At 67.6% G+C, this 358,657-nt stretch carries 319 protein-coding genes, 1 tRNA gene and 3 pseudogenes; 183 read left to right on the top strand and 140 right to left on the bottom strand.

Features of this window, described 5'->3' with window-relative positions; genetic code table 11:
- Positions 1-47 precede the first annotated feature (47 nt).
- Positions 48-953 carry a choline sulfate utilization transcriptional regulator gene (locus tag C4B30_RS05385; RefSeq protein ID WP_089502203.1) on the bottom strand — a complete coding sequence of 302 codons (906 nt, stop codon included), beginning with the start codon at positions 951-953 and terminating at the stop codon, positions 48-50.
- A gap of 240 nt (positions 954-1,193) precedes the next feature.
- Between C4B30_RS05385 and betC the strand changes: the two genes are divergently transcribed.
- From betC to C4B30_RS05360, 4 genes are all read left to right on the top strand, one after another.
- Positions 1,194-2,729, top strand: a complete 1,536-nt coding sequence (gene betC / locus C4B30_RS05375) for a choline-sulfatase (protein WP_089502202.1) — start codon at positions 1,194-1,196, stop codon at positions 2,727-2,729.
- Between the two features lie 45 nt (positions 2,730-2,774).
- A complete protein-coding gene (gene choX, locus C4B30_RS05370) occupies positions 2,775-3,743 on the top strand; it encodes a choline ABC transporter substrate-binding protein (protein ID WP_089502201.1) in 969 nt (322 codons plus the stop codon).
- A 258-nt stretch (positions 3,744-4,001) separates the two neighbouring features.
- The gene (locus tag C4B30_RS05365) at positions 4,002-5,141 is read left to right on the top strand and encodes a porin (protein ID WP_027781303.1); all 1,140 of its coding nucleotides are present in this window, start codon (positions 4,002-4,004) and stop codon (positions 5,139-5,141) included.
- A gap of 239 nt (positions 5,142-5,380) precedes the next feature.
- Positions 5,381-6,631, top strand: a complete 1,251-nt coding sequence (locus C4B30_RS05360; protein ID WP_105131925.1) for an MFS transporter — start codon at positions 5,381-5,383, stop codon at positions 6,629-6,631.
- Between the two features lie 48 nt (positions 6,632-6,679).
- Here C4B30_RS05360 and C4B30_RS05355 read toward each other — a convergent pair whose 3' ends face one another.
- The 5 genes from C4B30_RS05355 to C4B30_RS05335 form a co-directional block, all read right to left on the bottom strand.
- Positions 6,680-7,042 (bottom strand): YbjQ family protein, encoded by a 363-nt coding sequence (locus tag C4B30_RS05355; protein WP_089502199.1) that lies wholly within the window; start codon positions 7,040-7,042, stop codon positions 6,680-6,682.
- A 132-nt stretch (positions 7,043-7,174) separates the two neighbouring features.
- A complete protein-coding gene (locus C4B30_RS05350) occupies positions 7,175-8,428 on the bottom strand; it encodes a M20/M25/M40 family metallo-hydrolase (protein WP_089502198.1) in 1,254 nt (417 codons plus the stop codon).
- Positions 8,429-8,507: 79 nt separating this feature from the next.
- Positions 8,508-10,220: a peptidase gene (locus C4B30_RS05345; RefSeq protein WP_089502197.1), complete on the bottom strand. Its 1,713-nt coding sequence runs from the start codon at positions 10,218-10,220 to the stop codon at positions 8,508-8,510.
- 476 nt (positions 10,221-10,696) lie between these two features.
- Positions 10,697-11,641 (bottom strand): GlxA family transcriptional regulator, encoded by a 945-nt coding sequence (locus C4B30_RS05340; RefSeq protein WP_027781298.1) that lies wholly within the window; start codon positions 11,639-11,641, stop codon positions 10,697-10,699.
- Between the two features lie 128 nt (positions 11,642-11,769).
- Entirely contained in the window at positions 11,770-12,732 is a 963-nt protein-coding gene (locus tag C4B30_RS05335) for a helix-turn-helix domain-containing protein (protein WP_027781297.1), read from the bottom strand.
- Between the two features lie 239 nt (positions 12,733-12,971).
- Here C4B30_RS05335 and C4B30_RS05330 point away from each other — a divergent pair, with 239 nt between their 5' ends.
- Genes C4B30_RS05330 through C4B30_RS05300 form a run of 7 tightly spaced genes read left to right on the top strand, consistent with a single transcriptional unit; the run spans position 12,972 to position 18,480 of the window.
- A complete protein-coding gene (locus C4B30_RS05330) occupies positions 12,972-14,129 on the top strand; it encodes an amine dehydrogenase large subunit (RefSeq protein WP_089502196.1) in 1,158 nt (385 codons plus the stop codon).
- A 7-nt stretch (positions 14,130-14,136) separates the two neighbouring features.
- Positions 14,137-14,691, top strand: a complete 555-nt coding sequence (locus C4B30_RS05325) for a MauE/DoxX family redox-associated membrane protein (RefSeq protein ID WP_089502195.1) — start codon at positions 14,137-14,139, stop codon at positions 14,689-14,691.
- Positions 14,688-15,323: a methylamine dehydrogenase accessory protein MauD gene (gene mauD, locus C4B30_RS05320; protein WP_089502194.1), complete on the top strand. Its 636-nt coding sequence runs from the start codon at positions 14,688-14,690 to the stop codon at positions 15,321-15,323. Before C4B30_RS05325 ends, mauD begins: the two co-directional genes overlap by 4 nt.
- A gap of 39 nt (positions 15,324-15,362) precedes the next feature.
- Positions 15,363-15,908, top strand: a complete 546-nt coding sequence (locus tag C4B30_RS05315; protein ID WP_027781293.1) for a methylamine dehydrogenase light chain — start codon at positions 15,363-15,365, stop codon at positions 15,906-15,908.
- A complete protein-coding gene (locus C4B30_RS05310; protein WP_089502193.1) occupies positions 15,905-16,405 on the top strand; it encodes a c-type cytochrome in 501 nt (166 codons plus the stop codon). The genes C4B30_RS05315 and C4B30_RS05310 overlap by 4 nt, the downstream gene beginning before the upstream one ends.
- Positions 16,402-16,941, top strand: a complete 540-nt coding sequence (locus C4B30_RS05305) for a c-type cytochrome (RefSeq protein WP_089502192.1) — start codon at positions 16,402-16,404, stop codon at positions 16,939-16,941. Before C4B30_RS05310 ends, C4B30_RS05305 begins: the two co-directional genes overlap by 4 nt.
- A 33-nt stretch (positions 16,942-16,974) precedes the next feature.
- Positions 16,975-18,480 carry an aldehyde dehydrogenase family protein gene (locus tag C4B30_RS05300; RefSeq protein WP_089502191.1) on the top strand — a complete coding sequence of 502 codons (1,506 nt, stop codon included), beginning with the start codon at positions 16,975-16,977 and terminating at the stop codon, positions 18,478-18,480.
- 53 nt (positions 18,481-18,533) lie between these two features.
- On the opposite strand, the gene C4B30_RS05295 is transcribed toward C4B30_RS05300, so the two are convergent.
- A complete protein-coding gene (locus C4B30_RS05295) occupies positions 18,534-18,977 on the bottom strand; it encodes a DMT family transporter (RefSeq protein WP_089502190.1) in 444 nt (147 codons plus the stop codon).
- A gap of 121 nt (positions 18,978-19,098) precedes the next feature.
- Here C4B30_RS05295 and C4B30_RS05290 point away from each other — a divergent pair, with 121 nt between their 5' ends.
- On the top strand, positions 19,099-19,980 hold the full coding sequence (locus tag C4B30_RS05290) for a LysR family transcriptional regulator (protein ID WP_089502189.1): 882 nt from the start codon (positions 19,099-19,101) through the stop codon (positions 19,978-19,980).
- A 56-nt stretch (positions 19,981-20,036) separates the two neighbouring features.
- Here C4B30_RS05290 and C4B30_RS35160 read toward each other — a convergent pair whose 3' ends face one another.
- Positions 20,037-20,492, bottom strand: a complete 456-nt coding sequence (locus C4B30_RS35160) for a hypothetical protein (protein WP_152777463.1) — start codon at positions 20,490-20,492, stop codon at positions 20,037-20,039.
- Between the two features lie 156 nt (positions 20,493-20,648).
- Between C4B30_RS35160 and C4B30_RS05280 the strand changes: the two genes are divergently transcribed.
- The 6 genes from C4B30_RS05280 (at position 20,649) to C4B30_RS05255 (ending at position 26,384) form a co-directional block, all read left to right on the top strand.
- A complete protein-coding gene (locus C4B30_RS05280) occupies positions 20,649-21,602 on the top strand; it encodes a choline ABC transporter substrate-binding protein (RefSeq protein WP_027781287.1) in 954 nt (317 codons plus the stop codon).
- A 79-nt stretch (positions 21,603-21,681) separates the two neighbouring features.
- Complete coding sequence (locus tag C4B30_RS05275) at positions 21,682-22,611, top strand: 3-keto-5-aminohexanoate cleavage protein (RefSeq protein ID WP_105131923.1); 930 nt, start codon at positions 21,682-21,684, stop codon at positions 22,609-22,611.
- An 86-nt stretch (positions 22,612-22,697) separates the two neighbouring features.
- Entirely contained in the window at positions 22,698-23,663 is a 966-nt protein-coding gene (locus C4B30_RS05270; RefSeq protein ID WP_089502187.1) for an L-carnitine dehydrogenase, read from the top strand.
- A 3-nt stretch (positions 23,664-23,666) separates the two neighbouring features.
- Positions 23,667-24,155, top strand: coding sequence for a thioesterase family protein (locus C4B30_RS05265; RefSeq protein WP_089502186.1), 489 nt, complete (start codon positions 23,667-23,669; stop codon positions 24,153-24,155).
- 49 nt (positions 24,156-24,204) lie between these two features.
- On the top strand, positions 24,205-25,161 hold the full coding sequence (locus tag C4B30_RS05260; RefSeq protein ID WP_089502185.1) for an alpha/beta hydrolase: 957 nt from the start codon (positions 24,205-24,207) through the stop codon (positions 25,159-25,161).
- A 23-nt stretch (positions 25,162-25,184) separates the two neighbouring features.
- Entirely contained in the window at positions 25,185-26,384 is a 1,200-nt protein-coding gene (locus C4B30_RS05255; RefSeq protein WP_089502184.1) for a TauD/TfdA family dioxygenase, read from the top strand.
- A gap of 201 nt (positions 26,385-26,585) precedes the next feature.
- Here the strand turns inward: C4B30_RS05255 and C4B30_RS05250 are convergent, their stop codons facing one another.
- The 3 genes from C4B30_RS05250 to C4B30_RS05240 form a co-directional block, all read right to left on the bottom strand.
- On the bottom strand, positions 26,586-26,882 hold the full coding sequence (locus C4B30_RS05250) for a DUF4148 domain-containing protein (protein WP_027781281.1): 297 nt from the start codon (positions 26,880-26,882) through the stop codon (positions 26,586-26,588).
- A 214-nt stretch (positions 26,883-27,096) separates the two neighbouring features.
- Entirely contained in the window at positions 27,097-28,083 is a 987-nt protein-coding gene (locus C4B30_RS05245) for an oxidoreductase (RefSeq protein ID WP_089502417.1), read from the bottom strand.
- Positions 28,084-28,247: 164 nt separating this feature from the next.
- Entirely contained in the window at positions 28,248-28,538 is a 291-nt protein-coding gene (locus C4B30_RS05240; protein WP_006484717.1) for a DUF3331 domain-containing protein, read from the bottom strand.
- Between the two features lie 660 nt (positions 28,539-29,198).
- Here C4B30_RS05240 and C4B30_RS05235 point away from each other — a divergent pair.
- From C4B30_RS05235 to C4B30_RS05190, 10 genes are all read left to right on the top strand, one after another.
- The gene (locus tag C4B30_RS05235; RefSeq protein ID WP_027781279.1) at positions 29,199-29,963 is read left to right on the top strand and encodes an SDR family oxidoreductase; all 765 of its coding nucleotides are present in this window, start codon (positions 29,199-29,201) and stop codon (positions 29,961-29,963) included.
- A 71-nt stretch (positions 29,964-30,034) separates the two neighbouring features.
- Positions 30,035-30,877 (top strand): ureidoglycolate lyase, encoded by an 843-nt coding sequence (locus C4B30_RS05230; protein WP_059502362.1) that lies wholly within the window; start codon positions 30,035-30,037, stop codon positions 30,875-30,877.
- A gap of 23 nt (positions 30,878-30,900) precedes the next feature.
- On the top strand, positions 30,901-32,178 hold the full coding sequence (locus C4B30_RS05225) for an L-fuconate dehydratase (protein ID WP_105131922.1): 1,278 nt from the start codon (positions 30,901-30,903) through the stop codon (positions 32,176-32,178).
- A gap of 70 nt (positions 32,179-32,248) precedes the next feature.
- The gene (locus C4B30_RS05220; RefSeq protein WP_089502183.1) at positions 32,249-33,025 is read left to right on the top strand and encodes an SDR family oxidoreductase; all 777 of its coding nucleotides are present in this window, start codon (positions 32,249-32,251) and stop codon (positions 33,023-33,025) included.
- 12 nt (positions 33,026-33,037) lie between these two features.
- Positions 33,038-34,576, top strand: coding sequence for a sugar ABC transporter ATP-binding protein (locus tag C4B30_RS05215; RefSeq protein WP_089502182.1), 1,539 nt, complete (start codon positions 33,038-33,040; stop codon positions 34,574-34,576).
- A gap of 19 nt (positions 34,577-34,595) precedes the next feature.
- Complete coding sequence (locus C4B30_RS05210; protein WP_006480700.1) at positions 34,596-35,633, top strand: ABC transporter permease; 1,038 nt, start codon at positions 34,596-34,598, stop codon at positions 35,631-35,633.
- Between the two features lie 82 nt (positions 35,634-35,715).
- Positions 35,716-36,657 carry an ABC transporter substrate-binding protein gene (locus C4B30_RS05205; protein WP_027781274.1) on the top strand — a complete coding sequence of 314 codons (942 nt, stop codon included), beginning with the start codon at positions 35,716-35,718 and terminating at the stop codon, positions 36,655-36,657.
- A 66-nt stretch (positions 36,658-36,723) separates the two neighbouring features.
- The gene (locus C4B30_RS05200; RefSeq protein WP_105131948.1) at positions 36,724-37,614 is read left to right on the top strand and encodes an amidohydrolase family protein; all 891 of its coding nucleotides are present in this window, start codon (positions 36,724-36,726) and stop codon (positions 37,612-37,614) included.
- A 68-nt stretch (positions 37,615-37,682) separates the two neighbouring features.
- A complete protein-coding gene (locus tag C4B30_RS05195) occupies positions 37,683-38,450 on the top strand; it encodes a FadR/GntR family transcriptional regulator (RefSeq protein WP_089502181.1) in 768 nt (255 codons plus the stop codon).
- Between the two features lie 182 nt (positions 38,451-38,632).
- Entirely contained in the window at positions 38,633-39,778 is a 1,146-nt protein-coding gene (locus C4B30_RS05190) for an alpha-hydroxy acid oxidase (protein WP_027781271.1), read from the top strand.
- A gap of 49 nt (positions 39,779-39,827) precedes the next feature.
- On the opposite strand, the gene C4B30_RS05185 is transcribed toward C4B30_RS05190, so the two are convergent.
- The 13 genes and pseudogenes from C4B30_RS05185 to C4B30_RS05125 all read right to left on the bottom strand — a co-directional run bounded on the left by C4B30_RS05185 (position 39,828) and on the right by C4B30_RS05125 (position 54,765).
- Positions 39,828-41,069, bottom strand: a complete 1,242-nt coding sequence (locus C4B30_RS05185; RefSeq protein WP_089502180.1) for an NAD(P)/FAD-dependent oxidoreductase — start codon at positions 41,067-41,069, stop codon at positions 39,828-39,830.
- A 118-nt stretch (positions 41,070-41,187) separates the two neighbouring features.
- The gene (locus C4B30_RS05180) at positions 41,188-42,531 is read right to left on the bottom strand and encodes an amidase family protein (RefSeq protein WP_089502415.1); all 1,344 of its coding nucleotides are present in this window, start codon (positions 42,529-42,531) and stop codon (positions 41,188-41,190) included.
- 28 nt (positions 42,532-42,559) lie between these two features.
- A complete protein-coding gene (locus C4B30_RS05175) occupies positions 42,560-43,900 on the bottom strand; it encodes an MFS transporter (protein ID WP_089502179.1) in 1,341 nt (446 codons plus the stop codon).
- On the bottom strand, positions 43,897-45,351 hold the full coding sequence (locus C4B30_RS05170; RefSeq protein ID WP_105131921.1) for an N-acyl-D-amino-acid deacylase family protein: 1,455 nt from the start codon (positions 45,349-45,351) through the stop codon (positions 43,897-43,899). The genes C4B30_RS05175 and C4B30_RS05170 overlap by 4 nt, the downstream gene beginning before the upstream one ends.
- Positions 45,352-45,522: 171 nt before the next feature.
- Positions 45,523-46,410 (bottom strand): LysR family transcriptional regulator, encoded by an 888-nt coding sequence (locus tag C4B30_RS05165; RefSeq protein WP_089502177.1) that lies wholly within the window; start codon positions 46,408-46,410, stop codon positions 45,523-45,525.
- Between the two features lie 137 nt (positions 46,411-46,547).
- Positions 46,548-46,853, bottom strand: a pseudogene (locus C4B30_RS05160) (Asp/Glu/hydantoin racemase); the annotation flags it as partial.
- Entirely contained in the window at positions 46,850-48,232 is a 1,383-nt protein-coding gene (locus C4B30_RS05155; protein WP_105131920.1) for an amidohydrolase family protein, read from the bottom strand. The pseudogene C4B30_RS05160 and the gene C4B30_RS05155, both read right to left, overlap by 4 nt.
- Positions 48,233-48,313: 81 nt before the next feature.
- Positions 48,314-49,687: a nucleobase:cation symporter-2 family protein gene (locus C4B30_RS05150; protein ID WP_089502175.1), complete on the bottom strand. Its 1,374-nt coding sequence runs from the start codon at positions 49,685-49,687 to the stop codon at positions 48,314-48,316.
- A gap of 61 nt (positions 49,688-49,748) precedes the next feature.
- A complete protein-coding gene (locus tag C4B30_RS05145; protein WP_089502174.1) occupies positions 49,749-50,849 on the bottom strand; it encodes a CobW family GTP-binding protein in 1,101 nt (366 codons plus the stop codon).
- Positions 50,846-51,448, bottom strand: coding sequence for a UbiX family flavin prenyltransferase (locus C4B30_RS05140; RefSeq protein WP_089502173.1), 603 nt, complete (start codon positions 51,446-51,448; stop codon positions 50,846-50,848). The genes C4B30_RS05145 and C4B30_RS05140 overlap by 4 nt, the downstream gene beginning before the upstream one ends.
- Entirely contained in the window at positions 51,445-52,839 is a 1,395-nt protein-coding gene (locus tag C4B30_RS05135) for a UbiD family decarboxylase (protein WP_089502414.1), read from the bottom strand. The genes C4B30_RS05140 and C4B30_RS05135 overlap by 4 nt, the downstream gene beginning before the upstream one ends.
- An 81-nt stretch (positions 52,840-52,920) precedes the next feature.
- A complete protein-coding gene (locus C4B30_RS05130) occupies positions 52,921-53,826 on the bottom strand; it encodes an amidohydrolase family protein (RefSeq protein WP_027781260.1) in 906 nt (301 codons plus the stop codon).
- A 36-nt stretch (positions 53,827-53,862) separates the two neighbouring features.
- Positions 53,863-54,765: an amidohydrolase family protein gene (locus C4B30_RS05125; protein ID WP_089502171.1), complete on the bottom strand. Its 903-nt coding sequence runs from the start codon at positions 54,763-54,765 to the stop codon at positions 53,863-53,865.
- Between the two features lie 241 nt (positions 54,766-55,006).
- Here C4B30_RS05125 and C4B30_RS05120 point away from each other — a divergent pair, with 241 nt between their 5' ends.
- On the top strand, positions 55,007-55,897 hold the full coding sequence (locus C4B30_RS05120) for a LysR substrate-binding domain-containing protein (RefSeq protein WP_027781258.1): 891 nt from the start codon (positions 55,007-55,009) through the stop codon (positions 55,895-55,897).
- Between the two features lies 1 nt (position 55,898).
- On the opposite strand, the gene C4B30_RS05115 is transcribed toward C4B30_RS05120, so the two are convergent.
- Complete coding sequence (locus C4B30_RS05115) at positions 55,899-56,792, bottom strand: LysR substrate-binding domain-containing protein (protein ID WP_027781257.1); 894 nt, start codon at positions 56,790-56,792, stop codon at positions 55,899-55,901.
- Positions 56,793-56,921: 129 nt separating this feature from the next.
- On the opposite strand from C4B30_RS05115, the gene C4B30_RS05110 reads away from it, so the two are divergent.
- The 11 genes from C4B30_RS05110 to C4B30_RS05060 all read left to right on the top strand — a co-directional run bounded on the left by C4B30_RS05110 (position 56,922) and on the right by C4B30_RS05060 (position 72,094).
- On the top strand, positions 56,922-57,416 hold the full coding sequence (locus C4B30_RS05110) for a (2Fe-2S)-binding protein (RefSeq protein ID WP_027781256.1): 495 nt from the start codon (positions 56,922-56,924) through the stop codon (positions 57,414-57,416).
- 1 nt (position 57,417) lies between these two features.
- Positions 57,418-59,664: a xanthine dehydrogenase family protein molybdopterin-binding subunit gene (locus C4B30_RS05105; RefSeq protein ID WP_089502170.1), complete on the top strand. Its 2,247-nt coding sequence runs from the start codon at positions 57,418-57,420 to the stop codon at positions 59,662-59,664.
- 65 nt (positions 59,665-59,729) lie between these two features.
- Positions 59,730-59,924, top strand: coding sequence for a hypothetical protein (locus tag C4B30_RS05100; protein WP_089502169.1), 195 nt, complete (start codon positions 59,730-59,732; stop codon positions 59,922-59,924).
- Positions 59,925-60,248: 324 nt separating this feature from the next.
- A complete protein-coding gene (locus C4B30_RS05095; RefSeq protein ID WP_089502168.1) occupies positions 60,249-60,956 on the top strand; it encodes a YfiR family protein in 708 nt (235 codons plus the stop codon).
- Positions 60,953-62,221 (top strand): diguanylate cyclase domain-containing protein, encoded by a 1,269-nt coding sequence (locus C4B30_RS05090; RefSeq protein WP_105131919.1) that lies wholly within the window; start codon positions 60,953-60,955, stop codon positions 62,219-62,221. The genes C4B30_RS05095 and C4B30_RS05090 overlap by 4 nt, the downstream gene beginning before the upstream one ends.
- A gap of 86 nt (positions 62,222-62,307) precedes the next feature.
- Entirely contained in the window at positions 62,308-62,817 is a 510-nt protein-coding gene (locus C4B30_RS05085) for an OmpA family protein (RefSeq protein ID WP_089502166.1), read from the top strand.
- Positions 62,818-63,208: 391 nt separating this feature from the next.
- On the top strand, positions 63,209-65,347 hold the full coding sequence (locus tag C4B30_RS05080) for a type VI secretion system Vgr family protein (protein WP_089502165.1): 2,139 nt from the start codon (positions 63,209-63,211) through the stop codon (positions 65,345-65,347).
- A 17-nt stretch (positions 65,348-65,364) separates the two neighbouring features.
- Positions 65,365-65,823, top strand: coding sequence for a DcrB-related protein (locus C4B30_RS05075; RefSeq protein WP_089502164.1), 459 nt, complete (start codon positions 65,365-65,367; stop codon positions 65,821-65,823).
- Positions 65,820-70,157 (top strand): RHS repeat-associated core domain-containing protein, encoded by a 4,338-nt coding sequence (locus C4B30_RS05070; protein WP_234015384.1) that lies wholly within the window; start codon positions 65,820-65,822, stop codon positions 70,155-70,157. The genes C4B30_RS05075 and C4B30_RS05070 overlap by 4 nt, the downstream gene beginning before the upstream one ends.
- 9 nt (positions 70,158-70,166) lie before the next feature.
- Positions 70,167-70,730, top strand: a complete 564-nt coding sequence (locus tag C4B30_RS35155) for a hypothetical protein (protein ID WP_143751677.1) — start codon at positions 70,167-70,169, stop codon at positions 70,728-70,730.
- A gap of 341 nt (positions 70,731-71,071) precedes the next feature.
- A complete protein-coding gene (locus C4B30_RS05060; RefSeq protein WP_089502162.1) occupies positions 71,072-72,094 on the top strand; it encodes a hypothetical protein in 1,023 nt (340 codons plus the stop codon).
- A gap of 139 nt (positions 72,095-72,233) precedes the next feature.
- On the opposite strand, the gene C4B30_RS05055 is transcribed toward C4B30_RS05060, so the two are convergent.
- Complete coding sequence (locus C4B30_RS05055; protein WP_089502413.1) at positions 72,234-72,881, bottom strand: hypothetical protein; 648 nt, start codon at positions 72,879-72,881, stop codon at positions 72,234-72,236.
- A gap of 784 nt (positions 72,882-73,665) precedes the next feature.
- Between C4B30_RS05055 and C4B30_RS05050 the strand changes: the two genes are divergently transcribed.
- The 6 genes from C4B30_RS05050 (at position 73,666) to C4B30_RS05025 (ending at position 79,159) form a co-directional block, all read left to right on the top strand.
- Positions 73,666-74,784 (top strand): branched-chain amino acid ABC transporter substrate-binding protein, encoded by a 1,119-nt coding sequence (locus C4B30_RS05050; RefSeq protein WP_027781249.1) that lies wholly within the window; start codon positions 73,666-73,668, stop codon positions 74,782-74,784.
- A gap of 183 nt (positions 74,785-74,967) precedes the next feature.
- Entirely contained in the window at positions 74,968-75,894 is a 927-nt protein-coding gene (livH, locus tag C4B30_RS05045; RefSeq protein WP_006749488.1) for a high-affinity branched-chain amino acid ABC transporter permease LivH, read from the top strand.
- A gap of 11 nt (positions 75,895-75,905) precedes the next feature.
- Positions 75,906-77,177 carry a high-affinity branched-chain amino acid ABC transporter permease LivM gene (locus C4B30_RS05040; RefSeq protein ID WP_089502161.1) on the top strand — a complete coding sequence of 424 codons (1,272 nt, stop codon included), beginning with the start codon at positions 75,906-75,908 and terminating at the stop codon, positions 77,175-77,177.
- Positions 77,174-77,947 (top strand): high-affinity branched-chain amino acid ABC transporter ATP-binding protein LivG, encoded by a 774-nt coding sequence (gene livG / locus C4B30_RS05035; protein ID WP_089502160.1) that lies wholly within the window; start codon positions 77,174-77,176, stop codon positions 77,945-77,947. Before C4B30_RS05040 ends, livG begins: the two co-directional genes overlap by 4 nt.
- Positions 77,947-78,648, top strand: coding sequence for an ABC transporter ATP-binding protein (locus tag C4B30_RS05030; RefSeq protein WP_006484776.1), 702 nt, complete (start codon positions 77,947-77,949; stop codon positions 78,646-78,648). The genes livG and C4B30_RS05030 overlap by 1 nt, the downstream gene beginning before the upstream one ends.
- Before the next feature lie 160 nt (positions 78,649-78,808).
- Entirely contained in the window at positions 78,809-79,159 is a 351-nt protein-coding gene (locus C4B30_RS05025) for a VOC family protein (protein WP_027781246.1), read from the top strand.
- A 30-nt stretch (positions 79,160-79,189) separates the two neighbouring features.
- Here C4B30_RS05025 and C4B30_RS05020 read toward each other — a convergent pair whose 3' ends face one another.
- The 3 genes from C4B30_RS05020 to C4B30_RS05010 form a co-directional block, all read right to left on the bottom strand.
- A complete protein-coding gene (locus tag C4B30_RS05020; protein WP_027781245.1) occupies positions 79,190-79,597 on the bottom strand; it encodes a DUF2000 domain-containing protein in 408 nt (135 codons plus the stop codon).
- A 44-nt stretch (positions 79,598-79,641) separates the two neighbouring features.
- Positions 79,642-80,499 carry an AraC family transcriptional regulator gene (locus tag C4B30_RS05015; protein ID WP_105131918.1) on the bottom strand — a complete coding sequence of 286 codons (858 nt, stop codon included), beginning with the start codon at positions 80,497-80,499 and terminating at the stop codon, positions 79,642-79,644.
- Between the two features lie 73 nt (positions 80,500-80,572).
- Entirely contained in the window at positions 80,573-81,556 is a 984-nt protein-coding gene (locus C4B30_RS05010; RefSeq protein ID WP_089502158.1) for an AraC family transcriptional regulator, read from the bottom strand.
- 44 nt (positions 81,557-81,600) lie between these two features.
- Between C4B30_RS05010 and C4B30_RS05005 the strand changes: the two genes are divergently transcribed.
- On the top strand, positions 81,601-82,350 hold the full coding sequence (locus C4B30_RS05005; protein WP_027781242.1) for an SDR family oxidoreductase: 750 nt from the start codon (positions 81,601-81,603) through the stop codon (positions 82,348-82,350).
- Positions 82,351-82,443: 93 nt separating this feature from the next.
- Here the strand turns inward: C4B30_RS05005 and C4B30_RS05000 are convergent, their stop codons facing one another.
- Positions 82,444-83,745 carry an aspartate aminotransferase family protein gene (locus C4B30_RS05000; protein WP_089502157.1) on the bottom strand — a complete coding sequence of 434 codons (1,302 nt, stop codon included), beginning with the start codon at positions 83,743-83,745 and terminating at the stop codon, positions 82,444-82,446.
- A gap of 78 nt (positions 83,746-83,823) precedes the next feature.
- Here C4B30_RS05000 and C4B30_RS04995 point away from each other — a divergent pair, with 78 nt between their 5' ends.
- Entirely contained in the window at positions 83,824-84,708 is an 885-nt protein-coding gene (locus C4B30_RS04995) for a LysR family transcriptional regulator (RefSeq protein ID WP_089502156.1), read from the top strand.
- Between the two features lie 103 nt (positions 84,709-84,811).
- Here C4B30_RS04995 and C4B30_RS04990 read toward each other — a convergent pair whose 3' ends face one another.
- Positions 84,812-86,056 (bottom strand): MFS transporter, encoded by a 1,245-nt coding sequence (locus tag C4B30_RS04990; RefSeq protein WP_105131917.1) that lies wholly within the window; start codon positions 86,054-86,056, stop codon positions 84,812-84,814.
- A 140-nt stretch (positions 86,057-86,196) separates the two neighbouring features.
- Here C4B30_RS04990 and C4B30_RS04985 point away from each other — a divergent pair, with 140 nt between their 5' ends.
- A complete protein-coding gene (locus C4B30_RS04985; RefSeq protein ID WP_089502154.1) occupies positions 86,197-87,069 on the top strand; it encodes a LysR family transcriptional regulator in 873 nt (290 codons plus the stop codon).
- Between the two features lie 76 nt (positions 87,070-87,145).
- Here the strand turns inward: C4B30_RS04985 and C4B30_RS04980 are convergent.
- Positions 87,146-87,230, bottom strand: a tRNA-Leu gene (locus C4B30_RS04980).
- 141 nt (positions 87,231-87,371) lie between these two features.
- Here C4B30_RS04980 and C4B30_RS04975 point away from each other — a divergent pair.
- Positions 87,372-88,685 (top strand): leucine-rich repeat-containing protein kinase family protein, encoded by a 1,314-nt coding sequence (locus C4B30_RS04975; protein ID WP_089502153.1) that lies wholly within the window; start codon positions 87,372-87,374, stop codon positions 88,683-88,685.
- Between the two features lie 15 nt (positions 88,686-88,700).
- On the opposite strand, the gene C4B30_RS04970 is transcribed toward C4B30_RS04975, so the two are convergent.
- The 8 genes from C4B30_RS04970 to C4B30_RS04935 all read right to left on the bottom strand — a co-directional run bounded on the left by C4B30_RS04970 (position 88,701) and on the right by C4B30_RS04935 (position 94,116).
- Positions 88,701-89,330: a LysE family translocator gene (locus tag C4B30_RS04970; protein WP_089502152.1), complete on the bottom strand. Its 630-nt coding sequence runs from the start codon at positions 89,328-89,330 to the stop codon at positions 88,701-88,703.
- Positions 89,331-89,428: 98 nt separating this feature from the next.
- The gene (locus C4B30_RS35585; RefSeq protein ID WP_179235131.1) at positions 89,429-89,602 is read right to left on the bottom strand and encodes a hypothetical protein; all 174 of its coding nucleotides are present in this window, start codon (positions 89,600-89,602) and stop codon (positions 89,429-89,431) included.
- Between the two features lie 32 nt (positions 89,603-89,634).
- Positions 89,635-90,078, bottom strand: a complete 444-nt coding sequence (locus tag C4B30_RS04965; protein ID WP_089502151.1) for a copper chaperone PCu(A)C — start codon at positions 90,076-90,078, stop codon at positions 89,635-89,637.
- A gap of 83 nt (positions 90,079-90,161) precedes the next feature.
- Positions 90,162-90,527, bottom strand: coding sequence for a copper resistance CopC family protein (locus C4B30_RS04960; protein ID WP_027781234.1), 366 nt, complete (start codon positions 90,525-90,527; stop codon positions 90,162-90,164).
- A gap of 290 nt (positions 90,528-90,817) precedes the next feature.
- Entirely contained in the window at positions 90,818-91,195 is a 378-nt protein-coding gene (locus tag C4B30_RS04950; protein ID WP_027781233.1) for a DUF2946 domain-containing protein, read from the bottom strand.
- A gap of 89 nt (positions 91,196-91,284) precedes the next feature.
- On the bottom strand, positions 91,285-91,779 hold the full coding sequence (locus C4B30_RS04945) for an SRPBCC family protein (RefSeq protein WP_027781232.1): 495 nt from the start codon (positions 91,777-91,779) through the stop codon (positions 91,285-91,287).
- A gap of 56 nt (positions 91,780-91,835) precedes the next feature.
- Entirely contained in the window at positions 91,836-92,138 is a 303-nt protein-coding gene (locus C4B30_RS04940; protein ID WP_027781231.1) for a 2Fe-2S iron-sulfur cluster-binding protein, read from the bottom strand.
- 82 nt (positions 92,139-92,220) lie between these two features.
- A complete protein-coding gene (locus C4B30_RS04935) occupies positions 92,221-94,116 on the bottom strand; it encodes a sigma-54-dependent Fis family transcriptional regulator (protein ID WP_089502150.1) in 1,896 nt (631 codons plus the stop codon).
- Between the two features lie 185 nt (positions 94,117-94,301).
- Here C4B30_RS04935 and C4B30_RS04930 point away from each other — a divergent pair, with 185 nt between their 5' ends.
- Together C4B30_RS04930 and C4B30_RS04925 are read left to right on the top strand one after the other, a co-directional pair.
- Positions 94,302-94,577 (top strand): DUF2964 family protein, encoded by a 276-nt coding sequence (locus C4B30_RS04930; RefSeq protein ID WP_249189237.1) that lies wholly within the window; start codon positions 94,302-94,304, stop codon positions 94,575-94,577.
- A 239-nt stretch (positions 94,578-94,816) separates the two neighbouring features.
- Entirely contained in the window at positions 94,817-95,107 is a 291-nt protein-coding gene (locus C4B30_RS04925; RefSeq protein WP_027781229.1) for a DUF1488 domain-containing protein, read from the top strand.
- Positions 95,108-95,348: 241 nt separating this feature from the next.
- Here the strand turns inward: C4B30_RS04925 and C4B30_RS04920 are convergent, their stop codons facing one another.
- Positions 95,349-96,650 (bottom strand): NCS2 family permease, encoded by a 1,302-nt coding sequence (locus C4B30_RS04920; protein WP_089502149.1) that lies wholly within the window; start codon positions 96,648-96,650, stop codon positions 95,349-95,351.
- 813 nt (positions 96,651-97,463) lie between these two features.
- On the opposite strand from C4B30_RS04920, the gene C4B30_RS04910 reads away from it, so the two are divergent.
- Positions 97,464-97,742, top strand: coding sequence for a hypothetical protein (locus tag C4B30_RS04910; RefSeq protein WP_027781227.1), 279 nt, complete (start codon positions 97,464-97,466; stop codon positions 97,740-97,742).
- Positions 97,743-97,902: 160 nt separating this feature from the next.
- Here C4B30_RS04910 and C4B30_RS04905 read toward each other — a convergent pair whose 3' ends face one another.
- The 6 genes from C4B30_RS04905 to C4B30_RS04880 form a co-directional block, all read right to left on the bottom strand.
- Positions 97,903-98,277, bottom strand: a complete 375-nt coding sequence (locus C4B30_RS04905) for a DUF2917 domain-containing protein (RefSeq protein ID WP_105131947.1) — start codon at positions 98,275-98,277, stop codon at positions 97,903-97,905.
- Positions 98,278-98,603: 326 nt separating this feature from the next.
- Positions 98,604-98,981: a DUF2917 domain-containing protein gene (locus C4B30_RS04900; RefSeq protein ID WP_105131946.1), complete on the bottom strand. Its 378-nt coding sequence runs from the start codon at positions 98,979-98,981 to the stop codon at positions 98,604-98,606.
- A gap of 251 nt (positions 98,982-99,232) precedes the next feature.
- Positions 99,233-99,520, bottom strand: coding sequence for a hypothetical protein (locus C4B30_RS04895; protein WP_105131916.1), 288 nt, complete (start codon positions 99,518-99,520; stop codon positions 99,233-99,235).
- A 79-nt stretch (positions 99,521-99,599) separates the two neighbouring features.
- Positions 99,600-100,505 (bottom strand): metal-dependent hydrolase, encoded by a 906-nt coding sequence (locus tag C4B30_RS04890; RefSeq protein WP_105131945.1) that lies wholly within the window; start codon positions 100,503-100,505, stop codon positions 99,600-99,602.
- A 29-nt stretch (positions 100,506-100,534) separates the two neighbouring features.
- Complete coding sequence (locus C4B30_RS04885; RefSeq protein ID WP_105131915.1) at positions 100,535-102,322, bottom strand: SDR family oxidoreductase; 1,788 nt, start codon at positions 102,320-102,322, stop codon at positions 100,535-100,537.
- Between the two features lie 44 nt (positions 102,323-102,366).
- Positions 102,367-103,263 carry a M24 family metallopeptidase gene (locus C4B30_RS04880; RefSeq protein WP_027781221.1) on the bottom strand — a complete coding sequence of 299 codons (897 nt, stop codon included), beginning with the start codon at positions 103,261-103,263 and terminating at the stop codon, positions 102,367-102,369.
- 337 nt (positions 103,264-103,600) lie between these two features.
- Here C4B30_RS04880 and C4B30_RS04875 point away from each other — a divergent pair, with 337 nt between their 5' ends.
- Positions 103,601-103,873 (top strand): CopG family ribbon-helix-helix protein, encoded by a 273-nt coding sequence (locus C4B30_RS04875; RefSeq protein WP_027781220.1) that lies wholly within the window; start codon positions 103,601-103,603, stop codon positions 103,871-103,873.
- Complete coding sequence (locus C4B30_RS04870) at positions 103,861-104,151, top strand: type II toxin-antitoxin system RelE/ParE family toxin (RefSeq protein WP_089502147.1); 291 nt, start codon at positions 103,861-103,863, stop codon at positions 104,149-104,151. The genes C4B30_RS04875 and C4B30_RS04870 overlap by 13 nt, the downstream gene beginning before the upstream one ends.
- A gap of 82 nt (positions 104,152-104,233) precedes the next feature.
- Here the strand turns inward: C4B30_RS04870 and C4B30_RS04865 are convergent, their stop codons facing one another.
- From C4B30_RS04865 to C4B30_RS04855, 3 genes are all read right to left on the bottom strand, one after another.
- A complete protein-coding gene (locus tag C4B30_RS04865) occupies positions 104,234-105,007 on the bottom strand; it encodes a slipin family protein (RefSeq protein ID WP_027781218.1) in 774 nt (257 codons plus the stop codon).
- Positions 105,004-106,581 carry an NfeD family protein gene (locus tag C4B30_RS04860; protein WP_105131944.1) on the bottom strand — a complete coding sequence of 526 codons (1,578 nt, stop codon included), beginning with the start codon at positions 106,579-106,581 and terminating at the stop codon, positions 105,004-105,006. The genes C4B30_RS04865 and C4B30_RS04860 overlap by 4 nt, the downstream gene beginning before the upstream one ends.
- Before the next feature lie 121 nt (positions 106,582-106,702).
- Positions 106,703-107,737: an AraC family transcriptional regulator gene (locus C4B30_RS04855; protein WP_089502146.1), complete on the bottom strand. Its 1,035-nt coding sequence runs from the start codon at positions 107,735-107,737 to the stop codon at positions 106,703-106,705.
- Between the two features lie 137 nt (positions 107,738-107,874).
- Here C4B30_RS04855 and C4B30_RS04850 point away from each other — a divergent pair, with 137 nt between their 5' ends.
- The 6 genes from C4B30_RS04850 to C4B30_RS04825 all read left to right on the top strand — a co-directional run bounded on the left by C4B30_RS04850 (position 107,875) and on the right by C4B30_RS04825 (position 115,367).
- Entirely contained in the window at positions 107,875-109,008 is a 1,134-nt protein-coding gene (locus tag C4B30_RS04850) for an acyl-CoA dehydrogenase family protein (protein ID WP_105131914.1), read from the top strand.
- A 165-nt stretch (positions 109,009-109,173) separates the two neighbouring features.
- Entirely contained in the window at positions 109,174-110,880 is a 1,707-nt protein-coding gene (locus tag C4B30_RS04845) for an AMP-binding protein (RefSeq protein ID WP_105131913.1), read from the top strand.
- A 112-nt stretch (positions 110,881-110,992) separates the two neighbouring features.
- Positions 110,993-112,522: a CoA-acylating methylmalonate-semialdehyde dehydrogenase gene (locus tag C4B30_RS04840; RefSeq protein ID WP_105131912.1), complete on the top strand. Its 1,530-nt coding sequence runs from the start codon at positions 110,993-110,995 to the stop codon at positions 112,520-112,522.
- An 18-nt stretch (positions 112,523-112,540) separates the two neighbouring features.
- Positions 112,541-113,443, top strand: a complete 903-nt coding sequence (mmsB, locus tag C4B30_RS04835; protein WP_105131911.1) for a 3-hydroxyisobutyrate dehydrogenase — start codon at positions 112,541-112,543, stop codon at positions 113,441-113,443.
- The gene (locus C4B30_RS04830; protein ID WP_105131910.1) at positions 113,440-114,231 is read left to right on the top strand and encodes an enoyl-CoA hydratase; all 792 of its coding nucleotides are present in this window, start codon (positions 113,440-113,442) and stop codon (positions 114,229-114,231) included. Before mmsB ends, C4B30_RS04830 begins: the two co-directional genes overlap by 4 nt.
- Positions 114,228-115,367, top strand: a complete 1,140-nt coding sequence (locus C4B30_RS04825) for an enoyl-CoA hydratase/isomerase family protein (protein WP_105131909.1) — start codon at positions 114,228-114,230, stop codon at positions 115,365-115,367. The genes C4B30_RS04830 and C4B30_RS04825 overlap by 4 nt, the downstream gene beginning before the upstream one ends.
- Before the next feature lie 40 nt (positions 115,368-115,407).
- Here C4B30_RS04825 and C4B30_RS04820 read toward each other — a convergent pair whose 3' ends face one another.
- Entirely contained in the window at positions 115,408-116,328 is a 921-nt protein-coding gene (locus C4B30_RS04820) for a LysR family transcriptional regulator (protein ID WP_105131908.1), read from the bottom strand.
- 188 nt (positions 116,329-116,516) lie between these two features.
- Between C4B30_RS04820 and C4B30_RS04815 the strand changes: the two genes are divergently transcribed.
- Positions 116,517-118,055: an MFS transporter gene (locus C4B30_RS04815; protein ID WP_105131907.1), complete on the top strand. Its 1,539-nt coding sequence runs from the start codon at positions 116,517-116,519 to the stop codon at positions 118,053-118,055.
- Between the two features lie 30 nt (positions 118,056-118,085).
- Here the strand turns inward: C4B30_RS04815 and C4B30_RS04810 are convergent, their stop codons facing one another.
- The 7 genes from C4B30_RS04810 to C4B30_RS04780 all read right to left on the bottom strand — a co-directional run bounded on the left by C4B30_RS04810 (position 118,086) and on the right by C4B30_RS04780 (position 125,694).
- Positions 118,086-119,465 (bottom strand): efflux transporter outer membrane subunit, encoded by a 1,380-nt coding sequence (locus tag C4B30_RS04810; protein WP_105131906.1) that lies wholly within the window; start codon positions 119,463-119,465, stop codon positions 118,086-118,088.
- A 6-nt stretch (positions 119,466-119,471) separates the two neighbouring features.
- Positions 119,472-121,523: a MacB family efflux pump subunit gene (locus C4B30_RS04805; RefSeq protein ID WP_105131905.1), complete on the bottom strand. Its 2,052-nt coding sequence runs from the start codon at positions 121,521-121,523 to the stop codon at positions 119,472-119,474.
- A gap of 2 nt (positions 121,524-121,525) precedes the next feature.
- Entirely contained in the window at positions 121,526-122,707 is a 1,182-nt protein-coding gene (macA, locus tag C4B30_RS04800) for a macrolide transporter subunit MacA (protein ID WP_105131904.1), read from the bottom strand.
- A 273-nt stretch (positions 122,708-122,980) separates the two neighbouring features.
- On the bottom strand, positions 122,981-123,709 hold the full coding sequence (locus tag C4B30_RS04795; protein WP_027781204.1) for a class I SAM-dependent methyltransferase: 729 nt from the start codon (positions 123,707-123,709) through the stop codon (positions 122,981-122,983).
- A gap of 64 nt (positions 123,710-123,773) precedes the next feature.
- Positions 123,774-124,355: an HD domain-containing protein gene (locus C4B30_RS04790; RefSeq protein ID WP_105131903.1), complete on the bottom strand. Its 582-nt coding sequence runs from the start codon at positions 124,353-124,355 to the stop codon at positions 123,774-123,776.
- Between the two features lie 78 nt (positions 124,356-124,433).
- The gene (locus C4B30_RS04785) at positions 124,434-125,000 is read right to left on the bottom strand and encodes a helix-turn-helix domain-containing protein (RefSeq protein ID WP_105131902.1); all 567 of its coding nucleotides are present in this window, start codon (positions 124,998-125,000) and stop codon (positions 124,434-124,436) included.
- Between the two features lie 52 nt (positions 125,001-125,052).
- The gene (locus C4B30_RS04780; protein WP_105131901.1) at positions 125,053-125,694 is read right to left on the bottom strand and encodes a hypothetical protein; all 642 of its coding nucleotides are present in this window, start codon (positions 125,692-125,694) and stop codon (positions 125,053-125,055) included.
- Positions 125,695-126,034: 340 nt separating this feature from the next.
- On the opposite strand from C4B30_RS04780, the gene C4B30_RS04775 reads away from it, so the two are divergent.
- Together C4B30_RS04775 and C4B30_RS04770 are read left to right on the top strand one after the other, a co-directional pair.
- On the top strand, positions 126,035-127,438 hold the full coding sequence (locus C4B30_RS04775) for an HdeD family acid-resistance protein (RefSeq protein WP_105131900.1): 1,404 nt from the start codon (positions 126,035-126,037) through the stop codon (positions 127,436-127,438).
- 94 nt (positions 127,439-127,532) lie between these two features.
- A complete protein-coding gene (locus tag C4B30_RS04770; protein WP_027781199.1) occupies positions 127,533-128,105 on the top strand; it encodes a hypothetical protein in 573 nt (190 codons plus the stop codon).
- A 78-nt stretch (positions 128,106-128,183) separates the two neighbouring features.
- On the opposite strand, the gene C4B30_RS04765 is transcribed toward C4B30_RS04770, so the two are convergent.
- Positions 128,184-128,768 (bottom strand): OsmC family protein, encoded by a 585-nt coding sequence (locus C4B30_RS04765; protein WP_234015383.1) that lies wholly within the window; start codon positions 128,766-128,768, stop codon positions 128,184-128,186.
- 35 nt (positions 128,769-128,803) lie between these two features.
- On the opposite strand from C4B30_RS04765, the gene C4B30_RS04760 reads away from it, so the two are divergent.
- Entirely contained in the window at positions 128,804-129,535 is a 732-nt protein-coding gene (locus C4B30_RS04760; RefSeq protein WP_027781197.1) for a ribonuclease T2, read from the top strand.
- Between the two features lie 156 nt (positions 129,536-129,691).
- Here the strand turns inward: C4B30_RS04760 and C4B30_RS04755 are convergent, their stop codons facing one another.
- The 3 genes from C4B30_RS04755 to C4B30_RS04745 form a co-directional block, all read right to left on the bottom strand.
- Complete coding sequence (locus C4B30_RS04755; RefSeq protein ID WP_105131899.1) at positions 129,692-131,215, bottom strand: FAD-dependent monooxygenase; 1,524 nt, start codon at positions 131,213-131,215, stop codon at positions 129,692-129,694.
- Between the two features lie 121 nt (positions 131,216-131,336).
- Positions 131,337-131,975: an isochorismatase family cysteine hydrolase gene (locus tag C4B30_RS04750; protein ID WP_027781195.1), complete on the bottom strand. Its 639-nt coding sequence runs from the start codon at positions 131,973-131,975 to the stop codon at positions 131,337-131,339.
- A 156-nt stretch (positions 131,976-132,131) separates the two neighbouring features.
- Complete coding sequence (locus C4B30_RS04745) at positions 132,132-132,551, bottom strand: winged helix-turn-helix transcriptional regulator (RefSeq protein ID WP_089502131.1); 420 nt, start codon at positions 132,549-132,551, stop codon at positions 132,132-132,134.
- A gap of 257 nt (positions 132,552-132,808) precedes the next feature.
- Between C4B30_RS04745 and C4B30_RS04740 the strand changes: the two genes are divergently transcribed.
- The 5 genes from C4B30_RS04740 (at position 132,809) to C4B30_RS04720 (ending at position 137,762) form a co-directional block, all read left to right on the top strand.
- Complete coding sequence (locus tag C4B30_RS04740) at positions 132,809-133,681, top strand: NmrA family NAD(P)-binding protein (protein ID WP_105131898.1); 873 nt, start codon at positions 132,809-132,811, stop codon at positions 133,679-133,681.
- Between the two features lie 140 nt (positions 133,682-133,821).
- The gene (locus C4B30_RS04735; protein WP_105131897.1) at positions 133,822-134,193 is read left to right on the top strand and encodes a DoxX family protein; all 372 of its coding nucleotides are present in this window, start codon (positions 133,822-133,824) and stop codon (positions 134,191-134,193) included.
- Positions 134,194-134,514: 321 nt separating this feature from the next.
- A complete protein-coding gene (locus C4B30_RS04730; RefSeq protein ID WP_199779041.1) occupies positions 134,515-134,769 on the top strand; it encodes a hypothetical protein in 255 nt (84 codons plus the stop codon).
- 105 nt (positions 134,770-134,874) lie between these two features.
- The gene (locus tag C4B30_RS04725) at positions 134,875-135,090 is read left to right on the top strand and encodes a hypothetical protein (protein WP_105131896.1); all 216 of its coding nucleotides are present in this window, start codon (positions 134,875-134,877) and stop codon (positions 135,088-135,090) included.
- Positions 135,091-135,620: 530 nt separating this feature from the next.
- Positions 135,621-137,762 carry a hypothetical protein gene (locus C4B30_RS04720; protein ID WP_027781191.1) on the top strand — a complete coding sequence of 714 codons (2,142 nt, stop codon included), beginning with the start codon at positions 135,621-135,623 and terminating at the stop codon, positions 137,760-137,762.
- Positions 137,763-138,066: 304 nt separating this feature from the next.
- Here C4B30_RS04720 and C4B30_RS04715 read toward each other — a convergent pair whose 3' ends face one another.
- Positions 138,067-138,981, bottom strand: coding sequence for a glutaminase (locus C4B30_RS04715; protein WP_105131895.1), 915 nt, complete (start codon positions 138,979-138,981; stop codon positions 138,067-138,069).
- A 219-nt stretch (positions 138,982-139,200) separates the two neighbouring features.
- On the opposite strand from C4B30_RS04715, the gene C4B30_RS04710 reads away from it, so the two are divergent.
- Together C4B30_RS04710 and C4B30_RS04705 are read left to right on the top strand one after the other, a co-directional pair.
- Positions 139,201-139,911: a response regulator gene (locus tag C4B30_RS04710; protein WP_105131894.1), complete on the top strand. Its 711-nt coding sequence runs from the start codon at positions 139,201-139,203 to the stop codon at positions 139,909-139,911.
- Between the two features lie 64 nt (positions 139,912-139,975).
- Positions 139,976-141,106, top strand: a complete 1,131-nt coding sequence (locus tag C4B30_RS04705) for an ATP-binding protein (protein ID WP_027781188.1) — start codon at positions 139,976-139,978, stop codon at positions 141,104-141,106.
- 102 nt (positions 141,107-141,208) lie between these two features.
- On the opposite strand, the gene C4B30_RS04700 is transcribed toward C4B30_RS04705, so the two are convergent.
- Positions 141,209-143,620: a patatin-like phospholipase family protein gene (locus C4B30_RS04700; RefSeq protein ID WP_105131943.1), complete on the bottom strand. Its 2,412-nt coding sequence runs from the start codon at positions 143,618-143,620 to the stop codon at positions 141,209-141,211.
- A gap of 271 nt (positions 143,621-143,891) precedes the next feature.
- Here C4B30_RS04700 and C4B30_RS04695 point away from each other — a divergent pair, with 271 nt between their 5' ends.
- The 5 genes from C4B30_RS04695 (at position 143,892) to C4B30_RS04670 (ending at position 155,177) form a co-directional block, all read left to right on the top strand.
- On the top strand, positions 143,892-144,926 hold the full coding sequence (locus C4B30_RS04695; protein ID WP_105131893.1) for a rod shape-determining protein: 1,035 nt from the start codon (positions 143,892-143,894) through the stop codon (positions 144,924-144,926).
- 220 nt (positions 144,927-145,146) lie between these two features.
- Positions 145,147-145,806, top strand: coding sequence for a YdcF family protein (locus C4B30_RS04690; RefSeq protein WP_105131892.1), 660 nt, complete (start codon positions 145,147-145,149; stop codon positions 145,804-145,806).
- Between the two features lie 705 nt (positions 145,807-146,511).
- A complete protein-coding gene (locus C4B30_RS04680) occupies positions 146,512-152,451 on the top strand; it encodes an autotransporter domain-containing protein (RefSeq protein WP_105131891.1) in 5,940 nt (1,979 codons plus the stop codon).
- Between the two features lie 155 nt (positions 152,452-152,606).
- On the top strand, positions 152,607-154,829 hold the full coding sequence (locus C4B30_RS04675; protein ID WP_105131942.1) for an amylo-alpha-1,6-glucosidase: 2,223 nt from the start codon (positions 152,607-152,609) through the stop codon (positions 154,827-154,829).
- Positions 154,830-154,925: 96 nt separating this feature from the next.
- Entirely contained in the window at positions 154,926-155,177 is a 252-nt protein-coding gene (locus C4B30_RS04670) for a hypothetical protein (protein WP_006482135.1), read from the top strand.
- 483 nt (positions 155,178-155,660) lie between these two features.
- On the opposite strand, the gene penR is transcribed toward C4B30_RS04670, so the two are convergent.
- On the bottom strand, positions 155,661-156,551 hold the full coding sequence (gene penR, locus C4B30_RS04665; RefSeq protein ID WP_027781182.1) for a beta-lactamase transcriptional regulator PenR: 891 nt from the start codon (positions 156,549-156,551) through the stop codon (positions 155,661-155,663).
- A gap of 135 nt (positions 156,552-156,686) precedes the next feature.
- Between penR and blaPEN-bcc the strand changes: the two genes are divergently transcribed.
- Positions 156,687-157,625 (top strand): PEN family class A beta-lactamase, Bcc-type, encoded by a 939-nt coding sequence (gene blaPEN-bcc, locus C4B30_RS04660; RefSeq protein WP_105131890.1) that lies wholly within the window; start codon positions 156,687-156,689, stop codon positions 157,623-157,625.
- 315 nt (positions 157,626-157,940) lie between these two features.
- On the opposite strand, the gene C4B30_RS35150 is transcribed toward blaPEN-bcc, so the two are convergent.
- The 5 genes from C4B30_RS35150 to C4B30_RS04640 form a co-directional block, all read right to left on the bottom strand.
- On the bottom strand, positions 157,941-158,114 hold the full coding sequence (locus tag C4B30_RS35150; protein WP_158683377.1) for a hypothetical protein: 174 nt from the start codon (positions 158,112-158,114) through the stop codon (positions 157,941-157,943).
- A 212-nt stretch (positions 158,115-158,326) separates the two neighbouring features.
- On the bottom strand, positions 158,327-158,695 hold the full coding sequence (locus C4B30_RS04655; RefSeq protein WP_027781180.1) for an antibiotic biosynthesis monooxygenase family protein: 369 nt from the start codon (positions 158,693-158,695) through the stop codon (positions 158,327-158,329).
- 35 nt (positions 158,696-158,730) lie between these two features.
- Positions 158,731-159,177, bottom strand: a complete 447-nt coding sequence (locus tag C4B30_RS04650; RefSeq protein WP_105131889.1) for a MarR family winged helix-turn-helix transcriptional regulator — start codon at positions 159,175-159,177, stop codon at positions 158,731-158,733.
- Positions 159,178-159,492: 315 nt separating this feature from the next.
- Entirely contained in the window at positions 159,493-160,857 is a 1,365-nt protein-coding gene (locus C4B30_RS04645) for an ATP-binding protein (protein WP_442778444.1), read from the bottom strand.
- Positions 160,858-160,862: 5 nt separating this feature from the next.
- Positions 160,863-161,525 (bottom strand): response regulator, encoded by a 663-nt coding sequence (locus tag C4B30_RS04640; protein WP_027781177.1) that lies wholly within the window; start codon positions 161,523-161,525, stop codon positions 160,863-160,865.
- A 232-nt stretch (positions 161,526-161,757) separates the two neighbouring features.
- Here C4B30_RS04640 and C4B30_RS04635 point away from each other — a divergent pair, with 232 nt between their 5' ends.
- From C4B30_RS04635 to C4B30_RS04600, 7 genes are all read left to right on the top strand, one after another.
- The gene (locus tag C4B30_RS04635) at positions 161,758-162,111 is read left to right on the top strand and encodes a NirD/YgiW/YdeI family stress tolerance protein (RefSeq protein ID WP_027781176.1); all 354 of its coding nucleotides are present in this window, start codon (positions 161,758-161,760) and stop codon (positions 162,109-162,111) included.
- A gap of 55 nt (positions 162,112-162,166) precedes the next feature.
- Positions 162,167-163,027 carry a MurR/RpiR family transcriptional regulator gene (locus C4B30_RS04630; protein WP_027781175.1) on the top strand — a complete coding sequence of 287 codons (861 nt, stop codon included), beginning with the start codon at positions 162,167-162,169 and terminating at the stop codon, positions 163,025-163,027.
- 54 nt (positions 163,028-163,081) lie between these two features.
- Positions 163,082-163,507: a GNAT family N-acetyltransferase gene (locus C4B30_RS04625; protein ID WP_105131887.1), complete on the top strand. Its 426-nt coding sequence runs from the start codon at positions 163,082-163,084 to the stop codon at positions 163,505-163,507.
- A gap of 184 nt (positions 163,508-163,691) precedes the next feature.
- Positions 163,692-165,359, top strand: coding sequence for an ankyrin repeat domain-containing protein (locus C4B30_RS04620; RefSeq protein ID WP_105131886.1), 1,668 nt, complete (start codon positions 163,692-163,694; stop codon positions 165,357-165,359).
- A 142-nt stretch (positions 165,360-165,501) separates the two neighbouring features.
- A complete protein-coding gene (locus C4B30_RS04615) occupies positions 165,502-166,362 on the top strand; it encodes an isocitrate lyase/PEP mutase family protein (protein WP_105131885.1) in 861 nt (286 codons plus the stop codon).
- Between the two features lie 353 nt (positions 166,363-166,715).
- Positions 166,716-166,982, top strand: a complete 267-nt coding sequence (locus tag C4B30_RS04605; protein ID WP_089502114.1) for a YodC family protein — start codon at positions 166,716-166,718, stop codon at positions 166,980-166,982.
- Between the two features lie 108 nt (positions 166,983-167,090).
- A complete protein-coding gene (locus C4B30_RS04600) occupies positions 167,091-168,251 on the top strand; it encodes a cytochrome P450 (RefSeq protein WP_105131883.1) in 1,161 nt (386 codons plus the stop codon).
- Between the two features lie 15 nt (positions 168,252-168,266).
- On the opposite strand, the gene C4B30_RS04595 is transcribed toward C4B30_RS04600, so the two are convergent.
- Positions 168,267-168,593: a superinfection immunity protein gene (locus tag C4B30_RS04595; protein WP_027781170.1), complete on the bottom strand. Its 327-nt coding sequence runs from the start codon at positions 168,591-168,593 to the stop codon at positions 168,267-168,269.
- A gap of 90 nt (positions 168,594-168,683) precedes the next feature.
- The gene (locus C4B30_RS04590; protein ID WP_027781169.1) at positions 168,684-169,103 is read right to left on the bottom strand and encodes a rhodanese-like domain-containing protein; all 420 of its coding nucleotides are present in this window, start codon (positions 169,101-169,103) and stop codon (positions 168,684-168,686) included.
- Between the two features lie 114 nt (positions 169,104-169,217).
- Here C4B30_RS04590 and ftrA point away from each other — a divergent pair, with 114 nt between their 5' ends.
- The 6 genes from ftrA to C4B30_RS04560 all read left to right on the top strand — a co-directional run bounded on the left by ftrA (position 169,218) and on the right by C4B30_RS04560 (position 175,480).
- On the top strand, positions 169,218-170,180 hold the full coding sequence (ftrA, locus tag C4B30_RS04585) for a transcriptional regulator FtrA (RefSeq protein ID WP_105131882.1): 963 nt from the start codon (positions 169,218-169,220) through the stop codon (positions 170,178-170,180).
- A gap of 85 nt (positions 170,181-170,265) precedes the next feature.
- Positions 170,266-171,336: an NAD(P)H-dependent flavin oxidoreductase gene (locus tag C4B30_RS04580; RefSeq protein WP_105131941.1), complete on the top strand. Its 1,071-nt coding sequence runs from the start codon at positions 170,266-170,268 to the stop codon at positions 171,334-171,336.
- Positions 171,337-171,416: 80 nt separating this feature from the next.
- Positions 171,417-172,871 carry a M20 family metallopeptidase gene (locus C4B30_RS04575; RefSeq protein WP_105131881.1) on the top strand — a complete coding sequence of 485 codons (1,455 nt, stop codon included), beginning with the start codon at positions 171,417-171,419 and terminating at the stop codon, positions 172,869-172,871.
- Positions 172,872-172,931: 60 nt separating this feature from the next.
- Entirely contained in the window at positions 172,932-174,041 is a 1,110-nt protein-coding gene (locus C4B30_RS04570; protein ID WP_105131880.1) for a malate/lactate/ureidoglycolate dehydrogenase, read from the top strand.
- Entirely contained in the window at positions 174,038-174,637 is a 600-nt protein-coding gene (locus C4B30_RS04565; RefSeq protein WP_105131940.1) for a TfoX/Sxy family protein, read from the top strand. Before C4B30_RS04570 ends, C4B30_RS04565 begins: the two co-directional genes overlap by 4 nt.
- A gap of 264 nt (positions 174,638-174,901) precedes the next feature.
- A complete protein-coding gene (locus C4B30_RS04560) occupies positions 174,902-175,480 on the top strand; it encodes an NnrU family protein (protein WP_105131879.1) in 579 nt (192 codons plus the stop codon).
- A 14-nt stretch (positions 175,481-175,494) separates the two neighbouring features.
- Here C4B30_RS04560 and C4B30_RS36180 read toward each other — a convergent pair.
- Both C4B30_RS36180 and C4B30_RS04550 read right to left on the bottom strand, forming a co-directional pair.
- A pseudogene (locus C4B30_RS36180) lies at positions 175,495-175,949 on the bottom strand (amino acid permease); the annotation flags it as partial.
- 15 nt (positions 175,950-175,964) lie between these two features.
- A complete protein-coding gene (locus C4B30_RS04550) occupies positions 175,965-176,702 on the bottom strand; it encodes a sulfite exporter TauE/SafE family protein (RefSeq protein ID WP_105131878.1) in 738 nt (245 codons plus the stop codon).
- Positions 176,703-177,864: 1,162 nt separating this feature from the next.
- Here C4B30_RS04550 and C4B30_RS04545 point away from each other — a divergent pair.
- The 4 genes from C4B30_RS04545 (at position 177,865) to C4B30_RS04530 (ending at position 190,724) form a co-directional block, all read left to right on the top strand.
- Positions 177,865-185,397, top strand: a complete 7,533-nt coding sequence (locus C4B30_RS04545) for an Ig-like domain-containing protein (RefSeq protein ID WP_105131877.1) — start codon at positions 177,865-177,867, stop codon at positions 185,395-185,397.
- A gap of 422 nt (positions 185,398-185,819) precedes the next feature.
- Positions 185,820-187,343, top strand: coding sequence for a TolC family protein (locus C4B30_RS04540; RefSeq protein WP_234015386.1), 1,524 nt, complete (start codon positions 185,820-185,822; stop codon positions 187,341-187,343).
- Positions 187,336-189,555 (top strand): type I secretion system permease/ATPase, encoded by a 2,220-nt coding sequence (locus tag C4B30_RS04535; protein WP_105131875.1) that lies wholly within the window; start codon positions 187,336-187,338, stop codon positions 189,553-189,555. The genes C4B30_RS04540 and C4B30_RS04535 overlap by 8 nt, the downstream gene beginning before the upstream one ends.
- Entirely contained in the window at positions 189,552-190,724 is a 1,173-nt protein-coding gene (locus C4B30_RS04530) for an HlyD family efflux transporter periplasmic adaptor subunit (protein WP_027781156.1), read from the top strand. The genes C4B30_RS04535 and C4B30_RS04530 overlap by 4 nt, the downstream gene beginning before the upstream one ends.
- Before the next feature lie 18 nt (positions 190,725-190,742).
- Here the strand turns inward: C4B30_RS04530 and C4B30_RS04525 are convergent, their stop codons facing one another.
- Positions 190,743-191,303 (bottom strand): DUF488 domain-containing protein, encoded by a 561-nt coding sequence (locus tag C4B30_RS04525; RefSeq protein WP_105131874.1) that lies wholly within the window; start codon positions 191,301-191,303, stop codon positions 190,743-190,745.
- On the bottom strand, positions 191,300-191,527 hold the full coding sequence (locus tag C4B30_RS04520) for a DUF2945 domain-containing protein (protein ID WP_027781154.1): 228 nt from the start codon (positions 191,525-191,527) through the stop codon (positions 191,300-191,302). The genes C4B30_RS04525 and C4B30_RS04520 overlap by 4 nt, the downstream gene beginning before the upstream one ends.
- Before the next feature lie 280 nt (positions 191,528-191,807).
- On the opposite strand from C4B30_RS04520, the gene C4B30_RS04515 reads away from it, so the two are divergent.
- The 3 genes from C4B30_RS04515 (at position 191,808) to C4B30_RS04505 (ending at position 195,171) form a co-directional block, all read left to right on the top strand.
- Positions 191,808-193,097: an NAD(P)/FAD-dependent oxidoreductase gene (locus tag C4B30_RS04515; RefSeq protein ID WP_105131939.1), complete on the top strand. Its 1,290-nt coding sequence runs from the start codon at positions 191,808-191,810 to the stop codon at positions 193,095-193,097.
- A 17-nt stretch (positions 193,098-193,114) separates the two neighbouring features.
- Positions 193,115-193,672: a helix-turn-helix domain-containing protein gene (locus C4B30_RS04510; protein WP_027781152.1), complete on the top strand. Its 558-nt coding sequence runs from the start codon at positions 193,115-193,117 to the stop codon at positions 193,670-193,672.
- Positions 193,673-193,824: 152 nt separating this feature from the next.
- Entirely contained in the window at positions 193,825-195,171 is a 1,347-nt protein-coding gene (locus C4B30_RS04505) for a glutamine synthetase family protein (RefSeq protein ID WP_105131873.1), read from the top strand.
- 25 nt (positions 195,172-195,196) lie between these two features.
- Here the strand turns inward: C4B30_RS04505 and C4B30_RS04500 are convergent, their stop codons facing one another.
- The 4 genes from C4B30_RS04500 to C4B30_RS04485 all read right to left on the bottom strand — a co-directional run bounded on the left by C4B30_RS04500 (position 195,197) and on the right by C4B30_RS04485 (position 197,678).
- Positions 195,197-195,724, bottom strand: a complete 528-nt coding sequence (locus C4B30_RS04500) for a GNAT family N-acetyltransferase (RefSeq protein WP_105131872.1) — start codon at positions 195,722-195,724, stop codon at positions 195,197-195,199.
- A 47-nt stretch (positions 195,725-195,771) separates the two neighbouring features.
- Positions 195,772-196,161, bottom strand: coding sequence for a lysozyme inhibitor LprI family protein (locus C4B30_RS04495; protein ID WP_006480817.1), 390 nt, complete (start codon positions 196,159-196,161; stop codon positions 195,772-195,774).
- 54 nt (positions 196,162-196,215) lie between these two features.
- Positions 196,216-196,980, bottom strand: a complete 765-nt coding sequence (locus C4B30_RS04490; RefSeq protein WP_105131871.1) for an N-acetylmuramoyl-L-alanine amidase family protein — start codon at positions 196,978-196,980, stop codon at positions 196,216-196,218.
- Between the two features lie 245 nt (positions 196,981-197,225).
- Complete coding sequence (locus C4B30_RS04485) at positions 197,226-197,678, bottom strand: SRPBCC family protein (RefSeq protein ID WP_105131870.1); 453 nt, start codon at positions 197,676-197,678, stop codon at positions 197,226-197,228.
- A 191-nt stretch (positions 197,679-197,869) separates the two neighbouring features.
- Between C4B30_RS04485 and C4B30_RS04480 the strand changes: the two genes are divergently transcribed.
- Together C4B30_RS04480 and C4B30_RS04475 are read left to right on the top strand one after the other, a co-directional pair.
- Positions 197,870-198,910, top strand: a complete 1,041-nt coding sequence (locus tag C4B30_RS04480) for a bifunctional nicotinamide-nucleotide adenylyltransferase/Nudix hydroxylase (RefSeq protein WP_059793393.1) — start codon at positions 197,870-197,872, stop codon at positions 198,908-198,910.
- A 73-nt stretch (positions 198,911-198,983) separates the two neighbouring features.
- On the top strand, positions 198,984-200,417 hold the full coding sequence (locus tag C4B30_RS04475) for a nicotinate phosphoribosyltransferase (protein ID WP_105131869.1): 1,434 nt from the start codon (positions 198,984-198,986) through the stop codon (positions 200,415-200,417).
- Between the two features lie 45 nt (positions 200,418-200,462).
- Here C4B30_RS04475 and C4B30_RS04470 read toward each other — a convergent pair whose 3' ends face one another.
- Positions 200,463-201,938, bottom strand: coding sequence for an aminotransferase-like domain-containing protein (locus C4B30_RS04470; protein WP_105131868.1), 1,476 nt, complete (start codon positions 201,936-201,938; stop codon positions 200,463-200,465).
- Between the two features lie 124 nt (positions 201,939-202,062).
- Between C4B30_RS04470 and C4B30_RS04465 the strand changes: the two genes are divergently transcribed.
- Positions 202,063-202,950, top strand: coding sequence for a DMT family transporter (locus tag C4B30_RS04465; protein WP_027781145.1), 888 nt, complete (start codon positions 202,063-202,065; stop codon positions 202,948-202,950).
- A gap of 100 nt (positions 202,951-203,050) precedes the next feature.
- Here C4B30_RS04465 and C4B30_RS04460 read toward each other — a convergent pair whose 3' ends face one another.
- The 6 genes from C4B30_RS04460 to lysA form a co-directional block, all read right to left on the bottom strand.
- Positions 203,051-203,395 (bottom strand): DUF3088 domain-containing protein, encoded by a 345-nt coding sequence (locus tag C4B30_RS04460; protein ID WP_027781144.1) that lies wholly within the window; start codon positions 203,393-203,395, stop codon positions 203,051-203,053.
- A 76-nt stretch (positions 203,396-203,471) separates the two neighbouring features.
- Complete coding sequence (gene metC / locus C4B30_RS04455) at positions 203,472-204,653, bottom strand: cystathionine beta-lyase (RefSeq protein WP_105131867.1); 1,182 nt, start codon at positions 204,651-204,653, stop codon at positions 203,472-203,474.
- Between the two features lie 46 nt (positions 204,654-204,699).
- On the bottom strand, positions 204,700-205,425 hold the full coding sequence (locus C4B30_RS04450; RefSeq protein ID WP_105131938.1) for an amino acid ABC transporter ATP-binding protein: 726 nt from the start codon (positions 205,423-205,425) through the stop codon (positions 204,700-204,702).
- Between the two features lie 41 nt (positions 205,426-205,466).
- A complete protein-coding gene (locus C4B30_RS04445; RefSeq protein WP_027781141.1) occupies positions 205,467-206,126 on the bottom strand; it encodes an amino acid ABC transporter permease in 660 nt (219 codons plus the stop codon).
- Positions 206,127-206,193: 67 nt separating this feature from the next.
- Positions 206,194-206,994: a transporter substrate-binding domain-containing protein gene (locus C4B30_RS04440; protein ID WP_105131866.1), complete on the bottom strand. Its 801-nt coding sequence runs from the start codon at positions 206,992-206,994 to the stop codon at positions 206,194-206,196.
- A 582-nt stretch (positions 206,995-207,576) separates the two neighbouring features.
- Positions 207,577-208,815: a diaminopimelate decarboxylase gene (gene lysA / locus C4B30_RS04435; RefSeq protein WP_105131865.1), complete on the bottom strand. Its 1,239-nt coding sequence runs from the start codon at positions 208,813-208,815 to the stop codon at positions 207,577-207,579.
- A 108-nt stretch (positions 208,816-208,923) separates the two neighbouring features.
- Here lysA and C4B30_RS04430 point away from each other — a divergent pair, with 108 nt between their 5' ends.
- Together C4B30_RS04430 and C4B30_RS04425 are read left to right on the top strand one after the other, a co-directional pair.
- Entirely contained in the window at positions 208,924-209,838 is a 915-nt protein-coding gene (locus tag C4B30_RS04430; RefSeq protein WP_105131864.1) for a LysR family transcriptional regulator, read from the top strand.
- Between the two features lie 59 nt (positions 209,839-209,897).
- Positions 209,898-210,497, top strand: coding sequence for a GNAT family N-acetyltransferase (locus tag C4B30_RS04425; protein WP_105131863.1), 600 nt, complete (start codon positions 209,898-209,900; stop codon positions 210,495-210,497).
- A 114-nt stretch (positions 210,498-210,611) separates the two neighbouring features.
- Here C4B30_RS04425 and C4B30_RS04420 read toward each other — a convergent pair whose 3' ends face one another.
- Together C4B30_RS04420 and C4B30_RS04415 are read right to left on the bottom strand one after the other, a co-directional pair.
- The gene (locus C4B30_RS04420) at positions 210,612-211,190 is read right to left on the bottom strand and encodes a DUF4142 domain-containing protein (protein WP_027781136.1); all 579 of its coding nucleotides are present in this window, start codon (positions 211,188-211,190) and stop codon (positions 210,612-210,614) included.
- A 404-nt stretch (positions 211,191-211,594) separates the two neighbouring features.
- Positions 211,595-212,218 carry an HAD hydrolase-like protein gene (locus C4B30_RS04415; protein ID WP_089502089.1) on the bottom strand — a complete coding sequence of 208 codons (624 nt, stop codon included), beginning with the start codon at positions 212,216-212,218 and terminating at the stop codon, positions 211,595-211,597.
- A gap of 251 nt (positions 212,219-212,469) precedes the next feature.
- On the opposite strand from C4B30_RS04415, the gene C4B30_RS04410 reads away from it, so the two are divergent.
- Both C4B30_RS04410 and C4B30_RS04405 read left to right on the top strand, forming a co-directional pair.
- Positions 212,470-212,913, top strand: a complete 444-nt coding sequence (locus C4B30_RS04410) for a GNAT family N-acetyltransferase (RefSeq protein ID WP_027781134.1) — start codon at positions 212,470-212,472, stop codon at positions 212,911-212,913.
- A 58-nt stretch (positions 212,914-212,971) separates the two neighbouring features.
- On the top strand, positions 212,972-213,190 hold the full coding sequence (locus tag C4B30_RS04405) for a DUF1653 domain-containing protein (protein WP_006480837.1): 219 nt from the start codon (positions 212,972-212,974) through the stop codon (positions 213,188-213,190).
- Positions 213,191-213,251: 61 nt separating this feature from the next.
- Here C4B30_RS04405 and C4B30_RS04400 read toward each other — a convergent pair whose 3' ends face one another.
- Together C4B30_RS04400 and C4B30_RS04395 are read right to left on the bottom strand one after the other, a co-directional pair.
- Positions 213,252-214,463 carry a winged helix-turn-helix domain-containing protein gene (locus C4B30_RS04400; protein WP_105131862.1) on the bottom strand — a complete coding sequence of 404 codons (1,212 nt, stop codon included), beginning with the start codon at positions 214,461-214,463 and terminating at the stop codon, positions 213,252-213,254.
- Positions 214,464-214,814: 351 nt separating this feature from the next.
- The gene (locus C4B30_RS04395; protein ID WP_027781132.1) at positions 214,815-216,203 is read right to left on the bottom strand and encodes an MFS transporter; all 1,389 of its coding nucleotides are present in this window, start codon (positions 216,201-216,203) and stop codon (positions 214,815-214,817) included.
- Between the two features lie 403 nt (positions 216,204-216,606).
- Between C4B30_RS04395 and C4B30_RS04385 the strand changes: the two genes are divergently transcribed.
- Both C4B30_RS04385 and treA read left to right on the top strand, forming a co-directional pair.
- On the top strand, positions 216,607-217,236 hold the full coding sequence (locus tag C4B30_RS04385) for a TetR/AcrR family transcriptional regulator (protein WP_105131861.1): 630 nt from the start codon (positions 216,607-216,609) through the stop codon (positions 217,234-217,236).
- A 136-nt stretch (positions 217,237-217,372) separates the two neighbouring features.
- Positions 217,373-219,091 (top strand): alpha,alpha-trehalase TreA, encoded by a 1,719-nt coding sequence (treA, locus tag C4B30_RS04380; RefSeq protein WP_105131860.1) that lies wholly within the window; start codon positions 217,373-217,375, stop codon positions 219,089-219,091.
- A 124-nt stretch (positions 219,092-219,215) separates the two neighbouring features.
- Here treA and C4B30_RS04375 read toward each other — a convergent pair whose 3' ends face one another.
- Both C4B30_RS04375 and C4B30_RS04370 read right to left on the bottom strand, forming a co-directional pair.
- The gene (locus tag C4B30_RS04375; RefSeq protein WP_105131859.1) at positions 219,216-220,682 is read right to left on the bottom strand and encodes a carbohydrate porin; all 1,467 of its coding nucleotides are present in this window, start codon (positions 220,680-220,682) and stop codon (positions 219,216-219,218) included.
- 90 nt (positions 220,683-220,772) lie between these two features.
- Positions 220,773-221,039, bottom strand: coding sequence for a hypothetical protein (locus tag C4B30_RS04370; protein WP_089502083.1), 267 nt, complete (start codon positions 221,037-221,039; stop codon positions 220,773-220,775).
- Between the two features lie 1,084 nt (positions 221,040-222,123).
- Here C4B30_RS04370 and C4B30_RS35580 point away from each other — a divergent pair.
- Together C4B30_RS35580 and C4B30_RS04365 are read left to right on the top strand one after the other, a co-directional pair.
- A complete protein-coding gene (locus C4B30_RS35580) occupies positions 222,124-222,261 on the top strand; it encodes a hypothetical protein (protein ID WP_179235128.1) in 138 nt (45 codons plus the stop codon).
- Between the two features lie 117 nt (positions 222,262-222,378).
- Positions 222,379-224,025 carry an Nramp family divalent metal transporter gene (locus tag C4B30_RS04365; RefSeq protein WP_027781127.1) on the top strand — a complete coding sequence of 549 codons (1,647 nt, stop codon included), beginning with the start codon at positions 222,379-222,381 and terminating at the stop codon, positions 224,023-224,025.
- A 117-nt stretch (positions 224,026-224,142) separates the two neighbouring features.
- Here the strand turns inward: C4B30_RS04365 and C4B30_RS04360 are convergent, their stop codons facing one another.
- Positions 224,143-225,051 (bottom strand): helix-turn-helix transcriptional regulator, encoded by a 909-nt coding sequence (locus C4B30_RS04360; RefSeq protein WP_105131937.1) that lies wholly within the window; start codon positions 225,049-225,051, stop codon positions 224,143-224,145.
- Between the two features lie 283 nt (positions 225,052-225,334).
- On the opposite strand from C4B30_RS04360, the gene C4B30_RS04355 reads away from it, so the two are divergent.
- The 15 genes from C4B30_RS04355 (at position 225,335) to asnB (ending at position 241,635) form a co-directional block, all read left to right on the top strand.
- Positions 225,335-226,168 carry a helix-turn-helix transcriptional regulator gene (locus tag C4B30_RS04355; protein WP_105131858.1) on the top strand — a complete coding sequence of 278 codons (834 nt, stop codon included), beginning with the start codon at positions 225,335-225,337 and terminating at the stop codon, positions 226,166-226,168.
- 250 nt (positions 226,169-226,418) lie between these two features.
- Complete coding sequence (gene sctV, locus C4B30_RS04350) at positions 226,419-228,626, top strand: type III secretion system export apparatus subunit SctV (protein ID WP_027781124.1); 2,208 nt, start codon at positions 226,419-226,421, stop codon at positions 228,624-228,626.
- Complete coding sequence (gene sctS / locus C4B30_RS04345; RefSeq protein ID WP_006480854.1) at positions 228,623-228,901, top strand: type III secretion system export apparatus subunit SctS; 279 nt, start codon at positions 228,623-228,625, stop codon at positions 228,899-228,901. The genes sctV and sctS overlap by 4 nt, the downstream gene beginning before the upstream one ends.
- Complete coding sequence (gene sctC / locus C4B30_RS04340) at positions 228,901-230,943, top strand: type III secretion system outer membrane ring subunit SctC (protein WP_105131857.1); 2,043 nt, start codon at positions 228,901-228,903, stop codon at positions 230,941-230,943. The genes sctS and sctC overlap by 1 nt, the downstream gene beginning before the upstream one ends.
- Entirely contained in the window at positions 230,924-232,267 is a 1,344-nt protein-coding gene (gene sctD / locus C4B30_RS04335) for a type III secretion system inner membrane ring subunit SctD (protein ID WP_105131856.1), read from the top strand. The genes sctC and sctD overlap by 20 nt, the downstream gene beginning before the upstream one ends.
- Before the next feature lie 140 nt (positions 232,268-232,407).
- Positions 232,408-232,617, top strand: coding sequence for a hypothetical protein (locus C4B30_RS04330; protein WP_027781121.1), 210 nt, complete (start codon positions 232,408-232,410; stop codon positions 232,615-232,617).
- Positions 232,618-232,741: 124 nt separating this feature from the next.
- A complete protein-coding gene (locus tag C4B30_RS04325; RefSeq protein ID WP_089502079.1) occupies positions 232,742-233,215 on the top strand; it encodes a hypothetical protein in 474 nt (157 codons plus the stop codon).
- 50 nt (positions 233,216-233,265) lie between these two features.
- Positions 233,266-234,153 carry a type III secretion system inner membrane ring lipoprotein SctJ gene (sctJ, locus tag C4B30_RS04320; RefSeq protein ID WP_105131855.1) on the top strand — a complete coding sequence of 296 codons (888 nt, stop codon included), beginning with the start codon at positions 233,266-233,268 and terminating at the stop codon, positions 234,151-234,153.
- Complete coding sequence (locus C4B30_RS04315) at positions 234,150-234,899, top strand: SctK family type III secretion system sorting platform protein (RefSeq protein ID WP_027781118.1); 750 nt, start codon at positions 234,150-234,152, stop codon at positions 234,897-234,899. Before sctJ ends, C4B30_RS04315 begins: the two co-directional genes overlap by 4 nt.
- The gene (gene sctL, locus C4B30_RS04310) at positions 234,881-235,510 is read left to right on the top strand and encodes a type III secretion system stator protein SctL (RefSeq protein ID WP_105131854.1); all 630 of its coding nucleotides are present in this window, start codon (positions 234,881-234,883) and stop codon (positions 235,508-235,510) included. The genes C4B30_RS04315 and sctL overlap by 19 nt, the downstream gene beginning before the upstream one ends.
- Positions 235,507-236,889 (top strand): FliI/YscN family ATPase, encoded by a 1,383-nt coding sequence (locus C4B30_RS04305; RefSeq protein ID WP_105131853.1) that lies wholly within the window; start codon positions 235,507-235,509, stop codon positions 236,887-236,889. The genes sctL and C4B30_RS04305 overlap by 4 nt, the downstream gene beginning before the upstream one ends.
- Positions 236,882-237,550: a hypothetical protein gene (locus C4B30_RS04300; protein WP_105131852.1), complete on the top strand. Its 669-nt coding sequence runs from the start codon at positions 236,882-236,884 to the stop codon at positions 237,548-237,550. Before C4B30_RS04305 ends, C4B30_RS04300 begins: the two co-directional genes overlap by 8 nt.
- The gene (gene sctT / locus C4B30_RS04295) at positions 237,544-238,353 is read left to right on the top strand and encodes a type III secretion system export apparatus subunit SctT (protein WP_105131851.1); all 810 of its coding nucleotides are present in this window, start codon (positions 237,544-237,546) and stop codon (positions 238,351-238,353) included. Before C4B30_RS04300 ends, sctT begins: the two co-directional genes overlap by 7 nt.
- A gap of 16 nt (positions 238,354-238,369) precedes the next feature.
- Positions 238,370-239,401, top strand: a complete 1,032-nt coding sequence (locus tag C4B30_RS04290) for an EscU/YscU/HrcU family type III secretion system export apparatus switch protein (RefSeq protein WP_027781113.1) — start codon at positions 238,370-238,372, stop codon at positions 239,399-239,401.
- A gap of 266 nt (positions 239,402-239,667) precedes the next feature.
- Positions 239,668-241,635: an asparagine synthase (glutamine-hydrolyzing) gene (gene asnB / locus C4B30_RS04280; RefSeq protein ID WP_089502073.1), complete on the top strand. Its 1,968-nt coding sequence runs from the start codon at positions 239,668-239,670 to the stop codon at positions 241,633-241,635.
- 48 nt (positions 241,636-241,683) lie between these two features.
- Here asnB and C4B30_RS35575 read toward each other — a convergent pair whose 3' ends face one another.
- From C4B30_RS35575 to C4B30_RS04240, 7 genes are all read right to left on the bottom strand, one after another.
- Positions 241,684-253,074 carry an LWXIA domain-containing protein gene (locus tag C4B30_RS35575; protein ID WP_199779040.1) on the bottom strand — a complete coding sequence of 3,797 codons (11,391 nt, stop codon included), beginning with the start codon at positions 253,072-253,074 and terminating at the stop codon, positions 241,684-241,686.
- Positions 253,075-253,266: 192 nt separating this feature from the next.
- Entirely contained in the window at positions 253,267-254,058 is a 792-nt protein-coding gene (locus C4B30_RS04265) for a lytic transglycosylase domain-containing protein (RefSeq protein ID WP_105131850.1), read from the bottom strand.
- On the bottom strand, positions 254,055-254,729 hold the full coding sequence (gene sctR / locus C4B30_RS04260) for a type III secretion system export apparatus subunit SctR (protein WP_006480865.1): 675 nt from the start codon (positions 254,727-254,729) through the stop codon (positions 254,055-254,057). The genes C4B30_RS04265 and sctR overlap by 4 nt, the downstream gene beginning before the upstream one ends.
- Before the next feature lie 3 nt (positions 254,730-254,732).
- The gene (gene sctQ / locus C4B30_RS04255) at positions 254,733-255,887 is read right to left on the bottom strand and encodes a type III secretion system cytoplasmic ring protein SctQ (RefSeq protein ID WP_105131849.1); all 1,155 of its coding nucleotides are present in this window, start codon (positions 255,885-255,887) and stop codon (positions 254,733-254,735) included.
- 402 nt (positions 255,888-256,289) lie between these two features.
- Positions 256,290-256,688, bottom strand: coding sequence for a winged helix-turn-helix domain-containing protein (locus C4B30_RS04250; RefSeq protein ID WP_027781108.1), 399 nt, complete (start codon positions 256,686-256,688; stop codon positions 256,290-256,292).
- A 488-nt stretch (positions 256,689-257,176) separates the two neighbouring features.
- On the bottom strand, positions 257,177-259,387 hold the full coding sequence (locus C4B30_RS04245) for a xanthine dehydrogenase family protein molybdopterin-binding subunit (RefSeq protein ID WP_105131848.1): 2,211 nt from the start codon (positions 259,385-259,387) through the stop codon (positions 257,177-257,179).
- A gap of 2 nt (positions 259,388-259,389) precedes the next feature.
- The gene (locus C4B30_RS04240; RefSeq protein WP_105131847.1) at positions 259,390-259,851 is read right to left on the bottom strand and encodes a (2Fe-2S)-binding protein; all 462 of its coding nucleotides are present in this window, start codon (positions 259,849-259,851) and stop codon (positions 259,390-259,392) included.
- Between the two features lie 180 nt (positions 259,852-260,031).
- Between C4B30_RS04240 and C4B30_RS04235 the strand changes: the two genes are divergently transcribed.
- The 8 genes from C4B30_RS04235 (at position 260,032) to C4B30_RS04190 (ending at position 268,638) form a co-directional block, all read left to right on the top strand.
- Positions 260,032-260,955, top strand: a complete 924-nt coding sequence (locus C4B30_RS04235) for an AraC family transcriptional regulator (protein WP_027781105.1) — start codon at positions 260,032-260,034, stop codon at positions 260,953-260,955.
- A 1,814-nt stretch (positions 260,956-262,769) separates the two neighbouring features.
- Positions 262,770-263,093, top strand: coding sequence for a hypothetical protein (locus C4B30_RS04220; protein ID WP_027781104.1), 324 nt, complete (start codon positions 262,770-262,772; stop codon positions 263,091-263,093).
- A gap of 111 nt (positions 263,094-263,204) precedes the next feature.
- Positions 263,205-263,795 (top strand): hypothetical protein, encoded by a 591-nt coding sequence (locus C4B30_RS04215; RefSeq protein ID WP_105131846.1) that lies wholly within the window; start codon positions 263,205-263,207, stop codon positions 263,793-263,795.
- Positions 263,796-263,867: 72 nt separating this feature from the next.
- Positions 263,868-264,149 (top strand): hypothetical protein, encoded by a 282-nt coding sequence (locus tag C4B30_RS04210; protein WP_089502069.1) that lies wholly within the window; start codon positions 263,868-263,870, stop codon positions 264,147-264,149.
- Positions 264,150-264,193: 44 nt separating this feature from the next.
- Positions 264,194-265,726 carry a chemotaxis protein CheA gene (locus tag C4B30_RS04205; protein ID WP_105131845.1) on the top strand — a complete coding sequence of 511 codons (1,533 nt, stop codon included), beginning with the start codon at positions 264,194-264,196 and terminating at the stop codon, positions 265,724-265,726.
- Between the two features lie 154 nt (positions 265,727-265,880).
- Complete coding sequence (locus C4B30_RS04200) at positions 265,881-266,465, top strand: hypothetical protein (RefSeq protein WP_105131844.1); 585 nt, start codon at positions 265,881-265,883, stop codon at positions 266,463-266,465.
- A 135-nt stretch (positions 266,466-266,600) separates the two neighbouring features.
- Positions 266,601-267,998, top strand: a complete 1,398-nt coding sequence (locus tag C4B30_RS04195; RefSeq protein ID WP_105131843.1) for a sigma-54 dependent transcriptional regulator — start codon at positions 266,601-266,603, stop codon at positions 267,996-267,998.
- Positions 267,999-268,131: 133 nt separating this feature from the next.
- Positions 268,132-268,638, top strand: a complete 507-nt coding sequence (locus C4B30_RS04190; protein ID WP_105131842.1) for a hypothetical protein — start codon at positions 268,132-268,134, stop codon at positions 268,636-268,638.
- Between the two features lie 8 nt (positions 268,639-268,646).
- Here C4B30_RS04190 and C4B30_RS04185 read toward each other — a convergent pair whose 3' ends face one another.
- On the bottom strand, positions 268,647-269,138 hold the full coding sequence (locus tag C4B30_RS04185) for a hypothetical protein (protein WP_027781097.1): 492 nt from the start codon (positions 269,136-269,138) through the stop codon (positions 268,647-268,649).
- Positions 269,139-269,514: 376 nt separating this feature from the next.
- On the opposite strand from C4B30_RS04185, the gene C4B30_RS04175 reads away from it, so the two are divergent.
- Positions 269,515-270,192: a response regulator transcription factor gene (locus tag C4B30_RS04175; RefSeq protein ID WP_105131935.1), complete on the top strand. Its 678-nt coding sequence runs from the start codon at positions 269,515-269,517 to the stop codon at positions 270,190-270,192.
- Between the two features lie 18 nt (positions 270,193-270,210).
- On the opposite strand, the gene C4B30_RS04170 is transcribed toward C4B30_RS04175, so the two are convergent.
- On the bottom strand, positions 270,211-271,764 hold the full coding sequence (locus C4B30_RS04170; RefSeq protein ID WP_027781095.1) for a methyl-accepting chemotaxis protein: 1,554 nt from the start codon (positions 271,762-271,764) through the stop codon (positions 270,211-270,213).
- Positions 271,765-272,013: 249 nt separating this feature from the next.
- Between C4B30_RS04170 and panE the strand changes: the two genes are divergently transcribed.
- From panE to C4B30_RS04130, 8 genes are all read left to right on the top strand, one after another.
- Positions 272,014-272,961 (top strand): 2-dehydropantoate 2-reductase, encoded by a 948-nt coding sequence (panE, locus tag C4B30_RS04165; RefSeq protein WP_027781094.1) that lies wholly within the window; start codon positions 272,014-272,016, stop codon positions 272,959-272,961.
- A gap of 254 nt (positions 272,962-273,215) precedes the next feature.
- On the top strand, positions 273,216-274,175 hold the full coding sequence (locus tag C4B30_RS04160) for an AraC family transcriptional regulator (RefSeq protein WP_027781093.1): 960 nt from the start codon (positions 273,216-273,218) through the stop codon (positions 274,173-274,175).
- A 120-nt stretch (positions 274,176-274,295) separates the two neighbouring features.
- The gene (locus C4B30_RS04155; RefSeq protein WP_089502062.1) at positions 274,296-275,240 is read left to right on the top strand and encodes a substrate-binding domain-containing protein; all 945 of its coding nucleotides are present in this window, start codon (positions 274,296-274,298) and stop codon (positions 275,238-275,240) included.
- 62 nt (positions 275,241-275,302) lie between these two features.
- The gene (locus C4B30_RS04150; protein WP_105131934.1) at positions 275,303-276,823 is read left to right on the top strand and encodes a sugar ABC transporter ATP-binding protein; all 1,521 of its coding nucleotides are present in this window, start codon (positions 275,303-275,305) and stop codon (positions 276,821-276,823) included.
- Positions 276,810-277,817 carry an ABC transporter permease gene (locus C4B30_RS04145; RefSeq protein ID WP_105131840.1) on the top strand — a complete coding sequence of 336 codons (1,008 nt, stop codon included), beginning with the start codon at positions 276,810-276,812 and terminating at the stop codon, positions 277,815-277,817. The genes C4B30_RS04150 and C4B30_RS04145 overlap by 14 nt, the downstream gene beginning before the upstream one ends.
- A gap of 46 nt (positions 277,818-277,863) precedes the next feature.
- The gene (locus C4B30_RS04140; RefSeq protein ID WP_105131839.1) at positions 277,864-278,952 is read left to right on the top strand and encodes an alcohol dehydrogenase catalytic domain-containing protein; all 1,089 of its coding nucleotides are present in this window, start codon (positions 277,864-277,866) and stop codon (positions 278,950-278,952) included.
- Between the two features lie 29 nt (positions 278,953-278,981).
- Entirely contained in the window at positions 278,982-280,529 is a 1,548-nt protein-coding gene (locus C4B30_RS04135) for an FGGY-family carbohydrate kinase (RefSeq protein ID WP_105131933.1), read from the top strand.
- Positions 280,526-281,284, top strand: a complete 759-nt coding sequence (locus tag C4B30_RS04130; RefSeq protein WP_105131838.1) for an SDR family oxidoreductase — start codon at positions 280,526-280,528, stop codon at positions 281,282-281,284. Before C4B30_RS04135 ends, C4B30_RS04130 begins: the two co-directional genes overlap by 4 nt.
- Before the next feature lie 50 nt (positions 281,285-281,334).
- Here the strand turns inward: C4B30_RS04130 and C4B30_RS35570 are convergent, their stop codons facing one another.
- The 8 genes from C4B30_RS35570 to C4B30_RS04090 form a co-directional block, all read right to left on the bottom strand.
- The gene (locus C4B30_RS35570; RefSeq protein ID WP_175888605.1) at positions 281,335-281,475 is read right to left on the bottom strand and encodes a hypothetical protein; all 141 of its coding nucleotides are present in this window, start codon (positions 281,473-281,475) and stop codon (positions 281,335-281,337) included.
- 171 nt (positions 281,476-281,646) lie between these two features.
- A complete protein-coding gene (locus C4B30_RS04120; RefSeq protein WP_105131836.1) occupies positions 281,647-282,231 on the bottom strand; it encodes a nucleotidyltransferase family protein in 585 nt (194 codons plus the stop codon).
- A gap of 102 nt (positions 282,232-282,333) precedes the next feature.
- Positions 282,334-282,489 carry a hypothetical protein gene (locus tag C4B30_RS04115; protein WP_325047903.1) on the bottom strand — a complete coding sequence of 52 codons (156 nt, stop codon included), beginning with the start codon at positions 282,487-282,489 and terminating at the stop codon, positions 282,334-282,336.
- 100 nt (positions 282,490-282,589) lie between these two features.
- Positions 282,590-282,985, bottom strand: a complete 396-nt coding sequence (locus tag C4B30_RS04110; protein WP_105131932.1) for a type II toxin-antitoxin system VapC family toxin — start codon at positions 282,983-282,985, stop codon at positions 282,590-282,592.
- Positions 282,982-283,221 carry a type II toxin-antitoxin system Phd/YefM family antitoxin gene (locus C4B30_RS04105; protein ID WP_021158157.1) on the bottom strand — a complete coding sequence of 80 codons (240 nt, stop codon included), beginning with the start codon at positions 283,219-283,221 and terminating at the stop codon, positions 282,982-282,984. The genes C4B30_RS04110 and C4B30_RS04105 overlap by 4 nt, the downstream gene beginning before the upstream one ends.
- Positions 283,222-283,304: 83 nt before the next feature.
- The gene (locus C4B30_RS04100) at positions 283,305-283,988 is read right to left on the bottom strand and encodes a Fe2+-dependent dioxygenase (RefSeq protein WP_027781083.1); all 684 of its coding nucleotides are present in this window, start codon (positions 283,986-283,988) and stop codon (positions 283,305-283,307) included.
- Positions 283,985-284,740 carry a tetratricopeptide repeat protein gene (locus C4B30_RS04095; RefSeq protein WP_105131835.1) on the bottom strand — a complete coding sequence of 252 codons (756 nt, stop codon included), beginning with the start codon at positions 284,738-284,740 and terminating at the stop codon, positions 283,985-283,987. Before C4B30_RS04095 ends, C4B30_RS04100 begins: the two co-directional genes overlap by 4 nt.
- 3 nt (positions 284,741-284,743) lie before the next feature.
- Positions 284,744-286,981: a TonB-dependent receptor gene (locus tag C4B30_RS04090; RefSeq protein ID WP_105131834.1), complete on the bottom strand. Its 2,238-nt coding sequence runs from the start codon at positions 286,979-286,981 to the stop codon at positions 284,744-284,746.
- Between the two features lie 315 nt (positions 286,982-287,296).
- Between C4B30_RS04090 and C4B30_RS04085 the strand changes: the two genes are divergently transcribed.
- On the top strand, positions 287,297-287,536 hold the full coding sequence (locus C4B30_RS04085) for a FitA-like ribbon-helix-helix domain-containing protein (RefSeq protein ID WP_027781080.1): 240 nt from the start codon (positions 287,297-287,299) through the stop codon (positions 287,534-287,536).
- Entirely contained in the window at positions 287,533-287,952 is a 420-nt protein-coding gene (locus C4B30_RS04080; RefSeq protein ID WP_089502055.1) for a type II toxin-antitoxin system VapC family toxin, read from the top strand. The genes C4B30_RS04085 and C4B30_RS04080 overlap by 4 nt, the downstream gene beginning before the upstream one ends.
- 106 nt (positions 287,953-288,058) lie before the next feature.
- Here C4B30_RS04080 and C4B30_RS04075 read toward each other — a convergent pair whose 3' ends face one another.
- Complete coding sequence (locus C4B30_RS04075; RefSeq protein WP_027781078.1) at positions 288,059-289,354, bottom strand: aspartate carbamoyltransferase; 1,296 nt, start codon at positions 289,352-289,354, stop codon at positions 288,059-288,061.
- A gap of 232 nt (positions 289,355-289,586) precedes the next feature.
- Here C4B30_RS04075 and C4B30_RS04070 point away from each other — a divergent pair, with 232 nt between their 5' ends.
- On the top strand, positions 289,587-289,721 hold the full coding sequence (locus C4B30_RS04070) for an entericidin A/B family lipoprotein (RefSeq protein ID WP_027781077.1): 135 nt from the start codon (positions 289,587-289,589) through the stop codon (positions 289,719-289,721).
- A 93-nt stretch (positions 289,722-289,814) separates the two neighbouring features.
- Here the strand turns inward: C4B30_RS04070 and C4B30_RS04065 are convergent, their stop codons facing one another.
- The 3 genes from C4B30_RS04065 to C4B30_RS04055 all read right to left on the bottom strand — a co-directional run bounded on the left by C4B30_RS04065 (position 289,815) and on the right by C4B30_RS04055 (position 292,480).
- Positions 289,815-290,363, bottom strand: coding sequence for a hypothetical protein (locus C4B30_RS04065; RefSeq protein ID WP_027781076.1), 549 nt, complete (start codon positions 290,361-290,363; stop codon positions 289,815-289,817).
- A gap of 207 nt (positions 290,364-290,570) precedes the next feature.
- Positions 290,571-291,503 carry a DMT family transporter gene (locus tag C4B30_RS04060; protein ID WP_105131931.1) on the bottom strand — a complete coding sequence of 311 codons (933 nt, stop codon included), beginning with the start codon at positions 291,501-291,503 and terminating at the stop codon, positions 290,571-290,573.
- A 182-nt stretch (positions 291,504-291,685) separates the two neighbouring features.
- On the bottom strand, positions 291,686-292,480 hold the full coding sequence (locus C4B30_RS04055; protein WP_105131833.1) for an AraC family transcriptional regulator: 795 nt from the start codon (positions 292,478-292,480) through the stop codon (positions 291,686-291,688).
- A gap of 170 nt (positions 292,481-292,650) precedes the next feature.
- Here C4B30_RS04055 and C4B30_RS04050 point away from each other — a divergent pair, with 170 nt between their 5' ends.
- Both C4B30_RS04050 and C4B30_RS04045 read left to right on the top strand, forming a co-directional pair.
- Positions 292,651-293,484 carry a molybdenum cofactor biosynthesis F family protein gene (locus tag C4B30_RS04050; RefSeq protein ID WP_105131930.1) on the top strand — a complete coding sequence of 278 codons (834 nt, stop codon included), beginning with the start codon at positions 292,651-292,653 and terminating at the stop codon, positions 293,482-293,484.
- On the top strand, positions 293,481-294,284 hold the full coding sequence (locus C4B30_RS04045; RefSeq protein WP_105131832.1) for an SDR family oxidoreductase: 804 nt from the start codon (positions 293,481-293,483) through the stop codon (positions 294,282-294,284). Before C4B30_RS04050 ends, C4B30_RS04045 begins: the two co-directional genes overlap by 4 nt.
- Before the next feature lie 100 nt (positions 294,285-294,384).
- Here C4B30_RS04045 and C4B30_RS04040 read toward each other — a convergent pair whose 3' ends face one another.
- Positions 294,385-295,062 (bottom strand): dihydrodipicolinate reductase, encoded by a 678-nt coding sequence (locus tag C4B30_RS04040; RefSeq protein ID WP_105131831.1) that lies wholly within the window; start codon positions 295,060-295,062, stop codon positions 294,385-294,387.
- Between the two features lie 325 nt (positions 295,063-295,387).
- On the opposite strand from C4B30_RS04040, the gene C4B30_RS04035 reads away from it, so the two are divergent.
- The 4 genes from C4B30_RS04035 (at position 295,388) to creD (ending at position 299,882) form a co-directional block, all read left to right on the top strand.
- Positions 295,388-296,101, top strand: a complete 714-nt coding sequence (locus tag C4B30_RS04035) for an SDR family NAD(P)-dependent oxidoreductase (RefSeq protein ID WP_105131830.1) — start codon at positions 295,388-295,390, stop codon at positions 296,099-296,101.
- Between the two features lie 76 nt (positions 296,102-296,177).
- Positions 296,178-296,915, top strand: coding sequence for a two-component system response regulator CreB (gene creB / locus C4B30_RS04030; protein WP_105131829.1), 738 nt, complete (start codon positions 296,178-296,180; stop codon positions 296,913-296,915).
- 15 nt (positions 296,916-296,930) lie between these two features.
- Positions 296,931-298,382, top strand: coding sequence for a two-component system sensor histidine kinase CreC (gene creC, locus C4B30_RS04025; RefSeq protein WP_105131828.1), 1,452 nt, complete (start codon positions 296,931-296,933; stop codon positions 298,380-298,382).
- A 105-nt stretch (positions 298,383-298,487) separates the two neighbouring features.
- Positions 298,488-299,882: a cell envelope integrity protein CreD gene (gene creD, locus C4B30_RS04020; RefSeq protein WP_105131827.1), complete on the top strand. Its 1,395-nt coding sequence runs from the start codon at positions 298,488-298,490 to the stop codon at positions 299,880-299,882.
- 78 nt (positions 299,883-299,960) lie between these two features.
- On the opposite strand, the gene C4B30_RS04015 is transcribed toward creD, so the two are convergent.
- Complete coding sequence (locus C4B30_RS04015) at positions 299,961-300,383, bottom strand: RidA family protein (RefSeq protein ID WP_027781067.1); 423 nt, start codon at positions 300,381-300,383, stop codon at positions 299,961-299,963.
- 163 nt (positions 300,384-300,546) lie between these two features.
- On the opposite strand from C4B30_RS04015, the gene C4B30_RS04010 reads away from it, so the two are divergent.
- Positions 300,547-300,744: an oxidoreductase-like domain-containing protein gene (locus C4B30_RS04010; protein ID WP_006492647.1), complete on the top strand. Its 198-nt coding sequence runs from the start codon at positions 300,547-300,549 to the stop codon at positions 300,742-300,744.
- Between the two features lie 89 nt (positions 300,745-300,833).
- On the opposite strand, the gene C4B30_RS04005 is transcribed toward C4B30_RS04010, so the two are convergent.
- Positions 300,834-302,291, bottom strand: a complete 1,458-nt coding sequence (locus C4B30_RS04005) for an MFS transporter (protein ID WP_105131826.1) — start codon at positions 302,289-302,291, stop codon at positions 300,834-300,836.
- A gap of 146 nt (positions 302,292-302,437) precedes the next feature.
- Between C4B30_RS04005 and C4B30_RS04000 the strand changes: the two genes are divergently transcribed.
- Both C4B30_RS04000 and C4B30_RS03995 read left to right on the top strand, forming a co-directional pair.
- Entirely contained in the window at positions 302,438-303,310 is an 873-nt protein-coding gene (locus C4B30_RS04000) for a LysR family transcriptional regulator (protein WP_089502395.1), read from the top strand.
- A gap of 59 nt (positions 303,311-303,369) precedes the next feature.
- Positions 303,370-303,693 carry a DUF7660 family protein gene (locus C4B30_RS03995; protein WP_034185231.1) on the top strand — a complete coding sequence of 108 codons (324 nt, stop codon included), beginning with the start codon at positions 303,370-303,372 and terminating at the stop codon, positions 303,691-303,693.
- A gap of 31 nt (positions 303,694-303,724) precedes the next feature.
- Here C4B30_RS03995 and C4B30_RS03990 read toward each other — a convergent pair whose 3' ends face one another.
- Entirely contained in the window at positions 303,725-304,627 is a 903-nt protein-coding gene (locus C4B30_RS03990; protein ID WP_105131825.1) for a LysR family transcriptional regulator, read from the bottom strand.
- 99 nt (positions 304,628-304,726) lie between these two features.
- Here C4B30_RS03990 and C4B30_RS03985 point away from each other — a divergent pair, with 99 nt between their 5' ends.
- Positions 304,727-305,704, top strand: coding sequence for an NAD-dependent epimerase/dehydratase family protein (locus C4B30_RS03985; RefSeq protein ID WP_105131824.1), 978 nt, complete (start codon positions 304,727-304,729; stop codon positions 305,702-305,704).
- Positions 305,705-306,062: 358 nt separating this feature from the next.
- Here the strand turns inward: C4B30_RS03985 and C4B30_RS03980 are convergent, their stop codons facing one another.
- The 5 genes from C4B30_RS03980 to C4B30_RS03960 all read right to left on the bottom strand — a co-directional run bounded on the left by C4B30_RS03980 (position 306,063) and on the right by C4B30_RS03960 (position 310,903).
- The gene (locus C4B30_RS03980) at positions 306,063-306,764 is read right to left on the bottom strand and encodes a DUF2848 domain-containing protein (RefSeq protein ID WP_105131823.1); all 702 of its coding nucleotides are present in this window, start codon (positions 306,762-306,764) and stop codon (positions 306,063-306,065) included.
- Positions 306,765-306,813: 49 nt separating this feature from the next.
- A complete protein-coding gene (locus C4B30_RS03975; RefSeq protein ID WP_373558214.1) occupies positions 306,814-308,049 on the bottom strand; it encodes an MFS transporter in 1,236 nt (411 codons plus the stop codon).
- Positions 308,050-308,184: 135 nt separating this feature from the next.
- The gene (locus C4B30_RS03970) at positions 308,185-308,874 is read right to left on the bottom strand and encodes a DUF4286 family protein (RefSeq protein ID WP_105131822.1); all 690 of its coding nucleotides are present in this window, start codon (positions 308,872-308,874) and stop codon (positions 308,185-308,187) included.
- A gap of 99 nt (positions 308,875-308,973) precedes the next feature.
- Positions 308,974-310,011: a LysR family transcriptional regulator gene (locus C4B30_RS03965; RefSeq protein ID WP_105131821.1), complete on the bottom strand. Its 1,038-nt coding sequence runs from the start codon at positions 310,009-310,011 to the stop codon at positions 308,974-308,976.
- A 100-nt stretch (positions 310,012-310,111) separates the two neighbouring features.
- Positions 310,112-310,903, bottom strand: coding sequence for an SDR family NAD(P)-dependent oxidoreductase (locus tag C4B30_RS03960; RefSeq protein WP_105131820.1), 792 nt, complete (start codon positions 310,901-310,903; stop codon positions 310,112-310,114).
- 529 nt (positions 310,904-311,432) lie between these two features.
- Here C4B30_RS03960 and ypfJ point away from each other — a divergent pair.
- Entirely contained in the window at positions 311,433-312,311 is an 879-nt protein-coding gene (gene ypfJ, locus C4B30_RS03955) for a KPN_02809 family neutral zinc metallopeptidase (protein WP_089502039.1), read from the top strand.
- 195 nt (positions 312,312-312,506) lie between these two features.
- Here the strand turns inward: ypfJ and C4B30_RS03950 are convergent, their stop codons facing one another.
- Complete coding sequence (locus tag C4B30_RS03950; protein ID WP_105131819.1) at positions 312,507-313,382, bottom strand: lipid A biosynthesis lauroyl acyltransferase; 876 nt, start codon at positions 313,380-313,382, stop codon at positions 312,507-312,509.
- Between the two features lie 473 nt (positions 313,383-313,855).
- Here C4B30_RS03950 and C4B30_RS03945 point away from each other — a divergent pair, with 473 nt between their 5' ends.
- The 10 genes from C4B30_RS03945 to C4B30_RS03900 all read left to right on the top strand — a co-directional run bounded on the left by C4B30_RS03945 (position 313,856) and on the right by C4B30_RS03900 (position 325,745).
- Complete coding sequence (locus C4B30_RS03945) at positions 313,856-314,596, top strand: helix-turn-helix transcriptional regulator (RefSeq protein WP_105131818.1); 741 nt, start codon at positions 313,856-313,858, stop codon at positions 314,594-314,596.
- Positions 314,597-314,800: 204 nt separating this feature from the next.
- Entirely contained in the window at positions 314,801-316,303 is a 1,503-nt protein-coding gene (locus C4B30_RS03940; RefSeq protein WP_105131817.1) for an aldehyde dehydrogenase family protein, read from the top strand.
- 74 nt (positions 316,304-316,377) lie between these two features.
- Entirely contained in the window at positions 316,378-317,718 is a 1,341-nt protein-coding gene (locus C4B30_RS03935; protein ID WP_027781051.1) for an aspartate aminotransferase family protein, read from the top strand.
- A 237-nt stretch (positions 317,719-317,955) separates the two neighbouring features.
- On the top strand, positions 317,956-319,458 hold the full coding sequence (locus C4B30_RS03930; RefSeq protein WP_105131816.1) for an APC family permease: 1,503 nt from the start codon (positions 317,956-317,958) through the stop codon (positions 319,456-319,458).
- Entirely contained in the window at positions 319,455-320,066 is a 612-nt protein-coding gene (locus C4B30_RS03925) for a DUF3156 family protein (protein ID WP_105131815.1), read from the top strand. The genes C4B30_RS03930 and C4B30_RS03925 overlap by 4 nt, the downstream gene beginning before the upstream one ends.
- A 70-nt stretch (positions 320,067-320,136) precedes the next feature.
- Positions 320,137-321,075: a helix-turn-helix domain-containing protein gene (locus tag C4B30_RS03920; protein ID WP_105131814.1), complete on the top strand. Its 939-nt coding sequence runs from the start codon at positions 320,137-320,139 to the stop codon at positions 321,073-321,075.
- 159 nt (positions 321,076-321,234) lie between these two features.
- Entirely contained in the window at positions 321,235-322,449 is a 1,215-nt protein-coding gene (locus C4B30_RS03915; RefSeq protein WP_105131813.1) for a porin, read from the top strand.
- A gap of 296 nt (positions 322,450-322,745) precedes the next feature.
- Positions 322,746-323,984 carry an ABC transporter substrate-binding protein gene (locus C4B30_RS03910; protein ID WP_105131812.1) on the top strand — a complete coding sequence of 413 codons (1,239 nt, stop codon included), beginning with the start codon at positions 322,746-322,748 and terminating at the stop codon, positions 323,982-323,984.
- A 34-nt stretch (positions 323,985-324,018) separates the two neighbouring features.
- Positions 324,019-324,888 (top strand): carbohydrate ABC transporter permease, encoded by an 870-nt coding sequence (locus C4B30_RS03905; protein WP_105131811.1) that lies wholly within the window; start codon positions 324,019-324,021, stop codon positions 324,886-324,888.
- On the top strand, positions 324,885-325,745 hold the full coding sequence (locus tag C4B30_RS03900; protein WP_105131929.1) for a carbohydrate ABC transporter permease: 861 nt from the start codon (positions 324,885-324,887) through the stop codon (positions 325,743-325,745). The genes C4B30_RS03905 and C4B30_RS03900 overlap by 4 nt, the downstream gene beginning before the upstream one ends.
- 32 nt (positions 325,746-325,777) lie before the next feature.
- Here the strand turns inward: C4B30_RS03900 and C4B30_RS03895 are convergent, their stop codons facing one another.
- Entirely contained in the window at positions 325,778-326,800 is a 1,023-nt protein-coding gene (locus tag C4B30_RS03895; RefSeq protein WP_105131810.1) for a LacI family DNA-binding transcriptional regulator, read from the bottom strand.
- Between the two features lie 6 nt (positions 326,801-326,806).
- Between C4B30_RS03895 and C4B30_RS03890 the strand changes: the two genes are divergently transcribed.
- The gene (locus tag C4B30_RS03890) at positions 326,807-327,727 is read left to right on the top strand and encodes a phosphatidylinositol-specific phospholipase C (RefSeq protein ID WP_158683375.1); all 921 of its coding nucleotides are present in this window, start codon (positions 326,807-326,809) and stop codon (positions 327,725-327,727) included.
- Here the strand turns inward: C4B30_RS03890 and C4B30_RS03885 are convergent, their stop codons facing one another.
- Together C4B30_RS03885 and C4B30_RS03880 are read right to left on the bottom strand one after the other, a co-directional pair.
- On the bottom strand, positions 327,728-328,684 hold the full coding sequence (locus tag C4B30_RS03885) for an alpha/beta hydrolase family protein (RefSeq protein ID WP_027781041.1): 957 nt from the start codon (positions 328,682-328,684) through the stop codon (positions 327,728-327,730).
- Positions 328,685-328,738: 54 nt separating this feature from the next.
- Entirely contained in the window at positions 328,739-329,350 is a 612-nt protein-coding gene (locus tag C4B30_RS03880; RefSeq protein ID WP_105131808.1) for a LysE family translocator, read from the bottom strand.
- A gap of 102 nt (positions 329,351-329,452) precedes the next feature.
- Here C4B30_RS03880 and C4B30_RS03875 point away from each other — a divergent pair, with 102 nt between their 5' ends.
- A complete protein-coding gene (locus C4B30_RS03875; protein ID WP_105131807.1) occupies positions 329,453-329,980 on the top strand; it encodes a GNAT family N-acetyltransferase in 528 nt (175 codons plus the stop codon).
- 18 nt (positions 329,981-329,998) lie between these two features.
- Here the strand turns inward: C4B30_RS03875 and C4B30_RS03870 are convergent, their stop codons facing one another.
- Together C4B30_RS03870 and C4B30_RS03865 are read right to left on the bottom strand one after the other, a co-directional pair.
- Positions 329,999-331,060 (bottom strand): alkene reductase, encoded by a 1,062-nt coding sequence (locus C4B30_RS03870; protein WP_089502020.1) that lies wholly within the window; start codon positions 331,058-331,060, stop codon positions 329,999-330,001.
- An 81-nt stretch (positions 331,061-331,141) separates the two neighbouring features.
- On the bottom strand, positions 331,142-331,450 hold the full coding sequence (locus tag C4B30_RS03865; protein WP_027781035.1) for an ArsR/SmtB family transcription factor: 309 nt from the start codon (positions 331,448-331,450) through the stop codon (positions 331,142-331,144).
- 247 nt (positions 331,451-331,697) lie between these two features.
- On the opposite strand from C4B30_RS03865, the gene C4B30_RS03860 reads away from it, so the two are divergent.
- Complete coding sequence (locus C4B30_RS03860) at positions 331,698-332,408, top strand: HAD family hydrolase (protein ID WP_105131927.1); 711 nt, start codon at positions 331,698-331,700, stop codon at positions 332,406-332,408.
- Between the two features lie 93 nt (positions 332,409-332,501).
- Complete coding sequence (locus C4B30_RS03855) at positions 332,502-333,671, top strand: alpha/beta fold hydrolase (RefSeq protein WP_105131928.1); 1,170 nt, start codon at positions 332,502-332,504, stop codon at positions 333,669-333,671.
- Positions 333,672-333,824: 153 nt separating this feature from the next.
- On the opposite strand, the gene C4B30_RS03850 is transcribed toward C4B30_RS03855, so the two are convergent.
- Both C4B30_RS03850 and C4B30_RS03845 read right to left on the bottom strand, forming a co-directional pair.
- A complete protein-coding gene (locus tag C4B30_RS03850) occupies positions 333,825-334,166 on the bottom strand; it encodes a cupredoxin domain-containing protein (protein ID WP_027781032.1) in 342 nt (113 codons plus the stop codon).
- 19 nt (positions 334,167-334,185) lie between these two features.
- Positions 334,186-335,130 carry a metallophosphoesterase family protein gene (locus C4B30_RS03845; protein ID WP_105131806.1) on the bottom strand — a complete coding sequence of 315 codons (945 nt, stop codon included), beginning with the start codon at positions 335,128-335,130 and terminating at the stop codon, positions 334,186-334,188.
- A gap of 254 nt (positions 335,131-335,384) precedes the next feature.
- On the opposite strand from C4B30_RS03845, the gene C4B30_RS03840 reads away from it, so the two are divergent.
- The 3 genes from C4B30_RS03840 (at position 335,385) to C4B30_RS03830 (ending at position 338,784) form a co-directional block, all read left to right on the top strand.
- Complete coding sequence (locus C4B30_RS03840; RefSeq protein ID WP_027781030.1) at positions 335,385-335,594, top strand: hypothetical protein; 210 nt, start codon at positions 335,385-335,387, stop codon at positions 335,592-335,594.
- Between the two features lie 80 nt (positions 335,595-335,674).
- Positions 335,675-337,426: an ABC transporter permease gene (locus C4B30_RS03835; protein WP_105131805.1), complete on the top strand. Its 1,752-nt coding sequence runs from the start codon at positions 335,675-335,677 to the stop codon at positions 337,424-337,426.
- An 11-nt stretch (positions 337,427-337,437) separates the two neighbouring features.
- Positions 337,438-338,784, top strand: a complete 1,347-nt coding sequence (locus C4B30_RS03830) for an ABC transporter ATP-binding protein (RefSeq protein WP_105131804.1) — start codon at positions 337,438-337,440, stop codon at positions 338,782-338,784.
- Between the two features lie 27 nt (positions 338,785-338,811).
- On the opposite strand, the gene C4B30_RS03825 is transcribed toward C4B30_RS03830, so the two are convergent.
- Positions 338,812-339,690, bottom strand: coding sequence for a MurR/RpiR family transcriptional regulator (locus tag C4B30_RS03825; protein ID WP_105131803.1), 879 nt, complete (start codon positions 339,688-339,690; stop codon positions 338,812-338,814).
- Positions 339,691-340,057: 367 nt separating this feature from the next.
- On the opposite strand from C4B30_RS03825, the gene ggt reads away from it, so the two are divergent.
- Positions 340,058-341,809: a gamma-glutamyltransferase gene (ggt, locus tag C4B30_RS03820; protein WP_105131802.1), complete on the top strand. Its 1,752-nt coding sequence runs from the start codon at positions 340,058-340,060 to the stop codon at positions 341,807-341,809.
- Between the two features lie 160 nt (positions 341,810-341,969).
- Positions 341,970-343,298 carry a dicarboxylate/amino acid:cation symporter gene (locus C4B30_RS03815; RefSeq protein ID WP_089502011.1) on the top strand — a complete coding sequence of 443 codons (1,329 nt, stop codon included), beginning with the start codon at positions 341,970-341,972 and terminating at the stop codon, positions 343,296-343,298.
- A 3-nt stretch (positions 343,299-343,301) separates the two neighbouring features.
- On the opposite strand, the gene C4B30_RS03810 is transcribed toward C4B30_RS03815, so the two are convergent.
- Positions 343,302-343,691 (bottom strand): DUF3331 domain-containing protein, encoded by a 390-nt coding sequence (locus C4B30_RS03810; RefSeq protein ID WP_027781024.1) that lies wholly within the window; start codon positions 343,689-343,691, stop codon positions 343,302-343,304.
- Positions 343,692-343,735: 44 nt separating this feature from the next.
- A complete protein-coding gene (locus C4B30_RS03805) occupies positions 343,736-345,028 on the bottom strand; it encodes an NAD(P)/FAD-dependent oxidoreductase (protein WP_105131801.1) in 1,293 nt (430 codons plus the stop codon).
- 147 nt (positions 345,029-345,175) lie between these two features.
- On the opposite strand from C4B30_RS03805, the gene C4B30_RS03800 reads away from it, so the two are divergent.
- Positions 345,176-345,829 (top strand): TetR/AcrR family transcriptional regulator, encoded by a 654-nt coding sequence (locus tag C4B30_RS03800; RefSeq protein ID WP_105131800.1) that lies wholly within the window; start codon positions 345,176-345,178, stop codon positions 345,827-345,829.
- A 24-nt stretch (positions 345,830-345,853) separates the two neighbouring features.
- Here the strand turns inward: C4B30_RS03800 and C4B30_RS03795 are convergent, their stop codons facing one another.
- Both C4B30_RS03795 and soxR read right to left on the bottom strand, forming a co-directional pair.
- Positions 345,854-346,093, bottom strand: coding sequence for a hypothetical protein (locus C4B30_RS03795; RefSeq protein ID WP_442778443.1), 240 nt, complete (start codon positions 346,091-346,093; stop codon positions 345,854-345,856).
- A gap of 10 nt (positions 346,094-346,103) precedes the next feature.
- On the bottom strand, positions 346,104-346,583 hold the full coding sequence (gene soxR, locus C4B30_RS03790) for a redox-sensitive transcriptional activator SoxR (RefSeq protein ID WP_027781019.1): 480 nt from the start codon (positions 346,581-346,583) through the stop codon (positions 346,104-346,106).
- Positions 346,584-346,662: 79 nt separating this feature from the next.
- On the opposite strand from soxR, the gene C4B30_RS03785 reads away from it, so the two are divergent.
- From C4B30_RS03785 to C4B30_RS03770, 4 genes are read left to right on the top strand one after another with little or no spacing between them, the layout of a single operon-like run.
- Positions 346,663-347,859: an efflux RND transporter periplasmic adaptor subunit gene (locus tag C4B30_RS03785; protein WP_027781018.1), complete on the top strand. Its 1,197-nt coding sequence runs from the start codon at positions 346,663-346,665 to the stop codon at positions 347,857-347,859.
- Between the two features lie 13 nt (positions 347,860-347,872).
- A complete protein-coding gene (locus C4B30_RS03780) occupies positions 347,873-351,046 on the top strand; it encodes an efflux RND transporter permease subunit (protein ID WP_027781017.1) in 3,174 nt (1,057 codons plus the stop codon).
- On the top strand, positions 351,043-352,554 hold the full coding sequence (locus tag C4B30_RS03775; protein ID WP_105131799.1) for an efflux transporter outer membrane subunit: 1,512 nt from the start codon (positions 351,043-351,045) through the stop codon (positions 352,552-352,554). The genes C4B30_RS03780 and C4B30_RS03775 overlap by 4 nt, the downstream gene beginning before the upstream one ends.
- A 45-nt stretch (positions 352,555-352,599) precedes the next feature.
- Positions 352,600-352,767: a glutathione binding-like protein gene (locus C4B30_RS03770; RefSeq protein WP_419188563.1), complete on the top strand. Its 168-nt coding sequence runs from the start codon at positions 352,600-352,602 to the stop codon at positions 352,765-352,767.
- A gap of 164 nt (positions 352,768-352,931) precedes the next feature.
- Here the strand turns inward: C4B30_RS03770 and C4B30_RS03765 are convergent, their stop codons facing one another.
- Positions 352,932-353,849 carry a LysR family transcriptional regulator gene (locus tag C4B30_RS03765; protein ID WP_105131798.1) on the bottom strand — a complete coding sequence of 306 codons (918 nt, stop codon included), beginning with the start codon at positions 353,847-353,849 and terminating at the stop codon, positions 352,932-352,934.
- 313 nt (positions 353,850-354,162) lie between these two features.
- Between C4B30_RS03765 and C4B30_RS03760 the strand changes: the two genes are divergently transcribed.
- The 3 genes from C4B30_RS03760 (at position 354,163) to C4B30_RS03750 (ending at position 357,670) form a co-directional block, all read left to right on the top strand.
- Complete coding sequence (locus C4B30_RS03760; protein ID WP_105131926.1) at positions 354,163-355,479, top strand: MFS transporter; 1,317 nt, start codon at positions 354,163-354,165, stop codon at positions 355,477-355,479.
- Positions 355,480-355,629: 150 nt separating this feature from the next.
- Positions 355,630-356,880: an MFS transporter gene (locus C4B30_RS03755; RefSeq protein ID WP_199779039.1), complete on the top strand. Its 1,251-nt coding sequence runs from the start codon at positions 355,630-355,632 to the stop codon at positions 356,878-356,880.
- Between the two features lie 178 nt (positions 356,881-357,058).
- Positions 357,059-357,670 (top strand): cysteine hydrolase family protein, encoded by a 612-nt coding sequence (locus C4B30_RS03750; RefSeq protein WP_105131796.1) that lies wholly within the window; start codon positions 357,059-357,061, stop codon positions 357,668-357,670.
- Positions 357,671-357,788: 118 nt separating this feature from the next.
- Here the strand turns inward: C4B30_RS03750 and C4B30_RS03745 are convergent.
- Positions 357,789-358,137, bottom strand: a pseudogene (locus C4B30_RS03745) (nuclear transport factor 2 family protein).
- Between C4B30_RS03745 and C4B30_RS35795 the strand changes: the two are divergent.
- Entirely contained in the window at positions 358,054-358,260 is a 207-nt protein-coding gene (locus C4B30_RS35795) for a hypothetical protein (protein WP_234015387.1), read from the top strand. The pseudogene C4B30_RS03745 and the gene C4B30_RS35795 overlap by 84 nt on opposite strands.
- A gap of 118 nt (positions 358,261-358,378) precedes the next feature.
- On the opposite strand, the gene C4B30_RS03740 is transcribed toward C4B30_RS35795, so the two are convergent.
- Positions 358,379-358,657 (bottom strand): YXWGXW repeat-containing protein (locus C4B30_RS03740; RefSeq protein ID WP_105131795.1); only part of this gene is annotated, 279 nt, incomplete at its 5' end.

Genomic DNA, 358,657 nt, shown 5'->3' with positions numbered 1-358,657 from the left:
GCTGGGGCCGGGGCAGGGCTGCGGCCGGCGCGGGCGGGCGCGCTGCGTCAGGCCCCCGCGCACGCGTCGAGCAGCCAGCGCCGGAATACGTGCGTCGCGTCCGGCTCGGGCCGCTGCGGCGGCCGCACCAGGAAGTAGCCGCGCGACGTGACGACGGGTGCATCGACCAGTTTCACGAGCTGGCCGGACGCGACGAGCTCGTCGACGAGCGGCGACCAGCCGAGCGCGACGCCTTCGCCGAGCAGCGCAGCATGGATCACCAGCGCATAGCTGTTGAAGGTCACGCCGCGGGCGGCGGCCGGCGGTTCGAGCCCGTGCGCGTCGAACCAGCCCGACCACGACAGCCAGCGCTCGGGGCGCGTCGGCTGCACGTGCAGCAGCGGCAGCGCGAGCAGGTGGTCGGGGCGCGCGACGCCCGGATGCGCGTCGCGGAACGCGGGCGAGCAGACGGGCGTGACGGATTCCGGGAACAGCCGCGCGGCCGTGCACGACGGCCAGTGGCCGTCGCCGAACAGGATCGCGATGTCGCCGTGGTCGCGCTGCGCGTCGTAATCCTGTGACGTGACGACGCGCACGTCGACGTCCGGCATCACGTGCTTCAGCCCGGCCAGGCGCGGCATCAGCCAGTAGGTCGCGAAACCGAAATCGGTGACGATCGTGAGTGCGCCGTGCTCGCGGCGCGCGCGCAGCGTCGCGGTCGCGCCGCGCAGCGTGTCGAGGCTCACCCGCACGGCTTCGTACAGGCACTGCCCGTCGGCCGTCAGCGTGACGCCCCGCGGGCTGCGTTCGAACAGCGGCACGCCGAGTTCGGCTTCGAGCTGGTACACCTGCTGGCTCACGGCCGGCTGCGTCGAGCCGAGCTCGCGCGCGGCGGCCGTGAAGCTCGCGAGCCGGGCGGCCGATTCGAACGCGCGCAGCGCCTGCATCGACGGTAACGGTTCGGGTTTCGACATAAGTCCCTCTAATGGCCCCATAAGGACCGGACGCCTACCCGCGCGAATTCGGGCGGGCGATAGTGCAGCGGACGGTATGGCACATGCGCTTCACGTGCAGCCGCGCAACACACTCCGCGATTCTAGCCAGCGCGGCCCCAGCGCGCGGCAATTTCTGCGGACCGCCTCCGTCATGCCGGACGCCTCGCTGCCCGAGCGGCGAGCCGTTCCATTCGAACACCGCTTTCCCCACGACCGCCGATGACGAATCCGACACCCAACATCCTGATCCTGATGGCCGACCAGCTCACGCCGTTCGCGCTGCCGGCCTACGGCAACCGCGTCGCCCGCACGCCGACGCTCGACCGGCTCGCCGCCGAAGGCGTGGTGTTCGACGCCGCGTACTGCGCGAGCCCGCTGTGCGCACCGTCGCGCTTCTCGCTGCTGACCGGCAAGCTGCCGTCGGGGATCGGCGCCTACGATAACGCCGCCGAATTGCCGGCGCAAACGCTGACGTTCGCGCACTACCTGCGCGCGGGCGGCTACCGGACGATGCTGTCCGGCAAGATGCATTTCTGCGGACCCGATCAGTTGCACGGCTTCGAGGAACGCCTCACGACCGACATCTATCCGGCCGATTTCGGCTGGGTGCCGGACTGGGACCAACCGACCGAACGGCCGAGCTGGTATCACAACATGAGCTCGGTGCTCGACGCCGGCCCGTGCGTGCGCACGAACCAGCTCGACTTCGACGACGAAGTGACGTTCGCCGCGAAGCAGAAGCTGTACGACGTCGCGCGCGAGCGCGCGGCCGGCCACGATGCGCGGCCGTTCTGCATGGTCGTGTCGCTGACCCATCCGCACGACCCGTATGCGATCACGCGCGAATACTGGGATCGCTACGACGATGACGAGATCGACATGCCGGCCGTGCGGCTCGATGCGGCCGAAAGCGATCCGCATTCGCAGCGGCTGCGTTTCGTCTGCGAGAACGACCGCACGCCGCCGACCGACGCGCAGATCCGCGCCGCACGCCGGGCGTATTATGGCGCGACGTCCTACGTGGACACGCAGTTCGGCAGCGTGCTGGCCGCGCTCGAGCAATGCGGGTTCGCCGACGACACGATCGTGATCGTCACGTCCGACCACGGCGACATGCTTGGCGAACGCGGGCTCTGGTACAAGATGACGTTCTTCGAAGGCGGCTGCCGCGTGCCGCTGATCGTCCACGCGCCGGGCCGCTTCGACGCCGCGCGCGTGCGCGGGCCCGTGTCGCACCTCGACCTGCTGCCGACGCTCGTCGAGCTGACCGGCGCCGCGCCCGCCGGCGGCTGGCCGGACCCGGTCGACGGCGCGAGCCTCGTGGCGCACCTGAACGGCACGCCCGCGCACGATGTCGCGCTCGGCGAATACCTCGCGGAAGGCGCGCTCGCGCCGGTCGTGATGATCCGCCGCGGCGACTGGAAATACGTGCATTGCCCGGCCGATCCCGACCAGCTTTACAACCTGTCGGACGACCCGCGCGAACTGACGAACCTCGCCGGGCAGCCTGAAGCCGCCGACGTGCTCGCCGCGTTCCGCGCGGAGGCCGCGCAGCGCTGGAACCTGCCCGAACTGGACCGGCAGGTGCGCGCGAGCCAGCGGCGCCGGCGTTTCCATTACGCGGCGACGACGCAGGGCCGCATTCAGGCGTGGGACTGGCAGCCGTTCACCGACGCGAGCCAGCGCTACATGCGCAATCACATCGAACTCGATACGCTCGAGGCGATGGCACGTTTTCCGCGCGTCGGGCGCTGAACGCACCGCATCGCGATCATTGAAGAACGACGGAGGAAGCGAACCATGAAACGGCAATGCAATGCAGCAATCCGAAGGATCGGCCCGGCGCTCGCCGCCGCCGCGTGCGTGGTGGCGACGCAGCCTGCGTACGCCGCCGATCCGCAGACGTGCGGCGACGTCAAGATGGCGGCGCCCGGCTGGACCGACATCGACGCGACGAACGCGATGGCGGGCGTCGTGCTGAAGGCGCTCGGCTACCGGCAGGACGTGGCGAACCTGTCGGTGCCGATCACGTACCAGGGGCTGAAGAAAGGGCAGGTCGACGTGTTCCTCGGCAACTGGATGCCCGCGCAGGCGCCGCTCGTGAAGCCGTTCGTCGACGAGAAATCGATCGACGTGCTGCACGCGAACCTGAGCGGCGCGAAGTTCACGCTCGCGGTGCCCGACTACGTGGCCGCCGCCGGCGTGCATACGTTCGCCGATCTCGCGCGCTACGCGGATCGTTTCGGCGGCAAGATCTACGGCATCGAGCCCGGCGCGCCCGCGAACCAGAACATCAAGCGGATGCTGTCCGACCACGCGCTCGGGCCCGCGAACTGGTCGCTGGTCGAGTCGAGCGAGACGGGCATGCTCACGCAGGTCGAGCGGGCGGTGCGCGACAAGCGCTGGATCGTGTTTCTCGCGTGGGAGCCGCATCTGATGAACACGAAGTTCCATCTGACGTATCTGTCGGGCGGCGATGCGTATTTCGGCCCGAACTATGGCGGTGCGACGGTCAACACGGTCACGCGTGCCGGGTTCGCCGGCCAGTGCACGAACCTCGCGCGGCTGTTCCGGCAGATGACGTTCTCCGTCGACGTCGAGAACCGGATGATCGCCGACATGCTCGACCACAAGACGTCGCCCGCGCTGGCGGCGCAGCATGCGCTGAAGGCCGAGCCCGCGCTCGTCGCCGGCTGGCTCGACGGCGTGACGACGGCGGCCGGCGCGCCGGGCCTGCCGGCCGTGCGCGCGGCCCTCGACGGTCACTGATTTCCTCCCTCCGGGCGGCCGGTTTTACCGCGCCGCCCGTCTACGTGTTTTCCCGACCCGTCGCATCGTGACCATTTAGTGTCGCCTACAGACGGGTGACGCGAAATATGGGTTTGTATTTTTCGCCAATGGCTGCGTTATTGCGGAAAACGAAATACCGCAGCCAGTAGACGTACCGAATTCGAATCAGCCGGCGTATCGCGGCACGCGCCAGGCCACGGTTCTTTCCATCGAACGGTTCAGGGAGGGTGGTCGACAATGAAGCAAAAGAAAGTCGCCGTAGCCGCCGCGCTTGCATGCGCGGCCTGTATTCCCGCCATCGGGCACGCGCAGAGCAGCGTGACGCTGTACGGGATTCTCGACGCCGGCATCACGTACGTGAACAACACGGGCGGTTCGCACGTGGTCAAGTTCGACGACGGCGTCGCCTACGGAAACCGCTTCGGCCTCAAGGGCACCGAAGACCTGGGCGGCGGCCTGAAGGCCGTGTTCGTGCTCGAGAGCGGCTTCCATCTCGGCAACGGGCAACTCGGCTTCGGCGGCGCGGAATTCGGCCGGCAGGCGTATGTGGGCCTGCAGAACGACTGGGGCACGCTGTCGTTCGGCAACCAGCTCGACATCACGAACGAACTCGTGTCGATCTACAACATTTCGGCGTGGGGCAGCGGCTATGCGATCCACCAGGGCGACTTCGACCGCTTCAACGGCGACCGCCTGCCGAATTCGGTGAAGTTCCTGTCGAACGACATGAGCGGCTTCAAGTTCGGCGCGATGTACTCGTTCGGCAACGTCGCGGGCAACTTCCATCGCAACAGCGCATGGAGCGCGGGTGCAAGCTTCACGAAGGGCGACTTCTCGATCGGCGCCGCGTACACGCGCCTGAACAACCCGAACGGCATCTACGCATTCGACCCGTACGCGATGATCGGCACGCATACGTTCCTCGGCCAGCAGACCGTCACGGTCGATCCGGCGACCGGCGCGCGCACCGACCTGTTCGCGAACACGCCGATGGACGTCGACAGCCAGGGCACGTTCGGCATCGGCACGAGCTACACGATCGGCAAGCTGACGCTCGACGCCAACTACTCGTACACGACGATCAAGGGCTTCGGCCAGTCGTCGCACATGCAGGTGTACGAAGGCGGCGGCCTGTACCAGTTCACGCCGGCGCTGAGCTTCATTGCGGGCTACCAGCACACGCGCTTCGAAGGCCATCACTGGAACCAGGGCACGGCGGGCCTGCATTACCTGCTGTCGAAGCGCACGGACGTGTACATCTCCGGCGACTACCTGCGCGCGTCGCAGGGCGTCGATGCGGTGGTCGGCTACAGCTTCACGCCGTCGACGACGCAGACGCAGGCCGACGTGCGGATCGGGATGCGGCATTCGTTCTGAGTGGGGGGCGGGATGGTGTGACGTCTTCAGCGAGGTCTCTCTTTGGCGCGAACCGCGGTTCGCGCTTTTTTTTGTGCGACGCGCGGGCTCGACGGCACTCGCGGCCGGCGGCCGGCCGGTTTTCGGCGGTTGGCATATCATCGCGGTTTGGCCGCGTCCGCACCGTTGCCGCGCGCACCTGCGTGCGTCGTCGTTTTCCCGAACGGTTGCGGTGCGCACCGCCAACCGCCGAGACCTCGATGACCACCCCCGTGCCCGATTCCAGTTCTTTATCCCCGTTACCCGCCAATCTGTTCCGCCACGCGCCGTTCCAGCGTTTCTGGGGCACGCGCGTGATGTCGTCGCTGGCTTTCCAGATCCTGTCGGTTGCCATCGGCTGGTACGTGTATGCATTGACGCACAGCGCATTCGCGCTCGGTCTGGTCGGCCTCGCGCAGTTCGTGCCGATGTTCGCGCTGACGCTCGTCGTCGGGCAGGTGGCCGACCGCTACGATCGCCGGCGCATCGCGACGATCTGTCAGGGCGTCGAGGCGCTGGCCGCCGGCGTGTTCCTGCTCGGCGCGGTGCAAGGGTGGCTGGCCGCGCCGGCCGTATATGCGCTCGCGGCAATCGTCGGCACGGCCCGCGCCTTCGAGTCGCCGTCGGTGTCGTCGCTGTTGCCGGCCGTCGTGCCGCGCACCGATTTGCCGCGCGCGACCGCGCTGTCGACGTCTGCCAACCAGGCCGCGCAGATTCTCGGGCCCGCGTTCGGCGGGTTACTGTATGGGCTCGGCGCGCCGGTCGCATTCGGCACGAGCGCCGTTGCGTTCGCAACTGCCGCGATGCTGAGCGGCACGATTCCGCTGCGCAGCACGCCACCCGCCCGCGAGCCGGTCACGCTGCGCTCGGTGTTTTCGGGTATCGCGTTCATCCGGCGCGAGCCGGCGATTCTCGGTGCGTTGTCGCTCGATCTGTTCGCCGTGCTGTTCGGCGGCGCGACCGCGCTGCTGCCGATCTACGCGCGCGACATTCTTCAGGTGGGCCCGTGGGGGCTCGGCGCATTGCGCGCGGCGCCCGCGGTCGGCGCGCTCGCGGGCACGCTGTGGCTCACGCGTTTTCCGTTGAAGGGCCGGCCGGGCCGCGCGATGTTCGGCGGTGTGATCGCATTCGGCGTCGCGACGATCGTGTTCGGGCTGTCGCGGCACTTCATGTTGTCGCTCGTGGCGCTGGCCGCGCTCGGCGCATCGGACGTGATCAGCGTCGTCGTGCGGCTGTCGCTCGTACAGCTGCGCACGCCGGACGAGATGCTCGGGCGCGTGAGTGCGGTCAATTCGCTGTTCATCGGCACGTCGAACCAGCTCGGCGAATTCGAATCCGGCGTGACGGCCGCGTGGTGGGGTGCGCCGACGGCAATCGTCGTCGGCGGCGCGGCCACGATCGCCGTCGCGCTTGCGTGGATGCGGTTGTTTCCGCAACTTACGCACATGAAGTCGCTCGAACGCGATCGGTGAGACCGGCCGTGCAATGATCGTTTCATCCGCAACGGTATGCCGATGTGTTCAAGCGGCCGGCGTCACGCGCACGGCCGTACCGTAGCAGATGACTTCGGTCACGCCGGTGCCGACCTCGGTCGAGTCGTAGCGCATCGCGACGACCGCGTTCGCGCCGAGCTTGCGGGCATCGTCGAGCATCTTGTCGAACGCGTGCTGGCGTGCCTTTTCGCACAGCGACGTATAGAGCGTGATGTTGCCGCCGAAGATCGTCTGCAGCGACGCGCCGAACGAGCCGACGATCGAGCGCGAGCGCACGATGATGCCCTGCGCGACGCCCAGCGAGCGGACGGTCGTATGGCCGGGGAGGTCGAATGCGGTCGTGACGCGGGCCGGCGACAGGTCGTCGATGGAGCGGGTGGGTTCGGTCATGGTGTGGGAGCGTGTAGCGAGTGGTCGAACGACGATTCTAGCCGGACCGAGAAAAGGCATTCGAATGGGCGTACCCACGCGGGTGAACGCCCGTTTCATTGCCGAACGTGCGAGCCGCTCGACGCGGAACGCTCAGCGCTTGACCGTCGCGCCGGCAATGCCGCCGAGATCGACCGCATAGGCCAGCGCGAGCTTGCCGAATTTCAGCGCATGGTTCGCTTGTCGATCCGAGTTTTCCAGCGTGTCGTTCACCGTGTGGATGTACGGGCTGTCGTTCTGATCGGCCTCGAACGGGAACGATGCCGGATACCCCTGCGCATTCCACGACGCGTGATCCGAGCAGGCATACCCGCACTGCGACGTGCCGATCGCAAGCTCCTGCAGGTAGGTCTTCGCCAGGTTCGTCACGTAGGTGTTCTGCGCCGCGTTCGTGTAGTCGGTGATCAGGTAGATATCCTTCGGATCGCCCTTGTAGTTCGTCATGTCGAGCTGCAGCACGCCGACCACGTTCGCATTCTGCGTGCGGAACTGCTTCGCGATCGCCTTCGAGCCGAGCAGGCCGGCTTCCTCGGCCGCATACCCGACGAACTTGATCGTCCGTTTCGGCCGGTAGTTGTTCGCTAGCAGCACGCGCAGCGCTTCGGTGAGGCTGGCGATGCCCGACGCATCGTCGTCGGCGCCGGGCGAGCGCGTGTTCTCCGTCGTGCGGCCGACGGTCGAATCGAGGTGGCCGCCGAGCACGACGGTGCCCGCGGCCGGGTCGCTGCCGCGGATCGTCAGGACCACGGATTTCTGCGGGAAACCCGTGTGCGCGAACTGTTCGACGGCGATGTCGGCGCGCAAAGCCGCCAGTTGCTTCCACTGCAACGCGAGCCAGTCGGACGCGGCGACGCCGTGCGACGTCGTGTAGTAGCGATTCGTGAAGCCGGACAGCGACGTGATCGTGCCGACGATGTTGCTGGCCTGCAGTTGCTGGACCCACGTGCCGATCTGCGGCACGTTCGACACCGTGTACGCAGCGCCGGCGGCCTGTTTCGCGAGCATTGCCGGCAACGGCTGGAGCGCCTGCCGTGCGTCGTCGAACGAATCGTGCACGACGTAGCCGGGCCCGTGGCCGCGCGTGCGGTGGACGGCGTGGGCCAGCTCGCTGAGCCGGGAATCGTCGATCTCGACGACGTGAACGGTTTCGCGGCGCGCGGCGCCGTCGGCTGTCTTGCCGGCGTCGACGGACGTGCTGTATTGCGCGGTTGCGGTCGCATCGATGCGTTGAAGCTGGCGGAACGCGGTGTCGCCGAGCGTGATCCAGACGGGCGTCGCATGCGCGGCGGCAGTCAACAGCATGCCGCCCAGCGCGGCGCTCAGGCGGGTCGATTTCAGAGTAGGCATGTTCGATCTCGTGAGGATGGCGATGTCGATGAAGGGAGCGCGTCGCAGATCGTGCGACGCGCTCCCGCCTGCTGCGGTATTACGACTTCTGCGGGACGGTCACGCCGTACGTGCAGCTCTTGTTGTACGCGTTGCCGATCGCGGCGAGTTGCGCGCTGCTGTAGCCGAGCGCGGATGCGGCCGCCAGCACGGCCTGCGCGGCGGCCTTCTGGTTGGTCGAGCTGTTGGTCATCGACAATCCCTTCAGGAACGCCTTGTCCATCGCCTGCGCGCCGATCGCATCGCGCGCGACGAGGTTGCACGACGCCCAGTACTGGCCGGCCGTGTGGATCTCCGCGCCGCGCGCCTGCGCATAGGTGCGCCCGACGTTCCAGTTGGTCACGCGGCCGCCCCAGAACTCGTTGTGACCGTCCCAGTTGTAGACCCAGTGATATTGCGCATCCGACGGGCTCCACTGGTTGAAGTCGCGGCTGTACGCGGCGGCGAGATAGTCGCCGGTGCCTTCCGACAAGCCTTCCTGTTGCGACAGGCCGCCGTTGGTGACCCAGTCGTGGATGCCGTGGCCGAGCTCATGGATCACGACGTCCGCGTCTTCCGCGTCGTCGACGCCGCCTTGCCCGAAGGTCAGCCGGCCGCTGCTCGACGAGTACGACGAGTTGTCGTCGCCCGATTCGCCGTGCGGGTCGTACTGCACGCCGCCCGTGTACTGGTACGGCAGCGCCTTGATGCCGAGCGTCTGGTTCACGTAACGCAGGAACGTGTCGATGTGGTAGTACGCGTTCACGGCCTCGAAATACAGGTTGCCGCGCGTGAACTCGAACGCGGGCGTCGACTGCGACGGGCAGGCCTTGTCGAGCGGCGCATCGAAGTCGACGCACGCCGCGTACGGGCCCGTCAGCGTGTAGCGCGTGCCCGACTGCGCGAGATCCTTCAACGTCACGCGCACGCGCGCGGCCGTGAGCTGCGTCGAATCGGCGTCGTTGCCGTCCTTGTAGCCGGTGCTGCCGTAGCTGCTCTTCGTCGGCGACAGCGGATCGGGGCGGAACACGAAGCCGGTGCCGTCGGTCGCGTAAAACGCCTTGTCCTCGGCGCGCAGCACTTCGCCGCTGCCCGAGTCGATCAGCAGTTCCCAGTCGCCCTTCGGGCCGTCCTGCGGGCGGCCGCGTACCTTCCACGCGGTATGCGTGCCGGCCTTGTCGACGAACGCGACGAGCTGCGCATCGAGATGCGTGAAGCCGCTCGCGCCGAGATACGCGCGGGCGCGATCGAGCGCCTGCTGCTGGTCGACGGCCTGCGACTTGCGCGTCGTCGCGACCACGCCGTTGATCGTGTTGCTCGCGACGTACAGGATGCGGCCGTCCTTCGCGACGGTCACCGCGATATCGCTGCCGTACACGGGCAGTCCGGCGGCCTGCTGCTGCAGGCGCACGACGGTGAAGTCGGCGTCGCTGCGTTCCGACGTGACGACGAGGCTTGCGAGCGCGGTCGCGTCGAGCCCGAGCTGCGCCGCTTGCGACGCGACGAAGTCGCGCGCGACGGCGGCGGGCGTCGCGGCGGCCTTCTTGACGCGATAGGCCGGGTTGTACAGCGTGACGGCGACGCCGTCCGCGCGGAATTGCCCGGCGGCCGTGTCGGCCTTCGCGGCCGGCGGCGCGACGCCGCGCGTCAGGCTTTCGCGCAGGCTCGCGGCCTGCGGATTCGACACTTTCGTATCGGCCAGGGTGGCGCCGACGATGCCGAAACCGAGCGCGAGACCCAGGGCGAGCGGCAATGCGTTGCGTGATGTCTGCATACGTGATCCTCATCTCAACGGTTGGACACACCCGCACGCTCGTGGCGAGCAGGCACGACACGGCCCGCGCGCCGGTTCGATGGAACCGGTGCGACGAAGCGGTGTTGGGAGTATCGACTGACTAAGGAACCCTAACTGTCAGGTCGAAAAGAAGCGGGCAGGCGAAGCGGAGGAGAAGCGAACGGCAGGCAGGTGCGGCGACGGCGAATCGAGCATCGTCATGTCATACCCCTCGGATCGATATTGGATATCGGTTGGCAGCCTGCGTGGCCCGACGTCCGTCGAGCCCGGCGATCGTGTCGTTAGGCTGCCTATCTAATTGCGAGGTATGTTACAGAATATTTTCAGCGAGATTCCAGATTATTTTCGACGACCGCTTCGGTCCGTCGACCAATCGCCGGCATTGTTCATCGAACGGCGGGAAACGCTGCCGGAACGCGCAATACCGCGCCGGATTGTGATCAAAGCCGTGACGATCAGCGTGTCGGCCGCCGGTCGCTGCGCGGGCTCATCCCGAATCGCGCGCGATAGGTGCGCGAGAAATGCGATGGCGATTCGAAGCCGCACGCGACGCACACCGACGTGATGCTCATGTCGGTCTGCTGCAGCAGTTCGCGTGCGCGATCGAGGCGCAGGTTCAGGTAGAAGTGCGTCGGCGTGTCGTTCAGCGTCGCGCTGAACAACCGTTCGAGCTGGCGCCGCGTGATCGAGACTTCCCGCGCGAGCGCGTCGGAGCCGAGCGGGTTGTCCATGTGCCGCTGCATCGTGCCGATGACCTGGATCAGCTTGCGGTTGTGCACGCCGTAGCGCGCGGCGATCTCGAGCCGCTGGCTGTCCGAGCGCTGTCGGATGCGGCTCACGACGAACTGCTCGGAGATCGCCGCCGCGAGGTCGGCGCCGTGCCGGCGGCCGATCAGGTCGAGCATCATGTCGATCGACGCGGTGCCGCCCGCGCACGTGATGCGCCGGTCGTCGATCTCGAACAGCTCATGCGTCGCGTTCAGGCCGGGATAGCGCTCGCGGAACGCGGCCAGTGCTTCCCAGTGCAGCGTGAGCGGCTGCGACGCGCCGAACAGCCCGGCTTCCGCGAGCACGAAGCTGCCCGTATCGATGCCGCCGAGCGTTGCGCCATGCCGGTGCTGGCGGCGCAGCCAGTCGCCGAGCGTGCGCGTGTAGCACACGAGCGGATCGAAGCCCGCGACGACGAATACCGTATCGACCTGCGGGACGTCCGCGCACGCGGCTTCGGCGGCGACCGGAATGCCGTTGCTCGCGGCGACGGGTGCGCCGTCCGCGCTGATCACGTGCCAGCGATAAAGCTCGGTGCGAAAACGGTTCGCGACGCGCAGCGGCTCGACGGCGGCCATGAAGCCGAGCGCGGAGAAGCCGGGAAGCAGCAGGAAGTGGAAATCCTCGGGCATCGGGGCGTGGGGTGGAAGCAGGTGGTCGGCGCATGCCGTGCGACGCGTCGAGCGGGCCGGCGCGGGCCGTGCCCGACTCGCGGGCGCCGAACGTTCAAGCCGGGATTATCGCGTTTTTTTGCCGGCGCTCAGCGCGTTTTCGCACCTCGCACCGTCCGGCGCGCCGTCGTCGACGGCAATTCGCCGAACTGGGCCTTGTACGCGTTCGCGAAATGCCCGAGATGAATGAAGCCCCAGCGCGCGGCCGCTTCGCTGATCGGCAGGTCGGATTGCCGCGTGTCGAGCAGCAGGCGTCGCACCTGGGCGAGGCGCAGCGAGCGCGTGTAGTTGAGCGGACTCGTCTGTACGATCGACTGAAAGCTGTTCTGCATCGTGCGCCGGCTGACGCGCAGTCGCGTGCACAGGCTCAGGATGTCGACGGGCGCTTCCGGGTGCTCTATCACGTAGTCGTGCACGCGGCGCACGATGTCGGCGTGGCAGGCGTGCGTGAGCCGGTTCGGCGGCTCGGGCATCCGGTACGTGAGGAGATCGACCAGCACGTTGCCGACGCTGGCGCGTATCGCGCATTGCGTGCGTGCCGCATCGAACGCATCGGGCGCCGACAGCACGCGTTCGAGCAGCGTCGCGAGTTGCACGCTCGCGCGTTCGCGCGCGGCGACCGGCACCTCGACGACACCGCGCCGCAGTGCGCGTGCGTCCAGCCGGACGTCGGCTGCATCTTCGATTTGCTGCATCAATTCGGGTTCGACGACCACGCCGATCAGCGACATGTCGTCGGGTGAATGGAGTTCGAACGGTGTGCCGCCACGCGCCATCACGATCGTGCCGCGCTCGATGCGCACATCGCCGAAGGCGAACGTGCCCGAGCCGGTGAGCGGCATCCCGAACACCGTATGGCCGTGCGGCAAGCATCCGCGCTGGATGATGCGTACGTTCGCCGCTTCCTGGAACAGTTGCACGCCGTCGAGCACCGCGTGTTTGACCGCGCTGCGATACGAGCCGGCCCCGATCTGTTCGTACCGCTGATTCCAGCCGCGCAGCGCCTCGGCATGCCGGTCTGCGTCGTCGAACCTCTGATGTAACACGAGCACGGCGCCTCCGGCGATCTTCGGACCGCGCAAGATTAAACCGGCCGAGCGGTCGGCGCAATACGGGGGAGCGCTATTGCGCGTGCGTGCTTCAGAGGGTCGAAAGGTGCGCGGCTGCGCCGCTTTCACGTGCATTTCCAATATCCCGAATCGGCACGCACGCGTTGCCAGTCCGGGTGCTGAGCAGATTTATTGTCGAACTACAGTCGCCCCACATAACGTGAATTCCCATTGGAGGCGGCATGAGGACAAGGCGACGAACCGCGACGCTCGCGGCGACGCTGGCGTTGGCGGCAGCATGGGCCGGCGGCACGAACGCGGCGGAAAAGCCCGAAGAACTGGTCGTGCAGAAGATGCCGCCGTGGCATCCGCACGAGGTTTATATCGTCGACATCTCGATGCCGTCGATGACCGACGGGCGCATCCATGTGTACGACGCCGACGCGAAGAAGCTGCTCGGCCAGATCGACGGCGGTTTCGCCCCCGGCTTCGCGATTTCGCCCGACCGCAAGACGAGCTTCGTCGCGACGACCTACTTCTCGCGCGGCTCGCACGGCACGCGCACCGACGTCGTCGAGACGATCGACAACGCGACGCTCGATCACGCGGGCGAGATCGTGATTCCGGCGAAGCACGGGCAGCACGTGCCGTCGCCGTACAACACCGCGTTCAGCGCCGACGGCAAGCGGCTGTACGTCGCGAACATCACGCCGGCCGCATCGGTGACGGTGATCGACACCGTCTCGAAGAAGGTGCTGTCGGAAATCGACATGGCCGCGTGCGTGCTCGCGTATCCGTCGGGCAACGACCGCTTCACCGCGCTGTGCGAAAGCGGCAAGGCGCTGACCGTCACGCTCGACGCGAACGGCAAGGAAACGAAGCGCACGATGTCGGACACGTTCATCGACGTCGACAAGGATCCGGCGTTCGTGAACGCGTCGCGGTACAAAGGCGACTATCTGTTCACCACCTACGGCGGCAACGTGCGCAGTGCCGATTTCAGCGGCGACAAGCCGGCATTCGGCAAGCCGTGGTCGTTGCTGACGGCCGCCGAGCGCGCGGAAGGCTGGCGCCCGGGCGGCATGCAGCAGACGGCCGTGCACGCGAAGCAGAACCGTTACTACGTGCTGATGCACCGGGGCGGCGACGGCTCGCACAAGGATCCCGGCACGCAGGTGTGGGTGGTTGACCTGAAGTCGAAGCAGCGCGTCGCGCGCTGGGATCTCGCGCAGCAGAAGGTCGATCCACTCGTGTCGATCCAGGTCAGCGAGGACGACAAGCCGCTGTTCTACGGGCTGACGGCGACCTCCGACCTGGTCGTGATGGATGCGCGCACCGGCAAGCTGCAGCACGTCGAGAAGCAGATCGGCAATACGTCGTCGCTGCTCGTCAACCCGTGAGGCCGCGATGACCCTCGATCCCGTACTCGCCACCAGCGCGCAGGCCGGTGCGGCCGCCGTCGTGCTGCTCGGCGCCTTCGCGAAGATGCGCCGGCCCGCCGCGTTCCGCCAGGCGCTCGCCGGCTACCGGCTGCTGCCCGATGCGCTGAGCGTGCCCGTTGCGTTCGCGATTCCGTTGGCTGAAGCGATCGGCGCCACGGCGCTGCTGTTTCCCGATACGCGCATGGCCGGCGCGATCGCGCTGATCGTGCTGCTCCTGGCGTTCGCGGCCGGCCTCGCGATCAACCTGCTGCGCGGCCACACCGACATCGACTGCGGCTGTTCCGGCTTCACCGCCGCCCGTGCGGACGCACCGCGCGGCATCGGCTGGCTGCATGTCGGCCGCGTGCTGCTGCTCGTCGCGCTGGTCGCGACCTCGTTCGTCGAACCGGGCACGCGCGCCGTGGTGTGGTTCGACTACCTGACGCTGTTCTTTTCCGTGCTGCTGATCGTCTGCGCGCTGCTCACCGTCGACGTGCTGCTCGCCAACGTCCCGCGCCTTGCCCACCTGAGGAATTCATGATGCAAACCGCTCTCACCGTTTCCACCGCCCTGTTGTGGGTGGCCGTCCTCGCGCTCGGCGCAATCTGCCTCGCACTGGTACGCCAGATCGGCATCCTGTACGAACGCATCATGCCGGCCGGCGCGCTGATGATCGACAAGGGGCCGGCGGTCGGCGCGATCGCGCCGACGTTCGAACTGACCGACATTCGCGGCTCGCACGTGAAGGTCGGCGGCATCGACGCATCGGGCAAGGCGACGCTGCTGTTCTTCCTGTCGCCGACGTGCCCGGTCTGCAAGAAGCTGCTGCCGCTGCTGCCGTCACTGCAGGCCAGCGAAGCGACCCCGGTGAACATCGTGCTCGCGAGCGACGGCGATGCCGACGAACACGCGCGCTTCGCGCGAAAGCACGACCTCGGGCGCTTCCCGTACGTGCTGTCGCAGGAGCTCGGTCTCGCGTATCAGATCGGCAAGCTGCCGTATGCGGTGCTGCTCGACGAAACGGGCACGGTGCGCGCGAAGGGGCTCGTCAACACGCGCGAGCATCTCGAGAGCCTGTTCGAGGCGAAGGAGCGCGGCGTCGCGTCGCTGCAGCAGTACGTGCACGGCGATCACGGCCACGATGCCCACGACGGGCACGCGCAGCACGCATGAGCGGCCGAACCTTTTTCAACGTCATTGGAGAACGACGACATGGGCGTGTTTGATTCATGGTTCGAGCGGTCGGCGCGCGGCGTCGCGCAGCACAGTTCGCGGCGCAGCGCGATGGCGAAGCTCGGCAAGGTGCTGGTGGGTTCGGCGCTGCTGCCGCTGCTGCCCGTCGACCGCACCGCGTACGCGGCCGAGGCGGCATCCGGGGCGTCGGGCGCATCCGGCACGGCCGCATCGGGCGCAAGCGACGACCCGATGAGCTGCGACTACTGGAAATACTGCGCGATCGACGGCTGGCTTTGCAGTTGCTGCGGCGGAACGTCGAGCAGTTGCCCGCCGGGTACGACGCCTTCGCCGATCACATGGATCGGCACCTGCCGAAACCCGCACGACGGGTCGGACTACATCGTTTCGTACAACGATTGCTGCGGCAAGACCTCGTGCGGCAAATGCTTCTGCAACCGCAACGAGCGCGAGAAGCCGCTGTACAAGCTGTCGCTGAACAACGACATCAACTGGTGCATGGCGAACGGTAATTCGAATTACCACTGTTCGGTTTCGGTTCTGCTGGGAGCGGCAAAACAATGAACGTGAAGCAGGCAGGAAAGATCGCCGTGGCGTGCATGACGGCCGTTGCGGCCTTCGCGTTGCCCGGCGCGGCCGGCGCACAGGAAACCGTGCATTACCCGGCCGGGAAAGGCGTGTTCGACACGCAGTGCGCGGTGTGTCACCGGGCGGGCGGGAAAGGGCAGGACGGCCTTGCGCCGCCGCTCACCGAGTATCCGGGCAAGTATGCGGCGACGGAAGCCGGGCGTGCGCAGCTGATCGCGACGCTGCTGCACGGGATGTTCGGCGAGATCGAGGTGCACGACAAGCGCTACAACTTCAAGATGCCGTCGTTCGCGAGCGCAAGCGACGACGACATCGCGCACGTGCTCAACTACGTCGTATTCGACCTCGACGCGCAGCATGGCGATGCGAAGCCGTTCACGGCGGCCGATATCCGTGCGGCACGCGCGAAGCCGATGGACGGCACGGCCGTGCATGCGCAGCGCGCGGTGGTGATCAAGGGGCTCGGCCTGTGAACGGCGTTCGCGTGCCGGTGCAGGGTACGCGGCGCGCGCCGTCGTCGCGGCTCGGCGGCCTGTCGCATCGCCTGTCGTCCCGGCTGCTGCTGGCGAGCGCCGCGGCTTGCGCGTTTGCCGCACCCGCGCATGCGGACGGCGCGGCCGGTGCTGTCAATGCGGCGCTTGCACGGCAGCACTGGGTGCTCAACTGCATGGGCTGCCACACGGCGACGGGCGGCGGCATTCCCGGCAAGGTGCCGCCGCTCGCGAATTCGCTCGGCTATTTCACGCATCTGCCGGCCGGGCGCGAGTACGTGATGCGCGTGCCCGGCGCGTCGAACTCGGCGCTGTCGGATCGGGAGCTGGCCGACGTGCTGAACTGGCTGCTCACGACGATGAACCGCGACGCGCTGCCGCGCGACTTCAAGCCCTATACGGCCGCCGAAGTTGCCGCGCACCGCGGTCCCGCACTGTCCGATGTCGCGACCGTGCGCGCCGGTCTCGTCCGCGCGTTGCAGGCGCACGGGATCGACGGCGTCGCGGACCGCTACTGACCGACTCACTCAACGAATCAGGAAAACGTGAACATGGAGACGAACGAAACCTTTCCGCTGCTCGACGCAACCCGCGCGTTTCTCGCGAAGCCGAAGAAGATGCTGATCGGCGCCGAGTGGAGCGACGCCGCGTCGGGCCGCCAGATCGAGGTCGTGAATCCGGCCGACGGCACCGTGCTCGCACGCGTGCCCGAAGCGGATGAACGCGACGTGCAACAGGCGGTCGCCGCCGCGCGCCGTGCATTCGATGCGGGCCCGTGGCGCAGCGCGAAGACCACCGATCGCGAGCGCCTGATGCTCGTGCTCGCCGACCTGATCGAAGCCAACGCGCGTGAGCTCGCCGAGATCGAATCGCTCGACAACGGCAAGCCGGTGACGGTCGCGCAAGGGCTCGACGTCGCGATGGCCGCGCAGTGCTTCCGTTACATGGCCGGCTGGGCGACGAAGATCGAAGGCAGCGTGATCGACGCCGGCATGCCGTACCTGCCGGACAGCGAGATCTTCGCCTATACGCGCAAGGAACCCGTCGGCGTGGTCGGCGCGATCATTCCGTGGAATTTCCCGCTGCTGATGGCCGCATGGAAAATCGCGCCGGCACTCGCGACCGGCTGCACGGTCGTGCTGAAGCCCGCCGAAGACACGCCGCTGAGCGCATTGCGGCTGGGCGAGCTGATCCAGGCGGCCGGGTTCCCGGACGGCGTCGTCAATATCGTCACCGGCTACGGTCACACGGCAGGCGCGGCGCTGTCGCGCGATCCGCGCATCGACAAGATCGCATTTACCGGGTCGACGCAGACGGGCAAGACGATCGGCCATGCGGCGCTCGACAACATGACGCGGATGTCGCTGGAACTCGGCGGCAAGTCGCCGGTGATCGTGCTGCCCGACGTCGATCTCGACAAGGCCGCACTGGGTGTCGCGAACGCGATCTTCTTCAACCAGGGGCAGGTGTGCACGGCCGGTTCGCGCGCGTACATCCATTTGAAGGTGTTCGATGGCGTGATCGAGCGCGTCGCGAAGATCGCGGCGAGCCTGAAGATCGGCCCGGGGATGGACCCGTCGACGCAGATCGGGCCGCTCGTCTCGGCGAAGCAGCGCGAGCGCGTGTGCGGGTACATCGACTCGGGGTTCGGCGAGGGCGCGCGTGCCGCCGCGGGCGGCCGCGCGATCGACGGCCCGGGCTTCTTCGTCGAACCGACGGTGCTGGTCGATACGACGCACGCGATGCGCGTGGTGCGCGAGGAAATCTTCGGGCCGGTGCTCGTCGCGATGCCGTTCGACGACATCGATACGGCCGTGCGGCTCGCGAACGACACGCCGTATGGCCTCGGCGCGAGCATCTGGTCGAACGATCTCGCGGCGATCCACAAGCTGATCCCGCGTATTGCCGCGGGCACCGTATGGGTCAACTGTCACTCGCGGCTCGACAACGCATTGCCGTTCGGCGGGATGAAGCAGTCGGGCTTCGGCCGCGAACTCGGCCGTGCGGTGATCGATCAGTACACGGAAAGCAAGTCGGTGATGATGAACTACGCGTGAGCGTCGCGGCGAGTGCGTGCGTTCTCGGCGTATCGGGAACGCACGCGCCGCCGTCACGCGCGGATCAGCACCACCCCGACGATGAGGCAAGCCGCGCCGGCGATCCGGATCGCGCTCGCCGAATGCTGCTGGATGCCGAGCACGCCGAAGTGGTCGAACACGAGTGCGCCGGTCATCTGCCCGACGACGATCAGCGCGAGCGTCGTCGCCGCGCCCAATCGCGGCACCATCAGGATCGCGACGCCGACGAATACCGCGCCGAAGAATCCGCCCGTCCAGCTGAACCACGACCCCGCACCGGAGAACGCGCCGCTCGCGCGCGGGTGAGGCGACAACAGCGCGACCGCCAGCATCGCGGCCAGGCCGACGACGTAGCTGACCGACCCGGCCCACCACGGCGAGCCGAGCTGCGCGCGCAGGTTCGCGTTGAGCACCTGCTGCAATGCAACGCTGATGCCGGCCGCCACGACCAGCAGATACGACAGGAAGGTAGCCACGAAGATGAACGCTCCGAAGGGATGGCCGCGACGGCGATGCCGGCACGGAAGGCTTTCATTCTGCGGAGCGCGGCGGTATAACGCAAATATCGAATCCGGCGCTTATCCATCTCGTTTCGGTATGCCATCACTGCGGCAAATTCAGTATTTCCTGACCGTGGCGGACCTCGGCGGCTTCACGCCGGCCGCGGGGGCGCTCCATGTCGCGCAGTCGGCGCTCAGCCGGCAGATCGGCCAGCTCGAGGACGAACTCGGGTTCCTGCTGTTCGACCGCGAACCGAGAGGCGTGCGGCTCACGCCGGCCGGCGCGATCTACCGCGAACGCGTGGCGTCGATTCCGGCAACGCTGACGGCGGCTGCCGACGAAGGCTCGCAGTTGGCGCGCGGAGAAGCCGGCGTGCTGCGGCTTCTGCATTCCAGTACCGTTCCCGTCGGCAGCCTGATGCCGGATCTCGACCGCTTCATGCGCGATTGTCCGGGCGCGCGGGTCGATCTCGACCGCGCGTCGTCCGAGGATCAGGTGACGGAAATCGCGAACGGCCATGCCGATATCGGGATCGTCCGGCTGCCGGTGCTGCGGCGCGATGCACGCGTGCGTTTCGTCGAACTGGCGGCCGAGCGCTTGTGCGCGGCGGTGCCGGCGGATCATCCGCTCGCCGGCCGCAAGCGCATCGCGATAGCGCGGTTGCGGCGCGAGCCGTTCGTCTCGGCCGTGTATCGGGAGCGGGGCGGCCTCGCGCGCGTCGTGATCGATCTGTGCCTGAAGCGAGGCTTCGTGCCGGCGCCCGCGCGGATCGTGTCGCCGAAGACGTCGATGCTGAATCTCGTCGCGGCCGGGCGGGGTGTGGCGATCGTGCCGGCGCGGATGGCGAGCGTCGGGATCGACGGCGTCGTGTTCGTGCCGATTTCCGACGAGGACGCGAGATCGGTATGCGCGCTGGTGTTGCCGGTCGAGCCGACGGTGCTGGCGCAGGCGTTCGTGCGGGCGGTGACGGCGGGCTGAACGCGCCGCAGCGCCACCATACCGGCCAGCATGTTCCGCCGGACCGGCGTCCATACTCAGACGTTGTACCCCGCGTCGCGCATCAACCGACGCGACACGTCGCCGCGTGGGCCGTCCGCATCGAATTGCGCGCGAAGTTTCGCATCCGCGCCGCGCGTCACGCCGCGGTGCATGGCCACGACGATGGCGAAAAGGGCGACGACGAAGAAAGCGGCAAGCATCGTATTACTCCTGGCCGGAGAGACCGGAAACGGACATCGCGACGGCCGGCCGTGTCCGTCGGCACCCGTTCCAATGACGCGCAACATCCGCGCCCGGGTGGCGCCGCAACGGGCGGATAGTGCGCGATTGCCCGGCAACTTCCAGCATAGGGCCGCCCCACGGCACCCGGATGCGTGTCGGAAATCTGTCAGCAAGGCCGTGGCGGAATCGAAAGGCGAACGCCGCATCCGGGCAATCTCGTCGCCCTCCAGAAAAACCAGGAACCCCCGTCCGGCAAGCCTCTTACCCAACCTAGTGGTTTCCACTCATAGTCGCAAACAGGCAAGAACAGGTCGCCGCCGGTCTTTTCGCGGCCAATATGGCTCGTTACTTTTACACCCACGATGCAGGCCGGCGCACACTCCGCGCACCGGCTGCCGCGAGATCAAACCGGGAGGAATCGAACCATGAAGTCGACGAAGATCGCCGCGCTAGCCGCGGCCGTGCTGGCGACGGGCGCGTTCACGCACGCCGCGCTTGCCGAGACGGACGCCGCGACCTGCCGCACCGTGCGTTTCGCGGATATCGGCTGGACCGACATCACGTCGACCACGGCGCTCGCGTCGACCGTGTTCGAGGCACTCGGCTACAAGCCGACCACGACGATCGCATCGGTGCCGATCTCGTTCGCCGGCCTCAAGAGCAAGCAGCTCGACGTGTCGCTCGGCTACTGGTGGCCCGTGCAGCAGAAGCAGTTGCAGCCGTTCCTCGACAGCAAGTCGATCAACATCGTCGAACCGCCGAACCTGTCCGGTGCGAAGGCGACGCTCGCGGTGCCGAGCTACGAGTACCAGGCCGGCCTGAAGACCTTCGACGACATCGCGAAACACCGCGCGGAACTCGACGGCAAGATCTACGGGATCGAGCCGGGCAGCAGCGCGAATGCGACGATCCAGAAGATGATCGACACGAACCAGTACGGGCTCGGCGGCTTCAAGCTCGTCGAATCGAGCGAGGCAGGGATGCTGGTGACGGTGGAGCGCGCGATCCGCGAGAAGAAGTGGGTCGTGTTTCTCGGCTGGGAGCCGCACCCGATGAATATCCAGATCCCCATGAACTACCTGTCCGGCGGCGACGCGTCGTTCGGGCCGAACTACGGCGAAGCGCGCGTGTACACGCTGACCGCGCCCGACTTCATCGCACGCTGCCCGAACGCGGGCAAGCTCGTGACGAACCTGCGCTTCTCGACACAGCTCGAGAACCAGCTGATGCAGTCGGTGATGAACAAGACCAAACCGGCCGAGGCCGCGAAGGCGTACCTGAAGAAGAACCCGCAGGTGCTGGATCCGTGGCTCGCGGGCGTCAAGACGTTCGACGGCAAGGACGGCCTGCCTGCCGTGAAGGCGTATCTCGGCCTGTAATGGCCCGCGCGCCGCAGCAGGCGCGCGTCGACGAAACATCAGCAGTGCGACACAACCCGATTCAAGCGAGGCATCCAGCATGAACCACGAAGTCATCATCACCTGCGCCGTCACGGGCGCGGGCGATACGGTCGGCAAGCATCCGGCGATTCCGGTCACGCCGAAGGAGATCGCGGCCGCCGCGATCGAAGCCGCGAAGGCCGGCGCGACGGTCGCCCACTGCCACGTGCGCGATCCGCACACGGGGCGCGGCAGCCGCGACCCGAAACTGTATCGCGAAGTGGTCGACCGTATCCGCTCGGCCGACGTCGACGTGATCATCAACCTGACGGCCGGCATGGGCGGCGATCTCGAGATCGGCCCCGGCGAGGACCCGATGCGCTTCGGCAAGGGCACCGACCTGGTCGGCGGCCTCACGCGCCTTGCGCACGTCGAGGAACTGCTGCCCGAAATCTGCACGCTCGACTGCGGCACGCTGAATTTCGGCGACGGCGACTACATCTACGTGTCGACACCCGCGCAGTTGCGCGCCGGCGCGAAGCGCATCCAGGAACTCGGCGTGAAGCCGGAACTGGAGATCTTCGACACGGGCCACCTGTGGTTCGCGAAGCAGTTGCTGAAGGAAGGGCTGCTCGACGATCCGCCGCTGTTCCAGCTCTGCCTCGGCATTCCGTGGGGCGCCCCGGCCGATACGGGCACGATGAAGGCGATGGTCGACAACCTGCCGCCGGGCGCGCACTGGGCCGGCTTCGGGATCGGCCGCATGCAGATGCCGATGGTCGCGCAGGCGATGCTGCTCGGCGGCCACGTACGCGTGGGCCTCGAAGACAACATCTGGCTCGATCGCGGCGTGCATGCGACCAACGGCACGCTCGTCGAGCGCGCTCGCGAGATCGTCGAACGCCTCGGCGGCCGTGTGCTGACGCCGGCCGAAGGCCGCCGCAAGCTCGGCCTGCCGGCGCGCGGCGAACGCGCGCTCGAACGCCGCGCGATCGCCGAATTCGCGTGAGCTTTTTCATTGACCGACATGGCACGGCGGCTTGCGTCTGCACGCGGCCGCCCACCGATTTCCCCTGATTTGAAGGATGCGTTGACATGGCTGTGAAGACCGACATCAAGACGTTTGCCGCCATCGGCACCGGCGTGATCGGCAGCGGATGGATTTCCCGCGCGCTCGCGCACGGCCTCGACGTGGTCGTGTGGGACCCGGCGCCGGGCGCCGAGGCGCGGCTGCGCGCGAACGTCGCGAATGCGTGGCCCGCGCTCGAACGCGTCGGCCTCGCGCCGGGCGCCGATCCCACGCGGCTGCGGTTCGTGCCGACGATCGAAGCGTGCGTCGCCGATGCCGATTTCATCCAGGAAAGCGCGCCCGAGCGCGAGGCGCTGAAGCTCGAGCTGCACGAGCAGATCAGCCGCGCGGCGAAGCCCGATGCGATCATCGCGTCGTCGACGTCGGGGCTGCTGCCGACCGATTTCTACGCGCGGGCGACGCATCCGGAGCGCTGCGTGGTCGGCCATCCGTTCAACCCCGTCTACCTGCTGCCGCTTGTCGAGGTGCTCGGCGGTGCGCGCACGTCGCCGGAAGCGGTCGAAGGCGCGATGGAGGTCTATCGCAAGCTCGGCATGCGGCCGCTGCACGTGCGCAAGGAAGTGCCGGGCTTCATCGCGGATCGTCTGCTCGAGGCGTTGTGGCGGGAGGCGCTGCATCTCGTCAACGAAGGCGTCGCGACGACCGGCGAAATCGACGACGCGATCCGCTTCGGCGCGGGCATCCGCTGGTCGTTCATGGGCACGTTCCTGACCTACACGCTGGCCGGCGGCGATGCGGGCATGCGACACTTCATGCAGCAATTCGGCCCCGCGCTCGAACTGCCGTGGACGAAGCTGGTCGCGCCGACGTTGACCGATGCGCTGATCGACAGCGTCGTCGAAGGCACGACCGAACAGCAGGGCACGCGCAGCATCAAGGAGCTCGAACGCTATCGCGACGAGTGCATCACCGAGGTGCTGAAATCGATCGCCGCGGTGAAGGCGCGGCACGGGATGCGATTCGAGGACTAGACGATGACGGGCGATATCCCGCTGACGATTTACCGCGACGTGGTGCGGCCCGAATGGGTCGACTACAACGGCCACCTGCGCGATGCGTTCTACCTGCTGATCTTCAGCTTCGCGACCGATGCGTTGCTGGATCGCATCGGCCTCGACGACGCCGCGCGTCGCGAACAGGGGCGCTCGGTCTATACGCTCGAAGCGCACGTCAACTACCTGCACGAGATCAAGGAAGGCACGGCAGTGCGCGTCGATGCGCGCGTGCTCGCACACGACGCGAAGCGGCTGCACCTGTATCTCGAACTGTTCGCCGACGGGCATGGCGACGCGGTATCGGCGAGCGAGCAGATGCTGCTGCACGTCGATACGCGCGACGGTGCGAAATCGGCGCCGTTCGACGACGACGTGGCCGCGCGCGTGGCCGAACTGCATGCATTGCAGCGCGATTGCGCGGCGCCGGCGTATGCGGGCCGCGTGATCGGGCTGCCGCCGCGCCGCTAGCGGCGCGCTTCACCTTTCGATCCTCACCTTCGACCGCGGAGCGTAGACGATGCTCGAACCGGAAATCGCGGCGTTCGTCGCGGCCGTCGACGCGTGGTATCCGGCCGATGCGGCGGCGCGCTCGCCCGACGAGCAGCGCCGCCTTTACGACCGCTTCGCGGCCGAATGGACACCGGCCGCGCTGCCGGCCGGCATCGTGCAGCAGGACGCCGCGTGGCGCGCGCCGGACGGTCGCACGATCGCACTCCGGCGCTATACGTCCGCGCACGGCACGCCGCGCGGCACGGTGCTGTTTTTTCATGGCGGCGGTTTCGTCGTCGGCTCGCTCGACAGTCATGCGCTGATCACCGCGCAACTGGCGGCCGATACGGGCCTCGACGTGATCGCCGTCGACTACCGGCTGGCGCCCGAACACCGCGCGCCGGCCGCGCTCGAAGATTGCCTGGCCGTCACGCGCGCCGCGCTCGAGGCGTGCTGGCCGTTCGGGCATTGCGTCCGTCCGTTGACGCTCGCGGGCGACAGCGCGGGCGGGATGCTCGCGGCGGCGGCGGCGACCGCGCTGCGCGATGCAGGCGAAGGTAGCGTGGACGGTATCGCGCTCGTTTATCCGATGCTCGGTTTCGAACCGCAATCGTCCGCGCGCGAAACGGAAGCGCACGCGCCGATGCTGACGCTCGACGACGTGCATCGCTATCGTGCGCTGTACTGGGGCGGTGACGTGTCCGACGCGCTGCGGGACCGCAACCCGCTGCTGCGCGCGTCGGTGCCGCTCGAGGCGGCGCGTTTCGACGGCTTGCCGCCCGTGCTCGCGATCGGCGCGGAGCACGATCCGCTGCGCGACGATGCGCGCGTGTACGTCGAACGGATTCGCGCGGCCGGCGGGGTCGCGCGGTACTGGATGGGAGAGGGGCTGGTGCACGGCTGCTGGCGCGCGCTCGGGACGAGCCCGCAGGCCGCACGGATGCACTGGATGGTCGGCGGGTTCTTGCTCGCACCACACGCGTAGCGGGCGTTTTCCGGGAGGCAACGATGCAGGCAGCGGCGCAACACCGTATCGAGGACTGGCGGACATTTTCGGCCGACGCGGCCATCGCGGCGGCGACGATCGGCGATGACGCGGTGGACGTCGAGTGGAGCGACGCGCGACGATCGCCGTTTCATTTCGACTGGCTGCGCGACAACTGCGCGTGTGCCGCATGCGTGCATGCGACCACGCGCGAACAGGTGTTCGAGATCGCCGATGCGCGCGAGGATCTGTCCGCGCTCACCGTGCACGTCGAAACCGACGGTGCGCTGCATGTGGAATGGAACGACGGGCACCGCAGCGCGTGGTCGCCGGGCTGGTTGCGTGCGCATGCATACGACGATGCGTCGCGCGCGGAGCGCCTGGCCGCGCACGGGCGGCACGTATGGACCGGCGACGATGCGACGGCGATCGGCGTGTTCGCGTGGTGCGACGTGATGGAGGACGACCGTGCGTTGCTGGCATGGCTCGGCGCATTGCAGCGCACGGGGCTGACGCTCGTCGAGGGCGTGCCGGCCGAGCGCGGCCGCGTCGACGGGATCGCGCGCCGCATCGGCCTGATCCGCGAAAGCAATTTCGGCGTGCTGTTCGACGTCGAATCGAAGCCGCGCCCGGACAGCAATGCGTATACGTCGCTGAATCTTCCGCCGCACACCGATCTTCCGACGCGCGAATTGCAGCCTGGCGTGCAGTTCCTGCACTGCCTCGCGAACGACGCGACGGGCGGCGACAGCATCTTCCTCGACGGCTTCGCGCTCGCGGACGCGCTGCGGCGCGAACATCCGGACGACTTCGAACGGCTCGCGTCGACGCCGTTCGAGTTCTGGAACAAGAGCGCGAACAGCGACTACCGCTGTTCGGCGCCGGTGATCGGGCTCGATGCGCGCGGCAACGTGACGGAGGTGCGCGTCGCGAACTTCCTGCGCGGGCCGCTCGATGCGCCGGCCGGTTCGGTCGCGGCGGTCTATCGTGCATACCGGCGGTTTCTCGCGCTGGCGCGCGAGCCGCGCTTTCGGGTGCAGCGCCGGCTGCGGGCGGGCGACATGTGGGCGTTCGACAACCGGCGCGTGCTGCATGCCCGCACCGAGTTCGATCCGTCGACGGGCCGACGGCACTTGCAGGGCTGTTACGTCGATCGCGACGAACTGCTGTCGCGGTGGCGCGTGCTGTCGCGGTCGGCGCCGGCCGGGGCCGTGGCGCGCTGAGCGGTGCACGCGGCGCACACGGCGTATTCACGCGCACCTGGTCGGGAAAAAGCACCCGGACGCCAGGCGTCCGGGCGAAGCCACCCGCTGCCGGGCGGCGGAGGTATGCGTTTCACAAAAAAGACGAGCCCCGCGAAGGGGCTCGTCCGGACTGCGTGACTTCATCGCGCGAGGCGCGGCGCCCGCCGAGGACGCGTCGGCTTACTGGCCGAAGAAGATCGAATCGCGTGCGTTCGACGACGCGGCCGGCGAGCCCGAGTGGACGAGCGGAGCCGGTTGTGCGCCGTAGCCGCTGGTGTCGGCGCCATGAACGCGCGCCTCGGCGCTCTGGATGTCGTTCGGGTAGTACGGGCTCGACAGGCCGGGCTTGTAGCCGGCTTGCTCGAGCTGGACCAGTTCGTTGCGCACTTGAGCGCGCGTCACGGTGCTTTGCGCGAATGCGCCGAACGAAGCGGACAGGGCGGCAGCGGCAACGACTGCGGAAACGAGCGATTTCATGGTGACCTCCGGTGTTTTATTGAGTTCGCTCTCGACACCATGTCTTGAGCGATTGATCAAATCTTAGTCACCGGCGTGTTCAGGGTAAACGCTGATTTTGACGATAAATTGTTTCCTGGCTGGTAACAGTGCCGCGTCGAATCAGTCTTTCAACGCGCTTTCTTTTCGGTTGTCGTAATAAGTATGAAGAATGCCGAGGTCGCTCGCGCGCGGTTCAGCGCGCTTCGGCCGCCGCATCGAACGGCCGGCCCGGCGCGCGGCCGGCCGGCGCGCCGGCGCTGAGGAAGCGCACGCCCGTCGCGGCTTCCGATGCTTCCCACAGCAACGCCGCCGCCGCCACGCTGCGCGCCGCGCGCGGCACGCTGGCTGGTGCCGGCAGGCCGCGCGATTCGAACCAGCCGGACGGCCCGATGTACGCCCCGCCGGCCAGATCGGGCGACGTTGCAGCATGAATCGTCGGCAGCGCGCCCTGGTCGGCCGGTTGTGCGAGATAACGGTTCGCGGCGCGCATCAGCGCGGCACGGGCCGGCGAGCGGTCCATCGCCGGGCCCGCGAACTGCAGATTGGTCGCCGCGTAGCCGGGGTGCGCGGCGACGCTGATCCCGGCGAACGCCGCGCGTTCGAAGCGGCGTTGCAACTCGATCGCGAACACGAGGTTCGCGAGCTTGCTGTCGCAATAGGCGAGATAACGGTTGTAGCGATGCGCGGCGCGCAGGTCGTCCACGCGAATCCGGCCGCCGCGGTTGAAACCGCTCGACATCGTGACGACGCGCGCCCGGCGTGCCGCGCGCAGCGCCGGCAGCAGATGGCCGGTCAGCGCGAAATGGCCGAGGTGGTTGGTGCCGAACTGCATCTCGAAGCCGTCGCGCGTGTGCCGCAGCGGCAGGAACATCACGCCGGCGTTGTTGCAGAGGATGTTGACGCGGCCGTGGCGTTCGCCGACGTCGGTCGCGAAGCGTGCGATCGACGCGAGATCGGCGAGGTCGAGCGGATCGACTTCGACGCGTGCATGAGGATGAAGCCGACGGATCGCGTCGGCAGCCTGCCCGCCGCGGGCGGCGTCGCGGCAGCCCATCACGACCGTCGCGCCTTTCGCGGCCAGCGTTTCCGCGAGCTGCCAGCCGAGACCGCTGTTGGCGCCGGTCACGACCGCGACCTTGCCGCCTTGCGCCGGGACGTGGCGCGCGCTCCATGCATGCATGTCTGCCTCCATCGGCGCGACCGGTCGGCCGCGGCACGTAATCGTTACATTGAGTGGTGTAACGATAGTGCGGGCGGACGCAGCAGACAAGCGGGGAATTAGACCGGCGCTTCCAGGGCTGGCGTAGGGTGTGGCATTGCAAGCCCGGCGCGCGGCCGGCAGGTTTACCTGCTCCCGGCCAGCGCGAGCACCTCGGCGGCGGAGATCATGGCGGCGGCATTCGCCGGGGCCGGGCGTTCGGCCGGGCGGAATACTTCGTCGCCGCGATGGATGACCTGGCGCGACAGCGCGCAGGTACCGGTGCGCTGCGCGAAGCGGCGTCGCCAGCGCTGCTCACCGTAGTGGCAGCGGCCGGGTTCGACCCAGCGGACGACGAGCAGCGTGTCGGAACGTTCGAGGATTTCGACGTGGACGTCGGCGGGATCGAGCGCAGGCAGGGATTTGGAGGCCTTCATTTGCCGTTTCCTAAAGCTCGTGCGGTTTCGTCCGTGGCAGTGGATGTCACTACCCGATGGCGAATCCGTAGCGGTTTCCATGAGTGGTGCGCTAAATGTAAGCGTCTGTGACCGGAAAAAACATCCTGTCTGGCTCAAATTACCTTTTGCCGATTTAGAAACAATCCAAGCTTATTTTCTTGGAAAACCAATGACAAAAAGCCCCGGACGGGAAGTCCGGGGCGGAAAATCGGCCCGCGCGCCGTGTCTGCTCGCCCAGTCACGGGATACATCGCCAGGGACGGAGGTGCCCGCAGGGATCCGGCGCGGGCGGGGAGGCGATGTACCGGAAGCGCGGTCCGGCAACGCCATGATGGCGCGCGCCACCCGTTGACACCCTGACGCGAACATGACTTTTTTGTCAGTTTGCCCTTCCAGCGTGCCGAACGCTGCGGAAGGAACGGCTGGAATACCCGCCGGTATTGGATTTGAGCGAATCGCCGGGCGCGGCGCCCACGCCGCTTTCCCGCCGAATTTCTGCGCCGCACGGATTCGCCCGCCCGGGTAAATACTGAATCCCAATTTCGTGACAAACGCGCAATCCGTTCCTATGATTGGTTGGACCTTTAGTCCTTTGTGCCAATCGGCCGACTGGCGGCCGGCTTTTTCGGAGAGACGCTCATGAGATTGCAGGGCAAACGCGCGCTGGTGACGGCGGCCGGGCAGGGCATCGGCCGCGCGACCGCGTTGCGGTTCGCGAGCGAGGGCGCCGACGTGCTGGCGACCGACATCAACGAAGCCGCGCTGGAGCGGCTCGAATCCGACGCCGAGCGCGCGGGCGGCCGGCTGGTCACGCGGCGGCTCGACGTCACCGACGCGAACGAGGTGGCCGCGCTCGCCGCGAGCGAACGCGCGTTCGACGTGCTGTTCAACTGCGCCGGATACGTGCACCACGGCTCGATCCTCGATTGCGACGACGACGCGTGGGCGTTCTCGCTGAACCTGAACGTCACGTCGATGTACCGGCTGATCCGCGCGCTGCTGCCCGCGATGCTCGAAGCGGGCGGCGCGTCGATCGTCAACATGGCGTCGGCCGCGTCGAGCGTGAAGGGCGTGCCGAACCGCTTCGTGTACGGCACCACCAAGGCGGCCGTGATCGGGCTGACCAAGGCGGTGGCGGCCGATTTCGTCGAGCGGGGCATCCGCTGCAACGCGATCTGCCCGGGCACGATCGAATCGCCGTCGCTGGCGCAGCGGATCGCGGACCAGGCGCGCACGCGCCATGTGTCCGACGACGAGGTGCGCCAGGCGTTCGTCGCGCGCCAGCCGATCGGCCGCATCGGCACCGCGGACGAGGTCGCCGCACTCGCGCTGTACCTGGCGTCCGACGAAGCGTCGTTCACCACCGGCACGATTCATCTGATCGACGGCGGCTGGTCGAACTGACCGCGTCTAACTGACCGTGTCTAATTGATCGCACCTTCCCATTCACTTTCCGTTTCCGTTCAGACGACGATATGAAACTGCTGAGATTTGGCGACAAACACCATGAAAAGCCGGGCCTGCTGGATGCGCAGGGCCACATTCGCGACCTGTCCGGCGTGATCGACGACATCGCCGGCGACGTGCTGACCCCCGCGTCGCTCGCGCGGCTGCGCGACATTCCGCCGTCGTCGCTGCCGCTCGTCGAAGGCACGCCGCGGCTCGGCGCGTGCGTCGGCCGCGTCGGCAAGTTCATCTGCATCGGGCTCAATTATTCGGATCACGCCGCCGAATCCGGGATGGAGGTGCCCAAGGAGCCCGTCGTGTTCGGCAAGTGGACGAGCGCGATCTCGGGCCCGAACGACGACGTCGAAATCCCGCGCGGCTCGGAGAAGACCGACTGGGAAGTCGAACTCGGCGTGGTGATCGGCCAGGGCGGCCGCTATATCGACGAAGCCGACGCGCTGTCGCACGTCGCGGGTTACTGCGTCGTGAACGACGTGTCGGAACGCGAATACCAGCTCGAGCGCGGCGGCACGTGGGACAAGGGCAAGGGCAACGACACGTTCGGCCCGCTTGGGCCCTGGCTCGTGACGGCCGACGAAGTGCCCGATCCGCACGCGCTGCGGCTGTGGCTGGAAGTGGACGGCCACCGCTACCAGAACGGCACGACCGCGACGATGGTGTTCCGCGTGCCGCACCTGATCAGCTACCTGAGCCGCTTCATGAGCCTGCAGCCGGGCGACGTGATCTCGACCGGCACGCCGCCGGGCGTCGGCCTCGGGCAGAAGCCGCCCGTCTATCTGCGCGCCGGACAGGTGATCACGCTCGGCATCGACGGGCTCGGCGAGCAACGCCAGCGCACCGTGCAGGCCTGATTCCCTTCAACGGACGGTTCGTCATGCCTATCATTCGATCGATGCGCGTCCTCGACGTGCGCTTTCCGACCTCGCGCCAGCTCGACGGCTCCGACGCGATGAATCCGGACCCCGATTATTCGGCGGCCTACGTCGTGCTCGAAACCGACCACGACGGCCTCGAAGGTCACGGGCTCACGTTCACCATCGGGCGCGGCAACGAAATCTGCTGTGCGGCGATCGATGCGATGCGCCACCTCGTCATCGGCCTCGACCTCGACTGGATTTGCGAGGACATGGGCCGTTTCTGGCGGCACGTCACGTCGGACAGCCAGTTGCGCTGGATCGGCCCCGACAAGGGCGCGATCCATCTGGCGACGGGCGCCGTCGTCAATGCAGTGTGGGATTTGTGGGCGAAGGCCGTGGGCAAGCCGCTGTGGCGGCTCGTCGCCGACATGAGCCCCGAGGAGCTGGTGCGGGCGATCGACTTCCGCTACCTGACCGACTGCCTGAGCCCGGACGAAGCGCTCGACCTGCTGCGCCGGCAGGCGCCCGGCAAGGCCGCGCGGATCGCCGCGCTGGAGCGCGACGGCTACCCGTGCTACACGACGTCGGCCGGCTGGCTCGGCTACAGCGACGACAAGCTGCGCCGGCTCTGCCGCGAGGCGGTGGAAGAAGGTTTCGACTACGTGAAACTGAAAGTCGGCGCGAACCTCGAGGACGACATCCGCCGCGTGACGATCGCGCGCGAGGTGATCGGCCCCGATCGCAAGCTGATGATCGACGCGAACCAGGTGTGGGAAGTCGACGAGGCGATCGACTGGGTGCGCGAGCTCGCATTCGCGCGGCCGTGGTTCATCGAGGAGCCGACGAGCCCCGACGACGTCGAAGGGCATCGCAAGATCCGCAAGGCGATCGCGCCGGTGCAGGTCGCGACCGGCGAGATGTGCCAGAACCGCGTGCTGTTCAAGCAGTTCATCGCGCGCGGCGCGATCGACGTCGTGCAGATCGACGCGTGCCGGCTCGGCGGCGTGAACGAAATTCTCGCGGTGATGCTGATGGCCGCGAAATACGGGCTGCCGGTGTGCCCGCACGCGGGCGGCGTCGGGCTGTGCGAATACGTGCAGCACCTGTCGATGATCGACTACGTATGCATTTCCGGCACGAAGGAGGGGCGCGTGACCGAGTACGTCGATCACCTGCACGAGCATTTCGTCGAACCGTGCGTGGTGCGCGGCGCGGCGTACATGCCGCCGACGGCGCCCGGTTTCTCGATCGAGATGAAGCCCGAATCGCTGGAGCAGTACCGGTTCCGCGGCTGACGCATGGCAACGCACGACGGCGCGCCACGCGCGTCGTGCGCGGCGACAACATGAACGACGGAGACGCGAAGTGGATTTGAATCTGCAAGACAAGGTCGTGATCGTGACCGGCGGCGCGTCGGGCATCGGCGCCGCGATCTCGATGCGGCTCGCCGGCGAAGGCGCGATCCCGGTGGTGTTCGCGCGCCACGCGCCCGACGACGCGTTCTGGCGCGCACTCGCGCAGAAACAGCCGCGCGCCGCGTGCGTGACCGTCGAGCTGCAGGACGACGCGCAGTGCCGCGACGCCGTGGCGCAGACCATCGCGCGCTTCGGCCGCATCGACGGCCTCGTCAACAACGCGGGCATCAACGACAGCATCGGGCTCGATGCCGGGCGCGACGCGTTCGTCGCGTCGCTCGAACGCAACCTCATCCACTACTACGCGATGGCGCACTACTGCGTGCCGCACCTGAAGGCGGCGCGCGGCGCGATCGTCAACATCTCGTCGAAGACGGCCGTGACCGGGCAGGGCAACACGAGCGGCTATTGCGCGTCGAAGGGCGCGCAGCTCGCGCTGACGCGCGAATGGGCCGTCGCGTTGCGCGACGACGGCGTGCGCGTGAACGCGGTGATTCCCGCCGAAGTGATGACGCCGCTGTACCGAAGCTGGCTCGCCGGCTTCGACGATCCGGACGCGAAGCTCGCCGGCATCGCCGGCAAGGTGCCGCTCGGCCAGCGTTTCACGACGGCCGACGAGATTGCCGACACGGCCGTGTTCCTACTGTCGGATCGCGCATCGCACACGACGGGCCAGTGGCTGTTCGTCGACGGCGGCTACACGCATCTCGATCGTGCGATCAGCTGAGGGCCGCGATTCATGCAAGCCGACCTGAATCCGAACACCGCGCCGCCGCTGATCGCACTGACCGGCATCGGCAAGCGCTTTCCGGGCGTGCAGGCGCTCGACGATTGCCGTTTCGACCTGCGCGCGGGCGAAGTGCATGCGCTGATGGGCGAGAACGGCGCCGGCAAGTCGACGCTGATGAAGATTCTCGCGGGCGTCTATCAGCGCGACGCAGGCGAAATCCGGATGGACGGCCGCCCGGTGGAGATTGCCGATCCGCGTGCCGCGCAGGCGCTCGGCATCGGCATCATCCATCAGGAACTGAACCTGATGAACCACCTGAGCGTCGCGCAGAACATCTTCATCGGCCGCGAGCCGCGCGGCCGTCTCGGCATGTTCGTCGACGAAGACAAGCTGAACCGCGACGCGGCCGCGATTTTCCAGCGGATGCGGCTCGATCTCGATCCTCGCACGCCCGTGGGCAGGCTGACGGTCGCAAAGCAGCAGATGGTCGAGATCGCGAAGGCGCTGTCGTTCGACTCGCGCGCGCTGATCATGGACGAGCCGACCGCCGCGCTGAACAACGCGGAGATCGCCGAACTGTTCCGCATCATCCGCGACCTGCGCGCGAACGGGGTCGGCATCGTCTACATCTCGCACAAGATGGACGAGCTGCGCCAGATCGCCGATCGCGTGACCGTGATGCGCGACGGCAAGTACGTCGCGACCGTGCCGATGGCGGATACGTCGATGGAGTCGATCATTTCGATGATGGTCGGCCGTCAGCTCGATACGGACACCCGTACGCCGCCCGATACGTCCGCGAACGAAATCGCGCTGGAAGTGCGCGGGCTGTCGCGCGGCCGCGCGATCCGCGACGTCGGCTTCACGCTGCGGCGCGGCGAGATCCTCGGCTTCGCCGGGCTGATGGGCGCGGGCCGTACCGAGGTCGCGCGCGCGGTGTTCGGCGCGGACCCGGTCGATGCGGGCGAGATCCGCGTGCACGGCAGGGCCGTGACGATCCGCACGCCCGCCGACGCGGTGAAGTTCGGCATCGGCTATCTGTCCGAGGATCGCAAGCACTTCGGGCTCGCGGTCGGGATGGACGTGCAGAACAACATCGCGCTGTCGAGCATGCGCCGCTTCGTGCGCCGCGGCGTGTTCCTCGATGCGCGCGGGATGCGCGAGGCCGCGCAGTCGTACGTGCGGCAGCTCGCGATCCGCACGCCGTCGGTCGCGCAGCCCGCGCGACTGCTGTCGGGCGGCAACCAGCAGAAGATCGTTATCGCGAAGTGGCTGCTGCGCGACTGCGACATCCTGTTCTTCGACGAGCCGACGCGCGGCATCGACGTCGGCGCGAAAAGCGAGATCTACAAGCTGCTCGATGCGCTCGCCGCCGACGGCAAGGCGATCGTGATGATCTCGTCGGAGCTGCCCGAGGTGCTGCGCATGAGCCACCGGATTCTCGTGATGTGCGAAGGCCGCGTGACCGGCGAATTGCGCGCGGCCGACGCCACGCAGGAAAAGATCATGCAGCTCGCGACGCAGCGCGAGTCGACCGTGTTGTCCTGATTCACAAGCCGATCCCATCATGTCCAACGATACGCATCCCGTTCCGCCCCTTGCCACCGGCGACACGCCGGCCGCCGCATCGAGCCTGAAATCGCGCTTCTTCAACCCGGCCGCGCGGCAGAAGCTGCTCGCGTTCGCGAGCCTCGTGCTGCTGATCGTGTTCTTCAGCTTCGCGTCGTCGAACTTCCTCGAGGTCGACAACCTCGTGTCGATCCTGCAGGCGACCGCCGTGAACGGCGTGCTGGCCGTCGCCTGTACCTACGTGATCATCACGTCCGGCATCGACCTGTCGGTCGGCACGCTGATGACGTTCTGCGCGGTGATGGCCGGCGTCGTGCTGACGAAATGGGGGATGCCGCTGCCGCTCGGGATCCTCGCCGCGTTGTGCTTCGGCGCGCTGTCGGGCTGCGTGTCGGGCTTCGTGATCGCGAAGATGAAGGTGCCTCCGTTCATCGCGACGCTCGGCATGATGATGCTGCTGAAGGGGCTGTCGCTCGTGATCTCGGGCACGCGGCCGATCTACTTCAACGACACGCCGGGCTTCACGTCGATCGCGCAGGATTCGCTGATCGGCAACCTGATCCCCGCGCTGCCGATCCCGAACGCGGTGCTGATCCTGTTCCTCGTCGCGATCGGCGCGTCGATCGTGCTGAACCGTACCATCTTCGGCCGCTACACGTTCGCGCTCGGCAGCAACGAGGAGGCGCTGCGGCTCTCCGGCGTGAACGTCGACGCGTGGAAGATCGCCGTCTACACGTTCAGCGGCGCTGTGTGCGGAATCGCCGGCCTGCTGATCGCGTCGCGGCTGAACTCGGCGCAGCCGGCGCTCGGGCAGGGCTACGAGCTCGATGCGATCGCGGCCGTCGTGATCGGCGGCACGTCGCTGTCGGGCGGCGCGGGCAGCATCGTCGGCACCATCATCGGCGCGTTCATCATGAGCGTGCTGACCAACGGCCTGCGCATCATGTCGGTCGCGCAGGAATGGCAGACGGTCGTGACGGGCGTGATCATCATCCTCGCCGTCTATGTGGACATCCTGCGCCGGCGCCGCCGCTGACGCCGGCATGGACGCCAACACGCATGCGCTTCACCGCCGGCCGGGCCGGCATTTCAGTCGATACCAACCAAGGAGACGCGAAGTGATCAGGAGCAAGGTGTTGAACGCGATCGTCGGGCTGACGTTCGCCGTCGGCGTCACGGCCGGCGCGCAGGCGCAGGAAACCTACATCCCGCTGATCTCGAAAGGCTTCCAGCATCAGTTCTGGCAGGCCGTGAAATCGGGCGCGATGCAAGCCGCGAAGGACTACAAGGTGAAGGTGACGTTCGAAGGGCCCGAAACCGAGGCGATGGTCGACAAGCAGATCGACATGCTGTCCGCCGCGATCGCGAAGAAGCCGGCCGCGCTCGGCTTCGCGGCCCTCGACAGCAAGGCCGCGCTGCCGCTCTTGAAGAAGGCGCAGGCCGAGAAGATTCCGGTGATCGCGTTCGATTCGGGTGTGGACAGCGACATTCCGGTGACGACGGCCGCGACCAACAACAAGGCGGCTGCCGCGCTCGCCGCCGACAAGCTTGCCGCGCTGATCGGCGACGCAGGCGAGGTGGCCGTGGTCGCGCACGACCAGACGAGCCGCACCGGCATCGATCGCCGCGACGGCTTCCTCGACCGGATGAAGTCGGCGCACCCGAAGGTGCAGGTCGTGACCGTGCAGTACGGCGAAGGCGATCAGCTGAAATCGACCGAAGTGACGAAGTCGATCCTGCAGGCGTATCCCAAGCTCAAGGGGCTGTTCGGCACCAACGAAGGCTCGGCGATCGGCGTGGTCAACGGCGTGCGCGAGATGAAGCGCAAGGTCGTGATCGTCGGCTACGATTCCGGCAAGCAGCAGAAGGACGCGATCCGCAGCGGGCTGATGGCCGGCGCGATCACGCAGAACCCGATCGGGATCGGCTACAAGACGGTCGAGGCGGCCGTGAAGGCGATCAAGGGCGAGAAACTGCCGAAGGTCATCGATACCGGTTTCTACTGGTACGACAAGACCAATATCGACGATCCGAAGATCGCGGCGGTGTTGTACGACTGAGCGTTGCGGATGGGCGGGGCGGCGATGCGGGCCGTCGCCGCCGCGGTGATCGAACACGAGGGCATCATGGGCGCAGTGCGCATCGATTCGCATCAGCACTTCTGGCGTTATCGCGCGGCCGACTATCCGTGGATCGGCCCCGGCATGGGCGTGCTCGCGCGCGACTACCTGCCCGACGCGCTGTGGCCGCGGATGCATGCACAGGCGCTCGGCGCGTCGATCGCGGTGCAGGCGCGCGCCGGGCGCGACGAGACGGCGTTCCTGCTCGATCTGGCGCGCGACGATGCACGCATCGCGGCGGTGGTCGGCTGGGAGGATCTCGGTGCGCCGGCGCTGGCCGACCGTGTCGCCGAGTGGCGCAGCCCGAAGCTGCGCGGCTTTCGTCATCAGGTGCAGGACGAAGCCGACGTCGGCGCGTTCGTCGCGGATCCCGGCTTCAATCGCGGCGTCGCGTGGCTGCAGGCGAACGGCTACGTGTACGACGTGCTCGTGTTCGAGCGCCAGTTGCCGGACGTGCGCGCGTTCTGCGCGCGGCACGACGCGCACTGGCTCGTGCTCGACCACGCCGGCAAGCCGGCGCTCGCCGAGTTCGAGCGCGACGACACGGCGCTCGCGCGCTGGCGCGCGTCGCTGCGCGAATTCGGCGCGCTGCTGCACGTCGCGTGCAAGCTGTCGGGGCTCGTGACCGAAGCCGACTGGCGGCGCGGCCTGCGCGGGCAGGACATCCGGCATATCGAGCAGTGCCTCGACGCGGCGCTCGACGCGTTCGGCCCGCAGCGGCTGATGTTCGGATCGGACTGGCCCGTGTGCCTGCTCGCGGCGTCGTATGACGAAGTGGCGTCGCTGGTCGAGCGCTGGGCCGAATCGCGGCTGTCGGCGGCCGAACGCGCCGCGTTGTGGGGCGGCACGGCCGCGCGCTGCTACGCGGTGCCGGGCGATGTGAAGCGCGGCATATAAAATAGGCGCGAGCGGTCCGCGCGATTCGTCGGACCGTCCGGAACGAAACCGATTACCAGCGTCAACGTATGTCCATCCAGCCGATTCAGAACCGCCGCCTCTACCAGCAGATCGCCGACAAGCTCAGTGCGATGATCGAGTCCGGCGATTTCCCGCCGGGCAGTTATCTGCCGCCCGAGCGCGAACTCGCCGAACGGTTCGGCGTGTCGCGCACGTCGGTGCGCGAGGCGCTGATCGCGCTCGAAGTGAACGGGCTCGTCAGCGTGCGCGTCGGCGACGGCGTGAAGGTGCGCCATCCCGAAACGGCCGCCGCGCCCGAACCCGCATCGGCGCCCGACGCGAAGGTCGCGCCGTTCACGATCGTCGAGATCGATCCGGAGCTCGGCATCGCGCTCGACCTCGATACCGAAATCCCGCCGTTCGCGCTGCTGCAGGCGCGCCGGCTGATCGAGCCGGAAGCCGCATCGCTGGCCGCGAAGCACGGCTCGGACGCGCAGATCGAAGGCATTCACGAAGCGTTCCTGCGCAACCAGGACGACAACCGCAGCGGCTCGCTCACGCATCCGGGCGACCGGCTGTTCCATATCCGCATCGCGGAAGCGAGCGACAATCCGGCGTATGCGCTGATGATCAAGCAGTTGCTCGCGCACAAGTACGACCTGATGTTCCAGCGGCTGCAGTCGCTGTACATGCCGAACGACATGCCGCACCGGTCGGAATGCGAGCATCGCGCGATCCTCGACGCGATCCGCGCGCGCGATCCCGAAGCCGCGCGCCGCGCGATGGCCGAGCATCTCGACGAAGTGATCCGCATCTTCGGCCGCGCGCTCGACTGAACGTGCGAGTCGATTCCCTGCAGGTTCGGAAGCGGCGGACGCGATGCGGCTCCGCCAGGGCGCCGACGCGGCCCCCGTATCGCGCGAATACACCGGCCGCCGGGACCGAACGAACACTGCGATGCGAGCGCCGCGCGCCGGCCCACCGGCATGCCGCTCGCGCGCCGAATGGAGTGTGACGAATGCGCGTGAACGATTGCCACAATTTCCACGACTTCCGTGAGCTCGCCAGACGGCGGTTGCCGGGACCGATCTTCAATTACATCGACGGTGCGGCCGACGATGAAGCCACGTATCGACGCAACACGAGCGCATTCGAAAGCTGCGATCTGGTACCGAACGTGTTGCGTGGCGTGCGCGATGTCGATCTGTCGGTGACGGTCATGGGACAAAAGCTCGGCATGCCGGTTTATTGTTCGCCGACGGCGCTGCAACGCCTGTTTCATCACGACGGCGAGCGGGCCGTCGCCGCTGCGGCCGCGAAATTCGACACGATGTTCGGGGTGTCGTCGCTCGGCACCGTGAGCCTGGAAGAGGCCCGTGCGATCAGCCCGGGCCCGCAGGTGTACCAGTTCTACTTTCACAAGGATCGCGGTCTCAACCGCGAAATGATGAACCGCTCGCGGGAGGCCGGCGTGAACGTGATGATGCTGACGGTAGACAGCATCACCGGCGGCAATCGCGAGCGCGACAAGCGCACCGGCTTCTCGATTCCGTTCCGGCTGACGCTCGCGGGGCTGACCGAGTTCGCGTTGAAGCCGGCCTGGGCGTTCAACTATCTGACCCACGAGCGGTTCCGTTTGCCGCAACTTGACCGGCATGTCGACATGGGCGGCGGCGCGATGTCGATCAGCCGCTACTTCACGGACATGCTCGATCCGTCGATGTCATGGGACGACGTCGCCGCGATGGTGCGGGAGTGGGGCGGCCAGTTTTGCCTGAAAGGCGTGATGTCGGTCGACGACGCCCGCAGGGCGGCGGACATCGGTTGTACCGGCATCGTGTTGTCGAACCACGGCGGGCGGCAACTGGACGGCTCGCGCGCCGCGTTCGATCAGCTTGCCGAGGTCGTCGACGCGGTGGGCGACCGGATCGACGTGATGATGGACGGCGGCGTGCAGCGGGGTTCGCACGTACTGAAAGCGCTGGCGCTGGGGGCGAAGGCGGTCGGCCTCGGGCGCTACTACCTGTTCCCGCTCGCCGCTGCGGGGCAGCCCGGCGTCGAGCGCGCGTTGCAGCTGATGCGGACGGAGATCGAACGCGATATGCGGCTGATGGGCTGCGCGTCCGTCTCGCAGCTCGGGCGAAATCAGCTTCGCTTTCGCTGACGGCGGGGGCGACGCCGGTCCTGCGTTCGGGCCGGTTGGCGTTGCGCGCTCAGAAGCGATCCGCGCGATACGGCGCCGGATCGGTGAACGTCGCCTCGCCCGTCATCATCTCGGCCAGCAGGCGGCCGGTGACGGGGCCGAGCGTCAGCCCGTGATGGTTGTGCCCGAACGCGAACCACAGCCCGCGATGCGCGGGCGCGGGGCCGATCACCGGGCGCATGTCGGGCGTGCACGGCCGGAAGCCGAGCCACGGCTGCGGGTCGAGCCGCTCGCCGAACCCGAACACCGGCCGTGCGACGCGTTCCGCGCGTTCGAGCTGCACACCCGTTGGCGGAAGCCCGCGCCGCGCGATCTCGACGCCGGTCGTCAGTCGCAGCCCGCGCCGCATCGGCGCGATCACGTAACCGTATTCGCGATCGACGATCGGCGCCGACGGTACGCCGCGGTCGGACGGCGCGTAGTGCATGTGATAGCCGCGCTTCTCGCGCAGCGGGATCTTGTAGCCGAACTTGCCGAACACCGTGTCGGACCACGGGCCGAGCGCGACCACGACGGCCGGCGCGGCCGCTGGGCCGTCGTCGGTCCGGACCTGCCAGCCGGGCGACAGCGCGTCGAGGCTTGCGGCGTCGCCCGTCAGCAACGTGCCGCCGCCTTGCACGAAGAGCTGCGCATATGCTTTGACGAGCGCGGCCGGATCGACGACGCTTTTCGGGTCGAGCCAGTGCAGCGCGCCGCAAAAGCCCGGTGCGAGGCTCGGTTCGTGGGCGAGCAGCGCGGCCGCGTCGAGCGGCGTGATGCCGAGCCCATGGCGGCGCGCGGTGAGGCCGGCCTCGGCCACGCCGCGTTCGAATGCGGCCGGCGTGCGGAACGCTTCCAGCCAGCCGCTCGCGCGGATCAGTTCGCCGGCGCCGGCCCGCGCGATCAGCGCATCGTGTTCGACGATGCAGCGTTCGATCAGCGGCAGCATGTCGCGCGACGCCGCCGCGTGACGCAGCGGCGCCGATTCCCACCAGAACCGTGCGAGCCATGGCGCGAACGCGGGCAGCGACGCGCTGTGCCAGTAGAGGTCGGTCGAGCGGTTCAACGCATAGCGCATCAGTGTGAACGGGCTGCGCGGGAACGGGTACGGCTCGACCGACGAGCGCTCGATCAGCCCGGCATTGCCGAAGCTCGTGCCTTCGCCGGGCGCGCCGCGATCGACGAGGGCGACCTTGCGGCCGCGATCCTGCAGGTGCAGCGCGGCGGAAACGCCGACGATGCCGGCGCCGAGAACGATGACGTCGAAATCCATGGGTGATGAAAGACGGTTGGCGGTGCGCTTGCCCGCGATGCGGTGTGCGCGCCAAGGTTGGGGGCATTCGAACTGCAAGCATACTCGCGGCGGCGCGGGGCACCAAGGGGTGCCGGTGCTAACGACGCATGTTCCGCCAGGCGGCCGAGAACTGCCGTGCGGCGTCGAAGCAAACGGCCTCGCTCCCCGGCGCGCCGATCAACTGCACGCCCACCGGCAACTCGCCCGGCAGGAAGCACGGTGCACTGACGACAGGCAAACCAGCGAACGAGATCGGCTGAGTGAGCAGGCCGAGCGTCTTCGCGGGTTCGAGCGCTTCGCCGTTGACGTCGACGGTCGCGTCGGCGAAGCGCGGCGCGGCATAGGGTGTCGCGGCCGCGATCAGCACGTCGTGGTGCGCGAACAGCGCTTCGAGGCGCGCGCGCCACGCGGCACGACAGGCGATCGCTTCCCGATAGGCCGAGTCAGTCGTCGCGAGGCCGGCCGCAATGCGCGACCGCAGGCGCTCGGAGACGAGCGCGGCTGGCGCATCGAGCAACCCGCGATGGGCGCGAGCCAGTTCCACGTTCGAGATCACGACCGCCGCGTCGCGCACTCGCGCGACTTCGTCACGGCCGACCGATATCGAATCGCCGGCGCGCAGGCAAGCCGACGCGCGCCGCACGGCGCGTTGCGCGTCCGCATCGGCGTGCCGTTCGAAATCGCCGGCCAGCACGGCGACGCGCAACTGCGTGCCCGGTGCGCGCATTCGTTGCGCATGCAACGTCACCGCACCGCCGAGCATCACGTCGTACAACGCCGCAAGATCGTCGATATCGTTCGCGAACCCGCCGACGGTATCGAGCGAATCGGCATAAGGCAGACAACCGTCCCGCGATAGCCGCCCGTCGCCCGGCCGAAATCCCCATACGCCGCACAGCGCGGCCGGCGCGCGGATCGAGCCGTTGGTGTCGCTGCCGAGCGCGAGCGGCACATAGCCGGCCGCGACCGCGGCGGCCGAGCCGCTCGACGAGCCACCGGTCATGCGCGTCGGGTCCGCCGGTAGGCGTACGGAACCGTAGTGCGGATTCACACCGGTGGCGCCGCACGCGAGTTCGTCCATGTGGGTCGCGCCGACCGGCACCGCGCCGGCCGCGCACAGCCGGGCGACCATCGCCGCATCGGCAGCGGCGGCCGGCAACGCGGCGCGCGCGGGCGATCCCGCGACCGTCGTGTAGCCGGCTACGTCGAAGTTCCACTTCACGAGAAACGGCACGCCGGCGAGCGGGCCCGGGTCGCGCCCGTCCTGTACGCACCGGTCGATACGCCGCGCGTCACGCAGCGCCCGTTCGTCGAACGTCTGCGCGCACGCGTGGATCGCGCCGTCGTGCGCGGCGATGTCGGCGAGCGCGGCCTGCACGAGCGACTCAGCGCCGATACGCCCCGCGCGAACCTCGGCCGCCAGCGCGAGCGCGCTGCGCATCGACGGCGCCGTGCTCATGCGCACCACCTCATGATTGCGCCATCAACCGGCGCGGAATCGACAGGATCAGCGCCGCCGCCGCGAACAGCGTGAACGCGAGCAGCGCGACGCCGAATTCCGTGCTGCCCGTCAAACCCTTCGCATAGCCCATCAGCGTCGGGCCGACGAATCCGGCGACGGCCGCGCCGATGTTGACGAGCCCCGCGCCGCCCGCGGCCGCCTCGCCGGCGAGGATCCGCGACGGCAAACTCCAGAACATCGCGAGCGTGCTCATGATGCCGGCCACGCCGACGGTCAGGCACGCGACCGCGAGCACGGGGTGCGTGCGCATCCCGAGGCTCGCGAGCAGCGCGACGCCGCCGATCGCGACCGGCAGCGCCGTATGCCAGCGCCGCTCGCCGGTGCGCACCGAATGCTGCGCGTTCGCGACCATCGCGACCGAGGCGACGAGATACGGGATCGCGCTGACGAGACCGATCGCGAGATTGCTGAGATTGCCGAGCGACTTGATCATCGTCGGCATCCAGAACACGAGCCCGTAGTTGCCGACGTTATAGAGAAACGACGTCGCGAACAGGATCCACAGCGTCGGCTCGCGCAGCGCGGCGCCGAGTTGCGTACGCTTGCCGGCCGCCTCCTGCGCCATTTCCGCGTGGACCGTGCGCTTCTCGGCGTCGGTCAGCCACGTCGCGTCGTCGATCCGTTCGGTCACGCGTACGAGCATAACCAGCCCGAGCGCGACGGCCGGCAGCCCTTCGAGCAGGAACATCCATTGCCAGCCGCGCAGGCCGAGCCCGCCGTGCGTCGCGTCCATGATCCAGCCGGACAGCGGGCCGCCGACGATCACGCCGAGCGGCATCGCGAGAAACAGCAGCGCCATCACCTTCGACAGCCGATGCGACGGAAACCACACGCTGAAATACGCGATGACGGCCGGGAAGAAGCTGGCCTCCGTCACGCCGAGCAGGAAGCGCAGCGCGTAGAAGCTGGCCGTGTCGCGGGTGGCGAGCGTGGCGATCGACACCACGCCCCAGGTCAGCATCGACCCGGCGAGGCAGCGCTTCACGCCGACGCGCTGCACGAGCCAGCCGGCCGGCACCTGCAGCAGCAGGTAGCCGACGAAGAACAGCCCCGCGCCGACGCCGTACGCCGCATCCGACAGGTGGAGGTCCATCACCATCTGCAGCTTCGCGAACCCGACGTTCACGCGGTCGAGATAGCCGAAGAAGTAGCACACGAGGATCAGCGGAATGATGCGGCGGCTCAACCGCGCATACAACGCATCGACGTCGGGTGTAGCGGCGCCCGCGCGCGCATCGGCGGCTGATGGCAGGCCGCGCGGCGAGGCCGTGCCGTTCGAATGTGTCATGACGACTCCCGGCTGGAGAGGATGCGGCGCAGCGCGCGCCCGGGGCGTGCGCCGGTGTGGCGCCCGTCCGCGAGTACGGCCTGCCCGTTGACGAATACATGCTCGATGCCGTCGGGGCGCAGCGTCGGGCTCGCGAAGGTCGCGCGGTCGATCACGCGCGCGGGATCGAACACGACGAGATCGGCGTAGTGGCCGACCGCGAGTCGGCCGCGTTCAGCGATCCCGAACTGCTCGGCGGTGAGGCCCGTCATCTTGCGCACCGCCGTCTCCAGCGGGAACAGGCCGCGCTCGCGGGAGAACTCGCCGAGCACGCGCGGGAAGGTGCCCCACAGCCGCGGATGCGGGCGCGTGTCGTTCGGCAGGCCGTCGGAGCCGACCATCGTCAGCGCGTGGCCCATGATGCGTTCGACATCCGCTTCGTCCATCACGAAGTAGATCGCGCCGGCCGGGCGCAGCGCGTCGATCGCCGCGTCGACGGAATCGCCGAACAGCGGCAGCAGGTCGTGGAAGTCGCGGCCCGCGAGCTCGGGATGCGGCTTCGACCACGCGAGGATCACGCGCGACGACTGGCCGATGCGGTCGGCGCGCAGCATCGTCGACGTGGCCGGATACGGATGGCAGTCGACGCACAGCGCTTGCCGCGCCCGCTGCGCGTCGATGTGCGCGAGCGTCTCGATCGAGCGGCCGTGATTGGCCTTGCCGGCCACCTTGTGATGCGACAGCACGACGCGCACGTCGAGCGCGCGGCCGATCGAGAACGCCTCGTCGAGCGACGCGATGATCGCGTCGGTCTCGTCGCGCAGGTGCGTCGCGAACACGCCGCCCGTGTCGCGCAGCGGCGCGCACACGTCGATCAGCTCGTCGGTGGTCGCGGCGGCGGCGGGTGGATAGAAGGTGCCCGACGATACGCCGAACGCGCCGGCCGCCATCGCTTCGCGCACGTCGGCCGCCATCGCGGCGATTTCCGCCGCGTCGGCCGCGCGTTCGAGATCGGCCATGTGCCGCACGCGCAGCGTCGAATGGCCGACGAGGGCCGCCGTGTTGACGGCGGCGGGCGTGGCATCGAGCGCGTCGAGATACGCGCGAAAGGACGGGAAGCGGAACGCCTGCCACGCGCCGAGCAGGTCGAGCGGCTGCGGCACTTCGCGTTCGGCGAGCAGCGGTGCGAGGCTGATCCCACAGTTGCCGGCGATCACCGTGGTGACGCCTTGTGCGACCTTGGGTTCGACGTCGGGATCGGTCAGCACGAACGCGTCGTCGTGCGTGTGGCTGTCGATGAAGCCCGGCGCGACGACCAGGCCGCTCGCGTCGAGCGTGTGCGTGGCCGTCGCGCCGCTCAGGTCGCCGATCGCGGCGATGCGCGCGCCGGTCACGCCGAGATCGGCGTCGAAGCGCGCGGTGCCCGTGCCGTCGATCAGCTCGCCGCGCCGCAGGATTACATCGAAATGCATGGTGGCTCCTCCGGAATCCGTCCGGACCCGGAGCGTTGCCCGTTTCCGTCGTTCGTATCGGCCACCATCGTCCCCGGCCATTTTTCGGGCGTCCAATGCCGTTCGGCTCGCGATTCATGCGAAACCGGCATCAATGCGGGCGGCGCCGCGCCCGCGGGCGGTTCGTGAGCGTCAGGCGAGCGACGCCTTCACCAGGGCCTGGAGGTCGCTCGCGAAGCTGGACATCGAGATGGTGCGGTGCCGCACGATGCCGACCGTGCGCTCGATCGTCGGGCTCGCGATCGGTACGGCGCGCACGGCGGGTGAACCGTACGCGCGCAGCGCGCTCTCGGGCAGGATCGCGCAGCCGACGCCGGCCGCCACGAGCGCCGCGACGCACGAGATGTGCTCGACCTCGTAGAACCAGCGGGTCCGCACGGCTTCCTGGCCCATCAGCATTTCGAGCAGCAGGCGGTTGCCGCTGTCGCGCCCGCCGATGATCAGCTTCGCGTGCCGCAATTCGCCGAGCGTGACGGCGTCGGCGCGCGCGAGCGGGTCGTCCTCATGGGCCGCGAGCACGTAGCGGTCGGTGAAGAGCGGCTCGAACGCGAGATCGTCGTCGTCGCCCGGGTGCAGGCTCACGCCGAATTCGGCGATGCCCGCGCGCACCTGCGACAGCACGAAGTCGTGATTGCCGTCGAGGATCTGCACGGCGACATGCGGATACCTGGCCGCGTAGCGGCGCAGCACGTCGGGCAGCGCCCGCGCGACGACGGTGGGGATGCACGCGAGCCGCACCTTGCCGTAGCGCTTTTCAGCGATCTCCTGGATCGACGACAGCATCATCCCGAGCTGCGCGATCTGCTCGCGCGCCATCGGCAGGAACTGGCGGCCGACGCCCGTCAGCGTCACGCTGCGCGTGGTGCGATGGAACAATTCGACGCCGAGCGCCTGTTCGAGCTTCTGGATGCGGCGCGACAGCCCCGGCTGCGTCAGGTGCAGCTTCTCCGCGGCGCGGTGGAACGTGCCGAGCTCCGCGACGGCGACGAACGCTTCGAGTTCCGAGTTTTCGACTTTCATGACGCTGGGCGCTCCGTGTCCGATTCGACGGCACGGAACGACGCGCCGCGATCAAGCGGTCATTGTCGTCGAAATCGCGGGGCGGCACGATCGGCGCGCGGGCGCAGCCGCGCGCGTCGATCCGCTCAGCGCATCTCGATGCTGCGGCACAGCGCGGCGTCGCGCTCGAAGCCGAGCCAGCCGGCCGACGTGCCGCTCCAGCCGATCACGTCGACACGCGCATCGGCAAGCTGCCGCGCCGCGACGAGAATGCGCTCGGCGTCGAACTGGTCGAGCGCGGCCGCGCTCAGTGCGATCTCGGTCACGGTGAAGCGCGCGAAGTGCACGCTGACGTTCGGCAGTTCGGCGACGATTGCGGTCGTCAGCGGTTCGAGCGCGGTGTTCGACGACGGCGTCAGGATACCGATGCGGATACGTGAATGCGTTGCATGGCCCCCGTTCAGTCGAGCAACTGCCGCACCGCGTCGACAGCCGCGCGGCGCAGCGCGGGCAGGTCGAGGCCCGGGATCTCGCCGTCGTCCACCACGATGCGGCCGTTCACGATGCTGTACTTCACGGGCGCCGGCTCGCCGGCCGCGACCGATGCGATCGCATAATCGTGGAAGCCGTTGAAGCGCGGGCCGCTCACGTCGTACAGCACGAGATCGGCGGCCTGGCCGACTTCGAGCGTGCCTACCGCATCGAGCCCGAGCACGCGCGCGCCGCCCTGCGTGCCCCAGTGCAGCACTTCCTCGGCGGTGGTTGCCGACGCGCCGTGCGCCGCGCGATGCACGAGCCACGCGAAATTCGCTTCGTGCGTCATGCTGCCCGATTCGTTCGACGCGACCCCGTCCACGCCGAGCGACACCGGCACGCCGGCCGCCGCCATGCGCGGCGCGGGCGCGATGCCACTGCCGAGCCGCGCGTTGCTGACGGGGCAGTGTGCGCAGCCGGTGCCCGTTTCCGCAAGCATCGCGATCTCGTTCGCTTCGAGATGGACCAGGTGCGCGAACCACACGTCGGGGCCGAGCCATTCGTGATCGGCGACGAATTCGACGGGCAGCTTGCCGTAGCGCTCGCGGCAGAAATCGACGTAGCGCGTCGTCTCGGAAAGGTGCGAATGCAACCGCAGGCCCATGCCGCGCGCGGCGCGCGCCACCTCGGGCAGCAGTTCGGGCGGCAGCGAGAAGGTCGGTGTGGTCGGCGCGACGACCACGCGGCGCATCGATGCGCTGCCCGCGTCGTGATAGCGCACCTTCAACCGCTCGATGTCGGCGAGCATCTGGTCGAGCGTCTCGGGTTGCAGCGCAGTGCCGGCGAAGCCCGGATGGTCGCCGGCCGCCTGCAATGCGCCGCCGCGGCACAGCACGAAGCGCATCCCGAAGCCGGCCGCCTCGTCGAACAGCAGGTCGCCGGTCTCGGTCGTGCCGCCTGCGTGATACAGGTAGTGGTGATCGGCGCAGGTCGTCACGCCGGACAGCAGCAGTTCCGCGAAGCCGAGCCGCGCGGCGATGCGCGCGAGTGCCGGCGTGAAGCGCGCGACGCGCGGATAGGGCACGGCCGCGAGCCATTCCTGCAGGTCCGCGTTGATGCCGGCCGGCACGCCTTTCAACAGGTTCTGGAACAAGTGGTGATGCGTGTTGATCCAGCCTGGGTAGACGACGCAATCGCTTGCGTCGATCACGCGCTCGCCGGGGAGCGGCGCGAGATCGGGCGAGATCGATTCGATCCGGCCGTCGCGAATGCGCAGGTCGGTCTGACCGAGCCGCGCGGCGTCGCCGGCGCGGCCGCTCATGACCGCGACGGGGTTTCGGATCAGCAGCGAAGAAGAGGGAAGGCTCATGCTTGGGTCTCCTCGGATTCGGATAGTGGTTGGCCATCACGCGCCGCGCGCGGGCACGTTGCCGCGCGCGGCGCCTGCCGATCAGTCGCACTCGCGCGCCATCGGGCTGCGGTGCGAGGCGTCGTGATGCGCGTGGACGTCGACCGGTTCGGCCGCCGGCACGCCGTTGAGCAGTGCGTTGAGCGCGACCGACACGAGGCACGCGAGCACGACGCCGCTGTGCAGGAACGGTTGCGTCCAGTCGGGCATGTGTGCGAACACCTTCGGCGCCATCACCGGAATCAGCGCGGTCGCGATCGTGAAGCCGACGATCAACACGTTGTAGCGGTTGCCTTCGAAGTCGACTTTCGCGAGCGTTTGCACGCCGGCCGCGACGACCACGCCGAACATCGCGATACCCGCACCGCCGAGCGCGGCGGACGGCGTCGACGCGACGATCGCGCCGATCTTCGGCACCAGCGCGACGACGCACATCAGCACGCCGCTGACCGCGACGATCCAGCGGCTGCGCACGCCGGTCAGGATCACGAGCCCGACGTTCTCCATGAACGCGATGAACGGGAACGCAGCGAACGTGCCGGCGATCGCGCTCGCGACGCCGTTCGCGCGCAGGCCGCGCACGACATCTTCCTCGCTCACCTGCTTCTCGACGATGTCGCCGATCGCGACGAACAGGCCCATCGATTCGACCATCTGCACGATCATCACGACGACCATCGTCAGCACGGGCACGATCGCGAACACCGGCGTGCCGAAGTGGAACGGGACAGGCACGGTGAACCACGGCGCGGCCGCAACGTTCGTGAAGTTGCCCATCCCGAGCGCGATCGCGAGCAGGCTGCCGGCGACCAGCCCGATCAGCACCGACAGGTTGCGCAGGAACGCATTCGCGAAACGGTTGACCGCGAGGATCACGACCGCGACGACGAGCGCGACCGCGAGGAACGACAGCTCGCCGAACTGCAGCTTCGCAGCGTCGCCGCCGCCGGCCCACTGGTATGCGACCGGAAACAGTTGCAGGCCGATCACGGTGACGATGCAGCCCGTCACGACCGGCGGGAACAGGCGGCGCAGCCGGCCGACCAGCGGCGCCGCGAAGGTCGTGATGATGCCCGCACCGATCACCGCGCCGCACACGCCGGCGAAGCCCACGCCCGGCGTGAGGCCGATCGCGATCACCGGGCCGACGCTGCTGAACGCGACGCCCTGCAGGATCGGCAGGCGTACGCCGAGCTTCCAGACGCCGACTGTCTGCAGGATCGTCGAAATGCCGGAACAGAACAGCGCAGTGCTGATCAGCACGGTCGTGTCGGCGGGCGACATCTTCAGTGCCGACGCGACGATCAGCGGCACCGCGATCGCGCCGATATAGGCGACGAGCATGTGCTGCAGGCCGAGCGTCAGCATCTGGCGGCGCGGCAGGACCCGATCGACGGGATGTGAAGCAGAGTTCATGGGCGTGTCTCCTGAGGTTCGTTATCGGGCGGGTGCGTGGCGCGCCCGCCCGGCGTGCCCGTCAGGCCGCGATCGAGGCGGCGAGACAGGCATGGAAACGGTCGGTCAGTGCGGTGCGATCGAGATCGCGGCCGATGAAAACGATGCGCGACGAGCGCGGCTCGCACCCCCACGCCTGCGCGGCGCGCAGTTCGATCACGCCGTGCACGCCCTGCAGCACGTAGCGCTGCGCGCGGCCCTGCACGGCGAGGATGCCTTTCATCCGGAACAGGTTCGCGGTATCGGCGGCGCGCAGTTCGCCGAGCCACGTTTCGAGCGCATCGAGATCGACGTCCGCATCGATCTCGATACCGACCGACGATACGCTTTCGTCGTGTTCGTGATGGTCGTGGTCGTCGTGCGCGTGATCGTCGTGGCCGTGCTCATGCTCATGCTCATGGCCATGCTCGTGTTCGCTCGCCGGCGTATCCGCCCGCAGCCCGTCGCTCTCGACGAGGATCTGCGCGAATTCGTTCGCGCCGATGCCGAGGATGCGGTCGAGATCGACCTGCGCGTAGCTCGACGTAACGATCTCGGCCGTCGTGTTCAGCTCGCGCAGCCGCGCGGTCAGCGCATCGACGTCCGGCGACGTGACGAGATCGACCTTGTTGATCACGATCCGGTCCGCGCAGACGATCTGGTCGACGGCCTGGTTGTCGCGGCCGTCGAGCACGAGATCGTCGAGGTGCGCGCGGATATGCTTTGCGTCGACCATCGTGACGACCGCGTCGAGCGCGACTTCCTTCGCGATCGGATCGTCGAGGAAGAAGGTCTGCGCGACCGGATACGGATCGGCGAGGCCGCTCGTCTCGACGATGATGTGATCGAGCCGATCGGACCGCTCGACGAGCATCCGCACGATCCGCACCAGATCCTCGCGCACTGCGCCGACGCAGCACACGCAGCCGTTCGTCATCTCGTAGATCTCCTCGGTCGATTCGAGCACGAGGCCGCCGTCGATGCCGATCTCGCCGAACTCGTTCTCGATCACCGCGATCTTGCGGCCGTGCTTCTCGCGCAGGATGTAGTTGAGCAGCGTGGTCTTGCCCGCACCGAGAAAGCCCGTGAGCACGGTGACCGGAATCTTCTCGACGTCGCTGTGGGTGGTGTGGATGTGGGTCATGATGCGTCTCCGTTGAGTCGGTTGGGCTGCAATTCGCTTTCTTTCCAGCGATGGACGGTGCGGGAATCGAGGTCGAACAGATCGAGCACGCGGCCGAGCGTGTGGTCGATCATCTGGTCGAGCGAAGCGGGGCGCGCATAGAACGCCGGCACGGGCGGCGCGACGATCGCACCCATCTCCGTGACCGCCGCCATGTTGCGCAGGTGCGTGAGCGTGTAAGGCGTCTCGCGGGCAAGCAGCACGAGCCGGCGGCGCTCCTTCAGCACGACGTCGGCCGCGCGCGAAATCAGGCCGGACGACAGGCCGCTCGCGATCTCGGCGAGCGTCTTCATCGAGCACGGCGCGACGATCATCCCGAGCGTACGGAACGAGCCGCTCGAAATCGGTGCCGCGATGTCGTCGCCGCGGTACAGCACGCTGGCGAGCGCCGTGATGTCCGACAGCCTGAAATCGGTCTCGTGCGCCATCGTCAGCGCGGCGGCGCGCGACACGGCTACGTGCGTCTCGATGTCGAGTTCGCGCAGCAGCGCGAGCAGCCGCATTCCGTACACGAAGCCCGATGCGCCGCTGATGCCGACCACGAGCCGGCGCGTGCTCATCGCGCGGCTCCGCCGAGCGCTGCGATGACCTGCGCGGCGCGCTGCATCGCGGCGTCGCCGACGCGCGCACGCACGCCGTCGAAGCGCGAGCCGCGCGTCGCGTCGAGGCCCATTCGCGACGTCGTGCCGTCAGCGGATGACGACGGATCGAGCGGGCTGCCGGGCAGGCCGTCGACGACGAACAGGTCGCGATGCGGCTGGAAGTGCGTCGCGATCGCCCAAAGCACCTGCGCGTCGTCGGTGATGTCGACGTCGCTGTCGACCGCGACGACGTTCTTCAGGTACGGATCCCAGCCGAGCAGCGCGAGCATGATCTGGCGCGCTTCGCCGTCGCGTGTCTGTTTCAGCGCGACGTAGCAATGGAAGTGCGTGCCGGAATTCGGATAGTGGATCGCGGTGACCGCGGGAAAGCGCGCTTTCAGCTTCTCGCTCATCTCGGCTTCGCGCGGCAGCCGCGCGAGCGTCAGGTGTTCCGCGTACGGGCCGCCGACCACGTCGACGAGCCACGCGTCGTCGCGGCGCATCATCGTGTCGACGCGCAGCACGTTGTTGGTCGAGCGGTCCGACGAGTAGCCGGTGAATTCGCCGAACGGCCCTTCGTCGGCATGCGCGTCGGGATCGATCGTGCCTTCGAGCACGAACTCGGCGGCGGCCGGTACGCCGATGCCGTGGCGCGGCGTGCGCACGAGTTGCAGCGGCGCGCCGAACAGGCCGCCGGCGATCGCGCGCTCGTCCGCGCCGAACGGCAGGCGCGCGGCGGCGGCCAGCATGAACAGCGGATGCGCGCCGATCACCATCGCGACTTTCAGCGTGTCGCCACGTGCCTTGGCGGTTTGCAGCATCCGCCACAGATGGCCGCGCGAATGCAGGCTCGTCGCCAGTGCGTTGCGCGCATGCGGCATCGAGCGGTGGTAACTGAGGTTCGCGATGCCCGTCATCGGATCTTCGGCGACGATCACCGCGTTGGTCACATACGGCCCGCGATCGGTTTCGAAGTGGCGGATCATCGGCAACTGTGCGAGATCGACCGCATCGCCTTCGACGACATGGCCGAGCACCGGGCCGTGCGGCACGACGACCGGCGCGACGGGCGCGTTCGCGCGCTGCTGCCACGCGTCGAACAGGCCATTCGCATCGACGCCGAACAGCCGGCCGATGCGCGTGCGGGATGCAAACACGTTGGTGACGAGCGGCGCGGCGAGACCGTCGACGCGCTCGCAGACGAGCATCTCGTGCCGGCCGCGCGCGGCGAGCGACGCGACGACGGCCGTGACGTCCTGGTCGGCGGACAGCGGCTGCGCAATCGTCAGCACGTCGTCCGGAAAACGTTCGCGATATGCGTTCGCGAAGTGGTGGAAATCCTGCTGCTCGGCGAAAAGGCTGGACGCCATGATGCACTCCATCGGATGCGGAAGAGGAACGGCCGGACCGCGCGCATGCTTGCGACGGCGCGCGATCCGGCCGCCGGCGCGTTACACGTAGGTCGCCGTCAGGCGCTTCTCCGCTTCGTCGAGATCCTTCGGCGGTTTGGTCGGTTCGATGCCGACGAGGCGGGCGATGTTGTTGCCCATGTAGTCCTCGAGGCCGTCTTCATCGAGATCCATCCCCTGCGGCGCGGGCCCGCACAGCATTTCCAGCTCGCGCAGCCACATGCCGGGTTCGTTCGGTGGCGAATCCGTGCCGAACACGATCTTGTTGCGCGGCAGCTCGCGCGCGAACTCGACGATCCGCGCCTGGTAGCACCAGCCCGATTCGCAGTACACGTTCGGCGTGTCCATCGCCATCCAGAACGCTTCGAACGAGTAGTTGCCGCCCGTCTGGATCCCGAAGTGGCCGATGATGAAGTTCACCATCGGAAACTCGCGGATGATCGGGTAGAACTGCGTCGGGATCGTGTACGGCCCGTCGCCGGTGTGGATCAGCACGACGATGTTGTACTTCGCACAGACCTTCATCGCCGGGCGCAGCCAGTCGAGCGCACGATCGGGCCGGTAGCCGTGCATGTTCGCGTGCAGCTTCACCATCTTGAAGCCGTATTCCTTGATGTGGAATTCGAGCTCGGCCGCACCGTTTTCCGGGCCCCAGCGCGGGTTGTACGTGAAGTTGCCGATGAAGCGGTCGGGGTATTTCTGCGTGAGTTCGGCGATATACGCCATGTAGTCGCGGATGCCGTCGCGGCCGCGGCGGTTGCCGTCGCGATAGCCGGTGTTTCCCGGCGGCGGCTGGATGAAACCCATGTCGATGCGGCGCGGCTTGCCGTTGATGATGTACGGGCCGTCCATCATCTTCAGCAGGCGTTCGCCGGTGAACGGCTCGCCGGTGTGGCGCCAGGCCTCGTCGACGAGGTTGGTCGGGTGCAGATGCGTATCGATGATCATGCAATGCTCCGGAATCGGGATAAGAGGGCGCGGCCGTCAGGCGGCAAGCAACGCTTTCGCTTCGTCGACGGTGCGCGGTGCGGGCGTCGGTTCGAGACCGATCATTCGCGCGGTGTTGTTGCCGAGGTAATCCTCGAGCGTGTCCTCGTCGAGATTCATCCCTTGCGGCGGTTCGAAGCACAGCACTTCGAGCAGGCGCAGCCACATTCCAGGTTCGTTCGGCGGCGTGTCGGAGCCGAACAGGATCTTGTGCTTCGGCAGCACCTTCGCGAATTCGACGATGCGCGACTGCAGGCACCAGCCCGATTCGCAATACACGTTCGGCAGATCCATCGCGAGCTGGAACGGCTCGAAGCAGTAGACGCCGCCCGTCTGCACACCGAAGTGCGCCATGATGAAATTGACCGTCGGGAATTCCTTGATCATCGGCACCCATTCGGTCGGGATGCTGTACGGGCCGTCGCCGGTATGCAGCTTCACGAGCACGCCGAGCTCCGCGCATTTCTTCAGCGCGGGGCGCAGCCAGTCGAGTGCGCGGTCGGGCCGGTACGCGTGCATGTTGGCCTGGAACTGCACCATCTTGAAGCCGAGCTTGCGGACGTAGTGATCGATCGCGTTCACCCCGTTCTCCACGCCGCAGCGCGGGTTGTAGACGAAGCAGCCGATGAAGCGGTCGGGGTGCCTGCGCACCATTTCGACCGTGTACGCCATGTACGCGTCGATCGATTCGGTGCCCGACTTCTCGCCGTCGGTATACGTATAGATGGTGTTGCCTTGCGGCGGCTGGATGAAGGCCTTGTCGATGCGGCGCGGCTTGCCGTTGATGAGAAACGGGCCGTTCATCGTCTCGATCAGGCGCTCGCCGGTGAACGGCGGGCCGTCGTGACGCCACGCGAGGTCGACGAGATTCGTCGGGTAACAGCTGGTGTCGATGATCATCTACTCGATCTCCTTGAGAGGAACCGGGGGAACCGGTTGCCGGTTCGCGGGCAGGCACGTCGATGAAGCGACCCTGTCGGTCGGATTCACGCGGCCTTTTTCAAGGCGCCTTTTTTGGCGCCTTCCCCTCGCCGGCATCGAGTGACACACTGCGACGTGCACTGCTGCTTGAGACCGAGTGTCACCAGCCAATTGCCCTCTGTACAATATTTTTTACTGACGTTCTTGATACGTTTGCGATATGGACATGCGTGTGTTGCGTTACTTCGCGGTGCTGGCCGACGAACTGCATTTCGGGCGCGCAGCCGCGCGGCTCCATATCTCGCAGCCGCCGCTGAGCCAGCAGATCCGGCTGCTCGAAGAGCAGCTCGGCACCGCGCTGTTCGTGCGCTCGCAGCATCGCGTCGAACTCACCGAGGCAGGGAAAACACTGAAGGAGCAGGTGCCGCTGATCGTCGCGCAGTTCGATCGCGCGATCGATCTCACGCGCTGCGCGGGGCGCGGCGAAGTGGGCCGCCTCGCGGTCGGCATCATCAGTTCGGCGATGGTCGCGCCGATCCCGCGTGCATTGCGCGTGTTCGCCGAACGTCATCCGCAGGTGCACTGGTCGCTGCACGAGATGACGCCAGCCGTGCAGATCGACGCGCTGAAGGAGAAGCGGCTCGACGTGTGTTTCTTCCGGCTGTTCCAGGACGATCCGTCGATCCGCAGCGAGATCGTCGTGCGCGAGACGGCCGTGGCCGTGCTGTCGCTCGGCCATCCGCTCGCGGCGCGCGATGCGATTGCGCTCGGCGAGCTGGCTGGCGAGCAGTTCGTGTCGTTCGGCTTGCGGCACTCGCAACTGGCGCGCTTCCTGCAGCAGAGTTGCGTCGAAGCGCGCTTCACGCCGCAGATCGTGCACGAGGTGGTCGAGGTGCACACGCTGCTGTCGCTGGTGCGCGAAGGGTTGGGCGTCGCGCTGCTGCCGGCGTCGTCGCGGCAGATTTCGACAGGGGGTGTCGCGTTCGTGCCGCTGCTGCCGCCGGCGCTCGAGGTGTCGCTGCAGGCGCGCTACCGCGCGGACGATACGTCCGCGGTGCTCGCCGCGTTCCTCGATACCGTGCGTGAGGTCGCGGCGGAATTCAGCGCGTGAGTCAGGGTGCGAGCGACTGCGCGACCAGCGCGCCGATCGCGTCGATCAGCGGCTTCACGCGCGCACGCCGCTCGCGCGGCCAGATCGCATGGAGGTTGTAGTGCGTTGGAATCGCGATCGCGCACAGTTCGACGAGCCGGCCGTCGCGGCGCGCGTCGGCGGCGAGCAGGCCGCGCACCAGCCCGGCGCCGAGCCCTGACGCGAGCGTCGCGACGAGCCCTGCCGCGTTGTCGAACACCGCGACCGTATCGGGCTCGACCGGCGCGAGGCCGGCTGCTTCGAGCCATGGAATCCACGAACGCTTCGTATAGCCGAGCAACGGCAGTTCCAGCACCTGTTCGGGCGTGAGCGGCGCGGTGAGTCCATAGCGTTCGAGCAGCGCGGGCGCGGCCATTGCGGTCAGCCGGTCGGGGCAGACCAGCGCGCTGTCGACGCCTTCCCATTCCCCGTAGCCGTAGCGCAGCGCCACATCGACGCGATCGAACGCGTCGCGGTCGTGACGCGGCGCCGACAGCACCATCAGCGCCACGCCGTCGAGCGTGCGCATCAGTTCCGGCAGCCGCGCGGGCAGCCAGCCCTGCATCAGTTCCGGATCGACGTCGAGCCGGATCGACGGCCCGGTCGTGCGCCCCTTCACCGACGATAGTGCGCGATCGATCTGTTCTAGGCCGTCCGACAACTGGTTCGCGAACAGCGTCCCGGCATCGGTCAGGATCACGCGGCCGCCCGCCCGCGCAAACAGTGGTTGGCCGATGAATTCCTCGAGCGAGCGAATCTGCTGGCTGATCGCGCTGTGCGTGAGCGAGAGCTGGCGCGCCGCGCTGGAAAAGCTGCCGACCCGCGCGGCCTGCAGAAACGCCTGCATCGACTGGATCGAAGGGTATCGCTTGAGCATCTGTTAGTCCGACTGACAGGGAATCGACGAAATGATCGCTGGCGTGCCCGCGCATCGCGTTTCGATAATGCTTCGAAACCGCGCAACGGACGCGGGCCGACACCATGAACGCGAATCAGGAGACAGCGCATGATCGACATCGTCGTGAACGATACACGCCATTCGCTCGAGAATGTACCGGAGGATATGCCGCTGCTCTGGGTGCTGCGCGACCGGCTCAAGCTCACCGGCACGAAGTTCGGCTGCGGCAAGGGCCTGTGCGGCGCATGCACCGTGCATCTCGAAGGGCAGGCCGTGCGGTCTTGCCTGATCCCTGCCGTCGCCGTGAACGGGCGGCGCGTGACGACGATCGAAGGGCTGTCGCCGGACGGGCGCCATCCGCTGCAGCTCGCATGGGTCGCGGAAGACGTACCGCAATGCGGCTATTGCCAGCCGGGGCAACTGATGCAGGCCGCCGCGCTGCTGAAGGGCGGGCAGCCGGTCGACGATGCGACGATCGTGCAGGCAATGTCGGGCAACGTGTGCCGCTGCGGCACGTATGCGCGGATTCATCGCGCGATCAAGCGCGCTGCGTCGGGCGATCCCGCGTTGAAGGCCGCCGCCGAACCTGCAAAGGAGGCGTGACATGCGCGACGATCACGCACAGGATGCGCAACGCGCCGACGATACGCCGCGCCGACGTTTTCTCAAGCAAGGCACGGCGCTGCTCGCGGCCGGCATCGCGATCGGCTTCCGGATGCCCGACGCCATGGCGGGCAATCAATCGGCAAGCGGCGACCCGCATCCGTCCGCCGGCGAGTTCGAACCGAACGCGTGGGTACGCGTGCTCCCCGACGACACGATCAGGCTCGTCGTGCACAAACACGATTCGGGCACCGGCACGCGCACCGCGCTCGCGGCGGTGGTCGCCGAGGAACTCGACGTCGATCCGTTCAGGGTCGACGTGATCACGCCGGAAGATCCGTTCTTCGCCGACTATATCCATCCGCTGTGGAAGGTGTTCTCCACCGGCGGCAGCACGAGCGTTGCGCTGGAATACGACCGGCTGCGCCACGCGGGCGCAACCGCGCGCGCGATGCTCGTCGAAGCGGCCGCGCATCGATGGAACGTGCCCTTGTCCGAGTGCACGACGGGCGACGGTGCGGTCTCGCATGTGGCGAGCGGACGTCGTGCAACGTATGGTGCGCTCGCGTCGGCGGCCGCGCAGTTGCCCGCGCCGAAGCAGGTCGCGCTGAAGGATCCCGCGCATTTCCGCTATATCGGCAAGTTGCGCGAGAAGCGCGGCGCCGCGCAGAAGGCCGACGGTTCGTTTCCGTACAGCCTCGACGTGTCGCTGCCGGGGATGCTCGTGGCGGTCGTCACACGCGCGCCGGTGATCGACGGTCGCGTGCGCAGCGTCGACGCGAAAGCCGCGCTCGCGGTTCCCGGTGTGCGCGACGTGCTGCAGATTCCGCCGCGCCCCGACGTGCTCGGCGGCAACCAGGCCGGCGTCGCCGTGCTGGCCGACGACTACTGGTCCGCGCATAGCGGGCAGGCCGCGCTGAAGATCGAATGGGAGGACAGCCCGTTCGAGACCTTCGACAGCAGCACGCTCGCTGCCCGCCAGGCCGCCTGGGTCGACGATCCGGCCGCGCGCGCCGTGCCGACGATCCAGGACGGCGATCCCGCGCAGGCCACCGCGTCAGGCGTACGCATGATCGAAGCGTCGTATGCGATGCCGCACAAGGCGGCGAACCCGCTGGAGCCGATCAACGTCACCGTGTGGGCGCACAACGGCGGAATCGAATACTGGGGCGGGCTGCAGGTACCGTCGACCGCGATGGAAGCGGCCGATGTGATCGGCGGCATTCCTTCGCATCGCGTGACGCTGCACGAGCTCGTGTCGGGCGGCAGCTTCGGTGCGCGCGAATCGAAATACTGGCTGTTCGAGGCGACCTGGCTTGCGCTGAAGACGGGCAAGCCCGTGAAGTTGATGAACAGCCGCGAGGACGAAATGCGTGCGCTGTTCTATCACGCCGCGAGTTGTCACCGCGCGCGGGCCGTGCTCGACGTGCAAGGCAATCTAGCATCGCTGTGGCTGCGCGGCGTGATGCCCGCATCGCCGGAGCAGTGGGAACCCGGCTATCTGAATCGGCCGGACCGGATGGATTTCAGCACGACCGAAGCGATCACGAAATGGGAGTTCGCGTATGCGGCGCCGCATCGCGACATCGGCTGGGTTCGTCTGGAGACCGGCGTGCCGACCGGCTGGTTTCGCGCGGTCAGCTATATCCCGAACGTGTTCGCGGTGGAATCGGTGATGGACGAGGCCGCGCATGCGGCCAAGCGCGATCCGGTCGAATTCCGACTGGCGCACATGCGCGGCCGGCCGCGTCATGCGGCCGTGCTGCGCGAGGCGGCGAAGCGTGCGGGATGGGGGCAGCCGTTGCCGGACGGTGTCGCGCTCGGTATTGCGACGAATCAGGCGTACGGCAGCTATGTCGCGGTGGTGGCGCGCGTGGTGCGCAAGGACGGCGCAGTACGCGTGGAGAAGCTGACGTGCGTGGCCGACTGCGGTATCGCGGTATCGCCGGGTGGTGTCGAGGAACAGTTGTACGGCGGGCTGATGTGGGGGCTTGGCCACGCGACGTCCGACCGCATCGAATTCCGGCACGGCCGCGTGCAGCAGTCGAACTTCGATACGTATCGCGTGATGCGGATGAACGACATGCCCGCGACCGATATCCATATCGTGCAGGGCGATCCTGCGAAGCCGGGCGGTGTGGGCGAACTGTCGAGCCCGTCCGTGACGCCGGCGATCGCGAATGCGGTGTTCAGGCTGACGGGAAAGCGGTTGAGGGAGACGCCGTTTGATTTGTCGGCGGTGGGGTAAGCGCGGAAGCATCGTGGTTCAGCGCACGCACCGGACGCGAGAAAGTATTTGCGTCCGGTGCAATCATGTTCGCCGCATACAAGTACGTTCCACGCGCGCCGTTTGGAGGTTTTTTGCTGCTGTTCGGATTTGGAGTCGTGGCCGTTGGTGGATACGCAAGTAGAGCGCATATGCTGAAGATAAAACCGTTCGACAACAGCTACAAGAAGGCGCGCGACAGCTACAAAGTAAAGGACGACGAGCAAGATCAGTCGAGGTAGTTGCAGACGGCAGCCCCATGCACTGGAAAACGATCTGGCTCGCCACGTAAGACCATATGAAGTTCGAGACAGCCGCGCATCCAATCCGCTGATCAATTCGCAGGCGTTGGCACTGAACCGACGACGGATGCCGCACTCCCCCAAATCATCTAAAACAGCCCCAATTCCCCATACTTCCCACCATTTCTCCCGGGTGTATCCCACTGGTTTCCCACGCGACTTTCTACCTAAGATGAAGGAATCATGCGCGTAATTCGGTACCTGCACGCGCATGGAGGGAGGCAGTAGGCAGCGTCGGGACCGACGCCAGCGGATGTTCCCATCATGGATGCGAAAGTGTGCGCGTCCGCAGCCAGTTTTGCGACTGCAGCGACGCCAACGGGCGCGGCGGCAATGGCCGCGCGGACGGCGTCCGGCCGGCTTGGCCGAACCGCTTCGCTGCGCCACGCGTTTCTCGCAATCGTTTGCGTTCTGAGCGCTGCGCCCGCCATGCTCGCCGGGGCAACCGCCGATGCGGACGACCCGCCCGACACCGTACGTATCGCCGCCGTCGCGAGCCCCGCCGATTCCCTCGATCCCGCCATTTCGTCACACGACACGGCCGTGCGTCAGGTCGTGCTCGGCATCATCAGCTTCACGCACTGGCCGACGACGCCGGTGCGCCTGCATCTTTGCGTGACAGGCCGGCCCGACTACGCGCGCGGGCTGACCGACACGCTGCAGGCCGGCTCGACGCTGCTCGACGTGCAGCGCGTGCGCTTCGACGATCCCGCGCTCGGCACGGTCTGCGACGTCGTTTATCTCGGCACCCTGAGCGAAGACGAGAAAACACGGGTGAGAGTAGCGGTGGCCGGCCATCCGGTCCTGACGATCTCGGAGCACGATCCGTCCTGCACCGCAGGCGGCATGTTCTGTCTCAACGTCGACGGCGAACGCGTCACCTTCGACATCAATCTCGACGCCGTCGCGCGCAGCGGCGTGCGCGTGCACCCGAACGTCCTCAATCTCGCACGACGGCCGGTGGCGCCATGACACGGTCCGCACCCCCCGTTTCCGCTTCGCGCCTGCCGCGCCCGACGCTGCAAAGCGTGTTGCGACGCGCGCACTTGCGCCTCGCGTTCGTCGCCGTCGCGATGGCCGCTGTGTCGTTGATCGTCGTCGCCGTGATCGCGTTGCGTGCGTATGCCGGCAACAACCTGAACCTGCTGGCGCGCTCGCTCGGTTATACGGTCGAGGCGGCGCTCGTGTTCGGCGATCGCATCGCGGCGAACGAGGCGATCGGGATGATCGCCGGTGACGAGGACGTCGCGCAGGTAGTCGTCACCGACAGCAAGGGACAACTGTTCGCGACGTGGCAGTTGCCGGCCGGAAACGGGATCGCGCGGCTCGAGCGCACCGTCGCCGATGCGGCGCTGCCTGGGCCGGTTACCGCCGCGGTCACGCATGACGGCATCATCGTCGGTCACGTCGTCGTGCGCGGGCGCGGACATCAGTTCTTCGGCTTCCTGCTCGGCGGCGTCGGCGGCATTCTCGGCTGCCTCGCTTTCAGCGTGTTCGGTGCGTATGTCAGTTCGAAGCGTCTGCTGCGCGACATCGTTTCGCCGCTGCGCGCGCTGGCGGGCGTCGCGCACGCGGTGCGGCGCGAGCGTGCGTTCGGGCGGCGCGTCGAGTCCGCGGCGATCGCCGAACTGAACCAGCTCGGCGACGACTTCAACGCGCTGCTCGACGAATTCGAAGACTGGCAGAACACGCTGCGCGACGAGAACGCGTCGCTCGAGCACAAGGCGACGCACGATGCGCTCACCGGCTTGCCCAACCGCGTGCAGTTCGAATCGCGCCTCGCACTTGCGCTTTGCGATGCCACGTTGACGGGGCAGCGGGTCGCCGTCCTGTATCTCGACTGCGACCGCTTCAAGGAGATCAACGATTGTCTCGGTCACGACGCCGGGGACGCGGTGCTGATCGGCATCGCGTCGCGGCTGCGCGCGCGGGTGCGCGAGGCCGATCTCGTCGCGCGCCTGGGCGGCGACGAATTTGCGGTGATGCTGGCGGCGGTGCCCGAAGCGGGCAGCGTGTGCCGGATCGCCGACGAGATTTTGTCCGGCATGGCGCCGTCGATCGAGCTGTCCGACGGCCGCGTGGTGGCCACCATGATGAGTGCCGGCGTTGCGCTGTATCCCGATCACGCGTCGGACGCGAGCAGCTTGCTGCGCGCGGCGGATATCGCGATGTACCGCGCCAAGCGCGCGCGGCCGGGATCGTGGCGGTTGGCGGAGAGCGTTGCAGGGCCGGTGTGACGTTGATCGACTCGCGCTGCGGGCGAGGCCGCGGCGGCGGTTAAAAGAAGCGCTTGCAGCGCGGGCGCGATGGAAGGGGATGTGAAATGAACCACTCGTTTCCTGTGAGCATGGGGCGGATGTGCGTCGGGAGTGCGCTGCTGCTGTGCATGCTGCTGGCGGGCTGCAAGGCGCCGCCGCTTCATCGCGGGCTGACGCAGACGCAGGTCACGGCATTGAAGTCGGCCGGGTTCCAGGAGACCGGGCAGGGATTCGAGTTCGGCTCGATCGGGCCGATTCTGTTCGATTTCGACCGGTATAACCTCAAGCCGGATGTTCGGCGGATCGTCGAACGGATCGGGCGGACGTTGAGATCGGCGGGGATCAACGGGGTGCGGGTTTACGGGTACTCGGACGACGAGGGGGAGGCTGCTTACGATTTCGAGTTGTCGAGGCGGCGGGCTGAAGTCGTTGCCGTTGAACTGGTTGACGTCGGACTCGATGCGAAGCGGATCGCGATCGTCGGGAAAGGGAAGCGCGATCCGGTAGGGGATAACAAGACGCCGGCAGGGAGGGCGCAGAACCGGCGGGCGGCGATTGTGGTTTCGCCGCGGTGAGGAAAGTGCGCCGCGATCGCGATGACGCGACTGCCCACCGGTAGGCAGTATGTTCGTTCAAACACTGACCCCGGCATGAGGTCGGTTAGTTTCAACTGTTTCCTACCGTTGTCACGCAAACATCCGAGCATCCGTTGATCGTCGTGGTGTCCCGGGCTGTCCGGCTTATCGAGGTACGCAGCGGCACGGTTTTCATTGCCGACCGTCGCGCTGCTTGGCCGTGGACGACCTGCGTTCAGGCGCTCTGCTGCCGGTCCAGGTTTCAGTTTTAAGGGCCGGAAAGCAAACGTTTGCGGAAGACTTTCAAGCAGTCGGGTTTTACCCTACATTATCGAAGCCGCGGACCGGCGAACCGGCCGATGGAACCTGAGATCACACGCAAGGAACAAGAATGAGTTTCGCTCCGAACGGGGGTATTCCCACTGGATTGGGCGGCGGTGCGTTCGGCTCCCTGAGCGCGCTCGGCGGCCTTGCCGGCCCGGTTGCATCGAGTGTGGCCGGCAGCCTTGGGCCGCTCGCCGGCCTGGCCGGGCACGTCGACACCGTCCAGCGCGCGATGCAGCTCGCGCAGACCGGCTTCTCGCTGATGGACAAGACGCCCGGCGCGATTGCCGAAGCGATCAACGGCGCAGCCAACCCCGCGCGCCTGACCCAGCTCAACCGTTACGTCACGCTCGATACACCGCTCGGCCCGGATGTGCTGCTGGTCAGCGCGGCCGTCGTCGACGAGCACGTGAACCGCTTGCCGGAAATTCATCTCGACCTGCTGTCGCACCGCCATGACCTGCGCCCGGAGGATCTGATCGGCCAACAGGTCAAGATCCGCTTCGATCAGCAGGCGCGCCTGTCGACGCTCGAACGCGTCGTGGCGTCGGGTGCGGTCGAGGGCGATCGTTACTTCGACGGCTACGTCGCGTCGTTCGACCGCGCCGGCAACCCCGGGAACGTCACGCAATACCACCTGACGGCCGTGCCGTGGTTCTGGTTCCTGACGCGCTCGACCGATTGCCGGATCTTCCAGAACAAGACCGCCCAGGACATCCTCACCGAGATCTTCCAGGAACACGGTTTTTCCGATTTCTCGTTCGACATCCGGACGAGCCAGAAGCCGCTCGAGTACGTCGTGATGTACCAGGAGAGCTACTACAATTTCTGCGCGCGGCTGATGGAGCAGGAGGGGCTCGTCTGGACCCACCGCTACGAGAAGGACAAGCACTTTCTCGTGATCGGCGACACGAACCTGCTGTTCCGCCCGATCGACGGGCTCGCGACCGTGCCGTTCGCCTCGACCGAGGCCAGCGAGGACGGCGGCATCGACCAGTTGCACGAAGGCCGGCGCTTCGGCGTCGGCAAGGTCACGTTCCGCGACTTCAATCACCAGAATCCGTCGTCGCCGCTGATGCTGGTGGAGGCCGGGCCGCAAAACCTCAAGCACGCGCGGCTCGATGCGACCGAGCGGTTCGAGCACCAGTCGCTGTACGACCACGGCGACGACGGCAACCGCTACGCCCGTTTCGCGATGGAGGCCGAGGAGGTGCAGGCCCATCGCTATACCGGCGGCGGCTACGCGTGGCGCATGACGACGGCCGGCGCCGTCAACGTGGCGAATCACCCCGTCCTCGAAAACAATCAGGAATACGTGATCCTGCACGTGCGTCACGAGGCGGTGAACGACTACACGCAGCACAGCGCGAAGCTGCCGTACCGCAACAGCTTCGCACTGCTGCCGAAGAAGATTCCGTACCGTGCGCCGCGCGCGACGCCGAAGCCGGTGATTCACGGCACGCAGTCGGCGATCGTCGTCGGGCCGAAGGGCGAGGAAATTTATACGAACGGTAGCGCGGTGAAAGTGAATTTCCCGTGGGACCGGCGCGGCAAGAAGGACGGCTCGGATTCGATGTGGGTGCGCGTGTCGCAGCCGTGGGCGGGCGACGGTTGGGGCGCGGCCGCGATTCCGCGGATCAAGCAGGAAGTGCTGGTGGCGTTCAATCAAGGCGATCCGGATAACCCGGTGATCGTCGGCCGCGTGTTCAACGGCGAGCAGGGCAACCCGTACCACGGTGCCGCTGGCCAGACGATGGGGATCAAGAGCCAGACGCACAAGGGGCAGGGGTCGAACGAGATCCGCATGACCGATACGAACGGCATGCAGGAATTCTTCATGCACGCGCAGAAGGACATGAACACCGTCGTCGAGAACAACGAGACGCACAAGGTGATGGGACCGATGCGTACCGTCCTCGTGGCGACGGGCAGCGAAGAAAAGCAGATTCCGCAGGGCAACCTGACCGAGACGATCGCCGAGAAGCGCAGCACCACGGCGACTGCCGTCGAGGTGACGACGCCGGCGAAGGACGGTGGCGGCGGCACGCAGGTCTACATGGCCGAGCGCGGCATCCTGCTGAAGGTGCAGGACAGCTCGATCTCGCTCGCGCCCGAAGGCATCCGCCTCGAGCACAAGGGCTCCGTGATCCTGATGACCGACGACGGCGTGATGGTCAACGGACAGCGCATCGATCTCAACAAATAAGTCGAACGAAACCAGCCATGCACTACGCAATCCACGAAGGCACCTTCGAACTGCCGGACGCGGCGCTTGATCGCACGGTCAACATCCTCGTGATGAACGCCGGCCCCGGCGGCCTCAACCTCGTGATCGCCCGTGGGCGGTTGCGCGACGGCGAAGGTATCGATGCGTTTGTCGCCCGCGAATGGGAAGTGGCGTCGCGCGATGCCAAAATGCTCACCGAGAAGGCGCGCCGGCGCGTAACGGTGGCCGGCCGTTCTGGCATCCAGATCGACTCCACTCACGAGCGGGACGGCAGGCTCTGGCATCAGGTGCAGACCATGTTTGCGTCGGACGACGCTGGCCGCGTGCTGGTGATGACGTTGACCAGCGCGGCGCCGCTGACCGAAGAGCAGCAGGCGATCGCCGACCGTATGCTTGCCAGCTTCCAGCCGCGCGCGGCTCGACCGACCCTGCTTGGGACGGGTGACGCGTCGTGAGCGCGGAAAACTTCGCGGCCGCGCGCTTCGAAGATCCGATCCAGCACACGTCGTTCCTCGGTGAGCTTGTCGGCACGGTCGGATCGGTGGTCGGCGGCGCCATCGTCGGTGCATTGGTGGCGGAGGCGATGGAGGGATTGGTGTTCGCCGGTCTCGCTGCGCTCGAGATCGGCACGGCAGGGTTGGCGACGCCGCTGGTGATTGCGATCGGCGTAGGGGTGGCGGTCGGCTCGGGCGCGCTGATGGAAGCGAGCGGGATGAACGACGCCATCGACGACGGCGCGAAGGCTCTGGCCAATTCGATCGTGCCGCCCGAGATCAAAGGCAAGATCGCGAGCGGGTCGGGGAACGTTTACGTCAACAACAAGCCGGCGGCGCGGGCGGCGAAGCCGGGAGATCTCGATACCGTCGCGTGCACGGATCATCCTGGGCCGCAGATGATCGCCGATGGGTCGGGGAGCGTTTATATCAACGATCATCCGGCTGCGCGGGTTGGCGACAAGACGACTTGCGACGGGACGATTGCCGAAGGATCCGATAACGTTTTCATCGGCGGCGGCACGCAGCGGGTGCGGGACGTGAAGTCGGCGACCCGGCTCGGATGGCTGGGCGCGGCGCTGGGTATTGCGCTCGCGGTTTGCGGCCGCGGGAAGATGAGCTGGGGGCAGTTTCTGAAGAGCAAGGCACCTTGCCTCGCGATCAATTTTGCAGCCGGTGCCTTCGGTACGTGGCTCGGCAGTTTGGCGAGACCGTCCGCGGGCCACCCGGTCAATGTCGTTACTGGCGGCAAGATTCTCGACGGTACGGACGATACCGACTTCGCATTGCCCGGGCCGCTGCCGATCGTGTGGCGGCGCTTTTACAGCAGTCACGATGATCGTGCTGACAGCCTGTTCGGAACGGGCTGGAGCGTGCCGATCAGCGTTGAGCTGCAGCTTGCGCGTGAGCATGGCGTGCTCACGTCGATTACGTATTGGGACGAGCAGGGGCGCGACATCGTGTTCCCGGCCGTGCCGCCGGGCGAGAGCCATTTCAGCGTTCCCGAAGGCATTTATCTGATCTGTACCGCCGGCGGCCACTACGTGGTTGAGACGGTCGACGGTTTGTATCGCGATTTCGGCCGTGCTCGTAGCGATGCGGACAACGAGACGCTCAAGCTGTGGCGTCTCGAGGATCGCAACGGTAACTGGATCGAGGTGGAGCAAGAAGCGGCTGGTGAGGTTGTGCGGCCGGCCCGGCTGCATGACAGCGCTGGTCGCATGCTGACGCTGGTCTACGATCGATCGCAGCCGCGACGCATTGCCACGATCGAACTGACTCGTGGCGTGGACGGTGAGCAACCCGATACGCTGGTGCATTACGCGTACAACGATGCCGGCGAGTTGGTCGCCGTTACCGATCGCAGTGGCCATACCGGGCGACGATTCGCGTATGAACACGGACTGATGGTTCAGCACACGTTGCGCGGCGGCCTGCAGTGCTTTTATGGATGGCAGGGCGCGGGCCGCGACGCGCGTGTCGTGCGTCACTGGACCGACGACGGTGAGGCGTACACGTTCAACGCGAATCTTGCGCAGCGTTCGGTGACGATCACCGATCAGATCGGTCGCGTTACGCAGTGGACGTGGAACGAGGATCAGCAGCCGACCAGCCATACGGATGCCGAAGGCCATGTTTGGCGGTTCGAGTGGAATGCGATGCGGCAGTTGGTCAGTACGACCGATCCGGCCGGGCATACGACCCGCTTCGAATATGACGAGCGGGGGCGTCAGACGCAGCGTATCGATGCGCTGGGCCAGGTCGAGCGGACCGAATGGAACGCATACTACGACCTGCCTGTTGCGGAAACCGATCCGGCGAATTCGCGCTGGATCTACCGCTACGACGATCGCGGCAACCTGACGATGACGCGCGATCCGACGGGATTCGCGACCGAGTATCACCGGGATGAGCGCGGGTTGGTGCACACGATCCGCGATGCGCGTGGCGGGTACAAGTTCCTCGAATGGAATGGTCGTGCGCAGTTGACGGCGTACACCGATTGTTCCGGCAAAGTCACGCGGTTCGGTTATGACGCACGTGGCGCGCTCGCGCGTGTGACCGATGCGGCGGGCCAGTCCACCGTGTATGAAGCGGATGCGATGGGGCGGGTCACGGCGATTGGGACAGCCGATGGTGCTCGTCAGACGTTCCGATACGATGCGGCCGGGCGGCTTGTCGAGGTCGTCGATGCGAACCAGCGCAGCACGCGCTACGAACTCAATCCGCGTGGATTGCTGCTGTCCCGCACGGATGCGGCTGATCGTGTCGTGCGGTTCGGTTACGACGATGCGTTTCGGCTGGCGAGTCTGACCAATGAGAACCGCGAGACCTATCGCTTTCAGTATGACCGCCGCGATTTGCTGGTCGAGGAAGTCGGCCTCGATGGCCATAAACGCGGATACGAATATGACGCGTGTTGCCATGGCACGATCGTGCGGGGCGGACAGCTCGAGACTCGGTTCGAGCGTGACGCCATCGGGCGCCTGACGGCGAAGCAAGTCGCGCGTGAACGTTGCGAATATCTGTACGACAAGGCAAACCGAATCGCGTCGGCCGAGCTCCATACGCTAACTGCACGCGGTCCGTCGCTGAAGAATCGGGTCAATCTGAAATACGACGCGCGTGGAAATGTACTTGAGGAATACACGCCGACCGGTTGGCTCGCACACACATACGACGAGCTCGGCAACCGCGTCAGCACCACGATCTCGGGCGAGCGTACGATCGACTGGCTGCATTACGGCTCGGGACACGTACACCAGATTCGTGTCGACGGCGCTGCAGTTGCCGACATGGAACGCGATGATCTGCATCGGGAGGTACTACGAACGCAGGGCAAGCTGATCAGTCATTTCGGATATGACGCGGTTGGCCGTCGTGCGCGGCATGCTGCGCAGCGAGGCCGGGCGGCTGACAATCTGCTTGCGAAGCAGTGGCAATACGATGCAGCGGGCGACGTGATCCAGAAGCGAGATCAGCGTCATGGCACGACGAGCTATCAATATGACCCGACTGGTCGCATTGAACAGGCGGCGGGACCGGGGTTGCCGTCTGAAGTGTTTCGCTGGGACGCGGCGGCCAACCTGGTGTCGAGCGATCACCCCGGTGGATACGTCGAGCACAACCGGCTCAAGATGTTCGAGGACAAGCGCTTCGAGTACGACTCGTATGGACGATTGGTTCGCAAGCTGTGCGGCCACGGACCTGCCAAAGAGCTGGTTCTTGAATACGACGACTGGAGCCAGTTGAAGACCGTCGTGACGAAGGACCGCCTTGGCATCGCGACGACGCATTTCGAATACGACGCGTTCGGCCGGCGTATCCGCAAGCTAAATGGTGGTTACGCCAGTACGGATTTCCTGTGGGACGGCATGCGGCTCGTGCAGGAAACGTATCACGACCGTCAGGGCGAGGAAGCGCTGACGTACTTGTATGAGGCCAACAGCTACGTGCCGCTTGCACGGATTGATCAGGGCAAGCCGGCGGCTAACGATGCCAATGCACGGGACGCGGTCTACTATTTTCACAACGACGTTTCGGGGCTACCGGAGGAACTGACCGACGCCGACGGCGAGTTGATCTGGCAGGCTCGATACAAGGTTTGGGGTAACGCGGTGCAGGAGGAGTGGATCGCGCGGGCGTCAACCCGGCCGCAGCCAGCTTGGGGAGATGTTCAAGCGGCCGCACCAACGTCGACTCACGTGCCACGACCGCAGAATTTGCGTTTCCAAGGACAATATCTTGATCGCGAGACCGGGCTGCATTACAACACTTTCCGGTTCTACGATCCTGATATCGGGCGCTTCATCAACCCGGATCCGATCGGCTTGCTGGGAGGGACGAACCTCTATCGGTACGCTGCCAATCCGTTGGTGTGGATCGATCCGTGGGGTTGGGCATGCGGCGAACTTAGCGGTAAAGCACAGGAAGTTCACAATTTGGCGGGTGGCGGGGATGTGCGCTCAATACGGAATTCAACGGTATCAATCGTCGAAGCCAAGGTAGATGGCAAGCCACAACTATTTGCGGCGGGAAGTGGGGGACGGTTAAGTCCGGCACAACGGCAGGCACTTATGAAGATGGGCGTGCCAGAAGAAAACATCTTCTATGGTAAGAAGTCTATCGATGGCTTTGACAAGCTCGAAAACCATGCGGAGCGAATTATATTGCGTAATCTGCCTGAAGGTGCCGAAGTTAGTCGCTGGGGTATCTCTTGGGGCGGACTGCAACGAAATGCATCGTGTCCATCATGCCAGCCACATGTGGACCAAGCTGGTGGGATTTTTGATTAGGAGATGAGTATGTTAGATATCGAGGCGCATAAAAAATATCTCGAATCAGTTCTCGTTGGCGGGAAGCTCGATACCCTTGCCCGTTTTGGCGTGTGGTGCTGTTTTGGTCTTGCCCATGATGAGTCAATCTTCGAATTCCTTGCGAAGCAAGCAGGGGGAACAAGTACTCAAATCAAGCAACAAGTAGATAATTACTTGGGTCAGGTTTGGAATGGGAACGAAAATTCCAATCCGTTAAGCGATCTGGAGAAAGTTGATTGGGATCCTGATGCAATCGGAATGGAAGATGAAGCTGCGGCACAGGGGGCGACAGATTTGCTGGCAGGTCTGTCGTTTTTGGCAAAATGGTGCGCTGAACATAAGATCGAGAGGCTGGTTGCATGTGCCGAGGTTTTGATAAATCGAATCGACTACTTGGAGAGTTTTGAGATGATTGACGGGCATGTTCCGAATCCAGTAGATCATGAGATGAACGCGCAGAAGGATTTTTCCCGTGAACTAGTTGCAGGAGCGTTGGCTGATGGTGACAAGGTGAAATATCACGAGTGGTTGTTCAATCTTGGCACCCCATGAATCGTGAGCTCTACGAGCGAACGTGCAAACGATAGACCTGTTGATCGACCATAATAAAATCGTAGTTCGATCGAGGTCATACGATGAGGGTTTGACTCAATGGAGAACGTGCAACATTGATCAGGATGCAGTGTTGCACGCCGACTGCTTCATTTTCGATCCGCTTCCGGACGATGCATTCGATGCAAAAGTGTAGTTGCAGGTGGCGGACAGGTTCGAGATGGGACGAGCGGGCCACACGGTGCATTGTTGCAGGGATGCTTACCTTAGGGGCGAAAATGAGGTCATCCTCCACATGGTAGGATCAGGCACAGTTTCCACATGTCTATGGATTGAGAACAATGATGACAGATGCATACGGTGTGCGTCGGATCAAGGGCGATATTGTTGAAGCGATTTGCAAGAATCACTTTGCGGCGATGGGCTTTCAGATCGAGAGCGCAGGCGTGGAGCATTTCGCAACAAAGTTTGCTAATCGGTCTTCGCAGATGCGTGGCAATGCAGGTGGTAGCAACGTCAGCAAGATTCAGAACTACATTGGCCATCTACCGGATCTGCTGATTGGTCACGAGTCGTACGATCATCATTTCGTCGAGGCGAAATTTCGCGACAACATCTCAATCGAAGACTTCGCAAGGGAACTGCTGTGGGACTACCGCAAGCAGATCTTTGGGCGAGACTTCGATAGTGACACTTTTGGCACGATTACGCCGATGCAGTGGAAAGCGGAGACACATGCATATCACTTGCACAAGGACGATCGGGCACATCTTGCTAAGTTCATGGACATCTTGGTGCGAGGAGGGATCGACTCGTCATTGATCAGGGTGCCAGTGATGTTCTACGTCGTCATCAAGGAAAACAGGAAATTTTCCCTGTTCTTGATCCGCTTCAACGATGAGGACGGATGTTTCGAGATCCATCAGGCAGGTAAGGCTAACGAGATTGCTGCCGAGGATGTGGCCACCAAAGATTTCTTCGATCGCTTCGATAAATCTTATGCGGAAGTCGTTGCACCTGTCTTGCGTGAGGTGTTTTCGGCTGAGATCGATGAGATCGCACCGCCGCAGCTAGAGGCAACGAACACGGTACCGGTAGACTCCATTCTTGGCATCTGTTTGCGTGCGGCGCTCACTCTGAAGGAGAAGCAGCGGCACGGCGTCTATTTCGGCGAGCTGCTGAAACATCCCCCGATCGCGTCCTGGTTGCAAGACAAAAAGTTGCCAATCAACAAGGAAAACTTGCGGGTCGAGTTGGAGAAGTGCGGCATCGATGCAACGCCGACGACCTTTGAACTGGATGGCGAAAAGATTGATCTGAGTATCCGTACTTACGGCACGGAGTTCGACTTCTACATGAAGTGATCTTTTCGAATTATCCGTTTTTTCGCAACATAACAAAGATGACGCGAAGGGCTGCTTGCGGACTATGGGCAGGCTGCCGCGCTGCGCGAAATCGCGCAGCGAGCCGGGCAGGGCAGTCGCAATCGGCCGCCCCAACGCATCACCAGGCGATATTGCAAGACGACCGCGACGTCCTCGCACCGCCAGTAGCCGTGCAATGCGTACCCGCGCCGTTGTCGTAGAACGTACGCGTCTCCGGTTGCGGCGCCGACGGATCGAACGGATTCGGTGTACCGCGCGGACCACGCGCGGCATCGTACGGCCGCGTCGGCGTATACGAGCCGCCAACACCAGCCGGCCGCGAGCCGTTATCTCGCAGGTACTCGTTCCAGTTCTGCTCGCGCTGTTCATGTCCGGACAACGCGCGACCAAAACTGTCACTGCCACCCGCACCGAGCGCAACGCGGTTCGATGGCAATACAAACTCGGGTTCGTGTTCGGAAGAAGGCTGCGGCTCAAGCGTCTCGCCCGACACACGCACCGGCCGCGTATCCGGCGTATCGAACGGACTCCGCTCCACCGGCGCGACGTACTGCACGCGGTGTCGGCTCATACGTGCGGCATGCCCATCATCACGCACAGCAGCACGACGTTCCGAGCGAAACACATTGGCACCGGCCGACCGATCGGTCAGCGTATCGGGTCCTGAAGCGCCAGCGACGGAAACAGAAAACGCGCACGCAATCGCGGCGGCGGAAGACAAGCAGAAGGGATGATTCATCAGCGATCCAAAGCGGGTGATGTGCATTGAAAAAAAACGGCAGATCACTGGCTGGCGGCTGGACGACGGACGGGCGTCGAAGCGGCCCTGAGGCGACTGCGAAGCGCGGCGGGCGCGGCTCGCAGGAAGGCTGGCTGGATTGCAGAGGCGAATTCGTATTATTTCATGAAAATAACAACTAGCTTCCAAATGTCTAGATCTGTCAGCAAGTAGAAGGATTGCCGCCTCGCCCGAGCGCCCCGTGTTGGTGCTTGCCGGCTCAATCATCAGTCGATTGAATTTCAATGATCGAACCCTTAGCAAACCAAAAACATGCCGCACGCAATCAGCGATTGCCGAACCCAAGGCGTAGCAAGGCAGACAGCCAAACCGGCACCCACCATAGCAACCCAATTGCACCACCAGCAAACGTTGTCGCCCACTTCCGGTTGCGCCACCGTCGCCACCGCACCACCCGCAAAACCTACGTGTTTTCCCTCAGTCGACAGGCATTTTTGACAGACAATTTAAAAACGCCCATATAATTTCGACTGCCTTGCCAACGGCTGTCGGACCACCCCTCCGATCAAGCGGTTTGGCAAGCGGGGCAGGCGAAACGCTTGCGCAATGCAAGACGCATCACGATGTCTTTCCGAACCAGACGTCCCCCTTCGGGGACTGCAAGAGCCGGGCCCCGCTACGCAACATTCCGCCGGAGTTCCGTCTTCTATGTGTCTCGGGCGTGTCCCATGTCCTCGCCCCGGGTGCTGTTCGATTGCGCAAGTCATGCCGCCTTTGCCCGTATGACTAAACAACATCGAGGAGCTCCCAGATGACGCTGTCCCGTCTTACGTCCATTTCCGTCGCCGCCGTGCTGTTCGCCGCGGGCGCCGCCGCCGCGCAAGCGGAAACCGTGAAGATCGCCATCGCTGGTCCGATGAGCGGCTCGGTCGCCCAATACGGCGACATGGTGAAGGCCGGCGCGCTGACCGCGATCGAACAGATCAATGCTGCAGGCGGTGCGGGCGGCAACAAGTTCGAAGTCGTGCTGATGGATGACGCGTGCGAACCGAAGCAGGCCGTCGCCGTCGCCAACAAGATCGTCAGCCAGAAGATCAAGTACGTGATCGGCCACGTGTGCTCGGGTTCGACGATTCCCGCGTCGGACATCTACGAGAATGAAGGCATCGTGATGGTCACGCCGTCGGCCACCGCGCCGCAGCTGACCGAAGGCAAGAAGCGCCACTTCATCTTCCGCACGATCGGTCGCGACGATCAGCAAGGCCCGGCCGCCGCGCACTACATCATCAACAACGTGAAGCCGAAGAAGGTCGCGGTGCTGCACGACAAGCAGTCGTACGGCCAGGGCATCGCATCGTCGGTGAAGAAGGACCTCGAAGCCGCGAAGATCCCGGTCGTGCTGTTCGAAGGCATCAACGCCGGCGATTCGGACTACTCGGCGATCATCACGAAGCTGAAGTCGCAAGGCGTCGATTTCGTCTACTTCGGCGGCTACCACCCGGAAATGGGCCTGCTGATGCGCCAGGCGCGCGAGCAGGGCGTGAAGGCGACGTTCATGGGCCCCGAAGGCGTGGGCAACAAGGACGTGACGGCGATCGCCGGCCCGGCTTCGGAAGGTATGCTGGTCACGCTGCCGGCCGACTTCTCGGCCGATCCGGCCAACGCGGCGCTCGTGAAGGCGTTCGCGGACAAGAAGCGCGACCCGAACGGCCCGTTCCAGATGCCGTCGTACGCAGCGGTGAAGATCATCGCCGACGCGATCGCCGGAGCGAAGACGACCGATCCGACCAAGGTCGCCGCGTACATGCACAAGACGACGTTCGACACGCCGATCGGCAAGGTGTCGTATGACGCGCAGGGCGACCTGAAGGCGTTCAAGTTCGTCGTGTACACGTGGCACAAGGACGCGACGAAGACCGCCGCCAAGTAATACGGAGTACCCGCCTCGCGCACCCGCTCTGCCCGTCACCCGGGCGGAGCGCGTGCGCATTTGGCCGCGCATTCCCCGTGCGCGGCCAAAGAGGGCGGCCCGAGACGACACCGTGCGTTGCGCGCGGCCGCAGCCGTGATCCGGCGCGGCAAGCGACGCGGCGCCAACGGGAGCTTCCCGCACATGACTGACTTCTTTCCGCAATTCGCCCAGCAGCTGGTCAACGGCCTGACGCTGGGTGCGATCTATGCGTTGATCGCCATCGGCTATTCGATGGTCTACGGCATCATCGGCATGATCAACTTCGCCCACGGCGAGATCTACATGATCGGCGCATACGTGGGCCTCGTGACCCTCACGGCCATCGGCATCTCCGCCGGCTATCCGCTGCCGCTCGTGCTCGGCGCGGCACTGATCGTGTCGGTGATCGTCACGGGCCTGTACGGCTTCGCGGTCGAGCGCGTCGCGTATCGGCCGCTGCGCGGCGGCCCGCGCCTCGTGCCGCTGATCTCCGCGATCGGCATGTCGATCTTCCTGCAGAACTACGTGCAGATCGGCCAGGGCGCGCGCGACGTGTCCGTGCCGGTGCTGATCTCCGGCGCGTTCGAGATCCATCTCGGCGGCGACTTCGACGTGACGATTCCGTATGCGCGCCTGTTGATCGTCTGCGTGACGCTGGTACTGATGATCGCGCTCACGCTGTTCATTTCGCATTCGCGGATGGGCCGTGCGTGCCGCGCGTGCGCCGAGGACATGAAGATGGCGAACCTGCTCGGCATCGACACGAACCGCGTGATCTCGTTCACGTTCGTGCTCGGCGCGATGCTGGCGGCCGTCGGCGGCGTGCTGATCGGGCTGACGATCGGCAAGCTGAATCCGTATATCGGCTTCGTCGCGGGCATCAAGGCGTTCACCGCCGCGGTGCTCGGCGGGATCGGCAGCATCCCGGGCGCGATGCTCGGCGGCGTGCTGCTCGGCCTTGCGGAAACCTTCGCCGCGGGCTACATGCCGGCCGAGTACAAGGACGTGGTCGCGTTCGGCCTGCTCGTGCTGATCCTGCTCTTCCGCCCGACCGGCCTGCTCGGCAAGTCGGACATCGAAAAGGTTTGAGGGAGACGCAGATGAGTCAAGTCATTTCCGTTCGCCGCCCGGCCGCCGACGCTTCGTTCGGCCAGGCGCTGAAGAATGCGGTGGCCGCCGCGGTCCTGACGGCGATCCTCACGATCCCGGTGCTCGGGCTGCAACTGAAGCTCGACGGCTACCAGGTGGTGCTGACGCCGCACTGGCGCCCGGTATGGATCGCGGTCGCGGCCGTGTTCCTGTTCCAGTTGTTCAAGCCGTGGCTGATGCGCGCGAAAGCGGCCGTGAAGCTGCCGGCGGCGCCCGCGATGGGCGCGCGGCAGCAGCGCGCGATCATCTGGGTGCTGCTCGCGGTCGGCCTCGTGTGGCCGTTCTTCGGCTCGCGCGGTGCGGTGGACGTCGCGACGCTCGCGCTGATCTACGTGATCCTCGGCCTCGGCCTGAACATCGTGGTCGGTTTCGCGGGGCTGCTCGATCTCGGCTATGTCGGGTTCTATGCGGTCGGCGGCTATACGTACGCGATGCTGAACCAGTATTTCGGGCTGTCGTTCTGGGAATGCCTGCCGATCGCGGCGGTCGCGGCGGCGACGTTCGGCTTTCTGCTCGGCTTCCCGGTGCTGCGCCTGCGTGGCGACTATCTTGCGATCGTCACGCTCGGCTTCGGCGAAATCATTCGCCTGCTCGCGAACAACCTGACGAGCCTCACCGGCGGCCCGGACGGCATCTCGAGCATTCCGAAGCCGACGGTGTTCGGCTTCGAGATGGCGCGCTCGGCGAGCGTCGAAGGCGCGAAGACCTTCCATGAACTGATCGGGCTGGAATACAGCGGCGAGCACATGGTGATCTTCCTGTACCTGATCGCGCTGCTGCTGGTGGGCTTCACGCTGTTCGTGACGAGCCGCCTGATCCGCATGCCGATGGGCCGCGCGTGGGAAGCGCTGCGCGACGACGAGATCGCGTGCCGTTCGCTGGGTCTGAACCCGACGCGCATCAAGCTGTCTGCGTTCACGCTCGGCGCGGCGTTCGCGGGTATCGGCGGCGCGTTCTTCGCGGCACGTCAGGGCCTCGTGAACCCTGAATCGTTCACCTTCATCGAATCGGCGCTGATCCTCGCGATCGTCGTGCTCGGCGGGATGGGCTCGCAGCTCGGCGTGATTCTCGCGGCGATCCTGCTGACCGTGCTGCCGGAAGTCGCGCGCGGCTTCGCCGAGTACCGGATGCTGATCTTCGGTCTGGTGATGGTGTTGATGATGATGTGGCGTCCGCAGGGCCTGCTGCCCGCGAGCCGTCCCCATGTGGAGCTGCCGCAATGAGCGCGAATGCAGAACTGTTGAAGGTCGCCGGGCTGCAGATGCGCTTCGGCGGGTTGCTCGCGGTGGACGGCATCGATTTCGATGTGCGCCGCGACGAGGTGTTCGCGATCATCGGGCCGAACGGCGCGGGCAAGACCACGGTGTTCAATTGCGTCGGCGGCTTCTACAAGCCGACCGGTGGCGACGTCGTGCTCGACGGCCACGCGATCGCCGGGCTGCCGAGCCACAAGATCGCGTTGAAGGGCCTCGTGCGGACGTTCCAGAACATCCGCCTGTTCAAGTCGCTGACCGTCGTCGAGAACCTGCTCGTCGCGCAGCATCGCCAGGTGAAGGCGGGGCTGCTGCACGGCCTGTTCGCGACGCCCGCGTATCGCCACGCCGAGAAGGAAGCGCTCGAACGCGCGGCCGTGTGGCTCGACCGGATGGGGCTGACGGCGGTGGCCAACCGGCCGGCGGGCACGCTGTCGTACGGGCACCAGCGGCGTCTGGAGATCGCGCGCTGCATGATCACCGAGCCGCGCCTCTTGATGCTCGACGAGCCGGCCGCCGGCCTCAACCCGCAGGAAAAGATCGAACTGCAGCACCTGATCGACAAGCTGCGCCGGGAATTCGGCGTGTCGGTGCTGCTGATCGAGCACGACATGAGCCTCGTGATGGGCGTGTCCGACCGCATCCTCGTGATGGAGCACGGCCGGCCGATCGTGATCGGCACGCCGGAAGCGGTCCGCAACGACCCGCGCGTGATCAAGGCGTATCTGGGGGAAGAGTGATGCTGAAGCTGGAACAGGTCCATACGCACTACGGCGCGGTCGAGGCGCTCGCGGGCGTGTCGATCGAGGTGAACAAGGGCGAGATCGTCACGCTGATCGGCAGCAACGGCGCCGGCAAGACGACGCTGATGATGACGGTATGCGGTACGCCGCGCGCATCGTCGGGCCGCGTGCTGTTCGAGGGCAACGACATCACCGCGATGTCGACGCACCAGATCATGCGGCAGGGGATGGCGATCTCGCCGGAAGGGCGGCGCGTGTTCCCGAGCCTGACGGTGCTCGAGAACCTGAAGATGGGCGGCTTCTTCGCGAGCCGTCACGAGATCGACGACGGCATCGAGCATGTGTTCAAGCTGTTTCCGCGCCTGAAGGAACGCGCGGCGCAGCGGGCCGGCACGATGTCGGGCGGCGAGCAGCAGATGCTGGCGATCGGCCGCGCGCTGATGAGCAAGCCGCGTCTGCTGCTGCTCGACGAACCGACGCTCGGCCTCGCGCCGCTCGTGATCGCGCAGATCTTCGACATCATCCGCACGATCCGCGACGAAGGCGTCACGGTGTTCCTCGTCGAGCAGAACGCGAACAAGGCGCTCGGCGTGGCCGATCGCGGCTACGTGCTCGAAACGGGGCGCGTGGTGCTGGCCGACACGGGCGCGAACCTGCTCGCGAACGACCGGATCAAGCAGGCTTATCTGGGCGGTTGATGGGGGAAAGCCGCCGGCCTGCAATGGGCCAGCGGCTTGCGGCATCCTTCCTGGATGCTTCGGGACGACAGCCGCAAGGCCCGTTTTGCAGGAAATCTGTAGCCGATTTGGCTTCGATCGTAGTCAAATTGACTACATCTTCGCGCTGCGGAGGAAACCGATGAAGGTCAAACGAATCGTCGCCAATATCGACACGCAATCAGTCGACGACGCGAAGCGTTTCTATCAGCAGATCTTCGGCCTCGACCTGCTGATGGACCACGGCTGGATCGCGACCTACGGCAACGCCGAGCAGATGGACGTGCAGATCAGCTTCGCGTCGCAGGGCGGGTCGGGCACGCCGACACCCGACTTGTCGATCGAAGTCGACGATGTCGATGAAGCGCTCGCGCGCGTTCATGCGGCAGGCGTGCCCGTCGAATACGGCCCGGCCGACGAGCCCTGGGGCGTGCGGCGATTTTACGTGCGCGACCCGTTCGGCAAGCTCGTCAACGTGCTCGCGCATCGCTGAGCAGCATCGGCGAGCGGGGCACGCCGGCGTTCACGCATGCAACGCCAGCCCCTTCACCGCCTTGTCCACGGCCTTCTTCGGCCCGTGCAGCGCGAGGCCGACCAGATCCAGATTTGCTGCATCCTCCGCGCGAAACACCTCGCGGTTGGCCGCATCGTGCCCGGTCGAAAACATCGCGCGCACGTAGGGCACGATCGTCAGTTCCCGCGACAGCGCCTGCCGGTGCGCGGCCTGCAATCCATTCAAGTCGGCCGCGAACACCAGCATCGGCTGGCCGAGCATCCGGCCGTAGCGGCGCCCGGCCGCATCCTCGTAAGGCTCGCCCAGTGCGTCTGGCGCACCGGCCGCGACGCCCGTCGCGAGAAACGCGACGACGTTGAGTTTTTGCCACGCTGCGAGATCGTCGCGCACGATCAGCGCTACTTTGGTATCGAACATGCTTGCTCCCGGTTGAAGCGCCCATGATCGGATGTCGCGCGCGATCAGTCTGGAACGTTTGTGCAGAGTTGCCGGTACGCGGCCGGCGTGATCCGGTACGCGCGGCGGAACCAGCGGCCGAGGTGGCTCTGGTCGGCGAAGCCGACGTCGGCGGCTGCCTGCGCGGGCGTGCGGCCGGCGGCCAGCAGCCTTCGTGCGGCGCGCAGCCGCAAGCGCACGAGGTACGCGTGCGGCGACGTGCCGAACGCGCGCTGGAACATCCGCGTCAGCCGGAACCGGTCGATGCCGGCGACGCTCGCGAGTTCGTCGAGGCCGATGTTGCCGTCCATGTGTTCGTGCAGCAGGTCGCGCACGCGCGCGATCGCGGGCGGCACGACGCCGCCTTCCAGCGCGAGCGGGCCGCCCAGCTGGCTGCCGAGCCGCATCAGCAGGCGGTCGAGCGTCTGGTCGCGCGCGAGCCGGCCTTCGTTGTCGTGGATCGCGAAGAAGGCGTTCCGGATCGCCTCGACGAGGTCGCGATCGTCGACGAGCGTGTGGCCGAACGTGGCTTCGACGCCGCCCAGGCCCGGCAGGTCGAGCCGGCGCGCGGCGCGCTCGACCCACGCCTGCGGCAGGTACAGCATCCCGTACGTGAAGCCGCCGGCTTCGGGCGCGTGGCCGTCGTGCATCGCGCCCGGCTCGATCAGGATCGCGCGGCCCGGCACGCTGGTATGCAGCGAACGGTGACACTGGAAGCGTTGCACGCCTTGTTCGGTGAAGCCGACCAGCATGTCGTCGTGGTCGTGCGCATCGTACGCATGGCCGTTGAAATGCGCGTGCAGGCTTTCGATGCCGGTTTCCGCATCGCGGTGTGCGACGAGCCAGTGGTCCGTCGTGCCGGTTCGGGGCGTCGCGGTCGTCATCGAGTGCCTCGCACGTCGTCATTGCCTGACGGGAGGGGTACGGGGGCGGCGAGGCGAGGGTGGCGGGTGCGGTTCATGGTTCGATCGGTTCGACCGCCGCCTGTTCGTCGCGTGCGTATTGCGCGGGCGGCCGGCCGACATGCCGCGTGAATGCGACGCTGAAGGTGCTCGCGGAGCTGTAGCCGACGCGCGCCGCGATTTCCGCGATGCGGCCTTCGTTGCGGCGGAGCAGATCCTTCGCCAGCGCCATGCGCCACGTGAGCAGGTATTCCATCGGCGCGACGCCGACCGCACGGCTGAAGCGCTCGAAGAAGGTCGAGCGCGACAGCGCCGCTTCCTTCGCGAGCTCGACGATCGTCCACGGATGCGACGGGCGCGCGTGCATTGCGCGGAGCGCGGCCGCGAGACGGCTGTCGGCGAGCCCGCGCACGATGCCGGGCGATGCGTGCGTGCCGGCCGTGAATCGCAACGCCTCGATCAGCAGCACTTCCATCAGCCGCGACAGCACGATCTCGCGCGCGGGCCGCTGCGCGCGCGACTCGTCGCGCACCAGTTGCACGAGCGTGGTCAGCCGCGGATCGCCGCGCACGTGCACGACCCGCGGCAGGAGCGACACCAGCAATGCCGCGTCGGGCGAACCGAAGCTGCAGTTGCCCAGCATCATGCGCGTGTCGACCGGGTTGCCGGGATCGCCCACCCGGTATTCGCCGGTGTCGAGCGCCACCGGCGGTGCGGATTCGACGCCCGGCGGCGGCGGTTCGAGGCTCGATGTCGCGATGCCGTACGCCGCCGGAATCAGCACGAAATCGCCGGCCCGCAATTCGATCGGCGCGTGCCCGTCGATCGCGATCCGGCACCCGCCGTCGAGAACGACGCAATAGAACGGCTCGCCGGCGACCGTGCGACGCACGAGCCACGGGCTCGCACCGTGAACGGACTTGGAGTGCCGCGCAGCCGGTTGCAGCAGTGTCACGACTTCGGTGAGCGGGTCGATCATCGCCGGACTCTCGCAAAAGAAAAGCGGATTTTCGATTGTAGCGAATACGGGCCCGGCCATCTATCGTACGAACACTTGCTCAACACAACCCGTCAGGAGTTCGCATGAAGACCGTATTGATCACCGGCTGTTCCTCCGGCTTCGGCCTCGAGATCGCGCGCCATTTCCTGGCGCACGACTGGCAGGTCGTCGCGACGATGCGCACGCCGCGCGAGGACGTGCTGCCGCCGTCGGAGCGCTTGCGCGTGCTGCCGCTGGACGTGACGAACACGGACAGCATTCGCGCCGCGATCGACGCAGCCGGCCCGATCGACGTGCTCGTCAACAACGCGGGTTTCGGCGCGGCCGCGCCGGCCGAGCTGGCGCCGCTCGATACGGTGCGCGCGCTGTTCGAGACCAACGCGATCGGCACGATGGCGGTGACGCAGGCGGTGCTGCCGCAGTTTCGGCAGCGCGGGGCCGGCGTGGTCGTGAACGTCACGTCGAGCGTCACGCTGAAGGCGCTGCCGCTGGTCAGCGCGTACCGCGCCACCAAGGCGGCGGTCAATGCGTACACCGAATCGATGGCGGCCGAACTCGAACCGTTCGGCGTGCGCGTGCATCTCGTGTTGCCGGGCCGCGCGCCCGACACACGCTTCGCCGAGAACGCGCGCGCGAACATGCACGGCTTCGAGCACGAAGCGTATGCGGAATTTGTCGAGAAGGCCTTCGCGCGCATGCTCGATGCGTCCGCACCGATTACCCATGCGCAGGACGTCGCCGACGCCGTATGGCGCGCGGCAACCGATCCGTCGAGCCCGCTGCGCATCCCTGCCGGCGCGGATGCCGAAGCATGGGCGGCCGAAGCGCGCTGATCGATCCGGAATACGAAACATCAACGCGTCGCGCCGGAACTTCGAACCGGCGCGACGGATCGCGTGACGCGAGAACGGGGCGGCCGCGTGCCGCTACAGCGCGCGCGTGATCGCCTGCTCCAGCAGCGACAGGCCGAGGTCGATCTCTTCCTCGCTGACGGTCAGCGGCGGCGCGATCCGGAACACGCCGCCCATGCCGGGCAACTGCACGATGTTCATGCTGAGCCCGAGGTTCATGCACTCGCGCGTGATTTTCGCGCCGAGCCCGTCCGCCGGCTCCTTGGTGCGGCGATCCTTGACGATCTCGACGCCGAGCAGCAGCCCGCGCCCGCGTACGTCGCCGATGCAGTCGAAGCGCTCCATCAGGTCGAGCAGGCCGCGCCGCAGCCGGTCGCCCATCGTGTTGGCGCGTGCGACGAGGCCGTCGCGCTGCACGACGTCGAGCACGCGCAGGCCGACCGCCGCCGGCAGCGGGTCGGACACGTGCGTCGTATAGAACAGGTAGCCGAGCGCGTGCGCGCGTTCCTCGATGGCCGCCGACGTCACGATGGCCGCGAGCGGCAGCCCGGCGCCGAGCGTCTTCGACAGCGTCAGGATGTCGGGCGTCACGCCGTCGCGCTGGCACGCGAACATCGTGCCGGTGCGGCCGACGCCCGTCTGCGCCTCGTCGAGGATCAGCAGCATGCCGCGTTCCTCGCACTTGCGCTTGAGCGCGGCCATATAGCCTTCAGGCAATTCGATGATCCCGCCCGAACTGAGGATCGGCTCCGCGATGAACGCGGCGAGGTTGCCGCTCGACTGCCGGTCGATCAGGTCGAATGCGTAGTCGAGTTCGGCGAGCGGGTCGTAGACGCCGTTGCGCTCGAAGCGCGGCCGGTACGCGAACGGCGCCGGAATCGCGAACGAGCCGACCGATGCCGGGCCGACGCCCTTGCGGCCGGCGCTGTACGTGGCCGACGCGGCGGCGCCCGTCATCCCGTGCCACGACTGCGCGAAGCCGACGATCTCGTACTTGCCGGTGACGAGCTTCGCCATCCGGATCGCCGCCTCGTTCGATTCCGCGCCGGTGCTGAGCAGCAGCGCGCGATCGAGCCCGGCGGGCGTGATGTCGGCGAGGCGCGTCGCGAGATCGACGACCGGCCGCGACAGCATGCCGCTGAACAGGTGGTCGAGCTTGCCCGCGTATTCGCTGACGACGGACACGATCTCCGGATGGCTGTGTCCGAGCACCGCGCTCATCTGGCCCGACGTGAAATCGAGGATCGCGCGGCCGTCGGCATCGTAGACGAAGCTGCCTTTCGCGCGCTCGATGATCATCGGCTCGAACGTGCCGCCGTAGCGGACCAGGTGCTGCCTGGCATTGCGCCAGAAGGTTGCGTCGTCGTTCAGGGACATCGGGCGTCTCCGGACAAAAGGGCAGGGATCGCTTGCAGTCTAGGCGCGCGTCTGGTTTGATGGAAACGAATAGTTCTAATGCAAGGTAGAAAAGGAGCTAATACCTTGGGGCTTTCGCTCGAAATCGACCTTCTGCGCTCGTTCGTCGTGATCGCCGAGGTGCGCGCGCTGAGCCGCGCGGCCGCGCGCGTCGGCCGCACGCAATCCGCACTCAGCCAGCAAATGAAGCGGCTCGAAGAGACCGTCGACCAGCCGCTGTTCCAGCGCACCGGCCGTGGCGTGGTGCTGACGCATCCGGGCGAGCGGCTGCTCGTGCATGCGCAGCGCATCCTGCGGCTGCACGACGAGGCAATGGCCGACCTGTGTGGCACGGGGCTGTCGGGGACGATCCGGTTCGGGTGCCCGGACGATTACGCGGAGGTATGGCTGCCGTCGCTGCTGCGGCAGTTTTCGAGCCAGCATCCGCAGGCGATCGTCGAAGTCGTCTGCGGGCCGACGCCGCGGCTCGTCGAACAACTGGAGAAGCGTGCGGTCGATCTGGCGATGATTTCGCTGCCGGACGATGGCGCGACCGACGACATCATCCGCCGCGAGCAACTGGTCTGGATCGGCTATCCGGGGCTCGAACCCGCGCATTTCGATCCGTTGCCGCTCGCGTTGTCCGATCGCGATACGCTCGATCACCTCGCGGCCTGCGACGCGTTGAATCGCGCCGGCCGCGACTACCGCGTCGCGTATGCGAGCAGCAGTCTCGCCGGGCTGATCGCGCTGGTGCGCTCGGGGCAGGCGTTCGCGGTGATGACGCAGACGGCCGTGCCGGCCGACCTCGCGATCGTGAACGGCGATCCGCGCTTGCCGCCGTTGCCGGCGGTGGGCATTACGCTGAGGTTCGACCGGAAGCGGCCGTCGCATCTGACGACAGCATTCGCCGACCATATCCGGCAAACGCTGCCGTTGCTTTGAGGAGCGACGCGAATCGGTCGATCATCGACGAGGCCGACACCGGCGTGCGGCCCGGTATCTCCGCCGCCGCATCGCGTCGCATCACGCGCGGCTCAACTGCGGCTCAACTGCGGCTCAACCGCCGCGCAGCCAGCAATGCGACCGCGAGCAGCACCGCGACATACGCGGCGACGCTCGCCCACGCGCCGCGTTGCCAGAACGCGCCGCCGACCGAGCCGAGCACGCTCGAGCCGACATAGTAGGCGAGCAGATACAGCGAAGCCGCATGCCCTTTCGCGGCGCCCGCGAGCGCGCCGACCCAGCCGCTCGCGACCGAATGGGCGACGAAGAAGCCGATCGTCACGAGCACGATGCCGACGACGATCGCGGCGAGCGAGTGCGACAGCGTCAGTGCGAGGCCCGCCGCGAAGACGACGATGCCGCTGACCAGCACCGGCGCCCGCCCGAGACGATCGGCGAGCGCGCCGGCGCTCGATGACGACACCATCCCGAACAGGTACGCGCCGAAGATCAGCCCGCATGCGGTCGGGCTCAGGTTGAACGGCGCCGCCATGAGTCGGAACCCGGCGTAGTTGTAGATCGTCACGAACGCGCCCATCACCAGGAAGCCGATCGCGAACACGAACGGCAGGCGTGCGTGACGCAGTTGCGCGTGCCACAGCCGCAGGTGGTGACGCAGCGTCAGGTCGGTGCGCTTCACGAAGCGTCGCGAGGCCGGCAGCAGCATCACGAACGCGAGCGCCGCGAGCAGGTCGACGACGCCGATCGACAGCATCGCCGTTCGCCACGAGAAGTGCTCCTCGAGCGCGCTCATGCCGATCCGTCCGATCATGCCGCCGAACGCGGTTCCGCCGACATAGAGCCCCATCGAGAAACCGAGCCCGTCGGCGGCGATTTCTTCCGCGAGATAGGCCATCGCCACCGCCGGCACGCCGCCCAGCGCGAAGCCTTCGAGCGCACGCCAGACCAGCAGCAGGTGCCAGTTCGGCGACAGCGCGGCGAGCATGTTGAACAGCGCGGCCAGCGTCATCGACACGAACATCAGCCCGCGCCGGCCGACCCGTTCGGACAGCGCGCCGGCACACAGGATCGACACCGCGAGCATCCCGGTCGACAGCGACAGCGAGAGCGAACTCGACGCCGCGCCGACGTTGAACTCGCGTGCGAACGCGGGAAGCAGCGGCTGCACGCAGTACAGCAGCGAGAAAGTGGAAAAGCCGGCGAGGAAAAGCGCGAACGCGATGCGCTTGTAGGCGGCCGAGCGCGGGGACACGCCGGCCGGCAGCGCATCGTCGGATGCGGATGGTTGGGTGCCGGGCATGGAGCGGGAAATCGAAGCGGAGGACATGGATGCACTCGATGTGCGACGGAATACGTGAATTCTTGCGCACCGTCATATATATGTCCAATATATGAAAGAAACCGCAGCAATATGTTTTAACACTGGCTGACAGGCCAGCCCCGACTCACCGCGAGGTCAGGTCACGAATGGAACTTCGGCATCTGCGCTACTTTCTGGCCGTCGCGGCCGCATCGAATTTCACGAAGGCCGCCGAAACGCTCGGCATCGGCCAGCCGCCGTTGAGCCAGCAGATCAAGGCGCTCGAGAACGAACTCGGCGTGGAGCTGTTCAAGCGGACCGCGCGCGGCGCCGAATTGACGCTGGCGGGCGAGGTCTTCGCGGAAGAGGCGCGACGCGTGCTGGACGATGCCGAGCGCGCGGCGCGGGCAGCAAGGCGCGCCGCGCGCGGGGAAACCGGCCATCTGCGGGTCGGTTTCACCGGGACGGCCGCGTTCAATCCGAAAGTGTCGGATCTGATTCGCCGCTTTCGGGAGGCGTTTCCGGATGCCGAGCTGACGTTGCAGGAGGCGACGTCGGGCGTCCTGCTGGAGGCGCTGGAGGCCGGACGTCTCGACGTCGCGATCGTGCGGCCCGAGCGCCGCGTCGCCGCGACGCTGCGGGTATCCGACTGGGACGAGGAGCCGATGTTCGTCGCGCTGCCCGTCGCGCATCGGCTGGCGCAGCGCCGGCGCATCGATCTGGCGGAGCTGGCCGACGAGTCGTTCGTGCAGGTGCCGCGCGCGGCCGGCGGCGCGCTTTTCGACGACATCGTCGCTGCGTGCCAGGCCGCCGGGTTCGAGCCGCGCATGGCGCAACCGGCGCCGCAGATCGCGTCCGCGGTGACGCTGGTGGCGGCCGGGCTCGGCGTGTCGGTCGTGCCGAAAGCGATTACGCAGGTGCAGGTGCCCGGGGTCGTGTACCGGCCGTTCTCGGGTAACCGGTTTCGCGCCAGGCTGGCCATCGCGTCGCGCTGCGACGAGCCGTCCGCGGTGGTGCGGAATTTTCTGTTGCTGGCGTAGCTGGCAACAAAAAACCCGCGCAGCCATATGCTGTCGCGGGTTTCAGATCATGCTCGGAATGCGCTGGAAACGCATCTGGTGCCGACGGCGAGACTCGAACTCGCACAGCTTTCGCCACTACCCCCTCAAGATAGCGTGTCTACCAATTTCACCACGTCGGCACTGCAAGGGGCGCAATTCTAACGTCACGTCGCGCGTTTGTGAAGGGGGTGTGACAAGGTCGTGTACGGGCACGCCATCGATGCCGGTAGAATTCGTCCGATCGACCCGACGGGTCCCCGCAACCGCCACCCGTTTTCTCCGTGATACATACCCTCGAACAGCTGCAGTCCGGACAACTGTCGGGCGTGCGGCAACTCAAGCTCGCGTGCGGACTGACCGAATTTCCGCGCGAGATCTTCGAGCTGGCCGACACGCTCGAAGTGCTCGACCTGACCGGCAATGCGTTGTCCGCGCTGCCCGACGATCTGCCGCGGCTGCATCGTCTGCGCATCCTGTTCGCGTCGGGCAACCGCTTCACCACCTTCCCCGACGTGCTCGGCGCGTGCGAACAGCTCGACATGATCGGCTTCAAGGCGAACCGGATCCGCACCGTGCCGCGCGGCGCGCTGCCGCCCGCGCTGCGCTGGCTGATCCTGACCGACAACGCGATCGACGAACTGCCGCCCGACATCGGCGACTGTGCGCGGTTGCAGAAGCTCATGCTTGCCGGCAACCAGCTGCGGGCGCTGCCCACGGAAATGGCCGCGTGCCGCGCGCTGGAGTTGGTGCGCTTGTCGGCGAACCGGCTGGACGCGTTGCCCGACTGGCTGCCGCGCCTGCCGCGTCTCGCATGGCTCGCCGTTGCCGGCAATCCGTTCGGTGCGGGGCCGGAAGCCACGGCTTCCGCCGGGCCGGACGTCGCGGAGATCGATTGGGCGGCCCTTTCATGTGAACGGAAGCTGGGCGAGGGCGCGTCGGGCGTCATTTATCGCGCGCAGTGGCGGGCCGACGGCCATCCGCCGCGCACGGTCGCGGTCAAGCTGTTCAAGGGCGCGGTCACGAGCGACGGCCTGCCTGACTGCGAAATGGCCGCATGCCTGCATGCCGACCGTCATCCGAACCTGATTCCGGTGATCGGCAAGCTGCGCGGGCATCCGGACGGCACGCACGGCCTCGTGATGGAGCGGGTCGATCCGGCGCTGACGAATCTCGCCGGGCCGCCGAGCTTCGCGTCCTGCACGCGCGACGTCTATGCCGCCGATCTGAAATTCGATCCGGCGCAAGCGCTGCGGATCGCGCACGGCATCGCATCGGTCGCCGGCCATCTGCACGCGCGCGGCATCATGCATGGCGATCTGTATGCGCACAACATCCTGCACGACGGCGCGGGCGGCGCGTTGCTCGGGGATTTCGGGGCGGCGTCGCTGTACGACGTGAACGAGCGCACACGCGGCGCCCGGTTCGAGCGGCTCGAAGTGCGCGCGTTCGGCTATCTGCTCGGCGAATTGCTCGAGCGATGCGAACCGCATGCCGGCGCGCTCGATGCGCTTGCGGCAGCGTGCGTGAACGAGGACGTCGATGCACGGCCGTCGTTCGACGAGATCACGGCCGCACTGGCCGCTCGCCTGCACTGACGGAATCGAGCCGGCTTACGCCTGCCGCGCGGTCAGCAGCTTGATGCCGAGCCCGACGAACAGCAGCCCGCTCGCGCGCTTGAGCGCGCGCACCGCGCGGCTCATGCCGAAGCCGCGATGCAGGCGGCGCACGCCGGCCGAATAGACGCTGTGAACGATCACGACCGTGCAGGCGATCGTCGCGTACATCACGACGAACTGCAGCGCGAGCGGGCGGTCGTGCACGATGAATTGCGGCATGAACGCGGACAGGAAGATCATCGTCTTCGGATTGCTGCCCGACACGAACAGCGCTTCGCGGAACAGCTTCCGGCGATCGGGCGCGATGCTCCTCGCCGCATCGCTCGATGCGGCGGCCTTGCGGTCGCCACGCAACTGCCGCACACCCAGGACCATCAGATACGCGGCGCCGCCCACCTTCATCGCGACGAACAGCGGCGGCATCGCCGCCAGCAGCGCGCCGACGCCGAGCGCGACCAGCAGCACGACCACGCCCTGCGCGACGAGATTGCCGGCGATCGTCGCGACGGTGCCGTGCGTGCCGTAGCGCACCGTGTTGCGGATCACGAGCAGCACGTTGGGCCCCGGCGACAGCGTCGTGGCGAGATAGGCTGCGGCAAACAGCATCCAGGTCTGAATGGACATGCGGCGCTCCGGGAGGCGGTTGCGGCGGTCGGGATGACGCGATGATGCCACGCCAATAATGGCGCGGGCCGCCGCCGGAACCGTGCCGTCGCGACGCGTCAGCGCGCGTCGCGCATGCAGTACGCGGGAATCGGCGGCGGCGTATCGATGGCGGCGGGCCGCGTCATCCACGCGATCCACGCGGCCCATGCGCCGCAGACGATCAGTACCGCGACATTCAGCGGCGTCCGGTAGCGAACGATCAGGTCGGCCAGCGGCAGGCGGTCTTTCATGTGTGTCTCCTTCGGTCGAGGGGCAGGCGGCGTTACTGGCCGGCGTAGGTCGGCGCCTTCGCGTCGCAGGTCACGGACACGGCCGAGCCGTCCGCGAAACGCAGCCGGAACGGCACCTTCGCGCCGGGCGCGACGGCCTGGCGCGGCGCTTCCAGCATCACGTGATAGCGCTTCGGTTTGAAGCTGACCGTGCCGTGCGCGGGCACGACGACCGAGTCGACGTGGACCATCTTCGCGGTGCTGCCGCTCGTCTGCGTTTCATGCACCATCGCCGTCCCGTATGCGGGCGTGTCGATACCGATGAGCGTCGCGGGCGCGTCGCCATTGTTCTTCAGCGTGAAGTAGCCGGAGGACGGCACCGTCGCCGGCATCGTGCGGATCCAGCACGCATCGGCCTGTATGGCCGGCGCGGCGAACGTGGCCGAGGCATGCAGCGCCAGTACCATGAGCATGCTGGTCGAAATCGAGCGTTTCATCGTTTGTTCTCCTGATCGGTGCGATGCCCTGGGGCATCGATGCGAATGCGATCGGCACGGCGCGCCGATGCGCATCGCGTGCGTTACTTCAGCGTGAATGCGTAGCGGCCGTGCGTGCGATGGCCGTCGCTGGCCACCGCGATCCACGCGACCGTGTAGGTGCCGGCTTTCAGGCCGGTCAGTGCGACGCGCATCCGCTTCCGGTTGCCGGCGTCGACGGCCGACTTCCCGTCGACGACCGACTGCCCCTGGCTGTCGGTCACGGCGATCGAGCTGAACGCAGGCTCGAGCGCCTCGCCGAAGTCGATCGTGACCGCGTGCGGCGCGCTCGACAGCGTGGCGCCGGGGGCCGGGTCCTGTGTTTTCGGGAGCGCATGCGCATGGGCGGCCTGGATGACGACGAAGCCGAGTGCGGCGAGTGCGCCGCGAACGAAAGTGGTGGTTTTCATGGCTGGATGAGCGAGTGACGAATCGGATGGAAAAGACGGATTCGACGGACGGCCGCGCGAGCGGCATCGATGCCGGCGGCGGTTGGCGCGGCCGTGCGCTGCCGGACATTCGCATGCGGGCGAATGCGGGCGCGGTAATCCGGACCGGCGGCGGCCGACCACGCGCACGGCACGACGCCGCGCGCAGCATGGTGAGACATGATCGTCCTTCGAAACGTGGCATGTCGCGCACGCGGGCGGCGTGCGCAGGCTACGCGATGCACGACGGCATCACGCGCAATGACGACGGATCAGGACGCGAATGGCGGAGCGCGCGGTTGCGCGGCCGTGAGCGGCAGCGCGCGGCGCAGGCTTTCGAAGCGGGTCGCCGCGCGATGCTCGATCGCATGCACGTGGGCCGCGAACGTCAGTTCGGGCGCAGGCAGGGCGGGAGTATGAGCAAGCAGGCTGCAGTAGCCGCATGCGTGGAGATGCGCCTGCAGGCTTTTCATCGACGCATCGGCGGAGCGGTCGCCGGAGGCCGGCGCGGACGAACAGTAACCGGCCAGCAGCGCGTCGACGCGGCCTTGCGTGGTCAGCGCCTGCGAGATCGTCGGTGCGAGCGCCGTCATCAGGATGAAGAGCATCCCGATCAGACTGCCGATCTTCCGGAGACGACGACTCAGCATGCGATGCGCGGCGGGTGGGCGACGATGCCGCCGATTATGCCACGCACGTCGATTCGCCGGCCGGCCCGAACGTGCGGCGTAGCGGCGCGCTACGCGGGCAGCGCCAGATACTTCGCGATCAGCGTCATCTGCGCGGCCCAGCCCTGGTCGTTCATTTCGCGCGCCGTCGCGCGACGCGCCTCGATCAACTGGTCGAAACCCGTTTCGGTGACCGTGAGCAGCGTGCCGCCGGCCTGCGCCGCGAGCGTGAACGTGACGAGCGTCATCGGCTCGGATGCGTAATCGACATGCGGGTCGATCGCGAACGGGTGCCAGCGGAACGAGAACAGTTGCCGCGGCTCGATACGATCGACGACGATTTCGAACGCGGTGCCCGCATAGGGCTCCTGCGCCTTCGCGACGTCGTCGTCGACGCGGGTGGGCGTGATGCGGCCGAACAGCGGCTGGCCGGCCTCGAACGGGCCGTCGAACGAGACGCCGAACCACTGGCCGAATTCGCCGGAATTGCTGACGGCTGCCCAGACGCGGTCGGGCGAGGCGCCGAGCAGCGCCTGTTTTTCGATGCGATCGGTTTGCTGGATCATCGCGTTCTCCATGCAGAATCGAGCGTTGCAGGTCGACGCGCGCTGGCGCGCCGTGTCTAGTCGAGCATGACGGCGTCGGGCACGTCGAGCACGAGGTCCGACGTTGCGACGGCCACGCACGGCAGCGTATAGCCGTCGGCCTTTTCCTCGCGGCTCAGCCCCGGCCATTCGATCGTGTAGCGTACGCTTCCGCTGACGATCCTGCACAGGCAGCTTCGGCACGTGCCGTTGCGGCACGAACGCGGCAGCGACACGCGTGCGAACGCGGCGGCTTCGAGCACCGTCAGCGAATCGGGCGCGTCGAAGCGTGCGCCGAGCGGCTCGATGCGCACGAGGGGCGGGTGTTCTGGATCGGTCATGACTGAAGCGGGCAGCGGTTCGGCGGCAACGCGCCAAGCATACCCGAACCCGCCGGCGGCCGACGGCCGCCAGCCGTGGGCGTCAGTGGCGTCGCAGATACCGGTACACGGTGTTGCGCGCGAGGCCGAGTTCGCGCGCGGCCGCCGATACGTTGCCGCCATGCCGCGCGAGCACCGCGTCGATCATCGCGGCCTGGTGGCTTTGCAGCGTCGTGCCTTCGCGCTTGCCGGCCGGCGTGGCGGCTTCCGGTGCAGCCGCGGCGTCGTCGCAGTCGAGCCAGAAATCGTCGGGCAAATGCGCGAGCGCGATCTCGGCTTCGCCGTCGGCGAGCATGCCGGCCGTGCGCAGCACGTTGGTCATCTGCCGCAGGTTGCCGGGCCAGCGGTGGCGCGCGAACGCGTCGAGCACGTCGGCCGAGAGGCGGCGCGGCATCGGCTCGCTGCGCGCGAGCCGCGCGAGGATCCGCTCGACGAGCGCCGGCAGGTCGGTGCGTGCGGCGAGCGCCGGCAGCGTGACCGCGAGCCCGTTGATCCGGTAGAACAGGTCTTCGCGGAACGTGCCGTCCGCGATCATCGCGCGCAGATCGCGGTGGGTCGCGCAGACCACGCGCACGTCGACCGGCACCGCGCGTGCGCCGCCGAGCGGCATCACCGCGCGCTCCTGCAGCACGCGCATCAGCCGCACCTGCTGCGCGAGCGGCATGTCGCCGATTTCGTCGAGAAACAGCGTGCCGCCGTCGGCCTGCACGATCTTGCCGGGGCTGCCGCGCTTGCGCGCGCCCGTGAACGCGCCGTCTTCATAGCCGAACAGCTCGGCCTCGATCAGCGAATCGGGCAGCGCCGCGCAGTTGACCGCGACGAACGGGCCGTCCGCGCGCGGCGACGCCTGATGCAGCGCGCGGGCAAGCCATTCCTTGCCGGTGCCGGTCTGGCCGAGGATCAGCAGCGGCAGGTCGCGCCCGCGGATCTTCGCGACGCGTTCGAGCACGGCGGCCATGCGCGCGTCGCCGGTGTCGAGCGTCGCGAACGTGATCGCATCGGGGTCCGGCGCGCGCACGCGTGCGGCCGGCGCGGGCGGCGTGACGGCGACGGTCGTTTTCTGCGCTTCCGGGAATTCGCAGCGAGCGAGCACGCGCACGCCGGTCGACAGCGTGAGGCGGAACGTGGCGCCCGGCGCGCGCGCGGCCTGCTGCGCGAGCTGGCCGAAGCGCATGCCGAACAACGCGTCGCTGGCCTGGTGCTGCAGTGCGTCGAACGACGCGCCGAGCTGGAACTGGGCGCTGCGGTTCGCGGCGATCAGCCCGCCGTCGGGGCCGAAGGCGACGAGCCCCGCGAACAGCGAATCGACGCAATCCTCGTGTGCGTGAAAGCGCAGCCGCAGCGCTTCGCCGCACTGGTTCGCGAACAGGTGGTTCTCGATCAGTTGGGCGGACATCCGCACGAGCGCGAGCGTATGCGGGCTGGAGCCGCGCGGGTCGCCGCTCACGTCGAGCGTGCCGAGCGTGCGGCCGAACGGATCGACGATCGGCGCGCACGCGCAGGTGAGGATGTGGTTGGCGCGCAGGAAATGTTCGGAGCCGTGCACGACGACGGCCTGGCCCGATGCGAGCGCGGTGCCGATCGCATTGGTGCCGCGTGCGCCTTCGGCCCACGACACGCCGTTGCACAGTGCGACGCGGTTCGCTTTCTCGATGAAGTCCGCGTCGCCGATGCTGTGCAGGATCACGCCGTCGGCATCGGTCAGCAGCACGAGGCTTTGCGTCTCGGCGATCTGCGCGTGGAGATCCTCCATCACGGGGCGTGCGTGCGAGAACAGCGTGTGGTTCGTGTCGAGCAGTTCGCGCAGCGCGAGGCGCGACAGCGGCGAGAAATCGGGGCGTTCGTGCGCGCGCAGGCCGACCGCGGTCGAACGCGCATGCGCCTGCGCGAGCAGGTCGGTACGCCCCGCGGTGGCGGGCAGCACGAAGGATTGCGGCATGGTTTGTCTCCTGTTCCCGGGGCCGTTGGAGCCGGCCGGATCGGAATCGGCGGCGGAGTGCGGCTCCGCTCGCGGTGCACCATTCGGCGCGACAGCCGACCGTCCGGGTACGCATCATCATACAAGCGCCACGTGCGATGTGCGACCGCGAACAAAATCCACTTGCTTTTAAGCGCCCGCCTGCAATGATGGAAATGGAGCACGCACGCGCCGTGTTCCGCACTGCAACAAGCATGCGACGCGACATGCATCCGTTCGGGAGACGCATCATGGTTCGGGCGGAACTGAGAGTCGTGCTGGCGGCCATCGCCACCTTCATCATGCTGGGCGGCATTGCCGTGGCGATCCACGGATTGCTGTTCGACCTGACCGACGCGGTGAGATACGGAGCGGCCGCGATTGCGGTGGGCGTCACGACCGCCGCGATCGCGCTCAACGTCTGGCCGACCGATCCGCACTGACGCCCGTTTGCGAAACGGTGCCGGATGCCGCGCAGATCAGACGAAATGCGCGTCGGAACGACGCACACCGAAATTTTTGTCTCCCGCGCGAAACCGTCTAAAGTGGAATTCAACCGGCATGCATCGACCGCGCCACACTCCGCGGTCGGGGCCTCCGCCGGCGAGCCCGCGTACATTTCGTCCGGCCGGTAGCGGACGACGGACGCGGTCATTCGTTTTCTACCGGTCGAGGCGGCTCCATGCAGATCCATTTCACGAACGAGAAGCCGGAGTATTCGGGGCGTGACCTGATGCTGGCGTTCACGGCACTGGTCAATGGCGAGCGCGTCCAATGTCAGATCACCGCCGAGGCGCTGGAAGACCACTTCGGCGCGGCATCGCCCCGCTTCGAGGACATGGTCGGCGCATTCGACCAGCACCGCGAGCGCATCGAGGCGGCCGCGCGGCGCCTGCTGTCGGAAACGCGCGCGCAATGCGTGACGCTGCGCAGCGGCTACGTGCGTTTCTACGAGGCCAACTGGCGCGGATGACACGACGCACGTCTCGCGGCGCGCGCATCCGAGCGGCGCACGCGAAGACGTTGCCTTCACGCAATGCCGTTCGGCGGGGCCGGGCGGCATTTTCGTATGCGGGCCGCGCGGGATGGCCCGAGCGTCGGCAGGATCATGCGCGTCGATTCGTGAGGATCGCGAAAGAATCGTGCGAAAACGAAAACGCCACCCGAAGGTGGCGTTTTTTCATTTCATCGCGCGGCGCAGCGATGCGCTTCGCTTACTCGCTGCCGAGATAGAAGAAGCGAAACAGGAACACGGCCGCGATGATCCATACGATCGGCTTGACCGTGCGGGCCTGGCCCGTCAGCAGCTTGAGGCCGCTGTACGCGATGAAGCCGAACGCGACACCGTTCGCGATCGAGTACGTGAACGGCATCAGCAGCGCGGTCAGCGCGGCCGGCACGGCTTCCGTCGCATCGTCCCACGGCACCTCGACCATCTCGCGCAGCATCAGGCACGACACGTACAGCAGCGCGGGCGCGGTTGCGTAGGCCGGCACCACGCCGGCGAGCGGCGCGATGAACAGGCACGCGAGGAACAGCACCGCGACGGTGATGGCCGTCACGCCGGTGCGGCCGCCCGCTTGCACGCCCGACGCGCTTTCGATATACGCGGTGGTCGACGACGTACCGAGCACCGAGCCCGCGACGATCGCCGTGCTGTCGGCGAGCAGCGCCTTGTTCAGGCGGTTCATCTTGCCTTCGACGAGCAGGCCCGCGCGATTCGCGACGCCCATCAGCGTGCCCGTCGCGTCGAACAGCTCGACGAGGAAGAACACGAGGATCACGTTGATGATGCCGGTCGACAGCGCGGCGCGGATGTCGAGCTTGAACAGCGTCGCATCGATCGACGGCGGCGCGGAGAACACGCCGTGGAACTGGTTGTCGCCGAAGAAGAACGACAGGATCGTCACGCCGATGATGCCGATCAGGATCGCGCCGCGCACGCGCAGGTGGTCGAGCGTGACGATCGTGAAGAAGCCGACGATCGCGAGGATCGTGTCGTGCTTGTGCAGATCGCCGAGCGTGACGAGCGTGGCCGGGTTGCCGACGATCACGCCCGACGTCTTCAGCGAGATGATGCCGAGGAACAGGCCGATACCGGCGGTAATGGAAATCCGCAGCGATTTCGGAATGCCGTTGACGATCGCCTCGCGCACGCGGAACAGCGTGACGAGCAGGAACAGGCAGCCGGAAATGAACACAGCGCCGAGCGCGGCCTGCCACGTGAAGCCCATCCCCTTGACGACCGTGTACGCGAAATACGCGTTCAGGCCCATGCCGGGCGCGCAGGCGATCGGGTAGTTCGCGTACAGCCCCATGATGATCGACGCCAGCGCCGCGACGAGGCAGGTCGCGACGAACACGGATTCCTTCGGCATGCCGGCGTCGCCGAGGATCGCGGGGTTGACGAAGATGATGTAGGCCATCGTCAGGAACGTGGTGACGCCCGCGAGTATTTCGGTGCGGAAGTCGGTGCCGGCTTCAGCGAAGCCGAAATACCGCTTGATGGATTCCATGAACGCGTTTCTCCGGTCGGGTTGTCGTGTTGATTGTTGTGCCGAATTGTTGTAAAGGCAGTGCGGCCGGCTCACTGTAACCAGCCACTATTGTCCGGCTATCGGCGGATTGTAATAGCGCGGATAGCTCGGACGATATAGTTGGAGGGCACGATCGGTTGCCTGCGCGCGAACGGTCGGGCAGCCCGCCCGCGCGACGAAGGCGCGCATTTTACCGGTTCGCGCGGCACGGGCCGGCAGAAATGGCTGAAACGGTGGAGCGGTGGAAGCGAGCGGAAGGGGCGCGGGGCAGGCGGGCGACACCAGCCGATGCGTGCGCAACGGCACGCCGGCAACGTCGCACGCGGCCGGTGCGCGATGACATGCGACTGAAACGGAGTGCCCGCATGCTGCACGAACGCGGTGCAGGCGGTGCATGCACACGAACGCACGTGTGCAGCCGGTGCGTTCGCGCGGCAGCGGCGTGCAGCGGCGTGCAGCGGCCATTCGTCAGTCCAGGCGGTTGCAGGTATCGGGCAATCGTGCGCCGAAGCCGTCCCGTCCGCAACTGCCATTTCGCGATGCGGGGGCGACTGTGGTTTCTGTGTAAAAGATTGCAAGACCCCATCGCGTAAACCGGCAAGTCTTTCTAGGATAGATACACCGCGCATACACGCGCCGGCCGGTAATTGCCGATGCGGGGGAGTCGCAGTCCGTGCAGGCCAGGCGGTGCATGGCGGTCAAGGCCGTTGCGCGATTGGGCAGGCACGGCCGGTCAGGCACGGCCGATTGCGATTGCCCGATGCGGGTTCGTCCGTAATCACGGAGGTCAGCATGTTGAACTGGATCAGCCGCTGGGCGATGCGACACGCCCCCACGCCGGAAAAAACCGCCGCGTCGATGCTCGTGACGGCGCGCATGGAACTGTTCACAGCCGAACAGCGCGTCATCGATGCGAAATTACAGGCGGATTACTGGCGCACACGTGTGTCATTCCTCGAAGAGGTGCAGAAGCAGGGCATCGATCCGTGGGTGACCTCGCAGGCCGCGCAACGCCCCGACCTCGATTCCACGCCCCGGAGCACGGGCCCGCGTCTCGCCGCCAGCACCTGATGCACCTGCTGCATCCCGTTGCTGCGCACGGCGCGCGATCGCTCGCGGCACGCACCGGCGTGCCGCGTCCTTCGATGCGCACCTGCGGCGCGTTGTGCCGCGGGTGCGTCCGTTTCCGGTCGCGGCCGTCCCGCGTATCGCGTGCGTAACGGCGCGTCGCTCATCCGCTCCTTCTCCCTACCCCGACGAGCAAACGTTGCACTTGCGCGAGCATGCGCCTGACGCGTTCGCCGCGCCGCACGTACGCGATCGTGATCGTCGCTTCGGCCGATCGGTCGGCATCGGTGCCGAGCCAGATGCGCTCGCCGCGCGCGATGCGCAGCACTTCCCCGGGCCGCACCCAGTAATCGTCGATGCCAGGCGGCCGGGTGATCCACAGCGCCGCGCCGTGGGCGCGGATTTCTGCGTCCTGCGGTGCGCGCCAGGTCATCGTCGTGCGCGGCGCGACCGCGAAGCGGATCACGACGGTCGGTAACGCGATCGTGCCGGCGTGGTGCCGATCGCGGCGTTCAAACAGCGGGCTTGCCTGGTCCATCGTCTGCTCCATTCAGTGAGCCGGACGGATGACGTGCACCAGAACAAAAAGGCCTCATCCGTTTCCGGCGAGGCCTTGTGTGACATGCGGTACTGCTCGATTGCTAACGCACAAGCGCCTCCCGTGATCCATTCTTTCGAATGTTCACCGGGCAATGAATCGCGATGGCGATGAGCTTGAACGTAGGCATGCGAACGATTTTGTTGTCGGCGTGCGGCGTTGTCAACGACTATTTTCGAGATATGCGCGGGCGATGCGTTGCCGCGCGCATGCGTTGTTTCATGATGTCGCGGCGCACCTGGATCGGATGCGCAGCGATGCGTGCGTCATGCGCGACCCGGCCATCGCTTGCCCAGCCGGTCGCGCATCCATGCGAGCGCACGCGCAAGCCATGTAACGCGCTGCATCACGTACACGGTCGTGATCGACGCTTCGGCAGGCCGGTCGTCGTCGGTGCCGATCCAGATGCGATCGCCGCGCTGCACGCGCAGCACGTCGCCGGTGCGCAGCCAGTAATCGTCGATGCTGCCGAGCCGCGTGATCCACAGCGTCGCGTCGTGTGCGCGGATCTCGGCGGCGTGCCGCGCACGCCACGCCAGCGTCTTGCGCGGCGCGACCGTGAAATGCAACTCGACTCTCGGCAACGCGATCGTATCGGTGCGACACCGATCAGGGCAGACAACCAGCCGGCTTGCTTGGTCCATCGTCATCTCCATCCGTTGAGCCGGGCGGGATGATGCGCACCAAAACAAAAAGGCCTCATCCGTTTCCGGCGAGGCCTCGTGACATGCGTGACTGAATCTCGATGCTAACGCACAAGCGCCTCCGGTGATCGCCGCGGGTGGGCGTTCACTCGGTTTTTATGCGCGATGGCGACGGGCTTGAGCATAGGCATGCGAACGAGTGTGTCGCGGCCGCGCAGCCGTGTCAACGGAAATTTCGAGATACGTGGCGGTTACGCGTCGCGTTGCGCGAGGCCGTTCACGAGCAGTTCGGACAGCAGGCCCGTCATCCCTTCCGGGTGCGTGGCCGCGCGTGCCTTCAGCTGTTCGACGAGCTCGGCGTTGAGCTTGCACGCGAACGGCACGAGTCCCTGTTCCTGGTCGAGCTTGCGCTGCGCGCGGCGGTCCAGCTTGGCCGTTTCGTCGGCGCCCTTGCCGAAACGCGTGGCGTTCGACTGCTTCATCGCTTGCGTCAGCTTGAGCGCCTTGTTCTTTTCGAGATCGGTTTTCTTCATGGCCATCGCGGTACCTCCGGGAAATTGAAGCCGCGATTGTACGCATTTCGGCGGGCGCTGCCCGCCGAACCGGCCGGAAACCCGCTCACGCGCGTTTCGTCGTGCTCCAGTTGCCGCCGTGCGCGGCCGCCTGCGCGGCCGGCGAGCGCGCGAGGTAGGCGAGCGCCTGCTCGGTCGAGCCTTCGTGGTGCGGCGTATAGCCCGGCTTGAAATAGCGCAGCGCCGCGCCGATCACCTTCCAGAACGACGGCAGGTGCCCGCGCCGCGAACCCTGTCGCCATGCGAGCACGAAGCCCGGGTAGCGGCCGGCGTCCGGGTCGCGCCGGTACATGAACTTCGCGCCGGTCGTGATGTAGTAGAGCAGCAGCAGGATCACGAACGCCATGTGCACGCAGCGCTCCGGATAGGTGCCGCCCAGGTGCCGGTAGATGTCGAACGCGACGGTGCGGTGCTCGACTTCCTCGGCGCCGTGCCAGCGCAGCAGATCGACCATCGTCGGGTCGGCTCGGCCTTCGTCGAGGCCGTGCGCGTTGAGCACCCAGTTGCCGAGATAGCCGAAGAAATGCTCGAGCGACGCGATCACGGCCAGCTGCTGGCGCAGCCAGAAGCGCGTATGGCCGATCTTCAGCCCCAGCGGCTGCTCGCCGAGCACGCGCGTGAACAACCGGTTGAGCTTCTGCGTGAACGGCTTCGTGTCGATGCCGTGGCGGTCGTAGTAGTGCTTCAGCACGCCGCCGTGCGAACGCGAATGCACGGCCTCCTGCCGCAGGAAGCCTTCGGCTTCGTCGCGCAGGCGGGCATCGGCGATCAGCGGCAGCGCCTTGTTGTACACGCGGCAGAACCACAGCTCGCCTTCCGGGAACAGCAGATTCAGCGTGTTGATGATGTGCGTGCTGCCCGGATCGTTCGGCACCCAGGTGATCGGCGTATCGCTGAAGTCGAACTTCACGTGCCGGGCCCTGATCTTGTGATAGTCGGCGGTATCGGTCATGTTGTCTCCCTGTGCGGCGTCGTGCGCCGTCAATGCGATGCCATGCTGACGCGGGCGATCATCCGGCCCAGCCACGGCATGAAGCGGCCGACGAAGCGCATCGCGTGCGCTTCGCCGCCCACCGCGACGACGGGGCGGTTGCGCAGCACGCCGTCGACCATCGCCCGCGCGACGGTTTCGGGTTTCAGGCCGCGCATCTGGTACAGCTTGGTCGCGCGCTTGCGCAGCCGCGCTTCGTCCTGTGCGCTGGCGCCCGCGTAGTGCGTCGACGCCATGATTCCGGTCTCCGCGAAACCGGGGCACACGGCCGTCACGCCGATGCCTTTCTCCGCGAGTTCCGCGCGCATGCATTCGCTGAGCATCAGCACCGCGGCCTTCGTCGTCGCATACGCGGGCAGGTCGCGCGACGGGCCGAACGCGGCGGCCGACGCGGTGTTGACGATGTGCCCGCCGGTGCCGCGCGCGGCCATCTGCTGCGCGAACAGCCGCGAGCCATGGATCACGCCCCACAGGTTCACGTGCACGATGCGCTCCCAGTCTCGCGTGCTCGTGTCGAGGATGCCGCCGGCCATGCCGATGCCCGCGTTGTTGATCACGACGTCCGCGCCGCCGAGTTCGCCGCCGACCCAGGTCGCGAGCGCTTCCATTTCGTCCGCGGACCCGACGTCGACACGTTTCGCATGCGCGTGCGCGCCGCTCAGCCCGATGAGCAGTGCGGTGCGCTCGGCGCTCGCGAGATCGATGTCGCATGCGACGACCGTCGCGCCTTCGCGTGCGAAGGCCAGCGCCGCGCACCGGCCGATCCCGCTGCCCGCGCCGGTGACGACCGCGACCTTGCCGCTGAAGCGCCCGCTGGTTGCGCGGCGGCGCGCGTTCGCGAGCGCGGGCGGTTCGTTGCCGGATTCGACCGCGTCGATCAATTGCCCGGCGAGATCCGCGAAGCGCGCGGGATCGGCGAGCGGCAGCCAGTGGCCGGCATCGACTTCGCGGCGGTAGTACTGCGGCACCCAGCGCGACAGGTTCTCGGACAACGCGGGGCTCACGTACTTGTCGCCGAGCGGCACGATCGTCTGCACCGGTGCGTGCGCGTAGCGCTCGCGCGGTGCGAACAGGCAGCGGATGAAGTTCGCGCGATAGAGGCGTACGCCGCGTGCGCCGTCGTCGGCCTGAGTCGGGCGCGGCGCGGCGGGCGTTTTCTCGAGCCGGCGCAGCAGGCCCGGCCACGCGCGGCCGAGCCACAGTCGCCAGCCGAGCTCGGGAATGAAGGGCAGGTGGAACAGATACACGTACCACGAGCGCACGAGCTGACCGCCGAGCGTGGCCAGCGACGCGGGCGTCGGGCGCAGCACGCGTTCGCGCAGCCAGAAGCCGACGTGGTCGAGGCACGGCCCCGAGCACGACGTATACGACGCGATGCGGCCGGCGAGCCGCGGATCGGTGACGAATTCCCATCCCTGGATCGAGCCCCAGTCATGTGCGACGAGGTGCACGGCGCGGCCGGGGCAGAGCGCGTCGATCACCGCGACGAAATCGTCGGTCAGCTTCGCGAGATGGTAGTCGGCCGTGCGCTTCGGCACGCCGGACAGGCCCGCGCCGCGCACGTCGTACGCGATCACGTGATGCTTGCGCGCGAGCAGCGGCGCGACGTGCTGCCAGACGCCGCTGTCGTCGGGGTAGCCGTGCACCAGCACGACCGGCGAACGGGCCGGGTCGCCCCAGGTCCGGACCGCGAGCGTCAGGTCGCCGGAGGCGACCGCCGTCTCGCTGTGAACCGATTCGAACAGGGCCAGCGGCGCTTCGTCGGAAAGAGGCTGCATCGTGAGTCCGTCGTTCAGGGAGTCGGGAAGAGGAAGCGGGTGGGTCAGGCGGCGGCCGGCACGTTTGCAACGGCCTGCGCGCGCTCGGCCTGGCGGCGCCGCCAGCGGCGCACGTGCGGCAGGTCCTCGTCGAGCCAGTACGCGTCGTCGTCGGTGATCACCAGCAGCTCCTCGAATTTCGCGCCGACGCCGGCGAAGCCGAGATGCGGCTCGACGGCCCACAGGCCCGGCACGGGCGCATGCTCGGAGCGGCGGTCGATCGACCACAGCGGCGACCAGCCTTGCTGCTTCGCCGCGCGGCCCTGGTCGAGCAGCAGGTTGCGCGTCGCATTCAGCCCGAAGCGCGCGACGAAGCGCGGTTTCGACAGCTTGTGGATCTTCGCGACGCGATGCGCGAGCACCTTGAACGGATAGGCCTTGTGGCGCGGCTCGACGCCCTGGCGGCGGCACAGCGCGTCGACTTCCTGCGCGACCTCGGCCATCGACCGTCGCGCCTTCACGAGCCGCACGATCATGTCGCGATGGTCCATCAGGTCGTCCTGCAACTGCTCGAGGATCGGGTTGCGGCCGAGGCAGTGCGCGTAGCCGACATCGGCGACGATGCCGTCGAGTACCGGCGCGACGTCGAGGATCACCGGCATGTCGGTTTCGAGCTGCCGGTTGCTCGGGAAGAACGCGAGATTGAAGCCGCCCATGTGCTTGAGGCCCGAGAAGCCCTCGAACGCGGTGCGGTCGCCGAACCACGCGAACGGCTTGTGCAGCCAGTCGTGCACGCCGTTGTCCTGCAGCCATTCGGTCAGGAGGCGCGCGGCTTCCTTCTCGGTGATGCCGGGGTACAGCATCGCGCCGACGGTTTCGACGCAGCGGTACGCCAGTTGCTGGACCGCGCGGAATTGCGGCAGTTCGTCGAGGTGGACTTCCGGCAGCGGGTGGTCGGTCATGATACGTCTCCATTGGTCGACCGGAGTCGGCGCTTCCGCGCTTACCCGGGTCCCATGCTTTGCGGGGCGCTGATCCGGAATGCGCCCGCCGGCATCCGCCGTCGCGCGTTATTCAGCCAGCATTTAATGTGCCATTGAGTAATGTAATAATCATAGACGGTTCCGGAAAACGCGCCAGCCCCCGGGGGTGGGGATTTGTCCTAATGGAGGGGTGAAATGGAGGGAAGGCTCTAGCGCGCCCATGGCCGGGATACTTTCCGGCGTCCATCCGACATTGCTTTTCGAGGGAGGGCAGACCTACAATATTCAAAGGTAATACCTCTGGATACTTTTTATCATGGCAACCTCGATCAAACTCGATCCGGCCCTTCAGGACCGGGTGCGTCATCTGGCCGAACAGCGTCGGCGCACGCCGCACTGGATCATGCGCGAGGCGATTGCGCAATATGTGGCGCGCGAGGAAAAGCGCGAGTCGTTCAAGCAGGAAGCGATGCAGGCATGGGCAGATTATCAGTCGACGGGGCTGCACGTGACGCACGAGGAGATGGACGCGTATCTCGAGAAGCTCGAGGCCGGTGAAGCAGCGGAGCCGCCCGAGTGTCACGACTGATCTGGACGCGAACTGCCCAGCAAGCGATTGTCCGCCTTCATCGTTTTCTCGCCGACCACGATCCGCCGGCCGCGCGTCGTGCGATCAAGGCGATTCGTACTGGCGTCGATGTTCTGGTTCGACAGCCCCGGCTCGGCCGTCCCGTTGACGAACTCGATACGGTTTTTCGCGAATGGCTGATCGATTTCGGCGACAGCGGATACGTGGTGATGTACAGGGTCGATGATGATGGCGTCACGATTCTGACGATCAGGCATCAACGGGAAGCCGGGTACTGAGCGACCGGGCCGCGCCCGCCGGAATCGTGCAACGCTCCGTTGCACGATGGCCGGAATGTCGTTCATACGGACCTCGGCGTCGTTAATCCTCCCGCTTTCCCCCCAACCGCTCCAGCAACGCCCCCAGCAGATCGATCGGCAGCGGAAACACGATCGTCGAATTCTTGTCCGCCGCGATCGTCGTCAGCGTCTGCAGATAGCGCAACTGCATCGCCTGCGGCTGCCGCGCGAGCGTCTGCGCGGCCTGCAGCAGTTTCTCCGACGCCTGCAATTCGCCTTCCGCGTGAATCACTTTCGCGCGCCGCTCGCGTTCGGCTTCGGCCTGCCGCGCGATCGCGCGGATCATCGTCTCGTTCAGGTCGACGTGCTTGATCTCGACCGTCGACACCTTGATCCCCCACGCGTCGGTCTGCGCGTCGAGCGTCTTCTGGATGTCGGCGTTCAGTTGCTCGCGCTCGGCGAGCAGCGCGTCGAGGTCGTGCTTGCCGAGTACCGAACGCAGCGTCGTCTGCGAGAGCTGGCTCGTCGCGTCGAAGAAGCGCGCGACCTGGATCACGGCCTTCTCCGGATCGACGACACGGAAATACACGACCGCGTTGACCTTCACCGACACGTTGTCGCGCGTGATCACGTCCTGCGGCGGCACGTCGAACACGACGGTGCGCAGGTCGATCCGCACGACCTGCTGGACGATCGGGATGATCAGCACGAGTCCCGGCCCCTTCACTTTCCAGAACCGCCCGAGCATGAACACGACACCGCGCTCGTATTCGCGAAAGATGCGGATCGACGACGCGACGAGCACCACGACGAAGACGACCAGGACGCTGCTGAAGCCGAACGTGTAACCGATCATGAAGGTTCTCCCTGGGGATGGGCGGATGCAGGCATGTCGTAGAGCGGCGCGACCGTCAGCGTCAGCCCGTGGCGGCCGGTGACGCGCACACGGCAGCCGGCGGCCAGCGGCGTGCTGCTGGCCACGCGCCAGCGCTCGCCGTGCACGCGCGCCCAGCCGGCAGCCGACGGCGGCGCGCCGGTCGCGTCGTTCGGCTGGTCCGGATGCAGGCCGTCGTCGAGCACTTCGCCGATGCTGCCGAGCATCGCCTCGGCGCCCGTCACGACGGGCCGGCGCCGCGCGCGTAGCGCGACGCTCGACACGCCCGCGACGAGCAGCCCGCCGCCGAGCGCAAGGCTCGCGATGACGGGCCACGGAATCCCGTAGCCGGGCACGTCGGTGTCGATCAGCATCAGCGCGCCGATCGTGAACGCCACGATCCCGCCGAACCCGAGCACGCCGAAGGTCGGCAGGAACGCCTCGGCGACGAGGCAGCCGAGCCCGAGCAGCACGAGGCCGAGGCCCGCATAGCTGATCGGCAGCAACTGCATCGCGAACAGCCCGACCAGCAGGCAGATCGTGCCGGCGACGCCCGGCAGCACGAAACCGGGGTTCGCGAATTCGAAGAAGAGGCCGTAGATGCCGATGGTCAGCAGGATCAGCGCGACGTTCGGGTCGGCGATGATCGCGAGGAAGCGGCTGCGCCAGTCGGGTGCGAGCACGACGAGCGGCGCGTGAGCGGTCGCGAGATGCAGCGTGCCGGCGGTGGTCGTCACGGTGCGGCCATCGAGCTGGCGTGCGAGATCGGCCGGATCCTGCGCGATCAGATCGACGACGTGCTGCGCGCGTGCCTCGTTCGCCGACAGGCTCACGGCCTCGCGTACCGCGCGCTCGGCCCATTCTGCATTGCGGCCGCGCAACTGCGCGAGGCTGCGGATGTACGCGGAAGCGTCCTGCATTGCCTTGCGGATCTCGGTCGATTGCGTATCGGTCGGCAGCGCGGCCGGCGACGTGCCCGAGGCTCCCGATGCATCCGATGCATCCGATGCACCCGACGTCCCGGCCGGGGGCGGCCGTGGCGCGGCAGGGTTCGCGCCCGGCGGCGCGGCGCCGCCGATGCCGAACTGCACGGGCGATGCCGCGCCGAGATTGGTGCCGGGCGCCATCGCCGCGAAGTGGCTCGCATAGACGATGTAGGTGCCCGCGCTTGCCGCTCGCGCGCCGCCCGGCGCGACGAACGCGGCGACCGGCACCGGCGAGCCGAGGATGGCCTTGATGATCTGCCGCATCGACGTATCGAGGCCGCCGGGCGTGTCGAGCTGAAGGATCGCGAGCGGTGCGTGCTCGCGGGCCGCGCGGTCGAGCGAACGCACGATGAAATCGGCGCTGGCCGGGCCGATCGCGCCGTTGACGGGAATCACGACGACCGGACGCGCGGCCGGCGCGTCGGCCGACGGCGGCGCCGCGACCGCGGCGCACACGACGAGCAGCGCCGCGAACAGCGCGGCGCGCGCGACCCGCGCGGACAGCGGGTGACGGGGGCGGCCGTCGGGCGCGGCAGGCGCCGGCGGCGGCCCATGACGGTGAAAGCGCATCGGGACGTCCGGGCGGCGCACGGCCGCGTGCCGTCCGGCTTGCGGAAAGGGCGTGAGCCCGATACTTGAAGATTAGGCGGTTTCGGCGGAAAGCGCGAAGGTGTGGCCGCGCCGGCCGGATTCAGCTGGCGCCGCCGCCGCGCGCGAGCACTTCGTCGCGATAGTCGGCCGGGCTGCGCCCGCTCCATTTGCGAAACGCGCGGTAGAACGCGCTCGGTTCCGCGAACCCGGTGGCGGCCGCGACGTCGGCGATCGTGCGGGCGGGGTCGGCCAGCGCCTCGAACGCGAGATCGCGCCGCAGCGTGTCCTTGATCGACTGGTACGCGTGGCCTTCCTGGTGCAGCTTGCGGCGCAGCGTGGCCTCGGCCACGTGCAGCCGCGCGGCCATCCCGCCCGCGCCCGGCCACGCGGCGGGCGGCATCCCGCGCAGCACCGCGCGCACGCGCTGCGCGAGCGCGTTCGGGTTGCGGTACTTGACGATGAAGCTGGCCGGCGCGTTGCGCAGAAACGTTTTCAGCGTCTTCGCGTTCTGCACCACCGGCAGTGTCGCGAATTCGGGATCGAAATCGACATACGAATCGGGTTCGTTGAAACGCATGTCGTCACAGAACATCGACGGATATTCGTGATCGGCGGGCGGCGTGTCGCAGCGGAAGCTCGCATGCAGCAGCGGAATGCGCCGGCCGATCAGCCAGCAGGTGAGCCCGTAGACGATGATGAAATAGGTCGCGTACGTGAACATCGCGGGCGTCGCGCCGTTGTTGCGGTGCACGAAACGCAGCCGCACGCGCTGCGGGTTCGCGTCGAGTTCCGCGTGCAGGTCGTCGAGCACGCAGTGCATGAAGTTCACCGCGCGCGCCATCGCGTGCAGCCCGTCGCGGGCGGACAGCGCCGCCTGACTCATCGCGATGAAGCTGCCGGCGCGCATCGGGTGGCGATCCTGCCCGAAAAACTCGTCGTCGAGCGTGCGCGCGATGGCGTTCCACAACGCGCCATATTGCTGCGCGGACACGCGTGCGCGCGGCTGCCCGAGCAGCGCGGGCGCGATGCCGGCCTGCGCGAGCAGCGGCTCGGCCGCGACGCCGCGCCGCGTGGCCAGCGCGACGCTGTACGCGACGAGGCTGATCGCGACGGTTCCCTTGTCTTCCTGCTTCATCGGTGCCGCCGGTGTGGCAAAAACGCTCAGTGTAAATGAGCGACGCGAGCATCGAACAGTCGCGCGCGCTTGCCTACACTTGTTGCATCGAAACGTAACGACGGTCGCCCCCGGCGGCCGCGGGAGACTGCAGCACCATGGACGAGCTTTACACCGAAGACCAGCGGATGATCCGCGATGCCGCGCGCGCTTTTGCCACCGAGATGCTGGCGCCGAACGCGGCCCAGTGGGACCACGACGCGCACCTGCCCGACGCGATCGTCGCGCAGCTCGGCGAGCTGGGCCTGCTCGGGATGATCGTGCCGCAGGAACTGGGCGGCTCGTATACGGACTACGTGGCCTATGCGCTGGCGATGGAGGAAGTGGCGGCCGGCGACGCCGCGTGCGCGACGATGATGAGCGTGCACAACTCGGTCGGCTGCGGGCCGATCCTCGGCTTCGGCACGCCCGCGCAGAAGGATCGCTGGCTGGCCGACATGGCGGCCGGCCGCGTGATCGGCGCATTCTGCCTGACCGAGCCGCATGCCGGTTCCGAGGCGAACAACCTGCGCACGCGGGCCGAATTGCGTGACGGCAAGTGGGTGCTGAACGGCGCGAAGCAGTTCGTGACCAACGGCCAGCGCGCGGGCCTCGCGATCGTTTTTGCCATGACCGACCCGGAAGCCGGCAAGCGCGGCATTTCCGCGTTCCTGGTGCCGACCGACACGCCGGGCTTCATCGTCGGCAAGCCCGAGAAGAAAATGGGCATCCGCGCGTCGGATACGTGCCCGATCACGTTCGAGAACTGCGCGATTGCCGAAGAAAACCTGCTCGGCAATCGCGGCGAAGGGCTGAAGATCGCGTTGTCGAACCTCGAAGGCGGGCGCATCGGCATCGCCGCGCAGGCGCTCGGCATCGCGCGCGCCGCGTTCGACAAGGCGCGCCGCTATGCGGGCGAGCGCGTGCAGTTCGGCAAGCCGATCGCCGAGCATCAGGCGATCCAGCAGAAGCTCGCCGACATGGCCGTGCAGATCAACGCCGCGCGGCTGCTCGTGCATCACGCGGCGAAGCTGCGTACGGCCGGCCTGCCGTGCCTGTCGGAAGCGTCGCAGGCGAAGCTGTTCGCGTCCGAGATGGCCGAGCGCGTGTGCTCGGACGCGATCCAGATTCACGGCGGCTACGGCTACCTGGTCGATTACGAAGTCGAGCGTCACTATCGCGACGCGCGCATCACGCAGATTTACGAAGGCACCAGCGAAGTGCAGCGGATGGTGATCGCGCGGCAGCTTTGAGCCGCGACGGTCGCGCCGACGACAGCATCACGCAGGGCACGAGGGCAGCGCGGTGAACGCGGCACGCAACGACGTGACCGTGCGCCGTGCAACACGGAACCGGGCATGTGCTGCAGCACGTGCGCCGGTTGACCGCTGGGCATGGAGACTGGACGGAGACGACACATGACGGTACAGGCATTCCTGGACGCACGCGACTTTCTGCTGCGCCATCGCACCGACTACGACACCGCGTATCGCGATTTCGAATGGCCGGTGCTCGATGCGTTCAACTGGGCGCTCGACTACTTCGACCCGATGGCGCGCGGCAACGACCAGCCCGCGCTGTGGATCGTCGATGCGGCGACCGGCACGGGCGATCCGTATTCGTTCGCGCAGATGTCCGAGCGTTCGTCGCGGATCGCGAACTGGCTGCGCTCGATCGGCGTCGTGCGCGGCGACCGCATTCTGCTGATGCTGCCGAACCGTGTCGAGCTGTGGGACGCGATGCTGGCCGCGATGAAGCTCGGCGCGATCGTGCTGCCCGCCACCACGCAACTGTCGCCCGACGACGTACGCGAGCGCGTGCGGATCGGCGGCGCGAAATACGCGATCGTCGACGAGAACGAAGCCGCGAAATTCGAACAGCCCGATCTCGGTCTCGCGCGGAAGATCGTCGCGGGCGCGCCGCGCGCGGGCTGGCTCGCGATGAACGACGGCTATGCGGCGAGCGCCGCGTTCGAGCCGGACGCCGTCACGCACGCGAACGATCCGATGCTGCTGTACTTCACGTCGGGCACGACGTCGAAGCCGAAACTCGTCGAGCATACGCACCGCACCTATCCGGTCGGCCATCTGTCGACGATGTATTGGGTCGGCCTGCAGCCGGGCGACATCCACTGGAACATCAGCTCGCCGGGTTGGGCGAAGCACGCATGGAGCTGCTTCTTCGCGCCGTGGAATGCGCAGGCGTGCGTGTTCGCGTTCAACTATGCGCGCTTCGAGCCGAAGGTCGTGCTCGATGCGCTCGTCCAATACCGGGTGACCACGCTGTGCGCGCCGCCGACCGTGTGGCGCATGCTCGTGCAGCAGCCGCTCGCGTCGTTCGACGTGAAGCTGCGCGAGATCGTCGGTGCGGGCGAGCCGTTGAATCCCGAGATCATCGAGCGCGTGAAGAAGGCGTGGAACATCTCGATTCGCGACGGCTACGGCCAGACCGAGACGACCTGCCTGATCGGCAACTCGCCGGGCCAGCCGGTGGTCGCGGGCTCGATGGGCCGGCCGCTGCCCGGCTACCGGATCGCGCTGCTCGACCCGGACGGCGCGCCGGTGACCGAAGGCGAGGTCGCGCTGCCGATCGGCGCGGACATCACGCGCCCGGTCGGGCTGATGAAGGGCTATGCGAACAATCCCGACGCGACGGCCTACGCGATGCGCGACGGCCACTACCGCACGTCGGACATCGCGATGCGTCGCGACGACGGCTATTACGTGTACATCGGCCGCGCGGACGACGTGTTCAAGTCGTCCGACTACCGGCTGAGCCCGTTCGAACTCGAGAGCGTGCTGATCGAGCATCCGGCGATCGCCGAAGCGGCCGTCGTGCCGAGCCCGGACCCGGTGCGGCTGTCGGTGCCGAAAACGTTCATCACGCTGCGCCAGGGCTACGAGGAAAGCCCCGCGCTCGCGCTGGAGATCTTCCGTTTCTCGCGCGAGAAGCTCGCGCCGTACAAGCGCATCCGCCGCCTGCAATTCGCGGAGCTGCCGAAGACGATCTCGGGGAAGATTCGTCGCGTCGAACTGCGCCGCCGCGAGATCGAACGCGGCGACGACGCGACCGCGCGCATGCCCGGCGAATACTGGGAAGAAGATTTCGCCGCCGAACTGAAATGACCGACTGCGGGCCGCGCGTGCCGCATGCCGCGGCCGCCGCCCGTAGCCGAATCGAACCGGTCGCACGGCGGCATGCCGCTACGCCGCGACCCACTGCAAGGAGAGAGCTCTGATGAACGCGAATCCGACGCCCCGTACGGGGCAAGACGTGCCGACGGTCAAGCTGCTGATCGACGGCGCCTTCGTCGAGTCCGCCACCAGCGAGTGGCGCGACATCGTCAACCCGGCGACGCAGCAGGTGCTCGCGCGCGTGCCGTTCGCGACCGTCGCGGAAGTCGACGCGGCCGTGCAGGCCGCGCACGCCGCGTATGCGACGTGGAAGAACACGCCGATCGCCGCGCGCATGCGCATCATGCTGAAGTTCCAGGATCTGGTGCGCGCCAACCAGCAGCGCATCGCGAAGACGCTGACGGCCGAGCAGGGCAAGACGATTCCCGATGCAGAAGGCGACATCTTCCGCGGTCTCGAAGTGGTCGAGCACGCGTGCTCGGTCGGCACGCTGCAACTCGGCGAATTCGCGGAGAACGTCGCGGGCGGCGTCGACACCTACACGCTGCGCCAGCCGCTCGGCGTGTGCGCGGGCATTACGCCATTCAATTTCCCCGCGATGATTCCGCTGTGGATGTTCCCGATGGCGATCGTGTGCGGCAACACGTTCGTGCTGAAGCCGTCGGAGCAGGATCCGATGTCGACGATGGAGCTCGTCGAACTCGCGCTCGAGGCCGGCGTACCGAAAGGCGTACTGAACGTCGTGCACGGCGGCAAGGAAGTCGTCGACGCGATCTGCACGCATCCGCTCGTGAAGGCGATCTCGTTCGTGGGGTCGACGGCGGTCGGCACGCACGTATACAACCTCGGCAGCCAGCACGGCAAGCGCGTGCAATCGATGATGGGCGCGAAGAACCACGCGATCGTGCTGCCCGACGCGAACCGCGAGCAGGCGATCAACGCGCTCGTCGGCGCGGGCTTCGGCGCGGCCGGCCAGCGCTGCATGGCGACGTCGGTCGCGGTGCTGGTGGGCAAGGCGCGCGACTGGCTGCCCGACATCGTCGCGAAGGCGACGGCGCTGAAGGTCAATGCGGGCGCGGAAGCGGGCACCGACGTCGGACCGGTCGTGTCGCGCGGCGCGAAGGCGCGGATTCTGACGCTGATCGAAGCGGGCATCAAGGAAGGCGCGAAGCTCGAACTCGATGGTCGCGACGTGAAGGTGGCCGGCTACGAGCAGGGCAACTTCATCGGCCCGACGATCTTCTCGGGCGTGACGACCGACATGTCGATCTACACGCATGAGATCTTCGGGCCGGTGCTGGTCGTGATGGAGGTCGACACGCTCGACGACGCGATCGCGCTCGTCAACGCGAACCCGATGGGCAACGGCGTGGGCATCTTCACGCAGAGCGGCGCAGCGGCACGCAAGTTCCAGAGCGAGATCGACGTCGGGCAGGTCGGCATCAACATTCCGATTCCGGTGCCCGTGCCGTTCTTCAGCTTCACCGGTTCGCGCGGCTCGAAGCTCGGCGATCTCGGCCCGTACGGCAAGCAGGTCGTGCAGTTCTATACCCAGACCAAGACGGTCACCGCGCGCTGGTTCGACGACGACACGACGGCCGGCCCGGTGAATACGACGATCCGGCTGCATTGAGCGGCGGAGGAAACGAACATGAAAATCGGATTTATCGGCCTCGGCCACATGGGCGCGCCGATGGCGCTGAACCTGCTGAAAGCCGGCCATGACGTGCACGCGTTCGACCTGAGCGCCGACGCGTTGCGCGCGCTGCAGGACGCCGGCGCGCAGGTGGCCGCGTCGCCGCGCGATGCGGCGTCGGGCGCGACGTTCGTGATCACGATGCTGCCGGCCGCGCCGCACGTGCGCTCGGTGCTGTCCGGCGAGAACGGCGTGCTGGCCGGCCTTGGCGCGGGTGCGACGGTGATCGATTCGAGCACGATCGACCCGGCGAGCGCGCAGGCGTTCGGCGCGCTGATGCGCGAGCACGGCGGCGCGTTCGTCGATGCGCCGGTGTCGGGCGGCACTGGCGGCGCGGCGGCCGGCACGCTGACCTTCATGGTCGGCGGCAGCGGTGCGGATTTCGAGCGCGTGAAGCCCGTGCTCGCCGGCATGGGCAAGAACATCGTCCACTGCGGCGCGACCGGCATGGGGCAGGTCGCGAAGGTCTGCAACAACCTCGTGCTCGGCATCTCGATGGCGGCGGTATCGGAGGCGATGTCGCTCGGCGTCGCGCTCGGCATCGACCCGAAGGTGCTGGCCGGCATCGTCAACACGTCGACGGGCCGCTGCTGGAGTTCGGACACCTACAACCCGTATCCGGGCGTGATCGAGACCGCGCCGTCGTCGCGCGGTTACTCGGGCGGCTTCGGCACCGACCTGATGCTGAAGGATCTCGGCCTCGCGAACGATGCGGCGAAGCAGGCGCGCCAGCCCGTCTATCTCGGCGCGCTCGCGCAGCAGCTGTACCAGACGATGAGCAGCCGCGGCGACGGCCAGCTCGATTTCTCGGCGGTGATCCGCCTGTACCAACCGGCCACGAAGAAGGACGCCTCATGATCGAACTCGACTACGTCGACGACGGCGCGATCGCGTGCGCGACGCTCAAGCGTCCGCCCGCGAACGCCTTTACCGCCGACGGGCTGCAGCAGTTGCAGGAAACCGTCGCCGCACTGAATGCGAACCCGCGCGTGCGCGCGCTGGTGATCACCGGCGACGGCCCGAAGTTCTTCAGCGCGGGCGCCGACCTCAACACGTTCGCCGATGGCGATCGTGCGGTCGCGCGCACGATGGCGTCGCGCTTCGGCGCGGCGTTCGAGGCGCTGCACGATGCGCGCGTCGTGACGATCGCGGCGATCAACGGCTATGCGATGGGCGGCGGCCTCGAATGCGCGCTCGCGTGCGACCTGCGGATCGCGGAGACGCATGCGCAGATGGCGCTGCCCGAGCCGTCGGTCGGCCTGCTGCCGTGCGGGCTCGGCACGCAGACGCTGCCCTGGCTCGTCGGCGAAGGCTGGGCGAAGAAGATCATCCTGACCGGTGCGCGCGTCGATGCAGCCACCGCGCTGCGGATCGGCCTCGTCGAGGACGTGGTGGAAAGCGGCGCCGCGCGCGATGCGGCACTCGCGCTGGCACGCAACGTCGCGCGGCAAAGCCCGCACGCGCTCGCGTACAGCAAGGAGCTGATCGGCCTCGCGCGCCGCGGCGTGCCGCGCGGTGCGGCCCTCGCGGTCGAGCGCGAGCGCTTCGTCGACCTGTTCGACACGGCCGATCCGCGCGAAGGCGTGGCGGCGTTCCTCGGCAAGCGCGCGCCGCAGTGGCGCACCGATGGGGAGGCGCAACGATGAGCACGCCGGTGACGAATCACGGCGCATTCGCGGAGCATGCGCCCGAGGTGCTGTATCGCGTGGTGAACCGCGTGGCGCTGATCACGCTGAACCGGCCGGCCGCGCTCAACGCGCTGTCGTACGCGATGATCGGCGAGCTGGCCGCGCTGTTCGAGCGCTGCCGCCACGACGACCAGATCGTCGCGGTCGTGCTGCGCGGCGCGGGCGAAAAGGGCTTCTGCGCGGGCGGCGACGTGCGTGCGCTGTACAGAATGGTCGCGCAGCGCGAGACCTGGCTGCCGTTCTTCGTCGACGAATACCGGCTCGACCACGCGATCCACACGTTCCCGAAGCCGGTGGTCGCGCTGATGGACGGCGTGACGATGGGCGGCGGCATGGGTCTCGCGCAGGGCGCGGCGCTGCGCGTCGCGACCGAGCGCAGCAGGATCGCGATGCCGGAAACGCGCATCGGTCTCGTGCCGGATGTCGGCGCCACGCATTTTCTGTCGCGCATGCCGGTCGAACTCGAACTGTACGTGGGGCTGGCCGGCACGATGCTGTCGGGCGCCGACGCGCTGAGCGCGAAGCTCGCGGACCTGTGCGTGCCGTCCGCGTGGCTCGATACGTTCGAGACGCGCATCGAAAGCGTCAAGTGGGACGGCGATGCGCTGCCGTTGCTGCGCAAGGTGTTCGAGCCGCCGTGCAACGTGGTGCCGCATGCCGCGCTCGACGGCCAGATGCCGTGGATCGTCCGCCACTTCGACAAGCGTTCGACCGTCGAGCGGATCGTCGCGACGCTCACGCAGGACCTGGCGCGCGACGAGCTGGCGCGCGAGCACCGTCAATGGCTGCAGGCGACGCTCGATGCGCTCGCGAGCCATTCGCCGACGATGCTCGCCGTGACGCGCGAGGCGCTGCTGCGCGGCCGGCAGATGACGCTCGCGGAATCGTTCCGGATGGAGCTCGGCATCGTGGCGCGCGCGATCGAGGAAGGCGATTTCTGCGAAGGCGTGCGCGCGCATCTCGTCGACAAGGATCGCAAGCCGCGCTGGGCGCCCGCGTCGCTCGTCGAGCTGCGCGCCGAGCGCGTGCGGCATTTCCTGACGTCGCCGTGGAAGCTGTTCGCGCATCCGCTCGCCGATCTCGGCGCGGCATGATGCGTCGGCGCGCCGCGCGGCGCGTCGGCTTCCACGCGTCTCATCGCGCTTCGCCCTGGCGCGCGATCATCGGCGGAACCGCCTGGGCGAGTGCGTCGATCACGCAGCGCGTCTTGCGCGGCAGGTAGCGCGTCTTCGGCCAGATCGCGTGAATGTCGCCTTCGCAGACGAAGCAGCGATCCAGCACGACCACCATCTCCCCGCGCTTCACGTAATGGTCGAGCAGCCAGCTCGGCAGCCACGCGATCCCGTACCCCGACGCACCGGCCGCGGCGATCGCCTGCACGTCGTCGAAACTCAGTTGATGCGGCATGTCGATCCGCACCGTCGAGCCGTCCGGCGCGCGCAAGTCCCACGGCTGCACCATGCCCGAACGCGAATACGCGATCGTCCGGTGGTGCTTCAGGTCGTCGAGCGTCTTCGGCATCCCGTAGCGCGCGAGATACGACGGCGCGGCGCCCAGGCTGCCGTATTGCGTGCCGAGCCGCCGCACCGCGAGGCTCGTGCTGTCCGCGAGCGTGCCGATCCGCACCGCGAGATCGATCCCTTCCTCGATGAGATCGACGAAGCGGTCGGTGATCGACACGTCGATCCGCAGGTGCGGGTAATTGCGCGCGAGGTCGAGCACGATCGGCGTCACGCAGTGGTGCCCGAATGCGAGCGGCACGCTCAGCCGCAACTTGCCGCGCGCCTCGTGGCGGCCGCAGTCGAGATCGGCTTCCGCCGCTTCCAGTTCCGCGAGCGCACGCACGCAGCGGTCGTAGTACGCCTGGCCGTCGTCGGTCAGGCTCTGGCTGCGCGTCGTGCGCTGCAGCAGGCGCGCGCCGAGCCGTTTCTCGAGCCGCGCGATCGCCTTGCCGACCGCCGAACGCGTCATGTCGAGCCGCTCCGCGGCCAGCGCGAAGCTGCCCGATTCCACGACCTGGACGAAGGTCGTTACGCCGTCGAGTCTGTCGGTCATTACGGGTTTGCGTCGATTGGATCGATTGGGTCCTGAGATTCCCCAGTGCATGGAAATGCGTGCGTCAATGGGGAGGCGAATTCTCACTATAGTACCGATTCCCGTTCAGCGTGCGTCGCCGGCCGCACGCGGCGAATCCTACTTACCTGGAGGCGCGCGACCTGTCGTCGGGCCGCCGCGCAATACGCATGACGCTATCCGACTCTCGCAGGAATGCGGTCGCGCTCGCGGCCGTCTGTCTCACGTCGCTGATGTTCGGCCTCGAAATCTCGAGCGTGCCGGTGATCCTGCCGACGCTCGAACACGTGCTGCACGGCGATTTCAACGGCATGCAGTGGATCATGAACGCCTACACGATCGCGTGTACGACGGTGCTGATGGCGGCCGGCACGCTCGCGGACCGGTTCGGCCGCAAGCGCGTGTACGTGATCGGCACCGTGCTGTTCGGCGCGACGTCGCTGCTGTGCGGGCTCGCGCCGAACGTGCCGGTGCTCGTCGCGGGGCGGCTGCTGCAGGGCGCGAGCGGCGGCGCGATGCTCATCTGCCAGATCGCCGTGCTGTCGCACCAGTTCCGCGAAGGGCGCGAGCGCGGCCGCGCATTCGGGATCTGGGGGATCGTGTTCGGCATCGGCCTCGGGTTCGGGCCGATCGTCGGCGGCGCGATCGTCGCGCTGGCGAGCTGGCCGTGGGTGTTCCTCGTTCATGCGCCGCTCGCGGCCGTCGCGCTCGTGCTGATCGGCGGCGCGGTGCGGGAATCGCGCGATCCGCATGCGGGCTCACTCGACGTCGCGGGCATCGTCACGCTGTCGCTCGCGGTGCTCGGTCTCGCGTTCTACATCACCCAAAGCGCCGAACTCGGGTTGACGAGCATGGCCGGCCTCGGCGTGCTCGGCGCGACCGTGCTCGCGCTGGTCGGCTTCGTCGCCGCGGAGCGCGCCAGCGCGCGGCCGATGTTCGACTTCTCGGTGTTCCGGATTCGCGCGTTCACCGGCGCGATCTTCGGCTCGATGGGGATGAACTTCAGCTTCTGGCCGTTCATGATCTACCTGCCGATCTGGTTCCAGGTCGCGCTCGGCTACGACAGCGTGACGGCCGGCCTCGCCTTGCTCGCGTACACGCTGCCGACGCTGATCGCGCCGCCATTCGGCGAACGGCTCGCACTGCGCTACGGGCCGGGCGTCGTGATCCCTGGCGGCCTGTTCACGATCGCGGCCGGTTTCGTGCTGATGCGGTTGGGCAGCGCGGCCGATCATGCGAGCTGGCTGACGATGCTGCCGGGCTGCGTGATCGCCGGCATCGGGCTCGGGCTGACCAACACGCCCGTCACCAACACGACCACGGGCGCGGTGCCGAGTGCGCGGGCCGGGATGGCGTCGGGCATCGACATGAGCGCGCGGATGATCTCGCTCGCGCTGAACATCGCGGCGATGGGCTTCGTACTGGTGGCGGGGATCGTCGCGAGCCTGAAGGGCGGGCCGGCCGGCGCGATCGGCGAGGCGGCGCTGCGCCGGCTCGCGCAGGAAATCGCGTCGGGTCGCACCGACGGGCTGCAGGCGATCGCGCCGGCGCTCGCGCAGGCCGACCCGAGCGGCGCGGCGCTGCACGCGGCGCTCGTGCATGGGTTCGGCTGGGTGATGGTGTACGGCGCGGCGGGCGTGGCCGTGCTCGCGACCGCGAGCACGGTGGCGTTCGCGCCGGCGCGGCGCGAGGCGGCCGTGTGCGAATGACGCGGCCGGCGTACGGCGTGTGACGGCCGGTCAGGACGTCCCGCCGCCGAGCGCGCGGTAGAGCTTCATCTGGTTGTTGAGGCGGTTCAGGCGCGTCAGTTCGTCGGCGCTCTGTGCGCTCCTCAGGACCTGCTGCTGGTCGAGCCACGGCTGCACGGCGGTCGCGCCGGCCGCGAAGCGCGCGGCGGCCAGTCGTTCGGCACGCTGCGCCTGGGCGAGCGACAGCGCGCGCTGTTCGGCTTCGCGTTCGAGCTGCACGCGTGCCGACAGCGCGTTCTCGACTTCCGCGAGCGCCGTGTAGAGCCGCTGTCGGAAGCCGACCACCGCTTCCTCGTACTGCGACTTCGACACCCTGATCTGCAATTGCATCGTGTTCCACTGGATGAACGGCAGCGCGAGGCCGAGCCCGAGCGTGCCCACAGGGTTCGTCAGCACGCGCTCGAGGCTCGTGCTCGTCGTGCCGGCGCTGCCGGTCAGCGTGAAGGTCGGATAGAAGCTCGTGCGCGTCGCGTCGACCTGCGCGAGCGACTCGCGCAGCCGGAATTCCGCCGCGCGCAGATCGGGGCGCCGGCCGAGCAGGCTCGCGGGCAGGCCGGCCGCCACGTCGGGCGGCGCGGCGTCGGGCAGCGACGCCGGCTCGGCCGCGAGCTGCTGCGGCGGCCGGTCGAACAGGATCGCGAGCGCGTGCCGGTTCTCGGTCCGCTGCTGGATCAGCTGCGTTTGCGCCGCGCGTTGCGCGGCGAGGCTCTGTTTGGCCTGCGCGAGATCGAGCCCCGACACGGCGCCGGCCGTGTGCCGCGACCGAACGAGCGCGAGCGTGCGCACCGCATACGCGATGTTCGCGTCGCCGAGCGCGATCTGCCGGTTCAGATAGCCGATCTGCCAGTACAGCGCCGCGGTCGTGCCGATCAGCGACAGCCGCGCGGCCTCTAGATCGGCGGCCGTCGCGTCGGCTTCCCAGTGCGCGGCATCGCGCAGCGCGGCCAGCCGGCCCCACAGGTCGATTTCGTAGCCGAGCGAACCGGTGAGGCCGCTCGATCGGCTCGTTTGATGGGTATCGAGCGTGCGCGACACGGCGCCGTTCGCGCCGAGCGTCACGCTGGGTGTCAGGTTCGTGTCGACGAGCCCCGCCTGCAATTGCGCGCGATACACGCGGATCGCCGCGATCGCGAGATCGCCGTTGGCGCGCAGCGCGTCGTCGATCAACGCGTCGAGTTGCGGATCGCCGAAGCTGCGCCACCAGTCGCGCGCGGTGGCCGGCGCCTCGGCCGCGACCGGCGCGGCCCAGTTCGCGGGCATCGCGACGGCCGGCAGCGGATCGTGGCGCGCGCCCGCGCAGCCGGCGAGCAGCGCGGCCGCGCACGCGAATGCGCCGAGACGGTGAAGCAGGGAGGAATGCGTCATGGCCATGTTTCGTCAGTCGCGCGCGAGCGCATCGATCGGATCGAGCCGCGACGCGTTGCGCGCGGGCATGAACCCGAAAATCACACCGGTGAGCGTCGAGCACACGAACGCGGTCACGATCGCGCCGGCCGAGAACACCATCTTCCACTGCGCGACGAACATCGAGAACAGCGCACCGAGCCCGAACGACAGCGCGATGCCGATCGTGCCGCCGAGCAGGCAGACCAGCACGGCCTCGACGAGGAACTGCTGAAGGATGTCGGACTGGCGCGCGCCGACCGCCATCCGGATGCCGATCTCGCGCGTACGCTCGGTGACCGACACCAGCATGATGTTCATCACGCCGATCCCGCCGACGACGAGCGAGATCACCGCGATCAGCGACAGCAGCAGCGTCAGCGACTGGCCGGTCTTCTCGACGGTCTTGACCACGCTGTCCATGTTGTACGTGAAGAAGTCCTTGCGGCCGTGGCGCTGGATCATCAGTTTCTCGAGGCTTTTCTCGGCGGCGGCGCTGGGCTGTCCGTCGCGCACGCGCACGGTGATGCTGTCGAGATAGCGCTGGCCGAACAGGCGCCCGCTCGCGGTCGTGTACGGCACCCACACGTTCAGGCTCTTCACGCTGCCGAATGCGCTTTTCTTGTCGGCGGTCACGCCGATCACGATGCACGGCACGTTGTCGACGAGGATCACTTCGCCGACCGGATTGCGCGTCGCACCGAACAGCTTGCGGCGCGTGTTCTGGTCGATCACGGCCACCTGCGCCTGGCGGCGCACCGCGTCGTCGTCGAACGCGACGCCGAGCGCGAAACGCATCCCGCGCGCCTGGAAGTAGCGGTCGCCGACGCCGCTCACGAGCGCGTTGACGTCGATGTTGCGATAGCGCAGCAGCAGCGTGCGCGACGTTTCGGGTGTCGCGCTGTCGACGTACGGCTGCTCGGCGAGCGCGGCGACGTCGGCGGGCACGAGCGTCTGGATCGTGTCCGCGCGGCTGTCGCCCCAGTCGGTGCCCGGATAGACGTTGATCGTATTGGTGCCGATGCTGCCGATCTCCTCCAGCATGTAGCGCTTCGCGCCTTCGCCGACCGCGACGATCGATACCACCGACGTGATGCCGATGATGATGCCGAGCATCGTCAGTAGCGTGCGCAGCCGGTGCGACACGAGCGCGATCCATGCCATCCGGCACGCCTCGGCGAAGCGGCCGGTGCCGGCCGCGAAGCGTCGGGCGCGCGGGCCGGGATCGGTGGGAGTGTCGGTCTCGGTCTCGGCGGGCAGCGTGGCATCCCCGGAAGCCGGTGCGGACGGTGTGTCGGTTGCCGTTTCGGCCGTTTCGGCCGCGCCGACGCCGGATTCCGCGAGCGCTTCCGCGTAGTGGCGGTTCGGCCGGTCCGCGACGATCTCGCCGTCGCTGATCTCGATGATGCGCCGCGCATGGCGCGCCACGGCCTTGTCGTGCGTGACGATCACGATCGTATGGCCGAGCGCGTTCAGCTCGTGCAGGATGCGGATCACGTCCTGACCGCTTTTCGTGTCGAGCGCGCCGGTCGGTTCGTCCGCGAGGATCACCTGGCCGCCGTTCATCAGCGCGCGCGCGATGCTCACGCGCTGCTGCTGGCCGCCGGATAGTTGCCCGGGCCGGTGATGCGCGCGATCGGCCAGCCCGAGGCGCGCGAGCAACGCGCGAGCGCGGGCGTGCCGCTCGGCGCGCGGGGTGCCCGCGTAGATCGCCGGCATTTCGAGGTTCGCGACCGCGTCGACGTGCGGCAGCAGGTGATAGCGCTGGAACACGAAGCCGAAGTGCTCGCGGCGCAACTGCGCGAGCTCGTCGCTGTCGAGCATGTGCGTGTCGCGTCCGCCGACCGTGTACGTGCCTTCGCTCGGGTGATCGAGGCAGCCGAGGATGTTCATCAGCGTCGACTTGCCGGACCCGGACGCGCCGACAATCGCGACGATCTCGCCCGCGTCGATCGCCAGGTTGACGTTGTTCAGGACGACGACGTCCTTGTCGCCGGCCGGAAAGCGTCGCGTGACGGCGGCGAGTTTCAGCAGGGGCTGGCTCATCGTTACACCACGTCCGACAGCGGCGCGTGCTCGTCCGCCGACGCTTCGCCGATCACGACGCGCTCGCCGTCCTTCAGGCCGGCCAGCACTTCGACGCGCACGTTGTTGTTGATGCCGATACGGATGTGGCGCGTTTGCGTGCTGCCGTCGGCGCGCAGCACGCGTACCGCGACGGTGCCGTCCTTGCGCTTCTCGCCGAGCGCGGCGGCCGGAATGATCAGCGCGTTGCGTGCGTCGCCGAGCACGATGTTGACCTGCGCGGTCATCGCGATGCGCAGCCGATGCTCGGGATTCGGCACGTCGAACAGCGCGTTGTAGAACACCGCGCTGTTCGGCTTCGTGCTGCCGCTGAGGGGGCTCTGCGGGTCGGCGAAGTTCTGGGGTGCCGGCTCGATCGCACGCAGCTTGCCGTAGTGACGCTTGTCCGGTTCACCGAGGCTCGTGAAATATGCGGTCTGGCCGGCATGCACGCGAATCACGTCGGCTTCCGAAACTTGCGCCTTGACGGTCATCGTGTCGAGCTCCGCGAGCTTCAGGATCACCGGCGCCTGCTGCTGCGCGATCACGGTCTGGCCTTCCTGCGTGACGATCGCGACGACCTCGCCATCGATCGGCGCGACGATGCGCGTGTAGCCGAGATTGGCCTGTGCGGTCTCGATCTGGATGCGGGCCGAACGGATCTGCGCGGCGAGCGATGCGAGTGAGGCGCGCTGCACGTCGAGCGTCGCGCGCGCTGCCTCGAACGATTCGCGCGACGTTGCATCGTCGGGCAGCATCGCCTGCTGGCGGCGGAACGCGAGCTCGGCCTGTGTCAGTTGCGCGGCGGCCGATTGCTGCTGCGCGCGCAGGCTTTCTTCGCTGGCGCGCGCCTGACGCAGCGCGTTTTCCGAGATTACGGGATCGATTTCGGCGAGCCACTGGCCCTTCGTGACCTTGTCGCCGAGCTTGACCTTCAGCGTCTTCAACTGCCCCGACACCTGCGCGCCGACGTCCACCTGCTTGAACGCCTGCAGCGCGCCGGTCGCGAGCACCGCGTTCTCGAGATCGCCGCGCGTGACTGGCGCGGACAGATACTGCGGGTGTTTGTCGGGCGCGCAGGCCTTCAGTGTGATGACGGCGGCGATCGCGACGACGGCAAGGGTAGCCAGCACGATGCGCCGGCGGCGATGGGTCTTCTGGGTCATGAGCGTGCAGCGAGGATGAAGCAGGCGCCGGCAATGCGTGCGGCCGAACGGAACGATTCGGTCGGCGTCGCATGCCGGGCGTGTTGCCCGCGACGGGCTCCGCGTACGCATCGCGCGGGCGTGCCGAATCGAATCAGGCGCTCATGGTAAGCGAGGAATTCGCGCTAAATCGTGTGGGAATTGTGCTGAATTGTGCGGAGGCCGTACCGATGGGCGGGCCGGACGGCGCAATTGTTTCGATCTGTGAAATGCGGCGGTCCGCCGTGCCCCGCGCTACCGCCGCGCGGCGACGATCGCCATCATCGGCCGGTCGCGTTCCTCGTCGAGCGCGGGCAACGCGTCGACCTGCTCGGGCGTCGGCCCCCATTCGTCGAGGTGGGTGAGCGTGAAGCCGCTGCCGATCAGCAGGTTCACGAGCGTGCCGAGCGTGCGATGCTGCTTGACGACGCCCGGCGCGAGCCAGTCGGTCACGCGTTCGCCTTCGCGCTGGTAGCCGTCGAGCGGCCACGAACGGTTACCTTGCGCATCGACGACGAAACCGGGCCGGCGCGGCGCCGTATGGATCGGATGCTCGATCGAGAACACGAGCCGGCCGCCCGGCACGAGCGCGCGATGGATCGCACGCAACAGCGTGTCGAGGTGCACGATGTAATGGAACGCGAGCGAGCTGTATGCGAGATCGAACGCGGCATCCGGCAGCGCGAGCGTCTCGAGATCGGCGCGACGGTACGTGATCGCCGGATGCGCGGCGGTCGATGCCGCGCGTTCGAGCATGCGTTCGGACACGTCGATGCCGAGCACGCCGGCCGCGCCCCGGTCGGCCGCCCAGCGGCTGAACCAGCCGTAGCCGCAACCGAGATCGAGCACGTGACGGCCGTGCAGGTCGGGCAGCAGCGCGCGCAGCGCTGGCCATTCGGGGGCGCCGTCGAGCCCGTGAATCGAGCGGTTCAGGCGGCTGTAGCCTTCGAAGAAGGCCGGATCGTCGTAGATGTTCTGCGTCATGCGTCGGCTCTCATGCGGGCAGGGCGAGCGACGCGAGCGGGGTAGCTCGCCCGATTCCGCGAGCTTACGCGCGGTGTCCGCCCGCGTCGATCCTGCGCTGCGTATCGGCGTCGACGATCTCGCGGATCGCACTGAACAGTGGCGCGGCGTCGGTATAGCGCCGGCCGTAGCCGAGATTGAACGCATAGTCGAAATCGGGCGGATTGCTGCCCTGGTTGTGCTGCAGGATCGTTTCGAGCTTGTCGAGCGCTTTCGCCGCGCGGGCTTCCGGCGAGGCGGCTGCCTCGTATTCGTCCCACAGCGCGACGATCTCGTCGCGCACCGCGCGGTCGAGCGACGCGGTCAGCGTCAGGAGATCGTTGCGTTCGTGCGCGCTCTTGTCGGGATGCGCGGCCTGCTCGATCGCGGGGATGTCGCCATGCAGCGCCTCGCCGAGGTCGTGGACGACGCACAGTTTCAGCAGCTTCAGCGTATCGACGCCGGGCAGCGCGTCGGCGAACACGAGCACCATCAGGCACAGCCGCCAGCTGTGCTCGGCCGTGCTTTCGGGGCGCCCGCCCGACGTATGGCCGCTGCGCAGCACGTCCTTCAGGCGTTCGGCTTCGCGCAGGAAATCGAGTCGCGCGTGGATCGTATCGGAATTCATGGTCGGCGTCCTTGCGATGAACCGCCAAGCGTACGCCGGCCGGCGGCGGTGCGTCCACGCATGAAATATGCGCGGACGTCAGCGTGCGTCGAGCGTTTCCACGAGCCGCACGGCCGAGCCGTCCGACAACGTCATCCGTGTCCACCGGCACCGGCTGCCGCGAATCGGCACGACGCGCGACGCATTCGTGCCGGTGTCGAACTCGACGCTCGGCGGCCCGGCGCGGTCGTGCCAGCCGAGCGGGTCGAGCGCGGCTTCCATGCGGACGATCTCCGGCGTCGCGTAGCGCCACAGCGACGTGCCGAGCAGCGTCGAAAGCGGCTGCGAGAACTCGGCCGCGCGCGTCGGCGAGCTGGCAAGCAGACGGTGCGTGAGGTCGCACACGAGATGCATGCGGCCCGCGCTGCCGCCGATCAGCCGCGCGAGTGCGTGGTCGCCCGCGGAATCGAGGCGCGCGGCGAGCAGCCGTTCGGCCGTCGCGCGCTCGGCGGGCGACATCTGCTGGCGGCCGGCCTCCCAGCGCGAGATCGTCGATTGCGCGACGCCGAACAGTTCGGCCGCATGGCTTTGCTTCACGCGGTGCAGCGCGCGCCAGCGCTTGAGTTGCGGGCCGAGCGAGGACGGATGAAGCGGCAGGTGTGGCATGTCGATGCTCCTGTTTCATGCGCCGGCCGGCGCCGCGGCGCGCCGGGCCGGCCTAGAACCCGATGAGTGGCCGGTCCTTGAGCGAAAAATAGGCGACCGGCAGCAGCAGGATACCGCCCAGCACGAGCACGCCGTCGGCCGCCACGGTGACCGGCGTGGCGAGGATCCTGAGCCCCTTCGCGAACGCGGACGGGGCTTCGCTGATGCCGACTGTATAGCGCTCGTTGAAGGGTTGCGCGGTGCCATCCGGTTTCAGCGTAAAGCCCTCGGTCGAATAGCGCTTGCCGACGAGTTTGCCGTCGAGTTCGATCCGGTCGCGCGAGGCCGTGAAGCCGTCGGCGGTGGCCGCCTGGCGCGCGTCGGCCGACGCATCCTTCGACAGAACGGTGTCGTAGTCGCCGGTCACGTCGCTGCCGTCGGCATGGAAGCTGCTGAACGACGTATGCAGCGATGTGCGGTAGCTGGCCGCCAGCACCGGGCGCAGCTTGTCCGGCAGATCGAAGATGTAGTGATAGCGCTCGCCCAGCACCACCAGCTTTTTGCCGTCTTTCGTGATCAGGAACGCGGAAACATGCTCGATGTAGGCTTCGTCGCGGTTTTCGTAGAGCGCCGGCGTGAAGCAGCCCGACAGCGTGAGGCTGCTCGCGGCGATGCAGGCGGCAAGCATGCGCCGGCGCGTAATCGATCCATTCATTTGTTTTTGTCCCGTCTGTGCGGTTCGGTTTAGTGGCTTTCGCCCTCGGAAGCCGGATTCTCGCGTATCCGCCGGACGTTGTCGAACCCGAAATCTGTCGTGGCTTCGGGTGACCGCACCCGCCCGCATCGCGCCGAGAACGTTTTCGCGAGGCTTTCAACCGGCCCCGCCATATCTTATTATTCGGCCAGAGCGGCGCGTGCCGGCCGCCGTCGATCATGTCGACGACATGACGCGCCGGCAACGATGACCGCCTTCCGGCCGGCGCGTCGCCCGACGCACGGTCGCAACGGCAGGGAGCGCGAGGCCGCGCGTTTCCCGAAAAAGATACGAGGGCGCAATGGTACGACTGGTGTTGCTGCTGCTGGGCATCGAATATCTGCGGACCCGCTGGCGCGGGCTGACCGTGCTCGGCTGGCTGTGGGTCGTCGCGGGTGTCGGCATTTTCGTCGATGCGCTCGACGGCGCGCTGCATTTTCCGATCGAACTGTTCGCTTGGCTGTTCCTGATCGAGGGACTCGCGACGCTCGCGGTGGCCGGCAGCGGGGTCGGCGGGCAGCGCATCCTGCGCTACGTGAAGGGCATCGCGGTCGTGGTGGCCGCGGGGCTCGTGTTCGCCGGCCATCATCACGGCCACTTCCTGCTGTCGATGATCTTCGGCACGCTGTTTCTCGTCGACGGGCTGTTGCAGTGCACTTCCGCGTGGATGGTGCGCTATCGCCGCTGGAACGTCGCGTTCGCGTGGGGCGTCGTCGAGATCCTGCTGGCGATCTTCTTCTTCCAGCCGTACCCGACGCACTACGCGGGCACCGTGCCGTACTGCCTCGGCCTGTTGCTGATGTTCGGCGGGATGCACATGCTGAGCCTCGCCGCACGCGTGCGGCGGCTCACGCGCAACCCGGCGTTCGCGACGTCGCCCGCGCCGGCGCTTGCGCCGGATCTCGACGATGCACCGGACCTGCCGCAGTTCGCGCAATCCGAATGGGACGGCCCGCCGGCCGACGGCGAGCGGGCACTCACCGTGCACGTATGGACGCCGACCGGCACGTCGAAGGCCGAGGCGCAGCGTTATCCGGTGATCGACCGCTATATCGCGGCGGTGGACGTCAACGGCGTGATCTCGACCGGCCATGCGGCGCTGGAGTCGCCGGAAGGCATCTATATCAGCCTGTATCCGGGCGTCGAAATCGATCGTTCTCCGGACGAATTCACGCGCATCCTGCGCGCGACGCGCGAGAACGACGTGCCGGGCCTGTTCCAGCCCGACTATGCGACCGAGTCGAAAGCGTGGTGTCCGTCGACGGTGCGCGTGCGCATCCGCAACTACGATCCGGCCAAGCTCGATGCGTTCTGGTCGTCGTACCGGCAGAACACGACGTACAACCTCACGCACCGCAACTGCTCGAGCACCGTGTCGTATGCGCTCGAGGCCGCGCTCGACGGCGCGGTGTGGCGGCTGAAGGGCGCGCGGGCCGGGTGGGGCGCATTCGTGCGGCTCCTGCTCACGCCCGAGCTGTGGGTGGCCGCGCAGATCCGCAAGCGTGCGGTGACGATGGCGTGGACGCCCGGGCTCACGCTCGACTATGCGCGCGCGCTCAGCATGCTCGCCGATCCGCGTCCGTTCGCGTGGTGGAAGGTTGCGCACTCGGCAGTGAGCGCGATCATGGCGTCGCGCCGCGCGTGGCGCGAGCAGGACAGCGCGGCGCTGTCGCCCGGCGGATCGGAGGCGGCGTCGATGAAGTGAAACGCGTGGCGCCGGATGCGGGCCCGGCATCACGAGGGGCGCCTGCGCGCGGCCCGGCGATATTGCCCGCCATCAGCACCCACAGACGACGACAATGAACAACACGAGAGCGTTCCGCATCCTGATTCCCGCCGCGCTGACGCTGGCGAGCGCCGGCCTCGCGCAGGCGGGCACGGACGAAGTGCCGCGCATGAGCAACGACGTGTACCGGATGTCGGTGTCGTTCTGTTCGAACGTCGCGGCCGCCGAGAAGATTACGTGCCAGGGCGACATGATCGCCGCGGGCAGCCGGATCGTCGCGGCGATCGGCGGCCTGCCGCCGGCTTCCGCCACGGCGATCGACGAAGGCGCGCGCAACAAGCTGCCGCCGGCGGAGCGTAACGGGCTCGCGCCCGTCGAGCCGGCAGCGATCGACAAGGACGATACGCTGGCCGGCCTCGCCGGCATGGTGCGCCTCTGCGACGTGTACGAATCCGGGCCGGCGTCTCGTGCGCGGCATCACGCGGCGCTGCAGCAGAAGGCGCCCGATGTCGCACCGCGTGTCGAGGCGTTGCTGGCCGACGCGTCGACGGCGGCGCGCCAGCGCGTCAGCATCGGCGTGTGGCAGATTCTCGCGCTCGAGGGCCCCGAAGCGTCGGCGCGCGCGTGCACGCAGCTCGGCACCTGAGCGATCACGTGCGGTAAGCGCATGCCGTTCGATCGGCGACGCACTGGCGCCGATGGTGCAACGTCCGTGGCGGTCAGCTCAATCGTGCGCGATCGTGGCCGGGCCGATCCGTATCGGCTTGCCGAGGGTGCGGGCGACCGGCGAGGCTTTTACCGCGTTGCTGACGAGTATTTGCTGCGCTTGCGACAGCGGCGCCGCGAAGCGCACCGTGATGTCGAAACCGGTTTCGCGATCGAGGCGTTCGATGGCGACGTCGACCCTACACGTCGGCAGCGTCATGCCCGCCCGCTCCGCGGCCAGGTCGACCGACATGCGGACGCAGGCCGCGAGCGCGCCTTCGAGCAGTTCATGCGGCCGCATGCCGGCGTCGCCGCCGATGCCTTCCTTGTGCGTGTCCGAGCGCACGAGGCTGCGCCCGTTCCCGATCTCGACGCAGTACGGTTTGCCCAGCCGCGTGGCCGTCACCATGAGAATGCTCCGTTGCAGGATGAAAGTGACGACAGCGTATGCCGGCATCGCACGCGAAGGAAGGCAATCACCGGTACCGGTACCCGCTGTAACAGCGTCGGCGGCGCCCCGCGAATTCTTTCGTCCACCTTCACATTCGTGCCACGTTGCGGCAGCAACAATCATGGGCAGACATTCGACAACCTTGCGGCGCATCCCGCGACCGCAAGCCCTTTCCGAGGAAACACGCCATGCTCAAGACGCTCGCCCGCGCCGCTGCCGCACTCGCCGTCGCTTCCGTTTCACTGCACGCCGCCGCGCAGACCAGCTACGACTACCTGTTGCTCGCCGCATCGTGGGAGCCCGGCTTCTGCGCGTCGCACGACACACCGGAATGCACGAACCTCGCCGGCTCGTATGCGGCGACGAGCCTGTCGCTGCACGGGATGTGGCCGAACCGTTACGACGGCAATCAGCCGTTCTACTGCGGCGTGCCCCAGAACGACATCGATCTCGACAACGCGCACCAGTGGTGCAGCATGGACGCATACCCGATCAGCAGCGCGACCCGCAACACGCTGTCGACGTACATGCCGGGCGTCGCATCGTGTCTCGACAAGCACGAGTGGTTCAAGCACGGCACGTGTTCGAATTCGGCGACGCCCGATGCTTACTGGAACCAGGCGTCGGGCATGATCAGCCGGTTGGGCAACACGTCGTTCAACGCATTCCTGCAAGCGAACGCGGGCAAGACGGTCACGCGTAACCAGTTGCTGTCGGCGTTCGAAGGCGCGTTCGGCAGCAACACGCGCAGCGCGGTGTCGCTGAAGTGCACGAAGACGAACGGCGTGAGCTACTTCACCGAAGCGTGGATCGCGGTGAAGACGAATGCGACCGCGCAGTTTCCGAGCGCGGCGTCGCTCGTGACGGACGGCAATACGCAGGGCACGTGCCCGACGTCGGGTGTGTTCATCGCGAAGTGAGGGGAGGCGGCTGACGTGCGCGACATCGCGCACGTCGCCGGCGGTCAGGGCCGCGCCAGGACAGACGGCATGGGCATTCGGGCATGCCGTTGATGGCACGCATGCAGGTACGTCGGTCGGCAACACACGACCGCTTCCTGCGTCACGCGGCTGCGCTCAACGCGTCACGGACGGCACGCCGAACCACCGCGTGGCCGCCTGCGTGGCTGCGTCGATGTCCGCATCGTCATCGCAGGCCCATGCGACGAAGCCGTCGGGGCGCACCAGCACTGCACGCAGTCCGAGCCGGTCTTTCGCATCGCTCGCGATATAGGCGATCCGGTCGCGCCAACGGTTTGCCAGTGCCCGAAGCGATGGATTCGCATCGAAGTCCAGCAGCACGCCCTTGCCGTGCCTGGCGTGTTCGCCGAGCCGCGTGCCGTCCGCCAGTTCGAAGTCGGGAACGCCGTGGCCCACGAGCGGATGGCCGCCGCCGAGATCGTACGCGAGCGACACGCCCCACAAGCGTTCGGCGAAGTACGTCGCGCCGTCGCGCGTGTCGACGAGATCGCGAATGATCGCCGCGAGCGCGCGCGAACTCGGGGACGGCCGCATCAGCGCGACCTGTGCACGCGACCAGTCGAGCACGCGTGCGCCCACCGGATGCCGTTCGTCCGTGTAGCTGTCGAGCAGCCCGTCCGGCGCGTCGCCGCGGATCGTCGCGGCCAGCTTCCAGCCGAGATTCATCGCATCGCCGAGCCCGAGATTGAGCCCCTGGCCGCCGAGCGGCGAGTGGATGTGCGCGGCATCGCCCGCGAGCAGCACGCGGCCGTTGCGGTACGTCGATGCCTGGTACGCGCGATCGGTCCACGTGGCGGCGAGCCGGAGCGCGGTCAACGTGACGGCGGTGCCGGACACGCGGCGCAGGACGGCCTGCGCATGCTCGAGCGTCACTGGCCCGCTCCGGTGGAATGCGCTGCCGTCGAACTCGACCAGCGCGACGGTTCCGGGCGGCGTGTACGTGTACATCCCGGCCGCCGTGTGGTGACGGCCCGGCAGCAGCGCGCCCGGATCGGCGAACTCGGCTTCGATCGAGTAGCCGGTGAACTCGGCGTCGGTGCCGGTGAACGCGAAGCGGCCGGCCTTGCGGACCGCGCTGCGGCCGCCGTCGCAGCCGACGAGCCAGCGTGCGCGAAATGTTTCGCCGCCCGCGCACAGCGTGATGCCATCGTCCGACTGATCGAAGCCTTCGACGGCAAGGCCGCGGCGGATCTCGACGCCCGTTGCGTGCGCACGGGCGGTCAGCACGGATTCGACCCGCGCCATGTCGGTCGCCATGTGCGTGCCGGCCGGGCCGGGCAGATGGTACGGCCACTGCGACGCATCGACGTCGTCGTGGAAGAACTGAATGCCGGCGAAATGGCCGGCCGGACGACGCGCCTGGCGCATCCAGTGCGCGGTGTCCTTTGCATGGGGCGCCAGCGCGATGCCGTCGAGCAAGCCGCGACGGTAGAGCGCGTCGATCGTCGGCGCGGACAGGCCGCGCATGCCGAACGGGAGATGCTTCAGCGGGGATTCCGGCTCGTCCGCCTGTTCGACCACCAGCACGGAGACGCCGGCAACGCGCAGCTCGCACGCGAGAAACAGGCCGACGGGGCCGGCGCCGGCAATCACGACATCATGGGTCACGGGCAGATTCATCGGGGATCGGGGGCTCGGTTTCAGGCCAGGGCGGCCCGGTGTGATCGAGAGGGCGGTACGCGTCGGTACTGCGCGCTCTTCGGCGAAGTAATGGAATGTCGTTGCATTGACGACTGATTTGTTACGCCAGCAGCCGCAGCGCATCGGCGAGCGACAGCACTGTCGTACGTGATTCGAACGCGGTGGCGAACAGATGCTCGTGGACCACCGGGTCCGGGTCGTAGCAGCAATCCTTGACCGTGTAGAGGCGGAAATCGGCGTCGCTCGCGTGGGCGATCGACGACAGCATCACGCCGGTCGACGCGATGCCGACCATGATCAACGAATCGACGCCTTGTGCGACGAGCCGTGCCTGCAGATCGGTGCCGAAGAATACGCTCGCGCGGTGAGCGATGATCAGCGGTTCGTCGGGCTGCCTGGCCAGTTCGGGGCACGGGGCGTCGTCGATGAACAGGCCGAGCTGCTTGATGCCCTGGCCGTTCTTGTTGCGCGGGCTGACTTCCGGATAGCCGGGGCTGAAGCGGAGATTCGCGAACCAGACGCCGATGCCGGCGGCGCGTGCCGCGTCGCAGAGACGGCGCGTATTGGCGAGCAGCTCGGGCGCGACCGACGGGAACAGGCCGAGGATGTCGGTCTGGTAATGCATGACGAGCAGCGCGGTTTTTGATGGCGTGATGGGGAAAGGCTGAGCGTGCACGTTGTCGTCATTGGCGGGCGAGCGGGTTGCCATGTCGATATCCGATGCGTTTTCCTCGTTCATGAACGACGTTCTCCAATAGCTCGGGCAATTTTTCGGTGCTGCCTTATCGGGCTTGCGCGACAGATAGTAGAAGAATCCGGCAAACGGCGCGCGCCAGTCGTCCGGCATTCGAGGCAGTGCCGCGTTTCAACAAGTTGGTATGGCCTCGTGGCGCATCTAGCGCGGGACATCCGCGAGTGCGCCGTCAAAGCGCGTGCGTGCGGCATGGATGTCGGCATAACTTCGATCGGCCCAATCGACGAGGGCCGCCATCGGGTCCAGCAGCGATCGACCGAGCGGAGCCAGACGATATTCGACGCTTGGCGGCTTGGTGGGAAAAACATGACGTGTGACGAGTCCGTCACGCTCCAGATTGCGGAGTGTCTGCGTCAGCATGCGCTTGGAAATGTCGGGGAGGGATCGGCGAAGCTCGCCGAAGCGCTGCGATCGCGTCGCCAACTCCATGATCATGAGCATGCTCCATTTGTCGCCGATTCGGTCGAGCACGTCGCGAACCGCACAGTGGGCGAACTGGGCGTCGCGTGACTGACGTTGATATCGGCCGAATCTTTCGATTGCATTCTCTGCAGCGCTCATTCGGGTTCCCTTCAACTCTTCTGGTAACAAAAAACTGCCTCCTTACGGTGCGAGGCGCAGGTCTCTATGATAGGCCTGCCCTCGAACTTAGACCGTACCTCGAGAAGTTCTCATACCGGCCCCTGTTTTCCGCTTTCGATATTCAGGTGCCGGCGGACACCCGGCTCGCCATGGATCGAAGGCGCTGCCGCGGCTTTTACCTGGGTCGAGTGTCAGTTATCGATGCTCGAAGGCAATACTGATTTCAGGAGAAACCTATGTTTTTGGTAACAGGAATCACAGGACGCGTCGGCGGTGCAACGGCCCGACACCTGTTGGCGCGGGCCAAGAAAGTCCGTGCGCTGGTCCGGAATCGCGACAAGGCGATGCACTGGGCGGATGAAGGCGTGGAACTGATCGAAGGCGACTGGAACGACGCGGACGCAGTCGCGCGGGCGCTTGAAGGGGTGGAAGGCGCGTTTGTCATGCTGCCCGGTATCTGGGCTCCGTCGCCGGATTTCAGCGAAGCAAGGGGTGTGATCGCGAACTATGTCGACGCGCTGACCAAGGCACCGCCGCCGCGGGTGGTCGCACTCTCGTCGATGGGGGCGGACAGAACCAGCGGGTTGGGAATGATTACGGCCCTGGCACTTCTGGAGCAAGGGCTTCGCGACCTGACATTGCCGATTGCCTATGTGCGAGCCGGCGGTTTTTTCGAAAACTTCCTTTACGGCTTGCACGTCGCCCAAGGCGGCACGCTGCCCGTCTACTACAACCCGACGAGCCGGAAATCGACCATGGTCGCGACCGACGACATCGGCGCCGAGGTGGCGACGCTGCTGACCGGGCCGGCGTGGTCAGGGCATCGCGTCGTCGAGCTTGGCTCGATGTTCAGCGCGGATCAGGTCGCGGCCCAACTGGGCGAAATCATGCAGCGCGACGTCAAGGCCTTCGCCATCCCCCGGGCCGATTGGCCGGCAGCATTCGAACGGTTCGGCATCCCGAAGGGCCAGACCGGGCCGGCCGAAGCGATGTTCGATGCCGTCAACGAGGGATGGATGGACCTCGGTGTCGACGGGACGGAGCACGTCGGGGGCACGACGCTTCCTCGCGACGTCTTTGCGGCAGCCTACAAGGCCGCCAACACTTGAACCGGGGCAGTCACATCGAGAACGGGGCGCGTAGGCCGCCTTTTTCGAGCCGCGGCAGTCAGCGGTGATTGGCTGGCTCGTCGACGAGCCAGCCACACTGGTTTACGGCGGCACGCGGATCAGACAAGGAGAAAGGACGAATGTCCAGGATGTCGTGGCACCAAGTATTGCCGTTGTTGCTGGCGGCTTTTTTCGTTGTGGGATCGCTCAGCAACATCGTTGCCCCGCGATCCATCATCGACGAATACCTGAAGTGGGGATATCCGCCGGGGTTCCATTTCGTCACCGGCGCGCTGGAACTCACGGCCGCCATCCTGCTGGCGCGAACGAGGACGCGACTGTGGGGTTCGGCGCTCGGCTGTGCCGTGATGCTGGCTGCGCTCGCGACCGTCGCGTTCCACGGCGAATACGGGCATGGCGTGGCGCCGCTCGTCGCGGCGATACTATCGAGTGGGGTCGGCTGGATCACCTGGCGCAGGCGGCTCGCCGTCGGGTCTGTGGCAAGAGCTTGAGTTTTATGCGGCCGTCAAACGCTGGAAAGCATGCTGAAGGTGCTGTTGGGAATCGGTTGTTGGTTGCAAATCGCGTTGTGTCAGAGGAGGCGCGCCTGACTTCGACGCATCGAAAAATCGACCGCCCCGTATAAGTCGTCAACCACTCCAACGCCAGCGTCCCCGCACTCCTGCAATATGAAGTGACAGAGACTCCTGCGGGGCAGACTGTGCGGGTCGGTGTCGCGCCGCCTTCGACGACCGAATTGGCCAACTAGGGTCAGTCGACGGTGGTCCGAGATCGTCAACAATGAGGCTTCAGACGACGTGGAGATAGCAGATATGAACAACACTCGAGAATTCTTGCTACCGTTCGGAATCGATCTCAGGGTTGAAGCCGGAATCGCAAGTATCGAATCCGACTTGCCGGAAGCACTCCCCAGCTTCAGCGATCCGATCGAAAACGGGCGCATCGTAGGGGTTGTTGAAGGCGGCGAGCAATTGTTGCTATCGCTAGCGCGTGTCGGTATCGATTTATCCAACCCGCTGTTCGCACAGGCAATCAACGATTGCGTAGCCAACCTTCAATCAGGCTGATGGGCGAATATCCGTATAGGCCAGAAGCGGTCGTTGGAAATTTGTCACAAATCGCGTTCTTCAGTGCACGGGTTTCACATCACATTAGGTCTTTTGAAGGCAGACATGGATGCACTAGCCAAGGCACTGGTACTCGCCGTTAAGTACATCGATCAGCGGGGCAACTTGCACACTGAGGACGACGACGTGAACGCACTTGAGGAGATCGCATCTGCACTTGCAGTCGCATCGACAGCAGAGCGCAGTGCCTTTGCCAGGGTCGCAACGTCGCTTGGCTTCCCCGACCTAGTCGAGCAGTTCGGCCTGGATTCACTGCAATGACCGCCTTGCAAAATCCTAACAGCTCATCTGGGCGTGCGTTGGGGCTGCTTGGGTCAGTCCAGCATTAGACAACGTGTCTCGGTGACCAGCGTCCGCTTTTTAGAATTCCCACGGACCGCTTCGGGTCGACAGCCGTCCGTTACGTTTGGCGGGTAGCGGCCAAGTGCGGTCATCTTGCCGGAAGTGCACCCGGACACTCAAACGGCAGCGCGGCAACGTAAAGCGGCCCTCTCGCCGTGAAGGGTATGCAACGGCCGAAATGAAACGATCGCGACTCAAACGAGAATTACGCGATCACCGACTGCCAGCGTGAGCACCTTCAACTAACTCAGACCGCTGTATCTCAGGCTAAAGCATTCACCAATCTCTCAATACGGGCACGCGCGCAGTGACGGTTTCCATGCAATACCGTCTCTCACCGCCGGAGCGCCTCGAACGGTACGTCGTGTTGCTATGCACCATCTTCCCATCGTTTCTACGCTAGAGTTCGCTTACGTGGTCCGAGGACCAATAACCTAAATCGCGCAACCATGGCCGGAAAAGTTCAGCACGAGATTCCGCAGTTATTCCTCCGCGGCTTCCTCATTCCGAGGGCCGACGGTGTTCAGCAGGTCTACGTCTATCGACGTGGTCGGACGGCCCCCTTCATCTCCGGCATCGATCGTGTGGCAGCTGAGGGCTATTTCTATTCCCGACTGGCGACCGACGGCAGTAAAACGCTTGACGATCACATAACCGACTACGAGAACCGTCTCCGTCAGTTGGTCGCGGCGCTTCGCGCAGTCCCGATAGGCGCCGTGGCTCCCTCGGCAGTCGCGGCAGAGGTGGTGGCACACCTCACGACTCGAAACGCGCATTTGCGCGGTACTTTCGCTCAAGCGGTGCGGAGCATTGCAAATCACGCACGGACAATCTTTGGGAATCAGGATACCGTCTTAAGGCTTTTGGGCTTAGATGAACCCGAGCCAACCGACCGCTTTCACGAACGCCTCGGTGACACACTCAACAAGAACTCAACGCTTGCACAGCTCGGCCTTCCTGAACCAGTGCTAGAGAGGGTTGCGTTCTTCCTTGCGAAGGAAAATTTCGAATCGGCTGCCACCGGGTATCTCGCTCCATTGATGTGCACGCTCGAGCAGCTTGAGGAGAAGGCACCGAACTTGGCTCGCGACGGTCATAACAAAGCTCTCGCCGCCTCCATGGCGCCTGATCCACGTGTCCAGTCGCTCGGTGCGTTCGAGTGGCGCGTCGACGAGGCGAAAAACGATCTCATTCTTCCCGATTGTGTTGCACTCGCTCGTGAGGCGGGTGGCGACTGGAAACCGCTGATGATGGCTGATCCGGATGAGGTCCGAACCGTCATCCTGCCGCTAAGTTCAAGGGTACTATTGGTTGGATGTTTGCCAGACACCCCGCCAGTCGACGTTACTGCATTCAACGCGGCCGCGGCCGCGTGCTGTCAAACCTACTTCCTAAGCGGATCTCGGTCAGTCGAGCTGGAAAGTCTCCTGCCCACCTTGGGCTGTCGTGCGCTCACCGTGGTAGAGGATGCAATTCGAAGCGGCGTCTATGAACTATTTCCGAGCCCGCAGTCCGCGTTACCACCCACTGGTGAACACGCCATTCGATCGGAAATCAATTCTGATACCCACCGGCCGTCACGCAAAGTACCTCGTTCAATCGCGATTGTCTTCCGTGGCGACTTCGATAACTCCACGCGCAACAGGATCGCCGAAGCAACCGCTCAGATCGTAGGCGAGGCATGCTGGACGATACCGCTGGACCGCCTCGACGGTATCACGTTCGCCGACAACTATCCCGAAGCGCTTCGCACCCTCGATCGCGGCTTCCCAACAACCAAGCCCCTCGAAACCTACCAATCAGAATTGGGTGTCGGCATTGCGCAGTCACCCTCAGTCCTTCGTGATGGCGTCGTCAAGGGGCACGTCGTGATGAACGGTGGGCTCGCTCGCGAACTTGTGAGGGAAGACACATTCTATCGCCCCGTCGCCGTGCATGCGCTCGTCAAACAACTGGCGCTCATCGGCTGTACCCAGATTTTCGACGATGCGCTTCCTGGCATCTTGCTGAAGCCCTTCAAAGACAGCTTCGGCCACGACATGCAGGTGGGGGCCTACCCGGGTTGGAATGGGTATTTCGCGTCGCGGGCCGCCGCGGCCTTCAATCGCGCCCACGGCAAAGCCGAAGCCGAGGTTCTCGCAAACGGTCTACTTGAGGCCAAGGAGAGAGTTCCGTCCGCGCGGCTAGCCTACCGTCAGCATGGTGACTTGGTTCTGCTCTTTCACGAGATACTTCCGCGCCTCGCTTTCGTCCTTGAGCACGCTGGCAATCTTCTCGGCCACTGCGATGGGCTGGGCACCGCGCCATTGGACGATGAACCGGAGCTTGTCGCTCTTCTTGAAGAGACGGGCTTACGTAACTGGTTCGATACTTACCACCGCCAACTGGCTGAGCTATGGAGCCGACGAGGCGAGTGGACCAGCTTCGATGAGTTCCTTGCTTTGAATCGGCACACCGAGCGGCTTCTCTGGCAATTCGGCATATTTCCGTGGCGTGCCGCGGATGGTAGCTATCGCGTTGAGATTCCGCTGGCGACGGACGCGGTCGAGCTACTCAAAATCACCGCCGAAACACTGGGGAGAGTTGAATGACCTCAAACTCCGACCGGACATCAGAACGATAGTGGCAGCGGGAGTTAGGCGAACCAGATTCCAACTCAAGCGGACGCGCTCAACGTTCGATATGGCCACGGCGCCCTGTGGAATGCTGCAACTGGCAGCGCGCCTCCACGCATGGCCGCTCAAATTCGAGAGCGGTCATAGCCGCGCACAAGCATCGAACGTCGGCTTTGGGTCGATTGCTGCCGATGGCTGAGTTCCCCATTGAGCGTGCCCGTGCGCGCCAATGTAAATCTGCCGCCATTGTGCCAAATGAGGCACGCTTAACTTCGCCCCCTCAAAAAATCGACCTCCCCGTATAAGTCGTCAACCACTCCAACGCCAGCGTCCCCGCCAACGAATTCCCGTTCGCATCCAGCCCCGGCGCCCACACGCACACGGCCATCTCCCCCGGCAGCACCGCGACGATCCCGCCGCCGACGCCGCTCTTCGCCGGCAGCCCGACCCGGTACACGAAATCGCCGGCCGCATCATAGGTGCCGCAGGTCAGCATCAGCGCCGACAGCCGCTTCGCGGAACTCGAATCGATGATCCGCTCGCCGGTCGCCGGCGCGACGCCGCCGTTCGCAAGAAACAGCGCGGCGCCGGCGAGCTCGACGCAGTTCATCGTGATCGCGCACTGGCGGCAATACGCGTCGATCACCGTATCGGGCGGCATCTGCATGTTGCCGAAGCTCGCCATGAAGTGCGCCATCGCGCGGTTGCGCTCCGCGTGCTGCAACTCCGACAGCGCGACGCGCGAGTCGTAGTCGATGTCGTTCGCGCCGATCAGCCGCCGCACGAATTCGACGAGCGCAGTCTCGGCCTTCACGAAGCGGCGGCACAGCACGTCGGTGACGACCAGTGCGCCCGCGTTGATGAACGGGTTGCGCGGCTTGCCGCGCTCGCTTTCGAGCTGGACCAGCGAATTGAACGCGGTGCCGGACGGCTCGCGGCCGACCCGTTCCCACAGCTCGTCGCCCAGCAACTGGAACGCGAGCGTGCACGCGAACAGCTTCGAGATGCTCTGGATCGAGAAGCGTTCATGCGCATCGCCGACCGTGTAAACGTTTCCGTCGAGCGTCACGACGGCCATCCCGAACTTGTCGGCGGGCACTTTCGCGAGTTCGGGAATGTAGTCGGCCACTCGTCCCTGGCCAATCCAGGGGGCGAGTTCGGTATGGATGCGTTCGAGGATCGTCTGGTAATTCATCGCGTCAGGCAGGGTAGAGGCATGGCCGGATTCCGGCGAGCCCGTATGGAACCGTCCCGGCGCCGATTCGTCAAGCGCGGCCGGAATCGCGCCCTTATTTTCAAGACCGGCAAACGGGCGAGCGGCGGGCGCAGTATCATGCGGTACGTTTCGGCCGAGGGCCGGCGTCCGGCACCGGCCGGCGCCGCCGCGGCTTTCCCGATGACTCGACCGCCGCCCATGTCTTTTCGCATCCTGCTCGTCGAAGACGACACCCGCTTGTCCACGCTGATCGCCGGCTACCTGCGCAAGAACGACTATGAAGTCGATACCGTGCTGCATGGTGACGCCGCGGTGCCGGCGATCCTGTCCATTCGTCCCGATCTCGTCATCCTCGACGTGAACCTGCCGGGCAAGGACGGCTTCGAAATCTGCCGCGAGGCGCGCAAGCAGTACGACGGCGTGATCATCATGGTGACGGCGCGCGACGAGCCGTTCGACGAGTTGCTCGGCCTCGAATTCGGCGCGGACGACTACGTGCACAAGCCGGTCGAGCCGCGCATCCTGCTCGCGCGGATCAAGGCGCAACTGCGCCGCGCCCCCGCGCGCGCGGCCGAGAGCACCGCGCCGCAGCCGGAGCGCTACGCGTTCGGCAAGTTCTCGATCGACCGCACCGACCGCACCGTCATGCTGCCCGACGGCAGCACGCCCGACCTGACGTCGGCCGAATTCGACCTGCTGTGGGCGCTCGTGTGTCATGCGGGCGAAGTCGTCAGCCGCGACGATCTGATGCTGCAACTGCGCGGCGTCGAATTCGACGGTCTCGACCGCACGATCGACGGCCGCATCTCGAAGCTGCGCCGCAAGCTGCGCGACGACGCGAGCAACCCGCAGCGGATCAAGACGATCCGCAGCAAGGGTTATCAATTCAGCAAGCACGCGTGGGAATGACGCCGCCGTCGCGCGACGCCGTCACGTTCCGCGCGGGCATTTCGCCCGCCGGCCGGGAGCCGCGATGATCCGACCCACCCGTTCGCACCCCGATGCGCCGCCGCTGCCGACGCTGCGCTACGTCAAATGGCGCTGGCTGCATTTCCGTCGCGCATGGACCGACACGCGCGCCGACCGCATTCCGAGCTGGTCGCGCCTGTACGTGCGCACCTACCTGCATCTGCTCGGCCTCGTCCTGCTGACCGCGCTGGTGCCCGCGCTTGCGCTGTGCGTCGAATTGTCGCCGCAGGTCGTGTGGCATGCGTTCGACTCGCTGCCGGGCGACATCTGGATCGTGCTGGCGTTCGTGTTCACGGCGCCCGCGCTCGCCGCGTACCGGTGGATGCGGCCGGTCTGGTCGGATCTGGTGATGGTGCGCGAGCGCGCGATCGACTTCACCGGCGGCCGTTTCAACACGCGCGCGCGCGAATCGCACAGCGTGATCATCGGCCCGCTCGCGCGCACGCTGAATGCGCTCGCGATGCGCATGGAGCGGCTGATCGCCGCGCAGCGCGATCTGACGAACGGGATCTCGCACGAACTGCGCACGCCGCTCGCGCGCGTGCGCTTCGCGCTCGAAATGCTGCGCGAACCGGGTTCGGCGGCCGAATACCAGGGCGCGCTGGAGAGCATCGCGCAGGACGTGACCGAGCTCGAAGAGCTGATCGACATGAGCCTCACGTATGCCCGGCTCGAATACAGCTCGCTGCAGTCGAACATCGAGATGACCGCGCCGGTCGCATGGTTCGAGCACCAGGTGAACGACGCGCAACTGCTGTATCCGGACCGTGCGATCGAGTCGCGTATCGCGATCGGGGCGGATTTGCGCGTGAAGATGGACCGGCGGCTGATGTCGTATGCGATGCGCAACCTGTTGCGCAACGCGAGCAAGTACGCGAAATCGCGGATCGTCGTCGGGATCTCGCTCGTGCACGGCAATATCGGGATCTTCGTCGAGGACGACGGCCCCGGCGTGCCCGAGAGCGAGCGCGAACGGATCTTCGACGCGTTCGTGCGCCTCGATCGTCGCACCGGCGGCTACGGGCTCGGCCTGTCGATCACGCGGCAGGTGCTCCACGCGCACAACGGCCGGATCGCGGTCGTCGATCCGGTCGAGCTCGGCGGCGCGCGCTTCGAGATCAGTTGGCCGGTCTAGGGCTACGCTGCGCGAGGACCGATCCGCGGCAATCGTGACGACGAAGGCTGCCGGCGAGCGCACCGACGCCACGGATGCCGCCGAAGCGGCATCCGCGCATGCTCAGTAGGTGCGGCCGAGCTGCAGGTAGAAGTTGCGTCGGCCGCCGGGCGCGAGCGCCACGCCGATGTAGACGGGCCCGAACGCGGTCGACAGGCTCGTGAAGAACGTGTAGCTCTGCTTGAGCGCGCCGCCGCCGATCTGCTGGCCGCTGGACCAGACGTTGCCGACTTCCGCGCTGGCGCCCACCGACAGCGCCTTGATCGGCGATGCGTTGAACGTCATCAACTGGTTCATGTACGTGACCTGCCCGTACGCCAGCTCGTTGCCGTTCAGCTGATCGGCCGCATAGGCGGACAGATGCTGGAAGCCGCCGAGCGTGAAGTTGAACGCGTTGATCAGGTTGGTGCCGCCGATGCTCTTGCCGCCTTCGATCGTCGCGCTGACGCTGTGCCGGCCGAACTGCTGCGCGATCATCGCCTTGCCGTAGATCTCGGTATAGGGCGCGTTGTTGATCCCGTCGTCGAATGCCTGTGCCGAGCCGCCGTTGCGCGACACGAGCGAGCGTTCGATTCGCAGTTCGCCGAAATAACCCTTGCGCGGGAACATCGGATCGTCGAGCTGATCGATCACGAACCGCGCCCGCGCGATCAGCGCCTGGGACGTGAAGCTCGGCCACAGCAGCGTCTGCCCGCTGCCGTTGTCGAACGGCAAGTTGTAGGTCGGCGAGCCGTGCCCGGTCACGTAACCGAGGCCGATCCGGAAATCGCCGAGCCGCGCGATCGGCAGGCCCAGATCGATTCCCGCCCGTGCCGTCTGCATCAGATACTGCGTGATCTTCACGTCGCCGGAGTCGTCGTACAGGTTCGCATAGCGACGCTGGTATTCCGCGTACGGCGACAGGTACACACCGTACGCGGACGACAGCGGCTGGCGCAATTCGACGCGGGCCGACTGCAGGTCGCTGCCGATCGTCGTGTCCGCGCGGAATTCGAGCCCCGATTCGGTGAGCCACGGCCGCCGGTAGCCGACGTGCAGGCGGAAACCGCCTTCGTCGGTCGAACTGCTCGACATGCCGAGCCCGAACAGCAGGAAGTTGGGCCCCCAGTACTTCTCGCGCGCGTCGATCTCGAGCACGTTGTCGTCGCCGCGGCTCACGATCTGCTGCGTGACGCTCTCGAAGTTGCCGCCCGTCGTGAGCCCGAGCAGATCCTGGCTGACGGTCTTCGGATCGTAGATGTCGCCGGGTTTCACATGCAGCGCGTTGCTGACGACGCGCTTCGGCACGCCGCCGCTGGTCTTGATGTCGATGCGCGTGATCCGGATCGGCGGCGGCAGCGGCTGCGCGTGCGCGGACCGGTAGGCCGCGTACTGTTCCGGCGTGAGCGCGAAACGCCGCAGCTTCGGCAGCGCCGCGGTCGCGGCGACCTCGCCGGCGGCAATCGCCTGCTTCGCGTTCTGGAAATCGGTGAACGCGAGCGAGCCGAGGTTCGGCGTGAGCAGCACGTCCTGCGCGTCGAGCTGCTTGCGCTGCGCGGTCACGTTCTGGCGGATCAGGATGCCGACCATCTGCTGCATCACGTCGGCCGGCGACGCGAGCGCGTCGAGCGGGCGCAGTTGCGAGCCGATGTCGACGGCGATCACGATGTTCGCGCCCATCTGCCGCGCGGTGTCGACGGGCAGGTTGCTCACGAGCCCGCCGTCCACCAGCGCGTGCCCGTTGATCTCGGCCGGCGCGAACAGGCCCGGCATCGCCATGCTCGCGCGAATCGCGAGCGGCAGCGAGCCGTGGTCGAGCACGACCATCTGGCCCGTCTGCAGGTCGGTCGCGACCGCGCGGTACGGGATCGGCAGGAGGTCGAACGGCTGGTTGGTCGGCACGGCGGCCGTCCAGTTCGCGAGCAGCGCCTGCAGCCGATTGCCCTGGACGAGGCCGACCGGCGCCTTGACGCCTTTCTTGCCGAAGCCGAGCGTCAGCCCGTTGATATACAGGCGTTCGTCTTCCCGGCTGGTTTGCGGCAGGTCCGCGCGGTCCGTCACGTCGAACGCGATATCCGCCAGATTGACTTCCGACAGCCGCTTCTGCATCTCGTCGGCCGCCATCCCGCTCGCGTACAGGCCGCCGACCACGGCGCCCATGCTGGTGCCCGCGATGCAGTCGATCGGAATCCGGTTGTCCTCCAGCACTTTCAGGACACCGAGGTGTGCGTAGCCGCGCGCGCCGCCGCCGGACAGCACGAGGCCGATCGACGGGCGGCCGGCCGGGCCGCCGTCGGCCGTGCAGGTGTGCGTCGACGCGGCGGGCACGGCGGGCACGGCGGCGGCCGGGGCGTTGGCGGCAGCGGCAACGGTCCGGGCAGCGGCGGATTCGGTGGCCGGCAGCGGTTGGGCGGCGACCGTGCAGCACCAGAAGGCAATGAGCGCCGTGCAGAGCGGGCGCACCGGCGCCCAGCGGAAGAAAACGGTCGCTGTCATGGTGAACATACCTGGCGTGATCGTGCGTCTGAGGCCTGCCGGGAGCAGGCAAGACCGAGAGATTACCGTGTTTTACAGGCCCAACGCGAGAGGCCGTTGCGTAGCCGGACGTGCCCGAAACGCCACGTTCGGCAATTTCGTCGCGAAAAAATCACGGGAATTGCCTAAAGTATCGGAACGATTTGCCGCTAAGCTCGTGATGGGGCGGCATGGACGCGCGGCAAAAAGTGCGGCGCGGCTGTCCCGGCCCGTTCCCTCACAAAGGTTTGATATGTCGACACCGCTGTTCGGAAAGTTGTTTTCGCAACCCGTTGCGATCGACCCGGGAACGGCAAGTACGCGGATCTATACGCACGAACGCGGCGTGGTGCTGAACCAGCCGTCGGTCGTCTGCTTCCGCAAGGGCGGCGCAAGCGACGCGCGGCCGATTCTCGAGGCCGTCGGCGAGCTCGCGAAGGCGTTGCTCGGCCGCGAACCGGGGCATCTCGAATCCGTGCGCCCCATGCGGCACGGCGTGATCGCGGACGCGCACGCGGCCGAACAGATGATCCGCAGCTTCATCGACATGTCGCGCACCCGCTCGCGCTTCGGCCGCCGCGTCGAGGTCACGTTGTGCGTGCCGTCCGACGCGACGGCCGTCGAGCGCCGCGCGATCCGCGAGGCCGCGTTCGCGGCCGGCGTATCGGAGGTCGAACTGATCGAGGAATCGCTCGCGGCCGGGCTCGGCGCGGGTTTGCCGGTGACCGAGCCGGTCGGCTCGATGGTCATCGACATCGGCGGCGGGACGACCGAAGTCGCCGTCATCGCGCTCGGCGGCATCGTGTACCGCGAGGCGATTCGCGTCGGCGGCAGCCAGTTCGACGCGGCGATCGTCAACCATGTCCGCAACCTGTACGGCGTGCTGCTCGGCGAGCAGACGGCGGAGCACGTGAAGAAGACGATCGGCTCGGCCACCCGCGCGGTGCCGCGCACGTCGACCCGTGCCGTCGGCCGCAGCATCGGCGACGGCCTGCCGCGTTCGGTCGAGCTGTCCAATCACGACGTCGCGGATGCGCTGGCCGCGCCGCTCAAGCAGGTGATCGGCGCGGTGAAGTCGGTGCTGGAAAACGCGCCGGCCGAACTCGTGACCGATATCGCGAATCGCGGCGTGGTGCTCACTGGCGGCGGCGCGCTGCTCGCCGATCTCGAACGCCTGCTGTACGACGAGACCGGGCTGGTCGCACGGGTCGCCGACGAGCCGGCCACCTGCGCGGTGCGCGGCGCCGGCGAGGCGATGGGGCGGCTCGCGATGTGCCCGGCCGATTGAATCGGTCCGGGCCGCGTGGCGCGGCCATTCGCATTCTTTCGATCTCCGTATTGCCGGCCCGCTTACCCGGGCGCGCGCTGTCGGTCATCGTGCCGAAAGGCCGGTAGCAGCCCGGCATCGGTCCGGCGCGTGGACACGCGCGAGCGCGCCATGCTAGCGTTACGCGCCCATGCGGGGCCGGGCCAGCCGATACGCCCGACGACCTGAGAGACCGAAAACCTTGAAAGACCACACCAAACGGGGCTTTGCGGCCCGAACGGGCGGCCTGCTGGCCGTCGTCGCGTGCATCTGGGGCGCCGCCGCCGTTGCGCTCGTCGGATACGGGATGCGGATGTCGAGCGAACCGGCCGACGTCGCCGTGATCTTCGGCAACGCGCTCGACGACACCGGCGCGCCGAAGCCCGTGCTCGCGGCCCGGCTCGACGTCGGCGTGCGCTGCTACCGCACGGGGCAGTGCCCGGCGTTTCTGGTCAGCGGCGCGATCGACGGCCCCGGTCTGAACGAGGCGACGGCCATGCGCGACTACCTCGTGGCGCGCGGCGTGCCGGCCGACCGGATCGCCGTCGACGACCAGGGCGACAACACGCTCGCGACCGCCCGACACACGCTTGCCTACCTGCACGCGCATCGCCTGTCGCGCGTGCTGATCGTCAGCCAGTACTACCATCTCGCGCGGGCGCGCCTCGCGTTCGAGCGTGTCGGCATTGCGCGGGAGAACATCTCCGCCGCGTACCCGCGCCGCTTTCAACTGCGCGATGTCTATTCGAGTTGGCGCGAGGTGCCGGCCTATGTCGTCTATGCGGTGCGTCTGTGGGCGAATCCCGATGCGCGACCGGTCTCGTTTCGGCCGATGCTTTATCTGATGAGCTTGTTTTCGTGATGTGGTGACCTCGGGAGTTCGCGCTTTCGGCATGCGTGGTTTCGTTGTTTTCTCCGGGTTCCGGTCGTCTCATGCCGGCTGCGCGAACGCCATCGACACTGGATAAACGATAACGATTCGTGTTGAAAATCCCTTGCGCGGCGAAAAATCAAAATAATTTCCCTGGAAGCTCAACAATTCGGTTCGTCTATTAAGCGGATGCTGATTATCCATATTGACGATTCGTCGCGGTAAAAATATTGCGCTGCAAAATCCGTCTGTATTGAATCAAAACCATATATATCGGCGTTTTCACGGATGCGTCGTGTCCGATATCTTTGCGAAAAATCAAAATAAGCCGGCGAAAAACGTGCGGGGTGTCGTATCCGGAGCTCCCTGGCGGGTAAAAAGTACATGTTCGTCGACGCTTGATCCGATGGGTAAACATCGACTGGAAAACGGTTTGCATTTGATATAGCCTTGTCTGATAAAAGCAGGGCAGTAATTGAATCAACCAGAAAGTCGCTGCAAAAACCAGGGGCCGCCATCATGTCATTCGACTAGTTTCGACCGTATTCCCGGGTCGATCAAAACTTCATCCATGAATAAGCCGATATCGCGTCGCGATTATCGGGGCGGACGCTTTTGTCCGTGATTTTCTACTGCGTGCCATGCGGTGCGGCCGCGATACCAATACCAGGGCCGAAATCAATAACGAGGGACAGCATGAATATTGCGCGTTCGAAAAAAGCGGGTGAGCCGTTTCCGAGACTGCTGTTGCCCACGGGCGTGTTTCTGGCGCTGTCGGGCGCGGGCATCGTTCCCGCCTATGCGACCTGCAGCACGGCGGGCACCACGGTGACCTGTTCCGGCGTCGCGAACCCGCTGGCACCCAGTTATTCGAACAGCGCCAACAACCTGAACGTGACGGTCAACCCCGGCGCCAGCGTCGGCGTGCTGCTCGGTGTCGGCGGCACGGCGATGTCGCTGACCGGCAGCGGCACGACGTTGACCAACAACGGCACGATCGACCCGGCGCTGCTCGGCTCGGGGCTCGGCATCCTGTCGAGCGGCACGGTAGTCGGCAACGCGTCGGCGAGCACGACGACCGTGACCAACAACGGCACGATGAACGGCTCGACCGGCGTGGCGATCGCCGGCGTGACGGGCATGGCGCTGTCGGTTCAAAACGGCACGGGCGGCACGTCGACCATTACGAACACCGGTTCGATCGGCTCCACGGCACTATCCGGCGCGACCCTCGTCGGCGCGGATGCGCCGGTGGTCGCCGCATACGGCGGCGGCACGGTCAACATGTCGAACAGCGGAACGATTACCGGTCGCGTATCGTTCAGCACGAACGGCACGCCCGGACAGGGCAATACGTTCACCAACTCGGGCACGATCAACGGCGGCGTGTCGATGGGGGCGAACAGCACGAATACGTTCAATGCCGTGACGGGCTCGTCGGTCAACACGGCCGGCGGCACCGGTGGTGCATTCAACATCACGGTCGGCCCGATCACGCTCGGCGTGGCGGCAACCGGCGTCGTCGACGGCGGCGCGGGCGGCAACAACACGCTCAACCTGCAGCAGGGCGCCGCGGCGAACGGCACGATCGCGGTCAACAACTACATCAACTTCAATCACCTCGACGTCGCGAGCGGCAACTGGACCATCAACGGTGCGTCCACGGCGCAGGACGCGACGCTCAGCGGCGGCGTGGCGATCATCAACGACAACGCGTCGCTCGGCACCGGCACCGTCACGGGCAACGGCGGTGCGTTGCAGGCGGGCGTGGCGGGGCTCAACGTCTCCAACGACGTGTCGCTCGGCACGGGTGGCCTGACGGTGCAGGGCGCGACCGGGCTGACGCTCTCCGGCACGGTGTCGGGCGGCGGCGTGCTGACGAAGAACGACGGCGGCACGCTGACGCTGTCCGGCGCGAACAGCTACACGGGCGGCACGAACCTCAACGCCGGCGGCCTGGTGGTCGGCAACAATTCGGCGCTCGGCACGGGTACGCTGAATGTCAATGCGTCGGCGGCGCTCGACGCGAGCACGAACGTGACGCTCGGCAACACGGTCAATCTCGCCACCGGCTCGACGCTGACGATCGGCGGCAGCAGCAATCTCGGGCTGACCGGCGCGATCAACGGAAGCGGCGGCCTCACGAAGAACGGTGCGGCGACCATGACGCTGAGCGGCGTGAACACGTATACGGGCGACACGACCATCAATAGCGGCACGCTCGCGCTGAGTGGGGCCGGCAGTCTGTCGGCGGCCGGCACGGTCAACCTGACCGGTGCGGGCGCAACGTTCGACGTGAGCGCCGCATCGGGCGGGCGGACGATCGGCTCGCTGGCCGGCGCGGCCGGCACGAACGTGAACCTCGGCGCGAATTCGCTGACGCTCGACGGCACCGGCAATGCGACCTATGCCGGTACGATCGGGGGGGCCGGCAGCGTGACGCTGTCGGGTACCGGCACGCAATCGCTGACGGGCACGAACGTGTACACGGGCGGCACCAACCTGAACGGCGGCAACCTCGTCGTCGGCAGCAATGCGTCGCTCGGCATCGGCGCGGTGAACGTGAACGGCTCGTCGACGCTCGACGCGACCGCCAACGTGTCCCTGGCAAATGGCGTCAACCTCGCGACGGGCACCACGCTGACGCTTGGCGGCAGCACCGATCTCGGCCTCGGCGGCGTGATTTCCGGCGGAGGCGGTCTCGTGAAGGACGGCGCGGCGACGCTCACGCTGTCGGGCGCGAACAACTATGCGGGCGGCACGACGCTGAACGCCGGCGGACTGGTGCTCGGCAACGGCTCGGCATTGGGCACCGGCGCGCTGACCGTCGGCGGGGCGGCGACGCTCGATACGAATGCGGCCTTGTCCGTCGGTAATGCGGTCAACCTCGGCACGGGCGCTGCCCTCACGCTGGGCGGCAGCAACAGCCTCACGGTGGGCGGCGCGATTGCCGGCGCGGGCAGCCTCGTGAAGAACGGCGCGGCGACGACGACGCTGACGGGGGCGAACACGTACACCGGCGGCACGACGATCAATGCCGGCACGCTCGCGCTCGGCGCGGGCGGCAGCCTTGCATCGACGGGCACGATGAACCTCGCGGGCGCCGGCGCGACGCTGGATCTGGCCGGTGCGACGGGCGGGCAAACGCTTGGCGCACTGTCGGGTGTCGCGGGAACGAGCGTGAATCTCGGCGCCAACGCGCTGACGCTGGGCGGTACGGCCAGCGGCACGTTCGGCGGGGTAATCGGCGGCACCGGCAGTCTCACGTTGTCGGGTACCGGCACGCAGACGCTGAACGGCGCCAATACCTACACCGGCGGTACGAACCTCGATAGCGGCAGCCTGGTGCTCGGCAACAACGGCGCGCTCGGCACTGGCGCGCTGAACGTCGGCGGCACGGCGACGCTCGATACGAATGCGGCCTTGTCGGTCGGCAATGCGGTCAATCTCGGCACGGGTGCCGCACTGACGCTGGGCGGCAGCAACAGTCTCACGCTGGGCGGCGCGATTTCCGGCGCGGGCAGTCTCGTGAAGGACGGCGCGGCCACCACCACGCTGACCGGCGCGAGTACCTACACGGGCGGCACGACGATCAACGCCGGGACGCTGGCGCTCGGCACGGGCGGCAGCCTCGCGTCGACCGGCGCGATGAACCTCGCGGGCGCCGGCGCGACGCTGGATCTGGCCGGTGCGACGGGCGCGCAGACCATCGGCACGCTGACCGGTGCGGCCGGCACGAACGTGAATCTCGGCACGAATGCGTTGACGCTGAATGGCGCCACCAACGGTACGTTCGGCGGCACGATCGGCGGGGCGGGCGGCGTGACGGTTGCCGGCACGGGCACGCAGACGCTGACGGGCGCGAACACGTACACGGGCGGCACGACGATCAATGGCGGCAGCACGCTTGCGCTGGGAGCGGGCGGCAGTCTCGCCTCGGGTAGCGCCGTGAATCTCGCGGGCACGGGCGCGACGTTCAACCTGAGCGGCGCGACGGGCGCCCAGACGCTCGGCACGCTGACCGGCGCGGCCGGCACGAACGTGAATCTCGGCGCGAATGCGCTGACGTTGAATGGCGCCACCAACGGTACGTTCGGCGGCACGATCGGCGGGGCGGGCGGTGTGACGGTTGCCGGCACCGGCACGCAAACGCTGATGGGCGCGAACACGTACACGGGCGGCACGACGATCAACGGCGGCAGCACGCTCGCACTCGGCGCCGGCGGCAGTCTCGCGGCGACGGGCGCGGTGAATCTCGCGGGCGCCGGTGCGACGTTCGACGTGAGCGGTGCGACCGGCACGCAAACGGTCGGTGCGCTGTCGGGTGCGGCCGGCACGAACGTGAATCTCGGCGCGAATGCGCTGACGCTGAGCGGCAGCGGCAACAACACCTTCGGCGGCACGATCGGCGGGACGGGCGGCGTGACGCTGGCGGGCGCCGGCACGCAGACGCTGACGGGCGCGAACACGTACACGGGCGGCACGACGATCAACGGCGGCAACACACTCGCACTCGGCGCCGGCGGCAGTCTCGCGGCGACGGGCGCGGTGAATCTCGCGGGCGCCGGTGCGACATTCGACGTGAGCGGTGCGACCGGCACGCAAACGGTCGGTGCGCTGTCGGGTGCGGCCGGCACGAACGTGAATCTCGGCGCGAATGCGCTGGCGCTGAACGGCAGCGGCAGCAGTACGTTCGGCGGCACGATCGGTGGCTCGGGCGGTGTGACGGTGGCGAGCGGCACGCAGGTGCTGACCGGCGACAACACGTACACGGGCGGCACCACGATCGCAGCCGGCGGCGCGCTGCAACTCGGCAACGGCGGCACGTCGGGCAGCGTGGCCGGCAACGTCGTCGACAACGGTGCGCTGATCGTCGATCAATCGGGCAATGTGACGATCGCGAGCGTGCTGTCCGGCACCGGTTCGCTCACCCTGGCCGGCAGCGGACAACTCACGCTGACCGGCACGAGCACGCTGAGCGGCCCGACCACGGTCGGCGCGGGCACGCTCGCCGTCAACGGTTCGCTCGGCCAGTCGACCGTCACCGTGCAGAACGGCGCGACGCTGACGGGCACCGGCACGATCGGCGGCCTCGTGGTGCAGGGCGGCGCGACGGCCGCCGCCACGCAGCCGGGCGCGTCGCTGAACGTGGCCGGCAACGTCACGTTCCAGCCGGGTTCGACGTTCCAGGTCGCCGCCACGCCGCAGCAAAGCGGCAGCCTCGCGGCGAGCGGCACGGCGATGCTCAATGGCGGCACCGTGCAGGTGCTCGCGAACCAGGGCAGCTACCAGCCGAGCACGACCTACACGATCCTGACCGCATCGTCGGGCGTGCAGGGCGTGTTCAGCCAGGTGAACGCGAACTACGCGTTCCTGATGCCGAAGCTCACCTACGATCCGGATCACGTGTACCTGCAACTGGTCCAGAACGGCACGTCGCTGCCCGACGTCGCGACGACGCCGAACCAGCGCTCGGTCGCGACCGCGCTCGGCGGGCTCGGCACCGGCAATCCGCTGTACGACGCGGTGCTGACGACCGACGCGCCCACCGCGCGCCGCGCGTACGGGCTGCTCGATGGCGAACTGCAGGCGAGCCTGAAGAGCATGCTGCTGCTCGACAGCCGCTATGTGCGCGATGCGGTGACCGATCGCGTCCGTCAGGGCCTCGCGCCCGGATCGGGCCCGCTCGCGGCATTGTCGTCGGGCGGCGCCGCGCTGTGCGGCGACAACACGGCCGGCGTGACCGACCCGACGCTGCCGCCGGAACGCCGGATCGGTTCGCGCGAAGGGTGCTACGGCGGGACGCCTTATCAGCCGGTCGTCTGGGGGCAGGCGTTCGGCGGCCGCAGTCGCCTCGCCGGCGACGGCAACGCGTCGACGATCAAGCGCAGCATGACGGGCTTCATCGCCGGCGCCGACATGGCGCTCAACGACAAGTGGCGTGCGGGTCTGGCCGCGGGCGTCACGCACAGCTCGCTCGACAACGACCAGAGTTCGTCGGCAGCGGTGAACAGCTACTACCTGTCGCTGTACGGCGGCGCGCAGTATGGCGCGCTCGGCGTGCGCGGCGGCGCGTCGTACACGTGGTATCGCATCAACAGCGACCGCTATCCGGGCTTCGCGGGCTTCTCCGATCACGACTCGGCGGGCTACAACGCGCATTCGGCGCAGGTGTTCGGCGAAGTCGGCTACGCGCTGCCGGTCGGCCCGGTCGCGATCGAGCCGTTCGCGGGCCTCGCGTATGTGAACCTGCATACCGACGGCTATACGGAAACCGGCGGCGCGGCCGCGCTGCGCGCCGGCGGCGAGACGACCCACGTCGGCTTCTCGACGCTCGGCCTGCGCGCGGCATCGCAGCTCGGTTCGATCGCGAGCGGCACGTTCACCGCGCGCGGCACGGTCGGCTGGCGGCATGCGTTCGGCAACGTGCGGCCGTCGTCGGCGTTCACGTTCGCGAACGGCGGCACGTCGTTCCAGGTGTCGGGCGTGCCGATTGCTCGCGACAGCGCGGTGCTCGAAGCCGGCATCGACGCGAACATCACGAAGCGCCTGACGCTCGGCCTCACGTACAGCGGCCAGTATGGCAGCGGCGTGCGCGACAACGCGATCCTCGGCAACATCCTGTGGAAATTCTGACCGGCAACTGACGTGCCCGTAAGCGACGCCATGCGACGAAGCAACGTCGCATGGCGTCGCGGCCGTTTCGGCGCTGCGCACGTTCGCCGTTCTGGCCTATCCTGTGCGAAACACGCGACGCGCGCCGCGCGTTGCGCCTCGACACAGGAGCATCGATGCCGAATCACGCCGAAGCCACGACGACGCAGGCGCCGCAAGTCGCGCCCATTGCCCCGACCACCGCGTCGGGTCCCGCTTTCATCGCGCCCGAAGCTGATCCGCAGGCCCTCGCGCGCAACAACCAGTACGTGCTGAAATCCGGCGACGCGTTCGTGGTCAGCGACGCGCTCGGCGACATCGGCGGGCATGACGACGGCCTGTTCGTCGACGACATGCGCGTGCTGTCGACCTGGCGCCTGACGTTCGGCGGCCGCGCGCCGTCGCTGCTGTCGGGCGCGACGAGCGCCGACAACGCATCGTTTACCGCGCACCTGACGAACCGCCCGCTGCCGCCGCTCGGCGGCCACGAGACGCCGGAAGGCGTGATCCATATCGAGCGCATGCGCGTGCTCGCGGGCGACGTGCTTTACGAAGCGCTGACGCTGACGAACTACGGCGCGAGCGAAGCCGAGGTGCCGCTGTCGCTGTCGTTCGCGGCCGATTTCAAGGACATGTTCGAAGTGCGCGGCACGCGGCGGCCGAAGCGCGGCACGGTGGGCGCGCCGCGCGTCGATGCGGGCGCCGTGCGGCTGCACTACGACGGCCTCGACAGCGTGGCGCGCAACGTGACCGTGCATTTCTCGCCGGCGCCCGACGCGCTGTCGGTCGATCGCGCCGACTACACGCTGACGATCGCCGCGCAGGCGTGCGTGTCGATTTACCTGACCGTCGATGCGACGCTCGGGCCCGCGCAGGCCGAAGGGCCCGGGTGCGGCCGCGTCGCGCTGCGCACCGCGCTCGTCGGCGTGCATCGCGAGATGCGGGCACGGCGCGAGTCGATGGCGCGCGTGAACACCGGCAATCCGCTGTTCGACGCATGGCTCGATCGTTCGCTTGCGGATCTCGGGCTGCTCACGACGCAACTCGACACGGGGCCGTACCCGTATGCGGGCATCCCGTGGTTCTCGACGCCGTTCGGTCGCGACGCGATCATCACGTCGCTGCAGATGCTGTGGCTGCAGCCGTCGCTCGCGCGCGGCGTGCTGCGTTTTCTCGCCGAGCATCAGGCGCGCGAGACCTCCGCGTTCCGCGACGCGGAGCCCGGCAAGATCATGCACGAGTTCCGCCGCAGCGAAATGGCCGCGACGGGCGAGGTGCCGTTCGCGCTGTACTACGGCGGCGTCGATACGACTCCGCTGTTCATCGTGCTCGCGGGCGCCTATGTCGAACGCACCGGCGACGAAGCGCTGATCGACGAGCTGTGGCCCGCGCTGGAGCGCGCCGCGCAATGGGTGATCGACAAGTGCGACCGCAATCCGTACGGGCTGCTCGATTATCAGCGCACGTCGGAGCGCGGCCTCGCGAACCAGGGCTGGAAGGACAGTCACGATTCGGTATTCCACGCGGACGGCCGTTTCCCGGACGGGCCGATCGCGCTCGTCGAAGTGCAGGCCTATGCGTGCGCGGCGCTCGACGCGATGTCGGCGTGCTCGCACCGGCGCGGCCATGCTGCCGACGCGACGCGCTACGCGTTGCGCGCGAAGACGCTGCGCGAGCAGGTCGACGCGCTGTTCTGGATGCCGGAAGGCGATTTCTACGGGATCGCGCTCGACGGTCATGGCGACCTGTGCCGCGTGTTCGCGTCGAATGCGGGCCATCTGCTTGCGTTCGGGCTGCCCGACGCGGAACGCGGCGCGGCGGTCGCCGGCGTGCTCGGCTCGGCGCTGTTCCAGACGGGCTGGGGCATCCGCACGCTCGCGGCCGGGCAGCCGCGTTTCAACCCGATGGCCTATCACAACGGCTCGGTGTGGCCGCACGACAATGCGCTCATCGCGCGCGGCCTGGCGCGCTACGGCGACAAGACGGCCGCGGTGAATCTGCTGCGCGCGCTGTTCGAGGCGGCGGTGAGCTTCGAGATGCGCTTGCCGGAGCTGTTCTGCGGCTTCCCGCGCCGGCGCGGCGAACCGCCGACCGCGTATCCGGTGGCCTGCCTGCCGCAGGCGTGGGCGGCCGGCGCGCCGTTCATGATGCTGCAGGCGTGCCTCGGCGTGAGCATCGACGCGTCGCGCCACGAGGTGCGCGTCGAGCGTCCGGCATTGCCGGAAGGCGTCGACTGGCTGCGGATCGATGCGCTGCGCGTCGGCGACGAAACCGTATCGCTGACGTTCCGCCGCGTCGACGGCCAGGTAGTCGCCGCGGCGGAGCAGCCGGGTCGCGTGAAGGTGGTCGCGGTGCTGTAGCGGCGTGCCGCGCGAACGTTGCGCGATGTCGCGCCACGTTCGCGCGCAGCGGCATAGAATCGTGACATGACCCTTGAACGATGGCGGAGGTAGACGATGACGACCGACAACCGGCCCGACGACGGCGAGCACAAGCTCGAGAATCTGGAAGCGGCGGTCGACCACCTGCACAAGTCGATCGAATCGCAAAGCATCGCGGTCGGCGCGGCGAAGGGCATCCTGTTCAGCCTGATCGAAACGCTCGGCGCACTGATCGGCGATCCCGACCTGCCGGAGCATGCGCGTTCGGGCTACGAAGCGTTGCGCGACAAGGCGAGCGAATTGCGCGGCGGGCTCGACCGCCATTGACGCACGGGCGGCGCTGCCGCTGCCCGATTCGGCGGACGCGGCACAAAACCTCGTCCGCTCAATCGGTTAGGCGCCCGATACGCAGGATATCCACAAGCTTGCCAACACAATCTGTGGAGAACCGCCCGGCCGTCGGCCGGGCGCGCCACGCGTGCACGGCGTGCGGTTCGGCAACCGTTTCCGTGCCACACCATTGACCGGTCAAGGTCCGTGCACTGAATCCCCTTGTGTATCAAGATGTTACGCGTCCGATCTGACGGATATCCACAGGCTTGCCAACAAAATCTGTGGACAACTCGCAATCGATTGCGTCGTACGGGTTGAGGATCCAGCCGGAATGCGACGGGTGCGCGAAGCCCGTGCGCAAAGGCTGCCCGCGCCGTGCATCGGCGCGCGAATGTGTGCGCGATCAAGGGCTTAGGCCCCGGATACCCAGGATATCCACATCCTTGCCAACACTTTCTGTGGACAAGCGCGGCGGCGTTACTCGGTGGGCGCCGCGCCGGCCGCTTCCGCCACGATCCAGTCGCGAAAGAGCGTCATCGCGGGCGTCAGCGGTTTCGACTTCAGCGACGTGAGCCAGTAGCCGCCCGCACGCACGTCGATGTCGAGCGGCCGCGCGAGCTGGCCGAGCTGCAGCTCGCGCGCGAACATGCACGCGGGCGCGAGCGCGACGCCCGCGCCCTGCATCGCGGCCTCGACCATCAGCCGCGACGAATCGAACACAGGCCCGTTGACGGCCCACGGTTCGAGCTGCGCGGCATCGAACCAGCCGAGCCATTCGTCGGTGCGGTACGAGCGCAGCAGCGTTTCGTTTGCGAGATCGGCCGGCCGCGCGAGGCGTCGCGCAATGTCCGGCGTGCACAGTGCGGTGAGCGGTGCATCGAGCAGCCGCTCGTTGCGCGTCGTCGGCCAGTTGCCTTCACCGAAGCGGATCGCGAAGTCGAGGCCCTCGGCGGCGAGGTCGACGACGTTGTTGTTGGTCCGCAGCCGCAGCTCGACGAACGGGTGCGTGTCGCCGAACTGCTTCAGCCGCGGCATTAGCCAGCCTAGGGCAAAGGTGCCGACGACGCCGAGCGTCAGCACCTCGTGGAAGCGCCCGCCGTCGAACTGCTTGAGCACCGTCTCGATACGGCTGAACGCGTCGCTCAGTACCGGCAGCAATGCGCGCCCCTCGTCGGTCAGCCCGAGGCCGCGCGGTAACCGCGTGAACAACGTGCAGCCGAGCCGCTCCTCCAGCGAGCGCACTTGCTGGCTGACCGCGGCCTGGGTCACGCTCAGCTCGAGGCCGGCGCGCGTGAAGTTCAGGTGGCGCGCCGACGATTCGAACGCGCGCAACGCATTGAGCGGGAGATGAGGGCGGAGCTTCGTCATAAGAATTTCTTTTGTCAGCGCTCAATTATCGTTGCTTGTCAGTCAACCGTAAAGTCCCGATAGTGCTGTCTCGGCGGCCGGCCGTTTTCGATACGCAGCACCGTTTCGCCGCCATTCCACCACGAGACAACCGACATGACCTGCTCATCGAAACGTCGAACCCTGTTGCTGGCCGCCGCGACGGCGCCGCTCGTTCTCACCGTCACCGCGTGCGCGTCGCGGCAGGCCGCCGCACCGGACGAAACCACGGCGGCAGCGGCGGCTGCCGCGGACGCCATTGCGCCCGCAGCGGCGGCGGCGACGATCGCCGATCTCGAGCGCGACGCGGGCGGCCGTCTCGGCGTGTGCGCGATCGACACGGCGAGCGGCCGGGCCATCGAGCATCGTGCGGGCGAGCGCTTCCCGTTCTGCAGTACGTTCAAGGCGATGCTGAGTGCGGCCGTGCTCGCGCAGAGCGTCGAGCGGCCGGGCTTGCTGCAACAGCGCGTGACGTACACCAAGGCCGACCTCGTCAACTATTCGCCGGTGTCGGGGAAGCATGTCGGCACGGGCATGACGGTCGCCGCACTGTGCGAGGCCACGATCCAGTACAGCGACAACTCGGCCGCGAACCTGCTGATGAAGCTGATCGGCGGCCCGTCGGCGGTAACGGCCTATGCGCGTTCGATCGGCGACGACATGTTCCGTCTCGATCGATGGGAGCCCGAACTGAATACCGCGCTGCCGGGCGACCCGCGCGACACGACGACGCCCGCCGCGATGGCCGCCAGCATGCGCGTGCTGACGCTCGGCGACGCGCTGCCGGCCGCGCAGCGTGCGCAACTCGTCACGTGGCTGCGCGGCAACAAGGTCGGCGACAAGCGAATTCGAGCGGGCGTGCCCACCGGATGGACGGTCGGCGACAAGACCGGTACCGGCGATTACGGGACGACGAACGACGCGGGCGTCATCTGGCCGACGTCGCGCGCGCCGATCGTGCTGGTCGTGTACTACACGCAGACGCGCGCCGATGCGCGGGCAAAGGACGACGTGATCGCGTCGGTCGCGCGTATCGTCGCGCAGACGTTCGGTTGAGCCGCGCGGCACGGCATGCGTGGCGCGCGCTTCGGACGCGCCGTGCCGCAGTCGTGACCCGCGCGATCAAACGTTGTGCGATCAACGACTTAGGTCGCGCATGCTCAGGATATCCACATGCTTGCCAACAAAAATTGTGGACAAGCCCGCGAGTGGCGGCGTCCGGCATGACGCGCGCCGCCGTGCTCGATTTGAAGCGGCGCGGACAAAGTCTTTCGGATCAAGCGCTTGGTCGCGGTATGCGCAGGCTATCCACACGCTTGCCAACACAATCTGTGGACAAGCACGGCAGGCGGCGCGTCACGTGCCGAGGCGTCACGCAACCGGCGATCGGGCGGCCGTGTGCCGTTTCGAGGCGGCGCGGACAAAGTCTTTCGGATCAAGTGCTTGATCGCGGTATGCGCAGGCTATCCACAAGCTTGCCAACACAATCTGTGGGTAAGTGGCGCCGCGCCGGTCCGGCATGCGGGTGGTGGTGGCGACGTTCATCGACGTGGCGTCGTGATGCGATGTGCGGCGAAGCGGTGAAGGCGGCGGCCATTGCCCGCGCCTCGTCTGCATCACGCGTGCCAAAGTCCATCGGATCAAGGGTTTAGCGTCACGGTGCGCAGGATATCCACAAGCTTGCCAACATTTTCTGTGGAGAAGTCCGTGTTCGCGATTCGGCCGATGCCACGCACTGCCACGTCTCGCACGCCGGCTCACGCCGTGCAGATACCGGCCACGCCGACCTTCTGGAACAGGTGCGGGCTGGCGACGGCGGACGATGGATAGGCCGACAGCTTCGCGACGAACTCCGGATGCGTGAAGGCCGCGCGAAACGCATCCGTCGATTCCCAGATCGCATAATTCAGGTAGGTCGGGCTGTCGCCGAGCGCGCGGTGAAGCTGCGTCGAGATGAATCCGGGCTGCCGCTTCATGAACTCCGCGTCGTCTTTCCAGACGGCGAGAAAGTCGGCTTCGTCGGCCGGCGCCAGCGTGAACACGTTGACGAGCACGACCGGCTCCGCGTCGATCGCGATCTGTTGCTGGATCGGAAAGGCCGGATCCATCGGCTTGAACTGAGGCATGGGTACTCCTGGTGGGGTAGAGGGCAAGCGGGCGGTCACGCGTGGCCGTCCTGGCCGTGCGCGCCGGACATCGCCGACAGCACGCGCAGCGCCGCGTCGAGGTCGGCCGAATTGAAATCGCCGGCGATGTCGCGAACATGCCGCTGCCACTGCTCGACCACGGCCTGATAGGCCGCTTCGCCACGCGGCGTCAGCGCATACAACGGCGAGCGCTTGTGCGCCGGGTTGGGCAACGACAACACCAGCCCTTCGTCGGTCAGCACGTTGATCTGTTTCAGGACGGCCTGCCGCGTGATACCCATCGCATCGGCGATCTGCGGGATGTTCGGCGCGTCCTGCGCCATCGAGATCGCGCCCAGCACCTGCCAGCGCGCGCTGGTCAAGCCGTGCGGCCCGGCGAAGGCGTTGCCCCATTCGATCAGCAGGCCGTTCAACCGGAATACGGACAGCGCGACGGCGGTCAACTTGTCGGATTTCGTCATATCCAGCCCGGATCGTAAATTGACAACCATTTTACGTAGTGGACAACTGGTTGTCAAATTTCCGAATGAGCGTCGACGAAGGGGCTGCTGTATTGCGGTGCGCAGAAGCACACGAACGTCCTCGAAACCTCGACCGGCCTTCGGGTCGAGCGGATCGTCAACGACAACTGACGGGAGCGCGTGCCTGCCCCGGTCCGGCGCATTTGCCGCGCACGCACGACAAACCCTTTCCGATCAACGGCTTGGTGCCGTTAATGGAAGGTTGTCCACAAGCTTGCCAACATAATCTGTGGACAAGCCGCCCGCCGCCGCGCGTCAGGCCGGCCGCGGGAAGCGCACCGTGACGGTCAGCCCGCGTGCGCCGCGCGTGGTCCCGAGCGCGACGGTCGCGCGATGTTGTTCGGCGATCCGCTTGACGATCGACAGCCCGAGCCCGCTGCCCGACGTGGCGGCTTGCGCGCCTTCGCCGCGATAGAAGCGTTCCCACACGTCCGTGCGTTCGGCTTCCGGGATGCCGGGGCCGTCGTCGGCGACTTCGAGTACGGGCGTCGCGCCGTCCATGCGCGCCGACACGTCGACGCGCGCACCTTCGCCCGCATAGCGGATCGCGTTGTCGACGAGATTGTTCAGCAGCACGCGCAGCGTGTCGGCATTGCCCGCCGTCAACACGGGCTCGTCGACGATCGCACCGAGATCGATCCGGTGCGCGTCGGCGACGCGCGCGCGGTCCGACACCACCGAGCGGCACAGCGCGGCGAGATCGAGCGGCGCCGACGCGGCGACGGCCGCCTGCGCATCGGGTTCGAGGCGTGCGAGCGTCAGCAACTGTTCGGCGAGGTGGCCGAGGCGCGTCGTGCCCGCATGGATTTGCGCGAGGATGTGCTCGCGTTCCTCGGCCGTCGCCGCGCGACGCAGCAATTGCGACTGGATCGACAGCCCCATGATCGGCGTGCGCAGCTCGTGCGCGGCGTCGGCGATGAAGTGCCGCTGCAACGTGAACGAGCGGTCGAGGCGGGCGAGCAGGTCGTTGATGGCCTCGGCGAGCGGGCGGACCTCGTTCGGCATCGATGCGACGTCGACCGGCTCGAGGTTGTTCGCATTCCTGCGTTTCAGGCCGGACGCGATTGCCCGCAACGGCCGCAGCCCCGCGCCGATGCCGAACCACAGGCCGAGCGCGAGCAGCGGCAGCATCGAGAACACGGGCCACAGCAGATGGACGGCGATGCCTGCGATCGCTTCCCAGCGCGCATGCCGCGCCTGCGCGAGCCGGATCGTCGTGCCGCCGCGCTCGGTCACATAGGTGCGCCACGGCTGGCCGCCGACGTCGACGCTCGCGATGCCTTGCTGCGCGGGCGGCGGCAACTTCGAGTCGCGGTCGGTCGAATACACGAGCGTGCCGTTGCGCCAGACCTGCAGCAGCACCGCATCGGGGTCGCTCGCTTCGAAACCATGCTTGCCTTTGGCCTGGTTGCTGAACGACAGCTCGCCGTTCGGGCCGACGACGATCTGTTTCGACATGCTGCGCATCTGGTCGTCGAGCAGGTCGTCGAGTTCGCGCAGCGCGCCCCAGTAGGTGCCGGCGCTCGCGACCAGGCCGATCACGCACGCGGCCGGCAGCAGCCACGTCAGCAGGCGGCGCCGCAGCGACGCGTTGCGCCAGCGCGCGACCGCGCGTTGCATGCGCGTCACGTGCCGTCACCGATCCGGTAGCCGACGCCGCGCACCGTGCGGATCATGTCGTGGCCGAGTTTCTTGCGCAGGTTGTGGATATGCACTTGCACCGCGTTGCTCTCGATTTCCTCGCCCCAGCTGTACAGCCGTTCCTCGAACTGTTCGCGCGAAATCACCGCGCCCGGTTCGCGCATCAGCTCGTGCAGCAGCACGAATTCCTTCGGCGACAGCGGCACTTCGTCGTCGTCGAGCCAGACGAGGTGCTTGACGGGATCGAGCCGCAGCGGGCCGATCGCGAGCGTCGTCTGCGCGCGGCCTGCATGGCGGCGGCTGACCGCGCGGATGCGGGCGAGCAGCTCGTCGAGCTCGAACGGCTTGACGAGATAGTCGTCCGCGCCGCTGTCGAGGCCCGCGATACGGTCGGGCACGCCGTCGCGCGCGGTGATGATGATCGCGGGCAGGTTTTCGTCGCGGCGGCGCAGCGCGGCGAGCACCGACAGGCCGTCGCGGTTCGGCAGCCCGAGATCGAGCAGCAGCAGCCCGTAGCCGGTCGCCCGCAGCGCGAGCGACGCGGCGTCGCCGTCCTTCACCCAGTCGACCGCGAAGCCTTCCTGTTTGAGGCCCTGTTCGAGCCCGCTGCCGATCAGCGGATCGTCCTCGACGAGCAGTACGCGCATGGATTCGTGTCTCTCCAACGGGGGCGCCCGGCGCCCGGGGTTCTCATGATAAGCGCACGCGTCTTAGGCCGAGCTTAAATGCGCGCGGTACGAGACCCGCTTTCGTACTCGTCCAATGGGGCGCCGTGTCGCTTCGGTATACCCTTCAGGTTTGCTTAATCTTACGGTCCGTAATCTGGCGCCGTCGCGTTCAACGGAGCGCGGCGCCACATCGAGGAAGAGGAACGAAATCATGAAACACCTGGCCAGAATCCTGGCGATTGCGCTCGTCGCGCTGCCCGCCGCCGTCTACGCGCAATACACGGGGCCGTCCGCGCTGACCCCGACGACCGTCAAGGAACTGCTCGCGAACGGCAAGGACGACCAGCACGTGCAGTTGCAGGGGCGCATCGTCAAGCACGTCGGCGGCGAGGATTACGAGTTCGCCGACGCCACCGGCACGATCCGCGTCGAGATCGACCACAAGCTGTGGGCGGCGGGCCAGCCGGTCAGCGACAAGAACGAGGTGAAGCTGACCGGCGAATTCGAGCGCAAATGGTCGGGCCGCGTGAAGGTCGACGCCGATCACGTCGAAGTGCTGCGCTGACCGGTGGGCGCGGGGCCGGTGATACCATGGACGACCGGTTCCCGTTCCCACCAAGATGGCCGCCAATTTCGACGAACTCGCGTCCCGGATCCGGGCGCAATTTTCCGAGCTGAGCCCGCAATTTCAGGCGGGCGCCGCCTTCCTGCTCGATCATCCCGACGAAGTCGCCACGTCGTCGATGCGCAAGGTTGCGCAGCGCGCGCAGGTGCAGCCTGCGTCGCTCGTGCGGCTCGCGCAGCAATTCGGCTTTCCCGGCTGGAACGAGCTGCGCGACCTGTGCGTCGCGCGCGTGCGCACGCGCCCCGAGCCGCTCACGCAGCGTGCGCGCTCGCTCGTGCGGCCCGACGCGAAGGCATCGCTTGCGCACGATCTGCTCGCCGCGCAGCAGCACAACCTGTCGGCGACCGCCGCGCAGAACGAGCACGCGCTCGCGGATGCGGCGAGGCTGATCCGCAAGGCATCGCACGTGCACGTGGCGGGGTTTCGTTCGTGCTATCCGGTTGCTTTCGGTTTCGTCTACGGCTACCGGCTGTTTCGTCCGACCGTGTCGCTGCTCAACGGCGTGGCCGGTTCGCTCGAAATGGAGTTGCGGACGATCGCGAAGCAGAGCGTGACGGTGATCGTCAGCTTCGCGCCGTATTCGGCCGAAGCGACGCGCGTCGCGCAGGCCGCGAAGGCCCAGGGCAGCCGGATCGTCGCGATCACCGACAGCGCGGTGTCGCCGATCGCGCTGCACGCGGACGCGCAACTGATCTTCACGCACGACAGCCCGTCGTTTTTTCCGTCGCTGGTGGCCGCGCACGCGATGGCCGAGGCGCTGGTCGCGCAGTTGCTGGCGCTCGAGGGCAGCGATGCGATCGCGGCGCTCGAGCGGACCGAAGCGGAGCTGCACGCGAAGGGCGCGTACGTCGTTTGACGGGCGCAGGACGTTCGGTTTCCGCCAACCTTCATTGACGACCCCACGCAACCGATGACGTTGACCTATGCAGTGACCGATGCGGGCGACCCAGAGGTGCGCAAGCAGGTCGTCGCGCCGCTTATCCGCTTCAACGAAAGCCAGGCCGGCCCGGTCGACTTCCGGCCGCTGGCCGTGATCGTGACCGACGAGGCCGGCGCGGTGGTCGGCGGCCTGTGGGGCGGCACGGCGTTCGGCTGGCTGCATGTCGACCTGCTCGTGGTGCCCGAGGCCGCGCGGGGCCAGGGTGTCGGCACGCGCATCATGGATCTGGCCGAACAAGAGGCCGTCGCGCGCGGCTGCCACAGCGCGTGGCTCGATACGTTCGACTTCCAGGCGCGGCCGTTCTACGAGAAGCGCGGCTATGTCCGCTTCGGCGAGCTGCCCGATTATCCGGTCGGACACACCCGCATCTTCCTGACGAAGAAACTCGCGGGCTGAGCGGCGTCGCGCCGCACGATTGACGCCGCCAGCGGCCGTCGCCTACGATACCGGGCAGCGATGCAGGTCGCTTCCGGGTCCGCGGAAAGGGTTCAACCCACCTGTCGCGGCAAATCCAGTCTTTCCCCCATCCTTTGTGCTGGCGGTATTGCGGACCTTCGGCCATCCATGCACGAGGATCCGCATGAAAAAGCTGCCTCCCGACGCCCATCCCGATCATCTGAAAAAGCAGGCCAAGGCATTGTTGCGCCTGTACCGGCAGGGCGACGTCGACGCCGTCGCGCGCTTCGTCCAGTCGCTGCCGGCGGCCGCGAATCGCACGCATGACGAAACGCTCGCGCTCGGGCTGCGCCTGCACGACGCGCAGTCCTGCATCGCGCGCGAGTACGGTTTTGCTTCGTGGGCCGATCTCGGCGTGTTCGTCGAAACGCATGCGCTCGCACGGCAACCGCGGCCGCAGCTGATTAGCCGCTGGCTCGACCTCGCGTACGGCGCCGACGTGACCGGCGGCTTCGACGCGGCTCGGCCGCGCGTCGCCGCGCAATTGCTGCTCGACCATCCCGATCTCGTGTCGGCGGACCCGGCCATCGCGTGCGCGGCGGGCGATCTCGACGCGGTAAAGGCGGCGCTGGCCGCCGATCCCGGCTGGATCGCGCGCGCCGGCGGTGCGCTGAAGTTGCCGCCGCTCGTCGCCGTCACGCATTCGCGGCTCGCGCAGCTTCCCGAATTCGCGGCCCGGCTGCGCGCATGCGCCCGTCATCTGCTCGATGCGGGCGCCGATCCGAACCAGCGGATCGGCAACCGGTATCCGCCGGCCTCGCTTGCGGAGCCCGACGAGTCGCAGCCGCTGTCGGCGCTGTATGGCGCCGCCGGCGTCAATCGCGATGCGGCGCTCACTGCGATGCTGCTGGAAGCCGGCGCCGATCCGAACGACGGCGAATCGCTGTATCACTCGGTGGAGAACCCGGCGTGCACGCGCCTGCTGCTCGAGCACGGCGCCCGGGTCGGCGGGACGAATGCGTTGCGGCGGGCGCTCGACGTGCCGGACGCGGCCGCGCTCGAGTGGCTGCTCGCGCATGGCGGCGACCCGAACGAGCCGGCCGGCGACGGGCCGACGAAGATGTGGGGCGCGCCGTTGTTGCGCGCGATCGCCGTGCGTTGCCCGGCGCGCCATGTCGCCGCGCTGCTGGCGGCCGGCGCCGATCCCCGTGCGCGGACCGCCGCGGGCGTCAGCGCGTACCGGCTCGCGATGCAGACCGGGTTGTCCGACATCGCGGCGTTGTTGCGCGCGGCCGGCGCGGAGGAGGCGCTCGACGCGCAAGACGCGTTCGTCGCGGCCTGCGCGCGCGCCGATGCCGATGACGCGTGGCGCATCCAGGCGCGCCATCGCGAACTGCCCGGTGCGCTGACCGACGACCGGCTGCGGCTGCTGCCGGACGCCGCCGCATGGGGTTCGCGCGATGCGGTGAAGGTGATGGTCGAACTCGGCTGGCCGATCGCCGTGCGCGGCGGCGACTGGGACGCGAGCGCGCTGAACCACGCGGTGTTCCGCGGCGATGCCGAACTGCTGGCGTTCCTGCTCGCGCACGGCGCCAACTGGCGCGACGTGCACGGGTTCGACAGCGATGCGCTCGGTACGTTGTCCTGGGCGTCCGTCAACGAGCCGGAGGGCGTCGGCGATCCCGACTGGGAAGCGTGCGCACGCGTGTTGCTCGCGCACGGCGTGCCGTCAGCGGTGCGCGATCCGTCGAATCCGGATGGCGTGCTGATCGACGGTCGCGCGATGCGGTTCTCCGAGACCGTCGCCGACGTGTTGCTCGGCGTCGATGTCGGGCTGCCCGCATCGACGTGAACCGACGCGGGCGGCCTGCGTGGCGGCTCGCATTCGGCACGGGCGGGTTTTTCCCGTTGCGCGACGACATTTCGGCGAACGCTGAAACGTCGCGTGCACGACCGGCGTAAGCTCACTCGTCCATACCGTCCCGGAGTTCGCGATGCCCCGTTCCGACCTGCAAGCCCGCCACGCCGAAGCTTTCCGGGCGTTGCACACGCGCCCCGGCGCGTTCATCATCCCGAATCCGTGGGACGCCGGCACCGCGCGCCTGCTCGCGATGGCCGGCTTCGAGGCGCTCGCCACGACGAGCGCCGGCTACGCGTTTTCGAAAGGGCAGCCCGACAACGCGATCGACCGCGACGCGATGCTCGATCACATCGCCGATCTCGTCGCCGCGGGCGGCCTGCCGGTGAGCGCCGATCTCGAGAACGGCTTCGGCGACGCGCCCGACACGGTGGCCGAAACGATCCGGCTGGCGGCCGAGGCGGGCGCGGTCGGCGGCTCGATCGAGGATGCGACCGGCCGCGCCGATACGCCGATCTATGCGCGAGACGCGTCGGTCGAGCGCATCGCGGCGGCCGTCGACGCGGCACGGGCGCTGCCGTTTCCGTTCACGCTGACCGCGCGCTGCGAAAACTACCTGCACGGTCGGCGCGACCTCGACGACACGATCGCGCGGCTCGTCGCCTATCGCGACGCCGGCGTCGACGTGCTGTATGCGCCCGGCATCACCGACGCCGACGAGATCGCAGCGGTGACCCGGGCGGTCGGCGCACCGGTCAATGTCGTCATGGGTCTGCAGGGCGGGCTGCTGAGCCTCGACGAGCTGGCGGCGCTCGGCGTGAAGCGCGTCAGCGTCGGCGGCGCGCTGGCGCGGGCCGCGCTCGGCGCATTCCTGCGTGCGGCGACGGAGATGCGGCGCGACGGCACGTTCACCTTTGCCCGGGCGGCCGTACCGGGGCGCGATATCAACCGCTGGTTTGCCGCGCCGGATAATTCGCCGATTTTGTTCGACGAATGAGCCCCAATAAAAGCTGGAGTCAGCTGGAATCGTTTCCGGCGAAACATTGATTGACAATAATCAACCGATTTCGCGTCCGAATTAATCGTCGATGACGGCGCGAAAATCATCGTCTATTCTCCGCATTCCGCCCGAACGGCCGCAGCCGGCGTGTAAGCCACGCCGGACTGACGCCCGGCAGGCCGTCATCCGCGACGATGCCGCGCATTGTTGCAGGTTTCCGTTCTGAGCATTTTCTTGCGCGGGAGTTGCCGGATGATTTTTTGATTGATAATCTGCGGCACGTTCCAATGGCCAGTCGGTGGGCCGCCGGGAATATCAACATATTCAATATATAAAAAGCTGAGAGAGCGATGACGATCCGAGAAAATCACCGCGTCAGGTTTCGCGTGGGCGATGTCGTGACGCTGAAAACGGGTGGCCCGCGCATGACCGTCACGTATGCCGGGCCGGTCGTGTTCGACGACGGCGACTGGTTGATCTGCCAGTGGTTCGACGAAAGCGGCGAGTTCCGCCAGGAAATGTTTCATCACGATACGGTGGTGCCCGAGCCGCGCGCGATTTCGGCCGGGCGGGTCCGGCTGCGCATGCAGTCGCACCGCTACCGGTCGGCGGCCTGACGCCGGCTTGCCGTTGCGACGCCGCGGCGCCGGGTGCCCGGCGTCCGTGCGACGACATTTCACACAATCCCGAAACATGCGGCGGCGCGCTGCGCCGATACTGAACGCATGAACCCGACCGATCCCATTGCCGCGGTCACGCACCGCGATCCCTATCCCTATTACGCAACGCTCGTCGACGGGCCGCCGCTCGCGTTCGACGCCACGCTCGGCCTGTGGGTCGCGAGCCGCGCGGCGGCCGTGACGGCCGTGCTCGGCCACCCGGCCTGCCGGGTGCGCCCGCTGGACGCGCCGGTGCCGCCCGCATTGCGCGGCACGACGGCCGGCGCATTGTTCGGCGAGCTGGTGCGCATGAACGATGGCGCGTCGCGACACGACGTGCCGAAGCAGGCGTTGCGCGCGGCATTCGCGCCGATCGACACGGATGCGCTGCGCGGTCGCGCCGAGGCGCTTGCGGCGCGGCGACTGCCGGCGCCCGGCGATGCCGACGCGCTGAATGCGTGGTGCATGACGGTGCCCGTGTGTGCGGTGGCGGATCTGCTCGGCTTCGACGAAACGCAGCTCGACGACATCGCGGCGCGGGTCGTCGAGTTCGTTGCCGCGCTGTCGCCGCTGTCGGATGCCGCGGCGCTGGCGCGCGCGAGCGACGCGGCGCGGCAACTCCTCGATCGGATGACGGAACGCGTCGCGCAGTCGCATGCGCACGACGGCACGCTGGTCGCTGCGGTGCAGCAGGCGGCCCGCGTGTCGGGCTGGCAGGCGAGCGGCGCGCAGGTCGCGAATCTCGTCGGGTTGCTGTCGCAGACGTGCGAGGCGAGCGCCGGATGGCTCGGCAATGCGCTCGTGGCATGGAATGGCGAAGCAGGCGCGATGCCGGACGCCGCCGCGCTCGACGCATTCGTCGCCGAGGTCGGGCGTTTCGATTCGCCGGTGCAGAACACGCGCCGCTTCGTCGCGGCACGCACGACAATCGAAGGCGTGAGCGTGGAGGCCGGCGATGCGATCCTCGTCGTGCTTGCCGCGGCGAACCGCGATCCGGCCGTGCATCGCGAGCCGCACCGGCTGATGCCTGGCCGCACGACGGGGCCGAATTTCGGCTTCGGCACGGGGCCGCACGGGTGTCCGGGCGAGCGGATCGCACGGGCGGTGACGGCGGGGGCGTTCGCGGCGCGGTTGCGCGGGGGCGGCTGGCCGCCGCGCGAGGCACTGAAGTGGGATTACCGCGCGTCGACCAACATCAGGATGCCGAAGTTCGACGCGATACGGTGAAGGGGAAAGGGGGACTTAACGGCAGCCTTGCTTTTCCGCCCATTGCTCCTGGGCGGCGACGCGGCGTTGCACGCGTTCGACGAGGCCGGTCGAAAAGGTGCGCATGCTGACGCCGCGGCGCTTCGCGAGGATCGTCTGCGCGACGTCGGTGCGCGGGTTCGGCTGGCACGCCCAGTACAGCGTCATCAGCCAGCCGATGCCCGTCCACGCGAACAGTGCGTTGAACAGTGCGATCGTCAGCTTGTCGTGCCGGCCGCGCCTGTCGGCAATGATCGCCGGCAGAAAATAGAGTGCGATCGCGACGACCGAGCCGGCCAGTTGAATCAGGACTGCGTCATGCATGGTGCTGCTCCGTCCGAACTGCAATGAGGCTGATTGTCGCGCTTTTTCCGTTTATGTGCTGGCAATTGATTGTTGCGCTTTTGGTGACGATCAGGCGGCTTCGGCACCTGCCGACTGCACTTCGTTGCTCAGCGCGAAACCTTCGTCGAGCCAGCCCGTCACGCCGCCGATCATCAGCTTGACCGGGCGGCCGAGGCGCGCGAGCCGGATCGCCGCACGCGCGGCGCCGTTGCAGTGCGGACCCGCGCAGTAGACGACGAAGAGCGTGCCGGCCGGGTAGCCGGCGAGCTTGCTTTCGATGATCTTGCGGCGCGGCAGGTTGCGCGCGCCGGGCACGTGGCCGGCGGCGAACTGGTCGGGACCGCGCACGTCGAGCAGCACGAAATCGGGTGTGCCGGATGCGATTGCGTCGTGCACGTCCCAGCAATCGGTTTCGAAGCGCAGCGATGCCTCGAAATGCGCGAGGGCGGCGAGGCTGTCGGCGGCGGGGACGTCGGTGACGTAGGACATGGTCAGGCTCTCCGGGTTGAACGGGCACGGAACGCGCCGCAATGGAGGGCAGTATCGCGGTTCGGCGCATTTGGCGGCAGTGGCGCGATCGACAAGTTCCGGTAACATCGCGCCATGCACAATCATCTCGTCGTCGCACTCGCCTACGATCGTCTCTGCACGTTCGAATTCGGCTGCGTGGTCGAACTGTTCGCGCTCGAGCGCCCCGAACTTGGCGTCGACTGGTATCGCTTCGCGGTATGCGCGAGCGAGCCGGGGCCCGTGCGGGCGGCGGGCGGCATTACCGTTGCCGCGCCGTACCGGCTCGCGACGCTCGATCGCGCGGATACCATCGTGATTCCCGGCTGGCGCGATCCGGACGAGCGGCCGCCGGAACCGTTGCTCAAGAAGCTGCGGACCGCGCACCGGCGCGGCGCACGGCTCTGCTCGATCTGTTCGGGCGTGTTCGTGCTGGCGGCGGCCGGCGTGCTCGACGGCCTCACCGTGACGACTCACTGGCGGTATGCGGAACGCCTGCAGGCGCGTTATCCGGCGCTGCGCGTGAATCCGGATGCGCTGTACGTCGACGCAGGGCAGATCGTCACGTCGGCCGGCTCGGCGGCGGGGCTCGACATGCTGCTGCATCTCGTGCGCCGCGATCATGGCGGCGCGATCGCGAACCGCGTCGCGCAGCGCCTCGTGCTGCCGCCGCATCGCGACGGCGGGCAGGCGCAGTTCGTGCCGCGTCCGGTCGCACCGGGCGGCACCGACCGGCTCGCGAAGCTGATCGACTGGATGCGCGCGCATGCGGCCGAGCCGCACACGCTCGCATCGCTCGCCGCGCAGGCCGCGATGAGCACGCGCACGTTGCAGCGTCAGTTCGCGGACGCGACGGGAATGTCGCCGCTCGCGTGGCTGATCCGCGAACGCGTGAACGTCGCGAAGGACATGCTCGAAGCGCAGCCCGCGTTGTCGCTTGCGCAGGTGGCGGCGCGCGCGGGATTCGGTTCCGAGGAGTCGCTGCGCCGGCATTTCCGGCGCGTCGCGGCGACGAGCCCGGCCGCGTATCGGCGCGGGATGGATCGCGGCGGCACGTAGCAGGCGCCGGGCGGGAGGGTTCGTGCGCGACGATGAAAAGAACAACCCGTGTGGCGACGGCCACTCATTCCGAACAAGGATGCCGATGACGATGCTGCCTTCCCGTTTGCCGTTGATCCAGGCCCCGATGGTCGGTTCGCTGAGCCCGCTCGCGATTGCCGTGTGCGAAGCCGGCGGGCTCGGTTCACTCGCGTGCGCGGCGCTCGGCCCGCAGCAGTTGCGCGACGAGATCGCGGCGATCCGCGCGCGCACGGCCGCGCCGTTCAACGTGAATTTCTTCTGTCATGCGCCGCCCGCGCCCGATGCCGAGGTCGACGCGCGGTGGCGCGCGGCGCTCGCCGGCTACTACGCGGAAGCCGGCTTGGACTCGGCCGACGTGAAGGGTGGCCCTGGCCGCGCGCCTTTCGACGATGCGATGTGCGCGGTCGTCGAGGACCTGCGGCCGGCCGTCGTCAGCTTCCATTTCGGACTGCCGGACGACGCGCTGCTCGACCGCGTGCGCCGCACGGGGGCGCGGGTGGTGTCGTCCGCGACGACCGTCGAGGAGGCGCGCTGGCTCGATGCACGCGGCGTCGACGCGATCGTTGCGCAGGGGGCGGAGGCCGGCGGCCATCGCGGGATGTTCCTGACCGACGATATCCACGCGCAACCGGGCCTGTTCGCGTTGCTGCCGCAGATCGTCGATGCAGTGCGCGCGCCGGTGATCGCGGCCGGTGCGATTGCCGACGGGCGCGGCATCGCGGCCGCGCTCGCGCTGGGCGCCCGCGCGGTGCAGATCGGCACCGGCTACCTGCTGACGCCGCAGGCTGGCCGTTCAGCACAGCATCGCGCGGCCGTGCGCGCCGCCCGCGACGACGGCACGCGCATGACCAACCTGTACACGGGCCGCCCCGCACGCGGGCTGCAGACGCGCTTCATGCGCGAACAGGGGCCGATGAGTGCGCTCGCGCCCGCGTTTCCGCTCGCGACGGCCGCGGTCGATCCGCTGCGCGGCGCGTTCGAGCGGCAGGGCCGCGACGATTTTTCGCTGCTGTGGTCGGGCGAGGCCGCGGCGCTGGCGCGCGAAGAGGATGCCGGTGAACTGACGCGGCGCCTGTGGCGCGACGCCCTCGCATGCGCGGCCGGGCTGCGCGACGCGTTTCCGAAGGCGGTCTGAACGGCGGGGAAGGGGGCGCCGGCGCGGGGGCATCGGCGTATCATCGGGTTTTTCGTCAGCCCGATCCAGGCACCCCCACCATGACTTCCGTCGACACTACCCCCGTCCTCGACCATGACAAGCTCGTGACCTTCGTCGAGCGCAAGTGGAACGATGAAATCCTCCATGCCCTGACCGACTACATCGCGATTCCCGCGAAGAGCCCCGCATTCGACCCCGACTGGGCGAAGCGCGGCTATCTCGAGCGCGTGGTGACCGATGCCGCGCAATGGGCCGAACGCCAGCCGGTGAAAGGCCTGAAGCTCGAAATCGTGCGCCTGCCGGGCCGCACGCCGGTGATTTTCTTCGAGACGCCCGCGACGCGTTCGGGCAGCACCGACACGATCCTGCTGTACGGCCACCTCGACAAGCAGCCCGAATTCGACGGCTGGCGCGCGGACCTCGGCCCGTGGACGCCGAAGTTCGAGAACGGCAAGCTGTACGGCCGCGGCGGCGCGGACGACGGCTATGCGATCTACGCGAGCCTCGCGGCGCTCGGCGCGCTCGACGAGCAGGGCATCGAGCGGCCGCGCTGCGTCGGCCTGATCGAGACCTGCGAAGAGTCGGGCAGCTACGACCTGCTGCCGTACGTCGACGCATTGCGCGACCGGCTCGGCCAGGTGTCGCTCGTCGTCTGCCTCGATTCGGGCGCCGGCAACTACGACCAGATGTGGCTCACCACGTCGCTGCGCGGCCTCGTGTCCGGCGACCTGCAGGTCGAGGTGCTGGAAGAAGGCATCCACTCGGGCGTCTACGGCGGCATCGCGCCGTCGAGCTTCCGCGTGATGCGCCAGTTGTTCGAACGCCTCGAAGACGCGAAGAACGGCAATCTGCTGCCCGGCGCGTTCCATTGCGAGATTCCGTCGAGCCGCGTGCGCGAGGCCGAGGCCGCCGCCGCGATTCTCGGCGACATGGTGTGGAAGGGGCTGCCGTGGGCGTGCGGCGCGGACGGCAAACCCGTGCTGCCGACCACGACCGATCCACGCGAGGCGCTGCTGAATTCGACGTGGCGCCCGTCGCTGTCGGTGACCGGGGCGGCCGGCATGCCGGCGCTCGCCGATGCGGGCAACGTGCTGCGTCCGCGTACCGCGTTCAAGCTGTCACTGCGCCTGCCGCCGCTCGTCGACGCCGCGCAGGCCGTGCAGCAGCTGAAGGCATTGCTCGAACTCGATCCGCCGTACAACGCGAAGGTCACGTTCAAGCCGGACGCGGGCGCCGCGACCGGCTGGGCGGCGCCGGATCTCGCGCCGTGGCTCGCGTCGTCGCTCGACGCCGCGTCGCGCCGCCACTTCGGCGCCGACTGCGCATATATGGGCCTGGGCGGCACGATCCCGCTGATGAACGTGCTGCAGGAGGGCTTCCCCGCAGCGCAATTCATGGTGTGCGGCGTGCTCGGGCCGAAATCGAACGCGCACGGCCCGAACGAGTTCCTGCACGTGCCGTACGCGAAGAAGCTCACCGCGGCGGTGGCCGACGTGATCGCGACCGCGCGCTGATCGTCGCAACGTCCGACGTGCCGATTGCCCGACCCGAACCGACTTGATGGAGTGTTGCCGATGACCGCACTGCCGACGCCCGATGCCGAACCGCCGCGCATGCGCGCTGAACCGCTGCATGCATTCGTCGCGGCACTCTGGGAACGGGCCGGCAGCAACCTGCGCGAGGCGACGCTCGTCGCCGATCACCTGGTCGGCGCGAATCTCGCGGGCCACGATTCGCACGGGATCGGGATGATCCCGAACTACGTCGCGTCGTGGCGGGAAGGGCAGTTGCAACTGAACGGGCACGCGTCGATCGTCCGCGACGGCGGCGCGGTGCTGACGATCGACGGCGGCCGCGGCTTCGGCCAGGTGATCGCGTTCGAGGCGATGGTCGAAGGGATCGAGCGCGCGCGGCGCATGGGCATCTGCGCGATCGGGCTGCGCGACGTTCATCACCTCGGCCGCATCGGGCACTGGGCCGAGCAGTGCGCGCGCTCGGGGCTCGTGTCGTTCCATTTCGTCAACGTGCCGGGCGACCTGCTGGTCGCGCCGCTGCACGGCACCGATCCGCGTTTCGGCACGAACCCGTTCTGCGCCGCGTATCCGCGGGCGGGCAAGGCGCCGCTGTTGCTCGATTTCGCGACGAGCGCGATCGCGTACGGCAAGACGCGTGTCGCCTACAACCAGGGCAAGCGCGTGCCGGCCGGCGCGCTGATCGACCATCGCGGCCAGCCGACCGACGATCCGGCCGTGATGCACGAGCAGCCGTTCGGCGCGCTGCTCCCGTTCGGGCTGCACAAGGGGTATGCGCTCGCGGCGATGTGCGAGATCTTCGGCGGCGCGCTCGTGGGCGGGCATACGACGTACGACGATACGCTGCAGAAGACGAGCGCGATCGTCAACGGGATGCTGTCGGTGCTGATCGATCCGAAAGCGTTCGACGCGGCCGATGCCGAACGCGAAGCCGATGCATTCGTCGCTTGGGCGAAGGCGTCGCCGCGGGCCGGCGATGCGCCGGTGCAGGTGCCCGGCGAGCCGGAAGAGGCGAGCCGCGCGGTACGCGGCACGGCCGGCATTCCGGTCGACCGCGCGACGTGGCGGCAGATCCGCGAGAGCGCGGCGGCCGTCGGTTTCGACGCGGCCGAGCTCGATGCGTGGACGCAGCGCTGCGAGGCATCCGCATGAGCTGGCAGGCGGAGAAGGCGCACGGCGAGGAAATCGCGTATCAGCTTGCGCCGCTCGGGACAGTCGCCGTCGCACGGTTCTTCAGCGGTGCGGCCTTGCGGCTCGACGGCGTGATGTTCGGTTTCATGTCGCGCGGATCGCTGTTCCTGCGCGTCGACGATGTGAACCGCCCGGCGTTCGTCGCGGCGGGGATGGGGCCGTTCTCGTATGCGCGGCCCACGCGCACCGTCGCGCTCGAGGGTTATTACGAAACGCCGGCCGACGTGCTCGAGGATGCGGGCGCGCTGTTCGACTGGTGCCGCAGCGCGTATCGCGCGGCGCTGCTGGCCGGGCCGCCGAAGCGCAAGGCGAGGGTGGCGTCGAAGACGGTATCCGGGGCTGGGCCGAAGGCCGCCCCGAAGGCCGCCCCGAAAGCAACGCCGAAAGCAACGCCGAAAGCTGCAGCGAAGCTTGCATCGAAGCCGGAGCCGAAAAAGGTGTCCAGACCAGCGGCGAAATCCGCATCGAAGCCGGCGTCGGCGCAGAAAGCGAAACCGGCCTCGAAATCATCACGTGCACCGGCGCCGAAGCCCGCGACGAAGCGCAAGCAGACGTAGTACCGACCGCGCGGCGCGACAGCCTCGCGATTTTTCGCTTTCCTTTCTTTCAGGCATGCCGGCACGAACCGGCCCACGAATGCATCGAGCTTGACGCGCCGCACATCGGGCGTGCTTCACAACGGCGGCCCCGGCGTTTATGATCGGCGCGGGTTGCGCCCGTGCCTGGCGCGACCCGCGCCGGCCTTGCCGCCGGCCCCGCGAACGGTGCACGGACGCCGCGCGGAATGCTTCCCCACTCATCATTCCAGATGGAGACAGCCGATGCTCGTCCTGATTCTCGGTTTAGCGATCTTCCTCGGTGTGCATTCGATCCGGATCGTCGCCGACGGCTGGCGGTCCGCGACGATCGAGCGGATCGGCGAGAAGGGCTGGAAGGGCGGTTACGCGATCGCGTCGATCGTCGGCTTCGTGCTGATCGTCTGGGGGTACGGGATCGCCCGCGCGGGCGCGACGTTGCTGTGGGTGTCGCCGGTCGGCGTGCGCCACCTGACGGGCATGCTGACCGCGGTCGCGTTCGTGCTGATCGCCGCGTCGTACGTGCCGCGCAACCGGATCAAGACGCTCGTCGGGCATCCGATGCTGGCAGGCGTGATGGTCTGGGCGGTGGCGCACCTGCTCGTGAACGGCACCGTGCACGCGGTCGTGCTGTTCGGCGCGTTCTTCGTGTGGTCGATCGTCGATTTTGTCGTGTCGCGTGCACGGGACCGCCGCGACGGTGTCCGCTATCCGGCCGGCGGCCTGGCCGGCGACGTCGCGGCCGTTATCGCCGGACTCGTCGCCTGGGCCGTGTTCGCGCTGTTCCTGCACGGCCCGCTGATCGGCGTGCGGCCGTTCGGCTGAACGGAACGCGCACCCGCGCCGCTGCACTTCGCGAGCATCAGGAACAAATCTCCGCCGCTCGCGAAGTGCATGCCGAGGATCGACACGCAGATGGTGAGGCACAGCACGAGCGCGTTCATCGGCACGCCCTTCGCGTTGGCGCGGCCGAACATCGCGGGCGCGTGGCCGCGATGGCTCAGCGAGGACAGCACGCGCGAGTTCGAGAACAGGAACGAGTTCGTCACGGACATGAACGACACGAACAGCACGTCTTCGTCGCGACGGCTGCCCCCGTGAAGCCCGCCATGCCGAGCAGCGATACATACGGCGATTTCACGTTGACCTTGTCGGTCCATGACATGCACAGGATGAGGATCGACACCGAGCCGACGTAGAACACCATCACGCGCACGATCGCGCTCTTGATCGCGCGGATCACGTTCCTGCTCGGGTTTTCCGATTCGCCCGCGGCCATGGTGGCGATCTCGGCAGGACGAGCGTGGCTTCAGATCGGTTTGACGAACAACCCAACGGTCAGCAGTGCGCCGATGCAGACGATCGCGATCCGCAGCACGCGTTCGTTCACGCGATGCAGCGCCCACGCGCCCAGCAGGCCGCCGACGATCGCGCCGCCGCCGAGCGCGATCGCCGCGTGCCAGTGCAGGTGCGGCGAAGTGAGGAACAGCACGACCGCCGACGCGTTCATCACGCCCGCGAGCGCGTTCTTGGTCGACATCGCGTGGCGTGGCGGCAGGCCGGCCATCGTCAGCGCGGCCATCATCAGGAATCCGATGCCGCCGCCGAAGTAACCGCCGTAGACCGCGATCAGGAACTGCGAGACCCCGGTCGCGACGGGGCCGAGGTGTTGCGCGCCCGCGCCCGGCTTGCGGAAGAAACTGCCCCACGCGAACACGACCGTCGCGAACAGCACGAGCCACGGCACCAGTTGCGAAAAGATCGACGACGGCGTTTTCAGCAGCAGCAGGCCGCCGAGCGCGCCGCCGGCCACGCTGATCGCGAACAGTGCGCGAAACGGCAGCTTGCCCACGCCGCTCACCATGGTCCGGCTTGCCCAACCCGTCGTGACCTGGCCGGGGAACAGTGCGACCGTCGACGTGATGTTGGCCGCGAGCGGTGACATTCCCGACACGATCAGCGCGGGCAGCGTGACGAACGAACCGCCGCCCGCGAGGGCGTTCTGGAGGCCGGCCCACAGGCCGGCGACGATGATGAGAGCAAGCACGATCGATTGATCCGGGATATCCGACCTGCAACCGCTGACGGGCCAAGCCCGCCGCGCGAGGATGCACGATGGTAATTCAGGACGGCCCTCCACGCACGCGCGTTCGCGCCGTGCGGGCGATGACCGGTGCGCGGACAAAACGCGCACCGATTATTTATGGCGAGGATTCAATTTGGACAAAAACTCATTATTTATTTCCTTTTTAGGATTTGTCAGATTTGGTTTTTTGTGAAGCTGGTTTTCCGGTGTGACGGATATCGTTACAGCAAAGACTGAATTGAATTCCGGGTGTTCGGCAGACGGATGTGGATGTTTGGCGGCGCCGTGGATGGCTACGGGCTTTCGATAGAGATCGACAAGAACGAAAGGGCTCGAAAAGATCCTTGTTCCCGATGAGGTTTGTAGCCGGATGCGACGCGCCGGAATACACGGCCTCAATATAGTTGCATGCCGCTATCTGATTTCGTTTTCGTTCCGGGACGTGAGCCCGTGCGGCCGGGTTTTTCGAGATAACCAAATCGCGATAAATCATTGTCGAGACAATGAATTCGACGAATCAATCCTGCAAATTGTTGATTTTTTTATAGTGATGGAAAAATATATGAACGAAAGATTGAAAATATTTGTAAAAGCTTCAACGGAGTGCAATCATGTCCATGAAAGATCGGTGTAATCTAAATGCAGGCACGAGCGGTACATAAAGAGAGTAATGGTGCACCGCGACAATTCGCCTTGATCGAGCGAATTGTTGATTATTCGCGATAAAAGGAAATAACTAATATGGCGAGGGCGGTAGAGATGCAGATCCAATATCAAACCAAAAATCGCCGTATGGAGAAAATCCGCGGCACAAGGGCCATCAAACACATACGTCTGTCGGGGTGGTGCGCCGTAGTGGGCCGTTTCCCGGCACGCAGGGCGAACGGCTTTTCCGGCCGTCTGGATTCCTCGCTGATTCCATAGCAGCCCCGGCTCCTTTCCTCTTCCTTTTCCGTTATAGACCGCCTCGGGCGGGCTAGCGGCTCATTGCGTCCCGCGTGAGCCGGATACCCGATTTGCAGCGGCGCGAAATCGCGTCGTGCCCCGTCGCGCCTGTTTGGTTGAACGTTTGCCCGTCAGCGACGGGCCAGGTTTGTCACCCCCATCTACAAGGAGTCGGGCAATGGTTTCCTCGTCGGTCTTGAGCAATCACGTCGATGTTCCGGTCGCCAATGGTTCGCAGGTCGTCGCGTCGCCGGGCGGTCCCGCCAATTTCCTGCTGTCGGCTCACAAGGAGGACGTGGCCAACTACGCGCGCTCCGGGAACGACCTGGTCGTCGAATTCAAGGACGGCCGAACGGTGCGCTTGCAGGCGTTCTTCGAGAACGGCGCGGATTATCACAATCTCGTCTTCGTCCAGGACGACGGGCGATTTCTTGTGCAGTTCGGCCCCGCCTTGCAGGCGACCGGCGACGGCATCGTCGATTCGGCGCTCGTCTATGCGCCGATCGGCGACGGCTTGTCGACCGGTGCCCTGCTCGGAATACTCGGCGGCGTCGCCGCGGCCGGCGGCATTGCGGCAGCCGCGGCCAGCGGCGGCGGCGGGGATGGTGGCGGTAGCGGTGGCGGCGGCGGAACGCCGACCGGACCCGCGCGACCGGCGATCGACTCGATCGATGGGCAGCCGATTGGCGGCAACGGCAATATCGTCACGGGTCGGGCGTCGCCGACGATCGCCGGTTCGGGTGCTCAGCCGAACGCGACCGTGACGATCCAGATCGATGGTCAGACGGTCGGTACGGTGACCGCGGACGCGAACGGGCACTGGTCGTACACGCCCGGTACGTTGCCCGAAGGCGCTCATCAGATCACGGTGACGCAGACCGACAGTAGCGGCAATACGAGCGAGTTGAGCACGGTGGGGATCGTGGTGGATACGATCGTGCCGGAAACGCCTGCGATTACGGCCGTCAACGACGATGCGCAACATCCGGTTGCGATCAGCGGTGCGACGAACGATACGACTCCGACGTTGAGCGGTACCGCGGAAGCGGGTAGTACGGTGAGGGTCTATGACGGTACGACGTTGTTGGGCACCACGACGGCGGATTCGTCCGGGAAGTGGACGTTCACGCCGAGCACGGGTTTGGGTGAAGGCGCGCACTCGATCACGGTGACTGCAACGGATACGGCAGGCAACGTGAGTGCTCCGAGCACGGCATTCGACATGACGATCGATACGACGGCTCCGGCATTGCCGACGGTGAACGCGACGGACGGTACGTCGTTGTCTGGCACCGCCGAAGCAGGCGCAACGATCAACATCGACACGAATGGCGACGGTACGCCGGACGCAACGGTGACGGCCGATCCGAGCGGGGCGTGGACGTATACGCCGTCGACCCCGTTGCCGGTCGGCACGGTTATTGGTGTGACGGCTACGGACGCGGCGGGCAATACCGGTCCGTCTGCCTCGGTAACGGTGGCTGGCGACACGACGGCACCCGCGGTGCCGGTCATCGGCACCGTGGCGGACGACGTGGGTTCCGTTGTTGGTGCGATCGTTTCTGGCGGCAGCACGGATGATGCGGCGCCGACGTTGAGCGGTACAGCGGAAGCGGGCAGCACAATCAATGTGTACGACGGCCCGACGTTGCTGGGCACCACGACGGCAGATCCTTCCGGAAACTGGACGTTCACGCCGACCACGGCGCTGGGTGAAGGCGCTCACATCCTGACCGTCACTGCAACCGATACGGCAGGCAACGTGAGTGCTCCGAGCACGGCATTCAATCTGACGATCGATACGACGGCTCCTGCATTGCCGACGGTGAATGCGACGGACGGTACGTCGCTGTCGGGAACGGCGGAGGCGGGCGCGACGGTCAACATCGATACGAATGGCGACGGTACGCCGGACGCAACGGTGACGGCCGATCCGAGCGGGGCGTGGACGTATACGCCGTCGACCCCGCTGCCGGCCGGTACGGTAATTGGCGTGACGGCTACGGACGCGGCAGGCAATACGGGTCCGTCTGCCTCGGTGACGGTGGCTGGCGACACGACGGCACCCGCGGTGCCGGTCATCGGCACCGTGACGGACGACGTGGGTTCCGTTATTGGTGCGATCGCTTCTGGCGGCAGTACGGATGACGCAACGCCTACTCTTGCCGGTACCGCGGAAGCAGGCAGCACGGTGAGCGTGTACGACGGCACGACCCTGCTGGGCACGACGACGGCCGATCCGTCCGGAAACTGGACGTTCACGCCGAGCACGGGTTTGAGCGAAGGCGCGCACTCGATCACGGTGACTGCAACGGATACGGCAGGCAACGTGAGTACTCCGAGCGCGGCATTCAACCTGACGGTCGATACGACAGCTCCGTCGATTCCCACAGTGAATGCGACGGACGGTACATCGCTGTCGGGAACGGCGGAGGCGGGCGCAACGGTCAACATCGACACGAACGGCGACGGCACGCCGGACGCCACCGTAACGGCCGACCCGAGCGGCGCGTGGACGTATACGCCGTCGACTCCGCTGCCGGCCGGTACGGTAATTGGCGTGACGGCCACCGACGTGGCAGGCAATACGGGTCCGTCCGCTTCGGTAACCGTGACTGGCGACACGACGGCGCCGGCTGCGCCGATCATCGGCACTGTGTCGGACGACGTGGGTTCCGTTGTCGGCGCAATCACTTCTGGTGGTACTACTGATGATGCGACGCCGACATTGAGCGGTACCGCGGAAGCGGGTAGCACGATCAATGTGTACGACGGCACGACGCTGCTGGGCACGACGACAGCAGACCCGACCGGAAACTGGACATTCACGCCGACCACTGGCCTGGGTGAAGGCGCTCACAGCCTGACCGTCACCGCAACCGACACCGCAGGCAACGTGAGCACCCCGAGCACGGCCTTCGACCTGACGATCGATACGACAGCCCCATTGATTCCGACGGTGAACGCGACGGACGGTACATCGCTGTCGGGTACGGCCGAAGCGGGCGCAACGATCAACATCGATACGAACGGCGACGGTACGCCGGACGCCACCGTAACGGCCGATCCGAGCGGTGCGTGGACGTATACGCCGTCGACTCCGCTGCCGGCCGGTACGGTAATTGGCGTGACGGCCACTGACGCAGCAGGCAACACCGGTCCGTCCGCCTCGGTAACGGTGGCTGGCGACACGACCGCGCCTGCGGCACCGATCGTTGTTAGCGTCACGGACGACGTGGGTTCGATCGCTGGCCTACTGACGACGGGTGCAACGACGGACGACACGACCCCGACGCTTGCCGGTACGGCAGAAGCGGGCAGCACGGTGAGCGTCTATGACGGCACGACGCTGCTGGGCACGACGACGGCAGACCCGTCCGGAAACTGGACGTTCACGCCGACCACTGGCCTGGGTGAAGGCGCTCACAGCCTGACCGTCACCGCAACCGACACCGCAGGCAACGTGAGCACCCCGAGCACGGCATTCGATCTGACGATCGATACGACGGCTCCTGCATTGCCGACGGTGAACGCGACGGACGGTACATCGCTGTCGGGAACGGCGGAGGCGGGCGCAACAATCAACATCGATACGAATGGCGACGGCACGCCGGACGCCACCGTAACGGCCGACCCGAGCGGGGCGTGGACGTATACGCCGTCGACCCCGTTGCCGGTCGGCACGGTTATTGGTGTGACGGCTACGGACGCGGCGGGCAATACCGGTCCGTCTGCCTCGGTAACGGTGGCTGGCGACACGACGGCACCCGCGGTGCCGGTCATCGGCACCGTGGCGGACGACGTGGGTTCCGTTGTTGGTGCGATCGTTTCTGGCGGCAGCACGGATGATGCGGCGCCGACGTTGAGCGGTACAGCGGAAGCGGGCAGCACAATCAATGTGTACGACGGCCCGACGTTGCTGGGCACCACGACGGCAGATCCTTCCGGAAACTGGACGTTCACGCCGACCACGGCGCTGGGTGAAGGCGCTCACATCCTGACCGTCACTGCAACCGATACGGCAGGCAACGTGAGTGCTCCGAGCACGGCATTCAATCTGACGATCGATACGACGGCTCCTGCATTGCCGACGGTGAATGCGACGGACGGTACGTCGCTGTCGGGTACGGCGGAGGCGGGCGCAACGATCAACATCGATACGAATGGCGACGGTACGCCGGACGCAACGGTGACGGCCGATCCGAGCGGGGCGTGGACGTATACCCCGTCGACTCCGTTGCCGGTCGGCACGGTAATTGGCGTGACGGCCACTGACGCAGCAGGCAATACGGGTCCGTCCGCCTCGGTGACCGTGACTGGCGACACGACGGCGCCGGCCGCGCCGATCATCGGCACCGTGTCGGACGACGTGGGTTCCGTTGTTGGCGCAATCACTTCTGGTGGTACTACTGATGATGCGACGCCGACATTGAGCGGTACCGCGGAAGCGGGTAGCACGATCAATGTGTACGACGGCACGACGCTGCTGGGCACGACGACGGCCGATCCGTCCGGAAATTGGACGTTCACGCCGAGCGCGGGTTTGAGTGAAGGCGCGCACTCGATCACGGTGACTGCAACGGATACGGTAGGCAACGTGAGCACCCCGAGCACGGCCTTCGATCTGACGATCGATACGACAGCCCCGGCGATTCCGACGGTGAACGCGACGGATGGTACATCGCTGTCGGGTACGGCCGAAGCGGGCGCAACGATTAACATCGACACGAACGGCGACGGCACGCCGGACGCCACCGTAACGGCCGATCCGAGCGGTGCGTGGACGTACACTCCATCGACTCCGCTGCCGGCCGGTACGGTGATTGGCGTGACGGCCACCGACGTGGCAGGCAATACGGGTCCGTCCGCTTCGGTGACGGTGACTGGCGACACGACGGCGCCGGCCGCGCCGATCATCGGCACCGTGACGGACGACGTGGGTTCGATCGCCGGCCTGCTGACGACGGGTGCAGCGACGGACGACACGACCCCGACGCTTGCCGGTACGGCGGAGGCGGGCAGCACAATCAATGTGTACGACGGCACGACGCTGCTGGGCACGACGACGGCAGACCCATCCGGAAACTGGACCTTCACGCCGACCACCGGCCTGGGAGAAGGCGCACACAGCCTGATCGTCACCGCAACGGACACGGCAGGCAACGTGAGCACCCCGAGCGCGGCCTTCGATCTGACGATCGATACGACAGCCCCTGCGATTCCGACGGTGAACGCGACGGACGGTACATCGCTGTCGGGCACGGCCGAAGCGGGCGCAACGCTCAACATCGACACGAACGGCGACGGTACGCCGGACGCCACCGTAACGGCCGACCCGAGCGGCGCGTGGACGTACACCCCATCGACCCCGCTGCCGATCGGCACGGTGATCGGCGTGACGGCCACCGACGCGGCCGGCAACACCGGTCCGTCCGCATCGGTGACGGTTGCAGACCTGACGGCACCGGCCGCACCGATCATCGCTACCGTCACGGACGACGTCGGTTCGATCACAGGCCTACTGACGACGGGTGCAACGACGGACGACACGACCCCGACGCTTGCCGGTACGGCGGAAGCGGGCAGCACGGTGAGCGTCTATGACGGCACGACGCTGCTGGGCACGACGACGGCAGACCCATCCGGAAACTGGACCTTCACGCCGACTACCGGCCTGGGAGAAGGCGCACACAGCCTGACCGTCACCGCAACGGACACGGCAGGCAACGTGAGTACTCCGAGCACGGCATTCAACCTGACAATCGATACGACAGCCCCTGCGATTCCGACGGTGAACGCGACAGACGGTACATCGCTGTCGGGCACGGCCGAAGCGGGCGCAACGCTCAACATCGACACGAACGGCGACGGTACGCCGGACGCCACCGTAACGACCGATCCGAGCGGCGCGTGGACGTATACGCCGTCGACCCCGCTGCCGATCGGCACGGTGATCGGCGTGACGGCCACCGACGCGGCCGGCAACACCGGTCCGTCCGCATCGGTGACGGTTGCAGACCTGACGGCACCGGCCGCACCGATCATCGCTACCGTCACGGACGACGTCGGTTCGATCACAGGCCTGCTGACGACGGGTGCAACGACGGACGACACGACTCCGACGCTTGCCGGTACGGCGGAGGCGGGCAGCACAATCAATGTGTACGACGGCACGACCCTGCTGGGCACGACGACGGCAGATCCATCCGGAAACTGGACCTTCACGCCGACTACCGGCCTGGGAGAAGGCGCACACAGCCTGACCGTCACCGCAACGGACACCGCAGGCAACGTCAGCGCACCGAGCGCATCTTTCGCGATCACGGTCGATACGACAGCCCCGACCGCGACGGCCACGCTCACGACCCTGACCGACAACACCGGCGTGCCTAACGACTGGATCACCGGCGACACGACCCCGACCCTGGGCGGCACGCTGAACGCGGCGCTCGGCGCGGGCGAGGTCGTCCAGGTCAGTCTCGACGGCGGCGCACACTGGACCAACGCGACCGTCAACGGCACGAACTGGACCTGGTATGCACCGGGCGTGTTGTCCGCGGCCAACTACACGGCGACGGTGCGCGTCGTCGATGCGGCGGGCAACCTCGGCCCGACGACCTCGCAGCTTTTCACGATCGATCCGAATGTCGCACCGGTCGTATCGGCGCAGGCGTCGGGGAACCTGCTCGGGATCATCGGCGCGAATCTGCTCAATCTGATCGATTTCAGCACGCAGCAGGCGTTCTCCGCATCGGACTACAACAACAACCTCGATCACGTGACGCTGCACTACGGCGGGTTGATCGGCCTCGGCGCGCTGCAGTTCAACGCGAACCAGGCGCTGGCGAACGAACTGGGGCTGCACTTCAACGTCGTCAACAACCCCGGGATCCTCGGCTTGATCGGGCCGTCGTCCGACCTGACGATCACGGCGACCGACGGCGGCACGATCGACAACCTGAAGCTCAACGAGTTTCTCGGTTCGATCACGCTGAACGGCGGCCTCATCAGCGTCAGCGCGCTCGACAGCGTGACGATCTCCGCGACCGACAAGACAGGCCTGTCGGCGTCGGCCACGGCCGGTCAGTTGCTGAATGCGAACCTGCTCGGCTCGACGCAGTCGGCGTCGATCATCGAGGGGACGTCGGGCAGCGACACCGTCACCGGCACGTCCGGCAACGACCGCCTGTACGGCTACGGCGGTGACGACGTGCTGAACGGCGGCGACGGCAACGACCTGCTGCGCGGCGGTGCCGGCAACGACACGCTCGACGGCGGCAACGGCAACGACATCCTGATCGGCGGCGCCGGTAACGACACGCTGACGGGCGGCGCCGGCACCGACGTGTTCCTGTGGGAAGTCGTCGGCGCGGACAACACCGGCGGCAACGGTCAGGACGTCATCACCGACTTCCAGCTGGCCAGCGGCCCGACCGATACGAGCGGCGACAAGATCGATCTGTCGAAGCTGCTGGTCGGCTACACGGCCGATGCCGACGGACCCGCGCACTACGTGGACGGCGTGCCCACGATCGATGCGGGCGACACGATCGGGCAGTTCCTGTCGGTGACGAACGTCGGCGCCGATACGGTGATCAGCATCGATCGCGACGGCGCCGGGACGGCGTTCGGTTCCGAAACCCTCGTCACGCTGAACAACGTGACGACCAACCTGGAGACCCTGCTCGCAAACCAGCAGATCATCGTCTGACCGCGGCGCGACGGGGAGGCCGGCCTGCCTCCCCCGACACGGCGAGCCCCGTCGCATCGCGACGCGGGCTTGCCCGACGCATATCCGTCCCCGCGGCAAGGGGGGCCTGCTTTGCCGGACGGCTCGCCGCCGGCGTCCCGATGATGCTCAAGACAATCGCTCGTTCCAGATACACCTTGCGTCGCGCCGTTTGCGCGGTGCGTGCCGTTTTCCATCCAGGCCATGTGTTGTTCGCGATCGCGCTGCTCGACACCGCACCGGCGGCGTTCGCGTCGTCGTCTCCGCTGCCGAGCGGCCGGCTGACCGATTCGTTCGAGACCGCGGCGCGCGTGCCGGCTGATGCGGTCCACGCAATTACGGCACCGTCTGCGTATGCATTGCCGGTCGCGCCGCCACCGCCTCCCAGGGCGGCCGCTCCATCGATGCGGCCGGCGGTGGCGACGGCGTCGTTCGTGCCGCTGCCGGCCGGCATGCCCGCCGCCGCACCGCGCCGGCACGTGGCGCCGCCATTGCCGCCCGTGGATCCGGCGCGGCGCATCGTCCTCGCGAACCTGTCCCGCGCGATGGCGCCGATCGACCCGCAAGCGCCGGTGTCGCCGCTGCATGATGGGATGACGGCGGGGGTGACGACGATCACGCCGGACAGGCAGGACGAGTTCGATGTCCCCGTTGCCGGGCGCGCCGAGGATGCAGAGGATGCCGCCGGCGACTCGGGCGAAACGCTGCGCATCGCGCTCGACCGTCTGACGCTGCGCGACGCCGTCGGCGTCGCGATCGCGCGCCATCCCGACATCGGCCGCGCCCATGCGGAAGTGGCGCAAAGCATGTCGGAGGTCGAGGTCGCGAAGGCGGCCTGGTACCCGAAGATCGACTACGGCGTGCGTCCCGGCTACGGCGGAAGTTTCGGCAGCAATGGCAACCGTACCGGCACGCGCGCATCGATCGGCGTGTCGCAGTTGCTGTACGACTTCGGCCGCACGTCGGGGCGGATTTCCGCGGCGGACTCGACGCGCAGCCAGAAGCAGTACCAACTGGCCGACACGATCGAGACGGTCGCGTACCAGACGGCGACGACGTTCGTCGAACTGGCCGCCAGCCAGGACGTCGTCGCGGCCGCGCGGCGCCAGGTCGTCGCGCTGAGCGACACGCGCACGAAGATCCTCGATCGCGTGCGGGCCGGGCTATCGGTTTCGTCGGACCGCAATCTGGTCGAACTGGCGATCCTGCATGCGCAGGCGGAAGTGTTGAAGGCCAACACGCGCTTCGACGTCGCCGCCGCGAAGCTCACCGAACTGATCGGCGCGCGCCCGCGCCGCGTGGCGAATCTCGGCGGCACGGTGGATTTCGTCGGCGATCTCGGGTATGCCGGCGGCGACATCGAACGAACGCCGTCGGTGCTCGCCGCGGCGGCCGCCGTCGATGCGGCCGATGCGCGCGTGCGGGTCGCCCAGGCGGAGCGCTTTCCTTCCATCGGTATCGGCGCGAGCCGTTCGATATCGAGCGGCCGCCCGAACGCCACCAACGATACGTGGATCGGTTTCGCGGTGAGCGGCAACTACTCGCTGGGCGGCCTGGCGCGACACCAGATCGCGGCCGCCGAAGCCGAACTGCGCGCGAACCGTGAAAGCCTCGAGAACCGGCGGCTCGTCACGCGCAGCGCGCTCAAGTCGGCGCAGATCGAAGCGACGGGTGCCGCGGCACGCCTGAACGGCTACGAGAAGGTGACCGCGCTGTCGCGGGCGTCGCGCGACCTGTACTGGCAGGAATACATCCTGAACAAGCGTACGTTGACCGACGTCGTGAATCCGGAGCGCGACATCTTCGAATCGGAAGTCGAGTCGATCAATGCACTGGCCGACGGCGCGATTGCGCGCATCAAGGCATACGTGGCAGTCGGCAAGTTCGTCGAATTGCTGCGCGAACACGAGGGGAGTCGTCATGAATGATGCGTTTCGCGCCGGGCGCGATGCCGGCGCCGACATCGCGCGCTGGGCCGACCCGCTGATTTTCGCGGCACGGCACCTCGGTCTGGCCGTCTCGCCCGAGCAGGTGCGCGGCGCGGCATCGTGGGCGAGCGTCGCGGACCCGGACGCGGCCGTCGTCGAAGTCGCCGCGTCCGCGGGCCTGACCGCGCAGTTCGTCGCGTTGCCGCCGGCGCGGCTCACGCCGGCGATGCTGCCGGCGCTCGCCGTGTTCGACGATGCACATGTCGGTGTGATCGTGTCGGTCGCGGCGGGGCGTGCGGTCGTCCAGTTCGTTTTCGACGGCAAGCCGCTCGAACGCGCGATCGATCTGGACGCGCCGGCGCCGGCGTGGCCGGCCCGCGTGCTGATCGTCCACGAGCGGGTCGCGCGGCGCGACGAGCGCGTCGACGGCTACCTCTCCGCCAAACCCGACACCTGGCTGCACGATCTATTCTCGGCGCAATGGAAGGTGTTGCTCGATCTCGGCGCCGGCTCGCTGTTCGGCAATCTGCTCGCGATCGCGACGTCGCTGTTCGCGATGCAGGTGTGGGATCGTGTGGTCCCTGCGCGGGCGACGCATACGTTGTGGGTGCTGGCTTCAGGCGTCGTGCTCGCGCTCGCGCTGGAACTGCTGCTCCGTACCGCGCGCGTGTCGATTGCCGATCATTTCGGCAAGCAGGCGGACCTCAAGCTGTCAGCGATGTTCTTCGCGCGCGTGCTCGACATCCGCAACGACGCGCGGCCGCGCTCGCCGGGCACGCTGGTCGCCCAGCTTCGGGACCTCGAACAGCTGCGCGAGCTGCTGACGTCGAGCACGATGGGCGTGCTGATCGACATCCCGTTCGTCATCACGTTCCTGTTCATCATCTGGCTGCTCGGCGGCCCGCTTGCATTCGTGCCGCTCGCGGCGATCCCGCTGCTGATCCTGCCGGGCGTGCTTGCGCAAATCCCGCTGGCGAAGCTGTCGAACCAGGGGCTCGAGGAATCGGCGCTGCGCAACGCGATCCTGATGGAGGCCATCTATCGCGCCGAGGACATCAAGGCGTTGCAGGCGGAGCCGCGATTCCGGCAGATGTGGGCGTATACGAATCGCGTGAATGCCGATATCGGCTTGCAGCAACGCCGGCTGGCCGGCCTGCTGGTCAATCTCGCGCAGACGGTGCAGCAGCTTGCCTACGCCGGCGTGCTGGTTGCCGGCGTGTACGGCATCCTGGACGCGAGCCTGTCGTTCGGCGCCGTGCTCGCCTGTTCGATCCTGACGAGCCGCACGATCGCGCCGCTGGGTCAGATTCCCGCCGTGCTGTCGCGCATCCAGAACGTACGGGCGGGCAAGAAGGGGCTCGACAACCTGCTCGCGCTGCCGGTCGACCACGATCCGGCGGTCGATGCGTATCACAAGCCGGCGCTCGTCGGCCGATATCGCTTCGAGCAGGTCGGATACAGCTTCGATCCCCAGGAAAAGCCCGTGCTCAGTATTCCGAATCTGTCGATCGAACCCGGGGAGCGGGTCGCGATCCTCGGCCGGGTCGGCGCGGGCAAATCGACGTTGCTGAGGCTGTTCGGCGGGCTCGCGACGCCGGTGCAGGGGCGCATCCTGTTCAACGACACGCCGATGCCGCTGATCGACGTTGCCGATGTCCGCCGCGACGTCGGGATGCTGCTGCAGGAATCGAGCCTCTTCTACGGCACGCTGCGAGAGAATCTGCTGATCGCGAGTCCGCTCGCCACCGACGACGCGATGCTCGCCGCGATGAAGGTCGCGTGCGCGGACCAGTTGCTGCTGCGGCAGCCGCACGGCCTCGACCTGAAGCTGCGCGAAAGCGGCCTTGGCCTGTCCGGCGGCCAGAAGCAGGCGCTGATGCTGGCCCGCGTGATTCTGCGCTCGCCGAACGTGTTGCTGCTCGACGAGCCGACCGCATCGCTCGACGAGGCGACCGAGCGGGCGATCGTCGAGCGCCTGCAGCAGTGGCTCGGCAATCGCACGTTGATCGTGGCGACGCATCGTTATCCGGTGCTGTCGATCGTCGATCGCATCATCGTGCTCGATGGCGGGCGCGTGGTGCGCGATGGTCCGAAAGACGAGGTGCTGGCCGCGTTGCGCGGCTCCGGCACGCCGGAGCCGGCGGCCGCCGCGCGCGCGCCGGCCGGCGGCTCGCGTCCGTTGCCGGCGCGGATGGCGGGAGAGACGCGATGAGCGATTTTCCGTGGTTGGTGAATCGCGCGCGCGAAGCAGTACCCGCCCGGCGGATGCTGTGGCTGATCGTCGCCGCGCTGGCGATCTTCCTGGTGTGGTCCGTGTTCGCGAACCTCGACGAAGTCGCGGTCGGCGAAGCGAAGGTCACGCCGGCATCGAAAGGGCAGGTCATCCAGAGCCTCGAAGGCGGCATCCTGCTGGAGCTGGCGGTGCGCGAGGGCGATGTCGTCGACGCGGGCCAACGGCTCGCGACGCTCGATCCGGTGCTCGCTCGCGCATCGATGGAGGAAACGCTGGAGCGGATCACCGCATTGCAGGGCCGCGCGGCGCGGCTGTATGCGGAGATGAACGACCTGCCCGGCATCGACTTCCCGGCGGAACTGGCGAACGAGAAGGCCGTGACCGGGCGTGAACGTCAGCTGTTCGTCGCGAATCGGCGCGCGTTTCGCGAAAACGTCGCCAACCTGCGCGAACAGTTGCGCCTCGCCGAGGACGAGCTCCGGATTGCGTTGCCGCTGCTGAAAACCGGCGCGACCAACGAGGTGGAGGTGCTCCGGCTGCGCCAGAAGGCCGCCGAATTCTCGACGAAGCTCTCGGCGGCGCAGAGCGAGTACTACGTCGCGCTGAAAGCCGACTACTCGAAGACGATGGCCGATCTCGAACCGCTGCTCAAGGTTCGCGAAGGGCGTGCCGATCAATTGCGACGAACCGTGATTCGCGCGCCGGCGCGCGGCATCGTGAAGGACATCCGGGTGTCGACGGTCGGCGGCGTGATTCCGCCGGGCGGCATGCTGATGGAAATCGTGCCGCTCGACGACCAGTTGCTGATCGAGGCGCGTCTCAGCCCTCGCGACATCGCGTTCATTCATCCGGGGCAGGAGGCGACCGTGAAGATCACGGCGTTCGAGTCGTCGATCTACGGCTCGCTGCCGGCGAAGGTCGAGCGGATTTCGCCCGACACGATCGAAGACCAGGTCGACCGGCGCGTGTATTACTACCGCGTCTACGTGCTCACGCAGCACGCGTATCTGGAAACCCGCGACGGCAAGCGGCATCCGATCCTGCCGGGCATGGTCGCCACCGCGGAGATCCGTACCGGGCGCCGCACCGTGTTCGACTACCTCGTCAAGCCGCTGAACCGGGCCGCCGAGGCGTTGCGCGAACGCTAGTGCGCATGCGCGGCATGATCATGCGTGCGGCGCCGAATCGCTGCGTTCGGGATCCGGGTAGACGATCGTGCCGTCGTCCCGGATCACGGCGCCGGCCGTGAGCCGCGCGGGTTCCACGCGGTTGCGGCCCATGATGTGCAGCACCGTTTCGCCGCGCGCGATCAGGTAGTCGGACACGATTCGCCGGTGGCAGCGCCACCACACGGCTTCCGAGCACATGATCGCGCAGCGCTGCTCGTGGCCCTGTGCGATCAAGCGGTCGAGGCCCGCGTGAAACTCCGGCGACATGGCGTAATCCGCGTAGCGGTGAAAGCTGCGGTTCGTCCAGAAATCGTTGACGTCGTCGGGCACGCCGTGCGACTTGCCGCGCAGGCCGCCGAGTTCGGCGATGTGTTCGTACGCGATGTCGGCGGGGGCGAGCGCATCCGGCAGCGTCGCTTCGTTGAATTGCGGATGGGTACGCGAGCGCGGCATCTTGCGGATATCCGCGAGCAGCGTGATCTCGACCGCGTCGAGCATGTCGATGAATTCGTCGAGCGTGCGATTCGAATGGCCGATCGTGTAGAACGGGAGCGTCATGCGTCGTCCTTGCCGTCGATGCGTTCGAGCACGCGGCCGCGATGCGCGGCGACGTGGTCGGTCCGGTCGCTCTTGATCTCGTACTGCGGATCCTCGGGCGACGCGCGATGGCGATGGCCCTTGTAGTCGAAGTCGGCGGTGTGGATCGCGACGATCGTGCCGGTCACGTAGCCGGCCTCGGAATTCCAGCGGACGTGGTCGCCCAGCCTGAATGGCGTGGTCATGCCGGGGTGCCTCCTTGTGTCGATGCGCGGTGGGTCGGCCTTCGCGACCCTGGCGGTGCGCGCCGGGGGCGGCGAGGAAGAGCGTGCATGGGTTCATTATCGGCCGCGACCGCACACGGTAAAAGACACGGACGTCGGCGGCGGTAGCCGTGCTGCATGCGCAATCGGCGTGCCCTTCATTTCCCCAACGGCATGGACGCCGGTCCCCCCCCTTGCCCGCATGAAATTGTCATGCTAGTTTTTCATGAAATTTATCGGCGTAATTTTCACGGGGTTCCGCATGTTCGTGCAGTCCGACCGACACGTCGCAAGCTACTACGCCGGCACCTATCCGGCGCCGATTCCGCATCGGCCGGCGCTGGACGAACGCGTCGACGCCGACGTGCTGGTCGTCGGCGCGGGCTTCAGCGGGCTGCATACGGCGCTGCACCTTGCGCTGGCCGGCAAGCGCGTCGTCATGCTCGAAGCCAGCCGCGTCGCGTGGGCGGCATCGGGCCGCAACGGCGGACAGGCGCTGCTCGGCTGGTCGTGCGACATGCAGCCGCTTGAGGATGCGCTCGGCCGCGACGGCGCGCGCCTGCTGTGGGACAGCATGCGCTGGGCGGCGGGCGAGGTGCGCGAACTGCCGGCACGACACGGTTTCGACATCGACTACCGGCCCGGCAGCCTGTGGGCCGCGGTGCGGCCGCGGCGCGTCGCGATGCTGGCGCGGGCGCGCGACGAGGCGGCCGAGCGGTGGGGCTACGATCGGCTGCGCGTGATCGGGCGTGACGAGATGCCTGAATGGATCGGCGGCACGCGCTATCTCGCCGCGCTGCACGATCCGGAGGCCGGCCACCTGAACCCGCTGAAGCTCGCGCTCGGCCTTGCGCAGACGATCGAGCACGCGGGCGGCCGCATCTTCGAACGGAGCCGCGTGCTCGACTGTCGCGAGACGGCGGGCGGCCACATCGCCCGCACGGCGTGTGGCGAAGTACGGGCGGACGTGCTGGTGCTTGCCTGCAATGCGTACGTCGACCGGCTCGATCGCGATCTCGCGCGCCGGTTGCTGCCGGTCGGCACGTACCAGGTCGCAACGGCGCCGCTCGCGCCCGACGTCGCGCATGCGCTGCTGCCGCGCAACAGCTGCGTGATCGACAACCAGTTCGTGCCCGACTATTTCCGCCTGAGTCCCGACAACCGGCTGCTGTTCGGCGGCGGCTGCACGTATCTCGGCGGCATCCCGGCCGATATCGCGGCGGCGACGCGCCCGCACCTCGAACGCGTGTTCCCGCAACTGGCCGGTGTGCCGCTCGACTACGCGTGGGGCGGTCACATCGACATCAGCATGCGCCGCACGCCGGACATCGGCCGCCACGGGCAGCGCTTCTGGCTGCAGGGTTTTTCGGGGCACGGCGTGCTGCCGACGCTCGCCGGCGCGCGCGCGGTGGCCGACGCCGTGCTCGGCGACGCACACCTGCTCGCGCAGTACCAGCGCATCCGCAACCCACGCTTTCCCGGCGGCGACCGGCTGGCCGCACCGCTCGAAGCGATCGGCAAGGCCTGGTACCGTCTGCGCGATACCGTTTGACTGCACCGAAATCCATCATGAACGAACGCGAAGAGATAGAAAGTCTGGCGATCCTGATCCGCGACCTGCGCAAGCATCGCAAGGTCACGCTGAACGATCTCGCCGAACGGATCGGCCGCTCGGTCGGCTTTCTGTCGCAGGTCGAGCGCGGACTGTCGCGTCCGACGGTCGCGGATCTCACCGCGATCGGCGAGGCGCTCGGTGTGCCGACCACGTATTTCTACAGCCTGAGCAAGCCGCGCAGCGTGCCATGGGTCACGCGGCCCGACGAACGCCGCACCGTGTATTACGCGGCCGGCATTACCGACATCCTCGTGTCGCCGAACATGCGTGCGCGCTTCTCGATCCTCGAAAGCCATCTCGAACCGGGCGCGAGCAGCGGCGAGCGGCCGGTCGACGACAGCGACGAGCAGGGCGGCTTCGTGCTCGAAGGAGAATTGACGATCTGGATCGACGGCGACGACACGCCGGTCACGCTCGGCCCGAACGATGCGTTTCAGCTTCCAGCGCACAAGCGCTTCCGGTATGCGAACCTGACCGACGCGCCGACGCGCGTGATCTGGGTGTTCACCTGAGTGGCCGGCGGGGCGGGCGGTGTCGCAGGCCGCCCCGCCACGCAGCCTGTTTGCAGTACTGATCGATATGCGGCGTACATTGCACTGCATTCCGCGTGAATCCGGTTCGCCGCGCCGCGGCGCCGCCATACGAGACATGAAAAGGATGAGACATGGCTGACGTCGTTCCCGCGCTGGTCAGTGAAGTCCGCGCATTTCGGCAGGCGCACCCCGAGATCCGTTATGTCGACTTGATCTGCCTCGATCTCCCCGGGCATTTCTACGGCAAGCGCTATCCGATCGACGCGCTCGAGAAAATCGCATCGGGCGCGCTGCTGAAGCTGCCGCAGAACTGCGTGCTGCTCGGCACGCAGGGCGGCCTCTACAAGATCGGCGATTACTGCTTCAACGACGGCGATCCCGATGCGCCGCGCCGCCTGATTCCCGGCACGCTGAAGCCCGTGCGCTGGGAGCGGCAGCCGCTCGCGCAGATGCTGATCAGCTCCGACGGCACCGATTCCCCGATCGAATTCGAGCCGCGCGAGGTGCTCGCGCGCGTGCTGCGGCGGTTCGCGGCGCGCGGCATTCGGCCGGTCGTCGCATTCGAGCTCGAGTTCTACCTGTTCGCCGCGCGGCTCGCGGAAGGCGTGCCGCAGTATCCGCGCGACCGCCTGAGCGACGACCGCGACGATCAGCCGAACATGCATATCGAACGCCTGTCGCGCTTCTCCGACGTGCTGCACGAGATGGTCGACGCCGCGTGCGAGCAGGGCGTCGATGCGACGGTAATCACCGCGGAGCTCGGACCCGGCCAGTTCGAGATCAATTTCGGGCATACCGACGACGCGCTGCGCGCGGCCGACTGGTCGGCGCTGTTCTGCCGCAGCACGCGCGGCGTCGCGTTGCGGCATGGCTATCGCGCGAGCTTCATGGGTAAGCCGTACCTGCATGCGCCGGGCAGCGGGATGCACGTGCACGTGAGCCTGTATGACGAGGCGGGGCGCAACCTGCTGGCGGCGGACGGACAGCGGCCGTTGCGGCATGCGGTGGCCGGCTGCCTTGCGCTGCTGCCGCATTGCATGCCCGTCTTCGCGCCGAATCACAATGCGTTCCGGCGTTACGGGTCGATGGTGAACGCGGCGAGTCGCGCGAGTTGGGGTTTCGAGGATCGAGACGCATGCATCCGGATTCCGGAGTCGGATGCATGCGATCTGCGGATCGAGCACCGGCTCGCGAGCGCGGATGCGAACCCGTACCTGGTGCTTGCGGCGCTCCTCGGCGGGATGGAGCACGGGCTCGATGCGCGGCTCGAGCCGATCGCGCCGCTCAACGAGGATCGCGGCAGCGGCATCGATTTTCCGAAGGAGATGCTGTCGTCGGTCGCCGCGATGCAGGATCATCCGGCCGTGCGCGACGGGTTGGGCAGCGAGTTCGTGATGGTGTACTGCGAGAACAAGCGGCAGGAGGAGCTGGATTTTCGCAACGAGATCGGGGCGCGGGAGTATCGGTGGTTTCTGTGAGTGCCGCGTGTGTCGAGGAAGCCGGTCAAGGAAGTGCGCGCCAGTAGCGCACTTCCTCGATCGGCGTACCGTCGATCTCGAACGTCTTGACGTCGCATTCTGCGACGAAACCTTCGCGTTCGTAGAACGCTCTTGCGCGACGGTTTTCGACCAGTGCCCACAGCGATACCCACACATGGCCCGCGTCATGCAGCGATCGGCATGCGTGATCGACCAGCAACGTGCCGATGCCTTGTCCGCAATGCGACGGATGCAGATAGATCGCTTCGATTTCGCCCCACGCAGGATCCTTGTCGGTGTCGCGCGTCGGGCCGTACGCGATCCAGCCGGTCGGTACGCGGTTCATGAACGCGAGCGCGACGCGCGGCCGTCCTGCGTCGAGTGCCTGGCGCCAGGCGGCCGTGCGCTTTTCGACCGACAGGCCGGCGAGGAACGGCGCCGGCATGATGTCCATGTAGGTGGCTTGCCACGACGCGACGTGGATGTCGGCGATGATCGGTGCATCGGCGGATGTGGCCGAGCGGATGTCGATCGTCGTCGCGTTCGGTGCCATGCGTTCCCCGTGCGATCGGTTGCCGTATGCCGTGTTACTGCTCGACCTTACTCGCCGAGCTTCGACGTCACGCACCCGGTGCTCGAGCATTCGCGTTCACGCTCGCGCAGGAACGACAGCCGCGACTGCGTCATGTCGTTCGCGCACTGGATATCGACGAGGTAGCTGCTGCCGCGCGTTTCGCTGCACTGCGCGTCGCGTTGTTTCAGCCACGCGAGCTGGCCGGCCTTCAGCGTCGCCTGTTGATCGCCGCTCAGTTGCTTGCGCAGCCGGCCGTATTCGTCGTTGAGATCGCGGTCGGATTGCGAGAACTGCGTGCTCGTGCAATACACCTGGTCGAACGCGCTGCGAGGCTTCCCGCAGCCGGCCGCATGCGCGGCGAACGGAACGGCAAGCGCGAGCAATGCGCAGGATGCGAGCAGATTCTTCTTTTTCATGGTGATGCTCCTGAGTGGGTGAAAACCGTTGAATCCGACGGGCGATACCGTCGTTTATTCGGGCGCCGTACACGCGTCGATGCCGCCCGCGATCGCGGTGGACAGGCGCTGGATCGTCTCGCGCCGTGCGAGCCGCGCTTCTTCGTCCGGATTGACGATCACGCCGGCTTCGACGAGCACGGCCGGAATCGGCGCGGTGCGCAGCACGACGAGATCGTCGAAGCGGTGGATGCCGAGTGACGGATCGATCAGCGGGCGGTTCTCGCCGCGGATCGGCTGCGCGTGATACAGCGACGGCCGTTCGCCGGCCGCGACCAGCCGCTCGGCAATCGCCTTCGCGCAACGCAGGCTCTGCGCATAGTGCGGATTGCGCGCCGACACGAACACCGAGAAGCCGCGGAATTCGCGCTGCCGACCCGCGTCGATGAACTGCTGCTGCATCGAGTCGTGATGGATCGACACGAACAGGTTCGCGTCGGGCGCCTGCGTCGAGCGCCGATCGAGCGCGATCTCGCGTCCGTCCGCCGACGTGCGCAGCACGCGGTCGCCATTCGCGGCGAGTGTGTCGGCGACCGCGCCGGACAGGTCGAGGTTGTACAGGTATTCGACGCGGCCGCTCGCGCCGGTCGAGCCCGGATGCGCCGGCGTATGGCCGGTGTCGACGACGATATAGCGCCCGGTTGCGGGCTCGGTAAAGGGCGTGCCCGCGGTGCCGGCCGCGTGCAGCGCCAGCGGTGCGCCGAGCAGCGGGGCGCATGCGAGCACGCGCGCGGCGGCGCGAACGAGCGGGCGAAGGCGTCGGAGGGTTCGGTTCATCATTGTTGTTGTCGAGAAGGGCGTACGGCGCGTCGAACGGCGCGCCACCGTCGGCCTGCTCAATGCAGTCGGAATGTCGCGCGATTATAGCGGGTGGTGGTGGCGCCGCGATGACGAAACGGCAGCTTTCGCACCGGCCGGAAGCCGAAGCTCGGGCCAGCTGGACGGGGCTGCGAGCATGGCGTCACGGGGGGCGCGCGCATGTCGGGATGGCACGCGCGCAGCGTACGGCAGGCGGCGCGCGCCGGTCAGTGCGGCAGCGCTTCGGCTTCGGCCCAGCGCTTGAACGAATCGAGACGTCGGCGCGTCTGCACGAGATAGAACGCGCCGATCAGCGGTTCGAGCAGCCAGCGCAGCCAGGATGGCTGCGCACGGAAGTGGTACGTGAATTTCACCTCGGTCGACCCGGGCGTGCGCTCGGTGAAGTTCCAGCTGCCGCTGAAGCGTTCGAGCACCTTCGGCCCTTCGACCATTTCGACGGCGGCGACCTGCGGCGGACGGTACGAGATGTAGCGCGACACCATCGTCGCGCCCGACTGGCTGCGGCAGAACGCGTCGACGCCGACATCGGCGGTCGTTCCGTCGAGCAGATAGGCATCGATGAGGAAGTTGTCCCACACGAGCCGCCGTCCGTAATCCTGCGACCACGTAAACAGGCGCCTGCGATCGACGCCGACGGTCCGGCTGACTGAGATCCTCATGAGGGCGGGCGCCAGGGCGTGGATTGGGATGCGATCGAGTGTACCGCGCCAATAACGCGTGTTTCGTCAGACTTCGTCAAGTCGAGCGTGGGCTCGAATGGACTCGATTGACGTCCTTCGGGAATTCCCCTACGATTCATTCCAACCCTTCGGGACAGACCCGAAGCGTTTCAATCTCTTGAGGGAGCCTCATGAGTACGCAACAGAACCGGCGCTTCGATGCGCTCGTTTTCATTGGTCGTTTCCAGCCTCCGCATCGTGGTCACCTGAACGTGCTGAAGTCGGCACTGAGCCGGGCCGAGCGCGTGTGCGTGCTGATCGGGTCGACCGACAAGCCCCGCACCATCAAGGATCCGTTCTCGTTCGACGAGCGTCGCCAGATGCTGGCATCGCTGCTCGATGCATCCGAGCGCGACCGCGTGACGATTGCCCCGCTGCAGGATTCGACCTACAACGACGGCGACTGGGTGCGCTGGGTGCAGGAGGCCGTCGCGTCCACGCTCGGCGATATCGCGCAGCGCAAGGTTGGGCTGATCGGGCACGAGAAGGACGCCACGTCGTATTACCTGCGGATGTTCCCGCAATGGGAACTCGTCGACGTCGACGCGACGGAAGACATCTCCGCCACCGAAATCCGCGACCAGTATTTCGCCGAACGCACCAACAGCTTCGTGCAGTGGGCCGTGCCGGAACCCGTGTTCGGCTGGCTCGAGCGTTTCCGCACGCAGCCGGAATTCGCGCAACTGAAGTCGGAAGCCGAATTCATCGCCGCGTATCGCAAGGCCTGGGCGGCCGCGCCGTATCCCGTCACGTTCGTGACGGTCGACGCGGTGGTCGTGCACTCCGGGCATATCCTGCTCGTGCGCCGCCGCAGCGAACCGGGCCGCGGCCTGTGGGCGTTGCCGGGCGGATTCGTGAACCAGGACGAGCGGCTCGATGCCGCGTGCATCCGCGAACTGCGCGAGGAAACCGGCCTCAAGCTGCCGGAGCCCGTGCTGCGCGGCTCGATCAAGGATCGCCAGGTGTTCGATCACCCGACGCGTTCGCTGCGCGGCCGCACGATCACGCATGCGTGCCTGTTCAACTTTCCGACCGGCGAACTGCCGCGCGTGAAGGGTAGCGACGACGCGGACAAGGCGCGCTGGGTCCCGCTCAACGAATTCGCGCAGATGCGCAACGTGATGTTCGAGGATCACTTCGATATCGCGTATCACTTCCTGGGGAAGCTGTGACGCGCTGATTCCCCGCATTCGGTCCGCCGCGACAGACGCGGCGGCACTTCAACGGCCTAGAGGAGCTCTAGCCATGCAAAACGATCCCGGCGGCTTTGCCGCGGTTCTCGCCAATCCGATTCTCAACACGGATTCGTACAAGGCTTCCCACTTCCTGCAATATCCGCCGGACGCATCGGCGATGTTCTCGTACGTCGAATCGCGCGGCGGCCGTTACGACCGCACGCTGTTCTTCGGCCTCCAGATGCTGCTGAAGGAGTATCTGTGCAAGCAGGTCACGCACGCGATGATCGACGATGCGCGCGATTTCTTCACCGTGCACGGCGAGCTGTTCAACGAAGCAGGATGGCGCCATATCGTCGAGCACTACGACGGCTACCTGCCGGTGAAGATCCGTGCGGTGCCGGAAGGGTCGATCGTGCCGGTGCACAACGTGCTGATGACGATCGAATGCGAGGATCCGCAGGTGTTCTGGCTCGCGTCGTATCTCGAGACGATGCTGTTGCGCATCTGGTATCCGGTGACGGTGGCGACCCGCAGCTGGCATCTGCGCCAGACGATTCGCCGCTTCCTCGAAAGGACCGACGACGATCTCGCGCAACTGCCGTTCAAGCTGCACGACTTCGGCGCGCGCGGCGTGTCGAGCGCGGAATCGGGCGCGATCGGCGGCGCCGCGCATCTCGTGAGCTTCATGGGCTCGGACACGGTGCTCGGCGTGCTGGCCGCGAACCGCTTCTATCGCGAGCCGATGGCCGCCTACTCGGTGCCGGCGGCCGAGCACAGCACGATCACGTCGTGGGGGCGCGCAGGCGAGGCCGATGCGTACCGCAACATGATCGGCCGCTTCGGGTTGCCGGGCGCGATCGTATCGGTCGTGTCGGACTCCTACGATCTGTTCGCCGCACTCGATCTGTGGGGCGGCGAACTTCGGCAGGCGGTGATCGATTCGGGCGCGACGCTCGTCGTGCGTCCCGATTCCGGCGACCCGGTGACGATCGTGCTGCAAACGGTGCGGGCGCTCGATGCGTCGTTCGGTTCGTCCGTGAACGGCAAGGGGCGGCGCGTGCTGAACCGCGTGCGCGTGATCCAGGGCGACGGTGTCGACGAGCAGTCGATCGAAGCGATCCTCGTTGCGCTCGACGAGGCGGGGTACGCGGCCGGCAACGTCGTATTCGGTATGGGTGGCGCGTTGTTGCAGCGCGTGAACCGCGACACGCAGCGCTTTGCGATGAAGTGTTCGGCCATCCGGCGCGGCGGCGTGTGGCACGACGTCCGCAAGGATCCGGTCACCGATCGGGGCAAGCGCTCGAAGCAGGGGCGGCTCACGCTGCTGCGCAATCGCCGCACCGGCGAGTATCGAACGGTGACGCTGCCGATTGCGTGGGACGATCGTGCGCTTGAAGGCGAATGGGACGAGGCGCTCGACACGGTATTCGACACCGGGCGTTTGCTCGTCGATACGTCGTTCGCCGAGGTGAGGGCGAGGGCGCACGCGGGAGAAGTATGACGCAGGCGGCGGCGGGGCGTCCCGCCGCGGCGCGGCCGGTTCGTGTCACTTGCCGGCCAGCGCACGGTCACCGGCGTCCACCGCCGCGCTGCCGCGTTCCACCGCACGCGCCGCCTCCATTGCCCGCGCAAGCGCGTCGAACACGGCAGGCCCCTTGCAGCGCGACACGTTGAAGCGCATGTACGACGTCGCGCTGCGCGACGCGCTGAACACGTCGCCGGGTGCGAGGACCACGTCGTGGTCCAGCGCGTGGCGCGCGACGCGCGCGGCGTCGAGCCCGTCCGGCAACTGCGCCCACACGAACAACCCGCCGCGCGGCTCCGTCCAGATCCCGAGGCCGGCTCGCGCGAGGCGCCGGATCGTTTCGCCCATCGCATCCGCGAGACGCGCGCGCAGGCTGTCGAGATGGCGCCGGTACGTGCCGTCGATCAGCAGCCGGTGCACGACGTTTGCTCCGATCTGCGCATTGCCGAACGACGTCGCGAGCTTCAGGTCGACGAGCGCGTCGATCCATTCCGGGCGCGCGGCGATATAGCCGCAGCGGATCGCGGCCGACAGCGTTTTCGAGAAGCTGCCGATCGACACGACGCGCGACAGCCCGTCGAACGCCGCGAGGCGCGGCGCGGGCGTGCTCTCGAAATCCGCGAAGATGTCGTCCTCGACAATCAGCAGCCCATGCTCGGCCGCGAGCGTCAGCAGCCGGTGCGCGACGGGCGGCGCGAGCGTCGCGCCGGTCGGGTTGTGCAGTGCCGCGTTGGTGATGTACAGGCGCGGCCGGTGCTCGGCGAGTACTTGCTCGAAGCGCACGAGATCGGGGCCGTTCGGCGTGAACGGAACGCTGACGATCCGTGCACGGTGCGCGCGCAGCAGCGCCTGGAAGTTGAAGTAGCACGGATCGTCGAGCACGACGGTATCGCCGGGTTCCAGCAGCAGGCGGCACACGAGGTCGAGCGCGTGCGTGCCGCCGTCGGTCAGCATGATCTGCGCGGGTTCCGCGTGGACGCCGTGCTGGGCGAGCCGCCATGCAAGCTGCTGGCGCAGCGCGGGCAGGCCGAGCGGCGTCGCATAGTCGGTCAGCGCATCGGGTTCGTCGCGCGACACGGCGCGCAGTGCGCGACGCAGGCTTTCGTCGGGCAGCCACGAGGACGGCAACCATCCGCAGCCGGGCTTCACCGACGTCGGCGCCGCTTCGAGCGACTGGCGCGACAGCCACAACGGATCGAGCGCGCGATCGAGGCGCGGGCCCAATTCGGCGAGTGCGAGCGGCGGCGCGTGGCCGGACACGTAGAAGCCCGACCCGCGCCGTGCGACGAGCACGCCTTCGCTCGCGAGCCGTTCGTACGCATCGACGACCGTCGATTTCGACACGCCGAGCGCGTCGGCCATCATCCGGATCGACGGCACGCGCGCGCCGGGCATCAGCGCGCGGCTCGCGATCCGCGCGCGCAGGGTATCCATGACGGTTTCCACGCGCGTGCGCGACGGCGCGGGCGGAGCGGGAATCGGGGCGGAATGGCTCATGGCGGACGATGAACTGTACGGCTGGTTGTTCAGTACAGTTTGGCTGAATTGTATTGGGCTGTAGCTTACGCCGTTTTCGTCGCCGGCGGATCATCGGTCATCCATTTTCCATTCAGGGTTGACCGTGCAAAAGACGACCGACGGATGGCTCAGCGGCATGCTGGGCGTCATCATCTTCAGTGGCTCGCTGCCCGCGACGCGTGTCGCGGTGCAAGGGCTCGACCCGCTGTTCCTCACGTTCGCCCGCGCGACGATCGCCGGCGCGCTCGGCCTGCTGCTGCTCGTCGTGCTGAAGCAGAAGCGGCCGTCGCGTGCCGAGGCCGTGTCGCTGGCCGTCGTCGCGCTCGGGGTCGTGGTCGGTTTTCCGTTGCTGACGGCGCTTGCGCTGAAGCACGTGACGTCGGCGCATGCGATCGTGTTCGTCGGGCTGTTGCCGCTCGCGACCGCGCTGTTCGGCGTATGGCGCGGCGGCGAACGGCCGCGGCTGCCGTTCTGGATCTTCTCGATCGTCGGCAGCGGCGCGGTGGCCGCGTTTGCGTTGCGCAACGGCGGGCAGGCGTCGGTGGTCGGCGATGCGCTGATGCTGGCCGCGATCGTCGCGTGCGGGCTCGGCTATGCGGAAGGCGCGCGGCTGTCGCGCCAGCTCGGCGGCTGGCAGGTGATCTCGTGGGCGCTCGTGCTGTCGCTGCCGCTGATGCTGCCGCTCGCGTGGCTGACCTCGCCCGCGTCGTTCGACGGCGTAGACGCCGCCGCGCTGTGGGGGCTCGCGTACGTGTCGCTGTTCAGCATGTTGATCGGCTTCGTGTTCTGGTATCGCGGGCTTGCGCTCGGCGGGATCGCGGGCGTCGGCCAGTTGCAACTGCTGCAGCCGTTCCTCGGCCTCCTGCTCGCGGCCGGGCTGCTGCACGAGACGGTGCCGCCGTCGATGGTCGTCGTGACGGTCGTGGTGGTCGGCTGCGTGGCGGGCGCGAAATACTTCTCGAGGATGGCGCCCGTGCAGCGCGCGGGGTGACGCACCCTCCTGAGCGAAGGTGCGGCCGGCGGTGCGCGAAAGGGGCGGCTCATCGCGCGCTCCGTTCAGTGCAACCGCTCGACCGCACGCGCCGGCGTGCTTACGCGACGTGCGCGACGCCGTACTGCGACGACAGGTATCGCCGGATATCGGCAGGCGAATCGATGAAGCGCCGGCCGTTGTGTTCGCGGATCGCAAGAGTGTCGTCGTTCGGTGCGTGTCCGTCGCCAAGTACGAGTACCGGCGCCGACTGGTTGTCCGCGCCGATCAGCGCGACGATCGGCTGGCGCGGGCGCGGTGCGTCGACGTATTCGACGTGGACAGCGTCGCGCAACCGCGGATAGAAGCTCAACAGCCCTTCGACGGCAACCGAATCGCCGCAGTAGAACGGACCTTCGGAGTCCTTGAAGAAGTCGGGACGGAGAATGAACAGCGTGTCTTTCATGATGGTCTCGCTATGAGAGAGGGGGGGACGTCGAAGAAAACGCGATGCGGAGCGACGTGCGCGACGCCGCCGGATCTCACGCTTCGGCAAGTGCGGCGGCGCGCATTCGCGCGAAGCCGGCGGCGAGGTCGGCAATCATGTCGTCGGGATGCTCGAGCCCCGCATGAATCCGCAGCAGCGGGCCGGCCGCCGTCCAGCGGGTGGCGGTGCGGTGGCGCGACGGACTGGACGGGATGATCAGGCTTTCGAAGCCGCGCCAGCTGTATCCCATGCCGAAGCACGTCATGCCGTCGAGCAGCGCGCGCACGGCCTCGTCGGCCCGCGGATGCAGCACCACGCCGAACAGCCCGCACGCGCCCGTGAAATCGCGCTGCCAAAGCGCGTGGCCGGCGTCGCCGGCGCGCGCCGGATACAGGATCTGCGCGACTTCCGGCTGTTGCGACAGCCATTCGGTCAGCACGTGCGCGTTGCGCTGGTGCCGCTCGAGCCGGACCGATAGCGTCCGCAGGCCGCGCAGTGCGAGATACGCGTCGTCGCCGCTGACGGTCATTCCGAGTTGCCGGTAGAAGCGCGTGACTTTCGGTGCGAGCGCGTCGGTCGTCAGGATCGCGCCCATCAGCACGTCGGAGTGTCCGGCGATGTATTTGGTCGCCGCGTGAATCGACACGTCGACGCCATGCGAAAACGAGCGGAAATTCAGCGGCGTGCCCCACGTGTTGTCGAGCAGCACGACCGCGCCGTGCCGGTGCGCAACGCGGCTGATGGCCGGAATATCCTGTACTTCGAAGGTCAGCGAACCCGGCGATTCGGCGAATACCGCGCGCGTGTTCGGCCGCATCGACGACGCGATGTCCGCGCCGGCCGCCGGGTCGTAGTAGGTCGTCTCGATGCCGAGACGCGCCAGCGTTTCATCGCAGAACGAACGGGTCGGGTCGTACACGGAATCGACCATCAGCAGATGGTCGCCCGGGTTCAGCACCGCGAGCAGCGCGGTCGTGATCGCGCTGAGGCCGCTCGGCGTCAGCAGCGCGGCATGCGCGCCTTCGAGCCGCGCGAGCGCCTTCTCGAGCGCGCGGGTGGTCGGGCTGCCGTGCCGTCCGTATGCGAGCGGCGTGCCGCGCACGGCGCCGAGCGCGTCGGTGCCGTGAAAGAGCAGCGTCGACTGACGGTACACGGGCGGGTTCACGGGCGAACCGGGCTGGCCGTGCGAGCGGCCTTCATGGGCGAGAACGGTGTCGGTCGAAAGCAGGTGGTTCAAGATGTCTCCTTTGAGTGTCGATCGAAGCGGGGCGGCGGTGGCGCGGTCAATGCAGGATCTTGTCGAGGAAGTCGCGTGCGCGCTCGGAGCGCGGCGCCGCGAAGAACCGGTCGCTGGCCGCATCCTCGACCACCGCGCCCTGGTCCATGAAGATCACGCGATGCGCGACCTTCCGCGCAAAGCCCATCTCATGCGTCACGCAGACCATCGTCATGCCTTCGCGCGCGAGCTCGACCATCACGTCGAGCACTTCGGTGATCATCTCGGGATCGAGCGCGGAGGTCGGCTCGTCGAACAGCATCGCGACCGGGTTCATCGACAGCGCGCGAGCGATCGCGACGCGCTGCTGCTGTCCGCCGGACAATTGCCCCGGATACTTGTGCGCGTGCGCCTTCAGGCCGACGCGGTCGAGCAGCTTCATGCCGTTCTCGATCGCTTCGTCCTTGCGGCGGCCGAGCACCTTCGTCTGCGCGAGCGTCAGGTTCTCGGTGATCGACAGGTGCGGAAACAGCTCGAAGTGCTGGAACACCATGCCGACGCGGGCGCGCAATTGCGCGAGCTTCGCGGCGGGATCGCCGAGCCGCGTGCCGTCGACGGTGATGCTGCCTTTCTGGAACGGTTCGAGGCCGTTGATCGTCTTGATCAGCGTCGATTTGCCGGAGCCCGACGGCCCGCACACGACGACCACTTCACCTTTCGAGACCGCCGCGCTGCAGGCCGAGAGCACCTGGTGCTTGCCATACCATTTCGATACGTTGTCGAGCGTAATCATGTTCTGTCCGTCGATGGAGTTCATGGGAATCCCGGGAGCGGTCAATGCGTGGACGGCAGTGCGAGGCGCGTCTCGACGCGACCCTGCAGTCGCGTGAGCAGCGTGCTGAGCACCCAGTAGATCGCGGCGGCGGCGAGATAGAGCGGAAGCGGCTGGAACGTCGCGGCGATCACTTCCTGCGTCGAACGCAGCAGCTCGGTGACGGTGATCACCGAGACCAGCGACGTGTCCTTGATCAGGCTGATCAGCGTGTTGCCGAGGCTTGGCACCGCAAGGCGCAGCGCCTGCGGGCACACGATGTAGCGCAGCGTCTGCACGTGCGTGAGGCCGAGGCTGTGCGCGGCCGCCCACTGTCCGCGGCCGATGCCGAGGATCGCGCCGCGCATGCTTTCGGACAGGTAGGCGCCCGCGTTGAGCGTCAGCGTGAAGATGCCGGCCGTGGTCGGATCGAGCGTGATGCCGAGATCGGGCAGGCCGTAGTAGACGACGAACATCTGCACGAGCAGCGGCGTGCCGCGCATCAGGCTCACGTAGCCTTGCGCGAGGCTCGCGGCAAGCCGGTTGCTGCCGATGCGCATGATGGCGACCACGAGCCCGACGACGAGGCCGAGCGCCATCGATGCGACGGCGAACTTCAGCGTGAACACCGCGCCCTTGACCATCACGGGCAGCGTATGAACGACCAGTTCGATTGCTTCCATTGCGTGTCTCCTGATTGTGTGCCGGACCGCCCGCGCATTCGTGCGCGCGGGCGCGAGGCGAGCTGCGTTACTGCGTCACGGGCTTGGTCGTGTCGGCGCCGAACCACTGCATCGAGATCTTCTTCAGCGTGCCGTCCTGCTGCAGCGACGCAAGCGCATCGTCGATCGCCTTCGCGAATTTCGGATTGCCCTTGCGGAACGGGATGCCCATGCGGTCCTCGCCGCCCGCGAGCACGGCGCCCGGGCGCAGCGGCAGGTGCGAGTTCTTGATCAGGTAGCTGAGCATCAGGCGATCGTTGACTGCCGCGTCGATACGGCCGGCCGCGAGGTCGCGCAGGTTTTCGGGCGTACCGGGATAGACCTGGAGGTCGATCGCGGGCACGGTCTTGACCAGGTCGACATAGTTGCTGCCCATCGTCACGCCGACCTTCTTGCCCTTCAATTCGTCGAGCGACTTGAATGCGCGCGCATCGTTTTGCCGTTGCAGCAGTTGCGCGGACGAATACACGTACGGCGCGCTGAAGTCGAGCGCCTGCTGGCGCGACGGCGTGATCGCGACCTGGTTGACGATCACGTCGAACTTGCCGGCTTGCAGGCCTGCCAGAATTCCGCTCCATTCGGTCGTCACGAACTGCGGCTTCACGCCGAGGCGGGCGGACACCGCCTTCGCGACGTCGACGTCGAAGCCTTCGAGCTGGCCGTCGGCGTTGCGGTAATCGAACGGCGGATAGGTGCCTTCCAGCGCGATCTTCAGCACGCCGGCCTGCTTGACGGTGTCGAGCAGGTCCGCCGCGTGCGACGTCGTGGCCGCGACGCAGAGCAGGGCGGCCGCGATGCCGTGTTTGAACGTCGGGGTGAAGTGCTTCATGGTTGTCTCCGTGGTCGTTGTCGAAAATTCAGGATGCGCGAAGCCGCGGCGACGGGCGGCGTCGCCGTGAGCGGGAAGTCGGTGAAGCGTGAGTCGGCGAGGGTGGTGATTCGCCGTGCGCGATGCCGCGCGTTACGGCATGCGTTCGTGCGCGGCGAAGGTGCGGTGCGCGTGCGGATGGCGGACGCAGGCACGCGAGCCGAGGCGACGGCCGGCGTGCGCGGTGAAGCGTTCAAGCGTGTGATTCATGGTTGCCCGTGCAGCGTTGCGAGTGGTGGGCCGGACGCATCGTCGACGCGTATCCGGCGGGAATGCCGTGCGACTGAGGGCAATCTTAGTTTTGTCAAAAGGGAATGTGTTTCCAAAGATGCGTGCACTTTTCACGCAACGTGGAATGTTTTTCTCTGCGCGCGAAAGGTGGCGCAAGCGATCTGCTGCGGTTGCGCACGAGGAGAGGGATCAGGTGCTACGGCGCGCTCGCGCGGTTGCTCCGCGCGCGACCCGGCGGCATGCCGAAAAGCAAAACGGCCAGGCTGCCGGTTGCGGCAAGCCTGGCCGTTGGCGTTCGTTACGCCGGGCGGGTTACTCGAACGTTTCCAGCGCGAGTAATTCGCCGATCGTCTGCCGGCGGCGGATCAGTCGCGGCGTGCCGCGATCGACCAGCACTTCCGGCGCGAGCGGCCGGCTGTTGTAGTTCGAGGACATCGACGCGCCATACGCGCCCGCGTCGTGCAGGAACAGCAGGTCGCCGATCCGCGGCTGCGCGAGCTTGCGGTGCGTGACCACACCGCCTGCATCCTGCGTGAACACGTCGCCCGATTCGCACAGCGGCCCGGCGATCGCGAGGTCGACGAGCGGCCGGCCGACGGGCGGCGCGCCATCGTGCGCGTGCACCGACACCGCGTGATAGCTGCCGTACATCGACGGGCGCATCAGGTCGTTGAAGCCCGCGTCGATCAGCACGAAATCGTGTTTCGGCCGATGGTTGACGGCCTGTACTTCGGTGACGAGCGTGCCGGCTTCGGCGACGAGAAAGCGGCCCGGTTCGATCTCGATGCGCACCGGATGGCCGAGATGCCGTTCGATCCGCTTGCGCGCGGCGTCCCACTGGCTGAAGTAGTGACCGACGTCGACACGCGGTTCGCCGTCGCGATACGGAATCGACAGGCCGCCGCCGGCCGAGATCGCGTCGATGTCGTGGCCGAGCGACGTGACGAGATCGACCATCGCATCGCACACCTGCGACAGGTGGCCGTAGTCGACGCCCGAACCGATGTGCATATGGATGCCGACGAGCTTCAGCCCATGCTGGCGCACGATCTCGATCGCCCGCGGGACGTCGTCGATCCAGATGCCGTGCTTGCTCTGCGGGCCGCCGGTGTTGGTCTTGTTGCTGTGGCCGTGGCCGAAACCGGGGTTGACGCGCAGCCACACGCGGTGGCCGGGTGCGTGCTCGCCGATGCGCGCGAGCATGTCGAGCGAACCGGCGTTCACGATCACCCCATGCTTCAGCACCGCCGCGAGCGTCGGGCGGTCGATCAGGTCGGCCGTGAAGACGACGCCTTCCGGCTCGCCCGTCGGACTGAATCCGGCCGCGAGGCTGCGCTCGATCTCGCCGAGCGACACGGCGTCGACACACGCGCCTTCCTCGCGCATCAGCTTCAGGATATGGACGTTCGAATTCGCCTTCTGCGCATAGCGGATCACGTCGAACTGGCGCAGTTGGGCGATGCGGTCGCGGATGACGTCGGCGTCGTACACCCACAGCGGGGTGCCGTATTGCTGCGCGAGCGTCGCGAGCTGGCGGGAATCGAGGGACATGGCGGATGAATCGGATCGAATGAACGGATAGCCGGGATGATGCGCCTGTTTGTCTATACAGTAAAATGCCTATCTATCGATACTCGATTCATTTTTGATATATACGTCATGCTCACGCACCGTCATATCGAGGTTTTTCGCGCGCTGATGGTCACCGGCAGCACCACGCGTGCGGCCGAGATGCTGTACACGTCGCAGCCCACCATCAGCCGTGAGCTGGCGCGGATGGAGCAGGTCGTCGGCTTTGCGCTGTTCGAACGCGCGCACGGCCGGCTGCGCCCGACGATGGCCGCGCTCACGCTGTTCGACGACGTGCGGCTCGCGTATGTGGGGCTCGAACGCGTCGCGGCGACGGCCGCGCGCCTGCGCGAGTTTCGCGACGGGCAACTGTCGGTGATCGCGTTGCCGGCGTTCTCGCACGCGATCCTGCCCGGTGCGTGCCGGCGTTTTCACGAGGCGCATGCGGGCGTCAGCGTGTCGGTCGCGACGCAGGAGTCGCCGGTGCTGGAGGAGTGGCTCACTGCCCAACGTTACGACCTCGGGTTGACCGAGCACGACGTCGCGCCGGCCGGCACCGTGCTCACGCCGCTGCTCGAAGTCGACGAGGTGTGCGTGCTGCCCGACGGCCATCCGTTGCTCGCGCAGGACGCGATCGACCTGCTGGATCTCGCCGACCGCCCGTTCGTGAGCCTGTCGCTGAACGATCCGTACCGCATCCTGATCGACGAGGCGTTCGCGCAGCTCGGCGTCGCGCCGCGTTCGGTGGTCGACACGCCGTCGGCGGTGTCGGTGTGTGCGTTCGTTCGGCAAGGGCTCGGGGCCGCGATCGTCAACCCGCTCACGGCGCTCGATTTCGTCGGCCGCGACCTGCACGTGCGGCCGCTGACGCGCTCGTTTCCGTACCGGGTCAGCGTGATCGTGCCCGAGCACCGGCCGAAGAGCCTGCTCGTCGATGCGTTCGCCGACGCGTTGCGCGGCGAAGCGAAGGCGATCCGCCGCCGGCTGGCCGCACTCCTCGGCTAGCGGCGGCGCCGTATGATGGGCGTTTCGCCGCCATCGTCCTCATTTTCCGGAATCCCGCCATGACCGACGCATCGTCTCTCCTCGAACAACCGACCCTCACCGGCGAACGTGTCGTCCTCCGCCCGCTCGATGCATCCGACCGGCAGGCGCTGCTGGACGCCGCGGCCGACGGCGAGTTGTGGAACCTGACGGTCACGGTCGTGCCGGGTGCGCATACGGTCGACGCCTACATCGACGCGGCGTTGCAGGGGCGGGCGGCCGGCACCGTGATGCCGTTCGTGATCGTCGATCGCGCGTCGGGCCGCGCCATCGGCAGTACGCGTTTCTGGAAGATCGACCGCAAGAATCGCAAGCTCGAGATCGGGCATACGTGGCTGAGCGAATCGGCGCAGCGTACGCGCGCGAATACCGAAGCGAAGTGGTTGCTGCTGGCTTATGCGTTCGACACGCTGCAATGCGTGCGCGTGCAGTTCACGACGGACGAGCTGAACGAGAAATCGCGCGCGGCGATCCTGCGGCTCGGCGCGAAACAGGAGGGCATCGTGCGCCACGAGCGGATCATGCCGGATGGCCGCAAGCGCAACTCGGTACGCTTCAGCATCATCGACGACGAATGGCCGGAAGTGCGTGCACGACTCGAGGCGAAGCTGGCGACCTGAGGTGTGACGCGGGACGCCTGATGCTCGACGCGCATCGCGCCGCCGGCAGGGGAGGCGGCAGCGCGACGGCGGGGGAAACGGTGCGCCGCGCACGATACGCGGCGCTGCATCGCCTTACTGCGCCGATGCGAGGTGATGACGCTGCGCGAGCTTCTGCGCGTCCGCGTAGTGCGCCTGCAGGATCGGCAGCGCCTGGCGTGCGACTTCCTTCAGCTTGGTGTCGCGGCCCGACGCGATTTCGGCCTGGAACGCCGAGATCGCCTTCTGCTGGCCGGCGAGCGCGACCTGTTCGATATACGCCTTGTCGAATTCGGCACCGCGCAGGCTCTTGATGCTGTTCAGCACGGTCGTGTCCGGGTCGTTGGCCGGCACGTCGACGCCGCGCGGGCTCGCCGCGCGCATCGCCTGGATGATCTTTGCATCGTCGGTCGACACGCGTTGCGCGAACGCCTTGACCTGGCTGTCCGACGTGCGCGAATCGGCGATGCGCGCGGCGTCGTGCTGGGTCGACACGGTCTTCGTGCCGTCCGTGATGAAGGCCTGGTCGGCTTCGTGGATGCGCGTCGCGGTCGCGGCCGGCGCAGCCGACGCGCCGGGCGCCGGTTGCGCGGTTTGCGCGGTCGCCGTCACGGCGACGAGAAGCAGGCCGGCGGCAGACAAAGCAAGGCGCGAAATGTGGGGAAAGCGGTTCATGTGACCTCCTTTCGATCGGGGCTCTGGTTGAAAAACGGATCGTGTGATCCGTCGCTGTGCGAGAGACCGGGCGCGCCCGGGCCGGATTCGACCGCCGCTCTGCCGCGGCGCCGGTCGAAGTGTTTTCCGGCCCGACTGATTCTAGGAGAGCGGTCGAGTAGCAGGTGCAACCGTGCTGTGGTTTGTGTAACGGTTGGTAAGACGAATCGAGGGGCATGCGCGCGGACAGGTAGTGCATACCTGATGCGTATGCGGCGGCGGCAATTTTTGCGTGCGCGTGGCGCATGCAATGCATGAGATGCGCGTGCGTGTCATCTGCATTTCATCGGCGTGATGTTGCCGCGGCTGTTGCCGTGGCGTCGCGTCGGGCGAGAGGGTCGCGTGTGGTGGTGTGCGTGAAAGCCTTACACGCGATCGATCAGCGCATCGAGGCGCGGCAGTAACGGCGTCGCGCAATGTGCCTGCAACGCGTCGGGCGCCGTGTAGCCCCACGCGACGCCTTGAAAGGCGATATGTGCACGCCGTGCCGCATCCGCGTCGCGGATTTCGTCGCCGACGTACAGCACTTCGTCGGCGCGCACGCCGGCCTCGCGAACGAGCGCGCGCAGACGGCGCGCCTTGCCGAACAGCGGAATGCCGCATGCGAAATGATCGACGCGCGCGCCGATGCGCGGGCCGAGCCGGTCACGCACGATTTCCTCGGTATTCGACGTGGCGATCGCGATGCGGATGCCGCGGGCGGCGAGCGCGTCGAAGGTTTCGTCGACGCCCGGGAACAACATCACTTGCGCAATGCGCGGCCGCATCAGGCGGCGCATGTCGATCGTCACGCGCGGCACTTTCCACATCGGCACGTCGAGCGCGCGGATGATGTCGCGCGCCGACATGCCGCGCAGCGCCGGGCGCAGATCGGGCGTGGCGTCGCGAAAGCCGTGCAGGCGTGACGCTTCCGACAGCGCGGCGAGAAAACTGTCGAGCGAATCGGCGAGCGTGCCGTCGAAGTCGAATGCGACGAGGCGGTAGGTCATGAGGCAGCGTGGAAGTTTATCGGGCGGGCGACATGGGGCCTACTCGTAGCGATAGCGGCAGGACACGATGCTGATCTGAAGGTTTTGTACGTGTAACCGTGCAAGTGAGGCGCTGCCGGAATAGATATAAAAATATTGTATAGGTCTCGACGCGCGCCTGTTCTTCCGCGGTGCCCTCCCGCACCCTTGTCCCCCACTCGCCAGCGCGGTATCGTCGATGCTCCGCCTTCCGTCCCGACCGGAGAACAGACGTGCCCGCTGCCACCCCCGCCACGCTCAGATTTTCCACCGACAAGCGCGAACTCGACATCGACGCGATCTTCGACTTCCTGCATCGCGACGCGTACTGGTCGCAGGGTATTCCGCGCGACGTCGTCGAGCGGGCGATCGAGGGTTCGTTGTGCTTCGGCGCGTACGTCGGCGACCGGCTCGTCGGGTTCGCGCGGCTCGTCACCGATCATGCGACGTTCGCGTACCTGTGCGACGTGTTCGTGCTGCCGGCCGAACGCGGCAACGGATACGGCCGCGCACTGATCGACCATATATTCGCGCAGGAGATGGTGCAGGGGCTGCGCCGCATCATGCTCGCGACGACCGACGCGCACGATTTGTACCGGCCGGTCGGTTTCGGTCCGCCCGCGAACCCCGAGCGGCTGATGGAGATCCGCCGCCCCGACATCTATACGAAACGCTGATGCGCGGCGCAGCGCATACAATACGCGCTTTCCGTTTTTTGCCGAAGAGAAGCACATCATGACCGAACAGGAAGCCGAACAGCTCGCAACGCACCGCCACTACAAGGGCGGCCTGTACCGCTACATCGGCGTCGCCCGCCATTCCGAAACCGAGGAATCGGTGGTCGTGTACGAGCATCTGTGGCCGCATGCGCGCGGGCTCTGGGTGCGGCCGGAAGCGATGTTCAACGGCAATCTCGAAGACGGCACGCCGCGTTTTCGCAAGCTGCGCGACTGATCCGCGGCCGGCGGCGCATGCGCCGCAGTGTGGGCCGGTTGCGTGAGCGAGCGTACGTGCGTTACGTACCGGCGAGTGCCTTCACCAGCTCCGGGGGTGCATGCCTGACCGTCACCTCCGGCGTGCCGTGCCACGCCGCGAGTTTCTTCACGGCCTTCGCCACGTCGGCCGCGAGCCCGCTGCCGAACCGCACGCCCGGCTCGACATGCACGGCCTTCAGTTCGAACGTGCCGAGCGTGCGATGCGCTTTCGCGTCGACGCGGCCCACCAGCCGGCCGCGATGCAGCACGGGCAGGCAGAAATAGCCGTAGCGCCGCTTGTGCTCCGGCGTATAGCACTCGATCGTGTAGTCGAAACCGAACAGGGTCGATGCGCGCCGGCGATCCCACACGACCGGGTCGAACGGCGACAGCAGCGTCGTGACCGTCGAGCGTAGCGTGTCGTCCGCAGCCGCCGGCAGTAGCGCGTCGAGCGAGCGGTGCACGTAGGCCGGCTCCTTCCAGTCGTCGATCCGCACCGGAATCAGATCGCCGGCCTCGGCGAGCCGCTCGAGTTCCGCGCGGTACGAACGGCGCGGCAGCCGATAGTAGTCGGCCACCCAGTCCGCGCGCACGACGCCGAGCGCGCGACACGTGTAGTCGAGCAGCGCAGGCAGCACGGTATCGCGTGGCGGCAGGTCGCGCGTATCGTCCCAGCCGGGCAGCACGCGTTCGCGCACGTCGTACACGCGCTGGAAATTGCGGCGCTCCGACACCATCAGGTCGCCCGTCGTGAACAGCACTTCGAGGTGACGCTTTTCCGGCTTGCGATCCCACCAGCCGTTGCCCTTCACGCCATCCTCGCGCGCGAAATCGGCCGACCGCACCGGGCCTTCCTCGCGAATCCGCGCAAGCAGCCGTTCGATCTCGGGACGATTCTGCTCGTGCCATTCCGCCGCATATTTCCAGCCCATCCCCGACGGATCGAGCATCTTGTAGCGCATCAGCCCGAACTGCTCGATCGGCAGGAAACATGCTTCGTGCGACCAGTATTCGAACAGGCGCGCCTCGGCGAGATGTTCGTCGAGCCAGTGCGGCGAGAAATCGCCGAGACGGCTGAACAGCACGAGATACGGGCTGCGCGCGACGACGTGGATGGTGTCGATCTGCAACTGCGCCATCCGGCGGATCGTGTCGAGCACGTCGGACTTGGTCGCCTTGCGGCGCGGTGGCGTGAGCAGGCCCTGTGCGGCGAGATGCAGTGCGCGGGCGGAGGCGGGCGAAAGCGTGAGCATCGGAAGGACGGTCGAGAAGGGCGATCGGGAGCCACTTTAGCGCGAAAGCGGCGCGCGCGGGCGACGTGCGGCCGCAACGCGTCTGACAATGGTTGACAGATGCGTTTTGCAAGTTTCCCTATAGTGCAGTTCATGGCGCGACGACAAGTGCGCGCAACGATTCCGCTTCCGACGCACATATGTCCATGGCACGCAGGAAGCGAATCCGGGATTCCCACCCCCATCGGGAGACCCGGAGCCCTGAGCGGACATCCATGCGGCCGTGCACCGGCCCCGTGTGGATGTCCGCTGATTTTTTTTCCGGTTCGTCATCCGCTGCCGCGCGACAGGTCATGTCGCCGCGTCGGCCGCTTATTGCCGCTTGCCGCGCGCGACTTCGTCCCCGGCGCCAGGCGGCAGCCGCCGCGTGATCGGAATCGACGCGAACGAGCACAGCCCGACCACGAGGAACGCGGGCCAGAAATCCGACCACACCATCTCCTGATGGCCCTGGAGCCAGTGCGACACGTGCAGCACGAGGCCGGCCACCGTCACGCCGAGGCCGAGCGACATCTGCTGCACGACGCTGCCGAGGCTCGTCGCGCGGCCTGCGTCGCGCGGCGAGATGTCCGCGTAGATCATCGAATTCAGGCTCGTGAACTGCAGCGCGGGGAAGATGCCGCCGACGAGCACGATCAGCCAGATCGCCCAGGTCGCCATGCCGGGATGGAACACGCCGTACGCGGCGATCGCGAGGCCCGCGAATGCCGCGTTGTAGATCAGCACCGTGCGAAAACCGAAGCGTCGCAGCGTATGCGTGGCGGTCGAGCGGCTGACCGCGCCGCCGAGCGCGGACGCGCACGTGATGAGCCCCGAGTGGAACGCGCTCATGCCGAGCCCTTCCTGAAGCGCGAGCGGCAGCAGGAACGGCACCGCGCCGAGCCCGATGCGGAACAGCGACCCGCCGACGACGCTCGCGTGGTACGTCGGGATCTTCAGGAAACTCAGGTCGAGCACCGGGCGTTCCTTGCGGCGCGCGTACGGCACGTACAGCGCGAGCATCGCGGCGCCGGCCACGCACATGATGATGGCGTTCGAGCGCGACGTGAGCGAACCGTCGATCAGCGTGAGGCCCATCAGCAGCAGCGCGGCGCCGCTCGCCGACAGCAGGAAGCCGAACCAGTCGAGCGGGCCCGGATCGGGCTCGTGCGTGTTCGCGATGTGCTTGCTCGCGAGGTAGATCCCATAGAGGCCGATCGGCACGTTGATGAAGAAGATCATCCGCCAGTGCAGGTAGGTCGTGATGAAGCCGCCGACGAGCGGCCCGAGCGTGGGCCCGAACAGCGCGGGAATCGCGAGATAGTTCATCGCGCGCACGAGATCGGAGCGCGGCACCGCGCGGAAGATGATGATGCGGCCGACCGGCACCATCATCGCGCCGCCGACGCCCTGTATGAAGCGCGCGAACGTGAGCAGGCCGAGGGAGTTGGACGCCGCGCACATCAGCGAGCCGACGACGAAGATGCCGATCGCGGTGCGGAACACGGCGCGTGCGCTGAAGCGGTCGGCGAGCCAGCCGCAGATCGGGATGAACACGCCGAGACCGACCACGTAGGCGGTGATCGCAATGTTCAGGGTGACGGGGTTGTGCCCGAAGTCCCTCGCCATCGCAGGCAATGCGGTGACGATGATGTTCGCGTCGACGCTTTCCATGAACAACGCACAGGCAACGATGAGCGGTGCTAGAAAGACGGGCGACATGGGCTGGGCGCGCGGTAAAGACGCCATTATGCCCACAATGTGACCGTTGCGTCACGTACGACAACAGTTGTTCCGCATGTTGCAACAGTCGTCTTTTCCGGCGGGCGGCGTGGAAAGGACGACTGCGCATGTGCGAGCGATGCGTTGCTCGTGCGTGCCGCATACGCTGCTCGGCGCGACCAACGCAACGTCGCCACAGCAGGGCTCGAGCGCGTTTTCGATGCCGGGCCGGACGTCGACGCAGTGATCGCCGAACGGCGTTTCGCACGGCACGCCGACCGCACTCGTGCTCGAATGCGACGAGCGGGTCGACGTTGGCCCGCTCGTCTCGATTCCTTTGACGGCGTGGCAATGCGTTTCTAAAATATGAGCGCTTGCTCATATTCAAAACTCGCGTCCCGCCATGTCCGAATCGTCGTCGTGCATTCCGCTTTCGCCGCGCAAGGCGCCGCGTCAGCGCCGCTCGGTGGCCACCGTCGACGCCATCATCGAGGCCGCCGCCCGCATTCTCGAACGCGACGGCTTCGACGGCTACACGACGAACGCGGTCGCCGCGCTGGCCGGCGTGAGCATCGGCTCGCTCTACCAATATTTCCCGAACCGCGATGCGCTGACCGCCGCGCTCGTCGAGCGCGAGAGCGCGCATCTGCTCGACGACGTCGATCGGGCGGCCGCGCTGTCGTCCTGCGACGACGTGCTGCGCACGCTGGTGCGGGGGGCCGTCGCGCACCAGATGCGCCGGCCGGCGCTCGCGCGGCTGATCGATTTCGAGGAAGCGCGGTTGCCGCTCGGCGCGCGCACCGCGCGCGTCGCGGACCGCATCCACGCGACCTTGCTGCATGCGCTCGGGTTGCGGGATGCGCCGCGCGTCGCCGCGCCCGACGTCGTCGCGCACGATCTGCTCGCGATCGTGAAAGGCATCGTCGATGCGGCGGGCGCGCGCGGCGAGACCGATGCGGATGCGCTCGAAGCGCGTGCGTGGCGGGCGGTGCGCGGTTATCTCCGGGAGTCGCGCGAATCGAAACTTGCTTGACATGCATGTTTCGTGCGACAGTCGCACCCATTCGCACCACAATCTGACGCGTATCGATCGAAGGCCATCGAGACGAACGCGCGCGCGAACGAGACCTCGTGCCGATCCACTCACCATCGAAAGGAGGGGACACGCCATGACGTCACGTCGTGCCGCACCGCTTGCATCTCGCTTCCCGTCGCGTCAGTCACCGCCCGCGCCGCGTCTGCGCTGGGCTGCCGCACTGGCCATCGCCTATCTCGCCGTCGCCGGTTGCGCCGCGCAGGCCGACAATGCGAACCAGGCCGCCGCGCAAGCGGCCAGCCAGTCCGCGATGCCTGCCACCGCCGCAGCGGCTCCCGCTCCCGCCTCGGGCACGCTGCTGCCGCCGCCGAGCCAGCTCTACGGCGACCTGTTCGTCGCGGTACAGACCGCGCAGCTCTATCCCGACCAGAAGACCTTCGTCGACGCCACGCCCGATACCGATCCCGCGACGATCGTGCAGTTGTATCAGCAACAGAAATCGCAGCCGGGCTTCTCGCTGAAGGCGTTCGTCGACCAGCATTTCACGCCGCCACCGGAAGGCGGCGTGACGCCGCCGCCGAATCAGACGCTGCGCCAGCACATCGACTGGCTGTGGCCGCAACTCACGCGCACGAGCGTCACGGCGCCCCCGTACAGTTCGCTGATTCCCATGCCGAAGCCGTACGTCGTGCCGGGTGGCCGCTTCCGCGAAGGCTACTACTGGGATACCTATTTCACGATGCTGGGGCTGCAGGTGTCGGGGCGCGAGGATCTCGTCGACGACATGCTCGACAACTTCGCATACCTGATCGATACGATCGGGCACATCCCGAACGGCAACCGCACGTACTATGCGAGCCGCTCGCAGCCGCCGTTCTTCGCATACATGGTCACGCTCGCCGCGCAGGCCGAAGGCGACAAGGTCTACCAGAAATACCTGCCGGCGCTGCGCAAGGAGCATGCGTACTGGATGCAGGGCGAAACCACGACGCCGCGCGGGCAGGCGGCGCGCAACGTGGTCGCGATGCCCGACGGCGCCGTGCTGAACCGCTACTGGGATGCGAGCGACACGCCGCGCGACGAGTCGTATCTCGAGGACGTGACCACCGCGAAATCGGTGCCGTCCCGCCCGGCGAACGAGGTGTACCGCGACCTGCGCGCGGGCGCCGAAAGCGGCTGGGACTACAGCTCGCGCTGGTTCGGCGACGGCAAGACGCTCGCGACGATCCGCACGACCTCGATCGTGCCGGTCGACCTGAACAGCCTGATGTTCCATCTCGAGACGACGATCGTGAAGGGCTGCGCGATCACGCGCGACATCGCCTGCGTGGCCGATTTTTCAGGGCGCGCGGCGCGGCGTGCGGCCGCGATCAATCACTACCTGTGGAACCGTCGCGGCTATTACGGCGACTATGACTGGCAGTTGCGCAAGCCGCGCGACGGCGTGACGGCGGCCGCGCTGTATCCGCTGTTCGCGGGCGTCGCGTGGCCGGAGCGCGCGAAGGCGACCGCGCGCGAAGTGCGCAAGACGCTGCTGCAGCCGGGCGGCCTCGCGACGACGACCGAGAACACGGGCCAGCAGTGGGATGCGCCGAACGGCTGGGCGCCGCTGCAGTGGATCGCGATCGACGGGCTGCGCCGTTATGGCGAACCGGCGCTCGCGAAGGACATCGGCACGCGTTTCCTGTCCGACGTGAAGCACGTGTACGCGACCGAAGGCAAGCTCGTCGAGAAGTACGTGGTCGAGGGCGCCGGTACTGGCGGTGGCGGGGGCGGCGAATATCCGTTGCAGGACGGCTTCGGCTGGACCAACGGCGTCACGCTGAAGCTGCTGGGGCTGTACGGCGAGTAATGCGCTGCGAGTAACGCACCGCGAGTAACGCGCGGGGCGGGCCGTGTGCCCGCACGGCAAGCAACCGCACGGGCCGGAACGTCGCGCAAGCGGCTGTCCGGCCCGTGTTTTCATGCGGCTTGCGTCAGAACGTGATCGTCGTGCGCACGCCGACCACCGTTTCGTCGCCGATGCGCGCGCCGGCCGCGTTCGGGATGCCGCCGCCCGGGCGGAAGAAGTGCTGCAGGTCGGCCTGCACTTGCCACCACGGAGCGACCTGGTACTGGTAGGTCGCTTCGATGACCGTCTCCGCGCGGCGCACCGGATAGCCGGGCGTCGTGTACACGCCGGTGTCGCCGTCGAGGCCGCGCGCATGCGAGCCGATCTTCGCGTAGCCGATCGCGATGCCGGCGACGTCGTCGTCGCGTCCGACGAACGGCGCCTTCAGCGTCACGCCGGCGTTGGCGGCGAAATCGACGATGTTGCGATCGCCCGGCGAGCCCATCACGCGCGCGAACACGCCGACCGAGCGCCGGCTGCCGGCGGACGGCCGCCACACCATCTGATCCGCGACCGCATAGAAGCCGTAGTTGCCGCGATGCGTGGCCGGGGTGCCGTTGCTCGCGGGATCGGCGAGCGACAACCCGTCGGTGCCGTAGCGCGGATCGTTCGCGTGCTGCGAGTGATACCAGAAGCCGAGTTTGTACGTGCCGGGCAGGCCGGCCGGCTGCGGTGCCTTCGGATCGGCGGACGGCGCGTTCAGCGCGTACTGCACTTCGCCGATCACGAATGCGCCGCTGCGCAGGTTGAAGTTGGTGCCATGTGCGTTCAGCACCTGCGCGTCGCCATCGGTGCGGCCGGCCGGATTGCCGTCGAACACGCCGATCATCGCGGTCCACGCGTCGGCCGGTTTCACGCGCAGCCGCACGCCGAGCGACGACAGCGGATATGCGGGGCCGCCGGACGGCAGGTCGGTGGACGGCAGCACGGGCCAGCCGAACGTCGCGTTCATGAACGTCGCCGCGTTCTGGCTCACCATGAATTCCTGGTCGACGCTCTGCTGGCCGACTCTCACGTCGACCTTGCCGTCGAGCAGCGACTGCTGGTACCAGAGTTCCCACAGGCGCGTGGTCGAATTGGCCTCGATGCCGGTCGCGGTCTGCAACGTCTGCAGGTAGCGCTGCGTGAGGTTGGTGCCGTGGATCTGCAGCCCCGACACGTTGAACGTGCCGCCCGGCAGGCCGATCGCCTTGCCGGAATCGACGGTGAAACCGAACTGCGTGAGCCCCTGGTACGCGCCGCCCCGATTCGTGCCGCCGGAGGTGTTGTACAGGTACTCGCTGGTTTCCTGCAGGCTCAGCGTGACGCCGTGCTCGTCGAGCACGTCACGCAGGCCGCCCATGTTGCCGAGCAGGTTCGAGCGCTCCCAAAGGCCGGTGGGAGCGGGCGCGGCAGCATCGGCGGCCTGATGTGTGGGGGCGGCGTCGCTCGCGCCGGCCGTCGGTTCGGCGGCGGGAGACGCTGCTTGCGCGAATGCGGAGGTGGCGGCGAGCGACAGCAGCAGCGTGGCGAGCGCTTCGGCGCGAAGGACGGGTGAGAGCAGGTTCTTCATTTGGGTTCCGTTGGCAGTTTGATTAGTTAAGCTGAAGAAACAGGAACGTGATGCGGGGCGCATGACGAGACGGCCCGCACGGAGAAGGGCTTACGGCAGCCAGCCGCCGACGCGCCACACCTGCGCGAAGCCGACGCGGGGCGCGACCGAGCACAGCAGCGCGGCGAGCGCGACCGCGGCTGCCGTCGCGGCGATCAGCACGCAATCGAGCGGGCGCGGCGCCGCCGGCACATGGGCGAGGGCCACGCCGCGCCAGTGGCTGAATGCCCGGGCGAACGGCGAGAGGCCGGAAAACGCGCGATTGCGCGTGACGTGCACGATGCGCTTGAGTCTGACCGCGAACGATTGAAAGAACATGACGCTGCCTCCATTCCGTCCGGCGAACGCCGGACGACGTGATCGAGCGCGGGTGCTTGACGCGGCCTGCGATCGGAGGATGGAACATGGCGGAGCGTGCGACTGACGAACCGGCGATGGCCGGCCCGGGTGGAGGCGCGCTAACCCGACGAGTGCGAGCTAGCGGCAAAAGACATGTGTCTGGCTGCTATCTCGCGATGGCTTGGCCGGCCTGAACCGGCATCGAACTGCAACTAGAGCATGTGTCCACGGAGGGGACTCCCGTGATGAATTGGGGCGGATTGTAGTCGCGACTTTTGCTGCGGCGCAAGTAAAAACCGCACGAAGGATGCGCAGTGTCGTGCGCGCGTCGCAACGGAGCGGGGCCGCCGCGCGGCCGCCCGGCGAGGGCGAAAAGGATGCGCGGCAGGGCGCCGGGCCGTTGCTGGCACGCATCGGCGCGGGGTTGCCGTCCTGACGGTGCTGAAAGGTTTCGGAACGTTATATCAAGGGCAAATCTTTCAGTCGCGTCAGGCGGCAAATTTATTTCGAAAAATGGGGTTTCGAGGGGTTGACTTCACTTTCGGGCGATCCATAGAATCCGCCATCTTCACTCTTGGGGCCGCCGCCTTGGACGCCTGCAGTAGTCGATCTTCGAACGAAATTTCCGCCTGAGCGACCGACGTCCGCGCCTCATCGAAGCCGCCGTTTGTCCCTCAGGCAAACGGTGCGCGCAGCAGTCATTCCGCAGCAACCCCCTACGTGCACCCTGATTCGCGCCGGTTAGCGTGATGCGTTTTCGCATGCGTTGCCCGGTTTCACCGCCGCCCGGCAGGCGGCCGCGTTCGCGCATGCGTTCTTCGGGCGCGCGAATGCCGGCCCGCACGCCGGACGGCGGTCAACCGTGTTCCCCGGAACACCGCACAGGAGCCGCCATGAACGACAGTGACAGTTGTCCCTTATGCCCGTTGCATACGCAGACCCATTTGAACCCGGGTCGCGGGGACAATCCGGCCGACTAGCCTGACACGTCGTTCAGGCCCCGGACTGGCCCCGCGCCCAAGACGCGGCCGGCACGCCTGCCGTCGCCGCACGGAGCCAGACCATGAACTTCGGCCTTCTGCTGTCGAACCTTCCGCACGTCACGGAATCGCGCCACCACTACGACGCGATGCTGACGCTCGACGCTCGTCCGCGGGTGTTCTCCCGCCTGCTGAACCGGCTGAAATCGTTGATCCACTGAGAAGACACGCCGAGCGCGCCTCGGCATGCGCACGCGCGGCCACCCGCGGGCCGGCGCCGCGTGCGCATTCCAAGGTCACACGCTTATCGAATAACCCTTAGCCGTACGGAATTCATCATGTCCACGCCCTCCAACGTCTCTCCACCGATCGCGGTCGATCGCAGCGCCGTGCTCGACGAAGCCCATTTGGGCGACATCCGCGGTGCGCTCGGCACGATCGCCCACCACGACACCGGCGCGCGCGGCACGTGGTGGGCGCGCCTGCGCACGCTGCTCGCGATCATCGGCCCCGGCCTGATCGTGATGGTCGGCGACAACGACGCCGGCGCGTTCGGCACCTATACGCAGGCCGGCCAGAACTACGGCACGACGCTGTTGTGGACCCTGCTGCTGCTCGTGCCCGTGCTGTACGTGAACCAGGAAATGGTGCTGCGCCTCGGTGCGGTCACGGGCGTCGGCCATGCGCGCCTGATCTTCGAACGCTTCGGCAAGTTCTGGGGCGCGTTCAGCGTGATCGACCTGTTTCTGCTCAATGCGCTGACCATCGTCACCGAGTTCATCGGCATCACGTTCGTGCTGGATTTCTTCGGATTGCCGAAGGTGGCCGGCGTGTGCGTCGCCGCCGCGCTGACGATGGCCGCGGTCAGTACCGGCGATTTCCGGCGCTTCGAGCGGTTCGCGATCGGGCTGTGCGTGCTGAGCCTGCTGCTCGTGCCGGTGCTCGTCTCGATCCACCCGCCCGTCGCGCAGATGACACGCGATTTCCTCGTGCCGAACTGGCCCGCGCATACGAAGCTGTCCGACGTGATGCTGCTCGTGATCGGCATCGTCGGCACGACGGTCGCGCCATGGCAATTGTTCTTTCAGCAGAGCTACGTGATCGACAAGCGCATCACGCCGCGCTTCATGAAATATGAAAAGGTCGACTTGTGGATCGGCATCGCGTTCGTGCTGGTGGGCGCGGTCGCGATGATCGGCTTCAGCTCGGCATTGTTCGGCGGCCATCCGGAAGCCGGCAACTTCACCGACGCGGGCGGCGTCATCGCGGGCCTCGAGAAGTATGCCGGCCGCACGAGTGCCACGCTGTTCGCGGTCGCGCTGCTCGACGCGTGCATCATCGGCGCGGCGGCCGTGTCGTTGTCGACCGCGTACGCGATCGGCGACGTGTTCAAGATCCGTCACTCGCTGCACCGCGGCGTGACCGACGCGAAGGGCTTCTATCTCGTCTATTTCGGCATCGTCGCGGCCGCGGCCACGCTCGTGCTGATCCCGGGCAGCCCGCTCGGGCTGCTGACCGAAGCCGTGCAGACGCTGGCCGGCGTGCTGCTGCCGAGCGCGACGGTGTTCCTGCTCGTGCTGTGCAACGACCGCCAGGTGCTGGGGCCCTGGGTCAACTCGACGAAGCTCAACGTGTTCACGGGCGCGGTGATCTGGGTGCTGGTGCTGCTGTCGATCATCCTGACCGCGTCGGTGATGTATCCGGACATCAGCGGGGAAGCGATCGTCGACGTGCTGGTGGGCGGCACCGTGCTCGCCATCGCCGGCTATCTCGCGACGGTGCTGATTCGCCGCAACAAGCGCGTCGTGGAGCCGGCGGTCGATCGTTCGCTGCGCGACACGTGGCGCATGCCGCCGCTCGACACGCTCGAGCCGCAGAACATGACGCTCGCGACGCGGATCTGGATGGCCGTGCTGCGCGGCTATCTGGTGATCGCGGTCGGCCTCGTGATCGTGAAGGTCGTCCAGATGACGCTGCTGAAGTAATGCAGCCCGTCTGACAGGAGGCGGCGCCGGACCCGGCGCCGCGCCGCAACACACACATGCCGGCCCGCGAGGCCGGCATGTGCGTTTTTACGCGCTCGTTTCGGGGCGCGCCCGTGCTCAGATCAGCTCGAGCTTCGACGTCAGGTACGTGAGCTGAATCCGGTTCGCGACGCCGAAGCGCTTGCGCAGCTTGCGCAGGTGATAGTCGACGTTGTGCGCGCTGGTGTCGAGGCGCCGGCCGATCTCCTTGTCGGACGCACCTTCGGCGATGCCGAGCAGCAGTTCCTGCTCGAACGGCGTGAGCCCGTTGACCGCGCGCTCGCGCGACGTCGAGATCAGTTGCGGCGACGCGAACTTGTGCACCGACAGCCCGATCGACAACGCCTGCTCGATCGTCGCCGGCGTGATCCATTCGCGCGTGCGGCGCGGTGCGGTGAAGCTCATGAACGCGTGCAGCCGCGTGCCCGGCACGGCCATCGAATACATGATGCCGCTGCACATTCCGTCGTCCTGCATCGTCTGCAGGAAGCCGTCGAGCGCGGCCGGGCTCACGCACGGCGCATCGTCGCGCTCGCGGTGTTCGCGGCGCAATTGCTGCAGATCCCACACGATCGGCATGTTGCACACGCGCGCGCCGAGCGTGCGCGGATCGACGTCGTGATGGTTGTGCCGCACGTAGTCGCCGCGATAGGCGGCCGGCGTGAACGCTTCATGCAGGTAGAGACTTTCGACGCGCTCGCGCGTGAATTCGAGTGCGAAGTACGCGAACGTCGAGAAGCCCGTCAGATGCAGCAGGCTCGTGACGATCCGGTTGCGCTCGGCCGTGCTCTGCGCGTTGGCGAGCGTATCGGCGACGCCGAGCTTCGGCGCGTGCGGCTGCGCGACGTCGCCGCGTTTCACGTCGTCGCACCAGACGACCTGCACGGTGCGCTCGCGCAGCGCGTCCGCGCTTGCGTTCAATCCGCGCGACGAGCGGGACAAGGTGGTTGGGGCGACCGCTTCTTCATGCAATGCAATATCGGACATGAGCCATCCCTCGGAATCGACGCGCATCGCCTGGCGGCGGCCGTATGGTGTACGGCATTCGCGGCGGTGCGACCGAGCATCGTTGTGATATGCGTCGATCGTCATCCCTGACGAAACGCGGGGGCATTGTACAAAAATGCCGCTCTGCGCGTAATATGCCGTAATACTAATGGCGGCGAAAGGTTCATATTCGCACGCATATAACGACGACCAGAAAATCATAAAGAAAAGACCAGATCGTGACGGGGCGCAGTTTCACATATTGGGAAAGGGCGGGCTCCTCATGACATATGCTGACGGCGCACCACGCGTCGAGTGGTTCTCACAAGCCGATATAGCGGCCGCTGCCGCTTATTCGAACGAATATCAAGCAATCGATCGTGACATTTTTACCGGTATCCAGATAACGGCCGGTAAAACCGACCTTGCGTCATTCGATTTCGCGCAATGCCATGCGCGATTGCGGCAAATCGGATTCAGTACACTCGGTTACGGCGCGTACGAAATGATCGGGCGGCGCATTCTGCGCGCGCATCTGCTGCGCGACCTCGCACCGGCGACGTTCATGCAGCCGTTCATCGAAGGGATGCTGTACGAAAGCGACCCGCGTTTCGCGCAAGTGCAGCAGAGCGGCTTCCCGGTCGCGTGGCGGCTCGACGAGATCGAGGCGGCCGCGCACGGCAGCGGCGACCGCAAGGTGCTGGCGCTCGCCGGCCATCTGCGCGCGCATGCGATGAACAGCGGCGTGATCTTCAGCCTGTCGGCGCCGCGCCTCGACCTGCGCGTCGCGGTGAACGTGACGTCGGAAACGCACGGCATCGATTGGATCGACGATCGTGTGATCGGCGGTGCGCTGTCGGTCAGTCTTGCCGTGCATCGCGTCGCGCTGCCGTTCCTCGAGGCGCGCGTCGCGCGCATGCGCGGCTTCGCGCTCGGCGACGAGCAGCAGCAGGTGCTCGACCGGCTCGTTCACGGTCTGTCCGACCAGGAAATCGCGAGCGCGCTGCGTACGTCGCTGCACAAGGTCGGGCACCACATCCGCTCCCTCGAAAAGCTCTTCAACGTACAGAACCGCGCGCAGCTCGCTTACCTCGCCGCGCGGCGGCTGCCGTCCTGACCTGACGCCTGCCGCAGGCGCGCGCCGGCCCCCCGGCGCGCGATGGAAGCGGTTCCGGCGGCGCGTGCCAGAACCGGCCGCCGGGTTTCGTAGTCCGATTCGATCGTCTGAGGAAAACGCGCTTTCGCGCTACGAGGCGCGCTTCTTTTTCCGCCGGTTCCCGTCGCTACACTCGTCCCATTCAACGGTCCGCGCAGCACGGGGAAGGATCGCCCGTGCCAGCCGGCGATAACGACAGGACTACGGCACGATGGCTGAACCGAAGGCGCTCTCCCGCGACTGGCAGCGGTTGTTTTCCGCCGGCCGCGGCGTGTCCGGACGGCGCCTCGGAGGCGCCTCGCCGCGCGCCGACCTGTTTCTCGCGACCTTCATCGTCGCGGTCGTCGCGCTGTTCATCCTGCCGCTGCCGCAGGCCGCGCTCGACGGGATGATCTCGCTGAATCTCGCGGCGAGCGTCGTGTTGCTGACGGTGTCGACCTACGTGCCGTCGGCGGTCAGCTTCTCGTCGTTTCCCGCGCTGCTGCTGTTCACGACGCTGTTCCGGCTCGCGCTGAACATCGCGTCGTGCAAGCTGATCCTGCTGCATGCGAACGCCGGCCACGTGATCGATGCGTTCGGGCGGCTGGTGGTCGGCAACAACGTGGTCGTGGGCGGCGTGGTGTTCCTTGTGATCGCAGTCGTGCAGTTCATCGTGATCGCGAAAGGGTCGGAGCGGGTGGCCGAAGTCGGCGCGCGCTTCTCGCTCGACGCGATGCCGGGCAAGCAGATGAGCATCGACGCCGACCTGCGCGCGGGCATCATCAGCGCCGACGAAGCACGCGAGCGTCGCGAGAAGCTCGAGCAGGAATCGCAGATGCACGGCGCGATGGACGGCGCGATGAAGTTCGTGAAGGGCGACGCGATCGCGGGCCTCGTGATCGCGTTCATCAACATCGTCGCGGGGATCGCGGTCGGCACGCTGATGCACGGGATGGACATCGGCGAGGCGCTGCAACGTTACGCGATCCTGACGGTCGGCGACGGGATGGCATCGCAGATTCCGTCGCTGCTCGTGTCGATCGCGGCCGGCATCGTGACGACGCGCGTCGCGACGCGCGATGCGCGGCAGCGCCAGCTCGGCGAACAGCTCGGCGAGCAACTGGGCGCGCACCCGCGTGCGCTGCTGATCGCCGCGTTCGTGCTGACCGGTTTTCTCGTCGTGCCAGGCTTTCCGAAATGGTCGTTCGCGCTGATCGCGCTCGGCCTCGGCACCTTCGCGGTCTCGCAGCTCAAGCGCAAGACGTCCGCGCCGAGCTTCAACCTGATTCATGTCGCGGGTCGCGTCGGCGCGGCCGACGACGGCCAGCCCGCGAAGGTGTCGCACGCGGCGGGCGTGACGTCGCTGATCGCGGTGTCGCTGTCCGACGACCTGCGCACGGGCCTGAACCTCGCGCAACTGCAGGCGGCGCTGTCGAGCGCCAAGGCGCGCGTCGACGCGGACATCGGCACGGTGTTCCCGCGCATCACGCTGAACGACGACGAGGGCGCGGCGGCCGGTGCGTACCGGATCTACCTGCAGGACGTGCTCGTCGCGCACGGCGCGCTGAAGCCGGGCTGGCTGCTGTGGGACGGCGTCGCGCCGCTGCCCGAGCGCGCGGAGCGCCAGCCGGCCGAGGCGTTCGGCCCGTTCGCGACCGCGTTGTGGATCAAGCCCGACGGCGCGGCGCCGGACGGCAAGTGGCTGTCGAGCGAGAGCGCGCTTGCCGCGCACGTCGAGCAGATCGTGCGCCAGCATGCGGACGAGCTGCTCGGCATCCAGGAGACGCAGGCGCTCGTGCATCTGGTGCGCCGCGATCACCCTGAACTCGTGGGCGAGCTGACGCGGCTCGTGCCGCTGCAGCGCATCACCGAGGTGCTGCGCCGGCTGCTCGCCGAACAGGTGCCGATCCGCAATTTGCGCGTGATCTTCGAGAGCCTGATCACGTGGGCGCCGAACGAGCCCGACGACGTGATCGCGCTGGTCGAACTCGTGCGCGTCGACCTGCGCCGGATGATCACCGATCGTCACGCGGGCACGGCGCGCCAGTTGCGGGTCGTGCTGTTCGAGCAGAATTTGCAGGAGCGGATCGAGAGCGCGGTGATGCGCACCAAGCAGGGCAATTTCCTCGCGCTGTCGAGCGCGGTCAAGCAGGACATCGGCGAGCAGGTGCGCGCGATCGTGCAGGCCGCGCAGGCGGCCGGCCCCGGCGGCCACGGCAACGCGCCGGGCGCCGCGCGGCTCGCGGTGATGGTCGCGCTCGGCGCGCGCCGCTACGTGAAGACGATCCTGCAGCCGGTGCTGCCCGAACTCGCGGTGCTGTCGTACCAGGAAGTCGAGGAGGACGTGCAGTTGCATACGGTCGGCTGGGTGAAGAACCCGCCGGACGACGGCACGGTCGGCGCGGGCGCCGACGTGCGCGCGCCGGGAGCCGTGCAATGACGAGCTCGACGATCCTCGACCTGACGCGCCAGGCGCTGATGCTGGTGCTGCTGCTGTCGCTGCCGATCGTGCTGATCGCGACCGTCACGGGCCTCGTCGTCGCGATCCTGCAGGCCGTCACGCAGGTGCAGGACGCCAATATCGGCATCGCGGTGCGGCTGATCGCCGTGATGGTCGCGCTCGTCCTGCTGTCGGGCTGGCTCGGCGGCGAAGTGCTGCGCTTCGCGCAGCAGGCGCTGGAACGCATGTTCGTTTCTTCCACAGGAGTCCTTTGATGCGTCGACGCGTCGCCTCGATCCGGTTTCAACCGCGCAGCCTGCAACGGGCCGCGCTTGCCGTGTGCGCGACGGCGCTGCTCACGGCGTCGCTGTGCATGGCGCCCACGCAGCATGCGCGCGCCGCGGACCTGCGCTGGCGCAACAAGCCGTTCACGATCGTCGCGAACGGCAAGAAGATCGGCGACTTCATCCGCGAGCTCGCGTCGTCGCAGGGGGTAACGGCGGTGGTCGACCCGAAGGTCGACGGCGTGATCAGCGGCCGCTTCTCCGGCACGCCTCAGCAGACGCTCGACACGATCTGCTCGACCTACGGGCTCACCTGGTACTACGACGGCTCGTTCCTGTACGTCGATCCGGCCGACCAGTCGCAGACGCAGATGATCCCGATCCCGCCGAACGCGTCCGGCGAAATCGGCCGCGCGCTGCAGGCGATGCAGATTCCGGACAAGCGCTACACGCTGGTGATCAACGACCGCGCGAACAGCGTGTACGTGGCCGGCCCGCGCCGCTACGTCGAGCTGGTGCGGCAGGCGGTCGGCTCGGTCGGCGATCCGTCGGCGAATGGCGCGCATGCGGACATCCGCGCGTTCCGGCTGAAATACGGCTGGGCGTCGGACTTCACGATCAACCGCTCGGGCAAGGAAGTGACGGTGCCGGGCGTCGCGACGATCCTGCGCAAGCTGTTCGGCAAGGGCGGCGGCACGACCGCGGCGCCGTCGAGCACGCCGCTCGGGCAGGCCGCGCGCCAGGTGAAGCTCGGCTCGGGGCTGACGATCGCGGTGCCGCGGCTCGATTTCCCCGATATTTCCGGCGGCCCGCGCCAGGGCGGTTATGGCGGTGCGGACGGCAGCATGGGCGGCGGGTTCTCGCCGTTCTCGAGCAGCGGCGGCGGCGACACGCTGCCGCAGATCGTCGCGGATCCGGCGATCAACGCGGTGATCGTGCGCGATCTGCCGGAGAACATGTACCGCTACCAGTCGCTGATCGGCCAGCTCGACGAACGGCCGCGCATCGTCGAGATCAACGTGACGATCATCGACATCAACGAGGATTCGCTCGACAGCCTCGGGATCGACTGGCGCCTGCACACGACGCACGGCGACGTGCAGATCGGCAACGGCCAGAACCCGCTGAACGGCAACACGCAGTACAACGGCGCCGGCAATCCGCCGCTCACGTTCGGCGTCGGCGCGTCCGAAACCGGGTCGACCGGCACCTTCATGCCGACCGGCATCGCGCTGACCGCGTCGATCGGCGGGTCGCTGCGCAACTATCTGCTCACGCGCGTGAACGCGCTCGCGCAGAAGGGCCAGGCGCAGCTGCGTTCGAAGCCGAAGGTGCTCGCGCTCGACAACACCGAGGCGATCCTCGAGAACCTCACGCAGTTCTACGTGCAGGTGCCGGGCTACCAGGACTCGTCGCTGTACAGCGTGACGACCGGCACGAGCATCAAGGTGACGCCAATGATCGTCGACGAGGCGATCCGCAATGCGGCGGCCGTGTCGGGCAATCCCCAGAGCGTGATGATGTCGATCGACATCCAGGACGGCAACATCGTGCCGGGGCAGGCCGTGTCGAACGTGCCGGTGATCCAGCAGCGCAACATCGTCACCAAGACGATGATCGACGAAGGCAAGAGCCTCCTGATCGCCGGTTTCAACGACGACGAGGTGCGGCTGAACAAGAGCGGCGTGCCCTGGCTGTCCGACATCCCGCTGATCGGCAACCTGTTCAAGTACACCGACAAGTCGGGCAATCACATGGAGCGGTTCTATCTGCTGACGCCGCGCGTCGTGACGAGCGCGTCGATGTATGCGCCGGACGGCGCGCCCGTGAACCCGGGCGCCGACGGTCCGGCGAACCAGGAAGGGATGTCGATGTATCGCCCGCCGGACAACGACATCGCGGTGCCGCTGACGCCGAAGCCGCTGCCCGGCACGAAGTTCGGCCCGCCCGCGTTGCCGCCGCCGGCGGATGCGGCATCGCAGCCCGTGGCGACGACCGCAGGAGCACCTGCCCATGTCGACGAGCATCATTGATCCGCACGGCGACGGCGCATTGCCCGGCGGCGCGGGAGGCGCGGGGGCCGGTTCGGCCGCGCTCGCGTCGCCGTGGAACCTGTGCTTCCTGAGCGGGCCGATGTACGGCCGCACGATGTCGCTCGCGCGCGGCGCGAACTGGGTCGGCACGGCGGCCGACTGCGAAGTGATCCTGCCCGATCGCGAGATCGGCGCGAAACAGGTGTGCCTGCAGGTCGGCGCGCTCGCGGTGACGGTGCAGAACCACGGCGGCGACACCGGTGCGCCGGTGCTGTTCAACGACGAGCCGCTCGGCACCGGGCGCCGTTCGCTGACGCCGAACGACGTCGTGACGGTCGGCTCGATCCGGCTCGGCATCGCGCGGCATGCGCAGGCGAGCGTCGCGGTGCCCGACGAAACCGATGCGCCGGACGCCGCGCGCGAGGCCGCGTGGCTCGGCTGGCTCACGGGCGGGCTGCGCCGCCTCGGCAGCCGGCGGCTCGTGATCGCGCTGGTCGCGCTGTGGCTGGGCGTGCTGCTCGGCGCGCTCGGCTACGGCTTCGTCGCGTGGTCGGGGCGGTTGCCGTGGCAGCACGAATCGGTGCTCGCGCGCACGCACCGGCTGCAGCAACTGCTGCACGCGTATCCCGAGCTGGCCGTCGCGCCGCGCGACGACGGCGTGATCGTGTCGGGCTACGTGAGCGACCCGGCCGCGCGCGAGCGTGTCGCGCAGATCGTCGCGGGCGTCGACAACGCGGCGCTCGGCAACATCTACGTGGTCAGCGACTTGGTCGCGACCGCGCAGACCTATTTCAGCGACACGGCGCTGACGGTCACGTATCTCGGGCGCGGGCGGATCGAGCTGACGGGCACGGCCGCGCGCGCGCAGATCGAGCCGCGCATCCGCAACTACATGAAGGACGCCCGCCCGGCGCTCGAGGTGGTCGATCACGTGCGCGATGCCGATGCCGCCGCGCCGCGCACGGCGACGACGCTCGGCGGCATGGCCGGCATTCCGGAGATCACGACCGTGTTCGCCGGCGACGGCGACCAGCGCTACATCGAGACGGTCGACGGCAGCCGCTATTTCGAAGGCGCGCGGCTGAAGGAGGACGCGACCGTCGTGTCGATCGGGCCTGACGCAGTGGTGTTCGAACGCAACGGCCAGCGCATCACGATGCCGCTTGGCGGCCCGTCGGCGAGCGCGCCCGAGCAGGCGCCGGCGCCGCCCGTGGCGCCGCTCGCGAGCGGCGCGGCGGCGGGCGTCGCGCAGCCGGTGCCGGGGCCGACGCTGCTGCCGGCTGAGCCGGCGGCCGGTGTATCGACGAAGCAGGCGGCGCATTAGCGCCGCGAGGGATCAGGCGCAGCGCGTTTCGCGGTGCGCGTATTACGCGACACGTCGCCGGCAGGCGGCGCGTCACGTCATCGGCGGGGCATGGGGCTGCCGCCGGCAATGCAGGTGAACTTCACGTAAAGGAGCGAAACATGACTGCCTCCACAGGTAGCGCAACCGACACGAAGCAGGTCCAGCAGCAGGCCGACGACCTGACCAAGACGCAGCTCGAACTGACGAAGATCAACTTCCAGGTTCAGCAATCGACTGCGACGTTCGAAACCAGCAACGCAGTGACCGCGCAGGAGGGGACGGCGAACGCCCAGGTTGCGCAACACCTGAGTTCCGCCGGCCGCGCGTGACGCCGGTCGCCGGCCGTGCCGCGCGACGCCGGATGCCGGGGCGGCCCATGACGGGCGCCCGGTGTGGCGTAGGTGCGTGCCGGCCGGCCCGTTCCCGGCTTCGCCGGTCAAGGAGGACACGATCATGTCGGTAACAGGCGTAGGCGCGGCGCCGCCGGGCGCAGCCGCGCTCGCGAGTGCCGCGCAGCAAACGGGCACACCGTCCGATCCGGCGCAGGTGCGCCAGTTCGATGCGCTGATGCAGCCGGGCGCGTCGTCGGCCGCGCCGCCTTCGTCCGGTGTCGCGATGTCGCGCGCGCCGGCGGATGCGGCGCCGGCCGTGCAGATGACGCCCGCGCAGGCGAACCAGTCGTCGCTCGTCGAGCGGTTGCGCACGTACGGCAACGATCTCGATTCGCGGTACGCGAACATCGACAAGCACCGCAGCGAGATGCTGACGTCGATGGCGGACAGCCGCAGCGACCCGCTGATGACGATGGTGAAGGCGATGGATTTCCAGTGGACGGCAACCACCACGATTTCGGAATACCAGTTGAGCCTGTCGGTTGCGCAGGCGGCGAACGGCTTCACGCACACGGTGCTGAAGACGCAGGAGTGAAAGTGCGCGTGGCGGCCCTGCGCCCTCACGCGCCCTGAAGCGGACAAACGATGACGACGATCGATTCGACGCCGCGCACGCATGCGTGGCGCAGCCGGGCGGCGCGCGCGCTGCTCGCGGGGCTGCTCGTGCTGTTGGCCGGGTGCCAGAAGGAGCTGTACTCGGGCCTGTCGGAGCGCGACGCGAACCAGATGGTCGCGGTGCTCGGCGACGCGGGCATCAGCGCGTCGAAGGACAACGATGCGCGCGACACGTCGGACCGCAACGCTTGGCTCGTGAGCGTCGCGGACGGCGACATGCAGTCGGCGCTCACGGTGCTGCAGGCGAACGGGCTGCCGAAGCCGAGCTATGCGAGCCTCGGCGAGCTGTTCCAGAAGCAGGGCCTCGTGTCGACGCCGGCCGAGGAGCGCGTGCGCTACCTGTACGGCGTGTCGCAGGATCTGTCGCGCACGCTGCAGGACATCGAGGGCGTGGTGGTCGCGCGCGTGCAGGTCGTGATTCCGGAGAACGATCCGCTCGCGGACAAGATCAAGCCGTCGTCGGCAGCGGTGTACATCCGCTACCGGCAGGGCGTCGATCTGCGCGCGATGGCGCCGATGGTCAAGGATCTCGTCGCGCACAGCATCGAGGGGCTGCAGTACGACAACGTGTCGCTGTTCCTGCAGCCGGCCGCCGCGCGCGCGACGCGCGTGGACGGGATCGGCAGCGCGGTGTCGGACATCCTGCGGCTGCGCTCGCCGCTCGGCTGGCTCGTGTTCGCGCTGATCCTGCTGACCTGCGCGGTGATCGCGCTGTCGGCCGCCCGGCGCGGGATGTTCGGCGCGAGGCTCGCGGGCCTGCTCGGCGCGCCGCGCGGCGCGAACGGGGGCGGCGGCTCGGCCGCGCAGCAGACTGGCGGCGGGCTGCGTACGCCGGATGGCGCACGCGACGGCGCATGAGCGATCCGCACGCGCTGCCGCCGGGCGATGCGGCCGCCGCGCCCGACGCGGCGCTGCTGCCGTGGCTGCAGCCGCTTGCGCCGCCACCGGCCGCGCGCGCTGCCGCGTTTCATGCGCTGGTCTGCGACTTCAACCTGCGGCCCGACCGCTATCTGCATGTGACGCGCGTGCCGGCCGAGTGGCCCGCGCGCTACCGTTCGCCGGACGCGTTCGGCGCGGCCGGCCGCAAGCTGCTCGCACGGCACCTGCTCGAGGTCCACGGCGTGGCCGACCGGCACGACTTCGACGCGGCGAATCCGTGCGCGCGGCTCGCGCTGCTGCCGGGCGCGGCGCTCGAGCAACTGGCCGCGTATGCGGGGCTGCTGCTGCATCGCGCATGGCTGCGCGACGCGCTGGCCGGGCGGCGCATCCGTGCGGAAGTCGCGGCGCGGCTCGGCGGCGATGCGCTCGAACTCGCGCTCGAACGTGCGCCGGAATTCGGCGCGCTCGCCGAAACGCTCGAACCGTGGCGCGCCGATCCCGCCGCGCTGCCGGTCGTGATCCGCGCGCGCGGTGGGCGCTTGCTCGCCGATTTCATCGGCGTGGCCGGCGACGCGGTGGCGCGGCGCGTGCGCCTGAAATTCAACCGCGCGATCGACGACGAAGCGCCGTACTGGCTGAACCGCGCGCAGCGCGACCAGTTCGGCGAACTGATGTTCCTGTTTCTGATTCCCGAGAGGCTTGCGTCATGGGACTGGCTTTTCTGATCACGAGCGACAACCTGCAGCTGCTGTCGGAGCGCAAGGTGCTCAAGGAGCGCGAATACGCGGCGCTGCTCGACGCGTCCGCGGTGATCGCGACCGCGCATGAGGAGGCGGCGCGCATCGTCGCCGACGCGCAGCGCGAATTCGACAAGCGCCAGGCGGCCGGCTACGACGAAGGCATGCGCCGCGCGCAGCGCGAGCAGGCCGCGCGGGCGTACACGCAGGCGCTCGCCGCCACGCGCACGATGGAGACGATGAAGGACGCGATGGCCGATATCGTCGTGAAGGCCGTGCGCGCGATCGTCGGCGAGATGAGCACGCAGAAGCTGTACGAGGCCGCGCTCGCGCGGATCGCGCCGCTCGTGCGCGACGAGGCGTTCCTGATCGTGCGCATCGCGCCCGGCCGCACGGACGAGATGCGCGACGCGCTCGACGGCGCGTTCGCGGGGCAGTCGAACCGGCAGAAAATCCGCATCGTCGAGGATGCGCAGCTCGAACGCCACGCATGCACGGTCGAGACGCCGTCCGGGCGCATCGACGCGAGCCTCGACCTTCAGATCGACGCGCTGCGCCAGGCGATCCGCCGCGACGCGCTGAAGGGCGCCGCGCGATGAACGCGCCGCTCGACGATCCGCAGCCGTTCGGAAGCGGCGACGACGACGGCGCGCCGTTCGATCGCGGCCGCCTGGTCGGCGAGCTCGACGCGGGGCTCGCGTTTTTCTCGCCGGTATCGGTGCAGGGCCGCGTCAACCACGCGGTCGGGCAGATATTGAATGCGACGGGCATTCGCGCGCGGCTCGGCGAAATTTGCGAGCTGCGCACGCCGAACCAGCCGACGCTGCTCGCGGAGGTGGTCGGCTTCTCGCGGCAGACGACGCTGCTGACGCCGCTCGGCGACGTGGCGGGGCTGTCGCCGGAGACGATCGTCGTGCCGTCCGGGCGCGAGCATGTATTTCCGGTGGGCGAAGGGCTGTTCGGCCGCGTGCTCGACGGGCTCGGCCGGCCGCTCGACGATCGCGGGCCGGTGACGGGCGCCGCGTGGGTGTCGACGCAGCAGGACCCGCCGAACCCGCTCGCGCGCAAGATGATCGACACGCCGTTTCCGACGGGCGTGCGCGTGGTCGACGGCCTGATGACGCTCGGCATCGGGCAGCGCGTCGGCATCTTCGCGCCATCGGGCGTAGGCAAGAGCACGCTGCTCGGGATGATCGCGCGCGGCGCGCAGGCCGACGTGAACGTGATCGCGCTGGTCGGCGAACGCGGCCGCGAGGTGCGCGAATTCATCGAGCACAGCCTGTCGCCCGAGGTCCGCGCGCGCTCGATCGTCGTCGTGTCGACGTCGGATCGCCCGGCGATGGAGCGCGTGAAATCGGCGCTCGTCGCGACCGCGATCGCCGAGCACTTCCGCGATGCGGGCAAGCGCGTGCTGCTGCTGGTCGATTCGCTGACGCGTTTCGCACGCGCGCAGCGCGAGGTCGGCCTCGCGAGCGGCGAGCCGCCGACGCGGCGCAGCTTTCCGCCGTCGACGTTCGCGGTGCTGCCGCGCCTGCTCGAACGCGCGGGGCAGGGCGCGCACGGGTCGATCACCGCGCTCTATACGGTGCTCGTCGAAGGCGACGAGGAGTCGGACCCGATCGCCGAGGAAGTGCGCTCGATCCTCGACGGCCATATCGTGCTGTCGCGCAAGATCGCGCTCGCGAACCGCTATCCGGCGATCGACGTGCTCGCGAGCCTGTCGCGCGTGATGCCGCTCGTCGCGAGCCGCGCGCACCAGCATGCGGCTGCGCGCGTGCGCGAGCTGATCGCGAAGTACCAGGAAATCGAGCTGCTCGTGCAGATCGGCGAGTATCGCGAAGGCAGCGACCGGCTCGGCGATCTCGCGCTGCGCGCGCGCGACGCGATCGGCGCGTTCTGCGCGCAGGCGTCGGACGAGGACGTGCGTTTCGATGCGCTGCTCGCGAAGCTGACGAGGCTGGCGAACGATCATGTCTGAAGCCGACGACCGCCTAGTACTGGCGACGCTCGCTCGCCTGAAGCGCGTGCGCGAGATGCGCAGCCAGATCGCGCGCGTCGCGGCCGCGCGCCAGCAGGGCATCGCCGCGCAGAGCCGGCGCGCGCTGGCGGCCGCGCAGGCGCAGCTCGCGCAGCAGGTCGCCGCGAAGGCGGCGATCCAGACGCGCCTGGCCGACGACGTACGCGAAGCGCGTGCATTGCAGAACGCGGCGGCCGATACGCGCACGTTCGACCGCCATATCGGCACCGCGAACGCGTCGGTGAGCGAGGCCGCGCACGTGCATCGCGGTCACGAGGCGACACTCGCCGACCTGCAGCGCGCCGCGCGCAAGGCGAAGGCCGCCGAGGACAAGCTGGAGAAAGCCGGCGAGAAGGCGCTGCACGCGCGCGCCGCGCGGGTCGAGCGCGACGCCGACGAAGTCGCGGACGGCTACGCGGTGCGGCGCTTCGCGACGGGCGGCACCTGGGTGGCCGGCGCGGGCGACGCGTCCGGTCATGCGTCCGCGCAACCGGAGGCGGCCGCCGCGTTCGATGCGGCCATGACCGAAGGGGAAACGGGCGCGAATTTCACCGCTGAAGCCGACGCCTCCGCCGCGCCCGACGATCCCGCCCCGCCCGCCGCCGCGGAGCGCCGATGCTAGATCAGGCCGCGGGCTTCAACGACGTCGCCGGCATGCTGCGGCCGCTGCTCTACGTGATGCCGCGCCTGTTGCCGATCATGTTGATCGTGCCGGTATTCAACGAGCAGATCATCACGGGCCTCGTGCGCAACGGGATCGCGGTCGTGATCGCCGCGTTCGTCGCGCCGACCATCGATTCCGCGCAGGTGGCCGCGCTGCCGTTTCTGATGTGGTGCCTGCTCGTCGCGAAGGAGGCGATGGTCGGCATGCTGCTCGCGGGCGCGTTCAGCGCGGTGCTGTTCGCGATCCAGGGCGTCGGCTACCTGATCGACTTCCAGACCGGCAGCGGCAGCGCCGCATTCTTCGATCCGATGGGCGGGCACGAGGGCGGCCCGACCTCGGGATTCCTGAATTTCGTCGCGATCGCGCTGTTCGTCACGGCGGGCGGGTTGCAGGTGCTCGTGCAATTGTTCGCGCAGTCGTACGCATGGTGGCCGATCGGCTCGCTCGGCCCCGATTTCTCGTCGATGCTGCAGACCTTCATCGTGCGGCAGACCGACACGATCTTCGAATGGATGGTGAAGCTCGCCGCGCCGGTCACGATCGTGCTGGTGCTCGTCGAGCTCGGCATCGGCCTGGTCGGCCGCGCGGTGCCGCAGCTCAACATCTTCGTGTTCTCGCAGCCGCTGAAGAGCGTGCTCGCGGTGCTGATGATGATCCTGTTCCTGCCGGTGGTGTACGCGTCGCTGCATTCGCTGCTGAGCCCCGACAGCGGATTGATGGCGTTGCTGCGCGCGCTGTTCGCCGCGCACGGCGGCGGCTGAGCGCGCCGGAGCCGACATGGCCGAAAAGGACCAGAAGCCGACCGCGAAGCGCTTGCGCGAGGCGCGCGAGAAAGGCGAGGTGCCGAAGAGCGCGGAAACGGTTTCATCCGCGTTCTTCGTCGGCGTGTGCGTGGCGCTCGCGGTGGGCATCGGTTCGCTGTTCGCGCGATTGCAGGCGCTGTTCCGGCTCGTGTTCGACGCGGTCGGCGCGGCCGATCCGTCCGCGCGGCTCGCGGTGCTGATCGACGGCGCCGCGCGCGACTGGGCGATGCTGTCCGCGCAGATCGTGGCCGCCGGCCTGCTGGCCGGGTTGCTCGCGGGCTTCGTGCAGGTGGGCGGCGTGATGGCGTGGAGCCGTCTCGTGCCGCAGTTGTCGCGGCTCAATCCGGCCGAGGGGATGAAGAACCTGTGGTCGCTGCGCAACCTCGTCAACCTCGCGAAGATGCTGCTGAAGACGGCGCTGCTCGTCGCGACGCTCGGCTGGCTGATCGTCCAGTCGCTCGATCCGTCCGTGCAGTCGGGCTTCACGCGGCCCGTCTCGATCCTCGCGCTGATCGTGAAGCTGCTGATGCTGCTGTTCGGCTGGGCCGCGCTGATCTACATCGTGATGGCGCTGATCGACATCGTGCACCAGCGGCACGAGTTCAACCAGAAGATGAAGATGTCGATCGACGAAGTGCGGCGCGAGCACAAGGAGGACGAAGGCGATCCGCACGTCCAGGCGAAGCGCCGCCAGCTCGCGCGCGAAGCGCAGTTCGCGTCGCTGCCCGACCGGATCGGCTATGCGTCGGTGGTCGTCTATTCGCCGCGCGTCGCGGTCGCGCTCTACTACGGCGGGATGGGCTCGCTGCCCTGGGTGCTCGCGCGCGGCGAGGGCGACGCGGCCGAGCGGATCGTGCGGCTGGCCCGCGACGCGCTGCGCCCGACGCTCGCGAACGTCGGGCTCGCGCAGGCGCTGTACGAGACGACGCCCGAGAACGGCACGATCCAGCCGCAGCATTTCCGCGAGGTCGCGCAGTTGCTGAAATGGGCGACCGGCGCGGGTTGACGCGGCGTGGCGGCGCCCCTGTCGGCATGCCGCCCTTTTTCCGGTTTGCCGGCCGTCCCGGGCGATGGGTCCGATTCGATATGGCCCTGTCGCACCGTCATGCGCACACGGCGCTTGACGTCTATTTTTTTCCAAACCCTCCCGACGTTCACTGGTGAATTATTGCTGATTTATTTCTTCGTAATATGGCTCGACCGTCATGCCCGACGGCGGGCCGGAGGTTGCGCCGCGCGTGACGGGACAGGTCAACAGGGGCAGACAAATCAATGTGCGGAATCGACGGCTTTCTGAATAGCGTCGCCTTCGATGAGGAGACAGCGCGCGGCACGCTCGCGCGAATGACGGCGAGCCTCGCGCATCGCGGGCCGGACGGGCAGGGGATCTGGGTCGACCCGGAGGCCGGCATCGCGCTCGGCCACCGGCGGCTCGCGATCGTCGACCTGTCGGTGCACGGCCGGCAGCCGATGGCTTCCGCGTGCGGCCGCTACGTCCTCGTCTTCAACGGCGAAATCTACAACCATCGCGAATTGCGCGCGGAGCTCGAGCGCGCGGGGCGCGCACCGGCGTGGCGCGGCCATTCCGACAGCGAGGTACTGCTCGCGGCGATCGTCGCGTGGGGCGTCGAGGCCACGTTGCGCCGCGCGACCGGCATGTTCGCGTTCGCGCTGTGGAATCGCGCGTCGCGGGTGCTGACGCTCGCACGAGACCGGATCGGCGAGAAGCCGCTCTACTACGGGCGGATCGGCGACGCGCTCGTGTTCGCGTCCGAGCTGAAGGCATTGCGCGGCTATCCGGGCTTCGACGGCACGGTCGACCGCGACGCGCTGTGCCTGTACCTGCGCCAGTCGAGCGTGCCCGCGCCCTACACGATCTATCGCGGCATCCGCAAGCTGCCGCCCGGCACGTACATCCAGTTCGAACATGCGCGCGACACGCCGCGCGTGCGGGCGTACTGGACGCTCGAGCAGGCGATCGAGGCGGGCCGCGCGCAGCCGTTCGAGGGCAGCCCCGACGAAGCCGTCGACCAGCTCGACACGATCCTGCGTCAGGCCGTCGCGCGGCAGATGGAAGCCGACGTGCCGCTTGGCGCATTCCTGTCGGGCGGCATCGATTCGTCGGCGATCGTCGCGCTGATGCAGGCGCAATCGGCGACGCCGGTCGACACGTTTACGATCGGCTTTCATGAAGCCGGCTACGACGAAGCCGGTTACGCGAAGGCCGTCGCCCGCCATCTCGGCACGCGCCATACCGAGCTTTACGTGACGGCCGACCATGCGCTCGGCGTCGTGCCGAAGCTGCCGTCGATCTACGACGAGCCGTTCTCCGACGCGTCGCAGATCCCGACCTTTCTCGTCTCCGAACTGACGCGCCGGCACGTGACGGTGAGCCTGTCCGGCGACGGCGGCGACGAGCTGTTCGGCGGCTATACGCGCTACTTCCTGACGCCGCGCCTCTGGCGCAAGCTGCATCGCGTGCCGGCCGCCGTGCGCGCGCGGATCGCCGCCGCCTTGCATGCGCTGCGGCCCGATCACGCGGACCAGCTCGCGGCCGTCGCGCAGGGCGCGTGGGGCGGCGTGGAGGCGCGCGAATCGTCGTCGCGCATCGGCGATCGCCTGCACAAGCTCGGCCATGTGATGACGGCGGAGAGCCGCATCGGGCTGTACCGGCTGCTGATGTCGTCGGTGCATCATCCCGAGCGCATCGCGTTGTCGGGGCAGGAGCCGCCGACGCCGCTCGACACGGTGTCCGCGTGGCCGGCGCACCTGAGCTTCGCCGAGCAGGCGATGGCGATCGACACGCTCACGTACCTGCCGACCGACATTCTCGCGAAGGTCGATCGTGCGGCGATGGCCGTGAGCCTCGAGACGCGCATGCCGTTCCTCGATCATCACGTCGTCGAATTCGCGTGGCGCGTGCCGGCATCGGTGCGCTTGCCGGAAGGGCAGTCGAAGGCGCTGCTGCGCCGGCTGCTCGACCGGTACGTGCCGTCCGCGCTGATCGACCGGCCGAAGCAGGGCTTCTGCGCGCCCGTCGACCACTGGCTGCGCGGCGCGCTGCGCGACTGGGCCGAGGCGCTGCTGCGGCCGTCGCGCTTGCGCGAGGAAGGCTTCTTCGATGCGGCGGCGGTCGAACGGCTGTGGCGCCAGCACCAGACGGGCCGGATGAACTGGCAGCACCAGTTGTGGACGGTGCTGATGTTCCAGGCGTGGCTGGAGGCGCAGCGCGCGGGGTGACGGCATGGTCGCGCCCGCCGCCGCATGGGGTGCGCGGCGGGCCGACCATCATCCGACCACCAGCGGCGTGCCGATCGGCAAGTGCGCGGGATCGCGCGCGGCCGACGGATTGAGCTGCAGGATCTCGTTCAGCGCACGCGCATCCTGCTCGCCGCGCGTCATCGCCTGCTGGTCGGCACGCGATACGTGCGCGGCGTCGAGCAGCGACTGGCGATGCTGGTCCGCGATCACCCACAGCGAATCGCCGTCGACGACGATGTAGGGCTGCGCGGCGTTCGACGGCGAAGGCGGGCTCGACGGCGTGCCTGGCGACGGCTGCGGCTGGGATGGTGTGGCGCTCGTCGAAGGCGATGGCGAGGCGCTCGGTTGCGCCGCATGCGTGACGGGCGCTTGCTGCCCCGGCGTGGCGGCCGGCGACGGCGCGACGGCGTGCTGGGTCGGACCGCCGCCCGGCTGCTGCGTGCCGGATGGCGGCGGCTTGCCGTCGTCGTCCTCGAACGCGGTGTAGATCCACTTGCCGACATAGATCAGAATCGGCGCGATCATGAGCGAAGTCGGGATCGAGCCGGTGAGCCGCTTCGGCAGGTTCGGGAAATGCGTGTCGATGCGCGCGAGTGCGAGCAGCGTCGCGGACGACAGCGACGAAATCGCGATCGGCAAGTCCGAGTGGATCGCGGGATGCGGGCCGACGAACGGCGCGATCGCGCCGCCGGCGATGCTCGCGAGATCCGACATCAGGTCGATGCCGCGCACGACGCGGCTGCGCCGTTCGATGCTCAGGTGTGCGAATGCACTGCCCTGCACGAGGCCGGTGTACGTGATGCCGAGCAGCGCGCCGGCCGCGCCCAGCGCGGGCACCACCGACGGATTCTGCAGCAGCGCATGCAGCGACAGCTCGCCGAGGCTCGCATAGCCGGCGATCGCGGCGGCTCGTCCGGCCTTGCCCATGAAGCGGCGCGGATTCCCGTAATGCAGCTGCTGGATCGAGGTGCCCGCGAGCACGCCCTGCATCTGCTGGAGCATGTCGTTGGCGATCATCTTCGTGTACTCGAGCGTCTTGTCCGCGGGCAGCGATGCGGCCTTGTGCAATTCCAGCTGAAGATGGATCTTCGCGCGCGCGCTTTCCGCGAGCAGGATCAGCGACGCGTTGCGCTGCTCGGCGTGCATCTGGTGCGCATCGAGCTGATTGTTCAGGCCGTCGACGAAGCGGTCGATCACGCGGTCGAACAGCCGCGGATCGCCGCTTTTCAGCGCGCGCACGGTGTCCTGGTGCACGGCCTGCACGAGCCGGCCGGTCCGCACGCCGACGAACGCCGCGTTCGCGGTCTGCTTGAATTTTTCCGGTGTCAGGCCGAAGTGATGGACGGCGAAGCCGGCCGCCGCGCCGACGGCGATCGACATCAGGTTCTTGCGGTTCAGCAGCGCGGCGATCCAGCTGTCCGGCTGATGCAGACGCAGCGCATGCAGTTCCGCGGCCGCGGCGAGCGGATCGTCGGGCCGCATCGGTTCGTTCGTCTGCGCGCTGACGAGCCGGCTTTCGCTGATCGGTTGCGTATCGGCGGCGACGAGGGCCGGCGCGAGGACGGTTTCGCGCCATGCCTGCAGCGGTTCGACGCCAGTGCCGCCGCCGTCCGTCGTGACGAGTTGTTCGGGCGCCGCGAGCCGCGCGCCGACGTCGGCGAGCCACCGTTCGGTGAACATCCGGGCGGCATCGCTGGCCGCGGGCGCACGGCGCGGGTCGGCGGCCCATTTGTCGGCGGCGAAGCGCGACGTCGCATAGCGGGCGCGATGCAGCAGTTGCGTGGTGTTGCCTTCGTACAGCTGCTGGCGCAACGCCGCGATCCGCGCGGGCGACATGCCGCGTGCCCGGCCGATGCGGTCGACTTCCGCGAGCAGCAGGCTGTGCTGGTTCATCAGCGTCGTGCGATCGACGCGGTCGTACACGCGCGTCAGCGCGTCGGCGCCGTGCAATCGTGCGAACGTCGGGTCGTTCGCCCTGGCGCGTTCGACGAGCAGCGTCGCCAGCGCGGTCGTCAGTTCCTGGTTCGCGACGAAGTCCGAGCCATGCGTCGCGTACGACAGCCCGACGTGCACCCACGGCAGCGCGGGGTGGTCGAGCAGCGATTTCGCGAGCTCCAGATGGCTCGCGCCGGACGTGGGCTCCGGCACGGTGTCCCAGCCATGGAACGTCACCATCACGTGCGGCGCGGGCTGGCCGAGGTGCTTCCGGTTCCACGATTCGAGCAGCGCGCCGAGCCGCGCGTGGTCGTGATAGCCAGTGTTGGAGCCGGGCTGATGCCGATGGTCGACGGACGACACCAGCGCCCGCGCCGGCGCCATTTCGAAGCGCAGCAGGAAACCGGCCTTCGATGACGCGTCGAGCCAGTCGTGTACGTATTTCTCGGCCAGGTCGTCGATACGCATCGACTTGCCGTTCGCGCCGGTGATCGTGCCGGTCCAGTAGTCGATCGTCGCGTCGCGGTGGTCGCCGATCGACTTCGCGTCCTGCACGACGGCGGGGTCGTGCTTCGCGCCGCGCGTGGCCACGAGCGTATGCGGATCGATCACGATCGTCACGGCCGACATCACGCCGCCGTGCCGCTCGATCTGCGCGACGAACGTCGCCGGATCGTCGGAAAGCCGGAACGCGCGGCTCATCGGCACGACGCGCTGCTGGTACGCGGGATCGGCGGCAAGGAGCCGGCGGCGCAGCGCGCGATCGGTCGCGAGCGCGGTGCTGAAACGGCTCAGCACCGTTTTTCTGAGCGGAATCGGCGCGTAGCGCGAGCCGCCGCCCGACCAGTCCCGCGCGACGTACAGCGGCATGCCGGTGTCGCGCAACGCCTGTGCGTCGGCCATGATCGCCGGCGGTACGCCGTCGACCGCATCGTCGACTTCGAGCGGCGCGGCGCGCGGATCGCGTGCGTGCTGCACGAGTGCGTCGATCCGGTCGTAGTGCGCGAGCAGGGCCGACGCGTTGCCGTCGCCATAGCGCTGCAGCGATTCGACCTGCGTCGTGCTGACGAGCGACGGTTGATAGGTCCGCACGTCGAGCACCGGATGGCCCGATGCCGCTTGCCCGTTGCGTGCGGCCGCGGCGTTCGCGCGGCGGATCGACTGCAGCGCCGCGTTGCGTTGCGACCGAAGCCGCTGCGCTTCGGCCGCGCCCCAGTTGCGCCGCGCGTCGGACGTTTCCGGCAAGGGGTCTTTGGCCAGCGCGTCGACGTACGCGAGGCGGGTCTCGAGCGTCTGGAGCCGTGTGCCGCGCGCGTGTTCCGCCAGCGCATCCGGTGCGAGTTCGGTCAGCAGCAGATGGGTATCGCCGCCGTACGGGCCGCCGCCGATCGGCGACGCTTCGAGCGGCACACCGGGGCCGTCCGGTTTGCGCCAGTTGTCATGCCACGTCAGTTCGCCTTCCGCGTTGGCCGTGATCACCGCGCGCGGCTTGCCGAGCCGGTACGCGATCCGGTCGCCGCCGCCATACACGTAGATGAAATGCTTGCCGGGCACGAGGCCGCGCGCTTTCGCAAGACCGAGCAGGTGCACGACGTTGTGGCCGCTGAAATCCAGCGCGTGACCCGACGCGACGGGCAGCAGGCCGGCTTCGAACGTGCGGGGCGCCGGCGCGGTGGTCGCGGGCGTGCGCGTGCCGCCGGCCGGGAGCGTGCGCGTCGTGGGCGACGCGCGGCCGAGCGTCGCGATCGCGCGGGCGCGGCGCAGCGCGATCGCGGCGCCCGCACCGGTCAGCGACGCGAAGCGGCGTCGCAGGTCATGCATGCCGCTGATCGCGACATGGCCACCGTATTGAAGGCCGCGACGCGGCAGGACTTCCGTCTTGTCTTTCTTCGGCGGTCGCGGCGCGTCGAAGCGGTCGCCGACCCGCGCCAGCATGGCCGGTTCGACGTTGCTGACGAAGAACGTCATCCCCCGCGTGCGGGCGCGCGTGAGCGGCACGCTGTGCAGTTTGCCGTTCGGCCGCAACCGGATGCGCCCGCGCTGCGGGTACGCGGCGGCGAGCGGGCGCTCCTTCACGTGGGTCTGCGCATGCGGTGCGTTTTCCTGGTATTGCCAGACACCGGTGGCCGAGCCGTAGCGCGCGTGACCGGCGACCTTGCCGGTCGCCTTGTCGACGACGTAGATCGTGTCGGCGTGGCCGGCCGCCGCGACGGCCTGTTTCGCGCGGGCGAAATGCGGCGCGTTCGACAGTGCGTCGATCGCATCGACGTACGCGTCGCGCACGCGGCCGTTTCGCGTGAATTCGACCGTCTCGCCTTCACGCGCGGGCTTGATCTTCGCCGGGCCGCCGAGCGCGACCAGTTCGCGGTGCGTGCCGGGTGACGCATGGAAATCGAACGCGCGTCGCGCGGCGGCGGTGCCGGTCGGATCGCTGCGTTCCGCCGCGCTCGACAGCGCCTGCTTCAGCGCCAGCCGTTCTTCGGCGTTCAGCGCGTTGCCGAGAAAGCGGAGGCGAAGGATCGCGCCATTCGCATCGACGTGCGCCGTCGCGACGAACGTCGGCGGCGCGTCGGGCGTCGGTTTGCCGGCGCGCGAGATCAGCAGCGTCGTGTCGGTACCGGTCTGCTGCACCAGATGCCCGAGCGTGGGCGCTTGCTGGCCTTCGGCACGCGTCAGCGTGCGCATGTCGCGCTCGTCGAGCCACGCACGCGCGTGCTTCATCGCGCCGCCGTTGACCGCATGGCGGCCGCGTGCCGGCGCGGCGAGCCGTGGCGCGACGGGGCGTCCGGCGGCCGAGCGAACCTGTTCGCCGTAGTAGTCGCGATAGGTCGGATTGCCGGGCGTCGACGTGCGCATGTCGCCGAAGGTGTCCGCGAGGGCGTCGAGCGCGGCCGGATCGCGGCTCGTCAGCGCATGCTCGGTAGCCCGCGCGAGCGCGTCGGGCAGCTTCGCGTGGGTCGCGATATCGGGCCCGCCGGCGGCGAGGATTTCGTTGCGTATCGTGTATGCGTTGACCTCCGCGCGCGCATCCGACTTCAGCAACGCGGCCACCGCGGCTTCGGGGCTGGCGTGTTCGGCGGCCAGCGCGCCGGTCGCGAGATCGACGCTGTGCTGCAGTTCGTGGCTCCATACGAACACGAGCGTGCCGGCGCGGCGCGTATTGCCGTCGAGCACGATCGTGCGTGTCTGCGCATCCGCGTAATGGCCGCCGCCCGGCGTGCCGACGCGGATTGTCCAGCCGTCGCTGCGGGCCAGCCGCATCTGCGCGCGGAAGGTCGGCGACTGCCGCGCGATCGCATGCGCGCGCATCAGCAGCACGCGGCCGCGGAACCGCTGCACGACGCGCCCGAGCATGCCCGGGCGTTGTGCGTACGCGCCGCTTTCGGCGTATGCGGGATGGGCGAGGCGAATGCGGCCCGTCGCGATGCCGCGCTGGATCGTGTCGATGACGCCGTCGATCCGCTCGACGACGTCGCCTTCCGGGTCCGCCTTGTGCATGACCTGGCCGGGATCGTGCAGCAGCACCTCGCCATGGCGGCCGAACAGCACCTGGAAGTCGTACAGCAGCCCGTGCTGTTGCGTGACGTTGCGAATGTTCACCAGATCGCCGAGACCGCTGCGCCGGACCACGCCGGGCAGGCCGAGCCCTTTCTCCATCGCGGCGCTGCTCAGAAGGGCGGCCGGCTTGTACACGACACCGGCCCGGCCCAGGTGCGAGAACGGCCCGTCGACCGTGCTGACGGGCAGGTTGAGCCGTTTCAGTTCGCGCAGGCCGCCCTGTTCGGCGCCGATCTCCTCGTGGGCGACTTCCATGCCGTCCGGCGACGTGTCGCGGAAGAAGCCGATGGCCTGGCCCGTGCCGCCGTCGAATACCGTCTTGTAGAGCCCGGAGCCGAGGAGCGGGCCGAGATGATCGGCGGGGTCGACGGTGCGCGCGGGGTCGCCGGCGACGTGCAGTTGGCCGCCGGTGACCGACAGCTCGCCGAGCGCCGGTTGCGTGTAAGCGGCCGGCACGTAGCGGTTCATGCCCGACAGGTCGGTCAGGCTGCCGCCGGCGCCGACGGCGTCCGGATGCACCGCGTAGACGGGGCGTTGCCACAGGTTCGCCAGTTGCGCGGCCGCGCCTTCGTTCGCGTGCCGCGCGGCCAGGATCACGACGCGCTGGCCCGCGTACGGCGCGTCCGACAGCAGCGAGAAGCCGTGCGGATCGATCGGCCGGCCGTCGGGGCCGAGCAGCGTGCCGTCGGGCTGCGTGTCGGCATGGACGATCGCGAGACGGTCGGCTTCATCCATCGACACGAGGCCGCGCCGCCGGAGCCCCAGCGCATCGAGCGCCGGCATCGCGGCGCCGAACGGCGATGCGTTGCGCTCGACGTTCGCGCGCGACCACGCGACGCGTTGGGCCTGGATCTCGCGCATCGAGCGCGGTGCATCGTCGCGCGGCTTGTTGCGGCCCCCGTTGTCGTGCGGCGGATCGCCGGCATCGTGCGGAGGTGCATCGGCGCGATTGCCGAGGTCGACGTCGTAGCGGGCCTCGAACGAATTGAGCTGCCGGCTCGCCTCGGCTTCGAGCGCCTTGCGCGTATAGCGGCCGCCGGGACGCTTGCCGGCGGCGTTCGCGCGAGAGCGGTCGCTGCCGAGCAGGCGCATCTGCTGCGCGAGCGTGCCCGACTGTTCGGCGAGCGCGCTGACCTGATTCGGCAGCGGCGCGCCGCCGGCACGCATCTGCACGTCCGGGCGCTTGAGCTTCACGTCGCCGCGCTCGATCCCGCGTTCGAGCAGCGTGATCTGATCGTCGACGTCCGCCAGGGTCTGACGATACGCGTCGCTCTTGGTTTCGATCGGGCCGGGATCGGCGAGCAGCAGCCGGCCGTCGCGATACACGCCTTGCGGATCGAAATACAGCCGGTCCTGCACGATCGCATCGCGCAGCGTGCGCAAGGTCTGCAGCGATTCGGGGTCGAGCGTCGTCGGCAGCAGCCCGCGTCCGGCATCGCCGGTATGCAGCCCGCCGCGCGGCTGGTACAGCACCGCGACGCGGTTGGCGTGCGAAAACGGGCCGTCCATCGCGACGGTCGGGAGATCGTATCGACGCCGCAGCAATGCCAGCGCCGCGCGCTCGGCGTCGGCGCTGGCCCGCTGTTCGGCGCGCGTGCTGAAATCCTCGTAGAGGGCGACGACCGCGTCCCGGCCGAGCGCGAAACCGCCCTTGTGCGCGCCGAACCCGAGCAGCGCGCCGAGATGCTCGTTCAGGTCCACGGGCTTGCCGCTATCGGCGTGAAATACCTGCAGGCCGTCTGCCCGCAGCGGCCCGAGCGCGACCTCCGGATGCGGCGCGGGATCGAAGCGCACGAAGCCGCTGGTCGCGCGGATCGTGCCGTCCGCCGCGAGCGCGCCGCGCGGTGCGACGAATACCGGGCGGTTCCAGACGTTCGCGAGTTCGGGCGCCAGTCCAGCCTCCGCACCTTCCGCGACGAACACAATCGGTTCGTCGAGCCGGGACGGCGCCGGCAGGCCGTGACGCGTGTCGAGCGCGAGTTCGTGGCCGGACAGCGGCGTGCCGTCCGCGCGCGTCAGCGGCGCATCCGCGCGGCCGTTGCGCACGACGAACAGCGTGCGACCGCCGTAGCTGTGCTGCTCGACGCGCGCGCCGCCGGGCGCGACCGCGACATCGGCATCGCGTGCGGCGAAGCCCGGGGCGAGCGGGGAGGATTCGATCGCATGGAGGACGGTCCAGGCAACGCGCTGGCGAAACGTCAGCGGTTCGAGCGGGCCGCCCGCGCCGGCGTCGGCCGGATCGGCGACCCGCCGGTACTGGACCGTCCGTGCGTCGCCGCTGCGGCGATCCGCGCGCGAGGCGGTGCGCGCATCCTGGTCGTTCTCGGCGGCGCGTTCGCGCACCTGCGCGGACGAGCGGCCCGCCTGCGCGCTCGCGCGCGACGTCGCGGCGGCCGGCTCGGCGACGGCCGCCGTCGGGTCCGCTGCCGCGCGCAGCGCGGACGGGGTCGCGCGGGCCGCATTCGTGCGCGCGCCGTCGTCGTGCGACGGCGCGGCCGGCGTCGGCGTGTCGGGCGCCGGGGTCGCGCCGCGCGGCGCGCCGACCTGGCTCGGCGCGCGCAGCTCGATGCCGTCGGACAGCGTCAGGCTGCCGTCCCGGCCGGCCGTGATGCGGCCATCGGTGTCGTAGCGGTTGAAGCGCGTGCGCTCCAGAGTGCGCCACGAGCCGTCGACGCGCTCCGCGATCGTGATGCGGCCTTCGTGGTCGACGAACGCGGTGGTGCCGGTCGTGCCGCGTGAGCCGGTATTCACCGCATTCGCGCGGCTCAATACGCGGATCGGCACGCCTTCGTAGGTCAGCACGCGCTTGCCGACCATCAGCGTGCCGTCGCCGGCCACGGTCACGCTGCGGCCGTCGATGGTCGCGCGCGTGCGGCCGAGCCGCAGCGTGTTGGTCGCCGTGTAGCGGCTCTGGCCGATGCGCACGGTCTGGTCGCCGATCTGCACGGCCTGGTTGTTCAGGTCGCGGCCGCCGAAGCCGCCGGTACGCCGCACGATGCCGGTCGTCACGGCCTTGAGCTTCTGGTGACCTTGCGCGAGGCCGAGATTCAGGATGAACGACGACGCATCGCCGGCGAGCCGGTCCGTATGACCCGTCGCCGCATCGTGCACGAACTGCACGCCGGCTTCCGCCGCGCCGCCGAGACCGGTGACCGTCGTCGCGCGCCGCACGAAAGTGGCGAGCCCCTTCGAGTCGTTCAGCAGCGTGGCGATCTTGCCGACGCCGCCGACGCCGGCCGGCACCAGGTTCAGGTAATCGGCGCGCGCTTCCGCGTCGAGCGGACTGATGGTGCGATCGTGCTGGATGCGATTGGCGAGGTCGTAGCCGGAGTTCGCGACGGCTGCCGCCGCCGACGTGTAGATCAGCCCGGTGCCGGCCACATTGAGCGCGACGCCGAGCGGCGCGCCGAACACCGTCGCGTCGAGCAGGCCGCCGCCGACTTCGAGCGCGATCCCGCCGAGCAGCATCCCGAGGTTCACGTCGCCGGAACCGAACGTATGCATCACGCTTTCCCACCAGCTGTCGTCGTGCGCGGTGTTGTGCGGGTCGATCCGCGCGGTGCCGTTCGCGTCGTAGCCGGTCGCGATGTCGAGCGTGCCGTCCGACGACAGCGAGTTGTCGTCGATGAAGTTGTCGATGCTCGAGTATTTCGCACCCTGATCGTCGACGTAATGCGTGTCGCCGTTCTCGTTCGTGACCTTGAAGATCGCGCTCGTGACCAGGCCGGCATCCTTCGACGCATAGACGATCGGCATCACGTTGACGCGCGTGCCGGCGCCGCCGCCCACCTTCAGCAGCTCGTCGCGGACCTTGTCGATCGATTCGAGCTTCTTGCCGTCGCTGAACTGTGCAGCGTTCCGATCGTCGGTGGCGCGGTCCGGCGACAGCCCGATCGCGACGCCGACGAGGTTGCGCTGCTGCGTGAGGTTCAGCTGGCCGAAGTCGATCCGCGTGCCGTGCTGCGTCGCTTCGCCGGCCTTGTCGAGCAGCGACTGCGACAGCTCGCTGCGGTGCGCGCCGAAGAAGTCGGACAGCGCCTTCGCGTAGTCCTTCTGATCGGATTCGGTCTTCGGATTGCGCAACCGCTCGTCGAGATGCGCGTCGAATTCGTTGAACAGCACCTGCTGATGGAACGTTTCGACGCGCAGTTGCGCGCGCTGGACATCCTGGTTCGCCTGATCGAGTTCCGCGAGCGCATCGGAAAGCGGTTTCGCGTGTGGATTGACGAGGAACGGCACCGGCGCCGTCAACGGGATGTTCTTCGGGGTGCCCTGCGGTTTCGCGATGGAGAACACGCTCGGCGTCGGGCCGATGCCGTGATCGAGGTTCCACTGGTCGTACTGGGCCTGCAATCCGTCGACCTTGATCTTCAGGTCCTGCTGCTTCGCCTGCGCATCGACGAGCGCCTGCTTCGTCGCCCGCTCGTTGACGGACGCGGTCATCCGCTCGTCTGCCTGATGGAGCGCGGACGCGATCGTTTTCAGGCCCTTGATCTCGAGCGGCGTCGGATCGTTCGCGATGCACATCGTCCGGTGGTCGTACTGATTCTGCACGCCGGCGGCGATATCGTCGTAGTGGATCGCGAGCGCGTTGCCGTACGCGGCGACATAGCCGTCGTGCGCGAGGCTCGCGGCATCCTTCGCCTTCGACAGCTGTGTGGCCGCGTCTTCGACGCCGAGATCGGCGCGCGGATCCATCAGCTTGACGCCGGGATGGTCGCGGCGCCATTGCGTCGCGCTCTTTTGCGTGGCGTCGTAGTTCTTCTGCTGTTCGTCGACCTGGCGATTCGCATACAGCATCTGCAAATAGCCGCCGCTCACGCGCGCGCTCGCCTGCGCGTGATCCAGCAGGTCTTGCTGCGCGGCGACCGTCGTGCTCATCACGGTCGGTCCGTACTTGCCGGATACCGCGTTGTACGTGCCCTGTATGTCGGCGACCTTCGCCGCGTCGGTTGCCGCATTCAGGCACGCGTTCGCATAGTTCGCGTCGTCGGCGCTCTGCGTCAGTTGCGTCCGGGCCTCGTCGGGCTTCAGCGCCGGCGGCACGTCGATCACGCGATCGAGCGGCGCAAGCTCCTTGTTGATGCGCGCGATGCCGGCGTCCATCGCATCCGCGTAATCGCCGTTCGACGCATACGACTGCAACTGGGCGAGCGCGAGATTCGAGTTCGCGATGTCGGCGTTGTGCAGCGCCTTCGCTTCGGACAGCTTCGCGTCCGCCTTCTGCCACGCGTCGTAGGCCTGCTTTTGCTGCGGCGTCCAGTTGTCCTGCGAGGCCTTGGTCGGATCGTCGTCGATGCCGGGCACCGCCGCTTTCAGCCGGTCGAGCGCCGCATTCGCGTCGGATTGCGCGGAGCCGGCGCGTTTCGGATCGAGCGCTTCGTTGTCGTGGTCGGCCTGCTGCGCGTACGCGATCATGTAGCCGGCGTCGGTCGTGACGTCGAGCTCCTTTTCCGCCTTCGCGGTGGCCTGGTGCGCGTTGTCGTAGGCGGTTTGCGCGCCGGCCAGCGCGTCCTTCGTCGTGGACGGATCGTTCTTCGCGTTCGTCAGCGCGGTCTGCTTGTCCTGCTCGTCCTGCAGCGCGTTGTCGTATTTGGTCTGCGCGCTCTGGATCGCGGTCTGCGCGGCTTTGGTCAGCGGATCGTCGACCGTGATGTCGGGCGGCTTGGGCCGGTATTGTTCGGCGAGGCTCTGGATCAGCGAGGTCGCGGACGCGATTTCGGCATTGGTCGGCTTCGACGGGTCCGTATCGGACGTGACCTGCACCGTGATCGGCGGCGGCGGGGGCGTGGCGGTCTGCTGTTTCGACGGATCGCCCGATTGCCGCGCGGCTTCGCTCGCCGCTTGCGCGCGTTCGGCTTCGAGCGTGCGCTCGAGGAACGCCATCCAGTTGGCGCCCATGCCGACGCCGTCGATATCCAGCATCAAACTCCTCCCGGTCGCGCCGCGCTCGACGGGGCGCGCATTACGATGCCATTACGGTCAAGCTTGGAGTGTAGAAAGGCATGCACCGCGATGACGCAACGCGTTTCGTAGCGCGCGACCGATGCGCGCGCGCCGCCGGGGCGTGGCTACGAACGGCGGCGAGATGGGGGCGCGATGGAGGGAGCGGCCGACTTACTGATCGAGACACCGCACACACAGCCGCTTCGCCTGATTCGCCGGCAGCCCGCGGCACATCATCACCACCGGCCGCGCATGGCACGACGGCGCATCGGCGGACGCGGCGGCCGACGGCAGGCGCCGCGCGCGGTCGGGCGGCGTCGTGGCGGCCGCGGCCATGCGCCGCTCGCGCGCCGGCGGCGGCGTGTCGGTCACGACGGGAATCGGTTCGACGCCGCCTTCGCGCGCATTGCGCTGCGCGCTCGCGACGACCCGGCTCACGTAGCCGCTCGAGAAGCCGGTCGTGAAGTTGCCGCTGTAGTAGCACGACAGCGCCGCGCGCAACGCGGCCTGCGTGGCGCGGCCGGTGCCGGACGAGCGCGCGAAGCATTCGGTCAGGATCGCGCCGCCGGCCTGCAGGTTGCGGCACGGCTCGAACATCGTCGCTTCATCGAGCCCGTATTTCGCGAAATTGCGTTCGTTCACCTGCGCGAGGCCGACGCTGTAGCTGAAGCCGCGCGACGACAGTTCGCGCGCGGTCGCGCGCGCCTCGTCGAGCGACGCGGGCTGGCGCGTCAGGTGCCCGCCGACCACGCCGATCGCATACGGATTGAAACCCGACTCGGTGCGCACGAGCGCGGCGAGCGTCGCGGGATCGACGTTCGGCGCGCAGGCGCGCGCCAGTTGCGCGAAACCGGCGCCGCCGGCCGCCTGCGCGACGCGCGCCGGCAGGCACGCGAGCGCGAGCGCGAGCATGGCCAGCGCACACAGGCAAGCAGCGGCGGTTCGCAGGCGGCGCGCGTTCATCCCGCACCCGCCACGCGGTACGACAGCACGAGCCCGTGCACGAGCAGCGACCAGCCGTCGAGCGCGACGAACAGCAGCAGCTTGAACGGCACCGAGATCGTCGTCGGCGAGATCATCTGCATTCCGAGCGCGAGCAGGATGTTCGCGACCAGCAGATCGACGACGATGAACACGATGTAGATCACGAAGCCGATCTGGAACGCCTTCGTCAGCTCGGCGAGCGTGAAGCTCGGCACCAGCACGAGCAGGTCGTCGTCCTTGATGCCGTCCGCGCGGTTCTTCGGCCAGACCGACGTCGCGGTGCGCACGAAGAACTCGCGGTCGCGCTGGCGCGTATGCGATACCAGGAAATCCTTGATCGGCGGCAGCGCGGCATCGGCGAGCGCGCCGATGTCCGAGGTCGACAATTGCCCCGACGCATCGAAGTGGCGCGCCTGCAGCGCGTCGCGGATCGACATTCCGACGGGCGCCATGATGAACAGCGACAGGATCAGCGCGATGCCGTTGAGCACGAGATTCGGCGGCACCTGCTGGATCCCGAGCGCGGAGCGCAGCAGGCCGAGCACGACCACCAGCTTCGTGTAGCTCGTCACCATCAGCGCCGCGAACGGCGCGATGCCGAGCGCGGCGATGACCGCGATCAGCGCGACCGGATTCGGCAGGTTGCCCATCGTTCAGCGCTCGCGCGGCGCGGGTTGCGTCAGCGTGACGACGCGCACGCCGAGCTTCTGGCCGACCGCGATCAGATGGCCGGTGCCGATCAGCATCCCGTTCGCGACGAGATGGATCACGCTCTGGTTGATCCCTTGCTGCAACTCGATCACGGCCCCCGGCTGCAGCGCGCTCAGCTCGCCGAGCGGCATCGACGTGGGCGGCAGCTCGAAGCGCAGGTCGACGGCGAGGCCGTCGAGCGAGCGCGGCGCGTCGGCGGGCGGCGCGTCGTGCGTCGTCGGCGGGGCGGAGTCGGTGCGGGTCGGTTCCAAAGGCATCTCCCTGATTCGTTCGACGGTCAGCCGGTTGCCCGACGGCCGTCCGGTGATTTCCCACGCCGGCGCGGCCGGCAGCCGCGCGACGCACAGCAGGTTCTGCTCGTGTGCCTTCCAGCGCTCGATCGCGATGATGTCGCCGCCGACGACGTCGGCCAGCTCGGCCGTCGTCAGCTCGGTGCGGCCGATCTCGAACACGAGCGGCACGGGCAGGCTCGCGTAGGCCGCCCGCGCGTCGGCGAGCGCGGCCGGCGCGGCCGCGAAGAACACGGCCAGCGCATCCGGCGCGTCGAACAGCAGCGCGCCGTGGCAGCGCCACGCGGCGTCGGCGCGGCGCAGCTCGAACCGCAGCGCGGCCGGTGAGGCGGGCGAGGCCGGCGCGCCGGCCGGCGGCGGCAGCAGTTCCACGCGCTGCCGCGTCGCGGCTTGCAGTACGGCCGCGAGCGGCGCGCACAGGTCGGCAAGCAGCGCCGCGCGGATCACGGCCGGGACCGCCGGGTCGGCTGCGTCGCCGAGCCATTCGGTTTCCGCGACCGGGTCGATCCAGAGCGTGCCGGCAGCCGGACCGACGACGAAGCGGTACGCGTGCGCATCCGCGGCCGGCTCGGCGTCGACGCGCCAGCGCACTTCGTACGCATGCTCGCCGAGCGTGACCGGGACGGCGCCCGTCGCGCAGTACGCATGCGACAGCCCGCGCGCGGCGGCGGCGGACAGGCGCGGCAGGTAGGGCGACGCGTCGAGCGCGCCCGCGGCCGGCGCGGCGGCGGGCGGCGGGGAAGCGGCGGGCATGGCCCGGTTCGCGGCGTCGCCGGCGTCGGCATTCGTCAGGAACAGCGCAGGCACGGCGGGATCGGGGCGGATTCGGCGTTGGTTCGACGGATTGTTCTGGGGCCGGCGGCGCCGAGGGGCGCGCGGCTGCTGCGTCGATTGTAGGGACGGCGATGGCCGCGTGCCGCGCCGGAATCCGTAGTCGCGGCCATCGCGCGGAGATGCCGGGCGCGGCGCGCTACGAAGCGTGACGAACGAGGGCGGAGCGCTGCCGGGCGCGATGAAGCGGGCGGTGCGACGGCTGGCGGTCAAAAGCAACCGCCGCCCGGAGGCGGCGGCTGGGGCGCGACTGGCTGGCGGGCCGGGCGGCGTGCAGGCCGCGTCCGGCCGGCAGGCCGCGAGATGCTGCGAATCCGCGCAGCGCGGTGGGGGAAGCGTGGCAGGCGTGCCGCGATCGGGCGGCGCGCGGGTGACGCGTTACGCGTAGTCGGCGGCCATCGCGGGTTGCGGCGCCGTGCGCACCATCGGCGCCGCGTCGTGACGCTCGACGTGCGTCATCGCCGCGCCGAACAGCACGAGGCGATAGCCGACCGCATAGATCGGGATGATCCGCAGATTCTTGTCGTGTTCAAGCTGCAGCTTCGAGCGGATCCGCGAGATATGGGTGTCGAGCGTGCGCGACGACACGCCGAGCTCGCGGCCCCACACGGCTTCCTGGATTGCCTGCCGGGGCACGATCTTGTTCATGTTGTCGAGCAGGAATTCGACGACGTCGAATTCACGCGGCGTAACGTCGACGACCTTGTTGTCGATTTCGATCGTGCGGCGCACGAAGTTGATTTTTATGTTGTCGATGTACAGGTATTTGCAATCCATGGTGGCCCTCGCATGTCCGTAAAGGAGTGTTTGCGGGCCTTGTGCTGCAACTTCCGGGCCAGGGGAGGATTGTCGGATGGCAATAGCTGGCGGTCGCGGCGCGGAAGGGGCGGCAGCCTTGAATTTAAAAGAATTTTTAACGGGAAGCGCCGGATGATCGATGAAAGGGGAGGCGCGGTGCTGAAGGATTGTTACGTAGCATCGCGGGGCGACGTTACGGGCGTTACGTCCGATGTAACGTGAGGGCGACGCCGGGAACACGCGCTCGACTCGGGTTGGCGGCGGTCGACGGAAACCCTACATTGAACCCTACATTGAACCCTACAGGTATCAATGAAAAATCAATATGAATCAGTGACATAAGTGGTTGTAATTGCCGACATCGAACCCTACATGGAACCAGCCCGGATAAGCAGGGTGTTCTCGCGATGCGTTGAAAAACGCCGGCCACGGGGCATACCTCGCCCGGCAGCCGGCGCCCCCGCGTATCAAGCCTTCGCGCTCTCCGCCGAATCGAACGGCAGCACGTAATGCCGCTTGCCCGTCGCCGCGAAGATCGCATTCGCCACGGCCGGCCCGACCGGCGCGACGCCCGGCTCGCCGACCCCGGTCGGCGCTTCGGCCGACGGCACGATATGCACCTCGACCTTCGGCATTTCCGCCATCCGCAGTACGTGGTAGCCGTCGAAGTTGCGCTGCTCGACCTGGCCGTCCTTCAGCGTGATCGCGCTGTGCATCGCCGCGCCGAGCCCGAAACCGATGCCGCCCTCCATCTGCGCGGCGACGATGTCGGGATTGATCGCGATCCCGCAGTCGACCGCGCACACCACGCGCTCGACCTTCACCTTGCCGTCCGCGTCGACCGATACCTCGGCCACCTGCGCGACATAGCTCTTGAACGCCTCGGCCACCGCGATCCCGCGCCCGCGGCCCTTCGGCAGCGGCTTGGCCGGATCCCAGCCGGCCTTCTGCGCGGCCAGTTCCAGCACCGCGCGCATGCGCGGCTCCTTCGCGAGCAGGTCGCGGCGGAACGCATACGGATCCTTGCCGGCCGCATGCGCGGCTTCGTCGATGAACGCCTCGACCGCGTAGGCCGTGTGCGAGCTGCCGACCACGCGCCACCACAGCACGGGCAGGCCGACCTGGGTGGTGGTGAGTTCGACCGACACGTTCGGCACCGCGTACGGCAGGTTCGCGGCGCCCTCGACCGACGTCGCGTCGACGCCGTTCTTGACCATGAACGCCTCGAACGGTGTGCCGGCGAGAATCGACTGGCCGACGATCCGGTGGCGCCAGCCCACCAGCCGGCCGTCCGCGGTCAGGCCCGCGTCGAGCTTGTGGAAGTACATCGGCCGGTAGAAGCCGCCCTGGATGTCGTCCTCGCGCGTCCATTGCAGCTTGACGGGCTTGCCGTCCGCGCCGAGCGCCTTCGCGATCGACACGGCCTCGACCACGTAGTCCGACCACGCGTTCGCGCGCCGGCCGAAGCTGCCGCCCGCATACAGCGTGTGGATCTGCACCTGCTCGGGTTTCAGTCCGGCCGTCCTGGCGGCATTGCCCTGGTCGACCGTCTGGAACTGGTCCCCGGCCCAAATCTCGCAGCTGTTGGCCGTCAGCTTGACGACCGCGTCGAGCGGCTCCATCGGCGCATGCGCGAGGTACGGGAATTCGTACGTCGCGCTGATCTTGCGCGCCGCGCCGGCGATCGCCGCATCGGCATCGCCGTCCTTGCGCGCCGACGTGCCCGGCTTCTCGGCGAGTTGCCGGTATTCGCGCATGAGCTCATCCGAGCCACGCTTTTCCGCCTTCGTTTCGTCCCATTCGACCTTCAGCGCATCGCGGCCCTGTTTCGCGGCCCAGAAGCCGTTCGCGACGACCGCGACGCCGCCCGGCACCTGCACGACCGACACGACGCCCGGCACGGCCTTCGCGGCCGTCGCGTCGAACGATTTCACCGTCGCGCCGAAGCGCGGCGGCCGCTGCAGCAGCGCGACGCGCATGCCGGGGAACGTCGTGTCGAGCGTGAAATGCGCGGTGCCGTTCGATTTCGACGATGCGTCGACGCGCGGAATCCGGTGCCCGATCAGCTTGAAATCGGCCGGCTGCTTCAGCGTGACCTTGTCGGGCACGGGCAGCTTCGACGCATCGGCGACGAGCGTGCCGTACGCGGCCGTCTTGCCGCTCTTCGTGTGCGTGACGACGCCGTTGGCGGTGGTCAGCTCGGCGGCCGGCACCTTCCAGCGGGCCGCCGCGGCCTGCACGAGCATCGCGCGCGCCTTGCCGCCCGCTTCGCGCAGTTGCTGCCACGAGTTCGACATGGCCGAACTGCCGCCCGTGCCCTGCATCGTGCCGAACGCGAGGTTCGCGTAGCGCTTCGCATCGGCCGGCGCGCTTTCGACGCGCACGCTCGACCAGTCGGCGTCGAGCTCCTCGGCGACGATCGTCGCGATGCCCGTATAGGCGCCCTGGCCCATTTCGACGTGCTTCGCGATCACCGTGACGGCGCCGTCGGGCGTGATGCGCAGGAATGCGTTCGGTGCGAAATCGCCGGCCGGCGCGGTCGCGGCGAGTGCGCGGCGGCCGAGGCCGGCCCAGTCGAAGCCGATGGTCAGGCTGACGGCGGCTGCTGCCCCGGCGGCCTTCAGGAACGTGCGGCGCGACGGGCGCACCGAATCGGTGTTGTCGAGTTCGATCGTCATGGTCAGGCTCCCAGCGTCGCGGCCGCGTCGTGGATCGCGGCCCGGATGCGGGCGTAGGTCGCACAGCGGCAGAGGTTGCCGCTCATCGCGGCGTCGATGTCCGCGTCGGTCGGCTTCGGATTTTGTTCGAGCAATGCGGTGGCCGACATGATCTGGCCGGACTGGCAATAGCCGCATTGCGGCACCTGCAGCTTGACCCATGCGGCCTGCACGGCCTGCGCGGGCTTGCTCTGCAGGCCTTCGATCGTCGTGACGTGCTTGCCGGCGATGCCGGCGAGCGGCAGCACGCACGAGCGGACGGCCTGGCCTTCGAGATGCACCGTGCACGCGCCGCACTGCGCCATGCCGCAGCCGAATTTCGTGCCGGTCAGTCCCGCGTGTTCGCGAATCGCCCAGAGGACGGGCATCGACGGATTGGCGTCGAGGGTGACGTTCTTGCCGTTCAGGACAAACGAGGTGGGCATTTTGGTTGTCTCCGTGGGGAAAACCCGGCATGGGCCGGATTAGCGGGGAGTGTGCGCGAGCAGCCGGTTTTTGCGTCTACCCAATCCTGCAAATTTATTGAACAATCCTGCAAATCCCCCGCACGCCGCGAGCCGTTTCGCTATGCTCGCGCGACACGGGAAATCATTCGAGGATGCGTCATGGACATGACCGATATCGTGGCGTCGCGCGAATCCGGGCGGCGCGAACTGGCGTCGCTGATCGGCCGTTTCGCGCCGGCGGACGGCTCGCATTCGACGGCCGTGCCGGGTCTGATGCTGCATCGGCACACGCGGCCGGTCGATCTCGGCTGCGGCGTGTCGCGCGCCGCGCTGGTGATCGCCGCGCAGGGCGCGAAGCGCGTGATCGTGGCCGGCCACGCTTACGAATACGACACCCACAATTGCCTGATTACGTCGATCGACTTGCCGATCCTCTCGCGCGTGACGCGTGCGTCGGTGGACGAACCGTACCTGTGCCTGTCGCTGACGCTCGATCCGCAGCGCATCGTCGAACTGGCGGCCGAGATGCGGCTGCCCGAGCCCGACGCGGGCCCGGAAGGCGAGGGGATCGCGCTCGCGGAACTGACGCCGCCGCTGCTCGATGCGGCGTTGCGGCTGCTGCGGCTGCTCGATACGCCGGCCGACATCGCGGTCGTCGCGCCGCTGATCGAGAAGGAAGTGCTGTACCGGCTGATGACGAGCGGGCAGGGCACGCGGCTGCGGCACATGGCGATCGCCGGCAGCCAGACGCACCGGATCGCGCGTGCGATCGAATGGATCCGCGATCACTTCGCGGAGCCGATGCGCGTCGAGTCGCTCGCGCAGGCGGTCAACATGAGCGTGTCGTCGCTGCACCATCATTTCAAGCACGTGACGACGCTGAGCCCGCTGCAGTACCAGAAGCAACTGCGGCTGCACGAGGCGCGGCGGCTGTTGCTGCGGCAGGGCGGCGACGTCGGGTCGGTGGCGGCCGTCGTCGGCTACGAAAGTGCGTCGCAGTTCAGCCGCGAATACAGCCGGCTGTTCGGCGCGCCGCCGATGCGCGACGTCGTGCATCTGCGCAAGAAGGAGCTGCTCGGCTGACGGGCGGCCGCCTGTATTTCGTGCGCCGTGGCGTACTGCTCGGTGCGAGCCGACATCAGTCAATCGGCATGCCATGAATGACGAAATCCCGCTGCATGCGGGCGCGGCCGGGTCGTGACCGTTCGGCGCGCACGTTTGTGTTTCATGCGTGAATCGTGGGGACAGGGGAAGTTCGCGTGGCGATCGCGGGATCGATACGGTTCGACACGGCGAAACGCGCGATGAATCAGGTTTTTACGAGACCGGCGGCGTGAAAGGTGTCTTGGATCGGCATTTTCAAATAATGAGAATCAAGCGGATAAATGCTCGAAAACGTTTCTTCAATGAATTGCTCGCCTGGAATCCATGGGTGAAATGAGGTTGATCGAATGGAATGAAAAACGCTGAGCGCGATTTTGTCGAAATCGCGTGTTTGCATTTGTTTTAATTATTACGCCCGCAGCGTGCCGGATGGCAAGATTTTTCGCCGCATGATCGTGTGGGTATTTTCACGGATGAATCAAATTCGTTTCGTATTTCGGGGAGAACCCGTGTGCCGGTCGTATCGGCGGCCGTGCGGTGCGAGGCATTGAGCGGCTGGCCCCTGTTCGCCGGGCTAATGGACGGCTGCCGGCCTCCGCAACACGCGGTTCGTCAGCAGAAACGCGCGAACCGAGGGCCATGTGTCGGGAGACGGTTCTCAAGGTTGAAACAACCGTTCGCGGGGACGTCCGGCGCGCCTGGACGCGCCGGATTCGTCCGTCAAATCAAGGCATTGCGTCGCGGTGTTCAATGATCGCCACCGCGGGCGCCCCGTTAGCGCGATACATTCCTGAAACGAAAAATGCCGTTCCCTGCGAAATGGTCGGGGCTGGCGGCCGCATGCCGCGCGCAATGCGCAGTGGAATATCGCATGGCATGCGGTTTGCGAGATGGGACGCACCGGCGAGCGGTCGACACGATGCAACGATGATGTGGGGGCGGCCAGTTCGTCACAAGCCAGTCGGGGAAGCGGCGATGAACACTATAAGCAGTGGCTTGATCTGCGCGTTTCTAGCGCACCATAGGGGTAGTCGGACTGATTGGGGTAGCGCTTGCGACGCAGTGCCAGCGTCGTCGGTAGCGCCTTGCCGATTTTCCGCCCTCCGCGCGCGTCGCGTGCTGGAGCGGGTGTCGTTTCGCGCGACAACCCGGCGACAGCGATGCTCGCCTTCATTCAGCGCTCCCGGATGGGGCACGCTGTTCGTGCCGGACAGCGTCGCGCCGATTCCTCTTCAACCGTGCAGAGCCGTTTCGATCGCGCCGGGCCAGTGCCGGCGCCGGCCGGATTAGATCGAACGCGCGTCGGCCGGGTTATCCGGAAGGCCTTTCTTCGTCAGCTCAGGGAGCAGACATGTCGTCTGGCTGCAATGCAGGCCCGTCGTCGCCCGGCTGAAGGGCGTATGTCGAGCGGGCGCTGCGTTTTGCGGTAGTCAATACATTCGCTGATTTTCAATTCCGGAAACGGGTGCCGGTGCCGGTATCTGTTTTGGGCGGGGTATTGAAAATCGCGAGCCGGAAAGATGTGTGTGTAATTCCGGTGAATGTAATCGACGATGTTTTTGGTGAATTCAAATGTTCATAAAAATAATAGAAAGCACCTACTCATAAATTTTGGACAACTTAAAAACATAAAACTAGACTTCGGCTGGTAAAAAATAAAAATCCAATTAACGAGCCTGAAATAATTTATTTATTCGATAGCAATCCTTACTTTCAAGGATTGCCCGAGGCAGGAAGATTGATGGCGTGCGATCTTCCATGCTCATTCTCTCCACGCCGTTATGGAGTCGACCATGAAGAAGCTTCTGATTGCAGCAGCAGTTCTGGCGGTTTCGGGTGCAGCGTTTGCAGCGAGCGGCACGATCTCGAGCAGCAACTCGTCGAGCGGTGGCCAGACGATGGCCGGGGTCGCCGGGTTCGGCCACTTCACCGCAACCGATTCCGGCTCGGCACTCGGCGCAGCCGGCGCAATGGCCGGTGGCGGCAGCAGCGGTTCGATCTCGTACACGAACCACACGCAAACGTCGACGGTCGGCGGCTTCGGCTTCGGCGGCGCACAAGCAGGCGGCAGCAGCGGCGCGAACGCGGGCTCGACGGGCTGGACGTATCACCACTAAGCCGCGACGCGTAGCGTTCGTCATTGGCTGGCGGCACGGATGCCGGGTGTTGTTCCGCAAGGGCAGGCCCGGCTCCGCCACCGTCGAACTTCCTCACAGCAAGGAATTGCTATGAAAGCCAAAGTCATGTTAGCGACAGCGCTCACCGTCATTTCGTCCGCTGCGTTGGCGGCCGGATCGTCCACGACCAACCAGACGCAATCCGTTGCGGCGGGTGTTTCCGGTTCGGTGCTGGTCGGCTCCGGCAGCTATACCAGCAATTCGACCTCGACGGCCGGCGCGAATGCAGGAAGTACCGTGACACCCGCCGGCTCCGCCGGCACGGCGTCCGCTTTTCACAACTCGACTTCGACGGCCAGCGGCTGGGGCACGAACGGGGGCGCGTTCGCGGCGGGCGGCGGTATCGGTGCCGCGGGCTCGTTCGCCGGAAACGGCAGCACGAACGAGAACGCGAATGCGCTTTCGGGAGGGGTGACCGCCACGATCGTACTCGGCGCGAACCACTACACGGCCACGGGCGCGAACGACCACGGTATCGCCAACGCGGGCGCCGTGGGGTGGACGGGCAGTGGCGGGTCGGGCGCGATCGCGGGCTCGAATCACTACAACTCGTCGACCGTGTGGAGTACTGGTCCGGCCGGTTCGCCGTCCGCATCGGGCGGAAGCCAGGGAGACTCGAGCGCGACCGGGAGCAGTCATTAGTCAGGTGTGGGGGGACCAGTTTCCCAGCGACGCTGGTCTCTTTTCCGCATCGTTGTCACGTAAGGAGTTGGCATGAAGCAGAACCTGATTGCCGCCGCTCTGATGCTCGCGTCTCTGACGGCGTATGGCGCTGACCGTGCTGCCGATGGTGGGCAATCGAATATGCAGACGTCAAACAACCCTTCTCAGACAACCAAACCGTCAGAACAACAAACGCTTTCGTCGGGCAGTGCCATCGGCGGACCGGACACCCAGCAATGGCAGGGCATGTCGGCCGGCTCGTGGTCCCAGCTGGGCAGCGGCTGGAAGCAGTTCGGGGAAGCAGCGAAAACTGAAGGCATTCAGGGGAATTAGTACGGTTGCCTGGGTGGGAGGTCAAACCTCGTCCGGAGAGTGAAATGAACAGCAACAGGATCAAGGTGGCATGTGCGGCGATGTTCGCGATGACCACGATCGGCGCCCACGCGCAAACCGCCGATTCGACGTCGAGCGCGCAATCGTCGACATCGTCGACGGCGATCAGCCAGGGCGGCGGTTCGAGCATGAACACGAATACGACGAGTTCGCGCGGCGGGAATGCCACCAGCTCCAGCGGGGTGCGCGGCAGCGGCAATTCGAGCGTGAACGTCAACGTGACGATGCCGTCCGGCACCGCCGGCGGCAACGTGACGCCGCAGAGCACGAATGCGCTCGCGACCGGCGCGCCGGGCAGCAGCCCGTACAACACCCAGGCGACGGAAAACGTCAATTACTCCGGCACGCAGACGATCAAGACGAATCCGTCGATCCAGGCGCCCGGCCTCACGACCACGCTGTCCGATACCTGCATGGGCTCGGTGAGCGTCGGCGTGTCGTTCCCGGGGTTCGGCGCGACGGGCGGCACGACGCTCGTCGACCAGGCCTGCGTGCGGCGTCTCGATGCGCGTGAATTCCGTGCGATGGGTCTGACCGACGTGGCGCTCGCGCTGCTGTGCCAGAGCGATGCGAACCGGCGCGCGGTGGAAGCGACCGGGCACCTGTGCCCGGGCACGACCGCGCCGCTCGCGCGTTCGAACGTGGCGCCCAGCGTCGAAGCGACCGTCGCGGACGACATCAAGTATCGCGATCCGATCGTGCGCGACCGGATGGGCCTGCCGCCGCTCGGCTCGGCCGCGCCGGCGCCCGCGCCGACGCGCCCGATCGAGACGGCCTCGATGCGCGCTGCGCCGGTTTCGGTGCCGGTCCCGGTGCCGGTGCCGGCGATGGCGCCTGTCGCCGCCACGCCGGCAGTGGCGATGCCGGCCGTTGCCGCAGCCGCACCGGCGGTTGCCGCGCCTGCCATCGCCGCCACCTCGCCCGCGGCATCGGTCGTACCGGCCGCCGCGATGGCCGCCGTGCCGGCAGCAGCCGTCATCGCCGCGCCGGCTGTGGCGGACAAGGCATCGCCGGCGCCTGCCCCGGCAGTTGCCGACAAGACCCCCGAGCCAGTGCCTGCCGTCGCGGACAGGACCCCCGAGCCCGTGCCTGCCGTCGTCGCCAAGACGCCCGAGCCTGCACAGCCCGTCGCGGTCCAAGCACCGGAGCCGATGCCGGCCGCGACCGACCCGGTGCAGGCCGCAGGCGAGTCGGTTGCCGAACCGATGCCGGCGGCTGCCGTCGTCGCGGCGCCGGTTGCCGACGCGAAGGCTGCCGAGCCGGCGCCGGAGGCGACTGCCGCAGCGCCTGCACCGGCGGCCGCGCAGCCTGCCGTCGCCGCGATGCCCGCCGACATGCCGGCAGCGGACGCGAAAGTGCCGGACGCGGTCGAATCCGCGGCCGCGGTGGCTGCGTCGCCCGCAAACGTGCCGGCGCTGACCGATCCCGCGCAAGCGTTGTCGCCCGCCGCGGTCGACCAGCACGCTGCACCGGCCGCGCCGGCGCCGACCGTCATCTCGACGAGCACCTCGTCGTAGGCATGCGGCCGGTCTGCCGTGCGACCGGAGCACCGGTCGCACGGCCGCCGCCGGGCCCGATGCCCGACGGTCTTTTCCGGTTTGACGGGTGTTGTTCCCCTCCCCGAGGTCAACACCTCTTTTTGCGTGACGAGGATGCAAGGAGGCCTCAATCATGAGGATCTTTTTGGTCGCTTTGTGGCTGGCCAGCGCGCAGGCCGCTGCGCAGTCGGTTTTCCAGAATCCCGCGGTCTTCGTCATCCTGAGCGAGCAGACCCTCGCGAACGCCGCGAGCGTCCAGCAGGCGCTGTCGACGCTCGGCCGTGCCGACAACACGGCATGCGCGCCGATGATGATGATCGGCGATCCGCAGATGGTCTACATGATGCCGGAAGCCGGTCACGCGCCGTCGTGGCAATCGCCGGTGTACGGCCGCGGTGCGCCGTTCGACGCGCGGAACGGGCCGAAGCCGACCGGCAAGGCGGTCGGCGCGATGCAGCACACCGAGGACATGCAGACGCAACCGTGGAGCGACGGCAGTGCGATCACGCAGAAGATCGCGGGCGAGTCGAGCGTCACGGCGGCGGACCGGGTCAACGAATGGCGGCACGCCGGGCTCGACAGGATCGAGACGGCCCGCGCGTCGGACGTGACGGTGAACGGCAAGACCTACCGCGCCTATCGCGACGATCTCAACGGAGCGGCGAAGCCCGTCATCGAGCCGCAGATCTACACGCAGCGCGTCGTGTTCTGCCGATAAAGCGGTGCCGATTCGCGGACGCAGCGGCGCCGCGCCGCGGGGCCACGCGCCCCGCCACGCGCGATCGGGCAACGGCTGCTCCGATACACAACCTTATGCGGCGAGGCAATCGTGAACCATTGCTGTCAGCTCGGCATGCCGGGCCCGCAGGATGTCGAACGGCAGGTGAGCACGCTGCCGCTCCTCGCGCTCCGGCGCACGCCCGTCGCGCCGTCGCGGCCGCTCGTCTACCTGTCGCGGCAGCACGATGCCGCGCTCGTCGATTCGCTCGCGTCGCGCGGCTGGGAAGTGTGGCGCGCAAAAACCGTGGCGGACGCGCTGAATCTCGTCAAGGCGAACCGTCCGCATGCGGGCATCGTCGATTTCGGCAGCTTCGCGTCGCCCGACGTCGCGTCGTTCGAGGCGCTGCTGCGTGACCCGCGCGTCGGCTGGGTCGCGCTCGTCGACGGCGAGCGGCTGCGCAACATCACGATCGCGCGGCTGATCCGCCATTGCTGCTTCGACTACGTGCGCAATGCGGCGGCCTACACGACGATCGGCTATCTCGTCGGCCATGCATACGGGATGCTCGAGCTCGCGGACGGCGACCCGGCCGCGGAGCCGCCGCCGCCCGGCGGCGCGATGATCGGTGCGTGCGACGCGATGCGCCGGCTGTTCGCGACGATCCGCAAGGTCGCGAACACCGACGCGACCGTGTTCATTGCCGGCGAATCCGGCACCGGCAAGGAGCTGACGGCGGCGGCGATCCACCGGCAGTCGTCGCGTGCGGACGCACCGTTCGTCGCCGTGAACTGCGCGGCCATCCCGACGATGCTGCTGCAGGCCGAACTGTTCGGGCACGAGCGCGGCGCATTCACCGGCGCGCACCAGCGCAAGATCGGCCGCATCGAAGCCGCGCACGGCGGCACGCTGTTTCTCGACGAAATCGGCGACATGCCGTTCGAGAGCCAGGCGAGCCTGCTGCGGTTCCTGCAGGAGGGCAAGATCGAGCGGCTCGGCGGGCACGGGTCGATTCCGGTCGACGTGCGGATCGTGGCGGCGACCCACGTCGATCTCGACGCCGCGATGCAGGCCGGGCGATTCCGCGCCGACCTGTACTACCGCCTGTGCGTGCTGCGCATCGACGAGCCGCCGCTGCGCATGCGCGGCCGCGACATCATGCTGCTCGCCGATGACGTGCTGCGGCGCTATCGCGGCGACGGCTCGTACCGGATTCGCGGCTTCACGGCGTGCGCGATCGAGGCGATCCACAACTACCCGTGGCCCGGCAACGTGCGCGAGCTGATCAACCGGATCCGCTTTGCGGTCGTGATGACGAGCGGCCCGCTGATCTCGGCCGCCGATCTCGAGCTGCGCCCGTACACGTCGTTGCGGCTGCCGACGCTCGCGCAGGCGCGTCGGCAGGCCGAGCGGCACGCGATCGAGGAAACCCTGCGGCGTCACCGCCGCCAGCATGCGGATGCCGCGGCGGAGCTCGGCATCTCGCGCGCGACGCTGTACCGTCTGATGACCGCGCACGGGCTGCATGGCTGACGCGCCGCGGTGCGCGGGTGCGCTCAAGACCTCGCGGCGGCGGCCGTTAAAACACGAAACGGCCCCGGCCGGAACGCGCGCATCGATCCGCGCGCACCCGGCACGCGGCGCATCACGCTTATCCGAGGTTACCGTGGCAGAGTGCAGTCAGTGCGGCAGGACGTTCCTGGTCGGCGGTCGGTCGATCGACGGCCGCCGCTATTGCAGTCCGGTGTGCGCGCAGGCGCATCCGGTCGTCGTCGAGGCCGAACGGGTGCCCGACGCGAAGGTCCGGCAGTACGTCGACGACTGGCGCTACGGGCCCTGTCCGATCTGCCTGCGCGAAGGGCAGCCGGTGGACGTCCATGCGTCGCATCGCGTCGTGTCGCTCGTATTCGTCACGCGCTGGGCGACGCGGCGCCACGTGTGCTGCCGCCGCTGCGGCCGCAGGAAGCAGGCGGTCGCGCTGCTCGCGTCGGCCACGCTCGGCTGGTGGGGGCTGCCGTGGGGCATCGTGCTGACGCCGATCCAGCTCGCGCGCAACCTGCTGGGCCTGGCCGCACGCGATCCCGAGGCCGCGACGCCGCAGTTCGAGGCGCTCGTGCGGCGCAAGCTGGCCGCCCGCCGGCTCGCGCGTGCGCAGCAGGGCGCCGGCGCCTGATCGCTTACTCAGGCCGGCCGGTCGAAGCCCGATGCGGCCCAGCGTTCGGCGCTGGCCTTGTTGAGCTTGAACCCGGCCGATACCTTCGCTTCGGCCAGCAGCTCGCCATACGGATCGAACGCCTTGAGCTGCGCATACGGCTCGAACTCGTCCGGCACGATGTCGAGCGTCACCGACACGTCCTGTCCGGCTTCGTCCTGCACCGTCACTTCCTTGTGCAGCATCGCGCGCCGCTGCTGTTCGTGCCGCATCAGCACTTCGGTCGCGGTCTTCACGAGCGTGCGGAACGCGTTCGCGTCCATCGGCTTCGGGTTCTTCTTGTCGCGGCCCATGGTCCACGGCCCGACCAGCGCGGGCTCGGACTCGCCGTCCTTGACCATCTCGACGGCCCAGCCGTCGTCGTCTTCGTTCTTGATGATGCGGGCCGTCCAGCCGTTGTCGCGCCAGAGGCCGTCTTCGTGGATGGAGGTGTCGTCGGATTGCAGGTCGGAATCGGTCATGAGCAAAGCGGGGAGATCGGGCAAGCCGGCGAGGGGCGGTGGCGCGCGGCCGGCATCGGCGCGTCGCTCGCCGCCGGCGGGCCGGGGTGGCATGCAAATGCGCAATTTTACCTGCTGGCCGGACGTGCGGCGCGCGACGCCGGCCATCGGGCCGATGCCGCGACGGTCGAGCGCCGGCCGCCGGACGTAGAACCGGCGCAAATATCAAACGAGTATTACGTCTTCGGCAGCCAATTCGTACGCCGTCCGATATCGCGCGCGTGCATACGTTCATAGAATCGACCTTCAGGCTAAAAATCGCCTGAATGTCCTTTCAACGCCCCACCGGTCGCGCGCGTTCCGCGCGGCGCGGCCGGTGAACCACCAGGAACTCCGCATGAGGAAATTCAATGTTCGCATCGTCTTCGCGTACGACTGGCCGTTGACGCTGGCCGGTATCGAGCAGATCGCAGGCGGCGCCTGCGCGATCGAGCTCGCCGCGGTCTACCGGAGCGCGGCCGAACTGGTCGCGTCGCTCGGCGGCGTCGATTGCGACGTCGTGCTGGTCGACTATGCGATTCCCGGCGACGCGCAGATGGACGGCCTCGCGCTGTTCGACTGGCTGCGCCGCACGCGGCCGAACGTCGGGATCGTCGCGCTGGTCGCGAACGAGAATCCGCTGATCTTCCGGTCGATCTCCGCGATCGGCGGCGTGAGTGTCGTCAGCAAGCTCGACGAGGTTGGCCATATCGTCACGGCGATCCATTCGAGCTACAGCGGCGCGGCCTACCTGTCGCCGTCCGTGCGCCGCGCGGTCGATGCGCTCGGCACGCGCGGCGACCCGCCCGTGAAACTGTCGGCGCGCGAAATCGAGGTGATTCGCCTGTATCTGTCGGGCGTGCCGATCAAGACCATCGCGCAGCGCCTGAGCAAGGGCAAGCAGACGGTCAGCGCGCAGAAGATCAGTGCGATGAAGAAGCTCGGCGCGAGCAACGACGTCGAGCTGATCCAGCGCGCGGCGGGGCTGGGGCTCGGCAGCGGCGAGGCCGCGCTGCGGGCGGGCAACGCGGCGTGAGTGCAGGGCGGGGCGCCGTCAAGCCGGCAACGCGAACCGCGTCACCGCGTCGCGCAGCGCCTCGGCCTGATCGCGCAGCGAATGCGCGGCCGCCGCGGCCTGTTCGACGAGTGCCGCGTTCTGCTGCGTGACCTGATCCATCTCGCCTACCGCGCGGTTGACCTGCTCGATCCCGGCGCTCTGCTCGCGCGATGCGTGACTGATTTCGTCGAGGATCTCGTTCACGCGCCGCACCGACTGCACGATCTCGGCCATCGTTTCGCCCGCATGCGTGACGAGCGTCGCGCCGTGCTGGACCGTCTCGTTCGACGACACGATCAGCGACTTGATCTCCTTGGCCGCCGTCGCCGAGCGTTGCGCGAGCGAGCGCACTTCGGCCGCGACCACCGCGAAGCCGCGGCCCTGTTCGCCCGCGCGGGCCGCTTCGACGGCCGCGTTCAGCGCGAGGATGTTGGTCTGGAATGCGATCCCGTCGATCACACCGATGATGTCGCCGATCTTGTGCGAGCGGTCGGTGATCTCGTTCATCGTACGCACGACGTCGTCGACCACCGCGCTGCCGCGCGTCGCGACCTGCGCGGCCTGGCCGGCGAGCGACGCGGCCTGCTCGGCGCTGTCCGCGTTCTGCTTCACGTTCGCGGTCATCTCGTCCATGCTCGACGCGGTCTGCACGAGCGCGGCCGCCTGTTCCTCGGTGCGCTGCGACAGGTCCGTGTTGCCGGAGGCGATCTCGCTCGCGCCGACGTTGATGTTCTCGGTGCCCGTCCGGACGCGCGACACCATGTCGATCAGCCCGCCCTGCATCGTGTGCAATGCATGCAGCAGGCTGCCGCGATCGTCGTGCTTCACGCTCACGCGGGCGGTCAGGTCGCCCTGAGCGATGCGCTGCGCGGCGTCGAGCGCCGTTTCGAGCTCGCCGCCGAGGCTCGCGCGCACGCTTTTCAGCACCAGCACCATCACGGCCGTCGCGATCGCGCCGAGCACGGCCGTCATCGCCAGCCAGCGGCCGATGCTCGCGAGCACCGCCGAGCGCACGTCGTTCATGTACATACCGGTCACCAGATACCAGTCCCACGGCGCGAAGCGCTGCACGGCGCTGGTCTTCTCCTGCGGCTTGTCCGCACCCGGTTTCGGCCACAGATATTCGACGAAGCCCTTGCCGCCTTCCGCGTTGCCGGCCTTCACGATCTCGACGAACAGGTGCTGGCCGTTCGGGTCGGTGAAATTCGACACGTCCTTGCCGTTGAGCTCGGTCTTGATCGGATGCATCACGATCACCGGCTTCGAATCGTTGACGGAGATGTAGCCGTCGGCGCCGTGGCGCATCGCGGCGATCGCCTCGAGCGCCTTCTGCTTCGCGTCGGCTTCCGGCATCGCGTTCTGCTGCGACAGCTTGTAGTAATGGTCGGTCACGCTCGCGGCCTGCGCGACCAGCGACGCAAGCTGGTCGCGGCGGTCCGCGATCATCGACGCGCGGGTCTGCCATGCGCCGAGCCCGGCGATCACGAGCAGGCCGAGCCACAGGATGACGATCATCGAGGCGAGTTTCTGATTCAGGGAAAGGTTGCGCATGGTATGAGGTCGGTCAGTCGAGGAAGCTCGCCGGGACGGCGTGACGGGGTAAGTGTCTTGACGGCGCGCGATGCGCGTCGCCGTAGACGGGAAATCCCTTAGACGCCGTCATTTCCCGATGCCCGCGACGCGGGCGCGGGCATCTATGCATATGCATAAAAGTGACCGCTATACTGTCGGGCGATGGCGTATGCGTCGCGCCCGCACGGGCGGCGGCGCGACACCGAACGAAACCGAAAGGAGGCAACGATGCGGATTCTGGTGGTAGGGGCCGGCGCGGTCGGCGGGTACTTCGGCGGCCGGCTGGCCGCGGCGGGACGCGACGTGACGTTCCTGGTGCGCGACGGCCGCGCGGCCGCGCTTGCGCGCGACGGGCTGCTGATCCGCAGCCCGCGCGGCGACCTGACGCTCGCGAACGTGCAGACCGTGCGCGCGGGCGACGCGGGCGCCGGCGTCGCGCCGTTCGATCTCGTGCTGCTGAGCTGCAAGGCGTACAGCCTCGACGATGCGATTCTGTCGTTCGCCCCGTTCGTCGGGCCGCAGACGCTGATCCTGCCGATGCTCAACGGGATGCGCCACCTCGACGTGCTGCGCGAGCGCTTCGGCGCCGCCAGGGTGCTCGGCGGGTTGTGCGTGATCGCGGCGACGCTCGATCGCGAGCAGCGCATCGTGCACCTGAACGACACGCACGGCGTGTCGTTCGGCGAGCTTGCCGGCGGCGAATCGCCGCGCGTGCGTGCGGTGGCCGACGTGCTCGGCGGCGCAGGCTTCGACGCGACGCTCAGCGACGATATCGCCGCGCGGATGTGGGAGAAGTGGGTGTTCCTCGCGACGCTCGCCGCGAGCACGTCGCTGTTTCGCGGTTCGGTCGGCGACATTCTCGCCGCGCCGGACGGCCGCCGCCTGCTCGAAACGATGCTCGCCGAATGCAGCGCGATCGCCGAACACAACGGCTACCGGCCCGACTCGTCGGCCAGTGAGCGGATGCAGCGGATGGTGCTCACGCCGTCGCCGCTGACCGCGTCGATGCTGCGCGACGTCGAGAACCATGCGCGCGTCGAAGCCGATCACGTGATCGGCGACCTGCTCGCGCGGCGCGACCCGCAGGCGGCCGATGCGTTGTCGCTGCTGCGGATCGCGTACAACCATCTGAAGGCGTACGAGGTGCGCACGGCACGCGAGCACGCGGCGGCGTAAGCCGGCGCGGGCGACCGGCGCGGGCAGCCGTCCGCGCGATTGCGCGCCGCAACAAATTTGCCGTCCGGCGCCGTTCATGGCCGGATTGCGCAAAAAAGTATCGGAAATCAGGCGTAAAGTTGGTGGAGTCGCGCGCTCGATCGACCTACATTGCTTCCCATGCGACCGGTCCGCATCGCCGTGCGAAACCGCCGGCGGACGCGCGAACGAGCCGAACAGGCCGGCCAGCGATACATGGGAATGGAGACGCCAACATGATGCACCCCGATCTCGAAGTGGTCGAAGTGCGACGCGACGAGTCGTTCAAGGTCTGGTCGCACGGCTATCCGTATCGCACGATCCGCTGGCATTTCCATCCCGAATTCGAGCTGCACCTGATCGTCGCGACGCGCGGCAAGTATTTCGTCGGCGATCACATCGGCTCGTTCGAGCCCGGCCATCTCGTGCTGCTCGGCCCGAACCTGCCGCACAACTGGGTCAGCGACATGGCCGAAGGCGAAACCGTCGAGCGGCGCAATCTCGTGATCCAGTTCGATCCGTCCTTCGTGCGCCGCTGCATGGACGCGTTTCCCGAATGTCGCGACGCGCAGACGCTGCTCGACGATGCGCGGCGCGGGGTCGGCTTCGACGCGGCGACGAGCGCCGCGATCGCACCGCTGTTCGACGCGTTGCTGACCGCGCGCGGCATGCGCCGCATCGCGCTGTTCATGACGATCCTTGAGCGGCTGTGCGGCGCGGCCGAACGCACGCTGCTCGCGAGCCCCGCATACGACCAGGCCGACGTCACGCCGACGCGGCTCAGTCACGCGCTGTCGTATATCGGCAAGAACCTCGCCTCCGAGCTGCGCGAATCCGATCTCGCGCAGCTGACCGGGCAGAGCGTCAGCGCGTTCTCGCGCGCATTCCATCGCCACACGGGCATGCCGTTCGTCCAGTACGTGAATCGTCTGCGCATTGAATCCGCGTGCCAGATGCTGCTCGCCGACGACGCGAGCATCACCGACGTCTGTTTCCAGGCCGGCTTCAACAACGTGTCGAACTTCAACCGCCAGTTCCGCGCGGTGAAGGGGATGGCGCCGTCCGAATTCCGCGCGCTGCAGCGCCTGAACGCGCGCAGCCGCGAGCTGGCGCTGCATGCGGCACCCACCGGCAATCCGCTGCCGCCGCGCGTGCTGACGCCCGGTGCACCCGAGCTCGCGCCGCAGCCCGGATGATCGCCGGGCCGCCGCCCGCCCGAGTTTTCTCCGTCGTTTTACCCAGCCGATCGCGTCGCTCACGTCGCGAGGGGCGCATTCACCCACGAAAAAGCCGCACACAATTTTGGAGACACCGTCATGACGCACGCATCGCCCGCTTCATCCACCCGCCGCGCCGCCCGCGTGGCGACCGTTGCCGCGCTCGCCGTCGCGGCCCTGCTGCCCGCCGCCGCCGCGCAGGCCGCGCCGCTGCGCATCGGCATGACGTTCCAGGAACTGAACAACCCGTATTTCGTGACGATGCAGAAGGCGCTGAACGACGCGGCCGCGTCGATCGGCGCGCAGGTCGTCGTCACCGACGCGCATCACGACGTCAGCAAGCAGGTGAGCGACGTCGAGGACATGCTGCAGAAGAAGATCGACATCCTGCTCGTGAACCCGACCGATTCGACCGGCATCCAGTCGGCGATCACGCAAGCGAAGAAGGCGGGCGCGGTGGTCGTGGCCGTCGATGCGAATGCGAACGGCCCGGTCGATTCGTTCGTCGGCTCGAAGAATTACGACGCGGGCGTGATGTCGTGCGAATACCTCGCGAAGGCGATCGGCGGCAGCGGCGAGGTCGCGATCCTCGACGGCATTCCGGTCGTGCCGATTCTCGAACGCGTGCGCGGCTGCAAGGCCGGCCTCGCGAAATTCCCGAACGTGAAGCTCGTCGACACGCAGAACGGCAAGCAGGAGCGCGCGACCGCGCTGTCGGTCACCGAAAACATGATTTCCGCGCATCCGAACCTGAAGGGCATCTTCAGCGTGAACGACGGCGGCTCGATGGGCGCGCTCGCCGCGATCGAGGGGTCCGGCAAGGACATCAAGCTGACGAGCGTCGATGGCGCACCCGAGGCGGTCGCCGCGATCCAGAAGCCGAACTCGAAGTTCATCGAGACGACCGCGCAGTTCCCGGCCGACCAGGTGCGCATCGCGCTCGGCATCGCGATCGCGCGCAAGTGGGGCGCGACGGTGCCGAAGGCGATCCCGGTCGACGTGAAGGTCGTCGATCGCGGCAACGCGAAGGGTTTCAGCTGGTGAGCGACACGCGATACGACGCGAAGGGCGGCGGCGCGGCCGACGCCCTTCGCACGGAGAAGCCGATGGACACGATACTCAGGCTCAGCCACATCACGAAAAGCTTTCCCGGCGTGAAGGCGCTGTCCGACATTCATCTGGAGATCGCGCGCGGCGAGATCCATGCGCTGCTCGGCGAGAACGGCGCGGGAAAATCGACGCTGATGAAGATCCTGTGCGGCATCCACCAGCCGGATGCCGGCACGATCGAGATCGACGGCACCGCGCGCCATTTCGCGGACTATCACGACGCGGTCGCGGCCGGCGTCGGCATCGTGTTCCAGGAATTCAGCCTGATTCCGCACCTCGATGCCGTCGACAACCTGTTCCTCGGCCGCGAGCTGCACACGCGCTGGGGCGCGCGCGACCGCAAGCGGATGCGTGCCGCGGCGGCGAGCCTTTTCGCGCGGCTCGGCGTGGCGATCGATCTCGATGCGCCGATCCGCACGCTGTCGGTCGCGCAGCAGCAGTTCGTCGAGATCGGCAAGGCGCTGTCGCTCGACGCGCGCATCCTGATCCTCGACGAACCGACCGCGACGCTCACGCCGGCCGAGGCCGAGCACCTGTTCGCGATCATGCGCGAGCTGAAGCGGCAGGGCGTCGCGATGATCTTCATCTCGCATCATCTCGACGAAATTTTCGCGGTGTGCGATCGCATCACGGTGCTTCGCGACGGGCAGTACGTCGCGACGACCGACGTCGCGCGCACCGACGTCGAGCAACTGGTGCGGATGATGGTCGGCCGCCGAATCGAAAGCAGCTTTCCGCCGAAGCCGGCGCTGCCGGTCGACGCGCCGGTCGTGCTCGACGTCCATGCGCTGCAGATCGAGCGCGACGGACCGGTGAACAGCTTCGCGCTGCGGGCCGGCGAGATCCTCGGCTTCGCGGGGCTGGTCGGCTCGGGCCGCACGGAAACCGTGCTCGCGGTGATCGGCGCGACGCGCGCGCATCGCAAGGAGTTGCGCGTACGCGGCGCGGCGGCGAAGCTCGCCGATCCGGCCGACGCGCTGCGCGCGGGCATCGGCATCCTGCCGGAAAGCCGCAAGACGGAAGGGCTCGTCACGTCGTTCTCGATCCGCGACAACATCTCGCTGAACAATCTCGGCAAGTACCGGTCGATGCGCTGGCTGATCGACCGGCGCGGCGAGGCGCGTACGACGCACGACGTGATGCGGCGCGTCGGCGTGAAGGCGCCGTCGATCCACACCGAGGTCGCGACGCTGTCCGGCGGCAACCAGCAGAAGGTCGTGATCGCGCGCTGGTTGAACCATCACACGTCGGTGCTGATCTTCGACGAGCCGACGCGCGGCATCGACGTCGGCGCGAAAGCCGAAATCTACGGGCTGATGCGCGAACTCACCGCGCGCGGCTACGCCATCATCATGATCTCGTCCGAATTGCCGGAAATCGTCGGCATGTGCGATCGCGTCGCCGTGTTCCGGCAGGGCCGCATCGAGGCGACGCTCGCCGGCGACGAGATCGATCCCGACACGGTCATGACCTATGCCACGGCCGGCACGCGAGGAGCGACCCATGAACCTGCCTGATTCTTCTTCCACGTCTTCCACGACGCTCGCGGCCACGGCTGCCGATGCGCCGCCGCCCCGCGCGATGTGGGCCCAATTGCGCCGCTCGACGCTGTTCTATCCGCTCGTGGGCCTCATCGTCGTGTGCATCGCGATGATGATCGCGAGCCCGAGCTTCCTGTCCGCCGCGAACCTCGAAAACGTGCTGCGTCAGGTCTCGATCAACGCGATCATCGCGGTCGGCATGACCTGCGTGATCCTGACCGGCGGGATCGATCTGTCGGTCGGCTCGGTGATGGCGCTGTCGGGCACGCTCGCGGCCGGGCTGATGGTCGCGGGCGTCAACGCGGTCGCCGCGCTGGCGATCGGCATCGCGGTCGGCCTCGGCTTCGGCTTCCTGAACGGCGTGTTCGTCGCGTTCGCGGGGATGCCGCCGATCATCGTCACGCTCGCGACGATGGGCATCGCGCGCGGCCTCGCGCTGATCTACACGGGCGGCTATCCGATCGACGGGCTGCCCGACTGGGTCGCGTTCTTCGGCAGCGGCAAGGTGCTCGGCATCCAGGCGCCGGTGCTGATCATGCTGGTGGTCTATGCGATCGCGTGGCTGTTGCTCGACCGGATGCCGTTCGGCCGCTACGTGTATGCGATCGGCGGCAACGAGCAGGCGACGCGGCTCACCGGCGTGCGGGTCGCGCGCGTGAAGCTGATCGTCTACACGCTGGCCGGCGTCACGTCGGCGCTGGCCGCGATCGTGCTGACCGGGCGCCTGATGAGCGGGCAGCCGAACGCCGGCGTGGGCTTCGAGCTCGACGCGATCGCGGCCGTCGTGATGGGCGGCACGTCGATCTCCGGCGGGCGCGGCGCGATTCTCGGCACGCTCGTCGGTGCGCTGCTGCTCGGCGTGCTCAACAACGGGCTCAACATGATCGGCGTGAACCCGTATGTGCAGAACGTGATCAAGGGCGGAATCATCCTGCTCGCGATCTACATCAGCCGCGAGCGATCGCGGTAACGATCCATCAATCAGTCATCCGAATAAATTTGAAGAGAGACAACTCATGACGACACCCGAAGCCCAGCCGCGCATGACCGCGGTCGTCTGCCACGGCCCCGAGGACTATCGCGTCGAACAGGTCGCGAAGCCGCGCCCCGGGACGAACGAACTCGTGATCCGCATCGCCGCGTGCGGCATCTGCGCGAGCGACTGCAAGTGCTATACCGGCGCCAAGATGTTCTGGGGCGGACCGAGCCCGTGGGTGAAGGCGCCGGTGATTCCCGGCCATGAATTCTTCGGCTATGTCGAAGCGCTCGGCGACGGCGCGGCCGAGCATTTCGGCGTGGCGATGGGCGACCGCGTGATCGCCGAGCAGATCGTGCCGTGCGGCAAGTGCCGCTATTGCAAGTCGGGGCAGTACTGGATGTGCGAGGTGCACAACATCTTCGGCTTCCAGCGCGAGGTCGCCGACGGCGGCATGGCAGAGTACATGCGCATTCCGCCGACCGCGATCGTCCACAAGATCCCGCTCGGCGTATCGCTCGAGGATGCGGCGATCATCGAGCCGCTGTCGTGCGCGATCCATACGGTGAACCGCGGCGACGTCCAGCTCGACGATGTCGTCGTGATCGCGGGCGCGGGCCCGCTCGGGCTGATGATGACGCAGGTCGCGCACCTGAAGACGCCGAAGAAACTCGTCGTGATCGACCTGATCGACGAACGGCTCGAACTCGCGCGGCAGTACGGCGCCGACGTGACGATCAACCCGCTGCGCGACGACGCGCGCGAGATCGTCCGCTCACTCACCGACGGCTACGGCTGCGACGTCTACATCGAGACGACCGGCGCACCGGTCGGCGTGAACCAGGGGCTCGACCTGATCCGCAAGCTCGGCCGCTTCGTCGAATTCAGCGTGTTCGGCGAGGATGCGACCGTCGACTGGTCGATCATCGGCGACCGCAAGGAGCTCGACGTACGCGGCGCGCACCTCGGGCCATACTGCTATCCGGTCGCGATCGACCTGCTCGCGCGCGGGCTCGTCACGTCCAAGGGCATCGTCACGCACGGTTTCGCGCTCGAGGACTGGGACGACGCGATCCGCGTCGCGAAATCGCCCGAATCGATCAAGGTGCTGCTGAAGCCGGCCCGCTGACGGCCGGCGTGCGCCTCACCGGAGACATCATGGAATACGTCATAGGCGTCGACATCGGCACGCAGAGCACCAAGGCGCTGCTCGTCGACCGGCACGGCACGATCGTCGCGCGGCGCTCGGCCGGCTACCAGCCCGATACGCCGCGCCCGCTGTGGGCCGAGCAGTGGCCGCAGGTGTGGTTCGACGCGGTGCTCGAATGCATCGCGGGCTGCGTGAGCGACGCGCGTGCGCAGGGCGTGCCGGCCGATGCGATCCGCGCGGTGTGCGTGAGCAGCCTGTACGGCGGCTCGGGCATCCCGGTCGACATCGACATGCGGCCGTTGCATCCGTGCCTGATCTGGATGGACCGGCGCGCGACCGCGGAAGTCGACTGGGTCGACGAGCACGTGAACGTCGAGCGGCTGCGCGTGATCACCGGCAACGGCGTCGACAGCTATTACGGGTTCACCAAGATGCTGTGGCTGCGCGATCAGCGGCCGGACGTATGGGCGAACGTGCGCTATTTCCTGCCGCCGAACGCGTACGTGATCTACCTGCTGACCGGCGAAGTGGCGGTCGATCACAGTTCGGCCGGCAATATCGGCGGCGTGTACGATGTCGCGCGTCGCGAGTGGTCCGACGACGCACTCGACATGCTCGGCATTCCGGCGACGATGATGCCCGAGCGGCTGGTCGATTCGACGGACATCGTCGGCGGCTTGCTGTCGCAATGGACCGCGCAGCTCGGGCTGCCGGCCGGCACGCCCGTCGTCGCGGGTGGCGTCGATGCGGCGGTGGCGACCTTCGCGGCGGGCGCCACGCGTACCGGACAGCACGTCGCGATGATCGGCACCAGCATGTGCTGGGGCTACGTGAACCGGCATGTCGATGCGCGGCATGGCCTCGTCAGCATGCCGCACGTGTTCGACGGGCAGCGCGACCTGTACGTGTTCGGCGGCGCCATCACGGCCGGCGCGTCGGTTGCGTGGTTTCGCGAGCAGTTCTGTCATGCGGAAATCGATGCGGCACGCTTGCTGCCGCATGGCGATCCGCACGTGCTGCTCGAGGAAGCGGCCGAAAGTGTGCCGGCCGGCGCCGACGGCGTGCTGTTCCTGCCGTATCTGATGGGCGAGCGCAGCCCCGTATGGGATGCGAAGGCGAGCGGCGCGTTCGTCGGGCTGAGTCTCGCGCATACGCGTGCGCATCTTTATCGTGCGGTGCTCGAAGGCGTCGCGTTCGCGTTGCGCCACAACATCGAGGCCGGCCGCCGTGGCGCGGTGGCGCTGGACGATCGATTGATCGTCGTCGGCGGCGCCGCGCATTCGGCGCTGTGGATGCAGATCATCGCGGACGTGACGGGTTTTCCGGTGTGGACGATCGAGCAGGACGTCGAAGCCGCGATGGGCGCTGCATTGCTCGCGGGTGTCGGCGCAGGGCTCGTATCGCGCGATGACGCGCAAGGCGGCTGGGTCACGCTCGTCGAGCGCGCACGGCCCGATGCCGACCGCGCGAAAACGTACGATGCGCGTTTTTCGCTCTACACGGCGCTGTATCCGGCACTCAAGCCGATCATGCACAGGCTGGGCACATCATCATGAACACACGATTCGATTTCGGCGGGTCAACGGTGCTCGTCACCGGCGCATCGAGCGGAATCGGCCGCGCGTGCGCGGTCGCGCTGGCGCACGCAGGCGCGCGCGTCGTCGCGGCGGGGCGCGACATGGCCGCGCTCGACACGCTCGCCGGCGAGATTGCGTGCGATACGTTGCGCATGGACGTCGGCGGCGACGAACACGCGATCGATGCCGCACTCGCCGCGTACGATGCGTTCGACGGCCTCGTCAATTGCGCGGGGATCGCGTCGCTCGAACCGGCGCTCGAGGTCGGCGCCGCGCATTTCGATCGCGTGATGGCCGTCAATGCGCGCGGCGCGGCGCTCGTCGCGCGGGCCGTCGCCCGAAAGATGATCGAGCGCGACGCACGCGGCGCGGCGAACGCACGGGGCAGCATCGTCAACGTGTCGAGTCAGGCAGCGCTCGTCGGCCTGCCCGCGCATCTGAGCTATTGCGCATCGAAGGCGGCGATGGACGCGATCACGCGCGTGCTGTGCATCGAACTCGGGCCGCACGGCATTCGTGTGAACAGCGTCAATCCCACCGTCACGCTCACGCCGATGGCGCAGTTCGCATGGAGCGAACCGGAGAAGCGCGCGCCGATGCTGGCCGCGATTCCGCTCGGCCGATTCGCGGAGCCGGACGAAGTCGTCGAACCGATCCTGTTTTTGCTGAGCGATGCGGCGTCGATGATCAGCGGCGTGTCGCTGCCGATCGACGGCGGGTATACGGCGCGCTAGATTCCGTCACGGCAGTAGCGGGTCGCGCTCACGGAGCGGCCGGCGCACGGCTAGACCGGATCCTTGCTCGGCGGTTCGTCCGGCTGCTGCGGGTTGTCGTGATGACCGGGCGGCGACGAGAACGGATCGTTTTCCGGATCGCGGTTCGGGTCGGCCGGTGGCTCGGGCGTCGGGGTCGTGTGGTCGCTCATGGAGAACTCGCGCAGTGCGTGACGGCGGTGGCGCGGCGGATGCGCCTCGTCTCCGTTATAGCCAATCGGGCGCGTGTTTGCAGCGGGATTCTGCGGCAGGTCGTCGATCGTCGGAGAAATCCGCCTATTGGCGGTGTTCATGCGGGATCTTGCGGGCCCGTGCAATCGCGGTCAGCGCAAATCCGCCGGTGTATCGACGTCGCGCAGGATGCCCGGGTCGTCGACGTCGAGCAGTGTCACCGGCGCGCTGGCGAACAGCGCGCGGGCGCCCGTGTCGCCGTCGAGGGCGGCGAGCGCATCGAAGTGATGCGCGGCGAAACCGACCGGATGGCCGCGCACGCCTCGGTGCGCGGGCGCGACGATCGACGCGTCCTCGGCTTCGAGCGCGCGTGTGATCGTTTCGTAAGTGGAAGCCGCGATCCACGGCATGTCGGCGAGCGCGACGAGCCAGCCGCTCGCGTCGGGCGTGGTGCGGACGCCGGCCGCTAGGCTCGCGCCCATGCCGCGCAACGCGTCGGGTGCATAGACGACCTGGCAACCGGCTTCGTTCAGCAGAATCGCAAGCTTTTCGGCGCCGGGACGCACGACGGCGATCACATCGGCGGTGGCGGCCGCGAGACGGCGGGCGGCGGCGACCGCAACCGGCGTGCCGTCGGGAAGCCGTGCGAGCAGCTTGCTGTGCAGGCCGCTCGGGTCGAAGCGTTGACCAAGGCCGCCGGCGAGCAGGACGCCGGTGGCGAGTGACGCATAGGACATCGGCGCGAGGGGAGTGAGGCAGGTGCTGCGATTGTGCGGGAGCACACGGGGATCGGCAAGTGAGGATGTTACCGAGTCACGCGTGTCGGATCGGGAAAACCGTCATCGCGATGTTTCGTCGAGCATGCTTTCCTCGACAGGACCGTAAATTGCGTGCGATTCGTTCTGCATGACGGCCCAATAGCGATCGCCGAACGACCAGTGCCACCATTCGGACGGGTAATTCGTGAAGCCGGCGCGGGTCAGCGTGGCGATCAGCAGCTGGCGATTTCATGTGGTCGGGCGGTTGTTCAGACGAATCGAAAAACGTTGAAGCGGAGAAGGGGCTTCCCGGTCTGTCCTGCGGACCGTGCGCGGATCACCACAGCGTCTTGACGTGCGCGTACGCGCGGATTTTTTCGTCGCGGGTGATGAGCGGGGCGCCGAGCCGCCGCGCGGTTGCAACGATCATGCGATCGGCCGGATCCTTGTGGAACGTGCCGGGCAGATCGGTGGATTTCGCGGCGATATCGGCATCGACCGGCACGAAGCGCATGCCGTCGATTTGCGCGACGGTGGCGAGCCACGCGTCGACATCCATCGTCAGTGCGAGGCGGTCGTTGCGCACCAGCATCGCAATCTCCCACGCGGAGATGGCGGATGCGGCGAGCGCGCCTTCGCTGCGTGCACGATCGATCGCGCTTCGCGCCTTCCTGCTGAGCGCAGGGTCGCCCGCTACCCACCACACCAATGCATGCGTATCCAGCACGATCACCGCGACGCCTCCCAATCATCTTCCGCAATCGGATCGAGAGGATTGTCGTAGCGCATGACCGAACCGCGCAATATGTCCAACGGCTGAGCTTCGCGCGAGCGATACGGCCGGATCTCGAGCGTCGGTTTGCCGTGGTCGGTGACGATCAGGCTTTCGCCCGACGCCTCGACGAGCCGGAAGTATTCGAGTGCGCGAGCCTTGAATTCGGATTTCGATACGGGAGCGTGCGGCATCATGATATGAGCATGGTCATTTGACGATGGTCATTTTAGACCCGCTGTTCGACGCGGCGCAAGCGCCTGAGCGTTACCGGCTCACGCTACGCATCCGCCCACTTCCTCAACAGGTTGTGATAAATCCCGGTCAATGAAATGACCACCGGATCCTTCGCTCCTTTTTCGGCGGAAAGCGCCTGAATCTGCGTATCGAGCTGAAACAGCAGCGTGCGGTCGCCATCGTCGCGCACCATGCTTTGGATCCAGAAGAACGAGGCCACGCGCTCGCCGCGCGTCACGGGCGTCACGTGATGCAGGCTCGACGCCGGATACAGCACGAGATCGCCCGCCGGCAGCTTCGCGCGATGCACGCCGTACGTATCCTCGACGCACAGCTCGCCGCCGTCGTACGCGTCGGGTTCCTCGAGGAACAGCGTCGCCGACAGGTCGCTGCGCACGCGAAAATCCGTGCCGCGCAGCAGCCGGATCGCGTTGTCGACGTGCGTGCCGAACGTCTCGCCGCCTTCGTAGCGATTGAACAGCGGCGGAAACACCTTGAGCGGCAGCGCCGCCGAAAAGAACAGCGGATGGCGCGCGAGCGCGTCCTGGATCGCGTCGCCCACCGCGCGCGCGGCTGGCGCGCCTTCCGGCAATTGCCGGTTGCGTTTCGCGAGCGCCGATTGCGCGCCGGACGTGGCGTTGCCGTCGACCCATTCGGCGGCATCGAGCAGGTCGCGGCATTGCGCGACTTGCGCCCGGGTCAGTACGCCGGGGATATGAAGCATCATGATGCGGATTCCATTGCGTGCGGCGCGAGTTGCATGGCTGCCGCACGAAAAGCGTCGACCGGCGACGATACGAGATACGCGCGCATCTTCGCGACGAACGCAGGTGTCGCGGTGGCCGGCACGCGAGCGAGCCAGACGAGCGCTTCGTCGACGCGCCCGCGCTCGGCGAGCAGCCGCGCATAGTTGAACTGGCCGCGGAAGTCGCCGGCAACGGCGGCGCGGCGATAGTGGTCGAACGCGGCGTCGGAGTCGACCGATACGACCCAGCCGTCCTCGTAGAAGCCGCCGATCAGATTGATCGATTTCGCATGGCCGAGCGCGGCTGCGCGGCGGAACCAGTCGAGCGCGTCGGCGCGGTTCTCGTCGACGCCGTTGCCGAGCGCCAGTGCGGTCGCGTAGTTGTACATGCCCCAGTCGAGGCCCGCCTGTGCGGCGAGCCGGTACCAGTACACGGCGACCGGCGCGCAGGCGGCCGTTCCCCAGCCGAACTCGTAGCAGCGCCCGAGCATGTTCATCGCCATCGGGTGGCCGGCCCGCGCCGCGTGCCGGAACCAGTTGAGCGCGGCGGCCGGATCGCGTGCGACGCCGTGCCCGTCGAGCAGGTATTGCCCGTAGACGGCCTGCGCGTCGACGATGCCGTGATCGGCCGCCGCCGCGACCCACGCGGCGGCGCGCTCGGGCGGCCCGGCCAGGATGTCGGCGAACTCGCGCGGCGATACCGACGCGAGTGCCTTCAGCGACACGCCCTCCATCGATCAGTAGCGCGCGTTCAGCGTGACGAACGCCGAGCGGCCCGGTGCGATCGACGCATAGTGCGCCGGATACGCCTGATCGAAGTAGGTGCGGTTGAACAGGTTGTTCACGTTCAACTGCAAGTCGAGCTTCTTGTTGATCCGGTACTGCGCCATCGCGTCGAAGCGCCAGTACGACGGCACGGCGCGCAGGTTCGCGGGATCGCCGAACACTTCCGACATGTAGAACGCGCCGCCGCCGACCGTGAACTTCGGCGTGACGTCGTAGTTCGACCACATCGTGAGGCTGTGCTTCGGCGTGTTCGGGAAGCGGTTGCCGTTGTTCGCGGCGTCCTTGCCGTTGTCGCGCAGCGCGCTCTTCATGTACGTGTAGCCGCCGAACACCTGCCACTGCTTCGTGACCTGGCCGGCGAGGCCGAGCTCGAGGCCCTGCACGCGCTTGTTGCCGACCATCGCGTACTGGTTGTTCGGCAGCGTCACGCGTGCGTTCGTCGTGTCGATCTGGAACAGCGCGGCCGTCAGCGACAGCTTGTCGTTCAGCACGTTCCATTTGGTGCCGAGCTCGATGCTGCGGTTCTTTTCGGGCGCCATCTGGTCGGCGTTCGGGCCGGCGCCGCCGCGGCCCGGCGTGAGCGACTGCGTTTCGCTGCCTTCGCCGAGCAGCATGCCGGCAGGTGTCGACGACGTCGCATACGACGCGTAGATGCTGCCGTTCCGCGCGGGCTTGAATACGAGGCCGGCCTGCCAGTTGAACAGCGTGTCGTCGCGCGTATAGGTCTTGCCGCCGTTGGCCCGGGTATCGGTGAAGCGGGTCGAGTAGTCGTCGACGCGCACGCCGCCGTTCACCTGCCAGCGTGGCGTGAGCTCGATCGTGTCGAAGCCGTAGATCGACTTCGTCGTCGTGCGCGCGTGCGCGTAGTCGTTGTTGCGCGTGATCGAACCGGCCCACGGATCGTTCGGGTTCGGCGACCAGAGGCTCGTGCAGTTGTAGCCCGACGGCGCACCGATGCCTTTCTGGCAGATCTTGCCTTCATTCGTCGCGACCTTGTACGTGTCGCGCTTGCCCCATTCGCGCGACAGCTCGATGCCGGTCGTGAAGCTGTGCTTGAACGGGCCGGTGCGGAATTCGCCGAACAGCTCGGTCAGGTTCGCGAGGCTGTTGATCGAGCTGTCGCGGTTGTTGTTGCGGCGCCAGACCTTGCCGTTTACCACGTTGCCCTTGCTGTCGTCCGGCTGCGTCCAGATGTAGTCCTGCGTGGACTCGGTGTAACGCGTGGTGTTGCGGATCGTCAGCGACGACGTGATGTCGTGCTCGATCTTGATCGTGCTGATGTCCGACGTGGTCTTGCGGAAGTCGCGGTCGATCAGCCCATAGAAGTTGTGGCGATCGACGTTTGCCGGGCCGTCGGTGACGCCCTTCGGGATGTTGACGCCGTAGACGTACGGGATGCCGCCGTCGGGCATGTCGTCCGTCTGCAGGTGGTAGTAGCTCGCGGTGACGCGCGTCGGCGTGCCGAGGCCGAACGCGATCGACGGCGCGACGCCCCAGCGCTCGTTGTTGACGGCGTCGCGGCCGGCGACGTCGTTGTTGTGGCTCATCAGGTTCAGGCGGAACGCGGCGTGATCGGCGAACTGCCAGTTGCCGTCGGCGGTGAAGCGGCGATAGCGGTCGGTGCCGAGGCCCGCGCTCGCGGCGGCCGTCGTGCCGAGATGCGGGGCCTTCGTGATCAGGTTGATGCTGCCGCCGGCGCCGCCGCGGCCGCCGTACGCGCCATCGGAGCCCTTGGTGACCTCGACGCGCTCGGTGTTGAAGATCTCGCGCGTGGTGGCGCCCGTGTCGCGCATGCCGTCGACGAACATGCTGCCCTGCGTGTCGTAGCCGCGGATGAACGGACGGTCGCCGAGCGGGTTGCCGCCTTCGCCGGCGCCGAACGTGATGCCGGGCACCGTGCGCAGCGCTTCGGTCAGCGTTGCCGCGCCGCTGTTCTGGATCAGTTCCTGCGGGATCACGGTGACGGATTTCGGCGTGTCGACGAGCGGCGCGGTGAATTTCGCGGAAGCGGAAAAGTCGGCCTTGTAGCTGTGCTCGGTCTTGCCCTGGATCTCGATCGGCGCGAGGTGGCCTTCAGTACTGGCGGGCGCCGCGGGCGGCGTGCCGTCGGCGAACGCGGGGCTTGCGGCGAGCACGCTGCACAGGGTGGTGAATTTACCGAGCTTCAGCTCGTCGGGACGGGACTTCATGGTGCGCTTGGACCTCGCGGTGTGGCCCCGGGGCGCTGCGGAAATGTGCATGCCGTCGGGAATTATTACGATTTGTTTTCAGCCGGCATTCTATGTAATTTTTTATTGAATGAGAAGCGTTCTTGTTTGTGTTTGTAAGGAAATTGTTGACGAATGTTGCGGGGTGGTTGCGGGGCGGCGGGGGTGCGGGAATGGCCAAATGGCCGATTGTGGCGGGTTCGTCGGGCGGGCTAGAGTGATTGCGCCGCGGGGTTATCTGCATGACATCAAGGTGATAATATGACTGCATTGAAAGCAATCGTAGTGGAGTGCATCATGCCAGTGATCACCGTTCGAAATTTGTCCGACGAAGTACATCGCGCCCTTCGGATCCGTGCGGCGCAACATGGGCGCAGCACCGAAGCCGAGGTGCGCGACATCCTCGAGCAGGCCGTTCTGCCCGGCGGGCGTCTCAAGCTGGGCACGCTGCTGGCGGAAATCGGGCGAGAGGCGGGCGGCGTTGATTTCGACGTCGAGCGCGACAAGACGCCAACCCATCCGATGAGCTTCGAATGATTCTTGTTGATACGAACGTCATGTCCGAGCCGCTGCGGCGCGAGCCGAGCGCGGCCGTGGTCGAGTGGCTCGATGCGCAGAACGTCGAGACGCTGTTTCTTGCCGCGATCAGTCTTGCCGAAATGCGGTTCGGCGTCGCGGCATTGCCGGAAGGGCGAAGGCGGGAATGGCTGCACCAAAGCATCGAGCAGCGTGTCGTGCCGGTGTTTCGAGGCCGGATCCTGCCGTTCGACGAAGCGGCGAGCAAAGCGTATGCAGGCATTCGTGCGCGGGCCCGTGCGGTGGGCAGTGCAATCGCGCCCGCCGATTGCTTTATCGCAGCGACGGCCGAGGCGAACAACCTGATCATTGCGACGCGCGACGTCGCGCCATTCGAAGCGGTAGGGCTGCGGGTGATCGATCCGTGGGCGGCGTAGTGGTCGATCGTTCGACCGTTCGTCGCATGTAAAAAAAGAAGAAGCGCGCCGGGCAACCCGACGCAGGACGGGGCACCCGATTTGGGGCACCCTCGGCCGTTCCTTGTCAGTCGATTCCGTGAAACACCGCATCCTCCGGCCCGAGGTACGCCGGCGGGCGCCACGTCGCGTCGCGCATCGAATGCTGGACGAGATTCTCGACGCCGAGCAGTACCGCGAAGATCGCCATCCGCACCGGAATGCCGTTGTCGGTCTGCCGGAAGATCGCGAGACGCGGGTCGCGGTTCAGGTCGACCGACAGGTCGTTCGCGCCGGGCCGGCTGTCGCGCGGCAGCGGGTGCATGATCAGCGTGTCGGGCTTGCACACCGAGTCGACGAGCGCCTGGTTGATCTGGAAATCCGGCGTGTAGCCTTCGAACGACTCGTCGGTGAAGCGCTCCTTCTGGATCCGCGTCGCGTAGACGACATCCGCGCCGCGCAGCCCGGCCGCGAGGTCGGTCGTCTGCTCGACGACATGGCCATTCGTCGCGATCTGCTCGACGATGTACGCCGGCATCTCGAGCGTCGGCGGCGATACGAGCGTGAACTTCAGCCCGCGGTACAGCGCGAGCAGCTTGACGAGCGAGTGCACGGTGCGGCCGTACTTCAGGTCGCCGACCAGCGCGATGTGCGCGCCGTCGACGATCTTGCCGAGCCGCGAAAACTCGCGCTGGATCGTATAGAGGTCGAGCAGCGCCTGGCTCGGGTGCTCGCCGGGGCCGTCGCCGCCGTTGATCACCGGCAGGTTGGTCGCGCGCGCGAATTCGGCCACCGAGCCTTTTTCCGGATGGCGGATCACGAGCGCGTCGACGTAGCCGGCCATCACGCGGCTCGTGTCGTAGATCGATTCGCCCTTGGCCATCGACGAGAAGGTGAAGCCCGTCGTGTCGCATACCGAGCCGCCGAGCCGGCAGAAGGCCGCGCCGAACGACACGCGCGTGCGCGTGCTGGCCTCGAAGAACAGGTTGCCGAGCACGGCGCCTTCGAGCACGCGCGAAATCTTGTGGCGTCGCGCGATCGGCTGCATGACATCGGCCACGCGGAACAGCGCCTCGACCGAATCCCGCGAGAACTGGTCGACCGAGATCAATTGCGGCTTGCCTTCGAACAGGAATTGCTTCGCGAGCCCTTGTTTGTCTACGCTTTGCGTATAGTTCTCGCTGTCCGGCGTCGGGCGCTCGACGATTTCCGACACGAAGCGCTCGACGATCTCCGGCATGCCGCGCGATTCCTGCGAATCGTCCGGAAGCAGCCATGTATCCAGTGCGCGTCGGCTGACGCCGATGCGATTCGCGAATGCCTCGCGGGTCATGTTGAGGCGGCGCATCGCGTCGCGGAGGAAGGCTTGCTGGGGAACGGTCATCGGCGGCTCCTGACGGAAAATATACGCGGTGCGTATATTAGTTCGTGGCGCAATGAAGTCAAGAAAAATCTGTGCGTATGCGTGGTGTGGCGCGCGGCACTCGGTGGGGCCGTACTGGCGCACGGCGTGCGTCTCCGTATAATCAGGTCAGGCCCCGTGTCCGGCAGCGTGCCGGGCGCCGCGCCATAAACGATTCGCCCGGTCGGGCTTGTTGATTCGAAGGAGAATGAGAATGACGCGTACGATTGCTGCAATGCTGCTGGTGGTGACCGCGGCGCTTGCCGGTTGCAATACGATGGCCGGCATGGGCCAGGATATTTCGAAGGGCGGCCAGGCGATCAGCGACTCGGCTGAAAAGGCCAAGTAAGCCGACGGGTTCCGGAATGCAGAAGGCGCCGGGCCTTCCCGCGATTGCGGGTAGGCCCGGCGCCTTTTTACGTCCAGCTCGACGCCGGCAGCGTCAGGCGCGTTCCACGAACGCGTAGCGGCCTTCGACCTTGCGCGGCGTGAACCAGCCGTAGTCGGGGAACAACCGGTTGCGGACGAACCACACGTAACCGACCAGCACGACCGTGATCGCGAGGCTCGGCAGCGCGGCCGACGGATCGCGCCCGAGATCGGCGACGGTCTTCGGCATCTGCAGCAGCGACAGCAGGATGAACGCGTGATACGCGCCCACACGATTGGTCGCGAAGCCCCAGATGAACAGCAGCGACAGCGGCACGGTCAGCGCAAGGAAGACGGTGACGAGGACGCCGCCGGCGCCCGATGCGAAGAAGTAGTACGCAAGCAACAGGCTGATGACCAGCTGGGCGATGCCGAGCGCGATCAGGATTCGGATGTGCACCTTGTTCTTGCGGCAGCGTTCGGGGTCGGGGCGCGACGCGATCAGGTGCGCGAGCACGCGATCCTTGAGCCCCTGTCCGGACAGTTCGGCCAGTGCATCGGCCTTCCTCGTTCCCGCGGATAGCAGCACCGCGATTCTTGTTTTGGCTTCCTTCCTGTTCATTGCGTGGCGGATTGTTGTTGGATGGTTGTCAAAGGGTCCGGCCACGCGAATATTGCATCTTGCGCAGTCGCGCGCAACGGTTTTGCGGTGCGCGGACACATTCCTACAGTCGCCGGCTGCGCTGCGGGAAGGCGGGATGGCGGGAATCGACGGGCGATGCGACGGCAGGAGGCCGCCGCCGTTTCCGCAGGAAGCGATGAACGCGGGTCAGTCGGGAGCGGTCTGCGCGACGAGCGTCCCGCGTGATTCGACGGGCGGCCCGCGCCGTCGCGTCGCGCCGACGAGCATGCCGGCGACGACGAGCGCGATGCCGGCGACACGCGTGCCGGTCAGCGTTTCACCGAACAGCGCGACCGCGAACAGCACGGCCGAAACCGGCGCGACCGCCGTGAATAGGGCCGCCTCGGTGCCGCTCGTGCGTGCCGAACCCGCATACCAGCACAGGTAGCCGAGCACGGTCGGGATCAACGCGTAGTACACGATCGCCGACACGGCGCCGACGGTCCAGCCGCTCGCCACCGCACGCCATTCGAACGCGGCCGGCACGAGTGCGAGCACGAAGCCGAGGCCCGACATCGCGGTGGAAAGCGCGAGCGGCGGCAACGGCGCGGCAAGCCGCCGGTTGAGCAGGATGAAGACCGCTTCGCAGGCGACGGCCGCCAGCACCAGCGCATCGCCGGCAAGCGTCTGGAGCGACGGCATCGCGTGGCCCGGCGCGAACGTGACGAACAGCACGCCGGCCGTGGCGAGCGCGGCGGCCAGCCAGTCGCGCGGCGTCTGCCGCTCGCGCAGCACGACGGCCGCGATCAGCGTCGACATGGCCGGCAGCGTGCCGAGCATCACGCCCGCATCGAGCGGCGACGACAGCTTCGTGCCGCTGATCAGCAGCACCGTATAGCCTACGCCGCCCGCCGCGGCCTGGATGACGAGCAGCACGGCGTCGCGTGCGCAAATGCGCGGCCAGCGCATGCGCTGCGCGCGCATCAGCGCGAACAGCAGCGGGGTCGCGATCAGGAAGCGCAGCGCGGTGGCCGCGAACGGCGGCAGGCCGCCGGCCGCGAGACGGCTCGCGATGACGGTGCTGCCGACGCCCGCCATCGCGGCGGCGAGATAGAGATAGCCGATCAGTCGTGTCTTCATGCGCCGCATCGTCGCGTACGGCGGCAGGATGCGTCTTGAACGAAATTGCAGCGGCAGAGGCGTGGAATGCGGTGTGCCGTCGACAAGCACCGACGTAATAGGTCGCGGCTGCCATCGAGGTGGCCACCGCCTTCGAATGCAATGTGCCCGGCGGCCCCGCGCTGCGCGGGCGATGGCGTTACTTAACCCGCCTGCGTGAACCGCCCCGGCGTGATCCCGAACTGGCGCGCGAACGCGCGCGTCAGGTGGCTCTGATCGGCGAAGCCGGCTTCAACCGCGGCATCGGCGATCGGCAGGCCGCTGGCCAGCAGCGCGCGCGCCAGCCGCGTGCGCTGCTGAACCAGATACGCATGCGGCGTGATGCCGAGCTCGCGCGCGAAGCCGCGCAGCAACTGGAAGCGGCTGACGCCACTCAGGTCGGCCAGCTCGGCGAGCGACACGGCTGCGCCCGGCGCTGCGTCGAGCCGCTCGCGGGCGACGCGGACCGCCGGCGCGACGCCCGCCGCCGGCAGCGTGCGGTTTGCGTGTCGGGCGAGCAAACCTGCGACGAGCATCACGAGCGCTTCGTCGCGGGCCAGCGGCTGGGTTTCGCCTGCGACGATGCGCGCATGCAGACGGCCGACGGCGGCCGCGAGCCGCGCGTCGCGCACGGCTGGATGCGCGAGCTCGACGCCGCCGAGGCCTTCTTCCGCCGCGACGCCCGCGACAAGCGCGGGGGCGAGGTACAGCATCCGCCAGCGCCGGCCGGTGCTGGCTTCGAGCGGCGAGCCGTCGTGCATCTCGCCGGGGTTGACCATGATCGCGTCGCCGGCCAGCGCGTCGACCTGCCCGCGGCCGCTCCACGACCGGTGCGCACCGCTGACGATCACGCCGACCCCGAATTCGTCGTGCGCGTGGCGCGGAAACGCGCGATCGGATTCGAGGCTGATTGCCTCGATGCCTTCGCCGGTGCGTCGGTAGTGGGTGACACGGTGCATGGGTGCTCCTCGCGCCGGTTGCGGCGCGGATCACGTGCACTTTAGCGCGTTCCGGCGCCGCGCGCCCTTCATCCTTTTGGGGGATACCGCGCCGCGCGCGCAGCCCGCACCATGTGCACGTGAGCAGCGTACACGGCCCGCCGGGCCTGAAGCTGCGCGGGAGACGGCAGGTGGAACGACAGGATCCGGTATTCATTCAGGTGGGCGCGCTGGCGGACGGCTTCGCGCCGGAAGCGAACGTCCTCGCACCCGTCGACGCGCTCGTCGGGCGGACGTTGACGCTCGGCGACGCATCGGGCACGTGGCGCCTCTATACGTTCGAGCCGGGCGCGCTGCAGTGGCGCGATACGGCGACCGATACGGGCGGCCGCGCGTCGTGCCGCGTGACGCGGCTGCGGGACGGCCTGTACTTCGTCGACTACATCGATGCCACCGCTCGGGCGACCTCGGTGAGCCTCGTGATCGATCTCGACACCGGCGTGTGGACGTCGGTCGTCGGTACGCTGCCGACGGAAGCCGACACGCGCATCGATGCGTTCACGCGCGTCGCGCGCGGGCTGCCGCTGACGGCCGTCGATGTGCAATTCCGGCACGGCACGCTCGGCGGCCATGCCCGGCCGGGGCCGCTGCATGCGCCCACGCGCGAGCTGATCGGCAAGCGGACGATGTACCGCTACAGCCCGACCGAATGCTACGAGCACATCTACCTGAACGAGAATTTCTACGCGTGGCAGTGCCTGCAGGGCGTCGAAGGCGGGCTGGCCGATGTCGACCGCTGTCATTACTTCAGGATCGCGGACGAGCTGTATCTGTTCGTGTGGCGCGAAAAGGTGGTGCCGACGCTCGGTGTCGTGCTGATCGACCTTGCGCAGCGCAAGACCGACGGCAAGATTTTCGGCTATCAGGGCGGCGATTTCGGCACGCTGTCGAATTTCCAGATCGGCGCTTACGCGCAGGTGCTGAACGAAACCGTGCACCCGCTCGGCGGCGAGGCGCGGCGATGACGGCCGTGCCGGGCAGCGGCCGCCTGCGTGCGGATTTCAGCGGGCGTGTCGTGCTCGTCACGGGCGCCGCGCAAGGGATCGGCGCGGCGATCGCGCGCCGTTTCGCGGAATCCGACGCGTTCGTCGCGGTCGCCGACCTGAACGGCGACGCGGCAGCCGCGCAGGCCGACGCACTGGCCGGCGCGGGCGGCGAGGCACGCGCATACCGGGTCGATGCCGCGAGCCGGGATGAACTGGGTGTGCTCGTCGCGGCGGTCGAGCGTGACGGCGGACGGCTCGATGTCGTCGTCCACAATGCCGCGTATTTTCCGTTGACGCCGTTCGTCCGGATCGACGAACCGACGCTCGAGCGCACGCTGTCGGTCAACCTGTCGGCGCTGTTCTGGCTTGCGCAGGCCGCGTTGCCGGCATTCGAGCGCGCGGGGGCCGGGCGGCTGCTCGTCACGTCGTCGGTGACGGGGCCGCGCGTCGCCTATCCGGGGCTCGCGCATTACGCGGCGTCGAAGGCCGGCGTGAACGGCTTCATTCGGGCGGCGGCGCTGGAGCTGGCGCGCCGCAACGTGACGGTCAACGGCGTCGAACCGGGGATGATCCGCACGCCGGCGGCCGACAATCTCGGCGACGCGTCGGTCGCGGCGCAAATCGCACGCGACATTCCGCTGGCACGGATGGGCGAGCCGGAGGACATCGCGAACGCGATGCTGTTTCTCGCCTCGGCCGATGCGGCATACATCACCGGGCAGACGATCGTCGTCGACGGCGGAGCGACCTTGCCGGAGAGCGGGGCGGTGCTGGGATAGCGGCGAGCCAGCGAGGGCGGTGGCCGCGGCGAGGCCGCGCCGGCGTCGGCGTGCGGCCCCGCACGATGCGAGCCCGTGCCGTCCGCCGCTGCCGCCGCGACTACAGCCAGCCGTTGCGGATGAATTCGACGATCGAATAGCGACGATGCTCGAGATCGTGCTGCCGGACGGCCTCGACGATGCGCGATACGCCATCCGCATAGGGCGTCGCGCCGGATACGCGCGATTCGAACTGGAGGCTGCATGCGCCGTCGTCGATGCGTATCCGGTGAACCGCATGGCGGCCGAGCTGATCGTCGGGGATGCCGAATTCGCCGCGCTGCACGGCCGGGTCGCGCACGGAGCGGATGTCTTCCGGCGGCACGCCGAGTGACCGCGCGATGCCGACGGCCGTGCCGGGGACGGACGTCTTGCCGGCCTGATGCGATTCGGTCACGTTGATCTCGCAGTCGCGAAACAGGTGGCCGCTGGTTTCCAGCATGCTCATGAACTTGAGCATCAGGATGTTCGTGTTCGGACACAGCACGATCGGAAAGCCGTACGCCCCGGTTTCGAGGTCGGAGCCGGTCGACAATTCGACGAGCGGCGACGCGGTGGCCTGGCAGAACGCGATCGCCGCGGCGAGTTCGCGGCCGGAACCGGCATGGACGACGATCGACCGGGCGTCGGTCCGCGTGCCGTCCGACCATGGCATCACGCGACAGGTGGCCGGGTCGAGCTTGTGCGAGCCGAGCAACTCGTTGGCGAGCTTGCCGGTTCCGATGACGAGTACTTGCATGGGATGGACGGGTTGAGGTTCGGGATGCGAGCTGGCGGTGACACGGGCGGCGGGCAGGCCGGCCCGGCCATCGTGCCGCACGCCACGTCTGGCGGGCATCGCGCATTATGCCCGGCCATCCGACTGCGCGCTTGCCGGGCTTCGCCGGCGATGCATGGATTGCGATCCGTCTCGCGATGCCGCCGCCGCGCCGGCGCCCGGTAACCACGGCGAAACGACGGACGAACCGCGTCACCGCACCCGCATCGCCGTGCGCACGAACGCGTGAACGGCGCTACGCTGTCGGCATTTCATCCCATCACCCTCGATCCAGGAGAACACATCGATGGAACACGACCTGAAAGGCAAGGCAGTCGCGATCACCGGCGGCTTCGGTCATCTGGGCGTCGCGACGGCTGCGTGGCTCGGCGCGCGCGGCGCACGCGTCGCGCTGATCGGCCGCGGCGCGGCCCCGGCGGTGCAGGCGCTGCCCGGCGTGCCGGCCGATGCGCTGCGCATCGGCGGCATCGATCTCGTCGATCCGCAGGCCGCCGTGCAGGCGCTCGAAACGGTCAACCGCGAATTCGGCCGGGTCGACGCGCTGCTGAACATCGCCGGCGCATTCGCGTGGCAGACGATCGCCGACGGCGACGCCGCCACGTGGGACCGCATGTACGAACTGAACGTGAAGACGGCGCTGAACGCATCGAAGGCCGCGCTGCCGTATCTGGTGGCGAGCCAAGCCGGCCGCATCGTCAACATCGGCGCGGGCGCGGCGTTCAAGGCCGGCGCGGGGATGGGCGCGTATGCGGCCGCGAAGGCGGGTGTCGCGCGGCTCACCGAGGCGCTGGCGGCGGAACTGCTCGATCGCGGCGTGACCGTGAACGCGCTGCTGCCGAGCATCATCGACACGCCGCCGAACCGCAAGGACATGCCCGACGCCGACTTCTCGCGCTGGGTGCGGCCCGAACAGCTCGCGGCGACGATCGGATTCCTGCTGTCGGACGACGCGCAGGCGATCACCGGTGCGTCGATTCCGGTGAGCGGCCGCGTCGCGTAGCGCGCCGGGGAGGGGCTCGCCGGGGCCGGCCGTGCGTACAATGTCGCACCGGATTGCGCGACCCGAACCCGAGACCATGACTCAGCCCACCATCCTGATCGTCGAAGATGAACAGGCGATCGCGGACACGATCGTCTATGCCCTCGGCACCGACGGCATGCAGACTATCCACTGCACGCTCGGGCAGGCGGCGCTCGAGCGCCTGCGCGACACGCGTGTCGATCTCGTGGTGCTCGACGTCGGCCTGCCTGACCTCGGCGGCTTCGAGGTATGCCGGCGGCTGCGCACGTTCACCGATGTTCCGGTGATTTTCCTGACCGCGCGGCACGACGAGATCGACCGGATCGTCGGGCTCGAGATCGGCGCCGACGATTACGTCGTCAAGCCGTTTTCGCCGCGCGAGCTGGCCGCGCGGGTGCGCGTGATCCTGCGCCGCTTCCACCGGGCGGCCGCCCCGGAACCGGCGCCCGTGACCACACCGGAACCGGCGCCCGTGACCACGCCGGCAGACGCGCCTGCACCGGTCGCCGCCGGCTTCACTCTCGACGCCGACGGTGCGCGCGTGTCGTGGCTCGGCCACGCGCTGGACCTCACGCGCTACGAATTCGGGCTGCTGGCGCTGCTGGTCCGGCATCCGGGGCGCATCTATTCGCGCGAACAATTGATGGATCTCGTGTGGCACGAGGCGCTCGATTCGGCCGACCGCACGGTCGACACGCACGTCAAGACGCTGCGCGCCAAGCTGCGCGCGATTGACCCCGAGCGCGACCCGATCCGCACGCATCGCGGAATGGGCTATTCGCTGCAACCGTAACGACCGGCACCGCCCATGCATATCGGCCTGCGCATCTTCTTCGGTTTTTTCCTGATCGTCGGCCTGGCCGCGCTGATCACGCTGCGCGTATTCGTGCAGGAAGTGAAGCCCGGCGTGCGCGAAGCGATGGAGGACACGCTCGTCGATACCGCGCAGGTGCTGGCGACGCTGGCCGCCGACGACATGGCGAACGGACATATCGCCGACGGCGCGTTCGCCCGGCAGCTCGGGAAACTGCACGAGCGCCCGGTCAGCGCGAACGTGTGGGGCATCCAGAAGAACGCGATCGGTTACCGTCTCTACATCACCGACGCGCACGGCATCGTGCGCTACGACTCGGCCGGCAGCGCGGTCGGGCAGGACTATTCGCGCTGGAACGACGTGTACCGGACGCTGCGCGGCGAATACGGCGCGCGCAGCACGCGCAGCGATCCGAATGACGACGGCAGCACCGTGATGCACGTGGCGGCGCCGATCCGGCGCGGCAACGAGATCATCGGCGTGCTGACGATCGCGAAGCCGAACCAGACGGTCGCGCCGTTCATCGCGCGCAGCCAGCGCAAGATCATGCTGTACGGCGCGTTGCTGATGGGCGGCGCGATCCTGATCGGCGCCGCGTGCACGTGGTGGCTGGTGCTCGGGTTGCGGCGTCTGCAGCGCTATGCGCGTGCGATCGCGGCCGGCGAGCGCGCGTCGATGCCGCTGCAGGGCGCGAACGAGCTGGCCGAGCTCGGGCGCGCGGTGGAAAGCATGCATCAGCGGCTGGAAGACCGGCAGTACGTCGAAACCTACATCCACACGCTCACACACGAGATGAAGAGCCCGCTGGCCGCGATCAGCGGCGCGGCCGAGCTGTTGCAGGAAGACATGCCGGTCGCGAACCGCCGGCGTTTCACCGAGAACATCCGCCGCCAGGCCGGCCGCCTCGAACAGATGATCCGCAAGCTGCTCGCGCTGGCCGAGGTCGAGCAGAAACAGCGCCTGTCGGTGCATGAGCCGGTCGTGCTGCGGCCGGTGCTCGACCAGCTCGTCGACGATATCGAGCCGCGCGCGCGGCAGCGCGGCGTGAGCCTGCGGATCGAGGCGAACGATGCGGCCGATCCGGCGGTCGTCGACGGCGATCCGTTCCTGCTGCGGCAGGCGCTCGGCAACCTGCTCGACAACGCGCTGGATTTCGCGCCGCGGGGCAGCACGATCCGGATCGCGCTCGAGCGGCAGCCGGCGGGCAGGGCGCACGTCGCGGTCGTGCGCGTCGCGGACGACGGCCCCGGCGTGCCCGACTATGCGCTGTCGCGCGTGTTCGAACGTTTCTATTCACTGCCGCGCCCCGATGGGCAGGATCGCAGCACGGGCCTCGGGCTGTGTTTCGTGCGCGAAGTCGCGATGCTGCACCGTGGCCAGGTCGCGCTCGCGAACCGCGCGGAAGGCGGCGCGTGCGCGACGCTCACGCTGCCGTCGGCGGGCTGACCGCGCGCTTCACGCCCGCCACACATTCGCTTCACGCCGGCTTCAATCGCCCTTCACCGGGGCCGCTCATGCTGACCGTACCTTCCACTCCGGTACCTGCCAGCAATGAATCGAGTCCTGTTGTTCAAGTCCATGATTACCGCGTTTCTCGCGCTGGCGATCCTGATCCCGCTGCAGATGGTCCAGAGCATCGTGCGGGAACGCGCCGACTATCGGCAGAGCGCGCTGCAGAGCATCTGGGCGAGCTACGCGGGGCCGCAGACGGTGACGGGGCCGGTGCTCGTCGTCCGTTACACGGAAGTCACGCGTGTGAGTGACGACGCGCGCGCCGGCGGCAAGGCGAAAACCACCCTGAAAAGCGAGACGAAACGGCTGCTCGTGTTCCCGAAGACGCTGAGCGTCGACGGCACGCTGTCGGTCAGCGAGCGCTATCGCGGCATTCACAAGGCGCTCGTGTACGGGCTCGACAGCCGGATGACGGGCACGCTGCCGCTGCCGGACCTGAAGAAGCTGCCGCAAGCCGACGGCCACGTGAGCTTCAGGATCGACGGCACGTATGTCGCGCTCGGCATCGGCGACCTTCGCGGGCTGAAGGCGCAGCCCGACCTGCGCATCGGCGGCAAGCGGATCGACGTGGAGCAGGGTACGCGGCTCGACGGCCTGCGCCAGGGCGTGCATGCGAACGTCGATCTTGAGGCGCTGGCGCAGGCAAACGCAGGGGCGACGGTCGTGCCGTTCAGCATCGGCCTGCCGCTGGCGGGCGCGGAATCGGTCGCGTTCGCGCCGGTGGGCGACCAGAACGACTTCTCGCTGAAATCGACGTGGCCGCATCCGAGCTTCGGGGGCGAATTCCTGCCGGCCGAGCGCAGGATCGATGCGCGCGGCTTCGTCGGCAACTGGCACGTGACGTCGTTCAATACGAAGGCGCGCGAGCAAGTGGCGTCCGGCAACGGCAACGGCGACGGCGGGATCGAGATGGCGTCGGTGTCGGTGATCGAACCCGTGAACGTCTATCTGCAGGCGGAACGCGCGACGAAATACGGCGCGCTGTTCGTGATGCTCACGTTCGCGAGCTTCTTCATGTACGAGCTCGTGAAGCGGCTGCGAATTCACCCGATCCAGTACACGCTGGTCGGCCTGTCGCTCGCGCTGTTCTTCCTGCTGTTGCTGAGCCTGTCCGAACATATTGCGTTCGGCTATGCGTATCTCGCGGCGAGCGGCGCATGCATCGGGCTGCTCGGTTTCTATCTGTCGTTCGTGCTGCACAGCGTGAAGCGCGGCGCGACGTTCGCGGCGCTGCTCGCGATGCTGTACGCCGCGCTCTACGGGCTGCTGCTGTCGGAGGACAATGCGCTGATGCTCGGTTCGCTGCTGCTGTTCGCGATTCTCGCCGGCATCATGACGCTCACGCGCCGCGTCGACTGGTATTCGCTCGGCGCCGCGTGGCAGCCGCTGGCCGACAAGCCGGGGGCGGTGAAGCCGGGTGCGCCCGCGAAGTAAGCGAGCGAGTTGCAGGCAAGCGCGCGCCGGTCGGGAAAGCCGTGACCGGCGCGCGTTTTCACGCGGGCCCGAGACGCTTCACGCATGCGATAGCGGGCGACGAAACCGCGCCAACGGAATTTCGGCGATGGCCGCGATCTCGATCAGCAGGTCGGGATGGTAGAGACGCTCGACCTGGACGGTCGTCGTCACCGGATAGGGCGCGGCGAAGCAGGTGTTGCGGATGTCGCCGGCCTGCATGAATGCGTCGATGTCGGTAGCGTAATGGACGAGCGAGATCACGTCGCGCATCTGCCCGCCCAGTGCGGCCAGCACGTCGCGGATGTTGTCGAGCGTCTGGCGAACCTGAGCGCGCATGTCGCCGGCACCGACGACTTGCCCGTCGCGATCGAGCGCGACCTGCCCCTTCAGATGCACGATCCGGCCGTCGCCCTGGATCATGGCCATCGAGAACGCGCCGAACGGCGCCCAGACTGTCGGTGGATTCACGGCTTCGGCCATCGCGCAGCTCCTGTGGGATCGAAATACGGCCAAACGCAGCGGCATGCCGCGCGCGGCGATCGCGCCATGATAGGCGCGTTCATCGTCGATCCGCCCGGCCTGCCGAACGCGGCGGCGGCCCGGATCGCCCTATACTGACCATTCCACATTACCGGACCACGCCGTGCCGAACCAAGTTTCCGGAGATCCGTCCGTCGACGATCCCCGTCCGACCCCACCTGTACAACCCGAACTGGAAGACTGCTGCAACAGCGGCTGCTCGCCGTGCGTCTTCGACCTGTACGACGAAGCGCTCGCGCGCTATCGCGTCGAGCTGGCCGAATGGGAGGCGCGGCAGGCACAGCGCGAGCCTCACCGATGAACCGGAGGCCGGCGAGTCGCCATGCCGCGCCTGTCTCGCGCCTTTCGTCCGCGTCGGGCTGACGGCGCTGTTTCGTCGCGTGCGCCCTGTCACGCATCCGCATGCAGCCGCCGATGCAGCGGTCCGAGCGCCATCGACAGCGCAATGCAGGCCAGCAACACGACCGTCAGCGTGAACATCGACGTCCTGAATCCCTGCACGTAATCGAGCGCGGCTGGATGCACGCCGAGACGCGCGAAGAACACGCCGCCGATCGTCGCGGCGCCGACCGCCGCGCCGATCTGCAGCATCGCGCTGACCATCCCCGACGCGACACCGGCGCGGGCCGCATCGACTTCCGCGAGCACGATCCGCACGACCGACGGCAGCACGAGCCCTTGCCCGATGCCGATCGCCGCGATGCCCGCATAGAAGCCGGGCCCCGGCGCGCCGTCGCGGGCGAGCGCGGCGGCGCTCGCGACGCCGGCCGCGAGCATCGCGAAGCCGAGCGTGAGCACGCGATACCCGCCGAAGCGGGCGACGAGGCGCGGCATCAGCAGCGGGCTCGCGAGGAAGCCGATCCCGAGCGGCAGGATCGCGAACCCGGACGCGAGCGGCGACCAGTTCAGGCAGCCCTGGAGATAGATCCCGTAGCTCAGGAAGAACGCACTCAGCGTGTAGAACAGGAACGCGAGCAGCAGCCCGAGCGCGACGACCGGGTTGCGGAACAGGCGCACGTCGAGCAGCGGATCGTGGCCGCGCGCGAGCCGGCGCGCTTCGACCGTCAGCAGCGCGCCGAGCATCGGCAGCGCCCCGACGCCGCACGCGATCATCCACAGCGGCCAGCCGGCTTCGCGACCGTGCGTGAGCGGGTACACGAGCATCAGCAGGAACAGCGACATCAGCACCGTGCCCGGCACGTCGATGCGCTGGCCGCGCGGCGCGCGGTTTTCCGGGATGAAGCGCCAACTGCCGATCAGCGCCAGGATGCCGATCGGCAGATTGACGAGGAAGATCGCGCGCCAGCCGAGCCCGAACGGATGCAGGCTGATCAGTGCGCCGCCGCCGAGCTGGCCGATCACGGCCGCAAGGCCGAACGCGAACCCGTAAAAGCCCATCACGCGCACCTGCTCCTGCGGGCTGAACACGCTGCGGATCGTCGCGAGTACCTGCGGCGCCAGGATCGCGGCGAACAGGCCCTGCAGCACGCGGCCGCCGACGAGTACCGTGCCGTTGCCGGCGAGCCCGCACAGCGTCGACGCGAGCACGAAGCCGGCCATGCCGATCATGAACATGCGTTTGCGTCCGTACAGGTCGCCGAGACGGCCGCCGGTGATCTGGACGACCGCGTTCGCGCACGCATAGGCCGACACGACGAGTTGCAGCTCGGCCTGGCGTGCGCCGATGCCGTCGCGAATGGCCGGCAGCGCGAGGTTCACGATGAAGTAGTCGAGCGGCGGCAGAATGGCGCCGACCAGCAGGACCACGAGCGCCCAGCCGTGGTGGCTGCGCGGCGTCGCGGCAGCCGCGCCGGCCGGCGCGCAGGGGGCAAGGGTGTTGTTTGGCATGAAAACAGGATCCGAAAAAATGGGGGCCTGATAGGCGACAGACGCAGGCAGGCCGTTGCCCCATTATTCTGGGCATCGCACATGGTTCGGAAAAGCGGGAAAGAGTGGTAGCATCCATCGGATTAATCGATGGATAAGGAATGACGATGCGCGGTTTCGATCTGGATCAATTGCGCACTTTCGCGGCGGTCGCGGATGCCGGCAGCCTGACGGCCGCCGCGCCGCTGCTGCACCTGTCGCAATCGACGGTCAGCGAGCAGGTGCGCAAACTCGAATCGCGCGCCGGCGTGCCGCTGTTCGTGCGCAGCAAGCGCGGCGTCGAGCCGACGCCGGCCGGCTCGCGGCTGCTGCAACACGCGCGGCGCATCGTCGCGCTGAACGAGGCCGCGTTCGACGAACTGCGCGGGCAGGCGATCAAGGGCGAACTGCGCGTCGCGATCACCGACTATTACCGCACGAATGAAGTCGCGGGCATGCTGGCGCGGCTGCGCGAGTGCTACCCGCAGTTGAGCCTGCACGTGAGCGCGATGAAGAGCGCGGATATCGAAGTGGCGCACGCACGCGGGCAGATCGATCTCGGCGTCGTGATGAACATGTCGAGCGGGCCGTTCCGGCCGGTGTCGGCCGACACGCGCTGGGTGCTGCGTCGCGAACCGCTGTCGTGGGTCGCGTCGCCCGCGCTCGCCGAACAGTTGCCCGAACCGCTGCCGCTGGTGCTGCTGCCGGACGACTGCATGATGCATCAGGTCGCTGTGCGCTCGCTCGACGAACGGCACACGCCGTACGTGCTCGTGCACAGCGCGTCGGGCGTCGCGGGCTTGCAGTCGATGCTCGCGGCGGGGCTCGGGGTCGGCTGCCTGTGCGCGTCGGCGATCGGCGACGGCCTGATGCGGCTCGGCACGAAATACCGGCTGCCGCCGTTGCCCGACGCGGTGTTTTCGCTGACGCCGCCGTTGCCGGGCGAACGCGAGACCGTCGCCCAGGCGCGCGAGGTGCTGTCGCGTCAGCTGCTGATGTAAAACCATGCCGCGCGTCACGCGGCGGCGCGCCCCGACGGGCGCGCCAGGGGGCTACGGGCATGAACGACGACGAACTGAAGAACCAGATGGCCGCGAAGCTGCAGCATGCGCTGGAGCGCGTGGTCGACGAGCGCTCGCTGGTCCACTTCCTGCGCGTGCTCGGCCATGACTGGCACACGGAGCGGCAGCTCGAGGCCGACGCGCCGCTGTCGCCGTATGCCCACGCGGCGCTCGGCTGGGAAAACCGTTCGATCGGCGAATACCTGGAAGCGATGATCGATTGGGCCGAGGCGTCGGAAGAGGGGCTGCGCGACTACGACGTGCCCGAGAACCCATGGCGGCGCATCGCCGACATCCTGTTCGCCGGGAAAATCTACGAATAACGCGGCCCGGGCGATTCACGCACGCCGCTTTCTACTCGGCGACTTCACCGTCCGCATACGCACGCAACCCGTTGGCCAGTGCATCGAACACGGCCCGGCAGCGCGGGCTTGTCCGCAGGTCTTCGTGCATCACGACCCAGGTTTCCAGCCGCATCGCGGGCCCATCCGGCAGCACGCGCACGAGCCGCGCGTCGCGTTTCGCGAGCGCCGTCTGGCAGAAGCCGATCCCGTAGCCGGCGCGGATCATCGCAAGCTGCGCGAGATTGCTGTCGGTGCGCAGCGCGAACGCGTCGCGCTTCCACATCGGCATGCCGCGCCCCGCGGAGCGGATGAACGGCGTGACCGTATCGAAGCCGATCAGCGCGTGGTGCGCGAGCGCGTCGATTGTCGCGGGCGCGCCGTGGTGCGCCAGGTAATCGTCGCGCGCATACAGCCCGACCTCGATTTCGCCGACGCGCCGCGCGACGAGCGCGTCCTGCGCGGGCGGCGCCATCCGGACCGCGATATCGGCCTCGCGCTTCAGCACGTCCTGAATGCGGTCGGTCGGCACCAGTTCGATCACGAGCCCAGGATGGTCGCGCCGCAATTGCGCGAGCATCGGCGGCAGCACCTCGACGGCGATCACGTCGCTGGCCGAGATCCGCACGATGCCGCGCACGCCGGCGCCATGGCTGGCCGCCGCCCGCTCGAACGCGGCCGCCGCGCTGCGCAGCGCCTCCGCATGGCCGCGCAGCGCGAGCGCGGCCTCGGTCGGCAGCAGGCCCGACGGCGAGCGCGTGAACAGCGTCTGGCCGAACGCGGCTTCGAGCGCCGCGACATGGCGGCCGGCCGTCGGCTGCGTGATGCCGAGCGTGCGCGCCGCGCCGGACAGCGAGCCTTCCGTCAGCACCGCGAGGAAGGTGCGGTAGCGTTCCCAGTTCAGATCGGTGGTCATGCATAAATGTATAGCCGATCCATTGGGCTAGGCAATTCCTTGATAGTCGCCGGCGCGCAAGAATGCGTGTCGTGATGGTTCCATTCAAGGAGAGCGGCAATGACGATCGACGCAGGCGGGACGCAACGGCAGGCACTCGTGCTCGGCGCGAGCGGCGGAATCGGCGGGGAAGTCGCGCGGCAGTTGCGCGACGCGGGCTGGCAGGTGCGTGCGCTCAAGCGCGGGCTCGATGCCGAGGTCGTGGAGCGCGACGGCATCGCATGGATGCGCGGCGACGCGCTGGATCGCGATGCGGTCGTGCGCGCCGCACGCGGCTGCGGCGTGATCGTGCATGCGGTGAACCCGCCCGGATACCGGAACTGGGCCACCCAGGTGCTGCCGATGATCGACAACACGATCGCGGCGGCCCGGGCCGCGCAGGCGACCGTCGTGCTGCCGGGCACGGTCTACAACTTCGGCGCCGATGCGTTTCCGGTGCTGCGGGAAGATGCGCCGCAGCATCCGGCCACCCGCAAGGGCGCGATTCGCGTCGAGCTGGAGCGGCGGCTGCAGGACGCGAGCGCGCACGGCGTGCGGGCGATCGTCGTGCGCGCCGGCGATTTCTTCGGGCCGCAGCTCGGCAACAGCTGGTTCTCTCAGGGGCTGATCAAGCCGGGGCGGCCCGTCGCGGCCATCAGCGTGCCGAGCCGCGGCGTCGGCCATCAATGGTCGTATGTGCCGGACGTGGCCCGCGTGATGGTCGAACTGATCGAGCGGAGCGAGACGCTGGAGCCATTCGCGCGATTTCATCTGGGCGGGCATTGGGATGAGGACGGCATGCAGATGGCGCGGGCCGTGCAACGCGTTGCGCAGCGGCACGGCATGCGGCCGGCGCTGCGCGATTTTCCGTGGTGGCTCGTGTGGGTGGCCGCGCCGTTCGTCACGACGCTGCGCGAATTGCTCGAGATGCGTTACCTGTGGCGCGAACCGGTCCGGATGGACAACGCGCGCGTGATCGCGGTGCTCGGCCGCGAGCCGGTGACGCCGCTCGATACCGCGGTGGAGGCGACGCTGGCGGGGCTCGGGTGTCTCGGGTGAGCAAGGAAGGTAGCCCAGGCTGCGCCCCGGGCGCGGAAACGCGTCACGGCGAACCGAAGAACGCCCCGGGCCACAATTCTCCACATACCCGCGTGCGTCCGATGCGCATCATGTCGGTCAACACCGACAAGGAGGAAACGGGGGCGCGATGGGGTATTTCGGATGGAAAACGTCGGTTGCGGGGGCAATCATGTTCACACTGAGCGGGTGTACCAACCTGGCAGGGTTGCTGTACTGCGACAGCGCGCAGTTCAACTTTCCGGACTATCACTGCTTCGAGTCGTACAGGTAGAAACGGGCGCAACGGCCGAAAGCCGTCGTGCCCGTGTCCGTGTCCCGTGCGGTTTTCCGCTCGCCGTTACGCGACGACCGGCAACACCTCGACGGCATAGCGATGCGCGAGGCTGCGTCCGAGCACCGGATCGTGCAGTTCCATCTCGAATGCATCGCCGTCGCCCATCGCCGCGATCGCGCCGTGCACGGCGACCGTGCCGCCATACATCGCGCAGCGTGCGGGCATCGTGCGGCGATCGTCGAACCGCTGCCACAGCACGTCGGGCGCGAGCAGGCCGCTGACCGCGCCGTGCTGGTACGCGAGCCGTTCGCCGTCGCGCGCGATCAGCCACGAACGCATCTCGAGCGCATCCCAGTGATCGGCGACATCCGCATGTCGCCATGCGTCGCGGCCGAGCGGCTTCGCGCACACCTGCTTCGACACGGCGACGCCGTACGCTTCGACTTCGCGATCCGTGTGATCGGAGCCGACCGTGACCAGCGTGCCGGCCGGGCTGTCGACCAGCACGCATTCGATCTCGCCACCCGAGCGCGCGCCGAGCACGCCGATCGACAGCGCCTGCGTGAGCAGCGTGGACGACACGCGATAGAAGCACGGCGTGGTCGACGGCGGCGCGACGCCGAGCGCCGCGAGTTCGTCGATGTGCGCGCGGATCGCGGCCGGATCTCGGCCGGCCCAGCCGGCGATCACGACGCGTTCGACGTCGACGTCGACGGCGGCCGGCGGGCCTTGCAGGGAAATCACGTTGAACGACAGGGTTGGCATGCGGATATCCGTTTGAAGTGCGAAGGAACGAACCGGCTGGCGGCGGCGCTCAATCCTCGAGCGGCCGGTGCGCGGTCTCGCGCGCGACGACGAGTGCGATCGACGTGACGACGAGCGCAGCGGTGACGTACAGCGACACGGCCGTCGTCGTGCCCGTCTGCCGGAACAGCGTGGCGATCACGAGCGGCGCGAAGCCGCCGCCGACGATGCCGGCGAGCGTGTACGCGAGCGACGCGCCCGCATAGCGCACGCGCGTCGGGAACTGTTCGGTCACGAACGCGCCCTGCGGGCCGTACATCACCGCATGGATCACGAGGCCGATCGCGACGGCCGCGACGATCGCCGCGGGGCGCGCCGAATCGAGCAGCGCGAAGAACGCGAACGCCCACACGATGCCGGCGAGCGCGCCGGCGAGATACACGGGCCGACGGCCGAAACGGTCCGACAGCGCGCCGAAGAACGGCACCGCGAGTGCGTTGCAGGCCGTGCCGATCATCACGGCCGTCAGCGCGACGGGGCGCGACAGGTGCAGCACGGTCGTCACGTAGGTCAGCGTGAACACGACGATCAGCGCATACAGCACGTCCGAACCGATCCGCGAGCCGCCCGCGATCAGCAGGCGCTTCCAGTGGTACTTCAGCACGTCGGCGACGGGCACTTCGGCGGTCGCGTGCGATTCGGCGAGCTGCTCGAACTGCGGCGTTTCGTCGACGCCGCGCCGCAGCCAGAAGCCGAACACGACGAGCAGCGCGCTGGCCGCGAACGGCACGCGCCAGCCCCACGACAGGAAGGTGTCGGACGTGGTGGACAGCGTGACGAGCGCGATGCAGCCGGTGCCGAGCAGCGTGCCGAACGACGGGCCGATCTGCGTCCACGATGCGGACAGCCCGCGCCGTTTCTGGTCGCCGTGCTCGACCGACAGCAGCACCGCGCCGGCCCATTCGCCGCCGAGCGCGACGCCCTGCACGAAGCGCAGCGCGACGAGCAGGATCGGGCTCAGGATGCCGGCCTGCGCATAGGTCGGCAGCGCGCCCATCAGCGCGGTCGTCACGCCCATCAACACGAGCGTGAGCATCAGCACCGCGCGGCGGCCGATGCGGTCGCCGAGGTTGCCGAACACGAAGCCGCCGAGCGGGCGCGACACGTAGCCAACCGCATAGGTCGAGAACGCGAGGATCGTGCCGGCCAGCGGATCGACCGACGGAAAGAACAGATGGTTGAAAACGAGCGCGGCGAGCGTGTTGTAGATCGTGAAGTCGTACCACTCGAGCGACGTGCCGATCATGCTCGCGGTCGCGAGTCGGCTGTTGCGGACACGGCGGGGCGCGTGGGCGGCGGGCTGGGCGAGAGTGCTCATGGTATCGGGCAGGTCGTGACGTAGGACGGGATGAAGCGCGGGGCCGGTGTCGGCGTCCGGCGTTCAGGCAGGCAGGGCGGCAGCGCTGGCCGGTTCGGCGTCGGTGTCGCGTCGCCGGGCAGGCAGCGGCGCGGCGGCGCGCCACAGCAGGTCGAAGGTGCGCACGTCGTCGTGCCCGGCGAGTGCGGCGGCGACGCGACGCGTGGCCGCTGCGTCGCTGCCTTCGATCAGCACGAGCGCATCGGCGGCCGGGCGAGCGGCCGCCGCGGCGCCGATCGGCGCGGACAGGTCCGGTGACGTGCGGAAGAGCCGCGCGGCGTGGATGCCCGGTTCGTGCAGCGCGGCGTCGAAGCGCTCGCGCAGGTGCGGCACGTCGATGCGGTCCGGCGGCAGCACAAACAGCGCGAGATGCGCGCCTTCGCCGTCGCCGGCCTCGATCGTCAGCTCGCCGACGCGCCGCTGCGTGCCCGTCATGCGCTCGAAGTTCGCGAGCGACCACGCGGTCTGCTGCGTGAACGCGCGCCGGTACGCGTCGCCCCGGAACACGTCGAGCGCCTCCGTTACGTACAGCGCGAGGTACCGGCGCGGGCCGCCGTCGGTCGCACGAAACCGCCGCGCATGCGTGAAGCCGGGAATCGCGACACGCTCCTGCATGTGCTCGCGGTCGTACCACGCGTTGAAATCGGCTTCGTGCGCGGGGTCGATATCCGTCCAGACGCAAAGCTGGCCGTGCGGAAGGGAAAGGCGGGTCATCGCGGGGTTCCTCGTGACGGGGGTGTCAGGAACCGCAGTGTCCCGAAGACGGGCCGCGCCCGTCCAACAAGAAAACAAATTCGCGGTGAACAGGTTTTCTTATGAGCGGCGCGGGCGGCGTTTTGCGGCGGGTGTGGCAGGCGAGGCGGCTTTCGCCGTGCGTTTCGTTTTGGCCGACGTGTTCGTTTTTGTGGCGGTTGCCTTGCGCGTGGGCGCTGCGTCGGCGCGATCGGGGGCGGCCGGCTTCGCGAGGTTCGCGGCGGCCGCCATCGCGCGCGCGACTTCGCTCGCGAGTTCCGCGATACGCGCGGCGACCGGCAGCCCCTGGCTGCGGTACGTCGCGACGAGCGGCAGCGCCGGGAATTCGGGCTCGACGTCGAGCAGTTCGAGCGTGCCTTCGTGCAGTTCGCGCCCGATGATCGCGGGCGGCAGCGCGGCCACGCCGAAGCCGTCGGCGACGAGGCGGATCATCGCGGCGACCGACGTGATGCAGTTGATGCTGGCCGGCCGTTCGACGGCCGCGAACAGCCGCTCGATCGTCGCGTGCGGCCCCGAGTGGCGCGAGAAGCTGATGATCGGAAACCCGGCCAGACGCGCGACGTCGAGCGGCTGGCCGCCGAGCCCGAGGCGCGGGCTCGCGGCCCAGCGCACCGGGAATTCGCACAGCGGCAGGTTCGTGAAGTCCGGCCCCGGCACCGGGTCGGTCTGCAGAATCAGGTCGACGCCGTCGGTACTGAGCAGGCGGATCAGGTGCAGCGTCGTGTCGCTCGTGATCTCGACGTCGAGGCGCGGATAGCGCTCGCGCAGTTGCGCCATCAGCGCGGGGAACCAGCTGTGCACGATCGATTCGATCACGCCGATCCGGATCAGGCCCGCGTCGCTCGCCGCGTCGATGTCGCGCCGCATTTCGCCGTCGAGCCGCACGATCCGCTCCGCGTAGGCCAGCATGCGCCGGCCCGCGGGGGTGAGCGTGGCCGAGCGCGTGTTGCGGTCGAACAGGCGCACGTCGAACGCTTCCTCGAGCGACGCGATGCGGCTCGACACGGCCGCCTGCGTCGTGTGCAGTTTCTCGGCCGTGAGCCGGAAGTTTTCCAGCTTCGCGAGCCAGACGAAGGTTTCCAGAAACCGGATGTTCATCGAATTCCGAACGGTGAGGCGGTGCCGCGCCAGGCGGCGGATCGGGACGATGTTAATGGATTCGGGAGCGGGCCGGCACGCGCGACGCCTTCCGGCGGCGTCAAAGCCGGTCGAACGCGAGCGTCGGCACGTCGACGACCGTCGCGCCGCCGTCCGCGACGAGCGTCGCGCCGGTCACGAACGATGCGTCCGGCGACGCGAGGAATTCGCAGACGGCCGCAATCTCGTCGGGATCGGCCGCGCGCCGCAGCGGCACGTCGACGCTGACGCGGGCGTACGCATCGCCGAGCGAATCGCCGTGCGCGGCCATCAGCGGTTCCATTTCCGCATCGGCCATCGGCGTGCGGACCCAGCCGGGGCAGACGGCGTTCGCCCGCACGCCGTGCGGGCCGTAGTCGCGTGCGAGCGATCGCGCAAGCCCGAGCAGCGCGTGCTTGCCGACCGTGTAGCCGCATACGCCGGGGCCGGCCGCGAGCGCGGCGATCGACGCGACCAGCACGATATTGCCGCGCTGCGCGATCAGGTCGGGCAGGCACGCGCGCGCGCTGACGAACGCGGTGTCGAGGTTCGCGTGCATCGCGTCGCGCCACTGCGCGTCGTCGGTTTCGTTCGCGCGGCCGATGCCGTGGCCGCCCGCGCATGCGACGAGTGCATCGACGCGGCCGAAGCGTTCGGCGATGCGCGGCAGGAAGCCGGCCCAGTCGGCGGTGCCGGCGGCGTCGCCCGCGAGCGCGAGGCCGCCCGTTTCGGCGGCGAGCGCGTCGAGTGGCGCCGGGCGGCGGCCGATCAGCACGACGCGGTCGCCGCGACGGGCGAAGCGGCGCGCGCACGCGGCGCCGATACCGGTGCCTGCGCCGGTGATCGCGATCGTGCGGGGTGGCGGGTGCGTCATGTCGTTCTCCGGAAAGGGGGCGTTCCGGCCACTTTATGCGGCGCGGGCGTGCACCGGTATCCGCCGAAAGGATGAACGCGGGTCGTCCGGACGGCCGGGCGCGGCGGCCGAGTACTTTCCAAAACCGAAAGGAGCCTGGAGGAGTGAGCGCTGCACAAGAGAGCCAGCCCAGACCCTCGCTCAGGCTCCTGTTCCACTGGAAAGCGCCGACATTGCTCATTTTGCAAAGGCTGACGATGTCCGCCGCCGAATCGCTCTATCCTCCACATTTTTGCGATAAGCCGCGAAAGCCCGGCAAAATAGCGCGAGCGGGCGAGCGGGCGAGCGGGCGAGCGCAGCGGCGCTCGGCGCGTCGGCGCGTCGGCCGACCGGTTCCGTCGTACGAATGGAGCGGCAGGCGGGATCGGCGCGAGCGGGCGTCCGATGCGCAGGCATCGCGTCCGCCGACGGCTCGTGTCGCCACGGCATATCGCCCGGTTGCGCGCTGGCGCGGCCGGACCATCGACAAAAGAACAGGGAGGGGCCGGCAATGAGGCTGGACGACGAAAGAGAAAGCGCCAACGTCGAGGATCGACGGGGCGCCGGCGGGTTCGGCGGCGGGCGCGCGACGATCGGCATCGGTACGATCGTGGTCGCGCTGGCCGCATCGTATTTCTTCGGGATCGACCCGCGCGTCGTGCTCGAAGGCGCGTCGGCGCTGCAGGGGCGCCAGCAGCAGGCGCAGCCCGCGCCGACCCAGCGCCAGGGCGCAGCGGCGAACGATCCCGGTGCGGTGTTCACGCGCAAGGTGCTCGGCAATATCGAACGCACGTGGACGGGCGTGTTCAACACGCAGCTGCACGCGCAATACGAACCGCCGAAGCTCGTGATGTTCACGAACTCGACGCCGACCGCGTGCGGCACCGGCCAGACCGCGATGGGGCCGTTCTACTGCCCGGGCGACCGCAACGTGTATATCGATCTCGGCTTCTACGACGAGTTGCGCAAGCGTTTCGGCGCGGGCGGCGATTTCGCGCAGGCCTACGTGATCGCGCACGAAGTCGGCCATCACGTGCAGAACCTGCTCGGCATTGCCGACAAGGTCGACGCCGCGCGCCGGCGCTCGAGCCAGGCGCGCGCGAATGCGCTGTCGGTGCGGATGGAGTTGCAGGCCGACTGCTTTGCCGGCGTGTGGGCGAACAACGCGCAGCGCGCGAACCAGCGGCTGATGGAACCGGGCGATTTCGAGCAGGGGCTGAAGGCCGCCGCGGCGATCGGCGACGACCGGCTGCAGCAGCAAGGGCAGGGCTACGTCGTGCCCGAAAGCTTCACGCACGGCACCAGCGAGCAGCGCGTGTACTGGTTGCGGCGCGGGATGGAGTCGGGCGAGGTGAGCGCCTGCGACACGTTCGCCGCGAACGCACGCTGACGTTGACGTACCTGGGGCGTTCGCGCACGTCGAGGGCGGTCGTGCGTGAACCTCCGTTGCGGTGGCCCGGTCGCGCGTCGGGCGCTACTTGCACCAGACCTTCGCCTGATCCGCTTCAGGCAAGCTGTCCGGGTGATCCAGGCAGATCACTGCCGCGCCCGGATAACGAACGACACCCCGGGCAAACCGGCACCGTCAGTAGACCGCCGGAACGCCGGGCGGGCGGTGCTTGAAGCGTCGATGCACCCAGTAATACTGTTCCGGAAATCGCAAGATCTGCGCCTCGAGAAACGCGTTCATTCTCCGTGCATCGGTCGTGTCGCTTTCGGACGGGAAATCGCTGAGCGGCTCGAAGATGGTCAGCTTGTATCCCTTGAAATTCGGCAGCACCTCCGTCACGAACGGTACTACCCGCGCATGGCCCAGGGTTGCAAGCCGCGAGACGGAGGTCAGCGTGCAGGCGGGAACGCCGAAGAACGGGACGAACACGGAGTTGTCGATGCCGTGATCCATGTCCGCCGCGAGCATGACCGGTTTGCCGGCGCGAAGTATTCCCAGGATCTTTCTGGCGCTCGTGGAACGTTCGATCATCTCCGCGCCGAATCTGCCGCGTTGTCGCTTTGCGAGGTCGCAGAGACGCGCGTTCGACATGCGTGTGTACAGCGCCGCGACAGGAAACTGCATCGAGTACAGCATGCATCCGACCTCGATGCCCACGAAGTGGAACCCCATGAAGATGGTCGGTGGCGCATCCTTGTCTTCGAGATCGATCCTGCTGTCGATCTGGACGATATTCCTTATTGCCTGCGCACTGCCGAACCACTGAATGCCGCGTTCGAGATAGCTGCGGACAACCTGCCGAAAATGATTCTTCGCAAGATCGTTGTACTCACGTTCGGTCTTTTCCGGGAAGCAAAGGCGCAGGTTGACGAATACGATATGTTTGCGGCGGCTCGGAAGCGCATATAAGGCTGCCCCGAGGACACTGCCAAGCCTGGCGACCAATGGGTACGGCAGGACCGAGAAAGCGCGCAGCAGCGTGACGACGAGGGCGTGACCGAGTTGTTTCAAGAATTTTTCCTGAGCACCATGCGGGAATGTTGCCGTTCGCTAACGACGAACGTCCATTGAGGGGAATGACGGAAGCAGCGTCGTCGCTTTGGCGCGCCAGGTCGCGGCGCCGCGCCGCGGGATAGAAAATCGCCTCTGGACGGAATTTCCCGTCCTGGTCGACGCGATGGCTGGTGAGATGAAGGTGGATGCCTCGAAGCGACAACGAGGAGTTCGCCGCGAGCGAGCGCATTATCACATGCTTGGTCGGGTGTCCTGTCTTGTTTTTGTCTGCTCGCCGATCATTTCCCGCCGGTCGGATACCGGCAGCGACCGGGCCGCTCGCGGCTGCTTCCCGGGTGGCTGACGTGAGCGGAGGCAGTCACTTCGGGCGATCGGCGCGGCGATTTGCCGATTCGGGCTCACGGACGCGTGGCCGCCGCGCGTAGGCTGGCCCGGTTTTCGTCGCATTTGCCCGTCCGCCGATACCGTTCATGCCGAGCCTCCCCCTCCCTGCCGATTCGGACGCCGCCGACTGGCGGCGCGCGCTGCGCGCATGCGTGGACGCGTTCGACGCGTTCGCGAGCCCGTCCGCGATCGTGTTCTACCGGCTCGACGCGAGCGGTGAACCGGCCGATTTCGAGCTGTTCGGGATGCCGGAGTCGATGCATCGGACCTATGTTGCCCGCTACCGGATGCTCGATCCGCTGCATCCGTCGCGCTGCGCCGTGGGCGTCGGTGCGGTCGTTACGCTCGCATCGCAATTGCCTGACGAAAGGCGTGAAGCGTCCGCGTACTGGACCCGTTTCCTGCGGCGGCACGACGTGGCGGACGTCGTCGAGATCTGGCTGCGCGACGCGGGCCGGACGGTGGGGGCGTTCTCGTTGCTGCGCTTCGGGAGCGGCGCAGCGGGCGGCGGCGTGGCCGGGAATGGCATGGCAGGCCGGTTCGCGCCCGGCGAGATCGACGCGCTCGCGCGGCTGCAGCCGGTCGCCGAAGCCGCGCTGACCCCGCTGCTGCGCGCGCGGCGCGGAATTCACCGGATCGGCTGCGAAGAGCGGCTGACGTACCGCGAGGAGCAGATCGCGCGCCTCGTGCGCGACGGCCGCTCGAACAAGGAGATCGCACGCGATCTCGCCCTTGGCCAGCCAACCATCAAGACTCACCTGATGCGCATGTACCGCAAGCTCGGCGTGTCGAATCGCACGGAGCTGGTCGGGGCGTTGTTTCTGTAATCGTTTCGTAAGCTATCCGACCTGCCCGCGGCGATATCGAGCCGGTTGCCGGCCTCGATCGGACGGGGTTCGAACCCGGTCCTCTCAGCGTCCCACGCGCTGCCAATTTGCGCTCACCGGGCGCGATCGCCCGTCGATACAGTGGTCCGACGCCCGCGTGCCTCACCGGCACGCGGTCCAGCCACGACAATCAACGAGACGCCCATGAGCAACACGAACTTCGTCGCCGTCAGCGACACCGTGCGCACCTTCGTTGCGCGCGATTTCGGCCTCTTCATCGATGGTGCAATGCAGCCCGCGCACGCGGCCGCGCGGCTCGACGTGTACGACCCCGCCACGGGCGAGCGGCTCGCGACCGTCGCCGATGCGGACGCACACGACGTCGACCGCGCGGTCGCCAGCGCGAAACACGCGTTCGACGCGCGCGTCTGGAGCGGGTTGCGGCCGGCCGACCGCGAACGCATCCTGCTGAAACTCGCGGACCTGATCGAAGCCGACGCCGAAACGCTCGCGCAACTCGAAACGCTGAACCAGGGCAAGTCGATTCACGTGTCGCGCGCGATCGAAGTCGGCGCGAGCGTCGAATACGTGCGCTACATGGCCGGCTGGGCGACCAAGATCACCGGCCAGACGCTCGACGTGTCGATCCCGTTCCCGCCCGGCACGCGCTATACGGCCTATACGCGCAAGGAGCCCGTCGGCGTGGTCGCCGCGATCGTGCCGTGGAATTTCCCTCTGATGATCGCGGTGTGGAAGCTGATTCCCGCGCTGGCGGCCGGCTGCACGATCGTGCTGAAGCCGTCGCCGGAAACGCCGCTCACCGCGCTGCGCCTGGCCGAGCTCGCGCGCGAAGCCGGCGTGCCGCCCGGTGTGTTCAACGTCGTCACGGGCGGGCGCGTCTGCGGCGCGGCGCTCGCGAGTCACCCGTCGGTCGCGAAGATCTCGTTCACGGGGTCGACCGCGACCGGCAAGCTGGTCGGCGCGGCGGCCGTGCAGAACATGACGCGCTTCTCGCTCGAACTCGGCGGCAAGAACCCGATCGTGATGCTCGACGACGTCGACGTCGCGCAGGCGCTCGACGGGGTGGCGGCCGGCGCATTCTTCAATCAGGGGCAGGTATGCGCGGCCGCGTCGCGCATCTACGTGCATCGCAGCAAGTTCGCGCAACTCGCCGACGGTCTCGCGGGCGTCGCGCAGTCGATGAAGCTCGGCGCGGGCCTCGACACCACCGCGCAGATCAATCCGCTGGTCTCCGCGCACCATCGCGACAAGGTCGTCGAGCACATCGAAGGCGCGCGCCGCGCGGGCCTCACGTTCCTCGCGGGCGGCACGCCGGCCGACGATCTGCCCGGCTATTACGTGAAGCCGGCCGTGATCGCCGACCCGCACCCGGACAGCGCGATCGTGCGCGACGAGGTGTTCGGCCCGGTGATCGTCGTCGTGCCGTTCGACGACGCGGCCGACGCGGTGCGCCTCGCGAACGCGTCGCCGTACGGCCTCGCCGCGAGCATCTGGAGCAACGACCTGAAACGCGTGATGAACCTCGTGCCGCGGATCGAGGCCGGCACCGTGTGGGTGAACTGCCATATCCCGCTCGATCCGTCGATGCCGTTCGGCGGCTACAAGCAATCGGGCATCGGCCGCGAATTCGGCCAGTACGCGATCGAAGGCTTCACCGAAACCAAATCCGTCTGCATCGCGCACTGACGCGCGACGCTCGAACCCGAACGAACCCGAACGAACCCGAACGAACCCGATTCGATCCGACAGTGGAGATTGCAATGAGCTACAACGAAGCAAAGTTCTGGCACCCGATGCTGCACCCGAACGAAATGAAGCAGCGCAAGCCGATCCGCATCGTGCGCGGCGACGGCTGCTACGTATTCGACGAGGAGGGGCGCAAGCTCGTCGACGGCGTCGCGGGCCTGTGGAACGTGAACGTCGGCCACAACCGCCAGGAAGTGAAGGACGCGATCGTGCGTCAGCTCGACGAGCTCGAATACTTCCAGCTGTTCGACGGCATTTCGCATCCGCGGGCCGAGGAGCTGTCGAAGAAGCTGATCGACATGCTCGAACCGGAAGGGATGCGCCGCGTGCTGTACAGCTCGGGCGGCTCCGATTCGATCGAGACCGCGCTGAAGATCGCGCGCCAGTACTGGAAGGTGCGCGGGCAGGCCGATCGCACGAAGTTCATCTCGCTGAAGCAGGGTTATCACGGCACGCATTTCGGCGGCGCGTCGGTGAACGGCAACACGGTGTTCCGCCGCAACTACGAACCGAACCTGCCCGGCTGCTTCCACGTCGAGACGCCGTGGCTGTACCGCAACCCGTTCACGCGGGATCCGGAGGAACTCGGCCGGATCTGCGCGGAGATGCTGGAGCGCGAGATCCAGTTCCAGAGCCCGGACACCGTCGCCGCGTTCATCGCGGAGCCGATCCAGGGCGCGGGCGGCGTGATCGTGCCGCCGGCCAACTACTGGCCGCTGGTGCGCGAGGTGTGCGACCGCTACGGCGTGCTGCTGATCGCCGACGAGGTCGTGACGGGGTTCGGCCGCAGCGGCAGCCTGTTCGGTAGCCGCGGCTGGGGTGTGCGCCCGGACATCATGTGTCTCGCCAAGGGCATTTCGTCGGGTTACGTGCCGCTCGGCGCGACGGTCGTGAACGCGCGGATCGAGGACGCGTTCGCCGCGAATGCCGATTTCGGCGGGGCGATCATGCACGGCTACACGTACGCCGGCCACCCGGTTGCATGCGCGGCCGCGATCGCGAGCCTCGACATCGTCGTGAAGGAAGACCTGCCGGCGAATGCGGCGAAGCAGGGCGCGTATCTGCTCGAGGCGCTGCAGCCGTTCGCGGAACGCTTCGCGGCGGTCGGCGAGGTGCGCGGCAAGGGGCTGATGCTCGCGCTCGATCTCGTCGCGAACAAGGACACCCGCGAGCCGATCGATCCGCTGTCGGGCTATGCGAACGCGGTCGCGGAAGTCGCGCGCGAGAACGGCGTGCTGGTGCGTCCGGTCGGCACGAAGATCATCCTGTCGCCGCCGCTCGTGATCCAGCGCGAACAGCTCGACCGGATCGTCGACGCGCTCGCGGCCGGCTTCGAGGCAGTACCGTTCGCATGACGGCGTGACCGCTCGACGGCAAACCCGCGGCGGCGGGTAAACGCCATCGCGGGTTTGCCGATTTGCGCTATGACTGGATTATTTTGCCTGCGTATTTTTTCGACATCGGATCACGGTGTGATCGACAGGGGGCCCGGGTCTCGCAGTGCTGACGCACCGCCCGGGGCCGACCGCGAAGCATCTGGCCCCGGCCGCTGACGAAGCGCCGGTTCAGGCCAACCAACGAAGGAGACAACGATGTCGGGATGGTCGGGAATGACCGGCGCCGCGGGCGATACGTCCGCCGGCTCGCCGGCTGAAGCGGGCGGCGGCGCCGCATTGAAGGCGGGCGCCGTCGGTTTTCCGACCGCGCTGGCGAGCGCCGTCGGCCTCATCATGGCGAGCCCGGTGATCCTCACCGCGACGTCGGGCTTCGGGATGGGCGGCTGGGCGTTCGCGGTCGCGATGATCATCGCGTTCGTGATGATGCAGGCGCAGGCGACCACGTTCTCCGAAGCCGCCGCGATGCTGCCGACGGCCGGCTCGGTTTACGATTACCTGTCGTGCGGGCTCGGCCGCTTCTGGGCGATCACCGGCACGATTTCCGCGTATTTCCTTGTGCACGTGTTCGCCGGCACGGCGGAGACGATCCTGAGCGGCATCATGGCGCTCGTGAACTTCGAATCGCTGAACGCCGCGTTCGAGAAGCACAACAGTTCGTGGCTCGTCGGCGTCGGCCTCGTGGTCACGTTCGCGATCACCAACATCGTCGGCATCAAGGTGTTCAGCAAGCTCGAGATCGTGCTGACGGCCGGCATGTGGCTGTCGCTGATGATCTTCGGGATCCTCGGGCTCGCGGCCGCGCCGGCCGTGCATCTCGACGGCTGGTTCGGCGGCTCGGAAGTCGGCACGTCGATCCCGGCCGTGCTGTCGCTGGTCGGGATGGCGATGTTCATGTTCGTCGGCTGCGAGTTCGTCACGCCGCTCGCGCCGGAAATGAAGGCGCCGGGCCGCACGATCCCGCGCGCGATGTCGATCGGCCTCGTCGGCGTCGCGATCTGCATGTTCCTGTACGGCGCGGCGATCCGCCGCCAGGTCGCGAACGTGCCGGTGAGCGCCGACGGCCTCACGCACCTGCTCGACACGCCCGGCGCGATTCCCGCGTTCGCGCTGCAGGTGCTCGGGCCATTCGGCCGCGTGTGGTTCGGCATCGCGTTCCTGTGCGCGGGCGCCGCGACGATCAACACGCTGATGGCCGGGCTGCCGCGGATTCTGTACGGGATGGCGATCGACGGCGCGCTGCCGCGCTGCTTCGCGTACCTGCATCCGCGTTTCAAGACGCCGGTGGTCGGCATCGTCGCGTCGGCGATCGTGCCGATCTTCCATGCGTGGCTGATCAACGGCAATCTCGACAGCATCCTGCATCTCGTGCTCGCCGCGACCTGCGCGTGGGGTACCGCGTACCTGCTCGTCACCGCGTCGGTCGTGATGCTGCGTATCCGCCGCCCGGACCTGCCGCGCCCGTATCGATCGCCGTGGTTCCCGCTGCCGCAGATCGTGTCGAGCGTCGGCATCGTGCTCGCGATCTGGTACATCACGCCGCCGGGAATGAACGCGCGCGACATCTACGTGCCGTTCGGCGCGATGCTCGGGCTCACAGCGCTGTATGCGCTGTTCTGGACGCTCGTCGTGCAGCGCCGGCATCCGTTCAAGCCGGTGCCGGTGGAGGACGTGCTGCGCAACGAGCACGTCGCGTCGTGAAGGCCGTACTCGCCCGGTGGCGCGCGGCGCCCGATGCGCCGCCGCCCGGTCACCGTCCCGGCGCGATCGCCGCGCGCGTGCTCGCCGATCTGCGGGCCGTGCGCGATGCCGAGGGTGTCGGCGGCGTCGGCGGCGTCGGCGTCGGTGGCGCCACGGCGCGGCTGTCGAACGGCGTGCGCGTGAGCCTCGACGAGCGCGTCGAGCGCCAGTTCCTGATGCATACGGTCAGCGTGAAGGTGACGGCGGCCGCCGACGGCCCGACCGCGCAGGGCAGCGCGCGCGTGCGACAGACCGGCTGGCTGCGTCGCACCGGCATCGATGCGGTACCGGTGCCCGGATGCGACCCTCTCTTCACCGACACGCTGGCCGCGCTGGTCGCCGAGCCGGCGCTCGTCGACGCGCTGCGGCCGCTGCACCTGACCGACTGCGCGATCGACGCGCGCGACGGCCGCTGGACGCTCGCGATCGTGCCGTTCGGCGGTAGCGAGGTCGTGAACCGGATGCCATCGTTTCGCCGCTATGTCAGGCTGATCGACGAACAGGCCGCCGCGCTGTCGGCGGCCTGTCTTGCATTCGAAACCGCACTACGCAGGATTTTGCGAGGGTAAGCTATGGCGATGCGCGCCGTGCGAACCCGGCGGCCGCATCCAGTACCCAAGGGTTTTACCGGAGACGCCGATGCTGTTCCAGTCACGCTCACACGAAGACGTGCACGATCACGGGCTCGCGATCGCGGGCTGGCATCAGGTCTACCGTCAGATGACCCCCGGCCGCTTCAAGGGCACCGTCACGCAGGTGCTGTACGACGATTTCCACTTCTTCCGCGAGACGACCAACCGGCGTGTCGCGCAAACCGGGCTCGCGCCGCTCGGGCGCACGTCGCTCGCGGTGCCGCTGTCCGTACCGCTCGCCGGTACGTTCCAGGGGCAGCCGGTCGACGGCTATGCGCTGCTCGCGCTGCGCGCCGGCGAGGATTTCGAATTCCACACGCCGGAAGGGATGGGGCTCGTCGGGATCAGCGCGGCGTCCGACATGGTCGACGAGCTGTGCGAAGCCGAATTCGGCGCGGCCGCCGCGCGCAGGCTGCGGCACGTGACGCGGCTGTCCGATGCGCAGGGCGTCGCGCTCGGCGTGCGGCTGTCGGCGCTGATCGACGATGCCCAGCGCAACCCGGGCTGCCTCGAATATGCGGCCACCCGCAGGATGTTTCGCGACGCGATGCTCGGCATGTTCCTCGATGCGCTCGAACAGGGCATCGGCGTCGAGCGCCGCGACATCACGTACGCCACCTACAGCGATATCGTGAGCCGCTGCGAGAAGCATCTGCGCGAACGCCCCGAGGAACCCGTCACCGTGCTCGAACTGTGCCGCGCGCTGCGCTGCAGCCGCCGCACGCTGCAAACGAGCTTTCAACGCGTGGCCGACGTCACGCCGGTCGGCTACCTGCGCACGATCCGGCTGAACGCGGTGCGTCGCCTGCTGCGCACGACGCCGGTGCAGCAGCTCGGCGTCGGCGAAGCCGCCGCGAGCTGGGGCTTCACGCACCTCGGTTATTTCGCGCGCGAGTATCGCGACCTGTTCGGCGAGCTGCCGTCGCAAACCCTGCGTCCCGAATGACCTGCTCGCGCCGCGACGGCGCCGCCGTATCGCCCGTCCTCCTCACCGTTTGCTGATTTGGGATAGAGGTCCGGAATTTTCGCTGGATAAAGTCCTGCCACCCATATCGACAACACCATCGATTTGCACTGCGAACCGATGAACATTGAGGGGCGGGACATGAAGAACGGACGACGACTGACCGCGGCCGCGGCAGCGGCCATGCTGGGTTGCCTGCACGCGCACGCGCAGACTTCGGGGAGCGTGACGCTGTACGGCACCGTGGACACCGGCATTATCTACTCGACCAACCAGCAGTTCATGCGCACCGACGGCAGCACGGGCGGCGGCCATGCGTGGCAGATGGGCGGCGGCAACCTTGTGCCGTCGCGCTTCGGCTTCCAGGGCGCCGAGCCGCTCGGCGGCGGCCTGAATGCGGTATTCACGCTCGAGCAGCAGTTCCTGTCGGCGAGCGGGCAGGCGCTGCAGGGCGGCACCGCATTCAGCCGGCAGGCATGGGTCGGGCTGCGCCAGGACGGGGTCGGCACGCTCGGCCTCGGCCGGCAATACGACTCGTACACCGACATGCTCGGTGCGTACGTGTCGAGCAACAACTGGGCGACGCCGTACGGCTCGCATCTCGGCGACGTCGACAACCTGAATGCCGCATTCAACTTCAACAACGCGGTGAAATTCACCAGCGCCGATTTCAACGGGCTCACGTTCGGCGGCACGTTCAGCTTCGGCGGGCAGGCCGGCGATTTTTCCGCGAAGCGCGGCTATGCGGTGGCTGCGACGTACACGCGTGCGCCGGTGGCGTTCTCGGTCGGCTATCTCGACCTGCATCAGCCGCTCGACGCGGCGCTCGGCGGCGCGAGCGGCTATATCGGCGATTTCGCGTGCAGCAACCCCGGCGCGATGTATTGCCTGCTGCAGGATGCCGGCTCGATGCGCGCGTTCGGCGCGGGTGGGTCGGTCACGTTCGGCGCGGCGACGCTCGCGCTGACCTACACGCATACGCGTCTGGGCGACAGCCGTTATTTCTCGACCGCCGCGCAGCCGCGCACGCAGGCGTTCACGTTCGACATCGGCGAGCTGAACGTCACGTACATGTTCACGCCGGCGCTGCAAGGCGGCGTCGCGTACATCTTCAACGCCGCGCATACGGACGGGCGCGGCACGACGCGGTTCCACCAGCTGAACGTCGGCACGAACTACAGCCTGTCGAAGCGCACGGCGCTGTATGCGGTCGCGATCGGACAGATCGCGAGTGGCACGGGGCTGGGCACCGATGCGGACGGCAACGCGACGAACTATGCGCAGATTCCGGTGCTCGCGAACAGCAATTCGAGCCGCCAACTGGCGGTGATGGCCGGGATTCGTGTGAACTTTTGACTTGAACGGCGGGCGGGGGCACGCCGGTCGCGTGCCGTCGTGCGGTCTTCATGCGCGTGGGCGGCATCGGGCGATTGATGGAAAGCCTTGCTTGAAAAAAACCATCCGTATGCTTGACTGAATGGACCCGGATTGACGGAATGCGCGCATCAGGTTGCCCGGCTTGCGGCTTGCCACAATACCTTCACGGTCTGCGTGAACAATGGCGACGCTTCAGGCGACCTGGCCTGTCGCCGGCGTTGCACACGTGTGAAACGCATGACTGTTCCGCTCCATACGCCGATCGAGAGAGACCCATGACCTTGCTGAGCCGCCTGCGCGCGCTGTCCGCCGCCCTTGCGCTGTCCTTCGCCGCCACGCACGCCGTGGCCGCCGATCTCGTCATCGCAGGCCGCGACGACATCTACGGCAAGGGGCTGGCCGACGCCGTCGCCGGCTTCAACAAGCTGCACCCGGGCACCGAGATCGAACTCCTCAAGCTGCCGAACGCGAACCTGTACCAGAAGCTCAAGCTGTCGATGCGCGAAGGCACCGGCGCCTACGACCTCGTGATGATGGACGACACGTGGGCGCCCGAATTCATCGGCAACGGCTGGCTGAAGCCGCTGCCCGCATCGTTCGCGGACGCCGATCTCGTGCCGTCCGCCGTCGCGCTCGGCCGCAATGCGGCTGGCGCGCTGTACGCGTTGCCGATCGTCGGCAACGTCGAGATGTTCGCGTACCGCAAGGATCTGCTCGCGAAGTACAAGCTGCAACCGCCGCGCAACTGGGACGACGTGCTGAAGATCGCGCAGACCGTCGGCGGCGCGGACAAGAGCGTGTCGGGCGTCGTGTTCCGCGGCACGAAAGGCAACCCGGTCGTCACGGGCTTCCTGCCGATCCTGTGGGCGTACGGCGGCGACGTGTTCGACCATGCCGGCAACGTGACGATCGATTCGCGCGAAGCGCAGGCCGCCCTGAAGACGTTCCTCGCGCTGAAGGCGTTCGCGCCGAAGGACGTCGACGTGTACGGCGCGGCCGAAGTGCGCGACGCATTGCAGCGCGGCACGGCCGCGCAGTCGATCGAGGTGTGGCCTGCGTGGGTGCCGGCGCTCGACGATCCGAAGCAGTCGCGCGTGGTCGGGCAGATCGCGCTGCAGCCGCCGCCGGGGCAGACCGCGGGCCCGGCGCCGATGCTCGGCATCTGGCAGATGGGCATTCCGAAGGACGCGCCGCACGCGAAGCTCGCGCAGGATTTCCTCGCTTACCTGAGCGCGCGCGATACGCAGACGCGCCTCGCCGGCATCGGCATTCCGCCGACGCGCCGCAGCGTCTTCAACGATCCGGCGCTGGTGCGCCAGTATCGCTGGTATCCCGATCAACTGAAGGCGCTCGAGGCCGGCCGCGCGCGGCCGCGCGTGAAGGACTGGCAGCAGGTCGAGAGCATTCTCGGCGCTCAGTTGCAGCTCGCATTGACGGGGCAGGCCGCGCCCGATGCCGCGCTGCGCCAGGCGCAGCAGAAGATCGCGCAGGCGACGGCCGCGGCCGGCAAGTGACCGCGCACGTCAATCCGTCGGCCAGGGAGGCCGCATGAAAGCGTTCGGCCGCGGCCTGCCGTTCGTCGCGCTGCTCGGGCCGGCGCTGCTGGTGCTCGCCGCGCTTGCGCTGTATCCGGTCGCGCAGGTGCTGATCGACTCGTTCTGCCGGGTCGATTACTCGGCCGGCCGCCGCGCGTTCGCGGGGCTGGCGAACTATCGCGCGGTGCTCGCCGACGACGCGTTCACGGCCGGCTTCGGCAACACGCTGCGCTTCACGATCGTCGCATCGCTCGCCGAAGTCGCGCTCGGTTTCGGCCTCGCGCTGCTGTTCGTGCGCGCGTTTCCGGGGCGGCGTATCGCGCTGCCGCTCGCGATCCTGCCGATGATGCTGTCCACGCTCGTGTGCTCGGCGATCTGGCGCAACTGGCTGAACTTCGACGGGTTCCTGAACGCGCTGCTCGCGGCGTTCGGCGTCGACGGCGTGCGCTGGCTGTCCGATCCGCACCTCGCGCTATGGTCGCTCGCGCTCGTCGACGTGTGGCAGTGGACGCCGATGGCGTTCCTGATCGTGCTGGCCGGGCTGCAGTCGATCCCGCAGGAACTGTACGAAGCCGCACGCACCGACGGCGCGAGCGAGTGGCAGTGCCTGCGCGACATCACGCTGCCGCTCGCGGCGCCGCAGATCGGCCTCGCGCTGCTGCTGCGCTCGATCGACACGTTCAAGCTGTTCGACAAGGTCTATGCGCTGACGGGCGGCGGCCCCGGCAATGCGACGCAGACGCTGTCGACCTACATTTACGACACGGGCTTCCGCTTCTTCAACGTCGGGCCGGCGAGTGCCGCGTCGGTGCTGATGCTCGCGGCATCCGCGCTGCTGGTCTCGGGGTACGTATGGCAGACGGTTCGCAAGCGGCGCGCATGACGACGCAATCGGCGGGCATCTCGCGCGCACGAACGGGCGCGGTACTCGGTCACGCGATGCCGTGGGCGCTGCGCGTCGTCGCGCTCGCGCTATTGCTGCTGCCGTGCCTGTGGATGGCCGGCGCGGCCTTCATGCCGACACTCGAACGCCTCGATCATCCGTTGCGGATCTGGCCTGCCGCACCGACCGTCGAGCATTTTGTGTCGGTGTGGTCCAACGGCATCGGCGCGCCGCTCGCCAATTCGCTGCTGGTCGGCTTCGGCACGACGCTGCTCGCGCTGGCGCTCGCGTTTCCGGCCGCGTACGCGCTCGTGCGGCTGCGGTTTCCGGCGCGGCTCGACCTGCTGTTCCTGGTGCTCGTGCTGGCGTTGAAGCTGATGCCGCCGATCACGATCGCGGTGCCGCTGTTCGCGCTCGCGAAGCGGCTGCACCTGCTCGATTCGACGCTCGGCCTGATGCTCGCGTATCAAATCTACGCACTGCCGATGGCGATCTGGATGCTGCTCGCGTTCGTGCGCGACGTACCGATCGAATACGAGGAAGCGGCGTGCATCGATGGCGCGGGGCTCGCGCGGCGGCTCGTGCAGATCGTGCTGCCGCTGTGCGCGCCGGGGCTGATCGCGACCGCGATCTTCGTGTTCATCGCGGCCTGGAACGAATTTCTGATCGCGCTGCTGTTCGTGTCGACGCCGAGCCGCTTCACGCTGCCGCTCGCGATTGCCGGCTACGTGACGGAGAACGGCATCGACTGGGGCGACCTGATGAGCGCGGGGCTGATGGCGTCGCTGCCCACGCTCGCCGTGGCCGGCTATGTGCAGCGCTACCTGTTGCGCGGGTTCGCGGGCGGGTTGAAGTGACGCGCGGCGCGGCCGCGCCCGGTCCGGCGTCGTTACGCGCAACTGTCCCGCACCACCTGCGTGACCGGTACGACGCACGTGCGCGACGGGCCGTCGAACGTCTGCATCCGGTCGGCGAGCAGGTCGATCGCCGCGTGCGCGAGGCCGCGCGTGTCCTGCCGCAGCGTCGTCAGCCGATACGCATCGTATTCGGCGGCGGGGATGTCGTCGAAGCCGATCACGCGCAGATCCTCCGGCACGCGCAAGCCGAATTCGCCGCGCGCGACGTCGATCACGCCGAGCGCGAGCAGGTCGGACGAGCAGAACACGCCGTCGGGCCGCTCGCCGGTCGCGAACAGTTGCCGCGCGGCGTCGATCCCGCTGGCGTGGGTGTCGGACGGCGTGTCGAGCACGCGTACGAGCGTCGCGTCGAACGCGTCGCGTTGCCCGATCGCCTGCTCGAACGCCACGGCGCGCGACCGCGCGCTGTAGCTCGCGCCGCGCGGCCCGACGAACGCGAGCCGGCGCGCGCCGGCCCGCACGAGCCGCTGCGCGGCATGGGCGGCGCCCGCCGCGTTGTCGCTCACGACCACATCCGCGCCCGGCAGGTTCGCTTCGCGGTTGATCATCACGACCGGAATCCGGTGTTCGAGATACTGCTGCGCGACCGACAGCGGCGGCGATGCGGACGTCATCACGAGGCCCGCGATCCGGTAGCTCAGCAGTTGTTCGAGCGATTGCCGCACCTGGCGCGGATCTTCCGCATTGGTCACGAGCGGCGTGAACGCGCGCTGCCCGAGCGCGGCCATCAGGTCCGACAGCAGCCGCGCGCGGAACGGGTTCTCGAACCCGGCCGTCACGACGCCGATCATGCTGCTGCGCTGCGTGATCATGTCGCGCGCGATCAGGTTGACCTGGTAGCCCAGCGCACGCGCGGCGACCATCACGCGCTCACGTGTTTGCGGTGCGATGCTTGCCGCCGGCGAGAACGCGCGCGACACTGCTGAACGCGAGACGCCGGCCCGCGCCGCGACGTCCGCCGCGGTGACCCACGGTTTTCTTTCCTTGTCATTCATCGATTCATGATCCCTTCGAGCCACGATACGTGCATGCCGCCTGCCGACTGGATGTCGGCGCTCGACGACGCGCGGCTGCTGCATACGCTGACCCTACCGGGCAGCCATGACACCTGTGCGTATACGGTCGACGATCGGCTGGTGCGCACGCAGCGAGCGCCGCTCGATGCGCAGCTCGCACATGGCGTGCGGCTGCTCGACATCCGCTGCCGGCACGTGCGCGATGCATTCGACATCCATCATGGCGGCATCGCGCTCGGCATGACGTTCGACGACGTGCTGGCAACCTGTACGCGCTTTCTCGATACGCATCCGCGCGAATGCATCGTGATGTCGGTGAAGGACGAGTGGCCGGCGCAGGCGTGCACGCGCGGTTTCGATGCGACGTTCGACGCGCATCGCGCGCGGCATCCGCGGCTGCGCTGGCATGCCGGCGGCGCGCTGCCGACGCTCGGCGACGTGCGCGGCGCGGTCGTGCTGTTGCGGCGCTTTCGCAGCGGCCGGCCGCTCGGCATCGACCTGACCGCGTGGCCCGACAACGCGACGTTTACGATCGACCATCCGGACGGTGCATTCGTGATTCAGGACGAATATCGCGTGCCGGTGGCCGCGTCGATCGCGTGGAAGTGGCGCGCGATCGACGCGTTGCTGACGCATCTGCCGTTGCCGGACAGCGGCCGCTGGGCGCTCAGTTTCTGCAGCGGAACGGGGATGGGGGCGAATCCGTCGGTGGTCGCATTCGGCGATGGCCGCGTGCAGGGCATTCATGCGCGACTGGCCGAGCGCTTGCGCGAGCAGCGCGGCCCGTACGGCGCGGTGCTGCTCGATTTCTGCGACGACGACGACTGGGCGCTGGTGCGTGCGCTGATCGAATGCAACGATCATGTGCCGGCGCCGGGCACGTGGCGCAAGGCGTTTCGCTGTTAGTTAGCGAAGATTCGCGTTGAAGAATGCGAGTGCCTTCGCGTCGAACGAGGCGTGGAACGCGGTGCGATCGAATCCCTTTGCGTCCGTGCAGATGTCGGGCGCGTCGTGGGCCAGTTGTTCGGGGCACGGCGCGAGAAACGCGAAATGCGCGGAATTCGGCACGACGTGGAAGTCAGGCCGTTGCGGCAGCAGCGCGGCCAGCGCGGGGGCCGTGTCCGGCTCCACGCCGTCGCCGCCTGCCTCGGACGCCCAGAGCTGGATCGGTGCATGCACGTCCTTTAGCGTATCGGCCGTCGGGAATTCGTCGAGCGGATCGGCGAGCACGTAGGCCTTGATGCGCGGGTCGTGCGTCAGCGGCGCCTTCGGCAGGTCGCCGGCCCAGATCTGCTTGCAGATCGGCCAGGTCGGGTCAGGGCAGGCGACCGGCGCGTGTGCGAAATCCGGATTGCCGCCGGCGAGTACGAGGCCCGTATACCCGCCGCGCGAAAAGCCGAAGAAACCGACGCGCGCCCGGTCGATGTGCGCGGCATCCGGCGCGTGATCGAGCATGTAGTCCACCAGGCGCTTGATATCGGCCGGCCGCTCGACGAAGTCCTGCAGGTCGGTCGCGCGGCTCATGTCGGAGAACGTGTCGCCCGGATGGTTGATCGCCGCGATGACGAAGCCTGCATTGGCGAGCGTTTCGGCCAGATCGTGGTGGCCGAGGAATGTGCCGCCATGACCGTGCGAGATCACGACGAGCGGAAGCTTGTCGCCGGCGGTCGGGCAGTCGCGACGTCCTTTCAGTGTGTAAGGGCCGACCGTGAGCGTTTGCATCGCCTCCGCGCACGGCGTCCACACGATCGCACGCAACTCGGGGCCGGATGCATCGGCGGGGATCCGGACGAACTTGACACCGGCCGCGTGCGCGACCGTGGCGGACAGGCAGAGCAGGACAGTCGATAGCCAGGTTTTCATGTCGATTCCCGAGGCGACGGACAAACGGAGGCGCGATGCGCGCCGCCCGGCGGCTTACCGCGTCGCGATCGCCACCGCGGCGCCGGCCATCGCGGTCGCGCTCGTGCGGTTCGCGATCCGCTTCGCGCGTGCCGAGGTGAGCAACGCACGCGCACGCGACGCGAGCAGCGACCAGAAGCAGTCGGCGAGAATCAGGATCGCCAACATCGTGCCGACGAGTTCGGCCCACGCGACGATGCCGACGTGCGTCAGATCGACGATCGTCGGCAGCAGCGCAAGATAGAACAGCATGATCTTCGGGTTGCCGAGCGTGACCAGCATGCCCGCGACGAACATGCGCCACGGCGACTGGCCGCGCGGCAGGTCGTCCCCACCCGTATCGGTCGGCGCGCTCCACATCTTCCACGCGAGGAACAGCAGGTATGCGACGCCGAGCAGCTTGAGCACGATCAGGCCCGTTGCGAACGTGCGCACGAACGCGGACAGCCCCGCGACCGCGAGCGTGAGCCACAGCGCTTCGCCGAGCCACATGGCGGCGAGGAACGGCAGCACGTCGCGCACGCCGTTCGTCAGCACGCGCGCGACGAGCGCGGCGACGCTCGGGCCGGGCGTGCCGGCCGTGACGAGCAGTGCGAAGGCGAAGACGGCGAGTGCGGACAACGTCATGACGGACCTCGTGGATCGGGCGTTCGAAATCGTTCGAAACGATACGTATGAAGTTTCGATTATAGTGACGGCCGTTCCAGACCGCCTGCCCGAATTGCCGTCATGCCTGCATCGATCCTGATTCGCCCCGCCACGCGGGAAGACGCGGCCGCGATGGCCGCCGTGGAAGTCGCCGCCGCGCAGCGGTTTCGCACGATCGGCATGGATGATATCGCCGACGGCGAGCCCACCGATGCGGCCGCCGTGCTGGTGCGGATCGACGACGGTCGCGCGTATGTCGCGGTCGATCCGCACGGCACGTGCATCGGATTCGCCTTCTACCGGCTGCTCGATGCGCAGCGGTTGTATCTGGAGGAACTGGACGTCGCGCCGTCGCATGCCGGACAGCGGATTGGCGCACGTCTCATCGAACGTGTGATGGCGCACGCGGCGCGGGAGCATATCGAGCAGGCGGTGCTGTCGACGTTCCGCGACGCGCCATGGAACGCGCCTTACTACGCACGCCTCGGTTTCCGGATCATCGACGATGCGGCGCTCGACGACGCGCTGCGTGCGATCCGCGCGCACCACGTCGCGCTCGGTCTCGACGAAACGCGGCGCGTATTCATGCGTGCGGACGTGCACGCCTGAGCACGCGCCGTCGTGCCGTCAGGCCGCGTCGCTCAGCGCCGGGTAGTCGGTGTAGCCTGTTTCGCCTTCCGCGTAGAACGTCTCTGGCACCGGCTTGTTGAGCGGCGCACCGATTTCGAGGCGGCGCGGCAGGTCCGGGTTCGCGATGAACAGCTTGCCCCAGGCGATCGCGTCGGCGCTGCCGTTCGCGAGCGCGGCCTGCGCGGTATCGAGCGTGAACTGCTCGTTCGCGATCAGCGGGCCGCCGAACGCTTCCTTCAGGCGCGGGCTCAAGTGGTCGCCCGAATACGATTCGCGCGTGAAGATGAACGCGATCTTGCGGCGGCCGAGTTCGCGCGCGACATAACCGAACGTTGCCGCCGGATCGGAGTCGCCCATCGTATGCGCGTCGCCGCGCGGTGCGAGGTGCACGCCGACCCGGCCGGCGCCCCACACGTCGATCGCCGCGTCGACCACTTCGAGCATCAGGCGGGCGCGATTCTCGATCGGGCCGCCGTACGCATCGGTGCGGTGATTGGTGCTGTCCTGCAGGAACTGGTCGAGCAGGTAGCCGTTCGCGCCGTGAATCTCCACGCCGTCGAAGCCCGCTGCCTTCGCGTTCTCGGCGCCCTTGCGGTACGCGGCGACGATGCCCGGAATTTCGTCGAGTTCGAGCGCGCGCGGCGTCACGTACGGACGCTGCGGACGCACGAGGCTCACGTGGCCGCCCGCGGCGATCGCGCTCGGCGCGACCGGCAGGTCGCCGTTCAGGAACATCGGATCGGAGATCCGGCCGACGTGCCAGAGTTGCAGCACGATGCGCCCCCCCGCCGCGTGCACGGCCTGCGTGATCTGCTTCCAGCCTTCGACTTGCTCGTCGGACCAGATGCCGGGCGTGTCGGCATAGCCGACGCCTTGCGGCGTGACCGACGTCGCTTCGGTAATGATCAGGCCGGCCGATGCGCGCTCGGCGTAGTAGCGCGCCATCAGCGCGTTCGGCACGCGCGCCGCGCCCGCACGGGAGCGGGTGAGCGGCGCCATCACGATGCGGTTCGGCAGGGTCAGGTCGCCGAGGGTAACGGGATCGAACAGTGTGGGCATGGCAAATAACCTCTTCACGAAAGGCGGGGAAGCCATCGCGTCATGTGCGATGGCGCCCCGCATGGCCGGTTCGGCCGTTGGCTAGAGTTCGCGGCGCAGGGCGTCGAGAAATGCGTCGATGACGGCCTCGTTGCGCCGGAAGAACGCCCATTGGCCGATCCGCGTCGACGTCACGAGCCCCGCGCGCTGCAGCGTGGCGAGGTGCGCGGAGACGGTCGACTGCGACAGCCCGCAGCGCGCGTCGATCTGGCCCGCGCAGACACCGTGTTCGTACGGCAGCGTCTGCTGCGGAAAATGCTCGCCGGGCGTTTTCAGCCAGACGAGGATCTCCCGGCGCACGGGGTTCGAGAGCGCTTTCAGGATCGCGTCGATGTCGAGTTCGGTCGGCATGGAAAGGGTGGGTGTTTCGATCAGGCAAACGGGTATCGTCGATGGGCGAATCTTATATCGTATTTCTACGATATGCTTGAAAGCACTGTCGGCAATGGGGTTGATAGCGTGCGGCGATCGCGGGGACGGATCAACGGCGGGCGAAGCGCGTTCCACGTGGCCGCCGGTTTCAGGCCATCTCGTCGACGATTCCCTATCGCCACCCGCGTAACATACGTGCCATCGCGCTTTGCATATGGAGTCGTTCATGCCTGTTCGGGCCGTCATATTCGATTTCGACCTGACGCTGGCGGATTCGTCCGCCGCGATCATCGCGTGCACTGAATATGCGCTGCATCAGCTCGGAGCCGCCGGCCCGACACCCGCGCGGATCGGCGCCGTGATCGGACTGCCGCTGCCGGACATGTTCCGTTCGTTGACGGGAGACACCGGTGCGGCGCGGGCCGATGCGTTCGCGCGGCATTTCGTGGCGCGCGCCGACGAGATCATGGTGCCCGGCACCCGTATTTATCCCGAAGTGCCGCCGCTGCTTGCGGCGTTACGCGAGCAAGGGCTCGCCATCGCGATTGTGTCGTCCAAGTTTCGCTACCGGATCGAGGCGATTCTCGAACGCAATGGCTTGCAATCGTTTGTCGACGTGCTGATCGGCGGGGAAGACGTGCAGCGCCACAAGCCGGACCCGGAAGGGCTCGTGCAGGCACTGGCGCGGCTGGGCTTGCCGGCTGGGGCGGCGATCTACGTCGGCGACCACGCGGTGGACGCGCAGGCGGCCGATCGCGCCGGCGTGCCGTTCGTCGGCGCGGTGAGCGGCATGACGTCGTTCGACGCGTGGGCGCGCGCCGGCAAGCAGGCGGTGCCGACGCATATCGGCGAACTGGCCGGCATCGTGCAGCGGATGCAGCGTCGAGCGGGCGAAGCGTGCGCCGACGCCGAACCGGGGGCGCAACCGGCCGGCTGACCCGTTTTCCGTAACGGGCGACACCGAGCGACGGATTCTGTGACCATCGCCGTTCAAGTCATATCCGCCACCCGAGCCGCCGCCATGTCCGTCATTTCCGTCATTTCCGTCGCCTTTGCCCGCATCCGACGCTCGCGTGCGTTGCCGGATGCTCGTGCCCTGTCATTCGCCGTTCCGCTCGCGGTAGCCTGGGCCGCGGCCGGCATGCTGGCCGGCGCGCAGCCGGCCGCAGCCGCCACGCCCACGCAGCGCGAACGTCTCGAAGCGCCGGTCAAGGCCGTCGCCGACCAGCGCGTGACCGTCGACACGCCGCAGGGCCGTGCGGAGCTGCCCGTCTACGCCGACCATCCGCTCGACCAGGCCGCGCCCGACGTCACGCGCGTGTTCATCGTGATTCACGGCACGCTCCGTAACGCCGACGCGTACTACGCATCGGGGCGCAAGGTCGTCGAAAAGGCCGGTGCGACCGGCGCGGGCACGATGGTGGTCGCGCCGCAGTTCCTGACACGCGCCGATACGCGGGCGTTTTCGTTGGATGCATCGACGCTCGCGTGGACGCAGGAAGGATGGAAGGGCGGCGAACCGGCGCGCGAGCCGGGCCCGATCAGCTCGTTCACGGCGCTCGACGCGTTGCTCGCGCATTTCGCCGACCGCGGCCTGTATCCGTCGTTGTCGACGGTCGTCGTGATCGGCCACTCTGCCGGCGCGCAGTTGTTGCAGCGTTATGCGGTGGCCGGGCGCGAAGGCGACGCGCTCGCGCGCACCGGCATTGCCGTGCGCTACGTGGTCGCGAACCCGTCGAGTTACCTGTATTTCGACGACGAACGGCCGAATGCCGAGGCCCTTGCAGGCGGCCCCTGTCCGCGCGCGACCGAATGGAAGTACGGGCTGAAGTCGGCGCCGCCGTACGTTGCGTCGCAGGACGTGCGCGATCTCGAAACGCGCTACGTCGCGCGTCATGTCGTGTACCTGCTCGGGCAGGCCGACACGAATCCATACACGCATTTCATCGACCGCTCGTGCGCGGCGATGGCGCAGGGGCCGTACCGGCTGGCGCGCGGGCTCGCCTATTTCGATTACCTGAAGAAGCGGCATCCGGACGATCTCGCGCAGCAGGTCGTCGAAGTGCCGGGTGTCGGGCATGACGGCCTCGGCATGTTCACGTCCGCTTGCGGGCTGGCCGTGTTGTTCGGGCAGGCGTTGCCGCAGTCGTGTCCGGTCGTCGCCGGCACCGCGCCGGAGCTGCGCGCAGCGGGGCAGTGAGCCCGCGTGCAAGGCTCGCCCGTGACGAAAAGCGATCGACCGGAAAATGCACGCATCGTGGGCGGCTCCGTTCACCTCGCGGGCGAACGGGACGACGGCCTTCGCAGGCGGCTGCCGCCCGTCGTTCGCTCGCGCGTGTCGCGGCGGGCCGCGTCATTCGACGGTGATCGTCTCCTTCATGTACGGATGAATCCCGCAGAACACCTTGTAGACGCCCGGCTTGTCGAAGCGGAACGCGTACGTCTCGTCCTGGTCGAGCGCCTTCGAATGAAAGATGCCCGCGTCGTTGACGACGGTGTGCGGCTCCGCGTCGAGGTTCTTCCACGTGATGGTCGTGCCGGCCTTGATCGTAGTCGACATCGGCGAAAACATGAAATTGCGGATCGTCACGAGCGGGCCGTCGGGGCCCTGCGCGAATGCGGCGAGCGGCGTGCCGGCGGCCGCGCCGCACAGGATCAGCACCGCGATGACTCGAGATGGCTTGAAGCGGATCATGTCGGTCTCCTCGTATCGATCACGCGAGCGTCGCATCGTGCAGCGACGACGCGACCGGATGGCCGGCGAATTCGACGGTCGTCACGCCGAGCATCGACGGCAGCCGGTCGTGCGGCACCGTGAGCGGGACGGGGCCCGGGCCGTTGCCGGCAGTCGGTTGCGGGAACGCGGTCGAGCGGGCGGTATGAAACGTCACGTTGCCCTCGACCTTCGACACGATCTGATGGATGTGTCCGTTCAGGACGGTGACCGAGCCGAAGCGGCGCAGTAGCGCCATCGTCTGCGGTGCGTCGCCCGTGCCCCAGCCCCACGGTTCGTAGATGGTCCACATCGGCATGTGCGAGAACACGACGATCGGCGTGCTCGACGAGCGGCCTTTCAGGTCCTGCGCGAGCCACGCAAGCTGCTCGTCGCCGAAGCTGCCGAGCCCGTTCGGCTTGAAGTGCATCACGTTGACGAGGCCGATGAAGTGCACGCCCGCATGGTCGAAGCTGTAATAGCCGCGATTGTCCGACGCCTTGCCGAAGCGGCCGAAATATTCGGCGCCCGAACTGTCGGTGACGTCGTGTTCGCCGGGCACCGTATGCAGTTCCGGCACGCGCAGCGCGGACAGCAACTGCGACGCGTGGTCGAATTCCTCCGGCTTCGAGAGGTGCGTGATGTCGCCGGTATGGATCGTCAGCGCGGGCAGCGCGGGCATCCCGTTGACGAGGTCGATCGTCTGCTTCAGCGTGGCCGACACGTCGGGATTCGCGTCCTTGTTGAAGCCGATGTGCGTATCGCTGATCTGCACGAACAGCGGCCGGCCCGCGTCGGCCGGGCGCGCGTCGCCGGTCTGCGCGAGCGCGAGGTCGAACGGGGTGAGGATGCCGCCCGACAGCGTGAACAGCGTGCCGAGCCCACCGAAGGCCATGCACTGCAGGGCCTTGCGGCGCGACGGGCGGGTGGGGGTCGATGAAGACATGTAAGCCTCGCATTCGTGTGACGAAACCGGACGGCCGGATCGTCCTGGAATAAGCCGGCGCTTTCGCATGCGATACCGGCGAGGCGGCGGATTTATTCCCGGCCGTTGCGAGATCGAACCCTCGTGTTGGCGCCCGACGGGGCGATGCGCGACGCCCGCCGGACGACCTGTCAATGTCCTGTAAGTGACACGTCACATTTGCGTCACGACCGCCCGATAGCCTCCCACTCCGAATCACCTCTCCGGAGCCCTTCATGCCGAGCCTCGCGGCAACGGACACGGTCGGTGCGGTCGGTCACCGCACGCGCACCTTCAGCCTCGCGCTGTTTTTTCTGATCATTGCCCGCGGCATCGCCCATGTCGGCATGCGTCCCGGCGTCGATTTCCGCTTCGTCAAGGAAGGCTCGGTGCTGCCGTTCGCGCGATCGGCCATCTCCTGCCGGGCACTGCACGGGCTGACCTGATTCGCACCGTGGGTGCGACGCCCGGCCGCGCGGCACGCGGCCGGACCCATCGATTTTCAATTCGACACAAGACGCTACCGATGGATATCCGTTTCGATCCGAACCGCACCGCGAACGCCTCGGCGTGGCGCGTGCTGCCCAACCGCTGGGATGCCGTCGCGTTTCCGCTGATCATCTGCGTGCTGGCGATGGCGATCGTCGGTTTTCACCAGACGATGGCGCCGATCGGCGTGCTGCAGACTCAGAAGATCTCGCTGGATCCGTCGAACCTGCCCGAATACGCGCTGCGCACCACGCTGCGGATGCTCGCCGCGATGGTCGCGTCGCTTACGTTCACGCTCGCCTACGGCACGCTCGCCGCCAAGAGCCGCCGCGCGGGCATGGTGCTGATCCCGATCCTCGACATCCTGCAGTCGGTGCCGGTGCTCGGCTACATCTCGTTTACGGTCACGTTCTTCCTTGCGCTGTTTCCGGGGCGTGTGCTCGGTGCGGAGCTGGCCGCGATCTTCGCGATCTTCACGAGCCAGGCGTGGAACATGACGTTCAGCTTCTATCAGTCGCTGCGCACGGTGCCGCGCGACTTGAGCGAAGTGTCGCGCGGCTTCCATCTGACGTCGTGGCAGCGCTTCTGGAAGCTCGAGGTGCCGTTCTCGATGCCGGGCCTGATCTGGAACATGATGATGTCGATGTCGGGCGGCTGGTTCTTCGTCGTCGCATCGGAGGCGATCACGGTCGGCAACCAGACGATCACGTTGCCGGGCATCGGCGCGTATCTCGCGCAGGCGATCGCGGACAAGAATCTCGGCGCGGTCGGCTGGGTGATCGTCGCGATGTCGGTCGTGATCCTCGCCTACGACCAGTTCCTGTTTCGCCCGCTCGTCGCGTGGGCCGACAAGTTCCGGATGGAGAACACCGCGTCGGGTGATGCGCCGCAATCCTGGCTGCTCGACATGATGCGTCGCACGCATCTGATCCATCAGTTGCTCGTGCCGGCCGGCTGGCTGCTGTCGCAGGCCGCGCGGATTCCGCTGCGCGTGCCGGCGTCGAAGGGCACGCGGGTGCGCGGCGCATCGGCGCGCCGGTCGTCGCGCATCGGCGACGTCGTGTGGGGCGCGTTCGTGATCCTGCTGACGGTGTACGTCGTGTGGCGCGTCGTCAGCTTCGTCGCGACCGGCGTGACGATGGCCGAGGTCGGCCACGTGCTGGTGCTCGGGCTCGTCACGCTGCTGCGCGTGCTGGTACTGATCGCGATCGCCTCCGTGATCTGGGTGCCGCTCGGCGTGCTGATCGGGCTGCGCCCGAAGCTCGCCGAGAAGATCCAGCCGCTCGCGCAGTTCCTCGCCGCGTTCCCGGCGAACCTGCTGTTTCCGGTGTTCGTGATCGTGATCGTCCGTTTTCATCTGAACGCGGACATCTGGCTGTCGCCGCTGATCGTGCTCGGCACGCAGTGGTACATCCTGTTCAACGTGATTGCCGGTGCGATGTCCTATCCGAACGATTACAAGGAAGCGACGAAGAATTTCCGCATCCGCGGCTGGCAGTGGTGGCGCCAGGCGATCCTGCCCGGCATCTTCCCGTACTACGTGACGGGCGCGATCACCGCATCGGGCGGCGCGTGGAACGCGAGCATCGTGTCCGAGTTCGTGCAGTGGGGCGACACGAAGGTCGTCGCGCACGGTCTTGGCTCGTATATCGCGCAAACGACCGCCGCCGGCGATTTCCCGAAGATCATCCTCGGCATCGCCGTGATGTCCCTGTTCGTTACCTTGTTCAACCGCCTGCTGTGGCGTCCGATGTACGCCTATGCGGAATCCCGGCTCCGTCTCGATTGAGAGTAAGCGCGATGCAAAATTCGACCGTTATCAACGCCCCCGTCAAGACGTCCCAGCCGCTGCAGCCGCCCCGGCTCGGTGAAGAAATCCTGCGCGTCGAGCACGTGAACCGCGGCTTCAACAAGACGCAGGGCGAACTGCTCGTGCTCGACGACGCGAACCTGTCGCTGCGCGAAGGCGAGATCGTCGGCCTGCTCGGCCGGTCGGGCTCGGGCAAGTCGACGCTGCTGCGCATCATCGCCGGGCTGATCGAGCCGACCGGCGGCGAAGTGACCTATCTCGGCCAGCCGTTGCGCGGCCCGGCCGAGGGCGTCGCGATGGTGTTCCAGACCTTCGCGCTGTTTCCGTGGCTCACCGTGCTGCAGAACGTGGAAGCCGGGCTGGAGGCCCTCGGCGTCGGCGCGCGCGAGCGGCGCGAACGCGCGCTGGCCGCGATCGACCTGATCGGTCTCGACGGCTTCGAGAACGCGTATCCGCGCGAGCTGTCGGGCGGGATGCGTCAGCGCGTCGGCTTTGCGCGCGCGCTCGTCGTCGATCCGACCATCCTGCTGATGGACGAGCCGTTCTCCGCGCTCGACGTGCTGACCGCCGAAACGCTGCGTACCGACCTGCTCGATCTGTGGACGCAGGGCCGCATGCCGATCAAGTCGGTGCTGATCGTCACGCACAACATCGAGGAAGCGGTGTTCATGTGCGACCGGATCCTCGTGCTGTCGTCGAACCCGGGCCGCGTGATCGCCGAGATCAAGGTGCCGTTCAAGCACCCGCGCAACCGGCTCGACACCGATTTCCGCAAGCTCGTCGACGACATCTACGCGAAGATGACCGCACGCCAGACCGGCGAGGCGACGAAGAAGGGGCTCGAGCTCGGCAGCTGGATGCCGCGCGTGTCGACCAACCTGATGGCCGGCCTGATCGAGACGCTCGCGATGGCGCCGTACCATGGCCGCGCGGACATGCCGGAAATCGCGCGCACGCTGCATCTGGAAGTCGACGAGCTGTTTCCGATCGTGGAAGTGCTGCAGCACCTCGGCTTCGCGGACGTGCGCGAAGGCGACGTGTTCCTGACGCCGCCCGCGCGCGTGTTCGCGGAATTCGGCACGCAGGAGCGCAAGCTGATGTTCGCCGATCACCTGCTGAAGCACGTGCCGCTCGCCGCCCGGATCAGGAAAGTGCTGAACGAGCGTCCGGGTCACCGTGCGCCGCGCGTGCGCTTCGAGCAGGAGCTGGAGGATTTTCTGTCCGACGAAGCGGCCGAGGAAACGCTCGACGCGGTGATCGACTGGGGGCGGTACGGGGAGGTCTTTTCGTACAACGACAAGACGGAAGTGTTCAGCCTGGAGGATGTCGAGAGTTGAGATCCAGGCCCGAATGGCGACCACGCGTCATTCGGGCAGATCGCGCTGGCTGGTATCCCACTCGATCCCGCCCGCGTTGAGCTGCTCGATCTTCTCCATCCGCTGCCGCGCCAGTTCCGGCAGCCGGTTCGTCACGCCGATCACCAGCGCTTCGGCGAGTGCCAGCGCCGGCACGTTGGTCTGCAGCATCGCGAAAGGGCGGCTCTGGATCCGCAGCACGATCTCCGCGAATTCGCCGATCGGCGAGCGCCATTCGTCGGTGATCAGCAGGATCCGGGCGCCCAGCCGATGCGCGGCCTGCGCGAAGCGAATGCTGTCCTTCTGATAGCGGCGAAAGTCGAAGATCACGAGCAGATCGTTGCGCCCCATGTCGGCCAGCGCGACGGAGGCGAGATTCACGTTCGGCTCGACGTACTGCACGTGCGGCCGCGCATAGGCCAGCGTGAACGAGAACAGCGACGCGAGCGGCGCCGTGTAGCGCCCGCCGCCGCAGAAGACGCGCACGTCCGGATCGGCCAGCACCGCCACCGCTGCGTCGAACGCGGCCGCGTCGAGCCCTTCGATCGTGGTCGCGAGCGATTCGGACAGCCGCTGGAAAATCGCCGCATGGCTCTCGCGCATGCCCGTTTCCGAGTGGAATGCATCCATCCGCGCGAGCGGCGAATTCATCGCGGTGTCGATCTCGTCGTGCAGCGCCTGCTGGAACGACGAGTAGTTCGGAAAGCCGATCCGGACGACGAAGCGGAACACGGTCGGGTCGCTGACTTCCGCCTGCTTCGCAAACTGCGCGATGGGGCCCAGCCCGAGACTCGGATAGCGATCCAGCAACGCCTGCGCGACCTTCTGTTCCGACGGCGTGAAGCTATTCATCTGGGATAACAGCAACGCCCTGATGCTCGTCCCCATCGGCCCTCCGGCTCTCTATCTGAATTGAACGATCAAACGGCAGACGGGCGTCTGCCGGCAACTGCACGCATGTTAGCCGATTGACGTGCGGCGGGCCGCGTCCGGTCCGAAATTAGAGGGACGCATCATCAGGCCAACGACTCCGTTCATATATGTAATAAATCGAACACTCCTCGACGGGCGCATCGAGACTTCTTCGCCTTGATTTTCAGTGATTACCCTAGTTTTTGACGCAAAAAAGCGAATGTTATGATCGCGGCCTTGCGGAAATGTATCGTTTATTACATGCCGGCTTGGCGGTGTCGATACGCAATGGCGCGGCCGCGCATCCCGGCATGGACCGTTTATTCGTCTGGAGGATTCCGTCATGAGGCGGCTCGTAGTACTCACCCTGTTGTCCGCGATGAGCGTGTGCGCGTTCGCCGCGTCGGACCCGGCGGTCGAAGCGAAGAACGGCATGGTCGTGTCGTCGCAGCACTTTGCGTCGCAGATCGGCGTCGACATCCTCAAGGAAGGCGGCAACGCGGTGGACGCGGCGGTGGCCGTCGGCTATGCGCAGGCCGTGACCAATTCGTGCTGCGGCAACATCGGCGGCGGCGGCTTCATGACCCTCCACCTGGCCGACGGCCGCGACCGCTTCATCAATTTCCGCGAGACCGCACCGGCCGCGGCGTCCGCGAACATGTATCTCGATGCGGCGGGCAATGTCATTCCGGACCAGAGCCTGTACGGCTATCGCGCGGTCGGCGTGCCGGGCACGGTGGCCGGCCTCGATCTCGCGCAGCGCAAGTACGGGAAGCTGACGCGCAAGCAGGTGATGGCGCCGGCGATCCGGCTGGCGCGCGACGGCTTCGTGCTGACGCGCGGCGATACCGACATCCTCGACACGACGGTCGAGCGCTTCAGGAAGGACCCGGAAGCCGCGCGCATCTTCCTGCACCCGGACGGCACGGCGCTGCAGCCGGGCGACCGCCTGGTGCAGAAGGATCTGGCCCGCACGCTCGAACGCATCGCGGAGCAGGGGCCCGACGCGTTCTATCACGGCGAGATCCCGAAGATCGTCGAGGCGGCGGCCCGGCGCGGCGGCGGCGTGATCACGGCGGCCGATTTCGCGTCCTATCGCGCGCAGGACATGGCGCCGCTGACGTGCACGTATCGCGGCTACGAGTTCGTGTCGGCGCCGCCGCCGAGTTCGGGCGGCGTGACGATGTGCGAGACGCTGAACATCCTCGAAGGGTATGACCTGCGCAAGCTCGGCTACCACTCGGCCGCGGCGGTCCACTATATGACCGAAGCGATGCGCCATGCGTACGAAGACCGCAACACGCTGCTCGGCGATCCGGACTTCATCGACAACCCGGTCGCGAAGCTGACGAGCAAGGAGTACGCGGCGCAGATCCGCAAAAGCATCCATGCCGATACGGCGACGCCGTCGGTCGACGTGCAGCCCGGTGTCGGCGTGCACGAGAAGCCGGAAACGACGCATTACTCGATCGTCGACCACGACGGCAACGCGGTGTCGACGACCTATACGGTCAACGGCCGCTTCGGCGCCGTGGTCATCGCGCCGGGCACGGGCTTCTTCCTGAACGACGAGATGGACGACTTCACCGTGAAGGTCGGCGCGCAGAACCTGTTCGGCCTCGTACAGGGCACGCGCAATTCGATCGCGCCGGGCAAGCGTCCGCTGTCGTCGATGGCGCCGACCATCGTGAAGAAGGACGGCAAGGTGTTCATGGTGGTCGGTTCGCCGGGCGGTTCGCGCATCATCACGATCACGCTGCAGACCGTGCTGAACGTGATCGACTACGGGATGACGCCGCAGGACGCGGTCGCCGCGCCGCGCATTCATCACCAGTGGCTGCCCGATGCGGTCTATTACGAAACCTACGGCCTGTCGCCCGACACGCTCGCGATCCTGGGCAACATGGGCTACAAGATGGTCGAGCAGACGCCGTGGGGTGCCGCCGAGCTGATCATGGTCGGCCTGCCGGGCACCGAAGCGGCGAGCCGCCAGAGTTCCGGCAACGATTCGTCCGTGTCCGGCAACGTGCGTGTCGGCTTCATCTACGGCTACAACGACCCGCGCCGTCCGGCCGGCTCGGCGATCGGCTACTGAGCCGACCGTTCCATGCCGAGTCGCTGCCGCCGGCGTTCGCGTTGCCGCGAATGCCGGTGCGGCGGCAGCGCGTCCGCCCGCGGACATCCGTGTGGGCCCGAGCGGCACGGCACGCGTGCCTTTCTTCCTTCAACTTCATCGCCGTGCGGCGAATTCCGTCATGAACAAACGAATGTCTGCGGCAGGCTGGATCCTGCTCGCGATGGCAGCCGGCATCCTGATCGGCTACCTGATCTACACGCAGCTTCCGGACAAGCAGTCGGCCGCTGAAATCGCCGGCTACATCTCGCTCGTCTCCGACGTGTTCCTGCGGCTGATCAAGATGGTGATCGGCCCGCTGGTGTTCTCGACGCTAGTCGTCGGCATCGCGCACATGGGCGATGCGTCGTCGGTCGGGCGCGTGTTCGTGAAGGCGCTCGGCTGGTTCGTCACCGCGTCGCTGATCTCGCTGCTGCTGGGCCTGCTGATGGCGAACCTGCTGCGGCCGGGCGAGAACCTCGGCCTGCCGCTGCCGGACATCGGCGCGTCCGCGCATCTCGCGACGTCCAAGTTCACGCTGAAGGATTTCGTCGGCCACATGGTGCCGAAGTCGATCGCCGAGGCGATGGCGAACAACGAGATCCTGCAGATCGTCGTGTTCTCGATGTTCTTCGGCGTCGCGCTCGCCGCACTCGGCGAACGCGGCAAGATCCTGGTCGCCGCGATCGATCAGCTCGCGCACGTGATGCTGAAGATCACCGGCTACGTGATGAAGCTCGCGCCGCTCGCGGTGATGGCCGCGATGGCGTCGACCGTCGCGGTCAACGGGTTGTCGATCCTGCTGAAGTTCGCGGTGTTCATGGGCGACTTCTACGTGAGCCTCGTGCTGCTGTGGGCCACGCTCGTCGCGGCCGGGCTGCTGTTCCTCGGCCGCCGCGTATTCAAGCTGCTCGTGCTGATCAAGGAGGCGTTCATGCTGTCGTTCGCGACGGCCAGCTCCGAAGCCGCGTATCCGAAGATCCTCGACGCGCTCGACCGTTTCGGCGTGCGGCGCAAGATCTCGAGCTTCGTGATGCCGATGGGCTATTCGTTCAATCTCGACGGCTCGATGATGTACTGCACGTTCGCGTCGCTGTTCATCGCGCAGGCCTACAACATCCACCTGTCGCTCGGCACGCAGATCACGATGCTGCTGATCCTGATGCTGACGTCGAAGGGGATGGCCGGCGTGCCGCGCGCGTCGCTCGTCGTGATCGCGGCCACGCTGCACCAGTTCAATATCCCGGAAGCCGGGCTGCTGCTGATTCTCGGCGTCGACACGTTCCTCGACATGGGCCGCTCGGCCACGAACGCGGTGGGCAACTCGATCGCCAGCGCGGTGGTCGCGAAGTGGGAAGGCGAGTTGATGTCGGAGTCCGAAGCGAGCGCCCATGCCGCGCACCTCGATGCGGAACTCGAACGGCAGAACGGCGATCCGGCCTATGGCGCCGGTCAGGCCACGTCGACCTGACGGTCAGGCTGCCAGGGCATCGTCGATGCACGCCGCGAGCACCATCGCGGCGGCATTGCCCGGCGCCGAGCCGAGCAGTTGCGGCGCATAGACGCTGTCGCCGATCTCGATCGATCGCCCCGACAGCGCGCACACGCCGCGCTTGCGCGTCGTGAACAGGCGCCACTTCTGGTAGCCGTAGTGCCCGGTGCAGGCGTCGCACCACGAGATCATCACGGTGTCGGCCGTGGGTCGTTCGAGCACGCTGATGGTCGGCTTGCTCGTCGCGTCCCACGACGGCAGCCGGTCGCGCGTGACGCTGCGCCGCCGTGGCCCGCTCCACGAGACGGACGGCATGTCGAAGCTGCCGATTGCGGCGACGGTCATGAGCCAGGGCGCTGCACGGTTGTTCATGTGTCTGTTCCTCGAAACGTTACGCGGTGCCGCGACGCGCGGCATCACGACAGGCGGATGCGCGGCTGCACCCAGCCGTTGATCCGTTCGGCGATCCACAGCAAGGTCGCCTTGGAGAAACCGTGCAGCGCCTGCTGGTGCCGCCGGTAGAGCATCAGGTGGCTGAACTGCGCGAAGCGTCCCTGGATGAAGCCGCCGCGGAAGAACCCGAACTGCCCGAGCGTGCCGAACGCGTCGTAGTCGCTGATCGACACCAGCGCGCCGAAATCGTGGAACGCGAACGGCGGAATCGGCGTGCCGTCGAGCCACGCGGGCAAGTGCTTCGCGAGATGCTCGGCCTGCTGCGTCGCGACCTGCGCGGTCGGCGGCAGCGGCCGTTCGTGGCCGTCGGGCAGCAGGCTCCCGCAATCGCCGATCGCGAACACGTGCTCGTCGCCGGTCGCCTGCAGCGTGGGGCCGACGACGATCTGGTTCGCGCGGTTCGTGTCTAGCCCGCCCAGCGCCTGCATGAAATCGGGCGCCTTCACGCCGGCCGCCCAGACCATCAGATCCGCTTCGGCGAACGAACCGTCGCCGTAGTGGAAACCGTTCGCGTCGGCCGACGTGACGCGCGTCGACGTCAGCACGCGAAAGCCGATCTGTTCGAGCCGCCGCTCGGCCGACGCGGAAATCCGCGCCGGAAACGCGTTGAGGATGCGCGGGCCGCTTTCGAGCAGCGTGAGTTGCAGCCGCTCGCGCACGGTTTCGTCACCGTACGCCTGGGCCACTTCCAGCAAACGGCTCAGCTCCGCCGCGAGTTCCACGCCCGTCGCGCCCGCGCCGACGATCGCGACGCGAAATGGCTCGTCGCGCGCGATGCTGCGGAACACGCGCATCCGCAACGCCTCGTTGAAGGTCTCCGCCTGCTGCTGGCTGTCGATGAAGTAGCAGTGCTCGCTTACGCCGGGCACGCCGAAATCGTTGGCCTGGCTGCCGAGCGCGAGGATCAGCACGTCGTATTCGAGTTCGCGTGCGTCGATCACCACGTTGCCGTCCTGCGAGCGGATCTCGCCGAGCTGCACGCGGCGGCGCGCGCGATCGAGCCCCTTCAGTTCACCGGGCTGGTACGTGTAGCCGTGATCGCGGGCGTGGGCGAGGAAGATCACTTGTTGCTGCTGGACGTCGCGCGTGCCGGCCGCGATCGTGTGCAGCATCGGCTTCCAGATGTGCGTGGGACTCCGGTCGACGACCGTGATCTGCGCCCGCCCGGACCGGCCGAGACGTTCGCCCAGACGGGTCGCGAACTGCAGCCCGGCGATCCCGCCGCCGACGATGACGATGCGTGTAGGGGTTGTCATGAATAAATCATCAAGTGATGAATAATGTATGATCCTAGCGCTTCCCGGCTCCGCGTGTCAACGGAGCGGGGCGGGCCGCCCGCTTCCGGTACCTGAAACCGGGGTACCGGGCACGGACATTCGAATCGTTCAAGGAGCAGGAAAGACGTGGCAGAAGTCACTGAGCGCGTGCCGCCGAAGCGGCGTACGCGCGGACGGCCGCTGGCGGATGCGTCCGTCGGTCCGGACCTGATATTGCGGGCCGCGCGCCGCACGTTCGCGAAGCGCGGCTACGACGCGACGAGCGTGCGCGAAGTCGCGCGCGAACTGGGCATCGACGCGGCGCTGATCGCCCATCACTTCGGTACGAAGGAAACGTTGTGGCTGGCGGTCGTCGAGCAGATCGTCGAACTGGCCGAACCGATGTTCGACGCGCTGCGCGCGTTGCGCGCGTCGTCGCTGCCGCATCGCGACCGCGTGCGGCGCGCGCTCGAGCTGTGCGTCGATCACGAATTCGCGGAGCCGGATATCGGCATGTTCTTCTCGACGGCGGCGACCGAGGAGGGCGGGCGGCTCGATCGGCTGCAGGAGCGGATCGTGCGCCCGTATCACGACGCGATGTGGCCGCTGCTGGCGGACGCGGTCGAGGCCGGCGCGATCCGCCCGGTCGATCCGAACGTGCTGTTCTTCATGATCGCGAGCGCCGTGGGCATGACGGTGTCGTACAGCCACATGATGCTGGAGTTCACGTCGCTGCCGACGCGGCCGGACGCATTCCGGCAGGCCGTGCTCGGCGTCGTGTTCAACTTCCTCGGCGACTGAGCGCCGCGCGCGCGTTGCGCGCGGTCACGTCGCGGCAACCAGCCCCAGTTCGCGCACCGCGTTGCGCGCGGTCTCGCGCAGCGCATCGACGAGCGGCGACGGCGTACGGTACGCGAGCGCCAGTTCGTACGCGAGCGGGCTGCCCGCATCCTTCAGTTCGCAGAACGTAATGCCTTGCGGCTGCATCGGCACGAACAGGCGCGGCATCAGTGCGATGCCGATGCCGCCCGCGACGGCTGGCGCGTTGGGTGATACCGCGCGCACGGCCTGCGCGTCATTCGGAATCGGTTGGCGGCTTGTCGCCGAGCCAGCGCCGCGCGCCGGGCCCGTTGCGGCCCGCGCGGTCTTCCGGGTTGGTCAGCTTGCAGCGTTTCAGCGACAGGCAGCCGCAGCCGATGCATTCGTCGAGATTGATATAGAGCCGCTGCAACTCCTCGATCCGGCTCGCGACGCGCTGCTTCCAGCCGCGCGACAGCCGCTGCCAGTCCTTGTTGCTCGGTGCGGTGTCCTCGGGCAGGCTGACGAGCTGTTCGGCGATTTCGTCGAGCGAATAGCCGATCTTCTGCGCGAACACGATGAACGCGATCAGCCGCAGCACCGCACGCGAATAGTGGCGATGGCTCGAGCCGTTGCGATGCGACTTGATCAACCCGCGCATCTCGTAGAAGCGCAGCGTCGACGCCGGCACGCCGCTGCGCGCGGCCACTTCGCGGATCGACATCAGCGGCCATTGCGGGGTTTCCTGGATACCCATGACGCCCTCCGAGAAAGCTTGACTTCAAGTTAACTTCAACTTTTATGCTACGCGGCAGTTTAACCCGTCGCGAGGCATCATGCTCTCCTTTTCCCTACGCAGGACGCCGCCTTTGGGCGCCGCCTGTGCCCTGTTGCTGGCGTTGTCGGGTTGTCACGACGGCAAAGGCCCATCGTCGGCCCATCCTCTTCCAGAAGTCGGCGTCGCCACCGTCGCGCCGCGTACCGTCCGCCTCGCGGACGAATTCAACGGACGCGTCGAAGCGGTCGACGCGGTCGATCTGCGGCCGCGCGTGAGCGGCTATCTGCAACGTGTCGCGTACAAGGAGGGCGACGTGGTCGCGCAAGGCGCGCTGCTGTTCGAAATCGATCCGCGCCCGTACCGGATCGCGCTCGACCGTGCGAATGCACAGCAGCAGCGTGCCCGTGCGGCCGCGAGCCTTGCGAACGTGCAACTCAAGCGCGTGCAGACGCTGATCGATGCGCACGCGACGTCGCAGGAAGAGCTCGACAACGCGCGCGCGACTGCCGAACAGGCGCGCGCCGATCTGCAGGCGGCCGATGCGGCCGTTGCCGACGCGAAGCTCAATCTCGGTTTCACCGAAGTGCGCGCGCCGATCGCGGGCCGCGTCGGCCGCGCGGTTGCGACCGTCGGCAACCTCGCGCGTGCGGACGACACGCTGCTGACGACCGTCGTGTCGCAGGATCCGGTCTACGTGTATTTCGATTGCGACGAGCAGAGCTACCTGCGCTACAACGCGCGGCGCGCCGATCCGACACATCGCGCGATCGGCGCCGATCCGGTGCGCATCGGCCTCGCGAACGAGACGGGCTTCCCGCATGCGGGCACCGTCGATTTCCTCGACAACCGGCTCGATCCGCAGACCGGCACGATCCGCGCACGCGTGCGGCTGCCGAATGCGGACCATACGTTCACGCCGGGCCTGTATGCGCGCGTGCAGCTCGTCAGCGGCCGCGACCAGGACGCGTTGCTGGTTGACGACAAGGCCGTGCTGACCGACCAGGACCGCAAGTACGTGTACGTGATCGGCTCGGGCGACAAGGCGCTGCGCCGCGACGTGACGATCGGCCGCGAACTCGACGGCGAGCGGATCGTCGAGAAGGGGCTGCAGGCGGGCGACCGCGTGGTCGTCGACGGCGTGCAGCGCATCTACTATCCGGGCGCGCAGGTGAAGCCGAAGGCGCTGCCCGCGCGCGCCGATGCGGGCAGCGCGACGCAGGCGGTCGCCGATGCCGGCACGCCTGCCGCGCAATGACGGGAGCGATACGATGGATTTCTCCCGATTCTTCATCGACCGGCCGATCTTCGCGGTCGTGCTGTCGATCGTCATCTTCGCGATCGGCCTGATCTCGATCCCGATGCTGCCGGCCGGCGAATACCCGGAAGTCGTGCCGCCGAGCGTCGTCGTGCGTGCAACGTACCCGGGCGCGAATCCGAAGGAAATCGCCGAATCGGTGGCCGAGCCGCTGGAAGAGGCGATCAACGGCGTCGAAGGCATCATGTACATGAAGTCGGTCGCCGGGTCGGACGGCAGCCTGCAGGTCGTCGTCACGTTCCTGCAGGGCGTCGATCCCGACACGGCCGCCGTGCGCGTGCAGAACCGCGTGAGCCAGGCGCTGTCGCGCCTGCCCGACGAGGTGCGCCAGTACGGCGTGACCACGCAGAAGCAGTCGCCGACGCCGCTGATGTACGTGAGCCTCTATTCGCCGGACAACAGCCGCGATTCGCTGTACCTGCGCAACTACCTGACGCTGCACGTGAAGGACGAACTGTCGCGGCTCACCGGCATCGGCGACGTCGGCGTGTACGCCTCCGGCGATTACGCGATGCGGCTGTGGCTCGACCCGAACCGGCTCGCGTCGCGCGGGTTGACCGCGAGCGACGTGATCGCGGCCGTGCGCGAGCAGAACGTGCAGGTGTCGGCCGGCCAGCTCGGCGCGGAGCCGTCGCCGAAGAAAAACGACTTCCTCGTGTCGATCAACGTGCGCGGCCGCCTGCGCACGGTGCAGGAATTCAGCGACATCGTGCTGCGCAACGGCGACGACGGCCAGGTCGTGAAGCTGTCCGACGTCGCGCGCATCGAGCTCGGCGCGGGCGACTACACGCTGCGCTCGTATTTCAACGACAAGCACTCGGCCGTGGTCGGCATCTTCCTGTCGCCGGGCGCGAACGCGCTCGACGTCGCGAAGGCCGTGTACGCGAAGCTCGACGAGCTGTCGAAGCGCTTCCCGCCCGGCGTCGCGTACCGCCCCGTGTGGGACCCGACGGTATTCGTGCGCGAATCGATCCGCGCGGTGCAGCACACGCTGATCGAAGCGGTCGTGCTGGTCGTGCTCGTCGTGATCCTGTTCCTGCAAACGTGGCGCGCGTCGATCATTCCGCTCGTCGCGGTGCCGGTGTCGGTGGTCGGCACGTTCGCATGGCTCTACCTGCTCGGCTACTCGATCAACACGCTGACGCTGTTCGGGCTCGTGCTCGCGATCGGGATCGTGGTCGACGATGCGATCGTCGTCGTCGAGAACGTCGAGCGCAACATCGCTCGGGGGCTGAGCCCGCGCGATGCCGCGCACCAGGCCATGCGCGAGGTGTCGGGGCCGATCGTCGCGATCGCGCTCGTGCTGTGCGCGGTGTTCGTGCCGATGGCGTTCATGTCGGGCGTCACGGGCCAGTTCTACAAGCAGTTCGCGGTGACGATCGCGATCTCGACGGTGATCTCCGCGATCAACTCGTTGACGCTGTCGCCGGCGCTCGCCGCGAAGCTGCTGCGTCCGCACGGCGCACCGAAGGATGCGTTGACGCGTGCGCTCGATCGCGCATTCGGCTGGCTGTTCCATCCGTTCAACCGCTTCTTCGAACGCAGCTCCGATCGCTATCACGGCGTCGTCGCGCGCACGCTGAAGCGGCGCGGCGTGGTGTTCGCGGTCTATGCGGCGCTGCTCGCGGCGACCGCATTGCTGTTCAACGCGGTGCCGGGCGGCTTCATCCCGGTGCAGGACAAGCTGTACCTGTTCGCGGGCGCGAAGCTGCCGGAAGGCGCGTCGCTCGCGCGCACCAGCGCGGTGACCGAGCAGATGACGAAGATCGCGCTCGGCACCGACGGCGTCGAGATGGTGCCGGCGTTCGCCGGGCTGAACGCGCTGCAGGGCGTGAACACGCCGAACATCACGAACTCGTACGTGATCCTGAAGCCGTTCGACCAGCGTCATCGCAGTGCCGCGCAGATCAACGCGGATCTGAACGCGCGCTTCGCGGCCATCGACGGCGGCATCACCTATGCGCTGATGCCGCCGCCGATCCAGGGTCTCGGCAACGGCTCGGGCTACTCGCTGTACCTGGAGGATCGCGGCGGGCTCGGCTACGGCGAATTGCAGAAGGCGCTCGTCGCGTTTCAGGCCGCGGTCGCGAAGACGCCGGGGATGAGCTACCCCGTCAGCTCGTACCAGGCGAACATCCCGCAGCTCGAGGTGAAGGTCGACCGGCTCAAGGCGAAGGCGCAGGGCGTCGCGCTGACCGATCTGTTCAATACGTTGCAGGTCTATCTCGGCTCGATGTACGTGAACGACTTCAACGTGTTCGGGCGCGTGTATCGCGTGATGGCGCAAGCGGATGCCGGCCACCGGCAGACGGCCGCCGACATCGCGAACCTGCGCACGCGCAACGCGAAGGGCGAGATGGTGCCGATCGGCTCGATGGTGACGGTCGGGCCCGCGTACGGTCCGGACCCGGTCGTTCGCTACAACGGCTATCCGGCCGCCGACCTGATCGGCGATGCCGATCCGAAGGCGATGTCGTCGTCGCAGGCGATCGCGAAGCTGCAGCAGATCGCGAAAGACGTGCTGCCGCCGGGCATCACGCTCGAATGGACCGATCTCAGCTACCAGCAGGTCACGCAGAGCAACGCGGCGCTCGTCGTATTCCCGCTGGCCGTGATGCTGGTGTTCCTGGTGCTCGCGTCGCTGTACGAGAGCTGGACGCTGCCGCTCGCGGTGATCCTGATCGTGCCCGTGTGCATGTGCGCGGCGCTGTTCGGCGTGTGGCTGTCCGGCGGCGACAACAACGTGTTCGTGCAGGTCGGTCTGGTCGTGCTGATGGGGCTGGCGTGCAAGAACGCGATCCTGATCGTCGAATTCGCGCGCGAGCTCGAGATCCAGGGCAAGGGCGCGGTCGAGGCAGCGCTCGAAGCATGCAAGCTGCGGCTGCGTCCGATCGTGATGACGTCGGTCGCGTTCATCGCGGGCTCGGTGCCGCTGCTGATCGGCAGCGGCGCGGGCAGCGAGGTGCGGGCGGCCACCGGCGTCACCGTGTTCGCCGGGATGCTGGGCGTCACGCTGTTCGGGCTGTTCCTCACCCCTGTGTTCTATGTGGCGATCCGCAAGCTCGCGGGCGGCACGCCGGCCGTCTGGCGCGAACAGCACGGCACCCTCGAAGGAGAAAACCGATGAGCGCCGCTTTCCGTCTTTCCGCGCTCGCGATGTCGGTGGCGCTCGCCGCATGCGCGGTCGGCCCCGATTTCAAACGGCCCGACACGGCCACCGCCGCGCGGTTCGCGCGCGACGCGAAACCGGCGACCCAGCCCGACGCGACGCCAGTCGACATGCCGCCCGACGCGTCGGCCGACGCCGATGCCACGTTCTGGCGCGGGTTCGGCGATCCGGTGCTGACACGGTTGATCGATACGGCGCTCGCGGCGAACCAGGACTTGCAGGTCGCCGTGTCGCGCTACGACGCATCCAACGCGCTGCTGTCGCAGGCGACGTTCGACCGCTATCCGACGATCACCGCGAGCGGCCGGATCGGCCATCAGTTGATGAGCAAGGATCAGGCGTTCGGCGCGCCGCGCAGCCAGCGCGATGCGCCGACGTCGAGCGTCGGGATCAATGCCGCGTGGGAACTCGACCTGTTCGGCCGCGTGCGCCGCTCGATCGAGTCGCAGCGCGCGGAAACGGCGGCCAGCGCGGCCGACGTACGCGCGGTGCGCGTCGCGATCGCGGCGGAGGTCGCGAGTACCTACGTCGATCTGCGCGGCTCGCAGGAGCGGTTGCGGATCGCCCGCGAGAACGCCGACAACCAGAAGCAGACGCTCGCACTGATCAATGCGCGCGTCGGCGCGGGTCGAGGCTCCGAACTCGATGCGGCGCGAGCACGCGCGCAGTACGAATCGACGACCTCGCGGATCGCCGTGTACGAAGCCGCCATCGGCGTCGACGAGCATCGACTCGCGGTGTTGACCGGGCAGACGCCGGATGCGCTGATCGGCCGGTTCGACCTGCCGAAGGCGGCCGCGCCGGCGGGTACGCCCGTCCCGCTGCCGGCGCTCGCGGCCGACATCGATCCCGGCACGCCGGGCGACCTGCTGCGCCGCCGCCCCGATGTCGCGGCCGCCGAGGCGCGGCTGCATGCGGCGACCGCGCGCGTCGGCGTCGCGACCGCCGACCTGTTCCCGCGCTTCACGCTGTCCGGGCTGCTCGGCAGCGCGACGAGCAGCTACGGGTTCTTCCGAGCGGGCAGCGACACGAATCTGATCGCGCTCGGCATCGACTGGTCGTTCCTCGACGTCGGCCGTGTGCGTGCGCGGATCGCCGCGAGCGATGCGGAAGCGGCCGGCCAGCTTGCGCAGTACCGGCAGACCGTACTCGGCGCGCTGGAGGAAACCGAGAACGCGCTGCTGCGTGTCGCCCGCACGCGTGACGAGACCGCGCATCTCGTGCGCGCGGCCGACGACAGCGCCCGCGCCGCGCAGCTCGCGCAGACGCGCTTCTCGGCCGGCGCGATCGACTACTACGAAGTGCTCGACGCGCAGCGGACGCTGCTGCAGGCGCAGGATGCGGCGGCCGACGGGCGGATACGCAGCGCGGCGTCGACGGTCGCGCTGTACAAGGCGCTCGCGGGCGGCTGGCCGTCGGGCACGGGGCAGGGTGCGCAAGGTCCGCTCGCCCAGTCGGGGAAGTAGCGCGAGCAGTGCGGCGCGGCGTATCTCGCGTCGTCGCGATATTCGATCGCCGACATTGCGGCGTTTGCGTGGCTGCGCACGGCGGCCGAGCTCGATCTCGACGTTGCCGGCTTTTCGCACGTCGAGCGCTGGTTTGCCGATATCGCCGCGCGGCCGGCCGTTCAACGGGGCCTGATTGCCTGCCGCACGCCGACGGCCGAGGCGACGCACTGACATCGGATCGCCCGCGCCGCCTGGGCCGTGATCGCGACAAAGCGCGCGCTTCGTGCCATCCAACGGACGAGAACGCCGCATGCGGGCGGCGTGCGGAGCCGTGCGGTGCGGTGCCCCGACGCGATACGTGCGCGAGCTGAAAAGCGGGCGAAGCGCTCGACGCGTTACCGCGCGTTCGGCCCCTTGACCGTCAACCGGCAGACGGTCGCGAGCGCGAGCAGGTTCGGGTCTCGCTGGCGGCGATGCAGGAAGCTCAGGCCGAAGGTCTGGCGGATCGTCGCTCCGGCGAGCGGTACGAGCGTGATCCGATGCGCGAACAGGTCGCGCACGCGGCCGGGCAGCAGCGAACAGCCGACGCCGCCCGACACGAGGTTGATCAGCGAGAAGATGTCGCCCACCCGCATCACGACGTTCGGCGTGACGCCGGCCGCGCGGAACGCCTCCGTGAAACCGTGGTGCGTCGCGAAGCCTTCGCCGAGCGACACGAACGGCTCGGCGCCGCATGCGTGGAGATCGACCGCATCGCATTGCGCATACGGCGAATCGACCGGGGCGGCGAAGAACATCTCGTCCTCGAACAGCGCGATCGATTCGATCTCGGCGTCCGGTTCGGGCAACGCCATCAGCGTGGCGTCGATCGCGCCGTGCCTGAGCTTGTCGAGCAGGTCGGCGTTCGAGCCGAGCACGAGTTCGGCCTGCAAGTCGGGGCGGCGCTCCTTCAGCGCGATCACGACTTCGGGCACGGTGCGGATCGTCAGCGAATACAGCGAGCCGATCTTCAACTGGCCCGCGCCATAGCCGGCCGCCTCGCGCGTCGAACGGATCCCGGCCGTCATCGTCTTGAGCACTTCGCCCGCGACTTCGGCGAGCACTTGCGCGGCGTCGGTCGGAATCAGGTTCCGCCCTTCGTGGCGGAACAGCGCGCAGTGTATCCCTTCCTCGAGCGTATGCAGCGCACGATGCACGCTGACCGTGCTGATGCCCAGCGCCTCGGCCGCCTTCGCGAGGCTGCCGGCTTCCATGAACGCGAGCAGCACTTCGAGCTTGCGAAACGTGATCTCTTCGTTGATGCGGTTGCGCATGATACGAACGACGGGAAGGGCGGTCGACGATTCTGCCGCAGAACCGCGGCCTCAACAATGAGCGAATGACCGGGGTTTCGCGCGGCGATGCCTGCGGAAACAACATTTAATCTCCGGCTAATCATCTGCCGCGGGCATTGATTGATGCCGGTTTTCGGCGTCCCTATGATCGATTCACGCCGATCGTGCGCGGGAAGGGAGGGTCCGTCGTGCCCGTCCCGCATCGGTGGCGACGCGAACAGCCGGGCCGCCCATACCCGTCACCGAGGGCGCACGCATGCGGCGCGGCACCACGAAACTGCGGGAGACAAGCATGCGCGACTCACGTCGGAATTCGCGACAGCGGCAGGTGATTGCCGCCGTCGTCGGCAATACCCTCGAGTGGTACGACTTCATCGTTTACGGGTTCTTCTCCGGCATCATCGCGCGGGTGTTCTTTCCCGCCGAGAGCCAGTACGCGTCGCTGCTGATGTCGCTCGCGACGTTCGGCGTCGGCTTCTTCATGCGTCCGGTAGGCGGCATCCTGCTCGGGCTCTATGCGGACCGCAAGGGCCGCAAGGCCGCGATGCAGCTCATCATCCTGCTGATGACGCTGTCGATCGCGCTGATCACGTTCGCGCCATCGTACGCGGCGATCGGCCCGGCGGCGCCGGTCGTGATCGTCGTCGCGCGGCTGCTGCAGGGTTTCGCCACCGGCGGCGAATATGCAAGCGCGACTGCGTTTCTCGTCGAAAGCGCACCCGCGCACCGGCGCGGGCTGTACGGATCGTGGCAGCTGATCGGCCAGTGCCTCGCGGTGTTCTCGGGCGCCGCGCTGGGCGCGTGGGCCACGCAGTCGCTGTCGGAGGCAGCGCTGCACAGCTGGGGCTGGCGCGTGCCGTTCGCGCTCGGCCTGCTGATCGGGCCGGTCGGGCTCTGGATCCGCCGGCACATGGAGGAGACGGAAGCATTTCTCGATGCGGGCAAGTCGACGCTCGAGCCGCCGGCGAGCGTGTCGCGCGTGCTACGCGACAACCTGCGCGGCGTACTGGTGTCGATGGGGCAGACGATCACCGGTACGGCCGTGTTCTACGTGATGCTCGTGAACATGCCGACGTTCGTGCACAAGACCTTCGGGCTGCCGCTCGACCAGGTGTTCAAGGTGCAGATGGTGGCGGTCGTGCTGCTGACGGTGACGATTCCGGTTGCGGCGATCGTTTCCGATCGTGTCGGCCGGCGGCCTGTCCTGATCGCGGGTACGTTCGCGCTGCTGACGGTCACGTATCCGCTGTTCTCGTGGCTGGCCGCGGCGCCGGGCATCGGACGCCTGCTGGTGATGCAACTCGTGATCTGCGCGATCATCGGCATCTGTTACGGCCCTGCACCGACCACGCTGGCCGAGCAGTTCGCGACCCGTTCGCGCTCGACCGGCATCGCGCTGGCGTACAACGTCGCGGTGATGGTATTCGGCGGCTTCGCGCCGTTCATCGTCACGTGGCTGACGCGTGTGAGCGGGTCGCCCGTCGCGCCCGCGTGGTACGTGCTGTTCGCGGCGTCGTTCGGGCTGCTCGCCAGCGTGTTCATGCACGACGGTGCGCCGTGCGTGGTCGCGCGCCGGCAGTTTCAGGGCGAGCCGCTGAGCGTCAAATAGCGGCCGCACGGCCGGGACGGCGATCCGTCGGCGCGCGCCGCATGCGGGGTATCGCGCGAGCCGATACTCAGCATCGCGGCCGGCGGCCTACCGCGGCCGCCGCCCGGTCATGACGCTTGGGCGATCGTCCACTCTGTCCGGAAGGTCGCCATGTCCCGGCTCGACTACAAACTGCTCGGCCCCTGCCTGCTCGCCATCGCGCTCGACGCGACGGGGTTCGGGCTCGTTTATCCGATGATGTCCGCCATCTTCGGCGATCCGCACGCGGGCATCCTGCCGGCCGACGCCGGCGCGCACGCGCGCAATTTCTGTCTCGGTCTCGGCTACGGGATCTATCCGCTGTGCATGTTCTTCGGCTCGTCGCTGATGGGTGAGCTGTCCGATCGCTACGGCCGCCGTCGGATCCTGCTGCTGTGCGTGCTGGGCCTCGCGCTCGGCTACGCGATGATGGCGGCCGGTGCGTGGCATGCCAGCGTCGCGCTGCTGCTGGCCGGCCGCGGGCTCACCGGCCTGATGGCCGGCTGCCAGGGCATCGCGCAGGCGGCCATCACCGATCTCAGCACGCCCGACACGAAGGCGCACAACATGAGCATCATGTCGCTCGCGTTCAGTGCGGGCGTGATCGTTGGCCCGGTGCTCGGCGGCGTCACGTCCGACCGCACGATCTCGCCGCTGTTCGATTACGGCACGCCGTTCGCGCTGGTCGCCGTGCTGTCGCTGATCTGCGCGTGCTGGACCTGGGCGTCGTATCGGGATTGCGTCGCGCCGCGCAACGATACGCGCATCGATCCGCTGCTGCCGCTGCGGATCATCGGCGAGGACGCGCGCCAGCGCGACGTCGCGTTCCTGTCGGTGGTGTTCTTCCTGATGCAGGTCGGCTACGGGCTCTACCTGCAGACCATCATGTTGCTGTTGCAGGCGAAATTCGGCTATACGAGCGCGCGGCTCGGGCTGTTCAGCGGCGTGATCGGCATCTGCTTCGTGTTCGGCTTGTTGTGCGTCGTGCGGTTGATGCTGCGCGTGTGGCGCGTGATCGAGATCGCGAAGACGGGCCTGCTCGTGGCCGGCCTTGGCCAGATCCTGTCCGCACTGTTTCCGCACGAACCGGTGCTGTGGGCGCTCGCGATGGTCGTCGGCTGTTTCGACATGGTTGCGTACACGACGATGTATACGGCGTTTTCCGATGCCGTCGGCGACGATCGGCAGGGTTGGGCGCTCGGCGTCGCGGGCTCGGTGATGGCGCTCGCGTGGGTCGTGACGGGCGCGCTGACGAACCTGCTGCCCGTATTCGGCGAAATCGGGCTGCTGCTGATCGGCGGCGCGGGTTTCCTGCTCAGCTTCGCGATGATGGTCGCGTACGGCCGCACGCGGCCGGGCGCGCGAATGGCCGTGCCGTCGTAGGCGGCGCGCATGCACGTTGGCCCGATCCTGTCGGACGTTGTCCCGCGCGCCGCTGTCGCGTCACGCCGTGCGGCCCGACACTGGCGCGTCGCGGCCCGGGGAGGTTTCGGGCCGCGTCCGGCGGCGCCGGAAGGCCCGGCGCGCCGTTCCGCCAATGTGCCAACCGAGAGGGCATGCCATGCAACATCCGACCATCCGTACCCTGGCCGGCGCGAGCGCGCCGACGTCCATCGCCGCCGCCTGCACCGCGCTGCTGGTGATCGATTTCCAGAACGAATACTTCAGTGGCCGCCTGCCGATTCCGGACGGGCCGCGTGCGCTGGGCAATGCGCAACGCGTGATCGCGTTCGCCGACCGCGCGGGCATTCCGGTGTTCCACGTCCAGCACGTCGGTACGGCCGACAGCCCGATCTTTGCCGACGGCAGCGACGGCTTCCGCTTTCATGCGGACCTGCAGCCGGCGCCCGCTCACGCGGTCGTGAAGAAAACGTCGGTGAGCGTATTCCCGACGACGGACCTCGATGCGCGGCTGAAGGCCGCCGGTATCGACACGCTGATCGTCACCGGCCTGATGACGCATGCGTGCGTGGCCGGCGCGGCACGCGATGCGGTGCCGCTCGGCTATGCGGTGATCGTCGTCGACGATGCCTGTGCGACGCGCGACCTCGACGTCGCGGACGGCGGCACGGTGCCGCACCGCGACCTCCATCGTGCGACGCTGGCCGCACTGTCGGACACGTTCGGCGACGTGCTGACCACCGAGCAGGTGCTGGCGCTCGACGTCGCGTGACGGCGGCCCGGTTCGCGCGTCGGACGGCGCAGCCGGGCGCGGCGTACACGGCTTCGCCGCGCAAGCACGTTTCGATCACGCGGGCTTGCGCGAACGTGCCGCGCGCCGGCCGCGCGCATCAGAACATCGTATTCCGGTTCGCGGACGTTTCGGGTACCGGCTGAATCACGTCCCAGTGTTCGACGATCTTGCCGTCCTTCACGCCGAAGATGTCGACCACCGCTTCGCCGCGATCGCCCGAACGCTCGATCGCATGCACGTGCAGATAGACGAGATCGCCGTCGGCCGCGCTGCGGACGATGCGCGCGCGATGCCGGGTTCTTCTGGAACGCGCCGACGAAGTACGACACGAACGGCTTCTTGCCGTCCGGCACGTGCGGGTTGTGCTGTTTGTAGTCGTCCGCGACGACGGCGGCGGCCTCGACTGCTTCATGCCGGTTGAAGAAGCGGTCGTAGAACGTCAGCACGAGCTGGCGGTTGGCTTCCTCGGCGGCCAGGTCGCGTGCGGCCGGGCCGGCGGCCAGCGCAGCCGTCGATGTGGCCAGCAAAACGAATGCGGCAACGGCGCGAACGGGGGAGCGGGACGATGACATGTAGCGTTTTCCTTGTCTGACGATACGTGGAGGGATGTGCGAGCGGCCGCGGGTGGCGCCGGTTCTCTCGTGCGGCTCGGCTCCGGACCTAAATCGGCCGGAGCCGAGCCGCTGCTCACCGCCACGAACCGTCGACGTAGACCCACACCGGCCCCTGGCGACGCCAGTAGCCGGGCACCCAGCGGCGCCCGGGGCGCCGTGCGACCCAGCGGCCGGACACCCATATATAGCGGCCGCGCTGCCAGCGCCAGTAGCCGTCCGTCCATATATAGCCGTGCGGCCGGGGTGGCGGCGGGCGACGGTCGTGGCGTGCCGCCGGCGGCGCGAAGCCGGGGCGATCCGCGTAGGGCGGGCCGCCGGGAACGCGGTTCGGGCCGGACGGCCGGTACACGGG

This window comes from Burkholderia sp. BE12 (assembly GCF_002959955.1).
Lineage (GTDB): Bacteria > Pseudomonadota > Gammaproteobacteria > Burkholderiales > Burkholderiaceae > Burkholderia.
The sequence above is the reverse complement of the archived record's forward strand: the minus strand, read 5'-3'. Positions and strand labels throughout refer to the sequence as shown.

Coding starts and splice junctions, on each gene's coding strand:
- C4B30_RS04935 (WP_089502150.1), bottom strand. CDS start 94,116: ATGCCGCAATCCTTCGTGCTGCCCGCCACCGCGGGGCGTACCGACCTG.
- C4B30_RS04730 (WP_199779041.1), top strand. CDS start 134,515: ATGAACAACACTCGAGAATTCTTGCTACCGTTCGGAATCGATCTCAGG.
- C4B30_RS04890 (WP_105131945.1), bottom strand. CDS start 100,505: ATGACCGATACCGCCGACTATCACAAGATCAGGGCCCGGCACGTGAAG.
- C4B30_RS04330 (WP_027781121.1), top strand. CDS start 232,408: ATGACTGCCTCCACAGGTAGCGCAACCGACACGAAGCAGGTCCAGCAG.
- C4B30_RS05290 (WP_089502189.1), top strand. CDS start 19,099: ATGCCATCACTGCGGCAAATTCAGTATTTCCTGACCGTGGCGGACCTC.
- C4B30_RS05240 (WP_006484717.1), bottom strand. CDS start 28,538: ATGAAGGCCTCCAAATCCCTGCCTGCGCTCGATCCCGCCGACGTCCAC.
- C4B30_RS04095 (WP_105131835.1), bottom strand. CDS start 284,740: ATGGAGGGCGTGTCGCTGAAGGCACTCGCGTCGGTATCGCCGCGCGAG.
- C4B30_RS04005 (WP_105131826.1), bottom strand. CDS start 302,291: ATGCCAAACAACACCCTTGCCCCCTGCGCGCCGGCCGGCGCGGCTGCC.
- C4B30_RS04235 (WP_027781105.1), top strand. CDS start 260,032: ATGGACATGACCGATATCGTGGCGTCGCGCGAATCCGGGCGGCGCGAA.
- C4B30_RS03880 (WP_105131808.1), bottom strand. CDS start 329,350: ATGACGTTGTCCGCACTCGCCGTCTTCGCCTTCGCACTGCTCGTCACG.
- C4B30_RS05095 (WP_089502168.1), top strand. CDS start 60,249: ATGGATGCGAAAGTGTGCGCGTCCGCAGCCAGTTTTGCGACTGCAGCG.
- C4B30_RS04675 (WP_105131942.1), top strand. CDS start 152,607: ATGCCGAATCACGCCGAAGCCACGACGACGCAGGCGCCGCAAGTCGCG.
- C4B30_RS04145 (WP_105131840.1), top strand. CDS start 276,810: ATGAACCTGCCTGATTCTTCTTCCACGTCTTCCACGACGCTCGCGGCC.
- C4B30_RS04475 (WP_105131869.1), top strand. CDS start 198,984: ATGCAAAACGATCCCGGCGGCTTTGCCGCGGTTCTCGCCAATCCGATT.
- C4B30_RS05280 (WP_027781287.1), top strand. CDS start 20,649: ATGAAGTCGACGAAGATCGCCGCGCTAGCCGCGGCCGTGCTGGCGACG.
- livH (WP_006749488.1), top strand. CDS start 74,968: ATGACTGACTTCTTTCCGCAATTCGCCCAGCAGCTGGTCAACGGCCTG.
- C4B30_RS04070 (WP_027781077.1), top strand. CDS start 289,587: ATGACGCGTACGATTGCTGCAATGCTGCTGGTGGTGACCGCGGCGCTT.
- C4B30_RS03990 (WP_105131825.1), bottom strand. CDS start 304,627: ATGACCACCGATCTGAACTGGGAACGCTACCGCACCTTCCTCGCGGTG.
- C4B30_RS04655 (WP_027781180.1), bottom strand. CDS start 158,695: ATGCCTCAGTTCAAGCCGATGGATCCGGCCTTTCCGATCCAGCAACAG.
- macA (WP_105131904.1), bottom strand. CDS start 122,707: ATGACCCAGAAGACCCATCGCCGCCGGCGCATCGTGCTGGCTACCCTT.
- C4B30_RS04565 (WP_105131940.1), top strand. CDS start 174,038: ATGAGCTGGCAGGCGGAGAAGGCGCACGGCGAGGAAATCGCGTATCAG.
- C4B30_RS04600 (WP_105131883.1), top strand. CDS start 167,091: ATGAACCCGACCGATCCCATTGCCGCGGTCACGCACCGCGATCCCTAT.
- C4B30_RS04775 (WP_105131900.1), top strand. CDS start 126,035: ATGGTACGACTGGTGTTGCTGCTGCTGGGCATCGAATATCTGCGGACC.
- C4B30_RS05125 (WP_089502171.1), bottom strand. CDS start 54,765: ATGATCATCGACACCAGCTGTTACCCGACGAATCTCGTCGACCTCGCG.
- treA (WP_105131860.1), top strand. CDS start 217,373: ATGACGTCACGTCGTGCCGCACCGCTTGCATCTCGCTTCCCGTCGCGT.
- C4B30_RS05345 (WP_089502197.1), bottom strand. CDS start 10,220: ATGCAGACATCACGCAACGCATTGCCGCTCGCCCTGGGTCTCGCGCTC.
- C4B30_RS04100 (WP_027781083.1), bottom strand. CDS start 283,988: ATGATGCTTCATATCCCCGGCGTACTGACCCGGGCGCAAGTCGCGCAA.
- C4B30_RS04755 (WP_105131899.1), bottom strand. CDS start 131,215: ATGAATCTGCCCGTGACCCATGATGTCGTGATTGCCGGCGCCGGCCCC.
- blaPEN-bcc (WP_105131890.1), top strand. CDS start 156,687: ATGACCTGCTCATCGAAACGTCGAACCCTGTTGCTGGCCGCCGCGACG.
- C4B30_RS04085 (WP_027781080.1), top strand. CDS start 287,297: ATGCCAGTGATCACCGTTCGAAATTTGTCCGACGAAGTACATCGCGCC.
- C4B30_RS05250 (WP_027781281.1), bottom strand. CDS start 26,882: ATGAAATCGCTCGTTTCCGCAGTCGTTGCCGCTGCCGCCCTGTCCGCT.
- C4B30_RS03915 (WP_105131813.1), top strand. CDS start 321,235: ATGAAGAACGGACGACGACTGACCGCGGCCGCGGCAGCGGCCATGCTG.
- C4B30_RS05260 (WP_089502185.1), top strand. CDS start 24,205: ATGCTCGAACCGGAAATCGCGGCGTTCGTCGCGGCCGTCGACGCGTGG.
- C4B30_RS05105 (WP_089502170.1), top strand. CDS start 57,418: ATGCGCGACGATCACGCACAGGATGCGCAACGCGCCGACGATACGCCG.
- C4B30_RS04215 (WP_105131846.1), top strand. CDS start 263,205: ATGAAAGCCAAAGTCATGTTAGCGACAGCGCTCACCGTCATTTCGTCC.
- C4B30_RS04970 (WP_089502152.1), bottom strand. CDS start 89,330: ATGTCCATTCAGACCTGGATGCTGTTTGCCGCAGCCTATCTCGCCACG.
- C4B30_RS04355 (WP_105131858.1), top strand. CDS start 225,335: ATGACATATGCTGACGGCGCACCACGCGTCGAGTGGTTCTCACAAGCC.
- C4B30_RS04950 (WP_027781233.1), bottom strand. CDS start 91,195: ATGCTGAGTCGTCGTCTCCGGAAGATCGGCAGTCTGATCGGGATGCTC.
- C4B30_RS04105 (WP_021158157.1), bottom strand. CDS start 283,221: ATGATGCCGCACGCTCCCGTATCGAAATCCGAATTCAAGGCTCGCGCA.
- C4B30_RS05190 (WP_027781271.1), top strand. CDS start 38,633: ATGCGCGTGAACGATTGCCACAATTTCCACGACTTCCGTGAGCTCGCC.
- C4B30_RS04485 (WP_105131870.1), bottom strand. CDS start 197,678: ATGAGGATCTCAGTCAGCCGGACCGTCGGCGTCGATCGCAGGCGCCTG.
- C4B30_RS04880 (WP_027781221.1), bottom strand. CDS start 103,263: ATGACCGACCACCCGCTGCCGGAAGTCCACCTCGACGAACTGCCGCAA.
- C4B30_RS04205 (WP_105131845.1), top strand. CDS start 264,194: ATGAACAGCAACAGGATCAAGGTGGCATGTGCGGCGATGTTCGCGATG.
- C4B30_RS04595 (WP_027781170.1), bottom strand. CDS start 168,593: ATGCATGACGCAGTCCTGATTCAACTGGCCGGCTCGGTCGTCGCGATC.
- C4B30_RS04940 (WP_027781231.1), bottom strand. CDS start 92,138: ATGACCGATCCAGAACACCCGCCCCTCGTGCGCATCGAGCCGCTCGGC.
- C4B30_RS04860 (WP_105131944.1), bottom strand. CDS start 106,581: ATGCGCTTTCACCGTCATGGGCCGCCGCCGGCGCCTGCCGCGCCCGAC.
- C4B30_RS04590 (WP_027781169.1), bottom strand. CDS start 169,103: ATGTCCTACGTCACCGACGTCCCCGCCGCCGACAGCCTCGCCGCCCTC.
- C4B30_RS04695 (WP_105131893.1), top strand. CDS start 143,892: ATGTCGACACCGCTGTTCGGAAAGTTGTTTTCGCAACCCGTTGCGATC.
- C4B30_RS35150 (WP_158683377.1), bottom strand. CDS start 158,114: ATGAACGTCGCCACCACCACCCGCATGCCGGACCGGCGCGGCGCCACT.
- C4B30_RS04080 (WP_089502055.1), top strand. CDS start 287,533: ATGATTCTTGTTGATACGAACGTCATGTCCGAGCCGCTGCGGCGCGAG.
- C4B30_RS04580 (WP_105131941.1), top strand. CDS start 170,266: ATGACGATGCTGCCTTCCCGTTTGCCGTTGATCCAGGCCCCGATGGTC.
- C4B30_RS05245 (WP_089502417.1), bottom strand. CDS start 28,083: ATGCATGCATGGAGCGCGCGCCACGTCCCGGCGCAAGGCGGCAAGGTC.
- C4B30_RS04195 (WP_105131843.1), top strand. CDS start 266,601: ATGCCGGGCCCGCAGGATGTCGAACGGCAGGTGAGCACGCTGCCGCTC.
- C4B30_RS04035 (WP_105131830.1), top strand. CDS start 295,388: ATGGAACACGACCTGAAAGGCAAGGCAGTCGCGATCACCGGCGGCTTC.
- C4B30_RS04495 (WP_006480817.1), bottom strand. CDS start 196,161: ATGAAAAAGAAGAATCTGCTCGCATCCTGCGCATTGCTCGCGCTTGCC.
- C4B30_RS04720 (WP_027781191.1), top strand. CDS start 135,621: ATGGCCGGAAAAGTTCAGCACGAGATTCCGCAGTTATTCCTCCGCGGC.
- C4B30_RS03910 (WP_105131812.1), top strand. CDS start 322,746: ATGACCTTGCTGAGCCGCCTGCGCGCGCTGTCCGCCGCCCTTGCGCTG.
- C4B30_RS04520 (WP_027781154.1), bottom strand. CDS start 191,527: ATGACCACGCCATTCAGGCTGGGCGACCACGTCCGCTGGAATTCCGAG.
- C4B30_RS03890 (WP_158683375.1), top strand. CDS start 326,807: ATGATCCCTTCGAGCCACGATACGTGCATGCCGCCTGCCGACTGGATG.
- C4B30_RS04060 (WP_105131931.1), bottom strand. CDS start 291,503: ATGAAGACACGACTGATCGGCTATCTCTATCTCGCCGCCGCGATGGCG.
- lysA (WP_105131865.1), bottom strand. CDS start 208,815: ATGTCCCTCGATTCCCGCCAGCTCGCGACGCTCGCGCAGCAATACGGC.
- C4B30_RS04850 (WP_105131914.1), top strand. CDS start 107,875: ATGGACGAGCTTTACACCGAAGACCAGCGGATGATCCGCGATGCCGCG.
- C4B30_RS05170 (WP_105131921.1), bottom strand. CDS start 45,351: ATGCATTTCGATGTAATCCTGCGGCGCGGCGAGCTGATCGACGGCACG.
- C4B30_RS05060 (WP_089502162.1), top strand. CDS start 71,072: ATGATGACAGATGCATACGGTGTGCGTCGGATCAAGGGCGATATTGTT.
- C4B30_RS05255 (WP_089502184.1), top strand. CDS start 25,185: ATGCAGGCAGCGGCGCAACACCGTATCGAGGACTGGCGGACATTTTCG.
- C4B30_RS04855 (WP_089502146.1), bottom strand. CDS start 107,737: ATGAAGCAGGAAGACAAGGGAACCGTCGCGATCAGCCTCGTCGCGTAC.
- C4B30_RS04065 (WP_027781076.1), bottom strand. CDS start 290,363: ATGAACAGGAAGGAAGCCAAAACAAGAATCGCGGTGCTGCTATCCGCG.
- sctJ (WP_105131855.1), top strand. CDS start 233,266: ATGACGACGATCGATTCGACGCCGCGCACGCATGCGTGGCGCAGCCGG.
- C4B30_RS03900 (WP_105131929.1), top strand. CDS start 324,885: ATGACGACGCAATCGGCGGGCATCTCGCGCGCACGAACGGGCGCGGTA.
- C4B30_RS04055 (WP_105131833.1), bottom strand. CDS start 292,480: ATGCACCGTGTCACCCACTACCGACGCACCGGCGAAGGCATCGAGGCA.
- C4B30_RS05265 (WP_089502186.1), top strand. CDS start 23,667: ATGACGGGCGATATCCCGCTGACGATTTACCGCGACGTGGTGCGGCCC.
- C4B30_RS04545 (WP_105131877.1), top strand. CDS start 177,865: ATGGTTTCCTCGTCGGTCTTGAGCAATCACGTCGATGTTCCGGTCGCC.
- sctR (WP_006480865.1), bottom strand. CDS start 254,729: ATGGGCAACCTGCCGAATCCGGTCGCGCTGATCGCGGTCATCGCCGCG.
- C4B30_RS04680 (WP_105131891.1), top strand. CDS start 146,512: ATGAATATTGCGCGTTCGAAAAAAGCGGGTGAGCCGTTTCCGAGACTG.
- C4B30_RS04150 (WP_105131934.1), top strand. CDS start 275,303: ATGGACACGATACTCAGGCTCAGCCACATCACGAAAAGCTTTCCCGGC.
- C4B30_RS04710 (WP_105131894.1), top strand. CDS start 139,201: ATGTCTTTTCGCATCCTGCTCGTCGAAGACGACACCCGCTTGTCCACG.
- C4B30_RS05075 (WP_089502164.1), top strand. CDS start 65,365: ATGCACTACGCAATCCACGAAGGCACCTTCGAACTGCCGGACGCGGCG.
- C4B30_RS03775 (WP_105131799.1), top strand. CDS start 351,043: ATGAGCGCCGCTTTCCGTCTTTCCGCGCTCGCGATGTCGGTGGCGCTC.
- C4B30_RS05165 (WP_089502177.1), bottom strand. CDS start 46,410: ATGAAAGTCGAAAACTCGGAACTCGAAGCGTTCGTCGCCGTCGCGGAG.
- C4B30_RS04265 (WP_105131850.1), bottom strand. CDS start 254,058: ATGAACGCGCGCCGCCTGCGAACCGCCGCTGCTTGCCTGTGTGCGCTG.
- C4B30_RS04750 (WP_027781195.1), bottom strand. CDS start 131,975: ATGAACGAGGAAAACGCATCGGATATCGACATGGCAACCCGCTCGCCC.
- C4B30_RS04535 (WP_105131875.1), top strand. CDS start 187,336: ATGAATGATGCGTTTCGCGCCGGGCGCGATGCCGGCGCCGACATCGCG.
- C4B30_RS05020 (WP_027781245.1), bottom strand. CDS start 79,597: ATGTTCGATACCAAAGTAGCGCTGATCGTGCGCGACGATCTCGCAGCG.
- C4B30_RS04185 (WP_027781097.1), bottom strand. CDS start 269,138: ATGACCGATTCCGACCTGCAATCCGACGACACCTCCATCCACGAAGAC.
- mauD (WP_089502194.1), top strand. CDS start 14,688: ATGATGCAAACCGCTCTCACCGTTTCCACCGCCCTGTTGTGGGTGGCC.
- C4B30_RS03945 (WP_105131818.1), top strand. CDS start 313,856: ATGCCGAGCCTCCCCCTCCCTGCCGATTCGGACGCCGCCGACTGGCGG.
- C4B30_RS04790 (WP_105131903.1), bottom strand. CDS start 124,355: ATGAATTCCGATACGATCCACGCGCGACTCGATTTCCTGCGCGAAGCC.
- C4B30_RS05100 (WP_089502169.1), top strand. CDS start 59,730: ATGTTCGCCGCATACAAGTACGTTCCACGCGCGCCGTTTGGAGGTTTT.
- C4B30_RS04620 (WP_105131886.1), top strand. CDS start 163,692: ATGAAAAAGCTGCCTCCCGACGCCCATCCCGATCATCTGAAAAAGCAG.
- sctS (WP_006480854.1), top strand. CDS start 228,623: ATGACGAGCTCGACGATCCTCGACCTGACGCGCCAGGCGCTGATGCTG.
- C4B30_RS05140 (WP_089502173.1), bottom strand. CDS start 51,448: ATGAGCACGCGCCGGCTCGTGGTCGGCATCAGCGGCGCATCGGGCTTC.
- C4B30_RS03920 (WP_105131814.1), top strand. CDS start 320,137: ATGCTGTTCCAGTCACGCTCACACGAAGACGTGCACGATCACGGGCTC.
- C4B30_RS04170 (WP_027781095.1), bottom strand. CDS start 271,764: ATGCGCAACCTTTCCCTGAATCAGAAACTCGCCTCGATGATCGTCATC.
- C4B30_RS04605 (WP_089502114.1), top strand. CDS start 166,716: ATGACGATCCGAGAAAATCACCGCGTCAGGTTTCGCGTGGGCGATGTC.
- C4B30_RS05365 (WP_027781303.1), top strand. CDS start 4,002: ATGAAGCAAAAGAAAGTCGCCGTAGCCGCCGCGCTTGCATGCGCGGCC.
- C4B30_RS04965 (WP_089502151.1), bottom strand. CDS start 90,078: ATGAAACGCTCGATTTCGACCAGCATGCTCATGGTACTGGCGCTGCAT.
- C4B30_RS05175 (WP_089502179.1), bottom strand. CDS start 43,900: ATGACACATTCGAACGGCACGGCCTCGCCGCGCGGCCTGCCATCAGCC.
- C4B30_RS04460 (WP_027781144.1), bottom strand. CDS start 203,395: ATGAAAGACACGCTGTTCATTCTCCGTCCCGACTTCTTCAAGGACTCC.
- C4B30_RS04500 (WP_105131872.1), bottom strand. CDS start 195,724: ATGGCACCGAACGCGACGACGATCGACATCCGCTCGGCCACATCCGCC.
- C4B30_RS05025 (WP_027781246.1), top strand. CDS start 78,809: ATGAAGGTCAAACGAATCGTCGCCAATATCGACACGCAATCAGTCGAC.
- C4B30_RS04135 (WP_105131933.1), top strand. CDS start 278,982: ATGGAATACGTCATAGGCGTCGACATCGGCACGCAGAGCACCAAGGCG.
- C4B30_RS04155 (WP_089502062.1), top strand. CDS start 274,296: ATGACGCACGCATCGCCCGCTTCATCCACCCGCCGCGCCGCCCGCGTG.
- C4B30_RS04985 (WP_089502154.1), top strand. CDS start 86,197: ATGGAACTTCGGCATCTGCGCTACTTTCTGGCCGTCGCGGCCGCATCG.
- C4B30_RS04815 (WP_105131907.1), top strand. CDS start 116,517: ATGACGCTATCCGACTCTCGCAGGAATGCGGTCGCGCTCGCGGCCGTC.
- sctV (WP_027781124.1), top strand. CDS start 226,419: ATGGCTGAACCGAAGGCGCTCTCCCGCGACTGGCAGCGGTTGTTTTCC.
- C4B30_RS04040 (WP_105131831.1), bottom strand. CDS start 295,062: ATGCAAGTACTCGTCATCGGAACCGGCAAGCTCGCCAACGAGTTGCTC.
- C4B30_RS04445 (WP_027781141.1), bottom strand. CDS start 206,126: ATGGAAGCAATCGAACTGGTCGTTCATACGCTGCCCGTGATGGTCAAG.
- C4B30_RS04290 (WP_027781113.1), top strand. CDS start 238,370: ATGGCCGAAAAGGACCAGAAGCCGACCGCGAAGCGCTTGCGCGAGGCG.
- C4B30_RS05110 (WP_027781256.1), top strand. CDS start 56,922: ATGATCGACATCGTCGTGAACGATACACGCCATTCGCTCGAGAATGTA.
- C4B30_RS04525 (WP_105131874.1), bottom strand. CDS start 191,303: ATGACGCTCCCGTTCTACACGATCGGCCATTCGAATCGCACGCTCGAC.
- C4B30_RS05355 (WP_089502199.1), bottom strand. CDS start 7,042: ATGACCGAACCCACCCGCTCCATCGACGACCTGTCGCCGGCCCGCGTC.
- C4B30_RS04930 (WP_249189237.1), top strand. CDS start 94,302: ATGATGGAAATGGAGCACGCACGCGCCGTGTTCCGCACTGCAACAAGC.
- C4B30_RS03760 (WP_105131926.1), top strand. CDS start 354,163: ATGCGCGACTCACGTCGGAATTCGCGACAGCGGCAGGTGATTGCCGCC.
- C4B30_RS05040 (WP_089502161.1), top strand. CDS start 75,906: ATGAGTCAAGTCATTTCCGTTCGCCGCCCGGCCGCCGACGCTTCGTTC.
- C4B30_RS05225 (WP_105131922.1), top strand. CDS start 30,901: ATGCCTATCATTCGATCGATGCGCGTCCTCGACGTGCGCTTTCCGACC.
- C4B30_RS04705 (WP_027781188.1), top strand. CDS start 139,976: ATGATCCGACCCACCCGTTCGCACCCCGATGCGCCGCCGCTGCCGACG.
- C4B30_RS05030 (WP_006484776.1), top strand. CDS start 77,947: ATGCTGAAGCTGGAACAGGTCCATACGCACTACGGCGCGGTCGAGGCG.
- C4B30_RS05330 (WP_089502196.1), top strand. CDS start 12,972: ATGAGGACAAGGCGACGAACCGCGACGCTCGCGGCGACGCTGGCGTTG.
- C4B30_RS04780 (WP_105131901.1), bottom strand. CDS start 125,694: ATGAATGGATCGATTACGCGCCGGCGCATGCTTGCCGCCTGCATCGCC.
- C4B30_RS04480 (WP_059793393.1), top strand. CDS start 197,870: ATGAGTACGCAACAGAACCGGCGCTTCGATGCGCTCGTTTTCATTGGT.
- C4B30_RS03755 (WP_199779039.1), top strand. CDS start 355,630: ATGTCCCGGCTCGACTACAAACTGCTCGGCCCCTGCCTGCTCGCCATC.
- C4B30_RS04765 (WP_234015383.1), bottom strand. CDS start 128,768: ATGCGCCGCAAGGTTGTCGAATGTCTGCCCATGATTGTTGCTGCCGCA.
- C4B30_RS04785 (WP_105131902.1), bottom strand. CDS start 125,000: ATGCCACACCTGCCGCTTCATCCGTCCTCGCTCGGCCCGCAACTCAAG.
- C4B30_RS03845 (WP_105131806.1), bottom strand. CDS start 335,130: ATGTCTTCATCGACCCCCACCCGCCCGTCGCGCCGCAAGGCCCTGCAG.
- C4B30_RS05150 (WP_089502175.1), bottom strand. CDS start 49,687: ATGAACTCTGCTTCACATCCCGTCGATCGGGTCCTGCCGCGCCGCCAG.
- C4B30_RS05270 (WP_089502187.1), top strand. CDS start 22,698: ATGGCTGTGAAGACCGACATCAAGACGTTTGCCGCCATCGGCACCGGC.
- C4B30_RS04200 (WP_105131844.1), top strand. CDS start 265,881: ATGAGGATCTTTTTGGTCGCTTTGTGGCTGGCCAGCGCGCAGGCCGCT.
- C4B30_RS04425 (WP_105131863.1), top strand. CDS start 209,898: ATGACCGACGCATCGTCTCTCCTCGAACAACCGACCCTCACCGGCGAA.
- C4B30_RS04090 (WP_105131834.1), bottom strand. CDS start 286,981: ATGAAGTCCCGTCCCGACGAGCTGAAGCTCGGTAAATTCACCACCCTG.
- penR (WP_027781182.1), bottom strand. CDS start 156,551: ATGACGAAGCTCCGCCCTCATCTCCCGCTCAATGCGTTGCGCGCGTTC.
- C4B30_RS05085 (WP_089502166.1), top strand. CDS start 62,308: ATGAACCACTCGTTTCCTGTGAGCATGGGGCGGATGTGCGTCGGGAGT.
- C4B30_RS04745 (WP_089502131.1), bottom strand. CDS start 132,551: ATGAGCGCTGCAGAGAATGCAATCGAAAGATTCGGCCGATATCAACGT.
- C4B30_RS05145 (WP_089502174.1), bottom strand. CDS start 50,849: ATGACCCACATCCACACCACCCACAGCGACGTCGAGAAGATTCCGGTC.
- creB (WP_105131829.1), top strand. CDS start 296,178: ATGACTCAGCCCACCATCCTGATCGTCGAAGATGAACAGGCGATCGCG.
- C4B30_RS04120 (WP_105131836.1), bottom strand. CDS start 282,231: ATGTCCTATGCGTCACTCGCCACCGGCGTCCTGCTCGCCGGCGGCCTT.
- C4B30_RS04960 (WP_027781234.1), bottom strand. CDS start 90,527: ATGAAAACCACCACTTTCGTTCGCGGCGCACTCGCCGCACTCGGCTTC.
- C4B30_RS05215 (WP_089502182.1), top strand. CDS start 33,038: ATGCAAGCCGACCTGAATCCGAACACCGCGCCGCCGCTGATCGCACTG.
- C4B30_RS03835 (WP_105131805.1), top strand. CDS start 335,675: ATGGATATCCGTTTCGATCCGAACCGCACCGCGAACGCCTCGGCGTGG.
- C4B30_RS05130 (WP_027781260.1), bottom strand. CDS start 53,826: ATGATCATCGATACGCATCTGCACCCGACCAACCTCGTCGACGAGGCC.
- C4B30_RS35585 (WP_179235131.1), bottom strand. CDS start 89,602: ATGAAAGACCGCCTGCCGCTGGCCGACCTGATCGTTCGCTACCGGACG.
- C4B30_RS04530 (WP_027781156.1), top strand. CDS start 189,552: ATGAGCGATTTTCCGTGGTTGGTGAATCGCGCGCGCGAAGCAGTACCC.
- C4B30_RS04875 (WP_027781220.1), top strand. CDS start 103,601: ATGGCAACCTCGATCAAACTCGATCCGGCCCTTCAGGACCGGGTGCGT.
- livG (WP_089502160.1), top strand. CDS start 77,174: ATGAGCGCGAATGCAGAACTGTTGAAGGTCGCCGGGCTGCAGATGCGC.
- C4B30_RS05010 (WP_089502158.1), bottom strand. CDS start 81,556: ATGGCCGGGCCCGTATTCGCTACAATCGAAAATCCGCTTTTCTTTTGC.
- C4B30_RS04625 (WP_105131887.1), top strand. CDS start 163,082: ATGACGTTGACCTATGCAGTGACCGATGCGGGCGACCCAGAGGTGCGC.
- C4B30_RS04715 (WP_105131895.1), bottom strand. CDS start 138,981: ATGAATTACCAGACGATCCTCGAACGCATCCATACCGAACTCGCCCCC.
- C4B30_RS04805 (WP_105131905.1), bottom strand. CDS start 121,523: ATGAGCCAGCCCCTGCTGAAACTCGCCGCCGTCACGCGACGCTTTCCG.
- C4B30_RS04615 (WP_105131885.1), top strand. CDS start 165,502: ATGCCCCGTTCCGACCTGCAAGCCCGCCACGCCGAAGCTTTCCGGGCG.
- C4B30_RS04000 (WP_089502395.1), top strand. CDS start 302,438: ATGCGCGGTTTCGATCTGGATCAATTGCGCACTTTCGCGGCGGTCGCG.
- C4B30_RS04130 (WP_105131838.1), top strand. CDS start 280,526: ATGAACACACGATTCGATTTCGGCGGGTCAACGGTGCTCGTCACCGGC.
- C4B30_RS04635 (WP_027781176.1), top strand. CDS start 161,758: ATGAAACACCTGGCCAGAATCCTGGCGATTGCGCTCGTCGCGCTGCCC.
- C4B30_RS03980 (WP_105131823.1), bottom strand. CDS start 306,764: ATGCCAACCCTGTCGTTCAACGTGATTTCCCTGCAAGGCCCGCCGGCC.
- C4B30_RS03885 (WP_027781041.1), bottom strand. CDS start 328,684: ATGAAAACCTGGCTATCGACTGTCCTGCTCTGCCTGTCCGCCACGGTC.
- C4B30_RS04385 (WP_105131861.1), top strand. CDS start 216,607: ATGTCCGAATCGTCGTCGTGCATTCCGCTTTCGCCGCGCAAGGCGCCG.
- C4B30_RS05115 (WP_027781257.1), bottom strand. CDS start 56,792: ATGCTCAAGCGATACCCTTCGATCCAGTCGATGCAGGCGTTTCTGCAG.
- C4B30_RS05195 (WP_089502181.1), top strand. CDS start 37,683: ATGTCCATCCAGCCGATTCAGAACCGCCGCCTCTACCAGCAGATCGCC.
- C4B30_RS04760 (WP_027781197.1), top strand. CDS start 128,804: ATGCTCAAGACGCTCGCCCGCGCCGCTGCCGCACTCGCCGTCGCTTCC.
- C4B30_RS04905 (WP_105131947.1), bottom strand. CDS start 98,277: ATGGACCAGGCAAGCCCGCTGTTTGAACGCCGCGATCGGCACCACGCC.
- C4B30_RS03985 (WP_105131824.1), top strand. CDS start 304,727: ATGACGATCGACGCAGGCGGGACGCAACGGCAGGCACTCGTGCTCGGC.
- C4B30_RS04840 (WP_105131912.1), top strand. CDS start 110,993: ATGAACGCGAATCCGACGCCCCGTACGGGGCAAGACGTGCCGACGGTC.
- C4B30_RS03750 (WP_105131796.1), top strand. CDS start 357,059: ATGCAACATCCGACCATCCGTACCCTGGCCGGCGCGAGCGCGCCGACG.
- C4B30_RS04865 (WP_027781218.1), bottom strand. CDS start 105,007: ATGATCGGTTACACGTTCGGCTTCAGCAGCGTCCTGGTCGTCTTCGTC.
- C4B30_RS04700 (WP_105131943.1), bottom strand. CDS start 143,620: ATGACAGCGACCGTTTTCTTCCGCTGGGCGCCGGTGCGCCCGCTCTGC.
- C4B30_RS04575 (WP_105131881.1), top strand. CDS start 171,417: ATGACTTCCGTCGACACTACCCCCGTCCTCGACCATGACAAGCTCGTG.
- C4B30_RS03895 (WP_105131810.1), bottom strand. CDS start 326,800: ATGAATGACAAGGAAAGAAAACCGTGGGTCACCGCGGCGGACGTCGCG.
- C4B30_RS04630 (WP_027781175.1), top strand. CDS start 162,167: ATGGCCGCCAATTTCGACGAACTCGCGTCCCGGATCCGGGCGCAATTT.
- ggt (WP_105131802.1), top strand. CDS start 340,058: ATGAGGCGGCTCGTAGTACTCACCCTGTTGTCCGCGATGAGCGTGTGC.
- C4B30_RS04540 (WP_234015386.1), top strand. CDS start 185,820: ATGCGGCCGGCGGTGGCGACGGCGTCGTTCGTGCCGCTGCCGGCCGGC.
- C4B30_RS04240 (WP_105131847.1), bottom strand. CDS start 259,851: ATGCCCACCTCGTTTGTCCTGAACGGCAAGAACGTCACCCTCGACGCC.
- C4B30_RS04825 (WP_105131909.1), top strand. CDS start 114,228: ATGAGCACGCCGGTGACGAATCACGGCGCATTCGCGGAGCATGCGCCC.
- C4B30_RS05360 (WP_105131925.1), top strand. CDS start 5,381: ATGACCACCCCCGTGCCCGATTCCAGTTCTTTATCCCCGTTACCCGCC.
- C4B30_RS03870 (WP_089502020.1), bottom strand. CDS start 331,060: ATGCCCACACTGTTCGATCCCGTTACCCTCGGCGACCTGACCCTGCCG.
- C4B30_RS03825 (WP_105131803.1), bottom strand. CDS start 339,690: ATGGGGACGAGCATCAGGGCGTTGCTGTTATCCCAGATGAATAGCTTC.
- C4B30_RS05050 (WP_027781249.1), top strand. CDS start 73,666: ATGACGCTGTCCCGTCTTACGTCCATTTCCGTCGCCGCCGTGCTGTTC.
- C4B30_RS03805 (WP_105131801.1), bottom strand. CDS start 345,028: ATGACAACCCCTACACGCATCGTCATCGTCGGCGGCGGGATCGCCGGG.
- soxR (WP_027781019.1), bottom strand. CDS start 346,583: ATGGGTATCCAGGAAACCCCGCAATGGCCGCTGATGTCGATCCGCGAA.
- C4B30_RS04300 (WP_105131852.1), top strand. CDS start 236,882: ATGTCTGAAGCCGACGACCGCCTAGTACTGGCGACGCTCGCTCGCCTG.
- C4B30_RS03975 (WP_373558214.1), bottom strand. CDS start 308,049: ATGATCGGCACGTCGCTCGAGTGGTACGACTTCACGATCTACAACACG.
- C4B30_RS03815 (WP_089502011.1), top strand. CDS start 341,970: ATGAACAAACGAATGTCTGCGGCAGGCTGGATCCTGCTCGCGATGGCA.
- C4B30_RS04770 (WP_027781199.1), top strand. CDS start 127,533: ATGAACAACACGAGAGCGTTCCGCATCCTGATTCCCGCCGCGCTGACG.
- C4B30_RS04220 (WP_027781104.1), top strand. CDS start 262,770: ATGAAGAAGCTTCTGATTGCAGCAGCAGTTCTGGCGGTTTCGGGTGCA.
- C4B30_RS04210 (WP_089502069.1), top strand. CDS start 263,868: ATGAAGCAGAACCTGATTGCCGCCGCTCTGATGCTCGCGTCTCTGACG.
- C4B30_RS05180 (WP_089502415.1), bottom strand. CDS start 42,531: ATGCGCAGCGCGCTCGCGCTGGCGGCCGAGGTTCGCGCGGGGCGTATC.
- C4B30_RS04945 (WP_027781232.1), bottom strand. CDS start 91,779: ATGATCCAGCAAACCGATCGCATCGAAAAACAGGCGCTGCTCGGCGCC.
- C4B30_RS04505 (WP_105131873.1), top strand. CDS start 193,825: ATGGCTGACGTCGTTCCCGCGCTGGTCAGTGAAGTCCGCGCATTTCGG.
- C4B30_RS04075 (WP_027781078.1), bottom strand. CDS start 289,354: ATGACCGTTCCCCAGCAAGCCTTCCTCCGCGACGCGATGCGCCGCCTC.
- C4B30_RS04370 (WP_089502083.1), bottom strand. CDS start 221,039: ATGTTCTTTCAATCGTTCGCGGTCAGACTCAAGCGCATCGTGCACGTC.
- C4B30_RS05135 (WP_089502414.1), bottom strand. CDS start 52,839: ATGGCGTCCAGCCTTTTCGCCGAGCAGCAGGATTTCCACCACTTCGCG.
- C4B30_RS05325 (WP_089502195.1), top strand. CDS start 14,137: ATGACCCTCGATCCCGTACTCGCCACCAGCGCGCAGGCCGGTGCGGCC.
- C4B30_RS04250 (WP_027781108.1), bottom strand. CDS start 256,688: ATGGATTGCAAATACCTGTACATCGACAACATAAAAATCAACTTCGTG.
- panE (WP_027781094.1), top strand. CDS start 272,014: ATGCGGATTCTGGTGGTAGGGGCCGGCGCGGTCGGCGGGTACTTCGGC.
- C4B30_RS04375 (WP_105131859.1), bottom strand. CDS start 220,682: ATGAAGAACCTGCTCTCACCCGTCCTTCGCGCCGAAGCGCTCGCCACG.
- C4B30_RS04885 (WP_105131915.1), bottom strand. CDS start 102,322: ATGCAGCCTCTTTCCGACGAAGCGCCGCTGGCCCTGTTCGAATCGGTT.
- betC (WP_089502202.1), top strand. CDS start 1,194: ATGACGAATCCGACACCCAACATCCTGATCCTGATGGCCGACCAGCTC.
- C4B30_RS04830 (WP_105131910.1), top strand. CDS start 113,440: ATGATCGAACTCGACTACGTCGACGACGGCGCGATCGCGTGCGCGACG.
- C4B30_RS04570 (WP_105131880.1), top strand. CDS start 172,932: ATGACCGCACTGCCGACGCCCGATGCCGAACCGCCGCGCATGCGCGCT.
- C4B30_RS03830 (WP_105131804.1), top strand. CDS start 337,438: ATGCAAAATTCGACCGTTATCAACGCCCCCGTCAAGACGTCCCAGCCG.
- C4B30_RS05310 (WP_089502193.1), top strand. CDS start 15,905: ATGAACGTGAAGCAGGCAGGAAAGATCGCCGTGGCGTGCATGACGGCC.
- C4B30_RS04305 (WP_105131853.1), top strand. CDS start 235,507: ATGAACGCGCCGCTCGACGATCCGCAGCCGTTCGGAAGCGGCGACGAC.
- C4B30_RS04990 (WP_105131917.1), bottom strand. CDS start 86,056: ATGTCCTCCGCTTCGATTTCCCGCTCCATGCCCGGCACCCAACCATCC.
- choX (WP_089502201.1), top strand. CDS start 2,775: ATGAAACGGCAATGCAATGCAGCAATCCGAAGGATCGGCCCGGCGCTC.
- C4B30_RS04735 (WP_105131897.1), top strand. CDS start 133,822: ATGTCCAGGATGTCGTGGCACCAAGTATTGCCGTTGTTGCTGGCGGCT.
- C4B30_RS04490 (WP_105131871.1), bottom strand. CDS start 196,980: ATGATGAACCGAACCCTCCGACGCCTTCGCCCGCTCGTTCGCGCCGCC.
- C4B30_RS04405 (WP_006480837.1), top strand. CDS start 212,972: ATGACCGAACAGGAAGCCGAACAGCTCGCAACGCACCGCCACTACAAG.
- C4B30_RS04450 (WP_105131938.1), bottom strand. CDS start 205,425: ATGATTACGCTCGACAACGTATCGAAATGGTATGGCAAGCACCAGGTG.
- sctC (WP_105131857.1), top strand. CDS start 228,901: ATGCGTCGACGCGTCGCCTCGATCCGGTTTCAACCGCGCAGCCTGCAA.
- C4B30_RS04920 (WP_089502149.1), bottom strand. CDS start 96,650: ATGGAATCCATCAAGCGGTATTTCGGCTTCGCTGAAGCCGGCACCGAC.
- C4B30_RS04650 (WP_105131889.1), bottom strand. CDS start 159,177: ATGACGAAATCCGACAAGTTGACCGCCGTCGCGCTGTCCGTATTCCGG.
- C4B30_RS04845 (WP_105131913.1), top strand. CDS start 109,174: ATGACGGTACAGGCATTCCTGGACGCACGCGACTTTCTGCTGCGCCAT.
- C4B30_RS03865 (WP_027781035.1), bottom strand. CDS start 331,450: ATGCCGACCGAACTCGACATCGACGCGATCCTGAAAGCGCTCTCGAAC.
- C4B30_RS05315 (WP_027781293.1), top strand. CDS start 15,363: ATGGGCGTGTTTGATTCATGGTTCGAGCGGTCGGCGCGCGGCGTCGCG.
- C4B30_RS35575 (WP_199779040.1), bottom strand. CDS start 253,074: ATGCTGGATATCGACGGCGTCGGCATGGGCGCCAACTGGATGGCGTTC.
- C4B30_RS05235 (WP_027781279.1), top strand. CDS start 29,199: ATGAGATTGCAGGGCAAACGCGCGCTGGTGACGGCGGCCGGGCAGGGC.
- C4B30_RS04325 (WP_089502079.1), top strand. CDS start 232,742: ATGTCGGTAACAGGCGTAGGCGCGGCGCCGCCGGGCGCAGCCGCGCTC.
- C4B30_RS04740 (WP_105131898.1), top strand. CDS start 132,809: ATGTTTTTGGTAACAGGAATCACAGGACGCGTCGGCGGTGCAACGGCC.
- C4B30_RS04795 (WP_027781204.1), bottom strand. CDS start 123,709: ATGACGCAGAACATCTACGACGATCCGGCCTTCTTCGAAGGCTACAGC.
- C4B30_RS04895 (WP_105131916.1), bottom strand. CDS start 99,520: ATGGCCATGAAGAAAACCGATCTCGAAAAGAACAAGGCGCTCAAGCTG.
- C4B30_RS04245 (WP_105131848.1), bottom strand. CDS start 259,387: ATGACGATCGAACTCGACAACACCGATTCGGTGCGCCCGTCGCGCCGC.
- C4B30_RS04360 (WP_105131937.1), bottom strand. CDS start 225,051: ATGTCCGATATTGCATTGCATGAAGAAGCGGTCGCCCCAACCACCTTG.
- C4B30_RS05055 (WP_089502413.1), bottom strand. CDS start 72,881: ATGCACATCACCCGCTTTGGATCGCTGATGAATCATCCCTTCTGCTTG.
- C4B30_RS04400 (WP_105131862.1), bottom strand. CDS start 214,463: ATGCTCACGCTTTCGCCCGCCTCCGCCCGCGCACTGCATCTCGCCGCA.
- C4B30_RS04995 (WP_089502156.1), top strand. CDS start 83,824: ATGCAAGGTAGAAAAGGAGCTAATACCTTGGGGCTTTCGCTCGAAATC.
- C4B30_RS04045 (WP_105131832.1), top strand. CDS start 293,481: ATGACGGCCGTGCCGGGCAGCGGCCGCCTGCGTGCGGATTTCAGCGGG.
- C4B30_RS05385 (WP_089502203.1), bottom strand. CDS start 953: ATGTCGAAACCCGAACCGTTACCGTCGATGCAGGCGCTGCGCGCGTTC.
- C4B30_RS35580 (WP_179235128.1), top strand. CDS start 222,124: ATGAACTTCGGCCTTCTGCTGTCGAACCTTCCGCACGTCACGGAATCG.
- C4B30_RS04820 (WP_105131908.1), bottom strand. CDS start 116,328: ATGACCGACAGACTCGACGGCGTAACGACCTTCGTCCAGGTCGTGGAA.
- C4B30_RS03940 (WP_105131817.1), top strand. CDS start 314,801: ATGAGCAACACGAACTTCGTCGCCGTCAGCGACACCGTGCGCACCTTC.
- C4B30_RS03780 (WP_027781017.1), top strand. CDS start 347,873: ATGGATTTCTCCCGATTCTTCATCGACCGGCCGATCTTCGCGGTCGTG.
- asnB (WP_089502073.1), top strand. CDS start 239,668: ATGTGCGGAATCGACGGCTTTCTGAATAGCGTCGCCTTCGATGAGGAG.
- C4B30_RS04670 (WP_006482135.1), top strand. CDS start 154,926: ATGACGACCGACAACCGGCCCGACGACGGCGAGCACAAGCTCGAGAAT.
- C4B30_RS35570 (WP_175888605.1), bottom strand. CDS start 281,475: ATGAGCGACCACACGACCCCGACGCCCGAGCCACCGGCCGACCCGAAC.
- C4B30_RS04420 (WP_027781136.1), bottom strand. CDS start 211,190: ATGAACCGCTTTCCCCACATTTCGCGCCTTGCTTTGTCTGCCGCCGGC.
- C4B30_RS04395 (WP_027781132.1), bottom strand. CDS start 216,203: ATGTCGCCCGTCTTTCTAGCACCGCTCATCGTTGCCTGTGCGTTGTTC.
- ypfJ (WP_089502039.1), top strand. CDS start 311,433: ATGAGGCTGGACGACGAAAGAGAAAGCGCCAACGTCGAGGATCGACGG.
- C4B30_RS04560 (WP_105131879.1), top strand. CDS start 174,902: ATGCTCGTCCTGATTCTCGGTTTAGCGATCTTCCTCGGTGTGCATTCG.
- C4B30_RS05155 (WP_105131920.1), bottom strand. CDS start 48,232: ATGAGCCTTCCCTCTTCTTCGCTGCTGATCCGAAACCCCGTCGCGGTC.
- C4B30_RS03840 (WP_027781030.1), top strand. CDS start 335,385: ATGCCGAGCCTCGCGGCAACGGACACGGTCGGTGCGGTCGGTCACCGC.
- C4B30_RS03970 (WP_105131822.1), bottom strand. CDS start 308,874: ATGACCCGCCTTTCCCTTCCGCACGGCCAGCTTTGCGTCTGGACGGAT.
- sctT (WP_105131851.1), top strand. CDS start 237,544: ATGCTAGATCAGGCCGCGGGCTTCAACGACGTCGCCGGCATGCTGCGG.
- C4B30_RS05015 (WP_105131918.1), bottom strand. CDS start 80,499: ATGACGACCGCGACGCCCCGAACCGGCACGACGGACCACTGGCTCGTC.
- C4B30_RS05230 (WP_059502362.1), top strand. CDS start 30,035: ATGAAACTGCTGAGATTTGGCGACAAACACCATGAAAAGCCGGGCCTG.
- C4B30_RS03875 (WP_105131807.1), top strand. CDS start 329,453: ATGCCTGCATCGATCCTGATTCGCCCCGCCACGCGGGAAGACGCGGCC.
- C4B30_RS04910 (WP_027781227.1), top strand. CDS start 97,464: ATGTTGAACTGGATCAGCCGCTGGGCGATGCGACACGCCCCCACGCCG.
- C4B30_RS04510 (WP_027781152.1), top strand. CDS start 193,115: ATGAACGAACGCGAAGAGATAGAAAGTCTGGCGATCCTGATCCGCGAC.
- C4B30_RS04725 (WP_105131896.1), top strand. CDS start 134,875: ATGGATGCACTAGCCAAGGCACTGGTACTCGCCGTTAAGTACATCGAT.
- C4B30_RS03810 (WP_027781024.1), bottom strand. CDS start 343,691: ATGAACAACCGTGCAGCGCCCTGGCTCATGACCGTCGCCGCAATCGGC.
- C4B30_RS04810 (WP_105131906.1), bottom strand. CDS start 119,465: ATGGCCATGACGCATTCCTCCCTGCTTCACCGTCTCGGCGCATTCGCG.
- C4B30_RS05210 (WP_006480700.1), top strand. CDS start 34,596: ATGTCCAACGATACGCATCCCGTTCCGCCCCTTGCCACCGGCGACACG.
- C4B30_RS04365 (WP_027781127.1), top strand. CDS start 222,379: ATGTCCACGCCCTCCAACGTCTCTCCACCGATCGCGGTCGATCGCAGC.
- C4B30_RS04175 (WP_105131935.1), top strand. CDS start 269,515: ATGAGGAAATTCAATGTTCGCATCGTCTTCGCGTACGACTGGCCGTTG.
- ftrA (WP_105131882.1), top strand. CDS start 169,218: ATGCACAATCATCTCGTCGTCGCACTCGCCTACGATCGTCTCTGCACG.
- creD (WP_105131827.1), top strand. CDS start 298,488: ATGAATCGAGTCCTGTTGTTCAAGTCCATGATTACCGCGTTTCTCGCG.
- C4B30_RS05200 (WP_105131948.1), top strand. CDS start 36,724: ATGGGCGCAGTGCGCATCGATTCGCATCAGCACTTCTGGCGTTATCGC.
- C4B30_RS03860 (WP_105131927.1), top strand. CDS start 331,698: ATGCCTGTTCGGGCCGTCATATTCGATTTCGACCTGACGCTGGCGGAT.
- creC (WP_105131828.1), top strand. CDS start 296,931: ATGCATATCGGCCTGCGCATCTTCTTCGGTTTTTTCCTGATCGTCGGC.
- C4B30_RS03765 (WP_105131798.1), bottom strand. CDS start 353,849: ATGCGCAACCGCATCAACGAAGAGATCACGTTTCGCAAGCTCGAAGTG.
- C4B30_RS04900 (WP_105131946.1), bottom strand. CDS start 98,981: ATGGACCAAGCAAGCCGGCTGGTTGTCTGCCCTGATCGGTGTCGCACC.
- sctL (WP_105131854.1), top strand. CDS start 234,881: ATGGGACTGGCTTTTCTGATCACGAGCGACAACCTGCAGCTGCTGTCG.
- C4B30_RS03930 (WP_105131816.1), top strand. CDS start 317,956: ATGTCGGGATGGTCGGGAATGACCGGCGCCGCGGGCGATACGTCCGCC.
- C4B30_RS04160 (WP_027781093.1), top strand. CDS start 273,216: ATGATGCACCCCGATCTCGAAGTGGTCGAAGTGCGACGCGACGAGTCG.
- C4B30_RS05090 (WP_105131919.1), top strand. CDS start 60,953: ATGACACGGTCCGCACCCCCCGTTTCCGCTTCGCGCCTGCCGCGCCCG.
- C4B30_RS05005 (WP_027781242.1), top strand. CDS start 81,601: ATGAAGACCGTATTGATCACCGGCTGTTCCTCCGGCTTCGGCCTCGAG.
- C4B30_RS04925 (WP_027781229.1), top strand. CDS start 94,817: ATGCAGATCCATTTCACGAACGAGAAGCCGGAGTATTCGGGGCGTGAC.
- C4B30_RS04415 (WP_089502089.1), bottom strand. CDS start 212,218: ATGACCTACCGCCTCGTCGCATTCGACTTCGACGGCACGCTCGCCGAT.
- C4B30_RS35155 (WP_143751677.1), top strand. CDS start 70,167: ATGTTAGATATCGAGGCGCATAAAAAATATCTCGAATCAGTTCTCGTT.
- C4B30_RS04315 (WP_027781118.1), top strand. CDS start 234,150: ATGAGCGATCCGCACGCGCTGCCGCCGGGCGATGCGGCCGCCGCGCCC.
- C4B30_RS04470 (WP_105131868.1), bottom strand. CDS start 201,938: ATGAGCCATTCCGCCCCGATTCCCGCTCCGCCCGCGCCGTCGCGCACG.
- C4B30_RS03960 (WP_105131820.1), bottom strand. CDS start 310,903: ATGACGCACCCGCCACCCCGCACGATCGCGATCACCGGCGCAGGCACC.
- C4B30_RS05000 (WP_089502157.1), bottom strand. CDS start 83,745: ATGTCCCTGAACGACGACGCAACCTTCTGGCGCAATGCCAGGCAGCAC.
- C4B30_RS04645 (WP_442778444.1), bottom strand. CDS start 160,857: ATGCAACGCGCGGTCGCGCGCTGGCGCAACGCGTCGCTGCGGCGCCGC.
- C4B30_RS04515 (WP_105131939.1), top strand. CDS start 191,808: ATGTTCGTGCAGTCCGACCGACACGTCGCAAGCTACTACGCCGGCACC.
- C4B30_RS05275 (WP_105131923.1), top strand. CDS start 21,682: ATGAACCACGAAGTCATCATCACCTGCGCCGTCACGGGCGCGGGCGAT.
- C4B30_RS04640 (WP_027781177.1), bottom strand. CDS start 161,525: ATGCGCGTACTGCTCGTCGAGGACGATCCGCTGATCGGCAGCGGGCTC.
- C4B30_RS03995 (WP_034185231.1), top strand. CDS start 303,370: ATGAACGACGACGAACTGAAGAACCAGATGGCCGCGAAGCTGCAGCAT.
- C4B30_RS05185 (WP_089502180.1), bottom strand. CDS start 41,069: ATGGATTTCGACGTCATCGTTCTCGGCGCCGGCATCGTCGGCGTTTCC.
- C4B30_RS04430 (WP_105131864.1), top strand. CDS start 208,924: ATGCTCACGCACCGTCATATCGAGGTTTTTCGCGCGCTGATGGTCACC.
- C4B30_RS05350 (WP_089502198.1), bottom strand. CDS start 8,428: ATGCCTACTCTGAAATCGACCCGCCTGAGCGCCGCGCTGGGCGGCATG.
- C4B30_RS03850 (WP_027781032.1), bottom strand. CDS start 334,166: ATGATCCGCTTCAAGCCATCTCGAGTCATCGCGGTGCTGATCCTGTGC.
- mmsB (WP_105131911.1), top strand. CDS start 112,541: ATGAAAATCGGATTTATCGGCCTCGGCCACATGGGCGCGCCGATGGCG.
- C4B30_RS03905 (WP_105131811.1), top strand. CDS start 324,019: ATGAAAGCGTTCGGCCGCGGCCTGCCGTTCGTCGCGCTGCTCGGGCCG.
- C4B30_RS05080 (WP_089502165.1), top strand. CDS start 63,209: ATGAGTTTCGCTCCGAACGGGGGTATTCCCACTGGATTGGGCGGCGGT.
- C4B30_RS05340 (WP_027781298.1), bottom strand. CDS start 11,641: ATGCCCGAGGATTTCCACTTCCTGCTGCTTCCCGGCTTCTCCGCGCTC.
- C4B30_RS03965 (WP_105131821.1), bottom strand. CDS start 310,011: ATGAACATCCGGTTTCTGGAAACCTTCGTCTGGCTCGCGAAGCTGGAA.
- C4B30_RS04015 (WP_027781067.1), bottom strand. CDS start 300,383: ATGGCCGAAGCCGTGAATCCACCGACAGTCTGGGCGCCGTTCGGCGCG.
- C4B30_RS03785 (WP_027781018.1), top strand. CDS start 346,663: ATGCTCTCCTTTTCCCTACGCAGGACGCCGCCTTTGGGCGCCGCCTGT.
- C4B30_RS04440 (WP_105131866.1), bottom strand. CDS start 206,994: ATGAAGCACTTCACCCCGACGTTCAAACACGGCATCGCGGCCGCCCTG.
- C4B30_RS05120 (WP_027781258.1), top strand. CDS start 55,007: ATGGACATGCGTGTGTTGCGTTACTTCGCGGTGCTGGCCGACGAACTG.
- C4B30_RS03935 (WP_027781051.1), top strand. CDS start 316,378: ATGAGCTACAACGAAGCAAAGTTCTGGCACCCGATGCTGCACCCGAAC.
- C4B30_RS05300 (WP_089502191.1), top strand. CDS start 16,975: ATGGAGACGAACGAAACCTTTCCGCTGCTCGACGCAACCCGCGCGTTT.
- C4B30_RS04140 (WP_105131839.1), top strand. CDS start 277,864: ATGACGACACCCGAAGCCCAGCCGCGCATGACCGCGGTCGTCTGCCAC.
- sctD (WP_105131856.1), top strand. CDS start 230,924: ATGTCGACGAGCATCATTGATCCGCACGGCGACGGCGCATTGCCCGGC.